The organism is Streptomyces shinuiensis, assembly GCF_043660855.1.
Classification (GTDB): Bacteria; Actinomycetota; Actinomycetes; order Streptomycetales; family Streptomycetaceae; genus Streptomyces.
The window spans coordinates 1,687,819-2,140,611 of sequence record NZ_JBIHML010000001.1; the positions used below are offsets into that span (position 1 = coordinate 1,687,819).

The window sequence follows — 452,793 nt, forward strand, 5'->3', positions numbered from 1 at the left end:
TCATTGAGGGACACCAGCGGCGCACCCGCCGCGATGGCCATGTCCATGATCTTATGGATCTTGGCCGCATGAGCCTCGCCCAGCGCCCCGCCGAAGATCCGGAAATCATGCGCGTAGACGAACACCGTCCGGCCCTCGACCGTCCCCCAGCCCGTGATCACCCCATCGGTGTACGGCCTGCGGTCCTCCAGCCCGAACCCGGTCGCCCGGTGCCGCCGCAACGGCTCCACCTCCCGGAACGACCCCTCGTCCAGCAGCAACTCGATCCGCTCACGCGCGGTCAGCTTGCCCTTGGCATGCTGGGCCTGCGTGGCCCGCTCACCCGGACCACGCCGCACCTGCTCACGGATGGCACGCAACTCCGCCACACGGCCACGGGCGTCACTCGCCGCGAGCGGCGTCTGGGACAGATCGGTCATGTTCAGACCCTACGAAACCGCCGCGCTGTTCGCCGTCGTCGGATTCGTACAGTCTCAGCCCGTGATTCATGGCCACGCTGGACAGAAACGCGCCTCTGACGCCGTTACACCAGGGAGGATCCCCAGTTTCCCCGGGCGCGGACTGTGGGATTCCCACAGTCCGCGCCGGAGAGGTGTTCAGGCCTGGGTGGGCGTGTCGTGACGACCGGTCAGCCCTGGGGCTCGACGCCGGCGCGCAGCAGGCCGTACGTGTAGGCGTCGACGAGGGCCTGCCAGGAGGCGGCGATGACGTTGTCGGCCACTCCGACTGTGGACCACTCGTCTGCGCCGTCGCCGGTGGACACCAGCACCCGTGTGGTGGACTCCGTGCCGTGGGTGCCCGCCAGGATGCGGACCTTGTAGTCCACCAGCTCCATCTGGGCGAGCTCGGGGTAGATCCGCTCCAGCGACAGCCGCAGGGCCCGGTCCAGGGCGTTGACGGGGCCGTTCCCCTCGGCGGTGGAGACGATGCGCTCGCCCTTGGCCCACAGCTTCACGGTCGCCTCGTTGGCATGGGACCCGTCGGGGCGGTTCTCCACGATGGCGCGCCAGGACTCGGTGGTGAAGAAGCTGCGGGGGCGCCCCTCCGCCCCGTCCCGCAGCAGCTCCTCCCGCAGCAGCAGCTCGAAGGACGCGTCGGCGGCCTCGTAGCTGTAACCGCGCAGTTCGCGCTCCTTGACGCGCTCCACGATCCGGCCGACCAACTCGCGGTCGCCGCTCAGGTCGATCCCCAGCTCCTGGCCCTTGAGCTCGATGGAGGCGCGGCCGGCCATGTCGGAGACCAGCATCCGCAGGCGGTTGCCGACCAGCTCGGGGTCGATGTGCTGGTAGAGGTCGGGGTCCACCTTGATGGCGGAGGCGTGCAGTCCGGCCTTGTGCGCGAACGCGGAGACGCCCACGTACGGCTGATGGGTGGAGGGCGTCAGGTTGACGACCTCGGCGATGGCGTGGGAGATCCGCGTCATCTCGCGCAGCGCGCCCTCGGACAGGACCCGCATGCCGTACTTGAGCTGGAGGGCGGCGACCACCGAGAAGAGGTTGGCGTTGCCCACGCGCTCACCGTAGCCGTTGGCGGTGCACTGCACATGGGTGGCGCCGGCGTCCACGGCGGCCAGGGTGTTCGCGACGGCGCAGCCGGTGTCGTCCTGGGCGTGGATGCCCAGGCGCGCGCCGGTGTCGGCGTGCACCGTCCGCACCACGTCCTGGATCTGGGCGGGGAGCATGCCGCCGTTGGTGTCGCACAGCACGACCACGTCGGCACCGGCCTCGTACGCGGTGCGCACGACCTGCTCGGCGTACTCGGGGTTGGCCTGGTAGCCGTCGAAGAAGTGCTCGCAGTCGACGAAGACCCGCCGACCCTGCTCCCGCAGGTACTCCACCGTGTCACGGACCATCGCCAGGTTCTCCTCCAGCGTGGTGCGCAGTGCCAGCTCGACGTGGCGGTCGTGCGACTTGGCGACGATGGTGACCACCGGCGCCTGCGAGTCGACCAGTGCCCGCACCTGCGGATCGTCGGCCGCGGCGACGCCGGCCCTGCGGGTGGCGCCGAACGCGACGAGCAGGGCGTGGCGGAAGTCGATCTCCTCGCGGGCGCGCCGGAAGAACTCGGTGTCGCGGGGGTTGGCGCCGGGCCAGCCGCCCTCGATGAAGCCGACACCGAAGTCGTCCAGGTGGCGGGCGATGGTCAGCTTGTCCGCGACGGAGAGGTTGATGCCCTCCCGCTGTGCCCCGTCGCGGAGCGTGGTGTCGAAGACGTGGAACGCGTCGCCGGGGGACGCGTCCCCCGGCTGCCGGGAGGCCGCGGCGTCGGTCATGCTGGTCTGGCTCCTGTCGATGGATGTAGGTCCGGAGTGCTTGGCCCTACTTGTCCCCATCATCCCTCACGCCCTCGTTCCGGCCGGGTGGTGCCGGAAAACGAAAAGACCCCTCGCGGGTGCGAGAGGTCTGCGCGCGGGTCTGGGACACGGTGTCCGCCACCGCACCGGATGTGTGCGTAGGCGGTCACTGCGGACCGGCGCGCCTGCTGCCGATAATCATGGCGAGGTGAGGCACGGACACAGTCTGGCACGGATCCGCTCCGCGGATCGGACGGTCTCACGATGTGGTCGCCACGGTCCACGGGGACGTGCGGGGGGCGGGCGTCCGGGGCGGGAGGGCCGGGACGCCCGCGGCCCTCCCGCCGGGCCGGGCTCAGGCCAGCTTGTGCATCCAGCCGTGCGTGTCCTGCGCACGGCCGGTCTGGACCGCCAGCAGCGCCTCGCGCAGCTCCATCGTGATCTCGCCCGGCTCGCCGTCGCCAACCGTCCAGTTCCCGGCGGCGGACTTCACCGTGCCGACCGGGGTGATGACGGCCGCGGTGCCGCACGCGAAGACCTCGGTGATCGAGCCGTCGGCGTTGCCCTCGCGCCAGTCGTCGACGGAGATGCGGGCCTCCTCGGTGCGGTAGCCCAGGTCGGAGGCGATCGTCAGCAGCGAGTCGCGGGTGATGCCCGGCAGCAGGGTGCCGGTCAGCCTGGGCGTGACGATGGCGGCGTCCTTGCCCGACCCCTTCACGAAGTACAGGTTCATGCCGCCCATCTCCTCGATCCAGCGGCGCTCACCGGCGTCCAGCCAGACCACCTGGTCGCAGCCGTGCCCGGCGGCCTCGGCCTGGGCGACGAGGGAGGCCGCGTAGTTGCCTCCGGTCTTGGCCTCGCCCGTGCCGCCGGGGGCGGCGCGCACGTACTCCTGCGACAGCCAGACCGAGACGGGCTTGACGCCGCGCGGGAAGTAGGCGCCCGCGGGCGAGGCGATCACCACGAACAGGTACTCGTTCGCGGGCTTGACGCCGAGTCCGACCTCCGCGGCGAACATGAAGGGGCGCAGGTACAGCGACTGCTCGCCCTTACCGGGCACCCACGCGCTGTCCTGCTGCACCAGCAGGTCGCACGCCTCGACGAAGGCCTCCACCGGCAGCTCGGGCATCGCCAGCCGGCGCGCGGAGCGCTGGAAGCGCCGGGCGTTGGCGTCGGGGCGGAAGACCGCGACCGAGCCGTCGGGCTGGCGGTACGCCTTGAGCCCCTCGAAGATCGTCTGGGCGTAGTGCAGCGTCATGTTCGCCGGGTCCATCTGGAACGGGGCGTACGGCTGGAGCTGCGCGTCGTGCCAGCCCCGGCCCTCGGTCCACCGGATGGTGACCATGTGGTCGGTGAAGTGCCGGCCGAAACCGGGGTCGGCGAGCACCGCCTCGCGCTCCGCGGCGGACAGCAGCTGCGCGGAGGGCTTGAGGTCGAATTCGATACGGGGCGTCGTCATGGTGAGCGCGTCCTTCACTGGGTGTCGTGGTGGACCGCGCTCCCGTCGCCCTGTTCGGTACTAGGACGTCCGAGCTTCCCTGCGTACAGCGGCCCCATGTCCGATTATCGGGGGCAGCAGACCGCATGGGGTCACGGGTGGGCGGTCCTGGTGGTAGATGTTCGCACCCAACCGTCGAGTAGCCCAGCGGCCGGGCACTTGCGGCCCGGCCGGACGAAGCGTATGGCCGGGCGTCAGCCGGCTACTCGTGCCGCGAGGGCGTCGCCGATCTCGTCGGTGGTGCGCTCGGTGGAGCGCTCCGCGAGGTCGTCCGAGACCGCCTCCTCGATGCGGGCCGCCTCGGGGTCGAGGCCCAGGTGCCGCAGCATCAGTGCGACGGACAGGATCGTCGCGGTGGGGTCGGCCTTGCCGGTGCCGGCGATGTCGGGCGCGGAGCCGTGGACCGGCTCGAACATCGACGGGAAGGCGCCTGTGGGGTTGATGTTCCCGGAGGCGGCCAGTCCGATGCCGCCGGTGACGGCGGCGGCGAGGTCGGTGAGGATGTCACCGAAGAGGTTGTCGGTGACGATCACGTCGAAGCGCTCGGGCTGGGTGACGAAGAAGATCGTCGCGGCGTCCACGTGCAGGTAGTCGGTGGTGACCTCGGGGTACTCCTCGCCGACCCGGTCGAAGATGTTCTTCCACAGGTGGCCGGCGTACACCAGGACGTTGTTCTTGTGGACCAGCGTGAGCTTCCTGCGCGGCCGGGCCTTCGCCCGCTCGTAGGCGTCCCGCACCACACGCTCCACACCGTAGGCGGTGTTCACGCTGACCTCGGTGGCCACCTCGGCCGGGGTGCCGGTGCGCAGGGAACCGCCGTTGCCGGTGTACGGGCCCTCGGTGCCCTCCCGGACGACGACGAAGTCGATGTCGGGGCGGCCGGCGAGCGGGGTCGCGGTGTTCGGGAAGAGCTTCGAGGGGCGCAGGTTGACGTAGTGGTCGAAGGCGAAGCGCAGCTTGAGCAGCAGCCCGCGCTCCAGCACACCGGATGGGACCGAGGGGTCGCCGATCGCGCCGAGCAGGATGGCGTCGTGGCTCCTGATCCGCTCCATCTCCGCGTCCGGCAGGGTCTCCCCCGTGGCGTGCCAGCGCTTCGCGCCGAGGTCGTACTCCCGTGTCTGCAGCTTCGCCTCCTGCGGGAGGACGGCGGACAGGACCTTCAGGCCCTGGGCCACGACTTCCCGGCCGATGCCGTCACCGGGGATCACTGCGAGGTCGATGCTGCGAGACATGGAAGGGACCATACCGCTCGTCCCAGGGGATGACACGCACCGTCCGCGATGCGGACGAGCGCTGCAGCGCCGTACGCGCCGCGGCCGGGGCTTCCCGGTTCCGGTGCGGCGGCCCGTACGGCGGTACGGCCCGGTGCGCTCCGGCCCGCGCCCGGGCGGGCACGGGCGGGGTGGACGGCGGAGCCGGTCTCAGTGGCCGGTGGCGCCGCCGTTGTCCCGGCGGTCCAGCGCCCGCTGGAGGGCGGCGGCAGCGTTGCGGCGGTCGGCGTTGTCGTGGTGGCCGCGGACGGTGTGGCGGGGGCGGCGGCGTGCGGTCGCGTCCATGGCGAACTCCCTGAGGGGACGGAAGAACCGGAGGGTGGAAGGAAAAGGGATTCCCAAGCGCGCCGTAAGGGCGGGGGCGTCCGGTGCGGCAGGGGTCGCCTGCGACGGGCACGGCGCCTCATCCGCCATTCGCTGATGGAGCGAGACGTTCGGCTCCTACCAAAGTAAGGGCTGAAAGCTGTGATGTCCCGCCGATTAGTTGGTCTTCCTACTATCTGAGACGGGGCCTTCTCCGACCTGCGGTTTTGTCACTGTGACGCCGCACACTTCACCCGTTCGGGCGAGGGCTGGGCCATTGCCGGCACGCGTGGGCGGATGGGCTCTGGCGTCACTGGCGTCACACCCGTACCGCCGTACGCGCTGTACCGCGACGAAGAGCCCGCCCATACCGAAGGAGGAGGTGCTACGCCATGACCGCTCTCACGCACGGGGCGCCCGAGGTCACCGAGGTCGACGAGGATCCGGGGCCTCACGGAGGCCCGGAGGCCCCGCCCCGTGCCGACCTGGACGAGGCGCTGTGGCAGGCGTGGAAAACCCTGGAACTCCCCGAGGGCTTTCACGCCGAGATCGTCGAGGGGTCCATCGAAGTGTCTCCCACCGGCCGCCACTGCCACGGTCAGATCGTCAACCGCCTGCGCCGCGCCCTCGAGAGGTTCCTCGGCGACGGCGACCACGTGGCCTACCAGGACATGAACGTCATCCACGAGATGACGGCCTGCGTCCCCGACCTGTTCGTCGCCCCCGAGGACGACACCGAGCACGTCACCGAGGACGGGTTGGGGCCGAAGGCGTCCTGTGTGGAGATGGTCGTCGAGGTGGTCTCCCCCGGGCACCGCGCGATCGGGCGCGACCGGCTCCACAAGCGCCGCGCGTACGCCCGCGCGGGGGTGCCGGTGTACGTCCTGATCGACGACCACGACGGCCACGGCACCGTCACCGTGCTGACCTCCCCCTCCCCCGGCGAGGCCGTCTACGCCGCCGAGACCCGCGTCCCGTACGGGACGGAGGTGGCGATCCCCGACGGCGCGGCGAGGGGCTTCGTGATCGGGGAGGCGATCACCGGCCCGCGCCGCGGCGCCTGACCCCGCCCGACCCCGCGCACGAGCGGCGCCCCCGCCCGGATCGTCCGGGCGGGGGCGCCGCTCGTGGGCTGCTTCACGGGCCGCTGGGGTCAGCCCATGTGGGGGTAGGGGTAGTCGGTCGGCGGGATCAGGTTCTCCTTGATGGAGCGGGTGGACGTCCAGCGCATCAGGTTCTGCTTGGAGCCCGCCTTGTCGTTGGTGCCCGAGGCCCGGCCGCCGCCGAAGGGCTGCTGGCCGACGACGGCGCCGGTGGGCTTGTCGTTGATGTAGAAGTTGCCGGCGGCGTAGCGCAGCTTCTCGCAGGCGTGCGCGGCGGCGGCGCGGTCCTGGGCGATGACGCAACCGGTCAGACCGTAGGGGGCGACCGACTCCATCTGCTCCAGCACCGCCTCGTACTCCGCGTCCTCGTAGACGTGGACGGCCAGGATCGGGCCGAAGTACTCCTGCCGGAAGACCTCGCCGGCCGGGTCGGTGCAGGTGATGACGGTCGGGCGGACGAAGTAGCCGACGCTGTCGTCGCAGCTCCCGCCGGCGACGATCTCGCAGGACGGGTCGGACTCCGCGCGCTCGATGGCGGCCTTGTTCTTGGCGAAGGCGCGCTCGTCGATGAGGGCACCCATGAAGTTCGACAGGTCGGTGACGTCGCCCATGGTCAGACCCTCGACCTCGGCCGTGAACTCCTCCCTGAGGCCGCCCTCCCACAGGGAGCGCGGGACATAGGCGCGCGAGGCGGCCGAGCACTTCTGACCCTGGTACTCGAAGGCGCCGCGGGTCAGCGCGGTCCTCAGCACCGCCGGATCGGCCGAGGGGTGGGCGACGACGAAGTCCTTGCCGCCGGTCTCGCCGACCAGGCGCGGGTAGGTCCGGTAGTTCTCGATGTTGTTCCCGACCGTCTTCCACAGGTACTGGAAGGTCTTCGTCGAGCCGGTGAAGTGGATGCCGGCGAGGTCGGGGTGGGCCAGCGCCACCTCCGAGACCTCCTTGCCGTCGCCGGTCAGCAGGTTGATGACGCCGTCCGGCAGCCCCGCCTCCTCCAGCAGGCGCATCAGCAGCACGGCGGCGTGCGTCTGGGTCGGGGACGGCTTCCAGATGACCGTGTTGCCCATCAGCGCCGGTGCGGTGGGGAGGTTGCCCGCGATCGCGGTGAAGTTGAAGGGCGTGATCGCGTAGACGAAGCCCTCCAGCGGGCGGTGGTCCGTGCGGTTCCACACACCCGGGGAGTTGGCGACCGGCTGCTCGGCGAGGATCTGGCGGGCGTAGTGGACGTTGAAGCGCCAGAAGTCGATCAGTTCGCAGGGGGTGTCGATCTCCGCCTGCTGCGCCGTCTTGGACTGGCCGAGCATGGTGGAGGCGGCCATCTTCTCGCGCCAGGGGCCGGCCAGCAGTTCGGCCGCCCGCAGGAAGACCGCGGCGCGGTCGTCGAAGGAGAGCGAGCGCCACATCGGGGCGGCGGCCAGCGCCGCGTCGACGGCCTCCTGCGCGTCCTGCCGGGTGGCGTGGGCGGCGGTGCCCAGCACCGCCTTGTGGTTGTGGGGCTGTACGACGTCGAAGCGCTCGCCGCCGCCGAGGCGGCGCTTCCCGCCGATGGTCATCGTCAGGTCGATCGGGTTCTCGGCCAGCTCCTTGAGGCTGGTTTCGAGACGGGCGCGCTCCGGCGTGCCGGGTGCGTAGGTGTGCACCGGCTCGTTCACCGGCGTGGGGACCTGGGTCACAGCGTCCATGAGCCGTGCCTCCTTCGAGGGTTCGGATCTGTCGTCGTACGTCAGAGGACCGTGCGCGGCCGTGGCCCGCTCAGCCTCTGGTGGCCAGCGAGCGCAGGAAGAACGCCAGGTTGGCGGGGCGCTCGGCCAGACGCCGCATGAAGTACCCGTACCAGTCGGTGCCGTACGGGACGTACACGCGCATCCGGTGACCGGCGGCGGCCAGCCGGTCCTGCTCGGCGGTGCGGATGCCGTACAGCATCTGGAACTCGTACTCGTCCGGCTTGCGGCCGGCGCGGCGGGCCAGCTCCTGTGCGATGGCCACCATCCGCGGGTCGTGGGAGCCGATCATGGGATAGCCCTCGCCCGCCATCAGGATCCGCAGGCAGCGGACGTACGCCCGGTCCACCTCGCGCTTGTCCTGGAGGGCGACGGAGGCGGGCTCCTTGTAGGCGCCCTTGACCAGGCGGACCCGGGAGCCCTCGCCGGCCAGGGCGCGGCAGTCGTCCTCGGTGCGGTACAGGTACGACTGGAGCACAGCGCCCGTGGCGGGGAAGCGTTCGCGCAGCTTCGCCAGGATGGCCAGCGTGGAGTCGACCGTGGTGTGATCCTCCATGTCCAGGGTGACGGTGGTGCCCGCCTCCGCGGCGGCCTCCACGACCCGCAGGACGCCCTCGTAGGCGATGTCGTCGCCGTCCGGCAGAGCCTGCCCGAAGGCGGAGAGCTTCACCGACATCTCGGCCCGCTCCCCCGGGCCGGCCACCCGCAGCGCCTCGGCCAGGGCCAGGTAGGCGTCACGGGCGCGCAGGGCCTCGGTGCGGTCGGTGACGTCCTCGCCCAGATGGTCGAGGGTGACCTCCAGGCCCCGGCCGGTCAGGGAACGGACGGCCTCCATGGCCTGGTCGAGGCGCTCTCCGGCGATGAAGCGGTCCACCACGGGGCGGGTGACCGGTGCGGCCGAGACGACGCGGCGGATGCTGTCGCTGCGCGCGGCCGCGAGGAGCACGGGACCCAGCACGGGGCACCTCCACGGGTGGTTCTCTGACGGTGGTCGAGCGGCTGGTGAGCCACCGTCGAAACTAAGGATCGCTCCGCTTTCCCGCCATCGACAGCTGTCACGCTTCCGTGGCCCGGATCTCAGACATATGTATGACAATGATGGTGTCCGCGGGAGTGCCGCGGCGGTGCGCGAAAGGCGGCGCGAAGCGGTGCGCGAGGACTACCAGGTACTGATCGACGAGGTGACCGCCCTCCTCGGCACGCCCGCGACACTGGAGAACCGCGACTTCGGGCTGATCGCCTTCGGAGCCCACGAGGGGGAGGACGACGGGGAGGACGGCGCCCTTCTGATGGACCCGGTGCGCACCCGCTCGATCCTCCGGCGCCGCTCCACCGCCCGGGTGCGGGCGTGGTTCGAGAGTTTCGGCATCACCCGGGCGGTGGAGCCCGTACGGATTCCGCCGGACCCGTCGGCCGGGGTGCTGCGGGGCCGGATCTGCGTGCCGGTGCGACACGGCGGTGTGGTGCTGGGCTACATCTGGCTGCTGGACGACGGTGCGCTGGAGCTGTCCGACCCCCGGCTGGCGGACGTGCAGGCCGTCGCACGCCGCATCGGCTCGCTGCTGGCCGACGAGTCACGGGCGGGCGCGCGACGGGGCGGGCTGCTGTGCGCCCTGCTCACCGCGGCGCCGGGGCACCGGGCGGCCGTGGACCTCGCGGAGGCGGAACTGGCCGGTGAGCTGGGGCCGGTGGCGGCGGGGCCGCTGGCGGTGGTGGCCGTGGTGCCGTGGGAGGAGGCGGAGGGCGGGTCGGCGGCGGCGCCCGGTATCCCCGGCGCGGTCGCGGTGTGCGCGGTGCCCGGGACAGGAGGACTGGCCGTGCTGGTGCGGCTGCGCACGCCCGGCGGTCTCGATCCGGCCCGCACCGCCGCCGAACGGCTGCTTCGCTCGCCGCGCGCCCGGGCGGCGGCGGGGACCGGCGAGCCCTGCACGGGCCTGGGCGGGGTGCCCGGCGCCTGGCGGCAGGCGCTGGCCGCGGCACGGGCGGCACGGGCGGAGAGCAGGTTCGGGCCGGTGGCGCGGTGGGACCGGATCGGGCCGTACCGGCTGCTGGCCCTGCTCGCCCGCCCGTCCGGCTCGTCGGCGGCCGGTGCGCCGGACCCGTCGGTGCGTGCGCTGCTGGAGCCCGGCCACCGGGAGATGGCCCGCACCGCCGAGGCGTTCCTGGACTGTGCGGGCCAGGCGGGTCGTACCGCGGCGCTGCTGGGTGTCCACCGGCAGACGCTGTACTACCGGCTGTCGCGGGTGGAGCAGCTCACCGGCCTCGACCTGGACGACGGCGAGGACCGGCTGCTGCTGCACATGGCGCTGAAGACGGCGCGGCTGCTCCGGGGCTGAGAGGCCGATGGGCCGATGGGCCGCCTTCCGCGGGAGACGCCGGCCGCGGCCGGCCGATGCGGCGGATCGCCGCGGCCCCGGCGCGGATGTCCGCGCCGGGGCCGCAGCGATCTCCGGATCCAGCCCCCGGGAGTTCACCCGGAGGAGGGATCTGCGATCAGTCCTCCAGGTTGACGTTGCGGGCCGAGGTGGCACCGATCTCCTGGGCCATCTCACCCATCACCGGGGCCGGGATGGGGCCGTCCACGGTGAGGGCGACCAGTGCCTCACCGCCCTCCTCGGCGCGGGAGACCTGCATGCCGGCGATGTTGATGCCGGCCTCGCCCAGGACGCGGCCGACGGTGCCGACCACTCCGGGACGGTCGGCGTACCGCAGGAAGGCCATGTGCTCGGCCAGTGCCAGGTCGACGTCGTACTCGCCGACGGCGACGATCTTCTGGACGTGCTTGGGGCCGGAGAGGGTGCCCGAGACCGAGATCTCCTGGCCGTCGGCCAGGGTGCCGCGCACGGTCACCACGTTGCGGTGCTCCGGGGACTCCGAGCTGGTGGTCAGCCGGACCTCCACCCCGCGCTCCTGCGCGAACAGCGGCGCGTTGACGTAGCTGACCGTCTCGTCGACGACGTCCTCGAAGACGCCCTTGAGCGCGGAGAGTTCGAGCACCTTGACGTCGTGCTGGGTGATCTCGCCGTAGACCTCGACATCGAGCCGGACGGCGACCTCGCCCGCCAGCGCGGTGAAGATCCGCCCCAGCCGCTCGGCCAGCGGCAGCCCGGGCCGCACGTCCTCGGCGATCACGCCGCCCTGGACGTTGACCGCGTCCGGGACCAGCTCGCCGGCGAGCGCCAGCCGCACCGAGCGGGCGACCGCGATGCCCGCCTTCTCCTGGGCCTCGCCGGTGGAGGCACCCAGGTGCGGGGTGCACACGACGTTGTCGAAGGCGAACAGCGGGGAATCGGTGCACGGCTCGGTGGCGTACACGTCCAGGCCCGCGCCCGCGACCCGGCCCTCCTTCAGGGCCGACAGCAGCGCCGCCTCGTCCACGATGCCGCCGCGCGCGGCGTTGACGATCCGCACGTCCGGCTTGACCTTGTGGAGCGCCTCGTCACCGATCAGCCCCAGCGTCTCAGGGGTCTTGGGCAGGTGGACGGTGATGAAGTCGGCGGTCTCCAGCAGCTCGTCCAGGGAGAGCAGCTTGACGCCCATCTGCGCGGCCCGGGCGGGCTGCACATAGGGGTCGTAGGCGACGACCCTCATGCCGAAGGCGGACATCCGCTGGGCGACCAGGACGCCGATGCGGCCGAGGCCGACGACGCCGAGGGTCTTCTCCGACAGCTCCACGCCGGTGTACTTGCTGCGCTTCCACTCGCCGTTCTTCAGGGCGGTGTTGGCCTGCGGGATGTTGCGGGCGGTGGCGACGAGCAGGCCGCAGGCCAGTTCGGCCGCGGTGACGATGTTGGAGGTCGGCGCGTTGACGACCATCACGCCGGCCTTGGTAGCGGCGGACACGTCGACGTTGTCCAGGCCGACTCCCGCACGGGCGACGACCTTCAGCCGCCGGGCCGCGGCGATGGCCTCGGCGTCGACCTTGGTGGCGCTGCGCACCAGGATCGCGTCGACGTCGGCGATGGCGGTCAGGAGCTCGGCTCGGTCGGCCCCGTTGCAGTGCCGGATCTCGAAGTCCGGGCCGAGGGCGTCGACCGTGGCCGGGGAGAGTTCTTCGGCGATGAGTACTACGGGTTTGCTCACTTCGGTCTTCAGTCCTCACTGGTCCGTGCCGGCGGCCGCGTCCCGACGGCCGAGGGCGGTGGAGGTGGGCAGCCGCGTGGAGACGCACGACGCTGTGAGCCTGTGACGCGCTTGTATGTGCAGTGTATCGGCGGAGGGGCGGCCCCGGTGGCCGATCACCGGGGCCGCTCCGCCCCGTCGGCGGCCGCGGCGTCCACCTGCGGGCGGGTCGGGCGGCGCCGGGCCGTCGGGCCGGCCCGGCGGTCCGCTCAGTTCTCGTCTTCGACCCAGCTCATGAGCTTGCGCAGCTCGCGGCCGGTGGTCTCCAGCAGGTGGTCGCCGTCGGCCTTCTTGTACTCGTTGTACTTGGGCAGGCCGGCGCTGTACTCGGCCATCCAGTTCCTGGCGAAGGTGCCGTCCTGGATCTCGGCCAGGACCTTCTTCATCTCGGCCTTGGTGTTCTCGTTGATGATCCGCGGGCCGGTGACGTAGTCGCCCCACTCGGCGGTCTCGGAGACCGACCAGCGCATCTTCCCCAGGCCGCCCTCGTACATCAGGTCCACGATCAGCTTCAGCTCGTGGAGACACTCGAAGTACGCGATCTCGGGCTGGTAGCCGGCCTCGACCAGGGTCTCGAAGCCCGCCTTGACCAGGGCCGAGGCGCCGCCGCACAGCACGGCCTGCTCACCGAACAGGTCGGTCTCGGTCTCCTCGGTGAAGGTGGTCTTGATGACGCCGGCGCGGGTGCCGCCGATGCCCTTGGCGTAGGACAGGGCCAGCTGGAAGGCGCTGCCGGTGGCGTCCTGCTCGACGGCCGCGATGCAGGGGACGCCGCGGCCCTCCTCGAACTGGCGGCGGACCAGGTGGCCCGGGCCCTTGGGGGCGACCATAACGACGTCCACGCCGGCCGGGGGCTTGATGAAACCGAAGCGGATGTTGAAGCCGTGGCCGAAGAAGAGGGCGTCGCCGTCCTTGAGGTTGGGGGCGATGGACTCCTCGTAGACCTTGGCCTGGATCGGGTCCGGCACCAGGACCATGATCACGTCGGCCTCGGCGGCGGCCTCCGCCGGGGTGACCACGCGCAGCCCCTGCTCCTCGGCCTTGGCCCGGGACTTGGAGTCCTCGGGGAGACCGACTCGGACGTCGACGCCCGAGTCACGCAGGGACAGGGCGTGGGCGTGGCCCTGGCTGCCGTAACCGAGGACCGCGACCTTGCGGTCCTGGATGATGGACAGGTCGGCGTCGTCGTCGTAGAACAGCTCGGCCACTTGGGATATCTCCTTGTTGTTCTTGCCGCACCGGCGGTCTCGCCGTACGGGTCAGGGGTGCGGGGCCCGTCCCCGGGACCGCCGCCGGAGCCACCGTATGCCGGTGCGGGCGGGGACGGGCTGGGGTCTCGCTATGCGGTCCGGTCGAGCGCGCGCAGCGAGCGGTCGGTGATCGACCTCGCTCCGCGGCCGATCGCGATCGTGCCGGACTGGACCAGTTCCTTGATGCCGAACTGCTCCAGCATCTTGAGCATGGCCTCCAGCTTGTCGCTGCTGCCGGTCGCCTCGATGGTGACGGCCTCCGGGGAGACGTCGACGGTCTTGGCGCGGAAGAGCTGGACGATCTCGACGATCTGCGAGCGGGTCTCGTTGTCGGCGCGGACCTTCACCAGGACGAGTTCGCGCTGGACGGCGGACCCCGGCTCCAGTTCGACGATCTTCAGCACGCTGACGAGCTTGTTGAGCTGCTTGGTCACCTGCTCCAGCGGGAGGTCCTCGACGTTCACCACGATGGTGATGCGGGAGATGTCGGGGTGCTCGGTGACGCCGACGGCGAGCGAGTCGATGTTGAAACCGCGACGGGAGAACAGGGAGGCGATCCGGGCGAGGATGCCCGGGGTGTTCTCCACCAGGACGGAGAGCGTGTGCTTGGACATCGGGTGTGGTGTTCCGTTCCTCGGGTTCCTCTGGGGCTCAGTCGTCGCCGTCGCCGAAGTCGGGGCGGACGCCGCGGGCCGCCATGACCTCGTCGTTGGATGTGCCGGCCGCGACCATCGGCCAGACCATCGCGTCCTCGTGGACGATGAAGTCCACGACCACGGGGCGGTCGTTGATGGAGTTGGCCTTCTCGATCACCGCGTCGAGCTGCGCGGGGTCCTCGCAGCGGATGCCGACACAGCCCATGGCCTCCGCCAGCTTCACGAAGTCCGGGACGCGGGTGCCCCTGTTCTCGGGGCTGACGGCGTCCGGGCCGCTGTGCAGCACGGTGTTGGAGTAGCGCTGGTTGTAGAAGAGGGTCTGCCACTGGCGGACCATTCCCAGGGCGCCGTTGTTGATGATCGCGACCTTGATCGGGATGCCGTTGAGCGCGGCGGTCACCAGTTCCTGGTTGGTCATCTGGAAGCAGCCGTCGCCGTCGATCGCCCAGACGGTGCGGTCCGGGACGCCGGCCTTCGCGCCCAGCGCGGCCGGGACGGCGTAGCCCATGGTGCCCAGGCCGCCGGAGTTCAGCCAGGTCGCCGGCTTCTCGTACTTGACGAAGTGGGCGGCCCACATCTGGTGCTGACCCACGCCGGCGGCGAAGACCGTGCCCTCCGGGGCCAGCGCGCCGATGCGCTCGATGACCTGCTGCGGGGCCAGGGATCCGTCGTCGGGGTGGTCGTAGCCCAGCGGGTAGGTCTCGCGCCAGCGGTTCAGCTGCCGCCACCACTCGGTGTGGTCGCCGGTGTTGCCCGCCTCGTGCTCGGCGCGGACGGCCACGACCAGGTCGGCGATGACCTCGCGGGCGTCACCGACGATCGGGACGTCGGCGGTGCGGTTCTTGCCGATCTCGGCCGGGTCGATGTCGGCGTGCACGACCTTCGCGTACGGCGCGAAGGAGTCCAGTCTGCCCGTGACTCGGTCGTCGAAGCGGGCGCCGAGCGCGACGATCAGATCGGCCTTCTGCAGGGCGGTGACGGCCGCGACGGTGCCGTGCATGCCGGGCATGCCCAGGTGCTGCGGGTGGCTGTCGGGGAAGGCGCCCAGTGCCATCAGGGTGGTGGTCACGGGGGCGCCGGTCAGCTCGGCCAGCACCTTCAGCTCGGTGGTGGCCCCGGCCTTCAGCACGCCACCGCCCACGTACAGCACCGGGCGGGCGGCCTCGGTGATCAGCCGGGCGGCCTCGCGGATCTGCTTGGCGTGCGGCTTGGTCACCGGGCGGTAGCCGGGCAGGTCCGTGGCGGGGGGCCAGGAGAAGGTCGTCCGCGCCTGCAGGGCGTCCTTGGCGATGTCCACCAGCACCGGGCCGGGCCGGCCGGTGGAGGCGATGTGGAAAGCCTCGGCGATCACCCGCGGGATGTCGGCCGGGTCGGTGACCAGGTAGTTGTGCTTGGTGACCGGCATGGTGATGCCGCAGATGTCGGCTTCCTGGAAGGCGTCGGTGCCGATCGCCTTGGAGGCCACCTGGCCGGTGATCGCGACCAGCGGGACGGAGTCCATGTGCGCGTCGGCGATCGGGGTGACCAGGTTGGTGGCACCGGGGCCGGAGGTGGCCATGCAGACGCCGACCTTGCCGGTGGCCTGGGCGTAGCCGGCGGCCGCGTGGCCCGCGCCCTGCTCGTGGCGGACGAGGACGTGGCGCACCCGGGAGGAGTCCATCATCGGGTCGTAGGCGGGCAGGATGGCGCCCCCCGGAATGCCGAATACCGTGTCGGCGCCGACTTCCTCGAGAGAACGGATGAGGGACTGGGCTCCCGTGACGTGCTCGACGGTGGCGGGCTGCGGCTGCGCTCCGCCGGTACGGGCCCGCGGCTGCGGGCGAGGGGCCCCGGTGGCCTGCTCGGTCATCACTTGTCTCTTCTCGGAGAGTTGAGGGTTTGACGCTCGTTGTGGGTGGCTGTGGGTGGTTCGCGCTCGAGTGCCGCTGGCACCGGTGCAACAAAAAACCCCCCGTGCCGTCAGGCAAGCGAGGGGAGCGCGTCGATGTCGTCCACAGGGCGGGCATGCCCTGTGTCAGTCGACGCGCTGTCCAAGTACGAGAATTCGGGTGCGCATGGCACCGACCTTCCTCCCGCGGTGCCTGAGGTGTCAAGTGGGTGGGACGGACGTCTCACTATTTGAGCGCAATGGGGGATGTGCCACCGGACCGTGCGCCGCCGGTCCGCTCCTGTGCGCGGGCAGCGAACCGGCGACCACCACCGAGCGGCCGACGCCCGGGAAGTGCTGCTCCTCACCGGAGACGGGGTAGCTCCCGCGGGCCAGGGCGCGCCTGAGCCGGTGCTCGTCCAGAGGCTTGGAGAAGGCGGCGCCCTGGGCGTGGGTGCAGCCCAGGGCGCACAGCGCCGCGGCCTGTTCGGGCAGGTCCACGCCGTCGGCGACGGAGAGCATCCCGAGGTCGTCCGCGATCCGCAGCAGCCCGGAGGTGATTTTCCGCACCCTGGGGGAGTCCAGAACGCCGTCGACCAGCGCGCGGTCCAGCCTCAGCGCGTCGGCGGGAAGCCTGCGGAGCGCGGCGAGACCGGAGTGGGCGCCGCCGAAGCCGTCCAGGGTGATGCCGACCCCGATACGCCGCAGCGCGGTGACCCACAGCTCGAGTTCGTCCAGGGAGACGCGGGGGTCGGTGTCGGCCAGTTCGACGACGAGGGCGTCGGGCGGCAGCCCGTGCCGGGACAGCAGCGCCTCGACGGTGGCCGGGGTCGTGGAGCGGTCGGTGAGGCGGCGCGCGTCCAGCCGTACGGACACCGGTACGCGGTAGCCCGCGTGATGCCGTTCGGCGGCCTGCTCGACGGCCCTGCGCAGCAGCCACCGGCCCGCGTCCCCGCCGTCGTCGCCGCGGGCGTCCGCGGCGGCGGGGCCGTGCGGGGGCCGCGGGCCGTACTGCGCCGGCGGTGCGGATCGGGCCTGGGGGGCGGGCCGGGGCCCGCCCGGCGGGAACAGCACACCCCGGGCGGATCGCCTGCGGGCCTGGGCCGCGACCGAGGCGATCTTCCCGCTGGAGAGCTCGACCACGGGCTGGTGGAGCAGCGCGAACTCGCTCTCCGCCAGCACTCCGCGCAACCGGTCGGTGGTCAGCTCCGCCCGGCGGACGGCCTCGGCCTGCGGTTGCGAGGCGTACAGCTCGACCCGGTTCTTGCCCGCCTGCTTGGCGCGGTACATCGCCAGGTCGGCATGGCGCATCAGCACGGCCGGGGTCACTCCGGGCTCGGCGAAGGCCACGCCGATGGATGCGGCGACCCGCGCCTCGCCGCCCTCGACCCGGTAGGGCCGGGAGAGGGTGGTGCGCAGCCGCTCGGCGATCTCCAGGACCCGGTACTCGCGCTCGGCCCGGTCGCACTTCCCGTCCCCGACGATGAGCGCGGCGAACTCGTCGCCGCCGAGCCGGGCCGCGGTGTCCCCGGCCCGTACGGCCTCCCGCAGGCGGCGGCCCGCCTGGATCAGCAGCTCGTCCCCCGCCTGGTGGCCGATGGTGTCGTTGACGGCCTTGAAGCCGTCGAGGTCGATGTAGAGCACCGCCGTGTGGCCCGCCTCCGCGTCGCCCCGGCGCCGGCCGCCGAGCGCCTGGCGGACGCGTTCGGTGAACAGCGAGCGGTTGGGCAGGTCGGTCAGCGGGTCGTGGGAGGCGTTGTGCTGGAGCTGCGCCTGGAGCCGGACCCGTTCGGTCACGTCGCGGCTGTTGAAGATCAGGCCGCCCTGGTAGCGGTTGACCGTGGACTCGACGTTGAGCCAGCGGCCCGAGGCGTGCCGGATACGGCATTCGATGCGGGTGGAGGGCTCCTCCCTGGGCTGGGTGGCCAGGAAGCGGCGCACCTCGTGCAGGACCCGGCCCAGATCCTCGGGGTGGATGAGGGAGGCCAGCTCGGAGCCGACCAGTTTGTCCGGCTCCCGGCCGTAGACACCGGCGGCGGCCGGGGAGACGTAGCGCAGCATCCCGGCCGGCGAGGCGATCATGATCACGTCGCTGGACCCCTGCACCAGCGACCTGAAGTGGTTCTCCTTCTGGGCCAGTTCCTGGGTGAGGCGGATGTTCTCCAGGAGCATGATGCCCTGCCGGACCACCAGCGCCAGGACGACGGTGCATCCGGTCAGCAGCACCACCGGGTCGATGGCCCCGCCGTGGCGGACGTTGTAGAGGATCCCCAGGGTGCAGACGGCGGCCGCCAGGTACGGGGCGAGAGCGGCCAGCGATCCGGCCACCGCTCCGTTCCCGGGCGCGGACGGCCGGACGGCCTGACGCAGGGGCGCGTGCCGGCTGCCGTCCCCCTCCCGGCAGCCGACCCAGGGGGCGTACGCGAGCAGCAGCGAGCCGGCGAACCAGCCGGCGTCGAGGATCTGGCCGGAGGAGTAGCTCTCCCGCAGCAGGGGCGAGGTGAACAGGGCGTCGCAGAGCACGGTGAGCGCGAGGGCTCCGATGACGGTGTTGACCGCGGGCCGGTGGGCGGACGAGCGGCGGAAGTGGAGTGCGAGGACCATGCTGATCAGCACGATGTCCATCAGGGGGTAGGCCAGCGACAGGGCCACCAGGGAGAGGGACTCGCCCTGCCAGTACGAGGGGTGGTCCAGCGCCAGGCTCCAGGAGAGGGTGAGCAGCGAGCCGCCGACCAGCCAGGCGTCCAGGACCAGTCGCGTCCAGCCGGCCCGGGTGACCGGCCGTTTGGCGAGGACCAGCAGTCCGACGATGGCCGGGGGCGCGAAGAGCAGGAAGCAGAAGTCCGCCGCCGAGGGGCTGGGCACGGGCTCGCCCAGCACGACCTCGTACCAGCCCCAGATCCCGTTGCCGAGCCCGGCCATCGCCGAGGAGATCCCGAACAGCGTCCAGGCGGGCCGGAACGGCGTGTCCGGGTGGGTGCGGGCGTAGTGCACACACGACCCCGCGGCCGTGAAGGCCGCGGCGCTCAGCCCGAAGTCGCCCATGAACAGCGCCACCGCCGGCGATCCCCAGCCCAGCAACGCGCCCACCGCGTACGCCCCGCACACGGCGGCCAGCACCAGCCGCGGGAACGCCCGCCGTTCCCCGGCGCCCGTCCCGCCGTGCGGGCGGGCCGTGCGGGGCAGCCGCGGGAAGCGCGGCCGTTCCGTCCCCCGGGCGCTCACCGCGCCTCCTCCGGGTGCGGCAGGCCCTTCCCCGGGTCCCGCGGCCGGGGCCGTGTCCAACACCGTTCGTTCGTCCGGTGGTTCGTCCGGTGGTTCGTCCGGTTGCCGTGCATGTCGCCCGTCCCCCCTCGCTGGTCTGGTACGCCCCCGGGTCGGACGATACACCAGACTGGTCACTCAGGGACATAGGCCTTCTACGGAGCGTGACTGATGAGGGGATTGCCGATACAATCCGCATCCACTCGTATCCGGAGCGTGCGGATGGCTGTGTGGGCGGCCATCCGCGCCTACACCACCTGTCCCACGCCCCGGCCCCCTCCCCGTCCCTTCCGTCGCCGCACGGCCGCACGGCCGCCCGGGCGGGTCCGTCACCCGGCCGATGCGACGACGTTCTCCGGCTTCTCCCCGGCCGCGAAGCGCCGCAACTGCGCGCGGAGCAGCCGCTCGGCGCGCGGCGGGAACGCGGACGTCGGGCCTCCCACGTGCGGTGTGATCAGGGTGCCGGGCGCCTTCCACAGCGGGTGGCCGGCGGGCAGCGGCTCGGGGTCGGTGACGTCGAGCGCCGCCCTCAGCCGCCCGGTCCCCAGTTCCGCCAGCAGTGCGCCGGTGTCCACGACCGCGCCGCGCGCGACGTTCACCAGCAGCGCTCCGTCCTTCATACGGGCCAGGAAGTCCGCGTCCACCAGGTGGCGGGTGGCGTCGGTGAGCGGGGTGACCAGGAAGACCACGTCGGCCCCGGGCAGCAGCCGGGGCAGGTCGGCGAGGGTGTGCACCGGGCCGCGCGGCACGGTGCGGGCGGTGCGGGCCACCCGGTGGACCGCCGCCGGTTCGAAGGGCACCAGCCGCTCCTCGATGGCGGCGCCGATGGAGCCGTAGCCGACGATCAGCGCCGTCCGGTCGGCGAGGGCGGGCCGGAAACCCGGCGTCCACCGGCCGGCGTCCTGGGCGCGGACGAAGGAGGGGATGCCGCGCAGCGAGGCGAGGGCGAGGGTGAGCGCCAGTTCGGCGGTGCTCGCGTCGTGGACGCCGCGGGCGTTGCACAGCAGCGTGCCCCGGGGCAGTTGCGGTACGGCCGGCTCCACGTGGTCGATGCCGGCGGTGAGCGTCTGCACCACACGTACGTTCGGCATGTGCGCCAGCGGTCGTACGGCGACGGCCTGACCCTTCAGATAGGGAACGACGTAGAAGACGCAGTCCGCGGGGTCCGCCGGGAACTCCTCCTCCCCGTCCCAGTGGACGTAGCGGAACGACTCGGGCAGTCCGCCCATCTCGGCGGGCGGAATGGGCAGCCAGACATCTGCGGAAGCCATGGCCAGAGGCTATCCGGAGGCTGTGCGGAAGCGCCGGAGGGCACCCGTTAGGTTGGGAGCGCCCTACGGGGGCGACCCCGCGGGGGCGAGGAGGGAGCACGTCCAGGTGGAGCGCAGGACAATCGGTGCGGGGGCACTGGAGGTGGGTGCCATCGGGCTCGGCTGCATGCCGATGAGCTGGGCCTACACCGCGTCCGAGCGGGACGGCGAGTCCTCGATGCGCACGGTGCACGCGGCCCTCGACCGCGGGGTGACGCTGCTGGACACCGCCGACATGTACGGGCCGTTCACCAACGAGCTGCTGCTGGGCCGGGTACTGCGGCGGCGCCGCGCGGACGTGTTCGTCTCCACCAAGTGCGGCCTCCTCGTCGGTGAGCAGCACATCGTCGCCAATGGGCGTCCCGGCTATGTGAAGCGCGCCTGCGACGCCTCGCTGCGACGGCTGCAGACCGATGTGATCGACCTCTACCAGCTCCACCGCGCCGATCCGGAGGTGCCGGTCGAGGAGACCTGGGGCGCGATGGCCGAACTGGTCGCGGCCGGCAAGGTGCGCTCGCTGGGACTGTGCGCGGTGGGCGCGCGGGAGCGGCGCCGTGGGTCCGACGCGCCCGCGCATGCCGGAACGCTCCGGCAACTGGAGCGGATCCAGCAGGTCTTCCCGGTCAGTTGTGTGGAGGCCGAGCTGTCGGTGTGGTCGCCGGAGGCCCTGACCTCGCTGCTGCCGTGGTGCGAGGCGCGCGGGATCGGCCTTCTGGCCGCGATGCCGCTGGGCAGCGGCTTCCTGACCGGCACCCTCACTCCGGGCGGCGGCTTCGAGCGCGACGACGTACGCGCCCGGCACCCGCGGTTCACGGCCGAGATGATGGCCGCCAACCAGCCGATCGTCGCCGGGCTGCGGCGCGTCGCCGCCCGGCACGGCGACGCCACTCCGGCGCAGGTGGCCCTGGCCTGGCTGCTGGCCCAGGGGCGGCACGTGGTGCCGGTGCCGGGCGCCAAGAAGGAGCGCTGGGCGGCGGAGAACGCGGCGGCGGCGCGCCTGGAGCTGACCGCGCGGGACCTGGCGGAGATCGCCGGGCTGCCTGCCGCCCAGGGGTCGTGGGACTGAGCCGGGAACACCCGGCGCCGTCTCGGCGTACGGTCGGGTGTACGGGCCGGCGGCGCGCACCGCGTGCACGACCGGCCCCCGTACCACCGGCCGAGAGCTGCCCGTAGTCGAAAGGCGCACCGATGCTGCGAAGCCGTCCCCCGTCCGTACGTCCGCACCCGCCGCTGCGGAAGGCCGCCGCCGCCCTCGCCGGGCTCGCCCTGCTGGCGGCGGGCTGTTCGGACGGCGGGTCAGGCGAGGGGGCCCCGGACCGCACCGGCACCGCCTCCTCCCCCGGCGGGTCCCGCTCCCCCGGCTCCTCGGCCGCGCCCGCCGAGGGCTCGGCGGAGGTCACCGGCACCGTGGCGGACAACCTGGACTCCCCCTGGGGGCTCGCTCCACTGCCCGACGGCGGTCTGCTGGTCTCCTCCCGGGACGAGGGCACGATCTCGCTGGTCGACCCGGACAGCGGGAAGGCCACCGAACTGGGCTCGGTGCCCGGCGTCGAGCCGGGCGGCGAGGGCGGCCTGCTGGGCATCGCCGTGTCGCCCGACTTCGCCGAGGACCGCTACATCTACGCGTACTTCACCAGCGCCTCCGACAACCGGGTCGTGCGCGTGCTCTACGACGCCGGCAAGGAGGAGGGCAACCGGCTCGGCGCGCCCAGCACGGTCCTGCGCGGCATCCCCAAGGGGGTGGTCCACAACGGCGGCCGGATCGCCTTCGGTCCGGACCGGATGCTCTACGTGGGCACCGGTGACTCCGGCGACCAGAGCCTCGCCCAGGACCGGGAGTCGCTCGGCGGCAAGATCCTGCGCATGACGCCGGAGGGCGAACCTCCCGCCCACGGCAACCCCGAGGCGGACTCGGTCGTCCACTCCTGGGGCCACCGCAACGTCCAGGGGCTGGCCTGGGACGCGGAAAAGCGCCTGTGGGCGTCGGAGTTCGGCCAGAACACCTGGGACGAGCTGAATCTGATCCGGCCCGGCGGGAACTACGGCTGGCCCGAGGTGGAGGGCGAGGCCGGCGAGGAGGGTTTCATCGACCCCGTGGCGCAGTGGAAGCCCGCCGACGCCTCTCCCAGCGGTATCGCCGTCGCGAAGGGCTCGGTGTGGATGGCGTCGCTGCGGGGGGAGCGGCTGTGGCGCGTTCCCTTGGATGGCGCGAAAAAGGTGGCGGAGCCACAGGCCTTCCTGGAAGGTGAGTACGGGCGGTTGCGGACGGTCGTCTCCGACGGCGGCGACGGGCTGTGGCTGGTGACCAGTGAGACCGACTCGCGCGGTACGCCCGCCGAGGACGACGACCGCATCCTGAAGCTGGAGGTCAGTTGATGTTCAACCTGATCGAGGAGCTGTTCAGCCCCGGGCGCCGCCACACCGACGACGAGCGCAGGCGGCTGGAGAACACCCGGGTGGAGGAGGGCGGCCACGATCCGGGGCGCGGCCCGATCGACCTCTCCTCCGGGCACGTTCTGATCAGGGCCCGCGGCTCCGCCCCGAAGTCGGCCTGACCCCGCACACCGGTCACCGGGCCCGCACACGGCCGACACGGCCCGGCCCCCGCGCTCCCGACAGGAGTACGGGGGCCGGGCGGGTGTCAGCCCTGCACGCCCAGCTTCTCCAGGATGAGCTCGCGCACCCGGGCGGCGTCCGCCTGCCCGCGGGTGGCCTTCATGACGGCGCCGACGAGCGCGCCCGCCGCCGCCACCTTGCCGCCGCGGATCTTCTCGGCGATCGCCTCGTTTGCGGCGATCGCCTCGTCCACGGCCGCACTGAGCGCTCCGGTGTCCGAGACGATCTTCAGGCCGCGCTTCTCCACGACCTCGTCCGGTCCGTCCTCGCCGGCGAGGACGCCCTCGATGACCTGACGGGCCAGCTTGTCGTTGAGCGAGCCGTCGGCGACCAGCTCGCACACCCGGGCGACCTGGGCCGGGGTGATCGGCAGGGCGGACAGCTCGGTGCCCTGCTCGTTCGACCGGCGGGCCAGCTCGCCCATCCACCACTTGCGGGCCTGGTCGGCCGGGGCCCCGGCGTCGATGGTGGCGGTGATCAGGTCGATGGCCCCGGCGTTGAGGACGGACTGCATCTCGTGCCCGGAGACGCCCCACTCCTCGCGCAGCCGGTTACGGCGCAGGCGCGGCAGCTCGGGCAGGCCGGCCCGCAGTTCCTCCACCCACTCGCGCGCGGGCGCGACGGGCACCAGGTCCGGCTCGGGGAAGTAGCGGTAGTCCTCCGCCTCCTCCTTGACCCGGCCGGAGGTGGTGGAGCCGTCGTCCTCGTGGAAGTGGCGGGTCTCCTGGACGATCGTCCCGCCCGAACCCAGCACAGCGGCGTGGCGCTGGATCTCGAAGCGGGTGGCCCGCTCCACGCTGCGCAGCGAGTTGACGTTCTTGGTCTCCGAGCGGGTGCCGAACGTCTCGGTGCCGTGCGGCCGCAGCGACAGGTTGACGTCGCAGCGCATCTGGCCCATCTCCATCCGGGCATCGGACACCCCGAGGGCCCGGATGAGCTCGCGCAGCTCGGCGACGTACGCCTTGGCCACCTCCGGCGCGCGCTCCCCGGCACCGGTGATCGGCTTGGTGACGATCTCGATCAGGGGGATGCCGGCGCGGTTGTAGTCCAGCAGTGAGTGCACGGCGCCGTGGATGCGGCCGGTGGCGCCGCCGATGTGGGTGGACTTACCGGTGTCCTCCTCCATGTGGGCGCGCTCGATGCCGACGCGGAAGACCTCTCCGTCCTCCAGCTGGACGTCCAGATAGCCGTCGAAGGCGATCGGCTCGTCGTACTGGGAGATCTGGAAGTTCTTCGGCATGTCCGGATAGAAGTAGTTCTTCCGGGCGAAGCGGCACCACTGGGCGATCTCGCAGTTCAGCGCGAGACCGATGCGCACGGCGGACTCCACCGCGGTGGCGTTGACCACCGGCAGCGAGCCGGGCAGTCCGAGGCAGACGGGGCAGGTCTGCGTGTTGGGCTCGGCGCCCAGCGCGGTGGAGCAACCGCAGAACATCTTGGTCCTGGTGCCCAGTTCGACATGGACCTCAAGGCCCATGACGGGGTCGTAGGAGGCCAGCGCGTCCTCGTACGACACCAGTTCGGTGACAGTCACGGAAAGCCAAACCTTTCAGGCGCTGCGGTCAGTCGTCGGCGAGGACGTCGTCGATGTCCAGGCGCCGCACCTCGCGGACGAGGATGGCGACGCTGGTCAGGATCGCGGCGCCGGAGACGACGGCGTCCAGGAGCTGGAGCCTGTCGTCCTCCCGCCGGGCGAGCTGCATCTGCTTGACGACGCCGACGGCGCCGAAGAGCGAGGTGCCGATGGACAGGTACAGGCCGGGCCGGGATTTCTTGAAGCCCTTGGCCTTCTTCAGCGCGCTCACAGCCTGCCCCTTCCCGCTTCTCCGCCCGCGCGGCGAACAGGCGCGGCCTCGTATGTCCTGTGCGGCCCGGTGGCCGCGCGTGCGACGCTCACAGCATCCTCCCCGTGAGCTTCTCCGCCCGCGCGGCGAACAGGCGCGGCCTCGTATGTCCTGTGCGGCCCGGTGGCCGCGCGTGCGACGCTCACAGCGAGGGTGCCTCCTCCAGCAGCGGGTGTCCCCAGCGTGCGTGGTACGCGGCCTCGACCGCCGCTCCGACACGGTAGAGCCGGTCGTCGGCCATGGCGGGGGCGATGATCTGCAGGCCCACCGGGAGCCCGTCCTCGGGCGCCAGGCCGCACGGCAGCGACATGGCCGCGTTGCCCGCCAGGTTGGACGGGATGGTGCACAGGTCCGCCAGGTACATGGCCATCGGGTCGTCCGCCCGCTCCCCGATGGGGAACGCGGTGGTCGGCGTGGTCGGCGAGACCAGCACGTCCACCTTCCCGAAGGCCGCGTCGAAGTCGCGCTTGATCAGGGTGCGCACCTTCTGGGCGGAGCCGTAGTAGGCGTCGTAGTAGCCGGAGGACAGCGCGTAGGTGCCCAGCATGATGCGGCGCTTGACCTCGGGGCCGAAGCCCGCCTCGCGGGTGAGGGAGGTGACCTCCTCCGCCGAACGGGTGCCGTCGTCGCCGGCGCGCAGGCCGTAGCGCATGGCGTCGAAGCGGGCCAGGTTGGAGGAGCACTCCGACGGCGCGATCAGGTAGTAGGCCGCCAGCGCCTTGTCGAAGGACGGGCAGGAGATCTCGACGATCTCGGCGCCCAGCTCGCGCAGCAGCTCCACCGACTCGTTGAAGCGCTGCATGACGCCGGCCTGGTAGCCCTCGCCCGCGAACTCCCTGACCACGCCGACGCGCAGGCCCTTGACGTTCCCGTTGCGGGCGGCCTCGACGACCGGCGGGACGGGGGCGTCGATGGAGGTGGAGTCCAGCGGATCGTGCCCGGCGATCGCCTCGTGCAGCAGGGCCGCGTCCAGGACGGTGCGGGCGCAGGGCCCGCCCTGGTCGAGGGAGGAGGAGAAGGCGACCATGCCGTAGCGGGAGACGGCGCCGTAGGTCGGTTTCACGCCGACGGTGCCGGTGACGGCGGCCGGCTGGCGGATGGAGCCGCCGGTGTCGGTGCCGACGGCCAGCGGGGCCTGGTGGGAGGCGAGCGCCGCGGAGGAGCCACCGCCGGAACCGCCCGGGATGCGGGTGAGGTCCCAGGGGTTGCCTGTCGGGCCGTAGGCGCTGTTCTCCGTGGAGGAGCCCATGGCGAACTCGTCCATGTTGGTCTTGCCCAGGATCACCACGTCGGCGTCCTTCAGGCGCCTGGTGAGCGTGGCGTCGTACGGCGGGACCCAGCCCTCGAGGATCTTCGAGCCGACCGTGGTGGGCACGCCCTCGGTGGTGAAGATGTCCTTGAGCGCGAGCGGGACGCCGGCCAGCGGGCCGAGCCTCTCGCCGCGGGAGCGCTTGGCGTCCACGGCGCGGGCACGGGCCAGCGCGCCCTCGCGGTCCACGTGGAGGAAGGCGTGCACCTTCTCGTCCACGGCCTCGATACGGGCGAGGTGGGCCTCGGTCACCTCGACGGCGCTCGCCTGGCCGGAGGCGATGCGCGAGGCGGTCTCGGCCGCGGTGAGCCTGGTCAGATCGCTCGAATGCGTCACGGCGTTCACTCCTCCCCCAGGATCTGCGGCACCTTGAAACGCTGCTGCTCCTGGGCCGGGGCGCCGGAGAGCGCCTGCTCGGGGGTCAGCGACGGACGGACCTCGTCCGGGCGCATGACGTTGGTCAGCGGCAGCGGGTGGGAGGTCGGCGGTACGTCCTCGTCGGCGACGTCGGAGACGCGGGCGACCGCGCCGATGATGTCGTCGAGCTGTCCGGCGAAGTGGTCGAGCTCTTCGTCCTTCAGCTCCAGACGTGCCAGCCGGGCGAGGTGGGCGACCTCCTCGCGCGTGATGCCAGGCATGCAGCGATTCCTCGGGGTGAGTGGTGGATCCTTCGGGGCTTGGCGGACTCTTCCCGCCGTCCGCCCCGATCCTGTGACTCCTCCGTCTCCTGAGCGGGACGGCTTTCCCCCCGGCCTTCCGGCCGGGGCGCGGCCAAGTCCTGACCGCTGCCCGGAGGGCAGAACAGCATGCTAACAGTTTGGCCGCGGCGCACGGCGGTGCCGGGACGGGGCGCGGAAGCGGCTTCCGCCCCCGTCCGGGCGCCCGGACGGAGTGCCGCACGCCTACCGCGCGGGCTGCCCCCGGTGCCCCGGGGCGGCTTTCCCGGCCGGTCCCGGCAGCGCGGGAAGTGCCGCCTCGACCGGCGGCGGCGCCCCGTCGCGTGCCCGCAGCCAGGCGGTGGCCTCGGCCGGGGGCATCGCAGCCGACACCAGCCAGCCCTGTACGGCGTCGCAGCCCAGATCGCGCAGGCACTCCCAGGTCTCGTCGTCCTCCACGCCCTCGGCGACGACGACCAGGCCGAGGGAGTGCGCGAGGTCCACCGTGCAGCGCACGATCTCGGCGTCCTCGGCGTCCACCGCCAGGCGTGCCACGAAGGAGCGGTCGATCTTCAGCTCGCTCACCGGCAGCCTGCGCAGGTGCACCAGCGAGGAGTAGCCGGTGCCGAAGTCGTCCAGGGACATCCGCACCCCGTGGCCGGTGAGCGCGGCGAGGGTGTCGGCGGCCTGCTGCGGGTCCTCCAGCAGTACGTGCTCGGTGATCTCCAGCTGGAGTGCCCCGGCCGGGACGCCGTGCCGGGCCAGCCGGGCGGCCACCGATCCGGCGAAGCCGGGGCTGTGGACGTCGCGGGGCGAGACGTTGACGGCGACCGGCACCGCCAGGCCCCTGGAGCGCCAGCGGGCGACCTGGGCGAGCGCGGTCTCCAGCACGTAGTCGGTCAGGCGCGGCATCAGGCCGGAGGACTCGGCGATGGCGATGAACTCGTCCGGGGGCACCCTGCCCCGCTCGGGGTGCACCCAGCGCACCAGTGCCTCCAGGCCGCAGACGGAGCCGTCGAAGGCGACCTTGGGCTGGTAGTGCAGTTCGACCTCGCCCGCGTCCAGGGCGCGGCGCAGGTCGCCCAGCAGGCCCAGCCGGTCGGGTGTGTTGCCGTCGCGGGTGGCCTCGTAGACCTCCACACCGCTGCGGTCGCGCTTGGCCTGGTACATCGCGACGTCGGCGCGGCGCAGCAGGCCCTCCGCCTCACCGGCGTGGTCGGGGAAGACCGCGACCCCGGCGCTGGCCTCCAGTTCCAGGGTCAGTCCGTCCAGGTCCAGCGGCGAGCCGAGGGCGCCGACGAGCGTGCGGGCGATGCGCTGGGCGCTGGTGGGCGAGTCGGCGAGCGGGAGCAGTACGGCGAACTCGTCGCCGCCGAGCCGGGCCACCTCGGCGCCGCGGGGCAGCGCCGTCCGCAGCCGGTCCGCGATCTGCAGCAGCAGCCGGTCGCCCGCCAGATGGCCGAGGGTGTCGTTGACCGACCGGAAGCGGTCGAGGTCGATGAGGACGAGGGCGGAGCGGGCGCCCAGCCGGTCGGCCTCGTCCAGGGCGGACCAGGTGCGCTCCAGCAGCCACTGGCGGTTGGCGAGTCCGGTGAGGGGGTCGCGCAACTGCTCCTCGGCGCGGGCGCGGGCGATCCACAGGGCGGAGTCCAGTGAGACCAGCGGCACCGAGAACAGCGGCAGCAGCAGCGGCATGTGGACGGCGACCACGACGATCAGCGGGGAGATGGCCAGCAGCGCGAGGGCGACCAGTCCCTGCCGCGCCAGGGCGGTGCGGGCGACGGTGGGCAGCCCTCCCCGGCGCGGGGCCAGGATGTACCACAGCAGCGTCCGGGTGACGAGCAGATAGGCGGCGGCGGCCAGGAGGACCTCGGGGAGCGCGTACAGGCTCCAGGCGGCAGGGCGCCAGGGGTCCTCCACCGAGGGGTGCACGCCGAAGGCCGCCAGGCACAGCGCCGCGGCGCCGATGCCGAGGATGTCCACCGCGCCGTGCCGCAGTGCCTGGCGCCAGCGGTGCCGCCGGGCCGCGCCGACCAGGACCACCACCGCGAGGCTGACCAGGGTGGCCGGGATCCAGCCGTACAGCAGCAGGATGGCCAGGGTGAGGGCGGCGCCGGAGCCGGTGCCGCCCCACCAGCGGTCGCGGCCGAGGGCGACCAGGTGGCCGACGATGAGGCCGGTGAGGACGGCGAAGGACCAGCCCGCCGTGCCGCTGGGGAAGAGGGCGTGCCCTTCGGAGATCACCCGGTGGATCCCGGCGGCCAGCGCGACGGCGGCGACCGCGACGACCGCGCGGGAGAGCCAGGGCACCTCCGGGGGGGCGACGTGCTGCGGCTTCGGCGCGCCGTCGGGGCCGCCGCCCGGCGGGGCGGTGGTCGGTCGGAGCCACTGCTGTCCCCGGCCCCGGGGTTTGTGCTGCATGCGCGTCCCTCTCACAGCCGTCGGTGCCCACGCCACGGCAGGCGCACCCCGTCAACAGTAGGGCGCGGACGGCCGGCTGGGCAGTGATCGATCGGGGTTGCCCGAATGCCGACCGGTCGATCGCGTCCGTCTGATAAGCGCCGCGCAGCCTCTCCTCATCACTCACCAACGGCATTGGCCGAAAAGGGATTTGGCGGCGGTGGCACCACCGCAGCCGACACTCCGTCACCCGGCGGGCTGCTCCGCGGCGGGCTCGGCGGGGACGACGGCGGCCTCCCGCGCGGCGTCCGGTCCCTGCTCCAGCAGGACGGCGAAACCGTCGTCGTCCAGGATCGGGACCTTCAACTGCACGGCCTTGTCATATTTCGATCCAGGACTGTCGCCCGCCACAACAAAACCGGTCTTCTTTGAAACAGAACCGGTCACTTTCGCTCCCAGGCTCTGCAGCACCTCTTTTACGCCATCTCGCGTGTACGACCGCAGGGTCCCGGTGACCACCACGGTGACCCCCTCCAGCGGACGCGGCCCCTCCTCGCCGCCGCCCTCCTCCTCCATCCGGACGCCTGCCGCCCGCCACTTCTCGACGATCTCGCGGTGCCACTCCTCGGCGAACCAGGCCTTGAGCGAGGCCGCGATCGTCGGGCCGACCCCCTCGGTGGCCGCCAGCTCCTCCTCGGACGCCTCGGCGATCCTCTCCAGCGAGCGGAACTCCCTGGCCAGCGCCTCCGCCGCCACCGGGCCGACATGGCGGATCGACAGCCCCGCGATGATCCTGGCCAGCGGGCGCTCCTTGGCCGCCCGGATGTTCTCCAGCATCGCCAGCGCGTTCTTCTTCGGCTCACCCTTGAGGTTGGCGAAGAAGGTGACGACCTTCTCCTCCCCCGTCTTCGGATCCCGCTTGGGCAGACCGCTGTCCTGGTCCAGGACCAGGGACTTGATGGGCAGCAACTGCTCGACGGTGAGGTCGAACAGATCCCCCTCGTCCCGCAGCGGCGGTGTGACCGGCTCCAGCGGCTGCGTCAGCGCGGTGGCCGCCACGTACCCGAAGTGCTCGATGTCCAGGCACTTGCGCCCCGCCAGGTAGTAGAGCCGCTCACGCAGTTGCCCCGGGCAGGAGCGGGCGTTGGGGCAGCGCAGGTCGACGTCCCCCTCCTTGGCCGGCTTCAGTCCGGTGCCGCACTCGGGGCAGTCGGCGGGCATCACGAACTCCCGCTCGCCGCCGTCCCGCAGGTCGACCACGGGGCCCAGGATCTCGGGGATGACGTCGCCCGCCTTGCGCAGCACGACGGTGTCCCCGATCAGCACACCCTTGGCCCTGACCACGTCCTGGTTGTGGAGGGTGGCGAACTCCACCTCCGAGCGGGCCACCGTCACCGGCTCCACCACGGCGAACGGCGTGGCCCGACCCGTGCGGCCGATGCTCACCTTGATGTCCAGCAGCCTGGTGTTGACCTCCTCCGGCGGGTACTTCCAGGCGATCGCCCAGCGCGGCGCCCGCGAGGTGGAGCCCAGCCGCCCCTGGAGGGGGATCTCGTCCAGCTTGACGACGACCCCGTCGATCTCGTGCTCCACCGAGTGCCGGTTCGCGCCGTAGTACGCGATGAACTCCCGCACCTCCCCGACGGATCCGACCGCCCTGTTGTGCGCGGCGGTCGGCAGACCCCACTCGCGCAGCAGCTCGTAGGCGTGCGACAGCCGGTCGATGTCGAAGCCCTCGCGGGCGCCGATGCCGTGCACCACCATGTGCAGCGGGCGCTCCGCGGTGACCTTGGGGTCCTTCTGCCGCAGCGAACCGGCCGCCGCGTTGCGGGGGTTGGCGAACGCCGGCTTGCCCGCCTGAACCAGCCGCGCGTTCAGCTCCTCGAATCGCTCCATGGGGATGAACACCTCGCCGCGGATCTCCACCAGGTCCGGGACGCGGTCCCCCTTCAGCCGCTCGGGGATCTGCGCGATGGTGCGGACGTTGGGCGTGATGTCCTCCCCGGTGCGCCCGTCGCCGCGGGTCGCGGCGCGCGTCAGCCTGCCGTGCTCGTACGTCAGGTTGACCGCGAGCCCGTCCACCTTCAGCTCGCACAGGAAGTGGTACGGCACGCCGCCCAGTTCGCGCGCGATCCGGTCGGCCCAGGAGTCCAGCTCCTCGTCGTCGAAGGCGTTGTCCAGCGACAGCATCCGCTCGCGGTGCTGTACGGCGGTGAACTCCGTCTCGTAGGAGCCGGCCACCTTCTGGGTCGGCGAGTCCGGCGTGGCCAGCTCCGGGTACCTCGCCTCCAGCTCCTGGAGCTCGCGCAGCAGGGCGTCGAACTCGGCGTCGCTGATGACCGGCGTCGTCACGTAGTACCGGAAGCGGTGCTCGTCGACCTCCTGGGCCAGCCGCGCGTGCCTCTCGCGCGCCTCGCTGTCCGGGCTCACCGTCTCCATGTGTCCAAGCCTCCCGTTACTCGGGGTCGTTTACGAGCGAGCGTGCGGCCCGGACACAGTGCGCGAGCGCGGCCCGCGCGTAGGCCGGCGAGGCGCCGGCCAGACCGCAGGCGGGCGTGACGACCACCGATCGCGCCAGCAGCTTCGGAGACAGCCCGATCCTGCGCCACAGCGTCCTGACCCCCATGACGCTACCGGCAGGGTCTGACAGTGCACCCGTGTCCGGCTCCGCCGCCGGGACCGCCCCGGCGAACAGCGCCGTACCCGCCTCGACCGCCTCCCCGACCGCCTCGTCGTCACGTTCGGTGAGCAGCGAGAGGTCGAAGGAGATCCCGTCCGCGCCCGCCCTGCGCAGCAGCCCGAAGGGCACCCCCGGGGCGCAGGAGTGCACCACCACGGAGATCCCCTCCGCCGGCTCCCGCGCCGGTTCGCCCGCCGCCTCCCGTGCCGCCCCGACCACCTGCCGCAGCGCGCCCTCGGCCACACCGCGGTCCACGGCCGGATGGGTGCGGTAGCCGCTGGCGGTGGGCACCCCGCCCAGCAGCACGGCCGTCAGCGACGGCTCGTCGAGCTGGAGGACGATCCGGGCCCCCGGCACCCTGCGCCGCACCTCGGCGAGATGGGCGCGCAGCCCCTCGGCCAGGGACTCGGCCAGATAGCGGCAGGCGCCCGCGTCGCCGAGCATCGCCTCGCCGCCGCGGCGCTCCAGCGACGCCGCCAGCGTCCACGGCCCGACGGCGGAGACCTTCAGCGCCCCGGTGTGGCCCTGGGTGAACTCCTCCAGCGCGTCCAGGTCCTCCCCCAGCCAGGACCGGGCCCGCCGGGTGTCGCGCCCGGGCGCGTCGCCGACCCGCCAGCCGCTGGGCTCCAGGCGGGCGTACAGCTCCACCAGCAGCCCGGCCGTCCGCCCGATCATGTCGGCGCCGGGCCCGCGCGCGGGCAGCTCCGGCAGGTACGGGAAGTGTTCGAGGCTGCCGGTGACGGTCTTGGCGGCCTCCCGGGCGTCGGTGCCGGGCATCGACCCGATGCCGGTCGCCGCGCCCGTGCCCCACACGTGCTCCCTCACGCCGACGGCCTCACCCTCAGGTCGGTGATCTCCGAGCCCGCGGGCAGATCGAGGGCGGTCAGGACGGCGGTCGCCACCGCGGACGGGGGGATCCAGCGCCCCGGGTCGTACTCCCTGCCCTCCTGCCGGTGCACCTTGGCCTGCATGGGCGTGGCGGTGCGGCCCGGATAGACGGAGGTCACCCGCACCCCGGCGCCGCCCTCCTCCGCGCGCAGCGAGTCGGCGAGCGCCTTGAGCCCATGCTTGCTGGCCGCGTACGCGCCCCAGTCGGCGTTGGCGTTCAGGCCCGCGCCGGAGTTGACGAAGACCACATGGCCGTGCGCCGGGCGGATCTGGGGCAGCAGCAGCCGGGTCAGCTCGGCGGGGCCGACGAGGTTGACCGCCAAGGTCGCGTTCCAGACCTTCGGCGTCAGCTCACCGACCCTCCCCAGGTCCACCACCCCGGCGACGTGCAGCAGCGAGTCCACCCGCTCCGGCAACTCCTGGTGGGACAGCGCCCACGACAGCCTCTCGGGCTCGGCCAGGTCGCCGACGAGGGTGCGGGCGCCGGGGAAGCGCCCGGTCAGTTCCCTGGCACGGCCCGCGTTCCGCGCCAGCAGCCACAGTTCCTCGCCCCGCTCCCGCAGGCGCTCGGCGATCTCGGCTCCGATGCCGGAGCCCGCCCCGGTGATCACATGCGTTCCCATGCGCACATCGTCCCATCCGCCGGGCCGTCCGGCGGGCACCGCACCCGTCAGTAGAGCCCCAGCGTGCGGGCGGTGTCCTCACCGCGCCGCATGTGCTCCTGGGCCGCCTCGCCCAGCGCGCCGAGCACTCCGGTGACCACGGTCTCGGTGACGGCCAGCGCGGGCACGAGGCTGTCGTACGGGGTGGTGGCCGGGGCCTGGCAGGGCAGCGCCACGTCGGCGACGGCCGAGATCGGCGACAGCCAGCCGTCGGTCACCAGCACGACCTTCCCTCCCCGGCCGGACACCAGCCTCGCCAGGTCCAGCAGGGCGGGTTCGTAGCGGCGGAAGTCGAAGACGGCGAGCACGTCGCGGCGCCCGCCCCGGGCGAGGGCGGCGGTGCGTTCGACCGCGCCCTCGGGCAACAGCTCCACGTCGTCGCGGATCTGGAGCAGGTGCAGGCCCAGGTAGCGGGCGTGCAGCGCGCTGAACCGGCCGCCGACCAGCAGCACGCGGCGCCGGGGGTCGGCGAGCAGGTCGACGGCGCCCTGGAGGTCCTCGGGGGGCAGCGCGGCGCAGGTGGCGCGCAGGGCGGCGGTGAGGGACGCGGCGGAGGACTCCAGGAGGTCCGCCGCGGGGGAGCCGCCGCGCTCGGCGAAGCCGGTGGCGGTGTAGAGGGCGACCGGGGACGCCTCGCGCTGTTCCAGCTCGTCGCGGAGCGCACGCTGGAAGTCGGGGAAGCCCCGGTAGCCGAGGCGGTGGGCGAAGCGGATGACGGTGGGCGCGCTGACGCCGGCCCGCTCGGCGACGCGGGCGACGGTCTCGAACCCGGCCGACGGGTAGGCGGCCAGCAGGACGCGGGCGACCTTGCGTTCGGCCGGTGTGCACTCGCCGAGCCGCCGCCGGATGGACTCGGCCACGCCGCCGGATGCCGTCCGCTCTCCGTCCTCCGCCACGGACGCCTCGTCTTCGGCGGCCACGGTGCCTCCTCGTTCGTCGGGCCCGGGGCGGCGCCGCGCCCCGGGCCCGAGCCTATCCGGCGCCGCTCAGGGCGCGTAAACCTCGATCTCCATGCCCGTCAGGGTGGAGGCGGTGCGGCCGTCGGCGGTCCAGGCCGCGTATCCGGAGGCGGGCTTGCGGAATCCGACCGCGAACTCCGGGCGGATCTCGTAGGTGTAGTCGGTGGTGCGCTCGGAGCGTGCGCTGCCGGCGAGGTCGAGGGCGGTACCGGCGAAGCGGTACGGGCCGAAGACGTCGTAACCCGGCCGCTGGGCGGTCCGGTTGCGCGGTGCCAGTTCGGTGCGGTCGGCGGCGGGCAGGGCGCGGCGGGCGTACGGGTCGTAGCCGTCGCCCGCGGTGAGGCGGTCGTAGCGGACGCCCTCGACGGACCACTCGCCGTTGTACGTTCCCGCCGTGGCGCCGGTGAGGTCCAGTACCGTCACCGCGTGCTCGCCCAGGACGCGCAGGCGCTCGTCTCCGGTGCCGACGCCGGTGACCTCCAGGGCGGTGTTCTCGTCGACGCCGAAGACCAGGCCGTGTCCGGTGTCGGCGGCCAGGCGCAGGGACCGGCCCTCCCGGCCGCGGGCGGAGAAGTGGGTGTCGACCAGGCCGTGCTCGAAGAACCCGAAGCCGCCGGCCTCCAGGTAGCCGAGCCGGGTGGCGTCCTCGAAGTAGCCGGGCGAGGAGCCGTCGCGCAGCGCCTCGTAGCTCGACCCGCCGGTGATCATGTCGGCGCCCGCCTGGATCTGGGCGCCGGCGCTGGTACCGGCGACCACCGCGCCCTCGGCGAGCCGCTGCCGGACGGCGGCGAGCACGGCCGAGTCCCGGGTGCCGCCGTCGCGCAGGAGGGTGGTGACGTAGCGGTACTGGTCGCCGCCGCCGATGAAGAAGCCGGTCATGGTGGAGACGTGCCCGGCCAGTTCGGGGTCGTCGGCCGCGGCCACCCGGTCGAGGTCGACGGGGATCCACTCGGCGGACCCGGCGCCGTGGCTCTCCAGGAGGTCCGCGTAGTAGGCGCCGTTGGCCTCGCTGTTGCGCGCCTGCGGCGTGCCCGCGTCCGGGTCCTGGGAGGGCGGTACGGAGCCGGCGGTGAGGACGCCGATGCGGGCGGCCGGGCCGCCGGCGCGGTCGACGATCTCGCCGTACACCTCGGTGTTCCGCTCGTCCAGTGCGCCGCCGACCATCAGGAGCGTGCCGCCGGGCGCCTGTGCGGGGGAGGGCTGTACGGGCCCGGGCGCGGGCCGGGCCGCGGGCGCCGCCGCGGCGGCGGTGGCGGGCAGCAGCAGGGCGAGCGCGGCCAGCCCCGCCGCGGCGGCGGCCAGTACTCCGCGCGGCCGGCGCGGGGGCGCTGCGGCGGGAGATCCGCCGGGGGATCCGTCGGCACGGGGTCTCGTTCGGTGCACGGGTGCCTCCTCGAAGGCTCGCGGGGTGGTGCGGAGGCCGGCGCGGTCGCCGGCCTCCGTGGTGCGGTGGTGCGGCCGGGGCGCCGCGGGGTCGCGGGGAGCGCGGCGCCCCGGGGTCTGCGGGCGGCGGGAGCCGTCAGCCGGCGCCCCGGGTACCCAGCCGGGAGATCAGGGCCGCCAGCAGGGCGCCGCGGGGGACGACGCTGGTCAGGTCGAGCCACTCGCCGGGACTGTGGTCGCCGCCGCCGACCGGCCCGAGGCCGTCCAGGACCGGCAGTCCCGCGCCGGCGGCGAAGTTGGCGTCGGCGACTCCCCCGGTCTCGGCGGCGTCCGCCCCGACCCCGAGTTCCGCGGCGATGGCCAGGGCCTCGTCCGCCAGGGCGGCGACCTGAGGGGTGCGTTCCAGGGGCGGGCACTCCTCGCCCTCCGCCACCTCCACGGAGGTGCCCTCCACCCAGGTGCGGGAGGCCAGGCGCGCGATCTCGCGGCGGGCGTTCCACAGGCCGTCACGGGTGGCGGACCGCACCTCCACGTCGAGCACGGCCCGGTCGCAGACGACGTTGGTCCGCGAGCCCGCCCGCACCCGGCCGACGTTGACGGTCGTGCCGCCGGGGCCGCCGCCCAGCCGCTGGAGGGCGATGACGAGGTGGGCCGCCGCCAGGGCCGCGTTGGCGCCGCGTTCCGGTTCGACGCCGCTGTGCGCGGCCCGGCCGCGCACGGTCAGGCGCAGGTCGACCACGCCCTTGCGGGCGGTGACGAGGTCCCCGTTCTCGCGCGCGCACTCCAGGCAGAGGCCGAAGTCGGCCTCCTTGGCAAGTGTCTCGGTCAGCGGGCGGCTGCCGGGCGAGCCGATCTCCTCGTCCGGGGTGCACAGGAAGACCACCTCCCCGTAGTCGTCGGCGCCCAGGTCGTGCAGGGCTCCGATCGCGGCGATCCCCAGCAGCAGGCCGCCCTTGTCGTCGCAGACGCCGGGGCCGTACGCGGTGCCGTCCTCGATCCGCAGGGGCCGGGCGGCGGCCGTGCCCGTCTCGTACACGGTGTCCAGATGGGCCATCAGCAGCAGCCGGCCGCCGCCCGGCGTCCGGCCGGCGCGGCGGGCGATCAGGGCGTCGCCCAGCCGCCGGCCGTCCGGCGCGGAGCCCACCGGCACGGACCGGACCGCGAAGCCGAGCCCGCGAAGCCGCTCCGCGGCCATCGCGCCGACGGCGCGGACGCCCTCGCTGTCGTAGGACCCGCTGTCGACACCCGTCATCAGCTCCAGGCCGGCCAGGAAGGCGGGGTAGCGTCCCTCCACCGCCGCGCGCAGGTGCGCGGCGGTCGGCCGTCGGTGCACCGGGGCGCTCACAGGACCTTGGCCAGGAAGGACCGGGTACGCTCGCGCCGGGGCGAGGTCAGCACCTCACCCGGTGGGCCCGACTCGACGGCCACGCCGTCGTCCATGAAGACGGCGGTGTCGGCGACCTCCCGGGCGAAGCCCGTCTCATGGGTGACGACGATCATCGTCATGCCGTCCTCGGCCAGCCCGCGCATGACGTCCAGCACCTCGCCGACCAGCTCCGGGTCGAGCGCCGAGGTGGGCTCGTCGAAGAGCATCAGCTTGGGCTCCATCGCCAGCGCGCGGGCGATGGCCACACGCTGCTGCTGACCGCCGGAGAGCTGGGCGGGGTAGTTGCCGGTCCGGTCGCCGAGCCCGACCCGGTCCAGCAGCTTCAGCGCCCGCTCCCGGGCCGCCGCCTTCGGCTCGCGCCGCACCCGCACCGGCGCCTCCATGACGTTCTCCACCGCGGTCATGTGCGGGAAGAGGTTGAAGCGCTGGAAGACCATGCCGATGTCGCGGCGCTGGGCGGCGATCTCCCGTTCCTTCAGCTCGTACAGCACCGGGCCGCGGCGCCGGTAGCCGACCCGCTCCCCGTCCACGGTGAGGCTGCCGCCGTCCACCCGTTCCAGGTGGTTGACGCAGCGCAGGAAGGTGGACTTGCCGGAGCCGGACGGCCCCAGCAGGCAGCACACCTGCCCGGCGCCGACCTCCAGGTCGATGCCCTTGAGCACCTCGGTGCGGCCGAAGCGCTTGCGGACGCCCTCGGCGAGGACCATGGGTGCGCCGCTCACTCGCTCGCTCCCTTCACGGACCGGACGGGCCGGCGTACGGACAGCAGCCGCCGCAGCGGGGAGTCGCCGGCGCCGGCGCCCCGCCCGTAACGGCGCTCCAGCCAGGACTGCGGGATGCTCAGCAGCGAGACCAGCACCAGGTACCAGATCGCGGCGACCACCAGCAGCGGGATGACCTTGTAGTTCTGGGCGTAGACGTCCTGGATGTTGGACATCAGGTCGTGTCCGGCGATCACCGAGACCAGGGCGGTGGTCTTGAGCATGGTGACGGTGTCGTTGCCCATGGGCGGCACGATGACCCGCATCGCCTGGGGCAGCACGATCCGGCGCAGCGTCATGCCCGGCCGCATGCCCAGGGAGTGGGCGGCCTCGGTCTGCCCCTTGTCGATGGACTGGATGCCGCCGCGTATGACCTCCGAGGCGTAGGCGACCTCGTTGAGGCCGAGCGCCAGGAGCGCGGCGATCGTCGGGGTGACCAGCTCCGAGGTGGGGGCGGAGAAGAAGGTGATGTCGGTGAACGGGATGCCGATCATCACCTGCTCGTAGAACGCGCCCATGTACCCCCAGAAGATGATCTGCACCAGGATCGGGGTACCGCGGAAGACCCAGACGAACAGGGAGGCCAGCGAGGACAGCACGAGGTTGTCCGACAGCCGCATGACGGCGACGACGGTGCCGCCGACCAGCCCCATGACCATGGAGGCCGCCGTCAGCCACACGGTGGTCCACAGGCCGCTGAACACCAGGTCGTGCAGCAGGTAGTCGCCGACGGTGGGCCAGTCGAGGTTGGGGTTCTTCGCCAGTGACCACACGGTGCCGCCGCCCGCGGTGAGCGCGGCGGCGGCCGCCGCCCAGCGGCCCCAGTGCCGTACGGGCACGGTCCGCAGTTCCTGGACGCCCCGCTCGGCAGGCGGGCCGTGGCCGGCGGCGGTGATCGCGGTGGAGGAGGCCATGTCAGTCCACCGCCGCGTTCTTGGTGGCCTTCTCCACGCCGATGGAGCGGACGCCGTACTTGTCGAGGATCTTCCCGTAGGTGCCGTCGTCGATGAGCTGCTGGAGGGCGGCCTGGATGGCGTCGGTCAGCTCCGGCAGCTTCTTGCTGACGGCGATGCCGTTGGGCGAGGCGTTGTAGCCGCCCTTCGCCTCGGGGTCGTCCACCAGGTCGAAGGTGGAGCCGTCGCCGGCGGTCTTGGCGATGTACCCGGCGGCCGGCTTGGTGATGACGGCGGCGTCGGCCTTGCCGCTGCTGAGCGCGAGCTGGGTGTCGGAGTCCTTGGGGTAGGTCTGGAGGTCGATCTTCCCCTTGTCCGCCTTCGCGCACTCGGGCCCCAGCTCCTTGACGAAGTCGGCCTGGTTGGTGGCGGCCTGGGCGGCGACCCGCAGCCCGCACAGGTCCAGCGCGGTCCGGATCCCCTCCGGGTTGCCCTCGCGCACGAGGATGCCGGTGCCGGAGACGGAGTAGTCGACGAAGTCGAGCACCTTCTGGCGCTGCTTGTTGTCGGTCATGGCGGAGATGGCCACGTCGTACTTGCCCGCCTGGATCGCCGGGACGATGCCGTCGAACTTCTGGGGCGTGAAGGCGAACTCGACGCCGAGCCTGGCGCCGAGCGCCTGGCCGAGGTCGTAGTCGAGGCCGGTGATCCGCGTGCCGCCCTCCTTCTCGAACATCTCGAAGGGCGGGTAGGGGACGTCGGAGGCGACACGGACCTTCCCCGCCTCCCTGATCCGCTCGGGGAGCCTGTCGTGCAGCTCCGGGTCGGTCTCGACGGTGACGCCCGCGACCTTCGCCGACCGGGTGCCGTCCGCGGTCGCCGGTTCGGCGTCACCGCCGCAGGCGGTGAGCGAGGCTCCGCACAGCACGGCGGCGCCCAGCGCCAGGAATCTACGCATGGATGGTCCCCTCGGTGTCCTCTAATGCGGTAACAGACGTTACACACGCTCTCTTTACTTGAACAGAAGTAATGCACATAACGAATCTGTGAAGCCGCACTCCCGAACCGCCGTCCGGCGTGGTCGAATGAGGTGCCATGGCTGTCCCGTCCCCCACGCCCCCTTCCCCCGCACCGGTGTCCGCCGTCCCTCCGCAGGGCGGCCTGAGACAGGGCGGCGGCGGTCGTCCCGGCCACATGGTCGTGTGCGGCGACAACTCCCTGTCCCAGCGGCTGGTGCGCGAGCTCGCCTCCGTCTACGGCCAGAAGGTGACCGTCGTCCTGCCCTCGCTGCGCGGCGGCGACCAGGGCCCGCAGATCGCCGCGCTGGTCGGCGACCGGTGCCTGGGCGTACGGGCGGTGGAGGCCCAGGTGCCCGACGACGAGGCACTGCGGGAGGCGGGCATCGAGCACGCCGCCGCGCTGGCACTGACCTCCGGCGACGACCAGCTCAACATCCACACCGCCCTGCGCGCCCGCCGCATCAACCCCGAACTGCGCCTGGTCATCCGGATGTTCAACCGGACGCTGGGCCGCTACCTGGAGGACCTGCTCGACCGGACCATCGCCGCCCGCGTCCCCGGCCTGGACCAGAGGGCCGTGGACGCCTCCACCACCGTCCTGTCCGACGCGGACACAGCCGCCCCTTCCATGGTGGCGGCGGCCGTGGTCGGCACCAGCAAGGTCATCCACGCCGGCGGGCTGCTGCTGCGGTCCAAGGAGCGCACCGTCGGCACCGCCGGCCGCCGCGACCCGCTGTGCACCCTGGCCTTACTGCCCGACGCCCCGGACTCCGACGAGGGCGACGTCTACACCGACCCCGAGGACCACGACGGCCCCGTGCTGCTGCCCGACCCGCGCGAGCTGGAGGGCCTGCCGGACGGGCGCGGCACCGTCGTCCTGGAGGCGATCACCCGCCGCCCCGACCAGGCCGGCACTCCGGCCCCCCGCGTACCGCGACTGCCGGTGGGCAGCTTCTTCTCCCGGAGGCTGCGGGCCGCCCTGCTCGGGCTCACCGCGGTGGTCGTGCTGCTCGCCGCCGCGAACTGGTACGTCACCCGCGAGACGCCGCTGCACGCCGCCTACATCACCCTGCTCAACGTGATGTCCATCAACGAGCCCGAACTGGAGGGCAGCACCGGGGAGCAGGTCCTGCAACTGCTGGGCGGGCTGGCGGGCACCGCGCTGCTGCCGCTGATGTTCGCCGTCGTGCTGGAGAGCTACGGCACCTTCCGCCGGGCCGCCGCCCTGCCGCCCCCGCCGCGCGGCATCGAGAAGCACGTCGTCCTGCTGGGCCTGGGCAAAGTCGGCACCCGGGTGCTGGACCAGCTCCTGGAACTGGGCATCCCCGTGGTGTGCATCGAGCGCGACACCGAGGCCCGCGGCATCGCCACCGCCCGCGCGCGCCGGGTGCCGGCCCTGGTCGCCGACGTCACCGAGGACGGGGTGCTGGAGGAGGCGGGGATAGCGCGCAGCCGCGCCCTGCTGGCGCTGACCAGCGACAGCGGCACCAACCTGGAGGCCACGCTCTACGCCCGCCAGGTCAATCCCGACCTGCGGGTGGTGATGCGCCTGTTCGACGACGAGTTCGCCGCCACCGTCTACCGCACGCTGCGCGACACCTACCCCGGCGCGCAGACCCGCAGCCGCAGCGTCTCGGCGCTGGCGGCACCGGCCTTCGCCGGTGCCATGATGGGCCGCCAGGTGCTGGGCGCCATACCCGTGGGTCGCCGGGTGCTGGTCTTCGCCGCGGTCTCGGTGGCGGGCAACCGGCTGCTGGAGGGCCGCACCGCCGGCGAGGCGTTCCGCCCCGGCTCCTGGCGGATCCTGGCCCTGGACACCGCCCCGCCCGACCGCCGCCGAGCCGATCTGGGCTCCCTCACCTCCGGCACCCGCACCTACACCCTCACCGGTGACCTCGCCTGGCGGCTGCACGACGGCTACGTGCTCACGGCGGGCGACCGCGTGGTGGTGGCCGCCACCCGTGAGGGCCTGGGTGTCCTGCTCTCGGGCGAGGAACCGCGCGGGGCGGGCACGGACGGCGCGGGCGACACGGGCACGGACGATGCGGGGGCGGGGAGCCCGGCCCCCGCGCCGTGAACCGCGCCGCCGCCCGCCCCGGCGCGCGCTACACCGGGCTGCGCTCCGGTTCCGTACCGCCCGCCGCCCGGTCAGGGACCGGCTGGGTGACGCGGATCTTGGACTGGCCGTGCGGAAGCCTTTCCCAGTCGTCCATGAGACGCGCCGTCAGACCGTGGCTGGCCGCGAGATCGGTCAGCGTCTCGGTGCGGTAGTAGAAGTCCTCGCGCAGCACGTGGTGCTCGCGGCCCTCGGTGCGGTCGAAGGTGAAGTCGAAGAAGCCGCCCGGCGCCAGGATCCGCCCCACGTTCTCCAGGCACTGGTCGATGACGTCCAGCGGCGAGTGGGAGAACACGCTGTGGGCGTGGACGACCGTGAAGTGCCCCTCGGGCAGGAAGTCGAAGGTCAGGTCGTCGGCGATCGCCAGGTGGGGCAGTTTGCCCTGGAGCCCGTGGCGCACGACGGTCCGCTTGGCCTCGATCAGGATGTGGGGCGATATGTCGATCCCGTAGTAGTGGCCCGGTTTCAGGTGGTCGATGAACAGCCGGCCGGCCCGCAGGTTGCCGCAGCCGATCTCCAGCATCCGGTGCTCCGGCTTCAGCCCGTGCTCCAGCAGGTAGTCGAACTGCATCCGCCCGATGGCCAGCCACCGCTCGTACGACGGCCTGCCGCCCACCGCCGCCTCGGGGCTGCGGGCGGCGTCGGAGGCCATGACGGCCCGGTAGTACCCGATGTGGTCGTCGCGGTACCTCGCCCGCAGCCAGGCGTCGCGGGCGGCCCGGCGCAGATGGGCGGGGACGCGTCCGGGATGGCCGATCGCGTAGCGCGCCTTGTGGGCGAGGGTGGCACGGTTCCGGGAGAGCCTGGAGTCGGATGGGGTCTTGGTTCCCATGGAGACCTCCGCGTCGCTCGGGGTCGAGCCGGTGGCGTCAGTATGGGCGCGGCACCCTCACCGCACCCTCCGGCTGATCCGTTCGGGTGCCCGCCGGGCGCCGCGGGCAAGCCCCGCCCGGCAGGCTGGGGAAGGGCATGGCGGTCGGGTCTGCGTGGTACCCGGCTGCTCCCAGGCCCCTCCTCCGACAAGGAAGCACACATGATCGTCGTCACCGGAGCCGCCGGACAGCTCGGCCGTCTCACCGTCGAGGCCCTCCTGGAACGCGGCGTACCCGCGTCCCAGGTCGTCGCCGCCGTGCGCTCGCCGGAGAAGGCCGCCGGCCTCGCCCGGCGGGGCGTACGGGTGCGGGAGGCCGACTACGACCGGCCCGGCACCCTGGCCGCCGCGTTCGAGGGCGCGCGGCGGGTGCTGCTGGTGTCCGGCAGCGAGGTCGGCCGCCGCGTTCCGCAGCACCGGGCCGTCATCGACGCCGCCGGGGACGCCGGGGCGGAGCTGCTGGCCTACACCAGCGTCCTGCACGCCGGCACCACCACCGTCCCCGTGGCCCCCGAGCACCGGGAGACCGAGGAGTACCTGCGCGACTTCGGCCTGCCCCACTGCCTGCTGCGCAACGGCTGGTACACCGAGAACTACGAGCAGGCCGCCCGCCAGGGCCTGGAGACCGGGATGATCGCCGGTGCCGCCGGGGACGGCCGGATCGCGTCCGCCTCCCGCGCCGACTACGCGGCGGCGGCCGCCGCCGTCCTGGCCGACGAGGGGACCGACGGCCACGGGGCCCACACGAACGCCGTGTACGAGCTGTCCGGCGACACCGCCTGGACCATGGCCGACTTCGCCGCCGTCCTCACCGACCTGACCGGCACCGAGGTCGTCTACCGCGACCTGTCGGCGGACGGATACGCCAAGGCGCTCACCGGTGCCGGGCTGCCCGGGGAGACGGCCCGGTTCCTCGCCGGGACCGACGCCGCCATCGCCGCGGGCCACCTCGGCGACACCCCCGGCGAGCTCTCCCGCCTCATCGGCCGCCCCACCACCCCGCTGCGCGACACCCTCGCCGCACTCCTCGGAATCTGATCCGCCGCCCGCCTCCCCGTCAGGCGGCGGGCACGAGGGCGGACAGGGGCGGGGGTCCGCCCCAGAGCAGTTCGAACCAGACAACCTTGCCGACCGGCCCGCCCGGTCCGGCGGACCCGCCCTCGGCCGGGCAGTCGCCCCAGCGGTCGGCGAGCACGTCGAGGATGAGCAGCCCTCGCCCGCCCTCCCGGTCCGGTGGCGGCGGGGACGAGGACGGCGCGGGCACCCCCGGCCCGGCGTCCCACACGCTGACCCGCAGGACGGGGTGGAGCCACCGCAGCGTCACGGCGGCGGCGTGCTCGCCGTACCTGACGGAGTTGGTGGCCAGCTCCGAGGTCAGCAGCTCGGCGCGGCCCGCCAGCTCGGTCAGCCCGTGCGCGGCCAGCACGGCCCGCAGGGTCCTTCTGGCGATCCCCGGACCGCGCGGGTCGCGGGGGAAGCGCAGCTCGTACTCCCAGGGGTCGGCGAACGGGATCGGCTTCGGGAACGGTGGCGTGCTCACGCGGTCCTCCGGTGGAGTGTGAGGGCTGGTCGCGCCGTCGGGCACCGGTGCGCGGGGCGGTGGCCTGCCGTGCGCCCTCCCGGGCAGGGCACACGGTGCGCTTCCGCTGCGCGCTCGGCGATGCGGCGCGTTGGCGGACTTCACCGTAGAGCTGAACTCATAACGGGTGCTACCAAACTAATCAGAACGAGTTAACCCTTGTTGATCGCGTGGACCGGCGCGCCGGACATCGCCAGACTGTCCGCGGACAAGGAGAAGGCACATGGCACCAAGGCAGACCCCGACCATCCGCCAGCGCCGTTTCGGTGCCGAGCTGCGGCGGCTGCGCGAAGAGGTTGGCATGTCCGCGGAGACCGCGGCCGGCCTGCTGGGGACGAACCGGACGATGATCTCCAACATCGAGGCGGGCCGCTTCGGCATCAGCGAGGAGCGCCTGCGCCGCCTGGCCGGCATCTACGAGTGCGCCGACCAGGCGCTCGTCGACGCCCTGGCCGAGATGACCGGAGGCCGGAGGACCCACTGGTGGGAGGAGTACCGCGGCAAGGTTCCGCCGGACTTCCTCGACGTGTCCGAGATCGAGCACTACGCGGTGCGGCTGCGCACCGTACAGACCGCCCATCTTCCGGGCCTGTTCCACACCGAAGACCACGCGAGGGCGATCTTCGAACTCCTCGTACCACCGCTGCCCCGCCTTGAGGTGGAGCTGCGCGTGGCCCACCGTCTGGCCAGACAGGCCGTGGTCACCGACGACAGGGGGCTCCCGTATGTGGGCCTGATCCACGAGGCCGCCCTGAGGATGCAGTTCGGCGGCAGGGAGACCGCCCGCGCCCAGCTCGACCGGCTGCTGGAGGAAGGGGAACGCGACAACGTCACCTTCCTCGTGATCCCGTTCCGGGCAGGCGGGTTCCCCATGGCCGGAGACTCCGTGCTCTACGCCGACGCACCGAACCCGCGCCTTGATACCGTGCACATGGACTCGCCCACCGGCGCGGTGTTCATCGACTCTCCGACGCAACTGGCCGATTTCCGCAGCCGGTTGGATCTGATCGAGGAAGCGGCGCTGTCGCCCGGGGCGTCGAGGGACTTCATCAGCGCGATCGTCAGAGACCTGTGAGAGGTGCCGTCCGTGTCCGAACTCGTCTGGACCAAGTCGTCCTTCTCCGAAGCGGGCGGCAACAACTGCGTGGAAGTGGCCGCCGACGACAATGACGGCATAGCCGTCCGCGAGAGCACCGACCCCGGCCGCGTCCTCACCACCGACCGCGCCGCCTTCCGCGCCCTCCTGCGGGGCGCGAAGGCCGGGACGTTCGACCGTCTCGCGCGGTAGAGCCGCCCGGGTTAGGCTCCCGGCGGGACACGCCACCTGCGAAGGGGGGCCGCTCCGTGAGCGGGACAGGGACCGTGATCGCGGTCAGCAGCAGCGGTGAGCACTCGTTCACCAAGGCCAACCGGGAGAGCGTCACACTGCTCGCCGGGCTCGGGGTGGAGGGGGACGCGCACGCCGGGGAGACGGTCAGGCACCGCTCCCGCGTCGCCAAGGACCCCACCCAGCCGAACCTGCGTCAGGTCCACCTCATCCACGAAGAGCTGTTCGCCGAGGTCGGCGAGGCGGGCTTCACCGTGGGACCCGGCGAACTGGGCGAGAACATCACCACCCGCGGCCTCGACCTGCTCGGCCTGCCCACCGGCACGCTGCTGCGCATCGGCGCCGAGGCGGTCGTCGAGGTCACCGGCCTGCGCAACCCGTGCTTCCAGATCGACGACTTCCAGCGTGGCCTGCTCAAGCAGGTCGTCGGCCGCGACGAGAACGGCGACGTGGTGCGCAGGGCCGGGGTGATGGGCGTCGTGCGGACGGGCGGCGTGGTGCGTCCCGGCGACGCGATCGGGGTCGAACTGCCGGACGGCGCGCACCGCCCGCTGGAGAAGGTCTGAGCTTGGCCGACCGGGCCGCTCAGCCGGGCCGGCGGCGGGTCAGGACACGGGTGGTACCGCCGTCGTCCTCGGCGATGCCGCGCACGTGGGCGAAACCGATCCGCTCCGGCAGGGCGAGCGAGGCGGCGTTGGCCGCGTCAACGGTGGCGTGCACCTCCGGCAGGCCCAGGGCCGTGAATCCGTGGGCGACGAGCGCCCCGGCCACCTCGGTGCCCAGACCCCGCCCCGGGCGGCCGGGGCGGGGGCGTAGACGATCTCGTGGCCGCCGGCCCCATCGGTCCGCTTGATCTCCGCGTGGCCGACGTGTCGGTCCCCGGCGCGCTCGCGGACGGCCCGGACGTCGAACAGGCCCTGGGCGTGGACCTTGGTGAACACCCGCCCGAACAGGGCGCGGTCCCCGGCCTCGGAGGAGGGCCCGTCCCTCATCCAGCGGGAGACCCGGGTGTCCTGGAACAGCGCGACGAAGTCCTCCTCGTCACCGGGTGCACAGGCCTCCAGGAGCAGGCGCTCGGTGCGCAGGGGCGGCGGGAGGGCGGGTGCCGTGCGCGGACCCTGGCCGGGAGCGGCGCGTCCGGCCGGCTCGGTCACCGGACGGCCGCCGCGCCGCGCCGCTCGGTGGCGGCGATGGTGGCCGAGCCGACCACGCGGGTGCCGTCGTAGAGGACGATCGCCTGGCCCGGGGCGACACCGCGCACCGGCTCGGTGAAGGCGACGCGCAGCTCGTCGCCGTCCGGACCGCCGACCAGCTCGGCGGTGACCGGCGTCTCGCCGCCGTGGGCGCGCAGCTGGGCGGTGTACGTGCCCGGCCCGGCGGGCGGGGTGCCGCACCAGCGGGGGCGGATGGCCCTGAGGGCGACCACGTCCAGTGCGGAGGCCGGGCCGACGGTGACGGTGTTGTCCACGGGGGAGATGTCCAGTACGTAGCGCGGCTTGCCGTCGGGGGCGGGGTGGCCGATGCGCAGGCCCTTGCGCTGGCCGACGGTGAAGCCGTACGCGCCGGTGTGGGTGCCGAGCCTGTTGCCGTCCTCGTCGAGGATGTCGCCCTCGGCGGTGCCCAGGTGCTTCGCCAGGAAGCCCTGGGTGTCGCCGTCGGCGATGAAGCAGATGTCGTGGCTGTCGGGCTTCTTCGCCACCGCCAGGCCCCGGCGCTCTGCCTCGGCGCGGATCTCCTCCTTGGTGGTGGCGGTGTCGCCGAGGGGGAACATGGCGTGGGCGAGCTGCCGCTCGTCCAGCACGCCCAGCACATAGCTCTGGTCCTTGGCCATGTCGGTGGCGCGGTGCAGCTCGCGGGCGCCGTCCTCGCGCAGGACGACGGTGGCGTAGTGGCCGGTGCACACCGCGTCGAAGCCCAGCGCCAGGGCCTTGTCCAGCAGCGCGGCGAACTTGATCTTCTCGTTGCAGCGCAGGCACGGGTTGGGGGTGCGGCCGGCCTCGTACTCGGCGACGAAGTCCTCCACCACGTCCTGGCGGAAGCGCTCGGCCAGGTCCCACACGTAGAAGGGGATGCCGATGACGTCGGCGGCGCGGCGGGCGTCGCGGGAGTCCTCGATGGTGCAGCAGCCGCGGGCACCGGTGCGGAAGGACTGCGGATTCGCCGAGAGGGCGAGGTGGACGCCGGTGACGTCGTGGCCGGCCTCCACAGCGCGGGCGGCGGCGACGGCGGAGTCCACCCCGCCGGACATGGCGGCGAGGACGCGGAGGCGGGGGGCAGGGCTGGGCGCACCGGTCGTGTCAGTCATAGCGCCCTCCAGGGTACGGGTCCGGGTGCGCGCCGGCGGAACCGTACGGGTGTTCCCGGGCGTTGTGCGGTCTGTGAGCGAGAAGGAAGCCCCGGGCCATGCCCGGAAGGGGCGGCCGGTGGGCCGCCGCGCCCTGCTGGCCGGCGGCGCGGCGGTGGGCCTGGGCGCCCTCGGGTACGCGGCCCGCGACGACCTGGCCCGGACGTGGTGGCGGGTGCCGGGCGTGGACCGGCCGCGCACCGAGGGCGAGGTGGACCACCCGGGGGCGGACTGGCTGCCGGCGTCCGAGGCGAACTGGCGGCGGGCCGACCGCCCCTACGACTACACCGTCGACCGGGTGGTGGTGCACATCATCCAGGGCCCCTACGCGGTGGCCCTGAAGGTCTTCCAGGACCCGTCCCACCGCGCCGCGACCCACTACGTGGTGCGCACCTCCGACGGGAAGGTGACGCAGATGGTGCGGGAGCTGGACGTGGCGTACCACGCGGGCAACCGCGAGTACAACGAGCGCAGCATCGGCATCGAGCACGAGGGCTTCGTGGACCGTCCGGAGACGATCACCGACGCCACCTACCGGGCGTCGGCGGCGCTGACGGCCGGGATATGCGACCGGTACGGCCTGCTCCGGGACCGCGAGCACATCATCGGCCATGTCGAGGTGCCCGGCGCCGACCACACCGACCCCGGGCCGCACTGGGACTGGGACCGGTACATGCGGATGGTGCGGGACGTGCCGGTCGGCGAGGCCTGATCCGCGAGGCCCGAGCCGACCGCGGGCGGGCCGGTGGCCGGGCGGGGGGGGTCACGACAGCCCGGCTCCGCGGGCGCGCTCCACGGCCGGGCCGATGGCGGCGGCCACCGCGTCCACGTCCGCCCTGGTGGAGGTGTGGCCCAGCGAGAAGCGCAGGGTACCCCGGGCCAGCTCCGGATCGGTGCCCGTGGCCAGCAGGACGTGGCTGGGCTGGGCGACGCCGGCGGTGCAGGCCGATCCGGTGGAGCACTCGATGCCCTGGGCGTCCAGCAGGAGCAGCAGCGAGTCGCCCTCGCAGCCGGGGAAGGAGAAGTGCGCGTTGGCGGGCAGCCGCCCGGCCGGGTCGGGGTCGCCGCCCAGGACGGCGTCCGGCACGGCCTCGCGCACGGCCACCACCAGTGCGTCCCGCAGTGCGCCGATCTCCCGGGCGAACTCCCGGCACCGCTCGGCCGCCAGCCGCGCGGCGACCGCGAAGGCCGCGACGGCGGGTACGTCGAGGGTGCCGGAGCGTACGTCGCGTTCCTGGCCGCCGCCGTGCAGCAGCGGTGTGGGGGCCCACTCCCTGCCCAGCAGCAGCGCGCCGATGCCGTACGGACCGCCGATCTTGTGGCCGCTCACCGTCATCGCGGCCAGACCGGAGGCTGCGAAGTCCACCGGCACCTGGCCGACGGCCTGGACGGCGTCCGCGTGCATCGGGATGCCGAACTCGGCCGCGACCGAGGCCAGTCCGGCCGTGGGCTGGAGGGTGCCGATCTCGTTGTTGGCCCACATCACGGTGACCAGGGCGACGTCCTCGGGGTTTTTCTCCACCGCCTCGCGCAGCGCCTCGGGGTGGACCCGCCCCAGGGGGTCGACCGGCAGCCACTCCACCCGGGCGCCCTCGTGGTCGGCGAGCCAGTGGACGGCGTCGAGGACCGCGTGGTGCTCCACGGGACTGGCCAGGACGCGGGTGCGGACGGGGTCGGCCGCGCGCCGGGCCCAGTACAGGCCCTTGACGGCGAGGTTGTCGGCCTCGGTGCCGCCGGAGGTGAGGACCACCTCGCTCGGCCGGGCACCGAGGGCGGCGGCGAGGGCCTCCCGCCCCTCCTCCACCGTGCGGCGGGCCCGCCGCCCCGCCGCGTGGAGGGAGGAGGCGTTGCCGACGAGGCCGAGCTGGGCGGTCATCGCCCGCACCGCCTCCGGCAGCATGGGGGTGGTGGCGGCGTGGTCAAGGTAGGCCATGGTTAACCGATTCTACGAGCCGCCCGGACCGGGACGGGAGCGAGGACCGGCCACCCGGCCGGTCCCCGCTCTCCCGGGCCTCCGCCCCGGAAGCCGCGGGACGGGCGGGGCGCCCTCGGACGCCCTCAGTCGACCTTGTGCTCGGCCTGGAACATCCAGTGGTGCTTCTCGAGGTCGGCGATGATCGAGATGAGGATGTCCTGGGTCACCGGGTCGGGCTTCTCCGTGGCGTCCATGCGCTCGCGCATCCGGTTCACCACGGAGGCCAGCGCGTCGACCATGACCTCGACGGCCTTGTCGTCCCGGTGCCAGCCGCTCTCCACCCCGGTGATGCCGCTGCCGGAGGCGAGGGCGGAGGCGCGGCCGTCGGGCGCCAGGCCCAGGGCCGCGGCGCGTTCGGCGACCGTGTCGGAGTAGGTGCGCGCGGTGTCCACGACCTCGTCGAGCTGGAGGTGGATGGAGCGGAACCGCGGCCCGATCACGGTCCAGTGGACCTGCTTGGCCACCAGCGACAGATCGACCAGGTCCACCAGTGCGCCCTGCAGCGCCTCTCCGACGACCTTGAGGTCCTGGTCGGGCAGTGTGCTCTTCACGGTGTACATCCGTTGACCACCTTCACTTCTCTCGCATGGGATTTTTGCCGCATATGGCATCTTTCGTCCCTTTTCAGGCTACCCGTGGAGAGCTCCGCCACTCCCGTGCCGCCGGCCCCGCCCGTCCGGTCGCGCACCGCGTTCGCGCCGGTCACGGCGGGTGCCGGGGCACTCGGGCGACATCGTCACGTGTGCCCCGCGCCGCCCGCCGCATGCGGAAGCGGCTCCGGCCCCCCTCGGAGGAGGGGGGCCGGAGCCGCGGAGCGCGCGATGGAGGCGGCCCGGTCCGTGCTCAGGCAGGCAGGGCGCGGGCGAGCTGCCGGGACTGGGCGACCAGCCGGTCCTCGCCGTCCCAGACCTCGGCGTCCTCCTCCAGGAAGCCGCCGGCCAGGTTGCGGGTGGTGACGGCCACCCGTACCGGCCCGGGGGCCGGACGGCGGCGGACGTGGACGGTCAGCTCCACCGTCGGGACCCAGCCGGACAGGCCCAGATCGAAGGCGGTGGGCGGCAGGGCGTCCACCGCCAGCAGCAGGGAGAGCGGGTCGTGGTCCCGGCCGTCGGCCAGCCCGAACCAGCCGCGCATCTCACCGCGCCCGCTGGGTGCGCCGACCGCCCAGCCGACGGTGGCGGGGTCCAGGCGCAGGTCGATCTGGTGGGTGATGGGCGGAACGGCGGACGGATCCATGCCGTCCCTGGCCCCGAGGCAGCTCTCGTACGGCGGGATCTGCGGCGGCTTGGCGCTGGTGCGGACGTCGTCGGGCAGCGCGGCCAGGTCCCCGTAGCTCGCCAGCACGCGGATGCGCTCGACCTCCCGCCCCTCCTCGTCCCTCTGGAGCAGGGAGGCGGCGCCGGTGGACAGGGTGCGGCCGGCGCGCACGGCGGTGGTGCGCACGGTCGCCGGGCCGGGCTGGGAGGCGGTGAGGTAGTGCGCGGTGATGGTGAAGGGGTCGGGGTGCGGCAGTGCGTCGCCGAGGGCCCGGCCGAGCAGGGCCAGGAGATAGCCGCCGTTGACGGCGCGCTCGATGGTCCACTGGGCGGAGAGGCCGGCGACGTAGACGCCCTCCCCCTGTGCTGTGACGGCCGTGTCGCGGTCGAACGCGCTGGTACCGATGGTTGCCTCGGTCATGGCAGTACACGGTACAGGCTTTTATTACCGCCTAGTAGGCAAGTCTCGGCAGGTTCTGCCCACGCCTGCTCACACCTCCGCTCAAGCCCCCGCTCACGACTCCTCCCCGTTCTCCTCGGTCCGCCGGCTGCGGCGGTGCCAGGCCCTCGGCGCGCGCCAGTTGTAGCGCAGGGCCAGCAGCCGCAGGACGAAGGCGAGGGCGGCCGACGCGCCGCTGGTCACCCCGTTCAGATCCCCGGCCCTGATCAGCAGCGCCACCGCCACCGCCCCGACGACGGCCGGCACCGCGTAGACCTCGCGGTCCCAGCGCAGCAGCGAGGGCACCTCGTTGGCCAGGACGTCGCGCAGCACGCCGCCGCCCGCCGCCGTGGCCAGCCCCATGACCACCGAGGCGGTCAGGCCGAGCCCGTAGGCGTGCGCCTTGACCGTGCCGGTGACGCAGAACAGGCCGAGCCCGGCCGCGTCGAAGACCATCACCGCCCGGTTGATCCGCTCCACCTGCGGATGGAGGAAGAAGACCAGCGCCGTGGCGGCCATCGGGGTCAGCAGATAGCCGAGGTCGGTGAAGGCGGCCGGGGGCACCGCCCCGATCACCAGGTCCCGGAAGAGCCCGCCGCCCAGCCCGGTGACCGAGGCGAGCAGCGCCATGCCGACGACATCGAAGTTCTTGCGGACGGCGAGCAGCGCGCCGGAGACGGCGAAGACGAAGATCCCGGCCAGGTCGAGCCAGTGCTGGACGGAGGGGGTGAACAGATCCACCCCCCGGTTGTAACAGGCGCCGTCTGCGCCGCACCGCCCGCCTCCGCGCCCGTCGGGCGGGAAGGCGGGCGGTGCGGGGGCGGGCGGCCCCGGAGGGGCCGGGAGGGTGCGGCGCGCGGCTCACTCTGCGGCGGTCACGGCCCTGTCCGTCTTCACGGCCTCGGCCGGCTCGGTGTGCCCGCCGTGTCCGGCCGGGACGACCTGGGCCGCGTTGTGCGTGGGGCCGATCCGGCCGTCGGCGATCTGCTCGGCCCAGTGGCACGCCACCTTGTGCCCGCCGCCCAGATCCCGCAGCTCGGGGCGGTCGGTCGCGCAGAGCGTGTCCTGCTTCCACGGGCAGCGGGTGTGGAAGCGGCAGCCCGCCGGCGGGTTCGCCGGGGAGGGCAGGTCGCCGGTGAGCAGGATGCGCTCGCGGCTGTCCTCGACCTCCGGGTCGGGCACCGGCACGGCCGACATCAGCGCCCGGGTGTACGGGTGCCGGGGCTCGGCGTACAGCGTGTCGCTGGGCGCCTCCTCCACCAGCGAGCCCAGGTACATCACCCCGACGACGTCGGAGATGTGCCGCACCACGGCCAGGTCGTGGGCGATGACCACATAGGTCAGCCCCATCTCCTGCTGGAGCTCCTCCAGCAGGTTGATCACCTGCGCCTGGATGGAGACGTCCAGCGCGGAGACCGGCTCGTCGCAGATGATCACGTCCGGTTCCAGGACCAGTGCCCGGGCGATGCCGATGCGCTGGCGCTGCCCGCCGGAGAACTCGTGCGGGTAGCGGGAGAGCGAGCCCGCCGGCAGCCCGACCCTCGCCAGGATCCTGCGGATCCTCTCGCGGCGCTCGGCCTGATCCGCGCCGATGCCGTGGGCCTCCATGCCCTCGGAGAGGATCGACTCGATGTTCTGCCGGGGGTTGAGGCTGCCCAGCGGGTCCTGGAAGACCATCTGGAGCCGGCGGCGGAAGCGGCGCATCTCCTCGTCCGGCAGCTTCGCCAGGTCGGTGCCGTCGAAGACGACCTCGCCGTCGGTGATGTCCACCAGCCGCAGGACCGCCCGGCCCAGCGTGGTCTTGCCGCAGCCCGACTCGCCCACCAGGCCGTACGTCTGGCCGGGCTCGACGGAGAGCGAGACGCCGTCGACGGCGTAGACGTGGCCGACCGTGCGGTCGAAGAGGATGCCCTTCTTCACCGGGAAGTGGACCTTCACACCGTTCAGTTGGAGCAGGCTCATGCTCCGGCCTCCTTCTCGGCCGTGCCGGCCGTCCCGACCGCCGCGTCCTTCTCGACCGCCGCGGCCCTCTCCACCGGCTCCGCCTTCTCAGGCGGCTCGGCCGGCGCGGACTCGCGCAGACCGGCGGCGCCCCCGGAGAGCACCGGGTTGACGCACCGCACCTGGTGTCCGGGCTCGCGGGACTCGCCCAGCACCGGGGTGCCCTCAAGGCACTCCAGCGTGTAGTGGTCGCACCGGGGGGCGAAGGCGCAGCCGTCCTCCCAGGCGATCGTGTCGTTGATGGAGCCGCGCACCGGCCTCAGCGGCTCACCGCGCGGCGCGTCGAGCCGGGGGATGGACCCCAGCAACCCGTTGGCGTACGGGTGGGTCGGCGCGTCGAACAGCTCGCGCCGTGCGGCGGACTCCACCACCTTGCCCGCGTAGAGCACGTTGACCTGGTCGCACAGGCCGGCGACCACGCCCAGGTCGTGAGTGATCATCAGCAGGGCGGTGCCCTCCTCGTCGACCAGTTCCTTGAGCAGTTCCAGGATCTGGGCCTGGATCGTCACGTCCAGCGCGGTGGTCGGCTCGTCGGCGATCAGCAGCCGCGGCGCGCAGGCCACCGCCATGGCGATCAGGGCGCGCTGGCGCATGCCGCCGGAGAGCTGGTGCGGGTACTCCTTCAGCCGCCGGGCGGGGTCGGGGATGCCGACCCGCTCCAGCAGGGAGGCGGCCTCCCTGCGGGCGGCCTCGCCCTTCATCCCCCGGTGCCGGGCCAGGATCTCGGTGACCTGGACCCCGATGGGCACCACCGGGTTCAGCGAGGACAGCGGATCCTGGAAGATCATGGCGAGCTGGGAGCCGCGCAGGTCGCGCATCCTCTTCGGGCTCAGGGTCAGCAGGTCGGTGCCGTCGAAGTCGGCCCGGCCGCCGGCCTTCACGCCCCTGGGGGGCAGCAGTCCCATCAGGGCCAGCGAGGTGACGGACTTGCCGCAGCCCGACTCGCCGACCAGGCCGACGACCTGGCCCTGGTCGACGTCGAAGGACACTCCCGACACGGCCTTCACATCGCGCCGGCCGCGCTGGGTGAAGGTGACGGTCAGTTCGTCCACGGAAAGCAGGGCCATGTGATCAACTCCGCAGTTTCGGGTCGAGGGCTTCCCGCATCGCCTCGCCCAGCAGGGTGAAGCCGAGCGCGGTGACGATGATGCCCAGCGCGGGGTAGACCGCGAGCATCGGTGCGCTGTCGAAGTAGCCCTGCGCCTGGGCCAGCATGACGCCCCACTCCGGTTCGGCGGCATCGGGGTTGCCCAGGCCGAGGTAGGACAGCGCCGCCGCCTCGATGATGGCGGTGGCCAGGCTCAGGGTGGCCTGGACGATCACCGGGCTCAGCGAGTTGGGCAGCACATGGCCGAGCGCGATGCGCCGCTTGCGCACCCCCAGGGCCTGGGCGGCCAGCACGTAGTCCGAGCCGCCCTGCGCCAGCATGGCGCCGCGCAGCAGCCGGGCGAAGATGGGGATCTGCACCACGCCCACCGCGATCATCACGGTGGTCAGGGACTGGCCCAGGACCGCCGCGATGGACACGGCCAGCAGCAGCGAGGGCAGCGCCAGCATGATGTCGATGACGCGCATCACGGCGGTGTCGATCCGGCGGCCGACCTTGCCGCCCAGCACCAGAGCGGCGCCCGAGGCGCCGCCGACCAGCGCGCCGACGGTGAAGCCCAGCAGCGTGGCGACGATACCGACCAGCAGTGTCTGGCGGGCTCCCACCAGCAACCGGGAGAACTCGTCGCGGGCCAGATGGTCCAGACCGAGCCAGTTCTCGGCGCGGGGGCCGACGAAGATGTTCTGGTTGGTGAGGACCTCGCCGCGCCACAGCTGTGCGGTGGGGCTGTACGGGGCGACCCACGGGCCCACGAGCGCGACCACCACGAACACACCGATGACGCACGCGCCGATCACGGCCATCTTGCTGGCCTTCAGCCGGCGCCAGGCCTCGACCCACAGACTGGCGCCCGTGGAGGTCTCGGTGGAGGCGGTGAGCTCGGCGAGCCGGTCGATCTTGTCGGTCTTGGTGCTCATCAGTGCACCCGCACTCTCGGGTCGATAAGGCTGTAGGCGAGGTCAACCAACAGGTTGATGACGACGTACGCAGCCGCGATGAACATGATGAAGCCCACCAGGACCGGGTAGTCGCGCTCGTCGATGGCGGTCTTGATGAACGAGCCGATGCCGCCGAAGGCGAAGACCGACTCGGTGAGCACCGCGCCCGACAGCAGACCGCCGGTGAGCAGGCCGACGGCGGTGACGATCGGCAGCAGCGCGTTGCGCAGCACGTGGCGGCCGCGCACCACCTGCCGGCTCAGGCCCTTGGACTCGGCGGTGCGCACGTAGTCCTCGCCGAGCACCTCCAGGACGCTGGCCCGGGTCATACGGGTGATGATGGCCAGCGGGATCGAGGAGAGCGCCAGGGCCGGGAGCACCAGGTGCATCACCGCGTCCCAGGCCGCGTCGAGCTCGCCGGTGAGGATGCCGTCCAGGACGTAGAAGCCGGTGACCCCGGTGGCGTCGATGCCGGTGGTCTGGCGCCCGAAGCTGGGGAACCAGCCGAGCTGGACGGCGAAGACCGCCTTGAGCAGGAAGGCCAGGAAGAACACCGGGATGCAGATGCCCACCAGGGAACCGGAGACCGCGGTGACGTCCAGCCAGCTACCGCGCCGGCGGGCGGCGAAGTAGCCCAGCGGCACACCGACGGCGATGGCGATGATCATGGCCGAGATCCCGAGCTCCACCGTGGCGGGGAACGCCCGGGTGAACTCGTCCCACACCGGCTGGCCGGTCTGGGTGGAGACTCCCAGATTCAGCTCGGACAGCCGTTTGAGGAAGCGGCCGTACTGGACCCACACGGGCTGGTCGAGGCCGAGGGCCGCCTCGATGCGGGCCCTGTCCGCGGCTGTGGCGCGCTCGCCGAGCATGGCCGCGGCGGGTCCGCCGGGCAGCCGGTTCAGCCAGATGAACAGCAGAACCGACAGGCCCAGCAGGGTGGGTATCAGTTGGAGCAGTCTTCGTACGACGAGACGCAACACCCCGCGATGCCCCTTTCTTGGTCCTCATGGGCAGGTCCGCCCGGCCACTTCGGATGCCGTGGCCGGGCGGACCTGCGCGCGGTCATGCGTTTACTTGAAGGAGACCTCGGCGAAGTTCTCCTGCGTCAGCGGGGAGACCTTCGGGGGGTTGACGTCCTTGGCGAACGCGATGGACGGCGGGGAGGAGGAGACCGGGACGCCCGGGATGTAGTCCATGATCACCTCGTTGGCCTTCTTGTACAGCTCGACCCGCTTGGCGGTGTCCGGCTCGGCGCCGGACCCCTTCACCGCGTCGAAGACCTTGTCGTCGCGGAAGCCCCACTGCTTGTCGTAGCCGGCGAACCAGGTGCCGATGAAGTTGTAGGCGTCGTTGAAGTCACCGGTCCAGCCCAGCAGGTGCAGGTCGCAGGTGCCGGCCTCGGTGGCGTCGATGTAGTCCGGGGCCCACTTCATGGGCTTGGGCTCGACCTTGACGCCGGCCTTCTCCAGGTCCGCCTTCATCAGTTCGAACATGTCGGCCGGGGCGGGCATGTACGGGCGGGTGACCTCGGTCGGGTAGCAGAAGGTGACCTTGAGGTTCTCCTCGCCGGCCTTCTTGAGCAGGTCCTTGGCCTTCTTCGTGTCGAACTCGTAGGTGGCGACCTTGTCCGAGTGGCCGTCGACGGTGTCCGGCATGAACTGGGTGGCCACCACGCCGCCCTCGGGCAGCTGCGTCTTGACGATGTTCTCGCGGTCGATGGCGTGGGTGATCGCCTGGCGGACGTCCTTCTTCTCCAGGGCCTTGTTCGCCTCCTGCGACATGCCCATGTAGAAGATGTTGAACACGCCGCGGACCGGGACCTGGAAGCCTTCCTTCTCCAGGGTCTTCACGTCCGAGGGCGCGACCAGGTCGTAGCCGTGGATGTTGCCGGCCTGCAGCGCCTGGCGGCGCGCGGACTCCTCGGCGATGGTGCGGAAGACCAGCTTCCCGACACCGGCCTTCTCACCCCAGTAGTCGTCGAACCGCTCGAGGGTGACTTCCTTGTTGCCCTTGTCCCACTCGGTGATGCGGAAGGGGCCGGTGCCCGCGACGGCGCCGGCCTCCTGGCTGTACTTGGGGTAGGAGATGGCGTCGCCCTCGCCGCTCAGCTCCTGCTTCTCGTAGGCGTCGATGGCCTTCGGGGAGTGGATGGCCAGCGCCTGGAGGGAGAAGCCGCCCGGCAGGTTGGCCGTGGCCTCGTGCACGTTGATGACGGCGGTCAGCTCGTCCTTCGCCTCGCAGCCCTTGTAGTTGGCCTTGGGCGTGTCCTTGCTCTCGTTCTCGGCGAAGCCGCCGAAGATCTTCTGCCAGTAGTAGGAGACCGCGCTCTCCTGGTACGTGCCGGTCCAGTTGAACCAGTGGTCGTAGTTCTTGCACACCGCCTCGGCGGTCAGCTTCTCGCCGTCGTGGAACTTCACGCCCTCGCGGAGGTTGAAGGTCCACTCGGTGCCGGTCTCGTCGGCCTCCCACGACTCGGCGAGGCCGCCGACCAGCTCGGTGCCGCCCGGCTCGTGCTCGATCAGCGCCTCGAAGGCCTGGCGGGTGACCCGGAACGTCTCACCGTCGCTCGCCAGCGCGGGGTCCAGGGAACCCGGGTCTCCGGCGGCGCCGAAGACGAAGGTGTCCCCGCCCTCACCCTCGCTCTTCTCGCCTCGTTCACTGGCACATCCAGTGGCGATCACACCAACCGCGAGGGCCGCCGCAATCGTCTGGACGACCCTGGAACCGGTTATTCGCATGTTCCACCTCAGGGGTCGGTGACGGTTTGACTGCTGGTCGCCCGAACAGTACTGCGCCCAACCATCGGTGTGAACTGTCCGCATGTCGGTGATATAGACCTGAGACCCTGGCGCCCGAAATGACATCAGCGCAGGTCAAAGCGTTGATACCGGACGAAACCACCGGTCGTCGGCGGGCCGCGTCAGTAGGGGCGGGGGTAGCCGTAGCCGTGCCCGGGGGCCGCCGCGGGGGCGGCGGCATGGGCGTCACGGTCGAAGAAGGGACGGGAGTTGGCCCGCAGCCACATGGCGACCGGATCGTACTCGTCCGACATCGACACCGTGGACACCGCCAGCCCGTCCGGCACCGCGGCCACCGACTGCTGCATCATCGACCGCACCGAATCCACCGCCTGCGGCGCGGAGTCGTACAGGTCGAGCCCGATCACCAGCTGCGGCGCGCCCAGGGCGGGCTGCACCCAGGCCCGGCGCAGGGTGCGCACGGCGGGCGTGCGGTGGGCGTTGTGCGCCAGCTGGGCGTAGAAGTGCGGTACGTCCACGGTCGGTTCGCCGATGCGCAGCGGCCCGGCCGGCAGCCTATCCAGCCCGACCGCGATCCGGCGCAGGTCCAGCCAGGGGACGCCGACTCCGCCGCCGGGCGCGTGCGGGTTGAGCCACAGCCCCCAGCGGTCGGGGAAGAGGGCGGCGGCGATGTCGCGTCCGCCGACCACCTCGTGGTCCCTGGTCCAGCCGGAGGCCGTCAGCTCGTGCTCGGAGGTCACACAGGGCGCGTAGCCGTGCCCGGCGACCTCCATGTTCCCGTACTGGGCGTCGGGGGACCCGGCCCGGCCGTGCCAGAGCAGCATCCGCACCCGGCCGGAGGCGAGGGCGTGCAACAGCGCTTCATAGGTGTCGTACCGCCCGGGCGCCACCTGCCGCAGCAGCTGCTCAACGCTTCCACCCGCGCTCACGTGGGCCGCCCCTTCTCGCGTCGTCCTCGCTCACCGGGCCGCGCGCGCGTCCCGTCCCGACATCCAACCAGCTTACGGTCAGCACCCGACAGGGTCCGGACCGCTCGGCCGTTTCCGGGCAGGGGTGCCCGGGCCGGACACCCGGGCGCGGCCGCGCGGGACACCGGACGGCCCGGATGTCAGTACGGCTGGTCCTGGCGGTTGTAGAAGGGCCGCACGCACTGGCGCATCCAGTCCACGACCGGATCCTGGGCCGCGTCCAGCAGCACCATCTGCACCGGCCACCGCACCGGTTCCCGGCCCAGCGCGCGGCCGAGCGCGTCGTGCGCCGCCGCACGGGCCTGCGTGTCCAGCAGGTCCAGCTCCACTCCGACGAACAGCGCGGGCGGATCGCCCTCGACGCTGGCCAGGCCGCGGCGCGCGGTGCGGACCTGCGGCAGCACCGCGAACTCACCGGCCGCGGCGGCCAGGAAGTCCACCGGCTCCTCCTGCCAGTCGGGCTCGAAGAGCCGGACCCGGGCGCCGCCGGCCATCCCCGGGATCCCCTCGGCCCCGCCCTCGCGGCACAGTTCGGCCACGGCGTCCGGGGGCAGGGGGACGCCGACGGTGCCCTCGGGATTGACCGCGATACCCATCTGCGGCGGCAGGCCGCGGGCGAACTCCCGCGCGGGCGCGACGGCGAAGGGCAGATGCGAGCCGACGCACCGCAGGAACTGCTGCTCGGAGCTGAAGACGGGGACGTAGGGCGCCCCGTCGAGCTGGATCGTGGGCAGGTCGAGGCTGGGGCTGTCGGGCCCGCCGCCCTCGGGCAGCGGGACCCACAGACTGCTGCGTCCGAGCACCTCCAGCAGCCGGGCGCCCGCTCGGGGGGCGCCGAGGGAGGCGGCGAGGGTCTCCTCCAGCTCGTTGCCGGGCCAGCCGCCGCCGTGCCCCGGTCCGTACTGCTGCGGGATGGTCATGGGAAAACCTTATCGGCACCGGGCGGGTGCGTCCGTCCGCCGGCCGCGCCCGCGTTCACGGGGCACCGGAGCACGGACATCAGTCGAACACCACCCCGCGCAGCGCCCCCGCCGCCGTCCGGTCCAGCAGCACCGACGCGACGCAGCCCGGGGGCAGCCGGCCGGCCTCCGCGTCCGCCACCAGGCGGCGCACCGCCCGCCGGTGCCGGGCGAAGGCGTACGCCGACACCCCGCGCCCCCGCTCCGCCTGCCCGGCCAGCGCCACCCGAGGCGGTACGTCCAGCAGCAGCAGGTGCACGGCACGCCCGCGCCGCCGCGCGTCCCGGGCCAGCCAGCGGCGCACCCAGCCCTGGGCTCCGCAGTCGTGCACCACCACTCCGGCACCCGAGGCCAGGGCCCGCCGCAGCGCGAGGTAGTGCGCGATCCGCACCAGGGGGCGGTAGACGGCGTACGGCAGCCGGGCGGGCATCCGCCGCTCCCAGCGCTCCCGCATGTCCTGGGAGTCGATCCGCACCACCGCGTCGTCCTCGGCGACCACGCGGCGGATCAGGGTGGACTTGCCGCTGCCCGGCAGCCCGGAGACGACCACCCGGTCGCCCGCGGGGAAGCGCAGGACCCGCACCGCCGCGGTGCCGCGCAGATCGCGTCCGCCGGCTCTCCCGGCTCTCTCCGGCGCCGCCGCGGGCACCGTCTTCCCCGGCGCCGCCCTGCGCCGGGGCGGCGCTCCGCCCTGTGCCGTACAAGCACTCTCCAGGCTGCTCACCGGATACGCCCTCCCCGCTTTCGCGCCACGTGCTCGCGGCGTCACCCCGAGCGTGTCAAGAAGGGCGACGGTGGACAAGACGGCCGTTCACCAGGTGTGTCACGGCGCCGTACCCGTCTCGTCCCGGGCCCCGCGACGCGGCTTCGCGCCCGCCCGGGGGCGGTGTGCGCCGGGCGTGCGATGATGAGCGGGCCAACTGCATACCGGCCGATCGAGTCCGCACGGGAGAGTTCCCGGAAACGCTGGTCACGACGGTTTCCGGGGCGCCGAAGGAGCAAGTCCTCCCTTGAATCTCTCAGGCCCCGTTACCGTGTGGACGAGGCAGATCTGAAAAGCGGGCGGTCCCCGAGCGGAGTCGTCCCACCCAAGGTGCAAGCCGTGGCCCGCCCGTGCGGACTCGTGGCGAACCTCTCAGGTTCCGATGACAGATGGGGAGGACGTGTCCTTCCCACCGTCCTCGCACGACATCGCCACCTCGCCCGGGAGCTTGCCGACCATGAGTGATTCCCCCCGCCGTACCGCCCTCGACTCCGTGCACCGCGCCCTGGGCGCGACCATGACGGACTTCGCGGGCTGGGACATGCCGCTGCGCTACGGCAGCGAGCGCGACGAGCACAACGCCGTGCGCGCCCGCGCCGGCCTGTTCGACCTGAGCCACATGGGTGAGATCGCCGTCACCGGCCCGCGGGCCGGTGAGCTGCTGGACCGCGCCCTGGTCGGTCATCTGTCCGCCGTCGCCGTGGGCCGGGCGCGTTACACCATGATCTGCGACGAGTCCGGCGGCATCCTCGACGACCTGATCGTCTACCGGCTGGGCGAGGAGGAGTACCTGGTCGTCGCCAACGCCTCCAACGCCCAGGTGGTACTGGACGCCCTCACCGAGCGGCTCGGCGGCTCCGGCCTCACCGGCGCCGCCGTGCGCGACGACCGCGACGCCTACGCCCTCCTGGCCGTCCAGGGACCGCGGGCGGCCGCCGTCCTGGCGAAGGTCACCGACGCCGGTCTCGACGGTCTGAGGTACTACGCCGGGCTGCCCGGCACGGTGGCGGGCGTGGAGGCGCTGATCGCCCGCACCGGTTACACCGGCGAGGACGGCTTCGAGCTGTTCGTCGCCCCCGGTGACGCCGAGGTGCTGTGGCGGGCGCTGACCGAGGCCGGCGCGGACGCGGGCCTGGTGCCGTGCGGGCTGTCCTGCCGCGACACGCTGCGGCTGGAGGCGGGCATGCCGCTGTACGGGCACGAGCTGACCCGTTCCACCACCCCCTTCGAAGCCGGGCTCGGCCGCGTGGTGAAGTTCGACAAGCCCGGCGACTTCACCGGCCGCGCCGCCCTGGAGGCCGCCGCCGGGCGGGCCGCCGAGAACCCGCCGCGCAGGCTGGTCGGCCTGGTCGCCGCCGGCCGCCGGGTGCCGCGCGCCGGGTACGCGGTGGTCGGCGCGGACGGCTCGGTGATCGGCGAGGTCACCTCCGGCGCCCCCTCCCCCACGCTGGGCAGGCCGATCGCCATGGCGTACGTGGACGCCGCCCACGCCGCCCCGGGCACCGAGGGTGTGGCGGTGGACATCCGCGGTACGCATGAGCCCTACGAGGTCGTCGCGCTGCCGTTCTACCGGCGCGAGCGCTGACGGCCCGGGCCGCCGCCGACCGACCGCCCGACCACTTGCCGCACCACCTGCCCGGGGCACCGTCCCACCTGGCAAGACCCGTTTCTCACACCACACCCCTGATCAGGAGAATCACGCCATGAGCAACCCCCAGCAGCTGCGCTACAGCAAGGAGCACGAGTGGCTGTCGGCCGCCGAGGACGGCGTCTCGACGATCGGCATCACCGAGCACGCGGCGAACGCGCTCGGCGACGTCGTCTTCGTGCAGCTCCCGGAGGTCGGCGACACGGTGACCGCGGGCGAACCCTGCGGCGAGCTGGAGTCGACCAAGTCGGTCAGCGACCTGTACGCGCCGGTCACCGGTGAGGTCACCGAGGTCAACCAGGACGTGGTGGACGACCCGGCGCTGGTGAACTCCGCCCCCTACCAGGGCGGTTGGCTGTTCAAGATCCGGGTGACGGACGAGCCGGGAGACCTGCTGTCCGCAGACGAGTACACCGCCTTCACCGGCGAGTGAGCGGCGGCCCGCCCGCCTCTTCCGCACCCGGACCCGCCGTCCGCCAGCACACCACGATCGGAAAGACCCGGATGTCGCTTCTGAACAGTTCCCTGCACGAGGTCGATCCCGACGTCGCCGCAGCCGTCGACGCCGAGCTGCGCCGCCAGCAGACCACCCTGGAGATGATCGCCTCGGAGAACTTCGCCCCGGTCGCCGCACTCCAGGCCCAGGGCTCGGTCCTCACCAACAAGTACGCCGAGGGCTACCCCGGCCGCCGCTACTACGGCGGCTGCGAGCACGTCGACGTGATCGAGGACATCGCCCGCGAGCGGGTGAAGGCCCTCTTCGGCGCCGAGGCCGCCAACGTCCAGCCGCACTCGGGCGCCTCGGCCAACGCCGCGGCGATGTTCGCCCTGTTGCAGCCGGGCGACACCATCCTGGGGCTGGACCTGGCGCACGGCGGCCACCTGACCCACGGCATGAAGATCAACTTCTCCGGCAAGCTGTACGACGTGGTCGCCTACCACGTCGACGCCACCACCGGCCTGGTCGACATGGAGGAGGTCGAGCGGCTGGCGGGGGAGCGCCGCCCGAAGCTGATCATCGCCGGCTGGTCGGCATACCCCAGGCAGCTCGACTTCGCCGCCTTCCGCCGCATCGCCGACGAGGTGGGCGCGCTGCTGATGGTGGACATGGCGCACTTCGCCGGCCTGGTGGCCGCGGGCCTCCACCCCAACCCGGTGCCGTACGCGGACGTGGTCACCACCACGACCCACAAGACCCTGGGCGGTCCGCGCGGCGGGGTGATCCTGTCGAAGCAGGAGCACGCCAAGAAGATCAACTCGGCGGTCTTCCCCGGCCAGCAGGGCGGTCCGCTGGAGCACGTCATCGCGGCGAAGGCCGTCTCCTTCAAGATCGCGGCGACGGAGGAGTTCAAGGACCGTCAGCGCCGTACCCTTGAGGGCGCGAAGCTGCTGGCCGAGCGGCTGACGCGGCCGGACGCGGCCGAGGCGGGCGTGTCCGTGCTGTCGGGCGGCACCGACGTCCATCTGGTCCTGGTCGACCTGCGCGACAGTGAGCTGGACGGCCGGCAGGCCGAGGACCGCCTGCACGCCATCGGCATCACCGTCAACCGCAACGCCATCCCGAACGACCCCCGTCCGCCGATGGTCACCTCGGGCCTGCGCATCGGCACCCCGGCGCTGGCCACGCGCGGCTTCACCGCGGACGACTTCCGCGAGGTCGCGGACGTCATCGCCGAGGCGCTGAAGCCCTCGTTCGACGAGGCGAAGGCCAAGGGGCTGGCCGGCCGCGTGTCCGCGCTGGCCGACAGGCACCCGCTGTACCCGGGCCTTTAGGCCCCGGCACGGCACCCGGGTGCGCCGCCGGCCGGGCGGCGCACCCGGCCCCACCGGCCCCACCCCGGTCCCGCCCGGTCCTACCGACACCGTGTCCCCGCCCCGCACATCCGCGGGACTCCACGCCCGCCGCACCCGGCGGGCCGCGAACCACGAGCAGACAAGGGAGTCCGCCACCGTGGCCATCTCCGTCTTCGACCTCTTCTCCATCGGCATCGGCCCCTCCAGCTCCCACACCGTCGGCCCGATGCGGGCGGCCGGGATGTTCGCACGCCGGCTGCGGAAGGAAGGCGCGCTGGCCCGCACCGTCTCGCTGCGGGCCGAGCTGTTCGGCTCCCTGGGCGCCACCGGACACGGCCACGGCACGCCCAAGGCGGTGCTGCTGGGCCTGGCGGGCCACTCGCCGCGCACCGTCGACGTCGAGGCCGCGGAGGCGGAGGTCGACCGGGTGCGGCGCTCGGGACGGCTGGGCCTGCTCACCGCCGGCGGGGAGGACCGTGAGGCCCACGGCGGCCACGAGATCGCCTTCGACGTCGACCGCGACCTGGTGCTGCACCGCCGCCGCTCGCTGCCGTACCACGCCAACGGCATGGCCCTGGCCGCGTACGGCGCCGACGGCACGCCGCTGCTGGAGAAGACCTACTACTCGGTGGGCGGCGGCTTCGTGGTGGACGAGGAGGCGGCCGGCTCCGGCCGCATCAAACTCGACGACACGGTGCTGAAGTACCCCTTCCGCACCGGTGACGAGCTGCTGCGCGCCACCCGCGAGACGGGCCTGTCCGTCTCGGCGCTGATGCTGGAGAACGAGCGGGCCTGGCGGAGCGAGGAGGAGATCCGCGCGGGTCTGCTGGAGATCTGGCGGGTGATGCGCGAGTGCGTGGCCCGCGGCCTGTCGCGGGAGGGCATCCTGCCCGGCGGCCTGAAGGTCCGCCGGCGCGCGGCCGCCTCGGCACGGCGGCTGCGCGCCGAGGGTGACGCCGCGGCGCGCGCCATGGAGTGGCTGACGCTCTACGCGATGGCGGTCAACGAGGAGAACGCCGCCGGCGGGCGCGTCGTCACCGCCCCCACCAACGGCGCGGCGGGCATCATCCCGGCCGTGCTGCACTACGCGATGGAGTTCGTGCCCGGAGCGGACGACGACACGGTCGTGCGTTTCCTGCTGACCGCGGGAGCCATCGGCCTGCTGTTCAAGGAGAACGCCTCCATCTCCGGCGCCGAGGTCGGCTGCCAGGGCGAGGTGGGCTCGGCCTGCTCCATGGCCGCCGGCGGCCTCGCCGAGGTCCTGGGCGGCTCGCCCGAGCAGGTCGAGAACGCCGCCGAGATCGGTATCGAGCACAACCTGGGCCTGACCTGCGACCCCGTGGGCGGCCTGGTCCAGATCCCCTGCATCGAGCGCAACGGCATGGCCGCGGTCAAGGCGGTCACCGCGGCCCGGATGTCCCTGCGCGGCGACGGCCGCCACCACGTCTCCCTGGACAAGGCCATCAAGACGATGAAGGAGACGGGCGCGGACATGAAGGTCAAGTACAAGGAGACCGCGCGCGGCGGACTGGCCGTCAACGTCATCGAGTGCTGAGCGGGCGCCCCGCCCCCTCGTCCCGTCCCCGGTCCGTGTCCCTTCGGGACCGGGGACGGCCGTGTTCCCCCCGCCCCCGCCGCATGGCCGCACCCGGCTCCGCAACTTCCGGAAGAAAATCGGAAATTACGGAGTCAGTCATCCGGACACCCCCTCCATGATCGACAAATTCGACGGAAGAGGCCGGATGATTCCTGCCACGCATGCTTCTTGAACAGGAGTTATGCAAACTCAGGAAGATTCACGGCACCAGATACCTTCCGTAATAATTGCGGAAAGCATTGACAAGCCATCAGGTCGATTCAACACTGTCGGCGTCGGCGGGCCCCGACCGCCGGCGACCCGGGCCACCCCTGTCGTGGCCCGGCCCTCCGGTCGCCGGCCGTGCGGCGACCGACCGATCGACCCCCACCGTCGTCCTGCGGCACCGGCGCGCGGCGGCCGGCCCCACCCGGGGCCGCCGGAGGTTCCGCAGGTCCGCACGCGCTGCCCGGCACAGCCGCCAACCCCTACGAGGAGGCACGCACATGCACGACGCACCCGCACAGCGGAGGAGACGCAGCCCCGGCCGCGTCGGCCTGCTGCCGAGGAGCAGCCGGTTCGCCCGTCTGAAGCTGCTCATCGCCAGTGCCTGCGCCGCACTGCTCGCTGTCCTGGCCCTTCCGCCCGGCGCCGCCCACGCCCAGACCGTCACCTCGAACCAGACGGGCTACCACAACGGGTACTTCTACTCGTTCTGGACCGACGCCCCGGGGACGGTCTCCGCCACCATGGGGTCCGGCGGCAACTACAGCACCTCGTGGCGCAACACCGGCAACTTCGTCATCGGCAAGGGCTGGAGCACCGGCGGCCGCCGGACCGTGACCTACTCCGGCAGCTTCAACCCGTCCGGCAACGCCTATCTGACGCTCTACGGGTGGTCCAGGAACCCGCTGGTGGAGTACTACATCGTCGACAACTGGGGCACCTACCGGCCCACCGGGACCTTCAAGGGCACGGTCACCACCGACGGCGGCACGTACGACATCTACCAGACCACGCGGTACAACGCCCCCTCCATCGAGGGCACCAGGACCTTCAACCAGTACTGGAGCGTCCGCCAGCAGAAGAGGACCGGCGGCACCATCACCACCGGCAACCACTTCGACGCCTGGGCCCGGGCCGGAATGCGGTTGGGCAGCCACGACTACATGATCATGGCGACCGAGGGCTACCAGAGCAGCGGCAGCTCCGACATCACGGTGGGCGGCACCTCCGGCGGTGGCGGCGGAGGCGGCGACTGCACCGCGACACTGTCCGCGGGCGACAAGTGGGACGACCGGTACAATCTCAACGTCTCGGTGTCCGGCTCCAGCAACTGGACCGTGACGATGAACGTCCCCTCCCCCGCCACGATCCTCTCGACCTGGAACGTCACCGCCACCTGGCCCAGCAGCCAGGTGATGACCGCCAGGCCCAACGGCAGCGGCAACAACTTCGGGGTCACCATCAGGCACAACGGCAACTGGACCTGGCCGACGGTGTCCTGCGGCACCGGTTAGCCCCCGGAAGCACCCCGAGCACCGCACCCTCGGCGCGGCGGCCCCCGGCCGCCGCGCCACGGCGCTCGTGAGGAGGCCGCCCGGGATTCCGGGCCGGTTGTCCACAGGGGTCCTGCCGCCGCCCGTGCCCCGGTTACCCTCGGCGTCCGCAGCATCGAGCACGAGGGGGGCGTCATGGCCGTCGACTACGTGAAGAGGCCGGGATCCGGGTCCGGACCGGCGATCAGCCTGGAGAAGGTGGAGGCCGCGGCCCCCGGGCTGGTGAGCCTGTACAAGCAGGCCGCGGTCAGCCTGGAGAAGCACCGGCTGTCGGGGCGGCGGGCCGCGGTCTACCTGGTGCTGGACCGCTCCGGATCGATGCGGCCGTACTACCGCGACGGCACCGTCCAGCACCTGGCCGAGCAGGTCCTCGGGCTGGCCGCGCATCTGGACGACGACGGGCGGGTGCCGGTGGTCTTCTTCAGCACCGGCGTGGACGGGACCGCCGAGATGGCGCTGGAGGACTACGCCGGACGCGTCGGGGCCCTCCACTCCTCCCTGGGGCACATGGGCCGCACCAACTACCACCTCGCGATGGAGGCGGTGATCGAGCACTACCGGTCGAGCGGTTCCACCGATCCGGCGCTGGTGGTCTTCCAGACCGACGGCGGTCCCACGTCGAAGGCCGCCGCCGAGCGCGTGCTGTGCGAGGCCTCGCGCCTGCCGCTGTTCTGGCAGTTCGTCGGTTTCGGGGAGGACGAGTTCCGCTTCCTGCGGAAGCTGGACGACCTGCCCGTGCCGGGGAGGCGGGTGGTGGACAACGCCGGGTTCTTCGCCGCCGGCCCCGACCCGCGCGCCATACCCGACGCGGAGCTGTACGACCGGCTGACCGACGAGTTCCCCGACTGGCTGCGGGCCGCCCGGGACGGCGGCATCGTGCGCTGACCCGGGCGGTCGGCGGCGGGACGCGCGGCGGTCAGCGGCCCGTCCACAGGTAGGTGACGGTCACCCAGCCGTTGTCGCGCAGCCCGACGTCGCGGAAGGTGCCGTCGGCCAGGTCGATGCCGGCGGGGTTGAGCACCCGGCGGCCCTTCCCGTCGCGTCCGCCGTTGTAGCCCGTGTAGTACGCGGCCTCCGCCTCGGGCACCCCCCGCGGCAGGTCGCGGAAGGTCTGGCGCACCGGGGACGGGTTCCAGTAGTCGTCGCGGATGTTCCAGGGCCCGACGTCCCACACGGGGGCGGTCACGCAGCGGGCCGGGCCGCAGACCCGCACCGAGTACTCCCGGCCACCCTTGCGCGACAGGCCACGCCGGGAGGGCAGTGCCACGAATCGGTCGTTCTTCCGGATGACGTGCCCGTTGGCGGTGGTACGGCCCACCAGGCCGATCCGGGTGGCGAAGACACGGGCGCCGTACGCGGGCCCGGCCGCCTCCTGCTCCTGCCGGGCGTCCGGGTCGGTGTCGGCGCTCACCTCCAGGCCGCGTAGCCGGATCGCGCCCTCGGGGTCCCACATCGCCAGCCGGACCTGGACGGTGGTGACGGCACGCGGGAGGACGGCGGTGCCGCCGCCCGCGTCGCCCGCCTCGCGCCACTCGGTCCACGGGCCGCTCCCGGTGCGGCCGCGGACATCGAAGGCGATCCCCGCGTCGCCGGGCACCTGTGCGTCGGGCCTGACCCGGACGCGGTTGGCCTGCCGGCCGAGCCGGTGCGGAGCCAGGACCTGGACTCCGTAGTCGCCGGTCGTGCGCAGCTCTCCGCCGGTGTGGCGGACGCCGCTGTCATCGGCGTCCACCCGGGACAGGTCGGCCGCCCAGGTCTGGACGGGGCCGGGCGCCTCGCGCACGGCGGGAGCGGGGGCCGGGGCGGCCGGCGGCGCGAGGCCGAGACCGAGGCAGAGCAGGGTCACGGCCGGCAGGGCGGTACGGGTGGCGCGGAGCGGTCGGGGAATCCGAAGCGCGGAGCGGTGGCGGGCTGTGCATCTGGTGCGCATCGTGGTCCTTCGGGGTAGTGCCGTGCGCCCGGCCCGGTCGGGGGGCGGAAGCGCGGCGGGCTCGGTGGGTGCGGCGGGCTCGGTGGTGCCGCCGCACCGGTCGGCGCCGCACCGTGTGCGTCGACCGACAAAAGCCACTTATGACACAGAAAGGCGGGGCGGTCACCCTGGGTTGCTCCCTGTGGTGGCCGCCCCGCCGTGCCGCGAGGACCGCGCCGTGCCTTACGCCGACCGGGTGGCGGCCTTCTGACGGGCCTGCCAGAACTCCTCGAAGGACAGCAGTCCGTCGCCGTCGCTGTCATGCTGGTTGATCAGGGTCTGGGCCATGTCCACGGTGAGGGTGTGGTCCCCCAGCTCGCCCAGCACCTTGCGGAACTCCGCCGCGGTGACCAGTCCGTCCCCGTCCAGGTCGAATCGGTCGAACGTCTCGCGCGCGCTCTCCATGTCGGCCATCGCCTGTCGTCCCCTCCCTCGTGCGGTCGTGACGCGCACACCCTAACGGGCCATCACGTGCGCCACACGGGCCACCCGTGCATCTCAGGGCAGCACACGCCACACCAGCACCGAACGCGCCGGGAGCGCGACCGTCTCACCCGCCGGGTGGACCGTGCCCGGCCCCTCCTCCTGCTCCTCCCGCACGGTGTCCACCAGCAGCTCGTAGCCCTGCCCCCACGGCGGTCCCGGCAGCCTGAAGCGCCCGTCCTCGTTCCCGGCGTGGAGGACGGCCAGGAAGCTGTCGTCGACGACCGGGCCACCCCGCTCGTCGCGCTGCGGGATGTCCCGGCCGGACAGGTACATGCCCAGCGTGGCGCCGGGCGCGTACCAGTCGGGCTCGGCCATCTCCCGGCCGCCACCGGTGAACCAGGCAAGGTCCCGCAGCCCCTCCGGGCCGTGCGCGCGCCCGGAGAAGAAGGCCTTGCGCCGCAGCACCGGATGGGAGCGGCGCAGCGCGATCAGCCGCGAGGCCAGGGCGTACAGCTCGCGCCAGGCGGGCTCGGCCAGCAGCGACCAGTCCACCCAGCCCGTCTCGTTGTCCTGGCAGTAGGCGTTGTTGTTGCCGCCCTGGGTGCGGCCCATCTCGTCGCCCGCCACCAGCATCGGCACGCCGGTGGACAGCAGCAGGGTGGACAGCAGGTTGCGCAGCTGGCGCCGCCGCAGGGCGAGCACCGCCTCGTCGCCGGTCCCGCCCTCCGCGCCGCAGTTCCAGGAGCGGTTGTCGTCGGTGCCGTCGCGGTTGTCCTCACCGTTGGCCTCGTTGTGCTTGCGCTCGTAGCTCACCAGGTCGCGCAGGGTGAAGCCGTCGTGGGCGGTGACGAAGTTGACCGAGGCGTACGGCCGCCGCCCGCCCCAGGCGTACAGGTCGCTGGAGCCCGACAGCCGGTAGCCCAGGTCCCGCACGTCCGGCAGGGCGCCGCGCCAGAAGTCGCGGACGGTGTCGCGGTAGCGGTCGTTCCACTCCGTCCACAGCGGTGGGAAGGCGCCCACCTGGTAGCCGCCCGCGCCCACGTCCCACGGCTCGGCGATCAGCTTCACCCTGCGCAGCACCGGGTCCTGGGCGATGACCGCGAGGAAGGGGGAGAGCATGTCCACGTCGTGCATGGAGCGGGCCAGCGCGGCGGCCAGGTCGAAGCGGAAGCCGTCCACGCCCATCTCCTGCACCCAGTAGCGCAGCGAGTCCGTGATCAGCCGCAGTACCTGGGGCTGGACGACGTGCAGGGTGTTGCCGCAGCCGGTGTAGTCGGCGTAGTGGCGCGGGTCGTCGGCCAGCCGGTAGTAGCCGCGGTTGTCGATGCCGCGCAGGGAGAGGGTCGGCCCCAGTTCGCTGCCCTCGGCGGTGTGGTTGTAGACCACGTCGAGGATGACCTCGATCCCGGCGGCGTGCAGCGCCCGGACCATCTCCCGGAACTCCCCCACCTGCCGGCCGCGCGTTCCGCCGGCGGCGTACGCGGCGTGCGGCGCGAAGTAGCCGATGGAGTTGTATCCCCAGTGGTTGCGCAGGCCGCGGCGGAGCAGGTGGTCCTCGTGCGCGAACTGGTGCACCGGCAGCAGCTCCACCGCCGTCACGCCCAGCTTCACCAGGTGCTCGATCGCGGCCGGGTGCGCGAGCCCGGCGTAGGTGCCGCGCAGTTCGGGCGGGACGCCGGGGTGGCGCATGGTGAAGCCGCGCACGTGCAGCTCGTAGATGACCGAGTCGGGCCAGGGGGTCTTGGGGCGGCGGTCGTCGAGCCACTCGTCCCCGCCTCCCGGCCCCACGCCCAGGGCCGAGTCGACGACGACACCCCTGGGCACGTGTGGCGCCGAGTCGTGCTCGTCGCGCACGGTGTCGGCCAGATGCGGCTGCGGCCAGTCGCGGACATGACCGTAGACCTCCGGCGGCAGGGCGTAGTCGCCGTCCACCGCGCGGGCGTACGGGTCCAGCAGCAGCTTGGCCGGGTTCCAGCGGGCGCCCGTCCACGGGTCCCAGCGGCCGTGCACCCGGTAGCCGTAGAGCTGCCCGGGGCCGACTCCGGGGACGAAGCCGTGCCAGATCTCCTGGGTGTGCTCCGTCAGCGGGCAGCGGGTCTCGTTGCCGTCGTCGTCGAAGAGGCAGACCTCGACGGCCTCGGCGCCGGCCGACCACAGTGCGAAGTTGGTGCCCGCCACCCCGCCCGGGCCGATGTGGTGGCGGGCTCCCAGCGGCTGGGGGCTGCCGGGCCAGACGGTGGGGGCGGCCGGGACGCCGGCCGCCGGGGACCCGGCGTCCCGGGGCTCCCGGCGCGTCTGCTGTTCGGGTGCGCTCGACACGTCCGACACGTTGTGGCCTCCGGCGGCTCGCGGCGGGGGCGGGTCCGGGGCCCGCACGGCGTCCCTGCCGCGCGGGTCCGGTACCCGGGTCTGGCAGGAGTGTTCCCGTTCGGGCCGTCCGCCTCACCCGTGTGATCGTCTTCTTTCCACCGCGCTGCTCCGGCCGTGCGGATCCCGGGGCGGGCACGGGGCCGGCCCCGTGCCCGCCCCGGGATCCGCACGGCCGGGAGGCGGGGGACCGCGCGTCGTTAACGGGGGCTAACCTGCCCCCATGACTGTGACTCTTGAGGTCGCCGAGGGCGTCGGCACCATCCGACTGAACCGTCCCCCCATGAACGCGCTGGACATCGCCGTCCAGGACCGGCTGCGCGAGCTGGCCGAGGAGGCGACGCACCGCGACGACGTACGGGCCGTGGTGATCTACGGCGGGGAGAAGGTGTTCGCGGCGGGCGCGGACATCAAGGAGATGCGCGAGATGGACCACGCGGCCATGGTCGCCAGGTCCCGGGGGCTGCAGGACTCCTTCACCGCCGTGGCACGCATCCCCAAGCCGGTGGTGGCCGCGGTGACGGGCTACGCGCTGGGCGGCGGCTGCGAGCTGGCGCTGTGCGCCGACATCCGGATCGCCGCCGACGACGCCAAGCTGGGGCAGCCCGAGATCCTGCTGGGACTGATCCCCGGTGCCGGCGGCACCCAGCGGCTGTCCCGGCTGGTCGGCCCCTCCAGGGCCAAGGACCTGATCTTCACCGGCCGCCAGGTGAAGGCGGACGAGGCCCTGTCCATCGGCCTGGTGGACAAGGTCGTGCCGGCGGCCGAGGTCTACGAGCAGGCGCACGCCTGGGCGTCGAGGCTGGCGGCCGGTCCGGCGATCGCACTGCGCGCCGCCAAGGAGTGCGTCGACGCCGGGCTGGAGGCGGACATCGACACCGGGCTGGCGATCGAGCGCACCTGGTTCGCCGGGCTGTTCGCGACCGAGGACCGCGAGACCGGCATGCGCAGCTTCGTCGAGGAGGGACCGGGCAAGGCGAGGTTCCGCTGACGCCCGGCCGGTGAGCCGGTGAGCCGGTGGAACGGCCCGCCGGAACCGGCCGGAGCGCAGGGGTGCGGAACGGCGCGCGGGTCTTTCCGCACCCCACCCCGGCGCACACAACCGGTGTGCGAACGGCACGGCGAGCCCCGAACGGCCTGCCGCCGACCGGGAATTCCCGCTGTACGGCCGCACGGCGGCCGTTTCGCGGCCATGATTGGCCCATGGCGGGAGCGAACACGGCGCACACGGCATCTGCACCGGGGGAGGAGCCGGCCCCCGCGATCCCCGACGGCGGGCTGAACGGGACCGGTCCACTCGACGGGGCCGGCCCGCTCGACGAGCCGGCCGAGCCCGCCGGGTTCGGCGACCCGGCCACCGCGGAGGTACGGCTGCCCAACCGCCCCGAGTCCGCGCACACCGCGCGCCGGCTGGTCCGGTCCGTCCTGCTGACGCGCTGGGGACTGTCCGAGACCCTGGCCGAGGACACCGTGCTGCTCGTCTCCGAACTGGTCGGCAACGCCGTACGGCACACCGGGGCCCAGTCCCTCGGGCTGCGGCTGCGGCGGCAGCGCGGCCGGATACGCGTGGAGGTGCGCGACCCCTCGCGCGGACTGCCCTGCCTGCTGCCCGTCCACGAGTTCGATGTCAGCGGACGCGGACTGTTCCTGGTGGACCACCTCTCCGACCGCTGGGGCGTGGACCTGCTGCCGCTCGGCAAGACGACCTGGTTCGAACTGCGGGCCGAGGAGCCCTGACCGGCGCCGGCCCGCGCACGCCTCAGCGCGCGGCGTACCGCCGCGCACCCGCCCGGCGCCGCCGGTCGTTGCACAGCAGACACCGCCCCCAGCCCGGCGGCAGCGGATCGTCCTTGTCCCCGTACAGCGGATCGACCGCCCCGCGCGGATGCTCCCGGCAGCCCGTGCCGCCGCGGTCCTCGCCCAGCGACCGGGCCGCGTCCAGCGCCCGGCGCAGCGCGTCGGTCAGCTGGTCCGCCTGCTCCGCCGAGGGCTCGCCGTCCAGCGTGAAGACGATGTCGGACGCGGTGTGCAGCGCGGCCCGCAGCTCTTGCAGCTCTGCCTGACTCATACCGGGCAGCGTAGGGGCCGGTACCGACAGGCCGCCCGCGGCCTGTCGGTACGGACGGTACGGAGCCCGGCCGCGCGGGGCCTTCGGCCGGGCGGGCTCGGCCGTCAGTCCTACGGCGGAAAACCGAGTGTGTCCCGTCAGTGGTGAAACGTAGTCTCACTCATGATGTCTGCCACCGCCGCCAGTCCACCGCGCCCCGACCCCCCACACCCCGAACCCGGCGGCTCCGGCCCCGGCGGGCCGGGCACCGCGGCCCCGGCCGCATCCGCCGGGCGGCGGAGCCGTTCCGCCGTACGCTCGCTGCTGCGGCTGTGGCCCTTCGTCCGCCCGGTGCGGGCCCGGCTGTTCACGGCGGCGTTCGTCGCGGTCCTCGCGTCCTGCCTGGGCCTGGTCATTCCCCTGATCCTGAAGTGGATCGTCGACGGGCCGATCGCCGGACGCGACACGGGCGGGGTGTGGCTGGGCGGCGCACTGCTGCTGGCCGTCGGTCTGCTGGAGGCCGCGCTGTTCGGGCTGCGGCGCTGGCTGGTGGCCCGTCCGCTGGCCGGGGTGGAGGCGTCGATGCGCGCCGCCCTGTTCCGGCATCTGCAGCGGCTGCCGGTCGCCTTCCACGACCGCTGGGCGAGCGGGCAGCTGCTGTCGCGCGCCACGGGCGACCTGCACCTGATCCGCATCTTCCTGGCGTTCCCGCTCACCTTCCTGCTGGTGAACGGCACCACCATCGTCGTCGGCTTCGCCGTGCTGCTGTCCCAGGAGTGGACGCTGGGGCTGGTGCTGCTGGCCCCGGTGGCGCCGCTGGTGGTGTTCTGCTTCCTCTTCGAGACGAAGTTCTCCCTCCAGGCCCGCCGGGCCCAGGACCAGATCGGCGATCTGACCACGGTCGTCGAGGAGGCCGTGCTGGGAATCCGGATCATCAAGGGCTTCGGCCGCCACCGCAGCCAGGCCCGCGCCTTCCGGGAGCTCTCGCGTCGGCTGCTGGGCACCGAACTGCACAAGGCGCGGCTGCTGGCGGGCATCTGGGCGGTCATCACGGTGCTGCCGGAACTGGCCATCGGCGCCGCCCTGGTGTGGGGCACGGTCCAGGTGGCCGACGGCGAGCTGTCGGCCGGCACCCTGGTCGCCTTCCTCACCACGGCCTTGGCGCTGCGCTGGCCGGTGGAGTCGATCGGCTTCCTGATCGCCATGAGCAACGAGTCGGCGACGGCGGCCGACCGCTACTTCGAGGTGCTGGACGAGCCGGTGCCGCCGGACGTCCTCGTCTCCGAGCGCCCTTCCTCCGCCCCGCGCGGGAAGGCCGGGGCCGTCCAGGACGGTCTGCGCCTGACGGGGGTGGTCTTCCGTCACCCCGACACCCCGCCGGACGTCCCGCCCGTCCTGGACGGCGTCGACCTGCACATCCGCTCCGGCGAGACCATGGCGCTGGTCGGCGCCACCGGCAGCGGCAAGACCACGCTCACCGCCCTGATCCCCCGGCTGCACGAGGCGACATCCGGCCGGATCACCCTCGACGGCCGGGACATCGCCGCGATGTCCCGCGAGGAGTTGCGCTCGCTGGTCGCCGTCGCCTTCGAGGAGGCCACGCTCTTCTCCGCCTCCGTGCGCGAGAACGTGTTGATGGGCGCGCCGGAGGATTCGGCGGAGGGCTCGGCGGAGGGGGATCTGGAGCGTGCTCTGCGGGTAGCCCAGGCCGAGGAGTTCACCGCGGCGCTGCCGCAGGGGCTGGACACCCAGGTCGGCGAACAGGGGCTGAGCCTGTCCGGCGGGCAGCGCCAGCGGCTGGCACTGGCACGCGCCGTCGTGGGCCGCCCCCGCTTCCTGGTACTGGACGACCCGCTCTCCGCGCTCGACGTCCGCACCGAGGCGCTGGTGGAGGCCGCTCTGCGCGAGGTGCTGGCCGGCACCACCGCCCTGGTGGTGGCCCACCGGCCCTCCACGGTGCTGCTGGCCGACCGGGTCGCGCTGCTGTCGCGGGGCCGGATCGCCGCTGTCGGCACCCATGCCGAACTGCTGCGCTCCAGCGCGGAGTACCGCCATCTGATGTCCGGCGAGCGCCACGGGCAGTACGAGGAGGAACGATGACCGCCACCGTCACCGAGCCGTCATCCGGGGACGGGGACGCGCGGGACTCACCGGATGTGAAGGCCGCGCCGGGCCCGGAGTCCGCCGGACCGGCGGAGGAACCCGGGGCGCCCGACGCCTTCGACCGCGACGTGCTGCCCGCCCCGAAGGGCGCCTCGCTCCGGCTGCTCGGCTCGCTGCTGCGCCCGCTGCGGCCGCGGGTCACGGTGGCCGCCCTCCTGCTGCTGCTCCAGCAGGCCGCCGTACAGGCCGGTCCGCTGCTGGTCGCGTACGCCATCGACCGGGCGGTGCCCGCTCTGCGCGGCGGCGACGGCGGCCCGCTGACCGCCGTCGCGGCGGGGTACGCGGTGTGCGCGCTGTCCTCGGGCGGCCTGCAGTACGCCTTCGTCCGCGCCGCCGCCCGGGTCAACCAGAGCGTGCTGCTGGAGCTGCGCGGCCGGATCTACCGGCACGCCCAGGTACTCAGCGTGGACTTCCACGACCGCTACACCTCCGGACGGCTGATCTCGCGCGCCACCACCGATGTCGAGGCGCTGCGCGAGCTGCTCGACGAGGGTCTGCAGGAGCTGCTGGGCGTGATCCTGTCGGTGGTCTACATCTGCTCGGTGCTGCTCTGGCTCGACCTGGGCCTGGGCGGCGCGGCCCTGCTCTCCTTCGTTCCGCTCCTGCTGATCGTGCGGAACTTCCGGCGCCGCTCGATGCGGGTCTACCGCAGGAAGTCCACGGCCACCGCGGCGATGATCGTGAAGTTCGTGGAGACGATGAACGGCGTCCGCCCGGTGCAGGCGTTCCGCCGCGAGCGGGCGGGCGAGGCGGAGTTCGGCCGTCTCAACGACCGTCATCTGCGGTTCAACGGGGACGCCATCCTGGAGATGGCCCGCTACGTGGTCTCCTCCCGGCTGGTGGCCAACGCCGCGCTCGCCGCCATCGTGCTGTGGGGCGCGTACCGGGTGGCGTCCGGCTCGCTGGAGCTGGGTGTGCTGGCGGCGGCGGCGATGTACCTGCGGCGGCTGTACGACCCGATCGACCGGCTGGGGATGTTCCTCAACTCCTACCAGGCCGCGGCCGCCTCGCTGGAGAAGATCGCCGGACTGCTCGCCCAGGCGCCCGGTGTCCCCGAGCCGGAGCACCCCCGGCGGCTGCCGCGGCCGGCCGGCGGGCGGCCGGGCCGCACCGTGGTCTTCGAGGGGGCGCGCTTCGCCTACCGCACGGGCGGCGAGGTGCTGCCCCGCTTCGACCTGGAGATCCCGGCCGGGCAGACGGTCGCGGTGGTCGGCTCCACCGGTGCGGGCAAGTCCACACTCGCCAAGCTGCTGGCGCGCTTCTACGACCCCACGGCGGGCCGGGTGCTGCTGGACGGCGCCGATCTGCGGGAGCTGGCCACCTCCGAGCTGCGGCGCGGGGTCGTCATGGTGACGCAGGAGGCGTTCCTGTTCTCCGGAACGGTCGCCGAGAACATCGCGATCGGCCGCCCGGAGGCGAGCCGGGAGGAGATCGAGCGGGCGGCACGGGCGATCGGCGCCCACGGCTTCATCGCCGCCCTCCCCGAGGGGTACGACACCGACGTGCGCAAGCGCGGCGGCCGGATCTCCGCCGGGCAGCGCCAGTTGGTCGCCTTCGCCCGGGCGCTGCTGGCCGACCCGGCCGTGCTCATCCTGGACGAGGCGACCTCCTCCCTGGACATCCCCGGCGAGCGCGCGGTCCAGCGGGCCATGGACACGGTGCTGCGCGGTCGCACCGCCGTGGTGATCGCCCACCGGCTGTCGACGGTGGAGATCGCCGACCGGGTGCTGGTCATGGAGGCGGGCCGCATCGTCGAGGACGGCTCGCCGGCCGATCTGGTCGCGGGCGACGGCCGCTTCGCCGGGCTCCACCGCGCCTGGCGCGACAGCCTGGCCTGACGGGACGGGCGGGACACCGGGCGGAGCACCGTCCGGCGTCCCGTCCGGCGGAGCCGTGCCCGCCGGACGGGACTCCCGCACCCGATCCCCCCATCCTGGCGGACGCCGGTGACGGCCCGGTTTCCCCGTCGTTTCCATCACGTTCGGTCAGCGGACAGCGATTTTTCGACAGCGGACAGATTCCAGCCATTTTTTTGACCTGACCCTGTCATCATCGCCGTTTCGGTGTCACTCTCTCCACGCTGTGCACGGCCGTTCCCCCCACGGGTCCCCACACCCTCAGGCGCACCATCTCCCTCTCCACACCGCTCTCCAGCGAGGAGTTCAGCGTGATAGGCAGATCCACCCCCCGCAGACGCGCCACCGGCGCCCTCGTCGCCGTCTCGGCGCTCCTGGCCGTCGGCCTCCAGTCGCAGGTCTCCACCGCCGCGCCCCAGGCCAAGCCCGACCCCGGCGCCCTCTCCGTCAAGCTCTCCCCCTCCCAGCGGGCCGAACTGCTCCGCGACGCGGAGGCCGGCAGCTCCGCCACCGCCAGGGCCCTCGGTCTCGGCGCGAAGGAGAGGCTCGTCGTCCGCGACGTGATCAAGAACGCCGACGGCACCGTCCACACCCGCTACGAGCGCACCTACGACGGGCTGCCCGTGCTCGGCGGCGACCTGGTCGTGGAGGAGTCGCCCGGCGGTGCGGTGGCCGAGGTCGCCAAGGCCACCGCGGCGAAGATCGCCGTTCCCTCCACCTCGGCCCCGGCCTCGAAGAAGCCCTCCAAGGCCGCGGCCGAGGGCAGCACCGCGCCCCGCAAGGTGGTCTGGGCCGCCGACGGGAAGCCCGTACTCGCCTGGGAGCGCGTGGTCGGCGGCACCCGGGAGGACGGCACCCCCAGTGAGCTGCACATCGTCACCGACGCGGCCACCGGCGAGAAGCTGGCCCAGTGGGAGGGCGTGCACACCGGCACCGGCGAGAGCATGTACAGCGGCCAGGTCACCCTGGGCACCAGCGGGTCCGGCGGCTCCTACACGATGACCGACGCGAACCGCGGCAACCACAAGACCTACGACCTGAACGGCGGCTCCTCCGGCACCGGCACCCTGTTCTCCGACGCCGACGACCTCTGGGGCAACGGCTCGCCGTCCAACCGTCAGACCGCGGGCGTGGACGCCCACTACGGCGCGGCCCTGACCTGGGACTACTACAAGAACGTCCACGGCCGCAACGGCGTCCGCAACGACGGGAAGGCCCCGTACAGCCGCGTGCACTACGGCAACGCCTACGTCAACGCCTTCTGGTCCGACTCCTGCTTCTGCATGACCTACGGCGACGGCGCGAACAACTCCAAGCCGCTCACCTCCATCGACGTCGCCGCCCACGAGATGACCCACGGTCTGACCTCGAACACCGCGGGCCTGCGCTACAGCGGCGAGTCCGGCGGTCTGAACGAGGCGACCTCCGACATCTTCGCCGCCGCCGTGGAGTTCAGGGCGAACAACAGCTCGGACGTCGGCGACTACCTCATCGGCGAGAAGATCGACATCCGCGGCAACGGCACCCCGCTGCGCTACATGGACAAGCCCAGCCGGGACGGCAACTCCAAGGACTACTGGTACTCCGGCATCGGCAACGTGGATGTCCACTACTCCTCGGGCCCGGCCAACCACTTCTTCTACCTGCTCAGCGAGGGCAGCGGCGCCAAGACCATCAACGGCGTCTCCTACGACTCGCCCACCTCCGACGGCCAGCCGGTGACCGGCATCGGCATCGCGTCCGCCGAGAAGATCTGGTTCAAGGCGCTCACCGAGAAGATGACGTCGACGACCAGCTACGCCGGCGCCCGCACCGCCACCCTCTCCGCCGCGGCCGACCTGTTCGGCACGGGCAGTACGCAGTACGACGCGGTGGCCCACGCCTGGGCCGCGGTCAACGTCGGCTCCCGGCCCGGTGGCGGCGGTGGCGGCGACGTCTTCGAGAACACGAGCGACTACCAGATCCCGGACCCGGGCACCGTGGAGTCACCGATCTCCGTCACCGGCCTCTCCGGCAACGCGCCCAGCACGCTGAAGGTGGACGTGGACATCGTCCACACCTACCGCGGTGATCTCGTCATCGACCTGATCGCACCGGACGGCAGTAGCTACCGGCTCAAGAACTCCGGCTGGGACTCGGGCGACAACGTCCAGGAGACCTACACCGTCGACGCCTCCTCGGAGGCGGCCAACGGCACCTGGAAGCTGCGCGTCCAGGACGTCTACAACTACGACTCCGGCTACATCGACAGCTGGAAGCTCACCTTCTGAGCCACCCACCGGTACGCACTCCGGGCCGGTGAGCACGGGAAGACGGCGGGGAGCCGCGCCGACGGCGCGGCTCCCCTTCCCCGTCCACCGGCCGTCTCAGCGCAGCAGCACCCCGGCGGCCTCCCGGGCGCCGGGATCGTCCGGCGGCAGGATCACCAGGCCCATCTCGGCCGGGTCCGCCAGCAGCGGATGGGAGGGCAGGACGCGGACGGTGTAGCCGAACGGCCCGGTGCGGTCCAGCGCAAGCGGCCCCTCGTACAGCCAGCTCCCGTCCTCCTCCGGCCCGCCGGAGGGCTTGAGCGGTACGCGCACCGCCTCGTCGCCCGCGATGGAGTCCGACTCGTCCACCCGCCCGGCGACCGCCTGCACCTCCACGTCGCCCGGCTCCAGGCCGCCCAGGGCCACCCGTACCCGCAGCGACAGCGAACCGCCCAGCTCCACGGACTCGCAGACCGACTCCACATGGTCGATCGCCACACGCGGCCAGCACGCGCGCACCCGCGCCTTCCACGCCGCCAGCCGCCCGGCGGTGCCGGCGTCCAGCGACCGGTGGGCATGGGCGGCGGGGGTGTACAGCAGCTCGGTGTACTCGCGCACCATCCGGTCGGCGAGCACCTTCGGCCCGAGCCGTTCCCGGGTCTGGCGGACCATCTCGATCCACCGCCCGGGCAGCCCGTCGCCGGCCGGTCCGCGGTCGTAGAAGCACGGCGCCACATGCTCGCGGAGCAGTTCGTAGAGCGCCGCGGCCTCCATGTCGTCGCGCCGCTCGCGGTCCTGCGCGCCCTCGTGCGCCGCGCCGGGCCCGCCGCCGTCGGCGGTCGGGATGGCCCAGCCGAAGTCCGGCTCGTACCACTCCTCCCACCAGCCGTCCCGCACCGAGAGGTTGAGGCAGCCGTTGAGCGCCGCCTTCATCCCGGAGGTCCCGCACGCCTCCAGCGGGCGCAGCGGGTTGTTCAGCCAGACATCGCAGCCGGTGTAGAGCTTCTGCGCCATGGCCATGCCGTAGTCGGGCAGGAAGACGATCCGGTGGCGCACCCGCGGGTCGTCGGCGAAGCGCACCAGTTCCTGGATCAGCCGCTTGCCGCCGTCGTCGGCCGGGTGCGCCTTGCCCGCGACCACGAGCTGGACGGGCCGGGTGGGGTGCAGCAGCAGTTCGGTGAGCCGCTCGCGGTCGCGCAGCATCAGCGTCAGCCGCTTGTAGGACGGGACGCGGCGGGCGAAGCCGACGGTGAGTACGTCCGGATCCAGGACGCCGTCGATCCAGCCGAGTTCGGCGTCCGAGGCGCCGCGCTGCCGCCAGGAGGCGCGCAGCCGCCGCCGCACCTCGTGCACCAGTCGCCCGCGCAGGGCGCGGCGGGCCTCCCACAGCCCGGCGCCGCCTGCTCCGGCGGGCAGCGCCCGCATCTCGTCGGCGGTCCAGGTGGGGGCGTGGACGCCGTTGGTGATGGAGGTGATGGGCACCTCGGCGGCGTCGAAGCCCGGCCACAGCCCGGCGAACATCTCCCGGCTGACCGCACCGTGCAGCGTGGAGACGCCGTTGGCGCGCTGGGCGAGCCGGAGCCCCATCACGGCCATGTTGAACAGCCCCGGGTCACCGCCGGGGTAGGTCTCGGTACCCAGCCGCAGCACCTGCTCCACGTCCACGCCGGGCAGCTCGCCGTCTTCGCCGAGGTGGCGGGCGACCAGCTCGCGGTCGAAGCGGTCGATGCCGGCGGGGACGGGGGTGTGGGTGGTGAACACCGTCCCGGCGCGCACGGCCTCCAGGGCGGTGTCGAAGGGCATTCCCTCCCCGCTCATCTCCCGGATGCGCTCCAGGCCGAGGAAGCCGGCGTGCCCCTCGTTGGTGTGGAACACCTCGGGCTCCGGGTGGCCGGTGACACGGCAGTACGCGCGCACCGCCCGCACCCCGCCGATGCCCAGCAGCATCTCCTGGAGCAGCCGGTGCTCGCTGCCGCCGCCGTAGAGCCGGTCGGTGACGTCGCGTTCGCGCGGGGCGTTCTCCTCCACGTCGGAGTCGAGCAGCAGCAGGGGGACGCGGCCGACGCGGGCCTGCCAGACGTGGGCGCGCAGGGTACGTGCGCCGGGCAGGCGCAGGTCCACGCGGGCCGGGGCGCCGCCCGGCTCGCGCAGCAGTTCAAGCGGCAGCTCGTTGGGGTCCAGGACGGGGTAGCGCTCCTGCTGCCAGCCGTCGCGCGACAGGCTCTGGCGGAAGTAGCCGTGGCGGTACAGCAGGCCCACCCCGATCAGCGGGACGCCGAGGTCGCTGGCGGCCTTGAGGTGGTCCCCGGCGAGGATGCCGAGCCCGCCGGAGTACTGGGGCAGGGCGGCGGTGATGCCGAACTCGGGGGAGAAGTAGGCGACGGCGGCGGGCGGTTCGCCCTCCGCGCGCTGGTACCAGCGCGGCTCGGTCAGGTACTCCCGCAGATTCCCCGCGGCGGCGGACAGCCGCTCCAGGAAGTCTCGGTCGTGGGCCAGCTCCTCCAGCCTCCGGGCGGACACGGTTCCCAGTGTCCGCACCGGGTCGCCGCCGGACGCCCGCCAGCCGTCGGGGTCGGCGCGGCGGAAGAGCTCTCCGGTCTCGGGGTGCCAGGACCAGCGCAGGTTGTGCGCCAGGTCGCTGAGCGGTCGTAGGGGCTCCGGAAGGACGGGACGTACAGAGAATCGACGAATGGCCTTCACACCTCGACGGTAGCCGGATCTCCGCCCTTTTCGCCCGGTAACCCGTCATCACGTCATCACGTCACCAACGGCTCCATAGGCGCATATGCACTCACTCGCCGTACGCCCGCGCACAGCGCCCCCGCCCGCCTTCCGCCGGCTCTCCGCCTGACACCGGGTGCCGCCACCGGCGCGAAGAGAGAAGGAGTTTCCCGGCTCACGGCGGGAACGGTCAGGATGGGCTCTTTTGCCTACGAGTAGTTCACATTGAGGCGGATGCCCGCCCCGTCCGGGCGGGCAGTCCCTCCTCCTACCGCCCTTCCCGGGTTCCCCCGGAACAACCGTCACGCCAGCCGAGTGAAAGCGGACAGGAGCGGCCATGCCCCCGGCCCGTCAACGGTCTGTGGAACAGATAGAAAGAACAAAACCATCCGTAACGCCACCAGGTGATCCAATGATCGGTCGCATTCCCGTACTGGACGTCCACCCGCTCGTCGACTGCGGGCGCCGCCCGGCGAAGGCCGTGGCCGGCGAGACCTTCCGGGTCTCGGCCACGGTCTTCCGCGAAGGCCATGACGCGGTCGGCGCGAACGTCGTCCTGCGCGACCCGAGCGGAAGCCCGGGCCCGTGGACCCCGATGCGGGAACTGGCGCCGGGCACCGACCGCTGGGGCGCCGACGTCACCCCCGGTTCGGAGGGCCGCTGGTCCTACACCGTCGAGGCGTGGGGCGATCCGGTCGGCACCTGGCGGCACAACGCGAGGATCAAGGTCCCGGCGGGGATCGACGCCGAGCTGACCCTCGCCGAGGGGGCACTGCTGCACGAGCGGGCCGCCGCGGGGGTGCCCGAGGACGACGGCCGCGCGGCCGTGCTGGAAGCGGTGGAGGGTCTGCGCGACGCCTCCCGCCCGGTCGCCGCGCGGCTGGCCGCGGCGCTGGCGCCCGAGGTGGTGTCCGCACTGGACCGCCACCCGCTGCGCGAGCCGGTCACCGTCACCCGCCCCCTGCCGCTGCTGGTGGAGCGCAAGAGGGCGCTGTTCGGTTCCTGGTACGAGTTCTTCCCCCGCTCGGAGGGCGCGGTGGTGAAGGAGGGCGAGCCGCCCGTCCCCGGCACCCTGCGCACGGCCGCCGAGCGGCTGCCCGCGATCGCGGACATGGGCTTCGACGTGGTCTACCTGCCGCCGGTCCACCCCATCGGCGAATCGTTCCGCAAGGGGCCCAACAACTCCCTGACCGCCGGTCCCCACGACGTCGGCAGCCCCTGGGCCATCGGCTCGTCCGCCGGCGGGCACGACGCGGTCCACCCGGACCTGGGCACCTTCGAGGACTTCGACCGCTTCGTGGCGCGCGCCCGCGAACTGCGCATGGAGGTGGCCCTGGACTTCGCCCTTCAGTGCTCCCCGGACCATCCGTGGGTCAAGGAGCACCCGGAGTGGTTCCACCACCGCCCCGACGGAACGATCGCCTACGCCGAGAACCCCCCGAAGAAGTACCAGGACATCTACCCCATCGCGTTCGACGCGGACATGGACGGGCTCGTCGCCGAGACCGCGCGGATCCTGCGGATGTGGATGTCCCACGGGGTGCGGATCTTCCGCGTGGACAACCCGCACACCAAACCGGTCGTCTTCTGGGAGAAGGTGATCGGCGAGATCAACGGGACCGATCCCGACGTCGTCTTCCTGGCCGAGGCGTTCACCCGCCCGGCGATGATGCACACCCTCGCCAAGACCGGCTTCCAGCAGTCCTACACCTACTTCACCTGGCGCAACGGGAAGGACGAGCTGACCGAGTACCTCACCGAACTCTCCGGGGACGCCGCCTCCTACATGAGGCCCAACTTCTTCGTCAACACTCCCGACATCCTCCACGCCTACCTCCAGGGCGGCGGCCGCCACGCCTTCGAGGTCCGTGCGGTGCTCGCCGCGACCCTCTCTCCCACCTGGGGGGTCTACTCGGGCTACGAGCTGTGCGAGTCGGCACCGGTCAGGCCGGGCAGCGAGGAGTACCTTGACTCGGAGAAGTACCAGCTCCGCCCGCGCGACTGGACGGCCGCGGAGCGTGCGGGCACCACCATCGCCCCCCTCATCACCGAACTGAACCGGCTGCGCCGCCGCCATCCGGCACTGCAGGAACTGCGCAACCTGCGCTTCCACCACAGCGACAACCCGTCGATCATCGTCTACTCGAAGCACTGCGCACACCCGTACGCCGACACGGTTCTCACGGTGGTCAACCTCGACCCCCACCACACCCACGAGGCCACGGTCTCGTTGGACCTGGCGGAACTCGGCCTCACACCCGCCCAGGCGAGTGGCGCCGACCTTTTCCCGGTGCGCGACGAGCTCACCGGCGAGACCTATCACTGGGGCAGGGACAACTATGTGCGCCTGGAGCCGGGCCGTGCCGCGGCGCCCGCGCACATCCTCTCCCTGCGACCGTCCCCACAGACCGGAGGGTCACCCAACCATGACCGTCAATGAACCCGTCATCGACACGTTCGAGGACACGCCCGCCAGGGACCGCGATCCCGATTGGTTCAAAAGGGCCGTCTTCTATGAAGTGCTGGTCCGGTCCTTCCAGGACAGCAACGGCGACGGCATCGGCGATCTGAAGGGCCTCACCGCCCGGCTCGACTACCTGCAGTGGCTGGGCGTGGACTGCCTCTGGCTGCCCCCGTTCTTCAAGTCCCCGCTGCGGGACGGCGGCTACGACGTCGCCGACTACACCTCCGTCCTCCCCGAGTTCGGCGACCTCGCAGACTTCGTGGAGTTCGTGGACGCCGCACACCAGCGCGGCATGCGGATCATCATCGACATGGTCATGAACCACACCAGCGACCAGCATCCGTGGTTCCAGGAGTCCCGGCGCGATCCCGACGGGCCCTACGGCGACTACTACGTGTGGGCCGACGACGACAAACAGTACCCGGACGCCCGCATCATCTTCGTCGACACCGAGGCGTCCAACTGGACGTTCGACCCGGTGCGCAAGCAGTACTACTGGCACCGCTTCTTCTCCCACCAGCCGGACCTCAACTACGAGAACCCGCAGGTCCAGGATGAGATGATCTCGGCGCTGAAGTTCTGGCTGGACCTGGGCATCGACGGGTTCCGGCTGGACGCGGTCCCCTACCTGTACGCGCAGGAGGGCACCAACTGCGAGAACCTCCCACAGACCCACGAGTTCCTCAGGAAGGTCCGCGCCGAGATCGACGCCCACTACCCCGACACCGTGCTGCTGGCCGAGGCCAACCAGTGGCCGGAGGACGTCGTCGACTACTTCGGCGACTACTCCAGGGGCGGCGACGAGTGCCACATGGCGTTCCACTTCCCCGTCATGCCGCGCATCTTCATGGCGGTGCGGCGCGAGTCGCGCTATCCGGTCTCCGAGGTCCTGGCCAAGACCCCGGCCATCCCCTCGGGCTGCCAGTGGGGCATCTTCCTGCGCAACCACGACGAGCTGACCCTGGAGATGGTCACCGACGAGGAGCGCGACTACATGTACGCGGAGTACGCCAAGGATCCGCGGATGCGCGCCAACATCGGCATCCGGCGGCGGCTGGCCCCGCTGCTGGACAACGACCGCAACCAGATCGAGCTGTTCACCGCCCTGCTGCTGTCCCTGCCGGGCTCGCCGATCCTGTACTACGGCGACGAGATCGGCATGGGCGACAACATCTGGCTGGGCGACCGGGACGCGGTGCGCACACCGATGCAGTGGACACCCGACCGCAACGCGAGCTTCTCCTCCTGCGATCCGGGCCGGCTGTTCCTGCCCACGATCATGGACCCGGTCCACGGCTACCAGGTCACCAACGTCGAGGCCGCCATGAGCAGCCCCTCGTCGCTGCTGCACTGGACCCGCCGGATGATCGAGATCCGCAAGCAGAACCCGGCCTTCGGGCTGGGCACGTACACCGAACTGCCCTCGTCCAACCCGGCGGTGCTCGCCTTCCTGCGCGAGTACGGGGACGACCTGGTGCTGTGCGTGAACAACTTCTCGCGGTTCCCGCAGCCCACCGAGCTGGATCTGAACGCCTTCGGCGGACGCCATCCGGTGGAGCTGATCGGCGGGGTGCGGTTCCCTCCCATCGGGGAGCTGCCGTATCTGCTGACCCTCGCCGGACACGGCTTCTACTGGTTCCGGCTGCGCGAGCAGGCGTGAGGCGAGGGTAGGGCAGGCATGGACAGCGGCGGCCCGGGAACAAGCTCGGACACGGATTGGGCCCGGGCCGCCGCGGGCAGTATCCCTCCCACCACCGATCGCACCGCTCAGAGCAGTTCGCTAGCCCGCTTGGTGGGTACTCCCCGACACGTCCCGCACCGCCGGACAGCCACAGCCGCAATCCGGGACACTCTGCCGTACCTTTCGTGTGCCCGGGGAAAGGACGCCATGTCGGACAGCTCCTCGCCGCGCGCCGCCGTCGTCGCCACGCGCGAGCCGGAGGGCGCGGCGCTGCTGCGTTCGCTCACGCCACTGCTCACCGAATGGCTTCCGCGGCAGCGCTGGTTCGCCGGGAAGGGGCGCCCTGTCAGCGGGTTCGCACTCGTCGCCGCCACCGAGCTGCTGCCGTGCACGAGCGGCGCCGCTCCGGGTCTGCTGCACCTGCTCGTCCGGGCCCGCCAGCCCGGCGGGCCGGAGCAGACCCATCCTGTTCCCGCCGACTGCTACCAGTTGCTGCTCGGCGTGCGCGACGCCCTGCCGCCGCCGCTGGCCGGGTCCCTGATCGGGCACCCCGCCGACGGGCCGCTGGCCGGCCGCACGGTGTACGAGGCGCTGCACGATCCGCGGCTGGCCGCCGTACTGCTGGAGCGGCTGCGCTCCCCCGGCCGGCTCGGCCCGCTGCTCTTCCAGCGGGAGCGCGGCACCACGATCCCACAGGGGCTGCCGCCCAGGCCGCTGAGCGTGGAGCAGTCGAACTCCTCGGTGGTCTACGGCGACAGCCACATCCTCAAGCTGTTCCGCCGCGTCAGCCCCGGCGTCAACCCCGATCTGGAACTGCCGCTCGCCCTGGCGCGGGCCGGATCGGACCGGGTGCCCGCGCCGGCCGCCTGGTTCGAGGCGCGCCCCGGCGAACGCCCCGGCGAGGTCGGTGAGGCGGGCGAGCCGATGACGCTGGGCGTGCTCCAGCCCTTCCTGCCCGGCACCAGCGACGGCTGGCAGCTCGCGCTGGGCTCGCTGGCGTCGCACGGCGACTTCTCCGGTTCCGCGCGTGCGCTGGGCCGGGCGATCGCCGAGGTGCACACCACGCTGGCGCAGGCACTGCCGGTGACGGCGCTGGGCCGCCGCCAGCTGGAGTTCATCGCCTCCGGCATGAACGAGCGGCTGGAGGCCGCGGCCGCCGCCGTACCCGCCCTGCGCCCTTACCGGGGAAAGCTGCACACCGTCTTCGACGCCGTCGCCGGACTCGGCCGCGGCGGGCGGTCCTGGTCCGCCCAGCGCATCCACGGCGATCTCCATCTGGGCCAGGCGCTGTGCGCGGGGGACGACGGCCGCTGGTCGGTCATCGACTTCGAGGGCGAGCCCGCCCGTCCCATCGCCGAACGCCGCCGCCCCCAGCCGGTGGTGCGGGACATCGCGGGGATACTGCGCTCCTTCGACTACGCGGCGTGCCAGCACGCCCGGTCCTCCCCCGGCGAGGGCGGGTGGGCCCGCGAGTGGTCCGAGAAGAATCGTGACGCCTACTGCTCCGGTTACGCCGACGCCTCCGGCTCCGACCCGCGCGACGAGGACGTCCTGCTGCGCGCGTACGAGACGGACAAGGCCGTCTACGAAGTGCTCTACGAGGCCAGGCACCGCCCCGCCTGGCTCGCCATCCCGATGTCCGCCGTCCAGCGGCTCGCGGACACCTGAACGATTCCGTGCACAGGAGGCCCCTTCCGTGACCCCCCGTCCCGACAGCCGACCGTTCTCCGAAACCTCCCCGCGGCCCGTCCGCACCGGCGGCCGGGACGAGGACGCCGCCCCGGCCGCTTCCCCCGGAGTCACCGGACCCGAGGGCCCGGCCGGAGCCGCGGCCCCCTCCGGGGGGAAGGCCGCGGTGAAGAAGACCGCGGCGAAGAAGACCGCCGCGAAGAAGACCGCGACCGAGAAGGCCGTGGCGAAGAAGGCGGTGGCGAAGAAAGCCGCCGCGAAGAAAGCCGTGACCGGGAAGAAATCGGTGACCGGGAAGGCCGCCGCCAAGAAGGCCCCGGCGGGCAGGACCGCGGCCGGGTCCGCCGGGAAGACCCCCGCGAGGAAGGCCGCGGCCGGGAAGACGGCTGCGACCGAGCCCGTGGCCCTGCGCCAGGACGAGCCGCTGAAGGACCACGCCCCCAACTGGCCCGGCGCCCGCCCGCCCGCGCCGCGCCGGAGCGACGACGCCCCGGCCGGGCAGGGCGTCGGGCGCGCCGCTCCGCTCGACCCCGGCGAGCGGCAGCGCCTGCTCCACGGCTCCCACCACGACCCGCACACGGTGCTCGGCGCGCACCGGGTGCCCGGCGGGGTGCTGTTCCGGACACTGCGGCCGTACGCCCGCCGTGTCGCCGTCCTGGCCGGGGGTGTGCGGGCCGAGCTGCACGACGACGGGGACGGGCTGTTCTCCGGCGTGCTCCCGCTGGCCGCCGAGCCCTCGACGCCCTCCTACCGGCTGCTGGTGCGCTACGGGGAGGAGCCCGGCGAGGACGAACTGGAGACCGAGGACCCGTACCGCTTCCTGCCCTCGCTCGGCGAGCTGGACCTGCACCTGATCGGCGAGGGCCGCCACGAGGAGCTGTGGCGGGCGCTGGGCGCGCGTCCCATGACCGTCGACGGGGTGGCCGGCACCCGCTTCACCGTCTGGGCACCCAACGCCCTGGGTGTGCGGGTCGCCGGGGACTTCAACTGCTGGGACGCCACGGCCGCCCCCATGCGCTCGCTGGGCGGCAGCGGCGTGTGGGAGCTGTTCCTGCCCGGGGTCGGCGCGGGCGCGCTGTACAAGTTCGACATCACCCGCCCGGACGGCTCCCACACCCTGCGCGCCGACCCGATGGCCCGCCGCACCGAGGCCCCGCCGGCGACCGCCTCGGTCGTGGAGGAGTCGGCGTACACCTGGCACGACGGGGAGTGGCTGGCGCGCCGCGCCGAACGCGCGCCCCACCGGGCACCCCTGTCGGTCTACGAGGTGCACCTGGCCTCCTGGCGCCCCGGGCTGACCTACCGCGAACTGGCCGAGCAGCTCCCGGCGTACGTCAAGGACCTGGGCTTCACCCATGTGGAGCTGATGCCCGTCGCCGAGCATCCCTTCGGCGGCTCCTGGGGCTACCAGGTCACCGGCTTCTACGCGCCCACCGCGCGCATGGGCACCCCCGACGACTTCCGCCACCTGGTCGACCGCCTCCACCAGGAGGGCATCGGGGTTCTGATGGACTGGGTGCCCGCGCACTTCCCCAAGGACGAGTGGGCGCTGGCCCGCTTCGACGGCACCGCCCTGTACGAGCACTCCGACCCGGCCCGCGCCGAGCACCCGGACTGGGGGACGCTGGAGTTCAACTTCGGCCGCACCGAGGTCCGCAACTTCCTGGTCGCCAACGCCGTCTACTGGTGCGAGGAGTTCCACATCGACGGCCTGCGCGTGGACGCCGTCGCCTCGATGCTCTATCTGGACTACTCGCGCGAGCCCGGCCAGTGGACCCCCAACGTGTACGGCGGCCGGGAGAACCTGGACGCGGTGGCCTTCCTGCAGGAGATGAACGCCACCGTCTACCGCCGCTGCCCCGGCGTGATCACCGCCGCCGAGGAGTCCACCGCCTGGGACGGGGTCACCCGCGCCACCCACCAGACCGGGCCGGGCGGCTTCGGCGGGCTGGGCTTCGGCTTCAAGTGGAACATGGGGTGGATGCACGACTCCCTGGAGTACATGGTCAGGGAGCCGGTCCACCGCAAGTACCACCACAACGAGATGACGTTCTCGATGGTGTACGCCTACTCGGAGAACTACGTCCTGCCCATCTCCCACGACGAGGTGGTGCACGGCAAGCGTTCGCTGGTGTCGAAGATGCCGGGCGACTGGTGGCAGCAGCGGGCCGACCACCGGGCGTACCTGGGCTTCATGTGGTCCCACCCGGGCAAGCAACTGCTTTTCATGGGGCAGGAGTTCGCCCAGGGCGCGGAGTGGTCGGAGGCACACGGGCCGGACTGGTGGCTGCTGGACCCGGCGTACTCGGCCGCCGACGACCACCAGGGGGTGCGGGACCTGGTCCGCGACCTCAACCGCGTCTACACCGCCACGCCCGCACTGTGGGAACTGGACACCGATCCGGCCGGCTTCTCCTGGATCGAGGGGGGCGCGGCCGACGACAACGTCTTCGCGTTCCTGCGGTACGCCGCCGACGGCTCGCCGCTGATCGCCGTCTCCAACTTCTCCCCCGTCGTCCGGCACGACTACCCGATCGGCGTCCCCGAGGGGTTCCCCGCCTGGCGGGAGGTCCTCAACACCGACGCGGCGCGGTACGGCGGGAGCGGCGTGGGCGACCCCGGAACGCTGAAGGCGGACGCGGCCCCGGCGCACGGCCGCCCGGCCGGCATCGCCCCGACGCTGCCGCCGCTGGCGACGATCTGGCTCGTCCCCGCCTGAGCCGTACGCCGCCGCGGCGGGCACGGAGGAACCGCGGCGGCCCTGCCCGGCGGGGGAGAGGGGGCAGGGCCGCCGCGGTTGGCCCGGAGCGTTCACGGGGAGGTCAGACGCCCGCGGACTCCTCGGCGGCGGGCCCGGCGGGGGCGGGGTCCCGCGTGGTCCCGTCATCGGCGGTCCGGCGGGGGACGCCGTGGGTGGCGTGGTCGAGAAGGGTCCGCTCGTCGAAGGGGACGCGGCCGGCCAGCACTTCGCCGGCCCGCTCCTTGTCGATCTCCCTGGTCCAGGTGCCGACCAGCACCGTGGCGACCGCGTTGCCGGTGAAGTTCGTCAGCGCGCGGGCCTCGCTCATGAACCGGTCGATCCCGACGATCAGGCCGACGCCGTCCACCAGCTCCGGGCGGTGGGACTGCAGGCCGCCGGCGAGGGTGGCCAGGCCGGCGCCGGTGACACCGGCCGCGCCCTTCGAGGCGACGACCATGAAGACGAGCAGGGAGATCTGCTGCCCCACCGGGAGCGGCTCGCCCATCGCCTCGGCCACGAACAGGGAGGCCATCGTCAGATAGATCGCGGTGCCGTCGAGGTTGAACGAGTAGCCCGTGGGGACGGTGATGCCCACGACCGGCCGGCTCACCCCCAGGTGCTCCATCTTCGCGATCAGGCGCGGCAGCGCCGACTCCGACGAGGAGGTGGACAGGATCAGCAGGAACTCGCGGCCCAGATACCTCAGCAGGGCGAGGAGGTTCACCCCTGCCACCAGTTTCAGCAGTGTGCCCAGCACGACGAAGACGAACAGCAGGCAGGTGGCGTAGAAGCCGATCATGATGACGGCCAGGGACGTCAGCGCGTCCACCCCGGTCTCGCCGACCACCGCGGCGATGGCGCCGAAGGCCCCGGCCGGGGCCACCCACATGATCATGGCCAGCACCCGGAAGACCAGCCGCTGGACGTGGCCGACGCCGCGCAGCACCGGCTCGCCGGCCGGGCCCATCGCCTGGAGCGCGAAGCCCACCAGCAGGGCCACCAGCAGGGTCTGGAGCACCTCGCCCTCGGTGAAGGCGGAGACCAGCGTCGTCGGGATGACACCCAGCAGGAAGTCGGCCGTACCCTCGCCGGCGCCCTCGGCCTGCGCCGCGCCGGTGCTCCTGGCCTCCTCGGTGAGCCGGAGTCCGGATCCGGGGTCCAGCACGTTGCCGACGACCAGGCCGATGGCCAGGGCGACGGTGGACATCACCAGGAAGTAGCCGAGCGCGAGCCCGCCCACCGCGCCGACCTTGGCGGCCTTCCGCACGGAGCCGATGCCCAGCACGATGGTGCAGAAGATCACCGGAGAGATCATCATCTTGATGAGGCCGACGAATCCGGTGCCCAGCGGCTTGAGCTCCCTGGCCACGCCCGGGGCTGCGAAGCCGAGCGCGATGCCCGCCAGAACGGCCGCGACCACGGCGATGTAGAGGTAGTGGGTGCGGTCCCGCGCCTTGGGCTGCGTGGTCCGCCCCGTCCGCGCGCCCTGCTCGTTCCGGGCGCTCTGCTCGTTCTGCGATGACACTTCGGGCTCCTCGGGTGTTGCGGCTCCGACTCGCATGGAGTCCCGGCGACTATGCACCCGGGCGTGAGGCCGATCACCGTTGTGTGCGTTACGTACGCGGAAAGCCCGCCCGCAAGGCGGAATCCCGGCCCCTTCCGGCCCCCGGGAGGGGCCGCGCGCGGCGGGCGGGCAGGTGGGTGGGCCGGACGTCAGCCGCACTACCGCTGGTGCGGCTGACGTCCGGCCGCGCCCGGTCCGGAGCCGGGGCGGCCCGCCTCCGGATCCGGCTGTTGAGTTCACGGCGGACCCCGGGCAGGCTGGGCGCCTGCAACGGAAAGTAGCCGAACGATGACCAGGAGCCCTCCCGACGGGCGGGCGCCGAGGAGGCCCCATGCGCCGTCTCACGGATTACGTGTTCGCTGTCCGCGCAACCGATGCGCCCCCCGCTCCCCCCGGCCTCGAAACGGTGGAGATCGCCTGGGGGCCCGGCACGGACGGCGCCGAGGACCCGGCCGAGGCCGTGCTCGACGCCCTGAGGGACAGTGAACTGTCCTGGGAGGACCAGAGGTCGCGGACCGTCTTCCTCGCCCCGCCCGGCTCCTCTGGTCTCGTGCCCTACGCCGCGGTCCACGGGTTCTTCGCCCGCTGGATCGACGTCCACGTCGACGGGGTCCTCCTCGAACTCTCGGAGGTGAACACGGAGCGGGTGGGCCCCGGCGGCCCCGGGACACCGGACGGGACCCTGAAGTGGGCCCAACTCGGCGGGCCCCGCTGCGAGGGCGTCCGCTGGGTCCCCTACGCCCCCGCGTCCGACGGGACACTCGCCCCGGCCGCCGCGCGCACCGTCCGCTCCGCCCGGCGGCTGCGCATGGTGCCGCCGGACCGGGGCGCGGACGCCTTCACCATGCTGGCCCGGGCAGGGCGGCTGCGGCGCAGGGGCGACAGATGGCGTCTCCCCTTCCTCTCCACCGGCACCGAACCCGTCCCCGCAGGCAAGGACGACCCGTTCCAGGGCATCGACCTGGAGGGCATCAGGATGAGGGCGGACGCGCACCGCACGGAGAGCAGGCGGTCCGACAGGCCGGTGCCCGACGTCGCCCGGCCGGCCCCGGTCAGCCGACTCGGCCAGCGGATCGCGGAGGCGAACACCGTGCCCGTCCGGTCGCTTCTGCCCGGTCTGGGCTCCTGTTCCGACGGCGGCGGAAGGTGGTCCTGTCCCAGGGACACCGGGGACCACCCGGAGGACCTGCCGCTGAGGCTGCACGGGGACAACCTCGTACGGTGCCCGCGCTGCGACTCGAAGGAGAAGGTCGGGCCGGTGCGGCTCACGGCCGAGGCGTTCGGTGTGACGCCGGACCAGGCGGCGGCTTACATCCTGGACGGCGCCGCAGCCGATCCCCTCGTGCCCGGCGCGGCCGTCGTCGCCCACGTCGTCGGCGTCGAACCGGCGGGCTTCGAGTGCCGGATCCGCCAGCCGGGCACCGGCCGGGAGCATCGGGCGACACTGAGTGCCGTGGACTTACTCAAGATCCGGGACTTCCGGAAACGCTCCCTGCGTGCCGGCGACAGCGTCACCGCGCTGGTCCTCCCCGGCCGAAGGCCCCATGGTCCGGACGGCGCGGCACGGCTGTCGCCGACGGCTCCGAAGCTGGTGGAGCGAATACTGGCGGGCTACGTACCGGAGCTGACGGCGGGACGGGTCCGGGTCATGAGAACCGTCCGGCGCGCCGGGGCCCGGACCAAGGTCGTCGTGGCCGGCACCACCAGGGCCGACGCCAGGGGGGCATTCATCGGCAAGGACAGGAAACGGATCCTCTGCGTGAGGGAGATACTCAACCGCGGCCTGACGGAGGAGAAGATCGACATCGTCGAGTACGCGGCCGACCCCGCGACCTCGCTGGCCTTCGCGATGGCTCCGGCGAAGGTCAGCCCCGCCGACGTCATCGTCGAGCGCGGCTGCGCCGTCGTCATGGTCCCGCTCCATCAGATGGACAACGCCATCGGCGAGGGCGGCCTGAACGTCGAGCTCGCCGGCCTCCTGGCGGGGCTGTACACCAGGGTCGTCCGGAAGGGGGACGATCCACGCCCGGTCCTCGACCGGCTCATCGCCGAAAGGCACTGAGAAAGGCGGGTGGGAGGGACCGGTGCGAGAGCCGGCGGCGGTGCGGTCGTCCCGGCGGCGCGGGCACCGGGACGACGGCACCGGACGGGTCAGAAGACGGCCTCGGTCTCGTCCATCCGGTCCTGCGGCACCGTCTTCAGCTCGGTGACCGCGTCCGCCAGCGGGGCCATGACGATCTCGGTGCCGCGCAGGGCCGTCATCATGCCGAAGTCGCCGCGGTGCGCGGCCTCCACGGCGTGCCAGCCGAAGCGGGTGGCCAGCACGCGGTCGTACGCGGTGGGGGTGCCGCCGCGCTGCACATGGCCGAGGATGACCGGGCGGGCCTCCTTGCCCAGGCGGTGCTCCAGCTCGATGGCGAGCCGGTTGCCGATGCCGGTGAAGCGCTCGTGCCCGTACTGGTCGATCTGCCCCTTCTCGTAGGGCATCGAGCCCTCGGCCGGACGAGCGCCCTCGGCGACGCAGACGACCGCGAACTTCTTGCCGCGCGCGAAGCGCTCCTCGATCATCTTGCACAGGTCGTCGATCTGGAAGGGCCGCTCGGGCACGCAGATGCCGTGGGCGCCGCCGGCCATCCCCGCCTCCAGCGCGATCCAGCCCGCGTGGCGTCCCATGACCTCGACGACCATCACCCGCTGGTGGGACTCGGCCGTCGTCTTCAGCCGGTCGATGGCCTCGGTGGCCACGGTGACGGCCGTGTCGAAGCCGAAGGTGCGGTCGGTGGCGGAGATGTCGTTGTCGATCGTCTTGGGCACGCCCACCACCGGCAGCCCGGCGTCGGCGAGCATCCGGGCGGCGGTGAGGGTGCCCTCGCCGCCGATCGGGACGAGCGCGTCGAGGCCGAGCCTCTCCAGCAGTTCCTCGGAGTTCCGGCACGCCTCCCGCAGCCGGTCGCGCTCCAGCCGGGCCGAGCCCAGGATGGTGCCGCCTCTGGCGAGGATGCCGGAGACGGAGTCGATGTCGAGTTCGCGGTAGCGGCCGTCGAGCAGGCCCTTGAAGCCGTCCTCGAAGCCGATGACTTCGTCGTGCCGGTCGACCACGGCGCGGTGCACGACCGAACGGATCACGGCGTTCAGACCGGGGCAGTCGCCGCCTGCGGTGAGGACTCCGATGCGCATGGGGATCGCTTCTCCTGCTCGCTGCTGGTTCGGGGGTGCGCCGCCGGGATTGTTTCACGCCCTGAACGCATTCCCGCCTCCCGTCTCACATACCGTTCGGGACACGACCGGCACGCGGCATCGAAGGGCCCGGCGGTAAGGTCAAGAGTAGTCAAAGGAACAAGTGTCCGGACGAGTCCCGCCGGGGCCTTTCCCGCAGCTTCCGGCGGGGTTTCCGCCGGATCCCCGAGGTCTCCCGCGGCCCCTCGCCGGCCTCGGGCACTTTTCCGCAACGGCGTGCCCGGGTACCCGACGGGGGAGCACGGCCCGGAGGATCCGGGCACGACGAGCAGGGAGAGCACACGTGACGCGCAGCGTGTACGTGACCGGCATCGGCCGCGGGGACGGCCGCCAGGTCGTGGAGCTGGGAGTCATGGAACTCCTGTCCCGGCGGACCAGCCGGGTCGGCGTCTTCCGCCCGCTCGCCCACGACGGCCCCGACCCCATCTACGACCTGCTGCGCAGCCGCTACCGGCTCTCCCAGCCCGCCGGGACCGTGGTCGGGCTCGGCTACGACGAGGCCGTGGCCGTCCTGGCCGACCGGGGCACCGACGAACTGGTGTCGCGGCTGGTCGACCGCTTCCGCACCGTCGCCCGCGACTACGAGGCCGTCCTCGTCCTGGGCACCGACTTCGCCGGCACCTCCCTGCCCGCCGAGCTGGCGCTCAACGCCCGGCTGGCCAACGAGTTCGGCGCCCCGGTGCTGCCGGTGGTGGCCGGCACCGGTCAGGACACCGAATCGCTGAACGCCGAGGTCCGCAACGCCTACCACGCGTACGCCTCGCTGGGCTGCGAGGTCCTGGCGATGATCGCCAACCGGGTCCCCGACGGCGCGGCGGTCGGCGCCGTCGGCCTGGACGGGCATCTTCCGGTGCCGGTGTACGCCCTGCCCGAGGACCCCGCGCTGGCCGCGCCGACCGTCGCCCAGGTCGCCGAGGCGCTGGGGGCGAAGGTCCTCCAGGGGGATCCGGCCGGGCTCGCCCGCGATGTGCGCGGCTTCGTCTTCGGCGGCGCGACGCTGCCGACCTTCCTGCCCGCGCTCACCGAGGGCTGTCTGGTACTCACCCCCGGCGACCGCGCGGACCTGGTCGTCGGGGCGCTGGCCGCCCACTCCGCGGGCTCCCCCGCCATCGCCGGGGTGCTGCTCACCGTCGGGGAGCACCCCGGCGGGGAGACGATGGCGCTGGCCGCCCGGCTCTCCCCGGGCACTCCGGTGCTGTCGGTGCCCGGCGGGTCGTTCTCCACCGCCGGGGAGCTGATGTCCCTGGAGGGCAGGCTGACCACGGCCAACCCGCGCAAGGCGGAGATCGCCCTCGGCCTCTTCGAGGGCCGTGTGGACACCGCCCGGCTCACCGAGCGGCTCTCGGTGGTCCGCGGCGACCGGGTCACCCCGATGATGTTCGAGCACGAGCTGATCGAGCGGGCGCGGGCCGACCGCCGGCACGTCGTCCTGCCGGAGGGCACCGAGGAGCGGGTGCTGCGGGCGGCCGAGGTGCTGCTGCGCCGGGGCGTGTGCGACCTGACGCTGCTGGGGGACGAGACCGCGATCCGCAAGCGCGCCGCCGAACTGGGCATCGACCTGGGCCTGCTGGAGCCCGACGAGCTGCCCGAGGGGGCGGGCGCCTCCGCCCGCGCCGTGGACCCGTACACCTCGCCGCTGCGCGAGCGCTTCGCCGAGCTGTACGCGAAGCTGCGCACCCACCGGGGCGTCACCTACGAACTGGCCTACGACCAGGTGGCCGACGTCTCCTACTTCGGCACCCTGATGGTCCGGGAGGGGCTGGCCGACGGCATGGTCTCGGGCGCGGCCCACTCGACGGCGGCGACGCTGCGGCCGGCCTTCGAGATCATCCGCACCAAGCCGGACGCCGAGATCGTCTCCTCGGTGTTCTTCATGTGCCTGGCCGAGAAGGTACTGGTCTACGGCGACTGCGCGGTCAATCCCGACCCGGACGCCGGGCAGCTCGCCGACATCGCCGTCCAGTCCGCCGCCACCGCCGCCCGGTTCGGTGTGGACCCGCGGATCGCGATGCTGTCGTACTCCACCGGCACCTCCGGCTCCGGCGCGGACGTGGACAAGGTGCGGCGGGCGACGGAACTGGTGCGCGAGCGCCGCCCGGACCTGCTGGTGGAGGGGCCGGTCCAGTACGACGCGGCGGTGGAGCCGTCGGTGGCGGCGACCAAGCTGCCGGAGTCGAAGGTCGCGGGGCGGGCCACCGTACTGGTCTTCCCCGACCTGAACACCGGCAACAACACCTACAAGGCGGTACAGCGCTCGGCCGGCGCGGTGGCCGTCGGTCCGGTCCTGCAGGGTCTGCGCAAGCCGGTCAACGACCTCTCGCGCGGTGCGCTGGTGCAGGACATCGTCACCACCGTGGCGATCACCGCGATCCAGGCGCAGCAGAGCCGGCGGGCCGCGGGCGCGGTGACCGGGTCCGCGAAATCCACGGAATCCACGGAATCCACCGGACCGACCGGCCCCGGGGGGAAGGCTGCGAACGAGTGAGAGGCACCCGCGTCCTCGTCCTGAACACCGGCTCCTCGTCGGTGAAGTACCAGCTCCTGGACATGGCCGACGGCTCCCGCCCGGCCGCCGGCCTGGTCGAGCGGATCGGCGAGCGCACCTCGTACCTGCGCCACGTCCCGGCAGGCGGCCCGCGGCGCGAGCGTGAGGAGCCGGTGCCCGACCACCAGGCGGCGCTGGGGGCGGTCGCCGACGAACTGGCCCGCGACGGACTGGGCCTGGACTCCCCCGAACTGGCCGCCATCGGCCACCGGGTGGTGCACGGCGGGCGCCGCTTCACCGAGCCGACCGTGATCGACGACGCGGTGCTGGCCGAGATCGAGCGCCTGGTGCCCGTCGCTCCGCTGCACAACCCGGCCAATCTGGCGGGCATCCGCACGGCCATGGCGCTGGCGCCGCATCTGCCGCAGGTGGCGGTCTTCGACACCGCCTTCCACACGACGATGCCGGAGTACGCGGCCCGGTACGCCGTCGACACCGCCGTCGCCGACGCCCACCGGGTGCGCCGCTACGGCTTCCACGGCACCTCGCACGCGTACGTCTCACGCAGGACGGCCGAGCTGCTGGGCCGGGATCCGTCCGGGGTGAACGTCATCGTGCTGCACCTGGGCAACGGCTCGTCGGCCTCGGCGGTGCGCGGCGGGCGGTGCGTGGACACCTCCATGGGGCTCACCCCGCTGGAGGGCCTGGTGATGGGCACCCGCTCGGGTGATATCGACCCGGCGGTGGTCTTCCATCTGGCGCGGGTCGCCGGGATGTCGGTCGACGAGATCGACGTCCTGCTGAACAAGCGCAGCGGTCTGCTGGGCCTGTGCGGGGACAACGACATGCGGGAGGTCCTGCGCCGGATGGCGGGCGAGGGGCCGGACGCGGAGTCGGCGAGACTGGCCTTCGACGTCTACGTCCACCGGCTGAAGAAGTACATCGGCGCCTACTGCGCGGTGCTCGGCCGGGTGGACGCGGTGGCCTTCACCGCCGGGGTCGGCGAGAACGCCGCACCGGTGCGGCAGGCCGCCGTCGACGGGCTGGAGGGCCTGGGCCTGGCCGTGGACGCGGAGCTGAACGCCGCGCGCGGCGGCGGGCCCCGGCTGATATCCCCGCCCACCGCACGGGTGGCGGTGGCCGTGGTGCCCACCGACGAGGAACTGGAGATCGCCGGCCAGACGTATGCGCTGGTGGGCGACGGCACCGTGGGACGGAAGTGAGCCGGCTCACCACCTGGAACGTTCCGCCACTGAACAAAAGATAGGATCGCCCCATGCGCCGTTCCAAAATCGTCTGCACCCTGGGCCCCGCCGTGGACTCCTACGATCAGCTCAAGACGCTGATCGAGGCCGGCATGAACGTGGCCCGCTTCAACATGAGCCATGGCAGCCACGCCGAGCACGAGGAGCGCTATCACCGTCTGCGCAAGGCGTCCCAGGAGACCGGGCGCGCGATCGGCGTGCTCGCCGACCTCCAGGGTCCCAAGATCCGCCTGGAGACCTTCGCCGACGGACCCGTCGAGCTGGTGCGCGGTGACGAGTTCACCATCACCACCGAGGACGTCCCCGGGGACCGCACCATCTGCGGCACCACCTACAAGGGCCTGCCGGGCGACGTCTCCAAGGGCGAGACGGTCCTGATCAACGACGGCAACGTCGCCCTCCAGGTGATCGACGTGGACGGCCCCCGGGTGCGCTGCATCGTCATCGAGGGCGGTGTGATCTCCGACCACAAGGGCATCAACCTGCCCGGTGTGGCGGTCAACGTCCCGGCCCTGTCCGGCAAGGACGTCGAGGACCTGAGGTTCGCGCTGGAGATGGGCTGCGACATGGTGGCGCTCTCCTTCGTGCGCGACGCCGCCGACGTCCGCGACGTCCACCGGGTGATGGACGAGGTGGGCCGCCGGGTCCCGGTGATCGCCAAGGTGGAGAAGCCGCAGGCGGTGGAGAACATGGAGGACGTGGTCCTCGCGTTCGACGGCGTGATGGTGGCCCGCGGCGACCTGGCGGTGGAGTATCCGCTGGAGAAGGTGCCGATGGTGCAGAAGCGGCTGATCGAGATGTGCCGCCGCAACGCCAAACCGGTGATCGTGGCGACCCAGATGATGGAGTCGATGATCACCAACTCCCGGCCCACCCGCGCCGAGGCCTCCGACGTGGCCAACGCGATCCTGGACGGCACGGACGCGGTGATGCTCTCGGCGGAGTCCTCGGTGGGCCAGTACCCGATCGAGACGGTCAAGACGATGTCGAAGATCGTCCAGGCCGCCGAGGAGGAGCTGCTCTCGCGCGGCCTCCAGCCGCTGGTGCCCGGCAAGAAGCCGCGCACCCAGGGCGGTTCGGTGGCCCGCGCGGCCTGCGAGATGGCGGACTTCCTCAACGGCAAGGCGCTGGTCGCCTTCACCAAGTCCGGTGACACCGCCCGGCGGCTCTCCCGCTACCGGGCCGCCCAGCCGATCCTGGCCTTCACCACCGAGCCCTCCACCGCCTGCCAGCTCACGCTGAGCTGGGGCGTGGAGTCCTTCTTGGTGCCGCACGTGGACCACACCGACGACATGGTGGACCTGGTCGACGCCGAGCTGCTCAAGCTCCAGCGGTACAACACCGGCGACACCATGATCATGACGGCCGGCTCGCCTCCCGGCATCCCCGGCACCACCAACATGGTGCTGGTGCACCACCTGGGCAGCGAACAGCGCTGACCCGCCGGCCCCCCGCCGCGGGCGTCAGTTCTCGTTGTAGAGGTTCATGCCCGGGATGTGCAGGTCTCCGCCGAACTGGCCGGCCTGCCTGACCGACACGTCCGTGAAGAACACCTCGGGGATGTTCAGCGGCGGTGGTGAGTCGGGGCTGAAGGTGATCGGGATGAGTCCGAAGAGCTTGCCCTTGAGCTCCTCGGTGTACATCGTCACCGTGCCGTTGCGGATGGTGGAGGTGCTGCCCTTGGCCGCCCTGACGTGCGCGGTGCTGCCGCCGGGGCCCTCCACAAGCTGGTGCAGGTCCCGGATGTCCACCGAGCGGGCGGTGAACTTCAGGACGTTCTTGACCGTGCCGTTGTGGGTGCGGACCTTGACGATGCCGTGGTAGTCCAGGCCGTGAAGGGCGAGCAGGCTGGTCTCCAGCAGCCACGGGGCGTTGGGCAGCACCGCCTCGGTCCGCTCCTCCTCGGCGCCGGCCAGCGCCCCGGCGTCGTAGGTCGGGCAGGGGAAGGACTCCTTGCCGGAGGCGTCCGCCCCGGGGACGGACGTGTCGTCCGCCGGTTCCCCGGCGTCCCTCCCACGCGCCCCGGCGGCGCCTGCGGTGTCCTCCACCGCTTCGCCGACGCGGTCGGTGGTGTCCTTCAGCCCCTTCTCGACACCTTCCGCGGCACTGCCGACTGCGTCCTTCACCGGGGTGTCGGAGCCGCCGTCCCCGGGCTCCCCGGGCTCCCCGGGCTGCGACGGGCTCGGCGAGGCGGAGGGCTCGGCCGCGGCCCCGGTCTCCTCGCCCCTGTCCTCCTCGCCGTCCGGGGTGAACAGGTCCTTGATGGCGTCGCCGATGCCCAGCGGGTCCAGCGGGTTGCGCTCCTCGGACTCCGAGGGGCTCGGCCCGGGCTCCGGCGTACCGGCGCCCTCGTCCTCCCCGCCTCCGGTGCCGCCGTCGGCGGTCCCGCCGCCGGCCGGGGGCTCGGCGGGCGCCGTGGCACCGGGCTCCGGTGCGGGAGTGGTGCCCGGCTTCGCGTCCCGGCCGGACTCGCCCCGGCCGTCCCCGCCGTCCTGAACGGACTCGTCCTTCTCCGCCTCCCGGCCGCTGCCCTCCTGCGCCTCCTTGTCGGGCGCGGTCACGCACGGCCCGTCCCTGAAGGGGTTCTTGGGCAGCGGCTCGGCGAGGGCGAGCTTGGGCGTCAGTCCCATGCCCATGAGCACGGCCGACGGCATGGCGGCCAGGGCTATCGCCTTGCCCGCGGGGACGTGCAGCCGGGTCAGCAGCGGCTTCCTCGGCGCGGCGTGGCGCGGCCCGGTCCTCGTACGCCGGGTCGCCGCGGCCGCGGCTCCGTCCTCCCGGTCCAACTCGTCAGGCGTCACGGCGCGCCCCGTTCTGTCCGTCGTCCGCCCCGGCGGGGGCCGGCTCGACGATGGCCAGGCCCACCTCCCGCGGAGCCTCTTCGGGCGCGGGACCACCGGGGAAGTCCCCGGTCTCCGCGGGCTCGGCCGGCCACTCCTTGCTCTGCACCCAGGAGACGGCCATCGCGCCGCCGACCATCGCCAGCAGGAAGCCCGCGAAGAGGCCTCCGAGGTTGGAGACCACCAGCGAGACCAGGGCCAGCAGAATGGCTGCGACTCCGCTGAACACCCGGGAGTGCGGCTGGAACCACAGGGTCAGGCCCAGCACGAACAGCAGCACGCCGATGATCAGTGATCCGGAGCCCGTGGTGGTCGCCAGCCGGAAGGACAACTGGCTCAGGCTGGGATCGGCGTACGGAATCCAGATGATCGGCACGCCGCCCAGCAGCGTCAGCAGTCCCGCCCAGAAGGGGCGCTGCCAGCGCCACAGGCGGAACGACTGCCGCCAGTGGCTGATGCGTTCACGCGCTCCCGGCGACTCGGCACTCATCAGAAAACAGCTCCCTAGGGCCGAACTGTCCATAAAGATCGATGGCACTGCGGGGAGGCGGGAGACCGGCTCTCGGCGGCCCCCCACCCCCTCTCCGCTCAGTGCGTCAGAAACACTCGTTCTTGCCCTTGGCGACATTCAGCGAAAGGCCGGAGAGCTTGAAGGTACCGGCGCTGGTGGCCCAGGACATCTGCTTGACGTCGATGAGCACGGCCTCGTCGGCCTCCTGGGCGAAGGAGCCCGGAAGCACGGCGTCGCCGTCCTTCAGGCCCGGACCCTTGCTCGTGTCGTTCGCCGAGACACCGATGTTGATGTTCTTGAACGTGGCGTCGGCGTCGAGCTGGTCGAGGTCGATGTAGAGGTTCTTCGCCTCGACGACCTTGCCGTCGTTGCCCGCGTTCAGCTTCACCGAGACATCGCCGAAGACCGGAACGGGGATCACGACGGACTGGCACAGCCCCCTGAGCTCGGCGCTCTTGAAGGCCGACACGGCGACGGGGACCTTCTTGCCCCCGTGCACGGTGTCGATCGTGCCGTACTGCACGAACCCCTTGCCGTCCAGCCGGTCAACCGAGACCTTCGCCTGCTGACCGGAGACGCTGAACGACGCGGCGAGCGCACCCTGTGCCAGGGCGACCCCGACCGCCGCCGTGGCGGCAACGCTGGGGACCATGACGACGGCGAACCGCTTCCATCTGGTCCCGCCACGAGCCACAGACTCCATGACTTTCCTCCTTCTCGGACGTACATCTCCGGCCCGGGCCGGACCCGGACGGGATGGGAGAAGTGCTACGTCCTCGGGAAGGAGAGCGCCGTTCCCCGGATTCACCAGATTCCGGAGCGCCGGCGATCACCCCCGAGCGACAACCACTGGCCACGCTCTCGCGCAACCTGCCGGACAGGCCCCGCCCTTCGGCAGAGACCCCCCTGTCCGCGGCCGGCGTCACCGACGCCGGCCCGCCCGGTGGGGACCCATCGTCCGGCTGTGCCCGGATGTGGTGTGCCGGGCTGCGGACGATGGACCGAGCGTGGCCGATCGTGGTGCATGAGGGGCCGGGGCACAAGGGGCTCGTTACTTGCGAGTAACGGGAGGACGGCAGACCCCGCGCCGAGCGTAATCGCACAAGCACCCAGGGTTGCGGGGAGAAACGACGGGCGAGCGGATCAACCGGACTCGGCGGGATCAAACACCCCAGACGATTTACTGCGAGTAACAGCGGCCGCGATTACCAAGTTTCGGTAAAGTCGCGGCCGCTGTTGATCGTTATGTCAATAAGTCCCGGACCACCGGAACCGGCAGGTCAGAAAAGCACCCGGGCAAGGGCACCACGTGCCGCGACCACCCTCGGATCCTCGTGTCCGACCACCTCGAAGAGTTCCAGCAGACGGACGCGGGCGGCCTCCCGGTCGTCCCCCGCCGTACGGCGGACCGTCTCCACCAGCCGCCCGAAGGCGTCCTCGACGTGCCCGCCCGCAAGGTCGAGGTCGGCCGCCCTCAGCTGCGCCCGGGCATCGGCGGGCGACCCGGCCGCATCCTTGCGCACCTGGGCCGCGTCCAGCCCCTGGACGCGCTGCAGAAGCTCGGCCTGGGCCAGGCCCAGCCTGGCCTCGGTGCTGGCCGGGTCGCCGGCGAGCACGTTCCGGTACGCCTGGATCGCACCGCCCAGATCCCCCGCGTCCAGCGCGGAGTGGGCGGCCGCCAGCGCCGGGTCCTCCGGGGTGCCGGGCTCGGCCGGGGCCTGCTCACCGCTCTCGCCGTCCTCCACGGGAACACCGGAGATGCCGGTGATGCCGAAGCGCTGCTCGGCGACCTGGACGAGCTGGTCCAGCACCTCGCGCACCTGCTGCTCGGGTGCCGCGCCCTGGAACAGCGGCAGGGCCTGGCCGGCCACCACCGCGAAGACGGCCGGGATGCCCTGCACCCCGAACTGCTGGAAGATCATCTGGTTGCGGTCGACATCGATCCTGGCGAGGAGGAAGCGCCCGGCGTACTCGTGCGCCAGCCGCTCCAGCAGCGGCCCGAGCTGCTTGCACGGACCGCACCACTCGGCCCAGAAGTCGATGACGACCGGGACTTCGGCGGAGCGCTGGAGCACCTCCTGCTCGAAGTCCGCCTCCTCGACATCGATCACCAGGGACACCGGGGCCGCTCCGCCCGCTCCGGCGCCGCCGGCCCCACCCTGCTGCCGTGCGGCCCGGGCACGGGCCTCCTCGGCCTTCTGCTTGGCCTCCCCGGCCGCCTTCACCGCGGCGAGGTCGACCGCTCCGCTCATGGACATGTTGCGTGGCTGCATGTGACCAGTCTCCCCCGTTCCGGGACCGTTCCGCGCAGCGTGTCGCACATCGGCGCCGAGTCCCCGTCCGGCGCCAGTGGTTGTCGCGTGATCGCCGCCCGCTCCGGGGCGCCGGAACCAGCGTTTCGATACGACCCGTAGCGTAACTCATGACCCCGGCTACAGTCACCCCATGGCCGATTCCGCTCGACGCACGGGCAGGCCGCGCAGCGCCGCGGCGGACCGCGCGATCCTCGACGCGACGCGCTCGGCGCTGGTCGAGCTGGGGTGGAGCGGACTGACCATGGGGGACGTGGCCGTGCGCGCGGGGGTGGCCAAAACCACCCTCTACCGCCGCTGGGCGAACAAGAGCGAGATGGTCGTGGACGCCGTCGCCGTCCTCTTCGACGAGTTGGAGCTGCCCGACCTCGGCAGTCTGCGGGCGGACGTCGAGAGCGTGGTGCTTTCCTTCGCCGCGCTCCTGGAGCGGCCGGAGGCGAAGACGGCCCTGATGGCCGTCGTCGCCGAGGCCACCCGCGACGAGGCGCTGCGCTCCCGCATCCGCACCGCCGTCGTGGAGCGCCAGAAGCACCTGGTGGTCGAGGGCCGCCGCCGCGCCCAGGCCCGCGGTGAACTCCCGCCCGACGCGCCCGGCCCGGAGGGCGCCGCCGCGGCGGACCGTGCCGCCGATCTGATCTTCGACGTGATCGCGGGCGCGGTCGTCCACCGCTCGCTGGTCAGCGCGGGAAGCGTCACCCCGGTGTGGGCCCGCGCCCTGACCGCCCTGCTGCTGCACGGCCTGTCGCCCGCCGCCGGCCCCGCCCCGGACGGCCGCGGCGGCCCCGTGGGCGTCTGACGGCCTCCGGCGGCGCCCGGCCCCCGCCCTTCCGGGACGGGGGCCGGGCGAGGTCCGGAACACCGCGGCGGACGGCGGCACGCCGCGCCGCCGTCAGAAACCGGCGGGCTCGGTGTAGACGCCCCACTCGTCGCGCAGCACTCCGCAGATCTCGCCCAGCGTCGCCTCGGCGCGCACCGCGTCCAGCATGGGTTCGATCATGTTGGAACCGTCCCGGGCGGCGGCCAGCATCCCGTCCAGGGCGGCGCGCACACGCGCGTCGTCGCGCCCGGCCTTGCGGTCGGCCAGCACGCGCACCTGCTCGCGCTCGACCTCGTGGCTGACCCGCAGGATCTCCAGATCACCGGTGACCGAGCCGGTGTTGCAGTTGACGCCGACGACCTTCTTCTCGCCCTTCTCCAGCGACTGCTGGTAGCGGAAGGCGGCCTCGGCGATCTCACCGGTGAACCAGCCGTCCTCGATGCCGCGCAGGATGCCGGAGGTGATCGGGCCGATGGGGTGGTTGCCGTCCGGCACCGCGCGGCGTCCGCGCTCCCTGATCTGCTCGAAGATCTTCTCGGCGTCGGCCTCGATCCGGTCGGTCAGCGCCTCGATGTACCAGGAGCCGCCCAGCGGGTCGGCCACGTTGGCCACCCCCGTCTCCTCCATCAGCACCTGCTGCGTGCGCAGCGCGATCTCCGCGGCCTGTTCACTGGGCAGGGCGAGGGTCTCGTCCAGGGCGTTGGTGTGCAGGGAGTTGGTGCCGCCCAGCACCGCCGCCAGCGCCTCCACGGCGGTGCGCACCACGTTGTTGTACGGCTGCTGGGCGGTGAGCGAGACGCCCGCGGTCTGGGTGTGGAAGCGCAGCCACTGCGCCTTCTCGCTCCTGGCGCCGTACACGTCCCGCATCCAGCGCGCCCAGATCCGCCGGGCGGCGCGGAACTTGGCGATCTCCTCGAAGAAGTCCAGGTGCGCGTCGAAGAAGAACGACAGGCCGGGTGCGAAGGCGTCCACGTCCAGACCGCGCGAGAGACCCAGTTCCACGTAGCCGAAGCCGTCGGCGAGGGTGTACGCCAGTTCCTGCGCGGCCGTCGAGCCGGCCTCGCGGATGTGGTAGCCGGAGACCGACAGCGGCTTGTACGCCGGGATGCCCCGGGCGCAGTGCTCCATCAGGTCGCCGATCAGGCGCAGGTGCGGCTCCGGCTCGAAGAGCCACTCCTTCTGCGCGATGTACTCCTTGAAGATGTCCGTCTGGAGTGTGCCGTTGAGGACGGAGGTGTCCACGCCCTGCCGCTCGGCGGCCACCAGGTACATGCAGAACACCGGCACGGCCGGACCGCTGATCGTCATCGAGGTGGTGACGTCGCCCAGCGGGATGTCCCGGAAGAGGATCTCCATGTCGGCCGCGGAGTCGATGGCGACACCGCAGTGGCCGACCTCGCCCAGCGAGCGCGGGTCGTCGGAGTCGCGGCCCATCAGGGTCGGCATGTCGAAGGCGACCGACAGCCCTCCGCCGCCGGCCGCGAGGATCATCTTGTAGCGCTCGTTGGTCTGCTCGGCGTTGCCGAAGCCCGCGAACTGGCGGATGGTCCAGGTCCGGCCGCGGTAGCCGGTGGGATACAGGCCGCGGGTGAAGGGGAACTCGCCGGGCCAGCCGATCCTCTCGAACCCCTCGACGGTGTCGCCGGGCGCGGGGCCGTAGACCGGCTCGACGGGGTCGCCGGAGAGCGTGGTGAAGTCGGCGTCCCGCTTGCGTGCGGCGTCGTACCGGGCCTGCCAGCGGCGGCGGCCCTCTGCGATGGCGTCAGCGTCCATACACACAAATTTACTAGGACGTCCAAGTAATTGTCGATGGAGGACCGCCCGGTGCGGTGTGGAGAACACGGACGGTCCAGCGGGCCCCGGCGCAAGACCCGGGGCTCCCGGAGCCCCTCAGGCCCCGGCGGGCACGGCCTCGTCGTCCTCGACCAGCGGCTCGACCTCGCGCGAGACCCTCCGCTCGACGAAGAACGCGGCGGTGGGGACGGTGCCCGCGAGCAGCACCCAGGCCAGCCTGCCGAACCTCCACTTCGCCTTGGAGCCCAGGTCGAAGGCGAAGACCAGGTACAGCACGTACAGCCAGCCATGGGCGATGCTGACGACGCCGGTGAAGCCCTCCGCGCCGTCCATCTCCAGCAGGTACTTGCCGATCATGCCGATGACCAGCAGGACCAGCAGGACACCGGTGACGTAGGCCATCACCCGGTAACGGGTGAGCACGCTCTTCTTCATGCACACGAGCGTAACCGGCACCCCGCGGCGCCCGGCCCGGGCCCCGGGCCGGGCGGAGCCCGGCGGTCCGGCGAGGGCCCGGCTCAGCTTTCCTTGAAGTCCCCCGCGGCCACACGCAGCGGCCTGAGCAGCGCGAAGATCTCGTCGCACTCCTCGTCGTCGTACGCGCCGAGCCCGAAATCCATCGCCATCAGGTCGCGGGTGGCCGCCTCGCACACCTCGCGCCCCCGGCCGGTGATGGAGGCGAGCGTGCCGCGGCCGTCGTTGGGATTGGGGCGCTTGGCCACCAGGCCGGACCTCACCAGGCGGTCGACGGTGTTGGTCACGGAGGTGGGGTGGACCATCAGCCGCTCGCCGATCTTCGACATCGGCAGCTCGCCCGCCTTGGAGAAGGTCAGCAGCACCAGCGCCTCGTAGCGGGCGAAGGTCAGCCCGTAGGGCTTGACGACGGCGTCGACCTCGGCGAGCAGGATCTGGTGCGCGCGCATGACCGAGGTGATCGCGGCCATCGAGGGCACGGAGCCCCATCGCTGCTTCCACAGTTCGTCGGCGCGGGCGATCGGGTCGAACGTCAGGCTGAGCGGCTTCGGCACGGCTACGACCCTACCGGCCGGTCATATCGTGGTCAGCCCCGTCTCAGCACTCGGGCCGCCCGGCGGCGCGGCCGCCGGGCGGGGAGGGGCGGCGGTCAGCCCAGGTGCCGTTCGACGGTGGCGACCTTGGAGGCCAGACCGTCGGTGACGCCGGGGCGCACGTCGGCCTTGAGTACGAGCGACACGCGCGGCGCCCGGGCCTCGACGGCGGCCACCGCCCGCCGCACGACCTCCATGCACTCGTCCCACTCGCCCTCGATCGAGGTGAACATCGCGTCGGTGCGGTTGGGCAGCCCGGACTCGCGGACCACCCGAACCGCGTCGGCGACGTACTCCCCCACGTCCTCGCCGACTCCGAGCGGAGTGACCGAGAAGGCGACGATCACGCGTCCACCGCCCCCGTGCTGGGCCGCTCGGCCTGCCCGGCACGGGCCCGGGCTGCGATCACGCTCTCCTCGGCCTCGCGGCGCAGCAGCCTGTCGGCGTAGAAACCGCCGCCGGGCAGTACCGAGCACGCGAAGTAGAGCGCGGCGCGGCCCAGCGGCCACTTGGCGCGGTTCCAGGCGTCCAGCCAGAAGATCACGTAGAGCACGAAGAGGGCGCCGTGGACGGCGCCCATCACCGGTACCGCGTTGAACTCGGTCGTGCGCTTGAGCACGGAGCACACCAGCAGCAGCAGGAAGGAGACTGCCTCCGGGGCGGAGATCAGCCGGAGGCGGCGGAGCGCTGAAGCGGTCTTGAGGTCCACGGGAGATCCTTTGTGAAGGGATGCACAAGCTCTGCCATTGTGGCAGCCTCCCGCCGGAGGCCCGCGTCCGGGTAGATTCGCACCGTGGCTCAGTTCCGACTCCAAGGCGGCAAGGTCCTCGCCGTCGACCTGGCAGGCGACACGGTCAGGGCCAAGAACGGCTCGATGGTCGCCTACGACGGCCAGATGGCCTTCAAGAAACTCACCGGCGGCGGCGAGGGCCTGCGCGGCATGGTCGCCCGCCGCCTCACCGGCGAGCAGATGGAGATGATGGAGGTGAAAGGGCAGGGCACCTGCTACTTCGCCGACCGCGCGAGCGACATCAGCCTGGTGGCGCTCCAGGGGCAGAAGCTCCATGTGGAGTCCAGCAATCTGCTGTGCTCCGAGGGCTCCCTGCGCACCGGCACCACCTTCACCGGGCTGCGCGGCGCCTCTCAGGGCAACGGCCTGTTCACCACCACCGTCGAGGGCACCGGCACGGCCGCACTGACGTCGGACGGCCCGGCGGTGGTGCTGCGCGTCACACCGCAGCTGCCGCTCCAGGTGGACCCGGGGGCGTACGTGGCCCACACCGGGGGCCTGCGGCAGGAGTTCCAGACGGGCGTGAACTTCCGGACGTTCATGGGCGAGGGGTCGGGCGAGTCCTTCCAGATCCGCTTCGAGGGCGAGGGGCTGGTATACGTCCAGCCCAGCGAGCGGAACACGATCGGCGGTGACGTCTGACCGTGAGCGACGCACGTGCGGCCACCGGCCCGCAGACCACCACCAAAACCCGCACCCCCGCGCCGCACGGGCGGAGAAGCGAACGGAAAGACACCGTGAGCGACGCACGTGCGGCCACCGGCCCGCAGACCACCACCAAAACCCGCACCCCCGCGCCGCACGGGCGGAGAAGCTCACGAAAGGGGGGCTTGATGCCGTTCCGGGAGATCGGTTCCAAGATGGTCGAGGCCCGGGTGGCGCCCGGGCAGCGGATGTTCAGCCAACGCGGCGCGATGATCGCGTACAAGGGCGAGGTCTCCTTCACGCCCAGCATCCAGGGCGGCCAGGGCGGCATCGGCTCGATGATCGGGCGGCGGCTGGCCGGCGAGGCGGCTCCGCTGATGACGGTCGAGGGCGACGGCACGGTGCTGTTCGGCCACGGCGGCCACCACGTCGAGGTGGTCGAGCTGTCCGGCGGCACCCTCTACGTGGAGGCCGACCGGCTGCTCGCCTTCGACGGGACGCTGGAGCAGGGCACGATGTTCATGGGGTCCCAGGGCGGGGTCATGGGCATGGTGCGCGGCCAGGTGACCGGGCAGGGGCTGTTCACCACGACGCTCTCCGGGCACGGCTCGGTGGCCGTGATGGCCCACGGCGGGGTGCTCCGGCTCCCGATCGCCCCAAGCCGCCCCGTCCACGTCGATCCGCAGGCGTACGTCGCCCACCACGGGGACGTACGGAACAAGCTCTCCACGGCGCTCGGCTGGAGGGACATGATCGGACGCGGCTCGGGCGAGGCGTTCCAGCTCGAGCTGTCCGGGCAGGGCGAGGTGTTCGTGCAGGCCAGCGAGGAGAAGCTGTGAACGGTCCGATCGTCCACGACGCCCACACGCTGCCGTCGAACGACAACGTCAACCCCTACGCGTTCTGCGTGGACCTGTCGGGCCGGTGGTTCCTGCAGAAGGGGAAGATGATCGCCTACTACGGGCAGATCACCTTCAACGGCATCGGCCACGGCCCCCTGGACCGCCTGGTCGCCACCAGTTTCCACTCCCCGCTGCACGCCTCGGACTGGGTGGTCGCCGAGGGCGAGGGCAGGATGCTGCTCGCCGACCGGGCCTTCGACGTCAACTCCTACGACCTCCAGGACGGCAACCTCACCATCCGCTCGGGCAACCTGCTGGCCTTCGAGCCGAGCCTGGCGCTGAAGCAGTCGATCGTCCCCGGTTTCGTGACCCTGCTGGGGACGGGGAAGTTCGTGGCGGCCTCCAACGGCGAGGTGCACTTCGTGGAGCCGCCGGTCCGGGTCGATCCGCAGGCGCTGGTCGGCTGGGCGGACTGCCCCTCGCCCTGTCACCACTACGACCACCAGTACATGCGCGGCGTGCTCGGCGGGCTGCGGGCGATGACCGGGATCGGCGGCGTCTCCGGCGAGGAGCACCAGTTCGACTTCACCGGGGCGGGCACGGTGCTGATCCAGTCGACCGAGGTGCTGATGGAGGAGCGGGACACCGGCGCCCCTGCGCCGTCGCAGCCGGGCGTCCCCGGCGCGGGCGGCGGGCACGGCGGGCACGGCGGGCAGCAACTGCCGCAGCTTCCCGGCCAGTTGGGCGACATCCAGCGCCGCTTCGGACTGTGACCGGAGCACTGCCCCCGGTGAGGATCCGCAGCGGGAGCGCCCCGGGCAGCCGGGTAGAGTCCGAAGACATGGAGAGCGACAAGGAAACCCGCTGGCTGAGCGGAGAGGAGCAGCGCGCCTGGCGCGTCCACCTCGACGTCAACAAGCTCCTCATGCACCAGTTGGAGCGGGACCTCCAGCCGTTCGGGCTGACCATGAACGACTACGAGATCCTGGTGAACCTCTCCGAGTCGGACGACCACCGGATGCGGATGAGCGACCTGGCCACCGCCACGCTGCAGTCCAAGAGCCGCCTGTCCCACCAGGTCACCCGCATGGAGAAGGCCGGACTGGTGCGCCGGGAGAACTGCGAGTCCGACAAGCGCGGGCTGTTCGCGGTGCTGACCGAGCACGGCTGGAAGACGATGCGTGAGGTGGCGCCGTACCACGTCGCCTCCGTACGGCGCCACTTCATCGATCTGCTCCCGCCCGAGGCGCTCGACGGACTGCACGGCTCGCTGGTCCCGGTCGCCGAGCACCTGCGGTCGCTGCGCGGGCGTGGCTGAAGACACCCGCCAAACCCCCACGCCCCGCGGGGAGTCCGTGGGGGATGATGTGGGGGACCCGCTCGACCACCGTGACGGACAGGACGCGGCGGGTCCGCGGCTGACCGGCCCTTTCCGGAGGAGCGCTGGACCGGACGAGCGGGAGGGTCCTCTGCCGCCGGACCCGCGCCAGAGGTGACCTCCGATGAGCCAGCCACCACCGGGCCGCCCCCCGCACGACGGCTTCGGCCCTCCGCGGTACCCGGACGGGCAGCCGCCCGGGCAACCGCCGCCCCCGCCACCGCAGGGCGGACCGCCGCAGGCGCCTCCGCCGGGTTACGGCGGCCCCGCGGCGTACCCCTGGAGCGGGCAGCCTGGCTACACGTACCCCCAGGGCGGGCAGCCGAACCCGTACGCCGCCTACCCGCCGCCTCCGCAGGCGGGCGGAGGCGGCGGTCCGAAGGGCGCGAAGGGCAGGGTGGCCCTCATCGCCGGCGGCGCCGTGGTGGCGCTCGCCCTCATCGGCGGCGGGGTCCACCTGGCGGTCGGCGGCGACGACGGGCCAGGCGTCGCCGCCGCCGTGAGTCCGTCCCCGAGCGTCTCCTCCGGACCGGCGCAGGAGACGGAGGAGCCGGTGGAGCCCACCCCCGGGGAGCCGTCGCAGGATCCGCTCGACGACTACGAGCCCACCGGCGAACCGGCCGGGGAGCCGCCCGCCGGGAACGACTTCAGAGGGCAGTGGCAGGGCGAGGGCGCCAGGACACTGACCGTCGGCAAGGCGTTCGAGAGCGGGGAGGCCGAGGGGAAGAACTCGGTCTCCTGGATCGAGTTCGGCGGCGACGGCATATGCGTGGGGATCGGCGAGAACCAGGGCCGCGGTTACCGGATGGCGCTCAAGTGCGGCGAGGGCGACGACGAAGAGTACATCGCGGGCACCGCCGGCAAGACTTCGGACGGCGAGAGCATCAGGATCAAGTGGGATGACGGAGGCGGGACCGACACCCTCGACTGGATCGGCGACGACAACATCACCTAGCCCCGCCCGGAGCCCCGGCCCGCCCGGGGCGGGGCCGCGGCGGGCAGCCGCAGGGTGAGCAGGGCGCCGCCCTCTGCCGCCCGGCCGACGGTGAGGCCGCCGCCGTACCGGACCCGCCACGTCGCGGGCGGTGGCCGGCCCCGGCCCGGCGCCTCCGTCGTCCCGGCTGCGCGCGTCGTCCGGCCGTACGAACCGCTCGGCCGTCAGGCCCTGGCCGGCGACGGGGCGAGCCGCTTCTCGTCCTCCACGATCAGTACGCGCATGGGGCCGGCCCGCCAAAACGGGCCTGAAGAGATCTTCAGGCGGTTTCAGGAAGCCTTCAGCGGCGCCCTGCGACAGGGTTCCACGTCGGACGCGAAATCCCGTCTCCGGGGAGGAAACCACCGTGAACCGCAAACCGGTCGCCGCCATCGTCGGCCTCGACGTCGGCGGGAGCACCCTCGCCTTCGCCTGCGACGACACCGGTGACCGGGACGACCGCCGCGGGAGCTGACGGCCGCCCCGGCGGGGCTCATCCCCCCGTCAGCCCCGCCACCAGCTCGTCGGCCGCCGCGTACGGGTCGAGTGTCCCGCTCACGATCCGCTCGGCCAGCGCGTCCAGGCGGCGGTCGCCGTGCAGGTCGCCGATGCGCTCGCGCAGCGCGGTCACCGCGATGGTCTCCACCTCGCGGGCCGCGCGCGCCCGGCGGCGCTCGGTGAGCACTCCGCGCTCCTCCATCCAGGCGCGGTGCTTCTCCAGCGCCTCGACGACCTCGTCGACGCCCTCGCCGCGCGCGGCGACGGTCTTGACGATCGGCGGGCGCCAGTCGCCGGGCCTCCGGGCCTCGCCGAGGCCCAGCATGTGGTTGAGCTCGCGGGCGGTGGCGTCCGCGCCGTCGCGGTCGGCCTTGTTGACCACGTACACGTCGCCGATCTCCAGGATTCCGGCCTTGGCGGCCTGGATGCCGTCGCCCATGCCGGGCGCGAGGAGGACGACGGAGGTGTCGGCCTGCGAGGCGATCTCGACCTCGGACTGGCCGACGCCGACCGTCTCGACCAGGACCACGTCGCAGCCGGCCGCGTCCAGGACGCGGATGGCCTGCGGGGCGGCCCAGGCCAGACCGCCGAGGTGGCCGCGGGTGGCCATGGAGCGGATGTAGACGCCGGGGTCGGAGGCGTGCTCGGACATCCGTACCCGGTCGCCCAGCAGCGCGCCGCCGGAGAACGGGGAGGAGGGGTCCACCGCGAGGACGCCGACCCGCCTGCCGGCCTTGCGGTACGCGGTCACCAGCGCCGAGGTGGAGGTGGACTTGCCCACCCCCGGCGAGCCGGTCAGGCCGACGACGTACGCGTTGCCCGTCAGCGGCGCCAGCGCCGCCATGACCTCCCTGAGCTGCGGGGACGCCCCCTCAACCAGCGAGATCAGCCGGGCCACGGCCCGGGGCCTGCCCTGCCGTGCCTGCTCCACCAGTCCGGGGACGTCCACCGCCATACGTGCTGCGCTCCTCGCGATACTCGGCCGTCGCCGGCCCTCGTCGGCCGCCGGGCGGCCGCTGTGGTCGGCCGCCTGATCCGGCCGTCATTCTTCCCGCGCCGCTCGCGCGCCGCCGTGCCGCCGGTCACACGGGCCCGCACCCCTCACGTACGGTGCGCGGGCCCGTGCGACCGCGCCGTCACTTCCTGGGCACCCGCACGATCAGGGCGTCGCCCTGGCCGCCGCCGCCGCACAGCGCGGCGGCGCCGACACCGCCGCCGCGGCGCTTGAGCTCCAGGGCGAGGTGGAGCACGATGCGTGCGCCGGACATACCGATCGGGTGACCCAGCGCGATCGCGCCGCCGTTGACGTTCACCTTTTCGTGGTCGATGCCGAGGTCCTTCATCGACTGCACCGCGACGGCCGCGAACGCCTCGTTGATCTCGATCAGGTCGAGGTCGCCGACCTCCAGGCCGTCCTTCCTCAGGGCGTGGCGGATGGCGTTGGACGGCTGCGACTGCAGGGAGTTGTCCGGGCCGGCCACGTTGCCGTGGGCGCCGATCTCGGCGATCCACTCCAGGCCCAGCTCCTCGGCCCTGGCCTTGCTCATCACGACCACCGCGGCGGCGCCGTCGGAGATCTGCGAGGAGGTGCCGGCGGTGATGGTGCCGTCCTTGGCGAAGGCCGGGCGCAGCTTGCCCAGGGACTCGGCGGTGGTCTCGGGCCGGATGCCCTCGTCCTTGGAGAACAGGATCGGGTCGCCCTTGCGCTGCGGGATCTCCACCGGGGTGATCTCGGCGTCGAACAGGCCGTTCTTCTGCGCGGCGGCGGCCCGCTGGTGGGAGAGGGCGGCGATCTCGTCCTGCTCGGCGCGGCCGATGCCCAGGCGGGTGTTGTGCTTCTCGGTGGACTCGCCCATGGCGACGTTCTCGAAGGAGTCGGTCAGGCCGTCGTGTGCCATGGCGTCGAGCATCTGCACCGCGCCGTACTTGAAGCCCTCGCGGGACCCCGGCAGCAGGTGGGGCGCGCCTGTCATGGACTCCTGGCCGCCGGCGACGACCACGTCGAACTCGCCGGCGCGGATGAGCTGGTCGGCCAGCGCGATGGCGTCCAGGCCCGACAGGCAGACCTTGTTGACCGTCAGCGCGGGGACGTTCATCGGGATGCCGGCCTTCACCGCGGCCTGGCGCGCGGGAATCTGACCGGCGCCGGCCTGGAGCACCTGGCCCATGATCACGTACTCGACCTGGTCCCCGCCGATGCCCGCGCGGTCCAGGGCCGCCTTGATGGCGAAGCCGCCCAGGTCGGCGCCGGAGAAGGTCTTCAGGGAGCCCAGCAGGCGGCCCATGGGCGTACGGGCGCCCGCGACGATCACGGAGGTGGTGGCGGACGCCGAACGGGTCTCGGGATTCGTCTTTTCGGTCACGGTGCGGCCCCTTCGGAGCAGGGAGTTAACGAGGGTTATCGACAATGTACTGAGCGGTACCGTCCCGGGTCACCGGTCGGTCGGTGTGACCGTGCGCACGTTGCGTAACCACACTCCGAGACGGTGCACTGTCTTCCATGCTGACGCGCATCGACCACATCGGTATCGCCTGTTTCGACCTGGACAAGACGGTGGAGTTCTACCGTGCCACCTACGGCTTCGAGGTGTTCCACACCGAGGTGAACGAGGAGCAGGGGGTGCGCGAGGCCATGCTGCGGATCAACGGCACGGACGACGGCGGCGCCTCCTACCTCCAGCTCCTGGAACCGACCCGCGACGACTCCACGGTGGCCAAGTGGCTGGCGAAGAACGGCGAGGGCGTGCACCACATCGCCTTCGGCACCGCGGATGTCGACGGCGAGGCCGAGGCGATCCGGAACAAGGGCGTCCGGGTGCTGTACGACGAGCCGCGCACCGGTTCGATGGGATCGCGGATCACCTTCCTCCACCCCAAGGACTGCCACGGCGTACTCACAGAACTGGTCACCTCCGCTTCCTCACACCACTGACGACCGCTCCCCCGGCCGGTAGAGTGGCCGTTCGGCCGGGGCTGCGGGCCGGCAGGGGCCCGTCCCATGTTCCGCCGATGATCTGACACCATTTCTCCGAAGGGTCAGTTCACCTTCACCACGACCAGGGGACGGATGGGACCGCGCAGTGCGGGGCTACGACCGCTACGAGGCTGACGACCACCTCTCCCAGCTCGAAGCCGAGATGAAGCGGCTGAAGGACGAGCGGGACAAGGCGGTCGACCACGCCGACGACCTCGGCTACCAGGTCGAAGTGCTGCGCGCCAAGCTGCACGAGGCGCGCCGCGCTCTGGCCGCGCGCCCGGCCGGCTACGACAACCTGTCGCACCAGGCCGAGCAGCTGTTGCGCAACGCCCAGGCACAGGCCGAGCAGTTGCGCGCGGACGCCGAGCGCGAGCTGCGCGAGGCCCGGGCCCAGACCCAGCGGATCCTGCAGGAGCACGCCGAGCGGCAGGCCCGTATGGAGGCCGAGCTGCACGCCGAGGCGGTCACCCGCCGCCAGCGGCTGGACGAGGAACTGGCCGAGCGCCGCGCGACCGTCGAGTCCCACGTCAACGAGAACGTCGCCTGGGCCGAGCAGCTGCGCGCCCGCAGCGAGTCGCAGGCCCGTCGGCTGATGGACGAGGCCCGCGCAGAGGCCGAGCAGACCCTGGCCGCGGCCCGCGCCGAGGTGCAGCGGCTGACCGAGCAGTCCCGGCAGCGCCTGAACTCGGAGGCGGAGGCCGCCAAGGCCGAGGCCGAGCAGGTGCTGCGCCGGGCCCGCGCGGACGCCGAGCGGCTGCTGAACGCGGCCTCCACCCAGGCGCAGGAGGCCACCGAGCACGCCGAGCGGCTGCGCACCTCCACCGCCGCCGAGTCCGAGACCGCCCGCCGCGAGGCCACCGCGCTGGCACGCCAGGCCGAGCAGCGGATGCGGGAGGCCGAGACGGCGCTGCGCGAGGCCCGTGCGGAGGCGGACCGCGTCCTGGCCGAGGCGCGCGAGGCCGCCGCCAGGCGGCTGGCCGACGCCGAGTCGGAGAACGAGCAGCGCGGGCGTACCGCCAAGGCCGAGATCGCGCGCATGGTCGCCGAGGCCACCAAGGACACGGAGGCCGCCAAGGCCGAGGCCGAGCAGGTGCGGGCCGATGCCCGCGCCGAGGCCGAGCGGCTGATCGCCGAGGCCCGCGAGAGCGCCCGCGCCAAGTCGGCCGAGGAGTCGGCCGCCCAGCTCGCCGAGGCCGCGCGTACGGCCGAGGAGGTGCTCACCAAGGCGTCCGAGGAGGCCAAGGCCACCACCCGGGCCGCCACCGAGGAGGCCGAGCGGCTGCGCGCGGAGGCCGAGGCGGAGGCCGACCGGCTGCGCGCGGAGGCGCACGACCTGGCCGAGCAGCTCAAGGGCGCGGCCAAGGACGACACCGAGGAGTACCGCGCCAGGACCGTCGAGCTCCAGGAGGACGCGCGGCGGCTGCGCGGCGAGGCCGAGCAGTTGCGCGCCGACGCGGTCGAGGAGGGCGAGCGGATCCGCCGCGAGGCACGCCGCGAGGCCGTCCAGCAGATCGAGGAGGCCGCCGGCCGCACCGAGGAGCTGCTCAGCCAGGCCAAGGCGGACGCCGAGGAGACCCGCGGCGCCGCGGTGGCCGAGGGTGAACGGGTGCGCACCGAGGCGATCGAGCGGGCCACCGCTCTGCGCCGCCAGGCCGAGGAGGCCCTGGAGCGGGCCCGCGCCGAGGCCGAGGAGCTGCGGACCGCGGCCGAGCAGCAGGCCGGGCAGGCCCGCGAGGAGGCCGAGGAAGCCGGCCGGCGGCTGCGCGAGGAGGCCGAGGAGACCGTCGCCGCCCGCCGCGCCGAGGCGGACGGGGAGCTGGAGCGGCTGCGCGAGGAGGCCGGGCAGCGGCTGACCGCCGCCGAGGAGGAGCTGCGCGAGGCCCGCGAGGAGGCCGAGCGGCTGCGCGAGGAGGCCCGTACCGAGACCGAGCGGCTGCGCACGGAGTCGGCGGAGCGGCTGCGCGGCCTGCGCGAACAGGCCGAGGAGGAGGCCGGGCGGCTGCGCACCGAGGCGGTCTCCGACGCGGCGCAGGCCCGTGCCGAGGGCGAGGCCGTGGCGGTGCGGCTGCGCACCGAGGCGGCGACCGAGGCCGAGCGGCTGCGCACCGAGGCGCAGGAGACGGCCGACCGGGTGCGGGCCGAGGCGGACGCGGCCGCCGAGCGCATGGGCGCCGAGGCCGCCGAGACGCTGACCGCCGCCCAGGAGGAGGCCTCCAGGCGCCGCCGCGAGGCCGAGGAGCTGCTCACCGGAACCCGCCGGGAGGCGGACCGGGAACGGGCTCAGGCCCGGGAGCAGAGCGAGGAGTTGCTCGCCTCGGCCCGCAAGCGGGTCGAGGAGGCGCAGGCCGAGGCCGACCGGCTGGTGGCCGAGGCCGAGCGGCGGGCCGCCGAACTGGTCTCCGCCGCCGAGCAGAAGGCCCAGCAGGTGCGCGACTCGGTCGCGGGGATGCACCAGCAGGCCGAGGAGGAGATCGCCGGTCTGCGTTCCGCGGCCGAGCACGCCGCGGCCACCCTGCGCCGGGAGGCGAAGGAGGAGACGGACGCCGCCAAGTCGCTGGCGGAGCGCACCGTTTCGGAGGCGATCGACGAGGCGGACCGGGTCCGGTCCACGGCGGACGAGGAGGCCGGGCGCACGCGCGCCGAGGCCGACCGCGTACGGGACGAGGCCCGTGAGGCGGCGGCGCGCCGGCTGGGCGACGCGGCCGAGCAGGCCGACCGGCTGGTCGCCGAGGCCCGCGAGGAGGCCGTACGCATCGCGGCGTCCGCCGAGGAGCAGGCGGACACCATGGTGGGTGCCGCCCGCAAGGAGGCCGAGCGGCTGGTGGCCGAGGCGCGGACCGAGAGCACCTCGCTGGTGGAGAAGTCCCGCAGCGACTCCGACACCGTGCTGGAGGAGGCCCGCCGCGACGCGAGCGCCATCCGGGAGCGGGCCGAGGAGTTGCGCTCGCGCACCGAGGCCGAGGTCGAGGAGCTGCACGAGCGGGCGCGCCGGGAGGCCGCCGAGGCGATGCGGTCCGCCGGCGAGCGTGTGGACAAGCTGGTGAAGGCGGCCGACGAGCAGTTGGCCGAGGCCCGGGAGAAAGCCCGTCAGACCCGCTCGGAGGCCGACTCCGAGGCGAGCAGGGTCCGTATCGCCGCGGTGCGCAAGGCCGAGGGGCTGCTCAAGGAGGCCGAGCAGAAGAAGGCCGCGATCGTCCGGGAGGCCGAGAAGGTGCTCGCCGAGGCGGAGGCCGAGGCGAAGCGCACTCTGGAGAAGGGCAAACGCGAGCTGGACGTGCTGACCCGCCGTCGCGAGGACATCAACGCCGAGATCTCGCGGGTGCAGGACGTGCTGGAGGCGCTGGAGTCCTTCGAGTCACCCGGAAGGGGCAAGTCCGACAAGGACGGCAAGGGGGGAAAGGGCTCTGACGGAGGATCGAACGGAGCGGTCAAGGCTGGTGTGGGAGCGGGAGCGGCGCATGGCGGCGGCAAACAGGGCAAGAACTGAGCCACTCGAACGGACGTACATTCTGCATATCAAACCGGCATCTTCTCGAAGACACGCCGTTTTCCCCCCTAGGATTCCCTCTATCACTCTCCCGTCCGACCCCGTCTGACCGACAGGAACCCCATGAGCGACAACACCTCTCCCTTCGGCTTCGAGCTCGTGCGGCGCGGCTACGACCGCGGTCAGGTGGACGACCGCATCGCGAAGCTCGTCGCCGACCGTGACAACGCGCTGGCCCGTATCGCCTCGCTGGAGAAGCGCATCGAGGAGCTGCACCTCGAGACGCAGAACGCACAGGCGCAGATCAACGATTCCGAGCCGTCGTACGCCGGACTGGGCGCCCGTGTCGAGAAGATCCTCCGTCTCGCCGAGGAGGAGGCCAAGGACCTGCGCGAGGAGGCCCGCCGGGCCGCCGAGCAGCACCGGGAGCTGGCCGAGTCCGCCGCGCAGCAGGTGCGCAACGACGCCGAGTCGTACGCCGCCGACCGCAAGACCAAGGCGGAGGACGAGGGAGCCCGGATCGTCGAGAAGGCCAAGGGCGAGGCCGCCACGCTGCGCGCGGACGCGCAGAAGGACGCCCAGGCCAAGCGCGAGGAGGCCGACGCCCTCTTCGAGGACACCCGGGCCAAGGCCGCGCAGGCCGCCGCCGACTTCGAGACCAATCTGGCCAAGCGCCGCGAGCAGTCCGAGCGCGACCTGGCCTCCCGTCAGGCCAAGGCCGAGAAGCGGCTGGCGGAGATCGAGCACCGTGCCGAGCAGCTCCGTCTGGAGGCCGAGAAGCTGCGCACCGACGCCGAGCGCCGCGCCCGCCAGACGGTGGAGACCGCCCAGCGCCAGGCCGAGGACATCGTGGCCGACGCCAACGCCAAGGCCGACCGCATCCGCAGCGAGTCCGAGCGCGAGCTGGCGGCGCTCACCAACCGCCGGGACAGCATCAACGCCCAGCTCACCAACGTCCGCGAGATGCTGGCCACGCTCACCGGCGCGGCCGTCGCCGCGACCGGGCAGCCGAACACCGACAGCGGCGAGGAGTCGCTGGGCGTTCCCGCCCAGCAGTCCCGCTGAGACCGAGGCACGCCGGCGGCGCCGGCAGCCTGCGGGACACCGCGCCCCGTACCGCCCTTCGGCGGTGCGGGGCGCCCCGCGTCCTCGCCCGCGACGCCTGACGGGCGCCTTCAGGGTTCAGTACCTGGGTGCCTGACGGGACCGCTGGAGCCGCGCGCTCCGGCGGTCCCTGGCGTTCCAGCACGCCCGGTGCCAGTGCCGCCGGTCGTCCCCCCGCCCGTCGCGCTGCCAGGCCACGACGTGCGGCACCCCGGGCGGGATCTCCTGGTCGCAGCCGGGGCAGCGGTAGTGCTTGGCTGCGGACTGCCCGTTGATCGGCCGCACCACCCACTCCTCGCCGCGCCACTCGTCGGTGTGCTCCATGCCGTGGCGGCCGTCCGCCTCCCCGTCGCGGCGGGCGGACCTGCCACCGCCGCGCGGGCGGTTTCGACGCGGGGACAACAGGCACCTCACGTGGTCTCGGGGGCCTTCGGGGCCCGTCGGCGGACTGCTCCGTCCAGCCTACGCAGGTCGCGGGCGGCCTTGTGTCGCGCACCCGCGGCCCCTCTCTTCCCGTCCTTCCGCGCGGTCCGAAAAAAATCCCGGCAGGCCGTGCCCTTGGCACGTGTCAGGCGTTGTTGCCTGAAGGGGACTGTTCGGCGGTCCGTTCACAGGACCGTCGCAGACCGGCGCGGGCCGTCGCGCGGCGGTGCCGGGACGGTCCCGGTACCGGGCAGGAGGCTGTGGCGATGCACATCGGGACTTTCGTACCGGCGGGGCAGTTCCCGGGGCAGGGGCAGGGAGAGGCACTCCACCGCGCCCTGCGCTCCGCGGAGGCCGCCGAGCGGGCCGGTCTGGACTCCGTGTGGGTGGCCGAGCACCACTTCGTCCCCTACGGGGTCTGCCCCTCGGCGATCACCCTGGCCGCGCTGCTGCTGGGGCGCACCCGGCGCATCGAGGTGGGCACGGCCGTGAGCGTGCTTCCCACCGTGCATCCGGTCGCCCTGGGCGAGCAGACCGCGCTGCTGCACCTCCTGTCCGGCGGCCGGTTCACCCTCGGCGTCGGCCGCGGCGGCCCCTGGGTGGACCTGGAGGTCTTCGGCGGCGGCGTCGAGGCGTACGAGCGGGGCTTCCCCGAGTCGCTGGACCTGCTGCTGCGCTGGCTGCGCGAGCCGCGCGTCGGCGCGGACGGCGAGCGCTACCGCTTCCGCGAGGTCCCCGTCGTACCGCGCCCGGACCAGGGCCTCGGCGGTCCGGAGGCGCCGCCCGTGCTGGTCGCCTGCACCTCCCCCGCCTCCGTGCGGCTGGCCGCCGCGCGCGGGCTGCCGATGCTGCTGGGGATGCACTGCGGGGACGAGGAGAAGGCGGACATGGTCGCCCTGTGGCGGCGCGAGGCGCTGGCTGCGGGGGCGGCCCCGGAGGCCGTGGCGGCGGCCGGACACGTGTCGGCCGGGGTCGCGCAGGTGGCCGACACCCGGGACGAGGCCGTGGAGACGCTCACCAAGGCGATGCCCGGCTGGTTGTGGCAGGGGCTGGAGGCCCACACGACCGTGGACGGCCGTGCGCGTTCGATGCGCGACCCGCTCGCCTACACCGAGCTGCTGTGCTCGCTGCATCCGGTCGGCCCGCCGCGGCTGTGCGCGGACCGGCTCGCGGCCACCGCCGAACGGACCGGGATCGGCCGGTTCGCGCTGCTGGCCGAGGGCTCCGGCGACCTGGCCGCCACCGAACTGAACGTCTGGCGGCTGGGCACCGAGGTGCTGCCGCTCCTCCCCCGAGCAGCGGCAGCTCCTGCGCCGTCAGGCACACCGCCGGGCACAGCGCCGGACGAGGGCGCGGGGACGGACGCGGCATCCTGACCGGCCGCCCGCCGTCCGCCCGCGGTCAGCAGTCGCGCAGTTCCGGCGACTGGTTGAGGAGCTGGCCGCGGACGGAGGTGAAGCGGGCGAGCCGCTCGTCCGCGGAGGGGTCCAGCGGGAAGACAGCGACCCGGTGGCAGTTCTGGAAGGCCAGTCTCACCCCGAAGTGGCGCTCCAGCGCACCGCGTATCGCGTCGCTGGCGAGTGCGCGCAGCAGCTGGCCCCGCGCCCGCTCGTCCGGCGGCGGCGTCTGGTTGTCGGCGAACTCCCCGCCGTCCACCTTGAGTTCGGCCACCAGAGAACTGATCATGTCCCATGCGTAGGGCAGGGACGTACGGACGCAGTCGACGAAGGCCGCCTCATCGACCTCGCCTCGCTCAGCCTGCTCCAGGAGGGCCGGTGAGACGTCGAGCGACATGGGTTCTCCTCTCGCGATCCCGGGCATACCGGGACCTCAGGGACGGGATTTCGGGGCTGCGCGTAACCGGACGATCTCGTACGGCGACCCCGGGCTGCAACGTTATGCCCGCGCGTACTGACGCACCAGGCTTGTGGGCACACAACCAGCCACGCCCGAACGGCGATCGAACGGGGAGAAGCAGGGGCGAATCGCGTGGACCGCCCGCGGTCCAGTAGCGTGACCGACCATGCGTCTCGTCATCGCCCGCTGCTCCGTGGACTACGCCGGAAGGCTCACCGCCCACCTCCCCTCGGCTCCCCGCCTCATTCTGGTGAAAGCCGACGGATCGGTCTCGGTCCATGCGGACGACAGGGCTTACAAGCCCCTCAACTGGATGTCTCCGCCATGCACCCTCAAGGAGGGCGAGAAGGACGGCGTCGGCGTCTGGACGGTGGTCAACAAATCGGATGAGAAACTCATCATCACCATGGAGGAGGTCCTGCACGACTCCTCGCACGAACTCGGCGTCGACCCCGGCCTGATCAAGGACGGCGTGGAGGCCCACCTTCAGGAACTCCTCGCTGACCGAATGGAGACCCTCGGCGAGGGCTGGTCGCTGATACGGCGTGAGTACCCCACCGCCATCGGGCCGGTGGACATCCTGTGCCGGGACGCGGAGGGGACCACCGTCGCGATCGAGATCAAGCGGCGCGGCGAGATCGACGGCGTCGAGCAGCTCACCCGCTATCTGGAGCTGCTCAACCGCGATCCCCGTCTCTCCCCGGTGCGGGGGGTGTTCGCGGCGCAGGAGATCAAGCCGCAGGCGCGCGTGCTGGCCACGGACCGCGGCATAGACTGCGTCGTCCTCGACTACGACGCGCTGCGCGGCATCGAGGACGACAAGCTGCGGCTGTTCTGATCCCCTCCCCAACCGGTACGCACGCCGGGGGGAGCCGCGCTCGACGCGCGGCTCCCCCCGGCGTGTCCGGCTTCCGGGCCCCGGGTCAGATGACCGGGCTCTCCGTGGAGTCCCGGAAGGCCTGACCGCTGCTCGGCGCGGCGCTGTTCGACGCGGTCCCACTGGCTGTGACGCTCCCGCCGCCCGTGGAGTCACCGGGAGGGTCCGGTTCTCCGGTGGGCCCGCTCGTCTCCCCTTCCGTTTCCGTCGGGGAGCCGGTCGGCTCGCTCGTCTCGCTTTCCGTTTCGGTCGGTTCGGTGGTCGGCTTCTTCGTCTGCGTCGGCGTGCTCGGCCTGGTCGTCGTCCTGGTGGGCTCCCCCGCGCCGCCGGAGGTCGTGCCGTCCTCCTCCGCCTCCTCGGACGGCTCGCCCGTACCGGACGCCTCCGGGTCGGCCGAGCCCGTCCCGCTGCTGGACGGTGCGCCGGGGACGGCCGGCGCGCTGCTCGCCCCCGGCTTCTCCCCCCGCTCGTCGCTGGAGCTCGGCGCGGGCTCGTCGACGGTGATGCCGTCGTCCTCCCGGGAGGTGACCGCCGGGTTGACGCTGCCGGCGGGCTCCTCGCTCCCCGAGGTCATGCCGATCGTGACGACCGTGCCCACCAGCGCGGCCAGCAGCGCGCCCGCGCCCGCCGCGAAGACGTTGCGCCGGGCTCCCCGTACGGCGAGCCCGTGCGGGCCGCGGCGGCCGTCGTACTGGCCGCCCTCGCCGTGCGCGGTCCGTACGAACGGCGTCGGCCGGGTCAGCGCCTCGCTGCCGGAAGTACCGCTGCCGGGCGTCTCGTCGAAGGCGCCGCCCACCGTCACCGGCGGAACCGCCAGGGCGGGCGGGAGCTCGTCGAGCGTCGGCGTGCCGCCGGTGGTCTGCGGTCCGGACGGGGCCGGCGCCACAGTCGGCGGTACGGAGGCCCCGGACGGCTTCACCGGAGTCGGGCGTCTGGGGAGCGCGGGCGGCACGGCGACGGCCGGCAGCGCCCCGCCGAGGGCCTTGCCGCCGTCCCCGGGCCCTCCGGCGGCCTTGTCCGGGCCGCCCTCGGCCTCGATCGCGAAGCGGTCCTCGACCAGGGCCAGCGCACGCCGTCCGGCGACCGTGCCCCGGCGGTCCGCGAGCACTCCGCGCAGCCCGATGGACGCCTCCAGTTCGGCGCGGGCCCGGTCCAGGTGGCCGGTGCACAGGGCGAGCACGCCGAGGTCGTGGTGGAAGTAGGCCTCCTCGGCGACCTCGCCCGCCGTACGCGCCGCCTCCTGGCCGCCACGCAGGATCCGCTCCCAGGGGCCCCAGTGCAGCGAGGCGGCGAGGATGGGAGCGGCGGTACGGGCCAGCAGCACGGCCGCGCTCGCGTGGCCGCCGCGCTGGGCGCCCTGGACGGCGGCGAGCACCGCCTCCGCCTCCTGCGACACCCGTTCCGGGGTGACCGAGGGGTGACCGGTCCACCAGGCGTAGTGCTGGGCGGCGGTACGGGCGCGGTCGTCGGCTCCGTCGGCGTATCCGGCGTCGGCCAGTTGCCCGGCCACGTCCGGGGCGAGCCGGTAGTACGTCCCGGCGGTGGTGACCAGGCCGCAGGCGAGCAGTTCGCCCAGGGAGGCGTCGGCGTCGGCGTCGTCCACCAGCGCGGGCAGATGGGCCGGGTGCGGCAGCACGCCGCCGAGCGCCAGGGCGAAGCGCAGCACCTCGCGGGTGCTCTCGGACAGCCGGGCGGCCAGGAGGGCGGCGGGGGCCGCGCCCTCGGCGAGCGTCGGCAGCGTCGCGCCGGCACGGCCGCTCCCCTCGGCGCTCCCGGCGTCCTCGTCGTCCTCGGCGTCCTCGGTGCCCGCCTCGCCGTCACCGCTGCCGCCGTCACCGCCGTCATCGCCGACCGCGGTCCGCGCGGCTTCCGCCGCCTCCGCGTCGCGCTGCCGCAGCAGCGCGCCGGCCTGGATGAAGCGCAGCGGCAGACCCTCGGACTCGAACCACAGGTCCCCGGTCCAGCCGGCCTCCTCCTCGGTCAGCGGGCGGCGCACGATGTGCTCCATCAGCTCCCGGCAGGCGGCGCGGCTGATGCCCGAGAGGGCGACCTCCTCAAGAGGCGCGTCGGCGGAGGGTGCGGGGGCGCCGGGCACGACCGTGATCAGGAATGCGCACTCGGGGGTGGCGCCGAGGAGGGAGTCGAGCGCCTGGCCGCCGAACTCGACGTCGTCCAGCAGGACGACCGCGCCCACGCCGCGCACCGCCTCCTCCAGCTCGGCGCGGTCGGGGCGGTGCCTGGGCGTGTCGTGGACGGCGGCGAACAGTTCGTACAGCACGTCCGCGGCCGTGCGCTGGCGGCCGCTGAGCCGGACGACGCCGTCCGGGGCGAGGTCGGCGCACTCGGCGGCGACGGCGGCCAGCAGGGAGCTGCGTCCGGAGCCGGGCGCCCCGGTGAGCCGGACCGAGCGTCCGCGCCTGAGCAGTTGCAGGAGGTGCTCGCGCTCCGCCGTACGCTCCAGCAGCGGCAGGTCGGGCAGGGAGATCCCGGTCGGGAGCGGAGCCACAGCGGCACGCTCCCGTTCGGCACGGGACTCCGGGGTGCGCCTGCGGGGCGCGCCGGGGTGCTCGCCGGGCGGGCAGGGCTCGATCTCGCTGCCGTCGACGGGATTGACGGTCAGCAGGTACTCGCCCGCTATGAGCGGGATCGCGCGGGTGGTGCTCCCGCTGTCCTGTTCCTCGGGTCCCCGGTCGTTCGGGTCCATGGTGGGTGCCCCCAGATGCGGTGCGTACTCGAAGCTCAGCTCTCCAGGGCCGACCGTACGCTGGCCTTCGCTCGTGGTCCGGTGGCCGTCCGCAGCGCAGTGTAGGCGGCGGGTTCCAGAACCCTATTGCCTGGCCCGGGAGTGGGGGCAAGCCCGGGCAGGGGCCCTGACCCAATAGTTATGGCTTGGTCAGGGTCCCGCCCTCGGCGAGCCCGCCTCCCTCGATGGCCAGGATGCGGTGCAGACGGGTGGCCACCAGCAGACGCTGCATCTGGGGCGGTACGTCCCGCAGGACGAGGCGGCGCCCGCACCGGCCAGCCCGCCGGTGCGCGCCCATGATCACGCCGAGACCGGTCGCGTCCCACGAGTCCAGCTCGGCGAGGTCCAGCACGAGATCGCCCTCTCCGGAGTCGACCGCGGTGTGCAGGACCGAACGGGCGTCCGCCGCGCTGCGGACGTCGAGGCGACCTCCGACGACCAGTTCAGCGTGGTCGCCCCTGATGTGCATATCCGCTCCCCCGGAAAAGAAGTGGTCCGTCTGTGACTGTTGTCTGCCTATGTCTCACCACAACTGACTGCCTGTTCGGCGGCGGAGTTGCCGTCCGTCCCCGAATCGGCACCGAATTCACCCGTAGGGGCGACCCGGCTGTGTGCCGTACGGGCCCGTTCAGTAGCGGTAGAAGCCCTGACCGCTCTTGCGGCCGATGTCCCCGGCGTCCACCATGCGCCGCATCCCCTCCGGCGGGGCGAACTTCTCGTCCTGCGACTCGGTGTAGATGTTCTCCGTGGCGTGCAGCAGGATGTCGACGCCGGTGAGGTCCGCGGTGGCCAGCGGGCCCATGGCGTGCCCGAAGCCCAGCTTGCAGGCGATGTCGATGTCCTCGGCGGTCGCCACGCCCGACTCGTGGAGCTTGGCGGCCTCGACGACCAGGGCGGAGATCAGCCGGGTGGTGACGAAGCCCGCGACATCCCGGTTGACGACGATACAGGTCTTGCCGACGCCCTCGGCGAACTCCCTTGCCGACGCGAGGGTTTCGTCGCTCGTCTTGTACCCGCGCACCAGCTCGCACAGCTGCATCATCGGCACCGGCGAGAAGAAGTGGGTGCCCACCACCCGCTCGGGGCGCTCCGTCACCGCCGCGATCTTGGTGATCGGGATGGCGGAGGTGTTGGAGGCGAGCACGGCCCCGTCCTTCACCAGGCCGTCGAGCGTACGGAAGATCTCCTGCTTGACGTCGATCCGCTCGAAGACGGCCTCGACCACGATGTCGGCGTCGGACGCGGCGTCGAGATCGGTGGTGGCGGTGATGCGGCCGAGCGCCGCATCCGCGTCCTCGGCGGTCAGCTTCCCCTTCGAGACGAACTTGTCGTACGAGGCCCGGATCCCGTCCGTGCCGCGCCTGAGCGCCTCGTCGGTGACGTCGCGCAGCACCACGTCCCAGCCTGCCTGGGCGGAGACCTGGGCGATGCCCGATCCCATGAGTCCGGCTCCGATGACGGCGAGCTTCTTGGCCACGTGTATGTCCCCTCTGCGGCTTTGCGGTGCGACTCTCAGGCGGACCCTAGCGCCCGTGAGCGCGCGGTGGGCGGGGAAGAGATGCGCGTCACGTCTCACATGGCGGACATCACACTCGCGCGGGTCATCCGGCGGCCCGCCGCGCGTAGTTGGGCGGTACGGCGGACAGGGCGCGCGGCGGGCCGCCGTGGCGGTGGGCACACCTGCGCTCCGCTGAGCCCGGGCGTGGCTAGGCTCGGTCCATGGTCAACCTGACACGCATCTACACGCGCACCGGCGACGACGGCACCACCGCCCTCGGCGACATGAGCCGTACCGCCAAGACCGACTCCCGCATCTCCGCCTACGCCGATGCCAACGAGGCCAACGCCGCGATCGGAGTGGCCATCGCGCTCGGCGCTCTGCCCGAGGAGATCACCAAGGTCCTGGTCCGGGTGCAGAACGACCTGTTCGACGTGGGCGCGGATCTGGCCACGCCGGTGGCGGAGAACCCCGAGTACCCGCCACTGCGGGTGCGGCAGAGCTACATCGACAAGCTGGAGGCGGACTGCGACCGCTTCCTGGCCGATCTGGAGAAGCTGCGCAGCTTCATCCTCCCGGGCGGCACCCCGGGCGCGGCCCTGCTGCACCAGGCGTGCACGGTCGTCCGCCGTGCCGAGCGCTCGACGTGGGCGGCGCTGGAGGAGCACGGCGAGATCATGAACCGTCTGACGGCCACCTACCTCAACCGGCTGTCGGATCTGCTGTTCATCCTGGCCAGGTCCGCCAACAAGGAGATGGGCGACATCCTCTGGGTCCCCGGCGAGAACCGCTGACGCGCCGGTGCACGAGCCGGAGGCGGCCCCGCCCCGTCCTCGCGGACGGGGCGGGGCGTCAGTGCCCGGCCGTCCCCCGTGCGGCGGGCCGGGTGCCGGCGGGGTCCCGCGGCTCGCTCCGGGGCGCCTTCGGCTTCTTGGGCCAGATCGTGTAACCGGCCGCGACGACCACGCTGATACCGATGACGAGGAGCATCCTGGCCTGCCACTGCACCAGCGACTCGCTCCGCCCGGCGTCCCCCACGTACCGGACCGCGCCCTGGAGCAGCGCCAGCGCGACCACCGCGCCGAGCACCGAGCGGGCGCACATCTTCCACTCGTGGACGGCGCGCGCCGTCCCGTACCTCGGTGGCTTCGCCGGCGGCGGACCGCCCGCGAAACGGTGGGCGAAGTGCCCGTCGGCCCACCTGACCATGTAGTGGCCGTAGGCCACGGTGAAGCCGATGCAGACGGCCGCCACGCCGTGCGTCCAGTCCCCCTCGGCGCCGTTGCGCAGATCGACCGCGGCGGCGCACAGCAGCACCACCTCCAGCAGCGGTTCGCACAGCAGCACGGCGGCGCCCAGGCGGGGTTTCCGGGCGGGGTAGCGCAGCACCAGCCCGGCGGCCAGCAGCACCCAGAAGGCCACCTCGCAGACGATGATCAGTGTGACGACCACGGCGGACCACTCCTCTTCCCTCGCTGCCTCCAGCCTGGCCGCCGTCCGGCCCCGGCACGTCGTCTGCCGTGACGATCCCGGACTGCATCCTTCGATGTATCCCGCCCGCTCCCGCACCGGCCCGGGCGCGGAGGCGGGCGGCCGGTACGGCGGTGTTGGATGGCCGGGTGAGCGCCGCCCGTTCCCCGTTGTCCCTCCCGCACCGCGGGGACCTGCTGATCGCCGCCGCCGGTCTGGCGGGCGGGCTGGTGATGTGGGCCCTGGGGCTGTTCAACAATCCGCGCCCACCCCTCGGGGACGGCTGGGTGCTGCTGCCGCTGGCGGTGATGGCACTGGCGGAGGCGCTGCGCCGTACCGCGCCGTCCGCCGCGCTGGCGCTCGGGACGGTCGCGCTGGCCGGTGACCTGGTCACCCGGTCGCTGCTGGCGACGATCGTGATGTTCTCCGACGTGGTCTACGCGGCCGTGCTCTACGGCGGGCCGAGGCTGTCGCGGGTGGTTCCGCCCGCGAGCGCCGCGCTGACCGCCGCCGTGACCGTGGGCACCCTGACCGCCACCCGCGACCCCCAGGCGCTGCTGGTGGGCGTCGTCTGCGGGCTGGTCACGGTCGGTCCGGCGTGGACGGGCGTCATCGTCCGCGACCACCGCAACGCCGCGGCCGCCGAGCGGCTGCGCGCCCAGCAGACCGCGCTGCTGGCGGAGATGGACCGCGCCCAGGCCGTCACCGCCGAGCGCTCCCGGATGGCCCGCGAACTGCACGACGTGGTGGCGGGCCACCTCTCCGCCATCGCCATCCACGCCACCGCGGCGCAGTCGCTCGACGACCACGCCGCCACCGGGGACGCGCTGGCGGTGATCCGCGAGAACAGCGTGCACGGGCTGGCCGAAATGCGCCGTCTGATCGATCTGCTGCGGACCTCGGGCGGTGACGAGGAGGTGTCCGCCGCGCCGACCCTGGACGGCCTGGACGCGCTGCTGGCCCATGCCCGCAGGCACGGAGCGGCCGGAGGGCTCGACTTCACCCTGCGCGACGAACGCTCCGGCGGCCCCCTGCCGGCCCCCGTGGAGCTGGCGGCCTACCGCATCGCGCAGGAAGCTCTGACGAACGCGCTCAAGCACGCCTCCCCCGGAGAGGTGGCCGTCGTACTGGACTCGCCCGGCAAGGAAGGCGGCGGCAGCGGCGACGGCGCACTGACCGTCACCGTCACCAGCGCCTGCGACCGGTACCCGGGCCCGCGTGCCCCCGGCTCGGGCGCCGGGCTGGTCGGGATGCGCGAGCGCGTCGGACTGCTGGGCGGCGCCCTCGGCGCGGGCCCGGTCGAGGCGGCCGGCGGCACACGGTGGGAGGTGCGGGCGGTACTGCCCCTGGGGGAGGCCGCCCGCAACGCCTCGGACGGCGGGACCGGCTGGGACGGGACGAGGCGAAGGAGCGGGGCATGACCATCCGGGTGCTCGTGGCCGAGGACCAGTCGGCGGTGCGCGCCGGGCTCGTCCTGATCCTGCGCGGTGCGCCGGACATCGAGGTCGTCGGGGAGGCGCCGGACGGCGAGGAGGCGGTGCGGCTGGCCCGTGAACTCCGGCCGGACCTGGTGCTGATGGATGTGCGGATGCCGCGTCTGGACGGGGTCTCGGCAACCGGGCGGGTGGTCGGCGAGGGGCTGGCCGATGTGCTGGTGCTGACCACCTTCGACCTCGACGCGTATGTCTTCGGTGCGCTGCGCGCGGGTGCGGCGGGCTTCCTGCTCAAGGACAGCGAGGCGGCGCAGCTGGTGGACGCGGTAAGGACGGTGGCGCGCGGTGAGGGCGTGATCGCCCCGGTCGTGACGCGGCGGCTGATCCGGGAGTTCGCCCGCTCCTCCGCGGCGCCCGGGGGCGGGCGCCGGGCCGATCCCGCCGTGCTCGACGCCCTCACCCGGCGCGAGCGCGAGGTGCTGGCGTGCCTGGGCGAGGGACTGTCCAACGCGGAGGTCGCCGCGCGGCTGGCGATGGCGGAGGCGACGGTGAAGACGCACGTCAGCCGGCTGCTGGCGAAGCTGGAGCTGCGCAGCAGGGTGCAGGCCGCGGTGCTGGCGCGGGAGCTGGGGGTCGCCGGGGAGTGAACTCCCCAAAGGTGCATACCTATTGACCGGTGGTCCAGACCAATCTACGCTCCAGGTCAACTGCACGCCCATGCCATGCACATGGCACTCTCCACGAGCGGCGCAGGAGACCCCCAACGGCCCGGTCCGGCACCGGGCCCTGTGCGAGGAGCGCTCTTGAGAACGAACACCACCGCACACCGCGTCAGACGGAAAGCCCTGGCGGCCGCGGCCGCGATGCTGATGCCCCTCGGCGCCCTGGTCGCCCTGGCCTCCCCGGCCCAGGCCGCCGAACAGGCGACCGCCACCTTCTCCAAGCCCTCCGACTGGGGCAGCGGCTTCGAGGGCAAGTGGACGATCAAGAACACCGGTGACACCACCATCAGCGGCTGGACGCTGAAGTGGGACTTCCCCACCGGCACCAGGGTCGGCTCCGCCTGGGACGCCACCGTCACCAGCTCCGGCAACACCTACACCGCCAAGAACATGAGCTGGAACGGCACCCTGTCCCCCGGGGCCAGCGTCAGCTTCGGCTTCAACGGCACCGGCACCGGCTCCCCCGCCGACTGCACCCTCAACGGCCGCCCGTGCGACGGCTCGGACGGGGGGAACCCCGACGACGCCCCGCCCGGCGCGCCCGGCACCCCCACCGCGAGCGGCATCACCGACACCTCCGCCAAACTGAGCTGGGGCGCCGCGAGCGACGACAAGGGCGTCAAGAACTACGACGTCCTGCGCGACGGCGCCAAGGTCGCCACCGTCACCGGCACCTCGTACACCGACTCCGGCCTGACGGCGGGCACCACCTACACCTACTCGGTGGTGGCACGCGACACCGCCGACCAGACCGGACCGGCCAGCGGTTCCGTCACCGTGAGGACCACCGGCGGCGACGGGGGCGGCGACCCGGGCGAGTACGTCAATCTGGGGTACTTCACCGAGTGGGGCGTCTACGGCCGCAACTACCACGTGAAGGACATCGTCACCTCCGGATCCGCCGAGAAGCTGACCCACATCAACTACTCCTTCGGCAACGTCCAGAGCGGCAAGTGCACCATCGGTGACGCCTACGCCGCGACCGACAAGGCCTACACCGCCGAGCAGAGCGTCGACGGCGAGGCCGACACCTGGGACCAGCCGCTGCGCGGCAACTTCAACCAGTTGCTGAAGCTGAAGAACATGTACCCGCACATCAAGGTCCTGTGGTCCTTCGGCGGCTGGACCTGGTCCGGCGGTTTCCCCGACGCCATGAAGAATCCGGCCGCGTTCGCCAAGTCCTGCAACGAGCTGGTCAACGACCCGCGCTGGCAGGGCCTGTTCGACGGCATCGACCTGGACTGGGAGTACCCCAACGCCTGCGGTCTGACCTGTGACACCAGTGGCCCGGCCGTGATGAGGACCATGGCCCAGGCCTTCCGCGCCGAGTTCGGCAACCAGCTCGTGACCGCCGCGATCACCGCCGACGCCTCCAGCGGCGGCAAGATCGACTCCGCGGACTACGGCGGCGCCGCGCAGTACCTCGACTGGTACAACGTGATGACGTACGACTACTTCGGCGCCTGGAGCAAGACCGGCCCGACCGCCCCGCACTCGCCCCTGACCTCCTACCCCGGTATCCCGCAGGAGGGCTTCAACTCCGACGCGGCGATACAGAAGCTCAAGGCCAAGGGCGTCCCTGCGAAGAAGCTGCTGCTGGGCATCGGCTTCTACGGCCGCGGCTGGACCGGCGTGACCCAGAAGGAGCCCGGCGGCACCGCCACCGGCGCCGCACCGGGCAAGTACGAGGCGGGCATCGAGGACTACAAGGTCCTCAAGGACCGCTGCCCGGCCAACGGGACCATCGCCGGCACCGCGTACGCGCACTGCGGCAACGAGTGGTGGAGCTACGACACCCCGGCCACCATCGCCGGGAAGATGGACTACGCCAAGCAGCAGAAGCTCGGCGGAGCCTTCTTCTGGGAGATCAGCGGAGACACCGCGAACGGCGAGCTGGTCACCGCCATCCACAACGGGCTGGGCAACTGACGCCCGGACGGTGACCCGACCCGCCCACCACCGGAAGTGACAGAACCGGGGAGACGGCCCGTACGGCGTCTCCCCGGTTCGCCGTCGTATGCTCCCCCGGGCTCCGTCCGGAGGCCCCGGGCCACGGGGAACCGCTCAGGCGACGTTGACCCTCTGTCCTGGGGGGGCCGCCTCCAGCCAGGCGAGGAAGCCGGTCAGGGCGTCCTCGCTCATCGCCAGCTCCACCCTGGTGCCGCGGTGCGAGCAGGCCAGGACCACCGAGTCCGACAGGAGCGCCAGCTCCTCGTCCCCCTCGGGCCTGCGGCGCTCCAGCACCTCGATCGCCTCCCGCTCCAGCAGCCGGCGCGGTCGCGGCGCGTAGGAGAAGACCCGGAACCACTCGACCCGGTCCCCGCTGTAGCGGGAGACGCCGTACACCCAGCCCTTGCCTCCGGCCTCGGACCCCTCGCCGGGATCCGGCGCGTCCCACCGCAGACTGCAGTCGAAGGTGCCGCCCGGCCGCTGGATCAGCCGCCGCCGCAGCCCGAAGGCGAACAGCCCCAGCAGCACCAGAGCCAGCACCGCCCCGGACAGCACGAGAGCGAGGACCATCTTCACCGACCTCCTCGCCTCGTCCGTCCGTACAGCAGCCAGCAATCACCTCAGCCGCGGACCGCACCGGAGCGATGCTCCGAAGCGGTCCGCGGCTGAGGCACGTACATGCGCGCGGGTCTCAGCGCGCGCTCGCCAAGGCGGCCCGAAGCCGGATCTCGGCACGGCGCTCGGCGGCGGCGTCCGTCTCCGACTTCGCCCGCTCCAGCGCACGCTCGGCGCGCTGGACATCGATCTCCTCGGACAGCTCCGCGATCTCCGCGAGCAGCGACAGCTTGTTGTCCGCGAAGGAGATGAAGCCGCCGTGCACCGCGGCGACGACGGTGCCGCCCCCGCTCTCGCCGGTCGTACGGATCGTCACCGGGCCCGGCTGCAGCACGCCGAGCAGCGGCTGGTGGCCGGGCATGACGCCGATATCACCCGACGAGGTGCGCGCGACGACCAGGCTGGCCTCGCCCGACCAGACCTTGCGGTCCGCGGCGACCAACTCGACGTGCAGCTCAGCCACAGTGGCTCCTCGAAACTGGGGTTTTCACAGAATAACGGTGCGCGGGGACAGGGGACGGGCTTCACCCGCCCCCTGTCGTGGGGCGCGGACGTCAGGAGACGCCAAGCTCCTTGGCGCTGGCCTTGAGGTCCTCCAGGCCACCGCACATGAAGAACGCCTGCTCCGGGAAGTGGTCGTACTCGCCGTCGGCGATCGCGTTGAACGCCGCGATCGACTCGTCCAGCGGAACGTCCGATCCGACCAGACCGGTGAACTGCTTCGCCGCGTGGGTGTTCTGCGACAGGAAGCGCTCGATACGGCGGGCGCGGTGGACGACCAGCTTGTCCTCCTCACCGAGCTCGTCGATACCGAGGATGGCGATGATGTCCTGGAGGTCCTTGTACTTCTGCAGGATCCCCTTGACGCGGGTGGCGCACTGGTAGTGCTCCTGCGAGATGTAGCGCGGGTCCAGGATCCGGGAGGTGGAGTCCAGCGGGTCCACCGCCGGGTAGATGCCCTTCTCCGAGATCGGACGCGACAGAACGGTGGTCGCGTCCAGGTGGGCGAAGGTCGTCGCCGGGGCCGGGTCGGTCAGGTCGTCCGCGGGCACGTAGATCGCCTGCATCGAGGTGATCGAGTGACCGCGGGTGGAGGTGATGCGCTCCTGGAGGAGACCCATCTCGTCCGCCAGGTTCGGCTGGTAGCCCACCGCGGAGGGCATACGGCCCAGCAGGGTGGAGACCTCGGAACCGGCCTGGGTGAAGCGGAAGATGTTGTCGATGAAGAACAGCACGTCCTGCTTCTGGACGTCGCGGAAGTACTCCGCCATCGTCAGACCGGCCAGGGCCACGCGCAGACGGGTGCCCGGGGGCTCGTCCATCTGGCCGAAGACCAGCGCGGTCTGCGGGAGAACGCCGGACTCGGCCATCTCCTCGATGAGGTCGTTGCCCTCACGGGTGCGCTCACCGACGCCGGCGAACACGGAAACGCCCTCGTGCAGCTTGGCCACACGCATGATCATTTCCTGGATGAGGACGGTCTTGCCGACGCCCGCGCCGCCGAACAGACCGATCTTGCCGCCCTTGACGTAGGGGGTCAGCAGGTCGACGACCTTCAGGCCGGTCTCGAACATCTCGGTCTTGGACTCGAGCTGGTCGAAGGCCGGGGCCTTGCGGTGGATCTCCCAGCGCTCGGTGACCTCGGACTCGGCCTCCGGCTCGTTCAGGATGCGGCCCAGGGTGTTGAACACCCGGCCCTTGGTGACGTCGCCGACGGGCACGGTGATGCCGTGGCCGGTGTCGGTCACCGGGGCCTGGCGGACCAGGCCGTCGGTCGGCTCCATGGAGATCGCGCGGACCAGGCCCTCGCCCAGGTGCTGGGCGACCTCGAGGGTGAGGGTCTTCTTCGCACCCTCCTCGGCCGGGTCGGCGACCTCGACGGTCAGCGCGTTGTAGATCTCCGGCATCGCGTCGACGGGGAACTCCACGTCGACGACCGGGCCGATGACCCGCGCGACGCGGCCGGTGGCCACGCCCGCCGCAGCGGTCGGCTCAACAGTGGTGGTCATAGTTGTCAGTCACTCCCCGCAGAAGCGTCGGCCAGCGCGCTGGCACCACCGACGATCTCGCTGATTTCCTGGGTGATGTCGGCCTGGCGGGCCTGGTTGGCAAGCCGCGTCAGCGACTTGATGAGGTCCTCGGCGTTGTCCGTCGCCGACTTCATCGCGCGCCGGCGGGCGGCGTGCTCGGAGGCGGCGGACTGGAGCAGAGCGTTGTAGATGCGGCTCTCGACGTACCGCGGCAGCAGTGCGTCCAGAACCTCCTCCGCCGACGGCTCGAAGTCGTACAGCGGGCGGATCCGCTCCTGCTTCTCCACCTGCCGCGTGACCTCGTCGAGGCTGAGCGGCAGCATCCGCTTCTCGACCGGGTTCTGCGTCATCATCGACACGAACTCCGTGAAGACGATGTGCAGCTCGTCCACGCCGCCGGAGGCCGTGTCCCTGCGGACCGCCTCGATCAGCGGTCCGGAGACGGCCTTGGCGTCGGCGTACGACGGCCGGTCGGTGAAGCCCGTCCACGACTGGGCGATCTTCCGGTCGCGGAAGCCGTAGTAGGCCACGCCCTTGCGGCCGACGATGTAGGAGTCGACCTCCTTACCCTCGGCCCGCAGCCGCTCGGTCAGCCGGTCGGCCGCCTTGATCGCGTTGGCCGAGTAGCCGCCCGCCAGACCGCGGTCGCTCGTGACGAGCAGGACCGCGGCCCGGACCGGCTTCTCGGTCTCGGTGGTCAGCGGGTGCTGGGTGTCGGAACCGGTGGCGACGGCCGCGACGGCCCGGGTCAGCTCCTCGGCGTACGGAGTCGACGCGGCCACCTGGCGCTGTGCCTTGACGATGCGCGACGCGGAGATCATCTCCATCGCCTTGGTGATCTTCTTGGTCGCGCTGACGGAGCGAATCCGCCGCTTGTAGATCCTGACCTGCGCGCCCATGCTCAGCCCTCGCCCAGCAGCTTGCCGTCCGAGGTCTCGAACTGCTTCTTGAAGGAGGCGATGGCGTCCGACAGCACCTGAAGGGTGTCGTCGGACATCTTGCCGCCCTCGCGGATGCCGGTCATCAGGTCCTTGCGCTCGCGGTGCAGGTGCTCCAGCAGGTCGCTCTCGAAGCGCCGGATGTCCTCGACGGGGACGTCGTCCATACGGCCGGTGGTGCCCGCCCAGATGGAGACGACCTGGTCCTCGGTCGGGTACGGCGCGTACTGCGACTGCTTGAGCAGCTCGACCATGCGCTTACCGCGCTCCAGCGCCGCCTTGGAGGCGTCGTCCAGGTCGGAGCCGAAGGCGGCGAACGCCTCCAGCTCGCGGAACTGGGCGAGGTCCACGCGGAGCCGGCCGGAGACCTGCTTCATGGCCTTGTGCTGGGCCGAGCCACCGACTCGGGAGACGGAGATACCGACGTTCAGCGCCGGGCGCTGGCCCGCGTTGAACAGGTCGGACTCCAGGAAGCACTGGCCGTCGGTGATGGAGATGACGTTGGTCGGGATGAACGCCGACACGTCGTTCGCCTTGGTCTCGATGATCGGCAGACCGGTCATCGAGCCGGCGCCCATCTCGTCCGAGAGCTTGGCGCAGCGCTCCAGCAGCCGGGAGTGCAGGTAGAAGACGTCGCCCGGGTAGGCCTCGCGGCCCGGCGGACGGCGCAGCAGCAGGGACACGGCGCGGTAGGCGTCGGCCTGCTTGGACAGGTCGTCGAAGATGATCAGGACGTGCTTGCCCTGGTACATCCAGTGCTGGCCGATGGCCGAGCCGGTGTAGGGCGCCAGGTACTTGAAGCCCGCCGGGTCGGACGCCGGGGCGGCGACGATGGTGGTGTACTCCAGCGCGCCGTTCTCCTCCAGCGCCGCGCGCACGGAGGCGATGGTGGAGCCCTTCTGGCCGACGGCGACGTAGATGCAGCGGACCTGCTTGCCCGGGTCGCCGGAGCGCCAGTTGTCGCGCTGGTTGATGATCGTGTCGATCGCCAGGGCGGTCTTGCCGGTCTGGCGGTCGCCGATGATCAGCTGACGCTGGCCGCGGCCGATCGGGGTCATCGCGTCGACGGCCTTGTAGCCCGTCTCCATCGGCTCGTGCACCGACTTGCGCTGCATGACCGTGGGGGCCTGCAGTTCGAGGGCGCGGCGGCCCTCGGTCTCGATCTCGCCGAGGCCGTCGACCGGGTTGCCCAGCGGGTCGACGACACGGCCGAGGTAACCGTCGCCGACCGCGACGGAGAGGACCTCGCCGGTGCGGCGCACCGTCTGACCCTCCTCGATGCCGCTGAACTCGCCGAGGACGACCGCGCCGATCTCGCGCTCCTCGAGGTTGAGGGCGAGGCCGAGGGTGCCGTCCTCGAACTTCAGCAGCTCGTTCGCCATGGCCGAGGGGAGACCCTCGACCTTCGCAATGCCGTCACCGGCAAGGCTGACCGTCCCGACCTCTTCGCGCGAGGCCGCGTCCGGCTTGTACGACTGGACGAAGTTCTCCAGCGCGTCCCGGATCTCATCCGGCCGGATCGTGAGCTCCGCCATCTGGGTTCCCTGCTCTCCTTGTTGGGCCCGTATGTGTCTGCTACGGCCCAACCCGGGCCGCCAGTACTGCTTCTTGAGTTGGTGTGGCCTACGGCCCGCGGTGTCCGCCGGCCGTGGGCTCAGCTCGCCATCCGCCGGGTCGCCCCTTCGAGGCGCTCCGAGACGGTGCCGTCGATGATCTCGTCGCCGACCCGCACCCGGATCCCGCCGAGGACCTCCGGGTCCACGTCCAGGTTGAGGTGCATCTCGCGCCCGAAGAGCCTCGCCAGGGCGGCGCCCAGGCGCTGCTTCTGGCGGTCGCCGAGCGGTACGGCCGAGGTGACCACCGCGACCGAGCGGTTGCGGCGCTCGGCGGCCAGCCTGGAGAGGGCTTCGAGCCCTCCCTCAAGACTACGGCCACGCGGCTGGCGCACGAGGCGGACGACCAGTCGCTCGGTGGCGGGCTTGGCCCGGCCGCCCAGCAGCCGCCGCAGCAGCTCGGTCTTGGCCGCCTTCAGGGCGTCGTCGGTGATCTTGCCGCCGAGAGCCGCACGCAGCTCCGGGGAGGAGGCCACCGTCCGGGAGAACCGGAACAGTTCGTCCTCCACGTCGTCCAGCGTGCCGTCGCGCTCGGCCGCGATGAGTTCGGCGGCGTCGGCGAGCTGCTCGACCGCGTCCACCAGGTCGCGCGAACGCGACCAGCGGGAGCGGGCCATGCCGGAGACCAGATCGACGGCCTCGCCGCCCACCTGGCCGCCCAGCAGGCGTCCGACCAGCTCGGCCTTGGCCTCGCCGGGCTGCGCCGGGTCGGTCAGGACCCGGCGCAGCGACACCTCGCGGTCGAGCAGCGCGGTGACCGCCGCCAGTTCCTCGGCGAGCCGGGCCGCGTCGACGGACGTGGAGTCCGTCAGCGCGTCCAGTCGCTCGCGGGCGGCGGCCAGTGCCTCGCGACTCGCTCTGTTCATCGGGCGGCTCCAGAGGACTCGGCGGAGGCCGCCTTCTCCTCGAGTTCGTCGAGGAAGCGGTCGATCGTGCGGCTCTGCCGGGCGACGTCCTCCAGGGACTCGCCGACCAGCTTGCCGGCCAGGTCGGTGGCGAGCTTGCCCACGTCCTGGCGCAGCGACTGCGCGGCCTGCCGACGGTCGGCCTCGATCTGGGCGTGGCCCGCGGCGATGATCTCCTCACGCTGCCGCTGGCCCTCCTCGCGCATCTCGGCGATGAGCGCGGCGCCCTGCTCCTGCGCCTCCTGGCGCAGGCGCGCGGCCTCGTGACGAGCCTCGGCGAGCTGGACTCGGTACTCCTCGAGCGTCTGCTGCGCCTCGGCCTGAGCAGCCTCGGCCTTCTCGATGCCCCCCTCGATCGCCTCACGGCGCTCGTCCAGGGCCTTGTTGATGGCCGGGAGGAGCTTCTTGGCGAACACGAAGAAGACGATGCCGAAGGCGATCAGGCCGATGACGACCTCGGGCCAGACCGGAAGCAGCGGGGACTGCGGCTCCGAAGCTGCCAGGTTCATCATGATGGACCTTTCGTCGGTTCCGTTTGCGGCTTCGTCAGAGGATGAACGGGACGACGAAGCCGATCAGCGCCAGGGCCTCGACGACGGCGAAGCCGAGCAGCATGTTCTGGCGGATGAGGCCGGCGGCCTCGGGCTGGCGGGCGATGGCCTGCACACCGTTACCGAAGATGATGCCGATGCCGATGCCGGGGCCGATCGCGGCGAGGCCGTAGCCGATGGTGCCGACGTTGCCTTCGACAGCAGCGAGGGTCTCCAGAGCAGACATTCCTTGGGTTCCTTCTCTTGGTGGGCCGGTGGGTGGTTGGTCCACCGGACGTCTGGGGTTGGGCGGGTGGTGGCTGGGCGGGACCGCGGTGCCGGTCCGGTCAGTGCGCCTCTTCCAGGGCCTGGGAGAGGTAGGTGGCGGTCAGCACGGTGAAGACGTAGGCCTGCAGCGCCTGGATGAACAGCTCGAAGACGGTCAGCACCACCGTCATCGCGAACGAGGCGGTCGCGTAGAGGGTGCCGAGGAAGGTGCCGAGCATGTACCAGGTGGCGATCGTGAAGATCAGGATCAGGATGTGGCCGGCGAACATGTTCGCGAAGAGCCGGACCGCCAGCGTGAAGGGCCTCACGAAGATGTTGGAGATGAACTCGATCGGCGTGAGCAGCACGTAGATCGGCTTCGGCAGACCGCCGGGGACGCAGAGGTTGCGGATGCCGCCGACGAAGCCGTTCGTCTTGAACGTCACCGTCATGTAGGTGATCCAGACGACGACCGCGAGGCCGGCCGGGTAGGCGATGACCGAGCTGACCGGGAACTGGGCGATGGGGATGATCGCCCAGAGGTTCAGCATCCACACGAAGAAGAACAGCGACACCAGGAGCGGGATGAAAGGGTCGCCCTTCTTCCCCATCACCTCCCGGGCGATGCCCCGGCGCACGAACTCGTACAGCGCCTCGGCGACCATCTGCAGCTTGCCGGGGACCACCTTGGGCTTGGAGAAGGCCGCCCAGAAGAAGGTGAGGATCGCGGCCGTGCCGATGAGCGCGAGGAGCATCGGCTTGTTGAACTCGACCCCGCCGACCTCGAAGATCGGGTCGAAGATGAACGACCACACACTGGGGGCTTCGAAGCCACAGTCCTTGAACAGGTGGCAGTCAACCTCGAAGGCGAGCAACTGGTCACTACTCACCGCGAGCTCCTTCGGTCGGACGCATGGGTACGGCTACCTCGGGGTGTCGGCATGGCGCTGGGCCACGGGGCGGCACTGGACTGGGGGTGGGCGGGAAGGGACCGGCCGGCGCGGCGGCAGGACGGCCCCGTGAAGAGGCGAGGAGCGTCCGGCGCTGTCCCGCACAGCGCCTTCGCCAAGGCTCGCGGCCCTCTCGGCGTCGGACGATAGCAGCCCGGCGGGTGCGGCTTACCACCACCCCTGCCCCGAGCCTTCGCTCTGTTCGCGGTCACGCGCGGGATTCCGCGGCGGGGGAGTCCGGGGAGGCCCTGCCGGTCCCGGCGGGCTCCACGTACGGGGTCTTGAGCCGGGTCTGCGTCCACGCCTGGGCGGCGAGCCACACCAGGAGACAGGCCAGCACCGTGAAACCGAACACACGGCCGTCCATGAAGGCGGCGTCCCGCAGGAGCCTCATCACCACGAACATGGCGATCACCTGGGTCGTGTAGACCAGGAATCCCGCCCCGAGCAGGAGTTCGGGCCACTGCCGTCCGATCCGGCCGAGCACATGGAGGCCCGCGCCGAAGAACGCGAGGACCAACACGGTGCCCAGGCCTGCTCCCAGGGCGCCCTCGCCCCCCGAGACGACCGCGCCGACGATCACGCCGACCAGGCCGGCACCGGCTGAGGGAATCGCGGCGCCGCGAAGGATCCGGGCGTCGTTCGACTGCATAAACGCTGCTCCAGCAGGGTGGTCTACGGGGGGCGGTGCGTGACCTTCGAAAGCGGTGCTCGCCCGGCGGCGCGGACTCGCGGACCGGGGGCTCTGGAGGCCACCGGCCTTCTCACCGGACTCGTGAACGGTATCACAAACTATTTGATGAGGTCTTTACCTAGTTCGTGTGCGGACTGTCACACGAGCGGGTCAGGCGGCGGTGTCCCGCGGTGACGAACACCGGCGGGACTGCTATGAGCGGTTGTCGGCCGTGGGACGGCCGTCGCGCACCAGACGATCGTACTCACCGAGCGCCGTCGCCCCCGCGGGCCGCCGCTCGGCCTCCGGGCCGGCCGACGCGCTCCCGTCCGCGCCGTCCTCCTCTTCACCGGGCCGCTCGGCAGGCCCGCGCCGGGCGCGGTAGCGCGGCGGAACGAGCCGCTGCGCCCAGTGCGGCACCCTCGGGGTGAACCGCGGCAGCAGCAGGATCGCCAGCCCCACCGCGCTCAGCAGCACGATCGCGAGCACGATGACCAGGCTGGAGGAGCGCACCGAGAAGGCCACCGCGCCGAAGGCGATCAGCGCCGACCAGAAGTACATGATCAGCACGGCGCGGCTGTGGGAGTGGCCGATCTCCAGCAGCCGGTGGTGCAGATGGCCGCGGTCGGCGGCGAACGGCGACTGGCCCCGCCAGGTGCGCCGCACCACCGCCAGCACCAGGTCGGCGATGGGCACCGCGATGATCGTCAGCGGCAGCAGCACCGGCATGTAGACCGGCACCATCGTCTGGACCGTGGTCTTGACCGAGCCGGTGGTGTCGGTGATGACGTCCGGGTCGACCTGGCCGGTGATGGAGACTGCCCCGGCGGCCAGCACCAGGCCGATGAGCATCGACCCGGAGTCGCCCATGAAGATCCGCGCGGGATGCATGTTGTGCGGCAGGAAGCCCAGGCACATACCCATCAGGACGGCGGCGAAGAGCGTCGCGGGGGCCGCGGCCTCGATGCCGTAGCCGTACCAGATCCGGTAGGCGTACATGAAGAACGCCGCGGCGGCGATGCCGACCATGCCCGAGGCCAGGCCGTCCAGACCGTCGACGAAGTTGACCGCGTTGATGGTGACGACGACCACCGCGACGGTGAGCAGCGTGCCCTGCAGCGGGGTCAGCGCGACGTTGCCGACGCCCGGCACCGGCAGCCACAGGATCGTCAGGCCCTGCCAGACCATCACGCCCGCGGCGATCATCTGGCCGCCGAGCTTGATCAGCGCGTCCACGCCCCACTTGTCGTCCAGGACGCCCAGCAGCCAGATGAGGCCGGCTCCGGCCAGCAGCGCGCGGGGCTCGTCGGAGAGCCGGAAGACGTCGCCGACGTTGGTGAGCTGGGAGGCCGCCAGCAGACCCGCGCACAGCCCGCCGAACATGGCGATGCCGCCGAGCCGGGGCGTCGGTTCGCGGTGCACGTCGCGGGCCCGGATCTCGGGCATGGCGCCCGCCGCGATCGCGAACTTCCGCACCGGGCCGGTGAGGAGGTAGGTGACCGCGGCCGTGACGCACAGCGTCAGCAGGTATTCACGCACGGATTCCCCAGAATTCTCGCGGGCTCACCGGGCTCACGCCCGGGACACCACACCTTAGACAACGGCCCGGTGCGGACGGTTGCGCGCCCGGCACCGCCCGGTACGGTCTCACGTCCGCGCCGGGACCCCCGTCAGCGCCGTGACCACCGGGTCCAGCGCCGCGCTGATCTCCTCGCCGACGCTGCGGAAGTACGTGATGGGGGCACCGTAGGGATCGTAGACCTCGTCGGCCTCCGCGCTGGGCGCCAGCAGCCAGCCGCGCAGCGCCGCGGCGGCCCGCACCAGGGCCCGGGCGCGCCCGACCACCCCGCCGTCGGCGTCCGGGCCGGGCAGGGTGGCGGGGTCGATGGCCCGCACCAGGCGGGTGAACTCCTTGAGCGTGAAGGTGCGCAGCCCCGCCGAGTGCCCCATGGAGATCACCTGCGCCCGGTGGTCACGGGTGGCGGTCAGCACCAGATCGGCCCTGATGACGTGCTCGTCCAGCAGTTCGCGGCCGAGGAAGCCGGACGGGTCCGCGCCGTACTCCAGCAGGACCTCCGCCGCGTGCTCCTCCATCGGCGCGCCCTCGTGCCCCCATGTCCCCGCGCTCTCCACCACCAGCCCGCCGGCCCGCTCGTCGCCGAGTCTGGCCACCAGGGCATGCCTGGTCAGCCGCTCGGTGATGGGCGAACGGCAGACGTTTCCGGTGGAGACGTGGAGGATGCGGAAGACCGGTATGCCATGCTCCTCGGACGCCCCGGCGGGCGGGGTCAACTGGCGGCCTCGAGGCCGGGTACGACCTTGCGCAGCTCCTCCGCGCTGATCGCGCCCGCACGCAGCAGCCTGGGCACCGGGCCGGTGACGTCGACGATCGAGGAGGGCACGGAGTCGGGGGTGGGGCCGCCGTCGAGGTAGACGGCGACGGAGTCGCCCAGCATCTCCTGGGCGGCGTCGCAGGTCTGCGGGGCGGGGTGGCCGGTGAGGTTGGCCGACGACACCGCCATCGGGCCGGTGTCGGTCAGCAGCTCGATCGCCACCGGGTGCAGCGGCATGCGGACGGCGACCGTGCCGCCTGTCTCGCCCAGGTCCCAGGTCAGCGACGGCTGGTGGCGGGCGACGAGGGTGAGCGCGCCGGGCCAGAAGGCGTCCACCAGCTCCCACGCCTGCTCGGAGAAGTCGGTGACCAGGCCGTGCAGGGTGTTCGGGGAGCCGATCAGGACGGGCGAGGGCATGCCGCGCCCGCGTCCCTTGGCCTCCAGCAGGTCGCCGACGGCCTCCGGGGTGAAGGCGTCGGCGCCGATGCCGTAGACCGTGTCAGTGGGCAGCACGACGAGTTCGCCTCGGCGGACCGCCGAGGCGGCCTCGCGCAGGCCGGTCGCGCGGTCGGTCGCGTCGGAGCAGTCGTAACGCCGTGCCATTTACGGCACCTCCCTGCGGGCAGTGGCAAAACGGGGCCGGTTGTTGAGGTCGGGGTGGTCCGCGGCGTCCGCCCAGCCGCGGTCCTCGGTGAAGATCCAGGGGACCTGGCCGCCCTGGGTGTCGGCGTGCTCGACGACCACCAGGCCGCCGGGGCGCAGCAGCCGGTGCGCGGTGCGTTCGATGCCGCGGATGACGTCCAGTCCGTCCTCGCCGGAGAACAACGCCATCTGCGGGTCGTGGTCACGTGCCTCGGGGGCGACGTACTCCCATTCGGTGAGCGGGATGTAGGGAGGGTTGGAGATGACGAGGTCGACCTGGCCGTCCAGTTCGGGCAGGGCGGTCATCGCGTCGCCCCGGTGCAGGGTGACGCGGGAGCCCTCGGTGTTCCGGCGGGCCCACTCCAGTGCGCCCTCGTCCAGCTCCACGGCGTGCACGCGCGAGCGCGGCACCTCCTGGGCGAGCGCGAGCGCGATGGCTCCGGAGCCGGTGCACAGGTCGACGATCAGGGGCTCGGCGACGTCCATGGCACGCACCGCGTCTATCGCCCAGCCGACCACGGACTCGGTCTCCGGGCGCGGCACGAACACCCCCGGGCCCACCTGGAGCTCCAGGTAGCGGAAGAAGGCCCGGCCGGTGATGTGCTGGAGCGGTTCGCGGGCCTCGCGGCGGGCGACGGCCTCCCAGTAGCGGGCGTCGAAGTCGGCGTCGGCGACGCGGTGCAGCTCCCCGCGCCTGACGCCGTGCACGTACGCCGCCAGCTCCTCCGCGTCGAAGCGCGGGGAGGGCACTCCGGCGTCGGCGAGCCGCTGGGTGGCCTGGGCCACCTCGGCGAGCAGTACGTTCACGTTCCTCGTCCTCCACCCGTCCCTGCGCGCCCCGCCCCGGGGCGCGCGGTTACTGAGCCGCGGCCAGCTTGGCCGCGGAGTCGGCGTCCACGCACGCCTGGATCACCGCGTCCAGGTCGCCGTCCAGCACCTGGTCCAGGTTGTACGCCTTGAAGCCCACCCGGTGGTCCGAGATCCGGTTCTCCGGGAAGTTGTAGGTGCGCACCCGCTCCGACCGGTCCACCGTACGCACCTGGCTGCGGCGCGCGTCGGAGGCCTCCCTCTCCGCCTCCTCCTGGGCCGCCGCCAGCAGGCGGGCGCGCAGGATGCGCAGCGCCTGCTCCTTGTTCTGCAGCTGGCTCTTCTCGTTCTGGCAGGAGACGACGATGCCGGTGGGCACGTGGGTGATGCGGACGGCGGAGTCGGTGGTGTTCACGGACTGGCCGCCGGGGCCGGAGGAGCGGTAGACGTCGATCCGCAGGTCGTTCGGGTTGATCTCGACGTCGACGTCCTCGGCCTCGGGAAGGACGAGGACGCCGGCGGCGGAGGTGTGGATGCGGCCCTGGGACTCGGTGGCGGGCACCCGCTGGACGCGGTGGACGCCGCCCTCGTACTTCAGCCGGGCCCACACGCCCTGGCCGGGCTCGGCGGTGTTCTTGGTCTTCACCGCGACCTGGACGTCCTTGTAGCCGCCGAGGTCGGACTCGTTGGCCTCGATGACCTCGGTCTTCCAGCCCTGCCGCTCGGCGTAGCGCAGGTACATGCGCAGCAGGTCGCCGGCGAACAGCGCGGACTCCTCGCCGCCCTCGCCCGCCTTGATCTCCAGGATGACGTCCTTGTCGTCACCGGGGTCGCGCGGGACGAGCAGCAGCCGCAGCCGTTCGGTGAGCTCCTCGCGCCGGGCCTCCAGCTCCTTGACCTCGGCGGCGAACTCCGGGTCGTCGGCGGCCAGCTCGCGGGCGGTGGCGATGTCGTCGCCGGTGCGCCTCCAGTCGTGGTACACGCCCACGATCGGGGTCAGCTCGGCATAGCGCTTGCCCAGTCTGCGGGCGTTGGCCTGGTCCGCGTGGACGGCGGGATCGGCGAGCCGCTTCTCGAGGTCGGCGTGCTCGCCGATCAGTTCCTCGACCGCCTCGAACATCGTTGAGTCCTTCGTGTGGGGAGAGGGCTGCCGGGACGGCAAAACGCCGGTCCGGCCCTCCCTGGGGGGACGGCCGAGGACCGGCGTTCGGGGTCGCTACTTCTTGTTCCTCGACCCGGCGTTCTTGCCGAAGCGGGCCTCGAAGCGGGCCACGCGGCCACCGGTGTCGAGGATCTTCTGCTTGCCCGTGTAGAACGGGTGGCACGCGGAGCACACGTCGGCGCGGATGGTGCCCTCGGTGACGGTGCTACGGGTGGTGAAGGAGTTTCCGCAGGTGCAGCTGACCTGGGTCTCCACGTACTCCGGGTGGATGTCGCGCTTCAAGGTCTCTCCTAGGTATCGGGAGGGTTCCGGGTCGCACCGGCTCCTCGCGCCCGATGGGCGGGCGACGGGGATGGCTGCCTGCGCGTGAACCGGGACCGACGCACCAGTCTGCCATTACTGGCCGCACCTCCCAAAACCAGGTGGCGGCGGATGCTATTCCCCGGGATTCCCGGCGTCCCCGGCCTTCCCGGCGTCCTCTGCCTCCACGGCGTCCTCGGCCTCCGTGGCCTCCCGGGCCGCGGACCCCTTGGTGGCGGAGTCGGGGATCGGCCGGTCCGCCTTGAGCGCGTCCCAGACCCGCTCCGTCTGCACCCCGATCGGTACCACCCGGTTGGGATCGGCGGAGGAGTAGCGCACCGGCAGGGTGACCGTCTGGATGTCCCCGGAGCCGATGTCCCTCACGGCCCCGGCCAGGCCGGCCAGGCCGGAGACCGACGCCAGGGCCGCGTCGGTGGTGAGGTGGGAGGTGACGGTTTCGAGGAGGTCGTAGGTCTTCTTGGGGTCGGAGAACACCCCGACGTCCCCCACCCGGTCGGCGAGGGCCTCGACGAAGGCGTGCTGGAGCTTTATGCGGCCCAGGTCGCTGCCGTTGCCCACGCCCTTGCGGGTGCGGACCAGGCCCAGGGCCTGTTCCCCGTCCAGGGTGTGGCGTCCCGGCTCCAGGTCCAGCCGGCTGTCGTCGTCCTCGATCGGCTCGGTGGCGGTGATCTCCACCCCGCCCAGTTCGTCGACCACCTTCTCGAAGCCGGTGAAGTCGAGTTCCACGTAGTGGTCCATGCGGATGCCCGTCATCGACTCGACCGTCTTGACGGTGCAGACGGGGCCGCCGATCTCGTACGCCTGGTTGAACATCGCGCGCCGGGCGGCGGGCGCCGTGCCGCCGTCGCTCTTCTCGCACTCGGGCCGCTCGACGAGGGTGTCGCGGGGAATGGAGACGATGGACGCCCGGTCGTGCGCCTTGTTGACGTGGACGATCATCGCGGTGTCGGAGCGGGCGGTGCCGTCGTCGCGGCCGTAGCGGGAGTTGCCCCCGGCGCGGGTGTCGGAGCCGAGGAGGAGGATGTCCAGCGTGCCGTCGGGGATGTCGGCGGGCCGGTCGGGGCCCAGGACGGAGTCGATGTCGATACCGGCGATGTTGCCGTCGATCCTGGAGTAGACGAGCCCGAGTCCGGCCCCGGCCAGCACCAGGGCGCCGACCGTGGCCCACACGGCCGCGTACAGCCCCCTGCGCCGCCGTGGGCGCGGGCTTCGGCGTTCCTGTCCGCCGCTCTCCCCGCCGCCGGTGGTGGTGTCCTCGTCCGCCATGTCGTTCCTCGTCTGCCGTACGTCTCCCCTGTCGTGCGGGGCTGCCGCGAGGCCGTCCGGCGCCTGTCGGAGCCGCCGGACCGGGGCGGGCCGGGCGGACAGCGGTCGGCGGGGGCCTTCCTCTCCACTTGCGACGGCGTACCCCCATCGGGCCTGATCACTCCGTGCCTCCCGCCGGACCGGGGGCCGGGAACCGGGCCGGACGGTCGGCTGTGACACACGGCGAGGGCCGTCCCACCGCGTGCGGTGGGGCGGCCCTCGCCGTGCTGTGCCGGGTACCGGTCAGTCGCCGTTGCCGGGCGCCGGTGTCGTCTTCTGGATCTGCATCAGGAACTCGGCGTTCGACTTCGTCTGCTTCATCTTGTCCAGCAGCAGTTCGATGGCCTGCTGCTGGTCCAGCGCGTGCAGGACGCGCCGCAGCTTCCAGACGATGCCCAGTTCCTCGGCGCCCATCAGGATCTCCTCCTTGCGGGTGCCGGACGCGTCGACGTCCACCGCCGGGAAGATCCGCTTGTCGGCGAGCCTCCGGTCGAGCTTGAGCTCCATGTTGCCGGTGCCCTTGAACTCCTCGAAGATGACCTCGTCCATCCGCGAGCCGGTCTCGACCAGCGCGGCGGCCAGGATCGTCAGGGAGCCGCCGTCCTCGATGTTCCGCGCGGCGCCGAAGAACTTCTTCGGCGGGTAGAGCGCGGTGGAGTCGACACCGCCGGACAGGATGCGGCCCGACGCGGGGGCGGCCAGGTTGTACGCGCGGCCCAGGCGGGTGATGTTGTCCAGCAGCACCACCACGTCGTGCCCGAGCTCCACCAGCCGCTTGGCCCGCTCGATGGCCAGCTCGGCGATCGTGGTGTGGTCCTCGGCGGGGCGGTCGAAGGTCGAGGAGATGACCTCGCCCTTGACCGACCGCTGCATGTCGGTGACCTCCTCCGGCCGCTCGTCCACGAGCACGACCATCAGGTGGCACTCGGGGTTGTTGCGGGTGATGGAGTTGGCGATCGACTGCAGGACCGTGGTCTTGCCCGCCTTCGGCGGGGCCACGATCAGACCGCGCTGTCCCTTGCCGATGGGCGACACCAGGTCGATGATCCGCGAGGTGAGGTGGTTCGGCTCGGTCTCCAGCCGCAGCCGCTCCTGCGGGTACAGCGGGGTGAGCTTGCCGAACTCGGGCCGGCCCTTGCCGTTCTCGGGCGACATGCCGTTCACCGAGTCCAGGCGGACGAGCGCGTTGAACTTCTCGCGCCGCTCGCCCTCGCGCGGCTGGCGGACCGCGCCGGTGACGTGGTCGCCCTTGCGCAGGCCGTTCTTGCGGACCTGGGCCAGGGAGACGTACACGTCGTTCGGGCCGGGCAGGTAGCCGGAGGTGCGCACGAACGCGTAGTTGTCGAGGATGTCCAGGATCCCGGCGACCGGGATCAGGACGTCGTCCTCGGAGACCTGCGGCTCGGCGGCGAAGTCGTCGCGGCCCCGGCGGCCCCGGCGGTCGCGGTAGCGGCCCCGGCGTCCGCGGCGGCCGCCCTCGAAGTCGTCGTCGCGGTCGCCGCGGTTGTCGCGGTTGTCGCGGTCGCGGCCCTGCCGGTTGCCGCCGTCCTGGCCCTGCTGCTGGCCGCCGTCCTTGCCGCGGCGGTCGCGCTGGCGGCCCTTGCCCTGGCGGTCGCCGCCCTTGTCCTGCTGCTTGTCCTGCCTGCCGCCGTCGCCCCGGCCCTCGGCGGGCCTGTCCTCGGCGGTCTCGGCGGCGGCCGGGGCATCGGCGCCCCTGCCCTCGCCGCCCTTGCCGCCGCGGCGACGGCGCTCACCGGCGGGCTCGTCGCTGACGGGCTGGCCGGGGATGTCGATCTGCTGCTGAGCGGCCTCGCCGGCGGTGCCCTCTTCGCTCTCGCCCGTGCGGGCCTTGGAGGTCGCGCGACGGCGCGGCTTGCTCTCGGCGGGGGCGGCGGGAGCCTCGGCGGCGGGGGCCGGGCCCGAACCGTTCTCGGCCTGCTTGGCCCGGATCGTCTCGATCAGCTGGCTCTTGCGCATCCGCGCCGTGCCCTTGATACCGAGACCGGAGGCGACTTGCTGCAGTTCGGCGAGAACCATGCCCTCGAGGCCCGTGCCGGAGCGGCGACGCCTGGGGGCGGTACCGGATGCGGGCGCGGCAGGGGCGTCCGTGGCGGGCGCGGCGGCTTCGGCGGCGTCCACGCCCATCAGATCGGTGGTATCGCTCACGAAGGGTCCTTCCCTGGAGCGGGCGTCGGCCTGTCTGGCTCGGCGACCGGTTGTGCTGTCCGGCTGCGGTCTTCGTCTCGACCGGGCCGGGGCGGTGGTTCCGCCCGGATGTACGGCGGAGGAATCAGTACATAGTCAATACATGGTGTGGCGTGCGGGGATGACGTGCGTCAATCACGCCGTTCCGGAGCGAGCTCGGCACTGCTCGGCAGGCTGCTCAGGCAGTTCTGGAGGCTCCCGGAAGAAGGAGTGGCCCCGTATGGGACTGTACCCATGGGATCACGGAGAGCACCGCACCGCCCTCGGGTCGTCCCAGGAGGCTGCGAGTGCAGACTTGAGGTTAACACTACCGGACCCAACAAACATTCCCCCTCTCCAAGGCCCGTATTCGTGTCACCGGCCCGTGCCGGCCAGCGGCAGCACACCGGCTCCCGCCGTGTCGAGGGACAGCCGGTTGGCCGCCCATCCGTCGCCCGCCAGACGCGCGACCTTGTCGGCCGTGGCGTCCTGCGCCAGCGCCAGAACCGTGGGCCCGGCGCCCGAGATGACGGCGGGCACTCCGTCGGCGCGCAGCCGGTGCACCAGTTCCACGCTCTCCTCCATCGCGGGGGCGCGGTACTCCTGGTGGAGCCGGTCCTCGGTGGCGGGCAGCAGGAGTTCGGGGCGGCGGGTCAGCGCCTCGACGAGCAGGGCCGCACGGCCCGCGTTCGCCGCGGCGTCCACATGGGGGACGGTACGGGGCAGCAGTCCGCGGGCGGTCTCGGTGAGCACCGGCCGGCCGGGGACGAAGACCACCGGGACGACGGCGGGGTCCGGGTCCATCCTGATCGCCCGCGCGGCGCCGCCGTCCGTCCAGGCGAGGGTGAAACCGCCGAGCAGGCAGGCGGCCACGTTGTCGGGGTGCCCCTCTATCTCCGTGGCCAGCTCCAGCAGGGCGGTGTCGTCGAGTTTCTCGGCGCCGCCGGTGGTCACCGCGCGGGCGGCGATGATGCCCGCGCAGATGGCCGCGGAGGAGGAGCCCAGGCCGCGGCCGTGCGGGATGCGGTTGGCGCAGACGACCTCCAGACCGCGAGGCTGGCCGCCCAGCAGGTCGAAGGCCGTGCGCAGGGAGCGTACGAGCAGGTGGCCCTCGTCGCGGGGCAGGGTGTCGGCGCCCTCGCCGGCGATGTCGATGTGCAGTCCGGAGTCGGCGACGCGGACCACGACGTCGTCGTACAGGCCGAGGGCCAGACCGAGGGCGTCGAAGCCGGGGCCGAGGTTTGCGCTGGTGGCGGGGGTGCGCACCCGGACGGCGGCGGCGCGGAACGCGGGACCGGCCATCGCTCGTTGACTCTCCTTGGTGTGACTGTCCTGTGGGACTGCGGGGACTGTGCTGCTCGGATGCTCGGTCGGATGTGCGGGCGGACGCCGGTCCGGCGCGGGTCGCGGACGTGCGGCGCCTTCGGGAACCGCGGCTGGGACCGGTCCACTGACCTCTGGCACATGCCGTATGACAGGTCGGGACGTACTCCCACCCTATCGAAGGACGGTTCGGTGGCGGTACAGGGCGTATGGGAGGCGCACGATGCGTGTCGTACGCCATCAGTGCGCCCCCGTGCCGGGTGCGGCGGCCCCTGGCGGGCGCACACCCGGCACGGGGGGGGCGCAACAGGCCTCGCGCCCTCACACCAGGCCGAGACGCTCGGCCGCGGCGTCCGCGTCGACGGGGACGACGGTCGGCTGCGGAGCGCCCTGCACGGCCCAGTCCGGGTCCTTCAGGCCGTTGCCCGTGACGGTGCAGACGATCCGCTGACCGGGGTCGACCTTCCCCTGCTCGGCCGCCTTGAGCAGGCCGGCGACCGAGGCGGCCGAGGCCGGCTCGACGAAGACGCCCTCCTGCGCGGCCAGCAGCCGGTAGGCGGCCAGGATCTGACGGTCGGTCACCTCGTCGATGAGCCCGCCGGACTCCTCGCGGGCCGCCTCCGCGTACTTCCAGGAGGCCGGATTGCCGATGCGGATGGCGGTGGCGATGGTGCGCGGGTCCTTGACCGGCTCGCCCCGCACGATGGGCGCCGAGCCGGAGGCCTGGAAGCCCCACATCCGCGGTGTGCGGGATGCGTGGACCCCGCCGTCGGGACCGGGCGCGGCGTACTCCCGGTAGCCCCTCCAGTAGGCGGTGATGTTGCCCGCGTTGCCGACCGGCAGGACGTGGATGTCGGGGGCGTCGCCGAGCATGTCGACGACCTCGAACGCGGCGGTCTTCTGGCCCTCGATCCGCACCGGGTTGACCGAGTTGACCAGCGACACCGGGTAGTTGTCGGACAGGCCGCGCGCCAGGGTGAGGCAGTCGTCGAAGTTGCCGTCGACCTGGAGGATGCGGGCGCCGTGCACCAGCGCCTGGCCCATCTTGCCCATCGCGATCTTGCCCTGCGGCACCAGTACCGCGCAGACCATCCCCGCGCGCACCGCGTAGGCGGCGGCCGAGGCGGAGGTGTTGCCGGTGGAGGCGCAGATGACGGCCTTCGCGCCCTCCTCCCTGGCGCGGCTGATGGCCATCGTCATCCCGCGGTCCTTGAAGGATCCGGTGGGATTGGCGCCCTCGACCTTGAGGTGGACCTCGCAGCCGGTGCGCTCGGAGAGCACCTGTGCGGGCACGAGCGGGGTGCCGCCCTCGCGCAGGGTGACGACGGGGGTGTCGTCGGTGACCGGAAGCCGGTCGCGGTACTCCTCGATGATGCCCCGCCACTGGTGGGTGCCGGACATTCGAGGAGTGCTGGTGCCAGGACTGGCGGTGGTGACGGTCATCTCTCTCATTCCCCTTCGACCCGCATGGTGCTCGCGACGCCGCGTACGGTGTCCAGTCTGCGCAGCGCCTCGACGGTCGCCGACAGGGCCGCGTCCGACGCGCGGTGGGTGACGACGACCAGCGACGCACCGTCGCCGGGACCGTCCGTGCCCTGCTGGCGCACGGTGTCGATGGAGACCCCGTGCTCGGCGAAGACGGTGGCGCACTGGGCGAGGACGCCCGGCTTGTCGGCGACGTCCAGGCTGATGTGGTAGCGGGTGACCGCCTCGCCCATCGGGCTCACCGGGAGCTGGGCGTAGGCGGACTCCCCCGGCCCCCGGGAGCCGGCGAGCTTGTTGCGGCAGACGGCGACCAGATCGCCCAGCACCGCCGAGGCGGTGGGCGCGCCCCCCGCGCCGGGTCCGTAGAACATCAGCCGACCGGCGGCCTCCGCCTCGACGAAGACCGCGTTGTACGCCTCGCGGACGGAGGCGAGCGGGTGGGTCAGCGGGATCATCGCCGGGTGGACGCGGGCGGTGACCGAGCGCCCGTCGGCGGCACGCTCGCAGATGGCCAGCAGCTTGACCGTGCAGCCCATGCGCCGCGCGGAGGCGATGTCGGCGGCGGTGACCTCGGTCAGCCCCTCGCGGTGCACGTCGTCCAGGCGGACGCGGGTGTGGAAGGCGATGCCGGCCAGGATCGCGGCCTTGGCGGCGGCGTCGAAGCCCTCGACGTCGGCGGTCGGGTCGGCCTCGGCGTACCCCAGGGCGGTGGCCTCGTCCAGCGCCTCGGAGTACCCGGCGCCGGTGGAGTCCATCCGGTCGAGGATGAAGTTGGTGGTGCCGTTGACGATGCCCAGGACGCGGTTGACCTTGTCGCCGGCCAGGGACTCGCGCAGCGGGCGCACCAGCGGGATCGCGGCCGCGGCGGCGGCCTCGTAGTAGAGGTCCACCCCGTGTTTCTCGGCCGCCTCGTGGAGGGCCGGACCGTCCTCGGCCAGCAGCGCCTTGTTGGCCGTGACGACACCGGCGCCGTGCTCGAAGGCGGTGGTGATCAGGGTGCGGGCCGGCTCGATACCGCCGATGACCTCGATGACCACGTCGATGTCGTCCCGGGCGGCCAGGGCGGCGGCGTCGGTGGTGACCAGCTCGGGCGCTATGCCCTCGCGGACCCTCCCGGGACGGCGGACGGCGACCCCGGCCAGTTCGACCGGGGCCCCGATCCGGGCGGCGAGATCCTCCGCGTGCGTCGTCATGATGCGTGCCACCTCTGAGCCGACGACCCCACAGCCCAGCAGCGCCACCTTCAGCGGACGCGTACGCATCATCAGACCTCGCTTCTCCACAGTCCTGTGGACTCAAGTCTCACGTACGGGTGGCCGGATTCCCCGCTCCATCCAGCATGCGAGACGTCATCCTCCGTTTTTGAGATGGCCCGGTGAGGGGCCGACCGCCCGGACGGCATTCGGGCGGTATCCGGACGCCGTCCGGGCCGGGCTCAGCCGACGTCCAGGCCGAGCAGGTCCTCCTCCGTCTCGCGCCGCACGATCACCCGGGCCTTCCCGCCCGAGACCGCCACCACCGGCGGCCGCAGGGCGTGGTTGTAGTTGCTCGCCATGGACCGGCAGTACGCGCCGGTGGCCGGGACGGCGAGCAGGTCGCCGGGGGCCAGGTCGGCGGGGAGGAAGGCGTCGCGCACCACGATGTCGCCGCTCTCGCAGTGCTTGCCGACCACGCGCGAGAGCATCGGCGCGGCCTCGGAGGTGCGGGAGGCCAGCGCCACGGAGTACTCGGCGTCGTACAGCGCGGTGCGGATGTTGTCGGACATGCCGCCGTCCACACTGACGTAGGTGCGCAGGCCCGGCAGCTCCTTGACGGTGCCGACCTCGTAGAGGGTGAAGGTCGTCGGACCGGCGATGGCCCGGCCCGGCTCGACCGACAGCCGCGGCGCGGCCAGCCCGGCGGCCCGGCACTCGTGGGCGACGATCTCGTGCAGCGCCCCGGCGATCTCGTGGGGCTCGCGCGGGTCGTCCTCGGGGGTGTAGGCGATGCCCAGACCGCCGCCGAGGTCGATCTCGGGCAGCTCCGCGCCGTGCTCGTCGCGGACCTCGCTCAGCAGCTGCACCACGCGGCGCGCGGCGACCTCGAAGCCGGCCATGTCGAAGATCTGCGAACCGATGTGGGAGTGGATGCCCACCAGTTCCAGGCTGTCCAGCTTCAGCACCCGCCGTACCGCCTCGGCGGCCTGTCCGTCGGCGAGCGCGAGCCCGAACTTCTGGTCCTCGTGGGCGGTGGCGATGAACTCGTGGGTGTGCGCCTCCACGCCCACCGTCACCCGGATCTGCACCCGCTGGCGCCTGCCGAGCCGCTCGGCGATGTGCGCGACGCGGGCGATCTCCTGGAAGGAGTCCAGCACGATCCGGCCGACCCCGGCCTCCACGGCCCGCTCGATCTCGGCAGCGGACTTGTTGTTGCCGTGCAGCGCGATGCGCTCGGCGGGCATCCCGCCGGCCAGCGCGGTGGCCAGCTCACCGCTGGAGCAGACGTCGAGGTTGAGGCCCTCCTCGGTCAGCCAGCGCACCACCGCGCGGCACAGGAAGGCCTTCCCGGCGTAGAACACGTCGGCCTCGTCGCCGAAGGCGTCGCGCCAGGCCCGGCAGCGGGCCCGGAAGTCGTCCTCGTCCAGGACGTAGGCGGGGGTGCCGAACTCCTCGGCCAGCGCGACGACGTCCAGTCCGCCGACGGTGGTCGCCCCCCGCTCGTCGCGGGCGACGGTACGGGCCCACACGCGCGGATCGAGGGCGTTGAGGTCGGCGGGCGGCGGGGTGTAGTGCCCCTCGGGCAGGACGTCGGCGTGGCGGGGTCCGGCGGGATGTGCGGAACGGCTCATGGTCGCTTCGTGCTCTCCATCACAGATGTACGGGTGCGGTGACGCCCAGCCGGGACAGGCCGCCGGCCAGCACCGTCCCGGCGGCCTGGGCGAGGGCCAGCCGGGCGCGGTGGGCGGCCAGGGGTTTGTGCTCCCCGGCGGGCAGCACGGACGCGTGTATGCCGAGGAGGCCGTCGGCGACCGCCTCCAGAGGGCGGGCGAGCCGGCCGGGGCCGCCCGTTGCGGCGATCCGCTCGTACTCGGCCAGTGCTCCCAGCAGCTCCGCCTCGCGCGGCGCGTCGTAGGCGTACCCCCCCGCCCCCGCCTCGGGCGCGAAGCCGAGGGCCCGGGCGCCGCGCAGCAGCGCCCGGGCGCGGGCGTGGGCGTACTGGACGAGGAAGAGGGGGTTGGACTCGCGCTGCTCCAGCAGTCCGGGACCGGGCTCCCCGCCGGTGGCGGCGGCCCAGTTGCGGACGTCGCGCGCGGGGTCGGTGCGCTCCGCCGCCGCGTGCTCCCCGTCCCGCGCCGCCAGGGCCTCCACCAGCTCTGCGCGGGCCCCGCCCGCCACGGTGATGTTGAGGAACCCCGGCCCGGCGACCGCCACCTCGGCGATGCCGGCCTCGCGCGCCAGCCTCTCCCGCAGGACCTCGGCCACGCTCCGGGCCGGCCGTCCGGTGGCGGCGGCCAGCCGCAGCGCGGCATTGGTGGCGTAGTCCCCGCAGCCCGGCCGCGGCGGACGCCCCACGGTGATCCGCTCCGACAGCCCGTCCAGCGCCTCCAGCGCGCCCGGGGACAGCTCGCCCAGCGCGCCGTCGCCGGCCGCACGGCGCACGGTGCGCAGCACGGTGCGCGAGAGCTGGGCGGGAGTCACGCGTCAAGGGTATGGGAGGGAGGGCGGGGAGACGCGAACGCGTTTCGAAGGATGACACGCACTTCACACCGGTCGGCTTCGGCCGGTGTGAGGCGCGGGCTCACCCCGGCTGCCCCACGGTCGGCTCCGTCCCGCACGCGCCGCCACTGCCGCGCCCGCCGGCGGCAAGCCGCCGCACCGTGCGCACCAGCTCCATCGGCTCGAACGGCTTGGCCAGGAAGGCGTCCACCGCCGCCGCCCGCACCTGCTCGCTCCCCAGCTCCGACCGAGTACAGGCGCTGACGATCGCCAGGGGGATGTCGCGCGTCCGCTCGTCGGCGCGCAGCCGCTCGGCGGTTCGCAGGCCGTCGAGCCGGGGCATGGCCACATCGAGCGTGATCACGTCGGGCCGCACCTGCTCCACGATCTCCAGACACTCGGCACCGTCGGCCGCGGTCACGACCTCGAAGCCTTCGAGCTCGAGGTTGACCCTGATCAGCTGCCGGATGACCTTGCTGTCGTCCACCACAAGGATCCGGCCGGACATGCCAGGCACACCCCAGAGAGTAGGCCCACACCTCCGCCTGCGTCCGGCTTTCCCCCTTTTCCGCCCGCCCGGCACCGGCAAACCCTGTCCGATCCACCCCCGGGAAGCTGGTAGTGTTCTACCCGTCGCAGCGATCGACCGACCGCCGCCGACAGGCCCCCGTAGCTCAGGGGATAGAGCAACGGCCTCCGGAGCCGTGTGCGCAGGTTCGAATCCTGCCGGGGGTACCTCGCAGAAGGTACCGACAGACCCCGCCACCAGCCACGATGCTGGGTGCGGGGTCTTCGTACGTGTGCGCGGACCTGTGATCCCGGGACATCACCCGCCCCTCAGGCCCACGGAACGAAGCCGTCCGACTGATCCAGGTGGAACGGAGATCCGGAGCGCTCCGGTACCCAGTCGCGTGCGAGGGCGGTACGGATGGCGCGTGCGACGTCGCCGGGAAGTACGGGGTCGGCGGGCATACCAACCCAGTTGCCGGGATGCGGCCGATCGGTGGTGACGACGAGCACGGTGCCCGGCCGGTCAGCGTGTTCGACCGCATAGGTGGGGGGAGACCAGCACATGCCCCGGTCGTACGTGGGCCTCCCGCGCAGACGCCAGCGGTAGACCATGCCGTCGACCACGATGCGCCGTGATCCTTTTCGCCTCAGTGTCATGTTCCCCTCACTGTCGCACCCCCCGGGGAGGCTCGCGCCCTGCCGCAGGCCGAGGACAGCCCACGCAACCGTGCGGACGCGCCGGTACACCCGGAAAGTCGTGGGCAAAACCGGTGGCAGTCCAGCAGTCAGCTCATAACAGGCTGTCTCGTCACAGGCGGTGAGACTGTGGGGGCAGCCAGGACGCCTCGGGATCGGGATCGGGTCTCTCCCAGGCCGTGGTGACCACGCCGGCCGGTCCCACCCGGGTCATGGTCGTCTGCCGGAAGCAGGGCGACACCGTCAACGCCGAGGGCCCCACCAACAACTGGTGGAGCAAGCTCCGCGGCCAGGGCGGCTTCGTCCCCAACAGCTACATCGACCACCCCTACGCCGAACTGCCCGGCGTACCGAACTGCTGACGCACCGCGCGGCGGAACGTGGCCCGGGGCGGTCCGGCCGCGCGGCCGGACCGCCCCGGCTCCCCTGGCCTCGGCCGATCGGGTTGGGTGACTCCGCCCACGCGTGACCGCGCGGGCTTCCTGCGGTCGTGGCTGGGCCGCGTCGCAGAGGGCCGGCCCGGCCCTGTCGAGGATGTTCGCCGCACCGACGTGGTCCGCGTTCGCCGCGAACCCGCACGCCGTGCACCGGAACGCCCGCCTGGATGACGCGGTTGTTCTTGTCCACGTGCCCGGCAGCCGCCGAGGCGGGGCGGGCACGTGATCGAGGTGTTGCGGGGGTCCACCGCGATCACACGGCGACCGGCGCTTTCAGCCTTGTTCGCCAGGATCGCGAGGAACTGTCCCCAGCCCGTGTCGAGGATGCCGCGGTTCGGCCCGGCCTTGTCGGCGGCGCCGTTCGGCAGGAAGCTGCCGGGCGCGTCTGGGCTGGCCTTGGGTGCGGGGCTCTTGGTCATGCCCGCGGTGTTCGGTCGCTCGTGCGCGATCACGTCGTTCTCGGCGATGAGCGCGGGCGGTCTTGTGGTGGAAGTCGAGTCGCCGCCTGCGGACCTTGGCGTGCAGCCTGGCGACCCTCCGGGCGGCGGCACGGTGGCACTTGGTGCGCTGCCGGGCGCGCCTGGGGAACGTCGCCAGGTGCCGCTGGGCGGCGGTCGGCTCCTCGGTCCGTGCATACCACTGAGGTCACAGCGGCCCGGAGAAACAACTCCTCCACCGGCCGAAGCCGGTGGCCCCCTTGCTGAGAGGATTAACGGACCGGAGCGCCGCGTGCCGCCGGCGGGCGGCTTTACACGGAAGAGGGGCAGTCAGCACATGGGATTCACGCCGGGCCGCCGCATCACCCACTGCCCTTACTGCGGGACGCGTTACGCGGACGGCGCCGGGTGGCCCAGGGACTGCGCGGGCTGCGGCGAGACGAGCTGGGCCAATCCCCTGCCCGTCGCGGTCGCGCTCCAGCCCGTCGCCACCGCCGGGGGCGGCCGGGGCCTGGTGGTGGTGCGGCGGGACATCGAGCCCTTCCGCGGCGAGCTGGCGCTGCCCGGCGGTTACATGGAGCTGGGTGAGAGCTGGCGGCAGGCAGCCGTGCGTGAGCTGTGGGAGGAGACCGGGCTCACTGCCGCGGCGCAGGACGTGACCCTCACCGACGTCCACAACGGAGGCACCAGCCTCCTCGTCTTCGGCCTGCTGCCCGAGCGGGACGCCGCGTCCCTTCCCCCGTCGGCGCCCACGGCCGAGGCCACGGAGTGGCTGGTGCTGGAAGAGCCGGCCGAGCTGGCCTTCCCGGCGCACACCGAGGTGATGCGCGCGTATCTCGCTCCTTAGCCCTCCTGGGCGCCGCCCTGTTCGGCCTCGTCATGGCCTCCGCGCCCACCCCGGCGACGGCTCACGGAGCCACGATGATGCCGGGGTCGCGCACCTACCTGTGCTACATCCCGGACGGCAGGCTGTGCAGCGGCGGCGACCGGGGACCGTTCGGCTTCTCCTCGTACAACGCCGCCCGCGACGACTGGCCGACGTCCGGGTCAAGCACAGCAACTGGGCGCACCACCCGGGCCGCTTCGACGTCTACGTCACCAAGCAGGACTGGTCCCCGGACAAGGCCCTGGCCTGGGGCGACCTGGAGAAGATCAACACCGTGACCGACCCGCCGCAGTCGGGCAGCGTCGGCTCCGAGACCGGTCACTACTACTGGGACGTCCAACTGCCGCAGCGTTCCGGCCAGCACATCGTCTACATCCACCGGATCCGCTCCGACAGCCAGGAGAACTTCCACTCCTGCTCCGACGTCGTCTTCGACGGCGGCAACGGCAACGTGACGTGGTGACCGGGAGGCGCCCCGCCCCGGGGCGCGCTGACTCAACCGGGACCCGCGGATTCGGCCGGTCCGGCGACCCGCGCCCCCGGACGGGCACCGACCTCCCCGCCGCGGCGCGGCGGGGGCATCCGGGCGATGGGACGGACCGCTGACCTGCGCGGAAGCGCCGGCGCCTTCACCCGTGCAGGGCAACGGGGCGGGAAGCGCCTCCGGGCGGCCGCAGGGGCTCTGAGCTGGGACTTAGCCGATTTGACTACCGACTGTCATGGATTGCGTGCGTATATGTACCGATTTAACGTGAATTGCGCGTGGTAGTGATCGGCTCATCACGGGCCGTGACGCAGTCCATGTGTCCTTTCCCCGGGCCCGGTCCCGCACCGGACCCTCCCCTCCCAGGAGGTTTCTCCACAATGGTCAAGTCGAAGCTCAGCAAGCTCGCCCTGGTCGCCGCCGGTGGCGCCGTCGCACTCGCCACCGCCGCCGGGCCGGCCTTCGCCGAGCCGCCCGCCCCCTCCGCCGACCTCGGCCGGCAGAGCGTCGAGGCCCCGCGCGCCGGTGCCGAGATGCGCAACCCGGAGATGGCGCCCGAGTCGATGGACGACAGGCGCCACCACACCTACAAGGGCCAGGTCATCGCCCGCACCGGCCTGAACGTCCGCAGCAAGCCCAACACCTACAGCCGGGTTCTGGCGACCCTGCCCTACGGCAAGATCGTCCACATCGAGTGCAAGGTCAACAGCCAGAACATCGACGGCAACCCGCGCTGGTACAAGCTGGACCGCAAGCACCACCACCACAACGGCTGGGTCTCCGCCCGCTACGTCCGGAACATCGGCCCGGCCCCGAAGTTCTGCCGCTACTGACGGTCGCGGCCGAACCCCCGGCGCCCGTCCCCGTCGCCCACCCGGCGGCGAGGGCGGGCGCCGCCGTGCGCGTTCGACCTGCGTACGACCTTCGATCCGTACGGCCGGGCGGACCGATTCGCGGCGGGCCGGGCGCGCGGGCGCGTCCGGCCGGTCGTGCGCGGGGGATTGACGGGCTTGCTGACGAGCGGTCTCATAAGAGGCGAGTCAGATGTGACCGCCAGTAACCCCACAGTGAGGTGGCCGTGCGATGACGACCGCGACCGATGCCGGACGGCTCCGGGACGCCCTCGGGCTGCTCAAGGACCGCGAACAGGTGGCCGAGCGCCTGCTCGAGTCGTCGGCCAAGCACTCCTTCGACCCCGACCGGGAGCTGGACTGGGACGCGCCCTTCGAGGAGGGCAAGTGGTTCTGGCCCCCGGAGCTGGTCTCCCTCTACGGCACCCCGCTGTGGAGGCGGATGCCCGAGGAGCGGCGGATGGACCTCGCCCGCCGCGAGGCCGCCTCGCTCGCCTCGCTCGGCGTCTGGTTCGAGATCATCCTCATCCAGCTGCTGGTGCGGCACATCTACGACAAGCCCATGGACAGCTCACACGTGCGCTACGCCCTCACCGAGATCGAGGACGAGTGCCGGCACTCCAAGATGTTCACCCGCTTCATCTCCAGGGCGGGCGTGCGGCCGTATCCGGTCCCGCGGTTCCACCACAACCTGGCCCGGGTCCTCAAGACCGTCTCCACCACGCCCGGTTCGTTCACCGCGACCCTGCTGGGCGAGGAGGTCCTGGACTGGATGCAGCGGCTGACGTTCCCCGACGAGCGCGTCCAGCCGCTGGTGCGCGGCATCACCCGCATCCACGTCGTCGAGGAGGCCCGGCACGTGCGCTACGCGCGCGAGGAGCTGCGCCGCCAGATGGTGAGCTGCCCGCGCTGGGAGGCGGAGTTGACCCGGATCAGCTCCGGCCAGGCGGCCCGGGTGATGTCCATATCCTTCGTCAACCCGCAGGTCTACACCGACGTCGGGCTCGACCGCCGCGAGGCGGTCGCCCAGGTGAGGGCCAGCGGCCACCGCCGCGAGGTGATGCAGACGGGCGCGAGGCGGCTGACGGATTTCCTGGACGAGATCGGGGTGCTGCGCGGGGCCGGCCGCAGGCTGTGGCGGAGCTCCGGGCTGCTGGCGTAAGGGCGGGCCGGGCCGGTACAGGATCGTGCGGACGGGACGGCGGCGGCTACGCTGCCCGCATGACCGCCCCGGCATACCGCAGGCTCACCGTGGAGGAGCGGCGCGGCCAGCTCATCGGCGCCGCGCTGGTCCTCTTCGCGCACCGCGCCCCCGAGGACGTCTCGCTCGACGACGTCGCCACGGCGGCCGGCGTCTCGCGCCCCCTGGTCTACCGCTACTTCCCCGGCGGCAAGCAGCAGTTGTACGAGGCCGCCCTCGGCAGCGCGGCCGACGAGCTGCGGCGGTGCTTCGCCGAGCCGCAGAGCGGTCCGCTCAGCCGCAGGCTGTCGCGGGCGCTGGACCGCTACCTCGACTTCGTCGACGGGCACGACGCGGGGTTCGCCGCCCTGCTGAGGGGCGGCAGCGTCGCCGAGACGTCCCGGACGGACGCGATCGTGGACGGGGTGCGGCGGGCCGCGGCCGAACAGATCCTGCTGCACCTGAAGGTGGACCCGGGTCCGGAGCCGGGCCCGCGGCTGCGGATGGCGGTCCGCACCTGGATCGCCGCGGTGGAGGCCGCCTCGCTGATCTGGCTCGACGAGGGCAAGCAGCCGCCGCTGCCCGAGCTGCGCGACTGGCTGATGGACCACTTCCTCGCCCTGCTCGCCGCCACCGCCGCCGGTGATCCGCGAACGGCGGAGATCACCCGCGCCGCACTGGCGCTGGAGCAGCCGGACGGGCCGGCGGGCCGGCTGGTCCGGCAGGTGGCCCCGGTGGTCGGCGACTCCTTCCACCTGCTGTGACACTGGAGCGGTGAGAAGCGAGGAGACGGTGTTCACCGGCGGGCCGATGGACGGGCGGGCGCTGCCCGTCCTGCTCGGCCCCACGGGGCGTCCGCCGAAGTACTACGAGATCCCCGTACCCGACCCGGCGGGCGGCCGGCCCGTCGTCCACGTCTACCGGCTGGAGGCGGTCTCCGGAGGCGGGAGGTGGTCGGTGCTGCCGCGCGGCTGGCGGTACGTCCACCAGCCGGAGGGCAGGCCGCGGCGCGGGCCGGGGTGGCCGTGGAGCCGGCCGGGCGGACGGCGGCGGTTCGGCGGCCGGTGAGCCGGGAGGGGGCCGGGAGAGGCGTGCGGCAGCCGGCCGGACCGCTCCACCCGGCCGGTGCCCCGGTTGCCGCATTTCATGGATTCTCGTGGATTTTTACGGCGTTTGCCGCAGCCGGGGCACCACTGCGGAGGCCGGCACCGGCCCCGCGTGCCACGATCGCCGCAGGGCCTTCGCGGGGAAGCCCGCGAAGGCGGTGGCGGTGCGGAGCGCGGAGGTGAGCCGGTGGCGAGGGCGCGGGTTCGTCTGGTGCGGGCGGTGGCGGCGGTGGTGACCGGCGCCGCGGTCGCCGCAGGGCCGGGGCCGCCGGCCGCCGCGGCCCCCTCCCCTCCCCCGTTTCCCCCCGCGGCCCCGGACGGGGCCGGCGGGGCGGGCCCGGCGGACGGGGCGTTCGGGGATCCCGCGGCGGCCGGTGACGTGCCCGTCAGCGAACTCCTCACCAGGATGCGGGACCTGTACCGGCGGGCCGAGGCCGCCGGTGAGGCGCACGGAGCCGTCGAACAGGAAGTGGCCGAGCGGCACGGGAAGGTCGACCGGCTCCAGCGCGAACTGGCCGGCACCCGCGTACGGCTGGCCGAGGCCCGCGACGAGGCCGGACGGCTGGCCCGGCAGCACTACCGGGGCTCCTCCGGGGTGCTTCCGCCCTCCCTCCGGCTGCTGTTCGGACGGGACGAGCGGGAGGTGCGGACGGTGCTGGAGCACGGACGGGCGGTGGAGCGGGTGCTGGGCGACCGGGCCGCCGCCGCTGCCCGGCTGTCGGCCGAGGAGCGGCGGCTGGACCGGCTCGCGACCCGGGCACGCGGCGCCCTGGACCGGCAGCTCGTGCTCGCCGCCGACAGCGGGCGCCGACGGGACGCGGCCGGGCGGAGGCTGGCGGAGGTGGAGCGGGCGCTCGCCTCGCTCGGCGACGGCGAACTGGCCGTGCTGCGCCGCGCGGAGGCGGTGCAGCACGGCCCGTGAGACGTACACCGGCGATGTGCGCACGGCCGGCGGGGCGCGTCCGCCGGGGCGCGCGTCCGGTGGGAGGTGCGGCTCAGACCGAGGCCAGACTCGCCAGGTACGCCTGCGCCTTCTCCGGGTCGAAGAACCAGTTCTCCAGGTCGGCCGGGTCGTTGAAGGCGTTGGCGAAGCGGTTCGCCAGCTCCTGGTGCTCCATGCCCGCGCCGATCAGCTGCAGCACGTGCTCCGGCGGCGGCGCCAGCAGACCGTTCGACCACTCGGTGACGTGCCGGGCCGTGTTTTCCCAGAAGCGCTCGAACGTGGCCTGCATCCACTCCTCGTCGAACGGCCTGTCCCCGCGCTCCAGAATGGCGTTCAGGTAGGAGGCGGCGCACTTGGAGGCGGTGTTGGAGCCCTGGCCGGTGATCGGGTCGTTGGCCACCACCACGTCCGCCACGCCCAGCACCGCACCGCCCGAGGGGAGGCGGCCGACCGGCTTGCGGACGGTCGGCGCGTAGCGGCCGGCGAGCGTGCCGCCCGCGTCGGTCAGCTCGACCTTGCGGGCCCGCTCGTACTCCCACGGGGTGAAGCGCTTCATCAGCTCCAGCGTGAGGTCCAGGTGCTCGGCGGGGTCCTTGACGCCCTGGAAGACGTCCAGCGGGCCGCCGGGGAGCCCCTCCCAGAACATGATGTCGCAGGGGCCGGAGAGGGTGTAGCCGGGGATCATGAACAGTTCGCCGACGCCCGGAACCAGGTTGAATCGCACCGCCAGCATCTCGGGGTGCTCCGGGCGCCGCTCCAGGCCGTGCACGTAGGACACCGCCAGCGCGCGCTGCGGCTTGTCGTAAGGCGAGCGCGAGGCGTCGCGCTCGAACATCGTCACCAGCTCGCCCTTGCCCGCCGCGACGAGCACCAGGTCGTAGGTGCGGGCGAAGAAGTCCAGGTCGGAGACGGCCGCGCCGTGGATGACGAGCTGACCGCCGCGCTGGGCGAAGGTCTCCAGCCAGCCGGCCATCTTCACCCGCTGGTCGATCGACTGCGCGTAGCTGTCCAGACGGCCCACCCAGTCGACGGGGCGGGTGGGGGTCCCACCGGCGGAGCCGGGGGGGTCGCCGGGGCCGACGACGGTGACGCCCAGGCCCTCGGTGCGCGGGCTCTGGCCCTCCCAGAAGTTGATCTCCAGATCGCGCTCGTGCTGGAGTGCCTGGTCGAACATGCACTGGGTGGACATGACCCGGCCGCCGCGGATCTCGTCCGCCGTGCGGTTCGACATCACGGTGACCTCGTAGCCGTGCGACTGGAGGCCGAGCGCGAGCTGGAGACCGGACTGGCCGGCTCCGACGATGAGTATCTTCCGCATGGCGGTTCTCCCCTGGAGTGCCTTGGTGACGAGGTGCCTGGGTGTGGGGGTTCGTGGGCGCCGGTTCGCTGGACGCCGGGGCGGGGCCGGGGTTTCCGGTCAGGCCGGGGTGAGGTCCAGCGCGTGGCCGACGAGCGCCGTCAGCGAGTCGACGACCGTGTCCCGCTTGCGCGCGTCCATGATGACGACGGGCACGCGGTCGGGGACGGACAGCGCCTCGCGCACGTCCCCGGCCTCGTAGTACTCCGTCCCCTCGAAGTGGTTGACGGCGACGACGTAGGGCAGGGCGCAGCTCTCGAAGTAGTCGAGCGCCGGGAAGCAGTCCTCCAGCCGCCGGGTGTCGGCCATCACCACCGCGCCGATCGCGCCGCGCGCGAGGTCGTCCCACATGAACCAGAAGCGCCGCTGGCCGGGGGTGCCGAACAGGTACAGCACCAGGCCGGCGTCGAGGGTGACGCGGCCGAAGTCCATGGCGACCGTGGTCGTGGTCTTCTCGGGGGTGGCGGTGATGTCGTCGGTTTCCTCGCTCGCCCGGGTCATCACCGCCTCGGTGGTCAGCGGCTCGATCTCGGAGACCGAGCCGACGAAGGTCGTCTTGCCCACGCCGAAGCCCCCCGCCACCACGATCTTGACGGAGATCGGGGCGCGTCCGCGCTCCTCCTGCCAGGGCTGGAGCTTCTCGGCGCTCTGTGCCGGGTCGTTCACGGCGTCCACCACGGGTCTTTCTCGGGGGTCTGCTTCGGGTCTGCTTCGGGTCTGCGTCGGTGTCTGTGTTCGGGTTCTGTGCCGGGGTGCCGGCCGGTCGTCCGCGGCGCCCCGCCCGGCACCGGGCGGGGCGGCCCGTCAGAGCCTGCGGAGTCCGCCCAGCACCCTTTCCAGCAGTGCGCGGTCGGGGCGGTCGTCGTCGTAGCCGGTGCCGTAGACCCGGATGCGCCCCTGATCGGCGAGGTCGCTGAGCAGTACGCGCACCACGCCCAGCGGCATCTGCAGACGGGCGGCGATCTCGGCGACCGAGCGCATCCTGCGGCACAGCTCGACGATGGCCCGCATCTCGGGCATCACACGGTCGCGCAAGCCCCCCGAGGTCAGCTCCAGGCGTGCCTCGGGGGCCTCGATGGCGGCGACGAGGGTCTCCACCAGCAGCACGTGCCCGAAGCGGGTGCGGCCGCCGGTCAGGGAGTAGGGGCGCACGCGCGCGGGTTTGCGTGCGGGCAGCGGGCTGTGGGAGGTCACTGGTCCAGCTCCATCGACGTGCGCAGTTCGGTGCGGAGTTCGGGGGTGAGGACGTGTCCGGCCCGGCCGACGAAGAGGGCCATGTGGTACGCGACGACGCTCATGTCGCAGTCGGGTGCGGCGTGGACGCCGAGCAGCGAGCCGTCGCTGATCGCCATCACGAACAGGCTGCCCTCGTCCATCGCGACCATGGTCTGCTTGACGGGCCCGGCGTCCATCAGCTTGGACGCGCCCTGGGTGAGGGAGCCGAGGCCGGAGATGATGGTGGCCAGGTCGGCGCCGGCGTCCCTGGGGCCGCGCTCCGGCCGTCCCGCGGGTTCCCGGCGCGGGGCGGCGCCGTCCGAGCTCTCCCCGGCGCCGTGCTCCTCGCGGTCCGGTCCGCCGCCGGGACCGGCGGCACCGGCGGTTCCGACCGGTTCGGAGGAGAGCAGGAGCAGGCCGTCGGAGGACACCACGGCGACGGACCGTACGCCGGGGACCTCGTCGACCAGGTTGGACAGCAGCCAGCGCAGGTTGCGTGCCTGCCTGCTGGGCGTGTGTGCGGTGGTGGGCGCGTTCACTTGCGTGCCTCCTCGACAGTGCCACACGTGTCCGTCGCCTCCGCGCGGTCGTCCGCCGGGCCGTCGCTCCGGCCGGCGGTGCTCTGGTCGGCGGCGACCTGCTCGGCGGCGATCTGCGCCTCCGCGTCGCGCTGGCCGTCCCGGGCGCCCTGCTGGAAGCCGCCGAGCCGTCTGCGCAGCTCCTCGGCCCTCAGCCCGCCCGTACGGGGGCGGGGGACGTCGGCTCCGGTCTCCACCGTCCGCGGTGTGCGCTTGGGGAGCCCCTTGGCCGTGACGGTCCGCGGAGCGGGGGAGGTCTCCTCCTGCGGAGCGGGTTCGGGCGCCGGAGCCGGGGCCTCGTCCCGGGTCCGGCTGTGCTCGCGGGGGTCCTCGGGCTCGACGTAGTACGGGCCCGCGGCCCGGACCAGGGCGTCGCGCGCGGTCTCGTCGGCCTCCGCGGCCTCCGCGGCATCGGTGGCGCGGGCGGCCGGGGGAGGCGCGGTGTCCCCGGTGATCCGGGGGATCCGCGCGGTCCCGGCGGCGTCGGCGCCCCCGCCGTCCGCTCCCGTGTCCGGCGCGTCCGTCTGCGGAGCGTCCGTGCCCGCCGCGCCGGCGGCCGCCGTCACCGCCGGGCGTACGCGGTCCGGACGGGGCGGCAGCGTGTTGCCGTTGGCCTCGGCGACCGTGCCCGGCAGGGGCTGCGCCGTGCCCGCGGCGGCGGTCCTGGCCCCCGCGAGGGCCCCGGGCACCGGGCGGTCGGGCAGCAGCGCGCGCGGCAGGACGGCGACCGCGGCGATGCCGCCCTGCTTCTGCTCGCGCAGCTGCACCCGTACGCCGTGCCGCGCGGCGAGCCGGGCCACCACGTACAGGCCCATGCCCAGCGCGTCGTCGTCCTCGGGGGTGGCGCAGGCGCCGTCGGCCAGCTTGGCGTTCAGCTCGGCCAGCCTCTCGGGGGAGGAGCCGATGCCCTCGTCCTGGACGGAGAGCATGATCTCGCCGTTCTCCAGCATCCAGCCCGACAGCCGCACCTCGGCGTCCGGTGGCGAGAAGGCGGTGGCGTTGTCCACCAGTTCGGCGATCAGGTGGCTGATGTCGTCGGCGGCGGAGCCGGAGACCTGGGCGTGCGGCGGCAGCGTGGCGATCTCCACCCGCTCGTAGCGCTCGAGCTCACTGACCGCGGCGCGCAGCACGTCCAGCAGCGGCACCGGTTCCAGATGGCCGGTGGTGTGCTCGGAGCCCGCCAGGAGGAGCAGGTTCTCGCTGTGGCGGCGCATCCGGGTGGCGAGATGGTCGAGCTTGAACAGGGAGGCGAGCCGCTCCGGTTCCTTCTCCTCGTGCTCCATGGACTCGATCAGGGCGAGCTGCCGCTCCACCAGTCCCAGGGTCCGCAGCCCGAGGTGGACGAACGTTCCGTGGGAGGAGCCCTGGCGGCGTTCCGGGTGCCCGTCCCCGGCGGACTCGGCGGCGGCCTTCGCGGACTCGTGGTCGCGCAGCAGCCTTTCGTGCTCGGCGGTCAGGGCGGTCAATCGCTCGCGCGCGGAAGCGAGTTCGGCTGCGAGCGGGTCGGTGCCGGCCTCACGCGCGGGACCGGCGGACGGCGCCCCGGCCGCCGCGGAGCCGGCCGCGGCCTCGGCCCGGACGGCGCGCTCGTGCAGCTCGGCGGCGGTCTCCCGCAGGCGGTTGACGACGCGTACGACATCGGCGAACTCGTCGTTGCGGCCGGTGTACACCACCGGCTCCTCGCCCACCGGATCGGCGGCCACCCGCTCGCCGCCGCGCCGCAGTACGGCCAGCGGCCGGGCCATCGAACGGGCGGTCTGCACGCTGATGCCGACGGCGAGCAGCAGGCAGACCCCCAGCAGGGCGGCACGCAGCTCCAGCGCCGTGACGTCGTCGTCGCGCAGCCCCTCCAGCCTCTTCACCTCGGCGGCCGCCAGCGAGGACTCCATGCCGCGCATGCGGTCCACCCGGGCGGTCAGCGCGGACTCCACGCGGCCGGGGTTCAGGGAGCGGTCCCGGTAGTCCAGCCGCGGCTGGTCGGTGAGGCGGGCCAGATAGCGCTCGGCCAGCGTCACGTCGGTGCCGGTGACGGTCCTGGCGTACGCGTCGCGGTCGGAGGCGAGCGCGGTCTGGTCGAAATCGGCGAGGGCGGCCTGCTCTCGCAGGTGGGCCTGCTGGGCGGCGGCGGTCAGACGCGGCTGCTCGCCCTCGCCGGCGAGTGCGGCCAGCAGCAGCCCGCGGGCGGCGGAGGCCTGCTCGACGGCGCGCCCGAGGTCGGGGAGCGCGTCGGCCGTCGCGTTCTCGGCGCGTGCGGGCAGTGCACGGGTGGTGGCGGCGGTGATGCCGCCGAGGGACTGGATGAGCTGGGTGTACGCCTCGTACGTCTCGGCGGCGCCGCCCTCACCGGCGACGGCCCGCCGGCGGGTGTCGGGGAAGGCGTCGAGCAGCCTCCGTATGTCGGCGGGGGCGTCGGTGCTCAGCTCCCGGATGCCGCGGTCCACCCGGGCGCGCTCCCGCTCGGAGAGCCCTTCGCCGTCCCCGGTGGTGCGGCCCGCGGCGATGTGGCGGACGACGGCGTCGCGCTCGTCGGCCAGGGCGTGGGAGAGCGAGACCGCGCGGCGGCCCAGATCGGCGCGGTCGACCAGCCGCTGGGAGTCGGTCAGGTCGCGCGAGGCGGTGGCCACCGAGGGCGCGCCCGCGGCGAGTACGGCGGCGGCGCACAGGACCACGGAGGCGAGGAGTCTGTTGCGCACCCGTGCCCTGCGCCCTGTGGGGGGCGGTGCGGAGGCCGTGCCGTCCCGGCGGTCCTGCCGGCTGCTCCGGTGTCGCTTCTTCCCCACCCGCGCTCGCAATCTCGTTCCGCCGTCCCGGACCAGTCCGGGACGCGACAGTCCAATGTGTGCGGCAAAGGACCGCATCCCGTCCGTTCACGGCTGCCCGCGGCGACCGACGTTTCCACCGTCGCGGCGGATGCGGAGGCGGTCCCCCTGCCGGGCCACCCGAAGGAGTGAACATCACGGGGGAGTTGCCGAACAACTCCGATGCCGCGACCGGTTCGGCCACACACCGGTCAGGGGTTGGAAATCCGCCCGGCCTTTTGGCAATATTCGCGCCCACCGTTTCACGGACACCCTGATTCCGGTAGAACTCCGGCGAAGAACTCGCAGGTCGTGACAGTGGTCCAGACCTGCCACCCGCCCCCCCCGCCCCTCTGCCGCCGACGCCTCTCCCACACCCCTCTCCCGGCCCCCTCCGGCACACTGGCGCGCATGCGGATCGAGATGGCGAGCGAGCCCGGCAGCCCCCAGGTCCCCAACGAGGACTACGCGTCAGTAGCCCTACCTGCGACGGGAAGGGGCGGGGCGCTGGTGGTGCTGGACGGCGTGACCCCGCCCCCGGAGGACACCGGATGCACTCACGGCGTGCCGTGGTACGTGGCCCGCCTGGGCGGGGCGCTGCTCGAACTGTCCGGTTCACGGCGGGATATGACGCTCGGAGAGTGCCTCGCGTCCGCCATCGGCCGGACCGCCTCCTCCCACGGCCCGGGGTGTGACCTTTCTCACTCCCGCACTCCGCAGGCGACGGTGGTGCTGGCCCGCTGGGACGACTCGGCCGTCGAGCATCTGGTGCTCTCCGACTCGGCGCTGCTGCTGGAGGGCGCGGACGGGTCGGTGACGCCCGTCCGCGACGACCGGCTGGACGGGCTGCGGCCCGCCGCACGGGCGCTGCCCCCGGCCGGGCGGGCCGCGTACCTGGAGTCCCTGCGCAACACCGAGGGCGGCTTCTTCACCGCGGCGGCCGATCCTGCGGTGGCCGGGCGCGCGGTGGTGGGCTCGGCGCCCCGCGAACGGGTGCGCGCGCTGGCCGCGTTGAGCGACGGCGTCACGCGCTGGGCGGAGACCTTCCGTCTGGGCGACTGGACCGCGCTGATGGCGGTGCTCCACGAGGATGGGCCCCGGTCGCTGATCGGGCGGGTGCGCGCCGCCGAGTCCGCCGACCGCGACGGCACGGCCTTCCCGCGCGGCAAGGCGCACGACGACGCGACGGCCGTGCTGGTGGAGTTCTAGACGGCTTCCGGTCCGTCCCCGGCCACCGGCCGGGGGCGCCCGCCCGGGGCCGCATGCTCAGACCGCGACCGGTACCGGCGGCGGACCGGGCGGCCTCCACCGCGGCCCGCGCCTCGGCGTCCGGCAGGTCCGGCGGCACCACCATCCCGGGCGGTCCCACCTCGTCGTCGAGCGGCAGCACGGACAGGGTGAGCGTTGTGGACGACGCAATACTGATACCACCGTCAGTGGCAAAGTTGAGCCGGGTTGACTCAAATTCCGCTCAGCGACCGGGAGGCGCGCCGTGTTCCCCGTCGCGTGTTCGCTGCGAGCGATCACCGCGCTCACCGGCCCGCCCGTCGCGTCCCGCCCGCCACCGGCAGGATGGCCCGCATGACGGCCGACACGCATTCCCCGTACCCCCCGTACGAGACGACGACCGGCCACGGGACCGGCGCCCCCCGAGTCCTGGACCGCCGTGACGGCCCCCACGGCGAGGTGGTGCTGCGGCGGCACGGTGAGCTGCTCCAGATCATCGCCAACGGCTGCTTCCTGATGGACACCTCCGACGGCCGCTCCGAGCGCATGCTGGTGCGGGCCGCGCTGGAGGAGCTGGACACCGGCGGCGGCCGGCCCTCCCCGGCCGTGCTGATCGGCGGGCTGGGCGTCGGCTTCTCGCTGGTCCAGGCGGCGGCCGAGCCGCGCTGGGGGCGGATCACGGTGGTCGAGCGGGAGGAGGCGGTGATCGACTGGCACCGCGACGGCCCGCTCGGCGAGATCTCCTCCGGCGCGCTGGCCGACCCCCGGGTGCGGATCGTCCGCGCCGACCTCCTGGCACACCTGACCGGTGGCGGGCCCGGGGGCGGAACCGAGGGCGCGGAGGCCTACGACGCGCTGTGCCTGGACGTCGACAACGGTCCCGACTGGACGGTCACCGAGGACAACGGCTCGCTCTACACCCCCGCCGGGCTCGACGCCTGCGCCCGGCGGCTCGCCCCGGGCGGAGTGCTGGCCGTGTGGTCCGCGCAGCCGTCCCGGGCGTTCGGCGAAGCGCTCCGGAATGCCGGGTTCACACGGGTGCGCGCCGAAGAGGTACCCGTCGCCCGAGGCGCCCCGGACGTGGTCCACCTCGCCACCCGACCGGCGTAGCGCACCGCACACGCGCCCTTTACTCTCTAGCGGTAAACCGAGCGGTAGGGCGAGACGTATGGACCACAGGAACACCACGCAGTCCCATGGCGGCACCGCCGCCTCGGCGGCCACCCCGGGCGCCCAGCGCCGGATCCTGGTCGTGGAGGACGACCCGACCATCACCGAGGCGGTGGCCGCCCGGCTGCGTGCCGAGGGCTTCCAGGTCCGCACCGCCGGGGACGGCCCGGCGGCGGTGGAGGCGGCCGAGGTGTGGCAGCCCGACCTGCTGGTGCTGGACGTGATGCTGCCGGGCTTCGACGGCCTGGAGGTCTGCCGCCGGGTGCAGGCGCAGCGGCCGGTTCCGGTTCTGATGCTCACCGCCCGGGACGACGAGACGGACATGCTGGTCGGCCTGGGGGTCGGCGCGGACGACTACATGACCAAGCCCTTCTCCATGCGGGAGCTGGTCGCGCGCGCCCACGTCCTGCTGCGCCGCGTGGAGCGGGCCACGATCGCCGCGGCCTCCCCGCGCTCGGGCACGCTGCGGCTGGGCGAGCTGGAGATCGACAACGCCCAGCGCCGGGTTCGGGTGTCCGGCCGGGACGTCCACCTCACCCCGACCGAGTTCGACCTGCTGGTCTGCCTGGCCAACTCCCCCCGCGCGGTGCTCTCCCGCGAACAGCTCCTGGCCGAGGTGTGGGACTGGGCGGACGCCTCGGGCACGCGCACGGTCGACAGTCACGTCAAGGCGCTGCGCCGGAAGATCGGCGCGGAGCGGATACGCACCGTCCACGGCGTCGGCTACGCGCTGGAGGCGCCCGCCCCGGCCCCCGACTGGACATGAGCGCGGCGGGCGCGGGCCGCCGCCGGTGCTCTCTGTGGGGCCGGTTCTGGGAGGGCGTGCGCCCCGTGGACCCGTTCCGCTCGGTGAAGGCCGCGCTGGGCGCGCTGGTGATCGTCACGGTGGCCATCACCACCTTGCTGACCATCGTCGCGGTCCACTCGGCCATCGAGCTGCGGGTGATCGCCCTGCTGGCGGTGATCGCCTCGCTGCTGGTCACCCAGTTCGTGGCGCACGGGCTGGCCGCGCCGCTGGACGAGATGACGGACGCCGCCCGCTGGATGGCCCGCGGCGACTACAGCCGGCGGGTCCGTGTCGACCGCCGCGACGAGCTGGGCGAGCTGGCCGGGACCTTCAACCGCATGGCCGCCGACCTGGAGGCCGTCGACCGGCACCGCAAGGAGCTGGTGGCCAACGTCTCGCACGAGCTGCGCACCCCGATCGCGGCGCTGCGCGCGGTGCTGGAGAACATGGTGGACGGGGTCTCCGAGGCCGATCCGGCGACGATGGACATCGCGCTGCGGCAGACCGAGCGCCTGGGCCGCCTGGTGGAGCACCTGCTGGACCTGTCCAGGCTCGACAACGGCGTGGTGCCGCTGCGTTCGCGCCGCTTCGAGGTGTGGCCCTACCTGGCGGGCGTGCTGAAGGAGGCCAACATGACCAAGGGTCAGGGGCACTCCCGCACCGACGTCCACCTCCATCTGGAGGTGGCTCCCCCGGACACGGTCGCGTACGCCGACACCGAGCGGCTGCACCAGGTGGTCGCCAACCTGATCGACAACGCCGTCAAGCACAGCCCGCCCCACGGCCGGGTGACGGTGCGGGCACGCCCCGGCCGTACGCCGCTGAGCCTGGAACTGGAGGTGCTGGACGAGGGCCCGGGCATCCCGGAGGCGGACCGTGCCAGGGTGTTCGAGCGCTTCGGCCGCTCCGCCTCGGCCGAGGGCGGCGACGGCGGCACGGGGCTGGGGCTGGCCATCGCGCGCTGGGCGGTGGATCTGCACGGCGGGCGGATCGGAGTGGCCGAATCCCCGCGAGGCTGCCGGATCCTCGTCACTCTTCCCGGCGATACGTCCGGACTGGAGTTGACGTAGGCTCGAAGCATCCGCGAGGTGAGGGAGCGAGGCGGGCGCCACTCCCTGGACCGCTCCTTCCCTGAAGCGGTCGAACTATGTTCGTTTCCCGCCGGAGAAAGCGCCGAAACGCACCTGCAGATGTGACTTAGGCGACGCAAACACCATGCCGACTGCACCGAACGGCGCAGGGAGCGTAGCCTTTATTTCTGCTGTCCACCCACACAGGTAAGCGGAAGAGGGCGGTTGCCGCCGTGTCGCCACAGGCCCCCAAGACTTCGAGTTCTCCCAGGACCGAGCAGGACGGGCAGGGCAAGAGTCCTGCCGCCGGTTTCGGTGCCAACGAGTGGCTCGTCGACGAGATCTACCAGCAGTACCTCCAGGACCCGAACTCCGTAGACCGGGCCTGGTGGGACTTCTTCGCCGACTACAAGCCGGGACAGGCCGCCGGAGGAGCCGCGGCCCCCAGCGCGTCGAAGCCCGCGGGTGAGCCCCAGGCGTCACAGGCCTCCCAGCCGCGGCAGACGGAGCCCGCCTCGAAGGCCCCCGCGGCCGAGCCCGCTCCCCCCAGGAGCGAACCCGCCCCCAAGCCCGCCGCCAAGGCCGCTCCCCCGAGCGAACCCGCCGGGAGCGGGGACGGCCAGGCGGCCGGCCCGGAGTACGTGCCGCTGCGCGGCCCGTCCGCCGCGGTCGCCCGGAACATGAACGCCTCGCTGGAGCTGCCCACCGCCACGTCGGTGCGCGCGATCCCGGTGAAGCTGCTCATCGACAACCGCATCGTCATCAACAACCACCTCAAGCGCGCCCGCGGCGGCAAGGTGTCCTTCACGCACCTCATCGGCTACGCCATGGTGCAGGCGCTCAAGGCGATGCCGTCGATGAACCACTCGTACACCGAGAAGGACGGCAAGCCGACGCTGGTCAGGCCCGACCACGTCAACCTCGGCCTGGCCATCGACCTGGTCAAGCCCAACGGCGACCGCCAGCTCGTGGTGGCCGCCATCAAGAAGGCCGAGACGCTGACCTTCTTCGAGTTCTGGCAGGCCTACGAGGACATCGTGCGCCGCGCCCGGAACAACAAGCTGACGATGGAGGACTTCTCCGGCGTCACCGCGTCGCTGACCAACCCCGGCGGCATCGGCACCGTCCACTCTGTGCCGCGCCTGATGCCCGGCCAGGGCCTGATCATCGGCGTCGGCGCGATGGAGTACCCGGCGGAGTTCCAGGGCACCTCGCAGGACACCCTGAACAAGCTGGGCGTCTCCAAGGTCATGACGCTGACCAGCACCTACGACCACCGCGTGATCCAGGGCGCCGCCTCCGGCGAGTTCCTGCGGATCATGCACCAGCTGCTGCTCGGCGAGAACGGCTTCTACGACGAGATCTTCGAGGCGCTGCGCATCCCCTACGAGCCGGTGCGCTGGCTCCGCGACATCGACGTCTCCCACGACGACGACGTCACCAAGGCCGCCCGCGTCTTCGACCTGATCCACTCCTACCGGGTCCGCGGCCACGTCATGGCCGACACCGACCCGCTGGAGTACAAGCAGCGCAAGCACCCCGACCTGGACATCACCGAGCACGGGCTCACCCTGTGGGACCTGGAGCGGGAGTTCGCGGTCGGCGGTTTCGCCGGCAAGTCCCTGATGAAGCTGCGCGACATCCTGGGCGTGCTGCGCGACTCGTACTGCCGCACCACCGGCATCGAGTACATGCACATCCAGGACCCCAAGCAGCGCAAGTGGATCCAGGACCGCGTCGAGCGCCCGCACTCCTCGCTGGAGCGCGACGAGCAGCTGCGCATCCTGCGCAGGCTGAACGCCGCCGAGGCGTTCGAGGTCTTCCTGCAGACCAAGTACGTGGGGCAGAAGCGCTTCTCGCTGGAGGGCGGCGAGTCCGTCATCCCGCTGCTGGACGCCGTGCTCGACGCCGCCGCCGAGGCGCGGCTGGACGAGGTCGTCGTCGGCATGGCCCACCGCGGCCGCCTCAACGTGCTGGCCAACATCGTGGGCAAGTCCTACGCCCAGATCTTCCGCGAGTTCGAGGGCAACCTCGACCCGAAGTCCATGCACGGCTCCGGCGACGTGAAGTACCACCTGGGCGCCGAGGGCACCTTCACCGGCCTGGACGGCGAGGAGATCAAGGTCTCCCTCACCGCCAACCCCTCCCACCTGGAGGCCGTGGACCCGGTCGTGGAGGGCGTGGCCCGCGCCAAGCAGGACATCATCGGCAAGGGCGGCACGGACTTCACCGTCCTGCCCGTCCAGCTCCACGGCGACGCGGCCTTCGCGGGCCAGGGCGTGGTGGCCGAGACGCTGAACATGTCGCAGCTGCGCGGCTACCGCACCGGCGGCACCGTGCACGTGGTCATCAACAACCAGGTCGGCTTCACCGCCCCGCCGGAGTCGGCGCGCTCCTCGATGTACGCCACGGACGTGGCGCGGATGATCGAGGCGCCGGTCTTCCACGTCAACGGCGACGACCCGGAGGCCTGCGTCCGCGTGGCGCGGCTGGCCTTCGAGTTCCGCCAGGCGTTCAACAAGGACGTGGTGATCGACCTCCTGTGCTACCGCCGCCGCGGTCACAACGAGGCCGACAACCCGCACTTCACCCAGCCGCTGATGTACAACCTGATCGACAAGAAGCGCTCGGTGCGCAAGCTCTACACCGAGTCGCTGATCGGCCGGGGCGACATCACGCTGGAGGAGGCCGAGCAGGCGCTCCAGGACTTCCAGGGGCAGCTCGAGAAGGTCTTCACCGAGGTCCGCGACGCCACCAGCCAGCCGGCTCCGGCGGAGGTGCCGGCCCCGAAGGCGGAGTTCCCGGTCTCGGTGGACACCGGCGTCAGCGCGGAGGTCCTCAAGCGGATCGCCGAGTCCCAGGTCAACATCCCCGAGCGGATCACCGTCCACCCCAGGCTGCTGCCGCAGCTCCAGCGCCGCGCGGCGATGGTGGAGGAGGACAGGATCGACTGGGCGATGGGCGAGACGCTCGCAGTCGGCTCGCTGCTGATGGAGGGCACCCCCGTCCGGCTGGCCGGCCAGGACTCCCGCCGCGGCACCTTCGGTCAGCGCCACGCGGTGCTGGTGGACCGGGAGACCGGCGAGGACTACACCCCGCTGCTGTACCTGTCCGAGGACCAGGCCCGTTTCAACGTCTACGACTCGCTGCTGAGCGAGTACGCGGCGATGGGCTTCGAGTACGGCTACTCCCTGGCCCGCCCCGAGGCGCTGGTGATGTGGGAGGCGCAGTTCGGCGACTTCGTCAACGGCGCGCAGACGGTCGTGGACGAGTTCATCTCCTCGGCCGAGCAGAAGTGGGGCCAGACCTCCGGCGTCACGCTGCTGCTGCCGCACGGCTACGAGGGCCAGGGCCCGGACCACTCCTCGGCCCGGATCGAGCGCTTCCTCCAGCTGTGCGCCCAGAACAGCATGACGGTCGCGATGCCGACCCTGCCGTCGAACTACTTCCACCTGCTGCGCTGGCAGGTGCACAACCCGCACCACAAGCCGCTGGTCGTCTTCACCCCGAAGTCGATGCTCCGGCTCAAGGCCGCGACCTCGAAGGCGGCGGAGTTCACCTCCGGCGGCTTCCGCCCGGTGGTCGGCGACGCCTCGGCGGACCCGGCCCAGGTGCGCAAGGTCGTCTTCTGCTCCGGCAAGGTCTACTACGACCTCGCCGCCGAGCGGAGCAAGCGGGGCGCTACCGACACCGCGATCGTCCGGCTGGAGCGGCTGTACCCGCTGCCCAGCAAGGAGATCCAGGCCGAGATGGCCCGCTACTCCGGAGCCTCGACGATCGTGTGGGCGCAGGAGGAGCCGGCGAACCAGGGCGCGTGGCCGTTCATCGCACTCAACCTGGTGGACCACCTCGACCTGTTCATCGGCTCGGGGAGGGCCCCGAACGCGGACCGGCTGCGCCGGGTCTCGCGTCCGTCGTCCTCCTCTCCGGCGGTGGGCTCCGCCAAGCGCCACCAGGCCGAGCAGCAGCACCTGGTCAACGAGGTCTTCGACCTCTGAGGTCCCGGTCGGCGGAAGGGCCGGGGGCGGCCCGCCACCGTCCGCAGACCCCGCGGGGCCCGCACCGTCGCGTCGACGGTGCGGGCCCCGCGCCCGTGGTACCGACGCACACCATCCGGCCCGGACAGGAGATATCCATGTACTTCACCGACCGCGGTATCGAGGAGCTGGCGCAGCGGCGCGGCGAGGAGGAGGTCACCTTCGAGTGGCTCTCCGAGCAACTGCGGACCTTCGTCGATCTCAACCCGGACTTCGAGGTGCCCGTCGAACGGCTGGCGACCTGGCTGGCGCGTCTGGACGACGAGGACGAGTGACGACGGGCGGCGCCCGCGCCCGCGGTGCCGCCGTCCGGTCTCCTTGACTTCCCGTCGTCGCGATATATCGTGTCTCCACAAGGACGCGATATGTCGTCCCCCGCCGATTCAGGGGAGGCCGCCGTGCCAGGCCGGTCCGAGTGGTCCGTGGACGCGCCGTGCGGGCTCGTCTTCGAGGAGGAGGTCCACACCCTGCGGGTGCGCGTGGTGGGCGGCGCGGTGAACGTCGTCGGCACCGACGCCCCGCCCGCCAGGCTGGAGGTCGGGGCCGTCTCCGGCCCCCCACTGAGCGTCCGGCTGGAGGACGGCACGCTCACGGTCGCCTACGACGACCTGCCCTGGAAGGGGTTCCTCACCCTCCTGGACCGCGAGGCATGGCGGCACAGCGCCGACGTCTCGCTCGCCGTACCCGCCGGCGTCCGGGTCGAGGTCGGCGTGATCGGGGCCGACGCGATGGTCACCGGCATCGAGGGGGGCACCGAGGTGCGCGGGATCACCGGCGGCATCACGCTGGTGGGCCTGCGCGGCGACGCGCGGGCCGACACGGTCTCCGGAGGTGTGCAGGCGCAGGGCGTGACGGGGGGCCTGCGCTTCAACTCCGTCTCCGGCGATCTGACGGTCATCGACGGCGGCGGCTCGCCGGTGCGGGCCGACTCCATCAGCGGCGACATGGTGGTCGATCTGGCCCCGGTGCGGGAGCGGCGCCGCACCGACGTCCGGCTGAGCTCCGTGTCGGGCGGGATAGCCCTGAGGCTTCCGGAGCCGGCCGACGCCGCCGTGGAGGCGGGCACCGCCGGGGGCGCGGTCTCCTGCGCCTTCGGGGAACTGCGGGTCTCCGGGCAGTGGGGCGCCAGGCGTGTCACCGGCGCCCTCGGCACGGGCGACGGACTGCTGCGGGCCACCACCGTCTCCGGTTCGATCGCCCTGCTGCGCCGCCCGGAGCCGGACGCCGGCGAGGAGGCCGGCGACCCCTTCGCGGCCGGCGGCACACCCGCGCCGGCCGAGCCCTCCCCCTGTAAGGACGTGTGACATGCCCCCCGTCTTCGCCCACGGCCGACTGCGCCTGTACCTGCTGAAGCTGCTCGACGAGGCGCCGCGTCACGGCTACGAGGTGATCCGGCTGCTGGAGGAGCGCTTCCAGGGGCTGTACGCGCCCTCGGCCGGCACCGTCTACCCACGGCTGGCCAAGCTGGAGGCCGAGGGCCTGGTCAGCCACACCACCGAGGGCGGCCGCAAGGTCTACTCGCTCACCGGCGCCGGCCGCGCCGAGCTCGCCGACAGGCAGGGCGAGCTGACCGAGCTGGAACTGGAGATCCACCAGTCGCTGGCGGCTCTGGCCGCCGACATCCGCGAGGACGTCAGCGGCGCGGCCGGCGATCTGCGCCGCGAGATGCGCGAGGCGGCCGAGCGGACCCGCGGAGCCGGGCGGGCTCCGGACGGCGAGGACGGCGGTACGGGTACGTCCGCACCCGGCTGGGAGAAGGCGTGGGAGGGCGTCTGGGAGGGCTCCTGGGGTGACGAGGACGCGCTGCGGACCGCACGCGAGGAGATGCGCCGGGCCGGTGAGCAGTGGAAGGAGCAGGCCCGCCGCGCCCGCCAGGAGGCCCAGCAGGCCAGGCTCCAGGCGCGCAAGGCCCGGCAGGCGCGGGACGCCGCCCGCCAGGAGGCCGAGCGGATCGCCCGCCAGGTCCAGGAGCAGGTCCAGTCGCACGCCCGCCAGGGCGACTGGCAGGGGGCGGTGCGCGCGGGGATGTCGGAGCTGGGCAGGCATCTGGGCGGTCTGGGAGGCCTGAGCGGTCTGGGCAACCTGGGAGACCTGGGCGGCACCGGCGGCCGGAGCGCGTCCCGGCCGGAGCCCGCGGAGCCGGGCGACCGGGCGGGCGCGGCGCGGGCGCCGGTCCCGGAGTGGGCCGAGGAGCCCGCCACGCCGTCCGGTGACCCACGGCGTGATCTGGAGCGGCTGCTGGACCGGTTCCGCGACGACGTGCGGGACGCGGCACGCGACCACGGCGTGGACGAGGAGCGGCTGCGCGAGGCCCGCCGCCATCTGTCGACGGCGGCGGCCCACATCGTCTCCCTGCTGCGCTCGCCCGGCCCGAACGGCCCCGACGGTACGGACGGCCCGGGGGCGTAGGGAGCACGGCGGCCCGCCCCGGGAGCGTGGCGGGCCGTCAGACCGTCAGGACGTCAGGACGTCAGGACGATCTTGCCGAAAAGGTCGCCCGCCGCCATCTTCTCGAAGCCCTCGCGGGCCCGGTCCAGCGGCAGCGTGGAGTCGATCACCGGACGGACGCCCTTGGCCGCGCAGAAGTTCAGCAGCCCGGCCAGCTCCTCCTTGGAGCCCATCGTGGAGCCGACGACCTTCAGCTCCAGGAAGAAGATCCGGTTCAGCTCGGTGGCCGATGGGTTCGGACCGCTGGTGGCACCCGAGATGACCAGCCTGCCACCGGGCTTGAGGGACTTCACCGAGTGGGACCAGGTGGCGGCCCCGACCGTCTCGATCACCGCGTCCATCCGGTGCGGCAGCCGCGCGCCGCTCTCGAACGCAGCCTCGGCGCCCAGCTCCTCGGCCCGCCTGCGCTTGGCCTCGTCCCGGCTGGTGGCGAAGACCCTCAGACCCGCCGCGGCGCCCAGCACGATGGCCGCCGTGGCGACGCCGCCGCCCGCACCCTGCACCAGGACGGAGTCCCCGGGGCGCACCTGGGCGTTGGTGAAGAGCATCCGGTACGCGGTCAGCCATGCCGTCGGCAGGCAGGCGGCCTCCTCGAAGGAGAGCTCCTTCGGCTTGGGCAGGACGTTCCACTGCGGTACGGCGACCCGCTCGGCGAAGGTGCCCTGGTACTTCTCGGTCAGGATCGAGGGCCGCTCGCGCGGCCCGACCCCGTGTCCGGTCGCGCCGATGACGGAGTAGAGCACGACCTCGTTGCCGTCGGCGTCCACCCCGGCCGCGTCACAGCCGAGGATCATCGGCAGCGACTCCTCGCCCAGGCCGACGCCGCGCAGGGACCACAGGTCGTGGTGGTTGAGGGACGCCGCCTTGACGTCGATGGTCGTCCAGCCGAGCGGAACGTCCGGCTCCGGACGCTCGCCCAACTCCAGTCCGGTCAGCGGCTTGTCTCGGTCGATGCGCGCGGCATAGGCAGCAAACATGATCAGAACCCTAGGCCGAGCCGGGCCGCCGCGGAACCGGGCGGCCGTGTGACACTCACCGCCGGCCCGCGCGGACGGCCGGGCAGCGGATCGGCGACGGCCCTACGGCGGACCGGCGCCGGAGAACGCCGGAAAGGCGTGAGGGCGGTGCGGGCCCCGGTCCGGGGCCCGCACCGCCCTCACGCCGGCGGGCCGTGTCTCAGAGGACCTTCGACAAGAACGCCTTCGTCCGCTCGTGCTGCGGATCGGTCAGCACATCGCGCGGGTGGCCCGACTCGACGGCCACGCCGTCGTCCATGAAGACCAGCGAGTCGCCGACCTCCCGGGCGAAACCCATCTCATGGGTGACGACGACCATCGTCATGCCGTCCTCGGCCAGCCCGCGCATGACGTCCAGCACCTCGCCGACCAGCTCCGGGTCGAGCGCCGAGGTGGGCTCGTCGAAGAGCATCAGCTTGGGCTCCATCGCCAGCGCGCGGGCGATGGCCACACGCTGCTGCTGACCGCCGGAGAGCTGGGCGGGGTAGTTGCCGGTCCGGTCGCCGAGCCCGACCCGGTCCAGCAGCTTCAGCGCCCGCTCCCGGGCCGCCGCCTTCGACTCGCCCTTGACCTGGACGGGCGCCTCCATGACGTTCTCCACCGCGGTCATGTGCGGGAAGAGGTTGAAGCGCTGGAAGACCATGCCGATGTCGCGGCGCTGGGCGGCGATCTCCCGTTCCTTCAGCTCGTAGAGCTTGTCGCCCTTCTGCCGGTAGCCGACCAGGTGGCCGTCGACCGACAACCGCCCGGCGCTGACCTTCTCCAGGTGGTTGATGCAGCGCAGGAAGGTGGACTTGCCGGAGCCGGACGGGCCGACCAGGCAGAACACCTCGCCCGCGGCGACCTCCAGGTCGATGCCCTTGAGGATGTGGGCGTGGCCGAAGGACTTGTGGACGCCCTCCGCCTTCACCATCGGGACAGTGGGGGTGGTCATACCGTCTTCCCTCCCACCTGGCTCGGTGTGCGGAACGAGGTGAGGCCCCCGCGCACCCGCTGCCACGGCGTGGGCGGCAGGTTGCGGGACGAGCCGCGCTGGAAGTAGCGCTCCAGGTAGTACTGGCCGACGCTGAAGATCGTGGTGAGGATCAGGTACCAGATGGTCGCCACCAGCAGCAGCTCCATCACCTCCAGGTTGCGCGAGGAGATCCTGGTGGCGGAGAACAGCAGCTCGCTGTACTGGATGGCGTAGGCCAGCGACGAGGTCTTGAGCATGTTGATGAACTCGTTGCCGGTCGGCGGGATGATGACCTTCATGGCCTGCGGCAGCACGATGCGGCGCATGGTCCGCGAGCCGGTCATGCCGAGTGCGTGGGCCGCCTCGGTCTGGCCCTCGTCCACCGACTGGATGCCCGCGCGGCTGATCTCGGCCATGTAGGCGGCCTCGTTCAGGCCCAGGCCCAGCAGCGCGGCGAGGAACGGCGTCATCACGTCGTTCATCTCGGCGCGGTAGAAACCCAGGTCCAGGATCGGGAAGATCAGCGCCAGGTTGTACCAGATCAGCAGCTGCACCAGGACGGGGGTGCCGCGGAAGACCCAGATGTAGCCCCAGGCGACGGACGACATCACCGGGTTCTTCGACAGCCGCATCACCGCGAGGACGGTGCCGAGCACCACGCCCATGAGCATGGCGAGCAGCGTGATCCACAGGGTATTGACCGCACCGGTGAGGATCGTCTCGTGGTTGAGGTAGCGCCCCACCGTCGGCCAGGTGATGTCTGCGTTGACGAAGGCCGCCACCACCAGGCCGAACAGGACGAGCACGATCGCGGCGCTTATCCAGCGGCCGTAGTGGCGTACCGGGATGGCCTTGACGGCCTCGGGCGGGACCGGGGAGGTCTTGGCCACCGGCACCGCACCGCCCGACCCGGCTCCACCGCCCTCGGTGTTGGAGGCCGGCACCGGCGCGGGTGGTGCCTTGTCTTCAGGTTCGGACACGGAGAGTTACCTTTGCTGTGGAACTGCGGAGGCTCGCTGCGGCTCACTTGCCGCCGTTGACGGTGGCCTCCTCGACCCCGGCCTCGGCGACCTCCCACTTCTCCAGGACCTTCTGGTACTCGCCGTTGTCGATGATGGCGTCGAGGGCCGCCTTGATGGCGTCGCGCAGCTGGGTGTTCTCCTTGCTGACGGCGATGCCGTAGGGGGCTGCGTCGATCTGGTCGCCGACGACCTCGAAGTCCTCGCCGCCGCCGGAGGTCTTGGCGTTGTACGCGGCGACCGGGTAGTCGTTGATGTCGGCGACCGCACGGCCCTGCTTGACCTGGAGGAGCGCCTCGGTGTCCTTGTCGAAGGCGAGGATCTTGATCGGCTTGTCGCACTTCTCGTTCTGCGCCTCGGCGAGTTCCTCGTTCGCCGTGCCGCGCTGGAGCGCGACGGTCTCGCCGCAGAGGTCGTCCAGGGACTCGATGCCCTCCGGGTTGCCCTTCTTGACCAGGATCGTGGAACCGGCCCGGAAGTAGTCGACGAAGTCGACGCCCTCGCCGACCTTCTCGCCCTTGTCGTCCAGGCCCTCCTGGCGCTGCTTGGTGTCGGTCATCGCCGACATGATCACGTCGTGGCGGCCGGAGTTCAGACCGGTGATCAGTCCGTCGAAGGTTCCGTTGCTGAACTCGAACTCGACGCCGAGCTGCTTGCTCAGGGCCTCGCCCAGGTCGGGGTCGATACCGGCGATCTCGTCGTTCTCGTCGTAGAACTCGACGGGCGCGTACGCGATGTCCGAGCCGACCTTGACGACACCGGCGGACTGGATGTCCTTGGGAAGCTTGTCGAACAGCGGGGCCTCGGAACTCTTGGCCCCGCCGCCGCCCTCGCCGCCCTCGTCGGTCTGGTCCCCGCACGCGGTCAGCAGCAGGGAGCCGGTGATCGCGACGGCCGCGGCGGCGGCCAGACGCCGGCGCGCGGACGGCCTGCGGGCGCCTTCCACCGAAGGCAGGGGGCGGTTGGTGCGTGCGGTCATGGAGGGTCCTCCTGCGGAGTGATGGAGTATCCGGTGGTCGGCCGGGCACGCCCGGGGCGTGCGGCGACACTGCGTGATGGGGGCATCTTGCCATCCGGACACCTGAGGCCAGGATGCCAACCATGTCAAAATCGGATAACGGGCGACCGGGAACGATCGGCGCCCGACAAGCCGTATGCCATCACCCGCTCGACCGCCGCCGCTCAAACGAGCGGTGGCGCGCACAGAGGGGGAGAGCTTCGTCACTCCCCTCCTGTGGCGTTAAGCGGTCTTCCACCTTCCCTACAGGCTCTTTGCCCAGGATGGCCCATGTCCGGTGCACTTCGCGGGCAGCCGGTGAGACGGAAGACATTCGTGCGTGGTGCCGCTCATCCGGTAGAAAGAGCAGTTACACCCCTCACCCGGGGACCAGGGCGTGAGTGCGACGCGCCCGGCGTCCGTTACCCCCTCGACGGCGGCCCCATCCGCCGGACAGGCCGCGGACGTGGTGCCCGCCCGCGCCTCGACCAGGCAGCGGCCACCCTCGATCAGGAATTTCAGCAAAGGGGTCAAACAGTGGCAGCGGAGATCGTCAATTCCCAGGGCGAGCTGGACGGCGGCGTCGAGTCGGCCATCGATCCGGCGTTCGCCCTGCACCGCGGCGGCAAGATGGCGGTCCGGGCGACCGTGCCGGTGCGGGACGCGGACGACCTTTCCCTGGCCTACACGCCGGGTGTGGCCAAGGTGTGCAGCGCCATCGCCGAGCAGCCGGAACTGGTCCACGACTACACCTGGAAGTCGCAGGTCGTCGCGGTCGTCACGGACGGCACCGCGGTGCTGGGCCTGGGCGACATCGGCCCGCAGGCGTCGCTGCCGGTGATGGAGGGCAAGGCGATCCTCTTCAAGCAGTTCGGCGGCGTGGACGCGGTCCCGATCGCGCTGGACTGCACCGACGTGGATGAGATCGTGGAGACCGTCGTCCGGCTCGCGCCCTCCTTCGGGGGCGTCAACCTGGAGGACATCTCCGCTCCGCGCTGCTTCGAGATCGAGCGCAGGCTCCAGGAGAGCCTGGACATCCCGGTCTTCCACGACGACCAGCACGGCACGGCGGTCGTCACGCTCGCCGCGCTGCGCAACGCCGCCCGGCTGCGCGGTGTCGCGCTCGGCGAGCTGCGCGCCGTCATCTCCGGAGCCGGCGCGGCCGGGGTGGCCATCGCCCGGATCCTGGTGGAGGCCGGCATCGGCGACGTGGCGGTCTGCGACCGCAAGGGCATCGTCTCGGCCGACCGCACCGACCTCACCGATGTCAAGCGGGAGCTGGCGGGCTTCACCAACAAGGCCGGACTGAGCGGGTCGCTGGAGTCGGCGATGGACGGCTCGGACGTCTTCATCGGCGTCAGCGGCGGCACGGTCCCCGAGGAGGCCGTCGCGAGGATGGCGAAGGACGCCTTCGTCTTCGCCATGGCCAACCCCACCCCGGAGATCCACCCGGACATCGCCCGCAAGTACGCCTCGGTTGTCGCCACCGGCCGCAGCGACTACCCGAACCAGATCAACAACGTCCTCGCCTTCCCCGGCATCTTCGCCGGCGCCCTCCAGGTGCGGGCCTCGAAGATCACCGAGGGCATGAAGCTGGCCGCCGCCGAGGCGCTGGCCGCGGTGGTCGCCGACGAGCTGAGCGCCGACTGCGTGATCCCCTCCCCGTTCGACGAGCGGGTCGCCCCGGCGGTGACCTCCGCCGTCGCCGCCGCCGCCCGCGCGGAGGGCGTGGCGCGGCGCTGAGCACCGGCTGAGCGCCGTGTGACACGGCCGCGCGGGGGCGGTACGGGCCGGGACGTCCCGGCCCGTACCGCCCCCGCGGCCTTCCCGCCTCCGGACCACATCCGGGTCCGGAGGCCGGTCACCCGCCGGCCCCGGTCACTTCAGGCCGAGCACCATTGCGTCGGCCGGCGACGCCCACACCGTCCGGGCCTCGGCGAAACCCGCCGCGCGCAGCGCCTCCACACGCCAGGCCGCGGACGGCGTCCCGCCGTCGGCGTGGTCCCCCGCCACCGGGTCCCCGAAGATCCGGAGGCGCTCGGCGGCCGGCTCCGCCAGCACCGGATCGGCGGCCGCCGCCCACCAGTCCGCCCAGTCCCGGGTGCCCGCGGCCTTCTCCCGCTCACACCGCGCCCGGTGGAAGGCGTTCACGGCCTCGTTGATCCGGGGTGTGGCGGGGTCGGGCATGCGGTCGGCGTTGACGAGGATCCCGCCGTCCCGCAGGACGCCCGCGAGCCGCCCGTACAGCACACGCAGTTCGTCGGTGCGCAGTCAGTGCAGCGCGGTGGAGGTGAGCACGGCGTCGTACGCCCGGTGCGGCATGGCGTCCGTCCACCGCGCATCGCGCAGGTCGGCGGTGACGAACGCGGCGCGGGGTTCGGCGGCGAAGTGACCGCGGGCGATGGTCAGCAGGGCAGGGTCCGGATCGACCACGGTGCCGACGGCCCCGGGGAACCGGCGCAGCAGCCGGCCGGTGATGCCTCCCGTGCCGCAGGCCGGGTCCAGCACCTTCGGCCCGGTTCCCACCGGCGCCTCGACGGCGTCGGGCATCGGCGTGAAGCGTTCCTCCCGGTCGGGCAGGTACCACTCCCGCTGCCGGTCCCGGCTCTCCTGCCAGCGCCTCCACCGCTCGCCCCCGGCCGTGCCCGCCGGCGCGCCCGCCCCCGTCCCGGTCTCCGTGTCCGCCTCCGTCACGACAACCTCCCGCGCCCTGGATACGTAATAGCCTGTACCGACAGGCAACCCTTACCCACCCCTCGCCGCGACCATAGAGTGCCCCCCGTAAGGACCACAGGTGGAACTGAACTATTACTCGGACTTCGCCGTACGGCTGGTCAACACCGAGCAGCCGCGGCGCGGCGAGGACACGCTCACCTCCGTGGAGGCCGTACGCGCCCTCTTCGGCCCGGGCCAGAGCGCCGCGCGGCGCGCCACGGAGGCCGACGTGACCCGATTGCGGGGAGTGCGCACACGGCTGCGCGCGGTCTTCACGGCCGCCTCGGAAGGGGACGAGACCAGGGCCGTGGACCTGCTCAACGCCCTGCTGATGGAGTTTCCGGCCAGTCCGCAGATTTCCGGCCATGACCACCTGGACGACGCCGGCCGCCCCCGCTGGCACATGCACCTGGCCGACCACCCCGCCAACGCCACCGCCGGATACGCGGCCGTCGCCTGCATGGGCCTGGCCTTCCACCTCACCGACCTGGGCGTGGACCGGCTGGGCATCTGCCAGGCCGAACCCTGCCGCAACGCCTATCTGGACACCTCGACCAACCGCTCCCGGCGCTACTGCTCCGACCGCTGCGCCACCCGCGCCAACGTCGCCGCCTACCGGGCCCGCAAACGCCTGGAGAACAGCGGCCGCAGCGCCGAGAGGACCCAGCCCAGCAACGCGCCCGGGGTGCGCTGAACCTGCCGCAGGGGCCGCAGTCGCACCCACGCCCGCGCCACCACGAGCTCGTCGGGCACCACCCCGAACTCGCGGCTGTCGTTGCGCACCGAGGGGTTGTCGCCCCGCACCCACCAGCCGCCGTCCCGCCGCCCCACGGCCCGCTTGACGATCAGCAGGTCGTGCTGGAAGGGGTGCCGCACCACGACCACGTGCCCGGGCCGCACCACTCCCCCGTAGTGCACCACCAGCAGGTCGCCGGGGCGCAGCGTCGGCTCCATCGACGGGTTGTAGACCTCGGCCAGCCCGATCCGCAGCAGCCCGCGGCCCTCCTGCTCGTCCGCCCGCTCCGGCATCCGCCGCACCTCCGGTCCCGTCCTCGCCCCTGCGCCCTCCCTGTGTACCCCCCTGGTCCCCGTATCCCTCGGACTTTTGTCCCGGGCGAGTGGGGGCACACGCGAAAAGACGCTCCTCACGGAGTAATCTCGCACGTGAGAAGACGATCACGAGGAAGGACAGCTCTATGCTCTCCCGCCTGTTCGCCCCGAAGGTGAAGGTCAGCGCCCACTGCGACCTTCCCTGCGGCGTCTACGACCCGGCCCAGGCACGCATCGAGGCCGAGTCGGTCAAGGCCATCCAGGAGAAGTACCAGGCGAACGACGACCCGCACTACCGGGCTCGTGCGACGTACATCAAGGAGAACCGGGCCGAGCTCGCCAAGCACCACATCTCGGTGCTGTGGAGCGACTACTTCAAGGCCCCGCACTTCGAGAAGTACCCGCAGCTCCACCAGCTGGTGAACGACGCCCTCAAGGCCGCCTCGGCCGCCAAGGGCTCCACCGACCCGGCCACGGGCCAGAAGCTGCTGGACCTCATCGCCGAGATCGACAAGATCTTCTGGGAGACCAAGAAGGCCTGACCCGGGCTCCGGGGCCCGGCCCCGGCCCTCCAGGACCTACCGGTCCTTCCTTCCGCACCCGGCCCGCCGGGTTCCGCCCGGAACCCGCCGCGAGCCGGGTGCGGCCCTTTCCGGCCGGTCACGGGCCGCGCGGCAGGCGCCTCCGGCAGCGGGGGCAAGGCAGGCGTCGGTCGCTCGGGAAACCGACCGGGTGAACAGCAGGGTGGGTTCGGCGAGGATGTCGCGGCCCGGTTCGCTCCTGTAGATCAGGTCGATGCTGCCGAAGCGGGCCTGATCGTAGTCCGGGCCGAGTTCGGCGACCGCCTTGCGGACGGCGTCCTCGGAGGTGCTCTCGATCTCCAGGAAGGTGGGCGGGTCCGGCCAGGTGTCGAGGTCGTAGGTGACGCCGTCGAGCTGACAGGACTTCCGCGCCGTTCTCCACGTTCGAGGTGACGCTCACCGCGTGACCCGTATCCCTCGCCAGGGCGACGAGCTGTGGGCGCGGTTGTCCGAGCTGACCGGGGTGCCCTCGTTGTGGCGGAACGTGCACGTCATGCCGCATGAGTCGATGACTTTCACGCGCAGGGTGCGGTCCGTCGACACCCGGACGGGAGCAGCACCGCTGAGGCCTTGTCAGCTCTGCGAGGCGAATGCGTCGGGTGCGGTGTGCGCAGCGCGGGTCCGCCCGCCGGCGCCGGCAAGAGGCGCGGCGAGGGCTGGCGCTTGGCTACGCGGTGACCTGAGGGGGCGAACTACCGGAGCGGCAAGTCGCCGTCAGCCCGGCCCGACCGGTCGACTCCTCGGGGCTTAGGCCGGCGTCACCAGGGGTGACCTCGAACCAGACGACCTCCCCCGTCCGAGCCGGACTCGTTCCCCATGCGGTTACCGGGGCGGAGACGCCAGGAAGTCCGCAAGGCATTCGCCCCCACCGCAACGAAGCGAAGGTCATGGAAGCCCCTGAACGGATCGCAGCCCTGGCCTCCTGATATGGGCGCAGACGGATTGCCCGTGGGAAAGGCTTCCGGACGCTCGACACCCGGCCGCAGAGCGGTTCGTTGGACGAGTACGCCGACCGACCACTCGACCGCCGAGATCAACCGTCTGATGGCCTCGCCCGCACCAAGGAGCCACACCCGCACATGACCGAGACCACCACCCGCGTCCACCATCTCACCCTCTACCGCCGCTACTTCGACCTCGTCGCCGCGGGCCGCAAGAACATCGAGGTCCGGGTGCGCTACCCGCACCTGGCCGACATGGCCGCCGGCGACACCATCCGCTTCCGGACCAAGGACACCGACGAGGTCTGCGACGTACGGGTGAAGCGGGTGACCGCGTACGACGACTTCGAAGCCCTCCTCGACGGCGAAGGCCCTGCCAACATCAGCCCCACCGCCACCCGCGAGGAACAGCTCGTCAACATCCGCACCATCTACCCGCCCGAGAAGGAAGCCCCCGGCGCCCTCGCCATCCAGATTGAGCGCGCCCTGTAGGGCTCCAAGCGTGTGTGCACCCAAAACTCGGCGCGGCCGAGTGCGGCCCCGCCCGCCGTCGCGTTCGGCGGGCGGGGGCGGCGCGGGCTCAGGTGGTCGTGTGGTGGGCCAGGGCCAGGTGCGGGTCCGTCTGGCCCGGGGCGGGTGCCGGGTCGGCGTGCACCAGGGCCGCGGTCAGTTTCGGAACCGCGTGCAGCAGTGCGTGCTCGGCCTCCACAGCGATCCGGTGTGCCCGGCACACGCTGAGTTCTCCGTCGACGACGACGGCGACCTCGGCACGCAGCCGGTGGCCGATCCAGCGCATCCGCAACTCACCCACCCCGCGCACGCCTTCGACGCCCAGCAGGGTCCTCTCCGCGGTGTCGACCAGGCCGGGGTCGACGGCGTCCATGACCCGGTGGAACACCTCACGGCAGGCGTCGCGCAGCACCAGCAGGATCGCCACGGTGATCGCCAGGCCCACGATCGGGTCGGCCAGTCTCCAGCCCAGTGCGGCGCCGCCGGCGCCGAGCAGCACCGCCAGCGAGGTGAAGCCGTCGGTGCGGGCGTGCAGGCCGTCGGCGACCAGGGCGGCCGAGCCGATCTGCCGGCCGACCCGGATCCGGTAGCGGGCCACCCACTCGTTGCCGATGAAGCCGGTGACCGCGGCGGCGGCCACGGCCGGGATGTGCTCCATGTCCCGGGGGTCGGTCAGCCGGTCGGTCGCGGTCCACGCGGCCAGTGCGGCGGAGGCTGCGATGGTGGCCACGATGACGGCTCCGGCCAGATCCTCGGCCCGGCCGTAGCCGTAGGTGAAGCGGCGGGTCGCCGCCCGGCGCCCGAGCAGGAAGGCGATCCCCAGAGGCACCGCGGTCAGCGCGTCGGCGAAGTTGTGCACGGTGTCACCGAGCAGGGCCACCGACCCGGACATCGCCACCACGGCCAGTTGGACCAGGGCGGTAACACCCAGCACGGCCAGGGAGACCCACAGCGCGCGCAGGCCGCGGGCCGAGGACTCCAGCGCGCGGTCGACCCTGTCGGCCGACTCGTGCGAGTGCGGGGTGAACAGGTGAGCCGCCCGGTGGCGTATCCGGGACCACCGGCCGCCCGGCCCGTGGTCGTGACGATGCCCGCCCTGCCCGTGCCCGTGCTCGTGCCGGTGGGCGGATCCGTGATCGTGTGCGTGCTCAGTCCCCTCCATGCGGCCCACCGTGGCACAGGAAACCCATTGCGGCTACTGCCGATATACAGACTGTGACCAGGTGCGACACGCTCGCGGATTCGCTCCGGAAGCCCTTGCCGACGAGGGGTGATGTCACAGGCTTCCGACAGGGTTGCAGCCATGACCGACACCTCCTCGGCGATCGCCGGCTACCGGGGCGCGGCCGCGCCCTCCTTCGACGACGAACCCGACCACGGCCTGCGTGCCGAGCGCACCTGCCGGGCCTGGGCCCACCGGCTCCGGGAGCGGGCGCCGCCCGCCCCGGCCGAGGTCCTGGACGTGGGCTGCGGCACCGGATCGCTGTTCCTGCCGCCGGACACGCGGCGACGTTCACGGCCGGCGACGCCGCGGCACCACCCACCGGCGACCGGACCTTCGACGTGATCCTGGCCCGTCACCTGCTGTGGACCCTGCCCGGTCCGCACACCGCGCTGCGCGAGTGGACCGGCCGCCGGCGCCCCGGCGGCCGGCTGGTCCTCGTCGAAGGACGCTGGCGGGAATCCGGCAGAGCGGCACCCCCTACGTCGCCGGAGCGGAGACGCTGCCCCGGCACGGCGGCATCGGCGCCGACGACCTGGCCGCCACCCTGCGCCCTCTCGTCACCGGCCTGTGCGTCGAGCCGCTCGGCGACGACCCCGACCTGTGGGGCCGTACCGCGGACGACGAGCGGTACGCGCCGATCGCCCACCCGTAACGGCCCGGCCGCCGGCCGGGGCGGCGGCCGGGGCGGCGGGTACGGTCTCAGGGGCGGTAGATCATCTCCAGCAGGCCCGCCGTGATCAGGAACCACGCGCCGACGCCGAAGAGCCAGACCATCTCCAGGACGAAGCCCACGGTGACCAGGGCCACGGCGGCGACTGCCAGGGCGGCGATGGTCCTGCGGACACCGCTGTCGAAGAGGGGCCCCCTCACCTGGTCCCCCCCGGGCACCGGTGCGGCCGGCCGGCGGCGCGCACCCGGTGGGCGGGGACGCTCACCGGCCTCCCGACGTCCGCCGTGGACAGCTCCGGTGACAGCCGGAGAACAGGTGTCATGGGCAACACTTTAGGCAAGTCCCGCCCCTGGCACGAGCCCAGGCGACGGAGTGGCTATCGTCTTCTGGTGCATACGTGCGAGAGCCGTTCCTGTAACGGAACGGGGGCTCTGTGGTAGCCCGCCTGGGTTGGCGTCGGCTGCGGTTCCGGCATCCGGCTCAGGTCGTCGTGGCCGGCTTCGCCGCGGCCGTCGCGGTCGGGACGGTGCTGCTGATGCTCCCTGTCGCCAGGGAGGGGCCCGGCGGCGCCGATCTGCTCCAGGCACTGTTCACCGCCACTTCGGCGGTCTGCGTGACCGGGCTGGTGGTGGTGGACACCCCGGTCTACTGGACCGGCTTCGGCGAAGGAGTGATCCTCGCGCTGATCCAGGTCGGCGGCTTCGGGATCATGACCTTCGCGTCCCTGCTGGTGGTGCTGGTCTCCCGCCGCCTCGGGCTGCGCGCCCGCCTCACGGCCGCGGCGGAGACCAAGACCCTGGGACTGGGTGAGGTGCGCTCCGTCGTCGCCGGGGTGGTCAAGGTCAGCCTGCTCCTGGAGGCGATTACCGCCGCGGCGCTGACCCTGCGGTTCGGGCTGGGCTACGACGAGCCCTGGCCGCGGGCGGTGTGGCTGGGCGTCTTCCACGCGGTCTCCGCGTTCAACAACGCCGGTTTCGCCCTCTACACCGACAGTCTGATGGGATTCGTCACCGATCCGTGGATCTGTCTGCCCATCGCCTTCGCCGTCATCGCCGGCGGACTGGGCTTCCCCGTGCTGTTCGAGCTGCGCCGCCGCCTGCGCCGACCGCGCGCCTGGTCCCTGCACACCAAGATCGTACTGTGGGGCACCGGTATCTTCCTGACGGGCGGCACCGTGTTCATCACCGCCCTGGAATGGTCCAACCCCGCCACCCTCGGACCGCTGGACGTGCCCGGCAAGCTGCTGGCCGGCTTCTTCCAGGGCGGCGCGATGCCCCGCACCGCCGGCTTCAACAGCCTCGACATCGGCCAGATGAACCCCGCCAGTTGGCTGGGCATGGACGTGCTGATGTTCATCGGCGGCGCCAGCGCCGGAACGGCCGGCGGCATCAAGGTGACCACCTTCGCCGTGCTGTTCTTCGTCATATACGCCGAGGTCCGCGGCGAGGGCGCCGTCAACATCTTCCACCGCCGCCTGCACGGCGACGTCCAGCGCCAGGCCCTGACCGTCGTCCTGCTCTCGGTGGCCGCCGTGGCCGCCTCGACGATCGTGTTCATGGTCTTCACCGACATCAACCTCGACCGGTCCCTGTTCGAGGTCACCTCCGCCTTCGCCACCGTGGGGCTGTCCACCGGCATCACGGCCGACCTGCCCGCGCCGGAGCAGATCCTGCTGGTCCTGCTGATGTTCATCGGCCGCCTCGGCCCGATCACGGTGGCCTCCGCGCTCGCCCTGCGCCCACGCGCCCGCATGTACGACCTGCCCGAGGAGCGACCCGTCATTGGCTAAGCACCCCGCACCGAGCAAGAAGGCCGCACCGGACCAGGGCCGTGGCGCCAGGCCCCGCCACCGCGAGGCACGCCGCCGCGAGGCCCGCCGCGACTCCGTGGTCGTCATCGGCCTGGGCCGCTTCGGCAGCGCCCTGGCCCTGGAACTGGCCGACGAGGACACCGAGGTCCTGGGCATCGACCACCGGGCCGAAGTGGTGCAGAGCCTGTCCGGCTCCCTCACCCACGTGGTACGCGCCGACTCCACCAAGGAGGAGGTCCTGCACCAGCTCGGCGTCCACGAGTTCGACCGGGCCGTGGTCGGCATCGGCACCGACCTGGAGGCCAGCATCCTGACCGCCTCGCTGCTGGTCTCCTTCGGTATCCCCAGCGTATGGGCCAAGGCCACCAGCGAGCCCCACGGCCGCATCCTCACCCAGCTCGGTATCCACCACGTCGTCTACCCCGAACACGACATGGGCCAGCGCGTCGCCCATCTGGTGCGCGGCCGGATGCTGGACTACATCGAGTTCGAGGACGACTTCGCCATGGCCAAGACCAGCCCACCGGAGGACATCGTCGGCCTGACGCTGGGCAACAGCGGGGTGCGCACCCGGCACGGCGTCACCGTCGTCGCCATCAAACGGCCCGGCGAGGGCTTCACCTACGCCACAGCCGACACGGTGGTGGAGGAAGGCGACACCATCATCGTCGCCGGCCGCACCCGCCAGACCGAGCGCTTCAGCGAACTGCGGTGACTCCTGCCCGCCCGCGAGGTACCGGCCCCCGGCGCCGGCCCGACACCGGCCAGGGGCTCACGGGATCCCGCGTCCGCCCCCGAACGCCGTCGGGCCGGCGGGCGAGCTGGGCGCGCCCGAACAGCAGGGCGTAGCCGGGCGGCAGCCGGTCGATGATCCGGTCGAGCAGGTCCTTGTCGGCGAGCTCGGCGACCACGCTCAGCACCGAGCTGACGTCCCAGCGCGCCGTTGCCGGGGTCGCGCCCTCGATGCGGGCCGCGACGCTGTCGACGAACTGCGCACCGCTGAGCGGCTTGACCACCTTGGGCTGGTCGGTCAGCACGCGCGTGCCCTCCTGCGGAAGGCGGACGGCCAGTTCCGTGCGCTCAGCACCGGTGAGATGGCCGCCGAGCGCCGAGAGCACGATCCGGGAGACGCGCTCCGCCTCCCTGGCCGTCGGGTACTGCCCCCGCTCGCGTACCTGCGCCACGAACTCGCTCCACCGCATGATCCATCTCCCCTTCCGTACTGACTGGTACCGGTGAGGTGGTCGGCACGGGCCGTCGCCCGCTGCCCCGCCAGGAGCGCGGGGCAGTCGGCGGTGCGGCACTGAGTGCAATGCCCTCCGCCCATCTGTATAGCCCAGGTCAAGAAAACTTGACAACAGTCGACTCAGAGGTACGCAGCCACCTCGTATCAGCCCTGGCCCGGGGGAGGCGCGACAGCGAGCTTCCATCGACCGGGGCGTACACCTATGTGCCCGGGAAAAGCGCTTTCATACGGCACGGGTCGCGGCGTTCACGAAGGCACACGGGCCACCTGCGGTGACGGCACACGGGAGCGCGCCCGCCCAGCGCCCCTCCCTCCCGGCCCCCCGAGGCGCTGACCTCGACCTCCCTTCACCTCGCGGGCCTACGGCCCTCGACCTGGAGTGGGTTGGGGGAGGAAAAGTCCGATGGGCCGTATGACCGATCTCACACCCCTCCGCGAAGAGGCGGGGAGGCCCCGCGTCCGCGCACCCCCGCCGGGCGCCTCCCTTCCGCGAGGCGCGCCGTCCTTCCGCACGCCCCTCCGGGGGCCCGCCCCCGCACCCTCGGCGGGCATATGCCGTCGCAACCGCAATCCGCCGTCGGCGCGCGGCCGCGGGGTGCCGGACGCGGTCCCGGCGGTGCCCGTACGGGCTTCCACCGTGTACGGCCGACCGGTGACACGGAGTGCCACACCGGCGTGACAATGGCGGGGTGAGCAGCGCGCCGCGTCCCCCGTCCGGCCCCCAGGGGTCCCCTGGGCCCCCTGGGCCCCAAGCGCCCCTGGCCGCCCCGGAGTCCCTCACCCCACGACTTCCCTCTCCTTTGACCGAAGCCGCCGACGAGCACTTCTCGCGCCACGGCGTCCGGCTGCTGCTCAAGCGGGACGACCTGGTCCACCCGGATCTCGTCGGCAACAAGTGGCGCAAGCTCGTGCCCAATCTGCGCGCCGCCGCGCGGGCCGGCGAGCGCACGCTGCTGACCTTCGGCGGGGCCTACTCCAACCATCTGCGCGCCACCGCCGCCGCCGGGCGCCTGCTGGGCCTGTCGACGATCGGGGTCGTGCGGGGCGAGGAGCTCGCCGGCCGGCCCCTCAACGACTCCCTGGCCCGCTGCGCCGCCGACGGCATGCGGCTGCACTTCGTGACACGGGCGGACTACCGCCGCAGGAGCGATCCGGAGTGGACGGCCGCGCTGCGCGACCGCTTCGGCCCGTTCCGCCTCATACCGGAGGGCGGCAGCAACGCCGAGGCCGTACGGGGCGCCGCGGAGCTGGGCCGGGAGCTGCGCGGCGCGGCGGACGTCGTGGCCGTCGCCTGCGGTACGGGCGGCACCCTCGCCGGCCTCGCCGCAGGTCTCGCCGGCGGGCAGCGTGCGATCGGCTTCGCGGCCCTGCGGGGCGGCTTCCTCACCGGGGAGGTGGAGCGGCTCCAGCACGCCGCCTTCGGCGGACTCCGCGGCGTGTGGACGGTGGAGGACCGCTTCCACTGCGGCGGCTTCGCCCGCACCACCGGCGCGCTGGAGTCCTTCGCCCGGGGCTTCGAGGCCAGGCACGGGCTGCCGGGCCTGGAGCGCGTGTACGTCGCCAAGATGCTGTACGGCCTGGCGGCCCTGGCCGGCGAGGGCGCCTTCCCCCGGGGGACGACGGTGGCCGCCGTGGTCACCGGTTAGCCTTCCCCGCACGATCCGGCCGGCCGTCCCCGCCGACGTCCCGGCGGTCCACGACATGATCCGCGGGCCGGCGGAGCACGAGCGGTCACCGGAGCACGACGGGGCCACCGAGGAGCAGTTGCGCGACGCCCTCTCCGGCGAGCACCCGGCCGTCTTCGCCCTGATCGCCGAGGACGACGGAAGAGGCGATGACAGCGGTGATGACAGCGGCGAGCCGGTCGGCTTCGCCCTGTGGTTCCTCGGCTTCTCGACCTGGACCGGCCCCACGGGGTGTACCCGGAGGGCCTGTAGTACGTCCGCCCGGCCTCGCGCGGCGCGGGCCACGGCAGGGCCCTGCCGTGGCCCGCGCCGCGCGAGGTCTGCGCCGAGCGGGGTTACGAACGCTTCCAGTGGTGGGTACTGAACTGGAACGAGCCCGCCATCGGCTTCTGCAAGTCACCCGGCGCCGAACCCATGGACGAGTGGACGGTCCACCGGCTCTCCGGCGAGCCCCTGAGGGCACTGGCGGCCGAGCGGGCGCCGGGATCCCCCGGAGGGCCGGGAACAAACGGCGGCCCCGCGGCGCTGTGAACCCGGGACGGCCGAAGAGGAATTGGGCACCGCAGACCCCTAGCCACGGAAAGTGCCCATGTGTTTACTATGGGTGACGATCGCAGGAAGGGTGCCTCCTCGGCCCGGGCGACAGCATGACCCGGATCGCGATAGCGTCGCAGTCGAACGATCTGCCGCGCCCGTCCGTTGACCCGTTGACCCGTTGCCCCGTTGGGACGGGGTCGCCGGACGGGCGTACACGGCAGCCACCAGCTCGTGCCACCTTGGAGGTGAGGGTGTCCCAGATCGCAGGCGAGCCCGGGACGCAGGACTTCGTCGAGGTCCGGCTGCCCGCTGCGGGCGCCTACCTTTCGGTTCTGCGTACCGCCACCGCCGGTCTCGCGGCCCGTTTGGACTTCACCCTCGACGAGATCGAGGATCTGCGCATCGCCGTCGACGAGGCGTGCGCCATCCTGCTCCAGCAAGCGGTCCCCGGCAGCGTACTGAGCTGCGTCTTCAACCTCGTCGGGGATTCTTTGTGGGTGACGGTCTCGGCACCCACCACGGACGGCCGCGCCCCCGAGCGCGACACCTTCGCCTGGACGGTGCTCTCCGCACTGGCGGGCGAGGTCGACTCGGCCGTGGCCGAGGACCGCACGGTCAGCATCAGCCTGCACAAGAAGCGCGGCGCCGGCCCAGGGGCGCCGTGACCGGCACACACGGGCCGGTACGGGACAAGGGGGTCGGTGTGAACGACCTGGAGAGCGAAACGCGGACGGGCCGCCACGAGAAGGCGGCGGGCCCGGTCATTCCCGAGCAGCACGCCCGGCCCCATCCGGTCGAGCCTGATCAGCGGGCAGAGCGGGCGGTTGCCATGAAGGACCAGCACGACATGCGCGAGGACGAAGGGGCCGGCGAGAAGGCCGCCTATGTGCACCGCCAGCCGGATCCCCAGGACCGCAGCGGCGCACGGGACCTGTTCGTCAGACTGCGCGGCCTCCCGGCGGGCTCCCCGGAGCGCGCCGAGCTGCGCGACGCCCTGGTGCGGATGCACCTGCCGCTGGTGGAGCATCTGGCGCGGCGCTTCCGCAACCGCGGAGAGCCGCTGGACGACCTGACGCAGGTCGCCACGATCGGCCTGATCAAGTCGGTGGACCGCTTCGACCCGGAGCGCGGCGTGGAGTTCTCCACCTACGCCACTCCCACGGTCGTCGGCGAGATCAAGCGGCACTTCCGCGACAAGGGGTGGGCGGTGCGGGTGCCCCGCCGGCTCCAGGAGCTGCGGCTGTCGCTGACCACGGCCACCGCCGAGCTGTCCCAGCAGCACGGCCGCGCCCCGACCGTCCACGAGCTGGCCGAGCGGCTGTCGATCTCCGAGGAGGAGGTTCTGGAGGGCCTGGAGTCGGCGAACGCCTACAGCACGCTCTCCCTGGACGTCCCGGACACCGACGACGAGTCCCCGGCCGTCGCGGACACCCTGGGCGCGGAGGACGACGCCCTGGAGGGCGTGGAGTACCGGGAATCGCTCAAGCCGCTGCTGGAGGAGCTGCCGCCGCGCGAGAAGAAGATCCTGCTGCTGCGCTTCTTCGGCAACATGACCCAGTCGCAGATCGCCCAGGAGGTCGGCATCTCGCAGATGCACGTCTCGCGTCTGCTGGCCCGCACCCTGGCCCAGCTGCGCGACCGGTTGCTGATCGAGGAGTAGCGGAGCAGCGGGGAGCGGGGGCCTTCGGGCAGGGCGCCTGCCGCTCCGGTCAGGCGTCCCGGGGCTCGCGCGGGGCGATGCCCAGTGCCCCGGCCGCCGCCGGGCTCATCAGACGGCCGAGCACGGCCAGCGCGGTGAGTGCGATGACGGCTCCGGCCGCGAGCCACACACCGCCGTTCTGAGCCATCTGCCAGCCCACCGGAAGCGCCATCATCTGGACGATCACCGCCGGTCCCCGGCTCCACCGGCGCCGCAGCCACAGCCCCCGTGCGGCGGCCAGCGGCAGCACGGCCAGTGCCAGCACGGTCGCGGCTCCGGTGAGGGCCTGCACCGTGTCGTCGGCCCGGCCGCCGGTCAGCAGCATCACCAGCATGGTCGCTCCCAGGCCTGCGACCACCACTCCCTGCACCGCCACGACGGCGGCCGCGGCGGTGACCCACCCGGGCCGGGGGGAGTCGGCGGAGCGGGGGGAGTCGGCGGAGGATGCGTCCGTGGTCACACCGCCAGGGTAGCGGGACGGGACCTCCGGACCGCCGTCCGTCCCAGGGCCGTCCGTCCCAGGGCCGTCCGTCTCGGCCGCGAACGGCTGGGTACGCTGCACATCATGCGCGCGCTCCTCGTGGTCAACCCGGCAGCCACCACCACCAGTGCCCGCACCCGCGACGTACTCATCCACGCCCTGGCGAGCGACCTCAAGCTGGAGGTCGCCACCACCGAGTACCGGGGGCACGCGCGCGACCTGGGGCGGCAGGCGGTCCAGCGCGGAGAGATCGAGCTGGTCATCGTGCTCGGCGGCGACGGCACGGTCAACGAGGTCGTCAACGGACTGCTGCACGCCGGCCCCGCTCCCGACGCCCTCCCCCGCCTCGCGGTCGTGCCGGGCGGTTCGACCAACGTCTTCGCCCGCGCCCTGGGGCTGCCCAACGACGCGGTGGAGGCCACGGGCGCGCTGCTGGACGCGCTGAACTCCGGCGGTGAGCGCACGGTGGGCCTGGGCCTGGCGGCCGGTACGCCGGGGACGGACGACGCGGAGGTGCCGCCCCGGTGGTTCACCTTCTGCGCGGGCCTCGGCTTCGACGCGGGTGTGGTGGGCCGGGTCGAGCAGAAGCGTGAGGGCGGAAGGCGCTCGACGCACGCCCTCTACGTGCGCCAGGTGGTACGGCAGTTCCTGGGAGACCCCTACCGCCGCCACGGGACGATCACTCTGCGGCGGCCCGGCGAGGAGCCGGTCGAGGAGCTGGCGCTGTCCATAGTCTGCAACACCGCGCCCTGGACCTATCTGGGCGACCGCCCGGTGTACGCGGCCCCCCGCGCCTCCTTCGACACCGCCCTCGACGTGCTCGGACTGACCCGGCTCACCCCCTCCGCGGTGACCCGCTACGGCACCCAGCTGCTGACTTCCTCGCCCGAGCGCGGCCCGCACGGCAAGCACGCGGTCTCGCTCCACGACCTGACCGACTTCACCTTGGAATCGCAGGTGCCACTGCCGTTTCAGATGGACGGTGACCACCTGGGACTGCGTACGAGCGTGACGTTCACAGGCGTACGCCGTGCACTGCGTGTGATTGTGTAAGTGGATGTGGTGAAAGTCCTTTCACTCGAACGTTTAGACCAGGTTCCACCCCCTGGAAGTACGGCTGTGACCTAGTTGACACCAAGGAATCAAAAAAAACTTTCCGGAAGGGGTTGTATCCGCCGCCGAGGTTTGCGAGTCTCTTCATGGCGATCGGGACGGTCGACGCCGACCCCCTTGAGAGCCCCGAATCCACCTCCTCACCCCTCGGGACACTCCCGGCGAAGCCGGGCGATGCCCCTTCCCTTGTGGAGGGATTCGTGAAAGCGTTCACATTCACAAGCAATTACCGCAACGCGTAGGAGATGGAGCAGCCATGGACTGGCGTCACAACGCCGTTTGCCGCGAGGAAGACCCCGAGCTCTTCTTCCCGATCGGCAACACCGGTCCTGCGCTGCTGCAGATCGAGGAAGCCAAGGCCGTCTGCCGCCGCTGCCCCGTGATGGAGCAGTGCCTGCAGTGGGCCCTGGAGTCCGGCCAGGACTCCGGTGTCTGGGGTGGCCTCAGTGAGGACGAGCGCCGCGCGATGAAGCGCCGCGCCGCCCGCAACCGGGCGCGCAAGGCCACTGCCTGACGCCCACCCCGCCACCTGCTGCCCCCCGAGCCGCAGCGCGCAGTGCCCACAGTGCGCACCGCAACGACGACGTCGAGCCCTGGACCGTACTCACGGTCCAGGGCTCGGTGCTGCGCCGGGGGTCAGCGCCTCTCCGGCTCCACGGGGATGTCCAGGACCACCCGGGTACCGCCGCCGGGCGCCGGACGCATGTCGAAGCCTCCCTCCAGTTCCCCCTCCACCAGGGTCCGTACGATCTGCAGCCCCAGGTTCCCCGCGGTGCGCACGTCGAAGTCCTCCGGCAGACCGCGCCCGTCGTCCTGCACGGTGACCAGCAGCCGGCCCTCCCCGCGGCCGGCGCCCGTGCCGCGGACGGCCGCGACCTCGACCATGCCCCGCTCCCCCGGCCTGAAGCCGTGTTCCAGGGCGTTCTGCAGCACCTCCGTGAGCACCATGGACAGCGGGGTGGCCACCTCGGCCGCCAGCACGCCGAAGCGGCCCGTACGCCGCCCGGTGACCATGCCCGGGGAGATCTCGGCGACCATCGCCAGCACCCGGTCGGCTATCTCGTCGAACTCCACGCGCTCGTCCAGGGTCTGGGAGAGCGTCTCGTGGACGATCGCGATCGAGCCGACCCGGCGGACGGCCTCCTCCAGCGCCTCCCGCGCGGTGCCGCCGGTACCCGCGCCGATCCGCCGGGCCTGGAGCCGCAGCAGGGCGGCGACGGTCTGGAGGTTGTTCTTCACCCGGTGGTGGATCTCCCGGATGGTGGCGTCCTTGGTGATCAGCTCCCGCTCCCTGCGGCGCAGTTCGGTGACGTCGCGCAGCAGTATGAGCGAACCGATCCGCACCCCCTTCGGTTTGAGCGGGATGGCCCGCAGCTGGACGACGCAGCCGTTGCCCTCGATCTCGGTCTCGCGCGGTGCCCAGCCGCTGGCGAGCTTGACCAGCGATTCGTCCACCGGGCCCCGGGAGGGCGCCAGTTCGGCGGTGGCCTGGCCCAGGTGCAGACCGACCAGATCGGCGGCCAGGCCCAGCCGGTGGTAGGCGGAGAGCGCGTTGGGGCTGGCGTACTGGACGGCGCCGTCGGCGCCGAGCCGGATCAGTCCGTCGCCGACCCGCGGGGAGGCGTCCATGTCGACCTGCTGGTCGGGAAAGGGGAACGATCCTGCGGCGATCATCTGCGCCAGGTCCGAGGCGCTCTGCAGATAGGTCAGCTCCAGCCGGCTGGGCGTGCGCACCGTCAGCAGGTTGGTGTTGCGGGCGATGACGCCCAGGACGCGGCCCTCGCGGCGCACGGGGATGGACTCCACCCGCACCGGCACCTCCTCGCGCCACTCGGGGTCGCCCTCGCGGACGATCCGGCCCTCGTCCAGGGCGGCGTCCAGCAGCGGCCGGCGTCCCCTGGGCACGAGATGACCGACCATGTCGTCCTGGTAGGAGGTGGGCCCGGTGTTGGGGCGCATCTGCGCCACGGAGACGTAGCGCGTGCCGTCCCGGGTCGGGACCCACAGCACCAGGTCGGCGAAGGAGAGGTCGGACAGCAGCTGCCACTCGGAGACCAGCAGGTGCAGCCACTCCAGGTCGGAGTCGCTGAGGGCGGTGTGCTGGCGTACGAGGTCGTTCATTGAGGGCACGGTGTGAGCCTAACCGGCGACCGATCCTGTCGTACGTCTGTGCATACGCGCCGTCGTGCGCAAGAATTGACGGCAGCCGTCTCAGCGAACCGCTGGTGCGTTCAAGGTGTGGACACGGTCCTGTGGCCAGTCCACGATGACGGCGGACTTCCGCCCTCCCTGCACAGGAGGGCGGAGCGAGACCGGGCGCTCTCTGCCCTGACTGCGCCGGGTCTCCGATCGCTCCGGGCTGCGGTGCCGGACGGGTTGAGGGTCCCGTCCCGGCGCCGCGGCCCGCGGGTGTTCCAGGACCCCTCAGTGCTCCTCAAGGCTTCTCAGTGCCTCCCGCCTCGTCCCGTCCGGCCCTGCGGCGCGCGTACGGAAGACGAACACGCCGGTGGCCGGGCCCGCGGAACCAAGGGGAGGTGCGGGCCCGGCCGTCGTGGGGGCAGGGTCACGGCCGGGGCCGTGGCGGACATTCCGGATGCCTCCGGCTGTCCGCGTCTGCGTACGGTCCGCGGAACTCAGCCGCCGGTCTCCCGGCCGGCGATGATCTCCGCGGCGGCCCGGCCGCAGACGCGGGCGGCGCCGTGGGTCGCGATGTGGAGTGCTCCGGAAGGCGGCGCCTGGGGCAGGCCCATCTCCACCACGACCGTGTCCGGCCGGGCGGTGAGCAGGGCGTCCAGGGCGTTCGCCATCCAGGGGTGCCGGTGGACGTCGCGTACCACTGCGACGATCCTGCGGCCGGCAGCCTCCTCCAGCACCTGTGCGGCCGGTCCGCCGTGCCCCGACCGTTCGGCCCGCTCGCGGCTCCATGAGCCGGTCGCGGTGCCCGGGAGCAGCCGCGCCAGTTCGGCGGCGAGGCCCCAGGGCGTCTCGTCGCCGACGGCGATGTTGGCCACGGGGGTGAGGGCGGCGACGTACGGCGGCCCGGTCAAGGGCGTGTGGTCCTGCCGGACGGTGACCTTCAGCGCGCGGCGGGCGGCCTCCAGCCCGACCCGGGGGTCGCAGGACGCCGCTCCCCCGGCGCGGGCGGACGCCTCGGCGGTCCAGCGGGCCAGGGCGCGGACCCGGTCGGCGGCGTCGGCGAGCCGTTCCTCGGACAGTTCGCCCCCGGCCACGGCCCTCACCAGGGCGTCGCGCAGGCGCAGCACGGTCTCCTCGTCGGCCAGCCCGCCACCGACGCAGAGGGCGTCCGCACCCGCGGCGACGGCCAGTACGCTGCCGCGCTCGATGCCGTAGGTCCCCGCGATGGCCCGCATCTCCATGCCGTCGGTGACGATCAGGCCCTCGAAGCCGAGCCCGCCCTCGCTTCGGGGCGCGCGCAGCAGGCCGGTCAGGGCGGCCGGGCTGAGCGTCGCCGGAAGCGCCGGGTCCAGGGCGGGCAACAGGATGTGCGCACTCATCACGCACTTGCTGCCCGCGGCGACCGCCGCCCGGAACGGGACCAGTTCGCGCTCCGCGAGTGTGGCCGGATCCGCGTCGATGCGCGGCAGGGCGTGGTGGGAGTCGACCGAGGTGTCGCCGTGCCCGGGGAAGTGCTTGGTGCAGGCGGCGACTCCGGCGGACTGCAGCCCCTCGACCCAGGCGGCGGTGTGCCGGGCCACCAGTTCCGGCGTGGAGCCGAAGGAGCGGACGCCGATGACCGGGTTGTCGGGGTTGGAGTTGACGTCGGCCGAGGGCGCCCAGTTGAGGTTGACCCCGCACTCGGCGAGTCTGCGTCCCAGTTCACGGGCGACGGCGCGGGTCAGTCCGGTGTCGTCGACCGTGCCCAGGGCGTGGTTGCCGGGGAAGGACGACCCCGTGCGCGCCTCCAGCCGGGTGACGTCGCCGCCCTCCTCGTCGATGGCCACCAGTACGTCGGGGCGGACACCGCGCAGCTGGGCGGTGAGCGCGGCCAGCTGCGCGGGGGATGTGATGTTGCGGCCGAACAGGCCCACCGCGGCGAGCCCCTCGTCCAGCCGGCGCAGCAGCCAGTCGGGCGCGGTGGTGCCGGTGAAGCCCGGCTGGAGCACGGCCATGGCGTTGCGGACCAGGGTGCCGGTGGTGCCGGTGAGAGTCGTCATGGGAGCGACGTCATCCCTTCACTGCGCCGGAGGTGAGGCCCGTGGCCATCTTCTTCTGGAGGAGCATGAAGAAGACCACCACGGGGATGGCGATGAGGACGGAGCCGGCCATCAGGGCGCCGTAGTCCGTGCCGCGGTCGGTGGTGAAGTTCATCAGCCACACGTTGAGTGTGTACTTGTCGTTGTCCTGCAGCAGGATGTACGCGAACAGGTACTCGTTCCACGCGGTGACCAGGGCGAAGATGGAGGCCGCCGCGAGGCCGGGGGCGACCAGCGGGAAGATGACCCGCCAGAAGGCGCCCATCCGGGTGCAGCCGTCCACCATCGCGGCCTCCTCCAGCTCCTTGGGCACGTTGATCACGAAGCCGCGGATCATCCAGGTGGCGAAGGGCAGCACCGAGACCGCGTAGACGACGATCACGCCCCAGTACTCGTTGAGCGCGCCCAGGTTGTTGAGCTGGATGTAGATGGGGATGAGCATCGCCGTCGGCGGCAGCAGCTGGACGAGGATGAGGACCGTCATGAACGGCTTGCGGCCGTAGAAGTCGAAGCGGCCGATGGCGAACGCGGCGATGGTGCCGATGAAGATGGCGCCGGCCACCGAGGTGCCGCAGATGATCAGACTGCTCTGGATGGCGGTCCAGAAGTTCGGGGACTCGGTGGCGCGGACGAAGTTGTCGAGGGTGAAGGAGGACGGCCACAGCGTCTGGTCGTAGCTGCGGATCTCGCGGTTGGGCCGGAAGGCGCTGAGGACCAGCCAGTAGACCGGGAAGGCCATCACCGCGAAGGCGGCCAGGCCCAGCACGTTGTACAGCAGCCGGCTGCGCTTGCGGTCCGGGCGCAGCTCGTACGCCGGGTCGTCGCCGGTGGCCGCCTCGGGAGCCGCCACGGGCGTGGTGGCGGGCGGGGTGGAGGTGCTCACTCGACCTCTCCTGTCTTCATCAGCTGACGCAGGTAGTACACGGCCACGCCGGAGAGCAGCAGTACGGTGATGAGCGCGATCGCCGTGCCCTGGCTGAACGAGGCGCTCTCGAAAGCCTTGCTGAACGAGTACAGGCCCAGCAGCTCGTACTCGGGCTCCGGCTTGTTGGCGCGCATCAGGAAGATCTGGCCGAAGACGTTGAAGTCCCAGATCACCGAGAGGGTGGCCACCATCTGGAAGACCGGCTTGATCACCGGGAAGACCACATGGCGGAAGACGCCGAGGGCGTTGGCGCCGTCGAGCTGGGCCGCCTCCTCCAGCTCCCCGGGCACCTGGGTGAGCGCGGCGTAGAGGGTGATCACCACGAAGGGGATCGCGCCCCACACGACCACCGCGCCGATGATGGTGAAGCCCTGCCAGGGCTCCAGGAACCAGTTGTGGCCCTGGAAGTCCACTCCGGGGAGCCTGCTCAGCAGGTTGTTGATCACGCCGTAGTCGGAGTCCGACAGCCAGCGGAAGATCGAGGTGGCCACCAGCAGCGGCATCGACCAGGCGGCCACCAGGGCCCCGGTCAGCAGCAGCCGTACCCAGGTGGACAGGCGCTGCATCAGCAGGGCCAGTCCCAGCCCCAGCCCCATGGTCGCCGTCACACAGACCACCATGAACAGCACGGTGCGGAAGGTGACCGCCCAGAAGTGGGAGTCGCCCAGGATGTTGGTGAACTGCTCGAAGCCCACCCACGGCGGGGTGGTGCCGCCCCACAGGTGCGCGCGGCGCATGTCCTGGAAGGACATGATCACCGTCTTCACCAGCGGATAGGCGAATACGGCGCCGACCGCGACGATCGCCGGGGCGATCAGCAGGTACGGCAGTCTCGCGCTCCCGCGCCGGCCGCCTCGCGGACGGCCCGGGGACGGGCGGGACGGCCGGGGCGGCTTCGGCCCGGGACGGTGCGGTACGGCCGCCGGCGGGTCGGCGGCTTTGGTGTCGGCGGCGGTCACGGCGCTGGCCTTCCGTTCGTTCTCTTCACCGAAGGGGCGGGGGCCAAGGGCGCGAGGGCGCCCCTGGCCCCCCGCGGAATGCGCCGGAAGGCTCAGGGGTCGGGGAGCCTTCCGGCACGTCCTCAGGCCTCGTTGTTGATCAGCTCGTCGATCTTCTTGTCGGCCTCTTCGGTGGCGTCGGCCACCGAGGTGCCCTTGATGATCTCCAGCAGCATGTTCTCCAGCACGTTCTGGCTCTCGATCGCGGTCCAGCCGGGGGCGATCGGGGTGAACCAGGCGTCCGGGACCGCGTTGGCGATCGGGGCGGTCTCGGGCTTCTCCTTCAGCGGTTCGAGCTGCTCGGTGTTGTTCGGCAGGATGTTCTTGGAGGCCAGGACCTCCATCGACTTCTCGCTGGTGAACATCGAGACCCAGTTCTTGGCGAGGTCCTGGACGTCGGACTTCTGGATCACCGCGAGATCGGAGCCGCCGATGAAGGACGGCAGCGCCCTGCCGTCCGGGCCGGGCATGCCGGCGGTGGCGATCTTGCCCTCCAGCTCCGGGTTGCCGTTCTCGCCCTCGACGACGCTGCCGGCCTCCCACCCGTTGCCGTAGATCAGCGCGGCCTTCTCGTTGGCCATCACGTTGGCGTGGTCCTGCTCGTCCTTGGTCCGGTCGCCGTTGTTGTACTCCTTGACCAGGTCGATGAAGTGCTGGATGCCCTCGCGCGCCTCGGGGGTGCTCAGGGTGGCCTTCCACTCGCCCTTGCCCTCGTCGTACTCGGCTATCTGCCCACCGTACGCGGCGACGTAGGACATGGCGGCGTACCAGTAGCGGCCGGGCAGGTAGAGGGGGGAGAAGGCCTTGTCGTCGCCGTACTCCTCCGCGACCGCCTCCAGCGCCTCCTTCAGCTCGTCCTCGGTCTGCGGCAGCTCCTTTGTGCCCGCGCCCTTGTCGAACATCTCCTGGTTGAAGATCGCGACGCGCGCCCCGGCGTAGTAGGGGACGCAGTAGAGCTTGCCCTCGAAGGAGCAGGTGTCCTTCAGGCCCTGGATCCAGGTGTCGGAGTTGTCGTAGTTCTCCGGATCGATCTCGGCGAGGGCCCCGTTGAGGATGTAGGTCATGGTCTCGGTGTTGCCGAGCTCGACCACGTCGGGGAACTTGTCACCGCCCAGCGCCGCGTCGAGCTTCTTGGCCTTGTCGCCCCACTGCTGGTACTGGACCTTGACCTTGACCTTCGGGTACTTCTTCTTGAACTGGGCGTTGACGTCCTCGACCAGCTCGGGCCAGGTGCTCTGGGCGTCGTTCATCAGCCAGACGGTGAGCGTCTCGTCACGCTCCTCGGGGGCCTTGGAGGAGTTGTCCCCACCGTCCCCGCCGCAGGCGACGAGGCCGGTCATCATCGCCGCGGCACCGATCGCCGCTACGAGCTTGTGCTTCACGTGCTTCTCCTTCGGGATGCCAGAAGTCCCCCCGCCCGCCGTCCGAGATCTCCGCTCCCGCCGGATGGCCGCGTCTGCCGTACCGTGCGTGGCGGGCGCCGGGGTGCGTCGACATGCGACGAGTACGGCCCGTGGGGCTGGGCTGGCCTGTAGTGGTTTAGACCAGTGCCCGCAGCTTGGCCTAGACCTATATCGCTGTCAACGGTGTATAAAGCTCGCGGTCGCATCCGTTACCGGACCGACATCTGAGCCGGGACGCCCCCGGGGACGGCGACCGTGCCACGATGTGATCCGCTACGTACGGAGGAAGCCGGTGACGGCACTGGAGAAGTCACGACACGAGCCGGGAGGGCGCGCGATGGAGAGCGACGGGGCCACGAACACCGCTGCCGGCGCGGGCGCCCGCTCCGCCGGCGGCGCCGCCGGACGCACCGCGCGCGTGCCCAAGTACTACCGGCTCAAGCGCCATCTGCTGGAGATGACCGAGACGATGCCCCCGGGCACCCCGGTCCCGCCGGAGCGCACACTCGCCGGCGAGTTCGACACCTCCCGCACCACCGTGCGCCAGGCGCTCCAGGAACTGGTCGTCGAGGGCCGACTGGAGCGCATCCAGGGCAAGGGCACCTTCGTGGCCAAGCCCAAGGTCGCCCAGGCGCTCCAACTCACCTCCTACACCGAGGACATGCGCGCCCAGGGCCTGGAGCCCGCCTCCCAGTTGCTGGACATCGGCTACGTCACCGCCGACGACCGGCTCGCCGGGCTGCTGGACATCCCCTCCGGGGGCCGCGTCCTGCGCATCGAGCGGCTGCGGCTGGCCAGCGGTGAACCGATGGCCATCGAGACCACACACCTGTCGCAGAAGCGCTTCCCGGCCCTGCGCCGCAGTCTGGTGAAGTACTCCTCCCTCTACACGGCCCTGGCCGAGGTGTACGACGTCCACCTCGCCGAGGCGGAGGAGACCATCGAGACTTCCCTGGCCACCCCGCGCGAGGCGGGCCTGCTGGGCACGGACGTCGGCCTGCCGATGCTGATGCTCTCCCGGCACTCGCGCGACACCGAGGGCGAGCCGGTGGAGTGGGTGCGCTCGGTCTACCGCGGCGACCGCTACAAGTTCGTCGCCCGCCTCCAGCGCCCCGGCCGGGGGCGGTGACCGGGGCGGACCGCACGCCGCGGCCACGGTGATCCGGAGGGACGGAGCCGCGGCCACGCCCGTACCACCGAAGAGCCCCGGCCCCCTCCCGCTCGTCACGCCGGCGCGTGTGGCGATCGGCGTCTGCCTGCTCGCGCCCTTCGTCGCGGTGCTGTGGGTCGGTTCGTACACCAGGACCGAGCCGGCCCTCGCCGGAATCCCCTTCCTCTACTGGTACCAGATGCTCTGGGCGCCTCTCCCCGCCGCGCTGATGACCGTCGCGTACGCACTGGTGCGGCGCGGGAGGGCTGCACCGACTCGCCGCCCCGCGTCCGCGCCCCGTGCCCCACCGGCGGAAAGCCGTTGCGCCACAGCGGCCGGGACACCGCATGATGACCGCCATGGACATCACCATCAGGGCCGCGCGCCCGCACGAGTTCGAGGCGGCCGGGGAGCTGACGGCCGGGGCGTACCTCCGGGACGGACTGCTGGACTTCGGTGCCCAGGACCCGTACCTCGCCGTGCTGCGCGACGCCCGGCACCGGGCCGGGCACGCCGAACTGCTGGTGGCCGCGGGCCCCGTGGGCGGCGGGGCCGAGGAGGTTCTGGGCACCGTCACCTTCGCGGCGCACGGCGGCGAGTACGCGCAGATCGCGCGCCCCGGCGAGGGGGAGTTCCGGGTGCTGGCGGTACGCCCCGGCGCGCGCGGCCGGGGCGTGGGCGAGACCCTGGTGCGCGAGTGCGTGGACCGGGCCCGCGCACTGGACCTGGAGCGGCTGGTGCTCTCCAGTCATCCCCTGATGCACACCGCCCACCGCCTCTACAGGCGGCTGGGGTTCGTCCGCACCCCCGACCGCGACTGGTACCCCACCGAGGGCCTCTCCCTGCTGACTTTCGCCCTGGCCCTGAGGTGAGCACAGGGCGCCGGGCCGTGGTGCGGCACTCCACCCAAGAAGCCTTCCAACACAACATCTAGGGGTACTTGGCCGGGGCGGCACTAGATGTATGCTCATCTCGCTGTCGCCGCAGGGGAATCCGGTGTGAGTCCGGAGCTGTCCCGCAACGGTGTGCGGCGGGCTGCCCCCGTGTCGTTCGCACGGTCCGGGCCGTCCGCCGCGAGTCCGAGGACCTGCCGACGGTGTTCAGTCACACGTCCGGGTCCCGTGGGTTGGGCCGGCGGACGCGATCGGTGCGCCCTCTTCCGGCCGGGTGTGCCCGTACGCGCCTGCTCTCCTCCCCCGGGACCGTCGGCCCACGAGGGAGAGCACCGAGTGACCATCTCATCAGCGGAGCCCGCCACGGCCTCCGCACCGGCCCGTGCACCGGAGGACGACCGCCCGGGCGCGGCGCTGCTGCGCACCCTGGCCGGGCTCACCGCAGATCTGCCCGCCACCGACCCCGGGCGGGTCGCCGCCGCCGCGCTGCGCGGACGCCACCCCGGCGCGGACGAGGCCCGGTTGCGCTCCCTGGCCACCGAGGCCGCGGCCGGCCTCATCGCCGAGGAGCCCGAGTACTCGCGGCTCGCGGCGCGGCTGCTCGCTCCGGCGATCCGCCGGGAGGCGGCCGGCCAGGGCGCGGTGTCCTTCTCGGCGTCGGTGGCGGTCGGCCACCGGCAGGGGCTGATCGCCGACCGCACGGCCGGCTTCGTCGCCGAGCACGCCGGACGCCTCGACACACTGGCCGAGGACGCCCTCGAAGACGGCGCCGACGACCGTTTCGGCTACTTCGGACTGCGCACGGTCCACTCCCGCTATCTGCTGCGCCACCCGGTGACCCGCGCCGTGATCGAGACCCCGCAGTACTTCCTGCTGCGGGTGGCCTGCGGGCTGACCGCCGACTCCTCCGAGCGGGCGCTGGAGGAGGTGACCGAGCTGTACCGGCTCACCAGCACGCTGTCCTACCTCCCCTCCTCCCCCACCCTGTTCAACTCCGGCACCCGGCACCCCCAGATGTCGTCCTGCTACCTGCTGGACTCCCCCCGGGACGAGCTGGACTCGCTCTACGAGCGCTACCAACAGGTCGCGCGCCTGTCCAAGCACGCCGGCGGTATCGGGCTTTCCTTCTCGCGGATCCGCTCGCGTGGTTCGCTGATCCGCGGCACCAACGGCCACTCCGGGGGCATCGTGCCGTTCCTCAAGACCCTGGACGCCTCGGTCGCGGCCGTCAACCAGGGCGGCCGGCGCAAGGGCGCGGCCTGCGTCTACCTGGAGACCTGGCACGCCGACGTCGAGGAGTTCCTCGAACTGCGCGACAACACCGGCGAGGACGCCCGCCGCACCCACAACCTCAACATCGCCCACTGGATCCCCGACGAGTTCATGCGCCGGGTCGAGGCGGACGCCGACTGGTCGCTGTTCTCCCCCTCCGACGTCCCCGAACTGGTGGACCTGTGGGGCGAGGAGTTCGACGCCGCCTACCACCGGGCGGAGGCGGCCGGGCTGGCGGTGCGGACGGTTGCGGCGCGCACCCTCTACGCCCGGATGATGCGCACCCTCGCCCAGACCGGCAACGGCTGGATGACGTTCAAGGACGCCGCCAACCGCACGGCCAACCAGACCGCCGGGCCGGGCAGCGTCGTCCACTCCTCCAACCTCTGCACCGAGATCCTGGAGGTCACCGACGACGGCGAGACGGCCGTGTGCAACCTGGGCTCGGTCAACCTCGCCGCCCATCTGCGCGACCCCGCCGACGGGGACCCGCGCCCCGGCGAGGAACTGGACTGGGAGCGGCTGGACGCCACCGTCCGCACCGCCGTGCTCTTCCTCGACCGGGTGGTGGACGTCAACTACTACCCGACCGGGCAGGCCGCCGCCTCCAACTCCCGCTGGCGTCCGGTGGGTCTGGGGCTGATGGGTCTGCAGGACGTGTTCTTCCGGCTGCGCCTGCCCTTCGGCTCCCCCGAGGCCCGGCGGCTGTCCACCCGGATCTCCGAGCGCATCATGCTCGCCGCCTACGAGGCGTCCGCCGGCCTCGCCGAGCGCCACGGCCCGCACCCGGCCTGGTCCGCGACCCGCGCCGCCCGCGGCGTGCTCCACGTCGACCACTACCCGGACGCACAGATCACCTGGCCCGGGCGCTGGGCCGCGCTGCGGGAGCGGATCGCCGCCGCGGGCCTGCGCAACTCGCTGCTGCTGGCCGTCGCACCGACCGCGACGATCGCCTCGATCGCGGGCGTCCACGAGTGCGTGGAGCCGCAGGTCTCCAACCTCTTCAAGCGCGAGACGCTCAGCGGCGAGTTCCTCCAGGTGAACTCCTGCCTGGTGGCGGACCTCAAGCGGCTGGGCCTGTGGGACGAGCGCACACGCGAGGCGCTGCGCGAGTCGGGCGGCTCCGTCCAGGACTTCGCCCGGGTCCCCGCGGAGGTCCGGGAGCTGTACCGCACGGCCTGGGAGATCCCGCAGCGCGCCCTGATCGACATGGCCGCGGACCGCACCCCGTTCCTGGACCAGAGCCAGTCGCTCAACCTGTTCATGGCGTCGCCGACCATCGGCCGGCTCAGCTCGATGTACGCCTACGCCTGGAAGCGCGGCCTGAAGACCACGTACTACCTGCGCTCGCGTCCCGCGACCCGTATCGCACGAGCCGCGGGCGGCGCGTCCGCGGCCGTTCCCGCCCCCACCACCCCCGTACCCGTGGAGCGGGGGACGCCGGCCGCCGACGCCGTCGCCTGCTCCCTGGAGAATCCCGAGTCCTGCGAGGCATGCCAGTGACCGCCGCCACCCCCCAGACCCCCGCCGCCGGACCCTCCGCCGGCCGCACCCGGAACCTGCTGGACCCGGGCTTCGAGCTCACCCTGCGGCCGATGCGCTACCCGGCCTTCTACGAGCGCTACCGCGACGCGATCAGGAACACCTGGACGGTGGAGGAGGTGGACCTCCACTCCGACGTGGCCGATCTCGCGAAACTCCCCCCGGGAGAGCAGCACCTGATCGGGCGGCTGGTCGCCTTCTTCGCCACCGGCGACTCGATCGTGGCCAACAACCTGGTGCTGACGCTGTACAAACACATCAACTCGCCCGAGGCGCGGCTGTATCTGTCGCGGCAGCTGTTCGAGGAGGCAGTGCACGTCCAGTTCTACCTGACCCTGCTGGACACCTACCTGCCCGACCCGGACGAGCGCGCCGCCGCCTTCGACGCGGTGGAGAACATCGACTCCATCCGGGAGAAGGCCGAGTTCTGCTTCCGCTGGATGGACTCGGTGGAGTCGATCGACCGGTTGGAGAGCAGGTCCGACCGCCGCCGCTTCCTGCTGAACCTGATCTGCTTCGCGGCGTGCATCGAGGGCCTGTTCTTCTACGGCGCCTTCGCCTACGTGTACTGGTTCCGCTCCCGCGGCCTGCTGCACGGGCTGGCCACCGGCACCAACTGGGTCTTCCGCGACGAGTCGATGCACATGTCGTTCGCCTTCGACGTGGTGGACACCGTCCGGGAGGAGGAGCCGGAACTGTTCGACGACGAGTTGCGGCGGCAGGTCGAGGAGATGCTGGAGGAGGCTGTCGAGGCCGAGCTGCAGTTCGCCCGGGACCTGTGCGGCGAGGGCCTGCCGGGGATGAACACCGAGTCGATGCGCGAGTACCTGCGGTGCGTGGCGGACCAGCGGCTGGTCCGGCTGGGCTTCCCCGCCCGCTACGGCGCGTCGAACCCGTTCTCCTTCATGGAGTTGCAGAACGTCCAGGAACTGACCAACTTCTTCGAGCGCCGCGCCTCCGCCTATCAGGTCGCGGTCGAGGGGTCGGTCTCCTTCGACGACGACTTCTGATCCTCTTCCTCCTTCCCCGAAGGCGTCTGCCCCCGAAGCCCCGCGCGGGGCTTCGGGGGCAGACGCCTTCGGGGGGTGCCGTTCCGAGGGGGTGGCGCGGTCAGATGCCGCAGCTGGAGGCCGACCAGAAGCGGCTGGAGCGGTGGTCGACGTGGGTGTGGTCGTTGTGGCCGGGGTAGCCCGGGCCGAGGATGCCCCGGAAGCCGTGGTAGCGGGCCTGCTGCGCCATCCTGCACAGGGTGTGCGAACCGGCGCCGAGGTCGACTCCGTCGCCGTAGAGGTGGCGGCTGTTGGAGGAGCCGCCCACCGCGCTGTTGCAGGAGTAGGAGCGGAAGCCGCTGGTCACCCGGATCGGCGCGTCACCCAGCGCGTGGCGCATGGCCTCCAGCTTCCACATGGAGATCAGGGCGTTGCGCTTGGCCGTCGCCGCACTCACCGCGCCGCCGCTCCAGGTGGAGTTGCACTGGTTCAGCTCGGAGTAGGAGAAGTGGGCCGGGGTGCAGTCGGCGTCCTGGAGGGCGTAGATCTTGCTGAAGGTCTGCGGGCCCGCGACGCCGTCGGCCGACAGACCGTACGCGGCCTGGAACCGCTTGACGGCGGCGGCGGTGGCCGGGCCGTAGGAACCGTCGATGGCGAGCACATTGCCGTAACCGGGGTAGCCGGACATGCGCACCTGGAGTTCGGCGACGTCCGAGCCGGACGTGCCCTGGGAGAGGGTGCGGTTCCAGGTGTAGCACGTGTCGGCCTGGGCGGTGCCCGCGGTGGTGACCGCGCCGACCAGTGATGCTGCCGCGATCATGACAACACTGAGGATGAGACGGACGGTGCCTCTGAGCATGGTGCCTCCGTGTTGGAACAGTGGGGCCTCCGAGAGTGGCGGAGAAGGTCTACCCGCGTCAACACACTGCCGAAAATGCCAATGGGCGGGCCACTGGAGGCCCGCCCACCGTCACACGCCGTTCACGACCGGCCCGCGGCCCGGAACCCGCACCGCACGGCCGTCGTACGACCGCCGCGGCACTGCCCGGCGGCGCCGCTCAGCCGTTGGGCACCGTCTCGTAGCGCGGGGTGTTCTCGGCCATCTGCCGCAGGGCGTCCTTGCGTTCGCGCTTGGAGAGGCGGTCGATGTAGAGGCGGCCGTAGAGGTGGTCCGTCTCGTGCTGGAGGCAGCGCGCGAAGTAGCCGGTGCCGCGTACCGTGATCGGCCTGCCCTCGGTGTCCTGCCCGCGCACGACGGCGTAGTCGGGGCGTGCGAGCGAGGCGTACGCGCCCGGCACCGACAGGCAGCCCTCATTGGAGTCGTCCAGCACGCGCCGTTCGGCGGGCAGTTCCTCCAGCACCGGGTTGCAGACGACGCCGACATGCCGCACGCCCTCGTCGTCCGGGCAGTCGTAGACGAAGACCTTCAGGTCGACACCGATCTGGTTGGCGGCCAGGCCGACGCCCTCCGCCGCGCGCTGACTGGCGAACATGTCGTCGACCAGCTTGGCCAGTTCGCCGTCGAACTCGGTGACGTCCCCGCACTCGCGGTGCAGCACCGGATTGCCGACGACGGTGATCGGACGGGCGGTGCCGCGCTCGCGATGGGTCCGCTCGCGCTCCTCGCAGTCCTCCGTGTCGACGACGAACCCCTCGTCGTCCACGCGCTGCCCGGTCTCGTGCTCCGCCATCTTCGCCGTACGCCTTCCTCGGTGCTCCACCACAACTCGTACAGAGTACGGGCAGACTCCCGGCTCCGTGCGCGGCCGGCCGGTATCAGCAGACCTCTTCCAGGTCCCGCCACTCACGGGTGTCCGGGCTGTCGGCGACCCAGCCGTCCAGCAGCCCCCGCACCAGGGAGGCCGGGGCCGCCAGCCCGCACTCGCGCTCGGGCACCCACAGCTCTCCCGACGTCATGTGCCCCAGCGGCCCCGGATGCCCGGGCACGCTGTGGTCGTGCGGATCGTGCCGGGGGGCGCCCTCGCCCTCGTCGCTGGGCATCCGGCTCTCCGAGCAGGAGCGGCACAGCAGCCGCACCGACGAGGACCAGTCCTCGGCCGCGAAACCCGCGTCCGCCGCCAGCCGCTCCAGTGCGTCCCGGTCCGCCTCGGTCGCCGCCTCCAGCAGCACCACCCAGGTGGGCACCGGCGAGGGTGCCCAGAGTTCTATCTCGTCGAAGACCGGATAGGCGTGGCCCGCGGCCGTGGTCCGTTCGCCGTGCGGCACCCCGTCGTGCAGCACCACCTCGCCCCAGCGGCGCCCGGAGGACGGCAGCGGGATGTTCTGCACCTCGATGCGGGCCGGGTCCAGCCGCCGTCCCCACACCACTTCGGCCTCGCCCTCCGGCGACAGGCGCACCGCGGCGCTGCCCAGTTCCATGCCGGCCGGCGGGCCGGTACGTGCGTCGTCGCCGGGGGCCGCCGTCTCCGGCACCCGCAGGCCGTACGCCTGCCAGGCGCGCCGGGCCAGGGCCCAGTCCTGCAGCGCGGTGGCCGCGATGCCCACGTTCCACCAGTCGGGCGCCCCGGCCGGCCGGTCCAGGAGCGCGACGGCGCGCAGCCCCGCCGCGCGCGCCTGCTCCCAGTCGTGCCGGAACTTGTGCAGCAGCGCGAGGTTGAACCAGGACTCCGACAGCCACGGCTCCAGATCGGCGGCACGGGTCAGCAGCGTGCCGGCGTCCTCGTAGCGTCCGTCACCGATGAGCGTGAACGCGCGGTCGGTGACCACCCGCCAGTCGGCGGAGGGCCGGTGCCTTGCCTTGCCGAAGATCCTCACGATGTTCCCGCCTGACTCCCGCCTGCTGCTCCCGACCGTCCTCGCGGCCGTCTTCCCGCGGTCCCCGCCGCGGTGTCCGTGCCGCGATCTTCTCCCAGCCGCGGTTCCCGGTTCGCATCCAACCATGCCCACCCGGGTGCGCGCTCATTACCCGTCGGTCGTAGGGGTACCGAGCGGTTCGGGGCGCGGGGGCACGCCCTGCACGACGGCACAAAGGGGCCTCCGGCCGCCCGGTTCACAGCCGGGCGGAAGCCGAGCGGGTTAGCACGCTCGGGTGATGCGGCGGAGGCGCGGGGTGACATGGCGCACAGGACGCGCGAAGGCGTCCGCGCCGGAACTCCGGCCGGGGCACCGGCCGTACGGGACGGAGTACGGTACGGGGCGCGGGCACGGGCTCCGCCCCGGTGGCCGTCAGAGTTGTTCCCCGCCGGCCTCGCCCGGGCCCCCGAGGGGAGCGGTGCGGGACTGGTCCGGCCGGCCCGTCCCGGGCTCGACCACGGGCTGCTCCGGCACGGCCTGCCCGGCGCGGATCAGCTCGATGCGTCCCATCACCTTGGAGCGCAGGCCACCGGGCACCTCGTCGTGGCCGCAACACCGCTTGACCAGCTTCTTCACGGCCTGTTCCAGGCCGTACTTCTCCAGGCACGGCGAGCACTCCTCGAAGTGCTCCCTGAACTTCGTCAGATCGCCGTCGGGCATCTCGCGGTCCAGGTACTCGTACAGGTGGTCCAGGACCTCAGCGCAGTCCGTCTCGTGCGGCTCTCCGCAACTCATGAGCCCGAGCCTTTCCGGTCGTGCGACTCCTCGGGCGCGGCGGCGCCGTTCGCGCCCGCCGGGACCAGCCCGCGCTCACGGGCGTAGTCCTCCAGCATGCCGCGCAACTGCCGGCGACCGCGGTGCAGGCGGGACATCACCGTGCCGATGGGTGTCCCCATGATGTCCGCGATCTCCTTGTACGCAAACCCCTCGACGTCCGCGAGGTAGACCGCGATGCGGAACTCCTCGGGGATGGCCTGGAGCGCCTCCTTCACGTCCGAGTCGGGCAGCCGGTCCAGCGCCTGCGACTCGGCCGAGCGCAGCCCGGTCGACATGTGCGACTCGGCGCGCGCGAGCTGCCAGTCCTCGATCTCCTCGGCCGCGCTGCGCTGCGGTTCGCGCTGCTTCTTGCGGTACGAGTTGATGAAGGTGTTGGTGAGGATGCGGTACAGCCACGCCTTGAGGTTGGTGCCCTCGCGGAACTGGTGGAAGGACGCGTACGCCTTGGCGTACGTCTCCTGCACCAGGTCCTCCGCGTCCGCGGGGTTGCGCGTCATGCGCAGCGCGGCGGAGTACATCTGGTCCAGGAAGGCGAGAGCGTCCCGTTCGAAGCGCGCGTTCCGTTCGGCGTCCGTCTCCACGGGTTCCCTGGGCGCAGCGTCGTCGGTCGCGGCGACCGGACCCACCTCCTCCGATACGGCTTCGAGTCCGTTGCCGGACCCATTCGAACCGGAGAATAGACGACGGTCCGTTCCCTCCGCCGCCTGGAGGGGGACGTCGTCCCCGACGGGTCCGGCGAGCCTCAGTGTCGCCCAGTCCACCCGGGCGGCTGTGGCACGGGTACCCGCAGGGCGGGACGGGCATGCGATCGAACCCATGTCGGGTGGACTCCCTCTCCTCGCGCGAACGTGCGGTCCGTACGTGTCCCGCAGCAGGACAACACGCCCGTGCGGGGGATCATTCCCGTGCCAGCCACTCGCGCACCGCGCCGGTGATCACGCCGAGCGCCTCCTCCTGGCCGGGCGCCGCCCTCTTCCGCACGGCGAAGCCGTGGTCGCCCCCGGGCACCTCGACGACCTCCACGCCCTCGGGGAACTCACCGGGCCGCCCGAAGGGATCGCGTCCGCCCTGGACGACCAGGGTCGGCACCCCCGCCCCCAGCAGCTCACCGGCGCGGGACCGCTCCGGCTTCCCCGGGGGATGCAGGGGGAAGGCGAGCGCGAGCACGGCGCGCGCACCGAGTTCGGCGGCGGTCCGGCATGCCACGCGCGCCCCGGCGCTGCGCCCCCCGGAGACGACCGGCAGCCCTTCCCTCTCCAGGGCGGGCCACACCGCACGCCACCCCTCGTCCAGCTTTCCGGGCGCGGGCGCCAGCTTCCTCCCCGCCACCCGCCAGGGCTGCTCGACCAGGGCGACCGAGACGCCGTGCGCGGGCAGCGCGTACGCCAGGGCCCGCAGGTCCCGCGCCTCGACGCCGCCCCCGGCGCCGTGCCCGAGTGCGAGGACCAGGCGCGGCCGAGCGGCACGCCGCCAGGTGATCCGGGCCGGGCCGGCCGGCGTGGCGACCTCCTCGGCGGGGCCGTCCGTGCCGGGGCCGCCGGTGGTACCGGTGGTGCCGGTGGTACCGGTGGTGCCGGTGGTACCGGTGGTACCGGTGGTGTCGTCGCTCACCGGCTCAGAACAGCGTCCCGGCCTCGGGCACGTCAAGCTCCTCCAGCAGTTCGGGCCCGTTGTTGCGCACGTTGCTGACCTCGCCGCGCACCGGATAGGCCCGCATGGCCCCGGCGGGCGGCGGGACCAGCAGTCCGCGCACGTCCTCCGCGTCGGTGCGGGCCGGGTCCAGCCAGGCGTCCCAGCGGTCGGGGGTGAGCGCCAGCGGCATCCTGGGGTGGATGTCGGCGAGGGAGCGCGGCCCGTCCCCGACGGCGTCCGCGAACGGTTCGCCCTGCGCCTCGGTGGTGATCACCGTGCAGGTGGCCCACCAGGCCCGGGGGTGGTCGTCGGGCAGCGTCCCGTCCCGCCAGAACTCGTAGAGCCCGGCCATCGCCATCACCGAGCCGTCGGCCGGCGTCACGAAGTACGGCTGCTTGCGGGGCCGCTTCCGCCTGCCCTTCTCCTCCTCCTGACGCTCGGCCGTCCCGGTGACCCACTCGTAGTACCCGTCGGCGGGCAGCAGGCAGCGCCGGGCGACGAAGGGACGGCGGTAGGAGGGCTTCTCGTGCACCGTCTCGGCCCGCGCGTTGATCATCTTCACGCCCACGTCCGGGGACTTCGCCCAGGAGGGCACCAGCCCCCAGCGCAGCGTCCTGAGCTGGCGTACGGGACGCGGATCGCCGCTGTCCTTCAGCGGCCGTTCCAGCACCGCGTACACCTGCTTGGTCGGGGCCACGTTCCAGTCGGGCGCCAGCTCCTCGGCCGGGTCCCGCTTCTCCACTCCGAAGAGCCCGGCCAGTTCACCGGCCGATCGGCTCGCCGCATACCGTCCGCACATGTCCGCCACCCTGCCACGTCCGTGCGGCCGGCGGCACCGTGAACGGCCGTACGGGCTCCGGGCAGGGGCCGTGGCACACTGCGGGGCACCGCCTCGCGGCCGGGGGAGCGCGGCGCGCGGGACGGGTCGGAACGGCCGCGACAGGCCAGGACGGACGCAGCGGGCGCGACGGGCCGCAGGGGAAACCGCAGGGGAAGGGGCCGGCCGGACATGGACACGGACAGCATCGCCGAGGTCTGGGACCGCGTCGTCGGGACGCAGCCCGACCCGTCGTTCGCGGTCGTGGCGGCCACCGGGCTGGTGGCCCTGGCCGTCGTCGCCGCACGGGGGCCGTGGCGGGTGGCGCGGAACGCTGTGACCATCGCCCATGAGGGCGGACACGGGATCGTGGCGCTGCTGACCGGGCGGCGGCTGGAGGGCATACGCCTGCACTCGGACACCTCCGGACTGACCGTCTCCCGGGGACGGCCGAACGGGACCGGGATGGTGCTGACGGCCGCCGCCGGTTACACCGCGCCGTCGCTGCTCGGCCTGGCGGGGGCGTGGCTGCTGGCCGCCGGGCACGTCACCGCGCTGCTGTGGGGGGCCACGGCGCTGCTGCTGGCGATGCTGGTGATGGTGCGCAACGCCTACGGGGTGCTCACCGTCGTCCTCACCGGCGGGGTGTTCTTCCTGGTGTCGTGGTTCGCCGGGACCGAGGTGCAGGCGGCTTTCGCGTACGGGGTGGTGTGGTTCCTGCTGCTGGGCGGCGTGCGGCCCGTCTTCGAACTCCAGGGCAAGCGGCGCCGGGGCGAGGCCCCGGACTCCGACGCCGACCAGCTCGCGCGGCTGACGAACGCGCCCGCACCGCTGTGGCTCCTGCTCTTCCACGCCGTCGCGCTGTGCTCGCTGACCGGCGGCGGACGGTGGCTGCTGGGGCTGTGACCCCCCGCTCCGGGCCCCGCCGCGGCCTCCCGCCCGTCCCTGCCCACCCGGACGCCGCCCGGCCCCGCCCGGCCGCCTCCGTCCGCGCCTTCTCCGTGTCCGGTCAGGATCACCGGCCCTCCGGAGCCACTAAAGTTGACCCCATGACCGACCACACCACTGTCTGGCCTGCGCCGCTCGCGTCCGGCGCCGTCGACGCGACCGTCACCGTGCCCGGATCGAAGTCGGTCACCAACCGCGGTCTGGTGCTCGCAGCCCTCGCCTCCGAGCCCGGCTGGCTGCGCCGCCCGCTGCGTTCGCGCGACACCCTGCTGATGGCCGAGGGACTGCGCACCATGGGGGTGGGCATCGAGGAGACGGTGTCCTCCAGCTCCGTGCCCGTCGCGGGCGGTGCCGCCGGCCCCGGGTCCGGCGGCGAGGCCTGGCGCGTCATCCCCGCGGGGCTGCACGGTCCCGCCACCGTGGACGTCGGCAACGCCGGCACCGTGATGCGCTTCCTGCCACCGGTGGCCGCCCTGGCCGACGGCCCGGTCCACTTCGACGGCGACAAGCGATCCCACGAACGCCCCCTCCACGGCGTGATCGACGCGCTGCGCGCGCTGGGCGCCCGTATCGACGACGGCGGGCGCGGCGCGCTGCCGATGACCGTGCACGGCGGCGGATCCCTGACCGGCGGCACGGTGGAGATCGACGCCTCCTCGTCCTCCCAGTTCGTCAGCGCCCTGCTGCTTTCCGGCGCCCGCTTCAACCAGGGCGTGGAGGTCCGCCACACCGGCGGCCCGCTGCCGTCCATGCCGCACATCCGGATGACGGTCGAGATGCTGCGTGCCGCGGGCGCCCAGGTGGACACCCCCGAGTCCGGGGGCGAGCCGAACGTCTGGCGGGTCACGGCCGGCGCCCTGCTCGGCCGCGATCTGGTCGTCGAGCCCGACCTGTCCAACGCCCAGCCCTTCCTCGCCGCCGCGCTGGTCACCGGCGGCCGGGTGACCGTCCCGGACTGGCCCGCGCACACCACCCAGCCCGGTGACGCGCTGCGCGAGATCTTCACCGAGATGGGCGGCCGCTGCGAGCTGGACGAGCGCGGTCTGACCCTCACCGGCACCGGCCGGATCCACGGCATCGACGTGGACCTGAGCGAGGTGGGCGAGCTGACCCCCGGCATCGCGGCGGTCGCGGCGCTGGCCGACTCCGAGTCGCGGCTGCGCGGCGTGGCGCACCTGCGGCTGCACGAGACCGACCGGCTGGCCGCCCTCACCAAGGAGATCAACGGGCTCGGCGGCGATGTAAACGAGACCGGGGACGGGCTGGTCATCCGCCCGCGCCCGCTGCGCGGCGGGATCTTCCACACCTACGAGGACCACCGGCTGGCCACGGCGGGCGCGGTGCTCGGCCTGGTCGTCGAGGGCGTGGAGGTGGAGAACGTCGCGACGACCGCCAAGACCCTGCCCGACTTCCCCGAGCTGTGGAACGCCATGCTCGAAGGGGACGGGGGCAGAGGGTAAGAGGCGGAACGGCCATGCGCCGCTACGGCAAGCACACCGACGAGGACGACATCCGGATCCGCCCGGGCCGCCGGAGCAGTCGCCCGCGCACCAGCATCCGGCCCAGGCACGAGGACGCCGCCTCCGGCTTCGTCCTGACCGTCGACCGGGGCCGGATCACCTGTCTGGTGGACGGCCGCACGATCACCGCCATGAAGGCCCGCGAGCTGGGCCGCAAGGGCGTCGTGGTCGGCGACCGGGTGGCGGTCGTCGGCGATCTTTCGGGGGCCAGGGACACCCTGGCGCGGATCGTGCGGGTCGAGGAGCGTTCCTCGGTGCTGCGGCGCACCGCCGACGACAACGACCCCTTCGAGCGGGTCGTCGTCGCCAACGCCGACCAGCTCGCCATCGTCACCGCCCTGGCCGACCCCGAGCCCCGCCCCCGGCTGATCGACCGCTGCCTGGTGGCAGCCTACGACGCGGGTCTGGAGCCGCTGCTGGTGCTCACCAAGTCGGACCTGGCGCCGCCCGGCACGCTGCTGGAGACGTACGCCCCGCTGGGGGTCCGGCATGTGGTGACCGACCGCGACGAGCTGGCCGACGGCGCAGCCGCCGACCGGGTGCGCGAGTTCCTGTGGGGCCGGACCACCGCCTTCGTGGGCCACTCCGGGGTCGGCAAGACCACTCTGGTCAACGCACTCGTCCCGCCCGACCGCAGGCGGGCGACGGGCCACGTCAACGCGGTCACCGGGCGCGGGCGCCACACCACGACCTCGGCGCTGGCGCTGCCGCTGCCCGGCGAGGTCTCCTTTCCGCCGGTACCGGAGGGCGGCTGGGTGATCGACACCCCGGGTGTGCGGTCCTTCGGCCTGAACCACATCGACCCGTCCCGGGTGATCCACGCCTTCCCGGACCTGGTGCCGGGCACGGACGGCTGTCCGCGCGCCTGCGGCCACGACGAGCCGGACTGCGCGCTGGACTCCTGGGTGGCCGACGGCCACGCGGACCCGGCCCGGCTGTTCTCCCTGCGCCGCCTGCTGGCCACGCGGGAGCGCCGGGAGGGCGACTGACCCCGGGTAAGCCGCCCGCCCCGGCGCGCCCTCGGGTATCAGCGGAACAATGCCCGCAGCACCTGGGTGACATGGGCGCCCGCGGCCTCCTCGGTCACCTCGGGCGGGCCGTCGCAGGGCGCGACGACGTAGGACAGCGCCAGCCGCAGACCCACCTCGCAGGCGTGGCGCAGCGCGGCGGGGCCGATCGCGCCCGGGTCGGCGGCCGCCCCCGCGGACACCAGCGCGGCGGCGGTACGGTCGCGCAGTCCCGCCGCCGCCCGGTCCGCCTCCGGCCCGGGCGGGGGCAGCCGGGACTCCCAGCAGCCGGTGAGCGCGGCGCGCACCAGGGGGTCGCGGTGAGCGGCGCCTACCACCGAGACGGCGGCCGCGGCACAGCCTGCGACGGGATCGGCGGCCGGGCCGGCGGTGGCCCGTGCCACCCGCCGCGCGGCACGGGCGGTGTGGTCGAGGAATGCCTCCAGTTCGCGGGCCACCAGGGCCGTGCCGAGCCCGTCCTTGGAGCCGAACTCGCTGTAGAGGGTCTGGCGGGAGAAGCCGGCCGCCGCGGCGACCTCGACCATGCGGACCCGGGGCCACGGTCTGTCGTGGAGGGCGACGCGGGCGGCGCGCAGCAGGGCCTGGCGCGCCGTGGGCGGGCCGGCGGAGTCGGCGGCGCGACCGGCGAGACCGGCGAGACCCCTGACGGGGTCTCCGGCCGGGTCTCCGGCGGAGGGCGTCACCGAGGTCATCGACGCCTCCCCGGGCACAGCCGATCGCGCACAGCATCGACCCTGTCGCAGAGGGTGTCAAGACGCCTCGCAACGCCTCACCGCCCCGGGCGTACGGCCACACACCCGGTTGGTCACTCCCGTGTGGCTGGCCGGCCGCGCCGCTGGATACTGTTCGTCCATGCCCGACTACCACGATGACCTGCGTCTCGCCCACGTGCTGGCCGACACCGCCGACGCCACGACGATGGAGCGGTTCAAGGCCCTCGACCTCAAGGTCGAGACCAAACCCGACATGACGCCGGTGAGCGAGGCCGACAAGGCGGCCGAGGAGCTGATCCGCACCTCCCTGCAGCGGGCGCGGCCGCGCGACGCGGTGCTGGGCGAGGAGTTCGGCAGCGAGGGACGCGGGCCGCGCCGCTGGGTCGTCGACCCCATCGACGGCACCAAGAACTACGTGCGCGGCGTCCCGGTGTGGGCCACGCTGATCGCGCTGACGGAGCGGACCGAGGAGGGCGACCGACCGGTGGTCGGCGTGGTGTCGGCTCCCGCCCTGAACCGGCGCTGGTGGGCGGCACTGGGGGCCGGCGCGTACAGCGGCCGCAGTCTGACGTCCGCGACCCGGCTGTCGGTCTCGCGGGTGGCCCGGGTACAGGACGCCTCGTTCGCGTTCTCCTCGCTCGGCGGCTGGGAGGAGCGCGGCAAGCTCGGCGGCTTCCTCGACCTGACCCGGGACTGCTGGCGCACCCGCGGCTACGGCGACTTCTGGCCGTACATGATGGTCGCCGAGGGGTCGGTGGACATGTGCGCGGAGCCGGAGCTGTCGCTGTGGGACATGGCGGCGAACGCGATCGTCGTGCAGGAGGCGGGCGGCACCTTCACCGGTCTGGACGGGCGCGAGGGCCCGCACAGCGGGAACGCGGCGGCTTCCAACGGTCTGCTCCACGAGGACCTGCTCGCCTACATCGGCGACTGAGCGCGCCACCGGCTTACGGTCAACCCTCCCCCGCAAGGCCCTTGTTGTGGCTGCGATGGCATGTGAACATGAGAATCCGCCCGCTTGTGACTTTGTGAATCCCTTCTCCAGCGCGGGGACTCACCAAGGAGGTGGCACCAACCGCCATGACCACCCTCGTCCGTGACGCCATGAGCACAGTGGTTCTCACCATCGGCCCCGCCCACACCCTCCGCCAGGCCGCCCGGCTGATGTCCGCCCGGCGGGTCGGCGCGGCCGTCGTCCTCGACCCCGACGCCGGCGGCGTCGGCATCCTCACCGAACGCGACATCCTCAACTCCGTGGGGGCCGGGCAGGACCCCGACCGGGAGCCCGCGCACCTGCACACCACCACCGACGTGGTCTTCGCCGCCCCCGGCTGGACCCTGGAGGACGCCGCACGGGCCATGGCCCTCGGCGGGTTCCGCCATCTGATCGTGCTCGACGACCGGGAGCCGGTGGGGGTGGTGTCGGTGCGCGACATCGTCCGCTGCTGGTCCTCGGTGCGCCGGGACACACCCGTCGCGCCCGCCGGGGTGGCGGCCGCCTGAGGGCGGCCGCCCCCCCCGGGGCACTCCCCGGAACACACCGGAGGGACCGGAGCCCACTGGCGTCCGGTCCCTCCGGGTTCGTACGGCGAGGAGCCGATGGATCAGCCGCGCAGGGCCTTGACCGCGGCCTCCAGCCTCCTGCCGTAGTCCTCGTCGGCCTGGCGGAAGTTCTCGATGGCCCGCTTGACGATGTCGTCGCGCGAGACCTTCGAGATGAAGCCGGCCAGATTGTCGATCAGGCGCCCCTTCTCCTCCTCCGTCATCAGGCGGTAGAGGTTGCCGGCCTGGACGAAGTCGTTGTCCTCGGCGTGCGAGGGGGCGGGGATGTCACCGGTGGTCCCGGCGACCGGGGCCGGCTGCCACAGGGCGCGGCCGGTCTCGTTCGGGCCGCCGAAGCTGTTGGGCTCGTAGTTCTTCGCCCCGCCGTGGCGGCCGTCGTACATGAAGCCGTCGCGGCCGTGGCTGCGGGCCTCGGTGGCGTGCGGGCGGTTCACCGGCAGGTGGTCGGCGTTGATGCCCACCCGGTAGCGGTGCGCGTCGCCGTAGGCGAACAGCCGGCCCTGGAGCATCTTGTCCGGGGAGGGGCCGATGCCCGGCACGAAGTGGTGCGGGGAGAAGACCGACTGCTCGACCTCGGCGAAGATGTTCTGCGGGTTGCGGTTGAGCTCCAGCTTGCCGATCTCGATGACCGGGTAGTCCGCGTGCGGCCAGACCTTGGTCAGGTCGAACGGGTTGAAGCGGTAGTTCGCCGCCTCGGCCGCCGGCATGATCTGGACACCGACGGTCCAGCTCGGGTGGTCGCCGCGCTCGATGGACTCGCGCAGGTCCCGCTGGTGGCTGTCGGGGTCCTTGCCCGCCAAAAGGTCGGCCTCGTCCTGGGTGAGGCACTTGACGCCCTGGTCGGTCTTGAAGTGGTACTTGACCCAGAAGACCTCGCCCGCCTCGTTGTTCCACTGGAAGGTGTGCGAACCGAAGCCGTCCGTGTGGCGGTACGAGGCCGGAATGCCGCGGTCGCCGAAGAGCCAGGTCACCTGGTGCGTGGACTCCGGGCTCAGGCTCCAGAAGTCCCAGACGTTGTCGGCCTCCTGGGAGCCGGTGTACGGGTCGCGCTTCTGGGTGTGGATGAAGTCGGGGAACTTGATGGCGTCCTTGATGAAGAACACCGGGGTGTTGTTGCCGACGAGGTCGTAGTTGCCCTCCTCGGTGTAGAACTTCACCGCGAAGCCGCGCGGGTCGCGCACCGCGTCGGCCGCGCCCAGGTTGCCGGCGACGGTCGAGAAGCGCAGGAAGACCTCGGTCTCCTTGCCGATCTCGGAGAGGAACTTCGCCCGGGTGTACTTCGTCACGTCGGCGGTGACGGTGAAGGTGCCGTAGGCGCCCGCGCCGCGGGCGTGGACGACCCGCTCGGGGATGCGCTCGCGGTTGAAGTGGGCGAGCTTCTCCAGCAGGAGCTGGTCCTGGACCAGGACCGGGCCGCCCGAACCGGCGGTCTCGCTGTTCTGGTTGTCCGCGACGGGAGCACCGGCCTCCGTGGTCAGCGGACCGGTGTTCTCGATCTGGGCAGTCACATGCGCCTCCTGAATCCGTCCTGTCCCCTTGGCTTGAGCCGAACGTGATCCTACATTGGACATTGTCTAAGTCAAGAAGACGGTGAAGACCGTACACGATCCGGCCATGGACGTGCGCTGCTAAGGTGGAAGCATGAGTGACCTGCTACAACGTCTCCGGGATCGCGGCTGGCGGCTGACCGCCCAGCGGCGAGTGGTCGCCGAGGTCCTCGATGGTGAGCATGTCCACTACACCGCCGACGAGGTACACGCGCGCGCGACCGCGAAGCTGCCGGAGATCTCCCGCGCCACCGTCTACAACACCCTCGGCGAACTGGTCTCGATCGGCGAGGTGGTCGAGGTCAGCACGGACGGCCGCGCCAAGCGGTACGACCCGAACGCGCACCACTCCCACCAGCACCTGGTGTGCTCGCGGTGCGGTGTGATCCGCGACGTCCGCCCTTCCGGCGACCCGCTCGCCCTGCTCCCGGAGCGGGAGCGCTACGGATTCACCCTCGACGAGGCGACGGTCACCTACCGGGGGCTGTGCCCCTCCTGCACCTCCGCCTGACACGTCCGGAACTCTCCGGAGACCGCGCCCCTCGCACGGACGCACGGCACCCGCACAGCGCTCACGGCGGGCACGCGAAAACGACCGGTGTCCGGATCCCTGATCGGGACCCGGACACCGGTCATCAGTAGCGGGGACAGGATTTGAACCTGCGACCTCTGGGTTATGAGCCCAGCGAGCTACCGAGCTGCTCCACCCCGCGCCGTTGTGTTCACAACCTTAACCCACCGCGGCGATCAGCGCAAACCGCGGGGGCGCCCCCGCTCCCGCCCCCGCCTCAGGCCGTCAGCTCCTCGTGGAGGGCCTCGCTCAGCCGCGCGGCGCGCTCGGCGACCTCCGGCGGACCCAGCTCGACCGCGCGGGCGCACCAGTGGCGCCCGGCGGCCAGCTCGCCGCGCCGGGCGTTCAGCAGCGCCAGGCGCAGGGCGGCCCGGCCGTGGCCCGCCTCGGCCGCGCGCGTCCACCACAGGGCGGCCTCCGGCTCACTGCCCTCGCGGGCCAGCAGCAGGCCGAGGTTGAAGGCGCCGTTGCTGCTGCCCGCCTCCGCCGCGACCCGGTACCAGTGCGCGGCCCGGACCACGTCGCCGCGCGCCGCCGCGCACATGCCCAGCCGGACCTGCGCCCGCCGGTGCCCCTGCTCGGCGGCCCGCTCGTACCACTCCTCGTACTCGGCCGGCGGACCGTGCGCGTCCAGGGCGTCCGCCGTCGGGGCCTGGCGCTCCAGCAGCGCCGCCAGCCGGAAGGCACCCTCCACGCTGCCGCCGCCGGCCGCGCGGCGCAGGTGCCGCTCGGCGGTGTGGTCGTCGCCCTCGCGCAGCAGCGCGATGCCCACCTGGAGCGCCGCCTCGGTGTGACCGGCCGCGGCCGCCTGCTCGTACCACCGCCGTGCGCCCTCCTCCTCGCCGCGGCCCGCGTGCAGGATGCCGAGGTTGAACGCGGCGTCCACGCTGCCGGCTTCGGCGGCCTTGGAGAACCACGGCTCCGCCCCCGCCGCGTCGCCGCGCTGGAGCAGCAGCACGGCCAGCGCGTTGGCGGCCTCGCGGTGCCCGGCGTAGGCGGCACGGCGGTACCACTGCTCGGCCTGGGCGGTACGGACCCCGGCGGCGCACAGCAGCGCCAGGTTGAAGGCCCCGTTGATGTCACCCGCCTCCAGCGCGACGCGGTACCAGCGCTCCGCGGTCTGCCGCTCGCCCCGCTCGGCGTGCAGCGCGCCCAGGGCGTTGGCCGCGCTGCCGTCGCCGTCCTGGGCCGCGCGGCGCCACCACTCGGCGGCGCTGTCGGTGTCGCCCGCGTCGCGCAGCAGGAAGCCCAGGGCACGCGCGGCACGCGCCTCCCCGTCCTTGGCCGCCGTCAGATACCAGCGGGCCGCCTCCCGCAGTTCGCCGCGCTCCTCCAGGAGCGTGCCCAGCCGCAGGGCGGCACGCCGGTGGCCGCGTGCCGCGGCCTGGCGGTACCACTGCTCGGCCCCGGTGCCACCCTCCTGACGGCGCGCCAGGATCCGCGCGATGCGGTAGGCCGCCTCGCGGTGACCGCGCTCGGCCGCGGCCCGGAACCACTGCTCGGCCCCGGCCTCGCCCCGGTGCTCCATCAGATCGGCGAGGGCGTACGCGCCGAGGGTGTGGCCGGACTCGGCGGACTGCCGCAGCCAGTGCTCGGCGGCCGTCTCGTCGCCGCGCTCGCGGTGGTGGCGGCCCAGGGAGTGGGCGGCGGCCGCCGACCCCGCGAGGGCGGCCACCCGCCACCAGCCGGCGGCCTCCTCCGTCTGGCCGAGCTGGTGGAGCAGGACTCCCAGGTTGTTCGCGGCGGCGCGGTCGCCGGCGGCGGTGGCGGCGCGCAGGTACGGCTCGGCCCCTTCCAGGTCGCCCCGGCGCAGCAGCCGGGCGCCGAGCGCGCTGATGGCGTCCGTGTCGCGGTGATCGCGGAGGTCCGTGCGGCTCGCACCGCCCCCCGTGCCCTCATCTCTCGCCTTTTCCCCCATGAGGCCCATCGTCGCACCACCCGCAACCCGCGTACATCCGGTATACCGCCGCCAAGGAAGTCACTTCAGCGTTTTGTCGACTTCCCGATACAGCTACCATCCAAACGCAAAGCGCTACCGCGCGCCTCTCTTCTCACATGCCCAGCACAAGAAGAAGGACCCGGAGTCAGTGACTCCGGGTCCTTCTTCGTCAGTAGCGGGGACAGGATTTGAACCTGCGACCTCTGGGTTATGAGCCCAGCGAGCTACCGAGCTGCTCCACCCCGCGCCGTTGTGTTCACAACTTTAGCACGGCGCGGAGGGAGCTCACTCACCACCGGTTCACTCTTCCTTGCGTCCCTCGTCGTTGTCGGAGTTCTTGCCGTCGGATCCGCCGTCGCCGCCCGCCGACCGCTGCGCCTCGGCGGCCCGCTCGAGCGCGTCCTCCAGATCCTGCTGGGCCTGGCCGTAGGCGTCCCAGTCCTGGTTGCCCAGCGCCTCCTGGCCCGCCTCGAACGCCTCCTGGGCTTCCTGGAGGGCCTCCTGCACCGTCGGGTCCTCCGATCCCTCCGAAGGCGGCGGCGTGGTCTCCTCCTCGCCCGGAGGCGGCTCTTCCTCCGCCGGCGGCTCCTCGGTGCCCTCGACCCCGAAGACGGCGTTCAGCGCCTCGCCGAGGGTGTCCTCGAAGGCGGTCTCCTCGCCGTAGGTCACCAGCACCTTGCGCAGCAGCGGGTAGTTGGTGCCCGCGCCGCGGACGTAGACCGGCTCGACGTAGAGCAGGCCGCCCTCCAGCGGCACCGTGAGCAGGTTGCCGTACTCGACCTCCGAGTCACCGCGCCTGAGGATGTTGATCTCGTTGGCGATGTCGGTGTCGGAGTTGAACCGGCTCTGCACCTGCTGCGGACCGGACACCGTGGTGTTGGAGGGCAGCTTCAGGATCCTGATGGTCCCGTAGTCGTCGCTGCGGGCGTCGGCGTTGACCGCCATGAAGGCGCCGAGCGTCTCACGGCCGCTGGGGTTGAAGGTCGTGGTCAGGGAGAAGGTCTGCTCCTCCTGGTCCGGCATCTTCATGCTCAGGTAGTACGGCGGGACCGCGTTGCCCTTCTGCGTCGGGTCGTCCGGCACCTGCCAGCGTTCACTGCCGCTGTAGAACTGGCTCGCACTGGTGACGTGGTAGCGCGTCAGCAGCTCGCGCTGGACCTTGAACAGGTCCTGCGGGTAACGGAAGTGGTCCATCAGCTCATCGCTGACCTCGTCCTTCGGCTCGACCGTGCCGGGGAAGGCCTTCATCCAGGTCTTCAGCACCGGGTCCCGGTCGTCCCACTCGTAGAGCTTCACCTCGCCCGAGTAGGCGTCCACGGTGGCCTTGACCGAGTTGCGGATGTAGTTGACCCGGTTCTGCTGAGCGATGACCGCCCGCTGACCGTCGGTCAGCGCGTCGGCCGTGGTCTCGCCCAGGGTGGTCCGGGAGGAGTAGGGGTACTGGTTGGTCGTGGTGTAGGCGTCCACGATCCACTGGATGCGGTCTCCCACCACCGCCGGGTACGGGTCACCGTCGATGGTCAGCCAGGGGGCCACCGCCTCGACGCGCTCCTTGGGCGTGCGGTTGTACAGGACCCGCGAACCCCCGCCGATCGCGCCCGAGTAGAGGATCTGCGGCTCGTTGAAGGCCACCGCGTACGCCGCGCGGTTGGCGATGTTGCCCAGGCTGACCCCGCTGTCGCCCTTGTAGCTGTAGGTCTTCTCCTCGCTGCCGGCGATGTAGTCCAGTTCCTTCTGCGGGCCGCCGACGATGGAGTACTGCGTGGTCTTCTCGCCGTAGTAGACCCGCGGCTCGTAGCCGTCCTCGGCGAGCTCGCCCTCCGGCGGGAGGTTCTTCTCGATGAAGGCGGGGGCGCCGGTCGAGGCCACCTCGGTGCCCTTGCCGGCCACCATGCCGAAGCCGTGGGTGTACTTGAAGTGGTCGTTGATCCAGTTGCGCTCGGTGATGCCGTTGATGTTGATCTCGCGCAGACCGACGACGGTGTCCTGCTCCGCGCCGTCCTCGGTGGAGTACCTGTCCACGTCCAGGGTGGCCGGGAACTGGTAGTAGCTGCGGACCTGCTGGAGCTGCTGGAAGCTGGGCGAGACGACGTTCGGGTCGAGCAGCCTGATGCTGGCGGTGGTGTTCGCCGCTTCGCGCAGCTCCTCGTTGCTCGCCTCGCTCTCCCCCGAGTAGTTCGAGACCTTCGAGTCGCCGATGTCGTAGGCGTCACGGGTGGCGTCGATGTTCTTCTTGATGTACGGCGCCTCCTTGGCCTGCTCGTTCGGCTGGACCTGGAACTTCTGCACGATCGCCGGGTAGAGGCCGCCGATCAGGATCGCCGAGAGGACCATCAGGCCGAAGCCGATCACCGGCAGCTGCCAGGTGCGCCGCCACAGGGTGGCGAAGAAGAGCACCGCGCAGATGGCGGCGATGAAGAACAGGATCGTCTTCGCCGGGAGGTAGGCGTTGGCGTCGACGTACCGCAGGCCCGTCCAGTTGTCCGTCGCCTTGAAGTCACCGGACTTCACCGCCAGGCCGTAGCGGTCGAGCCAGTACGCCACCGCCTTGAGCGCCACGAAGACACCGAGCAGCACCGAGAGGTGACCGGTGGCCTGGGACGTCGCGCGGGCGCCCGGGGTGGTCAGGCGCAGCCCTCCGTAGAGGTAGTGCACCAGCGCGGCGGCCAGCAGGGAGAGCACCGCGGCCGCGAAGCCGAAGCTCAGCAGGAAGCGGTACCAGGGCAGGTCGAACGCGTAGAACGCCACGTCCTTGCCGAACTGCGGGTCGGCCGTGCCGAACGGGACGGCGTTCACCCACATCAGCCAGGTGCGCCACTGGCCGGCCGCCGACGCGCCGGCGATCAGCCCCACCAGCGCGGTGACCCCGAGGAGCACCCATTTCTTGTACGGGGCGATGCCAATCCGGTAGCGGTCCAGGTTCTGCTGCTCCAGCGACATCGCGCTCAGCGGGGGCCTGAGCCGGTGGGCCAGCCAGATGTTGAAGCCGACGGCCGCGGCCATCAGCAGACCGAAGACGGCGAACATGCCGATCTTGGTCCACAGGGTGGTGGTGAAGACGGTGGTGTATCGGACCGAGCGATACCACAACCAGTCGGTCCAGAACCCCGCGAACATGACGAAGAGCATGGCCAGCACGGCCAGCGCGCCCACCGTCATGAGCAGGGTCTTGGCGCGCCTGGAGGGCCTGCCGACACTGATCCTTGGTCCTGAGGGCCCGCCCGGGCCCCGGTCCGGCATCTGGAAAGCCAAGGTGCGCACCTCGAAGATCGCAGTGGATGGGACTGGCCCCGAATGCTAGGGCCCCACCCATGCAACTTACTGAACCTTTACCCGGTTCCCGCTCCCGGGGGGTTCAGCGGCACGATATGAGGATGAACAACCTTCCAATCGACGGCACACCTCTGGCCGCCAGCCCGCTGACCCGCGCCGTACTCGAGATCGACGATTACGTCTCGGGCCTGGGCTGGGACCAGCCCGCCCGGCTGTTCGCCCTGGTCGACACCGACCGGCTGCGCACCGAGGAACCCGCCCTGGCCGAGCAGCTCGGACTGGGCGGGGGCGGCGAGGCCCCCGCCCCGGCCCCCCTCACCCCCATCGAGCAGGACGAACTGCCCGCCGGGATCCCTCTGGACGAGTTCCTCGGCACCATCGCCTGGCCCGGCGCGGTCTCCGGGTGCGCGATGACGGTGGAGCGGCTGATGCTGCCGCCTTCGGCGGAGGCGTCCGTACCCGAGAACCTCCAGGAGGAGGGCGCCGAGGAGCGACTGGCCCGCTGGGTGGCCGAGCACCCCGAACGCCAGGAGGTCCGGATGACCGTGGCGGTGCTGCGCGACGGCGCCCGGGAGTCCGCACTGCGGCTGCGCGAGAAGGACTCGCCGACCGAGGTGCTCACCGGCCCCGATCTGGTGCCCGGGCTCACCGAGGCGCTGGCCGCGACCTTCGGCGACTGACGGCCGGCCCGCGGCGGAGACCGCCGGACGGGCGAGGGGGAGCGGGTCAGCCTGCCGCGCACCGCGGCAGGCCGGCCGTCTCCCCCGCCCGGATGTCCTCCAGGGCGCCCAGGGCGTCGTCGATCGTGCCGACCTTCACCAGGGTCAGTCCCTCGGGGACGTCGCGGGCGGCGTTGGCGCAGTTGTCCTCGGGGGTGAGGAAGTACTCGGCGCCCTTGTCCCGGGCGGCGATGGTCTTCATCCCTATGCCGCCGATCGGGCCGACCCGCCCCTCGCCGTCGATGGTGCCCGTACCGGCCACGAACTCGCCGCCGGTGAGGTCGCCGGGGGCGAGCTTGTCCATGATGCCGAGGGCGAACATCAGCCCGGCGCTGGGACCTCCGACATCGGCCAGTTCGATGTCTATCTCGAACGGGAAGGTGTGGTCGAGTCCCGCCCGGATCCCGACGACGGCCCGCCCGTCGTCGTCGGCCTCACCGGTGGTGACGGTGACCTCCCGGGAGCCGGTGGGCTCCTCGCCCGCCTTCTCGGCCGCCCGGGCGTCCTTGGCCGGGACGACGGTGAAGACCACGTCCTCGCCGGGCTCGTGGCCGGTCACCAGCTCGGCGACGTCGCCCGGTTCCTCCACGGCCTCGCCGTCCACGGCCGTGATCACGTCCCCGGCGTGCAGCCTGTCCTCGGCCGGCCCGCCCCTGACCACGGAGGCGACGACCACCCGCTCGCCGACCGGGATGTCCAGCTCCCGCAGGGCGGCGACCTTGGCGCTCTCCAGCGACTGGGTGAACTCCTCGGCGTTCTCCTCGCGCACCTGCTCGGCCGACTTGTCGTCGGGGTAGAGGGTGTCGTGCGGGACGACGGCGCTGTCCTCCGCCAGCCAGCCGTAGACGGCCTCCACGAGGTTCATCCGGTAGTCGGCGCCGGTGACGCGGACGGTGGTCATGTTCAGGTGCCCGGACGGTTCGTAGGTCTTCCTGCCTTCGACGCTCAGCACCGGTTCGCCGTCGTGCTCGCCGAGCGTGTTGACGGTGGGGCCCGGTGACATCTCGGCGTACGGCACCCTGATGAGGACCGCGGCGCAGAGCACGGCTATGAGCAGCAGGGTCGAGGTGAGCATCGTCGCGGTCCGGCGTGGCATGGCACGACAGTACGGGAACCGCGCGTCAGTCGGCGGCGTGGGCCCGTCCGTCCGGGGCCGTGCGGGACATGGCGGCGGAGCCCTCGCGGCCGCCCTGGTCCTCCCGCTCCGTCCCGTTTCCGTGCGGGCGTTCCATGGCGGCGCGGAAGGCCTCGTATCCGGCGACCCCGTCGGCGTCCCCGAAACCGCTGGGTTTGCGCGAGGCCCACACGGACCACACGGCCGCCCCGACCGCGGCGACGAACGGAATCAGCAACCAGGCGAGTGCCGCCACAGTGACCTCCCGATCCTCGAGTGCGCCGGAGATACGGCCTATGAGCAGACTAGATCCCGGATGATTCAACCGTTCCGGCAGGGGTGCCCTTCCGCAACTCCACGCCCCGGGAAACCGCCCGCTCCTGGGCACCGGCTCTGCGGGGACTGTTCCCGGCCACCGCTCCGGCACACCCCGCGCGGCCATGGCACAGCTGCCCGGGAGCGCACCGGCGGGTTCCGGCCGGCTCCTAGGCCCCCACCCACTCCTCGGTGCCGTCCGCGAAGGTCTGGTGCTTCCAGATCGGCACCCGGTGCTTCAGGTCGTCGATCAGGCGGCGGCACGCCTCGAACGCCTCGGCGCGGTGTGCGCAGGAGACGGCGACGACCACGGCCAGGTCACCGACCGACAGGTCGCCCACCCGGTGGACCGCGGCGAGCGCCCGTACGGGGAGACCGGACGCGACCTCCTCCGCGACCCGGCGGAGCTCGGCCTCGGCCGTGGGGTGGCAGGAGTAGCCGAGCCCGGTCACCCCCGCACCCCCGTCGTGGTCGCGCACAGTGCCCGCGAACAGCGCGGTACCGCCCGCCGAGGCGTCGCCGACGGCCGCGAGGACCTCGTCCACGGAGAGCGGGGTGTCGCGGATCGCCAGGAGGCGGACCGGGTCGGGCGCCGCCCGCTCCCCGGGGTGGTCGTACGTCTGTGCCATGGGGCCATGGTGCCGTACGGGCGCGGGCGCGCGGCGGCGGCCCGCCGACACACCGGTGCCGCCCTCCGGCGTCAGACCCGGCGGCGGGCCTTGCGGGCGCGCCTGACCAGGGCCGCGGTGCCCACCAGGGCGACGGTCGCGCCCGCGGCGCCGAGCGTGGTGGCGTCCTTGCGGCCCAGACGGCGGCCCGCGACCGCGTGGCGCCCGGCCGCCTCCTCCAGCAGCGCGGCCAGCACCTCCTCGTTGGTCCACTTCGGCCGCCAGCCCGCCTCGTGCAGCCGGGAGCCGCTGACCACCCAGGGATGCATGGTGTACGCCAGGTCACCGGCCGGGGAGGGCGTCAGCCCCAGGCGGTGGAGCCGGGAGGCGGCGCCGAGCGCGACGGCGGAGGGCAGCTCCATGCGGCGGATACCGGACAGCTCCTCGACCTCCTCCTGCTCCAGCCAGCCGTCGCAGCCGACCGCCAGCTCGCCCTCCGCCTTCTCCAGCGCCGCGTACTCCAGGGCGCCGGCCAGGTCCTCGACGTGGCAGAACTGCCAGCAGGGCCGGGAGCCGGCCACGACCAGCAGGCGCGGGGACTCGAAGTAGCGGGTCAGGGCGGTGTCGGTGCCGCCGACCAGGACGGTGGGGCGCACGACCGTGACGTTCAGTCCCGGGTGCGCGCGGGGGGCGCGGCGGGCGAGGCGTTCGATCTCCAGCAGGTCGCCCACCCCGGTGGCCTCGGCGGTCGCCCGCAGCTCGGCGTCCTCGGCCAGCGGCACGTCGTTGTCGGGCAGGGCCCCGTAGACCATCGCCGAGGTGCACAGCACCACCCGGCGCACGCCCGCGGCGGCGGCTGCGGTCAGCACGGTCTGGGTGCCGCGCACGTTGTAGGCGGTACGCGCGGCGGGGTCGGTCTCCAGGTCCAGGTCGAGGGCGAGGTGGACCACGGTGTCCACCGGCTCGCCGTCACCGCGCAGCCGGTCGGCGATGGCCGGGTCCCGCACGTCCAGGACGTGCCACTGCGCGCCGTCCACCGCGCCGCGGCGCTCGTCGAGCGCGATGACCCGCCCCGCCTCCGGGGAGGCGACGAGCCGCTCGGTGAGCAGCGCGCCGACCCCCGATGCGGCGCCGGTGACCGCGACGACGGGCCCTGCGGCTCCGTTACGCGGACCGCGAACGTTTGGCTCCTGGGAACTCACCCGGTGTCTCCCGCGGTTGTCTCTGGGTACGACGTGCGCAGGCTCCATCCTGCACGAGAGGTGTCTAGGCTGGATGTGGAGCCCGCCACATCGCACACCATCCCACCGACGTCCCACCGTCCCATCCACCAGAGCCGAGGAACCCCGTGAGTGACATCCCATTCGGATTCGGCATGCCGCCCGAGGAGCCCGAGGAGGGCGACGACGGACGGAAGAAGGGCGACAAGGGCGGTCAGGGCGGCCCGCAGAACCCGTTCGGGCTCGGCGGCACTGGCGGCGCCGACAACCCGCTCGCGGCGATGTTCGGATCGCTGGGCGGCGGGCCCGGCGGGTTCGACCCGAACGACCTGGGTGCCGCGTTCCAGCGGCTCGGCCAGATGCTCAGCTACGAGGGCGGGCCGGTCAACTGGGACATGGCCAAGGACATCGCCCGGCAGACCGTCGCCGCGGGCACCCCGGACGGCACCAAGGACGCCAGCGTCGGCCCGCGGGAACGGAAGGCGGTGGAGGAGGCCGTACGCCTGGCCGACCTGTGGCTGGACGGCGTGACCTCGCTGCCCTCCGGCTCCGGTTCGGCCCTCGCCTGGAGCCGCGCCGAGTGGGTGGAGTCCACCCTCCCGGTGTGGAAGGACCTGGTGGACCCGGTAGCCGAGCGGGTCGGGGCGGCCATGGGCGACGTGCTCCCCGAGGAGATGCAGGCCATGGCCGGCCCGCTGCTGGGGATGATGCGCTCCATGGGCGGCGCGATGTTCGGCACCCAGATCGGTCACGCGCTGGGCGTACTGGCCGGCGAGGTGGTCGGCTCCACCGACATCGGGCTGCCGCTGGGGCCGAAGGGCCGGGCGGCGCTGCTGCCGGCCAACATCGCGGCCTTCGGCGAGGGCCTGGGCGTGCCCCTGGAGGAGGTGCGGCTCTACCTGGCACTGCGCGAGGCGGCACACCAGAGGCTGTTCGCCCACGTCCCGTGGCTGCGCTCGCACCTGTTCGGCGCGGTCGAGGGGTACGCGCGCGGGATCAGGGTGGACACGGCCAAGCTGGAGGACGTCGTCGGGCAGCTCGACCCCTCACGCCCGGAGGAGCTGCAGGAGGCGCTGCAGCAGGGCATGTTCCAGCCCGAGGACACCCCCGAGCAGAAGGCGGCCCTGGCCCGGCTGGAGACGGCGCTGGCGCTGGTCGAGGGCTGGGTGGACGCGGTGGTCCACGCCGCGGCCGAGCCCCATCTGCCGTCCGCCTCCGCCCTGCGCGAGACGCTGCGCCGCCGCCGCGCCGGCGGCGGTCCGGCCGAGCAGACGTTCGCCACGCTGATCGGACTGGAACTGCGGCCCCGGCGGCTGCGCGACGCCTCCCGGCTGTGGGCCTCGCTCACCGACGCCCGCGGGGTGGACGGCCGCGACGGGCTGTGGGCGCATCCGGACATGCTGCCGACCGCCGAGGACCTCGACGACCCGGACGGCTTCGTCCACCGCGAGCAGCTGGACTTCTCCGAGCTGGAGGGGCTGCTGGGCAAGGAGTCCGGCGCGGAGGGCGGCACAGAGGGCGGGCGCGGCCCGGACCCGGACGGCGGGGACGAGCACGGGGACGGCGGGGACGAGCGCGGCGGCGCCCGGTGAGCCTGCACGAGGACGCGGCGCGGACGCTCAGGGAGTGGTCCGCGCCGGACGGCGTACAGGAGGCGCTGCGCCTGGCGTACCGCGAACATCTGGCCGCCCGCCCGGACGGCGTGTGGCGGTCCTGCGCGGACGGGCACATCACGGCGAGCGCGCTGGTGGTGGACCCGCGCCGCGGACGCGTCCTGCTGACACACCACCGCAAGCTGCGGATGTGGCTCCAGACGGGCGGGCACTGCGAGCCCGGCGACACCGCACTCGCCGGGGCCGCCCTGCGGGAGGCGGCCGAGGAGTCGGGTATCGGGGGGCTCGCCCTGCTGCCGGGCGGGCCCGTCCGCCTCGACCGGCACCACACGCCGTGCGCCTGGCACCTGGACGTGCAGTACGCCGCCCTGGCGCCCGAGGGCGCGGCCGAGAAGGCCGGCGAGGAGTCGCTGGAACTGCGCTGGTTCGACTGGGAGGAGGTCGCGGACGTGGCCGACGACTCCGTCGTACGGCTGGCGGACCGCGCCCGCGCACTGCTGTGACACCGGGGCGCGCGGGCAGCGCCCGCGCGCCCCGGGTCTTCCTGCCGTTCAGTTGGTCCAGATGTTGCCCTGGTTCTGGCCGCGTGCGCCGTGCTGGCCCATGCCGTACTGCGCGCCCGGGCCGGCTGCCGCGTTCTGCGGTGGCAGCAGCTCGCTGGGCTGGACGAGGGCGAAGCCCTGGCCCGTGAAGTTCAGCTCCCAGCCCTCCCCCGTGCCGCCCCGCCGGCGGAACACGCTCTGGGAGCTGGTCTGGGCCTGCATCTGCACCCGCAGCGAGCTGGACCAGGCGACCACCGCGTCGGAGTCGGCGCTGACGTACCGCTCCGGGGCGACCTGGAGCGCGAGGGGCTGGCCGGAGGTCATCAGCGCGACCTTGCCGTGCCCTGTGATGTTGAGGTTGTACGCGCCGGAGCCGGAGATCCCGGACTGGCTGTCAACGGCGATCACCTCCCAGTGCAGGGAGGAGTCCAGCGCCAGCACGTAGGAGCTGTCGACCGTCAGGCCCTCGGACTCCACGTCCATGATGTGGATGTACTGGGCGAGATTGGCCAGGTAGACCGTGCCCTGCCCGGAGCAGCGCATCAGATCCAGGCCCTCGCCGGTCCGCGACCGCCCGCGGCGCCGGCCACCGCTCTCGTACTCCCCGTCGAACTCCATCAGGCCCTGGTAGGCGACCATCGCGCCCTTGCGGGCGAGCACGTCGTCCTGGCCGCCGAGCAGGACCCGCAGCAGTTGCGGGTTCTGCAGGGCGTAGCGGTCCTGGCTCTGCACCTCGGTGTGGCCGAAGAGCGGACTCTGCATGGTTCTTCCTTCCCCCTCAGCCCCGCACGCGCAGGCGGTCGGCGCTGTCCTCGCTGGGCTGTACGACGACGAATCCCCGGCCGGAGAAGGCGATCTGGTACGCCTCGCCACTGCCCCGGCCGATCAGCGCGCCCGCCTTCATGCTCCGCTTGCCCTTCATCCTCAGCCCCGAGGACCAGGCCACCAGTGCGTCGGGGTCGACGTACGTCTCGTCCTCGCCGCGTCCGCAGTCCACGACGACGGGGGTGCCGCGGGAGGTGAGGGCGACCCAGCCGGTACCGGACATCCCGACGTTGAACATGCCCTGTCCGGAGAACTTCGCCAGACCCTTGACGCGCTCGACACCCCACTGGAGGTGGGCGTCGAAGGCGAGGAGGTTGGTGCCGTTGACGGAGACGGCCTCGTTGTCGAGGTTCAGGCAGACGACGTCGGCGCCGTAGTCGGCCAGGTAGAGCAGTCCGTCGCCGCTGCACTTCATCAGCGGGGCGCCTTCTCCGGTGAGCCACTGCGAGGCGGCCTGCCGGACGGCCGGCGGATTGGCCTCGTACTGGACGAAGCCCTCGTAGGCGACCATCGAGCCGGAACGGGCGAAGACGTCCTGGCCGCCGGCCATGGCGATCTTCACCATGTGCGAGCCGTGGTTCTCCATGCGGGCGGCGGGCGGGGCCGGGGCGTGGCCAGGGACCCCCGGGATCGCTGTGTGGTCCATGACGGGCTCCCTCAGACCTCGTAGGGCTGGACGACGATGAAGTTGCCGGGCGCGCCGCGGAACTGGAGGTTCACGGTCTCCCCGCTGTGGCCCGGGTAGGCGTTGCGGCGCAGCCGCACCTGGCTGGAGATGATCACCTGGGCCGCGGCGGACCAGGCGACGACGGCCTGGCTGTCGGCGAAGGTGGTCGGGGTGACGGGCAGGACGACCGGGGTGCCCTGCGTCTTGACCACGACGGTTCCGGTGCCCTGGAACTGCATGGTGAACAGCGCACCGCCGGGGATGCCGTGGCCGTCGATCCGGCGCACCTCGTACTGGAGGGTCTCGTCGAAGGCGAGCACGTTGTCGGCGGAGACGCAGACGGCGTCGCCCTGGAGCTCGATGGGGTGGACGTGCGCGGCGTTCTCGGCGAAGAACACCTGGCCGCGGCCGGTGCAGCGCATGAGCTGCATCTCCTGGCCGGTGGCGTTGCCGATGATCCGGCCCGCGAACCCGGCGCCCTTGTGGGAGAAGTCGACCTTGCCCTGGTAGAGCACCATGCTGCCCTGGCGCGCGAGGACGCCCCGGCCGTCGTGGGAGAGGTCGGCGCGGATCAGCGCCGGGTTCTGCAGGGTCCAGCGCTGCCCGGTGGGCGCCTCGCGGTACTTCTCCAGCGCGGCGCCGATGCCGGCCGCAGGTCCCTGGGGCACCGGCGGGGCACCGGGGTGGCCGGGGGCCTGCCCGAAGGGCTGCTGCGGAGCCTGCGGCTGCCCGAAGGGGTTGGGCACGGCCTGGCCCGGGGCGTCGGGGGCCGGGGGTATCGGGGCGGACGGGGGCGGAACGGGCGGGGCCGCCTGTCCGGGGAACCCGGGCTGGACGGGCCCGCCCCCGTAGGGGGGCGCGGCGGGCTGCGCCGGCTGCCCGAAGGGCTGCCGGGCGGGCGCGGGTGCCGGTGCGGGAGCCTGCCGCGGAGCCGCGGGGGCCGCCGGGGGCGCGAAGCCGGGCGCCGGTCCGGCGGGCGGCGCGAAACCGGGCGCCGCCTGCGGGGCCGGTGCGGGAGCGGGTGCGGGCTCCTCCTCCATCACCTCGCCGCCGAAGTGCTTCAGCAACGCCTCCAGCCCTCCGTCGAACCCCTGCCCGACAGCCGCGAAGCGCCAGACGTCCTTGAGGTAGAAGTCGCCGAGCATCACGGCCCGCTCGGTGGTGAACTCCGAGCCGTCGAACGAATAGCGCACGACCTCCTCACCGCCCGCGACGACCCGCAGATAGCCGGGATCGGTCCGGGACATCTGCCCGTCGCCGTCGATCGTGGCGGTGAAGGAGAGCTTCTGGATGTTCGCGGGAATGCGGTCCAGCGTCACCCTGAAGGATTCGGTGTCGCCCGCCTGGGCTCCCAGCAGCCGGATCGCCCCCTCCGGTGACTCGGGCTGGTTGAAGAAGACGAAGTATCGGTCGTCCGCCAGCCGCTCGTCGGCGTCGAGACCGAAGCAGCTGATGTCGAAGGACAGCCCCGGCGCGGAGATCCGTACGCCCACGTACAGGTCCGTCCCGGCCGTCAGGTCGCTGATCTTGGCCTTGTGGCCTCGTTGGAATTCCCTGGCCATGCGTGACGACCGTCCCCCGTCCTAAGCGGTGAATTGCGTTGCGCCAGGCTAACCGGTGCTCCCCGCGGCTCACTCGCCCCCGTCGCGGGGAAGATTGGGCAGCCGGCCCGCGGCGATCACGCCCTCGAGGAATCCCCGGGCCCTCTCCGTACGCGGATAGGTCTCCAGCAGCCGCCAGAACTGTGGGCCGTGACCCGGTACCAGCAGATGGGCCAGCTCGTGCAGGAGGACGTAGTCCAGGACGTACTCCGGCATTCCCTGCAGACGGTGGGAGAGGCGGATGCTGCCCTCGGCGGGGGTGCACGAGCCCCAGCGGGTGTTCTGGTTGGTGACCCAGCGCACGGTGGCCGGGCGGGCGCGCCCGAGCAGGTACTGCTCGGACAGCCGCACCGCGCGGGCGGCCAGCTCCCCGTCGTCGAGTGTCCTCCTGCTCTCCTGGGCGGCCAGCTTGTCGAGCATGACGCCCACCCAGCGCCGCTCCTCCTCCTCCGACATCCGGGCCGGGATGAGGACGACGGTGCGGCCGCCCTCCCGGTAGGCGGAGACCGTACGGCGGCGGCGTGTGCTGCGGCGGACCTCGACCGCGTCCGGCCGCGGCGCCGTGCCGCCCGCGGCCGCGCCGTCCGGGCCGGGGCCCGGCTTCTCGACGCTGTTCAGCGGGTCTGCGGGCATGCCACGACGTTACCCGCCGGCATCGGTGGAAGTCCCGCCTCCGGGGCACTCGCGGGGACGCACGCCTGCGCGCGAGCCGGTAACGCGCCTCCTGAGCGCCCCCGCACACCCGGTATGACGAACGCCGCTCCCTGTGGACGGCTCTCCGCTGAGGCCGCGGCGGAGGACGCAGGCTGGGTCCGTCCGGTCTTCTCCCCGGCGCCGGGTGCGCCGGGAGTGACTCAGAAGTGGTTGAGCAATGGCTCAGCAATGGTTCAGGGGGCTGCCGTGCATCCGATGATCAAACCCGCGCTCCGGCGTGCCTGGCGGGACCGGAACACCGTGCGGTACGGAGTGGCGCCCGCGCACGCGGTGCTGCTGGGTCCGGTGGACACCGCGACCGGCGGTTTCCTGGAGCTTCTCGACGGTACCCGCAGCCTTCCGCAGCTCAGACAGGCCGCCGAGTCGATGGGGCTCGGGGCGGACGCGGCCGACCGGCTGGTGGCACGGCTGACGGCCGCGGGACTGCTGGACGACGCCACGGCTCACCGGCGGGCGGCGGCCCGGGTGGACGACCGGCTCCGCCCGGACCTGGGATCGCTCTCGGTGCTCCGGCCCGAGCCGGGCGGTGGGGTGCGCCGGCTGGCCGCCCGGGCGGCGGCCCGGGTACAGGTGCGTGGCGCGGGACGGGTCGGAGCGACGGTGGCGGCACTGCTGTCGGCGGCCGGGGTGGGGCAGGTGGACGTGGTGGACGGAGGCTGCGTGGCACCGTGGGACACCGCCCCCGGGGGCATCGCCCCCGACCGGACCGGCGAGCGGCGGGCCTCGGCCGCGGGCCGGGCGGTACGGCGGGCGGCCGCCGGGGCCCGGCCGCCCCGCCCCGGCCGGGGGGACGGCACGCCGGCACTCGCTCTGGTGGTGATCGCCCCGCGCGACGGCCTGGCCGCCTACGCCCCGGATCCCGGCGCGGCCGAGGAGCTGATCCGGAGCGGGCAGCCGCATCTGTACGCCGGTGTCGTCGAGGCCACCGGCTTCGTGGGGCCGCTGGTACTGCCGGGCACGGCGGCCTGTGCGGAGTGCCTGATGCTCGGGTGCACCGAGCGGGAACCCACCTGGCCGCTGGTGGTGGCACAGTGGAGGTCGGCACGGCGGTCGGCGGTGCCCGCCTGCGACGTGGCGCTGGCGACGGTGGTCGCGGGGGCCACCGCCTCCTGCGCGCTGAGTTTCCTGGACGGGGACGAGAGCTGTGTCACGGACTCGCGGCAGCACTGGGTACTGCCGCGGCTGCGCGCCGAGTGCGAGCCGGTGCCGCCTCGTCCGGAGTGTCCGTGCGGCGCGGCTTCCGGGCACGACGGCCGCCCGCTCTCGGCGGACGGGGCCCGGCGGTCCACAATGGCCACATGACCGCTGTCCTCGGCGCTGCCACCTGGTCGTGCTGTCGGGAAGTTGGAGGGGCACATGTCGGATCTTCCGCGTAAGGCCGTCACCCGTACCGCCAAGCTGGCCGCGCTGCCGCTGGGGATGGCGGGGCGTGCGACCTGGGGGCTGGGCAAGCGGATCGGCGGGTACTCCGCGGACCTGGTCGGGCAGGAGTTGCAGCAGCGCACCGCCGAGCAGCTGTTCAAGGTCCTCGGAGAGCTGAAGGGGGGTGCCATGAAGTTCGGCCAGGCGCTGTCGGTCTTCGAGTCGGCGCTCCCGGAGGAGGTGGCCGGCCCCTACCGCGCGGCGCTGACCAAACTCCAGGAGGCGGCGCCGCCGATGCCGGTGGCCACGGTGCACGCCGTGCTGGCCGAGCGCATGGGCGAGGACTGGCGGGAGCTGTTCGAGGAGTTCGAGGACAAGCCCTCGGCGGCGGCCTCGATCGGGCAGGTGCACCGCGGGATCTGGCACGACGGCCGCCCGGTGGCCGTGAAGGTGCAGTACCCCGGTGCCGGTGAGGCGCTGCTGTCGGACCTGAACCAGCTGGGGCGGTTCGTCCGGCTGCTGGGCCCGCTCATTCCGGGGGTGGACATCAAGCCGCTGGTCTCGGAGATGCGCGACCGGCTCAGCGAGGAACTGGACTACGAACTGGAGGCGCGGGCGCAGCGGGCGTATGCGGAGGAATTCGCCGGCGACCCGGACGTGCGGGTGCCGGACGTGGTGTACCAGTGCGACCAGGTGCTGGTCACCGAGTGGCTGGAGGGTGTGCCGCTGGCCGATGTGATCGGGGACGGCAGCCGTGAGGAGAGGGACCGGGCCGGGCAGTTGCTGGCGCGTTTCCTCTTCTCCGGCACGGCCCGCACCGGGCTGCTGCACGCCGACCCGCATCCGGGTAACTTCCGGCTGCTGACCGGCGACGCCCCTGACGGGCCGCCCGAGCGGTGGCGGCTGGGGGTGATGGACTTCGGCACGGTCGACCGACTGCCGGAGGGGCTGCCGCCGACGATCGGCGTCGCGCTGCGGATGGCGCTCGACGGCGATGCGGAGGCGGTCCACGAGTTGCTGTGCGACGAGGGGTTCATCAAGCCGTCCGTCGAGCTGGACCCGGACGCGGTGCTGGAGTACCTCCTGCCGATCATCGAACCGGCGCAGGCGGAGGAGTTCGTCTTCTCCCGGGACTGGATGCGGGAGCAGGCCGCGAGGATCGCCGATCCGCGTTCACCCGCCTACCAGCTGGGCAAGCAGCTCAACCTGCCGCCTTCCTACCTGCTGATCCACCGGGTGACGCTCAGCACGATCGGTGTGCTGTGCCAGCTCGGCGCACAGGTGCGCATGCACGAGGAGATGGAGGCGTGGGTGCCCGGTTTCCTGCCGGAGGAGGACGAGGAGGAGTACTTCGACGGTGCCGGGGAGGAGGCAGAGGTGACGGAGACCTCCGCCTGAACGCCCCGGGCGGCCGGGACTCGCCGCGCCCGCGCGGAAGGACGCGGGGGCCGGGGCGTCACCGCCCCGGCCCCCGTCCTCTGTCGTTGTCCTCTGCTCCCGGCCGTCCGTCCGGCCTCGTCCTCGGTCCGTCAGGGTCGGCGGACGGGAGCGGTCACCGGCTCCGGCGGTGGCCGGAGCCGGTGAGCCGTCACTGCATGATGGCCAGGGCCAGCGCGCGTCGGGCCCGCAGGGAGGCCCGTTCGGCACGGCGCTGCATACGGCGGGCGGTGATCACCCGGTGGCCGAGTTGTTCAGACTCGGCCACCCGCATGCGTTCACGCATATGGGCGCGGGCCATGGCTTCTGGGATGAGTTGCATGTCGCGGGTCCTGTTCCGGGGCGAGGCGGTGGCCTCGGGCTGTGTGCTTGCGTGGTTGTCGGTGTTGAGGGTCATAGCGGAATCCGGCTTCGGGAAGGGACGCAGCTCGGGACCGTGCGTCGCGGGGTGATCGATCGTGCCGACGGTGTTCATGCCGTGACCGGGTTCTTGCGGGGGCGGCCACGCGGCCGCTTGCGGGGAACGACCACCCCCTGGACGAACAGCTCGCCGCCCCAGACACCCCAGGGCTCGCGGCGGTCCTTCGCACCGGCGAGGCAGGCCTCGCGCAGCGGGCAGGTCTGGCAGAGGGACTTGGCGTACTCCACGTCGGCCGGCGACTCGGCGAAGAAGACCTCCGGGTCGTAGCTGCGGCAGGGCACGGCCACACCGAGACGCTCGATGGCGTCGTCGAGCTCGGTGAGCGTGGTGAGCGGGGTCAAGGGGTCCTCCGTGGAATCGGACGTTCGGATCGGGTCGGGCTGTACGGACGGGGCGTGCGTCTGGATGTGCACGGCGGTGGATTCCTCGTCTGTGTGTCGTCTCTTCGACCCGGCTGGTGGCCGGGTCACTTGGGGAAAACAGAAGGGCCGCGGATCCCGGTGTGGGTTCCGCGGCCCTGGAAGGTGCCGACCTGATCGTGCCGATCAGGCTGGATCTCTCCAGGGTTCGAGCCCACGGAAGGCCCACATCGTGTGGTGCTTGGCCTGCTTCTGTCCGTTGCCGGCACCGTTGGCCGCGCCGGTGAGGGCATAGGCGTCAGCCTGTGCCGCCGCCACTACCGCGGGTGCCTGGGTCGGTCGCTCGCTGACCCGCTCGCGAATCGACAGAACCGCGAGGGAGGCCGGACGCGCGGCCGCGAAACCGAAGGCACGGGTGCCGGACAGGCGGGAGCCGAGCAGGCAGGAGGCGAGGACCTCGCGACCGGTCGGTTCCGTCGTGATCCTGGTGATCGTGGTCATCGAAGCTCGCCTCCTCTCGGCGCTTGGGGGATCGATCGGGTGTGTCGATCCGGACGTTCAGGGTTCAGTACAGCATGGATCCGATGGAGCCAGTAGGCCCCGCTCGTCCATGTCCGGAAGGCTATGAGGGTTTGGACGGCCCGCGCAAACTATTTTCCCGGCGGATTCGTAACAGCCTCTGTGACAGATTCCGGAATCTCTTCGTCCGCTTGTTCGCCCGCAGCTTCCCCGTGGTCCGCACCGATCTCCTCGCCCGCGCACAGGGCCAGCACATCGGCGCCGAACCTCTGGAGTTTGCGCCCGCCCACGCCTGGGATCCGCGCCAGCTCCGCCTCGTTGTCGGGCAGGGCCTCGGCGATCGCCATGAGGGTCTTGTCGGTGAAGACGCAGTAGGCCGGCTGGCCGAGCTGCCGTGCCTGGGCCGAGCGCCACTCGCGCAGCCGCTCGTACAGCTCCTCGTCGAGGTCGGAGGGGCAGCCCTCGCAGCGCATCAGCTTGATCTCGCCCGCGTCGGTGAGGGTGCGCCCGCACACCCGGCACCGCACCGGACCGCGCCGCCTGCGCGACCGTCCGCCGCCGCGCTCCACCCCGCCTGCGCCGCCGGCTCGGCCGCCGTCCGGCGAGGAGCCGGGCCGCAGCCCCGCCAGGAACCGGCTCGGGCGGCGTCCGCCCCGGCCTCCCGGCGAGCGTGACAGCGCCCAGGACAAGGAGAGGTGGCGCCGGGCCCGGGTTACGCCCACATAGAGCAGCCGGCGCTCCTCCTCGACCTGCTCGTCGGTCTTCGCGTAACTGATCGGCAGCGTCCCGTCCGTCAGGCCGACCAGGAAGACCGCGTCCCACTCCAGGCCCTTGGCCGAGTGCAGCGAGGCGAGGGTGACGCCCTCGACGGTGGGGGCGTGCTGGGCGTTCGCCCGCTCGTCCAGTTCGGCCACGAGGTCGGCCAGTGCCGCCTGCGGCCGGGCCCGCACGAAGTCCTCGGCCAGCCGCACCAGGGCGGCCAGGGACTCCCAGCGGTCGCGTACCGCTCCCGATCCGGCCGGGGGCTGCGGCGTCCAGCCGGTACCGCCGAGCACCGCACGGACCTGGGAGGGGAGGTCCACGGCATCGGCCAGCAGCGGGTCGTTGCCCCCGGCGCGTGCCGCACCGCGCAGGGCGACGCCGGCCTCGCGCACCTCGGGCCGTTCGAAGAACCTCTCGGCGCCGCGCAGTTGGTAGGGCACCCCCGCGTCCGCCAGGGCCTGTTCGTAGACCTCGGACTGGGCGTTGACGCGGTAGAGCACCGCGACCTCGCTGGCGGGGACTCCGGCGTCCATCAGCTCCCGGATGCGGCGGGCGACGCCCTCGGCCTCGGCGGGCTCGTCCGGGTACTCGGTGTAGACGGGCTCGGGCCCGGCCTCGCGCTGGGAGAGCAGCTCCAGCCGGTGCTCGGCGGCCCGGCCCCGGGCCTGGGCCAGCAGCCCGTTGGCCAGATGCACCACCTGCGGCGTGGAGCGGTAGTCGCGCACCAGCTTCACCACCGTGGCGCCGGGGTGCCGGGCGCGGAAGTCGAGCAGGTGGTCGGGGGTGGCCCCGGTGAAGGAGTAGATCGTCTGGCTGGCGTCGCCGACGACGCAGATGCTCTCCCGGTCCCCCAGCCACAGCTCCAGCAGCCGCTGCTGCAGGGGGCTGACGTCCTGGTACTCGTCCACCACGAAGTGCTGGTACTGCCGCCGCACGGTGTCGGCGATGTCCGGCCGCTCCTGCAGGATGCCGACCATGAGCAGCAGCACGTCCTCGAAGTCGATGACCGAGCGCTCGCGCTTGAGCTGCTCGTAGAGCCCGTAGATCCGGCTGACCTCGGCCGGGTCGCGCGGGGCCTCGCGCGAGGACTTCGCCATCGCGGCCGGATAGTCCTCCGGGACGCTCTGGGTGACCTTGGCCCACTCGATCTCGCCCGTCACATCGCGCAGTTCGTTGCGGTCGAGCCGAATGCGGCAGCGTGCCGCGGCCTCGGCGACGAGCTGGACCTTGCGCTCCAGCAGACGCGGCAGATCGCCGCCGATCGCCTTCGGCCAGAAGAACTGCAACTGGCGCAGGGCGGCGGAGTGGAAGGTGCGGGCCTGCACACCGCCCGCGCCGAGCTGGCGCAGCCGCCCGCGCATCTCGCCCGCCGCGCGGTTGGTGAAGGTGACGGCCAGCACGCTCGCGGGCGGGAGCACCCCCGCCAGCACCCCGTACGCGATCCGGTGCGTGATCGCGCGCGTCTTGCCCGTACCGGCCCCCGCCAGCACGCACACCGGGCCGTGCAGTGCCGTCGCCACCTCGCGCTGCTCGGGATCGAGTCCTTCGAGCACCGCATCGGGCGAGTCGGGTACGTGCGGGAAGAGGGGGGAGGGCGTTGCTGCTGTCACCCCGCCATGCTGCCAGGTCGGCCGAGGGGCCGGTAACCGTCGTCCACAGGCGGCCGGAACTCGTAGCAGGAACGCCTCGCGCCGGCCCCGGTCCGGGCGTCGGGAATGAGACCGGCCGGTTGAACGTTCCACCGATGCCAGTACGCCGACACGCCGAGACGAGGAGCACGAGAACCCATGGCGGGAACGGTCACGATGTACAGCACCACCTGGTGCGGCTACTGCCGTCGGCTCAAGGGCCAGATGGACCGCGAGGGAATCGCGTACACCGAGGTCAACATCGAGCACGACCCGGAGGCCGCGGCCTTCGTCGAGAAGGTCAACAACGGCAACCAGCTGGTCCCGACCGTGCTCTTCCCCGACGGCTCGGCACTGCCCAACCCCTCGATCGCGACGGTGAGGGCCGTTCTGGGCGCCTGACGCGCCACCGCCGGCCGTCCGCCGCGGGCCCGGTGAGCCGGCCCGCGGCGGACGGCCGGTGTCTCAGTCCTGACCGGACACCGGCATCTCCCGAGGGCCTCCCCGGTCCGGTCCTCTGCCAGGGCTTCGATCAGGGCCTCGACGGCGCGGCCCGTCACAGCGGGCCCGGCAGCGGCTGCCCGTACCACAGCTCGATCAGCCGGGCCGCGATCGAGATGCCCGACGGCGGCAGCACCTCGCCGGAGGCGAACGCGGCGCGCAGTTCCTCGCGGGAGAACCAGCGGGCCTCCTCGATCTCCTCGCCGTCCACCCGGATCTCGGTGGAGGTGGCGTGCGCCACGAAACCCAGCATCAGACTGGACGGGAAGGGCCACGGCTGGCTGGCGACGTACTCGACCCTGCCGATCGTGACGCCCGCCTCCTCGCCCGCCTCTCGGACGACCGCCTGCTCTATGGACTCGCCCGGCTCCACGAAGCCCGCGAGCGTGGAGAAGCGGCCCTTGGGCCAGTGCACCTGACGGCCCAGCAGCGCGCGGCCCCCCGGGTCCGTCACCAGCATGATCACGGCCGGGTCGGTGCGCGGGTAGTGCTCACCGCCGCAGGCCGGGCAGCGGCGGATGTGGCCGGCGGCGGCGATGACCGTGCGCTCGCCGCAGCGCGAGCAGAAACGGTGCATGCGCTGCCAGTTCTCCAGGGCCACGGCGTGCACCATCAGCTGGGCGTCGCGCTCGGAGAGCAGCGTGCCCGCCTCCCGCAGCCCGGCCGGCCGGGCCGCGTCGTCCATCCGGCCGGGCAGCGCGTCCTTCTGCAGCGCGAAGTAGCGCACGCCGTCCTCGTCGATGCCGAGGAAGTAGCGGTGCGCCTCGGTCAGCGGGGCGTCGAAGGAGGGCATGGTCACCAGCTCGGCGCGGCCGTCCCCGGTGTCCTCGATCAGCACCTGCCCGCCGGACACCACGAAGCAGCGGGTCGTCGGGTGGCTCCAGGCCGCCCCGAGCCAGGCCTCGTCCAGCCGGTGGTGGGAGGCCCGGTCTATGCCGCCGGTGGCGGTGAGCGTGATCGGAGGACGGTCGGTGGTGTGGTCGGGCCAGGTGATCACGGCTGCTACCAACTTCCCCTGCTGCGTGAGCGGTGGTTCGGGTGCGTACGACGGCCGCCGGACCATCCCGTGCAGTCCGGGTGCGGTGGAAGACCCGTCCCTCTCCGTCCGCTGCGGCGCCCGCGCACAGCCGTCCGGCCCGCTCCCCCGTGCCGGGGACGGGGGACGGGGGAGCCGACCGTCCGCGAGAACGGCGGGCCGGCCTGCGGTGCGCGCGCGGACGGCGGTGTCCACGAGCGGCCGGGGTGGTGCTCATGCCCCGAGCCTATCCGGCCGTTCCGCCCGCCCCGGCATCGGCCGCCGCGTCCCGCCGGCCGCCGGGCACCCCCCGGCCACCCGGAATGTCCGGAACGTCCGGGGCGGTCATGCCCTCCGCGCCGCCCATGTCCTCCGCGCCGCCCGTGCCGTGCAGCAGCAGCCGTTCCAGACCTGCGCGGCCCGGCAGCCGGGCGGGGCGGACCAGCTCCCCGCTGCGGACATGGAGGAAGGCGGCGCTCACCGCCTCGGGCGGCAGCCCGTGCCGCTCGGCCCAGGCGAGGCGGTAGACGGCGAGCTGGAGCGGGTCGGCCCTGCCGGAGTGCCCGGTCTTCCAGTCGATGATCTCGAAGCGGCCTTCCCCGTCGCGGTACACCGCGTCGATCCGGCCCCGGATCACCCGGCCGGCGAGCACCAGCCGGAAGGGCGCCTCGACGCGGTACGGGGTGCGGTGCGCGTACGGGGTGCGGCCGAACGCCTCCTTGAGTGCGGCGAGGTCCCTCTCGTCGGCGATCCCGTCGTCGCCGCCGCGGTACGTCTGGCCCTCCTCCCCGGCGCCCGGCAGTTCCTCGGGATCGTGCAGGGGCAGCTCCAGCTCCTCGAAGCGGGACTCCACCCAGGCGTGGAAACGGGCGCCCCGGCGGGCGGCGGCGGGCCGCGGCGGCTGCGGCATGGGCCGGGCCAGGTCCCGCGCGAAGCCCTCGGGGTCGGCGGCCAGGCGTACGAGCTGGGTCGCGGAGAGCGCCGGGGGCAGCGGCACCTCCCACACGCCCGACCGGGCCCGGCGCAGTTCGGCGGTGAGCGCCTCCATGTCGCGGTCCCAGGAGGCGACCGTCCGCGTGTCCTCCGCCGTCGGCTCCGGCTCGGGCTCCTGCTCCTGCTCCGGGGAGGGGCCCTCCCCCGGGGCCGGCTCGGGCTCGGGGCCCGTACGGGGGCGGGGCAGCGTCCGCCCGTCCGCCCGGGCATCCGTCCGCTCGCCCGTCCGCCCGTCCAGGTGGGCCATGACGCGCGCGGCGGCGGCACGGCGGCGTGCCCAGGCCTCCTCGTCCAGCGGCAGGGGCCAGGCGCGCTCCTCGGCCGGCTCCTCCAGCGCCGGGTTCTCCTCGCCCTCGGCCGGCTCCCCGGCCCAGTGCTCGACCTCGCCGTGCCGCGGGTCGGCCTCGCAGTGCGCGCGCAGCGCCTCCAGGAAGGAGGAGGGGCCGCGCGGCTTCTTCTGGCTGGGTCCCCACCAGTGGCCCGAGCCCAGCAGCAGGGAGCGGGGGCGGGTGAAGGCGACGTAGCCCAGCCGCAACTCCTCGGTGTGCTGGTGGTCCCTGACCGCCTCGTCGTAGGCTTTGCGGTCCTTCGCCGTCCAGCCGGACAGCTCCGGCAGGGTCGACGCGTCGCCGCGCAGCGCGGGCGGCAGCACCTTCGGCTGGGACAGCCAGGACTCGCGGGCCTGCCCGCTGGGGAAGTTGCCGGCCACCAGCCCGGGGACGGCGACCACGTCCCACTCCAGGCCCTTGGACTTGTGCGCGGTGAGGACCTTGACGGTGTTCTCGCCGCCGGGCAGCGAGCCGTCCAGCCCCTTCTCGTACTCGGCCGCGGCGCGCAGGAAGCCCAGGAAGGCCAGCAGGGTGGACTGTCCGTCCAGCGAGGCGAATCCGGCGGCGACGTCCAGGAAGGTGCCGAGGGTCTCCCGGCGGCGGGCGGCCAGCGCGTGCGGGGAGGCGGAGAGTTCGACCTCCAGGCCGGTGACGGACAGCACCCGGTGCAGCACGTCCATCAGCGGATCGGCGAGCGAGGCCCGCAGATCGCGTATCTCCTTGGCCAGCCGGGCGAAGCGCACCCGGGCCTCGGCCGAGAACGGCAGCGGGTCGTCGTGGCCGCCGGTGCCCAGGAAGGTGTCGAGGGCGTCGGCGAGCGAGACCACCTCGGCCGGGTCGGTGCCCTCCACGGCCGCCGCCAGCCGCGCCTGAACGCCGGCCTCCCCGTCGCCCGTACGCGGGCCGCCGGGCACCAGCAGCCGGGCGCGGCGGCCCAGCAGCGCGAGGTCGCGCGGGCCGATGCGCCAGCGCGGTCCGGTGAGCAGGCGCACCAGGGAGGCGTTGGCGGTCGGGTCCTGGAGGACCTCGCACATGGCGACCAGATCGGCGATCTCCGGCAGATGCAGCAGTCCCGACAGGCCGACGACCTCGACCGGCACCCCGCGCTCCACCAGCGCGCCCTGGATCCGCGCGAAGTCTCCGGCGGTGCGGCACAGCACGGCGATCCGGCCGGGCTCGGTGCCGGTGTTCACCAGATGGGCGACGGAGCCGGCCAGCCACGCGATCTCCTCGGCGTGGGTGCGCAGCAGCGCGCAGCGCACCAGGCCGTCGTGCTCGGCGCCGGGCGCGGGGCGCAGCGCCTCCACGCCCGCGTGGCGGGCGCGCAGCGGTGCGGCCAGGGTGTTGGCCAGGTCCAGCAGCCGTCCGCCGCTGCGGCGGTTCTCGCTCAGGGACCGGCGGGGGGAGGGTGTGCCGTCGGCGAGGGGGAAGTGCTCGGGGAAGTCGTCGAGGTTGGCCACGGACGCGCCGCGCCAGCCGTAGATGGCCTGGCACGGGTCGCCGACGGCGGTGACGGCGTGGCCGGCGCTCCCCCCTGTCCTCGACGGGGACGCCCCTGCTCCGAACAGACCCGCCAGCATCACACGTTGGGCCACGGAGGTGTCCTGGTACTCGTCCAGCAGCACCACGGCGTACTCCTCGCGCAGGATCCGCCCGACCTCGGGCACATCGCGCGCCAGCCTCGCCGACAGGGCCATCTGGTCGCCGAAGTCGAGCAGTTCGCGCTCCCGCTTGCGCCTGCGGTACTCCTCGACGAGCCCCAGCAGTTCCAGACGGCCCCGCGCGGTCTCGGGCACCTTCCGCAGGGCGGCGTTGGTGAGCCTCACCGCACCGCTCTCCAGCAGGTCGAGCAATTCGCGGTCGTACGCGCGCAGCCGGTCCGGCTCCACCAGGTGCTCGGACAGCTCGCCGTCGAGGGCGAGGAGGTCGCGCACCAGCTCGCTGACGGACTTGGTCAGCGCCGTGAAGGGGCCGGGCGCGGTGCGCAGCACCGAGGCGGCGAGCTGGTAGCGGGTGGCGTCGGCCAGCAGCCGGGCGGACGGCTCGATCCCCAGCCGCAGTCCGTGGTCGCCCAGCAGCTGCCCGGCGAAGGCGTGGTACGTGGAGATCCGCGGCTCGCCGGGCGGCTGCCCGGGGTCGGAGGGGTCGGGGTCGAGCACGCCCGCCCTGCGCAGTGCCCCGCGCACCCGGTCGGCCAGCTCGCCCGCCGCCTTGTTGGTGAAGGTCAGGCCCAGCACGCGCTCGGGCGCGACCTGCCCGGTGCCCACCAGCCAGACCACCCGGGCGGCCATCACCGTCGTCTTGCCCGACCCGGCTCCGGCCACGATGGCCTGCGGTGCGGGCGGAGCGGTGATGCACTCCATCTGCTCGGCGGTGAAGGGGATGCCGAGGAGCCGCCGGAGGTCGTCGGGGTCGGTGAGCTGTGCGGGCACCCACCAGACGCTAGCGCGCCGCGCCGACAGCCGCGGCACGGCGGTGGCGGGCGGGGGCCGCCAGCCGTGCGGCGCCGCTGTTCCGGCGGAGTGTCAACTTCCCTCAGACAGACTCGCGTCGACCGGATCCCTCGCGCATCTCGCTCAGGTCGAGGACCTCGTCCGGATCCGGCGCCTCGACCACGGCCTCCTCCCCGTGGCCGGTGAAGTCCATCACACCCGGCTCGTCGCCCCCCTCGTTCTCCGTCCGCAGCGGATAGGGCCGGTAGTCGTCGTTGGCGACACAGGCGGTGATGGTCCCCTCGCCGTCCTCCCCGGCCACCCAGCCGGTGATGCGCAGCGACTCGGCCCGCCCCATCGTCCCGGCGGACCGCTCCATGATCTCCCAGGCGGAGCTCCGCCCCAGCCTCGTCCCGCCGAATCCCCCGGAGAAGGGGGCGTCCCCCTCCGCCCCCGGCTTTCCCGGGGGCGCCGGATCCGCCCTGCCGATCCCCGCCGGAAGGCCGCCGGAAGGCCGCCCCCCGGTCCGGAGTCCGGTCCGGAGTCCGGTCCGCCCGGTCCTCCGGAGCAGCTCGTCACTCCCGCGGCCATGGCGCAGGCCAGTGCCGCCGCCAGAGCCCCCCGCTTGTCCCCCACTGCTCCGCCGCCCCCGTTTCCGCGATGCCGTCCCGCAACGTGGGACCACACCGCGCCGACAACCGGTTCCCGGGCCGGGGCTCCGGCCAGAGCGGTGCTCGCCTGCGCACTCACTCCACGATGTGGCGCCCCTCGGGCCGGGCGCTGCACGCCCCCCTGAACGAGCAGGTGTCGCAGTGCCGTCCGGGAGAAGGGGTGAACCGCTCGTCCAGGACGCGCCCGGCGGCATCGGCCAGCAGCCCGCCGACCCACTCCCCGTCCCCTTCGTGGGAGGACAGGGGAGGCTGCCGCTGCACGGCCGGGAGTTCGTCACCGCCCTCCCTCTTGGGCGCACCGATCCTGAGCTGGACCAGTTCCGCGCCGCCCGGCTCCGGCCGCCCGGGGAAGCCCTCCACCCCGTCGAGAGCGCCCTCGCGCACCGCGAACTGGTAGACGGCCAGCTGGGGATGGCGCTCGACCTCGGCCGCGGTCGGCTTGTTCTTGCCGGTCTTGAAGTCGACGACGTACGCCCGGCCGTCGGGCCCGCGCTCGACCCGGTCCATGGAGCCGCGGACGCGGACCCGGTGGCCGCCCGCCTCCAGCGTCACGTCGAAGTCGTGCTCGGTGGCGGCCGTCTCGCGTCCGAGATCACGCTCCATCACGTGCCAGCGCAGGAAACGCTCCAGGGCCGCGCGGGCGTTCTCCCTCTCCTGCCGCGACTTCCAGGGCGCGTCGAAGGCGAGCGAGTCCCACACCGAGTCCAGCCGCTCCAGCAGGACGGACAGGTCGGCGGGGGTGCCGCCGGAGGCGACCTCGTCGGCCAGGACGTGCACCACGTTGCCGAAGCCCTGGGCCGCGGTCGCGGGCGGCTCCGCCCTCACCTCGCGGCCCAGGAACCACTGGAGCGAGCAGGCGGTGGCCAGTTGGTGCAGCGCGCTGCCGGAGAGGGCGACCGGCCGGTCCCTGTCCCGCAGCGGCACCTCGCAGCGGGTCGGCTCGTACAGCCCCCACCAGCGGTGCGGATGGGCGGCGGGGACCAGGGGGACGCCGTCGTCGTCGCGCAGCGCGGCCAGAGCGGCAAGCCGTTCGGCGGCGGCCTCGCGCAGCGCGGGGGTGGCACGGGGGTCGACGGTGGTGGCACGCAACTCGGCGACCAGGGCGGACACCGACAGCGGGCGGCGCGGACGGGCGGCGACGTCCTTCGGTTCGACGCCGAGTTCGGTCAGGAAGCGGGAGGGCTGGTCGCCGTCCTCGGCCGCCGCCTTCACCGCTGTGACGACCAGGCGGTCGGCCGCGCGGGTGGCCGCCACGTAGAACAGCCTGCGCTCCTCGGCCAGCATCGCGCCGGGGGTGAGCGGTTCGGCCAGCCCGTCGCGGCCTATCCGGTCGGGCTCCAGCAGGGAGCCGCGCCGCCGCAGGTCGGGCCAGAGCCCCTCCTGCACCCCGGCGACGACCACCAGCCGCCACTGCAGGCCCTTGGCCCGGTGCGCGGTCATCAGCCGCACCGCGTCGGGACGCAGCGCACGGGGGGCGATGGTGTCGCCGGCGATGTCCTGGGCGTCCAGCTCCTCCAGGAAGTTGAGCGCGCCGCGCCCGCCGACGCGTTCCTCGGCACGGGCGGCGGCGGCGAACAGCGCGCAGACCGCGTCCAGGTCCCGGTCGGCGTTGCGGCCGGCGGCGCCGCCGCGCCCGGCCGCGCGCCGCAGCCGGGCGGGCCACCGGCCGTCCCGGTCGCCGCCCAGGCCGTCGTTCCACAGCAGCCAAAGCGTCTCCTCGGCCGTGGCACCGCCGGCCAGCGCCTCGCGCGCCTTGCGCAGTAGCAGCCCCAGCTCGCGCGCGCCGCGCGCGTACGACGGGTCGTGCGTGACCAGCCGTTCGGGCTCGGACAGCGCCTCGGCCAGCAGCTCGTCCGAGGGGCGGGGTACGGCGCGGCCGGCGGCACGCTCCTCCTCGCGCAGGGCCCGGCCCAGGCGGCGCAGATCGGCGCCGTCCATGCCCCCCAGCGGGGAGGTCAGCAGGGTCAGCGCGGTCTCCACCCCGATCCAGGGCCCGTCCGCACCGATGTCCGCACCGGTGTCCTCCCCCCCGGGCAGCCCGGCCCCACCGGCCCGGTCCGCCCCGCCGGTGTCCGCCACGGCGGCCCGCGCCGCCACCCGCAGCGCGGTCAGCAGGGGCACCACCGCCGGCTCCCGGCTCAGCGGCACGTCGTCGCCGTCGGTCTCCACCGGAACGCCGGCGGCCGTCAGCGCCCGCCGCACCGCGGGGATGGTGCGGTGGCCGGCACGCACCAGCACCGCCATCTCCCGCCACGGCACGCCCTCCTCCAGGCGGGCGCGACGCAGCAGGTCGGCGATGTTGTCCAGCTCGGCCCCGGGGGTCGGATAGGTGTACACCTCCACCCGGCCGCCCTCCCGGGCCGCCGACAGCCCCCGGTGGGCGCGTACGGCCTCGGCCGGGAGCCGGGTGAGCGGCATGCGGTGGGTGATCCGCCGGGTGGCCTCCAGCACCGCCGAGGCCGGGCGGCGGCCGGTGCGCAGCACCGCCACCGGGGCCGGGGATCCGTCGCGCCGCCGGAAGACGCCGGGGAAGTCGAGGATGCCGTTGACATCCGAGCCGCGGAAGGCGTAGATCGCCTGGTCGGGGTCGCCGAAGGCGACCAGGGTGCGGCCCTGCCCGGCAAGCGCGCGCAGCAGCCGCACCTGCGCCGGGTCGGTGTCCTGGTACTCGTCGACGTACACCGCGTCGTAGCGCGCGGCGAGCTTCGCCCCCACCTCGTCCCGTTCGGCGAGCAGCACCGCGCGGTGGACCAGTTCGGCGTAGTCGAGCACGCCCTGGAGATCCAGCACGTCGAGGTACTCGGCCAGGAAGGCCGCGGCGGCCCGCCAGTCGGGGCGGCCGGCACGGCGGGCGAAGGCGTCCAGCGCCTCCGGTCCCAGCCCCAGCTCGCGGCTGCGGGCGAGGACGGCCCGCAGTTCGTCGGCGAAGCCGCGCGTGGTCAGGCAGGCGCGCAGTTCCCCGGGCCAGCGGGCCCGCTCCCGGCCGGTGCCCTCCAGCCCCGCCTGGCCGGCCAGCAGTTCGCGGATGCGCAGGTCCTGCTCGGGGCCGGACAGCAGCCGCAGCGGTTCGGCGAACAGATCGGCGTCCTGGTGGGCGCGGACCAGGGCGTAGCAGTACGAGTGGAACGTCGTGATCTGCGGAGTCCGCGGCGCGGGCCCGTGCAGGCGGGCCGCCGTCCGGTCCCGCAGTTCGACCGCCGCCTTACGGCCGAAGGTCAGTACGAGGATCCGCTCCGGATCGCCTCCGCGCCGCACGCGCTCGGCGACGGACTCCACCAGGGTGGTGGTCTTGCCGGTGCCGGGCCCGGCCAGGACGAGCAGCGGTCCACCGCGGTGGTCAACCACCGAGCGCTGGGCTGCGTCCAGGGCAGGGAGGCTCGCCGGACCGGGCGGGGTACGCACCAACCGGTACGTATCGGACTTGAGGGAGGAACTCACGTGGATCGCCGGTCCTGGTCGCTGTGCTGGATGGTGCAGACGGTACGCCAGGGGGCAGCCGTGGCGCACGGCGTCGCGCCCGCCCCCGCCCCCGCCCCCGCCCCCCGTTCGGACGGCTCACCGCGGGTACGGCGGCATGTACGGCGGAGCCATGACGGAAGCTGGTGCGTGTGAGGAGTCCCACACCTGGGGAGTCAGGGGCGCCGGGCGGGCCGCTCGCGGACATCGGCCCCGTCCCCGCTCCCGCCCGCGTCCCCGTCCCACCGGGCCCGGCGCATGTCGACGCGCACCGCCGGGGCGGCGCGGCCGGCCGTACCGCCCCGGCCCCCGCGCAGCGGGGTGTCCTCCCGGCGGTAGTGGGCCAGCGCCCGGCCCTCGTGACAGGGCGGCGGTGTCCCGTCGGCCCGCACCACGCGCCACCACGGCACCACACCGCCGTAGAGGGACATCACCCGGCCCACCTGCCGCGGGCCCCCCTCCTCCAGCCACTCGGCCACGTCGCCGTACGTCATCACCCGGCCGGGCGGGATGCGCTCCACCACGGCCAGCACCCTCTCCGCGTAGTCCGGCAGCTCGCCGGCGGATCCGGTCATGGCGGCCATGGTGCCCCATGCCGCCGCCGGCCCGCACGGGCGGCGGCGCGCGGGCCGGCACGACACGCGCAAACTCGGCTTTCCGCGGAGAAAAGCGACCTCCCTCACCGGTCCGCCACCTCCTCGTGCCACCATCGTCCCGGCGGTGACAGGTGATACGAGAGCGAAAAGGGACCGGAGAGCGGTCCGAAGGACAGGGCGGGCCCCCTCCGCGGGAGGAGCCCCGTTCCGCTCACTCCTCGCCGCACACCGGCGGCCCTGACCGGGGGCCCGCGGAGCCGGACACCGGCAGGACCGGCGGGGAGGCGGGCCAGGAGCACGTCGAGGGCGACGAGCCGATCCTCCCCGCCCGGGTGCACCGCCCCTCCGACCTGGTGCGGCTGCTGCTCGGGGTCCTCGGCATCGCCGTCGTCCTGATCGTCGCAGCCTTCGCACACGGCACCACCGCGGGCCTGGAGCAGGACATCGGCAAAGGGGCGGGCCAGGCCCCTCCCCTGCTGATCAGCTTCGCCGGCTTCGCCTCCAGCGTCGCCGTGCTCATCGTGCCGGTGGCCTTCGCCCTGGAGCGGCTGATCAAACGCGACGGGCTGCGGATCGCCGACGGCGTCCTCGCCGCCGTCCTGGCGCACGGCGTGTCGCTCGCCACCGACCTGTGGGTCGCCGAGCAGGCTCCCGGCTCCATCCGGAACGCGCTGACCAGCCCGGCCCCGGAAGGCGGGCTCACCGACCCGGTGCACGGCTACCTGGCCCCCGTCATCGCCTACATGACGGCCGTCGGCATGGCCCGCCGGCCCCGATGGCGGGTACTGCTGTGGGCGGTGCTGCTGCTGGACGCCTTCGCGGTGCTGGTCGGCGGGTACACCACGCCGTTCTCGATCCTGGTCACCGTGCTGATCGGCTGGACCGTCGCCTACGGCACGCTCTACGCCGTCGGCTCCCCCAACGTCCGCCCCACCGGCCAGAACCTGCTGGCCGGGCTGCGGCGGGTGGGCTTCAGGCCGGTCCGGGCACTGCGTCTGGACCCCGCCGACCCCGCGGATCCCGAGCGGGCCGAGCAGAGCGACCGGGCCCGGCGCTATCTGGTCACCCTGGAGGAGGGCCCGCCGCTCGACGTCACCGTCGTGGACCGCGAGCAGCAGGCGCACGGCTACTTCTACCGCGCCTGGCGCCGCTTCGCGCTGCGCGGCATCACCCAGCGCCGCAGCCTCCAGTCGCTGCGCCAGGCGCTGGAGCAGGAGGCCCTGCTGGCGTACGCGGCCATCGCCGCCGGGGCCAACGCCCCGAAGCTGATCGCCACCTCCGAGCTGGGTCCCGACGCCGTCATGCTCGTCTACGAGCACGTCGAGGGGCGCAGCCTGGGCTCCCTGCCCGACCAGGAGGTCACCGACGAGCTGATGCGCGCGGTGTGGCGGCAGGTGCGGGCGCTCCAGTCGCGGCGGATCGCCCACCGCCGGCTGGAGGACGACGCCCTGCTGCTGGGCCCCTCCGGCGAGGTGTTCCTCACCGACCTCAGCGCCGGTGAGATCGCGGCCGGCGACCTGGTGCTGCGGATGGACGTGGCGCAGCTGCTGACCACCTTCGGTCTGCGCGTCGGCGCCGAGCGCTCGGTCACCGCGGCGGTGGAGGTGCTCGGTCCGGACGCGGTGGCCGACAGCCTCCCGCTGCTCCAGCCGATCGCGCTCAGCCGCGGTACCCGCGCCACCCTGCGCAGACTGGCCAAGGAGCGGGCCCAGCGCGAGCGGGAGGCGGCCATCGAGGCGTCGCGCCACAGCCGTGAGACGCGCCACGCCCAGGGGCACGCGCCCGCCGGCGACCGGAAGTCGCTCAGGGCGGAGAAGCACGCCGAGAAGCAGGCCGTCATGGAGGCCCTGGAGGAGGCGCGCGAGGAGGACCTGCTGGCTCAGATCCGCGGGCAGGTGCTGCTGGTCCGGCCGCAGGCCCCGATACAGCCCGCGCGGCTGGAGCGCGTCAGGCCGCGTACGCTGGTCAGCTTCATCGCCGGGGCCTTCGCCGCGTACTTCCTGCTCTCCCAGCTCACCCATGTGGACTTCCGGCAGGTCATCGGGGGCGCGAACTGGGGCTGGGTGGCCGCCTCGCTGCTGTTCTCCGCCCTGACGTACTTCGCGGCGGCGATGAGCCTGCTCGGTTTCGTGCCCGAGAAGGTCCCCTTCCTGCGCACGGTGATCGCCCAGGTGGCGGGCTCCTTCGTCAAGCTGGTGGCGCCCGCGGCGGTCGGCGGCGTCGCGCTCAACACCCGCTTCCTGCAGCGCGCCGGGGTCCGGCCCGGCCACGCGGTCGCCAGCGTCGGCGCCTCCCAGCTGTTCGGCCTGGGCAGCCATGTCGTCCTGCTGCTGACCTTCGGCTATCTGACGGGCACGGAGCACACCCCGACCCTCTCCCCGTCCCGCACGGTCATCGCCGGGCTGCTGACGGTGGCGGTGCTCTCCCTGATCGTGACGGCGATCCCGGCGCTGCGGAAGTTCGTGGTGGAGCGGGTGCGGGCGCTGTTCGCCGGTGTCGTCCCGCGGATGCTGGACGTCGTCCAGCGCCCGCAGAAGCTGCTCAGCGGCATCGGCGGCATGCTGCTGCTGACGGTGTCGTTCGTGCTGTGCCTGGACGCCTCGGTGCGGGCCTTCGGCGGCGAGCTGAGCTACGCGAGCATCGCGGTCGTCTTCCTGGCGGGCAACGCGCTGGGTTCCGCGGCGCCCACCCCGGGCGGTCTGGGCGCGGTGGAGGCGGCGCTGATCGCGGGTCTGATCGCGTTCGGGCTGCCGAAGGAGATCGCCACCCCGGCGGTCCTGCTCTTCCGCCTGATGACCTTCTGGCTGCCGGTCCTGCCCGGCTGGCTCTCCTTCACCCACCTCACTCGCCGCAAGGCGCTCTGACCGCCTGAGTCCGCGCGGGCACACCGCCCTCGCGGATGCGAGGCCCAGCACCCGATCCACCTTGCTTGTGCGAACCGGCATGCCATAGCGTCACGCACATGCGTTCCTACTCCATGGGCCGGGCGGCCCGGCTGCTCGGTGTCAGCCCCGACACGGTGCGCCGCTGGGCGGACGCCGGACGGCTGCCCACCCGCCGGGACGAGGGCGGCAGGCGGCTGGTGGCGGGCGAGGACCTGGCCGCGTTCGCCGTCGCCCTCGCGTCGGAGGGATCCGGCGGCTCCGCGGGTCCCGGCGGCTCCGACGGGGACGACGACGGGCCGCACACCAGCGTCCGCAACTCCTTCCCCGGAATCGTCACCGCCGTCCGCCTCGGCGACGTCGCGGCCCAGGTGGAGATCCAGGCCGGCCCCCACCGGCTGGTCTCCCTGCTGACCCGGGAGGCCGTGGAGGAGCTGGGGCTGGCGGTCGGCGTGGAGGCCGTGGCCCGGGTGAAGTCCACCAACGTGCACATCGACCGGATGTGAGGCGGACCGGCATGCACCACGTGACCGGTGCGCGTACGCCCCGCGCACCCCGGCGGCCACCGCGCCGCCCGCGCCTCGCCGCCCTGTTGCCGGCCGTCCTCGTCACACTGGCCGCCCTGGCGGCGGCCTGCGGGGGCGGAGCCCTCGGCCGCACCGGCGACGGCGGCGCGAAGGCCACCGTGACGGTCCTGGCGGCCTCCTCCCTCACCGACGTCCTCACCGGGGCGGGCGCCGTGTACGAGGAGGAGCACCCGGGCGTACGGCTGCGCCTGTCCTTCGCCGGCTCCCAGGAGCTGGCCGCGCAGATCCGCCAGGGCGCGCCCGCCGATCTGGTCGTCACCGCCGACACCGCGACGATGGAGTCCCTGCGGGACTTCACCGGCCCGTCCACCGTGATCGCCCGCAACCGGCTCGTCATCGCCACCGCCCCCGGCAACCCCCTGGGCGTCACCTCCCCGGGCGACCTCGCCCGCGAGGGGGTGAAGACCGTGCTCGCCGCCCCCGAGGTCCCCGCCGGGCGGTACGGGCAGCGGCTGCTGGAGCGGCACGGCGTCACCGTCCGCCCGGTCTCCCGGGAACCGGGCGTGCGGGCCGTGCTGAGCAAGGTGGAGCTGGGCGAGGCCGACGCCGGGCTGGTGTACGCCACCGACGCCGCCGCCTCCGAGGGCCGCGTCGAGGCGGTGCCCGTGCCCGGCGGCGGAGCCGGCGTGCGCTACCCCGCCGCGCCGCTGAAGGACGCCGCCCATCCCGGGCAGGCCTCGGAGGTCATCGCCTGGCTGGGCTCCGAACCGTCCCGCCGCCTGCTGCGGGAGGCCGGTTTCCTGCTGCCGTGAACCACCGCACCGAACCCCGCGCCCGGCCGCCACGCGTACACCCCCGCATGCCCGCCGCACGCCCCGGCATGCCCGCTGCGCGCCCTGGCATGCCCGCTGCGCGCCCCGGCATGCCCGCTGCGCTCGTCGTACCTGCCGCGCTGGCGGCGGCCTTCCTGGCCGTGCCCCTGGCCGGAGTGGTGGCCCACACGCCCTGGCGGGACCTGGCCGGGCAGCTCTCCTCGCCCGACGTGCTCCGGGCACTGGGGCTGTCCCTGCTGGTCTCCGTCCTCGCCCTGCTGCTCTCCCTCGTCCTGGGCGTGCCGCTGGCGTGGCTGCTGGCCCGCACGGACTTCCCCGGCAAGGCCCTGGTGCGCTCCCTGGTGCTGCTGCCGATGGTGCTGCCGCCGACCGTGGCGGGCGTCGCCCTGCTGCGCGGCTTCGGCCGCGGCGGCCTGCTGGGCGGACCGCTGGAGGCGGTGGGGGTGACGCTGCCGTTCTCCACCGCGGGCGCGGTGGTCGCCGCGGCCTTCGTGGCGATGCCGTTCCTGGTCATCGGCCTGGAGGGGGCGCTGGCCGGGATCGACCCGCGCTACGAGGAGGCCGCCGCCACCATGGGCGCGACCCTTCCGCAGACACTGCGGTACGTCACCCTGCCGATGGTGGCGCCCTCCCTGGCCGCGGGCGCCGCGCTGTGCTGGGCACGAGCGCTGGGCGAGTTCGGCGCGACGATCACCTTCGCGGGCAATCTGCCGGGGGTCACCCAGACCCTGCCGCTCCAGGTCTACCTGCTCCTCCAGCAGGACCCGGCGGCCGCGACCTCGGTCTCGCTGCTGCTGCTCGCCGTGGCGGCGGCCGTCCTGATCGCACTGCGCGGACGCTGGCTGGGCCACTCGCGCTGACGCACGCGGCGGCCCCGGGGACGCGCCGTCCCCGGGGCCGCTCCAGCGCTCGCTCCGCGTTCGTTCGCGGGCGCCGGTCAGTAGACCGGCTTCTCCGGCTCGATCTGGGTGACCCAGCCGACGACGCCGCCGCCGACGTGGACGGCGTCGGAGAAGCCCGCGTTCTTCAGGACCGCGAGGACTTCCGCACTGCGGACACCCGTCTTGCAGTGCAGGACGATCCGCTTGTCCTGCGACAGCTCGCCCAGCGCGTTGCCCATCAGGAACTCGTTCTTCGGGATCAGGCGCGCGCCCGGGATGGAGACGATCTCGTACTCGTTGGGCTCTCGGACATCGATGATGTCGATGTTCTCGCCCTCGTCGATCCACTCCTTGAGCTGCTGCGGGGTGATGGTCGAGCCCATCGCGGCCTGCTGGGCCTCGTCGGAGACCGCGCCGCAGAACGCCTCGTAGTCGATCAGCTCGGTGACCGTCGGGTTCTTGCCGCACACCGCGCACTCGGGGTCCTTGCGGACCTTGACCTGGCGGTAGTTCATCTCCAGGGCGTCGTAGATCATCAGGCGGCCGAGCAGCGGCTCGCCGATGCCCGCCAGGAGCTTGATCGCCTCGGTGGTCTGGACCGAGCCGACGGACGCGCACAGCACGCCCAGCACGCCGCCCTCGGCGCAGCTCGGGACCATGCCCGGCGGCGGGGGCTCGGGGTACAGGCAGCGGTAGCACGGCCCGTGCTCGCTCCAGAAGACCGACGCCTGGCCGTCGAAGCGGTAGATCGAGCCCCACACGTACGGCTTCTTCAGCAGCACGCAGGCGTCGTTGACCAGGTAGCGGGTGGCGAAGTTGTCGGTACCGTCCACGATCAGGTCGTACTCGGCGAAGATCCCCATCACATTGGAGGAGTCCAGCCGCTCCTGGTGAAGGTTGACCTTCACGTACGGGTTGATCCCGAGCACCGTGTCCCGCGCGGACTCGGCCTTGGGACGGCCGATGTCCGCCTGGCTGTGGATGACCTGGCGCTGGAGGTTGGACTCGTCGACCTCGTCGAACTCGATGATGCCGAGCGTGCCCACGCCCGCGGCGGCCAGGTACATCAGAGTGGGCGAGCCGAGGCCGCCCGCACCCACACAGAGCACCTTGGCGTTCTTCAGACGCTTCTGCCCGTCCATCCCGACATCCGGGATGATCAGGTGGCGGGAGTATCTGCGGACCTCGTCGACGGTGAGCTCGGAGGCCGGTTCGACCAGGGGTGGCAGCGACACGGAGACCTCAACAGGGTTGGTCGGTGGACGGTTGTTCCTCCCGTAACACTGCCACGCCCGATCTCATTCCGAGACACCCGGTCCGAGGCGCGAGACGATCTCGTCCCAGTAGCCGGGCATGGCCTCCCAGGGGTCCACGGCCTCGCCCCGGCGCCCGCGGCGGGTGCGGTCGGTGAACCAGACGGTGCCCGCCCCCTGCCAGCGCGCGATGCGCACGGCCTCCTCCAGATGGGTGCGCGGCACCCCGTGCACCAGGTGGCAGAAGCGTTCCGGCGAGTGGTCCGCCGTCCACTCGGCCACCTGCGACCAGCGGTAGTCCGCCCATGGCCCGGAGAACGTCACGAGCTGGTCGCCCGCCTCCGCGTAGCCGGGGAAGGGGTGGGTGCCGTGCCCGAGGACGATGTGGGCGTCCCCGCCCAGGGCGCGCAGCGCGGCCGTCACCCGGCACACCTCCGGCAGGGCGGCGCGGTCGCCCGGGCAGCGACCGAGGTGGAAGCCGTCCACCCCGTACCAGTCGAGGAAGTGGTGCGCGTCGTGGACCAGCGGGCCGAAGTCGCGGGTACCGTGCCGCAGGTCCAGATGGCCCAGCACGCGCACCCCGGCCTCGCGCAGCCCGTCGGCGGCCGCCGCGCAGTACGGGTCGGGGCGCTCCCCCGGCCCGCGCGCCACGTTGAGCACCGCCCAGTGCACCGGCGCGCCCGGCCGGGTCAGCTCGGTCCACTCCACGGGTGCCACCATCGGGTGCGCGTAGCCGGGCACCCCGACGCCGAGGCGGCCGGGCACTCCGGCGGCAGGTCTGAGCCGGCCGGAACTGGTCAGATACGGCATGCCGCCTCCATCCAGATGTCCGCGAGCGACTCCTCCAGGCCGATCCGGGGCCGCCACCCGAGCCGGTCGCGCGCGCTGCGCACGTCCGCCTGCTGCCAGGGGCCGCAGCCGTCGGGGTACGGGGGCACCTGCGGGCCGCCGCCCACCGGGTGCTGGTCGTCCATCTCGTGCACCGCGCCGGTGTGGCCTGCCACCCGGCCCAGCAGGGAGACCACCTCACGCAGCCGCACCGCGCGGCCGGAGCCGATGTTGACAACGCCCTGGGCGGCCGACAGGGCGGCGGCGTGCACCGCCCTGGCCACGTCCCGCACGTCCACGAAGTCGCGCTGGACGGCCAGCCCGGCCAGCCTGAGTTCGCCCTCGCCCTGCTGCATCACCCGGCGCATCGCCTCCGCCAGCCGCCCCAGCGGCGAACCGGTGGGCGTACCGGGGCCGACCGGGGAGAAGACGCGCAGCACGATGGCGTCCAGCCCGGAGCCGAGCACCAGCTCGCTGGCGGCGAGCTTGCTGACGCCGTACGGACTGCCGGGCCGCGGCACCGCGTCCTCTCCGGTGGAGGAGCCGGCCGGAGAGGGTCCGTACTCGGCGGCGCAGCCCAGGTGGACCAGCCGGGCCCCGCAGCCGCTGCGGCGCAGCGACTCGCAGACGGTGGCGGCGGCCACGGTGTTGTGCCGGATCAGGTCCCGTGCGCCGCCGCGGGTGGCACCGGCGCAGTTGACGACGACGCCCGGGTGGACGGCGTCCAGGAAGCGGGTGAGCGCTCCGGGGCTGCCGGTGGACAGGTCGAAGCGGACGTCGGCGTCGTCGCCCCGGCCCAGCGCGGTGAGCTGGACGGCGGGGTCGGCGAGCAGGCGGTCGGCCACATGGCGGCCGAGGTATCCGTTCGCGCCGATCAACAGCACTCTCATCGGACGTCCTCCCGCACTGCTGCGGTGACGCCGGTGGCGCGCGAAACGGTCATCGGGTGTGCTCCTTGGTCGATGGTGCGCGGCGCGCGGGGGTGTGTGCGCCGGCGGAGACGGTCGAGGCGCCGGGAAGGGCCGGACTCCGGGTCACGGCTCCTCCCGGTGGTGGGCGGACGCGCCGGTGAGGCGGGAGGCCGCGAACACCGACAGGGCCAGGGCCGCGCAGGCGCAGGCCGCGGCGGGTACGGCCGCCGGTCCCCAGGCGGTGGCCAGCGCCTCCACGGGGCGGCCCGGGAGCGCCAGGCGGAGGTGTGCGGAGGCCGCCGCCGCGGCGAGCGCCGCGGCCTCCAGCGCGCAGGCCGCGACGACGCCTCCCGCGGCGGCGGCCGGGAAGCCGTGGGAGGACAGCAGCAGGGCGATGAACAGCAGGGTGCCCAGCGCGGCCGCCTCGGCGATCCGCGCGCCCTCCGGTCCGGCCGCGCCGCCGGTCACAGCACTGATCACACCGCCGGGCGGGGCGCCGGCGAGGACGCCGTCCACGACCGCGTGCGCGACGGTCAGGACCGCGAGCTGGGTGACCGCGAACAGTGCGACGGCGGCGGCGAGCAGCGGACGCGTCCGGGCCGCGAACTCCTCCAGGCTGCGGCTGGTGCCGAGCCGCAGGCTCGCCCGCGCGGCGAACCAGCGCGCCCACCACACGGCGGGCGCGACGGCCAGCGCCAGGCCCAGCGCCACGCACCACTCGTCCGGGAAGGCGCCCGCCGCGGGCGCCCGGCCGCCCAGCGCCCTGGCCAGGGGACGACCGCCGGCCAGCGCGTGTCCGGCCAGCAGGCAGGCGCCCAGCGCGGCGACCCGGTTCAGGTCCGTGCCGCGCAGGCACAGCCGCACGGACAGCAGGACGAGCAGGACCCCGGCCGCACCGGCGGCGGTACGGGCGGGCGCCGGGAGGCCCGCGGTGAGGGCGTGCGCGGCCGGTGCCGCCGCGCACAGCCCGCCGGGCAGCAGGGGAAGCAGCGCGGCTCCCGACGAGCGCGCCCGTCCGGTTCCCCGGCCGCGCCGGGGGGTGCGGGTGGCGGGCGCGCCGTCCCGGGAGCCTGCGGCATCGGCTCCGCCCGGCTCGTGGGCCGCGTCCGCCCCGTGGACTTCACCGGCTTCGCCGGCCCCGTCCGCGCGGGGGGTGCGGGCGTACAGCTCCTCGGAGAGCGAGAACACGTCCCGGTGCCGGTAGCGCGCCGCGGTGCGGTCGGTGATCCCGTGTGCCTCCAGGGCCGCGGCGATCTCCAGCGGGTCCACGGCCCGTGCGCACAGCTCCCGGTGGCGGTGCAGCAGCGAGCGCACGGGGTCGGCGGGCAGGTGCGGATACGGCGGGGCGCTCACCGGCGCCCCCCGCCCTGCCCGGCGGGTACGCCCGCCGCGGCCGTACGGGCCCAGCCCGGGGCGCGGGCGGGGCGTCCGCCGGGGCGGGCGGCCGCCGCCGGGGCGGTGGGCGCGGGTACGGCGGGCGCGGTCCAGCGGCCGGGGAGGCTGGCCTCGGGCGGGCGGGCGAACGGCAGCGCGGCGACGGCCGGTCCGGCGGGCCGCGGGCGCTGCGAGAGCAGCTCCAGGTAGACGCCGCGGAACGCCGATACGTTCTGTTCCGCGGTGAACAGCTCCTGCGCCCGGGCCCGCGCCGCGGCACCCAGCCGGGCGCGGCGGGCCGGGTCGCGCAGCAGGGCCGTGCAGGCGTCGGCCAGGGCACGGGGGTTGCGCGGCGGCACCACGAGCCCCGTGCCGCCGATGGCCTCGCACACCGCGCCGACGTCCGTGGAGACCGTGGCCCGGCCGGCGAGCATCGCCTCGGCCAGGGAGACCGGGAAGCCCTCCACCACGCTGGAGAGCACGGCCACGTCGGCGGCGGCGTAGGCGTCGGCGAGCCGGGGAAGCGCGGGATCGCCGATCCGCGCGAAGCAGACCGGGTTCTCCCCGACGCTGAGCGGACCGGCGGCCTCGTCGGGGAAGAGCTGCGCGGCCAGCGCCCGGCAGTGCGCCAGGTACCGAGCCGACTCCGGGTCCCTCTCCGGGGCCGGGCCGCCGGGCCGTTCGGCGATCAGCAGCCGGGTGCCGGGCACGGCCCTGCGGACCTCGGCGAAGGCGTGCAGCAGGCCGACCAGGTCCCTGGCGGGACCGGTCCGCCCGACCCACACCAGCACCGGGTCCGGCCGCCTCCGCCCCGCGTCCTCCTCGATCCCCGTCAGCTCGGACGCGTCCATGCCCGGGTAGACCGTGCGCAGCCTCCCTCGGTCCGCCCCGCACCTCTCCTGCCAGCGCCGGGAGTGGGCATTGCCGGAGGTGACGATCACGGCACGGCGGTACGCCTCGCGCGCCAGGTTCCCGTGGAGGGAGGCGAGCAGGGCGCGCACCGGCGCGCTCACGGCGTCCGGCGCGACGGCGTGCGCGGCGCTGGCGAGGTAGTGCTCGCGCAGCCGCACGCCGTACTCGGTCACCAGCAGCGGGGTGCCGAAGAGGCGCCGGGCCAGCAGACCGGGGAGCGCGGCGGGTCCTGCGCCCACCGCGTGGCAGACGTCCGCGGCCGCGAGCCCGGAGGTCTCCCCGGCCCCGTACCAGTCCAGCGACAGGGGCCTCAGCGCCCTCTCCGACCGCTCGGCGACCGTGAGCAGGTCGGCCGGCGTCGCGGAGCGCGCGGCCCGGAGCGCGCCGGGGGCGCGGCACGCGCCCTCCAGCAGCCGGACCGCCTGCTCGGAGCGGAGGGCCGCGACGAGCCCGCCGTGCTCCCGGGCCAGGTCGGCCAGCCCGTGGAGGCCGTGGGCGAAACGGTCCGCCTCGGCTTCGGACCCTCCGCCCCCGCCCGCCGTGTCCTGCGCTCCCGCGCCCTCCGTACCGGCGCAGACCGCGCGGGCCAGATCCGCGAAGTGCTCGCCGAAACGGCGTCCGAAGCGCCGCCCGTACCCGCTCCGGCGCCCGCCGTCGCCGGGGGCGGGGCCCCACAGCGGGGCGGTGCGCACCCTTCGGACGTTGTCCGGCAGAGCGGGCCAGGCACCCTCCCGGTGCCGCTCGTCGCGGCCGAGCGCGTGGACCTCGAAGTCGTGACCGTCCAGGCCTCGCACCAGCCGGTCGCACCACACGTACGAGTCACCGCGCGGATAGGGATAGCCACCCTCCGTGAGTAGTGCGATGCGCACCTGTCCACCCCCGTTCCTCCTCCGGGCCACCGGCAGTCGCCGTGGCGTCGCTGGAAGACGTTATGCGCGAGGCGGGGCGGCGCGGCGGACGGTTGTCCGTCACACCACCGGAAGGGGTGAACTACCGTGACTTTCGACGCGATTGAACGTTCGGCCGTCTACCGCGGACCGAAGGGTCCCGTCAGGCGTCGGGAAACGGCCAGGCGTTGGGCCGGCAGGTCGCCCCGCCCACCGTCAGGTACTTCGTCTGCTGCATCATCACCGGCGCCAGGGCGCCCTCCCGCGGGCAGTTCACATGGCCCTTGCCGAGCCTGTGGCCCACCTCGTGGTTGATGAGCATCTCCCGGTACTCCCGGATCCGGTCCGGGCCGAAGGTCTCCGCGCCGCGCGCCCACCGGTAGGCGTTGATCATGATGCGCTCGGTCGAGGCCGAGTCGCACGAGACGTTGTCGACCGTGGTGTCCAGGCCCGATCTGGCGCACCACTCGGCGGTGGTGGAAGGGGAGGCCAGCGTGATCACGAACACCGGATCGTCGCCCTCTGACTTCCCGGACTTCCCGGAGACCCGCTCGAAGGTGCGGGCGCCCCCGTGGCTCCAGCTCCGCTCGTCGTTGAGGGTGCGGTGGACGGCCTCGGCGAACAGCTCGCCGTCCAGCGGCAGCCCGTCCTCGACGTCGACCCGGTAGCGGACGACCTCCCCCTTGCCGGGCGCCTCGTCGGCCCCGGGGACGGCGGCGAGCCGGCCCGAGCCCTCGAAGTCCGGGGCCAGGCCGAACAGGCGCCCCATCCGCTCGCCGTAGGAGGCCTGTGCCCCGGGCGGAGCCTTCCCCTCGTCCGCTCCGCCCGAGGGGGTGGGGCGCGCCTCGAACCGGGAGGCGTCCGGGGCCCCCGCGCGCGGGGCCTCACCACCGGCCCGCAACTGCCGGTCCATGCCGCTGCGGCCGTCGGCGACCTGCCCGGCCACCACGACGGCCAGCACGGTGGTCACGGCCGCGGCCGCGACCCCGGTGAAGGTCCGGCCGTGTCCGCCGTGCGCGCCGTGTCCGTCCCGGCCGCCACCACCGCCGTCCTCGGCGTCCGGCTCACCCGTACGGAGGCCGCCGACCGGCCTTTCGGCCTCCGCGGTGGTGTCCGGCTCGAACCCGTCCGCGCGCAGTGCGCCCGGCGAGCCGTAGACGCCGTCGTCGAACGCCTCGACGTACTCCCGCCGCGGCATCCGCCCCGTCCCGTACACCGTCTCCCGCGGTGGTCCGGCGGGCCCGTGCCCGGCGCCCGGTTCGCGCTGCTCGGGGTGGCCGCCGCGGACCGGGGGCACGCCGTGCGGGCCGGCGGCACGCTCTCCGGACGGGGGGTGCGGCGGGGCCGGTGCCGGACGGGGACGCGGGGCCCCCTCCGGGGCCGCCTGCCGGACCGCGGGCCGCTGCCCGGTGGCCGTGGCCGTCGGCTTGCCGCTGCCCGGCCGGCCCCGGCGACTGTGACGTCCCACGACTCGTCAACCCCTGCCCGTATCGGTTTCTCCCAGCAGATCCCGGAAGGCGCTCCCCACCGCCTCCGGGTATTCCATCATCGCGACGTGTCCGGCGTCGGGAAGCGCCAGCAGCCGCGATTCGCGGAACGCGGCGGCGGCCCTGCGCGCCATGCGGAACGAGACAAGCAGATCCCGCCCGCCGTACACCAGCAGCGTCGGCGCCAGTACACGCTCGGCCTGGCGCCACAGCGCGTGCTGGCCGCCGAGTGTGTAGGCGTTCACCAGACCTCGCGCCGACCGCGAGAGCGAGTCCCAGAAGTACGGCAGCGCCAGGCGGCGCTCGTACTCCGCCACGGCCGCCTCGAACTCCTCCCGCGACACCGCCGCCGGATCGCCGTAGCACAGCGCCAGGAGTTCCCGGGTGCGCCGCTCGGCCGTCCAGTGCCGGGTCATCCGCCCGAAGAGCCTGGTGGCCCCGGGCACCGCCAGCAGGGCGGTGGGGATCGCGGTGCGCTGCGGACGCAGCTCGGGCAGGGCGGGCGAGACGAGGGTGAGGGTGCGCACCAGGTCGGGCCGGACCGCCGCGACCCGGGTGGCGACCGCGCCGCCCAGGGAGTTGCCGAACAGGTGCACCGGCCCGCGCCCGGAGGCTTCGAGGTAGCCGATGACGGCGCGCGCGTGCCCGGAGACCGAGTAGTCGCCGTCATCGGGCGGCGGCGAGTGGCCGAAGCCCGGCAGATCGACCGCCTCGCCGTCGACCTCGTCGGCCAGCTCACGCATCAGCGGGGACCAGTTGAGGGAGGACCCGCCCAGACCGTGGACGTACAGCCCGGCAGGCAGTCCCCCGCGTCGGCCCGGCCGCCCGCGCACCGACAGCGTCAGGCCGGGCAGCGGCACGGACCTGTGCGTCTCGCCCTCTCCGGCCCGCGACCGGCCCGAGGGAGGGACCTCGAACGGGGCCGCCGCCGGCGGCTGCTCGGTCGATGACATGAGGGCAATGTTACGAGACGATCACCGCCGCTCTCACGTGTTCGGGGTCACACCTTCCCGGCCTCCGGGATTCTCCTCTCCTGAGCTCGTGTGGAACCCCTTCAGCCTGGAAAGAGGATCGTCATGTCTGTTGACCCCACCGATCCCGACACCTTCGACCGGTTCGAGGACGAGGACCAGAGGCCCGCGGCCGAGCGGTTCGGAGTCGAGGCTCCCGAGGCGGACGCGGCCGAACAGCACGCGGAGGTCCTGCCCCGCGAGAACGTGCGACCGCTGGCCGCCGACTCGCCGGAGGTGAACCCCGCGGACGCCGCCGAGCAGGCACGCGTCGTCGAACTGGACGAGGACGATTACCGCTAAACCGATACATCGCGCGTTCGAGACGCGGATTTCTGTGCCCGCCCGACGCACAGGTGGTTTACCCAAAAGTACGATGGCGGACGCAGCGCACCCCGCGCGCGGAAGACTGACGACCTCTCCCCGGAATCCCCGGATCCCCGGGGCCCGGTCCGGGCCCCGCCCGGGAGGCGTTCCAGGGAGACCCAGGAGGCGAGCGTGACAGCCATCGAGCAGACCGAGGCACGTCCGCGTGGCACACGGCTGCCACGCCGGGCCCGACGCAACCAGTTGCTCGGTGCGGCACAGGAGGTGTTCGTCGCCCAGGGTTACCACGCCGCGGCCATGGACGACATCGCCGAGCGCGCGGGCGTCAGCAAGCCGGTGCTGTACCAGCACTTCCCCGGCAAGCTCGACCTGTACCTGGCCCTGCTGGACCAGCACTGCGAGGCACTGGTCCAGTCGGTGCGCGCGGCGCTGGCCTCGACCTCGGACAACAAGCACCGGGTCGCGGCGACGATGGACGCCTACTTCACGTACGTGGAGGACGAGGGCGGGGCCTTCCGGCTCGTCTTCGAGTCCGACCTGACCAACGAGCCCGCGGTGCGCGACCGTGTGGACAAGGTGAGTCTGGACTGCGCCGAGGCGGTCAGCGAGGTGATCTCCGAGGACACCGACCTGCCTCCGGACCAGGCGATGCTGCTGGCCGTCGGGCTGTGCGGCATGGCGCAGATCACCGCCCGGTACTGGCTGAGCGCCGGGCAGAAGGTCCCGCGCGACACCGCCACCAGGCTCATCTCCTCGCTGTCCTGGCGGGGCATCGCGGGCTTCCCGATGCACGGCTGACCCGCGGCCGCCTCCGCCGGCCGCCGCGCGGTGTTCGCTGTCGGCGTGCGGTCGCGAGCGGCCCACCGCCCCCGCGAGGGCTAATGTTGCTGGCATGACGGCGCGGCCTGCCCGCGCACCCCGCCCCGGCTCAGCCAGGGAGAATCACCAACCGTTCGGAAGGGACATAGCCGTGGAGGTCAAGATCGGCGTGCAGCACGCGCCCCGCGAGATCGTTCTGGAGAGCGGGCAGACGGCCGAGGAGATCGAGCGCACCGTCGCCGAGGCGCTGACCGGCAAGTCGCAGCTGCTCAGCCTGGTGGACGAGCACGGTCGCCGGGTGGTCGTCCCGGCCGACCGGCTGGCCTACGTGGACATCGGCGAGCCCAGCGGCCGCAAGGTGGGCTTCGGGGCTCTGTAGCGATCCGCACGGCCCTGCGGGACGCCGCGGGGCCCCCGGAATCCGGCGAGGAGACCGGCCGCGAGGCCGGTGGGAGCGGTGTGCGGGGGGCCGGGCGGGATTCCCGCCCGGCCCTTTCCGTTTCGTCCTCGGCGCGTCCTGGGTAGGACCGAGTAGCCCGATGCGCACCCCACCGGCCCGCGGGAGGACCCAATGCTCTGGGAAGTGCTCGGCTCGGCGCTCGTCGGTCTCGTCGTCGCCCTCGTCGCCGGCCGCCGTTTCGCGGACCGCTTCCGCGACCGGTCCCTGGTCATGGTCACCGGGCCCGCGGCCGCCTTCGGCGGCGGTGTGATCACGCGCGTGGTACTGGGCCCCGGGTACACGCTTCCCACCCTCGTGGTCGCCGCCCTGGTCGCGGCGGCCCTGCTGTCCCTGCTGGTCCGCCCCCGCCACCGCGGCGGCCCGGCGGCCGGCCGGCCTCACGCGGGCGCTGTCTGACGAGCGCGCCGCGCCGCCCGGGCGGCGCGGCGCGCTCGTCAGGCAGCCAGTCCCAGCGCGGCCATGCGCTTGGTGTGGGCCTCGGTGATGCGCGAGAACATCCGGCCGACCTCGGCCAGGTCGAAGCCCGCGGTGATCCCGCCGACCAGCATCATCGACAACGCGTCGCGCTCGGCGACCACCCGCTGGGCCTGCGACAGCGCCTCACCCATCAGACGGCGGGCCCACAGGGCGAGCCGGCCGCCGACCCGGGGGTCGGCCTCGATGGCCCCGCGCACCTTCTCCACCGCGAAGCCGGAGTGCCCGGTGTCGTCCAGCACACCCAGCACCAGGGCTCGGGTGTCGGAGTCGAGGTGGGCGGCGACCTCCCGGTAGAAGTCGGAGGCGATCGAGTCGCCGACGTACGCCTTGATCAGGCCTTCCAGCCAGTCCGACGGCGCGGTCTGGCGGTGGAACTCGTCCAGCGCGGCGGCGAACGGCCCCATCGCCGCCGCGGGGTCCTCGCCGATCTCCGCGAGCCGACCGCGCAACCGCTCGAAGTGCTGGAACTCCGCCGACGCCATGGAGGCCAGCTCCGCCTTGTCCACGAGGGTCGGGGCCAGCTTGGCGTCCTCCGCGAGCCTTTCGAACGCGGCCAGCTCCCCGTAGGCCAGCGCGCCCAGCAGGTCCACGACCGCTGCCCGGTACTGGGGGTCGGCAGAGGCTCCGGCCCAGTCCTGGACGGCGGTCCCCTCGGTGTCCTCGGTTCCTCCGGCCCCCTCGGCGCTCCCGGTTTCCTCGGGGCCGGCGGGGGATGTGTCAGACGTCTCCATGCCGGGCACAATAGCCCGCCGCCAGGCCGTCCGACCTGCCCGGGAGCCATCCGGCGCGGTCCGGCCCCGCCTCCGCGGCGGCCCGGGTCACGTGATCGGCCGGGCGCGGATGCGGGATCAGGGGGTACAGTGATATTGGGCCCGCTTCCTGACAGCGGGTTCTGCGCATACTGTGTTATCCGGGTCTCGGGGACGTCCTCCGGACCCGCAACGGATGCCCGGTCGGTGGCCCGATCGGCTCCGACACGACCGCCCTCCGCGCGGGCCGTATGCGGAGTGACGGCTGTGGAGACACGCAGCCGGGCGTTCCGCACGGACCGCGGTGAGGGGCCCGCTCGCGCGGTACGAGCGTTTGAGCGAGAGCCCGTGGTCCCGCGCCGCGAGGCCGCCCGACAGGCAGCCGGCGTCCGGTGCGGTACGACCCACCCCGCTCCCCCGGGGTGTGCCCTCGCTCCCCCGTCCCGCGTCTCACGGAAGAGGCAAGCATCCTGACCACCACATTCCGAGAGCTCGGGATCCTTCCCGAGACCGCCGAGGCCCTGGAAGCCGTCGGCATCACGTCCCCGTTCCCCATCCAGGAGATGACCCTCCCGGTCGCACTGTCCGGGTCGGACGTCATCGGCCAGGCCAAGACCGGCACCGGCAAGACCCTCGGCTTCGGTCTGCCGCTCCTGGAGTCCGTCGTCGTCCCCGCCGACGTCGACGCCGGCCGGGCCGCACAGGACCGGCTGACCGACGCCCCGCAGGCGCTCGTGGTCGTCCCCACCCGCGAGCTGTGCCAGCAGGTCACCAACGATCTCCTGACCGCGGGCAAGGTCCGCAACGTCCGGGTGCTGGCGATCTACGGCGGCCGCGCCTACGAGCCCCAGGTCGAGGCGCTGAAGAAGGGCGTCGACGTGATCGTCGGCACCCCGGGCCGTCTGCTCGACCTGGCCGGCCAGCGCAAGCTGAGCCTGGCGCACATCCGCACGCTGGTGCTGGACGAGGCCGACGAGATGCTCGACCTCGGCTTCCTGCCGGACGTGGAGAAGATCATCCAGCAGCTGCCCGTCAAGCGGCAGACGATGCTGTTCTCCGCGACCATGCCGGGGCAGGTCATCTCCCTGGCCCGGCGCTACATGTCGCAACCCACCCACATCCGCGCCACCGCGCCGGACGACGAGGGCGCGACGGTGGCCAACACCGCGCAGCACGTCTTCCGGGCGCACTCGCTGGACAAGGTGGAGACGGTCTCCCGGATCCTGCAGGCCAACGGCCGCGGACTGGCGATGATCTTCTGCCGTACCAAGCGGACGGCGGCCGATGTGGCCGACCAGCTCTCGCGCCGCGGTTTCGCCGCGGGCGCGGTGCACGGCGACCTCGGCCAGGGGGCGCGCGAGCAGGCGCTGCGCGCCTTCCGCAACGGCAAGATCGACGTGCTCGTCTGCACCGACGTCGCCGCCCGCGGCATCGACGTCGAGGGTGTCACGCATGTGATCAACTACCAGACGCCGGAGGACGAGAAGACCTATCTGCACCGCATCGGCCGCACCGGCCGCGCGGGTAACACGGGTACGGCCGTCACCCTCGTCGACTGGGACGACATCCCGCGCTGGCAGCTGATCAACAAGGCGCTGGACCTGGATTTCAACGACCCGCCGGAGACGTACTCCACCTCCTCGCACCTGTACGAGGCGCTGGGCATCCCCGAGGACATCAAGGGGATACTGCCGCGCGCCGAGCGCACCCGTGCCGGGCTCGCGGCCGAGGAGGTCGAGGACCTGGGCGAGACCGGGGGACGTGGCAGGGGCCGCGGCCGCGGGGCCGCGACCACCGCCACCGCCACCGCCACCGCCACCGAGGAGCGCGCGCCGCGCACCCGTACCCGGCGCCGCCGCACCCGCGGCGGCCAGACCCTGGAGCATCCCGGTACCGACACCGCCACGGGGCCGGCGGGCCCGGCCGGTGAGGCGGACGCCTCCGGCGAGGCCCGCAGGCCGCGCCGCCGCACCCGTGCCGGCGCCGCCTCCCAGGCGGGCCGGGCCGAGCGCTCCGCGCGCGCCGAGGCTCCGGCCGTGCAGGGCGGCGAGGGCGCGCCCGCGGACGGGCCGGGGGACGCCTCCGGCGAGCCGCGCAGGCCGCGCCGCCGCCGTCGCACCCGCGGCGGAGCCGGCACCCGCCCGGCGGCCACGGAGGCCACCCCGGAGAGCTGACGGCACACGGCCGGCGACACCGCCGCCGCACGCCCGCGCCCATGAGCAAGCCGCCGACCCTGACCCTGCCGCCCGGCGCCCGGGCGTACCGCCTCCAGACCGCGCGCGGCGGGTTCGCCGTGCACGACGCGGGTGAGCCGCGCGCCGGTACGGCCCTGCTGGTGCCCGGGTTCACCGGCAGCAAGGAGGACTTCATCGCCCTGCTCGCCCCGCTGGCCCGCGCGGGCTTCCGCGTGGTGGCCGTGGACGGCCGCGGGCAGTACGAGACCGAGGGACCGCGCGAGCTCGGCGCGTACGACCAGGACGAGCTGGCCCTGGACGTGCTGGCCCAGGCGGAGACGCTCGGCGGGGGCGTCCATCTGCTGGGGCACTCCCTGGGCGGGCTGATCGCCCGCGCCGCCGTACTGCGGGACGCGGCTCCCTTCCGCTCGCTGACGATCATGAGCTCCGGGCCGGCCGCCATCACACATCTCCAGCAGGAGCGCACCAGGCTGCTGATCGAGGCCCTGGCGGTGCTGGACATGGAGTCGGTGTGGCGGGCGATGCGCGACCTGGACCCGCCGGAGGCCGCGGACGAGGCCACCGACACGGCTGTGGGTGAGTTCCTGCACCGCCGCTGGCTGGCCACCGTCCCCGAGCAGCTCGTCGCCACCGGCCGACAGTTGCTGACCGAGCCGGACCGGGTCGGCAGGCTGGCGGCCGTGCCGCTGCCCAAGCACGTGCTGTCGGGCGAGGTGGACTACGCCTGGCCGGTGCCCCTGATGGACGAGATGGCGCGGCGGCTGGACGCACGGCGCACGGTGGTGGCGGGCGCCGAGCACTCGCCGGGGGCCGAGCGTCCCGGGGAGACGGCCGAGGCGCTGGCCGCCTTCTGGCACGACTGCGGAAGCGGCATGGGAACCGGGACCGGAGACGGGGACGGGACCGGAGCCGGAGCCGAAGCCGGTCCCGCCTAGCCGCCGCCCTGGATGAAACGCGTGACGCCGTTGGCGATCTGCTGGACCGCGATCGCCGACAGCAGCATGCCCGACAGCCGGGTCACCAGGACCACGCCGCCGTCCTTGATGACGCGGATGATCAGCAGCGAGTACCGCATCACCAGCCACAGCACGATGTGCAGCACGGCGATGGCCGTCCACACCGCGGCGTGGTCGGCCGACCCGTCCGCCCGCTGCACGGCCAGGATGACGGAGACGATCGCGCCGGGCCCTGCCAGCAGGGGCATGCCCAGCGGCACCAGCGCGGCGTTGACGTCCTTGGTCTGCGTGGGCTCCTCCGCCCTGCCGGTGAGCAGGTCCAGGGCGACCAGCAGCAGCAGGAGCCCGCCCGCGACCATCAGTGCGGGGATCGACACGTGCAGGTAGTCCAGGATCTGCTGCCCCAGCAGGCCGAAGACGGCGATCACCCCGAAGGCGACGGCGGTGGCCTGCAGCGCCATTCTCCGCTGGACCTTGACCGGACGTCCGGAGGAGAGGGCGAGGAAGATCGGGATGATGCCGGGCGGATCCATGATCACGAAAAGCGTGACAAAGACGGATCCGAAGAGGGCGACGTCGAACACGGTGCTGCCTTGCGTACTGTGCGCGGTGTGCGCGGTGTGGATCTGAGGGCGGTTCAGGCGGAGACGGGCGACGCGCCTGATCCGCGGGCGGCGATCTCGGCGTAGACGTCGGGGTCGGTGGTGTACTCCCCGAGCCGGCAGGTCTTGCGGCTGCCGTGGTAGTCGCTGGAGCCGGTGGCCAGCAGGCCGAGGTCGCGGGCCATGCCGTGCAGCCGCTCGCAGGTCGCGGCGTCGTGGTCCATGTGGTCGGCCTCGATGCCGTCGAGCCCGGCGGCGGCCAGTTCCGCGATGGCGGTCTCCGGCACGCACTGCCCGCGCTTGACGGCCAGGGGGTGCGCGAAGACCGCGACCCCGCCGGCGCCCTTGATCAGCCGGATCGCCTCGAAGGGGTCCAGCTCGTGCTTGCCGACGTGGGCGCGGCCGTCGTCGGCGATCCACTCGGCGGTGAAGGCGTCGGAGACGGTCTCGACGATGCCCAGCTCAACCATCGCACTCGCGATGTGGGGGCGGCCCACCGAGCCGTCCCCGGCGATCTCGGCGACCCGCTCCCAGGTGATCGGCACGCCCAGCTCGCGGAGCCTGGCGACCATGCCCTTCGCCCGCGGCACCCGGTCGTCGCGGACGAGTTCACGCTCGCGCGCCAGCTCGGGCTCGTCCGGGTCGAACAGATAGGCCAGCATGTGCAGGCTCACACCGTCCAGACGGCAGGAGAACTCCGCGCCGGGAACGAGAGTGAGACCCGCGGGGAGGGCGGCGATCGCCTCACCGTACCCGGCGACCGTGTCGTGGTCGGTCAGCGCCACCACGTCCAGTCCGGCGGCGGCGGCGTTCCGCACCAGCTCGGCGGGGGTGTCGGTGCCGTCCGAAGCGGTGGAGTGGGTGTGCAGGTCGATGCGCACGGTATGTGACTCCCACGGCGGACGGCTGAGGCGGACACCCCAGAGTAGAACAGACGCGCGCCCGGTCCGTCCCGGGCCTGACCGGCGGCCGGGGTCCGGCCGCCGGTCAGGCCCCGGGGCGCGTGAGCAACTGGGGGGAGAGCGCCCCGCACGGCACCAGCTCCACCTCGGCGCCCGCCTCCCGCAGATCCGTGAGCACCAGCTCGTCGTACATCAGCATGCCGGACTGCTCGGGCCAGACGATCGCCCACAGCCACAGGCCGCGCGCCTCCCCCGCGAACACCGCGCGGTCCTCGGGCGCCTCGTCCACCAGCCACAGCGGGGTGGGCCGTCCGGCCGCCAGGACCTTCGCGTGCGGGGGCCGGTCCACGTCGATCAGCGGGCCGGGGTCGGGGCCGGGCACTCCGGCGTAGCGCGCCCCGAGCCCGACGCCCAGCTCCTCGGCGACCAGCAGCAGCTCGCCGGGGCCGCCGAGCGGGCCGGGGCCGGAGCAGGCCACGACGGTGGCGCGGCCGCCGCTGCGGTCGTCGCCCGCGTAGGCGATCCCGGTGAACAGCCAGCCGATCGGCAGCGGCCAGGGCATCCACACCGGGACCTGCGCCCTGTGGAGGACCACGCCGAGCGCCTCGACGCTCGGCGGGAGGACCGGCTGCAGCGGATGGACCGCGCCGTGCACGTCGCACTGCCAGGAGTCGGCGAAGAGACCGGGCGCCCTGACACGGCCGCCGCACTTCGGGCAACTGGGTTCGCCCCTCATGGGCCCCACGGTCCTCCCCGGAAAGCCGCGCGTCAAGGACGATCACTCGTACGGATCGTCCGCGTCCCTCCGGCCGGGTTCAGTCCGTCAGGGGTACGGACGCCCGCCGTGGATCGCGCAGATCCGTACCACGGGCCAGCCAGCGCTCCTGGAGCTCCGCCGCGCCGTGCACCCGCTTCCAGGCCGCCTCGTTGGGCGTCATCGGCAGCAGGGGCAGGAAGCGCACCGGGTCCATCGGCGGATCGAGTTCCAGGTCCTCCACCAGGCCTCCGGGCTCGGCGACCAGCACGGAGGTGAAGGGAGCGCCCGGCCACAGCGGCTCGCCCACGTCCAGCGAGGCGCCGGGGGCCACGACCACGCCCTCGACCTGGGGGGAGGCCGCGAGCACGGCGAGCGGGCGCAGCACCTTGCCGGTGTCGGCCGCCCCGGCGCGCACCGTCAGCACCAGCTCGGCACGGGGCCCTCGTTCGGGGTCGGCGAGTACGTCGGAGGGGTCGGCCATGGGGGCGGCGGACATCCCCAGGGTGGCGTAGCGCACCAGGCCGTTCCCGCCGCCGGGGCCCTCCTCGGCGTCCGGGAAGCGCAGCACCTCGATCCGGTCGGCGCCCAGGAAGGTCACCGCCGCCCGTGCGTCGGGCTCTCCCAGGGAGCTGCGCAGCCGGGCCTCGACCAGTTCCAGAACGTGTGCCATACGGCGAGCATAGATCGTGTATTGATCAGGCAAAGAGGGTAGGCGTCGGCCCCGGAACGGGACGGACGGGCGTCCGCGAGTGCTACCGTTGACTGCTGGTCAAGGCGTGTACACAGATTTCCCCCAGCGGGGACCGGCCGGAGGAGGTGGGGCTGCGATGGATCCGAGTCGACCGTGCAGTACCAGCCGCTCTTCCGTGCGGCAGCCACGTCCCCTTGCCTGAGGGCCTTCCTCCCCCACCGCCGAGCGGTGAAACCTTGGAAGTCCCCTCCTTTTTCTCCTGCGGACAGGCTTCGCGGAAGAGCGCGTGAGTCCCCTGCTCGACCGACGTTCTCAGCGAATGCCGCCTGTGCGTACGGTCCCGCGTGGTGCCCGCTTTGCAGACCTCCGGCCCGTGGACTTCCCGCCGACGGCCCCGTAGGCCCCCATTCCGGGCAGCGCTGCGCCCGTTCACCGGCGGCTCGGCACGCGAAGGAGCCCAGCATGTCGATGATCCGTGACCTGCGCGCCGCGGTCCGCCCCGCCCTGCGCAGGGGCGGCCGTCCCCCCTACGCCCACGACGGCTCCGGCGTCGACACCACCGCGACCAGCGCGGTGGTGGACTGCGCCGTCTACCGGGACGGCCGCCGCGAGTCGCGGCACATGACCCCGGCAGAGGCCCTGCGCTCGCTGCGCTCCCGGGAACAGCAGGGGGCGCAGGGCCGGCAGGAGCAGCACGACGGTCCGGGGGGCGGGGCGTTCGTGTGGATCGGCCTGCACGAGCCCACCGAGCGGGAGTTCTCCGGCATCGCCCGCGAGTTCGGCCTGCACCCGCTCGCCGTGGAGGACGCGGTGCACGCGCACCAGCGGCCGAAGCTGGAGCGGTACGACGACTCCCTGTTCACCGTCTTCAAGACGATCCACTACGTCGATCACGCGACGCACGCCGCGCGCGCCGAACCCACCGACTCCAGCGAGGTGGTGGAGACCGGCGAGGTGATGTGCTTCACCGGCCGGGACTACATCATCACCGTCCGGCACGGCGGCCAGGGCTCGCTGCGCACCCTGCGCCACCGGCTGGAGGACGACCCCGGGCTGCTGGCCAGAGGCCCCTCGGCCGTGCTGCACGCCATCGCCGACCAGGTGGTGGACGGTTATCTGGCGGTCGCCGACGCGGTGCAGGACGACATCGACGAGGTGGAGATCCAGGTCTTCTCCGAGAGCGCGGGCAAGGGCCGCCGGGGCCGCGACGCGGGGCGGATCTACCAGCTCAAGCGAGAGGTGCTGGAGTTCAAGCGGGCGGTCTCGCCGCTGCTGCGGCCGATGCAGCTGCTGAGCGAGCGGCCGATGCGGCTGGTCGATCCGGACATCCAGAAGTACTTCCGCGATGTGGCGGACCATCTGACCCGGGTCAACGAACAGGTGCTCTCCTTCGACGACCTGCTCAACTCCATCCTCCAGGCGAACCTGGCCCAGGCGACGGTCGCGCAGAACGAGGACATGCGGAAGATCACCTCGTGGGCGGCGATCTTCGCCGTACCGACGATGATCGCCGGGATCTACGGCATGAACTTCGAGTACATGCCGGAACTCCAGTGGCGTTACGGCTACCCGGCCGTCATGACCGTGATCGTCGGGTTCTGCTACGCGATCCACCGGGGCTTCAAGCGCAACGGCTGGTTGTAGGGCCCGCCGGGCACGGAAGGGCCGCCGGGCCGGGGCAGGGGCGAGGACGGCGAACGGACGGGGCGTCAGGCCCGCGCACCGCGCGCGGGCCCGGCGTTGCCCCGGACCACCAGGGCCAGGCCGAGCAGGATCACCGCCAGTGCCCCGTAGACGGCCGCCGGCGGGTTCTGTCCCAGCCAGAGCGCCGCGATCAGCGCCGCGCCCGGTGTCTCCAGCAGGATCGCGGTGGAGGTGACCGACGGCCCGAGTCCGCGCACCACCCGGTTGAGCAGCGAGTGGCCCAGCAGCTGTGCGGTGACGGTGAGGACGGCGAGCTTGAGCCAGGTCTCGCCGCTGTAGCCGCCGAGGTCGGCGCCGAAGACCAGGCAGGCGGCCAGCAGCAGCACGGACGTGGTGCTGTAGCAGACGTAGGTGTACGCGGTCGTGGAGACCGTGCGGCGCACCTCCGCGCCCAGCAGGACGTACCCGGCAGCCGCCATGCCGCCGCCCAGCGCCAGGGCGTCGCCCGCCAGCGCCCGCGGCGAGAGCGACAGGTCGACCCCCGTGAGGATCACCACTCCGGCGAAGGCGACCGCCGTGCCCGCCCAGACCAGGGCCGTCGAGCTCCGGCCGCGCAGCCGCAGCAGCAGGGTGGTCCAGATCGGGGTGGTGGTGACCAGCGCGGTCGAGGAGGCGACCGAGGTCATGTGGAGGCTGGGCAGCCAGAGCGCGAAGTGCAGCGCGAGCAGCGCCCCGGCGGCGGCGGCCAGCAGCACGTTGCGGCGTCCCATGGCACGCAGTCCGGCCCGGTGGCGGACGAGGGCCAGCGGGGTGAGGACGCCGACCGCCATGGCGTTGCGCCAGAAGGCGATGGCCAGGGCCGGGGCGGCGGTGGCCGCGATCAGGGGCGCGGACAGGGAGATGCCGGACACGGCGACCGCCAGCAGGAACAGGTCCAGGCCGGTGCCCGGGTGTCCCGCCACGGCTCCGGCTGCCTGTCGGGGCGCGGCGGTACGGGTCCTGACGGCGCGCACGGGGCTCCTCTCCGGGGCTGCTGGGGTCCGAACCGGGGCCTTGGGGAACCGGGTTCGGGAGCGAGAACGGGTCGGGGCGCTCGGTGGGCCGCGCCGCCGGCCACCAGCGTAAGGCGCGTGACCACGCCGCGGTACTGACCGTCCGGCTGTCGGACTCTCTTCCGGGCCTACGGCGCGGTGCGGGCGGAAGGCGCGGCGGTAGGGTCGGTCCCATGGCCGATCCGTCCGTTCCCGCCGGCTCCCAACCGCCCCGGGCGCCCCTTCCCGTGTCCGACCGGGCGCTGATCGAGGAGTCGGCGAAGAAGTCCGCACTGGTGTGGGTGCGCGGCCCCCGGGGGCCGCGGCGCGCGCTGTGGCACGTCTGGCACGACGGCGCCGTGCACCTGGTGGGCGACGGCCCCGCGGAGCAGCCGCTGAAACCCCTGGGACTCGCCGACGGCGCCGCCGCCACGGTCTCGGTACGCAGCAAGGACAAGGGCGGGCTGCTGGCCGTCTGGCCGGCCCGGGTGGTGGAGCTGCCGCCGGGCGGCGAGGAGTGGCGGGAGGCGGTGGCCGGGCTGGCGGGCAAGCGGCTCAACGCGCCGGACGCCACGACGATCGCCGAGCGCTGGGCCCGGGAGTGCCGTGTGCTGCGCCTCGAACCGGCCGGGGCGCTTCTGGAAGGGCCCGGCTCGATGCCGGAGGACCTGCGGGCCGACGTCCCGCCACCGACGCCGGCGACCACGCGCAGCCCGGCCCCGGCCGGGCTGCCGAAGCTGCTGCGCCGCGGCCGGGCGGGGAGGAAGGGCCGGTAGGACGACGGAGGAGCGCCGCAGAACGGGGCCGGGGGATCGCCGGGGGAAGGAGCCGGGCGGGACACCCGGGACGTCACTCGGCCGCCGAGATCTTCTTGCCGTAGTCGACGATCTGGTCCTTCTCCGGGGCGCGCAGGGTGAACTCCTTGTCCCACTCCAGCATCTTGACCACGCCCGCGTCTCCGCCGCGCTCCAGCCGCAGCGGGTAGGGCGTGCCGATCAGCGAGACGCTGAGTATCCCGCCGTCGCCCTCGGCGGCCCGCACCTCGACCGTCCGTACGCCGTCGACCTCGCCGTGGTCCCCGGTTCTGCGCTCGCCGTTCAGGGTGAGCAGCCCGTCGAGCAGCACGTCCTTGTCCGTGAATCCGCTGAGCTGCTTGTAGGCGGGGTCGCCGGGAGGCACCTTGACGTACTTGCCCTCCAGCTTGCGGGCCGCCGCGAGGTCGGCCTCGTCCGGCTTCTCGTCGCCCTTGCCCTGGTTCGCCCAGAAGTCGGCGTTCGCCTTGAGGTAGAGGTCCTCGCCGGCCCGCAGCAGCTCGAAGCGGGGGCCGCCCCTGGCCGAGACCTCGCCCAGGCCGCCGTCGTCCTTCAGCCGCATGTCCAGCCGGTAGGTGCGGCCCTTGCTGACCACGCTGCCCGACAGCCGTACGGACTGCGCCGCCCGGGCGGCCTTGCCCGCCCTCTCCTCGATCTCGGCGGCCGGGAGCCTGCCGACCCCGTTCGTCCCCTCGTTCGGGTCCTCCGAACCGCACCCCGTGAGCAGGGTCAGCAGGACCGCGCAGACCGCTCCCACCGACACGGCCGTACTCCGGGCGCGAACACCGTGGACCCACGCAGTCACGTCAGCTCTTCCTCCTGATGCCGGGGCAGGACGACGGCACCCTACCGGGGGCCTTGGAGCGGGTCGCGGGCGACCGTACGGCCGGCGCCGCCGCACGGGGCCGGAACGGAGCGCGTCAGCGTCGGCCCGACCCGGTCCTGAAGGGCCGGGCTCGGAGGTGGCGCCCGCCTGGCCGCCGGGCGGGCTCCTCCGTCCGGGCACCCCGGTCACGGGGCGGCAGGGACGCGTGACGCACGCCCCGCGGTCCACACGCCCTCGCCGCGGGTGGCGATGCCGGAGGATCACACCGAGGACCAGAGGCGACCTGACCAGGGCCGGCGGTGCAGCCCCATGCGCCCGTGCAGGTCGCACCTATCCTGAGAAACGGTCCCTCCCGGGCCTGAGGGCCCGGGGTTCCGCGCCGGATCACGCCGAAACCGTATTCGGGTCACGTCCCACATGCGGACACTCGGCCACACGCGGGTACACGGGCACACGCGGGTACACGGGCACACGCGGCAGGCACGGCGCGCACGGCGGGCGGGGAATCCGCCGCGCGCGGCGGACACGAGCGGGAAGCGGAGGATGGACCATGGTGCTGGGCACCCAGCGGGTCTTCGTCTCGCACCTCTCCGGCGTGGCCGTCTTCGACCCCGTCGGGGACCAGGTCGGCCGGGTGCGGGACGTGGTGGCGATGCTGCGCGTCGGCGGGCGTCCGCCGCGCGTGCCCGGACTGGTCGTCGAGGTCGTCAGCCGGCGGCGCGTCTTCCTTCCCATGACCCGGGTGACCGGCGTGGCGTCGGGACAGGTGATCACCACCGGCGTGGTCAACATGCGGCGCTTCGAGCAGCGGCCCACCGAGACGCTGGTCCTGGGCGAGCTGCTGGACCGCCAGGTGACGCTGGTGGAGACGGGCGAGAAGGTCACCGTGCTCGACATCGGCCTCACCCAGGTCCCCGGGCGCCGTGACTGGCTGATCGACAAGGTCTTCGTGCGCCGCGGCGGCGGCGGGCTGCGCCGGCGGCGGTCGGGCGAGACGCTGACCGTGGACTGGTCGGCGGTGACCGGCCTGTCGATGGAGGAGGAGGGACAGGGCGCGGCCAACCTGCTGGCCACCTTCGAGCAGTTGCGCCCGGCCGACCTCGCCAACGTCCTGCACCACCTGTCGCCCAAGCGCCGGGCGGAGGTCGCCGCCGCACTGGACGACGACCGGCTGGCGGACGTGCTGGAGGAGCTGCCCGACGACGACCAGGTGGAGATCCTCGGCAAGCTCAAGGAGGAGCGCGCCGCGGACGTGCTGGAGGCGATGGACCCCGACGACGCCGCCGACCTGCTGTCCGAGCTGCCGGAAGGCGACATGAACCGGCTGCTGGAGCTGATGGAGCCGCAGGACGCGGCCCCGGTACGGCGGTTGCTGACGTACGAGGAGCGCACCGCGGGCGGCATGATGACCACCGAGCCGATCGTGCTGCGGCCCGACGCCACGGTCGCGGACGCGCTGGCCCGGGTGCGCGTGCAGGACCTCTCGGCGCCGCTGGCCGCCCAGGTGTACGTGTGCCGGCCGCCGGAGGAGACCCCGACGGGCAAGTACCTGGGGCTGGTGCACTTCCAGCGGCTGCTGCGCGAGCCGCCCGGCACCCTGGTCGGCTCGGTCGTGGACACCGATCTGCGGCCGCTGCCACCGGACACCCCGCTGCCCACGCTGACCAGCTATCTGGCCGCGTACAACATCGTGTCGGTGCCGGTGGTGGACGAGAGCGGATCGCTGCTGGGCGCCGTCACCGTCGACGACGTACTGGACCACCTGCTGCCCGACGACTGGCGGGAGGCCGCCGCCCGGGAGACGTTCGCAGTGCACGAGCCGATGGAGAGCCGCCGGGACGGCCGGGGGACCGCCGATGGGTGACAGGGAACGGGACGAGCGCATGGCGCGCAGGGAACGAGAGCGGAGCCTTCCGCCGACCACCGGGCGCGCGGCCCGCACCAGGGTGGACCAGCCGATGGTGCCGCGCCGCAGCCCGCTGCCGGAGTACGACCCGGAGGCGTTCGGGCGGCTGTCGGAGCGGATCGCCCGCTTCCTGGGGACCGGACGGTTCATCGTCTGGATGACGTTCACCATCGTGGTGTGGGTCATCTGGAACATCGTGGCCCCGGCGGACCTGCGATTCGACGAGTACCCGTTCATCTTCCTGACCCTGGCACTGTCCCTCCAGGCGTCCTACGCCGCCCCGCTGATCCTGCTGGCCCAGAACCGGCAGGACGACCGGGACCGGGTGAACCTGGAGCAGGACCGCAAGCGCAGCGAGCGGTCCATGGCCGACACCGAGTACCTCACCCGGGAGATCGCCGCGCTGCGGATGGGCATGGGCGAGGTGGCCACCCGGGACTGGATCCGCTCCGAGCTCCAGGACCTGCTCAAGGAGCTGGAGCAGCGCGGCGCCCTGGAGCCGCCGCCCGACGGCGAGCGGTGATCCGGCCCTGTCTCCGGCCCGCCCCCGGCCCGTCCCGGTGCTCCCCGGGCGGTGACCCGCGTCTCGTCCGCCGCCTTCGGCGCCGGCGCCGGTGCGCCGTACCATCGGGGCATGGCTACTGACACGTCCGCGGCTTCCAGCCCCGCCCCCACCGAGGATGCGGTCCGCGCCGCGCTCGCGACCGTCGACGACCCCGAGATCCACCGTCCGATCACCGATCTGGGCATGGTGAAGTCGGTGGAGATCGGCGACGGCGGCTCGGTCGCGGTCGCGGTCTACCTGACGGTGTCCGGCTGCCCGATGCGCGAGACGATCACCGAGAACGTGACCCGGGCGGTCCGCGGTGTGGCGGGCGTCACGGACGTGACGGTCTCCCTGGACGTCATGAGCGACGAGCAGCGCCGCGAACTGGCGGCCACGCTCCGCGGCGGGCAGGCCGAGCGGGAGATCCCGTTCGCCAGGCCCGGCTCCCTGACCCGGGTCTACGCGATCGCCTCCGGCAAGGGCGGCGTCGGCAAGTCCTCGGTGACGGTCAACCTGGCGGCGGCGATGGCGGCCGACGGGCTGAAGGTGGGCGTCGTGGACGCCGACATCTACGGCCACTCGGTGCCGCGCATGCTGGGGGCCGACGGGCGCCCCACCCAGGTCGAGAACATGATCATGCCGCCGTCCGCCAACGGTGTGAAGGTCATCTCGATCGGCATGTTCACCCCGGGCAACGCCCCGGTGGTGTGGCGCGGGCCGATGCTGCACCGCGCGCTCCAGCAGTTCCTGGCCGACGTCTACTGGGGCGACCTGGACGTACTGCTGCTGGACCTGCCGCCGGGCACGGGCGACATCGCCATCTCCGTGGCGCAGCTCGTCCCCAACGCCGAGATCCTGGTGGTGACCACCCCGCAGCAGGCGGCCGCCGAGGTGGCCGAGCGTGCCGGGTCCATCGCGGTGCAGACCCACCAGAAGATCGTGGGCGTGGTCGAGAACATGTCCGGGCTGCCCTGCCCGCACTGCGGCGAGATGGTGGACGTCTTCGGCACCGGCGGCGGCCAGCGCGTCGCCGACGGGCTGAGCCGGACTACCGGCACCACCGTGCCCGTACTCGGCTCCATCCCGATCGACGTGCGGCTGCGCGAGGGCGGCGACGAGGGCAGGCCGGTGGTGCTGACCGATCCGGAGTCCCCCGCAGGCTCCGCGATCCGCTCGGTCGCGGGCAAGCTGGGCGGGCGCCAGCGCGGGCTGGCGGGCATGTCGCTGGGGATCACCCCGCGCAACAAGTTCTGAGGCCCTCCCGCGCACTTCCCCGTACGCCCGCGCGGCCGGGCGGGCGTACGGGCGGCCGGGCGTTCAGTGCTCGTACTCGTCGAGGTCCTTGATCACCGAGAAGCCGAGTCCGTACGCGCTCATCCCCCGCCCGTAGGCGCCGATGTGCACTCCCTCGTGCGCGGGGCCGGCCAGCACCCACCCGTACTCCGACTCCCGGTAGCGGAAGTCCGTGGGGACGCCGTCGACCGGCAGCGAGAGGGTGGACCAGGCGGAGCCGTCCAGGTCGTCCGCCAGTTCCCAGGCGATCGCCGTCTGCTGGTCGAGCCAGCTCTGTCTGAGCCCGCGCTCCATCTGGCTTGGCCATGTACATGACAGCAATCCCGATCCGGCCAGCCAGGCGGCGGACGAGACCGAGGTGGCCTCCAGGACCCCCGTGCCGTCCGGGCTGCTGCGCACCGGGCGGTCGGCGACCGTCACGACGACGGCGAAGCGCTGGCCCTCCGGACCGGGCTCGGTCCGGAAGGAGGGCTCCTCCCCGTGGCCGGTCGAGCCGTGCTCGACCGTGCCGTCCGCGGCTGCTCCCACCCGCATCAGCCAGCGCGGGCCGGTGAAGGCCTCGTCGAGGCCGTACCAGGGGAAGTCGGCCAGCAGATAGCCGTCGATCACCCGGTCCGCCCCGGACGCGGGTGCGTCTCTCGGCCCTACCCGGCCCGTCGTCTCCATCTGTGCGACGCCTCCTCGTGTGCCCCGTGTCGTGGGAGGCCCGCCCCCCTCGGGCGGCCCGACCCCGGACACAGGGAGGATAGCCACCCTCGTGCGCCGAGCCGGGCAGGACCGGCTGCGGAGTACGGGAGGTGGCCCTCCCGGTTCACCGGCGGGATGGCCTCAGGTGGCGTCGGCGTCGTACGGCGGAGGGTCGGTCCTGGGTGCCGGGCCGTCCTTGCGCAGGTCGACCCCGGAACCGCCCGGGGAGGGCGCGGCCGAGCCGCCCGAGGTGATCTCCCGACCGTTGACCGCGTCCGTGACCTCGGCGAGCTCCTGGCGCAGGTCGAAGCCGTTGCGGATCTCCTTCAGTCCCAGGTCCTCGTTCTCCAGCAGGTGCTTTCGCGCGAAGTTCCTGGGGTTGAGGTCCTCGAAGTCGAAGTCCTTGAACTCCGGTCCCAGTTCCCTGCGGATGTCGTCCCGGGCACTGTCGGAGAACTCCCGGACCTTGCGGATGAACCGCGCGGTGTCCTGGATCACCTTCGGCAGCTTCTCCGGACCGAAGACGAGGATCGCGAGGATGACGAGAGCGATCAGCTCAAGGGGTCCTATGTCGAAGAACACCGTTCAGCTCCCTCATGTGCGTCCACGACCCGTGCGGCCACAGTCACGGTACCCGGCGCGGGGGCGGGGTGGGAGTCGGCGGGGCGAACAACGGCCGACGTGGCGGTCCGCGTGACGGGGCTCACGGGCCGGCCGCCGAACCGAGGACCACCGCCACCGAGCGCCGGCCGCCACCGCGCTCGACCGTGAGTTCCAGCCGGTCGCCGGGGCGCCGGGCGCGGATCCGGACGATCAGCTCCTCACCGCTGCGCACCCGGACGCCGTCCACCTCGGTGATCACATCACCCTCCTCGATGCCGGCCGTGTCGGCGGGTCCTCCCGGCACGACCGCCGTACCCTCCCGCCCGGCGGGCAGGCCGACCCTGGCACCCTCCCCGGGATGTCCCATGTCGACGGTGACACCGATCACGGGGTGGGTGGCGCGACCGGTGTTGATCAGTTCCTCGGCCACCCGCCTGGCCTGGTTGACGGGGATGGCGAAGCCCAGGCCGATGCTGCCGCCGGTGTCCGCCCGGGGCAGGTCGCCGCCCGCGGAGCGGATCGCGCTGTTGACGCCGATCACCCGGCCCCCGGCGTCCATCAGCGGGCCGCCGGAGTTGCCGGGGTTGATCGGGGCGTCGGTCTGCAGCGCCTCCACGTAGCTGATGTCGCTGCCCCCGCCGCCGTCCCACTCACCCCCCGCGGTGACGGGACGGTCCGTGGCGCTGACGATCCCGGCGGTGACCGTGCCGGCCAGGCCGTACGGCGCGCCGATCGCCACGACCGGGTCGCCCACCCGCACGGAGTCGGAGTTGCCCAGCGGCAGCGGGCTGAGGCCGCTGACCCCCTCCACCCTCAGTACGGCGAGGTCGTAGCCGCTGTCGGTGCCGACGATCTCGGCGGCGGCGGTCTCTCCGCCGTGGAAGACCACCCTGATACCGCCGCCGTCCCCGCCCCCGGCGGGCTCCACCACATGGTGGTTGGTGAGGAGGTGGCCGCGGCCGTCCAGGACGAAACCGGTGCCGGTGCCCAGCTCTCCGGGTTCCCCGGCGCCGCGCACCTGGACGGTCACCACGCCCGGCAGGGCCCGCCCGGCGATGCCGGCCACGCTGTCCGGGGCGCGGCCGGCGTCCCGGGCCGGGGCCTGGGAGAGCCGGACGGTGCCGATGTCACCCTGGCGCTGCGCGTACGCCCCGATGCCGCCGCCCACCGTCCCGGCGACCAGCGCCAGCAGGACGGCCCCGGTGGCGGTGGCCGTCCGGCCCCGGCGCGGCGGGGAGACTTCCGGGTGCGGCGGGTGCGGCGGGTGCGCGGTGTGCGGGGCGGCCGGGCGCGGTGCCGCGGCGGACGGCGGTGCCCATGGGTCGTAGCGCGCGAAGACCTCCGGTGACGCGGCGGGCCCGGCGGCCTGCGCCCGGGGCGGCAGCAGGGTGCCCCGGGCCGGTGTCGCCGTGGGCCGCTGGACGGGCGGAGCCGGGGCCCGGGGGCCGGGGCCGCCGTAGGGCGGGGTGCCGTACGGATCCTCTCCGTGCAGCGGCGCCGACGCGTCCCGGGACGTACGGGCGCCTCCCGCCACCGGGCGCGGGGCCGAGACCCCGCGTGGACGGCTCCACCACGTCGGCCGCTGTCCGGCGGCCTTCCCCTCGTTCATGTTCTCCCCAGCATCGGCCCGCGTCGCGCTTCGCGCGGACTCGCACCACATCCCCACGATTCAACCAGTTCCGCCTCCGCCTGCGAAGCCGGACCGGCCGGGCCCGTGGGGTTTCCCGCAGGGCCCGCCGGGGCGCGTCGGCACCCCGGCGGTACTCCGGGCGACGGGGCTCGCAGGGGCACGTACGGTCCATGCGGACGGGCGGCCCGCGCGGGACCGGGGCCGGTCAGCGGCCCGGCGGGAGCGTGGGCACCGGGGTGGGGCCCACCGGAGCGGTGGCCGTGGCCGAGGGAGCCACGGCCATGGGGGTCGCCGCGATGAGCGGCTGTCTGACGGACTCGTACTGCTTCGGCGGCCCCTCGCCGGTCGGTTCCCGGTACTGCGTGGGGTGTATCAGCGGCGGGTGCAGGGTGGGCAGCACATCGATCACCGGCACCACCGCCAGCCCGTGGGGCCGGGGAGCGTAGGCGGCCTCCAGCGGTGACACCGACAGCACGGGCGGCTGTGTCGGTGCCACAGCGGGTCCGCTCGGCGTACCGGCCGGCCCTTTCACCGTTCGCTGCCCCTGTCTGCCGCCGCTCCGCTCGCCGCCGCGCTCCGTCCCCACGGCCGCCGTGCGCGGCGAACGGGCGCTCGTACCGCCGTCCCCGCCCGCGGCGACCGTGGAGCCGCCGGTGGCCGCGGAGGTGAGCGCGCCGCCGATGGCGAAGGCCGCCAGCGAGACCGCGCCGGCCGCCGCGAAGGCGAGGCGGCGGCCGCGCGAGGACGGCCGGTCCGTCTCATGGGCCCGGTGGATGCGGAATCCGCGGTCGGAGGCGAGCGCGCCGCCGGCCGACAGGTAGTCGAAGTCCCAGGGGGACGAGGACGAGGAGGCGTCCGGCGGCCCGCCCCGGCCCCGTCCGGGGTCGCCGTCCAGGCCCCCGGGCAGTCCCTGGAGCCTGGCGAGCAGCCCCTCCGAGGGCGGCGGGGGCACGGCGTCCGCGAAGACGCTCTTCAGCCTGCGCTGTGCGTCGGCCTCCGCCTTGCAGGTGTGGCAGGTCGCCAGGTGCGCCAGGACGCGCTCGCGTGTCTCGTGGCCCAGCTCACCGTCCACCAGGGCCGCCAGCCGGTCGCCCAGGTGCTGCTCGGTCGGGGTCGGCCCCAGGTCGGGTACGCCGTCGTATGTGCCGCTCACGCGGTGCCGCCCTCCCCTCCCACGGCACCGGGGAACGCCCCGGCCAGGGCACGCTGTTCGGCGCGCGCCCGGGGGGACCGGTGCTTGAGGGCCTTGCGCAGGTGGGAGCGGCCGCGGTGGATGCGGCTGCGGACCGTGCCGAGCTTCACACCGAGCGTCGCGGCGATCTCCTCGTACGACAGCCCCTCGATGTCGCAGAGCACCACCGCCGCCCGGAACTCCGGGGCGAGGGTGTCCAGCGCCTGCTGGACGTCGGCGTCGAAGTGGGTGTCGTTGAAGTGCTGCTGGGGCGAGGGCTCACGGCTGGGCAGCCGCTCGGCCGCGTCGTCGCCGAGGGCGTCGAAGCGGATGCGCTGCTTGCGCCGCACCATGTCCAGGAAGAGGTTCGTGGTGATGCGGTGCAGCCAGCCCTCGAAGGTACCGGGGGTGTAGGTCGACAGCGAGCGGAAGACCCGGACGAAGACCTCCTGGGTCAGGTCCTCGGCGTCGTGCTGGTTCCCGGTGAGGCGGTAGGCGAGGCGGTAGACCCGTGCGCTGTGGGTGCTGACGATCTCCTCCCAGGTGGGAGGCGTCCACGCCGGAGCGTCCGCGTCGGTTGCGAAGGTCGCGGTGGTCACGGAGTCGGCGGCGTGGCGGTGGTCAGCGGTGTCGTTCACGGATTTCGGCTCGCCGGACGACCTGAGGAAGCGCCTGAGCACTCCCCGGTCACCGGCCGCAGCCGCACCTCCCCTGTCGGCTCTGGTGGTGTCCAGTGGAGTCCCTACCATAGCCACCTCGCCCGTTAGCTCCGGATAAGCTTCTTTGACCCTCTTAAGGCCATGTGCCGTGTACGTTCCCCGCCACTCGCCGCACGGCCTCTGCACAACCAACGCGCGGTCCCATCTGCGGGTTCCCGGCGCCAACGGATACAGTCACGGTTGCGGGCACCACGGGGACAGGAGAGGGCGATTACCGGCAACCGGCAGACGAGCTGGGCGTTCGCCGACGCGTACGGCGCGGAGAACGTCCAGCACGCCGAGCGCTCCGAGCACTCGGCGGCGCTGCGCTGGGCCCGCGACCGGGCCCGGGAGGCGGGCCTGCGCGCGGTGTCGGACGGCACGGGCGCCGCGCTGCGGCTGCTGGCCGCGGCCGTGGACGCCAAGGCGGTGGCCGAGATCGGCACCGGCACCGGGGCGTCGGGCATCCACCTGCTGCACGGCATGCGGCCCGACGGCGTGCTGACGACCGTGGACACCGAGCCGGAGTGCCAGCAGATCGCCCGCCAGGCGTTCCGCGCCGCGGGCTTCGCGGCCAACCGCGCCCGCTTCATCCCCGGCCGTGCCCTGGACGTCCTGCCCCGGCTCGCCGACGGCGGTTACGACCTGGTCTTCTGCGACGGCGACCGGATGGAGTGCCTGGAGTACCTGGGCGAATCGTTGCGCCTGCTGCGCCCGGGCGGACTGGTCTGCTTCGAGGGCGTCTTCGCCGACGGCCGCACCGTCGACTCCTCGTCCCAGCCCGCGGAGGTCCTCAGACTGCGCGAGCTGCTGCGCACCGTCCGGGACAGCACCTCGCTGCTGCCCTCGCTGCTGCCGGTGGGCGACGGCCTGCTGTGCGCGGTCAAGCGCCACCACTGACCGTGACCACCGAGGCCGCCGGGCCGCCGACTTCCCCGGGGGGCGACGGCACACGGCCGCCCCCGGGGGCCGTGCTCTCCCGGGGGCGGCGGTGGTGGTGCTGAGGCGGTGGTGGCGCTGTAGGTCTTAGATCGCTCCTCAGCCGCAGGCCTTCTTCAGAGCTTCGCCGAGTGCATCCGCCTCGTCAGGGGTCAGCTCGACGACGAGTCGTCCACCGCCTTCGAGCGGAACGCGCATGATGATGCCCCGCCCCTCCTTGGTCACCTCGAGCGGGCCATCGCCCGTCCGCGGCTTCATGGCCGCCATGCTCGTTCCCCTTCCTGAAACCAGCTGATCTCAGCCGGGCAACCAGATGTCGCCGGCGTCGAACACATTGCTTCCCTGCCATTATCCCGCATCGCACGACCTCATGACCAACATCGGTCCGTTTCCCTTGCACAACACCCTCGCGCAAAACCACCCAATTCGGGGATCAGGCTGCAATACTGCGCCCTTTCTCCCCCCGGAGGACGCCGTGGTCGTTTGACGCAGGTCACATGCGGCTCGCATGCGGACCTGTACCGGCCTCCGCCGTTCCTTGCCATGCTGGCCCCCATGTCAGACAACGTCGTCTACGAAGTGTCCGGAGGGCTGGCGACCGTCACCCTCAACCGCCCCGACGCCATGAACGCGCTCGACACCGCGCTCAAGGAGGCGCTGCGGGACGCCCTGCGGGAGGCGGCCGGCGACCCTGCCGTACGCGCGGTGCTGCTGACCGGCAGCGGGCGGGCCTTCTGCGTCGGGCAGGACCTCAAGGAGCACGTCGAGGCGCTGCGGCACAGCGGCGGCGGCGCGCTGGACACCGTGCGGGAGCACTACAACCCGATCACCCTGGCGATCGCCTCCATGCCCAAGCCGGTGGTGGCGGGCGTCAACGGCGTCGCGGCCGGGGCCGGGGCGGGGTTCGCCTTCGCCGCCGACTACCGGGTGGTCGCCGACACCGCCGCCTTCAACACCTCCTTCGCCGGGGTGGCGCTCACCGCCGACTCCGGGGTGTCCTGGACCCTGCCGCGCCTGGTCGGCCCGAGCCGCGCCGCGGAACTGCTGCTCTTCCCGCGCAGCGTGAAGGCGCCGGAGGCCCTGGAGTTGGGCATCGCCAACCGGGTCGTCCCGGCCGGCCGGCTGGCGGCCGAGGCCGGGGACGCGGCGCGGCGGCTCGCCGAGGGGCCGACGGTCGCGTACGCCGCGCTCAAGGAGTCCCTCGCCCACGGCTCCTCGCACTCACTGGCCGAGACGCTGGAGAAGGAGGCCGAACTCCAGGCCCGGGCCGGCGCCTCGGAGGACCACAGGGCCGCGGTGGAGGCGTTCGTCGCCAAGGAGAAGCCCGTGTACCGCGGCCGCTGACGCCCCGTGGGAGCTCGCCCCGCGTCCGGTGCCGCCGGACACGGGGCGCCGTGCTCAGCCGGCGGCGCGCGGGACACGGGCGCAGCAGTCCGCCAGGTGGTCGTCGACCAGGCCGCACGCCTGCATCAGGGCGTAGGCCGTGGTGGGACCGGTGAAGCGGAAGCCGCGCTTCTTCAGCGTTTTGGACAGCGCCGTGGACTCCGGTGTGATCGCGGGCACCTCGGCGAGCGTGCGCGGCGCGGGGCGGCCGACCCGGTCGGGGGCGTGGGACCACACCAGGGCGTCCAGCTCGCCCGGCTCCCACCGGGCCGCGACCTTCGCGTTGGCGATGGTCGCGTCGATCTTGGCGCGGTTGCGGATGATGCCCGGATCGGCGAGCAGCCGTTCCCGGTCGGCATCGGTGAACCGCGCCACCCGGTCGATCCGGAAGCCCGCGAACGCCGCCCGGAAGCCCTCCCGCCGGCGCAGGATGGTCAGCCAGGACAGCCCGGACTGGAACGCCTCCAGGGACAGCCGCTCGAACAGCGCGTCGTCGCCGTGCACCGGGCGGCCCCACTCGGTGTCGTGGTAGGCGGTGTAGTCCTCGGTGGACAGGCCCCACGGGCAGCGCAGCCGCCCGTCCGGGCCGGGGAGCGCCGCGCCCTCGGCGGTCACCGCGGCTCCCCCGAGCCGCCGGAGTCGCCGGAGTCGCCGGAGTCGCCGGAGTCGCCGCCGGGAGCCGTGCCGGGGCGGCCCCCGGGGCCGCCTCCGGGCTCGCCGAACATGCCGGGCCCGCCCAGCGCGGCCGCCTGCGTGCCCGCCAGCGACGCCTCCAGCTCGGCGATCCGGGCGTCGCGCTCGGCCAGTTCGGCGCCGAGCCGGTCCAGCACGTCGTCCACCTCCTCCATCCGGTAGCCCCGTACGGCCTGCGGCAGCCGCAGCGCGTCCAGGTCGGAGCGGTTCAGGGGGCGGTCGGGCGGCAGCCAGGCCTCGGTCCGGTCCGGCAGGGCGTCGGCGAGTCCGCCCGTCGCGGTGCGGCCCGGTCCGTCACCGCCTCCCGCCACGGCCAGCGCGACCGCGGCGACCACCACGACCAACGCGATCAGCAGAAACCAGAACACGCCATCTCCCCGGGTCCGACACGCCAAACGGCAGGTACGAGTCTGCTGTGATCGTGCCACGGCGGGACGGCTAGTGTCGGCTGCGGGGCACTGTGCGGTGCCGGGGGACCGCGGGAGGAGAGGACAGCGGATGCTGCGGCTGGGACGGCGTGAGTTCGGCGAGCACGAGACGGTGGTCATGGCCATCGTGAACCGGACGCCGGACTCCTTCTACGACAGGGGCGCCACCTTCCGCGACGGACCGGCCCTGGACCGGGTCGAGCAGGCGGTCTCGGAGGGCGCCGCCATCATCGACATAGGGGGTGTGAAGGCCGGTCCCGGCGAGGAGGTCTCCGCCGAGGAGGAGGTGCGGCGCACGGCGGGTTTCGTCTCCGAGGTACGGCGGCGCTGGCCGGACGTGGTGATCAGCGTGGACACCTGGCGGCACGAGGTGGGCGAGGCGGTCTGCGAGGCGGGCGCGGACCTGCTCAACGACGCCTGGGGCGGCGTGGATCCGAAGCTGGCCGAGGTGGCGGCGCGGTACGGCGCCGGGCTGGTGTGCACCCACACCGGCGGCGCCGCGCCGCGCACCCGCCCGCACCGGGTGGCCTACGACGACGTCATGGCCGACGTGCTGCGCCGCACGGTCGCGCTCGCCGGACGCGCGGTCGCGGCCGGAGTGCGGCGGGACGCGGTGCTGATCGACCCCGGCCACGACTTCGGCAAGAACACCCGCCACTCGCTGGAGGTCACCCGGCGGCTGGAGGAGATGGTGGCCACCGGATGGCCGGTGCTGGTGTCGCTGTCCAACAAGGACTTCGTCGGGGAGACCCTGGACCGGCCCGTCAAGGAGCGGCTGACCGGGACCCTGGCCACGACCGCGGTCTCCGCCTGGCTGGGCGCGCGGGTCTACCGCGTCCACGAGGTGGCCGAGACCCGGCAGGTGCTCGACATGGTGGCCTCCATCGCGGGTCTGCGCCCGCCGGCCGTGACCCGCCGCGGCCTGGCCTGAGCGGCGTTTCCGGCCGGGCGGGCCGGCACGGCCGGTGGGCTCGGGCCAGGCGGGCGGGACCGGGCGGACCGGTCAGTCCGGGTCCTCCGCCCGGAACCCGTCCCCAGGGACGCCCTTGCCGGAGGTCTCCTTGGTGACCAGCGCGATCGCCTCGTCCACGTCGTCGGTGAGGTGGAAGAGCTCCATGTCGTGCGCGCCGATCTTCCCGCTGGGCACGACGGTGGCGCGCAGCCAGTCCACCAGCCCCCGCCAGTAGTCCGTGCCGAACAGCACGATCGGGAAGCGGGTGACCTTCCGCGTCTGGACCAGGGTCATCGCCTCGAACAGCTCGTCCATCGTGCCCATGCCGCCCGGCAGGACGACGAAGCCGCTGGCGTACTTCACGAACATGGTCTTGCGCACGAAGAAGTAGCGGAAGTTGACGCCGATGTCGACGTACTGGTTCATCCCCTGCTCGAAGGGCAGTTCGATACCCAGGCCGACCGAGGTGCCGCCCGCCTCCCTGGCGCCCTTGTTGGCCGCCTCCATCGCCCCCGGACCGCCGCCGGTGATCACCGCGAAGCCGGCCTCCACCAGCGCCCGCCCGATTCGCACCCCGGCCTCGTACTCGGGTGAGCCCTCGGGCGTGCGCGCCGAGCCGAAGACGCTGATGGCGGGGCCGATCTCGGTCAGGGTGCCGAAGCCCTCGACGAACTCCGACTGGATGCGCATGACCCGCCACGGGTCCTGGTGCAGCCAGTCCGAGGGACCGGCGGTGTCCAGCAGACGCTGGTCGGTGGTGCTGTGCTGCACCTGGCCGTGACGGCGCACCACCGGTCCGAGGCGCTGCTCCCGCAGTGCGTCCCCCTGCTCGAACTCCTCCGCACTGGCCATGCCGTACTCCCTTGTCGACGCCGACGTACAGGCCGTCAGGGTACGCAGGTCCGGATCACGCGGAGCGCAACTTCCCCGGACGCACCGGCGGCCACCGGATGTCGCGGGGCCCGCACCGGCGGTGCGGGCCCCGCGGATCGGCCGATACCCGGCGGGTCAGGCGGTAAGCCAGGTGCGCAGCCGCTCCTCGCAGTGCCCGATCAGCGCGGTCTCGACCCTCTCGTCGCGCCTGTGCGCCAGATTCGGGTCCCCGGGGCCGTAGTTGACGGCGGGTACACCCAGCGCGCTGAACCGGGAGACGTCGGTCCAGCCGTACTTCGGCCGCACCTCGCCGCCGACCGCCTCGACGAAGGCCGCCGCGGCGGGGTGCGTCAGGCCGGGCCGCGCCGGGCCGGAGCTGTCCTCCAGCTCGAACTCCGCCACACCGCAGTCGGCGAAAACCTCTCGCACGTGGGCGAACGCCTCCTCCTCGGTGAGGTCGGGCGCGTAGCGGTAGTTGACGGTCACGGTGCACTCGTCGGGGATGACGTTGCCCGCGACCCCGCCGGTGATGCCCACGGCGCCGAGGCCCTCGCGGAACTCCAGACCGTCGACCACCGGCCGCCTGGGCTCGTACGCGGCCAGCCGGGCCAGGATCGGCGCGGCGGCGTGGATGGCGTTGGCGCCCTTCCAGCTCCGCGCCGAGTGGGCGCGCTGTCCGGCGGTGCGCAGCCCGACCCGCAGGGTGCCCTGGCAGCCGCCCTCGACCTGCCCCTCGGAGGGCTCCAGCAGTACCGCGAAGTCCCCGGCAAGCCAGTCGGGACGGGCACTCGCCAGGTGGCCGAGGCCGTTGAGGTGGGCCGCGACCTCCTCGTTGTCGTAGAAGACGAAGGTCAGGTCGCGGTTCGGCTCGGGCACGGTGGCGGCGATTCTGAGCTGGACGGCGACCCCGGCCTTCATGTCGGAGGTACCGCAGCCCCACAGCACGCCGTCCTCCAGCCGCGAAGGCACGTTGCCGGCGATCGGCACGGTGTCGATGTGCCCGGCGAGGACGACCCGTTCGGCCCGGCCGAGTCCGGTACGGGCGACGACGTTGTTGCCGTACCGGTCCACGCGCAGGTGCGGCAGGGGGCGCAGCGCGGTCTCGATCGCGTCCGCGAGCGGTTTCTCGGCGCCGCTGACCGAGGGGATGTCGACCAGCCGCGCGGTCAGCGACGCCGCGTCCAGAGTCAGGTCCAGGCCCTCCTCGGGGACGGCTCCTGGGGTTTCGGGGACACTCTCCATGCGGCCGACCCTACCTGGCGTCCGTCCGTGGGATCCGCGTCACGTCCGGGTCCCGGAGACGGCGGGCCCGGTACCTTTGTCGCGTGTCCGAGCGAGCTTCAACTCCACGCCGCGGCAGGCTGCTGCGCCTGGCCGCCGCGTGCGTCGTACTGCTCGGACTCGCCGGGTACCTCCTCGTGCGCCACGATCCCGGCGGGTCCGGACCGGCACGCTGCACCGTGACCGCGGCCGGCGGCGAGCCGTACGTCATCGAACCGCGGCAGGCCGCCAGCGCCTCGACCATCCAGGCCGTCGCCTCCGCCCGCGGGCTGCCCGAGCGGGCCGTCACCATCGCCCTGGCCACGGCCATGCAGGAGTCGGCGCTGCGCAACATCGACTACGGCGACCGCGACTCCGTCGGCCTCTTCCAGCAGCGGCCCTCCCAGGGCTGGGGGACGGCGGAGCAGATCATGGACCCGGTGTACTCGGCCGGGAAGTTCTACGAGCATCTGGTGGAGATCCCGGGCTACTCCCGGCTGCCCCTGACCGTCGCCGCACAGCGGGTGCAGCGCAGCGGCTTCCCCGACGCCTACGCCAAGCACGAGTCCAGGGCGGCGCTTCTGGCCGCCGCGCTGACCGGCCGCCGGGCCGCCGCCCTGAACTGCGTACCCGCGAAGGCCGCCCCGGAGGAGACCGCCGTCGGCGACCCGGTGCGGGTGCGTGAGCGGCTGGTCCGCGAGTTCGGCGCGGACATCCTGCCGGACGCCCCCGGCGTCGACGGCGGCGGCGCCGGGCGCAGCGCGCCCGGCCCGGTGGTCTCCGTCCCCGTCCACACCCCGGCGCGCGCCGGTGAGGCGGACGCCGACCGCCGCGGCTGGGAGCTGGCGCACTGGGCCGTGGCCCACTCCCAGGAGCTGGGGATCGAGCGCGTCTCCTACGGCAAGCAGGTCTGGGAGGCCGGCCGGGCCGCCGAGGGCTGGCGCACCGCCGGGGACGACGCGGGCACCGAGGTCGTCATCGCCACCGCGCGCTGACCTCCGCCCCGGCGCCTTGCGGTGACGCGGTGCCGGGGCGGAGAGGCGCCGGAGCGCCCCTCCGCGTCACCGCACGGCGTCTCTCCCCGTCACCCGAACGGGGGTCTTAGGCCACGGCGGCCGAGCCCTCGGAAGCCGTCGGCGCGGCCGCCGGCCCGGCCCGGCGAAGTCGCGGAAAACCCGTGGCCACAGCGGTATCCGGCGCTCTCCGAAAGCCCCTCGGGGCGGCCCCGCCCCCCGCCTCCCCCGCCACCGGGGTGATCGTCGCATTGCCAATCCTTTACCCGGGCGGCCGCAACCTCCGAGCCCCCCGGCCCGATAGGCACAGCGTCCGGGGGGCGCCGCCCCGGCCGGATGCGCAACGACGCCCTCCGGGCCCGACGGCCCGCGGGAAACCTCAGCAAGCCTCTTCTCCGTCGAAGGAGCAACATGTCCCTCCCCCTCTCGCGCCGGATCGCACGGACCGCGCTGCTGGTCGCAGCGGGTGCCGCCTCCGCAGTCGGTGCGGCCGGTTCCGCGAACGCCGCCGAACTCCTGCCGTCCGCCAAGAACCTGGGCGGAGTGAGCAACCTGGACGGCGCGAACCTGGGCGACACCATCGACGACACCTCGCGCAAGGCGAGCACCCAGGTGGCCGACACCGGCAGCAAGACCGTGAAGAAGACCGTGCCGACCGCGGGCCGGACCGTCGGAGCCGCGGGCAAGACCGCCGTCCCGGCCGTGCAGAGGACCGCCGACGACACGGTGGGCACCGCCGGCTCCCTCCTCGGCGAGGCCGCCAAGCCCGCCACCGGCGGCAAGGGCAAGGCCGCCAAGGCGGGCAAGGCCGTCAAGTCCGCCAAGGGCAAGGTGCCCGCCGTCGGCAAGCAGGTGAAGGCCGACTCCGTGACCGACGGCCTGCCGGCGGTCGGCAAGCTGCCGCCGGTCGGAAAGAACCTGCCGCTGCTCTGACGCCGGCCCGGCGGCGGGGCGCACGCACCGCGGACCGGCGGGGCCCGGGGATCGCGCGATCCCCGGGCCCCGCCCGCTTCCCCGCGCGCCTCACGCGGTCAGGCGCCGCACCGCCTCCCCGACACGCTCGTCGGTTGCGGTGAAGGCGACCCGCACGAACCGCTCGCCCGCGGGACCGTAGAAGTCGCCGGGCGCCACCAGCACACCGCGCCGGGCCAGTTCCCCGACCGTGTCCCAGCAGGGCTCGTCGCGCGTCGCCCACAGGTACAGCGACGCCTCGCTGTGCTCGATCCGAAAACCGCTCGCCTCGAGCGCCGTGCGCAGCGCCGCGCGCCGTGCCGCGTAGCGCCCGCGCTGCTCGGCCACATGTGCGTCGTCCCCGAGCGCCGCCACCGTGGCGGCCTGCACCGGGGCGGGCACCATCATCCCGCCGTGCTTGCGCACCCGCAGCAGCTCCTCCAGGATCGCCTCGTCCCCGACCAGGAACGCCGCCCGGTAGCCGGCCAGGTTGGAGCGCTTGGACAGCGAGTGGACGGCGACGATGCCCTCGTGGCTGCCGCCGCAGACGTCCGGATGGAGGACGGAGACCGGTTCGGCCTCCCAGCCCAGCTCCAGGTAGCACTCGTCGCTGAAGACCAGCACCCCGTGCTCGCGCGCCCAGGCGACGGTGGCCTTCAGCTCCTCCTTGGGCAGCACCCGGCCGGTGGGGTTGGAGGGGGAGTTCAGCCACAGCAGCCGCAGGTCCCGGGGGTCCAGCTCGCGCGGCGATCCGTCGTAGGCGACCGGCTCGGCGCCCGCCAGCCTCGCCCCCACCTCGTACGTCGGGTACGCCAGCCGCGGGTACGCCACCCTGTCCCTGCCGGCGTCCCCGCCGGCGCTGCCTCCGCCGCCTCCGATGCCGAGCTGGACCGGCAGCCAGGCCACCAGCTCCTTGGAGCCGACGACCGGCAGGACGTGGGTGTGTGCCAGTCCCCGCGCGCCCAGCCGCCGCTCGCTCCAGCCGACGATCGCGTCCCGCAGCTCCGCCGTGCCCCAGACCGTCGGGTAGCCGGGGCTGTCGGCGGCTCCGGCAAGCGCCCGGCGGACCACCTCGGGCACCGGGTCGACGGGGGTGCCCACGGACAGGTCCACGATGCCGTCGGGGTGTTCGGCCGCGGTCTTCTTGTACGGCTCCAGCCGGTCCCACGGGAAGACCGGCAGGCGGGAGGACAGGGGTGGCACTTGGCTTCGCTCTCTTTCCTGGAAAAGCCCCGGTCCCGCACGGCGGCGGGGCCGTACGGGACCGGGGTCAGTGCTGCGGGTGGCGCGGGGTCACTCGTCGTGGCTCTGCGGCGGGAGCGCGGCGACGAAGGGGTGGTCGCGCTCGATCAGACCGAGCTTGCTGGCGCCGCCGGGCGAGCCCAGCTCGTCGAAGAACTCGACGTTGGCCTTGTAGTAGTCCTTCCACTCCTCCGGGACGTCGTCCTCGTAGAAGATCGCCTCGACCGGGCAGACCGGCTCACAGGCCCCGCAGTCGACGCATTCGTCCGGGTGGATGTACAAGGACCGCTGGCCCTCGTAGATGCAGTCGACGGGGCACTCCTCGATGCATGCCTTGTCCTTCAGGTCCACACAAGGCTGCGCGATGACGTAGGTCACGCTGTCGTTCCTCCTCGGTAGGGCGCGGGCAGCCGGTCCGGTTGTGGCTGAGCCGCATGGCGCGCGGGAGCGCGGCGTCGTCGATGCCCGCCTCTAGTATCTCCGTTCCCGGGCAGGAGACGAACAGGAGGGGTGACAACGATCGTGGAGTTCACCGTGGGCGGACGACTTGAGCTTCGCATCAGCGCCGACGACGTGGGGAAACGTGTCTCGGTGCGCAGTCTGACCGGATCCGCGGACGCCGGTGCCGCCTTCACCGACACGGTCGGCGTTCTCACATCCTGGAAGGACGGTGTGCTCTCCATCACACGGCGTGGCGGGCAGAGCGTGGTGATCGAGGAGTCGGCCCTGGTGGCGGGGAAGACCGTGCCCGCCGAACCCGCTCGCCGCCGCGGCCCGGCGGCGGGGGTGCGGGAGCTGGCGGAGGCGGCGGCGCGGGGCTGGCCCGCGGTGGAGACCGCCCGCCTGGGCGGATGGCTGCTGCGCGCCTCCGGCGGCTTCACCGGCCGCGCCAACTCCGTCCTTCCCATGGGCGACCCCGGCACGGACCTGGACGCGGCCCTGGCCGGGACCGTGCGCTGGTACGGCGAGCGCGGGCTGCCCGCGCTGGTCCAGGTCGCCACGGGCGCGGCCGGGGGCGACGAGCTGCTGGCCGCCGAGCTGGAGCGGCGCGGATGGACGGCCGAGCGGTTCGCGCTCCTGTGCACCGGGGCGCTCGCGCCGCTGGCCGACCGCGAGCCGGACGGCCGGGTGCGGCTGTCGCGGCGGCCGGATGCGGCCTGGCTGTCGGCGTACGGCCGCGGCGCCCCGGAGACGGCCGGTGACGCGCTCAAGGTGCTGGCCGGCGGCCCGTCGGTGTGGTTCGCCACCGTGCCGGGCAGCGACCCGCGAGGCGCACCGGCGGCCATCGGACGGTGCGTGGTGGACGGCCGGTGGGCGGGGTTCGCCGCCGTCGAGACCGCCCCGGAGCGGCGGCGCGAGGGGCTGGCCACGGCGGTGATGGCCGAGCTGGCCCGCACGGCGCTGGCGGAGGGGGCCTCGGCGGCGTACCTCCAGGTCGAGCCGGACAACACCGCCGCACGGACGATGTACGCCAGGATGGGCTTCGCCGACCACCACTCGTACCACTACCGCCGGGCGCCGCGCGGCTGAGCCGGGCAGGGAGGGCCTGATGGACAGTCCGGACACCGCGGGAGCCGACTCGGTGCAGGAGCGCTTCGCACGGGCCGCGCGGGCCGAGCGGCCCGATCTGGCGCTGCTGTGCCTGCTGATCGGCGCCGAGGCCGACCCCGCCGTACGTGCGGAGGGCGGCAAGGGCGTGGACGGCCTCGTCGACGCCGCCCAGATCGAACTGGACAGGCTGACGGGCCTGCTGCCGTACGCGCCCTCGCGCACCCCCGCGCAGTGGGCGCACGCCCTGGCCGAACTGCTCGGCGGGCGCCACGGCTTCCACGGCACGCCCGCCGACTACCGCCGGCTGGAGTCCTCGCTGCTGGGCGAGGTGCTGAGACGGCGGCGCGGGCTGCCGATCCTGCTGTCGGTGGTGTGGATGGAGGTCGCGCGCCGGGCGGGCGCGCCGGTGTACGGGGTCGCCCTGCCCGGGCACTTCGTGGTCGGCTTCGGCGATCCCCGCGGCGAACACGCCCTCGCCGACCCCTTCGCCGGCGGTCCGCCGCTGACCGGGCAGGACGTCGAACTGCTGGTGGCGAGCACGGCGGGAACGACGCTGTCGGAGGCGATGCTCCAGCCGGCCGGCCCCGTGGAGATCGTGCTGCGGGTACTGAACAACATCCGCGCGTGGGCGTCGGCCCGTCCCGAGCACACCGATGTCCACCTGTGGGCGGTGGAGCTGTCCCTGCTGCTGCCGCACCACCCGGCCCGGCTGCGCTACGAGCGGGCGCGGCTGCTGGTGGAGCGGGGCGACTTCACCGGCGGCGCGCGGGAGATGGAGGAGTACGCCGACATGGTCGCCACGATGGAGCCCAACGCCGCGGTCGTCGTGCGCCGCGAGGCGCGGGCGGCCCGCTCCCGGCTCAACTAGTGCCGCCCCGGCCAGGACTCATCCTGGCCGGGGCGGCTCCGGCGCCTGCCGGCGGCGGGCCCGCCGCCTTCTACCGCGGGTCGAGCTCGATGACACCGACCCGCTTGGCCGGGTCCGTCTGGCGGAGCGCCTCGCGCAGCGCGCCCGCGACGTCCTGGGGGGTGACCGGCGTCTTGGTCCCGTTGCCGCGGGCGATCAGGATGCCGTCGAAGGTGCTGCCGTACAGCTCCTTGAGCACCTTGAGGTCGTAGGTGTCCACGAGCTTGCCGTTCACCGGCTTCATGGACAGGAACTTCGGCAGCGACCCGGTGGGGCTGAACGGGATCGACCTGTCGCCCGCCTTCACCGTGACCAGTCCGGACATCGCCGGCTCTCCGAACTCCCGGATCGCCCGGTCGATCTCCTTCCGGTCGACCGAGGGCTGCTCGAGGGCGACCGGCAGCTCGACCGCCTCACTCCTCCCGGTGGCCACCTGCGTCCGGTAGGCGTCCTCCAGCATGCCGGCGCCCTTGTCGGCGTCGACCTGCTCGTACGGCTTGCCGGGGACACCGACGGCCTGGCCGCCGGCGAACCTCACCATCCCGTCCCGCGGCGCGCCGCCGCCGGACGATTCGGTGAGGTCCTTCAGCGCCGCCGTGAGCTTCTCCTCGTCGACCTTGAAGACCGGCTCGGCCTGCCGGTCGCCGCCGAGGAGCGATCCGATGACGGAGACGGGGTTGTAGTCCTGCCCCGAGGCGCCTCGCACGGTGTTCTCGGTGTCCAGCGACAGGCCCGCGACGCTCGGCTTGAGCGTCTTCTGCTCGCCCTCCACCTCGAGGATCAGCGGCATGCGGGCCCGCTCGCCGAGAACGGCGTCGAGCTTGTTCATCGCCTCGTCCTTGCCCGTGCCGCCGATGTCCACACCGAGCACGGTGGTGCCGTTGGGGACGTCGGCGTGATCCAGCAGCAGGCCGGCGCCGTACGCGACGCCGAGCACGCCGAAGGTGGCGACGCCGAGCAGGACCAGCTTGGAGCGCCCCCGCTTGGCGGGGGCCGGTGCGGGCGGCCGGGCGCCGTGATCGTCCGCCGGGGGGGCGGGCCGGCCGTCGTCGTCGGCCGCGGGAACCCGCGGGATACCGCTGACCAGGGTGTCGCCGAAGGCCCTGTCGTCGGTGGGACCGGGGGCCGGCGCCGCGGAAGGACCTGGGGCCACCGCCGGATCCGCCGGGAAGCCGGGCCCGTCGGCGGGGCCGCCGAGGTCGTCGAGCGCCGGCCCGCCGGTGCGCGGCGGCCCGGGCGCGGTGGCGGGACCGGAGGCCGCGGACACGGTGGGCTGCGGCCCGGTGTCGCCCGGGCCGGGCGGCGGCACGGCGCCGTCCTGCTGCCGGAACCCCGGCGGCAGCAACGGCATCCCCCCGGTGGCCGGTCCGGTGGTCGGCCCGCTGGGGCCCTCGCCCCGGGCCGGCGGCGGCGCGGCGGGGAAGCCGTGCGGCGGTGTGCCCTCCGGTCCGGACGGCGGCGTGCCGCCCGGGCGGACACCGATCGGGCCGTTGGCGTCCGCCCGGTCGGCCGAAAAGCCGTGGGGCGGGGTGTCGGTGCGCGGCCGCGGCGGCCCCGCGGGGGCCGCGGCCCCCGGGGCGGGCGCGCCGCCGGACGGGGGCTTGCGCGGGGCGAACCACGAACTGGTCTGCTTTCCGCCGCCGTTGGCCGAGGAGCCCTCCGGCCCGGCCGAACCCGGCTTCACGGGCGCCCCGTTCGGCCCCGGCGTGCCCGCCGTGAACGGCGCCGCGCCGCCCGGGATGCCCGACGGGCCGCCCGGCCCCGCCGTGTTCCCGTCGGCGCCGGACGTCTCACCGCCGGCCTCTGTCCCGCTCTCGCCACCGGCCTCGCCGACGGGCTTGCGCACGACGACCGGCGGGATGGGGCGGGAACCCGGGATGTTGATCCGGATGCGGGTGGTCAGCGTGGTCTCGGTCTTCGGCTCGCCCGGCTGCGCGGTGGGCTCGCCCGCCGGTGCGGCGTACGGCTCGCTCCCCGGCGTGTGGGCGGCACCGCCCCGCGCCTGGGGCCCGGAGGACGAACTGTCAGTTTCACGGCTCAATGCAGGATCTCCCGGTTGGATTCGCCGCCCGTCATGGTTCCGATCGGCTCGCACGAGCGGCTCGCCGGCGCCACCACCTTACTGGGGGGCCGCCGCCCGGGACCCCGGGAGTGCCGAATCACCGCCCCGGCGGACCGGGTGCGCGGATGCCGCGCCGGCATATCGCCGCGCGGATTCTCGGCCACCCGGGGGCCGGTTGTCGACCGGAGGCCGGTCGCCTCCGGCCGTTTCACCGTCCCTTCACGAGATCCGCGGGACCCGTGGTTCCCGCGGGCGGAACATGTCCGGAGGGCGCGACCGTGGCACAGATCACGGCGGCGAGCATCCCGCCCAGCAGGAAGAAGTAGGTGCCTCCCCCGGCGCCGAACACGAAGTCGCCCTCGGGCCGCGATGTGGTCAGCAGCAGCACCACCAGCATCCAGCCGGCCGCCGGAGCCGCCGCTCCCACCCTCGTGCCCGTCAGCCGCGCGCCGCCGTGGAACAGCGCCACGGACCCGCCGAGCGCCAGCAGCACCCCGAGCGGGAACCAGCCGGCCTGGACGAGAGCACCCGCGACGGCCACCGCCCCGCCCAGCACGGCCAGTACGGCGTACGCGGCGATCCGCGCCCCGCGCGCCCTCACCGCGGCCCCTCCGCGCTTCCGGCCGTCCCCACCAGTCCCTCGAAGAGGTCGCGCAGCGGCCCGCCGGGGGTACCCGTGCCCCCGGCCAGCCGGAAGTGCTCGGTGTGCAGCAGCGGCTGGCTGAGCCGGTTGGACAGGGCGAAGGACTCCGGCGGCCCGGACGGGGAGTCGGCCACCACGATCTGGGTGGCGTGGGCGCGCATCGCCGCGGCCTTGGCGGCGGCCCCGGCCTCACCGCCATCGACGACGGCGGCCACCTCCGCGTCCTCCACCACACCGGGGACGTCCCCGGCCGAGGCGAGTTCCGGGAAGGGACCGCCGCCCGCGGCACGCAGACGGGCGAAGCCCTCCTCGACCACCGAGCGCGCCGCGCAGCTCCAGTAGACGCGCCCGACCCGGTGCGGCGCCCGGTCCCGCTCCATGCGGTACGCGGGGTCGGCCGCCAGCTCCACCGCGCGCGTCGCGACCCGGTGGGCCTGGATGTGGTCGGGGTGGCCGTATCCGCCGTCCGGGTCGTAGGTGACCAGCACCTGGGGACGCACCTGGCGGATCTCCGCGACGAGGTGGGAGGCCGCCTCGTCGACGTCCGCCCGCCAGAAGCAGTCGGGGCGCTCGTTGGCCGGGGTGCCGAACATCCCCGAGTCCCGGTAGCGGCCGGGGCCGCCCAGGAAGCGGTGGTCGGCCACGCCCAGCTCCCGCATGGCGTGCCGCAGCTCGCCGATCCGGTGCGGCCCCAGCCCGTCCTCGCGGTCGGCCGCGAGATGCGCCAGGGCGGGCGGGATGATCTCGCCCTCCTCCCCCAGCGTGCAGGTCACCAGAGTGACCAGCGCACCCTCGGCGGCGTATCGGGCCATGGTGACGCCGTTGGTGATCGACTCGTCGTCGGGGTGCGCGTGGACCAGCATCAGACGGCGCACGGGAAGCTCGGTCATGAGGGCGAGCCTACGCCGCCGGTGTCAGAACTTGATGCTGCCGATCATGCCCGCGACGTTCGAGGTCAGTTCGCTGATGGTGGGAGCGATCGACGAGCTGGCCATGTAGAAGCCCAGGAGCATGCAGACCAGTGCGTGTCCGGTCTTCAGCCCTGATTTCTTGATCAGCAGGAAGACGATGATCGCCAGCAGCACCACCGCCGAAATCGAGAGTGCCACGGCGGTTCACCTCCAAGAGCGCGCGGTCGACACGGAATCAGAATGCTTGTCCGACAGGGTAGTTCTGAAGCTGCATACCCCATCGCGAACCATGCGCAACGGATCATAACTTTCCGTGAGTCGGCACGGATCGGTGCACGGGTGCAGAAGAGGGGCGCACACCCGTGTGACCTTGGACACGTCCCCTTCTCCGGACTGACCGGAAGGCCCCCGGATGCCTTCGGAAGGCGCGTGGAGGGTGTGCCGGGACCGGTGGCGGGCGCACCGCGGGAGCGCGGCCCCGCGACGCCGTACGCTCGCCCCATGGTCATGTCGTTTCCACGCCAGTACGCCAGAACGCAGCGCTTCACCCTGGGGGCGCCGCGCGCCTTCACCGTGGCCCCGGACGGCTCCCGGATCGTCTTCCTCCGCTCCCGCGGCGGCACCGACCGGGCGAACCTGCTGTGGGTGCGGGATCTCGGCGGCCCCGGCGGACCCGGCCCGGACGGGGACGGGGAGCGCGTGGTGGCCGATCCGGCGGAACTGCTCGGCGGTGCGGACGAGAGGCTGTCGTCCGAGGAGCGCGCCCGGCGCGAGCGGAGCCGCGAGGGGTCGGCCGGGGTGGTCGGCTACGCGACCGACTCCGCGGTGGAGACGGCGGCCTTCGCCCTGTCCGGGCGGCTGTTCACCGCCGATCTGCGCACGGCCGCCGTGCGCGAGCTGCCCACCCCGGCCCCGGTGGTGGACCCCCGCCCTTCCCCGGACGGCCGGCGCGTCGCCTATGTGGCGGACGGCGCCCTGCGCGTGGCGGACCGCGACGGCGGGAGCGACCGGGCGGTGGCCGAGCCGGAGGAGACCCGCGGCGGCGGCCGTACGGCCTGGGGCCTGGCGGAGTTCGCCGCGGCCGAGGAGATGGACCGCTCCCGGGGTTTTTGGTGGTCCCCGGACGGCACCCGGATGCTGGCCGCCCGGGTGGACGACTCACCCGTGCGCCGCTGGTGGATCGCCGATCCGGCCAACCCCGAGAGCGAGCCGGCCGAGGTGGCCTACCCGGCCGCCGGCACGGACAACGCCGAGGTGACGCTCCACCTCCTCGACATCGGGGACGGGGGAGAAGCCGGGGAGGGGGGCCGCACCGAGGTGGCCTGGGACCGCGTCCGCTACCCCTACCTCGCGCGCGTCCACTGGTCGGCCGCCGGGCCGCCCCTGCTGCTCGTCCAGTCACGCGACCAGCGCAGCCATCTCTATCTGACCGTCGACACCGCCACCGGCCGCACCGCGCCGCTGCACGCGGACGAGGACCCGGCATGGCTGGAACTCTTCGCCGGCGTGCCCGTGTGGACGCCCGACGGGCGCCTGGTGCGGATCGCCGACGAGGGCGGGGCACGCGTCCTGGTGGTCGGGGACCGGCCGCTGACCTCGGCCGCCCTGCACGTACGGGCGGTGCTGGACGTCGGCGACGAGGACGTGCTCTTCTCCGCCTCGGCCGGGCCGGACGCGCCCGGGGACTCCCCCGTTGGCGAGATCGCCGTCTACCGGGCCTGGTTCCGCGGCAGCGGCGACCAGGGCGGCTGGGAGCGGGTCTCCCCCGAGGGCGCCGCGCACATCGCCTCCGCCGTCCGCGGCGGAGACACCGTGGTGCTGTCCACCGCGGCTCTGGACCGCCCCGGCGCCCGCGCCGAGGCGCTGCGCCTGCCCGAGACCGGCAAGGGCGCCCCGGCGTCGCTGGCCGTCATCGCCTCCCACGCCGAGACGCCCGTGCTGACCGCCCGCCCCCGGCTGCTGCGCGCGGGCGCGCGGCGGATCCCGGCCGCCGTGCTGCTGCCCACCGGGTACCGCGACGGCGAGGGGGTGCTGCCGGTCCTGATGGACCCCTACGGCGGCCCGCACGGCCAGCGCGTGGTGGCCGCGCACAACGCGCATCTGACCTCGCAGTGGTTCGCCGACCAGGGGTTCGCCGTGGTGGTCGCGGACGGCCGCGGCACCCCCGGCAACTCCCCCGCCTGGGAGAAGGCGGTCGCGGGCGATCTGGCGGGCACCACCTTGGACGACCAGGTCGAGGCCCTGCACGCACTGGCCGAGAGCCACCCCCTGGACCTGAGCCGGGTCGGCATCCGCGGCTGGTCCTACGGCGGCTACCTGGCCGCGCTGGCCGTGCTGCGCCGCCCGGACGTCTTCCACGCGGCGGTGGCCGGCGCGCCCGTCACCGACTGGCGGCTGTACGACACCCACTACACCGAGCGCTACCTCGGCCTGCCCCGGGAGCGGCCGGAGGTGTACGCGGCCAACTCCCTGGTAACCGACGAGGGGCTGTCGGCGCCGGACGGGCCGCACCGGCCTCTGATGATCGTCCACGGCCTGGCCGACGACAACGTGGTGGCCGCCCACACCCTGCGGCTGTCCTCGGCGCTGCTGGCCGCGGGCCGTATGCACGAGGTGCTGCCGCTGTCCGGGGTGACGCATATGACCCCGCAGGAGCGGGTGGCCGAGAACCTGCTGCTGCTCCAGGTCGCCTTCCTCAAGCGGTCGCTGGGCGTGGCGTAGCCGCACCTGGAGCCGGGCCACCGCCGGGCACCCCGGCTCCCCGCCCGCGCCTGGCGACGGCGCCCTCGCCGCGCCGGGCCGCCGTACAGCGCGGACGCCGCCGTGCCCCTGCGAGGGGCACGGCGGCGTCCGGGCGTGTCGGTGCGGTGCTCAGGACTCCTCGCCCTGACCGGAGGTCTCGGCGTCCCGGTGCTCCATGGCGGCCAGGCCCGGGTCGAGGACGATCTCCTTGCCGCCCCCGGTGGTCCCCGCCTCAGGGAAGTGGCACGCCGTCAGGTGGCCCGGGGTGTTGCCCTCGATCTGCACCAGCGGCGGCGCCTCCGTCGCGCACTTGTCCTGCGCCTTCCAGCAGCGGGTGCGGAAGCGGCAGCCGGACGGCGGCGAGATGGGCGACGGCACGTCGCCGGCGAGGCGGATGCGCTCGCGTCCCTCGGTCTCGTCCTCGTCGCGCAGCACCGCCTCGGGGACGGCGGACAGCAGCGCGTGGGTGTAGGGGTGCCGCGGCCGGTTGTAGATCGACTCGCGGTCCCCGATCTCCACGATCTTGCCGAGGTACATCACCGCGACGCGCTGCGAGAAGTGCCGCACGACCGCCAGGTCGTGCGCGATGAAGACGAAGGCGATGCCCATGTCCCGCTGCACCTGCTGGAGCAGATTGACGACCTGCGCCTGGATGGAGACGTCCAGGGCGGAGACCGGCTCGTCGGCCACGATCAGCTTCGGCTCCAGCGCGAGTGCGCGGGCCACCCCGATGCGCTGGCGCTGGCCGCCGGAGAACTCGTGCGGGAAGCGGTTGTAGTGCTCGGGGTTGAGGCCGACGATCTCCAGCAGCTCGCGGACCCGCTTCTCGCGGCCTCCGGGCGGGTTGATGCCGTTGATCTCCATCGGCCCGCCGATGATCTTGCCGACCGTCTGGCGCGGGTTGAGCGAGGAGTACGGGTCCTGGAAGATCATCTGGATCTCGGACCGGATCGGCGCCAGCTGCCTGCGCTTGGCGTGGGTGATGTCCTGACCCCGGTAGTTGATCGTGCCGCCCGTCGGCTCCAGCAGCCGGGTCAGCAGCCGTCCGGTGGTGGACTTGCCGCAGCCGGACTCGCCGACGAGGCCGAAGCTCTCGCCCGCCAGCACGCTCATGTCGACCCCGTCCACGGCCTGGACCGCGCCGACGGTCCGCTTGATCGGGAAGCCGCCCTTGATCGGGAAGTGCTTGGTCAGCCCCTTGACCTCCAGCAGGGGCTCGCCTGTGCCCACGGCCGGGGCCGCCGGCCTGGTCAGGGTGAGTTCGTCGCTCATGTCTCGTTGCTCCCTAGCCCAGCCGGGGCTTGATCTGCTCGATGAAGTACGTCCGCTTCTGCTCCGGCGTCAGGTGGCAGGCGGCTCCGCGGCCCTCGGGCAGCAGAGGCCTGTCGCCGGTGCAGGACACACCGCCGGGGACCTTGTCCCTGTACTCGCAGCGCGGGTGGAAGGGGCAGCCCGACGGCGGGTTGAGCAGGCTGGGCGGAGTGCCCTCGATCGGCCGGAGCTTCTGGCTCACGTCCCCGCCGAGCCGGGGCATCGAGCTGAGCAGACCCCAGGTGTAGGGGTGCTGGGGGGCCCGCAGCACCTCGCCGGTGGTGCCCCGCTCCACGGCCCGGCCGCCGTACATCACCATGATGTCGTCGGCCACGTCGGCGATCACGCCGAGGTCGTGGGTGATGAAGATGATCGCCGACCCGAACTCCTGCTGGAGGTCCTTGAGCAGGTCGAGGATCTGGGCCTGGACGGTGACGTCCAGGGCGGTGGTCGGCTCGTCCGCGATCAGCAGGTCGGGGTCGCACATCAGCGCCATGGCGATCATCGCGCGCTGCCGCATACCGCCCGAGAACTGGTGGGGGTAGTCGTCGACGCGGGTCCTGGGGTGGGGGATGCCCACCTTCTCCAGCATCTCGATGGCGCGCTCGCGCGTCTCGCGCTTGGAGGCTCCCGTGTGCTTGCGGAAGGGCTCCCCGATCTGGCGGCCGATGGTGTAGTACGGCGACAGCGCGGTCAGCGGATCCTGGAAGATCATCGCCATCTTGTTGCCGCGCAGCCCCTCCATCGTCTTCTCGGAGGCGCCGGTCAGCTCCTGGCCGTCCAGCACGATCTCGCCGGTGATCTCCGTGGACCGCGGGTTGTGCAGGCCCAGGATGGTGAGGTTGGTCACCGACTTCCCGGAGCCGGACTCACCCACGATGCCGAGCGTCTTGCCGCGCTCCACGTCGAAGGAGAGGTTGTTCACGGCCTTGACGATGCCGTCCTCGGTGGAGAACCGGACGTGGAGGTCGCGAACCGAGAGGAAGGAACCCGCCCCGGTCGGGGACGGCGCGCCCTCGGTCTTGGTGAGTGTGGTCACGGTCGTTCTCCTAGGACAGGCGCACACGCGGGTCGATGAACCCGTACACGGCGTCCACGACGAGGTTGCAGAGCAGGATGAAGGCGGCGCTGACCAGCATGACGCCCATGGTCAGGGGCAGGTCCTTGTAGAGGACCGATTCGACGGCCAGGCGTCCGATGCCGGCGAGGCTGAAGGTCAGCTCCGTCACGATCGCACCGCCGAGCAGTGCGCCCAGGTCGATGCCCAGGATCGTGACGATCGGGGTCAGCGAGCCGCGCCAGGCGTAGCGGAGGAAGACGTACCGCTCGGACATGCCCTTGGCCTTCGCCGTGCGGACATGGTCCTCCTGCATCTGCTCGATCAGGGTGGAGCGCGACATACGGGTGTAGTTCGCGGTGAAGATCAGCGACATCACGAACCACGGGATCAGCAGACCGACGAACCAGGCCGCCGGGTTATCCGTTATCGGCACGTACTTGGGGGACGACAGCCAGCCGGTGCTGTAGACCAGCAGGCCCAGCACGATCGGACCCAGGAAGTAGATCTGCATCGAGCTGAGGACCAGCGAGGCGGAGCTGAATGCCTTGTCGATCATCGTGCCCTTGTTGCGGGCGGCGATCATGCCGGCACCGAGGCCGAGGGTGAGGAAGAGGACGAGGCCGCCGACCGTGAGGGAGAGGGTCAGGGGCAGCCGGTCGATGATCGTGTCCCACACGAACCGGTCGTCGTTGAACGACACACCGAAGCAGGGGGCGTCGCAGTGGCCGACGGCGAAGTCCCGCCCCGCCACGATGCCCTTCATGAACTCCCAGTACTGCGCCGTGATCGGCTTGTCCAGTCCGAGGTTCTCGTGAATGATCGCCAGGTTCTGCGGGGTGCAGTTCTTGCCGCACGCCAGCAGGGCCGGGTCCTGCGGGATGGCGAAGAACATGGCGAAGGTGAAGGCACTGATCAGGATCAGGATGACGAAGGCGCCGACCGACCGGCGAAGGAGGAATTTAAACATGGTGGTGGTTCGCAGCTCTCAGCACGGCGACAACGACGACGGGGGTGGGACGTGCGAAGCGAAAGCCCGTGGGCGGGTCCCCGGGGGGTTCTCCCCCGGGGACCCACCTCATGAGCCGGTTACTTCTTCAGGTACAGCTGGGTGAGGTCGATGTAGCTCTTGACCGTGCTGTACCGGGCACCACCGATGTTGGAGCCGTAGATCTGCAGCTGCTTGGTGTAGTACAGCGGAGCGGCCGGGTTGACCTCTTCCACGATGTACTTGTGCAGCTCGACCCACTCCTTGGTGGCCTCTTCCGGGTCCTGGATCTTGGAGATCCGGTCGATCTCGCCGTTGACGTGCTTGTCGTTGATGTGCGAGTAGTTCGACGCGCCGTCGGCGATCTGGTCACCGTCGTACACCGGCGGGATGACGGTGGAGATGGACGGCCAGTCCTGGCCCCAGCCGGTCATGTAGATGTCCAGCTTGTTGTCGACCTTGCCGACCTGCTCGTACCAGGTGGACGGGTCGATGTCCTTCTTCTGGACGTCGAAGCCGACCTTCTCCAGGGCGGTCTCGATGATGACCGCCTGCTTCTGGCGGTGCGGGACGTTGGCGTAGGCGTAGGTGAGCTTCATGCCCTCCTTGCCGGCTTCCTTCAGAAGCTGCTTCGCCTTCTCGATGTCGCCGTTGGGCTTGTCGAGCTTGCCGTACGGGTCGTAGCCGTCCTCGTAGCCCGGCAGGGTCGGGGCCAGCAGGCCACCGGCCGGCTCACCGGCGTAGGACCCGCCGTCGGGGCGCAGGATCTGGCCGTTGGGCAGCGCGTGGGTGATCGCGTCGCGGACCTTCTTGTCCTTGAGGCGGTCCAGGTTCATGTTGAGCTGCCACACGTAGGGCTGGTAGCCCTTGATGGTGCGCTTGTCGGCCTCTTCGATGACCTGCTTGATCTTGGTGGAGTCCACCGAGCCGCTCATCTGGATGGCGCTGGCGGACTCACCGCGGTCGGCCAGGATGCGCTCGGTCTGGTCCGCGCGGTCGTGGTTGAACGTGATGTTCCAGCCGTCCACGTACTGGTGGCGGGAGGGGTCCGTCTTCGGGTCCCACTCGGTGTTCTTGACCAGCTTCATGGACTTGCCGGGGTTGAAGCTGTCGATCTTGTACGGGCCGAGCGCCACGGGCTTCTGGTCGTACTTCGCCTTGGTGTCGTCCTCCTCGGGGACGACGGAGTAGCCCGGCATCGCGAGCGCCTGCGGCAGGTCGGGCTGCGCGGTCTCGAAGTGGAAGACGATCGTCTTCTCGTCCGGGGTCTCCAGGACGGAGTCGGGCAGGTGGTCGCCCTCGTACGGACCGTCGGGCAGGGCGTCGCGGTAGCCGGGGCCGCCGGACAGCCACTGCTGGATGTAGGTCGGGCCGTCGGTGATGTGCTTGGAGTAAAGACGCTCGATGGTGTGGCGGATGTCCTTGGAGGTGATCGGGTCACCTTCCTGGTCCTTGATGCCGTCCTTGAGCGTGTACGTCCAGGTCTTGCCGCCGTCGGACTGCTTGCCGGAGTCGGTGGCGAGGTCGCCCACGACGGTCAGGCTGCCGTCCTCGGCCTGGGTGTAGGTGGTCAGACCGCGGTGGATGAGACCGGAGAGCTGACCGGCGTCACTGACGTAGATCTGGCCCGGGTCCAGGTGGGAGAAGTCGTCCTCCTGGTAGACCCGGATGGTGCCCCCCTCCTGGGCGCCCTCGACCGGCTTGGCCGGGCCCTTGGAGGCGGCGGCGTCGCCGTACTCGACCGCCGCGGACTGGGCCTTGGCGGCCTCCTTGTCCTTGGCGGAGCCCTCCTCGCTCTTTTTGCCGTTGTCGCTGTCGCCGCCGCAGCCGGTCAGGACCAGGGAGCCGGCGGCGAGGGCGACGAGTGCGCCTCGCAGTGTGCGCGATCGGATGGGATTCATGATGCTTGTGCACCTGCCTGTCAGTTGGGATCCGTCTGCTGCCCTGTCGCCTCCGGTCGCCCGGGGGCGGGGGTGGCAGCCCCCCTCAGGTGGACGTGATCAGCGTCCGGACTTGGGGTCGAAGGCGTCCCGCACGGAGTCGCCGAGAAGGTTGAAGGCCACCACGAAGATCACCATGGCGATACCGGGGAAGAACATGTACGTCGGGTCGTCCTGGTAGATCGTGGCGGCGGTCCTGAACATGCGCCCCCAGTCCGGCGTCGGCTCCACGTAACCCACGCCCACGAAGGACAGGAAGGCCACGGAGAGGATCGTCGAGGGGAGCATGTAGGTGGCCTGCACCAGGATCGGGGTGACCAGGTTCGGCAGCAGCTCCTTGCGGATGATCCGCCAGGGCGACGCCCCCGAGACCTTGGCGGCCTCCACGAACTCGCGTTCGCGCAGGGTGAGGGCCTGGCTGCGCACCAGGCGCGCCATGCCCATCCAGCCGAGGAGCCACAGGACGACGATGATTGCGGACGCCCGGACGTAGACCGGGGTCTCGTCGACGGGCGACACGAAGACGGCCACCACCACGGGCATCGCCGCGATCAGGGTGAGCTGACTGGGGAGAGCCATCATGAAGTCGGTGACCCGGCCGATCCAGTAGTCGACCTTCCCACCGAAGTAGCCGCCGACCAGACCGATCAGCACACCGGTGACCACCATCAGGAGGGTCACCGGGAGAGCGGTGTACAGCGAGGTCCGCATGCCGTACAGCAGCTGCATGAAGACATCGCGGCCGAGCTCCGGCTCGATGCCGAACCAGAACTCGGAGGACATGCCTCCGTTGGGGCCGACCGGGAAGCCGAACTCGTCCAGCAGTTCGTACTGCTCCTGACCGTACAGCGTGTACGGGTCCTTGCCGTAGAGCCAGGAGATCACCGGTGCGAGGGCGGCGATCAGGAAGAAGAAGATCACCACAAATGCACTGATCACACCGACACGGTCGCGCTTGAAGCGCAGCCACATCAGCTGGCCGGGTGAACGGCCGGCGAGCTGGCCGCCACTGCCGGCGGTCTGCTCTTTGCTCAGGCTCTCGGCGTCCGGGCCAGGGTTGTCGGCCTGGGCTGTCGCAGCCTGGGTTGGACTCGTCATCGCGTTGCGCCCCCGCGCTGTGGGTGTTGGCGGAACCCGCTCTTTCTTCGGCACTGGGAAATGCCATGGGCTGAGCGGACTTTTGCAATCGGTTCCCAGCTCAGTCAAGAGGTCTTGGCCCTCGGTTGACCACTCTCCGCACATCTTGAGCGAAGGTTTTGCAGATTGAGGTCCCAGCGTGCTTGACAAGCCCCAGAAGGGTCGGACATATAGTCACTTTGGACCCATAAAGAGTTAATGAATCCGCAACCTAGCCGTCGCTGCGCCGATATACGAACGCGTCGTTCTGAACTGCGTACGGACCCCTCGTGACACGCCCGCAACCCTGGAGACGTCCCCCGAAAGAGTGGACGCGCGTAGATCCACCCCGCGCCGACGGTCGCCAAAACCGTTGCAACGGCAAACATCGGCATGTTCGCGTGGCCTATTCCGCACCGCCGTGCCGACCGGGGCGGAGCCCGGTGGAACCGCCCGTTCCACCCGTCCGCCACGCACCCCCCGCAGGCGCCCGCCGGGCCGGCTCCCGGGCGCGGGCGCCTGCGGGGACACCGCCGGCCGCGCGGCGGCGCGCAACGGGCACGGCGGACCGCCGCCGCCGGAGCGGGGGGAACGGCTCCTCGCACGAGCGCCTCCTCGGGGCCTGGACATCCTCTCTCCGGAGCCATATCACCTCATAAGAGACTTTTCCCGCCGCTACGCCGAACGGGCCTGCGGAGCGCTCCGGCCGCCGCCCGGATGCCGCACGGCCGCCGGGGCCGTACGGTCCCGGAAGGCGCGAAGGGGTGCTGCGGACCGATGCGGTCCGCAGCACCCCTTCGGACGGATCGCCGTGCGCGTCAGGCGTGCTTGGCCCGGGAGGCGGCGCGGGCGCGCTCCTTCTGGTCGAGGACGACCTTGCGGATGCGCACGGCTTCCGGGGTCACCTCCACGCACTCGTCGTCGCGGCAGAACTCCAGGGACTGCTCCAGCGACAGCTTGCGCGGCGGGACGATCGACTCGGCCACGTCGGCGGTCGAGGACCGCATGTTGGTGAGCTTCTTCTCCTTGGTGATGTTGACGTCCATGTCGTCGGAGCGGGAGTTCTCACCGACGATCATGCCCTCGTACACCTCGGTGCCCGGCTCGACGAAGAGCACGCCGCGCTCCTGGAGGTTGGTCATCGCGAAGGCGGTGACGGCTCCGGAGCGGTCCGCGACGAGCGAGCCGTTGTTGCGGGTCTTCAGCTCCCCGAACCAGGACTCGTGGCCCTCGTGGATGGAGTGCGCGATCCCGGTGCCGCGGGTCTGGGTCAAAAACTCCGTGCGGAAGCCGATCAGGCCGCGGGAGGGCACCACGAACTCCAGTCGCACCCAGCCCGAGCCGTGGTTGGACATGTTGTCCATCCGGCCCTTGCGGGTGCCCATGAGCTGCGTGACGGCGCCCATGTGCTCCTCGGGCACGTCGATGGTCAGGCGCTCGACCGGCTCGTGGACCTTGCCGTCGACGTCCTTGGTCACCACCTGCGGTTTGCCGACGGTCAGCTCGTAGCCCTCCCGGCGCATGGTCTCCACCAGGATGGCCAGCGCCAGCTCGCCGCGGCCCTGCACCTCCCAGGCGTCGGGGCGCTCGGTGTCCAGCACGCGCAGCGAGACGTTGCCGATCAGCTCGCGGTCGAGACGGTCCCTGACCTGGCGGGCGGTGACCTTGCGGTCCTTGACGGCCGCCTTGGCGTCCGCGCCCTTGCCGGTGCCGCCCCGGCCGACCAGCGGCGAGGTGTTGGTGCCGATGGTCATGGAGATCGCCGGCTCGTCGACGGTGATCAGCGGCAGCGCGACCGGGTTCTCCGGGTCGGCCAGCGTCTCGCCGATGGTGATGTCCGGGATGCCGGCGACGGCGCAGATGTCGCCCGGGCCCGCCACCTCGGCCGGCTTACGGGTGAGCGCCTCCGTCATCAGCAGCTCGGTGATGCGCACGCTCTGCACCGAGCCGTCGCGCTTCATCCAGGCCACCGTCTGGCCCTTGCGCAGCTCGCCCTGGGCCACGCGCAGCAGCGCGATGCGGCCGAGGAAGTTGTCGGCGTCCAGGTTGGTGACATGGGCCTGGAGCGGGGCGCCCTCCTCGTAGGAGGGCGCCGGGACGTGCTCCAGCAGTGTGGAGAAGAACGGCTCCAGGCTGTCGCTGTCGGCCGGGACGGTGCCGTCGGCCGGCTTGGTCAGCGAGGCCACGCCGTCACGGGCGCAGGCGTAGACGATGGGGAACTCGATCTGCTCCTCGTCGGCGTCCAGGTCGAGGAAGAGGTCGTAGGCCTCGTCGACGACCTCGTCGATGCGGGAGTCGGGCCGGTCGGTCTTGTTGATGCACAGGATGACCGGCAGCCGGGCCTGGAGCGCCTTGCGCAGCACGAAGCGGGTCTGCGGCAGCGGGCCCTCGGAGGCGTCCACCAGCAGTACCACCGCGTCCACCATGGACAGGCCGCGCTCGACCTCGCCGCCGAAGTCGGCGTGGCCGGGGGTGTCGATGATGTTGATGGTGACGGAGGCGCCGCCGTCCTTGGGGTGGTACTTGACCGCGGTGTTCTTGGCGAGAATGGTGATGCCCTTCTCGCGTTCCAGGTCGTTGGAGTCCATCACGCGGTCGTCCACCTGGTCGAGCTGGTGGGCGGCGAAGGCGCCGGCCTGCTTGAGCATGGCGTCGACCAGGGTCGTCTTGCCGTGGTCGACGTGGGCGACGATGGCGACGTTACGGATGTCGTGGCGCGTGGGCATACTGGGGGCGCTTCTCCCGGAATCGTGGATGGCGGCGCGACCGGTGCGTCGCGCGCCCGCCGGGCTGATCATCGCCACGGCCTGTCATCCCTCCATGTTACGGGCCCGGTGCCGGTGGCCGGGGCCCGGCGGCTCCCCGCGGCCCCCGGCCCGCACCGCGTACGACCGTGGGCCGCGCCCGTGTCCGCCCGGCGACACCTGGGTGACTGCCCGCCGACCGGGAGCTTCGCCCCGCGCCGGACCGCGGGCGCGACTCCCCCGCGAGGGCTGTGTGACGTGCGGCACTCCCGGACGCGGCGCCGGACACGGCGTCCGCGGCCGGTCCCTCAGAACATGTTCAGCAGGGCCTCGACCGAGTCCGGCGGTTTGGGCTCGCCCTCCTGGGGGAGGGCGAGCTCGAACCAGACTGTCTTCCCCCGCGGGGTGCGGCGGCTGCCCCAGCCCGAGGAGAGCAGATCGACCAGTTGCAGGCCGCGGCCGCCCTCGTCGGTGTCGCGGGCGCGGCGGCGGCGGGGCTGGACGAGCCCCGAGTCCCACACCTCGCAGACCAGGGTGCGGTCCATCAGCAGGCGCAGCCGTATCTCTCCCCCTGGCGCTGCCGGGGGGACCCCCACCCCTGACTGCGCCGGAAGGGTTCCCGCCCCCGGCTGCGCGGAGGAGACCCCCATGCCGTGGCGCAGGGCGTTGGTGACCAGCTCGCTGACGAGCAGCTCGGTGGTGTCGGCGAGGTCGTCCAGACCCCATGCGGCGAGCCTGCGGCGGGTCAGTTCACGGGCGCGGGCGACCGAACGGGCCTCGGCCGGCAGCCGCCAGTCGCCCACCGACTCGGCGGGCAGCCCCTGGATCCGGGCCAGCAGCAGGGCGATGTCGTCCTCGCCGTGATGGGTCTCCAGTGCGCCCAGCACCTCGTCGCAGACGTCCTCCAGCGGGCGGTCGGGGCCCGACAGGGTGGTGCGCAGCGCCTGGAGCCCCTCGTCCAGGGACTGGTGGCGGGACTCGACCAGGCCGTCGGTGTAGAGGGCGAGCAGGGCGCCGTCCGGCAGCTCGACCTCGGTCTCCTCGAAGGGCTCGCCGCCCACGCCCAGCGGCACCCCCTTGGGGACCTCCAGCAGCAGCGCGGACTGCTCGCCGCCGTCGTCGCGCGGTTCGACCAGTACGGGCGGCAGATGCCCGGCGTTGGCGAAGGTGCAGCGGCGGGTGACGGGGTCGTAGACGGCGTAGACGCAGGTGGCCAGGTACACCTCGGAGAGGTCCGCGGCCCGGCCGGGGTGGTCGCCGCGGCCGTCGCGGGAGGCACCCAGCCCCTGGGCGATCTCGTCCAACGCGCCCAGCACCTCGGCGGGTTCCAGGTCCAGCAGGGCCAGGGTGCGCACCGCCGTGCGCAGTTCGCCCATGGCCACGGCCGCGCGCAGACCGCGGCCCATCACGTCGCCGACCACCAGGGCGGTGCGGTGCCCGGGCAGTTCGATGACGTCGAACCAGTCGCCGCCCACCTCGCTGGCCGTACTGCCCGGCAGATAGCGGCAGGCGATGTCGAGCCCGGCGGCCTCGGGGTCGTCCGGGGGCAGCAGGCTGCGCTGGAGTATGAGCGCGCGCTCGTGCTCCCTGCGGTACAGCCGCGCGTTGTCGACGCACACGGCCGCGCGGGCGGCCAGCTCCGCGCCGAGGGCGGCGTCCCGCTCACCGAAGGGCTCGCTGCCCTTGGTGCGGGAGAACTGCACCAACCCGAGCACCCGGCCGCGCGCGACCATCGGCACGGCGAGGGTGGACTGCACCAGGGTGCCCGTGACGCGCTGGACGCGGGCGGTGCGCAGCGCGTCGGCGTACGGGGAGCCGGCGGGGTAGCGGTGGATACCGCCGGGTTCGACGTGGTCCGGGTCGGGGGCGCCGCTCACGCGGTGGCCGAGGGTGATCGGGCCGTCGGAGACGGCGCTGGCGAAGGCCACGCGCCGCAGCGGGCGGGTGCCCTCCAGGCCCTCCGCCGCCCGGGGATCCTCCCCGGAGAACACCTCGGGGTACAGGTCCACGGAGGCCAGGTCGCAGAACTGGGGCACGGCCACGTCGAGGAGTTCGCGGGCGGTGGTGTCCAGATCGAGGGAGTTGCCTATCCGGGCCCCCGCGGCGTTCAGCAGCGCCAGGGCCCGGCGCACGTCGTCGGGCTTTCCCGACTCGGCCGGAATGTCGCTCAACGCCGCCCCTTCCTGTTCCGGTCCGGATTCCCTTCGGGCGCCCTCCGCCCGGAGGGAGGCCGGCCCCCCGCCGCACGGTTTCCGCCACTTCCGGCGGGCTCCGGGCCTGTCCCGTCCCCTCTCTCCTAACCGGGCGGAGTCCGCTCGAACCACGCGCCGTGGCGGCGTGGCCGTCCCCGACAGGGCCCGGCGGCGGCACCGCGGCTGGGAGCGGAGGCGCGCGAGGAGGCGTGGCGCAATTTTTCCGGTGCGTTGGACACAGCGTCAAGGCGCAGGTGAGGCCGCTGTTCCGGTGCCAGGGAATGGGATCGAACCCATCACCGTCACGGCAGGCTCAGTTCGAACCACACGGTCTTGCCGATCGGGCCGTGGCGGGTCCCCCAGCGGCGCGCCCCGCGGGCGACGAGCTGGATTCCGCGCCCGCCCTCGTCGTCCACGGCGGCGTTGCGTTCACGGGGCGGGACGGGAAGCGGGTCGGAGACCTCCACCAGCAGGGAGGTGCCGCGCACCATCCTTACGCCGATGGGCCCGTGGGCGTGGCGCATGGAGTTGGTGACCAGTTCGCTGACGAGCAGCACGGTGTCGTCGGCCAGCGCCTCCAGACCCCAGCCGCGCAGGACGCCGCGGACGGCCTCACGGGCCCGGCGCACGGCGTACGTCTCGGCGGGGAAGGTCCAGGAGGCGGCGCTGTTCTCGGGGAGGCCGCCGAGCCGGGCCAGCAGCAGCGCCACATCATCCACCGAACCCGCAGGGCCGGCGGGACCGGAGGGGGCGGCGCCCCGGCCGGCCGGCCCGGTGCCCGGGTCCAGATCACCGAGCACCCGGTCGCAGACGTCCTCCAGGAACGGCTGGGCGGGCAGGCCGCCGAGCAGGGACACCAGGCGTTCCAGCCCCTCGGTGATGTCCTCGCCGCGGTGCTCGATCAGCCCGTCGGTGTAGAGCACGAGGACCGAGCCGTCCTCCACCCCCAGGCTCACGGACTCGAACTCCACCCCGCCGACGCCCAGCGGGGCGCCCGACGGCGCTTCGACCAGGGTGACTTCCCAGCCGTCGCCCCGGCCGGTCAGCAGCAGCGGCGGCACGTGCCCGGCGGTGGCCAGGGTGCACTGGCGGGTGGAGGGGTCGTAGACGGCGTAGACGCAGGTGGCCATCAGGGGCTCGTCGGGGCCCTGGGCGAGGTCGTCGGCCAGGTCGTTGACGCGGCGCAGCAGTTCGTCGGGCGGCAGGTCGAGGGCGGCCAGGGTGCGCACCGCCGTGCGCAGCTGCCCCATGGTGGCCGCGGCGCGCAGCCCGTGGCCCATCACGTCGCCGACGACGAGGGCGACCCGGCCGCCCGCCAGGGGGATCACGTCGAACCAGTCGCCGCCCGCCTCGGCCTCGGCCTCGGTGTGGCTGCCCCCGGGGACGTAGCGGTAGGCGATCTGCACGCCGGGCGGCGAGGGCACCTGCTGGGGCATCAGGCTGCGCTGGAGCATCAGGGCGCTCTCGCGCTCGCGGGCGTAGAGGCGGGCGTTGTCCAGGCTGATGCCGGCGCGCCCGGCCAGTTCCATCGCGAGCGCGAGGTCGTCGCGGTCGAAGGCGGCGCGGCCCTCGGCCCGGTTGAGCAGCAGCAGCCCCAGGACGGTGCCCCGGGCGCGCAGCGGGACGACCATCAGGGAGTGGATGTCCAGGTCGAGGGCGGCCTGGACCCTGGGATCGCCCGGGTAGGAGGCGCAGACCAGTTCCTCGCGGGACATCACCAGGTGGGGGGCGGCCGAGGTGAGCACGCTCTCGAAGATCGACCCCCGCTCCAGGGCGATGTCCTGGCCGACCCTCAGCATCCGCTCCACGACCGGGCCGCGGTCCTTGGCCGCGGCGCCGAGCTGGAGCAGCGGGGCACCGGACGGCCGGGCGGCGCGGGGCAGTTCGCCGCTGTGGGCGACGGCGCCGTAGAGCATCACGCTCGTGTAGTCGGCGAAGCGCGGCACGAGGGCGCCGGCGAGCGTCCTGGCGATCCTGGGGACGTCGAGCAGGTCGCCGAGGGCCACGCCGACGTCGTCCAGGAGCTTCAGCCGCTGCCGGGCGCGCTCGATCTTCTCCATCGCGTCACGCCGCTCGGTGACGTCCATGACCGTGGAACTGACGCCGAGGACTCGTCCGTCGGGGCTGGTGAGCCTGCCGTACGACACCGAGCGCCAGCCGTGCCCGTCGGGGGCGGCCAGGACGGTGTCCACCACGGGGCGGCCGGTCTCCAGCACGAGGGACTGGATCTGGGCGAGGGTGTCGGCCATGGCCTGCGGCATCACCTCGTGGACGGTCCTGCCGAGGGTCTCGCGGACCGGCTTCCCGTTGAGCCGGGCGAGTGCCTCGTTGGCTCGGACGTAGCGGCGCTCGGTGTCGAAGACGGCGATGCCGAGCGGGGAGGTGGCGAAGAGGGCGTCGAGCGCGGCGAGGTCCTGTTCGACGGCGCGCAGCCGGGAGGTCTCGACGATGTTGGCCAGAACGAACGGTTTGCAGTCGGGGGGCGTGAGCAGGGAGGCGCGGCCCTCGACCTCCACTGTGTACCCGTCGCGGTGGCGGACGCGCATGCTGCCGCGCCAGTACCCGTTCTCCCGGATCGCCCGGTAGATCTCGCCGCGCGAGACGGGAGCGCCCGAGGACGCCTCGACGGGGGCCTCGGTGAGGTAGCCGCCGTAGTAGTGGCCGACCATGGATTCGGCGGGCCATCCGAGGATCTCCTCGACCGTGGGGCTCCACAGCATGATGTAGCCGTCGGTGTCGAACATGACGACACCGACGCGCAGGGTGTCGAGCAGCGAGGTGGTCACGCCCTCGACCGCGCCGTGGAATGCCTTGGGTGGGTCGTTCACGCCGTCCTCGTCCACGCTCGGGCCCTGGCCCGGGCGCACACCCGGGCTTTTGGGACTGTTTGTCCGTATACCCGATTGTGCATTGGGTCAGGCGTGATCACCGCTTCCGCGGCGCAGGCGCTCGACCAGGTAGCGCCGCTCCTCCGCCCCTCCATCCGCCCCTTCCGCTCCGGCGCCGCCCGCCCGGCGCCCGCTCAGCCGCTCGGCCATGCCCTGGGCCTCGGCCCGGGTGGCGTAGCGGCCGACGCGGTAGCGGTTGCCGTTCGGATCCTGCCGTATGACCATCCAGGGGAGCACGGCCTTGCCCTCGCTCATCGCGCGCCCCTCCCGCCCAGCACTCCGCGCCGTGCGGCTTCCCCCAACGATCCACCGGTCTGCATATGCCCGACCCTACGCCCGGACCTCACTCAGCGCATTCGCGTTGGCACAATGCGGCATGATTTCGGCCATGTGTGCGAGTGTCGGCGGCACCCGGAGGGGCGCGCGGGAGTGGTTCAGCGCACCGGGAGGTGGTACACCGCACGGTGGCGGTCCGCGGGAACGATCACGTCCGCGGTCTCCACCGGACGTCCGCCGGCGCGGTACGTCCGCTCGATCACCAGCACGGTGTGTCCCGGCACCCCGCCCAGCACGAGCATCTCCTCCGCCAGTCCGGGACGGGCCCCGACCTCCTCCACCACGTTGTCCACGACGATGCCGATGGCCGCCATCCGCTCCACCACCCCCCGTCCTCCGAGCGGCCCCTCCTCCGGCAGCATCACGGGGGTGCGCCCGGTGACGGCCAGCGGCTCCCACGAGGTGGAGAGCATCGAGGGCTCCCCGTCGACACGGAACAGGTAGCGGGTGCGCATCACCCGCTCCCCCTCCTTGATGCGCAGCCGCTCGGCGACCCCCTGCCCCGCCTCCTCCTGCTCGCTGTACGACTCCCAGGTACCCGACACCCGTTCGTCGGCCTGCTCCTGGCGGAACGGACCGACCTCGCCGGCCGGCCGGTAGCCGGTACGGATCACCCTGCGCGGCACGGGCCGCTCGCGCACGTACGTCCCCGATCCGGAGCGGCCCTCGACCAGCCCCTCGGCCATCAGCACCTTGCGTGCCTCCAGCGCGACGGTGTCCGAGACGCCGTACTCCGCGCGGATGCGGGCCTGCGACGGCAGCCGGGTGCGCGGCGGAAGCGTGCCGTCGGCGATCTTCCGGCGGAGATCCCCGGCCACACGCAGATATGCGGGCTGCTCACCGAAAGGCACATGTCCTCCCAACGGCTTGACGGTGTGCAACAGCTTGGCAACGGAAGGTTGTACGCCGCAATAATCGGCCAGGGTTTCACCCGATGTGATGAAGTGCTGCTCAGGGCAGGTTTCAAGCATGAACCCGGCCCCCACGGCTGAGCCGTGGGGGCCGGGGCGATACGAAGCGGTCAGAGCCGCCGTGGACCAGTCCGGAGAGCGGACCGGAGAGCGGAGACCGCAGGGCTCAGAACTGCAGCGCCCAGGAGTTGATGTAGCCGGTGTCCCACCAGGCGTTGTCGCTGACCCGCAGCTTCCAGGTCCCGCTCGCGGTCTCCGAGGAGGCGTTGACGGTGTAGGTGCCGATCACGTTGTCGGCGCTGCCGCCCGTCCCGTAGTCCTTGAGGCGGTAGGCGGTGCCGTCGGGGGCGACCAGGTCGACCCGGAGGTCGCCGCTGTAGGTGTGGCGGATGTCCACCTCGACCTTCAGGTCGGAGGGGGCGTTGCCGCTGACGCCCGAGACGGTGATCGGGGACTCCACGGTGGAGTTGTCGCGGATCTGGTAGTCGGCGGTGTTCTCGAAGCGGTCGCCCGGGTCACCGGGGTCGCCCGGGTCGCCCTCGCCCACGTGCAGCAGCTTGTTCGGGGAGCCGCTGCCGGGGTTGGAGATCGCGCCGGTGACGGCGGCGGAGTCCAGGGCAGACGCGACCTGGGACGGGGTGGCGCCGGGGTTGTCGCCCAGGTGCAGCGCGGCGGCGCCGGCGACGTGCGGCGCGGCCATCGACGTGCCGGAGATGGTGCTGGTGGCGCTGTCCGAGGTGTGCCAGGCGGAGGTGATGGACGAGCCCGGCGCGAAGATGTCCAGGATGCTGCCGTAGTTGGAGAACGACGAGCGCGCGTCGGAGCTGGTGGTGGATCCGACGGTGATGGCCTCGGCGACCCGGGCGGGCGAGGAGCCCGACGCGTCGGTGTTCGAGTTGCCCGCGGCCACGGCGTAGGTGACGCCGGAGGCGATGGAGTTGCGCACGGCGGTGTCGAGGGTGGAGTTGGCGCCGCCGCCCAGGCTCATGTTGGCCACCGCGGGCTTGACGGCGTTCTGGGTCACCCAGTCGACGCCCGCGACCACTCCGGAGATGGTGCCGGAGCCGTTGTTGTCCAGCACGCGCACGGCCACGATCTTCGCCTTCTTGGCGACGCCGTGGGAGGTGCCGGCGACGGTGCCGGCGACGTGGGTGCCGTGGCCGTTGCCGTCCTGCGCGACGTTGTCGCCGTCCACGGCGTCGTAGCCGTTCACGGCCCGGCCGCCGAAGTCGCTGTGGCTGATCCGCACACCGGTGTCGATGATGTAGGCGTTCACACCCTGGCCGGCGGAGTCCGGGTAGGTGTAGCTGTTGTCGAGCGGCAGGGACTGCTGGTCGATGCGGTCCAGGCCCCAGGACGGGGGGTTGGTCTGGGTGCCGGCGATGGAGACCTTCTGGTCCTGCGCCACCGCGTCCACGGCCGGGTCGGCGGCGAGCTTCTTCGCCTCGGCCTCGGTCAGCTCCACCGCGTAGCCGTTGAGCGCCTCGTGGTAGGTGCGCTTGATGCTGGCGCCGTACTTCTTCACCAGCGACTTGCCCTTCGAGGATCCGGCGTCGGCCGCGTCCTCGTCGAGGGTCACGATGTAGCTGTTCTCGATCGCTCCGGGGGCGCCGGCGTTCTGGATCACGCCTTCGGCGGGCGGAGCGGCCACGGCGGTCGCCGCGGGCACGAAGCCGATGGCCAGGGCCGCGGCGGTCACCGCGGCCGCGTGGGCACGTCTGCGTCGGGTGGGACGCGTCGCTGCCATGTGGGGGTCCTCCTCCTGTGGGGTGCACTACCGAGGGAATGTGCATGGGCATGACAAATCAAGCACCGAGAGGTGCGCGGTGCCAGAACGATTCGCCGCTCGAAAGATTCGCCGATCCATAGGAAAGACACAAGGGTGCGTGCACAAAGACACGTACGTGTCACATGCCGTCAACACACTTCCGGCCTGGAAAGGCCGGGTCCCTCACGACCCGTATGTCCGCCAGATCACCGATGTGGGATGGAGCACCCGCCAGACGTTGAAGCGGGATGCCCGCGGGCTGATCCTGACCTGCGGCGGAGCCTCTTCTAGGCTCTGACCAGCCATTTCTCCGCTGATATGCATTGACTCCCGATGGCCGTTCGCGAGTGTCCCGCGGACTGGTTGCGGACCGGGGACCCCCTCACTCGGACGCCGTGGGCCTCCCGCTCGCCATGCCCAGGCGCGCCTGTTCCTCCTCGACTACCCGGCGGGCCGGCTCGGTGTCCGACACGTCGACCGCGTCGGAGTGGATTCGGCCACGGCGCTACGGCGGGCGTAGCCATCGAACAGGCGGATCTTCTCCCCCAGCATCTTCACCATGCGTTCGTCCACTCCCCCAGTGGCGAGTAGGCGGCGCACGCGAACCGGCCTGACCTGGCCCGTGCGGTGGGCCCGGGCAACTGCCTGGTGCTCGATGGTCGGCTTGATCCGCGGTTCGCAGATGACGACGACGGAGGCAGCCTGCGTATTGAGGCCGACACCGGCCGCCTGGATCTGCGCCAGGAGCACCACCGGCCCCGGGACACCGGCGAAGCCGTCTACGATCTGCTGCCTCCGCCCTGCCACGACGCCTCCGGTGAGCGGACCGAACACCGCAGTGCCGGCAGCGGGGCCCGCGGCGAGTGCTGCCTTCACCACTCCCGGCACGTCCTTGGAACAGCCGGTCGGGGCCGTGATCCAGCAGTGGCGGGCGGAGCACGGCGCCTTCACGCCGCAAGAGCTCGCGGCTGCCCGCGCCGACATGGCCGACGCCGATGCCGAGCACCTCAGCGGCACGGGAACGTCGGCCGCGTGAACATCCCTTACCTGTACGACGCCGGTGCGCTGATCGCCATCGACAACGACGACCGGCGCATGTGGGCCCGGCACAGCCTGGCTCTCGAAGACGGCAGGGACATCCACGTACCCTCCGTGGTTGTCAGCCAGGCATGGCGGGACTCCCGCCGCCAGGTCAGGCTCGGCAAGTTCCTCGCCGGGTGCCGGGTGCCGGGTGCCGGGTCCTACCCGTGGGCCTCGAAACCGCCAAGGCCGCAGGCGTTCTCTGCGGCAAGGCCGGCACCGCAGACGTCGTCGACGCCCAGGACGTCAAGCCCGCTCCCGTCATCCGCACCGTCTGACATCCGGAGGTCTGCGAACCCCTGCGGACAGCAAGATGACCTGACCAGCGTCCTCGAAGGTCAGGCCACCTCTATGGACGCGATCAGACGTTGAAGCGGAACTCCGCCACGTCGCCGTCGCGCATCACGTAGTCCTTGCCCTCCATGCGGGCCCTGCCGCGGGCGCGGGCCTCGGCCACCGAGCCCGCCTCGACCAGGTCCTCGAAGGAGATGACCTCGGCCTTGATGAAGCCCTTCTGGAAGTCGGTGTGGATCACGCCGGCCGCCTCGGGGGCCGTGGCGCCCTTCCTGATCGTCCAGGCGCGGGCCTCCTTCGGGCCCGCCGTCAGGTACGTCTGGAGGCCGAGGGTGTCGAAGCCGACGCGGGCGAGGGTGGCCAGGCCCGGCTCCTCCTGGCCGACCGACTGGAGCAGTTCCAGGGCCTCGTCCTCGTCCAGTTCCGCGAGGTCGGACTCCAGTTTGGCGTTGAGGAAGATCGCCTCGGCCGGGGCGACCAGCTTGCGCTGCTCCTCCTTGAACGCCTCGTCGGTCAGCTCGTCCTCGTCCACGTTGAAGACGTAGAGGAAGGGCTTGGCGGTGAGCAGGTGCAGGTCGTGCAGGAGCTCGGCCCGCTCGGAGCCCTGGACGATGCCGGCCGAGAACAGCGTGCGGCCCTCGTCCAGGATGGCCCTGGCCTCCTCGACGGCCCTGACCTTGGGCTGGACGTCCTTCTTGATCCGGGACTCCTTCTGGAGCCGGGGCAGGACCTTCTCGATGGTCTGGATGTCGGCGAGGATCAGCTCGGTGTCGATCGTCTCGATGTCGTCCCCCGGCGAGACCCTGCCGTCGACGTGGACCACGTTCTCGTCGTCGAAGGCGCGGATGACCTGGCAGATGGCGTCCGACTCGCGGATGTTCGCCAGGAACTTGTTGCCCAGCCCCTCCCCCTCGCTCGCACCGCGCACGATGCCGGCGATGTCGACGAAGTCGACGGTCGCGGGCAGGACGCGCTGGGAACCGAAGATCTCCGCGAGCCGGGCGAGCCGGGGGTCGGGGACGCCGACGACGCCGACGTTCGGCTCGATGGTGGCGAACGGGTAGTTGGCCGCCAGGACGTCGTTCTTGGTCAGGGCGTTGAACAGGGTCGACTTGCCGACATTGGGCAGGCCGACGATTCCGATCGTGAGCGACACGTGGCGACTTCCCGTAGCGAGAGGATCTTGGTGGACCGGCCCGGATGGGGGCCGATCCACCAGTCTACGGGCACTCCAAAGGGCGGCCCTGGCGTGTCCGTCCCGGGCTCGGGGCCGGTGTCCGGCCTACGTTGGTGTGGTGGAGCAACACAGTGCGCGCATCCCCCGTCTCCGTCCGCGACGCCGGACGGCGCAGTCCTCATCCCCCGAAGCCGGAGAGAGAGCGCGCCGGAGCGCGCCGGAGCGGCCCGCTCCGGGCCCGCTCCGCGTGGACGCCCGGGCCGCCGCCCGGCGTGAGTGGCCGCCGGGCGCGCGACTGACCGGACTGGGCTGCGGGCTGCTGGCCACGGGCGCGATGCTGCTGGCCGGCGGGCTGGACGCACTGCTGCTGGACAGCCGACCGGCGGTCTACGGGATCTCCTTCGTGCTGGTCAGCGCCGTGTGCGCGTTGTGGGTGCGGCCGGCCGACCTGGCCGCCGCGCCGATCGCCGTGCCGATCGCGTTCACCGCCGGACTGCTGTTCGTCAGCGAAGGCCCGGGCGGGCCGGCGGAGCGGCTGATGGAGTTGGTCACCGCGCTGGCCGTGCACACCGGATGGCTCTACGGGGGCACGCTGACCGCCGTGGCCGTCGCGGTGGCCCGCGGGCGGGCCGGCCGCGGGCCCGGCACCAGGCGTGCCGGGCCCCACGGGACGAGAAGGTCCGGGGCCGGGAACGGAAAGGCCGCAGCGCGGGAGCGGCCCGCGACCCCCGCCACGCCCACGCGTAAGGAGGGCGGGGAGCGGCCCGCGCAGCAGCCCGCCGGTTAGCCGGCGGCCTTGCGCCCGGCCTCGGTCCGCAGATCCCGGCGCAGCTCCTTGGGGAGGGAGAAGGTCAGCTTCTCCTCCATCGGCTGGACGACCTCCACATCGCCGTAGCCGCGCTCGGCCAGCCACTCAAGGACGCCCTCGACCAGCACGTCCGGCACCGAGGCACCCGAGGTGACGCCGACGGTGGCGACCCCCTCCAGCCATGCCTCGTCGATCTCGGAGGCGTTGTCGACCAGATGCCCGTCCTTCGCGCCCGCGCCGAGGGCGACCTCGACCAGGCGGACGGAGTTGGAGGAGTTCTTCGAGCCGACGACGATGACCAGGTCGGATTCGGCGGCGACCTGCTTGACCGCGGTCTGCCGGTTCTGGGTGGCGTAGCAGATGTCGTCGCTCGGCGGACTGACCAGCGCCGGGAACCGCTCCTTGAGCGCGTCGACCGTCTCCATCGTCTCGTCGACCGACAGCGTGGTCTGGGAGAGCCAGACGACCCTCTCGGGGTCGCGGACCTCGACGTTCTCCACGTCCCCGGGGCCGTCGACCAGCGTGATGTGGTCGGGCGCCTCGCCGCTGGTGCCGATGACCTCCTCATGGCCCTCGTGGCCGATCAGAAGGATGTCGTAGTCGTCCTTCGCGAAGCGGACGGCCTCCTTGTGGACCTTGGTCACCAGGGGGCAGGTGGCGTCGACGGTCGCCAGCTTCCGCCGCTCGGCCTCCTCGTGGACGACCGGGGCGACCCCGTGGGCGGAGAAGATCACGATGGAGCCCTCGGGCACCTCCTCCGTCTCGTCGACGAAGATCGCGCCCTTCTTGCGCAGGGTCTCCACGACGTACTTGTTGTGGACGATCTCCTTGCGCACGTAGATCGGCGCGCCGTACTGCTCCAGCGCCTTCTCGACGGCGATCACGGCGCGGTCGACGCCCGCGCAGTAGCCGCGGGGCGCGGCGAGGAGGACCCGGCGTGCGGTCGTAGCAGTCATGGGGCCATCGTACGGGCCCGGGCCGCGGGCGCCCGGCGGGGCGGGACGGACGGCCGGGCCCCGGCTGTCGGCGGGTGCGGCTAGCCTCCTCGCATGGCTCTCAACACGTCGCCCGAGGCGCCGGTCCCCGTCGGCGAGGTGTCGCGGCTGATCGGCGGATGGATCGACCGGCTCGGCGCCGTATGGGTCGAGGGGCAGATCACCCAGCTCTCCCGGCGCCCCGGCGCGGGGATGGTGTTCCTGACCCTGCGCGACCCCTCCTACGACGTCTCGGTGACCGTGACCTGCTACCGCGCCGTCTTCGACAAGGTGGCGGACGTGGTGGGCGAGGGCGCCCGGATCGTGGCGCTGGGCAAGCCGGAGTGGTACGCGCCGCGCGGCCAGCTCTCCCTGCGGGTGAGCGAGATCCGGCCGGTGGGGATGGGCGAGCTGCTGGCGCGGCTGGAGCAGCTGAAGAAGTCGCTGGCGGCCGAGGGCCTGTTCGCGGCCGGGCGGAAGAAGCCGCTGCCGTTCCTGCCCGGTCTGGTCGGCCTGGTCACCGGCCGTGCCTCCGCGGCCGAGCGGGACGTGCTGGAGACGGCACGGCAGCGCTGGCCCGCGGTCCGCTTCGCCGTGCGCAACGTGGCCGTGCAGGGCGTGCACGCGGTGCCGCAGGTGATCGACGCGGTGCGGGAGCTGGACGCCGACCCGGCCGTGGACGTGATCATCGTGGCCCGGGGCGGCGGCAGCGTGGAGGATCTGCTGCCCTTCTCCGACGAGCGGCTGGTGCGGGCGGTGGCCGGCTGCCTCACCCCGGTGGTCTCGGCCATCGGGCACGAGCCGGACACCCCCCTGCTGGATCTGGTCGCCGACCTGCGCTCCCGTACGCCCACCCATGCCGCCAAGGACGTCGTGCCGGACGTGCGCGAGGAGCTGGACCGGGTGCGGCAGTTGCGCGAGCGGGCTCTGCGGTCGGTCGAGGGGATGCTGGAGCGGCAGGAGCGGGGGCTGGCGGACACCATGAGCCGCCCGGTGATGGCCCGGCCGCACGCGATGGTGGCAGAGCGCGAGGAGCAGGTCGCGGCGGCGCTCGACCGCGCCCGGCGGACGTTCGGGCATCTGCTGGCACGGGCCGAGGCGGAGCTGGAGCACACCGCCGCCCGGGTCGTCGCCCTCTCCCCCGCCGCGACGCTCGCACGCGGCTACGCGGTGCTGCAGCGGGCCGACGGGAGCGCGGTGCGGGAGGCGCGGGAGGTGGCCGACGGCGAGCGGCTGCGCGCCCGGGTGGCCGAGGGGGAGCTGACGGTGGTCGCGCGGCGCGGCGAGGAGGAGTGAGGGATCCCGCGCTGTCAGGCCCCGGGCCTAGGCTGAGGCGCATGACAGACACGAGCACCCCGTCGGCCGGGGAGATGGGCTACGAGCAGGCCCGCGACGAACTGGTCGCCGTGGTCCGCCGTCTGGAGGCGGGCGGCTCCACGCTGGAGGAGTCGCTGGCTCTGTGGGAACGGGGCGAGGAGCTGGCCGCGGTCTGCCGCCGCTGGCTGGAGGGCGCCCGTGCGCGGCTGGACGCGGTGCTGGCCGAGGACGGGGAGGATGCCGCCGAGGACGAGGAGCCGGTGGAGGGCATCGACGCCGCGGGCGGGCGGGAGTGACGGGGACGGTGTCGGCCCTGCCGCGCCCGGCGCGCGAGGACGCCGCCACCGCCGGCTGAGAAGCGCGGCGGGCCGCCGGACCGGGGTCCGGCGGCCCGCCGCGCTTGCGCTCAGTCCTTCCCGGGCGCCCCGGTCTCCGGGGGCTTCCCGGACTCGCCGGCCGCCTCTCCGGACCCGCCGGTCCCCCCCGGGACCCCGGCCCGCTCCGCCTCCAGCGCGGCGGCCAGCCGCGCGAGGCTCTCGAAGGAGGCCGTGCCCGTCACCACCGTGGTCACCCCGGACTCCCGCCGGACCAGCGCGTCGTACTTCGCGCCCTCGTAGCGCTCCCACTCCTCGCCGCCGGCCCTCTGGGTACGGTCGGCCGGCTCCGCCCCGTGGGTGACGCTCCCGATGAACTTCTCCGGCTCGCCGTCGCTCTGCTCGACGGCCGCGTACTGGTCGTCGGGGTCCATGAAGCCCAGATGCCACACGGCTCCGAGGTCGCTCTGCCGCTTGTAGCCCACCGAGGTCGCGCGCCAGGTGTCCGGCAGCCCCGCGGGCGCCGCCACCGGGTACGGTGCCGCGCGCCGCGCCGTGGCCAGCTCCACGTCGTAGCCGACCGGGCGCACCGGGTCCAGTGAGTCGTCGTGCGGGACGAGCAGGTACACGAACCCCGCGCCCAGAAGGATCACCAGCAACGACAGCACCATGTCCCGGGCCGTCTGCCTACCGCGCTTGTTCTCCGTGCTTGCCACGCCTCCATCGTCCCCCATGCCCGTTTCCGCCCGGACCACCACCCCCTTTCCGCTCATCCGTGGGGCACTCTGCTCACTTTGCCACTGCTCCGGATAGGGTCGAAGGCACCCTCAACACTTCGGCCGTCGCGTTCGGACGCCGTACAGACGTGCAGAAAGGTGCGTCACGATGACCGATCACCACCACCTTCCCTCCCCGCTCGAAGTAAGCCCCGAGGCACCCGACCGCAACCTCGCCCTCGAACTCGTCCGCGTGACCGAGGCGGGTGCCATGGCATCGGGCCGCTGGGTCGGCCGCGGCGACAAGAACGGCGCGGACGGAGCGGCCGTCCGCGCGATGCGCACCCTGGTCTCCACCGTCTCGATGAACGGCGTCGTCGTCATCGGCGAGGGGGAGAAGGACGAGGCCCCGATGCTCTACAACGGCGAGCGCGTGGGCGACGGGACCGGCCCGGAGTGCGACGTGGCCGTGGACCCGGTGGACGGCACGACACTGACCGCCAAGGGCATGGGCAACGCGGTGTCGGTGCTGGCCGTGGCCGAGCGCGGCTCGATGTTCGACCCGTCGGCCGTGTTCTACATGGACAAGCTCGCCACCGGCCCGGAGGCGGCCGAGTTCGTCGACATCACCGCCCCGCCCGCGGTCAACATCCGCCGGGTCGCCAAGGCCAAGGGCGGCGCACCGGAGGACGTCACCGTCGTCATCCTCGACCGGCCGCGCCACGACGGCATCGTCAAGGAGGTCCGCGAGTCCGGCGCCCGGATCAAGTTCATCTCCGACGGCGACGTGGCGGGCGCGATCATGACCGTCCGCGAGGGCACGGGCGTCGATCTGCTGCTGGGCATCGGCGGCACGCCGGAGGGCATCATCGCAGCCTGCGCGATCAAGTGCCTGGGCGGTGTGATCCAGGGCCGGCTGTGGCCCAAGGACGACGAGGAGCGGCACAAGACGCTCGACGCGGGCCACGACCTGGACCGGGTCCTGACCACCGACGACCTGGTCAGCGGCGACAACGTGTTCTTCGTCGCCACCGGCATCACCGACGGCGACCTGCTGCGGGGGGTGCGCTACCGCGCGGAGACGGCCACCACCCAGTCCCTGGTGATGCGGTCGAGGTCCGGCACCATCCGCCAGATCGACTCCACCCACAAGCTGTCGAAGCTGCGCGCCTACAGCGCCATCGACTTCGACCGGGCCCGCTGACGTACGGGCGCGAAAGGTCCCGGGGCCGGCGGGAAGGCGGAGCCGGCACCGGGACCGGGACCGGGACCGGGGGCGGCGCCGGGTGGAGGAGCGGCGGCGAGCGGTCAGGCGATACGGGACACCTGGGCCGGCTGCCCCAGGTCGGCGTCGCGGCGACGGCGGCGGGCGAGCATCACTCTGCGCTCGGCCGCGGTCAACCCGCCCCACACTCCGTACGGTTCGGGCTGGAGCAGCGCGTGCTCACGGCACTCGACGAGCACCGGGCAGCGTGCGCAGACCCGCTTGGCCGCCTGCTCGCGCGAAAGGCGGGCCGCCGTGGGCTCCTTGGAGGGCGCGAAGAACAGGCCGGCCTCGTCCCTGCGGCAGACCGCCTCGGAGTGCCACGGTCCGGTTTGCTCGCGCGAGGAGGTGCGCTGGACGGGGACGACGGCGGCCTGCGGAGACTGATGCGGCGTTTGCAGCACGGTCCACTCCTGACGACGGCTACGGCTGTTCGATCTTCCGATTGAGTCACCCTGATCCGCCTTGCTGCGCACGGCAGTTCGCGCTGCGGCCGTACGAGAGACGATGCATCGGCTCTACCCACTGTGCGCACGCTTATGCATACGGTGGCGTACGGCCGAACGGCCCGCCGCGCACCCGTCCGGCGGTGCCCGGCGGGGCGCGCGGCCGCCGTGTGCGCAGCGTGACGTGCGGCGGGCCGGGCCGGCGCGCGGATCCGGCGCACCGTCAGTCCACGATGCGCACCGGAAGCGGACGCATTGCCTCCCGCAAATCCTTGGCGAGCACCGCGAACTCGTCCCGCCGGGCCGCTCCCGCCCGCATCGCCAGACCGATCCGCCGCGAGGGCGCGGGGTCGTCGAAGCACGCGGTCGCCAGCAGTTCGTTGCGCTCCGTCTCCACGTGCAGCGAGGTGCGCGGCAGCAGCGTCACGCCCAGCCCGCCCGCGACGAGCTGGACCAGGGTGGACAGCCCCGCCGCGCTCGTGGTGGCCGGCGCCCCGTCGGTCCGCCCGGCCTCCCGGCACACGTCCAGGGCCTGCTGGCGCAGACAGTGCCCTTCGTCCAGAAGCAGCAGCTCCAGACCGCGCAGCGTCTGGCGGGGCAGGCGGTCCCGGCCGGCCAGTTCGTGTCCGCCCGGGGTCACCAGCACGAAGTCCTCGTCGAACAGCGGCACCGTCTCCACCCCGCCGGCGCCCGCGGTCTGCGGCGCACCGGGCGGCACCGCGAGCAGCAGCAGGTCGAGCCGTCCGGCCACCAGGCCGTCGAGCAGCGAGTCGGTCTGCTCCTCGTGCACCTGCAGATCCAGTGCCGGATAGCGATCGTGAACCAGCCTCAGGACCGTCGGCAGCAGGTAGGGGGCACAGGTCGGGATCACTCCCAGTCGCAGTGCGCCCGTGAAGGGGGCGCGCGCCGCCTCCGCCTCCTCCAACAGCTCCTCCACCGCGTCCAGCACTGCCCGGGCTCTGGACGCCAGACGCTCACCCGCCGGGGAGAGCAGTACTCTTCGCGTCGTACGCTCCAGCAGCTTCACGCCCAGCGACTCCTCCAGCGCCGCGACGGCACCCGAGAGGGCCGGCTGGCTCATCCCGATCTCCGCGGCGGCCTCCCGGAAGTGGAGGTTGTCCGCCACGGCCGCGAACGCCCGCAGCTGGGACAGCGTGGGCTGGCGGGTGCGCCGGCCGTGCGTCGTCGTCCCCTGGCGGGAGCGCCTGCGGGACTCCTGGCGCGGCCTGTCCGCCGGCAGGGTCACTGATAACCACCTCCGATCAATGCCAGTGAGTCTAGCTATTTCTATGATCAATATCGGCTATGGCAGTGTGGACCGCGTCCAACCCTCAGGAAAGCCCCGTCACGGGGCGTTTCCACGCAACAAGGAGCGAGCGTGCTCACTGTCGGTGACAAGTTCCCCGAGTTCGATCTGACCGCCTGTGTGGACCTCGACGCCGACAAGGCGTTCGAGCAGATCAACCACAAGACGTACGAGGGCAAGTGGAAGGTCGTCTTCTTCTGGCCCAAGGACTTCACCTTCGTCTGCCCGACCGAGATCGCCGCCTTCGGCAAGCTGAACGACGAGTTCGCCGACCGCGACACCCAGATCCTCGGTGTCTCGGGCGACTCGGAGTTCGTGCACCACGCCTGGCGCAAGGACCACGCCGACCTGCGTGACCTGCCCTTCCCGATGCTGGCCGACCCCAAGCACGAGCTGATGCGGGCCTGCGGCGTCGAGGGCGAGGACGGCTACGCCCAGCGCGCCGTCTTCATCGTCGACCAGAACAACGAGATCCAGTTCACCATGGTGACCGCCGGCTCCGTCGGCCGTAACCCCAAGGAGGTCCTGCGGGTCCTGGACGCCCTGCAGACCGACGAGCTGTGCCCCTGCAACTGGTCCAAGGGCGAGGAGACCCTCGACCCGGTCAAGCTGCTCGCGGGCGAGTGAGGGACTGAGAGGACGACATGGCTCTCGACGACCTGAAGTCGGCCCTGCCCGGCTACGCCAAGGACCTCAAGCTCAACCTCGGCTCCGTGATAGGGAACTCCGACCTGCCCCGGCAGCAGCTGTGGGGCACGGTTCTGGCCTGCGCGATCGCCTCGCGCTCGCCGAAGGTGCTCACCGGGCTGGAGCCCGAGGCCAGGGCCAACCTCTCTCCCGAGGCGTACACCGCCGCCAAGGCCGCCGCGGCCGTCATGGCGATGAACAACGTCTTCTACCGCACCCGGCACCTGCTGTCGGACCCGGAGTACGGCACCCTGCGCGCGGGCCTGCGGATGAACGTCATCGGCAACCCGGGCGTGGACAAGGCCGACTTCGAGCTGTGGTCGCTGGCCGTCTCCGCGATCAACGGCTGCGGGCAGTGCCTGGACTCCCACGAGCAGGTGCTCCGCAAGGCCGGTGTGGACCGCGAGACGGTCCAGGAGGCCTTCAAGATCGCCTCCGTCCTCCAGGCCGTCGGCACGGTGCTGGAAGCCGAGGCCACGCTGGCCGGAGCGCGGGTGGACGCCCCGGAGGCCGCGGCCGCCGCGGTCTGACGGCCCGCCGGGAACCCTCCGCACACACGGCCCCGACGACCGGGACGACCGGCGCGCGACCGGACGGGCCCGCACCACTCGTGGTGCGGGCCCGTCCGGTCGTCCCGCGGCCGCACTACGGCATGGGCAGCTCGAACCAGACCACCTTGCCGGTGCTCAGCCTCGTCGCGCCCCAGCGCCGGGCCAGCCGGTTGACCAGGTACAGGCCCCGGCCGCCCTCGTCCGTCGCCCTGGCCTGCCGCAGCCTGGGCAGTTGCGGCACGTCGTCCCCGACCTCGCAGCGCAGGGTGTCGGTGCGCAGCAGCCGCAACGTGATGGGCCGCTCGGCGTAGCGGACGGCGTTGGTCACCACCTCGCTGACCAGCAGCTCCACGGAGTCCGACAGATCCTGCAGCTCCCAGCGCTCCAGCGCGCGCCGCGCCAGGCGGCGGGCCTGCCGCGCGGTCTGGGCGCGCGGGTCGAGGTACCAGTAGGCCACGTCGCTGGGCGGGATGCCGTCGAAGCGGGCCGCCAGCAGCGCGATGTCGTCGTCCCGGTCCCCCGGACCGAGGATGTCCAGCACCTCGTCGCACAAAGGCTCCAGCGGCGGCGGGGTGTCGGGGCGGGTCAGCCCGGCGGTGTCGGTCAGCTTCTCGCGAAGCTGCTCGATGCCGGTCCACACGTCCCGGTGGCGGGACTCCACCAGGCCGTCGGTGTAGAGCAGCAGCGTGGCCCCGGCCGGGGCGTCCAGCTCCACCGCCTCGAAGTCCACGCCCCCCACCCCGATGGGCGCTCCGGCCGGGATGCGCAGCACCTCGGCGTGGCCGTCGCGGTGCAGCATCACCGGCGGCGGGTGCCCCGCGTTGGCCACCACGATCCGGTGGGCCACGGGGTCGTAGACGGCGTACAGGCAGGTCGCCATCCGGTCGCTGCCCAGGCGCTGGGCCTGCTCGTCCAGGTGGTGCAGCACCTCCTGCGGCGGCAGATCGAGCCCGGCCAGGGTCTGGGCGGTGGTGCGCAGCTGACCCATGATCGCCGCGGAGGTCATGGAGTGGCCCATGACGTCGCCGACGACCAGGGCCACCCGGCCGCCGGGCAGCGGTATCGCGTCGTACCAGTCGCCGCCCACCCGCGCGGTCTCGGCCGCCGGGAGGTAGCGGCTGGCCAGCGTCACCCCGGTGGGATGGGGCAGCTCGTCGGGGAGCATGGTGCGCTGGAGCTCGTCGGCGATGTACGCCTCGCGCCCGTAGAGCACTGTTTTGTCCACGCCCAGCGCGGTGTGCGTGGCCAGTTGCGCGGCCACCAGCAGGTCGTCGCCCTCGAAGGCGGCCCGGTCCAGGCGGCGCAGGAACACCGCCGCGCCGATGACCCGGCGGCGTCCCCGCAGCGGGGCGAGGATCGCCCGGCGCCCGGCCGGGATCTCCCGGGCGGGACCGAGCAGCTCCGGCAGCGCCTCGCGGACGGTGGGCGCGTCGCCGAAGACCGGGCGCACCCCTCGCAGCACCTCGGCCAGCGGACCGCCGCCGCGCACCTCGATCAGCTCCGGCGTCCCGCTCGCCGCGCCCTCCGGCACGGCGGTGAGCGGGGGCAGCGGGAACTCCCCGGTGTCGGAGGGGTCGGCGTCGGCGGACACCGGGGCGGCGTAGTCGGGCAGCCGGTCGGTGCGGCGCAGCCGCAGGAGGAAGGGCCCGGTGGGACGCTCGTCCCCCACCGGCAGCGGATCGCGCAGGTAGACCAGGATCGCGTCCGAGAAAGCCGGGACGCTGGCCCGGCACAGCCCGAGCACGGTCTCGTCCAGATCGACGCCGCGGGCGATCCGCCGGGTGGCGGCTCCCACGAAGCGCAGCCGGTCGCCCCCGCGCCGCTCTTGTTCGGCCCGCTCGTCCGGCTCCTCCGTGCCGGGATGCCCTGCCGCCACCGGCCCGGCGTCCCGGTCGGCGGGCTCCGGCACGGCGGGACGGCTGCGGCCGGCGGGCTCGTCGCCGCCCGCGGGCCGGGCGTGGCCGGTACGCGGGCGGCGCCCGGCGGCCGGTGCGGGCACCTCCGGCGGGGCGGTGGCGTCCCTGGGTGGGGCGGCCGCCAGATCCGACGCGCCCGGCTCGTCCCGGGGATCGGGAAGAGCGGCGTGCGCGGCGTCGGCGCGCCCGGCCGTTCGTTCCGGCACGGGCGCGGCCGTACGAGCACCGCCGCCCGTCGGCCGGGCAGCGGACTGTCGGGGGATCGGGTACTCCGTCACGCGTTGGGTTTCCATCCGTCCGGGGCCGCGCCGTGCATCGGGCGGGCCCAGCGCTTGGGGACTCAAGGACGTCGGCAGTTGAGGAAGACCTGTATCTCGGGGGAGACGTCCGTACTGGCCGGCGCGTACGCGAACGACTCCTCCCCCTCGGTCTCGAAGCCCGCGTCGGACACCACCTGCCGCAGCTCCTCCCGCAGGTAACCGGATACCCGGATCGTGTGGCCCAGGAACGGGATGGCGAAGTCGTCCACGTCCGCCTCGACCATGCCGAGTGCCAGCAGCCCGCCGGGGCGCAGCCGCCCGTGCAGCATCCGCAGGGCGACGGGGATCTCCTTGCGCGGCAGCATCAGCAGCGAGAAGAAGGCGGCGACGCCGTCGAAGGGCCCCAGACCGGCGGTCTCCAGGTCGGCGAGGTCCATCAGGCGGAAGTCGGCGCCGGGGACGTTGGCCCGGGCCAGCTCGACCATGCCGGGTGAGATGTCGATGCCGGTGACCCGGTGCCCGGCGTCGGCGAGCTGCCGGGCGGTGGGGACCCCGGTGCCGCAGCCGATGTCGAGCACCCGCGATCCGGCGGGCAGCTCCTTCGCCAGCCAGGCGCCGGCGGTCAGCTGCCCCTCCTTGTGGGGGAAGACGTCGTCGTAGCGGTCGCCGATCGCGTCGAACGCCTCGGCCTGTCCGGCGCGGTCGATCGCCGCTCTGTCGTAGCCCGTGTACACCTGGTGGCCTTCCGTGTCGCTCACGCTGGGGCTCCTCTCGCGGCGGTGCGCCAAATCCCTTGTGGAGAATGGGAGTTCGCTGTGGTGGATGTTCTGCCGAGTCCGGGGGTGATCCTACTTTCGACGCCCGGGGACGCGGCAAGGAACTGCGGAACGCCCACCGCCATCATGCGAGACACGCGGCCACCCCACCAGCCCTTTCATCCGATCCGTACGGGTTCGCGGTCCCAGTCGCGCGGCAGCGGGGGGATCCGCCAGGCGGGATCGGGCCGCCAGTCCTCCCATCCGTCGCGGAAGGGGCTGCCCCAGACGCGCACCTCCTCCACCGCGCGCCGGCCGGCGGCCCGTACGCGCTCGGCCTGGGCGGCGTCCATCAGGCCGGCGCGCTGCGCCTGCTCGAACTCGTCCTCGTCACGCCACTGCCAGGTGCGGTCGGGGTGGACGGTGATGTCCAGGAAGTGGTCCTCCGAGTCCACACCGCCCGCCCAGCGGCACAGGGGCTCCTCCAGGTTGACGTACCAGTTCCTGAACCGCCAGCCGCGGTCCCAGAACAGCCACACCGACCAGGGCTCGCCGGCCCGCGCGAGCTTGAGGACCCCGGTGCCGAACCACCGCGACCGCACCGTCCGGCGCGGCTTGGTGTAGCGGGTGGCGAGCGGCTCGCGGTGCACGGGCGTGCCGTCGGCGAGCTCCGGCTTGACGCAGGCGGTCCCCGGCGCCATCCACACGGCGAGCAGTCCGGGGGTGTCGCGGACGACCGTCACGGGGCGGCAGATGTGCAGGGCGTCGCCGCCGTTGGCCCGGTACCGCCACAGGATGTGCTCGCCGGCCCGCCAGCGGGTGCCGCCCGCCGCGCGTGTGTGATCCGCCGTGTCCGCCGTCATGCACGGATCTTAGGCCCGCGCCGGGGGCCGGGCCCAGGATCCGCGCCCCGGCCCGGCCCCGTGCCGCAGGTCAGGGACGGGTCATGCGCAGCACGTCCAGGGCCCTGTCGAGCTGGTCCGGGGTGAGCAGGCCGCGCTCGACGTAGCCGGCCTCCAGGACGACCTCGCGGATCGTCCTGCGCTCGGCCAGGGCGCGCTTGGCGACCTTCGCGGCCTCCTCGTAGCCGATGTAGCGGTTGAGCGGTGTCACCACGGACGGGGAGGACTCGGCGTACTCGCGGGCCCGCTCGGCGTCGGCCTCGATGCCGTCGACCGTGCGGTCGGCCAGCAGCCGGGAGGAGTTCGCCAGCAGCCGGACCGACTCCAGCAGGTTCCGGGCGATGACGGGGAGCATGACGTTCAGCTCGAAGTTGCCCGACGCGCCGGCCACCGCGACCGTGGCGTCGTTCCCCATGACCTGCGCGGCGACCATCAGGACCGCCTCGGGGACCACCGGGTTGACCTTGCCGGGCATGATCGAGGAGCCGGGCTGGAGGTCGGGCAGGCGGATCTCGGCCAGCCCGGTGCGCGGACCCGAGGACATCCAGCGCAGATCGTTGCAGATCTTGGTCAGGCTCACGGCGATGGTGCGCAGCTGCCCGGATGTCTCCACCAGGGCGTCCCGGGCGCCCTGGGCCTCGAAGTGGTCGCGGGCCTCGGTCAGCGGCAGCCCGGTGGCACGGGTGATCTCGGCGATGACGGCCGCCGGGAAGCCCGGCGGGGTGTTGATGCCGGTGCCCACCGCGGTGCCGCCCAGCGGCAGCTCGGCCAGGCGCGGCAGCGAGGCGCGCAGCCGCTCCGCCCCGTAGCGCACCTGCGCCGCGTAACCGCCGAACTCCTGGCCGAGCGTGACGGGCGTGGCGTCCATCAGATGGGTGCGGCCGGACTTGACGACCCCGGCGAACTCCTCCGCCTTGCGCTCCAGCGCACGCTCCAGGTGCTCCAGCGCGGGGATCAGGTCCCCGGTGACGGCGGCGGTGGCCGCGATGTGGATGGAGGAGGGGAAGACGTCGTTGGAGGACTGGCTGGCGTTGACGTGGTCGTTGGGGTGCACCGGCGTGCCCAGCCGCTCGCTCGCGAGCGTGGCCAGCACCTCGTTCATGTTCATGTTGGAGGAGGTGCCGGAGCCGGTCTGGAAGACGTCCACGGGGAAGTGGTCGTCCCAGCGCCCCTCGGCGACCTCCTCCGCGGCCTCCTCGAGGGCCCGGGCCAGGTCCTCGTCCAGGACGCCGAGTTCGGCGTTGACCCGGGCCGCGGCGGCCTTGATCCGGGCCAGCGCCTGGATGTGCGCGCGTTCCAGGCGCCGACCCGACAGGGGGAAGTTCTCCACGGCGCGCTGCGTCTGCGCCCGCCACCTGGCGTGGGCGGGCACCCGCACCTCGCCCATGGAGTCGTGCTCGATCCGGTATTGCCGCTTGTCGTCGCTCGTCCCGGTCATGGGGACGAATCTAACCGGGACGGGCCGCTCAGTCCGCGGAGCGCACCGGGATGGAGGTGACGAAGGGCTGGGCCGGGCCGGGGTCGGTGAAGAAGTCGTTGCCCTTGTCGTCGACGACGACGAAGGCGGGGAAGTCCTCGACCTCGATCCGCCAGACCGCCTCCATGCCCAGCTCCTCGTACTCCAGGACCTCCACCTTCCTGATGCAGTCCTGGGCCAGGCGCGCGGCCGGGCCGCCGATGGAGCCGAGGTAGAAGCCGCCGTACCTCGCGCAGGCGTCGGTGACCTGCTTGCTGCGGTTGCCCTTGGCCAGCATCACGAAGGAGCCGCCCGCGGCCTGGAACCGCTCGACGTAGGCGTCCATGCGGCCGGCGGTGGTCGGGCCGAAGGAGCCCGACGCGTAACCCCGCGGGGTCTTGGCCGGCCCCGCGTAGTACACGGCGTGGTCGCGCAGGTAGGCGGGCATCTCCTCGCCCGCGTCCAGCCGCTCCTTGATCTTGGCGTGGGCGATGTCGCGGGCGACGACCAGCGGGCCGCTCAGGGACAGCCGGGTCTTGACCGGGTACTCGGACAGCTCGGCGCGGATCTCGTCCATCGGCCGGTTGAGGTCGATCCTCACCACGTCCGAGTCGAGGTCGGCGTCGGTGGTGTCGGGCAGGAAGCGCGCCGGGTCCCTCTCCAGCTCCTCCAGGAAGACGCCCTCGGCGGTGATCTTCGCCAGGGCCTGGCGGTCGGCGGAGCAGGAGACGGCGATGGCCACCGGGCAGGAGGCGCCGTGGCGGGGCAGGCGGACCACGCGCACGTCGTGGCAGAAGTACTTGCCGCCGAACTGGGCGCCGATGCCCAGTTTCTGGGTGAGCTCGAAGACCTTCTCCTCCAGCTGGAGGTCGCGGAAGCCGTGGCCGGCCGGGGAGCCGGCGGTGGGCAGGGAGTCCAGGTAGTGCGCGGAGGCGTACTTGGCGGTCTTGAGCGCGTACTCGGCCGAGGTGCCGCCGACGACGATCGCCAGGTGGTACGGCGGGCAGGCGGCCGTGCCCAGGGAGCGGATCCTCTCCTCCAGGAAGCGCATCATGGCGCCCTCGTTCAGGACGGCCTTGGTCTCCTGGTAGAGGAAGGACTTGTTGGCGCTGCCGCCGCCCTTGGCCATGAACAGGAACTTGTAGGCGTCGCCGTCGGTGGCGTACAGCTCGATCTGGGCCGGGAGGTTGGTGCCGGTGTTCCTCTCCTCCCACATGGTCAGCGGGGCCATCTGGGAGTAGCGCAGGTTGAGCTGGTCGTAGGCGTCGAAGACGCCCCCGGACAGGGCCTTCTCGTCGTCGCCCTCGGTCAGCACGTTCTGGCCGCGCTTGCCCGTCACGATCGCGGTGCCGGTGTCCTGGCACATCGGCAGGACGCCCGCGGCGGCGATGTTGGCGTTCTTCAGCAGGTCCAGCGCCACGAAGCGGTCGTTGGGGGACGCCTCGGGATCGTCCAGGATGCGGCGGAGCTGGGCCAGGTGGGCCGGGCGCAGATAGTGGGAGATGTCGTGCATCGCCTCGGCCGCCAGCTTGCGCAGGGCCTCCGGCCCGACCTTCAGGAAGGTGCGTCCGCCCGCCTCGAAGGTGCTGACGCCCTCGGCGGTGACCAGGCGGTAGGGGGTGGTGTCCTCGCCCAGGGGGAGGAGCTCGGTGTAGGCGAACTCCCCGGAGGCCGGGCGGGAGGCGGCCGCGTGGGACGGGCGGGGGTCGGCAGGCATGGACGGTCTCTTCCTCTCGACGATGGCGCCTCACAGGGTATGGCCCCCGAACGGGTGGCGGTGGTGTGAGGTGCGGCTCAGCCTGCGGGCCGGACCCCCTGCCGGATCCTGCCGAACCCCTGCGAACCCCCGGCCGGACCCCGGCCGGCGCGGCACTGGTCGCGATGTATCGCGTTCGCTAGGGTGGCGGTGTGGACGAGAAGACCTCCCTGCGCAAGCAGCCCGCGGAACAGTCCGCTGCGGAGCCCGCGGCACGGCCCCCCGCCGCGCCCCCGGCCTCCGGGGCGGACGTACGCGCCTCCGACGCCGACCGCGACCGGGTGGCGGAGATCCTGCGCGAGGCGCTCGCGGAGGGGCGGCTGGACGCCGACGAGCACGCCGAGCGGATCGACGCGGCGTACCGGGCCAGGACGGTGGGCGAGCTGCGGCCGCTGGTCCGCGACCTTCCGGCCGGACGGGAGGCGGCTCCCCACCCGGGCCGCCCGGCGGCCGGCGGGGACGGCGACAACGTGATCGCGGTCTTCGGCGGGGCCTCGCGCAAGGGGCGCCGGCGGGTGGGGGCGAGGACCAACGCCTTCGCGCTGTTCGGCAGCGTCGAGATCGATCTGACCGAGGCGCTCTTCGACCGGCGGGAACTCGTCGTCAACGCCACGGCGGTCTTCGGCGGCATCGAGATCAAGGTCCCGGAGAACGTGACCCTGCGCGGCTCGGGCAGCGGGATCATGGGCGGCTACGACGTGGAGGCCAGGGAATCGGAGGATCCGGACGCCCCGGTGGTCGTGGTGCGCGGCGCGGCGGTCTTCGGCGGTGTCGAGGCGAAGGCGGAGCGCGGCAAGCGCCTGCGGGACCTGCGCCGCTGACGCCCCCTCCGGTTCGTCGGACGGGCGGTGCGCGCGGCGGTGCCCGGCGCCGGGCTCACGCCCGGCGCCGAGCGCGGGCGGTCACTCCGTGCGCAGCCCGTCCGGGCGCATCATCCGCCACAGCGGCGGCAGGCTGAGGAAGGTCACCAGCAGCACCACCCCGGCCCCGATGCCCGTCATGGCGCCCAGGCTCGTCCAGTGGACGGCGACCGGAGCGGAGACCAGTCTCAGCAGCACCGCGCCCAGCCCGATCCCGCCGGCGACCGACAGCGCCAGCCCGAGCGCCACGGGCAGCGCGGTCTGCCACAGCACCGACCAGCCCAGGGTGGAGCGCCGGGTGCCGAAGGCGACCAGCACCGACAGCAGCTTCCCGCGCTCGCGCAACTGCTCCAGGGTGGAGACGGTCATGCTGGCGCCGATCAGCAGCATCACTCCGACCGCCCCCGCGTACAGCGCCCGCTGGATGGCGGTGAACCGGTTCGACTGGTCGGTGCCGCTCAGCGTCATGACCTGGGTCTGGGGCGAGCCGGCCCCCATGACGTTGCGCACGTACTCGCGCGCGTCCGGCACCGCGGGGTCGGCCTTGACGGAGAACTCGGCCCGGACGCCCCTCGCCCGGGTGACGTCGAGCGCCGCGGGAGTGGCCAGGACACCGTCGGTGTACCGGCCCATGGCATCCTCCCGGGGCCCGGCCACAGGGGCGTCGCTGGGGACGGACCAGGGGCGGGGCTCACCCACCCGTTCGTATTCCTCCTTCTCCCGCGAGTAGACGGGGACGTTGAGGTCGAAGTTCGCGCCGGGGCGCGCGCCGGACTCCTCCGCCCCGTCCATGGCCGTCGGCACGACGAAGACGTCCCCGTCCTCGCAGGAGGCGATGCGTGCCAGTTGCTCCAGGGTGGCGCAGTCGGCGACGGTGATCGTCGTCCAGGCGGTTTGGCCGTTGGGGTCCGCCCCGTTCGCGAAGGCCCTCAGGACGATCGTTCCCAGCACCCGTTCCACCCCGCGGGTGTCCCGCAACCGCTCGGTCAGCTCGGCGGCCTGGCGGCCGTCGTGCAGCTCCCGCAGCACGACCTGGAGGTCGGCGCGGGAGGTGTCGTGGCCGGTGGAGCGCGTGTAGTCGTCCTCGACCCCGCCGAACAGCATCTGGACGGCGATGGCTCCGGCGACCGCGACGGTGATGCCGCTGACCGCCTGGGCGCCGGGGCCGCTGTCGAGCTGGAGCCGGCGGACGGCGAGCTGGACGGACAGGGGGCCACCGCGCGCCCGGTTGACGACCCACTCGACCAGCCAGGGCAGCACCGCCGTGACGCCTGCCAGCAGCAGCACGATGCCCGCGGCGATGCGGTAGGTGTCGATCGTCCCCCGCGCCGCGTCGATCCCGCCGACCATCGGCAGGAGCAGCGCCAGCCCGATCCCTGGCGGCACCAGCCGCCACCACAGCCGGCGCCTGCGGACGCCCGCGTCGCGCACGACGCCGAGCGGTTCGATGGCGACCCCGCGCAGGGCGAGCAGGGCGACGGCGACGGCGGAGACGGGGACGACCACCACGATCAGTGCGGCCAGCGTGGTGCTGGGGCGTACGTCGGCGGGGAAAACACTGATGTCGAAGATCTCCGCCCGTCCGATGATTCCGCGCACCGGCAGGAACAGCGCGGCGCCGACGGCGAGTCCGAGGAGCGCGCCGACCAGCGACTCGCCGGCCGCGATGCGCCGGACCATCCGGCTGTCGGCGCCGACCAGGCGCAGTGCGGCCAGTCGGCGGTCGCGGCGTTCGCCGCCGAAGCGCACCGAGGTGGCGATGAACACCCAGACCGGGAACAACAACACCGCGCAGACGACGACCACCAGCAGCAGCAGTACGGCGTCAAGCGGCTCCGGTTCGACCACCTCGTCGAACCGGTCGATCCGCGTCACGCTGTCCGTGAACTCGGAGAGAGTGTCGCTGCCCGCCAGGAAGGTGAGCTCCCCCGGGCCGAGCAGGCCCTCGTCACCGATGGTGCCGGTGATCCACTGGGGAAGCCGCTCCCTGAGGAGTTCACCCTCCGGGGAGGCGAGCAGTTCACCCAGCGCCGGTGAGACGGCCATCTCACCGGGGCCGGGCAGCCGCCCCACGCCCGGCGGGACCGGCGGACTGCTCCCCTCCGGCTCGATGTACCGGCCGCGGATGTGCTCACCCCGGAACTCGGTGTCGCCCCAGGTGTAGAGGGCGCTGCGATCGGAGCGCTCGACCTGCCCGAAGCCGAAGGTCTCCCGGGCGTCACCGCGTGCGTCGCGGGCCCCCAGCATGTTCGGCACGGAGGCTGCGACCAGCAGCACGGTGACGCCGAGGCCGACTCCGACGGCCGTGAGCACGGTGCGCACCCAACTCTCGCGGCCCCCGGCGAGCGCGAAGCGGGCGCCCATCGCCAGATCGGCAGCCCAGCGGGCCGCCCCCGACGGGCCGGTGGGCGGTGCGGGCCCGGGGTCGGGCCCCGGAACGGGGGGTGCCTGCGGCGCCCTGGAGTCCAGCGCGCTCACAGGGCGCCCGCCACGTCGCGCACCCTGCCGTCGCGGACGACGATCTCGCGGTCGGAGTACGCGGCGACCCGGGCCTCGTGGGTGACCAGCACGACCGCCGCGCCGGTCTCCCGCGCGGCGTCGGTCAGCAGCTGCATCACCCGCTCGCCGTTGAGGGAGTCCAGCGCACCGGTCGGCTCGTCGGCGAAGACCACGCGCGGCCCGGCGGCCAGGGCCCGTGCGACGGCGACGCGCTGCCCCTGCCCGCCGGAGACCTGGCCGGGGCGGTGGTGGCGCACATCGTCCACCTCCAGCCGCTCCAGCCACCCGGCGGCCCGCCTCTCGGCCTCCCTGCGCCCCATGCCGGTCAGCCGCAGCGGCAGGGCGACGTTCTCGGTGCAGGTCAGTTCGGGCACGAGCCGGCCGAACTGGAAGATGAAGCCGAACTCCGAGCGGCGCAGGGCGCTGCGCTCGGTGTCGGACATGGCCGACAGCTCGCGTCCCCGGTAGTGGACGGCGCCGGAGTCGGGCCGGACGATCCCGGCCAGGCAGTGCAGCAGGGTGGACTTGCCGGAGCCGGAGGGGCCCATCACGGCGACGACCTCGCCGGGGCGGACGGAGAAGTCCGCCCCGGCCAGGGCGGGGGTGGGGCCGTAGGACTTGCGCAGTCCGGCGGCGCTCAGCAGCGGGTCGGCGGTGGTCATCCGCGTACCTCCCGGGCGAGTTGGTCCAGGCGCGCGGCGGTCAGTTCCAGCCAGCGCAGATCGGCTTCGAGGTGGAACAGGGCGTGGTCGCAGATGAGCTGGTCGGCCAGGTCTCCGCTTCTCTTGCGCCGTGTCAGCTCCCTCATCAGGCGCAGGTGTTCGGAGCGCTGGACGTCCAGCAGCTCCCCCGCGTCGCGCCCGGTCAGCAGGGCGAGGACGACCTTGGTGTAGAGGGCGGACCGGAGGTAGGGCTCGGGCTTCTCGGGCCGGCCGAGCCATCCGGCGACATCGGTGATCCCGGCGTCGGTGATGGCGTAGCGCTTGCGTTCGGGGCCCTCCCCGGGCTCGACGCCCTCGACCTCCACCAGGCCGTTCTTCAGCAGTCGGGACATGGTCGAGTAGACCTGCCCGTAGTGGAGCGGGCGGTCGTGGCCGAAGCGCTCGTCGAAGGCGCGCTTGAGGTCGTAGCCGTGGCGGGGCCCGGCTTCGAGGAGCCCCAGCAGGGTGTGGCCGATGGACATGCCGATGACTATACGCCATGCGTATACACCGCATGTATACGCATGGCGTATAAGCGCGACGCACACGTCCCCGCCCGTGCCGGGTCCGGGCGCGGCACGGGCGGGGACGGGCGCCGCGGGCTACTCCTGCGAGCGCGGCGGGCGGCCCCGGCGCGGATGGGGGCGGGCATCGCGGGGCATGCGCCCCGCTTCGGCCAGGGCCCTGCGCAGCAGGTAGTCGACCTGGGCGTTGGTGCTGCGCAGCTCGTCCGCCGCCCACTTCGCGAGCGCGTCGTGGACGGCGGGGTCCAGCCGCAGCAGCATCTGCCGGCGTTCGCGCCGGGGCCGCCGGGACCGCTCCTGCTCGGGGCCGCCGTCCTCCGGCGGCCCCTCCGGCCGGGTGCTCACTGGTAGAGCGACCCCGCGTTGAGGACCGGCTGCGGGGAGCGGTCGCCGCAGAGCACCACCAGCAGATTGCTCACCATGGCGGCCTTGCGCTCCTCGTCCAGTTCGACGAAGTCCTGGGAGGCGATCCGCTCCACGGCGTCCTCGACCATGCCGCAGGCCCCCTCCACGATGGTCCGGCGCGCCGCGACCACCGCGCCCGCCTGCTGTCGCTGGAGCATCGCGGCGGCGATCTCGGGGGCGTACGCCAGGTGCGTGAAGCGCGACTCGACGATCCGCACGCCCGCCGCCCGCACCCGGGCGGTCAGCTCGACGGCGAGCTTCTCGGTGATCTCCTCGGCGTTGCCGCGCAGTGACAGGCCGTCCTCGTCGTAGGCGTCGTAGGGGTACTCGATGGCGATGTGCCGTACGGCCGCCTCGGTCTGGGTGGAGACGAACTCCACGAAGTCGTCCACCTCGAAGGTGGCCTGGGCCGTGTCCTCCACCTGCCAGACCACGACGGCCGCCAGCTCGACCGGGTTGCCGTAGGCGTCGTTGACCTTGAGGATCGCCGTCTCGTGGTTGCGCACCCGGGTGGAGACCTTCTTGCGGGTGGTCAGCGGGTTCACCCAGCGCAGGCCGTCCTTGCGGATGGTGCCGGTGTAGCGCCCGAAGAGCTGCACGACCCGGGCCTCACCCGGCGCGACCATGTTGAGGCCGGCCATCGCGAAGACCGAGCCGATCACCAGCAGCACCCCGGCGACGATCAGTGCCGCCCCGGCGCCGCCCGTACCACCCTCGACGAGCCTGGCTCCCCCCACCACGGCGCCGGCTCCGGCCAGCAGCCCCAGCAGTCCCAGCAGCAGGGCGAGTCCGCCGGGAACGGAGTGCGCGGGCCTCTCGCGCACCTGCGGGGCGGGCATCTCGGGAAGATCTCTGGCGGTCTGCGCGGCCTGCGCGGTCTCAACGGACATGGCGGTCCCCCGTTTCCATGAAGCGGTTCTCCAGCAAAGTGATATCACTTTATCGCGGCGCCGCACCCTCGCGGAAGGGGGGTGCGGAAACACCCGGGCCCCGCCGTACGGCGGGGCCCGGGACGGAAACCGTGCGCTCGGGGCGGTCTACCGCTCCCCGCCCCGCGGCGGGCCGGCGGACTCCCCGCCCTCCTCCGGCTCCGGGGGCGGCGTGCTCCCGGACGACTTGGGCGACCTGGGCGCCTCGACGGCGGGCGGCGGCGCGGCCGACGACGGATCGGCGGCGCCGGCGGGCACGGCATGGCCCGCCGCGTACGACTTCAGGGAGACGACGACGGACTTGAGCACCGCCACCAGCGGCACCGCCGTCACCGCGCCGGGGATGCCCGCGATCAGGCTGCCCCCGGTCACCGCCAGCACCACGCCCAGGGGGTGCACCCGCGCCATCTTGCCGAGGATGAACGGCTGGAGCACATGCCCCTCCAGTTGCTGCACGGCCAGCACGACCGCCAGGACGAGCAGCGCGGACACCGCGCCGTTGGCCACGAACGCGACGATGACGGCCAGCGTTCCGGAGGCGAAGGCGCCGACGATCGGGATGAAGGAGAAGAGGAAGACGAACACGGCCAGCGGAACGGCCATCGGGACGTCCAGGAAGTAGATCCCGACGCCGATGAAGAACCCGTCGATGAAGGCCACGATCACCGTGCCGCGCACATAGCCGGTGAGCGTCATCCACGCCCTGGGCCCGGCGCTCGCCATGCCGTCACGTGCCACCCGGGGCACGAAGTTGAGTGTCCACCGCCACACCTGTCGGCCGTCGTAGAGCAGGAAGATCGTCACGAACAGCGCCAGCACCGCACCGGAGAGGAACTCCACCACGACGGTCACGCCCTGCAGCCCGGCACTGGTGATCGCCTGGCTGTTGCTGCCGAGCCAGTCGTTCAGACTGTCGGCGATGTTGTTGATCTGCGCCTCGGTGACGTGGAACGGGCTGTTGAGCAGCCAGGTCTTCAGCTCCTCGATGCCGTCCTGGACCTGCCGGGTGAGGTCGTCGAGGCTCTCCATCACCTGCCAGACCACGAACCAGCCGACCAGGCCCAGCATCGCCAGGCCCGTGACGAAGGTGATCGCGGTGGCCAGACCGCGCCCCACGCCCAGCCGCCGCAGCCGGGCGACCGTCGGCTGGAGCAGCGCGGTGAACAGCAGGCCGACGGCGAAGGACAGGACGAGCAGGCTGATGGCGCTGATCACCTTCATCAGGACATAGATGACCCCGGCCAGGACCAGCAGCCTCCATCCGGCCTCGGCCGCCACCCTCACCCCCCACGGCACCATGGTCGCGGGCGGGGGCGGTTCCGGCTGGAGAGGGGCGGGGCCCGGATCGCTTGGCGGCGGCCCGGGCGGTATCGGCCGGTCGACGCCGTCCTCCTCGGCGCGTGCCAGCCGCTCGGAAAGCCGGGTGACGGCACGCGACGCCCCCGCCTTAAGACTCCGAAGTCTCGACATGCCGCTTCCTTCGCCCCCGTTGTTCTGTTCGACCGGACCCAGTATGGCCCGTTCCGCCCCGATCCGGCGTGTCCGCCGTATCGGCCCGTCCCATCTGGGGACGACGTATCGGGGTAAAGGGTTGCTCCTTCACGGACATGCCAAACCCCCCGCCGGTGGGCGGGGGGTTTGAAGCGGGAGCCGGGGCGGCCGCGGGGGGCGGCTCGGCGCAAGGGCTCAGTACCAGTGGTTGGCCTGCCAGAACTCCCAGGCGCCGCAGGGGCTGCCGTAGCGGTCGTTCATGTAGTTCAGGCCCCACTTGATCTGGGTGGCCGGGTTGGTCTGCCAGTCGGCTCCGGCCGAGGCCATCTTGGAACCGGGCAGCGCCTGGACGAGGCCGTACGCGCCCGAGGAGGGGTTCTGGGCCTTGTAGTTCCAGCCGCTCTCGCGCTCGACGATGCTGGAGAAGCACTGGAACTGGCCGCCGCCCACGATCTGCTGGGCCATCGCCTTGACCTCGGCGACGGTGTAGGAGCTCTGCACCGCGAAGTCGGTGCGCTCCGCGGAGCGACTGGCGGCCTGCTGCCTGGCCTCCTCCCGCTTCTTCGCCTCCTCGGCCGCCTTGGCGGCCTTCTCCGCCGCTTCCCTCTTGGCCTGCGCGTCCTTGGCCGCCTGCTTGCGGGCGGCCTCCTCGGCGGCCTTCCTCGCCGCGGCGTCGGCGGCGGCCACGGCGTTGTCCGCCTGCTGTGTGAGGGAAGCGGTCTGGGCCTGCTGGCCTGCGGGTATGTCAGCGAGGAGCGTCGCATCAGCGGCAGTGGCCTCGACCGGTTCGGCCGTTCCCTGCTCACTGCCCGAGGCCACACCGACGACGGCGCCGACGGTGGTGACCGCGGTGGCGGACGCCACTGCGAACCCCCGGACCGAGATCCGAGTCACACGGTTTCCTTCCGCACTGCCCGCTCAGGTGACCTCGCGGGCGCAATCGTGCCCCTGGCACGGGCCTCCCACGTACTGGCCACGGGAGGCGCTGGCCCGGTCGGGCCCTTCCCGCAAGGAGGAGGGCCGCGTGGTGCTTCGGGCGGCATACGGCGCGCTGCTTTTGACTTGTGGGTCCGCGCCGGGTGGTGCGGACGGTGTCTGTGTGCCGTATGCGGGGCCTGACAGGACCCACACACTGCCGGAGACGGAACCGTGGATGCAATTCTGTGACACGTGGGAAAGCTCACATCCCGTTTCGCGAACCGGTTGGACGGAAAAGGGCGCGCGAAAAGCCCCGCACGGCTAGGCTGCTTCGCTTCGCCGTGCGGGGCCGTTCGCAGACCTGGTCAGATCCGGCCGTCCTCCAGCATCTCGGTCACCAGTGCCGCGATCGGTGACCGCTCGGACCGGGTGAGGGTGATGTGCGCGAAGAGCGGGTGGCCCTTGAGCCGTTCGACCACCGCGGCCACTCCGTCGTACCGCCCCACACGCAGGTTGTCGCGCTGGGCGACGTCGTGGGTGAGGACGACCCGTGAGTCCTGCCCGATCCTCGAAAGGACCGTCAGCAGCACGTTCCGCTCCAGCGACTGGGCCTCGTCGACGATCACGAAGGCGTCGTGCAGGGAACGGCCGCGGATGTGCGTGAGCGGCAGCACCTCCAGCATGCCGCGCGCCGTGATCTCCTCGACCACCTCGCGTGTCGTCACCGCCGAGAGGGTGTCGAAGACCGCCTGCGCCCAGGGGTTCATCTTCTCGTCGGCGGTGCCCGGCAGATAACCCAGGTCCTGGCCGCCGACCGCGTACAGCGGCCGGAACACCATCACCTTGCTGTGCTGCCGCCTCTCCAGCACGGCCTCCAGCCCGGCGCACAGCGCCAGCGCGGACTTGCCCGTGCCGGCCCGGCCGCCCATCGAGACGATGCCGATCTCCGGATCGAGCAGCAGGTCCAGCGCGACGCGCTGCTCGGCGCTGCGCCCGTGGACGCCGAACGCCTCGCGGTCCCCGCGCACCAGCCTGATCCGCCCCTCGGGCGTGACCCTGCCCAGGGCCCTGCCCCGCTCGGACTGCAGGACCAGACCGGTGTGCACCGGCAGTTCGGCTGCCTCGGGCACGCACACGCTGTCGGCTGCGAACATTTCGTCCACGTCCTCGGCCGCCAGGGTCAGCTCCGTCATACCCGTCCAGCCGGACTCGGTGACGGCCAGCTCGGCCCGGTACTCCTCGGCCAGCAGGCCGACGGAGGACGCCTTGATGCGCAGCGGCAGGTCCTTGGAGACGACCGTGACGTCGTATCCCTCGGCCTGGAGGTTCCTGGCCACCGCCAGGATGCGCGAGTCGTTGTCGAGCGGCCTGCCGTGGTCGCCGCGCATGGTGGAGGGCAGCACGGCCGGATCCGAGTGGTTGAGCTCCACCCTGAGCGTGCCGCCCAGCTCGCCGATCGGGATCGGGGCGTCCAGCCGCCCGTGCAGTACGCGGTACTCGTCCAGCCGTCTGAGGGCCTGGCGGGCGAAGTAGCCCAGCTCCGGATGGTGGCGCTTGGCCTCCAACTCCGTGACCACGACCACCGGGAGCACGACCTCGTGCTCGTCGAAGCGGGTCACGGCCGCCGGGTCGGCGAGCAGGACGCTGGTGTCGATGACGTAGGTGCGCCGGTCTTCCCGGCGCTTGGTGCTGGTCACCACGGATGGACCTACCCCCTCGGAAGAGGTCGGGTGCGACGGCGTCGCGGGGGATGAGGCCGGGCTCCGGTCCCGTACACGGGCCGGGCGCCGGCCCTCCGCGTCCTCGCGTGCGTCCGCCCGCACGGTCGTCCGTGGTGTGCAAGGGGCCTCCCGGGGCCGTCTCCCTGCGCCGGGAGCCGGCCTGGAGGGGATATTCCCTGCCGGGGCCGCCGCCATGCCCCGGCATATGCCTACGGTGCGATGAACGGCCGGTGTCCCCCGGAAGGGGGGACACCGGCCGCGGCCGGGCTCGCGTCCGTCAGGATCCGTAGCGGCGGTGGCGGGCCGCGTAGTCGCGCAGGGCTCGCAGGAAGTCCACCTTCCGGAAGGCGGGCCAGAACACGTCGCAGAAGTAGTACTCGGAGTGGGCGCTCTGCCAGAGCATGAAGCCCGACAGCCGCTGCTCGCCGCTGGTGCGGATCACCAGGTCCGGGTCGGGCTGCCCGCGCGTGTACAGGTGCTCGGCGACGTCCTCCGGGACGAGGTCCTCCGCGAGCTCCTTCAGGGTCGCGCCCCGCGCGGCCCGGTCCGCGAGCAGCGAGCGCACCGCGTCCACGATCTCCTGCCGGCCGCCGTAGCCGACGGCGACGTTGACGAGCATCCCCCGGTTGCCCCGGGTGCTCTCCTCCGCCTCCTTCAGCACGCACTGGGTGTGGTCGGGCAGCAGGTCCGGCGTACCGACGTGGTGCACCCGCCAGCGGCCGTCCGAGGCCAGGTCGCGCACCGCGTCCTCGATGATGCCCAGCAGCGGTTTGAGCTCCTCGGCCGGCCGGCTGAGGTTGTCCGTGGACAGCAGCCACAGGGTGACCACCTCGACGTCCGTCTCGGCGCACCATCCCAGCATCTCGCGGATCTTCTCGGCCCCCGCCTGGTGGCCCTGCTCGGTCGTGCCGCCGGAGGCGCGCGCCCAGCGGCGGTTGCCGTCGAGGATGACGCCGATGTGCTTGGGCACCTGCTCGTGGTCGAGACGCCCTTCCACCCGGTGGGCGTAGAGCCTGTAGACCAGGCGGCGCAGCCACCGGGGATACCGGGTGCGTCCCCGGGAAGATTGCAGCATCGGTTTGTTCAGCCCCTCCATGCAGGTCCCGAGCGCCAGGTCCTGTCCGGTCGCGTCCTCGCGGATCGGCCCGCGGCTTCCTGCTGCCCCTCTCCCCCGCCAAGGCGCTTCCGCCCGGGCGATCCGGGAGGGGTGTGGGGGAGGCCGCGGTTCGCGCCCGGCCGGGGCGGGCCGCGAAGAACCGGACGGACAGGTCCTCAGCACCTTACTGCTCCGCCGTGCGGCCGCACGAGCCGGGAATGTCACAGAACGGCGATAAGACAGTGATAGGCAGGGCCCATGAACGACGCCCCCCCGTACCGCCCGGACGGCTCCCGTTACGACACCATGCGCTACCGCCGCACCGGCCGCGGCGGACTGCTGCTCCCGGAGATCTCCCTGGGCCTGTGGCACAACTTCGGCGACGACCGGCCGCTTCGGACCCAGCGGGCGATCCTGCGCCGCGCCTTCGACCTGGGGGTCACACACTTCGACCTGGCCAACAACTACGGCCCGCCGCCCGGAGCGGCCGAGGCCAACTTCGGCCGCCACCTCGCCCGGGACTTCCGCCCCTACCGCGACGAGCTGGTGATCTCCACCAAGGCGGGCTACCTGATGCACCCCGGGCCGTACGGCGAGTGGGGCTCGCGCAAGTACCTGCTGTCCAGCCTGGACCAGAGCCTGAGGCGGACGGGCCTGGAGTACGTCGACGTCTTCTACTCGCACCGCTACGACCCCGACACGCCCCTGGAGGAGACGATGGGCGCGCTTGCGTCCGCCGTCCACCAGGGCAAGGCGCTCTACGTGGGCGTCTCCTCCTACAGCGCGCGGCGCACCCGCGAGGCGGCGCGGATCCTGCGTGAGATGGGGGTGCGGCCGCTGATCCACCAGCCGTCCTACTCCATGATCAACCGCTGGACGGAGGACGACCGCCTGCTGGACACGCTGGAGGCGGAGGGCATGGGCTGCATCTGCTTCGCCCCGCTGGCCCAGGGGCTGCTCACCGACAAGTACCTGAGCGGCGTCCCGGAGGGCTCCCGCGCGGCCCGGGGCACCTCCCTGGACCCGGACCTGCTGACGCAGGAGGTCGTCGGGCGGCTGCGCGCCCTGGCCGCCGTCGCCGAGCGGCGCGGCCAGTCCCTGGCCCAGCTCGCGCTGAGCTGGGTGCTGCGGGACCCGCGGATGACATCGGCGCTGATCGGCGCGAGCAGCGTGGCGCAACTGGAGGCGAACGTGGCGGCGGTGCGGAGCCCGGAGCTGACCGAGGAGGAGCTCGCGGAGATCGACACGTACGCCGTCTCTGCGCCCGGCGCGAACATCTGGGCCCTCAGCAGCGAGAGCTGAGAGCCGGTACGGCGGGGGCGGGGGCCGGGACGGGCCCGAACGCGAAGCGGGCCGGTCCGTGGGGGGGATACGGACCGGCCCGAGGGGGGGTTTCCACCATAGCCCCTGCCGCGCCGTGGCGCGCGCAACCGCGGCCCGGTTCACACGGTCAGTCCCCCCGCCAGCAGACCCACGAGGGCCCCCGCCACCATGAACGGCCCGAACGGCATGGCCGCCTTGCGGCTGGCCCGCCGGGCGAGGACCAGCGACATCCCGTAGACCGCGCCGAACAGAAAGCCCGCGAACGCTCCGCCCAGAAGCACACCCCAGCCGTACCACCCAAGAGCTACCCCCACCGGGACCGCCAGCTTGACGTCCCCGAAGCCCATGCCGCGCGGATTGACCAGGAACAGCACCAGATACACCCCGCCCAGCACCGCCCCGCCCAGCAGGGCGCGCACCCAGCTTCCGCCCGCCCCGGGCAGCAGGGCCGCGACCCCGAGCAGGACGGCGCCGCACGCGGCGAGCGGCAGGGTCACCACGTCCGGCAGCCGGTGGACCCTGTGGTCCACGACCGCCAGCAGCACCGCACACGGCACCAGCAGCAGCCACACGCCCAGCTCCGGCCGCCCCCCGACGGCCGCAGCCACCAGCGCGCACACCACCGCCGTGACGGCGGCCGCCGGCGTGGCGCCCGGCCCGTACAGCCCGTCCCGCCCGCTCCCGCACTCCCCGCACCGGGCCGGCCCGAGCCATCCCGGCAGCCTGTGCCCGGCGGGGCAGTGCGCGCGCCACGGCGTTCCCGCCTCGACGGCGAGCCGGTAGGCGGCACGCGGCACGAGCAGCCCGGCGGCGGTGCCGTAGACGGCGGCGAGAACGGTCAGTGTCAGGCGCACGCGGCGAGCGTACGGCGGACGGCAGCGCCCGGGCATGGGCCCCAGGGCCCATGCCCGGGCCCATCTCCTGTGCCGCGCACGTTCCTTCTGGTAGAACGGCGCTGCGCGAACGGTGTGGACGGGCGGCGCGGCAGGGGGCCGGACATGGGGCGCTGGCAGGACGGCAGAGGCACGCTGCGCGTCGCGGGGGAAGGCACGGCGGACCCGGCCGGCGTCCCGGTGGAGATCGCCGCCTCCTACCGGGCCCGCACCCGCGGCCTGCTGGGGCGCGACGGCATCGGCGGGGCTCTGTTGCTGACCCCCGCCAACAGCGTGCACACCTTCCGGATGCGGTTCGCGATCGACATCGCCTACCTCGACCGCCGGCTGAACGTGCTGGCCGTACGGACGATGCGGCCCGGCCGCCTCGGTCTCCCGCGCCCGCGTGCCCGCCACGTGCTGGAGGCCGAGGCGGGCGCCATGGCACGCTGGGGACTGCGGCCGGGCGTACGGGTGACGCTGGAGGCGTGACGCCGGGCGCCCGCGCCCCGGTCAGCCCCGGGAGTCCATCGCCAGATCGGCGGCCGTCCCGGCGGCGCAGCCCGCCAGCGTGGCCGCGCCGGACAGCGCGATCCCCTGGGCCGACATGTCCGTCCGCGAACCGATCATCAGCAGGCTCGCCCCGTACGCCACCAGGGGTACGGTCAGCGCGGCCGTCAGGTGCGCGGCGGGCGAGCCCCGGAAGGGCTCGCGGTGCAGCCGTGCGGCGGCGAGGGTGGCCAGCGCGACACACAGGGCGCCGGGTATGTGGAAAAGCACCACGCGCCAGCCGAACGACTCGACGCACTCCGGGGTGACGGCGTACTCGCCGAGTGTCCGGTCGACGAGCGACTGCGCCACCAGCAGGACCACGATGCCCGCCGCCCACGACCGGAGCACCGCCGGCAGCGCGGCCCCCCCGGGTCCCGGCGTTCCCGCGCGCGGGCGCGCGAACGCCGTACGGGCGGCCGGTCCCGCTCCTGCGTCCACCACCGATTCCCATGCCCGACCGCCTTGCCGTCGTGTCCGCCCACTCGTCGCACGACGCCAGGGCTTACCGGGTGGCGGATTGGGCCCGGGATTGGGCCCGCGGGCCCAATCCGCCACCCGGCGTACGGTCCCGGGCATGCGGCCGGCCGGCCCGGGGCCGGGCCCGGAAGCCGGGCCGGCCGATGACCCCTTCGAGGCCGTCGTAGAGGTCACCGCCGTGCTTCTTGATCTTCTTGACGAGCTCGACGGCCTTCTTCCACTTCCACGGCGCCCCGTACTTCGCCGCCGGCTTGCCCACCGCGCCACCGGTCAAGGAGGCCAGAACGTTGATCAGCGTCTCCGTGCACGCCGCGCCGTCCCCCTCGGTGATGCAGTCCAGCGCATCGGTGATCCCCAACTCCTCGGCGAGGATCTTCGCCGGCCCCTTGTCCTCGGAGGTGGTGATGAGCCGCCGGTAGACCATCCCGGCCGGCTCCGGCCGGGACACACCTGCGATCACCGAGGCGATCGGCTGGCACTCGGCCCGGTCGGCCTTCTCCAGGCCGGCACCGGATACCTCCTCCGAGGGCGTCTTGACGGTGTGACCGGAAACGTCCGCCGTCCTCGGCACCGACTTCTCCAGCTCCTCCCGGGACGGGGGCCTCGCCGGCTCCGCCGGGGTGGTCCGCGTCGGAGCGGGAGAGGCGGACGAGGAGTTCCCGTCCTTCCCGGATCCCCCGTGCCCTCCCCGTCCGCGGACCCCGAACCGGAGCCACCGCAGGCGGAGGCGAAGCCGAGCGCCAGTGCGGCGGCCGCGGGCAGGAGGCGGGAGACGCGTGTACTCATGGCGGCGGTGCTCCCGTGCGCACGGGCTTGTGGCGACGGCGGCGGGACGTGTCGGGGCGGTACGCCCGGACCGGTCTGCCGGTACGGCGACCGGTCCGGATCTGCGGAAAGTGCGACACCGGCCGCGGGCGGACCGGCCGCGGAATCAGTCGCCGCGCGGGAAGGAGATCTCCACCCGGCGGTTCCTCTTCCTTCCCTCCTCCGTGGAGTTGTCGGCGATCGGGTTGTCCTCGCTGTAACCGCGGATGCTGAACGTGACGGCGGAGCCGAGATCCTCCAGCAGTTGCTTGTGCACAGCCTCGGCGCGCTTTTTGGACAGGACCTTGCCGTGCTCGTACGAGCCGAGGTTGTCCGTGTACCCGAAGACGTTCACCTCCGTGGCACCCTGCTCCTCGATCTCCCCGGCGATGCCCTTGATCCTGTCGTTCGCCTCGGGGCTGAGCTTGGCGCTGTCCCTGCCGAAGAGCACCTCGGCCTGGAGCGTGAACTTGGTGTTGGACGGTGAGTCCTCCCGCTGCTCCTCACCGGCCTCGTCTCCGACGACCTGCTTGATCTCCAGGACCTTGGGCTCGGCGAGAGTGGCACCGTCAGGCAGCTTGAGATCGGGGTCGTTTATGTCGACCTCTCCCTCGAAGACCGAGGGCGCAGGCGCGATGTCGTCGGCGACGGCCGGGGAGGCACCGGCGACCGCCATCCCGGAGGCGAGGAGGGCGGAGAGCGCGAGCACGGTGCCGTTTCTGCGGACTTCCGTCCAGAACGGGGATCGGGAAGCGTTCATCTCGTCACCCACCCGTGATCTCGACCGTGGCCGTCTGGAAGGTCGGGATCTGCAGGTCCACATGTGCGGTGTTCTCCGGTGGTGCGGGGAACTGCATGAAGACGTTCAGCTCGGAATTGGCCTTGACACTGGGGATTCCCATAGTGGCCAGAGGCCGGTTCTCGGTGTCCCGCAACGTGTAGTAGCGCTTCTTCTCTTCCTTGTCCACAAGCGAGGCACCCCCTAGGGAACCACCGCCGGCGCCCTTTTTGAGATCGAGTTCCGGACCGGTCCAGAGCGAAGTCTCATAGAACTCCTTGTCCCCGGTGTTCTTGAGTACGCCGTTGACCGTGACGAATCCTCCGGCGTCACGCACCACGGAGTTGATGTCGAGGATGATGTCCTCTGGACCCTTGAGTGTGACGATCACCTTGCTGTCGTCCGCCACCTCGCCCGTTCCGCCCGTCCCCTTGCCCTGGGAATCGTTCGTCTGCTCGATGGAGGGCTTGTCGGCGGCCTTGTCCCCACCATCATCACCGCCGCAGGCGGACAGCGTGAAGGTTAGTGCCGCCGCCACTGTGGTGGCCAATGCGGCCCGACGTGCTTGGCGGATCTGCCACATACTCATCGCTACTGGTCCTCTGCTCGTGGATCGCGTTGTCGGTCAGTCGGAAAGCCGAACGGTGAAGAGGTCCGCCGCGTCGGGGAAGAAGTCCAGGTTCTCGGGGTCGATGAACCGGTCCCTGCCGTCGCACGTCAGTTCGCCGGGGAAGACGGGCTTGTCGTTGCCGCTTCCTCCGCTGTCCGGGTCCTCCCCGTCCTCCGGTTCGGTCTCGTCGGGCTTGAAGGTGCAGCGCGGCTCGATGACCGCAATGGCCTCCGCCGTCATGTGGATGTCCTCCGTGCCTGGGACGACGGTCTCCCCAAGGGACTTCTGGGTCTTCACCTTCACGGTGAAACCCATGCGTCCGTCGGTCAGCCGACGGCAGCCGCCGGGGATCACGTCGGACTTGTTCCGCGCCGCGAAGCTCCGGGCCTCCTGGCAGGCGCCGTACGTTCCGAAACCCTTGCCGTTGAGGAGGTCGTTCCAGTTCCGGGGATTCAGGACCGAGGCGAGCAGACCCCGGCGGAGCTGGTCCCGGGCGTCCTGAGCGGCTGCCAGGGCGGCGGCGTCGGCCGCCGACTGGGCGCCGTTGCGGGAGGCGGATGCCTGACCGACCACGAAATACGCGAGCGCGAGGAAGAGCAGGCTCGCCACCACCGTGATGTAGATGGGGACGGCCTGCCCTGCCTCGCGGCGCGCTCGCGGGATCACGGAGCCAATCACTCGCCGCCGGCTGTGCCGACGACCCTCTTGATCGTGTTGCCGATGGTGTCGCCGATGTCCGTCATGCTCGCCACCACGGCGATGATCGCGATGATCGCGACCAGCATGCCGATGTACTCGACCGCGGTCTGGCCCTTGTCGCCCCGGCGGGAGATGGCCTCGACGGTTGTGTTGGCCCAGCCGTTCACGCGAACCCTGGTGTCGGTCGCCAGCTTCAGAGCGGTGTTCTTCATGGTGTTCCCCTCCAGGTCCGGTCGACCGCTCGACGGCCGACGGATAGGTCTTTGCGGTGCCGTCCGCGCTTCCGGTCTCCTCCCGGCCGGCCTCGCCCGCGACACGGGAAACGTACGCCGGAACACCACCGGCCCGCATGGGTCCGTGGACCCAAGTACGGGCCCAATGGCGGAGTCGGGGCTCCTTCGCCGCCGTCCGGGCTCCGGGGCCCGCCATGTGGTCAGCCACGGCTTCCCGACCCCCCTCGCGCCGTGCCCAGCCAGACCGCGATGGCCTGGCTGCGGCTGATGGCGTGCAGTTTGGCGAAGATCCGGTTGATGTGGTTCTTGACCGTCTTCTCGCTGATGAAGCAGGCGGCGGCGATCTGCGGGTTGGTCATGCCGGACGCGATCAGCTCCATCACCTCCGCCTCCCTGCCGCTCAGACCGAACCGCTCCGCCCTGGAAGCTCCCGGGACGGGAACAGACTGTGCCACATTGGATTGCTTGTGCGAAGCGCCTTGGGAGGAGTGTGGCACATTCGATGCTGATTCTCCTCCGAATGAGCGCAGTTGCCTCGGCGCGGGATGGGGGGTTTGCTCCGAATCACCGTGTGCGGTTGCACGCTCCCGCCCCGGAAGCGCGGGCTGGTGGCCGGGGTCGGCGAAAGCAGTGCCGAGCCCCTCGGGCAGCGGCTGCCCGGGGGCGGCCGCCGCGCCGCCACGGAGGCCGGCCAGGAGCGCGTTGGAGGCCGTGAACGTGAAGTGGGCCCGGCCCTCCCCGGTGTCGCGGACGGCCGCGACCAGCTGGTCGGCGGTGAACTCTCCGTGGACCAGGTAACCCCCGGCCCCCAGCCGCAGCGCCTCGTGGACGACCTCGCTCTCGCGGCTGTACGTGAGCATCAGCACGGGTGCCATGCGCACCAGGTGCGGCAGGGCCGAGATGCCGTCGACACCCGGCATGCGGACGTCCAGCAGCACCACGTCGGGCCGGTGCCGCCGGGTGGCCTCGTAGGCCTCTCGGCCGTCGGCCGCCTCGGCGACCACCTGGATGTCGTGGCGTCCTTGGAGCAGTACGGTCAGCCCCGCGCGCACGACCGGGTTGTCGTCGGCGACGACGATCCGCAGCGGTGCGGCGGCGGGCGTCGGAGGCAGGGGCGGACCGTCGTCGGGTGCCGTCGGCGGAGCCACGGGGGCGCGGTCCGGAGTGCGCCCCGGCTGGGGGTCGGTGCCGTACGGGGACGCGGGGCGGCGCCGTCCCGGTGCGGGGGGAACGTCGTCCGGCATGGTGCGGCCTCCTTTCGGATGCGGGGCGGGAAGCGGTCGGTCAGGAGCGGATGTACCGGTGCCGCTGTGCGACGGCGGTCAGGCCATCCGGGAGCAGAGCGGCCGTCGGAAGGTCGAGGCGCACCTCGGTTCCGGTGGTGGCCCTCCCCCTGCCGATGCGGATGCGCGCACCGATCCCCGCGGCACGCTCCACCATGCCGACGAGGCCGAAGTGCCCTGCACGCTTGAGCTGTTCGAGGTCCGTGCCCGCGGGCAGGCCGTGTCCGTCGTCGTAGACGCTGATGCGCAGCGAGTCGTCGACGATTCCGGCCGAGACGTCGACGCGGGTGGGGTCCGCGTGCCGGTGCGCGTTCTCCATGGCCTCGGAGGCGATGGTCAGCACCTGCCCGGCCACCGCCTGGGGGACCGCCGGCACGGGGGTGCCGTTGAGCGGGCGGAAGGCGGCTTCCAGGCCCGTCCGGCGTGCGAAGTCCGCCGTGCGGGCGGACAGTTCACGGGCGATGTCCACCCCGCCGTCCAGGCCCGACTCGCGGCGCAGATCGGACAGCAGTTCCCGGGATTCCACCGCAGCGCGGCGCGCGGAGCGGGCGACGAGTTCGGCCTGCCGTCTGAGGGTGCCGGGGTCCATGCGGTCGGCGGAGCCCGCCAGTCCGTCCGCGGCCAGGGCGAGACCGTGGAGGGTCTTGGCGACCGAGTCGTGCATCTCGCGGGCCAGCCGGGCGCGTTCGCGCTCGACCGCCTCGGTGACGGCCAGCCTGGACCGCATCTCCAGCAGTGCCTCGGTGGCGCTGCCGAAGCGCAGCATCAGCCCTCGCAGCGTGACTCCCACCGCACCCGCGAGGACGCAGACCCCGGGCAGGAACGCGGCGGCGGCGAGCGACGCGCCGAACATGCCGTTGCCCGCGTACGCGACGGCCACGACCAGCAGGGTGAGGGCGGTGAAGAAGCCCGCGCCCCGCCATCCGTACACCAGTCCGGCGAGCAGCGGGGTGCAGATCGTGACGTAGCTCAGCGGGCTCGCCGGTGTGGCCGTGAACAGCAGGAGGGCCCCGAAGCCGGCGTCGACGCCGAGGAGCGCGGGGTGCCGCAGCAGCAGGGGGCCGAAGCGCTCCCAGTCCCGGAAGAGCATGTAGGAGCCCATGAAGGTGAACACGATCGCCGCGCCGACCAGCCAGGTGGGCCATCCCTGCCTCGTGCCGCCCAGGGCGAAGGGGGTGGTCAGCACGATCATGCCCAGCCGGAAGCCGAAGACCTGGCGGCACAGCGCCTGGAGCGCGCTGAGCTGGATCCTGAGCGTGGGCGCGGCCGCCGGCTCCTCCAGCGGCGCGGTACCGCGGCCGCCCGCGATGACGGATCCCGGCGGCTGCGCCGGGGTGAACGGCATCGACACGCTTCCCCCTCCCACTCGGCGGCCCGGCGGCGCGTGCGGTCTACAGGCCGGTGCCCGTGCCGAGGAACATCCCCGTGCCCAGCAGGAGGATGGTGGCGGGCACCATGAGCATGGTGACGATGGACGTGGCCTTGGGTACGGCCTTGGCGGCTTCCCGGCGGGCGTTCTGGGCGTCGGTGCGCCGCATGTCGTTGGCGATCTGGATGAGCGTCTCGACGATCGGGGCGCCCAGTTCCTCGCCCTGCTGGAGCGCCGTGACGAACTGGGCGACCTGTTCGGAGTCGTTGCGTCTGCGCAGTTCGCCGAACGCCTGCCGGCGGCTGACCCCCATGTCCATCTGGCGCAGGGTGATGCGGAGTTCGTCGGCCCAGGGGCCCTGGTACTTGTCGGCCGTGCGCTCCAGCGCCTGGCGGAAGCCGAGGCCGGCGGAGACCACGACGGCGAGGACGTCGAGGAAGTCCGGGAGGGTCCGGTCGATCGCCCTGCGGCGCTCCCGGATGGCCGACCAGATGCCGACCTCGACCCAGAAGGCGCCGAAGGCGATCATGCCGACGGCGAGGACGGTGTGCCCGTCGGCCAGCATGACCAGGGCGCCCAGCCCGCCGAGGAGGCCGTAGACGGCCCGGCGGGCCGCGTAGCGGTCGATGGTCAGGCCGCCGGGGTTGCCCGCCATATCGATCCTCTTGCGGACCTTGTTGACCCGGTTGGGGCCCATCACGCGCAGCACCATGGGCGCGTAGCGCATGCCCATCCGGTCGATGCCGGACCCCACGGCGCCGGTCCGCGTGGAGCCGACCTCCAGTGCGATGGCGAGGTCCGCGGGGAGCTTGGCCTCGGAGCGGTAGAGCCGTATGCCGGCGATGGCTCCGTAGACGCAGAGGCCGATGACGGCGGCGAGGAGCAGTCCCATGTGTCCGTGTCCTCTCAGACTTCGATCTTGCCCAGGCGGCGGACGAGGAAGAACCCGATGCCGTACAGGGCCATCGCGACGATCAGTGCTCCCTGGCCCAGCGGGGACGCCGTGATCTTGTCGAGGGCGCCGTCCCAGATGCCGTCCATCAGCAGCATGGATCCCAGGCCCATCGCGGGGACGATGTAGGCGGTGCCGGTGACCTGCGACAGCTGGGTCCTGACCTCGCGCCGGGTCTCCTTGCGGTCCTCCAGGGTCTGGGTGAGGTTGTGCAGGGAGCTGACGAGCGTGCCGCCCGCCCTGTTGGACAGCACGAGCGTGGTGACCAGGACGGCCAGCTCACGGGAGGGCAGGCGTTCGGCGAGTTCGCCGAGCGCGTCGTCGAGGGTGTGGCCGACGGCGAGCCGGTCGGCCACCCGGCTCAGTTCCTCGCCGGCCGGGTCCTCCAGCTCCTCGGCGGCCATGGTGATGGCGGTGCGGAGTGCGAGTCCCGCCTGTGTGGCGTTGGCGAGGACGCGGGTGAGCTCGGGGAGCTGGTTGATGAACCGCTCGGTGCGCTTCTGCCGCTGCCAGTTGAGGAAGGTGAAGGAGCCCCAGAGGGCGACGACGGCCGCGATGGGGCCGAAGAAGGGTGCGAGCAGGGCGGAGGCGGTCAGCCACAGGCCGATGACGGAGCCGACCATGTAGACGAAGAACTCACCCGGGGTCAGGTCGAGACCGGTGGCCGCGAGCCTGAGTTCGATCCTCCTTCCGAACCGGGTGCCGCGCAGCCGCCGGTCGACGCCCTGGAAGTTGCGCCGGCGGCCGGACGCCTGTGTCTGCCCGGTGTGGGAGAGCCGGTCGATCAGCTCGGCGTGCTGTGCCCTCCCCGAGGCGTATGCGTGCACACCCATGACCGCGAGCACGCAGCACAGCAGCGTGACGCCGATCGTCAGCAGTGCGAGATTTTCCATGTCCGGTGGAGGCTTCCTCGGTGTGGGCGGCGGGATCGGGCGGCGGGGCGGGCCGGATCGGCCGTGACGGCGTCAGACGGTGGTCCCGCGCGTGGCGAGCTGTTCGTCGCTGTCGGCGACTCCGAAGGCGGGCGGGACGGGTTCGTTCTTCATGCGGAGGCGTTCGGCGATCCGGCGCGGCAGCGGGAAGTAGGCGAACTCCCCGTGGACCTTGCCGTCGCCGCCCATGGGCCGGGCGTCGAAGCGGCACACGGTGACGATCCTGTAGTCCTCCCGGCCGTGCGAGTCGACGACGGCGATCTCGCTGATCCTGCGGGAGCCGTCGGCGTTGCGGGTCAGCTGGACGATGACGTCCACAGCGCTGTTGATCTGATCCCTGACCGCGGCGAACGGGATCTCCGCCTCGGACATGGACGCCAGGGTCTGCAGACGCATCAGGGCGTCCTCGGCGCTGTTGGCGTGGACCGTTGCGAGGGAGCCGTCGTGACCGGTGGACATCGCCTGGAGCATGTCGAGCGTCTCCCCGCCGCGGACCTCGCCGACGACGATCCGGTCGGGGCGCATGCGCAGGGAGTTGCGGACCAGGTCGCGGATGGTGATCCGGCCCTTGCCCTCGACGTTCGCGGGCCGGCTCTCCAGCGTGATCACATGGGTCTGCTGGAGCTGTAGCTCCGCCGAGTCCTCGATGGTGATGATGCGCTCTCCCTCCGGGATCAGTCCGGAGAGCGCGTTGAGCAGCGTGGTCTTCCCGGTGCCGGTGGCTCCGGAGACGATCACGTTGAACTTGGCCCGGACCAGCCCGGCGAGCAGCATCATCATGTGCTCGTCGAGGGAGCCGAGGCCGATCATCTCCTGCAGGGTGTAGGCCCTCGGGAAGCGCCGGATGGTCAGGGTCGCACCCGAGAGCGCGAGCGGTGGGATGATCACGTTGACGCGCTCGCCGGAGGGCAGCCGGGCGTCGACCATCGGGTTGGCCTCGTCGACGCGGCGGTTGACGGTGGAGACGATGCGCTCGATGGTCTGCATCAGCTGCTCGTGGGAGGCGAACCGCATCGGAAGGAGTTCCAGGCGGCCGCCCCGCTCCACGAAGATCTGGTCGGGGCCGTTCACCATGATCTCGCTGATGGAGGCGTCCTCCAGGAGCGGTTCCAGGATGCCCAGGCCGAGCGCCTCGTCCACGACTCGGCGGATGAGCATGGCGCGCTCGTGGGTGGACAGGACAGGACCCTCGCGGCTGATGATGTGCCCCAGCACGCGCTCCAGCCGGACACGGCGCTCCGTCGCCGCGAGGGAGGACATCTCCGCGAGGTCGATCTCCTCGAGCAGCTTGGCCCGGTAGACCGCGACGAGGTGACTCTCCTCATGCTGGTTCGAGGTCGCCTCGGGGGCGTTGACGCGTGCCCTCAGGCTCATGGCTTCAGCTCTCCTTCCGGTCCCCGCCGGCCGCCGCTGCCGGCTGCCGTCAGTCGCGGGGCATGGTGGTCGTCCGCTCCGTGTCGCCGAAGGAGACCCCCGGGATGATCGAGGGGATCCTGACCGTGGCCGTCACCTTCACCTCGTCGTGGGCGCCGGCCCACTGCCGGAACCGGGCGCCGTCCGCGAGCCAGTCGCTCATCGCCTCCCGGCCGGCCTGCGCGGGAGGCATCCCGGGACGGTCGTGCGAGGCCATGCGGGCCGCGGCGCGGGACGCCGTGCCCGCCTGCTGGATCGTGTACGCGGCGAGGCCGAACTGGATCAGTGCCAGCCCGACCAGGATCAGGACGGGGAGCATGCCGATGTACTCGACCGCGACCTGCCCCCTGTCGGAGCGTCGTCTGCGCAGCACCATGTCTCAGTTCTCCTTCGCCGCCGCCGCTTCTCCGGTGACCGAGAAGGGGAAGTCGACGATCCCGGGGAAGAGGACGGGCACCTTGAGAGCGACCTCCGCCTTGACCAGACCGGAGTCGACCCAGCAGTCGGTCCTCGCCGACTTCCTCCAGTCGCCCTCCAGACCTCCCTTGCCCGCCCGCTCGCACGCCTCGCTCCGGCTCCCCTTCCGGAGGTCGGCCACGGCCGCTCCGTGCGCGGCCCTGTCGGCCGCGTCGCCGGCGAGCGTGTAGGTGTAGCCCAGCAGCGCGCACTGCCACAGCAGCACGAGGGTGGCGATGATGACCGGCAGCATGCCGATGAACTCGACGGCCACCTGCCCCTCGTCACCTCCGGTGCGTGAGCGCGCCGCGGTCCGGTCCCGCCCCGTCACCGTGTCGACTTCTCCCATCAGCCGGTCCCCCCGCTCGGTTCGGTGGTGCCGTTGCCACGGCGTCCGCCGCGGCGGCGGCGCAGGCCGATCGATCCCCGGTCCCCGTGTCCGCCGCCCTTGCCCTGCTGTGCCCTGGACGCGTCGACCAGCCCGAGTTCTCCCGCCAGGGCCCACATCGCCTGCCTGACGGGACCGCGGGGGTCCAGGTCCTGCACACGGCCGGAGTCGACCGCCGCCTGGAGTTCCTTGAAGCCGGCCGGGATCGCGCTGCGGGCGGCCGGGGTGCCCACGATCCGCTCGACGAGCGGGGGCTGGATCTCGGTGTTGCGGGTGTGCCGGTTGACGACGGCCAGCGTCTCCCCCGCCTTGCGGATCTGCAACCGGTCCCACAGCCTGATCATGCGCTTGGCCGCCCGGACGGCGACGACGTCCGGAGTGGCGACCAGCAGCGCCGTGTCGGCCATCTCCACGGCCGCGGCGTTCGCCCCGTTCATCTGCGTGCCGCAGTCGACGACCACGACCTCGTACCGGGAGCGCAGCGCGCCGATGATCTGGCGGGCGGCGCGCTCGTCGACCTCCTCCCCGCGTTCGCCCTCGCCCGGGGCGAGGAGCAGGGCGAGGCCGGTGGGGTGGGAGAACAGGGCGTCCTGGAGGACGCGGGGCGAGATGTCGGCGATGCTGGCCAGGTCCGCGATCGAGCGGCGGAACTGGACGTCGAGGTACGACGCCACGTCGCCGGCCTGGAGGTCCATGTCGACCAGCGCCACGCTCTTTCCGGAGGCACGGGCTGCGAGTGCCAGCTGGACGGAGAGCAGGGTGGCGCCCACGCCGCCCTTGGCGCCGCTGACCGTGACCGCGGTGCCGCCGGGACCGCTGAAGACGTCGCCGCCGGAGCCCAGGTGGCGCCGCACTCCCACGGCCCACTGGGCGGCGGCGGAGATCCGGGCGGAGAGTTCGTCGTACGACAGCGGCAGGCCGACCAGCCCGCGCGCGCCGGAGTCCATGGCGGCCGAGTACAGCCCGGGGCCGGCGTCCGCGCTGATCAGGACCACCCCGACCGCCGGGAAGCGCAGCGCGACCTCCCGGATCAGCTCCAGCGCGGGGACCGGCCCGATGTGCTCGTGGACGAGCACGACCTCGGGGAGGTCGCCCACCGACTCGCCGGCGAGGGCCGCGAGGGTGTCCAGGAGCAGGGTGGAGTCGCCGACCGGCTGGGCCGGCTCGGTGCCGGGAAGCTGGCTCAGCAGTGTGGAGACGGACCGGGCCGCGTCGGCGTCGCCGACGGCCGGGAGGATTCTCGTGGCCATCCGTTGTCTCACCTGTCTCCGACGAGGGTGTAGGTGCGTTCTTCCTCGGCGATGGTCGTGTCACTCCCGGGCGCGACGAGGGCGAGCCGGACGTTGACGGCGAAGGACTCGGCGAAGGCCACACGCTGGGTGTCGAGGGTGTTGAGCGCGAAGGTGATCGGCACCGCCTCGGACTCGCGGTCGATGTCCTCGTTCTCCCTGGTGATGGGGGTGAGCTCGCCGACGTCGATGACGCGGGCGTTGCTGACGATCACCCGGGAGATCTCGTTCTCCTTCTTGTCCTGGAAGGTCGCGTAGATGTTGACCGTGGAGCCGGGCCGGATCTTGCCCGCGACACCGGTGGCCGCGTCGATCATGATGGCGATCTCCTGCTCGCCCTCACGGAGTTCCGGCTGGTCGGTGATCATGTCACTCTGGAGGAGCGACCCCTTCTTCAGAGGATTGGTCGCGATCTTGCCGCTGAACTCGTCGGTCGCGGTGACGGCGGTCTTCGGCAGCCAGCGCCTGGGTATCCTCACCTTCTCCACGACGCTCTCGTCCAGGGCCCGGTAGGCCGGCACGTTCTTCGACAGGCGGTACGCCGTGACTTCCGGGCCGACCTTCGACTCCACGTCGCTGATCACCGACAGGACGCCCGCGAAGGCCGCGAAGGCGCACAGGACGGACAGCAGCAGCAGAATGACACCGCGGCGCTGGCGTGAGTTCATGGTTGCGGACTACCTCGTTCGGGGACGTTGGCGTTGGGCGGTTCATGCGGGCCGCACGTGGCCGGGCCACCAGGCTTCCGGTGCGGCCGGCGGCGGCGCGCCTCAGTGCGGCCGGCCGGATGCGGAAGCCCCCTGACTGACGACGTCGACGGGTCCGCTCCGGTTCTCGGGCGGTGTCACGGGCGAGGAGCAGAAGACGCAGCGGTCTCCGATCAGTTCGAGACCGCACCAGCGGCACTCTTCGCGCCGTACCGAGCTGACGAGTTGGTACAGGACGGAGACGTCCGGGATGGACGCGGCGAACTCGACCAGTTTCCCGGTGCCCCACCAGCGCGGTGAGTCCGCCGGGAGCCGAGTCTCCTGGACGTCCACCACCCGCCACTGCGGGGCGAGCGTGCCGGTCACCCAGTCCGGGGAGAGCTGGCCGGCGGCGTAGGTGAGCCGGGTGGGGAACTCCGGGCCGGGCAGCGTGCCGCCGTCGCCGATCCTGATCATCCGGGGGGCGGGAGCGGCGAGCACCCCGAACTGGATGCCGGGCACCCAGGACTTGGCGTGCGCCTTGAGGCCGACCGGGACGTGGTCGAGCCCGGTGACGGAGTTCAGCAGGGCGCCGGCGTGGGTGTAGTGCGCCAGCAGGCGCGCGGCGGCGCCGAGGACTCCGGGGCTGAAGCCGCAGGTGGACAGCTGGCGCAGCTGGTGCACCAGGACACCGGTCGCCAGCGGCGGCAGGTCCGTTCCCAGCAGGGCGATACGGTCGCTCTCCAGCATCGAGCGGACGGTGTGCAGCCGCCGCACGAAGGGGACGGGGACGGACGACTGGTACAGCACGACGACGTAGCCGTGCTGCTCGACGAGGACCTGCATCTCCGCGAGGGCGGCGTCCAGCGGCTGCCGGCCGGGAGGCGTCAGGACGTGCGCCGTCGGCGTGTGCGGATCCGGCGGTGGCAGCACCAGATCGGCGCTGGTGACAGCTATCGCGGTGGGCATCCGAGGTTCCCCGTTCAAAACTGCTCCGGCCTGCCGAGTTCTATACGGCTCGTCAACTCAGCAGCTTATCCGCGCCTTAAGCGGCAGAGAACACTCACCGAAGACCGGTGGATGCACTTGCGCCACTCCCCCTGCCCAAAGGCAGACACAAGGTGACACATCGGCGCCCCGTCGACCACTTCCCGAACACGATGGCGAGGAATTGGCCGAACTCCGTTTTCGCCGGACCACCGTGCGGACCACATTAGCTGAGCCATGAATTTGCACTGTCGGTAACATCGGTGGCCCCGGTGCCGGCCCGGCTTGATAAAAGGCCAGGTCCCTGACCCGGCGCCGGACTGCGCCCCCTGCCCCGCGCACTTTCCGTCATCACGGAGGCTTTGGGCCCGTTTTTGGGCCCACGGGCCCACGCCCCACTCCTCCCGCCTGCCTAGCCTCACCGGCGTTCGGTCGGAAAACCGCAACGCACAGGACAGACACAGGGCAGGGGGACCGTCGCATGGCGCCGAGAGGTGACGGCGGGTCGGGCATACGGTTCGGCGACCGGGGCGCCACCGCGACGGAGTACCTCGGGATGCTCGTGGTGGTCGTCGCCGTCCTCGCCGCCGTGTCGGTCACCGGGGCCGGGCAGGCCGTCGGCGACCGCATCGGATGCGCCGTCGCCGGCATCGGCGGCGGAGGCTGCGGCGCCGACGCCCCCTTCGGGCGGCTGATGTTCGACGAGGGCGTGTCCGGCAGGATGTCCTACGACGGCGAGACCGATGCCGCCGCCTACGGCTTCGAGGTGAACCTGGGGATGGGCCTGGGCTTCTCGGTCTCCACCGAGCAGAAGGAGGAGACCCTGAGCGACGCGCGGTTCCTCGGTGCGCCGAGGGACGGAAGGCGCGAGTACGTCCCCTACAGCTACTGTGCGAGCTGAACGCCCCTCCGGCGGCGCCGCGTCCGCGGCCCCTGCCGGGAGAGCCGGACCAGGAGAGCCCGACCAGGAGAGCGAGTACCCGATGAGCACCGCCGCCCGGACCGCCGCACGCGCCCTCTCGGCGTTCGCCGCCGCCGCGCTGCTGCCCCTCCTCGCCGGCTGCGGCGGGCAGGGGGCGGGGGCGCGGCGACGCCCGCGGGCTGGGGGACGCTGGAGACCGAGCGGCTGACCGTCGCCTACCCCGGGGGTACCGGGAGCAGGACGACGAGGAGCGAGGTGAGCACAACGACGCCGCGGCGGTCCTCACCGAGGACGGCCGGACCACGGGCATGGTCTCCGTCCAGCTGGACTTCATGAAGGCGGGGGACGCCGACATGGCCGCCACCGGCGCGGAGGCCCGCGTCCAGCTCGGCGCGGCACCCACGGGGCGCGAGGAGGTCGAGGTGGAGGGGACGGACGAGGCCCGGCGCATCGACTACGAGTTCACCTCCGGCGGTGAGCGCGGCACGCCCGGGAAGGGCACCCGGATGAGGGGCATGATGGTGGCCGGGCTGGACTCGCGCGACAAGGCCTTCCTGGTCACCGTCGACACCGTCGAGGGCGGGCTGTCCCGGGCGGACCTGGACAGGATCGTCGACAGCGTCACGGTCCGGTAGGGCGGGCCGCGGGGCGGCCGCCGTCCTGCTCGCCCCGGCGTTCGTCATGTCCTTACCGAACCCCGTCTCCTCTCCGCCCGGCCGCGGGCGCCACCCAAGGGCCGTGCCACATCGCAGCGTTGTCACGGAAAGCCCCGTCCCCCTTGACATCCTCATTGGTCTGAACCATTCTTCCGGCTCAGCACGGTGGCCACCGTCTCCCCACGCGCGCTCACCCCCTACGCACGGAGGCAGCAGTGGAACGCAGGACGCGAAGAGACACCACAGTCGGCGGGAGAGACGCGACGCCCGGCGCGCGCCGTACCGCACGCGCCCGCACCAGAATCGTCGCGGCGCTCGGCGCCGGGGCGGTCGCGGCCGGCGCGATGACGTTCGGCGGGCTCTCGGGCAGCGCCGGGGCCGCCGAGCCGAACCTGGTACGGAACGCCGGCTTCGAGTCCGGCCTGAGCGGCTGGACCTGCTCCGCCGGCAGCGGCACGACCGTCTCCTCCCCGGTCCACGGCGGCACGGCGGCGCTGAAGGCCGCGCCCTCGGGCAGCGACAACGCCAAGTGCACCCAGACCGTGGCCGTGCAGCCGGACTCCGAGTACGAGCTGAGCGCCTGGGTGCAGGGCTCGTACGTCTACCTCGGCGCGAGCGGCACCGGCACCACCGACGTCTCCACCTGGACCCCCGGCGGCTCCGGCTGGCAGCAACTGAGGACTTCCTTCACCACAGGCCCGGACACCACCTCGGTCACCGTCCACACCCACGGCTGGTACGGCCAGAGCGCCTACCACGTGGACGACGTCTCCCTCACCGGCCCCGGCGGCGAGCCCGACCCCGACCCCGAGCCCCCGGCCGTGCCCGGGGGACTCGCCGTCGGCGCGACCACCTCCTCCTCGGTCACCCTGAGCTGGAACGCGGTGGACGGCGCCACCGGCTACACCGTCTACCGGGACGGGGCGAAGGCCCTTTCTGTGCAGGGCACCTCGGCGACCGTCACCGGACTCGCGGCCGCCACCTCCTACGAGTTCCGCGTCAGCGCCGTCAACGGCGCGGGCGAGTCGGCGAAGTCCGCCCCCGTCACGGCCACCACGGCCCGGGCGGGCGACGGCGGCGGCCCGGGCTCCGGCGTCCCCGAGCACGCCCTGACCGGTTACTGGCAGAACTTCGACAACGGCGCGCGGGTGCAGAAGCTGCGCGAGGTGCAGGACCAGTACGACATCATCGCCGTCTCCTTCGCCGACTCCACGGCCAGCACCGGTGAGATCACCTTCAATCTCGACCCGGCCCTCGGCTACTCCTCCGTCCAGGAGTTCAAGGACGACATCGCGGCCAAGCAGGCTGACGGCAAGAAGGTGATCGTCTCGGTGGGCGGCGAGAAGGGCAACGTCATCGTCAACGACTCCGCCTCCGCCGCGCGCTTCGCCGACAGCGCCCACCGGCTGATGGAGGAGTACGGCTTCGACGGCGTGGACATCGACCTGGAGCACGGCATCAACTCCACCTGGCTGACGCAGGCTCTGCGCTCGCTGTCGGCGAAGGCCGGGCCCTCCATGGTGCTCACGATGGCGCCGCAGACCATCGACATGCAGTCCACGTCCACGGAGTACTTCAAGCTGGCGCTGAACGTGAAGGACATCCTCACGGTCGTCAACATGCAGTACTACAACAGCGGTTCGATGCTGGGCTGCGACAACAAGGTGTATTCGCAGGGCTCGGTGGACTTCCTCACCGCGCTCGCCTGCATCCAGCTCGAAGGCGGCCTCGACCCCTCCCAGGTGGGCCTGGGCACCCCCGCCTCCACACGCGGCGCGGGCTCCGGCTACGTGGACCCCTCCGTGGTGAACGACGCCCTGGACTGCCTGGCCCGGGGGACGAACTGCGGCTCGTTCAAGCCAGCGCGGACCTATCCGGGCATCCGCGGCGCGATGACCTGGTCCACCAACTGGGACGCGCTCAACGACAACCGGTGGTCGGACACCGTCGGCCCGCACGTCCACGCACTGCCGTAGCACCGGCGGCGGCGAAACTGAGAAACGGAGAAACAGAGAAACGGAGCCCGGCCCGCGGCGGACGCGGACCGGGCCCCGTGCCGTTCGCGCACGGGCACCCGGCAGGGCGGTCACCAGGGCAGTTCGCGCACCTGCTGGACGCACAGCACGACGAAGGTCAGCCCGGCCGCCGCCAGCATCACGTTGCTCAGCGGGCCGTTGCGCCACCGGCGCGGAGTACGGCCGGAGTTGAGCAGCCACAGCAGGGTTCCGGCGAGGAAGGGCATGAAGAAGGCACCCAGCACGCCGTAGGCGATGACCAGCCCGAAGGGCTTGTCCAGCCACAGCAGGCCCATCGGCGGGAACGTCAGCCACAGCAGGTAGCCGCGGAACGGCCGGGAGCGCTCGCGCTGCCCGCGCGCGACCTCGACGACGGGGGGCTCACCGCCGGTGCCCTGCGCCCGTGCCGCGCGCGTACGCTCCACGAAGTCGGCGAACAGCAGGCTGACGCCGTGCCAGACGCCCACGAGGGAGGAGAAGGAGGCGGCGAGGAAGCCGATCAGGAAGAGCTTGGCGGTGACGGCCCCGAAGCGTTCCTCCAGGATCCGGCCCAGGTCCAGCAGCCCCTGGTCGCCGGAGCCGACGGCGGTGCCGGCGGCGTGCAGCAGCTCGGCGCCGACGATCAGCATCGCCACCACGAAGACGCCGGTGGTCAGGTACGCGACCCGGTTGTCCAGACGCATCATCCGCATCCAGCCGCTGTCGGTCCACCCCTTGGCGTTGACCCAGTAGCCGTACGCGGCCATGGTGATCGTCCCGCCGACACCGCCGACCAGGCCGAGGGTGTAGAGCAGCGAGCCGTCCGGCAGCACGGGCAGCAGCCCGGCGGCGGCGTCGCCGAGGTGCGGCGTGACGCGGACCGCCACGTAGACGACGACCGTGAACATCACTCCGACGAAGACCATCATGATCTTCTCGACGATCGCGTAGCGGTTGAACCAGACGAACGCCAGGCCCGCCAGGCCGCACAGGATCGCCCACGCCTTCAGCCCGAGGAAGCCCGGGAAGAGGGCGACCAGCGGCAGTGCGCTGGAGGACATGGCGGCGGCGCCGTAGACGAAGCCCCAGACCATGACGTAGACCGCGAAGTAGACGGTGGTCCACGCGCCCAGGCTGCGCCAGCCGTCGAAGATCGTCCGGCCGGTGGACAGATGCCAGCGGCCGGTCGCCTCCGCCAGCGCGATCTTCACCAGGCAGCCGACGACGGCCGCCCACAGCAGGGTGTAGCCGAACCTGCTGCCGGCCACGAGGGTGGCCACCAGGTCTCCGGCGCCCACGCCGGTGGCCGCCACCACGACGCCGGGGCCGACCAGCCGCCAGCTCGCCTTCCGTTCGGGCGGGGCCGCCGCGGTCCCCGCCCCGCCCGCGGACCGTTCCGCGCCGTCCGCCGCGCCCTTCTCGCCCGTACTGGCCATGTACGCCCTCCGCTCTCGTCCCCGTGACCGGCGTGGCGCATACAACAGCGCACCGCCGGACGGCACAAGAGGGCGCATCGGCGCACGCGGACGCGCGGACGGCGCGGACGGGAGTCAGTCCAGGACGGCCATGGCGTCGATCTCGACCAGCAGACCGGCGGGCAGGCCGACGTAGACGGTCGTCCGCGCCGCCGGGGGGCCGGTGAGGCCCGCCGCGCCGGCGAGGTACTCGTCGTAGATCTCGTTGAACTCGGCGAAGTGGCCGGTGTCGGTGAGGTAGACGCGGACCATCACCACGTCCTCCCAGCTCGCGCCGCCCTCCCTCAGGACCGCCTCCACGTTGGCGAGGGTCTGGAGGGTCTGCTCGCGCAGGGCCGGCCCCGCCGGTGCGGGCGGCCGCCCGGGTACGGCGGGCAGGAAGCCGACCTGTCCGGCCACCTGGAGGATGTTCCCCTTGCGCACGCCGTGCGAGAAACGGGCGGGCGGTGCGGTGTGGGCCGGCGGGGTGAACGCGGTCCTGGCGGGGGTGTCGCTCACGGTCGTCCTTCCGGATGGATGGGGGTTCGCGGGGTCTCACCGGCTCAGGAGGCGGGCGGCCTGCCCGAGTACTCGGCGCTGGCGGCGTCGGCCGTACGCCGCACCAGTGGCAGCAGGCGCATGAGCTCGTCGGCGCCCGCTACGGCGGCGGGCGCGGAGACCGACAGCGCGGCGGCGACCCGGCCGTCCGCGCCGCGCACGGGGGCGGCGACGCAGTTGACCGTCTCCTCGTGGCCGCCGAGGTCGGTGGCCCAGCCCTGCTCGCGCACCCGGGCCAGTTCCCTGAGGAAGGCGGCCGGTCCGGGCGTGGAGCGGGGGGTGTGGCGGGGGTAGTCCAGGCCCTCGGCGAGCGCGCGCCGCTCGGCCTCGGGCAGGTCGGCGAGGATGACCTTGGCGACCGCGGCGACGGTTACCGCCACCGGTCTGCCGATGCGCGAGTACATCCGCACCGGGTAGCGGCTCTCGACCTTGTCGATGTAGAGGACCTCGTCCTCCTGCCGCACCGCCAGGTGGACGGTGTGGCCGCATGCCTCGTTCAGCTCGGCCAGGTACGGGTGGGCGACGGCGCGCACGTCGATGTTCTCAACGGCCTCCTGGGCCAGCGCGATCAGCCGCGCCCCCAGGCGGTAGCGCTGGTCGGCCTGTCGGTGGACCATGCCGTGCTCGTGCAGGGTGCGCAGCAGCCGCAGGGCGGTGGACTTGTGGACGTCCAGGTGCCGGGCGACCTGTTCGAGGCCTGCCGGTCCGCGCGCGAGCAGGGGAAGGATGCTCAGCGCCCGGTCGACGGTCTGGCTCATCTGTCTCACGCCTTCCGTGTGGTCCAGCCGGGGGTGAGCCGCAGTCTGCCCCAGGCGTCGTCGTCGAGCGCGGCCAGCCGGTCGGCCAGGACCCGGCCGGGCGGCTCGGCGAGGTCGCCCGGGCGGGTGAGCGCGGCGGCGGCGGCCAGATGGCCGTGCCGCAGCCGCGCCCGCGGGGGCAGTCCGCGCAGGGTGGCCGAGAGGAACCCGGCGGCGAAGGCGTCCCCGGCACCGACGGGGTCGGCCGTCTCCACGGACAGGGCGGGCACCCGGCACAGGCCCGCCGCGGTGTGGGCCGTCGCGCCCCAGCCACCGTCCTTGACGACGAGCACGGACGGCTCCGGCAGCAGCTCGCGCAGGGCGGCGGGATCCGCCGCGCCCCAGGCCGCCCGCGCCTCGTCCGCGCCGGTGAAGACCAGGTCGCAGCGGCGGGCGAGGTCGAGCAGGACGGCCGGATCCCGCCCCTTCCACAACCCTGCCCGGTAGTTGACGTCGAAGGACAGCAGCGGCCGCCCGGGCCGGGGCGCGGTCAGCTCGTACAGCAGTGCCCGGCAGCCGTCGGACAGGGCCGCCGTGATGCCGCTGAGGTGGAGGACCCGGCCGGATTCGGCGGCGGCGCGGTCGACGGTGGCCGGGGACATCGCCGAGGCGGCCGATCCGGCGCGGTGGTAGAGCACCTCGGCCAGGGCCGGATCTGCGGGCCGCTCGCCTGTGGTGGAGCGCTCGCCGCCGGTGCGGAAGTAGACGCCGGTGGGGCGCTCGGGGTCGCGGCGCACCGCGGAGACGTCCACGCCGTGGGCGGCGACCTCGGCCAGTACGTGGTCTCCGAAGCCGTCCGTGCCCACACGCCCGATCCAGCGGACCCGGTGCCCGGCGCGGGCGAGCAGGCAGGCCGTGTTGGACTCGGCGCCGCCGACGCCGCGGACGAAGACCGGGGAGTCGGCGAGCCGGCCGGAGCCGGCGGGCCGGAAGGCCGCCATGGTCTCCCCCAGGCAGACCACGTCGAAGGGGGCCCCGGCACGAGGCCCGGCGGCCGCGGGAGGTGCCGAGGGCGCGGTGGACGCAGGAGACACGGGAGGCACAGGAGGCACAGGAGGCACTGCCACGGTCGCCCCTCCCCTTCTCCGCTTCCGGGCGGCCCGCGGGCCGCTCCCCGTCCCGGCCGTCCGTTGACCGGGCGTTCGCGGGGATGCTAGACAGCAACAAGCACTATGCGCAATAAGTGTTGCACATATCGCAACAGCCTTTCCGAGCCCGTCACGGAGTCCGGAGTTCACCATGGCCGACGAGTACCCCGAGCCCCCCGAGCACCTCCGGCGTCCCGAACCCCCCCGGCGCACCGGGGGGCCCGGGCCCGCGGACCCCGTCGCCCGTCTCGCCGGCGAGGTCGTCGACCACCGCTTCAAGGGGTTGCCCCCGGACGCGGCCGGACTGACCGTGGGCGAACTGGCGGCCGAGCGGCGCCCGCTGTTCACCGGCGGCTTCACCACCCCGGTGCTGACGCTGACCGCCGGGGCGCTGGAGCACAATCTGCGGCAGCTCGGTGCCTTCGCCGCCCGCCACGGCCTCGCCCTCGCCCCGCACGGCAAGACCTCGATGTCCCCGCAGCTCTTCCGGCGCCAGCTCGGCCACGGCGCCTGGGGCATCACGGCCGCGGTGCCCTCCCAGGCGCGCGTCTGCCGGGCCTTCGGGGTGCGGCGGATCTTCCTGGCCAACGAGGTGGTGGACGCCGCCGCGCTGCGCTGGATCGCCGCGGAACTGGCAGCGGACCCGGAGGCGGTGATCGTCTGCTACGTGGACTCGGTGCGCGGCGTGGAGCTGATGGACGCCGCCCTGGCTCCGGCCCGCGGCGCCTTTCCCGCTCCGCGCCCCCTCGACGTCGTCGTCGAACTCGGCGTCCCGGGCGGCCGTACCGGTGTGCGCACGGCCGACGAGGCGGCCCGGGTGGCGCGGGCGGTGACGGACGCGGCGTCGCTGCGGCTGGTCGGTGTCGCCGGTTACGAGGGCGAGGTGCCGGACGCCGACGCCGCGCGTGTACGGGCCTGGCTGGAGGACCTGGTCGCGCTGGCCGCCGGCCTGGACGCGGCGGGCCGCTTCGCCGCCCTGGGGCCGGCCGAGGAGATCGTGGTGAGCGCGGGCGGCAGCGCCTGGTTCGACGTGGTGGCCGAGGTGTTCGGGCGCGTACCGGAGCTGTCTCGCCCGGTGCTGAGGCTGCTGCGCTCGGGCGCGTACGTCTCGCACGACGACGGTCACTACCACCGCGCGACGCCGTTCAACCGCGCCCCCGGGCAGGGCTCGCTGCTGTCGGCGTTCCGGCTGTGGGCGCAGGTGGTCTCCCGGCCCGAGCCACATCTGGCGCTCCTCAACGCGGGCAAGCGCGACGCCTCCTACGACCTGGGCCTGCCCCAGCCGGTGGCCGTCCGCACCGCCGGCGGCGCCGAACGGGCCGCGGACGGGACGGAGGTGGTGAAGCTGGCCGACCAGCACGCGTTCGTCCGCCTCGCACCGGGTGCGGAGCTGGAGGTGGGCGACTGGGTGGCGCTGGGCCTGTCGCATCCGTGCACGGTCTTCGACCGGTGGCAGCTCATCCCGGTCGCCGAGGCCGACGGCACCGTCACCGACTTCGTCCGCACGTTCTTCTGACCCCCTTCCCCCGCCCCGCCTTCGACCTTCGAGAACCGGAGTCCGCCGTGGAACTCGTCCTGCGCGGCGCACGCGTCGCCGACGGCACCCCGGCCCCAGCCCGCCGGGCCGACGTCGGCGTCGACGGCGGCCGGATCGCCGTGGTCCACCGCGAGGGCGACCCCGGACCGCGCCCCGGCGCACAGCGCGTGCTGGAGGCGGACGGCCTCGTCCTCGCGCCCGGCTTCATCGACATGCACGCCCACAGCGATCTGGCACTGCTGCGCGATCCCGCCCACGTCGCCAAGGTCGCCCAGGGCGTGACGCTGGAGGTGCTCGGGCAGGACGGTCTGTCGTACGCGCCGGTGGACGACCGCACGCTGACGCGGGTACGGCAGGCGATCACCGGATGGAACGGGGACGGCTCGGACGTCGGGTTCGACTGGCGGACCGTCGGGGAGTACCTGGACCGGCTCGATCGCGGCACCGCCGTCAACGCCGCCTACCTCGTCCCCCACGGCACCGTGCGGGCGATGGTGGTCGGCTGGGAGGCCCGGCCCGCCACGGACGGGGAGCTGGAGAAGATGCGGCGCCTGGTGGCCGAGGGCCTGGAACAGGGCGCGGTGGGGATGTCGTCCGGCCTGACGTACACCCCGGGGATGTACGCACCGGACGCCGAGCTGACCGAGCTGTGCCGGGTGGTGGCGTCCTACGGCGGCTACCACTGCCCCCACCACCGCTCCTACGGCGCCGGCGCGCTGGAGGCGTACGCGCAGATGATCGAGGTCGCCCGCGCCTCGGGATGCGCCCTGCACCTGGCGCACGCCACCGTGAACTTCTCCGTCAACGCCGGTCGCGCCCCCGAACTGCTGGCCCTGCTGGACGCGGCCCTGGACGAGGGCGTGGACCTGACGCTGGACAGCTATCCCTACCTGCCCGGCTGCACCACCCTGGCCGCGCTGCTGCCGAGCTGGGCGGCCGAGGGCGGTCCCGGGGCGGCCCTCGCCCGGCTGCGGGACCCGGCGGTCTGCGCCCGGATCCGGTACGCCATGGAGACCGAGGGCTCGGACGGCTGCCACGGGGTGCCGGTCGACTGGGACACCGTGGAGGTCTCCGGGGTGACCGACCCCGCCCTGGCCGGATACGTGGGCCGCACGATCGCGCGGTCGGCGGCCGGGCGCGGCGAGGAGCCGTTCGCGGTGGCGCGGCGGCTGCTGCTTCAGGACCGGCTGGGCACCACCGTCCTCCAGCACGTCGGGCACGAGGAGAACGTCCGGGCGATCATGCGGCACCGCGCCCACACCGGCGGCAGCGACGGCATCCTCGTCGGCGGCCGGCCCCATCCGCGGGCGTGGGGCACCTTCCCTCACTACCTGGGCCGCTATGTGCGCGAGTCGGGTGTGCTGTCGCTGGAGGAGTGCGTGGCGCACCTGACCGGGCGGCCGGCCGCCCGGCTGCGACTGCCGGACCGGGGGCTGGTGCGTGAGGGGTACCACGCCGACCTGGTGCTGTTCGACCCGGAGACGGTGGCGGCGGGGGCGACGTTCGAGGCGCCGCGCACCCCGCCGTCGGGCATCCCGCATGTGCTGGTCGGCGGCCGGTTCGCCGTCGAGGACGGCCGCCGCACCGATGTGCTCGCCGGCCGCTCGGTGCGGCGCGGCGCCCGACCGTCCGCCGGGGGCGGATGTCGGGCGCCGGGCGTCAGCCGTCAGGAGGCGTTGTAGGCGACCAGGGAGATCCCCACGTAGTGGACGGCGAAGGCGGCCAGGGTGAGGGAGTGGAAGACCTCGTGGAAGCCGAACCAGCGCGGTGAGGGGTTCGGCCGCTTGATGCCGTAGACGAGGCCGCCCACGCTGTAGAGGAGGCCGCCGACGATCACGCACACCAGGACGGCGACGCCACCCGCGCGCAGGAAGTCGGGCAGGAAGAACACCGCGGCCCAGCCCATCGCGATGTAGCAGGGGGTGTAGAGCCAGCGCGGCGCGCCGACCCAGAAGACGCGGAAGGCGATGCCGGCGACGGCGGCGGCCCAGACGCCCCACAGCAGCAACTGGCCGCGGCCTCCGGGTACGAGCAGGATCGTCAGGGGCGTGTAGGTGCCCGCGATGATCAGGAAGATGTTCGCGTGGTCGAGGCGGCGGAGCACCGCGTTGGCGCGCGGGCCCCAGTCCCCGCGGTGGTACAGGGCGCTGACGCCGAACAGCAGACAGGCGGTCAGTGTGTAGACCGCGCAGGCCAGACGGCCGCGCGGGGTCTGCGCCAGGGCGGTCAGGAAGATCCCCGAGATCAGCACGGCCGGGAACATCCCGGCGTGCAGCCAGCCCCGCAGGCGGGGCTTGACGGGGTGGACGGACCTCTCGGCCCCGTGGTTCTCGTGGTCCCCACGGCCGTCGCGGTCGTCGGCGGGCAGAGTCCTGGGGGATTCGGGCACTGCGGCGGTCATACGTCTCATCGTACCTACGTGATCGTAGGTTTCACCGCCGCGTGTCCATGCTCACCATACGGCCGTCTGGACAGAATCGCCCCGAGGGCGGAATATCAAATGAGCGTGGTCGACACCGGATGAGCAACGCCGCAGCATCCGGGTCGCAGCCCCCACGGGGCCGTGTCTGAAGTACGGACGAACAAACCGGATACACGTGCGGTATCCGGCATGAAACCCTCGACATCTGGAGCGATTGTGGCGCGCAGTACTGCGGCTCCCGGCAACACCATCCCCACCCGTCACCAGGAGCTGACCGCCTGGGTCGACGAGATCGCGGCCCTCACCCGGCCCGACCGCGTCGTCTGGTGCGACGGCTCGGAGGCGGAGTACGACAGGCTCTGCGGGGAGCTGGTCGAGAAGGGCACCTTCACCGGGCTCGACCCGGTCAAGCGACCCAACTCGTACTACGCCGCCTCCGACCCGTCCGACGTGGCGCGCGTCGAGGACCGCACCTTCATCTGCTCCGAGAAGGAGGAGGACGCGGGCCCCACCAACCACTGGATGGATCCCGCGAAGATGCGCGAGGTCTTCACCGGGTCCGGTGGCGAGGGCGGCGTCTTCCGCGGCTCGATGCGCGGCCGGACGATGTACGTCGTCCCCTTCTGCATGGGTCCGCTGGGCTCTCCGCTCTCCGCACTGGGCGTGGAGATCACCGACTCCGCGTACGTGGCCGTCTCCATGCGGACGATGACCCGCATGGGCAGCGCCGTCCTGGAGGAGCTGGGCGAGGACGGGACGTTCGTCAAGGCGGTCCACACCGTCGGCGCACCGCTTCGGCCGGGCCAGGAGGACGTCCCCTGGCCGTGCAACTCCACCAAGTACATCTCCCACTTCCCCGAGACCCGTGAGATCTGGTCCTACGGCTCGGGCTACGGCGGCAACGCGCTGCTGGGCAAGAAGTGCTACGCGCTGCGCATCGCCTCGGTGATGGCGCGCGACGAGGGCTGGCTCGCCGAGCACATGCTGATCCTGAAGCTGACGCCGCCGCGCGGTGAGTCGAAGTACGTCGCCGCCGCGTTCCCCAGCGCCTGCGGCAAGACCAACCTGGCGATGCTGGAGCCGACGATCCCGGGCTGGACGGTCGAGACGATCGGCGACGACATCGCCTGGATGCGCTTCGGCGAGGACGGCCGCCTCTACGCGATCAACCCCGAGGCCGGCTTCTTCGGCGTGGCGCCGGGCACCGGCGAGCACACCAACGCCAACGCGATGAAGACCCTGTGGGGCAACGCGATCTTCACCAACGTCGCGCTCACCGACGACGGCGACGTGTGGTGGGAGGGCATGACCTCCGAGCCCCCGGCCCACCTGACCGACTGGCGGGGCGACGACTGGACGCCCGGTTCCGGCACCCCCGCCGCGCACCCCAACGCGCGCTTCACCGTGCCCGCCTCGCAGTGCCCGATCATCGCGCCGGAGTGGGAGGACCCCAGGGGCGTGCCGATCTCGGCGATCCTCTTCGGCGGACGCCGCGCAAGCGCGGTGCCGCTGGTGACGGAGTCCTTCGACTGGCAGCACGGCGTCTTCCTCGGTGCCAACGTGGCCTCGGAGAAGACGGCCGCGGCCGAGGGCAGGGTCGGCGAGCTGCGCCGCGACCCGTTCGCCATGCTGCCGTTCTGCGGTTACAACATGGGCGACTACATGGGCCACTGGCTGGATGTCGGCGCCAAGGCCGACCCGGCGAAGCTGCCGAGGATCTACTACGTGAACTGGTTCCGCAAGGACGAGGGCGGCCGGTTCGTGTGGCCGGGCTTCGGCGAGAACAGCCGGGTGCTCAAGTGGATCGTCGGCCGCCTGAACGGCGAGGCGGAGGGCGCCGAGACGCCCATCGGCATCGTCCCGGCCAAGAGCGCCCTGGACACCGACGGTCTGGCGCTGCCCGAGGCGGACCTGGAGTTCCTGCTGAAGGTGGACGAGAAGGCCTGGCGCGAGGAGGCCGCCCTCATCCCCGAGCACCTGAACACCTTCGGCGACCACACCCCGAAGGCGATGTGGGACGAGTACCACGCCCTGGTCGAGCGCCTGGGCTGAGCGGCCGGCCGGACGGCCGGGCCGCACCGCGGGAGCCCGCGGGCCCGTCCCGGCACAGGACGCCGGGACGGGCCCGCGGGCTTCCCGTCCTCCGGCCGGCGCCGGTCCTGCGGGTCCGGTGCCGGTCAGCCGACCTCGGCCAGACCCAGTGCCCGGGCGTGGACCTCCATCCGCTCGGCGGCCAGGGGGGCGGCCGCCGCGTCCGAGCGGGAGGTGGCCACGGCCAGGGCCTGCCCGGCGAGCGTGTGGGCCCGCTGGTGGAGGGCCGCGACGCGGGAGGCGTCGGCGCCGGCGGCGGACGGCTCGGCCCGCAGCGGGGCACGCCCTGCGCACAACCGGGTGACCTGTGCGTCGAGCCGCTGTGCGGCGTCGTCCAGCTCCGCGTCCGGGGTGTGCGCGCGGATCTCGTCGGTCACGGTCAGCAGCGCGGTGAGATGGCCGGCCAGCCTGTTGTCCAGCTCCTCCTCGCGGGAGCGGCGCGGGAGGAGTCCCTCGGTCCTGGCCGGATCGGCCATGGCGTGGACCGACGGCGTGCGAATCGGTTCGTACATGGGATGGCCTCCTGGCTGATTCAGGAGGCCACCTTAACTTGGACTCTGTCTAAACTTGTCGCGGATGCAGAAAGTTTCCCGGCGTCTTCGCCAACTCCCGCCAGGCCTTTCCCATCCGTCCGGACTCCGGTCACCCCGCGCCGCTCACCGGACGCGGACGACCCCTCGGTGCTGGCCCTCAGTGCTGGCCGTAGCCGTCGAGGAACTTCCCGATCCGCTGCACCGCGTCCGCCAGATCCTGCGCCGGAGGCAGCGTGACGATCCGGAAGTGGTCCGGCTCGGGCCAGTTGAATCCCGTGCCGTGGACGACCATGATCTTCTCCGCCCGCAGCAGGTCGAGGACCATCTGCCGGTCGTCCTTGATCCTGTAGACCTGGGGGTCCAGCCGCGGGAAGAGGTACAGCGCCCCCCTGGGCTTCACACACGTCACGCCCGGGATGGACGTCAGCAGCTCGTACGCGGTGTCGCGCTGCTCCAGCAGCCGCCCGCCCGGCAGCACCAGATCGTTGATCGACTGCCGTCCGCCCAGCGCGGTGGCCACCGCGTACTGGGACGGCATGTTGGCGCACAGCCGCATGTTCGCCAGGATCGTCAGGCCCTCGATGTAGCTGGCGGCGTGCGTCTTCGGCCCGCAGACGGCCATCCAGCCGCAGCGGTACCCGGCCACCCGGTAGGACTTGGACAGACCGTTGAAGGTGACGGTCAGCAGGTCGGGGGCGACGGCGGCGGTGGGGGTGTGGGTGGCGTCGTCGTAGAGGATCTTGTCGTAGATCTCGTCGGAGTAGACGATCAGGCCGTGGCGGCGGGCGATGTCCGTCAGGCCGCGCAGCACCTCTTCGCCGTAGACGGCGCCGGTGGGGTTGTTGGGGTTGATGACGACGATCGCCTTGGTGCGGTCGGTCACCTTGCGCTCGATGTCGGCGAGGTCCGGCATCCAGTCGGACTGCTCGTCGCAGCGGTAGTGCACGGCGGTGCCGCCCGACAGTGAGACCGAGGCCGTCCACAGCGGGTAGTCCGGCGTCGGCACGAGCACCTCGTCGCCGTCGTCCAGCAGCGCCTGCATGGACATCTGGATCAGCTCGGAGGCGCCGTTGCCGATGTAGACGTCCTCGACGTCCAGCTCGATGCCCTTGGTCTGGTAGTACTGCATCACCGCGCGCCGGGCCGCCAGGAGCCCCTTGGCGTCGCCGTAGCCGTGCGCCGACCCGACGTTGCGCAGCATGTCCTCGAGGATCTCCGGCGGACACTCGAAGCCGAAGGGCGCGGGGTTGCCGGTGTTGAGCTTGAGGATGCGGTGCCCCGCCGCCTCCAGCCGCATGGCCTCCTCGAGAACCGGGCCCCGGATCTCGTAGCAGACATTGGCGAGTTTCGTCGACTGGATCACCTGCATGACGGCCACTGTACGGACACACCGGGCCGGGCGCTCCGTGTTTTTCCCCACGTGGGTGACGTGCGGGCGGCGCGCGGGTGGTGGAGAGCAGCGCCGCCCGCACCGCCTCACGCCCCGGCGGACGACCCCACCGTCCGCGCCAGCCGCTCCGGGTCGGCCGTGGGGGCGTCGCACGCGAAGTGCCGGCAGACGTACGCGGCCGGGCGGCCGTCCAGCAGCGGCCGGTCGCGCAGCAACGCGGGCGTCTCCCCGTCCGCGCCGCCGTCCGCGCCGTCCCCGCCGCCCGCCGACGGTTCACCGACGGCCACCACCGCGCCGGGCGCGGTGGCCAGCAGGGCGGTGCGGTGCAGTACGGCGGTGGCCGGATCGCCGGCCGGGCCGACCACCGCGATCTCGCGCGGCCCGTCCAGCGCCGCCTCGGCCGCGGCCAGTCCCCAGCCGATGAAGCGCGGTACGCGCGGGGCCAGCGCCGTCACCACACCCAGCGCCCGCTCGGCGGCCTCGCGGTGGCGGGAGGACCCGGTGTGGGCGGCGTACGACAGCAGGGCCGCGGCGGCGGCCGTCCAGCCGGAGGGCGCGGCGTTGTCGGTGGGGTCCTGGGGGCGGCGGATGAGCCGCTCGGCGTCGTCGGCGGTGTCGTACAGGGCGCCGTCGGCGGCGGTGAAGCGCCTGAGCACGGTGTCCAGCAGGGTGCCGGCCAGCTCCAGCCAGCAGGCCTCACCGGTCACCGAGTACAGGGCGAGGAAGCCCTCGGCCACGTCGCCGTAGTCCTCCAGCACCCCCGCGCCGGAGCCCGCGGCGCCGTCGCGGGAGGTGCGCGCCGGGCGTCCGCCCTCGTCGAGGTGGACGGCGACCAGCAGATCGGCGGCGGCGGTGGCCGCCTCCACCAGATCGGGCCGGTCGAAGTAGGCGCCGGTCTCGGCGAGCGCGGCGATCGCCAGCCCGTTCCAGGCGGCGACGGCCTTGTCGTCCCGGCCGGGGCGCGGACGCCTGGACCGGGCGTCCAGCAGCCGCCGCCGCACCGAATCGATCCGCCCGGCGTCCGCGGGGCCGTCGGCGTCCGGGAGCCGGAGGACGGAGGCCCCCTCCTCGAAGGTGCCCTCCTCGGTCACCCCGAAGTGGGCGGCGGCCAGGCGGGCGTCCTCCTCGCCGAGGACCTCGCCCAGCTCGGCGGGCGTCCAGACGTAGTACGCGCCCTCCCGGTGCCTCCCGGTGCCGTCATCGCTGTCGGCGTCCAGCGCGGAGGCGAAGGCGCCCTGGGGGGTGCGCAGTTCGCGGACCATGAAGTCGGCCGTCTCCAGTGCGACCCGCCGCGCCCGCTCGCTGCCGGTGGCGCGCCACAGATGCGCGTACACCCGGCACAGGAGGGCGTTGTCGTAGAGCATTTTCTCGAAATGGGGCACCACCCAGGCGGCGTCGACCGAGTAGCGGGCGAATCCGCCGCCGAGCTGGTCGTAGAGGCCGCCGCGCGCCATCGCCTCGCAGGTCGCCTCCACCATCTGCAGCGCGCCCTCGGAGCCGGTGCGGGCATGGTGGCGCAGCAGGAACTCCAGCACCATCGACGGCGGGAACTTCGGCGCGCCGCCGAAGCCGCCGTGCCGCGCGTCGAACTCGCGGGTCAGTGCGAGCAGTGCCGCGCCCAGTTCCTCCGGCCGGGGCGGGCGCGGAGTGTCCCCGCCGTCGCCGTAGCCGATGCTCCGCCCCGCCAGATCGTCCACGATCCGCCCGGCCACCTCGGCGACCTCCTCGCGACGGTCGGTCCAGGCGGCACGCACCCCTTCCAGCACCTGGCGGAAGGAGGGCATCCCGTGCCGGGGCTCGGGCGGGAAGTAGGTGCCGAAGTAGAACGGTTCGCCGTCCGGCGTCAGGAAGACGGTCATGGGCCAGCCGCCCTGCCCGGTGGCGGCCTGGACCGCCTCCATGTAGACGGCGTCGACGTCCGGGCGCTCCTCGCGGTCCACCTTGACGGACACGAGGTGCTCATTCATATACGCAGCGGTGCCGTCGTCCTCGAAGGACTCGTGCGCCATGACGTGGCACCAGTGACAGGCGCTATAGCCAACGCTCAAGAGCACGGGGACATCACGCCGCCGCGCCTCCTCGAACGCCTCCGGCGACCAGGGCCACCAGTCGACGGGGTTGTCCGCGTGCTGGAGGAGGTAGGGGGACGTCTCGGCAGCGAGTCGGTTGGCCATGTCCCCATCCTGCCCTCTGTGCGCCCCGTGGGGGCGAACGCCGCGTCGCGAAGGCCCGCCCCCGGACGCCCTGTCGGGGGCGGGCACCGCGGAAGGACCGCGGAAGAGGTCAGGAACCCTCCGACTGGAAGTCGGAGAGGGCCTGGTTGAAGCGGGTGAGCAGTTCGCAGAAGACCGTCCGCTCCTTCTCGTCCCAGTCCCGTGTCAGCAGTTCCATGAGCTCGCGGCGCGAGGCGCGCACCTGCTCCAGCCGCGCGACGCCGCGCGGGGAGAGCTGGAGGACCACGGCGCGGCCGTCGTCGGGGTGGGAGGTGCGTTTGACCAGGCCGGACTCCACCAGCGGGGCCACCTGGCGGGTCACGGTCGAAGAGTCGATCCCCATGCCCGCGGCGAGCGCCTTGACGCCCGTGGGCCCGTCCCTGTCCAGCCGGTTGAGCAGCAGATAGGCGGCGCGGTCCATGGAGTTGCGGGCCTGTCCGACGCCGCCGAGCCGGGTCTGCTCCGCGCGGCGCGCGAAGAGGGCCACCTGGTGCTGCAGGGTGTCGAGAAGGGGTGCTGGGCCGGTCCGGTCCTGGGCGGGGTCCGGGCGGCCTGCTGTGGGGGGCATGCTGGCCTGCACGCTCTCTTGGCTCGTTTCGTCGTGGGGGTGGGCGGTCGTCATGTCCGGGTGCGTGGGCATGGCCGGTTGCTCGCTTCTTCGTGAATACGGGGTACGACGGGCTGAGGGTGTGCCACAGAGTACGCGCCCCGGGCCCGCCCCGTACCGGCAGCGTACGAATGAACGGCTCCCTCGGCGGGAAGCGGTGCGCGGCCCCCGCCCGGGGTCCCGCAGGGCCGGCCGGGTCCCCGCGAGCCGCCCGCGGGCCGGGCTGCCAGACTGGCGGCATGGTCGCCAGCACTGTCCAGCACACCGGCCGCGACGACGCGCCGGCACTCACCCTCGACGATGTACGCGCCGCCCAGAAGACGCTCTCCGGGGTCGCCCGGACGACCGCGCTGGAGGGCAGCCGCCACCTCGGCGAACTGGTCGGCTCGCCCGTACACCTCAAGTGCGAGAACCTCCAGCGCACCGGATCGTTCAAGGTCCGCGGCGCGTACGTGCGGATAGCCGCGATGTCCGCCGAGGAGCGCGCTCACGGGGTCGTCGCGGCCTCCGCGGGCAACCACGCCCAGGGCGTCGCCCTGGCAGCGTCCCTGCTGGGGGTCCGCTCGACGGTCTTCATGCCGGTGGGCGCGGCGCTGCCGAAGGTGGCGGCGACCCGCGACTACGGCGCCCGGGTGCGTCTGCACGGACAGGTGGTGGACGAGACGCTGCGGGCGGCGCAGGAGTACGCGGCCGAGACCGGCGCGGTCTTCATCCACCCCTTCGACCACCCCGACATCGTCGCCGGCCAGGGCACGGTCGGGCTGGAGATCCTGGAGCAGTGCCCGGAGGTCCGCACGGTCGTCGTCGGCATCGGCGGCGGCGGGCTGGCGGCGGGGCTGGCGCTGGCGGTGAAGTCGCTGCGGCCGGACGTGCGCGTGGTCGGGGTGCAGGCCGAGGGGGCCGCGGCGTACCCGCCCTCGCTGGCCGCCGGGCACCCGGTGACCTTGGAGTCGGTCTCGACGATGGCCGACGGGATCATGGTCGGGCGGCCCGGGGACGTACCGTTCGAGATCATCGGCAGGATGGTCGACGAGGTCCGTACGGTGAGCGAGGACGCGATCTCCAGCGCGCTGCTGCTCTGCCTGGAGCGGGCCAAACTCGTCGTCGAGCCGGCCGGCGCCAGCCCGGTGGCGGCGCTGCTGTCCGCTCCGGACGCCTTCGAGGGGCCGGTGGTGGCCGTGCTCTCCGGCGGTAACGTCGACCCCCTGGTGCTGCAGCGCACGCTGCGGCACGGTATGGCGGCGGCGGGCCGCTACCTGTCGCTGCGGCTGCGGCTGACCGACCGCCCGGGGGCGCTGGCGGCGCTCCTGGCGGAGCTGTCGGTGGTGGACGCCAACGTCCTGGACGTCAGCCATGTGCGGACCGATCCCCGGCTCGGGCTGACGGAGGTGGAGGTTGATCTGCAACTGGAGACCAAGGGTCCGCAGCACTGCGCCGATGTGAAGGCGTCGCTGGTCAGGGCCGGTTACACGGTGACGGGCTGAGGCGTACGGCACACCCGCACCGCGCACCGGCGCGACACGTCGCCGGGACACACCGTAAATCGTTTGACGCGATATATCGCGTTGCTGCATAGTGCTGACCCGCACCGCGCCCGCGGTGTGTCCGCGCGCATCCGCCCGCGCCGTCGCATTCGGTGCGGAGCGGCTGTCCTTCCGCGGTTCCCGTGTTCTCCGCATCCTCTGATTTATCCGTTTTATCCGTGTTGCCACCCTTTTCCGACCATCCACACCCATGGGAGACCTCCATGCCAGGTGCCATCCACGCCGAGGGGCTGGTCAAGACCTTCGGCGACGTCAGGGCTCTGGACGGTGTCGACCTCGACGTCCCCGAAGGCACCGTACTGGGCCTGCTCGGACCCAACGGCGCCGGGAAGACCACCACCGTACGAGTGCTGACCACACTGCTGCGGCCCGACAGCGGCCGCGCGGTCGTGGCGGGCATCGACGTGCTCAAGCACCCCCAGGAGGTGCGCCGCTCCATCGGCCTGTCCGGGCAGTTCGCCGCCGTCGACGAGTACCTGACCGGCCGCGAGAACCTCCAGATGGTCGCTCGCCTCTACCAGATGCCCGCACGCGAGGCCAAGCGGCGGGCCGCCGAGCTGCTGGAGCGGTTCAACCTCGCCGACGCCGCCGACCGGATTGCCAAGACGTACTCCGGCGGCATGCGCCGCCGCCTCGACCTCGCCGCCGCGCTGGTCGTCAGCCCGCCCGTGATGTTCATGGACGAGCCGACCACCGGTCTGGACCCGCGCAACCGCCAGGCGCTGTGGGAGGTCATCGAGGAACTGGTCGCCGGCGGTACCACGCTGCTGCTGACCACCCAGTACCTGGAGGAGGCCGACCGGCTCGCCCACGACATCGCCGTGGTCGACCACGGCCGCGTCATCGCCCGCGGCACCTCCGACGAGCTCAAGGCCCGCATCGGCGGCGAGCGCATCGAGGTCGTCGTGCACGAGCGCGACGACATCCGCACCTCCGAGGAGGTCATGCGGGGCCTGGGCAGGGGCGCGGTCGCGCTGGAGGAGCACACCCGCAGGCTGACGGTCCCGGTCGTCGGGGGCGCCAAGCTCCTGGCCGAGGCCATCCGGGAGCTCGACGCCCGCGGCGTGGAGATCGACGACATCGGCCTGCGCCGCCCGACCCTCGACGACGTGTTCATCTCGCTGACCGGCCACGCGGCAGAGGGTGCCGAGGGGGCCGGTGCCGGCACGGACGGCAAGGACACCGGGTCCGCCGCGAAGGCCGCGGACCGGAAGGAGAACGCCAAGTGAGCACCACCACCGGTTCCGCGCCCGCCACCCGCGCGCCCCGCGCGGGCGGCGGCATCGGGCAGTCCCTGACGGACTCGCTGACCATCGCCAAGCGCAACCTGCTGCGGATGATGCGCATCCCGGAGATGGTCGTCTTCGGCCTCATCCAGCCGGTCATGTTCGTGGTGCTGTTCAGCTACGTCTTCGGCGGCTCGATCAGCATCCCCGGCGCCGGCGTGGACGCCGGCGCCTACCGCGAGTTCCTCATGGCGGGCATCTTCGCCCAGACCGTCACCTTCGCCACGGCCGGCGCGGGCGCGGGCATCGCCGAGGACATGCACAAGGGCCTCATCGACCGCTTCCGCTCCCTGCCGATGGCGCGCGGCGCGGTCCTGACCGGCCGCACCCTGGCCGACCTCGTCCAGACCGCACTGACCCTGGTGGTTCTGGCCGTCGTGGCGACGATCGTCGGCTGGCGGGCCCACGAGGGCGTCCTCAAGGCACTGGCGGGCTTCGGCCTGCTGCTCCTGCTGGGCTACGCCTTCACCTGGATCGGCGCGCTGATCGGCCTGTCGGTGCGCACTCCGGAGGCGGCCACCTCCGGCGGGCTGATCTGGCTGTTCCCGCTGACCTTCGTCTCGATCGCCTTCGTGCCCTCGGAGAACATGCCGTCGTTCCTCCAGCACGTCGCCGAGTGGAACCCGTTCAGCGCAACCGTGCTGGCGGCCCGCGAGCTGTTCGGCAACCTCCCGCCCGGCTACCAGGCGCCCGACGCCTGGCCCATGCAGAACCCGGTACTGGCCTCGCTGCTGTGGTCGGCGCTGATCATCACGTTCTTCCGCACCCTGGCGGTGCGCAAGTACCGCTCGGCGGCCTGACCGGCACGCCGCGGGTGCGGCGAAGCGGCCCCCGGCCGCCACGGAGCCTTCCGTGGCGGCCGGGGGCCGCGCGCCGTCTCCGGCCCTGTCCGGCGGCCGGCCGCGCCGTGACGTACTGCGCCGTGGGCCTCCGCCCCCGGGAGGGTCAGCCCTGGTACGGCTTGGCGTTCAGGACGCGCACCGAGGCCATCCTGCCGTTGGGCAGCTCGTACTCGGCGTCGTCGCCGACCTTCTTGCCGTTCACACCCCGGCCCAGCGGGGACTGCGGGGAGTAGGTCTCGATGTCCGAGCTGGCGTACTCGCGGGAGGCGAGGAGGAAGGTGATCGTGTCGTCCTCGTCACCGTCGAAGGCGACGGTGACCACCATGCCGGGCTCGACCACACCGTCGTCCGCCGGAGCCTCGCCGACCTTGGCGTTCTCCAGCAGCTGGGTGAGCTGGCGTACCCGCAGCTCCTGCTTGCCCTGCTCCTCCTTGGCCGCGTGGTAGCCGCCGTTCTCACGGAGGTCGCCTTCCTCGCGGGCCGCCTCGATCTTCTTGGCGATCTCGACGCGGGCAGGACCCGACAGGTACTCCAGCTCGGCCTTGAGCTGGTCGTACGCCTCCTGGGTGAGCCAGGTGACGTTGTCGCTGGTCTGGGTCACAGGTGCTCCTCGTAGGTACTCTCGGGATATAAAGCAACGCCCTACCCGAAGGGTGCGCCTTCATGGGTGGGCGAAACCACGAGCCTAACAATTCCGCCGGAAAAGGGAAGAAGGTCGGACCTCCGGGGCCCGGGGAAGAGCGTCAGTTTCCGCCGGCCGCCGTACAGCCGACCAGCTGGGCGCTGGTGGCCCGCCCGGTGGTGCGTACGGCGACGACCTCGTCGATGCGGCCCCGCGGCCCGTCGAAGGTGAAGTCCGCCCGGCCCACGTCCCCGCCGTCCTCCGCGAGGGTGTTGACGGTGCACACGCCGGTGACGCCCTCGTCCTTGCGGACCTCCAGGTGGACGGCCACCTCGCGGTCCGAGACGATCTCGAACTTGATCAGCTCTCCGCTGACCTTCGTCCCGGTGACGTAGGACACCCCGAACCAGGCGATCAGCGCCAGGAACGCCGCGCCCAGCACCGCACCGACCGCCTTCAGACGGCGGTCGGCGCGCTCGTCCCCCGAGCGCCCGTACCGCCCCTGGGGCAGCTCTGCGCGTGCGGGGTCGGCCGAACTCATCGCCATGTCCTGTCGGTCCTATCGGGAATACAAGCGGATGCCGCTTCGGTCACTATAGAAGCCGTCTCCCATGACCAGGTAACGAGGATCGAGCCTTGACTGAACAGCTCAGACTGATGGCCGTGCACGCGCACCCCGACGACGAGTCGAGCAAGGGCGCGGCGACCATGGCGAAGTACGTGTCCGAGGGGGTGGACGTGCTGGTCGTGACCTGCACGGGCGGGGAGCGCGGCTCCATCCTCAATCCCAAACTCCAGGGCGACGCCTACATCGAGGAGAACATCCACGAGGTGCGGGCCAGGGAAATGGCCGAGGCCCGCGAGATCCTGGGCGTGAAGCAGGAGTGGCTGGGCTTCGTCGACTCCGGGCTGCCCGAGGGCGACCCGCTGCCCCCGCTGCCGGAGGGCTGCTTCGCGCTCCAGGACGTGGAGGAGGCCGCCGAGCGGCTGGTGCGCAGCATCCGCGCCTTCCGGCCGCACGTGGTCACCACCTACGACGAGAACGGCGGCTACCCGCACCCGGACCACATCATGACCCACCGGATCACGATGGCGGCCTTCGACGCCGCGGGCGACTCCGCCCGGTACCCGGAGGCGGGCGAGCCCTGGCAGCCCCTGAAGCTCTACTACAACCAGGGTTTCAACCGCCCCCGCACCCTCGCCCTGCACGAGGCGATGCTGGAGCGCGGCCTGGAGTCCCCCTACGGCGAGTGGCTCAAGCGGTGGGACGAGTTCCAGCGTGCCGAACGCACGCTGACCACCTACGTGCCCTGCGCGGACTTCTTCGAGATCCGGGACAAGGCGCTGATCGCCCACGCCACCCAGATCGACCCCGACGGCGGCTGGTTCAGGATCCCCATGGAGCTCCAGAGGCAGGTCTGGCCGACGGAGGAGTACGAGCTGGCGAAGTCCCTGGTGGACACGTCCCTCCCCGAGGACGACCTCTTCGCGGGCATCCGCGACAATTGATGCCATGAGCCCGACCACTCTCGCCCTCACCCAGGCCCCCGGCCTCGTCGACCTCGCCAAGGAGTTCGACGAGAACAAGGTGACGCCCGGCGTCCTCGGCTTCCTCGTCTTCGCGGTGCTGGGGCTGGCCGTCTGGATGCTGATGAAGTCGCTGAACCGCCACATAGGGAAGGTCGACTTCGAGGAGCCGCCCGCTCCGGACACCGGGCGGTCCTGACCCCGTCCGGCGCCGCCGTACGGCCGCCGCACACCGCGTACGCGCAGTGCGCCGCCGCACGCTCCCCGGGCGTGCGGCGGCGCGTCGGCGTGCCCTCGGGAGCGGCCGCCGAGCCCGGCCCGTCAGACCTGTGCGCCGCTGTCGCCCCGCTCGCGCCCGCCCCGCGTCCCGGAGCGGCCCGGGACCGCCGAGGACCTGCCCCGCGCCGGCCTGGGCGGCGGCGCGCTGCTGTGCGCCTCCAGTTCGATGGCGAGGGGCGTCGCGGTGAACACCGAGGACCAGGTGCCCACGACGATGCCGATCAGCAGCGCGACGGCGAAGTCGGTCAGGGTGTCGCCGCCGAGCAGGGCGAGCGCGGCCAGGATGAACAGCGCGCCCACGCCGGTGTTCACGGTGCGGGGCACGGTCTGGAGGACGGCCGTGTTGGCGACCTCGGCGAAGGGCTCCTTGCGCCGGGCCGCCCACAGCTCGCGGATCCGGTCGAAGACCACCACCGAGTCGTTGACCGAGTAGCCGATCACGGTGAGCAGCGCGGCCAGGAACACCCCGTCGACCGGCTTGCCGAGCCAGGCGAAGATCCCGACGAGGATGAGCACGTCGTGGACCATCGCCAGCACCGCGCCCGCCGAGAAGGTCCAGCGGAAGCGGATCGCCAGATAGAGCATCTGGGCGGCCAGCGCGACGCCGAGGGCGATCAGGGCGCCCCTGCGCAGCTCGTCCCCGAGGCTGGGGCCGATCAGCTCGTCGCGGATCTTCTCCGTCTCCCCGCCCAGTTCCCCGATCGTCTCGGCCACCTCGGCCGCCTCGGCGTTGGACAACTCGTCGGTGCGCACCGTGAGGTCGCCGTCCCCCGAACTCTGGACGACGGCACGGGGGAAGCCCGCCTCGGCCAGCGCCGAGCGCGCCCGCTCCGGGTCGACGGGGGTGGCGGTGGAGTACTCGATCAGCCGCCCGCCGGTGAACTCCACCCCGAAGTCCAGCCCGCGCGCCGCGATGCCCGAGCCCGCCAGGACGACGGCGGCCAGTGAGACGGCCAGCCAGCGCCGCCGCCGGCGCATCAGATCCGGCTCGCGGCGGTTGACCCACTCCCGCACCCGGCCCACGCCCGCGATGCCGGTGAGCCGCGGCCGTCTGCGCACCGCGTCGCGGGAGACGGCGAACTCGGTGAGCACCCGGGTGATCAGCAGGGCGCTGACCATGGAGGCGAGCACACCGATGGACAGTGTCACGCCGAAGCCGCGCACCGGTCCGGAGGCGAAGAAGAACAGCAGGCCGGCGGCCAGCAGCGTGGTGACGTTGGAGTCGGCGATGGCACTGAGGGCGTTGCGGAATCCCTCCGTCAGCGCCCTGAGCAGGTTCTTGCCGCGGCGGGCGGCGTACTCCTCCCGGGCGCGTTCGAAGACCAGCACGTTGGCGTCCACGGCCATGCCGATCGCCAGCACGAAGCCGGCCAGTCCCGGCAGGGTGAGGGTGGCGCCGAGCGCGACCAGCGCGGCGTAGGAGATGAGCCCGTAGCAGGCCAGGGCCACGGCGGCGAGGGCACCCAGCAGACGGTAGACGGCGATGATGAACAGCGCGGTCAGCGCGGTGCCGATGACCGCGGCCCGGGCACTGGCCTCGATGGCCTCCTCGCCCAGCGTCGGGCCGACGGTGCGCTGCTCGATGATCTCCACCGGCACCGGCAGGGCACCGCCGTCGATGAGCAGGGCCAGCTCCTTGGCCTCCTCCTGGGAGAAGTTGCCGGTGATCTGGGTGGAGCCGCCGGTGATGCCCCGCTCGCAGGCGACCGAGGGATCGACCTGCGGCGCGGAGATGATCTCGTCGTCCAGGACGATCGCCACCCGCCGCCCGGGGTCGCCGGGCGGCGCACAGGCGGCCTGGCCGGTCAGCTCGGCCCAGGCCTCCTCACCGCCGCCGCGCAGGTCGACGGTGACGTACCAGCCGCCGCCGGTCTGCTGGTCGATGGCGGCCTGGGCGTCCTCCACCCCCTCGCCGGTCAGTTCGGCCGGCCCCAGCCGCAGCCGCTGGCCGGAGGTGTCGGGCAGGACGCGCTCGCCCTCCCCGGCCTCTTCGGGCTCCTCCCCCTCCGCCGCGGCGCCGAGGACGGGGTGGAAGGTGAGCTGTGCGGTGCGGCCGAGGACGTCGGCGGCCTCGCGCGGGTCCTGCAGGCCGGGCAGTTCGACGATGATCCGGTTGTCGCCGGACCGGGTGATGTTCGGTTCGGCGACGCCGAGCGCGTCGACGCGGCGGCGCAGCACCTCCAGGGTGCGGTCGGTGGCCTCGCGGTCGGCCTCGGTGGTGGGCGAGTCACGGGTCTCCAGCACGATCTGGGTGCCGCCGCGCAGATCGAGGCCGAGCCGCGGGGAGGAGGTCACCGCGGCGTAGACGGACAGGGCGATCACGGCGAGGGCGAGGAGTGCCCGCACCAGGGTGGCGCGTTTCAAGGTATGCCTCCAGCAGGGCGCCGCGGCCGGGTGCCGGCCGCGGCGGTGGGACGACGGGGAACGTCAGCTGCCCGGCGGAGGCGGCGGCGCCCGGCCCTGATGGCGTGCGGTGTACGGGGGACGTCCGGCGGTGTGCGGCAGGGGTGCGGGCGGACGTATGCCCGCGGTGGGCCGGACGGGGCGGGCCCGGACCGGCAGGGCCGCCCCCGCGTGGTGCGGGGCGTGCCGCTCGGCCGCGGCGTCCCGGTGCAGCAGGGGGGTGCGGCCGCATTCGGCCGCGCAGGGCCCGTCGGCGGTCTGCGCACCCGCGGCGCCCGGTACGGCGGAGGCGGCGGGTGCCGGGCCCGGCGCGGAGGCGAGCGCGGAGGCGGTGGGGGCCAGGGCGCCCAGCAGGAGGGCCGCGACCGCCAGCAGGGCCCGGACGGGCGCGGCACGGAGCACGGCGGAACGCTGGGCCATGCCGCCTCCTCCTCCGCTGTCCTCCTGCGGCGCTCCCCGGCGCCGCCGGCCACCGGCGGGCGCGCAACCGGGCTCAGGGCTCGATCAGCCCCGCGCGGATCGCGTAGCGGGTCAGTTCCGGGCGGTCGCGCGGCCGAGCTTGTGCAGCATGTTCGCACGGTGCCTCTCCACCGTCCTGACGCTGATGGCCGGTGTCTCGGCGATCCTCTTCGGGGAGCGGCCCCCGGCGACCGGCTTGAGCACCTCCTCCTCCCGTGCGGTGAGCACCCGTTCGGGGACGTCCCCGCCCTGCCGGACGCGGTCGAGGTGGCCGCGGATCGGCGCGGTGACCGCACCCGGGCAGAGGAACGGCTCGCCGCGCATCGCCGCCCGGCGGGCCTCCGCCAGGTCCCGGTCGGCCACCGGCTTCAGCACGTGTCCCGGGGCCCCGGCCTTGAGCGCCTCGAAGAGGTACTGCTCGTTGTCGTACATCGACAGGATCGGGATGCGCAGGCCGGGATGGCGGGCGGACAGCTCCCGGGCCGCCCGCGGACCGGTCATACGGGGCATGGCGACGTCGAGGACGGCCAGGCCGACGGGGCGCTCGCGGGCCGCGGCGGACCGGCGCGTGGTCGTCGGCGAGCAGGATGCGGGTGACGGCGGGCCCGGGCGCTTTCACGCGGCCGCCTCCCCTCCGGTGGTGGTCGTACCGCGCGGTGGTGCCCGTCGCGGAGGCCCGCCGTCCACGGGCACCGACGGGCGGACCCGGGCGCCCCCTCCGGCGCCGGGCCGATGTCCAGGCCGGCGCCGACGAGCAGCGCGCGCTCCCGCCGTGGCATTCGCCCCCGTACGGAGTCCGGCGGGGACCGCGATCCCCGCCGGACTCCGTACGGCCCGCTTCGGGCCCGGGCTCAGCCCAGCGCCTGCGCCAGGTCCGCCACCAGGTCGTCGGCGGCCTCGATGCCGACCGACAGCCGCACCAGGTCCGAGGGCACCTCCAGCGCCGAGCCCGCCGCCGAGGCGTGTGTCATCCGGCCCGGGTGCTCGATCAGGGACTCCACCCCGCCCAGCGACTCCCCGAGCGTGAACAGCTCCGTCCTGTTGCACACCTCGACCGCCGCCTCCTCGCCCCCGGCGACCCGGAAGGAGACCATGCCGCCGAAGTCGCGCATCTGCTTGGCCGCCACCTCGTGCCCGGGGTGCGCCTCCAGCCCCGGGTAGTACACCTGGACGACCTTCGGGTGGGAGACGAGCAGTTCGGCGACCCGCGCGGCGTTGGCGCAGTGCCGGTCCATCCGCACCGCCAGCGTCTTGACGCCGCGCATCACCAGCCAGGAGTCGAACGGCCCGGCGATGGCGCCCATCGCGTTCTGATGGAAGGCCAGTTCGTCGCCCAGCGCGGTGTCGGCGGTGATCAGCGCGCCGCCGACCACGTCGGAGTGGCCGCCCATGTACTTGGTCGTGGAGTGCACCACGACGTCCGCGCCGAGCGCCAGCGGCTGCTGAAGGTAGGGGCTGGCGAAGGTGTTGTCCACCACCAGGCGGGCGCCCGCCGTACGGGCCACGTCGGCCAGCGCCGCGATGTCGGCGACGCCCAGCAGCGGGTTGGACGGGGTCTCCACCCACACCGCCTTCGTGCGCGGGCGCAGCGCGGCGCGCACGGCCGCCGGGTCGGAGGAGTCCGCCACGTCCCACTCCACGCCCCACCGCTCGGCGACCTTCGCGAAGAGCCGGAAGGTGCCGCCGTAGGCGTCGTTCGGGATGACGACGTGGTCGCCGGGGGTGAGCAGGGTCCTCAGCAGGCAGTCCTCGGCGGCCAGTCCGGAAGCGAAGGCCAGCCCGCGCCGCCCGCCCTCCAGCGCCGCGAGGTTCTCCTCCAGCGCACTGCGGGTCGGGTTGGCGCTGCGGCTGTACTCGTAACCGCCGCGCAGGCCCCCCACACCGTCCTGCTTGAACGTGGAGACCTGGTGGATCGGCGGCACCACCGCCCCGGTGGCGGCGTCGGGCTCCTGCCCGGCGTGGATGGCGAGGGTCTCGAAGTGCTGCGCCGGGGTACGCGTCTCGTCCTGCTTCGCGTTCCGCGCCTCGTCCCGTGCTGCGTGCTGGTCACTCATGGCCACGAGCCTAGCCCCGCGGGCCGTACCGTGGAGACATGGAAGCCCTGCTGTTCCTCATCGCCACCGCCGCCGTCGTCGGGCTGCTGATCGTGCCCGCCGTCCGCCGCCGCCGGGAGCTGACCGGTTCCGGGGGCTCCCCCGGCGTCCGGGCCGCCGGCGATCCGGACCGCTACGGCCTCGTACCGCCCGAGCGGCTCGACGTGCGGCTGCCGGGCCCCGACCCGGAGCTGGTCGAGGCGCTGGAGGAGACCCGGCGGACCCAGGACTGGCAGCCCGTCGCCCGGCTGCTCGCACTGACCGGCGACGACCGGGAGCTGCGCTGGCAGCGCGTGCAGTCGCTGGCGGGCGCCGCGGCCGTGGAACTGGCGCGCTCGCGCACCACCCCCGAGGCCCCGGCGGAGCCCGCCCCCTCGGCGGACCGGCCCCCCTCCCTCAGCAAGGAGCAGCCGCCGGCCCCCGCGCCCGCCCCGGACGCGCGCTGGCTGCGCGACTGGCGCACCGCCTCCCCGCGCGACGCCGGCTGCGCGCAGGTGTACGCGCAGTTCCTGGTCTGGCAGGCGCTGGGCGACACCGGCTCGGCCGACCGGCGGATCATCCTGGAGGAGGCCCGCGAGATCGCCCGCGAGGCGATCCGGCTCGCCCCGGCCGACCCCACCGCGTACATCACCGACCTGTTCGCAGCCCGCGCCCTGGGAGTGCGCCGCCCCGAGTTCGAGGAGCGGTGGGAGGAGGTGCGCAGGCGCGCGCCGCACCACATGGGCGCGCACCTGGTGGCGCTGCCGTACTGGTCCGCCAAGGGCAACGGTTCCAAGGAGGACGCCTACGCCTTCGCGCAGCGCGCCGCGGGCGAGGCCCCCGAGGGCAGCCTGCTGCCGGCCCTGCCGCTCTTCGCGGTCTACGACCACCTGCCGGACGCCAACATGGTGCGTGGCCTCTACCGGAGCGCGGTGGTGGAACAGGCCATCGAAGGAGCGCGGTACGCCCTGCACCACGCCTCCGCCGACCACCCCGTCGCCCCGCACGTGCGCCATCTGCTGCTGTGCTTCCTGGTGCGCGCCGAGCGGTATGCGGAGGCTGTGGAACAGGTGCGGGCCGTCGATGGTTATGTCGGTGCGCTGCCCTGGGTCGACGGCGGCGACCCGGTGGCGGAGTACACGGCGTACCGCGCCCTGGCGGTCGCCGGCTACGAGAGCCTGGGCGGCGACGCGGCGCACACCCCGCCGGCGCACTGAGACGTACGGCGGCGTACGGCACACGGTGTACGCCACACGGCGTACACCGCCCGAGGCGGCACCGGGCCCACCGGGCCCGCCGAGGCCACGAGGAGAGTTGAGCATGCTGTTCGGCCACTTCAAGAAGTCCCTCCCGACGGCGGAGGAGGCCCTCAAGGGCCGCCCGGAGCGTCCCTACACCGTCCCCGAGACCCACACCGTCCTGGGCAACCCCCTGCTGGGCCCCTACCCGGAAGGGCTGGAGACCGCAGACTTCGGCCTGGGCTGCTTCTGGGGCGCGGAGCGGAAGTTCTGGCAGACCGACGGGGTGTGGACCACCCTGGCGGGCTACCAGGGCGGCCACACCGAGAACCCGACGTACGAGGAGGTCTGCTCGGGCCTGACCGGGCACACCGAGGCCGTCCGCGTCGTCTTCGACCCGTCGAAGATCACCTACGAGGAGCTGCTGCGGATCTTCTGGGAGTCCCACGACCCCACCCAGGGCTTCCGCCAGGGCAACGACGTGGGCACCCAGTACCGCTCGGCGGTCTACACCCACTCCCCGGAGCAGGAGGCCGCGGCGAAGGCGTCCCGCGACTCCTACCAGGCCGTCCTGACTTCCTCGGGCTACGGCGAGATCACCACGGAGATCCTCCCCGCCGGGCCCTTCCACCCCGCCGAGGCATACCACCAGCAGTACCTGGACAAGAACCCCGGCGGCTACTGCGGCATCGGCGGCACGGGCGTGAGCTGCCCGGTCGGCGTGGCCCGGGCCGAGGGCTGACGGCCGCTCCGTGATACGGATCCGGCCAATATGAATCAGTGCCGAGCACTGCCCCCTCCCGGACAATAGATTTCGGGCATGGCTCGCTCGGCACGCAGCAGATTCGGCGGACTGGAACGTTGGTGGGGCGTCCTCACGGGCGCCCTGCTCATTGCGGCATGGATTGACCGGGCTGTCGGACCGGCGATCGTGGTCATCCTCTCCGCTGCCACGGTCGTGTGGTGCTTCTTCCAGGCACCCGTCATATGCGGCGCTCCGGTGCGCGGGCCCAAGGACGGCTGCCGGAACAACGCATACGGCCTGCTGCTGGGCTGCCGCATACGTCAGCATCGGTGGCAGAAGTTGAAGATGCTCATCTTCCGCCGAAGGTTCAGAGAGTTCTGCACCGGTCTGTTCTCGGACGGCAAGGCGGCTGTCGTCACGCTCGCGGGCGTGGGGAGTTTCCTCTCCGGGCTCATGGCCTTTATCCCGGGGTTGGCGCTGAAGTAGGCGGTCCGTTGGTCGTCCAGGCCCTGCTTTGACCCGGCAACGCCCCCACGTCCTGTTCCGGCGGGGCATGGGGGCGTTGCCGCGTCTTCGGGAATCAGCCGAGGTAGGGCCGGTCGCGGTGCTCCAGGAAGTGCCGGAGCCTGAGTCGCTGGGTACAGCTTGCGGGCGCGGGAGAAGTGCGTGAGCCTACTGCGCCTGTACACGGTCGTGGGCCCGTCTGCTCATCGTCGTGAGAACCGTCCTGCCCTTCGACCATCTGTGAACGGCGGTGTGAGTGCGGGGCGCTCACACCGGCGGCAGGCATCGGGTCCAGGCACCAGTAGCACCTGGGGAACCCGGTCGCCGCCGCACTCCCGGTCCGGCTTTCCTCGGTCGCGGAGGTCGCACGCGCCCGTCGTTCACGAGGTCTGCCGGCTGCGCCCCCGGTACCACAGCGTCAGAGGCGTACCGATCGCGATGGCCGCGAGCACCGCGACCAGGATCCACATGCGCGGCGGCATGGAGTCCTTGGACAGGGCAAAGGCGATGCCCAAGGCGACCCCGGCCGATATGCCGAGTGACGGGCGCCAGTCGTCGTCCCGGATGACCGCGTTCCCGAAGAACGTCAGGAGCCACGGCACCGTCATCATCGCGGCGAAGTACCAGCCGCCGCCGTCTGGGACAGAGCACCCCCGGACCGATTCCCCACAGCCGAGGTGGGCCGACCCCGCGAGCGCCCAGCCGAGCGTTCCCGCGACGACCAGCCCCACCACAAACCCCAGCCCCTTGTTCTCCATACCCGGATGGTAGGTACGGCCCGGACGTGTGAGTACCGCCGCGAACGCCACCGGCGCGCAGTGGGAGGGGACTTGGTCCGGGGGAGGGCTTTGGGGCGGGAACTCCACCCGGCTGCTCGCGACTACTGGTGCCAGCGGAACGGTTCCGGCAGCGGGCACGCCTCCAGCGGCTCGCCCGGCCGGTCGGCCCATTTCCACCACAGGTGCCGACCGGCGCATCTCCACAGCGACCGGCAGGCTCGCCGGCCGTCGTCCCGCCGCCCGGAGAGCACGGAGCCGCCGGACCTCATGGGCCGGCCGCACTCGGGGCAGGCCGGAGCCCCGATGGTCATGCGGCGCACCATAGCGAAGCGCTCCTGCGGCTTCCGCCTCTCCACGGCAGTCCGGAGGTGCACGCCATGATGCGGTCATGCACTTCGTTCCCGAAGATCCCGGCCCGCTTCCCGAGGACATCGTTCCGGCGCTGCGCGGGCCCGCCGGAGAACGCGGTGTGTCCGCCCTGGTCGCGACGGTGGTCGGGGAGCGGTTGCGGAACCAGGCGACAGCCACCTGCCTGGCGGAGTACGAGAGTGAGCACGGCTCGTTCACCGAGGCCGAGCTGCGCGCCGCGGCCGACATGTGGGACCGGGCCGAGCAGAAGGAGAAGCGGTGGCGCGCGGGCGGGTAAAGGCCCTCCGGAGCGCAGGAGCTGGCCAGGACGTAAGGCGCGGACGCAGGAGCGGACGTGGCGTTTCCGGTGCTCAGGGGTATCGGCGCTCAGAGGGTGTCGGGGGCGGTGTCGCCGGGGAGGTCCGCCAGTTCGGCCAGGTCCCGTCCGTCGGAGTCCAGCCAGTACCTGGGGCCGGAGGCGTAGCCGGGGCGGGTCCCCGTCAGCTGCTCGACCATCTCCTTCACCAGCGACGTCGGTGCGTAGCACTGCCCGTCGTACTCCCACCGCAAGGGACGGCTGCGGTCACCGGTCCAGGTCGCGCGGCCGCGCCTGGGGTCTTCGGCGACCCACCTCTCGATCTCGTTGTTGTCCCAGGCCATGGACTCCGGAAAGGCGCGGAACCGGAGTGTCTGGCCGGGTTCGACCGAGCCGTTGTCGATGATGCGCAGCACCGCCTTGCGGTTGCGGGTGCTGTTCGCGGCGCGCTGGGCCGTCTCGGCCTTCTCGGCGCGGGCGGGGACCACGGTGAACTCCTCCAGCCCCGGTACAGGGTAGAGCACCGAGGTCGTCATCACATGTGTCCCCTCGTTCGCCCAGAGCCGGAACTGGACCAGCTTGACGTCGATCCCCATCTCGTTCAGCCATACGGCCGACGAGGTCACCTGCTTCGGGAAGGAGCGGGCGACCAGCACGATCCGGGGCTGCTTGAGCAGTGCGACGTCCAGTTCGTCGCCGCAGTGCGCCCGGACGGCCTGCAATGCTTTCGAGGTGTCGTGCTCCTCACCGGAACGCCGCAGGAAATCCGCGTGGATGCGGGCCAGGTCCTCTTCGGTGAAGCGGGACACCATGGCCGCGTAGGTGATGGCCTGCAGGTGCACGTCGTCCGGAGCATCGTCGCGTTTGAGCTCTATGACGACGAGGTGCCCCTCGGAGTCGAGGGCCAGCAGGTCCAGCCGGTCGCGGACTCTGTCCCCGCTCGGTGTGGCCCACCTGTCGTACTCCTCGGTCAGGATGAGCAGGCCCGGCTCGATGAGGGAGGGGTCGGCGATGATCCACTTCTGCAGATCGGCCCGTTCCCGCAGTCCCAGGTCGGCCAGCCGGGCCTCCTCCGCTTTCACGGGCTGTGCAGCGCCGATGATCGACACCCTTTCAATCGCCATGTAAGTTCCCCAGGTTGCCGTTCGTCTCGCACCGCCTGAAGTCTAGGAAGGGATCGCGGTCCGCCACAGCCCCGCCCGTGGGCGGCCTTCGGCGCGCTCCTCGCGGGAAGCACCCGACGTGCTACGGACCGGCCCGGGGGCGCGCGGGCCGGTCGTATCGTCCTATGCTGCGCCCAGTCATGGCGGTGCGGCCGTCCGGAAGCGGGTTCACGCCGTCCGAGCGCCGGGGTCCGCCGGTTCCCCGCAGGTTCTGAGCGATACCAAGGAGACTTCCAGTGCTCTCACGGGACGAGGCCATCGACTCCGCCCGCCGGTTCCTCGACGAGGCTTTCCCCGAGGGGGAGTTCACGATCGTCGTGCAGCCCGAACTGACGCAGGAGCACTCGGTGGCGTGGGCGGTGCGGTTCGACTCGCAGGAGCACATCGACACCGGGAACATGGCGCTGGCGCCCTTCGTCCGCGTGGTGGTCGTGCCCAAGGACGGCAGCGGGCCGCATTTCCCCCCGACCCACCAGCCCCTCGGCGAGTACCTGGGGGAATTGGCCAAGGACGCCTACACCACCGGCGCCTGACAGCCTGTCACCCCCGTGGACGCCGCCCCCGCCCAAGCCGGGCGGGGGCGGCGCGGGGAGCCGGGGTACGGGTCATGGCACGTCCTCGTGGGTCGCCGTCACGCAGACGCGGGGCCAGCGCGGCTCCCCCTCCGCCGCGTCGGCGTCCAAGCACGCCGTCAGCCCGAACTTCCCGGAGGCGGGGACCATTCGCGTGTAGGCGTCGTGCCCGACCACCACGCTGTCCACCGCCACCTTGTCGTCGGCGGTGGTGATCCGCACCCTGTCGCCGATCCCGGCCTGGCGGATCCGCCCCCACGCCGCCTCGCAGACGGCGCTGTATCTGATCTGCAGGCTCACCGGTTCCGTCCGTTCCGCCAGGGTGACCACCCTGGCGTCGCAGTTCGGGTCCTTCGGGTCCAGGTGCAGGCAGGTCTCGCCGGAGCAGCTCTCGCTCGGAACGGGGAACGGTTTGCCGTCGGCGGGCGGCGGCGCCTTCGGCGCGCCGTCGCCCCACACCTTCTCCACCACCACCGGGGTGAGGGCGCCCAGCAGGGTGATCAGGAGCGCTCCCATCAGCGTCTGCGGGCTGTGCCGGGATGTCCAGGCCGCCAGCCGACGCCACCACGGCCGCCGGGCGGGCGGGTCCCCGGGAGCGCCGGACGCGGGAGTGCCGGGGTCGGGTGGAGCGGGGTCGGGTGGAGCGGGGTCCGGGGGACCGTGGTCCGGGGAGCGCGCCTCGTCGCGGTCGGTCACACCGTCTCTCCTCTCGGGTGCGTGCGATGGGAGGGCACAAGGTGGTTTTTCCCGCACCGGACGTCACCGAGGGAAAACAGCGGGTCACTTTCGGCCAAATATCCTCCGCTCGGAGCGGACGCGCGTGTGGGCCGCCCGCGCGCGGCGGGCGGCCCACAACGGGTCGGGCAGCGGTGGCGGGGTCAGGCCGAGACGGTCTGGAACTCCCGCAGGAACGCCTCGCCGAACGCCTTGAGGTCGTCCGGCTTGCGGCTGCTGATCAGGGTGTTCGGTCCTTCGGTGCAGACGGAGACCTGCTCGTCGACCCAGTTGGCGCCGGCGTTGCGCAGGTCGGTCCGCAGGCTCGGCCAGGAGGTGATCTTCCTGCCGCGCACCACGTCCGCCTCGATCAGCGTCCACGGGCCGTGGCAGATCACCGCCACCGGCTTGCCGGTCTGGAAGAACTCCCGGACGAAGGAGACGGCGTCGTCGTCCGTCCGCAGGAAGTCGGGGTTGGCGACGCCGCCGGGCAGCACCAGCCCGTCGTAGTCCTCGACCGCGGCCTGGCCGACCTGCTTGTCCACCTCGAAGGTGTCGGCCTTGTCGAGGTGGTTGAACGCCTGGATCCGCCCGCCGTTGGTGGACAGCAGGCTCGGGGTGCCCCCGGCGTCGATCACGGCCTGCCACGGTTCGGTCAGCTCTACCTGCTCCACGCCCTCGGGGGCGACGAGAAAGGCGACCTTCACTTCTGCCACGTCCTTTCGGCAGCTCGGGTCCTCGGTACGTGCTCCGTACTCCCCCGTACTCGGATACGGGTTTCCGCCGGGAGCGGTCCTATGCCGCTTTCCGTGTCTTTCCGGGCGGAACGGTCCCGCATCACGGCACCGTCCGCACCTCCCGCCCCGCTCGCCCCGTCCGCCTCCCCGATGGCGCGGACGGCCCGCCGGAGCGGTTGCTCCGGCGGGCCGCCGCCCGCGCCGCGGGCCGCTTCGCCGGCGTTGGCTCGGGGACACGGTGCCGCCCGTGTGACCGCGGGGGTCATCTGGTGCGGTAGGCGTTGACGATCGTCTGGGACAGGGTGTCTCCCTTCCCGTCCTTCACGGTCGCCCTGAAGGAGACCGTGCCCTTCCTGCCGGGGTTCCTGAAGACGATCTTCCCCTTCCTGACGGCGGTCCTCTTCCAGCTCCTGCCGCCGTCGAAGGAGACGTGGACGGTCAGCGACTTCAGGTTCTTGCCGGCGGCCGATCCCTGGACGGTGACCGGTACCGGCATGGTGGCCATCGCCCTGGCCGTGCCGTCCAGGGCCAGCTTCGGCGCGAAGCGCACCGCCGTCGCCGGGAGACGGGTCTCCCGGGAGGTGCGGGCCGAGGTGAAGGTGTGGGAGGTGCTCACCCTCGTGCTCAGCCGGGAGGCCTTGCCGCGGCTGAGGGTGGTGACCAGCTTGTACTCCGCCCTGCCCCTGGGAAGGGCGAAGCCGGTGTGGTCGAGGATCTCCTTCTCCTCGGCGTACTTCTTCCCGTTGCGGTACAGGGTCGTCCGCGCCGAGTCGTACAGGCTCTCGCCGAGGTTGCCGGCGCCGTCCGCCAGCGGGTTCAGCGTGCCGTGGAGGTCGTCGCCGTCGCGGAAGATGCCGCTGTACTCGTCCAGGTGGGGTCCGAAGACGCCGTTGTTGAAGGTGCGGTCGTAGCTCCTGCCCGCGGCGAACTTCCGCTCGTCGGTGTAGTAGCCGGCCTCGAACCCGCCCCCTGGGCCGAGTTGGGTGAAGTACTGCGACCACCGGGCGCCCCCGGCCTTGACGTAGACCGTGGTGGTGCTCGGGATCCTGCGCTCGGTCCCGACGAACGAGCCCACACCGGAGGGCACGGTGGCCAGGACGCCGGTGCGGCCGGGGGCCGGGGCGCCCTGCCGGACGTTCAGCCTGGCCATCTCCGATTTCCTTGTGTGCGTCCTCAGGCCGGTGTAGAAGCCGCCCTCGCGGACGTGGAAGGTGTTGTAGTCGGTGCCGCCGCGGGTCCACACGGCGGCGGCGGTCGAGGTGACCTCGACGTCGCCCGTGCCGCCGGTCTGCGCGGTGCGCAGGGTCCGCCCGCCGCCCTCCGTACCGCCGTAGAGGCCGACGTGGCCGTCGTCGCCGAGGGTGCCGGCGTACTCGACGGACAGGTCGATCTGCCTGGCCCCGCGGTCCGGCACCGTCATCCTCACCTCCTTCGCCTTGCGGGCGTCGAAGGTGAGGGCGGTGTCCTCGGTGAGCCGGACCGCCGGGGCCACGAGCCAGTCGCTGCCCTCGTACTCCTCCTCGGTGCTGCCGGGCAGGGCGATGTCGGTGGACAGGGCGTAGGTGCCCTTGGGCACCCGCAGGGTGGTGGCGCCGTCCTCGCCCGTCAGGCTCTTGAACACGTCGACCCGGTAGCCGACGAGCATGCCGCTCCACAGAGGGGCCGGCCCGCCGTCGCGGCCGAGGGCGCGCACGGTCAGGTCGTAGGACTCCACCTCGCGGTCGACGGCGCCGGCGGTACGGATGCTCCGGCCGCCGCCGGTCGCGGTGACCGCCACGCTGTAGCCGCCGTTGACGCTGCCGCCGAGCCGGGTGTCGGCGGTGACCGCGACCTCGGCCGTACCGCCCGCGGGGACGGTGATCTCGTCGGCGGCCAGGGCGAACATGCCCTTGGGCGCGGCCTTGCCCCGGGGGTCGGTGCCGGCTGCGGTCAGGGAGAGGGTGACGTCCTCGGTGCCCAGGTTGCGGTAGGTGATGTCCTTGGTGACCGGCTTGTCGTCGCCGTGCGGCCACTGGGCGGTGCCGAAGCCGATCGACACCGGTTCGGCGACGATCGTCTGCTCGAGCGCCTTGTTCACATCGGCACGGCCGGAGCCCTGCTGGAAGGCGGAGTAGCCCTTGCCGGGCTTGGTGGAGGCCGTCAGCGCGCCCTTGATCCGCTCGCCGGTCCAGTCGGGGTGCCGCTGGGCCAGCAGTGCCGCCGCGCCCGCGACGTGCGGGGTGGCCATGGAGGTGCCGGAGATGGAGACGTAGCCGTCGGCGACCGGGTCGCCCTCCCGCTCGACCAGGCTGCCCTCGGCCGCCGCGGCGCCGATGTCGACGCCGGGGGCGGTCAGGTCGGGTTTGACCGCGCCGTCCCCGGTGCGCGGGCCGATGGAGGAGAAGCCGGCGAGGACGTCCTGCCGGTCCACGGCGCCGACCGTCAGCGCGGCGTCCGCGCTGCCCGGGCTGGAGACGCTGGATGCGTAGGGGCCCTCGTTGCCGGCGGCGATGACGAAGAGGGCGCCGCTGTCCCGCGACAGCCGGTTGACGGCGTCCTCCATCGGGTCGATCTCGGGGGTGTCGCCGCCGCCGAGGCTGAGGTTGACCACCTCGGCACCCTGTGCGACGGCCCACTCCATCCCGGCGATGATCTCGGAGTCGCTGCCGTAGCCGTCGTCGTCGAGGACCTTGGCGTTGAGCAGCTTCGCGCCGGGGGCCACGCCCTTGTACCGGCCCTCGGACCCCGCTCCGGAGCCGGCCGCGATGGAGGCGACGTGGGTGCCGTGCCCGTAGCGGTCCCGGGTGTCCTCGGAGGCGGTGAAGTTCTTCTCCCCGGCTATCCGCCCGGCGAAGTCGGGGTGGGCGGCGTCGATGCCGGTGTCGAGGACGGCGATGGTGACGCCCCTGCCGTCGTAGCCGGCCTTCCATGCCGCCGGAGCGCCGATCCGCGCGGTGCTCGTGTCGAGCGCCGCCCTGCGGACGCCGTCGAGGGAGACGGTGGCGACCCCGGGCGCCGCCGCGAGCTGCCCGGCCGCGGCCGGGCGGGTCAGGGCCCTCCACGCCTTCGCGGCCCGGTCCCCGGCGACGGCCAGCGCCTCGCCGTTGACCGACCGGAAGGCGGCGCGCACGGTCGGGTCGGCCTCGGCGTGGAGTTCGGCCCTGGCCGCGGGCTCGGCGCCGCGGTAGGTGACTATGACCGGTACGTCGTTGCCGGTCCTGTCGCGGTACTGATCGCGGCTCAGCTCGGTGACGTCGAACAGCCGCCGGTCGAGCCTGCGTTCGGCGATGAGCCGGGTGACGTCCTGCGGGATCACATAGGTGCGGCCCCTGGTGCGGACGACCCGGACGGGTACGTCCTCGCGTCCTTCGGCGCGGATCATCCCGGTGACCCTGCCGTGCCGGTCCAGCACGACCCGGTCGCCGGTGACGAGGGTGACGGAGCGCCGGCCGCGCTCGGTCCGGTCGGTTCCCCGCGGTGGACCCGCCCGGGACGGCCCCGTTCCCGGCCCTGTCCCCGGCGCGGTCTCCGGCGCGGCGTTCGGGCCGGTCCCCGGGGCGGCGGACGATGCGGTGGTCAGCCCCGTCGTCAGTGCGACGGCCACGGCGGTGGCTATCGCGGCGGCGACCGCTCTCTTCCGTTGCGTCAATTCTCCCCCTGGTGAAGTGATCACCATGCGTGGGGGACCCCTGCGGCCCCCGGCGCGATCAGTCTGCGGGAGGGCCTGACGCCCGCACCATACGGCCTCGTATGGGACAGGTGTTCTGGGTGTGACGCCCGTCGGGGCCCCTTCCGCGCGGGGTCCCCTGCGCCGGGCTCGCCGGCTCTCGCGGGAGGGAGGACGCTCCCGGCGCCCTCCCGGTTCACTTCCGCACCGCTCCTCCCGCCGCCCCACCGCCCCTCCCGCCGCCCCCGCCGGCCGGGCGGTCCACGCGCTCGGTGGTGACCCGTCCGTCCCGGATGGTGGCCACGCGGGTCGCGCGGCGGGCGATGGCGCTGTCGTGGGTGACGAGGACGAATGTCAGACCGTGCGTCCTCCACCGGCCTTCGAGCACCTCCATCACCTCGTCGCGCATCGACTCGTCGAGGTTTCCGGTGGGTTCGTCGGCGAGCAGTACGTCCGGCTGCTTGACCAGGGCGCGGGCGATGGCGACGCGCTGCTGCTGACCGCCGGACATCTCGCCCGGCAGATGGCCGAGCCGCTCGCCGAGCCCGACGGATTCCAGCGCCTCCGCGGCGCGCCGGCGCCGTGCCGCCGCCCCGGTCCCCAGGGGGACGAGCGCGGTCTCGACGTTCTCCCGGGCGGTGAGGGTGGGGATGAGGTTGAAGCCCTGGAACACGAACCCGATCCGCTCCGCACGCAGCCGCGTCAGCTTCGACTCGCCGAGCCGGGCGAGGTCCGTTCCGTCGAGTTCGACGCTGCCGGAGGTGGGCCGGTCCAGCCCGCCGAGCATCTGCAGAAACGTGGACTTGCCGCCTCCGGTCGGGCCCTGGACGACGAGTCTCTCGCCGTCCTCCACGGTCAGGTCGACGCCGTCCAGGGCGTGGACGGCCTTCCCGCCTCGCGCGTAGCGCTTGGTGACGCCGGTCAGTCGGTACATGGCTGATCTCCTGGGGTGGTGAGGGAAGGGGACGGTGCCGCGTCCCGGGGGGACCGGACGCGGCACCGGGCCGGGACGGCCCGTGCGGGCGCGCACGGGCCGTGAGGGGGCGAGGCCTTCAGGCGACGCGGCGCAGCGCGTCGGCGGGGCGCAGCCGGGCGGCGCGCCAGGCGCCGAAGGCTCCCGCGACAAGGCCGCCCGTGACGGCCAGTGCGACCGCCGACGCGATGACGCGCAGGTCGACGGGGGCGGTGAGCGCGATGTCCAGGGCCCGCTCCCCCTCCTGCCCCAGGAGGCGCGCGGCGCCTCGGGCCGGGCCGGGGCCGGCGGTCGCCGCACCGGGGGCCGCTCCCAGCGACGCCGTCAGCGTCGGGCTGACGGCGGTCACCGCGTACGCGCCCGCGCAGCCGAGGGCGATGCCCAGCCCACCGCCGAACAGCCCGTTGGCCAGGGCCTCCCCCATCACCTGGCGGGTGACCCGGCCGCTGCGCCAGCCCAGCGCCTTGAGGGTGCCGAACTCGCGTACCCGGCGGCCGACCGCCGAGGAGGTGAGCAGCCCGGCGACGAGGAAGGCGGCGGCCAGCACGGCGTAGGACAGCCATCTGCCGACGCCCTCGGCGAGGTCCGCGGCCGTGCCGAGGGAGCCGGAGACCGTCTTGGCCAGGTCTGCCGAGGTGGTGACGGTGGTGCCCGGGACCTCCTTCAGCACGGCCGACTCCACGTCCCCGATCCGCTGGGAGTCGGTGGCCCGGACGTAGACGGTGGTGATCGCGTCCCCGGCGTCGGCGAGTTCCTGCGCGCGTTCCAGGGGGATGTAGACCTGGGCGGCGGGCTGTCCGCTGTCGGCGGTGGCGATGCCGACGACCTTGAAGCCGGTGCCGGTGATGTCGAGGGTGTCGCCGACGGCGATGTCCTCGCTCTTGGCGTGCGCGCTGTCCACGACGGCGACGTCGGCGCCGGTCTCGTCCTCCTCGAAGCCGCGCCCGCCGGTGATGGCGGAGGAGGTCAGCGGGCCCAGGTCGGGGGTGCGGACATCGGTGCCGTAGAGGGTGTAGGTGTCGACCCGGAAGTCGGCGCCGCCCCCCTCGACCCGGTCGCCCTGTTCCCCGGGGCCGCCCCGGCCGCGCAGCTCGCCGGGGGTGAACTCGCCGCCCACCGTGACGGAGTTCAGACTCAGCCCGCCCACCGCGGCGGCCACGCCGTCCTGCTCCGCGATCGTGTCGACCGTACCCGCGCCGAGGGTCTGGAAGCCCTGGACGACCAGTCGCTCGTTGCTCTGCTCCTCCCCGTCCTCCCCGGCGTCGAACCTGAAGCGGGGGCGCCTGGCCTGCCCGTCCTCCTCCGGCGGCTGCTGCGCCTTGGTGACGGTCATGTCCGTGCCCAGGCCGTAGAGGGACTCCAGGACCTCGTCCTGGGCCCGCTTCATCCCGGTGGAGACGGAGCTGACGACGATGACCAGCGCGATGCCGAGCGCCAGCCCGGAGGCGACGAGAAGCGCCGCCTTCCCGCGGCGGCACAACTCCCGCCGGAGGTAGGTGAGGAACATGCGCGAGAACGTAGAAGCGCCCGCTGACGTTTCACTGAGGTTCTGATGAGAGGGCCGTGAGAAGCCGCCGGCCGCGCGGAGCCGGCGGAGTGGCCCGGGAGCACCGAAGGCGGCGGGCGCGGCGTGTGGGCCGCGTCCGCCGCCTTCGCGGGGACGGGTTCCGGCGGGGCCGGAGGAACCGGGGCCGGGCGGGGCGCCGGCGCTGTGGCGGACGCCGGGCCGTCAGAGGGCGGAGCCGGCCTTCCAGTCCTCCCAGGACATGTTCCAGCCGTTGAGGCCGTTGTCCGGGGTGATCTGCTTGTCGGGCGAGTTCTTGACTATGACGACGTCGCCCAGGAGCGAGTTGTCGAAGAACCAGGCACCGTCCTGACCGGGGTCGTCCGCGCCCTGGACGTCGTTCAGCCCGACGCAGCCGTGGCTGGTGTTGACGTTGCCGAAGACCGAGTCGGCACCCCAGTAGTTGCCGTGGATGAAGGTGCCGGAGGTCGACAGGCGCATGGCGTGCGGCACGTCGGGGATGTCGTACTCGCCCTTGCCGTCGTCGTCGGTGAAGCCGACGGTCGCGCCGTTCATCCGGGTCTCCTTGTACTTCTCGGAGATCACCATCTGGCCGTTGTAGGTCGGGGTCTCGGGCGCGCCCGCGGAGATCTTGAAGGTCTTGACGGTCTTGCCGTCCCGGACGACCTTCATGGTCTTGGTCTTCACGTCGACCGTGCTGACCTGGGAGCGGCCGACGGTGAAGCTGAAACTCTTGTCCTGGACGCCGGTGACGCCGTCGGCGCCCTCGACGCCGTCGAGGTTGAGGTCGACGGTGACCTTGGAACCGGCCTTCCAGTAGTCCTCGGGGCGGAAGTCCAGGCGGGTGTCGCTGAACCAGTGGCCCACGACCTCCTGGCCGCTGGTGGTGTTGACCTCGATCGCGGCCTGGACGTCCTTCTTGTTGGTGATGCCCTTGTCGAAGTTGAGGGAGACGGGCATGCCGACGCCGACGGTCGAGCCGTCCTCGGGCGTGAAGTAGCCGATGAAGCTGCTGTCGGGCGAGACCGTGGTGAAGGTCGAGTTCTCCAGCACCTTGCGGCCCTCGGAGTCCTCGGCCTCGGCGGAGATCGTGTACCGGGTGGCGCGCTCCAGCTGGCCGTTGGGCTTCCAGCCGCTGCCGTCGGCCGCGAGGGTGCCCTCGACCTCCTGGCCGGTCGCGGCGGCCTTCATGGTCACCGAGGTGAGTTTGCCGCTCTTCACCACGACCTTGGCCGCGTGGATGCTGGCGTTGTCCGCTCCGTTTTTGGGCGTGACGACTATTCGGGCGTCGGAGGACTTCTCCGCCGCCGCCCTGTCCACCTGGGCCTGCCCCTTCTCCGGCTTCTTCGCGGGGTCGGCGTCGGACTCGCCGCCGCTGCCGCTCTCGCCCCCGCACGCCGACAGTGTGAGCACTCCACTGAGCAGCGCGGCCGCCGCAACGACGCTCCTGCGGCGCTTGCCGTCCCTCATCACACGCTTCTCCATCCGCTTACGAACCTCCGGCTCCCCGTTCCGCGTCCCACGCCGTCCGGTGCAGGCGAGGCGGGACGTCCACCCCACGGCCGCACGTACGAGAACGCGAGGGAACTGTGACCCGTTCCACCCAGGGTAAGACTGTGGGGTAAGACACCCTTCGGTCACCAGAGGTTGCACTGGCGGGCGGGAATTCCCCCGCGGTTCCGGATCGTTACCGACAGGCCCGTCCCCTGTGACACCCGATCACATCACAGCGCTTTCCTCCTGTCACGGTGCCTATATGGCAATGTGACCGATTTCGCATGAGGTGGCCGGGCGGTGGAGCCCGCGGGAACCGGCCGCCCTTCACGCGGCCCCCCTCCCGTCGTTAGCATCGGTCGCAGCACCACCGATCCGCTGTACCGAGGGGGCCCTTCCGTGCGAGCACACCGTCGACCGCTGGTGACCGCCGCCGTCGCGGGCGGTCTCCTGTGCGGTCTGTGGTTCGTACCGTCCGCGAACGCCACCGGCGACGGCGAGCCGGCCGGAACCGCCGCCTCCCGGGCACAGGCCGGGGCACAGGTCCAGACCGGATCCGGGGGCGAGCTCCTGCTGGCCGACACCGGCAGCTTCGACAGCACGCCCTATCTCGTCGGCGGCCTCGGTTTCCTCGGCGCGGGCGCCGCCCTGCTGGTCAACGCGCGCCTCCGGTCCGGCCGCGAGGGTCTCACGCCAGCGGCCCGGTGACGGCCTCGGCCGCCGCCACCAGCCCTCCCCCGCGGACGAACGCCTCAGCCGCCGCCAACTCCGGCGCCAGATAACGATCTTCTCCCGGGCCCCGCATCCCGGCCTCGCGCGCCGCGGCCACCACCGCCGAGGCGGCGGGCGAAGGGGTCAGCCCGCCCGCCGCGCGCAGCTCGACCGCGCGGGCGGCCGCGCACAGCTCCACGGCCACCACGCGGGTCAGCCCGTCGACGGCGGTGCGCAGCTTGCGGGCGGCCGACCAGCCCATCGAGACGTGGTCCTCCTGCATCGCCGAGGACGGGATCGAGTCCACCGAGGCCGGGACCGCCAGCCGCTTCATCTCGCTCACCAGGGCGGCCTGGGTGTACTGGGCGATCATCAGCCCCGAGTCCACCCCCGCGTCGCCCGCCAGGAAGGGCGGCAGCCCGTGGCTGCGGTTGCGGTCCAGCAGCCGGTCGGTGCGGCGCTCGGCGATGGAGGCCAGATCGGCCGCGGCGATGGCGAGGAAGTCCAGCACATAGGCGACCGGGGCGCCGTGGAAGTTGCCGTTGGACTCCACCCGCCCCGCCTCGGGGAGCACCACCGGGTTGTCCACGGCCGCCGCCAGTTCCCGTTCGGCGACGGTGCGGGCGTGCGCCAGGGTGTCGCGCCCGGCGCCGGCGACCTGGGGGGCGCAGCGCACCGAGTAGGCGTCCTGCACGCGCGGGGCGTCGTCCTGGTGGTGGCCGGTGAGCCCGGAGCCGGCCAGGACCTTGAGCATGTTGGCGGCCGAGGCGGCCTGACCGGGGTGCGGACGGACGGCGTGCAGTTCGGGCGCGAGCACCCGGTCGGTGCCCAGCAGCGCCTCCAGGGTGAGGGCGGCGGTGATGTCGGCGCAGGTCAGCAGCCGGGCGAGGTCGTCGCAGGCCATCACCAGCATGCCGAGCATGCCGTCGGTGCCGTTGAGGAGGGCCAGTCCCTCCTTCTCCCGCAGCTCGACGGGGGCCAGCCCGTGCCCGGCCAGCAGCTCGGCCACCGGCCGCACCCGCCCGTCGGGCCCCTCGGCCTCCCCCTCGCCCATCAGGGCCAGCGCGCAGTGCGACAGCGGCGCCAGGTCGCCGGAGCAGCCGAGCGAGCCGTACTCGTGGACGACGGGTGTGATGCGCGCGTTGAGCAGGTCCGCCATGGCGCGGGCCACCTCGGGCCGCACCCCGGTGCGGCCCGAGGCCAGCGTCTTCAGTCTCAGGAACATCAGCGCCCGCACCACCTCGCGCTCCACCCGCGGGCCCATGCCGGCCGCGTGCGAGCGGACGATGTTGCGCTGGAGCTGTACGCGCAGCTCGGCGGGGACGTGGCGGACGGCCAGGGCGCCGAAGCCGGTGGAGACGCCGTAGACGGGGTCGGGGGCCGCGGCCAGGTCCTCGACGACCCGGCGGGCGGCGGCGAGGGCGGCCAGCGCCTCGTCGGACAGTTCGACGCGGACCAGGCCGCGGGCGACGGCTACGACGTCCTCGGCGGTGGTGCCGGAGGGGCCGATCACCACACGGTTCTGCATATCCATATTCAGGAACACTAAAGAGTGAATCGAGTTCTGTCACGACCTCGCCGGGACCACGCCGGACCGTGTACGCACCCGGGCCCGCGCTTCGCCGCTCACACGTCCAGGCCGCGCAGCCGGCGGCGGTCGCCCGGGGCCCCGATCCGCCCCTGCTCCGCCTGGTCGGCCAGGCGGACCACGGCGTCCCCGGTGTACTCGGGGGCCTCCGCGTCCCCGGCCGCCCCGGTCTCCCCGCAGCCCTCGCGCCCGGCCACCACCGGCTTGTCGGTGCGGGCGGCCTTGGCCCGGTACTGGGCGGCGTCGGCGAGGCGGAACAGCCGGCGGGCCGAGCGGACCGGGCCTATCGGGTCGCCCGTCGAGGCGACCCCGCAGGCCACCCCCTGCCCCGTCTCCAGCTCCGCGGCCCGGCGGCACACCTCGTCCGCCACCTGGACCACCTCGTCCGCCGGCGGCCCCACCGCCAGCAGGCAGAACTCGTCCCCGCCCAGCCGGGCGGCCAGGGTGTCCGGGAGCATCGCGCCGCACAGGGACAGCACCGAGGCGAAACGTTCCAGCAGCCGGTCGCCCGCCTCGTGGCCCAGCACGTCATTGACCCCCTTCAGCCCGTTGACGTCGCAGACCAGCAGGCTGACCACCGTCCCGTCCGCGCGGTGCCGCTCCAGCGCCTCGTCCAGCCGCACATCCACCGCCCGGCGGTTCGCCAGGCCGGTGAGGGGATCGGTGAAGGCCAGCCGGCGCACCTCCTCCAGCCGCTCGGTCTGGGCGATCCCGGCCGCGATCACCGACGCCAGCGCCTCGGCGAAGTCCGCGTCGGCACGGCCGAAGACCGGCTGCCCGGGCTCGCGCGCCACGTACAGCTCGCCCCACGCCCGCCCGTCCACGACGACCGGGGCGACCACGCAGCAGCCGCGCCCCCGCCGGCGCAGTGCCGGCGGCCGGCCCTCCTGGGGCGTCCCGGGCGCGTACCGGGAGGCCTGCCCCCCGCCGGAGGCCGTCTCCACCCAGGCGCGTGTCCCGGCCCCCGGGCCGCTGCCGTGACGCAGGCCGGTGATCTCGGGGAAGTCGTGGACCGGGTACGTCTCGTCCTCGGGGAACTCCTCCTCGTCCCCGCGCCGCTCGCCGGTGTTGACCAGCACCCGCAGCAGGCCGCGCTCGCGCTCCCAGACGGACAGGGCCGCGAAGGAGCCGCCCAGCGCGGCCCGCGCGCCCTCGGCGGCGGTGCGGGCGAGGTCGCGCAGGGTGTGGGCGGCGGCCATCTCCTGCGCCAGCCCCACCACGGTCCTCAGCCGCGCGTCGTCACCCATGCCGTACCCGATCCACACGACCCAGGTTATGGGCCTTCACTCCGGGTCGCCGACCGGCTCGCACCGGCCCGTCCGGCTCACCGGGCTCGTGCCCGCTCGCTCCCGGGTCACTCACCCGGCCAGCTCGGGGCCCGCTTCTCGTTGAAGGCGGCCACGCCCTCGGCCCGGTCGCCGGAGAACGCCACCGAGCGCCAGGCCGCGTCCTCGACCTCCAGACCGGCGCGCAGATCCATCCCCCATCCGGTGCGCAGCGCCCGCTTGGCCGCCCGCAGGCCCACCGGCGAGTTGGCGGCGATGCGCCGGGCCAGCTCCAGCGCCTCGGCGCGGTCCTCGCCGCGGGCCGCCAGATGGTCGACCAGGCCCAGCTCGCGGGCCTCCTCCGCCTCCACCCTGCGCGCGGTGAAGACCAGCTCGGCGGCGCGGGCGGCGCCCACCCGGCGCGGCAGGAGCTGGGTGCCGCCACCGCCGGGGATCACCCCGACCGACACCTCCGGCAGACCGACCACAGCGGTGGGGTCGGCGACGATCAGGTCGCAGGACAGGGCCAGCTCGAAGCCGCCGCCGAGCGCGAACCCGTGCACGGCGGCGATCGTCGGCACCGGCAGCTCCAGCACCCCGGTGTAGGCGGCGCGGGCGTACGGCCGCTGCCGGGACAGGTCGGCGTCGCTGAAGGAGTTGCGCTCCTTCAGGTCCGCGCCCACGCAGAACGCCCGCTCGTGGGTGGAGGAGAGCACCACGGCGCGCACCCGCCGGTCCGCGGCGAGCGCGGCGCAGGCGTCCCCGATGTTCCGCGCCATCTCGGTGGAGACGGCGTTCATCGCCTTCGGCCGGTCCAGCACCAGCTCGGCGACGTGCCCGTCCGGCTCCCGCCGCACCGCGACCCACTCGCCGAACCGCTCCTCGCCCGCGCCCTCGCTCACGCCCGCGCCCTCGCTCACGTCGTCCACACAGCCCTTCCGGTTAACGACCGCTCACTGGTGTACGAGCGCATCATGCCATCCGCCCCGCCCGGCGGGTCAGGGGCGAGCGGCGGTGCGCGGACGAAAGCACCGGAAGCGGTCGCGGTACGGAACCGCCGGGCGGCGGTCAGGAACCGGAGGAGCGGCGGGTCAGCAGCCAGGGCTCGATGACGCCGAGACCGCGCACCGGGCGCTGGTAGAGGGGGCGGAGCGCGAAGCGGTACGACGCGTCGGCGTCCGTCTCCTTCTCCGACTCCGGCGCCTCCCCGGCGGCTACCAGCTCGGCGCGCAGCGCGCCGTCCACCAGCACCGCGTCCTTGGGCGCTATCGAGGTCAGCCGGCTGGCCAGGTTGACCGTGTTGCCGAAGACGTCGCCCATCCGGGTGGTGACCGTGCCCAGTGCCATGCCCACCCGCAGCTCCGGCATCGTCGCGTCGTTGGCCAGGGTCTCGATCAGCCGCAGCCCGATCTCGGCCGCGGTGCCCGCGTCGTCGGCGACGTAGAGCACCTCGTCGCCGAGCGTCTTGATCAGCCGGCCGCCGTGCGCGGCGACCAGGTCGGCGGCGGTGGTCTCGAACGCCTCGACCAGCTCGCCCAGCTCCTCCTCCTCCAGCCGGCGCGTCAGCCGGGTGAAGCCGACCAGGTCGGCGAAGGCGACCGCCAGGCGGCGGTCGACCATCTCCTCGTCGTCGGCCGCCTGCACCACCCGGCCGGTGGCGGCGGCGAGCTGCCGCCGCCAGACGTACACCAGGAACTCCTGGAGCTCCGGCAGCAGCAGCTCGACCAGCGGGTAGGCCACCTCGGTGCGGGTCATGCCCGGCTCGGGCGGCTCGGTCAGGCCCTCCAGGAAGGAGTCGATCTGCCACTCGGCCAGCCGCGCGGTGGTCTGCCCGGTGGACCGCGCCACCTGCACCGCCATCGCCTCGCTCAGCAGCCCCGCCTCCACCAGACCGGCCAGCCGCCGCAGCGCGATCACGTCCGTCTCGGTGAGCGCCCTGGCCTGGCCGATGTCGGCGAACCCCATCGCGCGCCAGAAGCGGGCGGCCAGCCCCATCGGGACGTCGGCGGCACGGGCCGCCTGGAAGGGCGTGTACTGCCGGCCGGCGCCGAGGATCAGCTGCTCGATGCGGAGCGCGAGGGGGTCCGCCTCCGGATGGGCCGGGCCGTGGGCCGCCTCACCGGCCGCCTCGCCGTCCGTCGCCGGCTCTTCGGCTGGGGTGCCCGAGTCGTCCACTGCCCTTCCGATCCACTCACTGACGCCGCGCCCACCGCGCTGGGTCGACTCAACGATACGGCAGGTGTGCCCTGGCTCACTCTCCCGGCGGCCGCTCCCGCGGCTGCCCCGGCGGCCGCCCCTACGCCTCCTGCGAACCGGGCCTGAGGTGCACGATGTCGCCAGCGCCCACCGGCTGCTGCACGCCCTCGGCGCCGGCCAGGACCAGCCGCCCCCCGCCGTCCACCGCGACCGCCTCGCCCAGCAGCTCGCGCTCACCGGGCAGCACCGCGCGCACCCGCCGGCCCAGCGTGGCGCAGCCGGCGGTGTACGCCTCGCGCACGCCGCTCGCCTCCGGGTCGCCGCCGGCCTCCCGCCAGCGGCCGTACCACTCCTGAAGCGAGCGCAGCACCGCGCGCAGCAGGGTGTCGCGGTCGGTGACGCGCGCGCCCGCCAGGGCCAGGGAGCCGGCCGCGGGCACCGGCAGCTCCTCCTCGCGCAGTGTGACGTTGAGGCCGATGCCCAGCACCACGGCGGCGGGGCCGCCGGGGCGCTCGACCCGCTCGGAGAGGATGCCGCCGATCTTGCGCTCCTCGTCCCCGAAGCGCACCAGGACGTCGTTGGGCCACTTCAGCACCACGTCCGCCCCGGCGGTGCGCGACAGGGCGGAGGCGGTGGCGACCCCGGCGAGCAGCGGCAGCCAGCTCCACCGGTCGGCGGGCACCTCGGGGGCCAGCAGCACGGAGAGGAACAGCCCCGAGCGGGCGGGCGCCGTCCAGGTGCGCTCCAGCCGCCCGCGCCCGGCGGTCTGCCGCTCGGCGACCAGCACCTCTCCCTCCCCCGCCTCGCCGCGGGCGGCCCGCGCGGCGAGGTCGGTGTTGGTGGAGCCGGTGGAGTCCACCACCTCCAGCGAGGTCCACAGCGATGCGGGCCGCACCAGCGCGCGGCGCAGCGAGACGGCGTTCAGCGGGGGGCGCTCCAGGTCCGACCAGGGACTGTCCGACGGGTCGTTCGGTGTCATGCAAGACAGGTTAGGTGTGGCAAACGCCGCACCGCCGGATCACGCCCGCGCCGATACGCTACGAGTCGGTAGCCAGACGCCACGACGACCAGACGCCACGACGAGGAGCCGCAGCCCGTGTCCGAGCAGCAGAGCCCAGCCCCCGAGGACCAGGATCGTCACACGACCGCGGGCAGGATCGCGGATCTGCGGCGGCGCATCGAGGAGGCCACGCACGCGGGTTCGGCGCGCGCGGTGGAGAAGCAGCACGCCAAGGGCAAGCTGACCGCCCGCGAACGGATCGAACTGCTGCTGGACGAGGGTTCGTTCACGGAGCTGGACGAGTTCGCCCGCCACCGCTCGACCAACTTCGGCCTGGACGCCAACCGCCCCTACGGCGACGGCGTCGTCACCGGCTACGGCACGGTCGACGGCCGCCCGGTGGCCGTCTTCTCCCAGGACTTCACCGTCTTCGGCGGTGCGCTGGGCGAGGTCTACGGCCAGAAGATCGTCAAGGTGATGGACTTCGCGCTGAAGACCGGCTGCCCGGTCATCGGCATCAACGACTCCGGCGGCGCCCGCATCCAGGAGGGTGTGGCCTCCCTGGGCGCCTACGGCGAGATCTTCCGCCGCAACACCCACGCCTCCGGTGTGATCCCGCAGATCTCGCTGGTGGTGGGCCCGTGCGCGGGCGGCGCGGTCTACTCCCCGGCGATCACCGACTTCACGGTGATGGTCGACCAGACCTCCCACATGTTCATCACCGGCCCCGACGTCATCAAGACCGTCACCGGCGAGGACGTCGGCTTCGAGGAGCTGGGCGGCGCCCGCACCCACAACTCCACCTCCGGTGTGGCGCACTACATGGCCTCCGGCGAGGAGGACGCGGTCGAGTACGTCAAGGCGCTGCTGTCGTACCTGCCCTCCAACAACCTCTCCGAGCCGCCCGCCTTCCCCGAGGAGGCGGACCTGGAGACCTCGGAGACCGACCGCGAGCTGGACGCGCTGATCCCGGACTCGGCCAACCAGCCGTACGACATGCACGGCGTGATCGAGCACGTGCTGGACGACGGCGAGTTCCTGGAGACCCAGCCGCTGTTCGCGCCGAACATCCTCACCGGCTTCGGCCGGGTGGAGGGCCACCCGGTCGGGATCGTCGCCAACCAGCCGATGCAGTTCGCCGGCTGCCTGGACATCGACGCCTCCGAGAAGGCCGCGCGCTTCGTGCGCACCTGCGACGCCTTCAACGTCCCCGTGCTGACCTTCGTGGACGTGCCCGGCTTCCTGCCCGGCACCGACCAGGAGTACGGCGGCATCATCCGGCGCGGCGCCAAGCTGATCTACGCCTACGCCGAGGCGACGGTGCCGCTGATCACCGTCATCACCCGCAAGGCGTTCGGCGGCGCGTACGACGTGATGGGCTCCAAGCACCTGGGCGCCGACCTCAACTTCGCCTGGCCCACCGCCCAGATCGCGGTGATGGGCGCGCAGGGCGCGGTCAACATCCTGCACCGCAGGGCGCTGGCGGCTGCGAAGGACGACGAGGAGCGCGAGGAGCTGCGGGCCAGGCTCACCGCCGAGTACGAGGACACCCTGCTCAACCCGTACGTGGCCGCCGAGCGCGGGTACGTGGACGCGGTGGTGGTGCCCTCCGAGACGCGCCGCCACATCGTGCGGGGCCTGCGCTCGCTTCGCAACAAGCGCGAGTCGCTGCCGCCGAAGAAGCACGGCAACATCCCGCTCTGACCACCCGCGACAGCGAGGAGACCGTGACGTGATCAAGGTCGTACGCGGCAATCCGACCCCCGAGGAACTGGCCGCCGCCCTGGCGGTGGTACGCACCCGGGCCGCGGCTCTCGCGGCCGCGGGCGGGACCGGCGGGTCCGCCGCCGAGCGCGGCTCGGAGTGGTCGGATCCGGCCCGCACCGTCCCCGGCCACCGTCTGCCGCACCCGGGCCCGCGGGCCTGGCGGACGGCGTACTGGCCCGCCTGACCGGGCCGTCCGGGACACACCGCACCCGGCCGGGCCGGGTGTCTGAGTACGCGTACTCAGGCACCCGGCCCGGCCTTGGCGCAGGATCGTGGCATGCTCTGGTCCGACCCGGCCGACGAACCCCCCGAGGAGCTGCGCACCGCCCAGGCGATGCTCCGCCGTACCGGCTGGCTGCTCGCCGTCGCCATGGTGGCGGTCTTCCTGCTGCTGTGAGTGGGTGGCCCCGGCCCGGGGCGGCCGGGAGGCTTCCTAGGATGGGCCGTATGGCCCACAACAACGCGTCCCGCCGCCGTCTCGTCCTCGCCTCCCAGTCCCCCGCCCGGCTCGGGCTGCTCCGGCAGGCGGGGATGGCTCCCGAGGTGATCGTCAGCGGTGTGGACGAGGACGCCCTGGACGCCCCCACCCCGGGCGAGCTGGCCCTGCTGCTGGCCGAGGCGAAGGCGGACGCCGTGGCCGGGCGCCCCGAGGCCGCCGGCGCGCTCGTCGTCGGCTGCGACTCGGTGCTGGAGCTGGACGGGCGGCCGCTGGGCAAGCCCGCGGACGCCGAGGAGGCCACGACCCGCTGGAAGGACATGCGCGGGCGGGCGGGCGTCCTGGTGACCGGGCACTGCGTGGTGGACACGGCCACCGGCCGCCGCGCCTCGGCGACCGCCGCCACCACCGTCCGCTTCGGCGAGCCGAGCGACGAGGAGATCGCCGCCTACGTCGCCAGCGGCGAACCGCTGCACGTCGCGGGCGCCTTCACCCTCGACGGCCGCTCGGCGCCCTTCGTCGACGGCATCGAGGGCGACCACGGCAACGTCATCGGGCTGTCGCTGCCGCTGCTGCGCCGCCTCCTGGCCGAACTGGGCGTCCCCGTCACGGAGCTGTGGGCCTGAGGGGCGGCCCGGCCGGTCCCGCCGGAGCTCCCCCGATCCCTTCCGGGCCCTCCGGCGCGCCCGGCTCACCCACCTCCTGCGACTCCTCCGTACGGCTGCGGGGGCCGTACGCCACCAGGGTCAGCACCAGCAGTCCCAGCACGAGCATCATGGCCGCGAACGCCGCCCAGCCCACCAGCCCGACGCCGAGCGCGCCGAGCACCCCGTGCACCACGGCCGCGGCGACCAGCAGGGCGCGGGCGAGGCGGGCGGGCGGCCGGTCGGCCAGCCCCGTACGCAGCAGCAGCGCGGCGCACAGCAGCAGGTAGGCGCCGACGAGTACGCCGCCGGTCCATGCCGAGACGGCCATCAGGCGCGGGTCGAGCCCGGCCAGGGACATCTCCTGACGGTCGACCATGAGGCCCAGGACCCAGTGCAGCCACCCGGCACCGGCGGCTTCGGCCGCGAGCACGGCGGCCGCCGTCAGGGCCACCGGCCTTCTGTGCGCCATCCCGTCCCCCACCCGGTCCCCCACACGTCGCCCCGTGGGCGCGCTGTGTCCGCCCTTTTCGACAGCGCGCATGCTACTAACGGGTAACGGGCCGGGAAAGACCTCGCGCCCCGGCAAAGAATCCCCCCTCCGTTCGTAGGAACCCCACAAAGAGTCCGGAACGCTCGTCTGACCGCTGGACAGTAACCTTGACCACACCGAAGATCTCCAGCCGGACGCGAGATCGCGGCGTACCGTGTACCAACAAGGGATTTGGGCTCCCCGGGACCCCTGGGGTCACATTCCGTGTGGGCAAGCTCACCTCCCTGGGCGACTCGGCCTGCGGTGTCGCCGATAACTAAACTCACATCGCTCATATGTTGCGGCCCAGCGCCAAGGAGGAAGCCATCGTGCGCAAGGTGCTCATCGCCAATCGCGGTGAAATCGCTGTCCGGGTCGCCCGGGCCTGCCGGGACGCCGGGATCGCGAGCGTGGCCGTCTACGCCGACCCGGACCGGGACGCGCTCCATGTGCGGGTGGCGGACGAGGCCTTCGCGCTCGGTGGTGACACCCCCGCCACCAGCTACCTGGACATCTCCAAGGTACTCAAGGCCGCGGCCGACTCCGGCGCGGACGCGATCCACCCCGGCTACGGCTTCCTGTCGGAGAACGCCGACTTCGCCCAGGCCGTCATCGACGCCGGGCTGAACTGGATCGGCCCGCCCCCGCAGGCCATCCGCGACCTGGGCGACAAGGTCGCCGCCCGCCACATCGCCCAGCGCGCCGGCGCCCCGCTGGTGGCCGGCACCCCCGACCCGGTGAGCGGCGCGGACGAGGTCGTCGCCTTCGCCGAGGAGCACGGCCTGCCGATCGCCATCAAGGCCGCCTTCGGCGGCGGCGGACGCGGCCTGAAGGTCGCCCGCACGCTGGAGGAGGTCCCCGAGCTGTACGACTCGGCCGTCCGCGAGGCGGTGGCCGCCTTCGGCCGCGGCGAGTGCTTCGTGGAGCGCTACCTGGACCGGCCCCGGCACGTGGAGACCCAGTGCCTGGCCGACAAGCACGGCAACGTGGTGGTCGTCTCCACCCGTGACTGCTCGCTGCAGCGCCGCCACCAGAAGCTGGTCGAGGAGGCCCCCGCGCCGTTCCTGACGGCCGAGCAGAACGCCGAGCTGTACCGCGCCTCCAAGGCCATCCTGAAGGAGGCCGGTTACGTCGGCGCCGGCACCTGCGAGTTCCTCGTCGGCCAGGACGGCACGATCTCCTTCCTGGAGGTCAACACCCGCCTGCAGGTCGAGCACCCGGTCACCGAGGAGGTCACCGGCATCGACCTGGTCCGCGAGATGTTCCGCATCGCCGACGGCGAACCGCTCGGCTACGACGACCCGCCGGTGCGCGGCCACTCCTTCGAGTTCCGCATCAACGGCGAGGACCCCGGCCGCAACTTCCTGCCCGCCCCGGGAACCGTGACGAAGTTCGACCCGCCCACCGGCCCGGGCGTGCGCCTGGACGCCGGTGTGGAGTCCGGCAGCGTGATCGGCCCGGCCTGGGACTCGCTGCTGGCCAAGCTGATCGTCACCGGTGCCACCCGGCAGCAGGCCCTCCAGCGCGCCGCCCGGGCGCTGGCCGAGTTCACCGTCGAGGGCATGGCCACCGCCATCCCCTTCCACCGCACGGTGGTCGCCGACCCGGCCTTCGCCCCCGAGGTGAACGGCCGCCCCGAGGACCCGTTCACCGTCCACACCCGGTGGATCGAGACCGAGTTCGTCAACGACATCAAGCCCTTCGCCGCGCCCGGCGCGGACGAGGAGGACGACGAGCCCGGCCGCGAGACGGTGGTCGTCGAGGTCGGCGGCAAGCGCCTGGAGGTCTCCCTGCCCGCCTCGCTGGGCATGACCCTGGCCCGCACCGCCGCGGCCGGCGGCGCCCGCCCCAAGCGGCGCGCGGCCAAGAAGTCGGGCCCGGCCGCCTCCGGCGACGCGCTGGCCTCCCCGATGCAGGGCACCATCGTCAAGGTCGCCGTCGAGGAGGGCCAGACCGTCGCCGAGGGCGAGCTGGTCGTGGTGCTGGAGGCGATGAAGATGGAACAGCCCATCAACGCCCACCGCGCCGGCACCGTCAAGGACCTGAACGCCGCCGTCGGCGCCGGTGTCAGCGCCGGCGCCGTCATCTGCGAGATCAAGGACTGAACCCGCACCGCCCCGGCGCACGGAAGGGGGCGGGACGGCCGCGGCCGTCCCGCCCCCTTCCGCCGTACACGCCTTACGCGCCGCCGGCGGGCGGCCTCAGTGGCGGCGGGGCGCCAGATCCGCGACCCGGCCCATCGCCTGGCCCTCGCCCGGGGCGATCGGCGGGGCCGCGCGCAACTGGGCGCCACCGCCGCCCGGCGGATGGTGCCGGCCGCGCTGGCCCGGCAGCGGCACCTCGCGCCGCGGCCGTCCGCCCGGACCGCCTGCCTGGCCCTCGCCCTCCGCTCCGGCCGGCCCGCCCTGACCGCTGTGCCCCGCCGGTCCGGGGGGCGGCACCGCGGTGCCGGGCACCGCGCCCACCGCGCCGGAGGGCGTACCGGCCTTACCGGCCACCGTGATCCGGACGCCCTGGTCCGCCAGCGCCTGGAGTTCGGCCGCGGCCCGGTCCTCGTGCGGCGCAGGCTCGTCGGTCACCAGGCGGGTGATGGCCTCCGGGGAGACGGTCTGGAACATGGTGTCGACGCCCAGCTTGGTGTGGTCCGCCAGGACGACCACCTCCGCGGCGGCCTGCACCAGCGCCCGGTCCACGCTCGCCGACAGCATGTTGGAGGTCGACAGGCCGCGCTCGGCCGTCAGCCCGCTGCCGGACAGGAAGGCGCGCGAGACCCGCAGCCCCTGCAGGGACTGCTCGGCGCCGCTGCCGACCAGCGCGTAGTCGGCGCCGCGCAGCGTGCCGCCGGTCATCACGACCTCGACGCGGTTGGCGTGCGCCAGCGCCTGCGCCACCAGCAGGGAGTTGGTGACCACGGTCAGGCCGGGAACGCGCGCCAGGCGGCGGGCCAGTTCCTGCGTGGTCGTCCCGGCGCCGACGACGACGGCCTCGCCCTCCTCCACGAGGCCCGCGGCGGCGTCGGCGATCGCGCTCTTCTCGGCGGTCGCCAGATGCGCCTTGTGCGGGAAGCCGGACTCCCGCGAGAAGCCGCCGGGCAGCACCGCGCCGCCGTGCCGGCGGTCCAGCAGCCCTTCCGCCTCCAGCGCCCGGACATCACGACGCACGGTCACTTCGGAGGTCTGGACGACACGTGCGAGTTCGCGGAGCGACACGGCTCCGTTGGCCCGCACCATTTCGAGGATCAGTTGACGACGTTCTGCAGCGAACACAGAACAGACGGTAACCCGGGCGACCGTCTGCTTTCAGCTGTTTCCACTGAATAACGGAAATTGTTCGTAGGCAGAACCCTGCCGTGGTATACGCGGACGGCCCGGCGGAACCCGGGCCGCCGGTCAGCCGCCCTCGGCCGCCTTCCGCGTCTGGAGCTGCCGCGCCACCTCGGCGATCGAACCCGACAGGGAGGGGTAGACCGTGAAGGTGTTCGCGATCTGCTCGACCGTCAGGTTGTTGTCGACCGCGATCGAGATCGGGTGGATCAGCTCGCTGGCGCGCGGCGCGACCACCACGCCGCCGACCACGATCCCCGTGCCCGGGCGGCAGAACAGCTTCACGAAACCGTCCCGCACGCCCTGCATCTTCGCCCGCGCGTTGCGCAGCAGCGGCAGCTTGACGGCGCGGGCGTCGATCCGGCCGGCGTCCACGTCGGCCTGGGTGTGGCCGACGGTGGCGATCTCCGGGTCGGTGAAGACGTTCGCCGAGACCGTCTTGAGGTCCAGCGGGGCCACCGTCTCGCCCAGGAAGTGGTACATCGCGATCCGGCCCTGCATGGCCGCGACCGAGGCGAGCGCGAACACGCCCGTGCAGTCGCCGGCCGCGTAGACGCCGGGCGCGGAGGTGCGCGAGACCCGGTCGGCGCGGATGTGGCCGGAGTCCTTCAGCGCCACCCCGGCCTCCTCCAGGCCGATGCCCGAGGTGTTGGGGACGGCGCCGACGGCCATCAGGCAGTGGCTGCCGGTGATGACCCGGCCGTCGGAGAGGGTGACCTCCACCCGGTCCCCGACGCGTTTGGCGGAGGCGGCCCGGGAGCGCGACATCACGTTCATGCCGCGGCGGCGGAAGACGTCCTCCAGCACGACCGCCGCGTCCGGGTCCTCGCCCGGCAGCACGCGGTCGCGCGAGGAGACCAGCGTCACCCGGGAGCCGAGCGCCTGGTAGGCGCCCGCGAACTCGGCGCCGGTGACGCCGGAGCCGACCACGATCAGCTCCTCGGGCTGCTCCTCCAGGTCGTAGACCTGCGTCCAGTTCAGGATGCGCTCGCCGTCGGGGCGGGCGTCGGGCAGCTCGCGCGGCTTGCCGCCGGTGGCGATGAGCACGGCGTCGGCCGTCAGCCGCTCCTCCTCGCCCCCGGCCGTCTCCACCACGACCTGCCGCGTGCCGTCGGGCGCCTGGTTCGGCTCCAGCCGGCCGCGGCCGCGCAGCACGCGGGCGCCGGCACGGGTGACGGCGGCGGTGATGTCGTGCGACTGTGCCAGCGCCAGGCGCTTCACACGCCGGTTGACCTTGCCCAGGTCCACGCCGACGACCCGGGCGGGGTTGTCGGGGTCGGGGGTGCCGTCCTCGACGATGATGCCGAGCTCCTCGTAGGAGGAGCCGAAGTTCGTCATCACCTCGGCGGTCGCGATGAGCGTCTTGGAGGGGACGCAGTCGGTCAGCACCGAGGCGCCGCCCAGACCGTCGCGGTCGACGACGGTCACCTCCGCTCCGAGCTGCGCGGCCACCAGCGCCGCCTCGTAGCCGCCGGGTCCACCACCGATGATCACGATCCGAGTCACGTACCCCAGTCTCGCACGCGCCCCCGAAGCGGCCGCCACCACCCGCCGCGGGCGTGACGGCGGGTGGCGGCGGTACGCGCGGAGGCGGTCCGCCCGGGCGGCGGCGGCCGCTGCCTATACCCTCGTCGCATGTCGCTCTACGCCGCATACGCCGGAAACCTCGACGCCCGGCTGATGTCCCGCCGCGCCCCGCACTCGCCGCTGCGCGGCACCGGGTGGCTCAGCGGCTGGCGGCTGACCTTCGGCGGCGAGCACATGGGGTGGGAGGGCTCGCTGGCGACCATCGTCGAGGCCCCGAAGGCGACCGTCTTCGTCGCGCTGTACGACATCGCTCCCATGGACGAGGACTCCATGGACCGCTGGGAGGGCGTCGGCATGGACGTCTACCGCCGTATGCGGGTGCGGGCGCACACCCTGGACGGCGACGAGCCGGCCTGGTGCTACGTCCTCAACGGCTACGAGGGCGGGCTGCCCTCGGCCCGCTACCTGGGGGAGATCGCCGACGCGGCGGAGTCGGCCGGGGCGCCCCACGACTATGTGACGGAGCTGCGCAAGCGCCCCTGCTGAAGCCGGGCGGCCGGACCCCCGGTAGTCGATTTCCGGCCACTTCGGCCCGCTTCCGGACATCCCGACCCTCCCGAGTCCGCTTTCGACCGCTTCCGGGACCACTCCCCGGACACCCGTCTACGCGCGTAGGCGATTACCGGCTACCCTCATCGGCGTGAACGCTTCTGCCACCACCGACTACTCCGGCGACCCGTACGCCGCCGCCGGCACCGCGGCGGCACGCCTGCGCGAGCTGACCGGCGCGCAGGCCCACGACGTCGCCCTGGTCATGGGCTCGGGCTGGGTGCCGGCCGCCGACGCGCTCGGGGAGCCGGAACACGAGTTCCCGGTCACCGACCTGCCCGGCTTCCCGCCGCCGGCGGTCGAGGGCCACGCCGGAAAGGTCCGCTCGCACCGCCTCGGCGACAAGCGGGCGCTGGTCTTCCTGGGCCGCACCCACTACTACGAGGGCCGTGGCGTCGCGTCCGTCGTCCACGGGATCCGCTCGGCCGTGGCCGCGGGCTGCAAGACCGTCGTGCTGACCAACGGCTGCGGCGGACTGCGCCCCGGAATGCGCCCCGGCCAGCCGGTCCTCATCCGGGACCACATCAACCTCACCGGCGTCTCGCCGATCGTCGGCGCCAACTTCGTCGACCTCACGGACCTGTACTCGCCGCGGCTGCGCGCGCTGTGCCAGGAGGTGGACGCCACCCTGGAGGAGGGCGTCTACGTCCAGCTCCCCGGTCCGCACTACGAGACGCCCGCCGAGATCGGCATGGTCCGGACGATCGGCGGCGATCTGGTGGGCATGTCCACCGTCCTGGAGGCGATCGCCGCCCGCGAGGCGGGCGCCGAGGTGCTGGGCGTCTCCCTGGTCACCAACCTCGCCGCGGGCATGACCGGCGAGCCGCTCAACCACGAGGAGGTCCTCCGGGCGGGCCGCGACTCGGCCGCCCGGATGGGCTCGCTGCTGGACAGCGTCCTGCGGCGCATCTGACGCGGCGCCGCCCGGCGGCACGGCCCCCGGATTCCCGGACTCCTGTCCCCGGTACCTCGGACGGCCCACCCCCGGGCGGGCCTCGCGGTCGTTCCGGGTACCGGTGGACACCTGGCGCCGTGCCGGTCGGGGTCTGCCCGGTGGCGAGGCTCCCCGGCCTCCGGCCGGGGTACCCCGGGTGTGTGCGATCGCGAGGCGGCCGGAAGCCGCGTGTGGCCGGTCCCACCCGGGCTTTCGGCCGACGCAGCTCGGGGGCACCACCCGGCCGGGGGCTGTGGGAGGCGGCGAGCGGGGTGAACCCTGGCGGACGCGGCACCGGCGCTCCCGCGCCCACCGGCGCGGGAGCGCAGCGAAACAGGAGCGGCGCACAGCGCCGCCCACAGGCGACACGCGAGAGGCGGAGAGACCGTGGCAACCGTGCACGAGGACCTGACCGCGCAGGCGCGGTCCTGGCTGGCCGAGGACCCCGACCCGCAGACCCGTGCGGAACTGACCGCCCTCATCGAGGCGGGTGACCTGGAGGAACTGGAAGACCGCTTCTCGGGCACCCTCCGGTTCGGTACCGCCGGGCTGCGCGGGGAGCTGGGTGCCGGTCCGATGCGGATGAACCGCGCGGTCGTCATCCGCGCGGCCGCCGGGCTCGCGGCGTACCTGCGGGCGCGCGGACACGGCGGCGGCCTGGTCGTCGTCGGCTACGACGCCCGCCACCGCAGCGAGGACTTCGCGCGCGACACCGCCGCCGTGATGACCGGCGCCGGCCTGCGGGCGGCCCTGCTGCCCCGACCCCTGCCCACGCCCGTACTGGCCTTCGCCGTCCGGCACCTGGGCGCCGTCGCGGGCGTCACCGTCACCGCCAGCCACAACCCGCCGCGCGACAACGGCTACAAGGTCTACCTCGGCGGGGGCTCCCAGATCGTGCCGCCCGCCGACGGGGAGATCGCCGACGAGATCGCCTCCATCGGCTCCCTCGCGGACGTCCCGCGCGCCGGGGCCGGCTGGGAGGTGCTCGGCGAGGACGTCGTGGACGCCTATCTGGAGCGCGCGGCCGGTGTCCTCACCCCCGGCGGGCCCCGGGACGTGAAGGTGGTCCACACCTCGCTGCACGGCGTGGGCGGCGCCACGGTCGCCGCCGCCTTCGAGCGCGCGGGCTTCCCCTCGCCGGTGCCGGTGGCCGAGCAGGCCGAGCCCGACCCGGACTTCCCCACCGTGGCCTTCCCCAACCCGGAGGAGCCCGGGGCGATGGACCTGGCCTTCGCCGCGGCCAGCGGGCACCGGCCGGATCTGGTGATCGCCAACGACCCCGACGCCGACCGCTGCGCGGTGGCCGTCCCCGACCCGGACACGGACGCGGGCTGGCGGATGCTGCGCGGCGACGAGGTGGGGGTGCTGCTGGCCACCCATCTGGTGCACAAGCGGGCGCGGGGGGCCTTCGCCACCACGATCGTCTCCTCCTCCCTGCTGTCGCGCATCGCCAGGGCGGCGGGCATGCCGTACACCGAGACACTGACCGGCTTCAAGTGGCTGGCCCGCGTGGACGGGCTGCGCTACGCCTACGAGGAGGCGCTGGGCTACTGCGTGGATCCCGAGGGCGTGCGCGACAAGGACGGCGTCACGGCGGCGCTGCTCGTCGCGGAACTGGCCGCCGAGCTGAAGGAGAGCGGGCGCTCCCTGACCGAACTGCTGGACGACATCGCGGTGGAGTACGGGCTGCACGCCACCGACCAGCTCTCGGTGCGGGTGGAGGACCTGTCCGTGATCGCCGACGCGATGAGCCGGCTGCGCCAGGCGCCGCCGGCTCTGCTGGCCGGTCTGACGGTGACCTCGGCCGAGGACCTGAGCCGGGGAAGCGGGGACCTGCCGCCGACCGACGGCCTGCGCTACCGGCTGGCGGGCGATCCCCGGCGGCGGGTGGCCGGCGCCCGGATCGTCGTCCGCCCCAGCGGCACGGAGCCGAAGCTGAAGTGCTACCTGGAGGCGGTCGTCTCCGTGGCGGACGCCTCGGACCTGGCCGCGGCCCGCGTTACGGCGGCGGAGGTGCTGGGCACCCTCAGGGCGGACCTCGCCGCCGCCGCGGGCATCTGACGCACGGGGGCCCGTTCCGCGGGCCGCGCCCGGTCCGGAGCCGGGGACGTCAGCCCAGGAACAGCAGGAGCAGCAGCGCCGCCCCGCCGGCCACCGCCGGGACGAGGACCTCGTAGGCCCAGCGGACGCTCGGGGCGCCCTGCGCCCCCTCGTCGGAGGCGTGGCGCTCGGCCAGGGTGCGGATCTCGTCGATCGCCTGGTCGGCCTGGGGCCGGTAGCCGCCGGTGCCGGACATCCCCGGGGCGAACACCGCTCCGGGGCCCGACAGGTTCGACGAGGCGGCGCCGCCCCCCTGGCCCTGCCGCAGCGCCTTCTTGCGCTGGCGCAGCGAGACCGGGATCGCCCACATCTGGTACTTGCCGTCGCCCGCGTGGACCTCGGCGGAGTACGCCGCCCGTACACCCTCGACCGACGCCCACGGCAGCGTGATCGTGCGGAAGGGGTTGCGCACCCGCAGCCGCTCGCGCCCCGCGTACACGGCGGGCCGCAGGGAGAAGGCGAAGATCAGCGGCACGAACGCCGCCAGCGCGGCCAGCGAGATCCACCGGGTGCGGCCCTCGCCGTTGACGATCCCGTCGGCGGCCAGCAGCACGACGAGTGCCAGCAGCAGGGCGCCTCCCACCATGCCCATGGCCGAGCGGTAGGTGTGGTCCGCGTACCCCGTCTGCTCACTCATGCCTCCGATTCTGCCTGACCCCGCCGCACGGTCGTCCGGCCGGTGGGCACCTCACGGACCCGGTCGTGCGTCCGTCGCGTGCCCGCCGGGGGCCGGCCGGGATACGGGGAGGGGGATGACAGTTTGCTACGCGCGTAGATATGCTCCCCTGGTGACCATGCCTGCCTCGTCTCCCACCGCACCCGCCGCACCGCCTCCCGCCGCGCCTCCCGCACTGGCGGACGCGACCGCCTCCGACGCCGCGCTGCGCCGCTTCCTGCACGGCCTGCCCGGGGTCGACGCCGTCGGTCTGGAAGCCCGCGCGGCCCAGCTCGGCACCCGTTCGATCAAGACCACGGCGAAGGCTTACGCCATCGACCTCGCCATCTCGATGATCGACCTGACGACCCTGGAGGGCGCCGACACCCCGGGCAAGGTCCGGGCGCTGTGCGCCAAGGGCGTCAACCCCGACCCCACCGACCGCACCGTGCCGAAGGTCGCCGCGATCTGCGTCTACCCGGACATGGTGGCCACCGCCCGGCGGGCCCTGGACGCCGGCGGCGGGCAGGACGTCAAGGTCGCCTCCGTGGCCACCGCGTTCCCCTCCGGCCGCGCCGAGCTGGGCGTGAAGCTGGCGGACACCCGGGACGCGGTGGCGGCGGGCGCAGACGAGATCGACATGGTGATCGACCGGGGCGCCTTCCTCTCCGGCCGCTACATGAAGGTCTTCGAGGAGATCCGGGCCGTGAAGCGGGCGTGCGCCCGCGCCGGCGGCGAGGACGCGCATCTGAAGGTGATCTTCGAGAACGGCGAGCTGTCCACCTACGACAACATCCGCCGCGCCTCCTGGCTGGCGATGCTCGCCGGCGCCGACGTCATCAAGACCTCCACCGGCAAGGTCGCGGTCAACGCCACCCCGGCGAACACCCTGGTGATGCTGGAGGCCGTACGCGACTTCCGCGCCGCCACCGGCACGCGGATCGGGGTCAAGCCCGCGGGCGGCATCCGCACCACCAAGGACGCGGTTCGGTACCTGGTGATGGTGAACGAGGTCCTCGGCGACGACTGGCTGCACCCCGACTGGTTCCGCTTCGGCGCCTCCAGTCTCCTCAACGACCTGCTGATGCAGCGCCAGAAGCTGACCACCGGGCGCTACTCCGGCCCCGACTACGTGACGGTGGACTGATCACGATGAGCCCCATGTTCGAGTACGCACCCGCGCCCGAGTCCCGCGCCGTGGTGGACATCGCCCCCTCCTACGGGCTGTTCGTCGACGGCGAGTTCCGCGAGGCCGCGGGCGGCAAGTCCTTCAAGACCCTCTCGCCGTCCACCGAGGAGGTCCTCTCGGAGGTCGCCCACGCCGGCGCCGAGGACGTGGACGCCGCCGTGGCCGCCGCCCGCCGCGCCTTCGCCCCCTGGTCGGCGCTGCCCGGCTCCGAGCGCGCCAAGTACCTGTTCCGGATCGCCCGGATCATCCAGGAGCGCTCGCGTGAGCTGGCCGTCCTGGAGACCCTGGACAACGGCAAGCCGATCCGCGAGACCCGCGACGCCGACCTGCCGCTGGTCGCCGCGCACTTCTTCTACCACGCGGGCTGGGCCGACAAGCTGGCCCACGCCGGGTACGGGCCGGACCCGAGGCCGCTGGGCGTGGCCGCCCAGGTCATCCCGTGGAACTTCCCGCTGCTGATGCTGGCGTGGAAGGTCGCCCCGGCGCTGGCCTGCGGCAACACCGTGGTCCTCAAGCCCGCCGAGACCACCCCGCTGTCGGCGCTGTTCTTCGCGGACGTCTGCCGCCAGGCGGGGCTGCCCGGGGGTGTCGTCAACATCCTCACCGGCGACGGCTCCACGGGGGCCGCGCTGGTGGCGCACGAGGGCGTCGACAAGGTCGCCTTCACCGGTTCCACGGCCGTGGGCAAGCAGATCGCCCGCACGGTCGCCGGGACGCGCAAGAAGCTCACCCTGGAGCTGGGCGGCAAGGGCGCCAACATCGTCTTCGACGACGCGCCGATCGACCAGGCGGTCGAGGGCATCGTGAACGGCATCTACTTCAACCAGGGCCAGGTGTGCTGCGCGGGCTCGCGCCTGCTGGTCCAGGAGTCGGTGCAGGACGAGCTGCTGGACGCGCTGCGGCGCCGGCTGTCCACCCTGCGGGTGGGCGACCCGCTGGACAAGAACACCGACGTCGGCGCGATCAACTCCGCCGAGCAGCTCGCCCGCATCACCGAACTCGCCGACAGCGGCGAGGCCGAGGGCGCCGAGCGGTGGTCCCCGGCGTGCGAACTGCCCGAGCGGGGATTCTGGTTCGCGCCGACGGTCTTCACGAACGTCACCCAGGCCCACCGGATCGCCCGCGAGGAGATCTTCGGCCCGGTGCTGTCGGTGCTGTCCTTCCGCACCCCGGACGAGGCGGTGGCCAAGGCGAACAACTCGCAGTACGGCCTGTCCGCGGGCGTGTGGACGGAGAAGGGTTCGCGCATCCTGTCGATGGCGAACAGGCTCCGGGCCGGTGTGGTGTGGGCCAACACGTTCAACAAGTTCGACCCGACCTCGCCGTTCGGCGGCTACAGGGAGTCGGGCTTCGGCCGCGAGGGCGGCCGTCACGGTCTGGAGGCGTACCTCGATGTCTGAGCAGTCCGGCAACCCCGGCGGCGCCGCGCGCACGCGCCTGGGCGTTCTGAAGACCTACAAGCTGTTCGCCGGGGGGAAGTTCCCCCGGTCCGAGAGCGGACGGGTGTACGAGGTGACCGACACACGCGGCAACTGGCTGGCCAACGCCCCGCTCGCCTCCCGCAAGGACGCCCGGGACGCGGTGGTCGCGGCCCGCAAGGCGTTCGGCCCCTGGTCGGGGGCGACCGCCTACAACCGCGGCCAGGTCCTCTACCGGATCGCCGAGATGCTGGAGGGCCGCCGCGAGCAGTTCGCCGCGGAGGTGGCGGCCGCCGAAGGCCTGTCGAAGACGAAGGCCGCGGCCCGGGTGGACGCGGCGGTCGACCGCTGGGTGTGGTACGCGGGCTGGTCCGACAAGATCGCCCAGGTCGCGGGCGGGGCGAACCCGGTCGCCGGCCCGTACTTCAACCTCTCCACCCCGGAGCCGACCGGTGTGGTCGCCGTGCTGGCCCCGCAGGAGTCCTCCCTCCTGGGCCTGGTCTCGGTGCTCGCCCCGGTGATCGTCAGCGGCAACACGGCCGTCGTCGTGGCGAGCGAGCGGGCGCCGCTGCCCGCCCTGTCGCTGGCCGAGGTGCTGGCCACCTCCGACCTGCCCGGCGGGGTGGTCAACGTCCTGTCCGGGCGGACCGCGGAGATCGCCGCGCCGCTCGCCGCCCACCAGGACGTCAACGCGATCGACCTGGCGGGCGCGGACGCGGATCTGGCCGGGGAGCTGGAGGTGGCCGCCGCGGACAACCTCAAGCGGGTGCTGCGCCCGGAGGCCGGCGGGTCCGCGGCCTCCAGCTGGTCCGCCGACCCGGGTGTGAAGCGGATGCTGGCCTTCGTCGAGACCAAGACCGTCTGGCATCCCGTCGGCGTCTGACGGGCCGTCCGGGCCGCGCCTCCCCTCCGGGTCTTTCAGGGGAGCCGCGGCCCCGGAGCACCTCCTCGGCCGGGCGCCCGCTCAGCCGGGCAGCAGCCCCGCCGCCGGGCCCGTCACCGGAAGGGTGCGGACCGTGCCCCCTTCGCTGACCGGCCCCGTGACGGCTCCGGTGGTCACCGGCTTGAAGTCGGCGATCTGGGTGCCGACCGTGTTGTCCAGCGGATCGACGCCCGTGCCCGCCAGCGGATCGATCCGCGCGTCCTTGACCGGGCGCACCGCACCGGCCGTCGCGTGCCCGGTGGCCCCCACGCCCTCGGCCAGACCGTGCACGCCGGAGCCGAGCGAGTCCGGCGAGAGCGCCGACGTCAGACCCGAGAGCTGCACGGGCGCCGCGGCCGCCGCCCCCGCCCCTCCGGCCACCGCGGCCCCGGCCGCGGAGACGGTCAGCCCGGCCCGCAGCAGGGCTCGCTGGACGCCGCTGCTCCCCGCTTGCCTCTCCCGTGCGTGACGGCGGCGCTGAGCGGTCATCGGTACACCTACCAAGAGAACTCGAAGACTGTGTCCGTACGGTGACGCAGCGTATACGAGCCGGGCGTCACACGCACACGCGTACCGGCCTCCCTGTGGATGGCCGACAATGGTCTTCCGTGAGCTCCCACGACACCGCCCGCGTGATCCTGCTGACCGGCCCCTCGGGCTCCGGCAAGTCCTCGCTGGCCGCCCGCACCGGGCTGCCCGTACTGCGCCTGGACGACTTCTACAAGGAGGCCGGGGACCCGTCCCTCCCCCGGCTCACCGGGGGCGGCCGGGTGGACTGGGACCACCCCGGCTCCTGGGACGCCGACGCGGCGGTGGCTGCGATCGCCGCCCTGTGCGGGAACGGCCGGGCCGCCGTCCCGGTGTACGACATCTCCACAAGCGCCCGGACCGGCGAGGACGCACTGGACCTGCGCGGCGCGCGCCTGTTCGTCGCCGAGGGGATATTCGCCGCCGAGATCGCCGGGCGCTGTCTCGAACTCGGCCTGCTGGCCGACGCGTTGTGCCTGCGCGGGCGCCCCTCCACCACCTTCCGGCGGCGGCTGGTGCGCGATGTGCGCGAGGGCCGCAAGTCGCTGCCCGTCCTGGTGCGCCGCGGCTGGGCCCTGATGCGCGCCGAGGGCGCGATCGTCGCGCGCCATGTCGCCCTGGGCGCCCGCGCCTGCGACCGGGACGAGGCACTGGCGCGGATCGAGGCGCTCGGCGCGCCCGGGAGGCGTACGCGCCCTCATGCGCGCCCGGGTGCCGTGCGCGCATGAGGGCGGGCCGGGTCGGACACCCCGGCCGACCCGGCCCGCTCCCGGAGCACCCCCGTGCTCTCCCCCGTTCCCCCGTCTCCCCCCGGTCCCGGTGCGTCAGGCGACCAGCTCGCCGAAGCTCTCCTCCGAATCGCGCCCGAAGCTCAGCGTCTCGTCGCCGCGCAGCCGGCGCAGGGAGCGCCAGATACTGCTCTTGACCGTGCCGACGCTGATGTTCAGGATGTCCGCGATCTCCGGGTCGGTGCGGCCCTCGTAGTAGCGCAGGACCAGCATCGTGCGCTGGAGTTCGGGCAGCCGCGCCAGCGCCTGCCACAGCACCGCGCGCAGTTCGGTGCCGCGCATCGCGTCGCTCTCGCCGGCCGGCTCGGGCAGTTCCTCGGTCGGGTACTCGTTGAGCTTGCGGCGGCGCCAGGCACTGATGTGCAGGTTCGTCATGGTGCGGCGCAGGTATCCGCCGACCGCGGCCTTGTCGGTGATCCGGTCCCAGGCGCGGTAGGTGGAGAACAGCGCGCTCTGCAGCAGGTCCTCGGCCTCGTACCGGTCGCCGGTGAGGTGGTACGCGGTGGCGTACAGGGAGGCGCGGCGCTCGCGGACGTAGGCGGTGAACTCCGCCTCCGTCACACCCTCCCGGCGCCGCTCCCCCGGTTCCCCCCCGTGCGCTTCCTCCCCCCGGTCCCCCCCGGCCGGCTCGGGGGCGGCGGCGATGTGCGCCGGCCGCCGGCGACCGGCGCCGCGGTCGCGTCCCGAAGCTCCCGCGGCGCCGGACTTCCCCCCGCCCTGTGCCGGAACCACGGGAGTGTGCAGACGCGTGTGGATAACCGCGCTGGTGACGTTGCGGTGCAGTGTGTTCATCTCGCGCCCCCCCTTGTGGAACCGGCTCGTGTCCTCGGTCCGTGCCGAGTACGCCGAATACACTGCCGGGGCAGTTTCATCGCCGGGTCCGCCGTCTGTCACAGGGGTGTCACAGAGGCGGGGTGGGCCGTGACCCGCCCGCGTCCGCGCCCCGTTCACCGGCCGGTCGAAGTACGGGCACGGTATGAGCCAGAATGGCGCGCGTGCCTTTCCTGTTGCTGATCGAGGACGACGAGGCCGTCCGTACGGCCCTGGAGATGGGGCTGACCCGGCAGGGCCACCGCGTGGTGACCGCTGCCTCGGGCGAGGACGGCCTCAAGCTGCTGCGCGAACAGAGGCCCGACCTGATCGTGCTGGACGTCATGCTGCCCGGCATCGACGGTTTCGAGGTGTGCCGCCGCATCCGGCGCACGGACCAGCTGCCGATCATCCTGCTGACCGCGCGCAGCGACGACATCGACGTCGTGGTCGGCCTGGAGTCCGGCGCGGACGACTACGTGGTCAAGCCGGTGCAGGGACGGGTGCTGGACGCCCGGATCCGCGCGGTGATGCGGCGCGGCGAGCGGGAGGCGAACGACTCGGCGACCTTCGGCGCGCTGGTCATCGACCGCTCGGCGATGACGGTGACGAAGAACGGCAGGGACCTTCAGCTCACCCCGACCGAGCTGCGGCTGCTGCTGGAGCTGAGCCGCCGCCCCGGGCAGGCGCTGTCACGGCAGCAGTTGCTGCGGCTGGTGTGGGAGCACGACTACCTGGGCGACTCCCGGCTGGTCGACGCGTGCGTCCAGCGGCTGCGCGCCAAGGTCGAGGACGTCCCCTCCTCGCCGACGCTGATCCGCACGGTGCGCGGCGTCGGCTACCGGCTGGACCCCCCGGCGTGAGAGGGGCGTACGAGGCCGGCGGGGACCCGGCGCCGATACCCTCGTCCCGGCACGGCCGGACCCGGTGGGAGGCGCCGTGAGCGGCTCCCTGGGCAGGGTCGCCGGGTCGCTGCGGCTGACGAGCCTGCGGCTGCGGCTGGTGGTGGTCTTCGCGCTGGTCGCGCTGACCGCCGCGGTGGCCGTCTCCGGCATCGCGTACTGGATCAACCGCGACGCCGTCCTGACCCGGGCGCAGAACGCCGCGCTCAACGACTTCCGCGAGTCGCTGGGCGACAACGCCGGCGCCCTTCCCCGCCGGCCGGCCTGCGACGCGCTGCGGGAAACGGCCGGCGCCATGGCCAGCACCACCCAGCGGTACGAGGTGGTGCTGATCGGGGAACAGGCCGGCGGCTCGCGGTGCGAGGCGGCGTCCGACCCGGCGTTCACCCTGGAGGACGTGCCCCGCGCGCTGCGCTCGGCGGTCGCCGGCAAACGTCCGGTCGACGCCGTCAACAAGGCCCCCTACCACCTGTACTGGCAGCGGATCACGGTGAACGGCGAACCGTATCTGGTGGGCGGTGCGACCGTGATCGGCGGCGGGCCGACGGGCTACATGTTCAAGTCGCTCGCCCCCGAGCGGGACGACCTCAGCTCCCTGGCCTGGTCCCTGGGGATCGCCACCGCGCTGGCCCTGGTCGGCTCCGCCCTGCTGGCGCAGGCCGCCGCCACCACGGTGCTGCGGCCCGTGCAGCGGCTGGGCGAGGCGGCACGGAGGCTGGGCGAGGGGCGGCTGGAGACCCGGCTGAGGGTGTCGGGGAAGGACGAACTGGCCGAGCTGTCGAGGACGTTCAACCGCACCGCCGAGGCGCTGGAGCAGCGGGTGGCCGACCTGAGCGCCCGAGAGGAGTCCAGCCGCCGCTTCGTGGCGGACATGTCGCACGAGCTGCGCACGCCGCTGACCGCGATCACCGCCGTCACCGAGGTCCTGGAGGACGAGGTCGACTCCCTCGACCCGATGATCGCGCCCGCGGTCACCCTGGTCGTCAGCGAGACCCGGCGGCTGAACGACCTGGTGGAGAACCTGATGGAGGTCACCCGCTTCGACGCGGGGACGGCCCGCCTGGTGCTCGACGACGTCGACGTCGCGGACCAGGTGACGGCCTGCATCGACGCCCGGGCCTGGCTGGACGCGGTCGAGCTGGACGCCGACCGCGGCATCACGGCACGGCTCGACCCGCGCCGCCTGGACGTGATCCTGGCCAATCTGATCGGCAACGCGCTCAAGCACGGCGGCTCCCCGGTGCGGGTGTCGGTGCGCACCCGCGAGACCGCGGGGCCGGACGGGGACGAGCTGGTCATCCGGGTCGCCGACCGCGGCCCCGGCATCCCCGAGGACGTGCTGCCGCACGTCTTCGACCGCTTCTACAAGGCCAGCGCCTCCCGGCCCCGCTCCGAGGGCAGCGGACTCGGACTGTCGATCGCCATGGAGAACGCCCACATCCACGGCGGCTCCATCACCGCCGGGAACGCGCCCGAGGGAGGCGCGGTCTTCACCCTGCGGCTGCCGCGCGACGCCAGCCGCCTCGCACCGGAGCAGGACCGGGACCGGGACACGGACACCGCCTCGGACACGGAATCCGGCACGGACACCGACACCGGCCCGGGCGCGGACGGCGGCGGGGCGCACCGGGAGGACGGACGATGAGCACCACACGCCGTACGGCCCCCGGGCTCCGCGCGAGCGCCGCGGCCCTGGCCGCGCTCGCGCTCGGCGGGTGCGGCATACGCTCCACGCCCGTGCCGGTGGACGCCGGCCCGGCGCCGTCGCGGGCCTCGTGCACGGCCCCCGCCGCCGAGGAGGAGCGGCGCCCCGGCGACGGGAGCGTCCGGGCGGACGTCTTCCTGGTCTGCGGCGGCACCGTCTCGGCGGTGGAGCGCACCGTGGCACCGGGCGGCTCGGAGTCCGGCCCGGACACCCGGCTGGAGACGGCCCGCGGGCTGCTGGAGGAGTTGCGGGAGAACCCGTCCCGGGCCGAACGGGAGGCGGGTTTCGGCAGCTCGGTCCCCGGGGGACTGGAGGTCACCGGGCCCGGGGAGGGCGACCCCGGGGGGACGCTGCGGCTGAGCCGGGAGCCCGGCGGACTGCCGTCCTTCGCGCTGGCCCAGATCGTCTGCACGTTCACGGGCACGGCCGCCGCCGGCCAGGACGGCTCGGTGGTGCTCGGCGGTCCGGCACGGGACGGTGGCGGGGAGCCCCCGCTGCGCTACTCCTGCACCGACGAGCTGCGCGGCGGCCCGGAGGCGGCGAAGACCGCGGGCGCCCCGCTCCCGTAGGCGCCGGGCGCCCGCGCCCGGTGCCCGCGCCACGCACCGGCTCGTCCGGAGGAGCGGAACCGCCGCGCGCGCCGTGTGCGTCTGTGTCGCCGTGCAGCGTCATCACCCCGGCGGCTCCGCCGCCCACCGCATCCGTGCAGCGGGGCTCGTACTCCTCGGCTGCCACCTGCTGTTCGTCGGCTGGCTGACGCTGCGGCCCCTGTCCGTCCCCTGGGTCTCCCCCGCGAACCTGCGGCCCTTCGCCTCGATCCACGCCGATCTGGCGGACGGCCCCCGGGCGGCGCTGGAGGGCATCGGCGGCGGGCTGGCGCTGCTGGCCCCGCTGGGGGTGCTGCTGCCGATGGCGGCGGGCCGGGCGGCGTCGCGGCTGGGCTCGTGGGCGCGTACGGTCTTCGCCGCCGCGATGATCTCGCTCGGTATCGAGCTGGTGCAGCCCGCGGTACCGGGGCAGGTGGCGGACGTGGACACGCTGCTGCTCAACACCACGGGCGTGGCCCTGGTCCATCTGCTGTGCTACCCGGCACTGCGCGCCCGGCTGCGCGCGGCGGCGCGGCGGGAGCCCTCCGGCGCCCGGCGGCCGGGGCCCCCCGGGAAGGGGGATCAGGGTGTGCCCCCGAGGACTCCCAGGGTCGGAATCGCACCCTAGAGGGAGGCTTTCAACCGTAACGCTCGCCTACGGTGGATCTGTCCCCGCCGAACGACGGCGTTCCGCCAAGAGCGAAGGAGTCCCGCCATGGCCGCAATCGTCCGCCCCAGCGACGACCGGATGATCGGTGGTGTGTGCGCCGGGCTGGCCCGCCGCTTCGGTA

Annotated in this window: 403 protein-coding genes, 3 tRNA genes, 10 pseudogenes and 2 riboswitches (2 of these 418 cut by a window edge); of the genes and pseudogenes, 160 read left to right on the forward strand and 256 right to left on the reverse strand. The window is 72.9% G+C overall.

Annotated elements, in window-relative coordinates; all coding sequences use genetic code 11:
• From ACGRHY_RS07340 to ACGRHY_RS07360, 5 genes are all read right to left on the reverse strand, one after another.
• Positions 1-419 carry the beginning of an acyl-CoA carboxylase subunit beta gene (locus ACGRHY_RS07340; protein WP_394634580.1) on the reverse strand. The gene continues 1,165 nt to the left of window position 1, outside the view, so the window shows 419 of its 1,584 coding nt (coding positions 1-419); its start codon is at positions 417-419; its stop codon lies off the left edge, out of view.
• A 209-nt stretch (positions 420-628) separates the two neighbouring features.
• Positions 629-2,272 carry a citramalate synthase gene (gene cimA / locus ACGRHY_RS07345; RefSeq protein WP_394634581.1) on the reverse strand — a complete coding sequence of 548 codons (1,644 nt, stop codon included), beginning with the start codon at positions 2,270-2,272 and terminating at the stop codon, positions 629-631.
• A gap of 376 nt (positions 2,273-2,648) precedes the next feature.
• Positions 2,649-3,752: a branched-chain amino acid aminotransferase gene (locus tag ACGRHY_RS07350; protein WP_394634582.1), complete on the reverse strand. Its 1,104-nt coding sequence runs from the start codon at positions 3,750-3,752 to the stop codon at positions 2,649-2,651.
• Between the two features lie 233 nt (positions 3,753-3,985).
• The gene (locus tag ACGRHY_RS07355) at positions 3,986-5,023 is read right to left on the reverse strand and encodes a 3-isopropylmalate dehydrogenase (RefSeq protein ID WP_394634583.1); all 1,038 of its coding nucleotides are present in this window, start codon (positions 5,021-5,023) and stop codon (positions 3,986-3,988) included.
• A 189-nt stretch (positions 5,024-5,212) separates the two neighbouring features.
• Positions 5,213-5,347, reverse strand: coding sequence for a hypothetical protein (locus tag ACGRHY_RS07360; protein ID WP_394634584.1), 135 nt, complete (start codon positions 5,345-5,347; stop codon positions 5,213-5,215).
• Between the two features lie 410 nt (positions 5,348-5,757).
• Here ACGRHY_RS07360 and ACGRHY_RS07365 point away from each other — a divergent pair, with 410 nt between their 5' ends.
• The gene (locus tag ACGRHY_RS07365; protein WP_394634585.1) at positions 5,758-6,429 is read left to right on the forward strand and encodes a Uma2 family endonuclease; all 672 of its coding nucleotides are present in this window, start codon (positions 5,758-5,760) and stop codon (positions 6,427-6,429) included.
• 89 nt (positions 6,430-6,518) lie between these two features.
• Here ACGRHY_RS07365 and pruA read toward each other — a convergent pair whose 3' ends face one another.
• Together pruA and ACGRHY_RS07375 are read right to left on the reverse strand one after the other, a co-directional pair.
• Positions 6,519-8,150, reverse strand: a complete 1,632-nt coding sequence (pruA, locus tag ACGRHY_RS07370; protein WP_394634586.1) for an L-glutamate gamma-semialdehyde dehydrogenase — start codon at positions 8,148-8,150, stop codon at positions 6,519-6,521.
• 70 nt (positions 8,151-8,220) lie between these two features.
• On the reverse strand, positions 8,221-9,147 hold the full coding sequence (locus ACGRHY_RS07375) for a proline dehydrogenase family protein (RefSeq protein WP_394634587.1): 927 nt from the start codon (positions 9,145-9,147) through the stop codon (positions 8,221-8,223).
• Between the two features lie 190 nt (positions 9,148-9,337).
• Here ACGRHY_RS07375 and ACGRHY_RS07380 point away from each other — a divergent pair, with 190 nt between their 5' ends.
• A complete protein-coding gene (locus ACGRHY_RS07380) occupies positions 9,338-10,525 on the forward strand; it encodes a PucR family transcriptional regulator (protein WP_394637955.1) in 1,188 nt (395 codons plus the stop codon).
• 157 nt (positions 10,526-10,682) lie between these two features.
• On the opposite strand, the gene serA is transcribed toward ACGRHY_RS07380, so the two are convergent.
• The 6 genes from serA to ACGRHY_RS07410 form a co-directional block, all read right to left on the reverse strand.
• On the reverse strand, positions 10,683-12,272 hold the full coding sequence (gene serA, locus ACGRHY_RS07385) for a phosphoglycerate dehydrogenase (RefSeq protein ID WP_394634588.1): 1,590 nt from the start codon (positions 12,270-12,272) through the stop codon (positions 10,683-10,685).
• A gap of 248 nt (positions 12,273-12,520) precedes the next feature.
• Positions 12,521-13,519 carry a ketol-acid reductoisomerase gene (gene ilvC, locus ACGRHY_RS07390; protein ID WP_394634589.1) on the reverse strand — a complete coding sequence of 333 codons (999 nt, stop codon included), beginning with the start codon at positions 13,517-13,519 and terminating at the stop codon, positions 12,521-12,523.
• 131 nt (positions 13,520-13,650) lie between these two features.
• A complete protein-coding gene (gene ilvN / locus ACGRHY_RS07395; RefSeq protein WP_101254885.1) occupies positions 13,651-14,175 on the reverse strand; it encodes an acetolactate synthase small subunit in 525 nt (174 codons plus the stop codon).
• A gap of 37 nt (positions 14,176-14,212) precedes the next feature.
• Positions 14,213-16,066 carry an acetolactate synthase large subunit gene (locus ACGRHY_RS07400; RefSeq protein WP_394634590.1) on the reverse strand — a complete coding sequence of 618 codons (1,854 nt, stop codon included), beginning with the start codon at positions 16,064-16,066 and terminating at the stop codon, positions 14,213-14,215.
• 240 nt (positions 16,067-16,306) lie between these two features.
• Positions 16,307-19,309, reverse strand: a complete 3,003-nt coding sequence (locus tag ACGRHY_RS07405; RefSeq protein WP_394634591.1) for a putative bifunctional diguanylate cyclase/phosphodiesterase — start codon at positions 19,307-19,309, stop codon at positions 16,307-16,309.
• A gap of 368 nt (positions 19,310-19,677) precedes the next feature.
• Positions 19,678-20,619 (reverse strand): 2-hydroxyacid dehydrogenase, encoded by a 942-nt coding sequence (locus tag ACGRHY_RS07410; protein WP_394634592.1) that lies wholly within the window; start codon positions 20,617-20,619, stop codon positions 19,678-19,680.
• A 106-nt stretch (positions 20,620-20,725) separates the two neighbouring features.
• Here ACGRHY_RS07410 and ACGRHY_RS07415 point away from each other — a divergent pair, with 106 nt between their 5' ends.
• From ACGRHY_RS07415 to ACGRHY_RS07425, 3 genes are all read left to right on the forward strand, one after another.
• Positions 20,726-21,724, forward strand: coding sequence for an aldo/keto reductase (locus ACGRHY_RS07415; RefSeq protein ID WP_394634593.1), 999 nt, complete (start codon positions 20,726-20,728; stop codon positions 21,722-21,724).
• A 122-nt stretch (positions 21,725-21,846) separates the two neighbouring features.
• Positions 21,847-23,034 carry a PQQ-dependent sugar dehydrogenase gene (locus ACGRHY_RS07420; RefSeq protein ID WP_394634594.1) on the forward strand — a complete coding sequence of 396 codons (1,188 nt, stop codon included), beginning with the start codon at positions 21,847-21,849 and terminating at the stop codon, positions 23,032-23,034.
• Positions 23,034-23,213 (forward strand): DUF6191 domain-containing protein, encoded by a 180-nt coding sequence (locus tag ACGRHY_RS07425; RefSeq protein ID WP_394634595.1) that lies wholly within the window; start codon positions 23,034-23,036, stop codon positions 23,211-23,213. Before ACGRHY_RS07420 ends, ACGRHY_RS07425 begins: the two co-directional genes overlap by 1 nt.
• Positions 23,214-23,299: 86 nt before the next feature.
• On the opposite strand, the gene gatB is transcribed toward ACGRHY_RS07425, so the two are convergent.
• From gatB to ACGRHY_RS07495, 14 genes are all read right to left on the reverse strand, one after another.
• Complete coding sequence (gene gatB / locus ACGRHY_RS07430; protein ID WP_394634596.1) at positions 23,300-24,808, reverse strand: Asp-tRNA(Asn)/Glu-tRNA(Gln) amidotransferase subunit GatB; 1,509 nt, start codon at positions 24,806-24,808, stop codon at positions 23,300-23,302.
• Between the two features lie 28 nt (positions 24,809-24,836).
• A complete protein-coding gene (locus ACGRHY_RS07435) occupies positions 24,837-25,079 on the reverse strand; it encodes a hypothetical protein (protein ID WP_394634597.1) in 243 nt (80 codons plus the stop codon).
• A 181-nt stretch (positions 25,080-25,260) separates the two neighbouring features.
• The gene (gene gatA / locus ACGRHY_RS07440) at positions 25,261-26,763 is read right to left on the reverse strand and encodes an Asp-tRNA(Asn)/Glu-tRNA(Gln) amidotransferase subunit GatA (protein ID WP_394634598.1); all 1,503 of its coding nucleotides are present in this window, start codon (positions 26,761-26,763) and stop codon (positions 25,261-25,263) included.
• A 5-nt stretch (positions 26,764-26,768) separates the two neighbouring features.
• Positions 26,769-27,065, reverse strand: a complete 297-nt coding sequence (gene gatC / locus ACGRHY_RS07445) for an Asp-tRNA(Asn)/Glu-tRNA(Gln) amidotransferase subunit GatC (protein ID WP_031505700.1) — start codon at positions 27,063-27,065, stop codon at positions 26,769-26,771.
• A 264-nt stretch (positions 27,066-27,329) separates the two neighbouring features.
• Complete coding sequence (locus ACGRHY_RS07450; protein ID WP_394634599.1) at positions 27,330-29,504, reverse strand: putative bifunctional diguanylate cyclase/phosphodiesterase; 2,175 nt, start codon at positions 29,502-29,504, stop codon at positions 27,330-27,332.
• Positions 29,505-29,729: 225 nt separating this feature from the next.
• Positions 29,730-31,922: an NAD-dependent DNA ligase LigA gene (gene ligA / locus ACGRHY_RS07455; protein ID WP_394634600.1), complete on the reverse strand. Its 2,193-nt coding sequence runs from the start codon at positions 31,920-31,922 to the stop codon at positions 29,730-29,732.
• Positions 31,923-31,938: 16 nt separating this feature from the next.
• On the reverse strand, positions 31,939-32,988 hold the full coding sequence (locus ACGRHY_RS07460; RefSeq protein ID WP_394634601.1) for a methionine synthase: 1,050 nt from the start codon (positions 32,986-32,988) through the stop codon (positions 31,939-31,941).
• Positions 32,985-33,674 carry an SDR family oxidoreductase gene (locus tag ACGRHY_RS07465; RefSeq protein WP_394634602.1) on the reverse strand — a complete coding sequence of 230 codons (690 nt, stop codon included), beginning with the start codon at positions 33,672-33,674 and terminating at the stop codon, positions 32,985-32,987. The genes ACGRHY_RS07460 and ACGRHY_RS07465 overlap by 4 nt, the downstream gene beginning before the upstream one ends.
• Positions 33,675-33,721: 47 nt before the next feature.
• On the reverse strand, positions 33,722-34,633 hold the full coding sequence (locus ACGRHY_RS07470; protein ID WP_394634603.1) for a MurR/RpiR family transcriptional regulator: 912 nt from the start codon (positions 34,631-34,633) through the stop codon (positions 33,722-33,724).
• 66 nt (positions 34,634-34,699) lie between these two features.
• Entirely contained in the window at positions 34,700-36,055 is a 1,356-nt protein-coding gene (locus ACGRHY_RS07475; protein WP_394634604.1) for a cyanophycinase, read from the reverse strand.
• Between the two features lie 136 nt (positions 36,056-36,191).
• A complete protein-coding gene (locus ACGRHY_RS07480) occupies positions 36,192-37,400 on the reverse strand; it encodes a M20 family metallopeptidase (RefSeq protein WP_394634605.1) in 1,209 nt (402 codons plus the stop codon).
• Positions 37,397-38,149, reverse strand: coding sequence for an amino acid ABC transporter ATP-binding protein (locus ACGRHY_RS07485; protein WP_394637956.1), 753 nt, complete (start codon positions 38,147-38,149; stop codon positions 37,397-37,399). The genes ACGRHY_RS07480 and ACGRHY_RS07485 overlap by 4 nt, the downstream gene beginning before the upstream one ends.
• Before the next feature lie 11 nt (positions 38,150-38,160).
• A complete protein-coding gene (locus tag ACGRHY_RS07490) occupies positions 38,161-39,117 on the reverse strand; it encodes an amino acid ABC transporter permease (RefSeq protein ID WP_394634606.1) in 957 nt (318 codons plus the stop codon).
• A 1-nt stretch (position 39,118) separates the two neighbouring features.
• Positions 39,119-40,054, reverse strand: coding sequence for an ABC transporter substrate-binding protein (locus tag ACGRHY_RS07495; protein WP_394634607.1), 936 nt, complete (start codon positions 40,052-40,054; stop codon positions 39,119-39,121).
• 236 nt (positions 40,055-40,290) lie between these two features.
• On the opposite strand from ACGRHY_RS07495, the gene ACGRHY_RS07500 reads away from it, so the two are divergent.
• Positions 40,291-42,192 carry an NAD-binding protein gene (locus ACGRHY_RS07500; protein ID WP_491630972.1) on the forward strand — a complete coding sequence of 634 codons (1,902 nt, stop codon included), beginning with the start codon at positions 40,291-40,293 and terminating at the stop codon, positions 42,190-42,192.
• Between the two features lie 28 nt (positions 42,193-42,220).
• Here ACGRHY_RS07500 and ACGRHY_RS07505 read toward each other — a convergent pair whose 3' ends face one another.
• A complete protein-coding gene (locus tag ACGRHY_RS07505; protein WP_394634609.1) occupies positions 42,221-43,063 on the reverse strand; it encodes a class I SAM-dependent methyltransferase in 843 nt (280 codons plus the stop codon).
• 201 nt (positions 43,064-43,264) lie between these two features.
• Here ACGRHY_RS07505 and ACGRHY_RS07510 point away from each other — a divergent pair, with 201 nt between their 5' ends.
• On the forward strand, positions 43,265-44,140 hold the full coding sequence (locus ACGRHY_RS07510; protein ID WP_394634610.1) for an SDR family oxidoreductase: 876 nt from the start codon (positions 43,265-43,267) through the stop codon (positions 44,138-44,140).
• A gap of 19 nt (positions 44,141-44,159) precedes the next feature.
• Here ACGRHY_RS07510 and ACGRHY_RS07515 read toward each other — a convergent pair whose 3' ends face one another.
• Entirely contained in the window at positions 44,160-44,642 is a 483-nt protein-coding gene (locus ACGRHY_RS07515) for an ATP-binding protein (protein WP_394634611.1), read from the reverse strand.
• 262 nt (positions 44,643-44,904) lie between these two features.
• Between ACGRHY_RS07515 and ACGRHY_RS07520 the strand changes: the two genes are divergently transcribed.
• The 3 genes from ACGRHY_RS07520 to ACGRHY_RS07530 are packed head-to-tail and all read left to right on the forward strand — an operon-like array spanning position 44,905 to position 46,574.
• Positions 44,905-45,756 (forward strand): helix-turn-helix domain-containing protein, encoded by an 852-nt coding sequence (locus tag ACGRHY_RS07520; RefSeq protein ID WP_394634612.1) that lies wholly within the window; start codon positions 44,905-44,907, stop codon positions 45,754-45,756.
• A 12-nt stretch (positions 45,757-45,768) separates the two neighbouring features.
• The gene (locus tag ACGRHY_RS07525) at positions 45,769-45,969 is read left to right on the forward strand and encodes a DUF397 domain-containing protein (protein ID WP_394634613.1); all 201 of its coding nucleotides are present in this window, start codon (positions 45,769-45,771) and stop codon (positions 45,967-45,969) included.
• Positions 45,970-46,025: 56 nt separating this feature from the next.
• Positions 46,026-46,574, forward strand: coding sequence for an MOSC domain-containing protein (locus ACGRHY_RS07530; RefSeq protein WP_394634614.1), 549 nt, complete (start codon positions 46,026-46,028; stop codon positions 46,572-46,574).
• 19 nt (positions 46,575-46,593) lie between these two features.
• Here ACGRHY_RS07530 and ACGRHY_RS07535 read toward each other — a convergent pair.
• A pseudogene (locus tag ACGRHY_RS07535) lies at positions 46,594-47,078 on the reverse strand (GNAT family N-acetyltransferase).
• An 80-nt stretch (positions 47,079-47,158) separates the two neighbouring features.
• Complete coding sequence (mnmA, locus tag ACGRHY_RS07540) at positions 47,159-48,313, reverse strand: tRNA 2-thiouridine(34) synthase MnmA (RefSeq protein WP_394634615.1); 1,155 nt, start codon at positions 48,311-48,313, stop codon at positions 47,159-47,161.
• Between the two features lie 64 nt (positions 48,314-48,377).
• Between mnmA and ACGRHY_RS07545 the strand changes: the two genes are divergently transcribed.
• Positions 48,378-49,064, forward strand: a complete 687-nt coding sequence (locus tag ACGRHY_RS07545; RefSeq protein ID WP_394634616.1) for an N-acetylmuramoyl-L-alanine amidase — start codon at positions 48,378-48,380, stop codon at positions 49,062-49,064.
• 51 nt (positions 49,065-49,115) lie between these two features.
• Here the strand turns inward: ACGRHY_RS07545 and ACGRHY_RS07550 are convergent, their stop codons facing one another.
• The 12 genes from ACGRHY_RS07550 to ACGRHY_RS07605 form a co-directional block, all read right to left on the reverse strand.
• The gene (locus ACGRHY_RS07550; RefSeq protein WP_394634617.1) at positions 49,116-50,285 is read right to left on the reverse strand and encodes a cysteine desulfurase family protein; all 1,170 of its coding nucleotides are present in this window, start codon (positions 50,283-50,285) and stop codon (positions 49,116-49,118) included.
• A gap of 125 nt (positions 50,286-50,410) precedes the next feature.
• Positions 50,411-50,887 carry a Dps family protein gene (locus ACGRHY_RS07555; RefSeq protein ID WP_394634618.1) on the reverse strand — a complete coding sequence of 159 codons (477 nt, stop codon included), beginning with the start codon at positions 50,885-50,887 and terminating at the stop codon, positions 50,411-50,413.
• A gap of 283 nt (positions 50,888-51,170) precedes the next feature.
• Complete coding sequence (locus tag ACGRHY_RS07560) at positions 51,171-52,004, reverse strand: thioesterase family protein (protein WP_394634619.1); 834 nt, start codon at positions 52,002-52,004, stop codon at positions 51,171-51,173.
• Positions 52,005-52,097: 93 nt separating this feature from the next.
• Positions 52,098-52,763 (reverse strand): trimeric intracellular cation channel family protein, encoded by a 666-nt coding sequence (locus ACGRHY_RS07565; protein ID WP_491630955.1) that lies wholly within the window; start codon positions 52,761-52,763, stop codon positions 52,098-52,100.
• A gap of 120 nt (positions 52,764-52,883) precedes the next feature.
• Positions 52,884-53,984 carry an ABC transporter ATP-binding protein gene (locus ACGRHY_RS07570; RefSeq protein ID WP_394634620.1) on the reverse strand — a complete coding sequence of 367 codons (1,101 nt, stop codon included), beginning with the start codon at positions 53,982-53,984 and terminating at the stop codon, positions 52,884-52,886.
• Positions 53,981-55,090 (reverse strand): ABC transporter ATP-binding protein, encoded by a 1,110-nt coding sequence (locus ACGRHY_RS07575; protein WP_394634621.1) that lies wholly within the window; start codon positions 55,088-55,090, stop codon positions 53,981-53,983. Before ACGRHY_RS07575 ends, ACGRHY_RS07570 begins: the two co-directional genes overlap by 4 nt.
• 4 nt (positions 55,091-55,094) lie before the next feature.
• Positions 55,095-56,048, reverse strand: a complete 954-nt coding sequence (locus ACGRHY_RS07580) for an ABC transporter permease (protein WP_394634622.1) — start codon at positions 56,046-56,048, stop codon at positions 55,095-55,097.
• On the reverse strand, positions 56,048-57,052 hold the full coding sequence (locus ACGRHY_RS07585; protein ID WP_394634623.1) for an ABC transporter permease: 1,005 nt from the start codon (positions 57,050-57,052) through the stop codon (positions 56,048-56,050). Before ACGRHY_RS07585 ends, ACGRHY_RS07580 begins: the two co-directional genes overlap by 1 nt.
• Positions 57,053-57,142: 90 nt before the next feature.
• Entirely contained in the window at positions 57,143-58,810 is a 1,668-nt protein-coding gene (locus ACGRHY_RS07590; RefSeq protein WP_394634624.1) for an ABC transporter substrate-binding protein, read from the reverse strand.
• Positions 58,811-58,992: 182 nt separating this feature from the next.
• Positions 58,993-59,760: an enhanced serine sensitivity protein SseB C-terminal domain-containing protein gene (locus ACGRHY_RS07595; protein ID WP_394634625.1), complete on the reverse strand. Its 768-nt coding sequence runs from the start codon at positions 59,758-59,760 to the stop codon at positions 58,993-58,995.
• A 179-nt stretch (positions 59,761-59,939) separates the two neighbouring features.
• Positions 59,940-60,719 carry an enhanced serine sensitivity protein SseB gene (locus tag ACGRHY_RS07600; RefSeq protein ID WP_394634626.1) on the reverse strand — a complete coding sequence of 260 codons (780 nt, stop codon included), beginning with the start codon at positions 60,717-60,719 and terminating at the stop codon, positions 59,940-59,942.
• Positions 60,720-60,798: 79 nt separating this feature from the next.
• Positions 60,799-61,482 (reverse strand): AAA family ATPase, encoded by a 684-nt coding sequence (locus ACGRHY_RS07605; protein ID WP_394634627.1) that lies wholly within the window; start codon positions 61,480-61,482, stop codon positions 60,799-60,801.
• 212 nt (positions 61,483-61,694) lie between these two features.
• Positions 61,695-61,803: riboswitch (glycine riboswitch) on the forward strand.
• 175 nt (positions 61,804-61,978) lie between these two features.
• Between ACGRHY_RS07605 and gcvT the strand changes: the two genes are divergently transcribed.
• The 6 genes from gcvT (at position 61,979) to ACGRHY_RS07635 (ending at position 68,983) form a co-directional block, all read left to right on the forward strand.
• Positions 61,979-63,106, forward strand: a complete 1,128-nt coding sequence (gene gcvT / locus ACGRHY_RS07610) for a glycine cleavage system aminomethyltransferase GcvT (RefSeq protein WP_394634628.1) — start codon at positions 61,979-61,981, stop codon at positions 63,104-63,106.
• A 118-nt stretch (positions 63,107-63,224) separates the two neighbouring features.
• Positions 63,225-63,602, forward strand: coding sequence for a glycine cleavage system protein GcvH (gcvH, locus tag ACGRHY_RS07615; RefSeq protein WP_394634629.1), 378 nt, complete (start codon positions 63,225-63,227; stop codon positions 63,600-63,602).
• A gap of 71 nt (positions 63,603-63,673) precedes the next feature.
• Entirely contained in the window at positions 63,674-64,942 is a 1,269-nt protein-coding gene (gene glyA, locus ACGRHY_RS07620) for a serine hydroxymethyltransferase (protein WP_394634630.1), read from the forward strand.
• A gap of 178 nt (positions 64,943-65,120) precedes the next feature.
• A complete protein-coding gene (locus ACGRHY_RS07625; RefSeq protein ID WP_394634631.1) occupies positions 65,121-66,518 on the forward strand; it encodes an L-serine ammonia-lyase in 1,398 nt (465 codons plus the stop codon).
• A gap of 527 nt (positions 66,519-67,045) precedes the next feature.
• Positions 67,046-68,059, forward strand: coding sequence for a glycoside hydrolase family 11 protein (locus ACGRHY_RS07630; RefSeq protein ID WP_394634632.1), 1,014 nt, complete (start codon positions 67,046-67,048; stop codon positions 68,057-68,059).
• Between the two features lie 174 nt (positions 68,060-68,233).
• Positions 68,234-68,983, forward strand: coding sequence for a vWA domain-containing protein (locus tag ACGRHY_RS07635; protein WP_394634633.1), 750 nt, complete (start codon positions 68,234-68,236; stop codon positions 68,981-68,983).
• Positions 68,984-69,014: 31 nt separating this feature from the next.
• On the opposite strand, the gene ACGRHY_RS07640 is transcribed toward ACGRHY_RS07635, so the two are convergent.
• The 3 genes from ACGRHY_RS07640 to glgX all read right to left on the reverse strand — a co-directional run bounded on the left by ACGRHY_RS07640 (position 69,015) and on the right by glgX (position 72,812).
• On the reverse strand, positions 69,015-69,944 hold the full coding sequence (locus tag ACGRHY_RS07640) for a DUF8814 domain-containing protein (RefSeq protein WP_394634634.1): 930 nt from the start codon (positions 69,942-69,944) through the stop codon (positions 69,015-69,017).
• Between the two features lie 306 nt (positions 69,945-70,250).
• Positions 70,251-70,481 carry an EF-hand domain-containing protein gene (locus ACGRHY_RS07645; protein ID WP_394634635.1) on the reverse strand — a complete coding sequence of 77 codons (231 nt, stop codon included), beginning with the start codon at positions 70,479-70,481 and terminating at the stop codon, positions 70,251-70,253.
• 84 nt (positions 70,482-70,565) lie between these two features.
• The gene (gene glgX, locus ACGRHY_RS07650) at positions 70,566-72,812 is read right to left on the reverse strand and encodes a glycogen debranching protein GlgX (RefSeq protein ID WP_394634636.1); all 2,247 of its coding nucleotides are present in this window, start codon (positions 72,810-72,812) and stop codon (positions 70,566-70,568) included.
• 271 nt (positions 72,813-73,083) lie between these two features.
• On the opposite strand from glgX, the gene ACGRHY_RS07655 reads away from it, so the two are divergent.
• The gene (locus ACGRHY_RS07655) at positions 73,084-73,851 is read left to right on the forward strand and encodes an enoyl-CoA hydratase/isomerase family protein (RefSeq protein ID WP_394634637.1); all 768 of its coding nucleotides are present in this window, start codon (positions 73,084-73,086) and stop codon (positions 73,849-73,851) included.
• A 212-nt stretch (positions 73,852-74,063) separates the two neighbouring features.
• On the forward strand, positions 74,064-74,597 hold the full coding sequence (locus ACGRHY_RS07660; protein ID WP_394634638.1) for an ATP-binding protein: 534 nt from the start codon (positions 74,064-74,066) through the stop codon (positions 74,595-74,597).
• A gap of 22 nt (positions 74,598-74,619) precedes the next feature.
• Here the strand turns inward: ACGRHY_RS07660 and ACGRHY_RS07665 are convergent, their stop codons facing one another.
• Positions 74,620-74,928, reverse strand: a complete 309-nt coding sequence (locus ACGRHY_RS07665; RefSeq protein WP_394634639.1) for a hypothetical protein — start codon at positions 74,926-74,928, stop codon at positions 74,620-74,622.
• Positions 74,929-75,093: 165 nt separating this feature from the next.
• Here ACGRHY_RS07665 and ACGRHY_RS07670 point away from each other — a divergent pair, with 165 nt between their 5' ends.
• The 3 genes from ACGRHY_RS07670 (at position 75,094) to ACGRHY_RS07680 (ending at position 81,196) form a co-directional block, all read left to right on the forward strand.
• Positions 75,094-77,007: an ABC transporter ATP-binding protein gene (locus ACGRHY_RS07670; protein ID WP_394637958.1), complete on the forward strand. Its 1,914-nt coding sequence runs from the start codon at positions 75,094-75,096 to the stop codon at positions 77,005-77,007.
• Positions 77,004-78,908: an ABC transporter ATP-binding protein gene (locus ACGRHY_RS07675; protein ID WP_394634640.1), complete on the forward strand. Its 1,905-nt coding sequence runs from the start codon at positions 77,004-77,006 to the stop codon at positions 78,906-78,908. Before ACGRHY_RS07670 ends, ACGRHY_RS07675 begins: the two co-directional genes overlap by 4 nt.
• Positions 78,909-79,198: 290 nt before the next feature.
• Positions 79,199-81,196, forward strand: a complete 1,998-nt coding sequence (locus ACGRHY_RS07680; protein ID WP_394637959.1) for a M4 family metallopeptidase — start codon at positions 79,199-79,201, stop codon at positions 81,194-81,196.
• Between the two features lie 96 nt (positions 81,197-81,292).
• Here ACGRHY_RS07680 and glgP read toward each other — a convergent pair whose 3' ends face one another.
• On the reverse strand, positions 81,293-83,875 hold the full coding sequence (gene glgP / locus ACGRHY_RS07685; protein WP_394634641.1) for an alpha-glucan family phosphorylase: 2,583 nt from the start codon (positions 83,873-83,875) through the stop codon (positions 81,293-81,295).
• 433 nt (positions 83,876-84,308) lie between these two features.
• Here glgP and ACGRHY_RS07690 point away from each other — a divergent pair, with 433 nt between their 5' ends.
• The 4 genes from ACGRHY_RS07690 to glgB all read left to right on the forward strand — a co-directional run bounded on the left by ACGRHY_RS07690 (position 84,309) and on the right by glgB (position 92,449).
• Positions 84,309-86,336, forward strand: a complete 2,028-nt coding sequence (locus ACGRHY_RS07690) for an alpha-1,4-glucan--maltose-1-phosphate maltosyltransferase (RefSeq protein ID WP_394634642.1) — start codon at positions 84,309-84,311, stop codon at positions 86,334-86,336.
• The gene (treS, locus tag ACGRHY_RS07695) at positions 86,323-88,020 is read left to right on the forward strand and encodes a maltose alpha-D-glucosyltransferase (protein WP_394634643.1); all 1,698 of its coding nucleotides are present in this window, start codon (positions 86,323-86,325) and stop codon (positions 88,018-88,020) included. Before ACGRHY_RS07690 ends, treS begins: the two co-directional genes overlap by 14 nt.
• Positions 88,021-88,248: 228 nt before the next feature.
• Positions 88,249-89,709 carry a maltokinase N-terminal cap-like domain-containing protein gene (locus ACGRHY_RS07700; protein ID WP_394634644.1) on the forward strand — a complete coding sequence of 487 codons (1,461 nt, stop codon included), beginning with the start codon at positions 88,249-88,251 and terminating at the stop codon, positions 89,707-89,709.
• 28 nt (positions 89,710-89,737) lie between these two features.
• A complete protein-coding gene (gene glgB, locus ACGRHY_RS07705) occupies positions 89,738-92,449 on the forward strand; it encodes a 1,4-alpha-glucan branching enzyme (RefSeq protein ID WP_394634645.1) in 2,712 nt (903 codons plus the stop codon).
• A 103-nt stretch (positions 92,450-92,552) separates the two neighbouring features.
• Here the strand turns inward: glgB and ACGRHY_RS07710 are convergent, their stop codons facing one another.
• Entirely contained in the window at positions 92,553-93,896 is a 1,344-nt protein-coding gene (locus tag ACGRHY_RS07710) for a cation:dicarboxylate symporter family transporter (protein ID WP_394637960.1), read from the reverse strand.
• Positions 93,897-94,365: 469 nt separating this feature from the next.
• Here ACGRHY_RS07710 and ACGRHY_RS07715 point away from each other — a divergent pair, with 469 nt between their 5' ends.
• The gene (locus tag ACGRHY_RS07715; protein ID WP_394634646.1) at positions 94,366-96,096 is read left to right on the forward strand and encodes a hypothetical protein; all 1,731 of its coding nucleotides are present in this window, start codon (positions 94,366-94,368) and stop codon (positions 96,094-96,096) included.
• Between the two features lie 89 nt (positions 96,097-96,185).
• Here the strand turns inward: ACGRHY_RS07715 and ACGRHY_RS07720 are convergent, their stop codons facing one another.
• Positions 96,186-97,211 (reverse strand): ATP-dependent 6-phosphofructokinase, encoded by a 1,026-nt coding sequence (locus tag ACGRHY_RS07720; protein WP_394634647.1) that lies wholly within the window; start codon positions 97,209-97,211, stop codon positions 96,186-96,188.
• A 343-nt stretch (positions 97,212-97,554) separates the two neighbouring features.
• Here ACGRHY_RS07720 and pta point away from each other — a divergent pair, with 343 nt between their 5' ends.
• Genes pta through pyk form a run of 3 tightly spaced genes read left to right on the forward strand, consistent with a single transcriptional unit; the run spans position 97,555 to position 102,460 of the window.
• Positions 97,555-99,756 carry a phosphate acetyltransferase gene (gene pta, locus ACGRHY_RS07725; RefSeq protein ID WP_394634648.1) on the forward strand — a complete coding sequence of 734 codons (2,202 nt, stop codon included), beginning with the start codon at positions 97,555-97,557 and terminating at the stop codon, positions 99,754-99,756.
• The gene (locus ACGRHY_RS07730) at positions 99,753-100,979 is read left to right on the forward strand and encodes an acetate kinase (RefSeq protein WP_394634649.1); all 1,227 of its coding nucleotides are present in this window, start codon (positions 99,753-99,755) and stop codon (positions 100,977-100,979) included. The genes pta and ACGRHY_RS07730 overlap by 4 nt, the downstream gene beginning before the upstream one ends.
• Positions 100,980-101,032: 53 nt before the next feature.
• Positions 101,033-102,460, forward strand: a complete 1,428-nt coding sequence (gene pyk, locus ACGRHY_RS07735; protein ID WP_394634650.1) for a pyruvate kinase — start codon at positions 101,033-101,035, stop codon at positions 102,458-102,460.
• A 24-nt stretch (positions 102,461-102,484) separates the two neighbouring features.
• On the opposite strand, the gene ACGRHY_RS07740 is transcribed toward pyk, so the two are convergent.
• The 4 genes from ACGRHY_RS07740 to ACGRHY_RS07755 all read right to left on the reverse strand — a co-directional run bounded on the left by ACGRHY_RS07740 (position 102,485) and on the right by ACGRHY_RS07755 (position 106,645).
• Positions 102,485-103,822 (reverse strand): hydrogenase expression protein HypF, encoded by a 1,338-nt coding sequence (locus ACGRHY_RS07740; RefSeq protein ID WP_394634651.1) that lies wholly within the window; start codon positions 103,820-103,822, stop codon positions 102,485-102,487.
• On the reverse strand, positions 103,812-104,351 hold the full coding sequence (locus ACGRHY_RS07745) for a DUF6114 domain-containing protein (RefSeq protein ID WP_394634652.1): 540 nt from the start codon (positions 104,349-104,351) through the stop codon (positions 103,812-103,814). The genes ACGRHY_RS07740 and ACGRHY_RS07745 overlap by 11 nt, the downstream gene beginning before the upstream one ends.
• A gap of 106 nt (positions 104,352-104,457) precedes the next feature.
• Complete coding sequence (locus tag ACGRHY_RS07750) at positions 104,458-105,075, reverse strand: DUF6230 family protein (RefSeq protein WP_394634653.1); 618 nt, start codon at positions 105,073-105,075, stop codon at positions 104,458-104,460.
• Between the two features lie 577 nt (positions 105,076-105,652).
• Positions 105,653-106,645, reverse strand: a complete 993-nt coding sequence (locus tag ACGRHY_RS07755) for a tetratricopeptide repeat protein (RefSeq protein ID WP_394634654.1) — start codon at positions 106,643-106,645, stop codon at positions 105,653-105,655.
• Positions 106,646-106,817: 172 nt separating this feature from the next.
• Here ACGRHY_RS07755 and ACGRHY_RS07760 point away from each other — a divergent pair, with 172 nt between their 5' ends.
• Entirely contained in the window at positions 106,818-107,480 is a 663-nt protein-coding gene (locus ACGRHY_RS07760; protein ID WP_394634655.1) for a TetR/AcrR family transcriptional regulator, read from the forward strand.
• Between the two features lie 93 nt (positions 107,481-107,573).
• On the opposite strand, the gene icmA is transcribed toward ACGRHY_RS07760, so the two are convergent.
• The 5 genes from icmA to ACGRHY_RS07785 form a co-directional block, all read right to left on the reverse strand.
• Positions 107,574-109,274: a coenzyme B12-dependent isobutyryl-CoA mutase large subunit gene (gene icmA, locus ACGRHY_RS07765; protein WP_394634656.1), complete on the reverse strand. Its 1,701-nt coding sequence runs from the start codon at positions 109,272-109,274 to the stop codon at positions 107,574-107,576.
• 117 nt (positions 109,275-109,391) lie between these two features.
• Complete coding sequence (locus ACGRHY_RS07770) at positions 109,392-109,730, reverse strand: DUF3817 domain-containing protein (protein ID WP_394634657.1); 339 nt, start codon at positions 109,728-109,730, stop codon at positions 109,392-109,394.
• Between the two features lie 83 nt (positions 109,731-109,813).
• On the reverse strand, positions 109,814-110,323 hold the full coding sequence (locus ACGRHY_RS07775; RefSeq protein ID WP_394634658.1) for a MarR family winged helix-turn-helix transcriptional regulator: 510 nt from the start codon (positions 110,321-110,323) through the stop codon (positions 109,814-109,816).
• A gap of 95 nt (positions 110,324-110,418) precedes the next feature.
• Complete coding sequence (locus ACGRHY_RS07780; protein ID WP_394634659.1) at positions 110,419-110,709, reverse strand: MTH1187 family thiamine-binding protein; 291 nt, start codon at positions 110,707-110,709, stop codon at positions 110,419-110,421.
• A complete protein-coding gene (locus ACGRHY_RS07785; RefSeq protein ID WP_394634660.1) occupies positions 110,706-111,071 on the reverse strand; it encodes a DUF3817 domain-containing protein in 366 nt (121 codons plus the stop codon). The genes ACGRHY_RS07780 and ACGRHY_RS07785 overlap by 4 nt, the downstream gene beginning before the upstream one ends.
• Before the next feature lie 84 nt (positions 111,072-111,155).
• Here ACGRHY_RS07785 and ACGRHY_RS07790 point away from each other — a divergent pair, with 84 nt between their 5' ends.
• From ACGRHY_RS07790 to ACGRHY_RS07810, 5 genes are all read left to right on the forward strand, one after another.
• On the forward strand, positions 111,156-111,794 hold the full coding sequence (locus tag ACGRHY_RS07790; protein WP_394634661.1) for an AIM24 family protein: 639 nt from the start codon (positions 111,156-111,158) through the stop codon (positions 111,792-111,794).
• A 191-nt stretch (positions 111,795-111,985) separates the two neighbouring features.
• Positions 111,986-112,636: an AIM24 family protein gene (locus ACGRHY_RS07795; RefSeq protein WP_394634662.1), complete on the forward strand. Its 651-nt coding sequence runs from the start codon at positions 111,986-111,988 to the stop codon at positions 112,634-112,636.
• The gene (locus tag ACGRHY_RS07800; protein ID WP_394634663.1) at positions 112,633-113,412 is read left to right on the forward strand and encodes an AIM24 family protein; all 780 of its coding nucleotides are present in this window, start codon (positions 112,633-112,635) and stop codon (positions 113,410-113,412) included. The genes ACGRHY_RS07795 and ACGRHY_RS07800 overlap by 4 nt, the downstream gene beginning before the upstream one ends.
• A gap of 68 nt (positions 113,413-113,480) precedes the next feature.
• Complete coding sequence (locus ACGRHY_RS07805; RefSeq protein ID WP_394634664.1) at positions 113,481-113,957, forward strand: MarR family winged helix-turn-helix transcriptional regulator; 477 nt, start codon at positions 113,481-113,483, stop codon at positions 113,955-113,957.
• A 184-nt stretch (positions 113,958-114,141) separates the two neighbouring features.
• Complete coding sequence (locus ACGRHY_RS07810) at positions 114,142-114,972, forward strand: hypothetical protein (protein ID WP_394634665.1); 831 nt, start codon at positions 114,142-114,144, stop codon at positions 114,970-114,972.
• Here the strand turns inward: ACGRHY_RS07810 and ACGRHY_RS07815 are convergent.
• The 3 genes and pseudogenes from ACGRHY_RS07815 to ACGRHY_RS07825 form a co-directional block, all read right to left on the reverse strand.
• Positions 114,969-115,173: pseudogene (locus ACGRHY_RS07815) on the reverse strand (two-component sensor histidine kinase); the annotation flags it as partial. The gene ACGRHY_RS07810 and the pseudogene ACGRHY_RS07815 sit on opposite strands and share 4 nt — an antisense overlap.
• 310 nt (positions 115,174-115,483) lie before the next feature.
• Positions 115,484-116,443, reverse strand: coding sequence for a methylmalonyl Co-A mutase-associated GTPase MeaB (meaB, locus tag ACGRHY_RS07820; RefSeq protein WP_394634666.1), 960 nt, complete (start codon positions 116,441-116,443; stop codon positions 115,484-115,486).
• A 181-nt stretch (positions 116,444-116,624) separates the two neighbouring features.
• Positions 116,625-117,851, reverse strand: coding sequence for an acetyl-CoA C-acetyltransferase (locus ACGRHY_RS07825; protein ID WP_394634667.1), 1,227 nt, complete (start codon positions 117,849-117,851; stop codon positions 116,625-116,627).
• A 137-nt stretch (positions 117,852-117,988) separates the two neighbouring features.
• Here ACGRHY_RS07825 and mce point away from each other — a divergent pair, with 137 nt between their 5' ends.
• The 3 genes from mce to ACGRHY_RS07840 all read left to right on the forward strand — a co-directional run bounded on the left by mce (position 117,989) and on the right by ACGRHY_RS07840 (position 123,017).
• Positions 117,989-118,420 (forward strand): methylmalonyl-CoA epimerase, encoded by a 432-nt coding sequence (mce, locus tag ACGRHY_RS07830; protein WP_093847638.1) that lies wholly within the window; start codon positions 117,989-117,991, stop codon positions 118,418-118,420.
• Positions 118,421-118,568: 148 nt separating this feature from the next.
• Positions 118,569-121,952 carry a polarized growth protein Scy gene (gene scy, locus ACGRHY_RS07835; RefSeq protein ID WP_394634668.1) on the forward strand — a complete coding sequence of 1,128 codons (3,384 nt, stop codon included), beginning with the start codon at positions 118,569-118,571 and terminating at the stop codon, positions 121,950-121,952.
• Between the two features lie 123 nt (positions 121,953-122,075).
• Positions 122,076-123,017: a coiled-coil domain-containing protein gene (locus ACGRHY_RS07840; RefSeq protein ID WP_394634669.1), complete on the forward strand. Its 942-nt coding sequence runs from the start codon at positions 122,076-122,078 to the stop codon at positions 123,015-123,017.
• A gap of 117 nt (positions 123,018-123,134) precedes the next feature.
• On the opposite strand, the gene ACGRHY_RS07845 is transcribed toward ACGRHY_RS07840, so the two are convergent.
• Entirely contained in the window at positions 123,135-123,458 is a 324-nt protein-coding gene (locus ACGRHY_RS07845) for an Rv1322 family protein (RefSeq protein ID WP_394634670.1), read from the reverse strand.
• A 287-nt stretch (positions 123,459-123,745) separates the two neighbouring features.
• On the opposite strand from ACGRHY_RS07845, the gene ACGRHY_RS07850 reads away from it, so the two are divergent.
• On the forward strand, positions 123,746-124,855 hold the full coding sequence (locus ACGRHY_RS07850) for an LLM class flavin-dependent oxidoreductase (protein WP_394634671.1): 1,110 nt from the start codon (positions 123,746-123,748) through the stop codon (positions 124,853-124,855).
• 25 nt (positions 124,856-124,880) lie between these two features.
• Here the strand turns inward: ACGRHY_RS07850 and ACGRHY_RS07855 are convergent, their stop codons facing one another.
• Complete coding sequence (locus ACGRHY_RS07855; RefSeq protein ID WP_394634672.1) at positions 124,881-125,273, reverse strand: SCO5389 family protein; 393 nt, start codon at positions 125,271-125,273, stop codon at positions 124,881-124,883.
• A 229-nt stretch (positions 125,274-125,502) separates the two neighbouring features.
• Here ACGRHY_RS07855 and nucS point away from each other — a divergent pair, with 229 nt between their 5' ends.
• Positions 125,503-126,174, forward strand: a complete 672-nt coding sequence (gene nucS, locus ACGRHY_RS07860) for an endonuclease NucS (protein WP_394634673.1) — start codon at positions 125,503-125,505, stop codon at positions 126,172-126,174.
• 85 nt (positions 126,175-126,259) lie between these two features.
• Here nucS and ACGRHY_RS07865 read toward each other — a convergent pair whose 3' ends face one another.
• The 3 genes from ACGRHY_RS07865 to ACGRHY_RS07875 form a co-directional block, all read right to left on the reverse strand.
• Positions 126,260-128,917, reverse strand: a complete 2,658-nt coding sequence (locus ACGRHY_RS07865; protein ID WP_394634674.1) for an ATP-binding protein — start codon at positions 128,915-128,917, stop codon at positions 126,260-126,262.
• Positions 128,918-129,095: 178 nt separating this feature from the next.
• Positions 129,096-129,425 carry an STAS domain-containing protein gene (locus ACGRHY_RS07870; RefSeq protein ID WP_093661921.1) on the reverse strand — a complete coding sequence of 110 codons (330 nt, stop codon included), beginning with the start codon at positions 129,423-129,425 and terminating at the stop codon, positions 129,096-129,098.
• A gap of 159 nt (positions 129,426-129,584) precedes the next feature.
• Positions 129,585-130,433: a 3-hydroxyacyl-CoA dehydrogenase family protein gene (locus ACGRHY_RS07875; RefSeq protein ID WP_394634675.1), complete on the reverse strand. Its 849-nt coding sequence runs from the start codon at positions 130,431-130,433 to the stop codon at positions 129,585-129,587.
• Between the two features lie 242 nt (positions 130,434-130,675).
• On the opposite strand from ACGRHY_RS07875, the gene ACGRHY_RS07880 reads away from it, so the two are divergent.
• Positions 130,676-131,248 (forward strand): cob(I)yrinic acid a,c-diamide adenosyltransferase, encoded by a 573-nt coding sequence (locus ACGRHY_RS07880; protein WP_394634676.1) that lies wholly within the window; start codon positions 130,676-130,678, stop codon positions 131,246-131,248.
• Between the two features lie 58 nt (positions 131,249-131,306).
• Here the strand turns inward: ACGRHY_RS07880 and ACGRHY_RS07885 are convergent, their stop codons facing one another.
• The gene (locus ACGRHY_RS07885; protein WP_394634677.1) at positions 131,307-131,906 is read right to left on the reverse strand and encodes a hypothetical protein; all 600 of its coding nucleotides are present in this window, start codon (positions 131,904-131,906) and stop codon (positions 131,307-131,309) included.
• Between the two features lie 167 nt (positions 131,907-132,073).
• Here ACGRHY_RS07885 and ACGRHY_RS07890 point away from each other — a divergent pair, with 167 nt between their 5' ends.
• From ACGRHY_RS07890 to ACGRHY_RS07900, 3 genes are all read left to right on the forward strand, one after another.
• Complete coding sequence (locus ACGRHY_RS07890) at positions 132,074-133,345, forward strand: sensor histidine kinase (RefSeq protein WP_394634678.1); 1,272 nt, start codon at positions 132,074-132,076, stop codon at positions 133,343-133,345.
• Positions 133,342-134,004: a response regulator gene (locus ACGRHY_RS07895; protein WP_394634679.1), complete on the forward strand. Its 663-nt coding sequence runs from the start codon at positions 133,342-133,344 to the stop codon at positions 134,002-134,004. Before ACGRHY_RS07890 ends, ACGRHY_RS07895 begins: the two co-directional genes overlap by 4 nt.
• Before the next feature lie 216 nt (positions 134,005-134,220).
• Positions 134,221-136,008, forward strand: coding sequence for a glycosyl hydrolase family 18 protein (locus ACGRHY_RS07900; protein WP_491630973.1), 1,788 nt, complete (start codon positions 134,221-134,223; stop codon positions 136,006-136,008).
• Positions 136,009-136,143: 135 nt separating this feature from the next.
• Here the strand turns inward: ACGRHY_RS07900 and ACGRHY_RS07905 are convergent, their stop codons facing one another.
• The 24 genes from ACGRHY_RS07905 to ACGRHY_RS08020 form a co-directional block, all read right to left on the reverse strand.
• Positions 136,144-136,599 carry a DUF2550 domain-containing protein gene (locus tag ACGRHY_RS07905; protein WP_394634680.1) on the reverse strand — a complete coding sequence of 152 codons (456 nt, stop codon included), beginning with the start codon at positions 136,597-136,599 and terminating at the stop codon, positions 136,144-136,146.
• Positions 136,600-136,720: 121 nt separating this feature from the next.
• Entirely contained in the window at positions 136,721-137,107 is a 387-nt protein-coding gene (locus ACGRHY_RS07910) for a F0F1 ATP synthase subunit epsilon (RefSeq protein WP_394634681.1), read from the reverse strand.
• Between the two features lie 91 nt (positions 137,108-137,198).
• Positions 137,199-138,653: a F0F1 ATP synthase subunit beta gene (atpD, locus tag ACGRHY_RS07915; RefSeq protein ID WP_394634682.1), complete on the reverse strand. Its 1,455-nt coding sequence runs from the start codon at positions 138,651-138,653 to the stop codon at positions 137,199-137,201.
• 5 nt (positions 138,654-138,658) lie between these two features.
• Positions 138,659-139,573, reverse strand: coding sequence for a F0F1 ATP synthase subunit gamma (locus tag ACGRHY_RS07920; protein WP_394634683.1), 915 nt, complete (start codon positions 139,571-139,573; stop codon positions 138,659-138,661).
• 2 nt (positions 139,574-139,575) lie between these two features.
• Entirely contained in the window at positions 139,576-141,147 is a 1,572-nt protein-coding gene (gene atpA, locus ACGRHY_RS07925; RefSeq protein WP_394634684.1) for a F0F1 ATP synthase subunit alpha, read from the reverse strand.
• Between the two features lie 119 nt (positions 141,148-141,266).
• Complete coding sequence (locus ACGRHY_RS07930; protein ID WP_394634685.1) at positions 141,267-142,091, reverse strand: F0F1 ATP synthase subunit delta; 825 nt, start codon at positions 142,089-142,091, stop codon at positions 141,267-141,269.
• Complete coding sequence (locus tag ACGRHY_RS07935) at positions 142,088-142,642, reverse strand: F0F1 ATP synthase subunit B (RefSeq protein WP_237879738.1); 555 nt, start codon at positions 142,640-142,642, stop codon at positions 142,088-142,090. Before ACGRHY_RS07935 ends, ACGRHY_RS07930 begins: the two co-directional genes overlap by 4 nt.
• Before the next feature lie 34 nt (positions 142,643-142,676).
• On the reverse strand, positions 142,677-142,907 hold the full coding sequence (gene atpE, locus ACGRHY_RS07940; protein WP_155071927.1) for an ATP synthase F0 subunit C: 231 nt from the start codon (positions 142,905-142,907) through the stop codon (positions 142,677-142,679).
• Between the two features lie 100 nt (positions 142,908-143,007).
• Positions 143,008-143,817, reverse strand: a complete 810-nt coding sequence (gene atpB / locus ACGRHY_RS07945) for a F0F1 ATP synthase subunit A (RefSeq protein WP_394634686.1) — start codon at positions 143,815-143,817, stop codon at positions 143,008-143,010.
• A gap of 268 nt (positions 143,818-144,085) precedes the next feature.
• Entirely contained in the window at positions 144,086-144,529 is a 444-nt protein-coding gene (locus ACGRHY_RS07950; RefSeq protein WP_394634687.1) for a Cg1360 family ATP-synthase-associated protein, read from the reverse strand.
• 234 nt (positions 144,530-144,763) lie between these two features.
• Complete coding sequence (locus ACGRHY_RS07955) at positions 144,764-146,089, reverse strand: MraY family glycosyltransferase (protein ID WP_394634688.1); 1,326 nt, start codon at positions 146,087-146,089, stop codon at positions 144,764-144,766.
• Between the two features lie 108 nt (positions 146,090-146,197).
• Positions 146,198-146,842 carry an arsenate reductase/protein-tyrosine-phosphatase family protein gene (locus ACGRHY_RS07960; protein WP_394634689.1) on the reverse strand — a complete coding sequence of 215 codons (645 nt, stop codon included), beginning with the start codon at positions 146,840-146,842 and terminating at the stop codon, positions 146,198-146,200.
• The gene (locus tag ACGRHY_RS07965) at positions 146,839-147,486 is read right to left on the reverse strand and encodes an L-threonylcarbamoyladenylate synthase (protein ID WP_394634690.1); all 648 of its coding nucleotides are present in this window, start codon (positions 147,484-147,486) and stop codon (positions 146,839-146,841) included. The genes ACGRHY_RS07960 and ACGRHY_RS07965 overlap by 4 nt, the downstream gene beginning before the upstream one ends.
• Entirely contained in the window at positions 147,487-148,332 is an 846-nt protein-coding gene (gene prmC, locus ACGRHY_RS07970) for a peptide chain release factor N(5)-glutamine methyltransferase (RefSeq protein WP_394634691.1), read from the reverse strand.
• A gap of 49 nt (positions 148,333-148,381) precedes the next feature.
• Positions 148,382-149,452 (reverse strand): peptide chain release factor 1, encoded by a 1,071-nt coding sequence (prfA, locus tag ACGRHY_RS07975; RefSeq protein ID WP_394634692.1) that lies wholly within the window; start codon positions 149,450-149,452, stop codon positions 148,382-148,384.
• Between the two features lie 96 nt (positions 149,453-149,548).
• Positions 149,549-149,776: a 50S ribosomal protein L31 gene (rpmE, locus tag ACGRHY_RS07980; RefSeq protein ID WP_394634693.1), complete on the reverse strand. Its 228-nt coding sequence runs from the start codon at positions 149,774-149,776 to the stop codon at positions 149,549-149,551.
• Positions 149,777-149,929: 153 nt separating this feature from the next.
• A complete protein-coding gene (locus ACGRHY_RS07985; protein ID WP_394634694.1) occupies positions 149,930-151,081 on the reverse strand; it encodes an LCP family protein in 1,152 nt (383 codons plus the stop codon).
• 282 nt (positions 151,082-151,363) lie between these two features.
• The gene (rho, locus tag ACGRHY_RS07990) at positions 151,364-153,286 is read right to left on the reverse strand and encodes a transcription termination factor Rho (RefSeq protein WP_394634695.1); all 1,923 of its coding nucleotides are present in this window, start codon (positions 153,284-153,286) and stop codon (positions 151,364-151,366) included.
• A 393-nt stretch (positions 153,287-153,679) separates the two neighbouring features.
• A complete protein-coding gene (thrB, locus tag ACGRHY_RS07995) occupies positions 153,680-154,606 on the reverse strand; it encodes a homoserine kinase (protein WP_394634696.1) in 927 nt (308 codons plus the stop codon).
• Between the two features lie 342 nt (positions 154,607-154,948).
• A complete protein-coding gene (gene thrC, locus ACGRHY_RS08000) occupies positions 154,949-156,028 on the reverse strand; it encodes a threonine synthase (protein ID WP_394637962.1) in 1,080 nt (359 codons plus the stop codon).
• Positions 156,029-156,075: 47 nt separating this feature from the next.
• Complete coding sequence (locus ACGRHY_RS08005; protein ID WP_394637963.1) at positions 156,076-157,374, reverse strand: homoserine dehydrogenase; 1,299 nt, start codon at positions 157,372-157,374, stop codon at positions 156,076-156,078.
• Positions 157,375-157,547: 173 nt separating this feature from the next.
• On the reverse strand, positions 157,548-158,939 hold the full coding sequence (lysA, locus tag ACGRHY_RS08010; RefSeq protein WP_394634697.1) for a diaminopimelate decarboxylase: 1,392 nt from the start codon (positions 158,937-158,939) through the stop codon (positions 157,548-157,550).
• A 19-nt stretch (positions 158,940-158,958) separates the two neighbouring features.
• Positions 158,959-159,789 (reverse strand): DALR anticodon-binding domain-containing protein, encoded by an 831-nt coding sequence (locus ACGRHY_RS08015; protein WP_394634698.1) that lies wholly within the window; start codon positions 159,787-159,789, stop codon positions 158,959-158,961.
• Between the two features lie 100 nt (positions 159,790-159,889).
• Entirely contained in the window at positions 159,890-160,315 is a 426-nt protein-coding gene (locus ACGRHY_RS08020) for a response regulator (protein ID WP_394637964.1), read from the reverse strand.
• Between the two features lie 155 nt (positions 160,316-160,470).
• Here ACGRHY_RS08020 and ACGRHY_RS08025 point away from each other — a divergent pair.
• Positions 160,471-160,542: transfer RNA gene (locus tag ACGRHY_RS08025), tRNA-Arg, on the forward strand.
• 102 nt (positions 160,543-160,644) lie between these two features.
• Here the strand turns inward: ACGRHY_RS08025 and ACGRHY_RS08030 are convergent.
• Positions 160,645-160,974: a hypothetical protein gene (locus tag ACGRHY_RS08030; RefSeq protein WP_394634699.1), complete on the reverse strand. Its 330-nt coding sequence runs from the start codon at positions 160,972-160,974 to the stop codon at positions 160,645-160,647.
• A gap of 218 nt (positions 160,975-161,192) precedes the next feature.
• On the opposite strand from ACGRHY_RS08030, the gene ACGRHY_RS08035 reads away from it, so the two are divergent.
• Positions 161,193-161,375 (forward strand): SH3 domain-containing protein, encoded by a 183-nt coding sequence (locus tag ACGRHY_RS08035; RefSeq protein ID WP_394634700.1) that lies wholly within the window; start codon positions 161,193-161,195, stop codon positions 161,373-161,375.
• Here the strand turns inward: ACGRHY_RS08035 and ACGRHY_RS30250 are convergent.
• Complete coding sequence (locus ACGRHY_RS30250; protein ID WP_491630956.1) at positions 161,342-162,085, reverse strand: zinc ribbon domain-containing protein; 744 nt, start codon at positions 162,083-162,085, stop codon at positions 161,342-161,344. The two genes, ACGRHY_RS08035 and ACGRHY_RS30250, sit on opposite strands and share 34 nt — an antisense overlap.
• Before the next feature lie 139 nt (positions 162,086-162,224).
• On the opposite strand from ACGRHY_RS30250, the gene ACGRHY_RS08050 reads away from it, so the two are divergent.
• From ACGRHY_RS08050 to ACGRHY_RS08080, 7 genes and pseudogenes are all read left to right on the forward strand, one after another.
• Positions 162,225-162,734, forward strand: coding sequence for an NUDIX domain-containing protein (locus ACGRHY_RS08050; RefSeq protein WP_394634701.1), 510 nt, complete (start codon positions 162,225-162,227; stop codon positions 162,732-162,734).
• 32 nt (positions 162,735-162,766) lie between these two features.
• Positions 162,767-163,230, forward strand: a pseudogene (locus ACGRHY_RS08055) (lytic polysaccharide monooxygenase); the annotation flags it as partial.
• 407 nt (positions 163,231-163,637) lie between these two features.
• The gene (locus ACGRHY_RS08060) at positions 163,638-164,090 is read left to right on the forward strand and encodes an SH3 domain-containing protein (protein WP_394634702.1); all 453 of its coding nucleotides are present in this window, start codon (positions 163,638-163,640) and stop codon (positions 164,088-164,090) included.
• Positions 164,091-164,340: 250 nt separating this feature from the next.
• Positions 164,341-165,270, forward strand: coding sequence for an AurF N-oxygenase family protein (locus ACGRHY_RS08065; RefSeq protein ID WP_394634703.1), 930 nt, complete (start codon positions 164,341-164,343; stop codon positions 165,268-165,270).
• A 59-nt stretch (positions 165,271-165,329) separates the two neighbouring features.
• Positions 165,330-166,052, forward strand: coding sequence for a TetR/AcrR family transcriptional regulator (locus tag ACGRHY_RS08070; protein WP_394634704.1), 723 nt, complete (start codon positions 165,330-165,332; stop codon positions 166,050-166,052).
• Between the two features lie 10 nt (positions 166,053-166,062).
• The gene (locus tag ACGRHY_RS08075) at positions 166,063-166,356 is read left to right on the forward strand and encodes a DUF8847 domain-containing protein (protein WP_394634705.1); all 294 of its coding nucleotides are present in this window, start codon (positions 166,063-166,065) and stop codon (positions 166,354-166,356) included.
• A 225-nt stretch (positions 166,357-166,581) separates the two neighbouring features.
• Positions 166,582-167,316, forward strand: a complete 735-nt coding sequence (locus tag ACGRHY_RS08080) for a hypothetical protein (RefSeq protein WP_394634706.1) — start codon at positions 166,582-166,584, stop codon at positions 167,314-167,316.
• Positions 167,317-167,389: 73 nt separating this feature from the next.
• On the opposite strand, the gene ACGRHY_RS08085 is transcribed toward ACGRHY_RS08080, so the two are convergent.
• From ACGRHY_RS08085 to ACGRHY_RS08105, 5 genes are all read right to left on the reverse strand, one after another.
• Positions 167,390-168,655 (reverse strand): styrene monooxygenase/indole monooxygenase family protein, encoded by a 1,266-nt coding sequence (locus ACGRHY_RS08085; RefSeq protein WP_394634707.1) that lies wholly within the window; start codon positions 168,653-168,655, stop codon positions 167,390-167,392.
• Between the two features lie 99 nt (positions 168,656-168,754).
• Positions 168,755-169,372, reverse strand: a complete 618-nt coding sequence (locus ACGRHY_RS08090; RefSeq protein WP_394634708.1) for a GTP-binding protein — start codon at positions 169,370-169,372, stop codon at positions 168,755-168,757.
• Between the two features lie 126 nt (positions 169,373-169,498).
• On the reverse strand, positions 169,499-169,888 hold the full coding sequence (locus tag ACGRHY_RS08095) for a DUF742 domain-containing protein (RefSeq protein WP_394634709.1): 390 nt from the start codon (positions 169,886-169,888) through the stop codon (positions 169,499-169,501).
• A complete protein-coding gene (locus tag ACGRHY_RS08100) occupies positions 169,885-170,448 on the reverse strand; it encodes a roadblock/LC7 domain-containing protein (RefSeq protein ID WP_394634710.1) in 564 nt (187 codons plus the stop codon). The genes ACGRHY_RS08095 and ACGRHY_RS08100 overlap by 4 nt, the downstream gene beginning before the upstream one ends.
• Complete coding sequence (locus ACGRHY_RS08105; RefSeq protein WP_394634711.1) at positions 170,445-173,180, reverse strand: sensor histidine kinase; 2,736 nt, start codon at positions 173,178-173,180, stop codon at positions 170,445-170,447. The genes ACGRHY_RS08100 and ACGRHY_RS08105 overlap by 4 nt, the downstream gene beginning before the upstream one ends.
• A 516-nt stretch (positions 173,181-173,696) precedes the next feature.
• Between ACGRHY_RS08105 and ACGRHY_RS08110 the strand changes: the two genes are divergently transcribed.
• The 8 genes from ACGRHY_RS08110 to ACGRHY_RS08145 all read left to right on the forward strand — a co-directional run bounded on the left by ACGRHY_RS08110 (position 173,697) and on the right by ACGRHY_RS08145 (position 183,985).
• Positions 173,697-174,494 carry a hypothetical protein gene (locus tag ACGRHY_RS08110; RefSeq protein ID WP_394634712.1) on the forward strand — a complete coding sequence of 266 codons (798 nt, stop codon included), beginning with the start codon at positions 173,697-173,699 and terminating at the stop codon, positions 174,492-174,494.
• Between the two features lie 372 nt (positions 174,495-174,866).
• Positions 174,867-175,622, forward strand: coding sequence for a spermidine synthase family protein (locus ACGRHY_RS08115; RefSeq protein ID WP_394634713.1), 756 nt, complete (start codon positions 174,867-174,869; stop codon positions 175,620-175,622).
• A gap of 58 nt (positions 175,623-175,680) precedes the next feature.
• Positions 175,681-176,448 carry a response regulator transcription factor gene (locus ACGRHY_RS08120; RefSeq protein WP_394634714.1) on the forward strand — a complete coding sequence of 256 codons (768 nt, stop codon included), beginning with the start codon at positions 175,681-175,683 and terminating at the stop codon, positions 176,446-176,448.
• Complete coding sequence (locus tag ACGRHY_RS08125) at positions 176,445-177,539, forward strand: HAMP domain-containing sensor histidine kinase (protein ID WP_394634715.1); 1,095 nt, start codon at positions 176,445-176,447, stop codon at positions 177,537-177,539. Before ACGRHY_RS08120 ends, ACGRHY_RS08125 begins: the two co-directional genes overlap by 4 nt.
• 233 nt (positions 177,540-177,772) lie before the next feature.
• Positions 177,773-181,537: a multifunctional oxoglutarate decarboxylase/oxoglutarate dehydrogenase thiamine pyrophosphate-binding subunit/dihydrolipoyllysine-residue succinyltransferase subunit gene (locus tag ACGRHY_RS08130; RefSeq protein ID WP_394634716.1), complete on the forward strand. Its 3,765-nt coding sequence runs from the start codon at positions 177,773-177,775 to the stop codon at positions 181,535-181,537.
• 137 nt (positions 181,538-181,674) lie between these two features.
• On the forward strand, positions 181,675-181,851 hold the full coding sequence (locus ACGRHY_RS08135; protein WP_093847737.1) for a DUF6104 family protein: 177 nt from the start codon (positions 181,675-181,677) through the stop codon (positions 181,849-181,851).
• A 123-nt stretch (positions 181,852-181,974) separates the two neighbouring features.
• Positions 181,975-182,880 carry a DUF4097 family beta strand repeat-containing protein gene (locus ACGRHY_RS08140; protein WP_394634717.1) on the forward strand — a complete coding sequence of 302 codons (906 nt, stop codon included), beginning with the start codon at positions 181,975-181,977 and terminating at the stop codon, positions 182,878-182,880.
• Between the two features lies 1 nt (position 182,881).
• Complete coding sequence (locus tag ACGRHY_RS08145) at positions 182,882-183,985, forward strand: helix-turn-helix transcriptional regulator (protein WP_394634718.1); 1,104 nt, start codon at positions 182,882-182,884, stop codon at positions 183,983-183,985.
• A 53-nt stretch (positions 183,986-184,038) separates the two neighbouring features.
• Here ACGRHY_RS08145 and ACGRHY_RS08150 read toward each other — a convergent pair whose 3' ends face one another.
• The 4 genes from ACGRHY_RS08150 to ACGRHY_RS08165 all read right to left on the reverse strand — a co-directional run bounded on the left by ACGRHY_RS08150 (position 184,039) and on the right by ACGRHY_RS08165 (position 187,993).
• Complete coding sequence (locus tag ACGRHY_RS08150) at positions 184,039-185,001, reverse strand: zinc-binding dehydrogenase (RefSeq protein WP_394634719.1); 963 nt, start codon at positions 184,999-185,001, stop codon at positions 184,039-184,041.
• Positions 185,002-185,200: 199 nt separating this feature from the next.
• A complete protein-coding gene (locus ACGRHY_RS08155) occupies positions 185,201-185,974 on the reverse strand; it encodes an amino acid ABC transporter ATP-binding protein (RefSeq protein ID WP_394634720.1) in 774 nt (257 codons plus the stop codon).
• Positions 185,971-186,975, reverse strand: a complete 1,005-nt coding sequence (locus tag ACGRHY_RS08160; RefSeq protein WP_394634721.1) for an amino acid ABC transporter permease — start codon at positions 186,973-186,975, stop codon at positions 185,971-185,973. Before ACGRHY_RS08160 ends, ACGRHY_RS08155 begins: the two co-directional genes overlap by 4 nt.
• A gap of 43 nt (positions 186,976-187,018) precedes the next feature.
• On the reverse strand, positions 187,019-187,993 hold the full coding sequence (locus ACGRHY_RS08165) for an ABC transporter substrate-binding protein (RefSeq protein WP_394634722.1): 975 nt from the start codon (positions 187,991-187,993) through the stop codon (positions 187,019-187,021).
• Between the two features lie 555 nt (positions 187,994-188,548).
• Here ACGRHY_RS08165 and ACGRHY_RS08170 point away from each other — a divergent pair.
• Positions 188,549-189,754: an NAD(P)-dependent malic enzyme gene (locus ACGRHY_RS08170; protein ID WP_394634723.1), complete on the forward strand. Its 1,206-nt coding sequence runs from the start codon at positions 188,549-188,551 to the stop codon at positions 189,752-189,754.
• 135 nt (positions 189,755-189,889) lie between these two features.
• Here ACGRHY_RS08170 and ACGRHY_RS08175 read toward each other — a convergent pair.
• Positions 189,890-190,705, reverse strand: a pseudogene (locus ACGRHY_RS08175) (class I SAM-dependent methyltransferase).
• A 100-nt stretch (positions 190,706-190,805) separates the two neighbouring features.
• Here ACGRHY_RS08175 and ACGRHY_RS08180 point away from each other — a divergent pair.
• Entirely contained in the window at positions 190,806-191,420 is a 615-nt protein-coding gene (locus ACGRHY_RS08180; RefSeq protein WP_394634724.1) for a CGNR zinc finger domain-containing protein, read from the forward strand.
• On the opposite strand, the gene sodX is transcribed toward ACGRHY_RS08180, so the two are convergent.
• A complete protein-coding gene (sodX, locus tag ACGRHY_RS08185; RefSeq protein ID WP_394634725.1) occupies positions 191,339-191,755 on the reverse strand; it encodes a nickel-type superoxide dismutase maturation protease in 417 nt (138 codons plus the stop codon). The genes ACGRHY_RS08180 and sodX overlap by 82 nt on opposite strands.
• A 167-nt stretch (positions 191,756-191,922) precedes the next feature.
• Here sodX and sodN point away from each other — a divergent pair, with 167 nt between their 5' ends.
• Positions 191,923-192,318: a superoxide dismutase, Ni gene (gene sodN / locus ACGRHY_RS08190; protein ID WP_093661405.1), complete on the forward strand. Its 396-nt coding sequence runs from the start codon at positions 191,923-191,925 to the stop codon at positions 192,316-192,318.
• A gap of 1,118 nt (positions 192,319-193,436) precedes the next feature.
• Positions 193,437-193,790, forward strand: coding sequence for an ASCH domain-containing protein (locus tag ACGRHY_RS08195; RefSeq protein WP_394634726.1), 354 nt, complete (start codon positions 193,437-193,439; stop codon positions 193,788-193,790).
• 88 nt (positions 193,791-193,878) lie between these two features.
• On the opposite strand, the gene ACGRHY_RS08200 is transcribed toward ACGRHY_RS08195, so the two are convergent.
• Entirely contained in the window at positions 193,879-194,970 is a 1,092-nt protein-coding gene (locus ACGRHY_RS08200; protein ID WP_394634727.1) for a cation diffusion facilitator family transporter, read from the reverse strand.
• A gap of 141 nt (positions 194,971-195,111) precedes the next feature.
• Between ACGRHY_RS08200 and ACGRHY_RS08205 the strand changes: the two are divergent.
• Positions 195,112-195,685: pseudogene (locus tag ACGRHY_RS08205) on the forward strand (class I SAM-dependent methyltransferase).
• A 47-nt stretch (positions 195,686-195,732) separates the two neighbouring features.
• Here the strand turns inward: ACGRHY_RS08205 and ACGRHY_RS08210 are convergent.
• The gene (locus ACGRHY_RS08210; RefSeq protein ID WP_394634728.1) at positions 195,733-195,903 is read right to left on the reverse strand and encodes a hypothetical protein; all 171 of its coding nucleotides are present in this window, start codon (positions 195,901-195,903) and stop codon (positions 195,733-195,735) included.
• 233 nt (positions 195,904-196,136) lie between these two features.
• On the opposite strand from ACGRHY_RS08210, the gene ACGRHY_RS08215 reads away from it, so the two are divergent.
• Complete coding sequence (locus ACGRHY_RS08215) at positions 196,137-197,492, forward strand: TrkH family potassium uptake protein (protein ID WP_394634729.1); 1,356 nt, start codon at positions 196,137-196,139, stop codon at positions 197,490-197,492.
• A complete protein-coding gene (locus tag ACGRHY_RS08220; RefSeq protein WP_394634730.1) occupies positions 197,485-198,228 on the forward strand; it encodes a potassium channel family protein in 744 nt (247 codons plus the stop codon). The genes ACGRHY_RS08215 and ACGRHY_RS08220 overlap by 8 nt, the downstream gene beginning before the upstream one ends.
• On the opposite strand, the gene ACGRHY_RS08225 is transcribed toward ACGRHY_RS08220, so the two are convergent.
• Positions 198,212-198,715 carry a DUF2267 domain-containing protein gene (locus tag ACGRHY_RS08225; protein ID WP_394634731.1) on the reverse strand — a complete coding sequence of 168 codons (504 nt, stop codon included), beginning with the start codon at positions 198,713-198,715 and terminating at the stop codon, positions 198,212-198,214. The genes ACGRHY_RS08220 and ACGRHY_RS08225 overlap by 17 nt on opposite strands.
• A gap of 844 nt (positions 198,716-199,559) precedes the next feature.
• On the opposite strand from ACGRHY_RS08225, the gene ACGRHY_RS08230 reads away from it, so the two are divergent.
• The 4 genes and pseudogenes from ACGRHY_RS08230 (at position 199,560) to ACGRHY_RS08245 (ending at position 202,641) form a co-directional block, all read left to right on the forward strand.
• Positions 199,560-200,405 carry a 1-aminocyclopropane-1-carboxylate deaminase/D-cysteine desulfhydrase gene (locus tag ACGRHY_RS08230; RefSeq protein ID WP_394634732.1) on the forward strand — a complete coding sequence of 282 codons (846 nt, stop codon included), beginning with the start codon at positions 199,560-199,562 and terminating at the stop codon, positions 200,403-200,405.
• A gap of 55 nt (positions 200,406-200,460) precedes the next feature.
• A pseudogene (locus ACGRHY_RS08235) lies at positions 200,461-200,975 on the forward strand (GNAT family N-acetyltransferase).
• 257 nt (positions 200,976-201,232) lie between these two features.
• On the forward strand, positions 201,233-201,646 hold the full coding sequence (locus tag ACGRHY_RS08240; protein WP_093847771.1) for an ATP-binding protein: 414 nt from the start codon (positions 201,233-201,235) through the stop codon (positions 201,644-201,646).
• Positions 201,535-202,641, forward strand: a complete 1,107-nt coding sequence (locus ACGRHY_RS08245; protein WP_394637965.1) for an RNA polymerase sigma factor SigF — start codon at positions 201,535-201,537, stop codon at positions 202,639-202,641. The genes ACGRHY_RS08240 and ACGRHY_RS08245 overlap by 112 nt, the downstream gene beginning before the upstream one ends.
• A 49-nt stretch (positions 202,642-202,690) precedes the next feature.
• On the opposite strand, the gene ACGRHY_RS08250 is transcribed toward ACGRHY_RS08245, so the two are convergent.
• Positions 202,691-203,140: a hypothetical protein gene (locus ACGRHY_RS08250; RefSeq protein ID WP_394634733.1), complete on the reverse strand. Its 450-nt coding sequence runs from the start codon at positions 203,138-203,140 to the stop codon at positions 202,691-202,693.
• A gap of 105 nt (positions 203,141-203,245) precedes the next feature.
• On the opposite strand from ACGRHY_RS08250, the gene ACGRHY_RS08255 reads away from it, so the two are divergent.
• Together ACGRHY_RS08255 and ACGRHY_RS08260 are read left to right on the forward strand one after the other, a co-directional pair.
• Entirely contained in the window at positions 203,246-204,214 is a 969-nt protein-coding gene (locus tag ACGRHY_RS08255) for a diacylglycerol/lipid kinase family protein (RefSeq protein WP_394634734.1), read from the forward strand.
• 316 nt (positions 204,215-204,530) lie between these two features.
• Complete coding sequence (locus ACGRHY_RS08260; protein ID WP_028427873.1) at positions 204,531-204,788, forward strand: WhiB family transcriptional regulator; 258 nt, start codon at positions 204,531-204,533, stop codon at positions 204,786-204,788.
• A gap of 122 nt (positions 204,789-204,910) precedes the next feature.
• Here the strand turns inward: ACGRHY_RS08260 and ACGRHY_RS08265 are convergent, their stop codons facing one another.
• The 5 genes from ACGRHY_RS08265 to ACGRHY_RS08285 form a co-directional block, all read right to left on the reverse strand.
• The gene (locus tag ACGRHY_RS08265) at positions 204,911-206,395 is read right to left on the reverse strand and encodes a histidine kinase N-terminal domain-containing protein (protein ID WP_394634735.1); all 1,485 of its coding nucleotides are present in this window, start codon (positions 206,393-206,395) and stop codon (positions 204,911-204,913) included.
• A gap of 512 nt (positions 206,396-206,907) precedes the next feature.
• A complete protein-coding gene (locus tag ACGRHY_RS08270; RefSeq protein ID WP_394634736.1) occupies positions 206,908-208,449 on the reverse strand; it encodes a glycoside hydrolase family 3 protein in 1,542 nt (513 codons plus the stop codon).
• A 10-nt stretch (positions 208,450-208,459) separates the two neighbouring features.
• Complete coding sequence (locus ACGRHY_RS08275) at positions 208,460-209,338, reverse strand: carbohydrate ABC transporter permease (RefSeq protein WP_394637966.1); 879 nt, start codon at positions 209,336-209,338, stop codon at positions 208,460-208,462.
• 29 nt (positions 209,339-209,367) lie between these two features.
• Entirely contained in the window at positions 209,368-210,372 is a 1,005-nt protein-coding gene (locus ACGRHY_RS08280; RefSeq protein ID WP_394634737.1) for a carbohydrate ABC transporter permease, read from the reverse strand.
• A 122-nt stretch (positions 210,373-210,494) separates the two neighbouring features.
• Complete coding sequence (locus ACGRHY_RS08285; protein ID WP_394634738.1) at positions 210,495-211,793, reverse strand: extracellular solute-binding protein; 1,299 nt, start codon at positions 211,791-211,793, stop codon at positions 210,495-210,497.
• 358 nt (positions 211,794-212,151) lie between these two features.
• Between ACGRHY_RS08285 and ACGRHY_RS08290 the strand changes: the two genes are divergently transcribed.
• From ACGRHY_RS08290 to ACGRHY_RS08310, 5 genes and pseudogenes are all read left to right on the forward strand, one after another.
• On the forward strand, positions 212,152-212,943 hold the full coding sequence (locus tag ACGRHY_RS08290) for a GntR family transcriptional regulator (RefSeq protein ID WP_394637967.1): 792 nt from the start codon (positions 212,152-212,154) through the stop codon (positions 212,941-212,943).
• Positions 212,944-213,052: 109 nt separating this feature from the next.
• Positions 213,053-213,214, forward strand: a pseudogene (locus tag ACGRHY_RS08295) (DUF3311 domain-containing protein); the annotation flags it as partial.
• A gap of 109 nt (positions 213,215-213,323) precedes the next feature.
• A complete protein-coding gene (locus tag ACGRHY_RS08300; protein WP_394634739.1) occupies positions 213,324-213,836 on the forward strand; it encodes a GNAT family N-acetyltransferase in 513 nt (170 codons plus the stop codon).
• Between the two features lie 56 nt (positions 213,837-213,892).
• A riboswitch (cobalamin riboswitch) is annotated at positions 213,893-214,073 on the forward strand.
• Between the two features lie 120 nt (positions 214,074-214,193).
• Complete coding sequence (locus ACGRHY_RS08305; RefSeq protein ID WP_394634740.1) at positions 214,194-216,632, forward strand: ribonucleoside-diphosphate reductase subunit alpha; 2,439 nt, start codon at positions 214,194-214,196, stop codon at positions 216,630-216,632.
• On the forward strand, positions 216,623-217,681 hold the full coding sequence (locus ACGRHY_RS08310; RefSeq protein ID WP_394634741.1) for a ribonucleotide-diphosphate reductase subunit beta: 1,059 nt from the start codon (positions 216,623-216,625) through the stop codon (positions 217,679-217,681). Before ACGRHY_RS08305 ends, ACGRHY_RS08310 begins: the two co-directional genes overlap by 10 nt.
• A 100-nt stretch (positions 217,682-217,781) precedes the next feature.
• Here the strand turns inward: ACGRHY_RS08310 and ACGRHY_RS08315 are convergent, their stop codons facing one another.
• From ACGRHY_RS08315 to ACGRHY_RS08345, 7 genes are all read right to left on the reverse strand, one after another.
• Entirely contained in the window at positions 217,782-218,519 is a 738-nt protein-coding gene (locus tag ACGRHY_RS08315) for a D-Ala-D-Ala carboxypeptidase family metallohydrolase (RefSeq protein ID WP_394634742.1), read from the reverse strand.
• A 199-nt stretch (positions 218,520-218,718) separates the two neighbouring features.
• Positions 218,719-219,351, reverse strand: coding sequence for a peptide deformylase (gene def / locus ACGRHY_RS08320; RefSeq protein ID WP_394634743.1), 633 nt, complete (start codon positions 219,349-219,351; stop codon positions 218,719-218,721).
• An 85-nt stretch (positions 219,352-219,436) separates the two neighbouring features.
• Positions 219,437-220,435 carry a tetratricopeptide repeat protein gene (locus ACGRHY_RS08325; RefSeq protein WP_394634744.1) on the reverse strand — a complete coding sequence of 333 codons (999 nt, stop codon included), beginning with the start codon at positions 220,433-220,435 and terminating at the stop codon, positions 219,437-219,439.
• Positions 220,436-220,846: 411 nt separating this feature from the next.
• Positions 220,847-221,209, reverse strand: a complete 363-nt coding sequence (gene rsrA, locus ACGRHY_RS08330; RefSeq protein ID WP_394634745.1) for a mycothiol system anti-sigma-R factor — start codon at positions 221,207-221,209, stop codon at positions 220,847-220,849.
• The gene (locus ACGRHY_RS08335; RefSeq protein WP_165869470.1) at positions 221,206-221,877 is read right to left on the reverse strand and encodes a sigma-70 family RNA polymerase sigma factor; all 672 of its coding nucleotides are present in this window, start codon (positions 221,875-221,877) and stop codon (positions 221,206-221,208) included. Before ACGRHY_RS08335 ends, rsrA begins: the two co-directional genes overlap by 4 nt.
• Positions 221,878-222,148: 271 nt before the next feature.
• Positions 222,149-222,730: an alpha/beta hydrolase family protein gene (locus ACGRHY_RS08340; protein ID WP_394637968.1), complete on the reverse strand. Its 582-nt coding sequence runs from the start codon at positions 222,728-222,730 to the stop codon at positions 222,149-222,151.
• 136 nt (positions 222,731-222,866) lie between these two features.
• Positions 222,867-223,682: an SOS response-associated peptidase gene (locus ACGRHY_RS08345; RefSeq protein WP_394634746.1), complete on the reverse strand. Its 816-nt coding sequence runs from the start codon at positions 223,680-223,682 to the stop codon at positions 222,867-222,869.
• A 210-nt stretch (positions 223,683-223,892) separates the two neighbouring features.
• Here ACGRHY_RS08345 and ACGRHY_RS08350 point away from each other — a divergent pair, with 210 nt between their 5' ends.
• The 3 genes from ACGRHY_RS08350 to rsgA all read left to right on the forward strand — a co-directional run bounded on the left by ACGRHY_RS08350 (position 223,893) and on the right by rsgA (position 227,157).
• On the forward strand, positions 223,893-224,606 hold the full coding sequence (locus ACGRHY_RS08350; RefSeq protein WP_394634747.1) for a M50 family metallopeptidase: 714 nt from the start codon (positions 223,893-223,895) through the stop codon (positions 224,604-224,606).
• Positions 224,607-224,749: 143 nt separating this feature from the next.
• Positions 224,750-226,108 carry a 3-phosphoshikimate 1-carboxyvinyltransferase gene (gene aroA, locus ACGRHY_RS08355; RefSeq protein ID WP_394634748.1) on the forward strand — a complete coding sequence of 453 codons (1,359 nt, stop codon included), beginning with the start codon at positions 224,750-224,752 and terminating at the stop codon, positions 226,106-226,108.
• Positions 226,109-226,122: 14 nt separating this feature from the next.
• Complete coding sequence (gene rsgA, locus ACGRHY_RS08360) at positions 226,123-227,157, forward strand: ribosome small subunit-dependent GTPase A (RefSeq protein ID WP_394634749.1); 1,035 nt, start codon at positions 226,123-226,125, stop codon at positions 227,155-227,157.
• A 38-nt stretch (positions 227,158-227,195) separates the two neighbouring features.
• Here the strand turns inward: rsgA and ACGRHY_RS08365 are convergent, their stop codons facing one another.
• Positions 227,196-227,888 carry a TetR/AcrR family transcriptional regulator gene (locus ACGRHY_RS08365; RefSeq protein WP_394634750.1) on the reverse strand — a complete coding sequence of 231 codons (693 nt, stop codon included), beginning with the start codon at positions 227,886-227,888 and terminating at the stop codon, positions 227,196-227,198.
• Positions 227,889-228,048: 160 nt separating this feature from the next.
• Here ACGRHY_RS08365 and hisN point away from each other — a divergent pair, with 160 nt between their 5' ends.
• A complete protein-coding gene (gene hisN / locus ACGRHY_RS08370; protein WP_394634751.1) occupies positions 228,049-228,843 on the forward strand; it encodes a histidinol-phosphatase in 795 nt (264 codons plus the stop codon).
• Positions 228,844-228,989: 146 nt separating this feature from the next.
• Positions 228,990-229,412, forward strand: coding sequence for a CBS domain-containing protein (locus ACGRHY_RS08375; RefSeq protein WP_394634752.1), 423 nt, complete (start codon positions 228,990-228,992; stop codon positions 229,410-229,412).
• Positions 229,413-229,513: 101 nt separating this feature from the next.
• Here the strand turns inward: ACGRHY_RS08375 and ACGRHY_RS08380 are convergent, their stop codons facing one another.
• Positions 229,514-230,980 (reverse strand): catalase, encoded by a 1,467-nt coding sequence (locus tag ACGRHY_RS08380; protein ID WP_394634753.1) that lies wholly within the window; start codon positions 230,978-230,980, stop codon positions 229,514-229,516.
• Between the two features lie 133 nt (positions 230,981-231,113).
• On the opposite strand from ACGRHY_RS08380, the gene ACGRHY_RS08385 reads away from it, so the two are divergent.
• Entirely contained in the window at positions 231,114-231,530 is a 417-nt protein-coding gene (locus tag ACGRHY_RS08385; protein WP_394634754.1) for a Fur family transcriptional regulator, read from the forward strand.
• Positions 231,531-231,658: 128 nt separating this feature from the next.
• Here ACGRHY_RS08385 and ACGRHY_RS08390 read toward each other — a convergent pair.
• The 4 genes from ACGRHY_RS08390 to ACGRHY_RS08405 form a co-directional block, all read right to left on the reverse strand.
• Positions 231,659-231,732 (reverse strand) — tRNA-Met (locus ACGRHY_RS08390).
• Positions 231,733-231,807: 75 nt separating this feature from the next.
• Positions 231,808-233,517, reverse strand: coding sequence for an SEL1-like repeat protein (locus ACGRHY_RS08395; protein WP_394634755.1), 1,710 nt, complete (start codon positions 233,515-233,517; stop codon positions 231,808-231,810).
• 185 nt (positions 233,518-233,702) lie between these two features.
• A tRNA-Met gene (locus ACGRHY_RS08400) sits at positions 233,703-233,776 on the reverse strand.
• Between the two features lie 53 nt (positions 233,777-233,829).
• The gene (locus ACGRHY_RS08405; RefSeq protein WP_394634756.1) at positions 233,830-236,790 is read right to left on the reverse strand and encodes a UPF0182 family membrane protein; all 2,961 of its coding nucleotides are present in this window, start codon (positions 236,788-236,790) and stop codon (positions 233,830-233,832) included.
• Between the two features lie 113 nt (positions 236,791-236,903).
• Between ACGRHY_RS08405 and ACGRHY_RS08410 the strand changes: the two genes are divergently transcribed.
• Complete coding sequence (locus tag ACGRHY_RS08410; protein WP_394634757.1) at positions 236,904-237,482, forward strand: PPA1309 family protein; 579 nt, start codon at positions 236,904-236,906, stop codon at positions 237,480-237,482.
• Positions 237,483-237,528: 46 nt separating this feature from the next.
• On the opposite strand, the gene ACGRHY_RS08415 is transcribed toward ACGRHY_RS08410, so the two are convergent.
• From ACGRHY_RS08415 to ACGRHY_RS08430, 4 genes are all read right to left on the reverse strand, one after another.
• Positions 237,529-238,617, reverse strand: a complete 1,089-nt coding sequence (locus ACGRHY_RS08415; protein WP_394634758.1) for a YlbL family protein — start codon at positions 238,615-238,617, stop codon at positions 237,529-237,531.
• Between the two features lie 25 nt (positions 238,618-238,642).
• A complete protein-coding gene (locus ACGRHY_RS08420; protein ID WP_394634759.1) occupies positions 238,643-238,891 on the reverse strand; it encodes a hypothetical protein in 249 nt (82 codons plus the stop codon).
• A 229-nt stretch (positions 238,892-239,120) separates the two neighbouring features.
• Complete coding sequence (locus ACGRHY_RS08425) at positions 239,121-239,579, reverse strand: molybdenum cofactor biosynthesis protein MoaE (protein ID WP_394634760.1); 459 nt, start codon at positions 239,577-239,579, stop codon at positions 239,121-239,123.
• Positions 239,580-239,650: 71 nt separating this feature from the next.
• Complete coding sequence (locus ACGRHY_RS08430) at positions 239,651-240,760, reverse strand: SDR family oxidoreductase (RefSeq protein ID WP_394634761.1); 1,110 nt, start codon at positions 240,758-240,760, stop codon at positions 239,651-239,653.
• A 146-nt stretch (positions 240,761-240,906) separates the two neighbouring features.
• On the opposite strand from ACGRHY_RS08430, the gene ACGRHY_RS08435 reads away from it, so the two are divergent.
• Together ACGRHY_RS08435 and ACGRHY_RS08440 are read left to right on the forward strand one after the other, a co-directional pair.
• Positions 240,907-242,370: a zinc-dependent metalloprotease gene (locus ACGRHY_RS08435; RefSeq protein ID WP_394634762.1), complete on the forward strand. Its 1,464-nt coding sequence runs from the start codon at positions 240,907-240,909 to the stop codon at positions 242,368-242,370.
• Positions 242,367-242,894, forward strand: coding sequence for an NUDIX hydrolase (locus ACGRHY_RS08440; RefSeq protein WP_394634763.1), 528 nt, complete (start codon positions 242,367-242,369; stop codon positions 242,892-242,894). The genes ACGRHY_RS08435 and ACGRHY_RS08440 overlap by 4 nt, the downstream gene beginning before the upstream one ends.
• Before the next feature lie 48 nt (positions 242,895-242,942).
• On the opposite strand, the gene ACGRHY_RS08445 is transcribed toward ACGRHY_RS08440, so the two are convergent.
• The 4 genes from ACGRHY_RS08445 to ACGRHY_RS08460 form a co-directional block, all read right to left on the reverse strand.
• Complete coding sequence (locus tag ACGRHY_RS08445) at positions 242,943-243,695, reverse strand: AIM24 family protein (RefSeq protein WP_394634764.1); 753 nt, start codon at positions 243,693-243,695, stop codon at positions 242,943-242,945.
• A 16-nt stretch (positions 243,696-243,711) separates the two neighbouring features.
• Entirely contained in the window at positions 243,712-244,404 is a 693-nt protein-coding gene (locus ACGRHY_RS08450) for an AIM24 family protein (protein WP_394634765.1), read from the reverse strand.
• An 11-nt stretch (positions 244,405-244,415) separates the two neighbouring features.
• Positions 244,416-245,987, reverse strand: a complete 1,572-nt coding sequence (locus tag ACGRHY_RS08455; protein WP_394634766.1) for a TerD family protein — start codon at positions 245,985-245,987, stop codon at positions 244,416-244,418.
• Positions 245,988-246,056: 69 nt separating this feature from the next.
• A complete protein-coding gene (locus ACGRHY_RS08460; RefSeq protein WP_394634767.1) occupies positions 246,057-246,659 on the reverse strand; it encodes a M48 metallopeptidase family protein in 603 nt (200 codons plus the stop codon).
• Between the two features lie 267 nt (positions 246,660-246,926).
• On the opposite strand from ACGRHY_RS08460, the gene ACGRHY_RS08465 reads away from it, so the two are divergent.
• Together ACGRHY_RS08465 and ACGRHY_RS08470 are read left to right on the forward strand one after the other, a co-directional pair.
• On the forward strand, positions 246,927-248,042 hold the full coding sequence (locus ACGRHY_RS08465) for a ThiF family adenylyltransferase (protein ID WP_394634768.1): 1,116 nt from the start codon (positions 246,927-246,929) through the stop codon (positions 248,040-248,042).
• A 54-nt stretch (positions 248,043-248,096) separates the two neighbouring features.
• Positions 248,097-249,500: an ABC1 kinase family protein gene (locus ACGRHY_RS08470; RefSeq protein WP_394634769.1), complete on the forward strand. Its 1,404-nt coding sequence runs from the start codon at positions 248,097-248,099 to the stop codon at positions 249,498-249,500.
• A 190-nt stretch (positions 249,501-249,690) separates the two neighbouring features.
• Here the strand turns inward: ACGRHY_RS08470 and ACGRHY_RS08475 are convergent, their stop codons facing one another.
• The 4 genes from ACGRHY_RS08475 to ACGRHY_RS08490 all read right to left on the reverse strand — a co-directional run bounded on the left by ACGRHY_RS08475 (position 249,691) and on the right by ACGRHY_RS08490 (position 253,210).
• Entirely contained in the window at positions 249,691-250,014 is a 324-nt protein-coding gene (locus ACGRHY_RS08475) for a putative WhiB-interacting protein (RefSeq protein ID WP_394634770.1), read from the reverse strand.
• Positions 250,011-250,373 carry a WhiB family transcriptional regulator gene (locus tag ACGRHY_RS08480; RefSeq protein ID WP_394634771.1) on the reverse strand — a complete coding sequence of 121 codons (363 nt, stop codon included), beginning with the start codon at positions 250,371-250,373 and terminating at the stop codon, positions 250,011-250,013. Before ACGRHY_RS08480 ends, ACGRHY_RS08475 begins: the two co-directional genes overlap by 4 nt.
• A 132-nt stretch (positions 250,374-250,505) precedes the next feature.
• Positions 250,506-250,820 (reverse strand): hypothetical protein, encoded by a 315-nt coding sequence (locus ACGRHY_RS08485; RefSeq protein ID WP_394634772.1) that lies wholly within the window; start codon positions 250,818-250,820, stop codon positions 250,506-250,508.
• Between the two features lie 149 nt (positions 250,821-250,969).
• Entirely contained in the window at positions 250,970-253,210 is a 2,241-nt protein-coding gene (locus ACGRHY_RS08490) for an ATP-dependent DNA helicase UvrD2 (protein ID WP_394634773.1), read from the reverse strand.
• Positions 253,211-253,387: 177 nt separating this feature from the next.
• On the opposite strand from ACGRHY_RS08490, the gene ACGRHY_RS08495 reads away from it, so the two are divergent.
• Positions 253,388-253,630, forward strand: coding sequence for a mycoredoxin (locus tag ACGRHY_RS08495; protein ID WP_394634774.1), 243 nt, complete (start codon positions 253,388-253,390; stop codon positions 253,628-253,630).
• A gap of 154 nt (positions 253,631-253,784) precedes the next feature.
• On the opposite strand, the gene nudC is transcribed toward ACGRHY_RS08495, so the two are convergent.
• From nudC to ACGRHY_RS08520, 5 genes are all read right to left on the reverse strand, one after another.
• Positions 253,785-254,726: an NAD(+) diphosphatase gene (gene nudC / locus ACGRHY_RS08500; RefSeq protein WP_394637969.1), complete on the reverse strand. Its 942-nt coding sequence runs from the start codon at positions 254,724-254,726 to the stop codon at positions 253,785-253,787.
• Between the two features lie 265 nt (positions 254,727-254,991).
• Entirely contained in the window at positions 254,992-258,498 is a 3,507-nt protein-coding gene (locus ACGRHY_RS08505) for an ATP-dependent DNA helicase (RefSeq protein WP_394634775.1), read from the reverse strand.
• A gap of 103 nt (positions 258,499-258,601) precedes the next feature.
• Positions 258,602-258,877 (reverse strand): hypothetical protein, encoded by a 276-nt coding sequence (locus ACGRHY_RS08510; RefSeq protein ID WP_394634776.1) that lies wholly within the window; start codon positions 258,875-258,877, stop codon positions 258,602-258,604.
• Between the two features lie 367 nt (positions 258,878-259,244).
• Positions 259,245-262,571 carry an ATP-dependent helicase gene (locus ACGRHY_RS08515; RefSeq protein WP_394634777.1) on the reverse strand — a complete coding sequence of 1,109 codons (3,327 nt, stop codon included), beginning with the start codon at positions 262,569-262,571 and terminating at the stop codon, positions 259,245-259,247.
• A 230-nt stretch (positions 262,572-262,801) separates the two neighbouring features.
• Entirely contained in the window at positions 262,802-263,200 is a 399-nt protein-coding gene (locus tag ACGRHY_RS08520) for an MGMT family protein (protein ID WP_394634778.1), read from the reverse strand.
• Between the two features lie 152 nt (positions 263,201-263,352).
• On the opposite strand from ACGRHY_RS08520, the gene ACGRHY_RS08525 reads away from it, so the two are divergent.
• The 4 genes from ACGRHY_RS08525 to ACGRHY_RS08540 all read left to right on the forward strand — a co-directional run bounded on the left by ACGRHY_RS08525 (position 263,353) and on the right by ACGRHY_RS08540 (position 268,323).
• Complete coding sequence (locus tag ACGRHY_RS08525; protein WP_394634779.1) at positions 263,353-266,085, forward strand: lysylphosphatidylglycerol synthase transmembrane domain-containing protein; 2,733 nt, start codon at positions 263,353-263,355, stop codon at positions 266,083-266,085.
• 98 nt (positions 266,086-266,183) lie between these two features.
• Positions 266,184-266,609, forward strand: a complete 426-nt coding sequence (locus ACGRHY_RS08530; RefSeq protein WP_394634780.1) for a TOBE domain-containing protein — start codon at positions 266,184-266,186, stop codon at positions 266,607-266,609.
• A gap of 11 nt (positions 266,610-266,620) precedes the next feature.
• On the forward strand, positions 266,621-267,442 hold the full coding sequence (gene modA / locus ACGRHY_RS08535) for a molybdate ABC transporter substrate-binding protein (protein WP_394634781.1): 822 nt from the start codon (positions 266,621-266,623) through the stop codon (positions 267,440-267,442).
• Positions 267,443-267,552: 110 nt separating this feature from the next.
• Positions 267,553-268,323 carry an ABC transporter permease gene (locus tag ACGRHY_RS08540; RefSeq protein ID WP_394634782.1) on the forward strand — a complete coding sequence of 257 codons (771 nt, stop codon included), beginning with the start codon at positions 267,553-267,555 and terminating at the stop codon, positions 268,321-268,323.
• Positions 268,324-268,400: 77 nt separating this feature from the next.
• Here ACGRHY_RS08540 and moeZ read toward each other — a convergent pair whose 3' ends face one another.
• The 7 genes from moeZ to ACGRHY_RS08575 form a co-directional block, all read right to left on the reverse strand.
• Complete coding sequence (gene moeZ, locus ACGRHY_RS08545; protein WP_394634783.1) at positions 268,401-269,579, reverse strand: adenylyltransferase/sulfurtransferase MoeZ; 1,179 nt, start codon at positions 269,577-269,579, stop codon at positions 268,401-268,403.
• 63 nt (positions 269,580-269,642) lie between these two features.
• Positions 269,643-270,407 carry a spherulation-specific family 4 protein gene (locus ACGRHY_RS08550; RefSeq protein ID WP_394634784.1) on the reverse strand — a complete coding sequence of 255 codons (765 nt, stop codon included), beginning with the start codon at positions 270,405-270,407 and terminating at the stop codon, positions 269,643-269,645.
• Complete coding sequence (locus ACGRHY_RS08555) at positions 270,395-271,315, reverse strand: NAD-dependent epimerase/dehydratase family protein (protein ID WP_394634785.1); 921 nt, start codon at positions 271,313-271,315, stop codon at positions 270,395-270,397. The genes ACGRHY_RS08550 and ACGRHY_RS08555 overlap by 13 nt, the downstream gene beginning before the upstream one ends.
• Before the next feature lie 144 nt (positions 271,316-271,459).
• Positions 271,460-272,689, reverse strand: coding sequence for a hypothetical protein (locus tag ACGRHY_RS08560; RefSeq protein WP_394634786.1), 1,230 nt, complete (start codon positions 272,687-272,689; stop codon positions 271,460-271,462).
• Positions 272,686-274,491, reverse strand: a complete 1,806-nt coding sequence (locus tag ACGRHY_RS08565; protein WP_394634787.1) for a DUF3492 domain-containing protein — start codon at positions 274,489-274,491, stop codon at positions 272,686-272,688. Before ACGRHY_RS08565 ends, ACGRHY_RS08560 begins: the two co-directional genes overlap by 4 nt.
• A gap of 181 nt (positions 274,492-274,672) precedes the next feature.
• On the reverse strand, positions 274,673-275,806 hold the full coding sequence (locus ACGRHY_RS08570) for a DUF3152 domain-containing protein (RefSeq protein ID WP_394634788.1): 1,134 nt from the start codon (positions 275,804-275,806) through the stop codon (positions 274,673-274,675).
• 177 nt (positions 275,807-275,983) lie between these two features.
• Positions 275,984-276,949 (reverse strand): alpha/beta fold hydrolase, encoded by a 966-nt coding sequence (locus tag ACGRHY_RS08575; protein WP_394634789.1) that lies wholly within the window; start codon positions 276,947-276,949, stop codon positions 275,984-275,986.
• Positions 276,950-277,072: 123 nt separating this feature from the next.
• Here ACGRHY_RS08575 and ACGRHY_RS08580 point away from each other — a divergent pair, with 123 nt between their 5' ends.
• From ACGRHY_RS08580 to ACGRHY_RS08595, 4 genes are all read left to right on the forward strand, one after another.
• On the forward strand, positions 277,073-277,309 hold the full coding sequence (locus ACGRHY_RS08580) for an Rv3202a family protein (protein ID WP_394634790.1): 237 nt from the start codon (positions 277,073-277,075) through the stop codon (positions 277,307-277,309).
• 195 nt (positions 277,310-277,504) lie between these two features.
• Complete coding sequence (locus tag ACGRHY_RS08585; protein WP_394634791.1) at positions 277,505-278,131, forward strand: TetR/AcrR family transcriptional regulator; 627 nt, start codon at positions 277,505-277,507, stop codon at positions 278,129-278,131.
• A 172-nt stretch (positions 278,132-278,303) separates the two neighbouring features.
• A complete protein-coding gene (locus tag ACGRHY_RS08590) occupies positions 278,304-278,531 on the forward strand; it encodes a DUF3107 domain-containing protein (protein ID WP_093661275.1) in 228 nt (75 codons plus the stop codon).
• Positions 278,532-278,723: 192 nt separating this feature from the next.
• Positions 278,724-279,008: a hypothetical protein gene (locus ACGRHY_RS08595; protein WP_394634792.1), complete on the forward strand. Its 285-nt coding sequence runs from the start codon at positions 278,724-278,726 to the stop codon at positions 279,006-279,008.
• Between the two features lie 38 nt (positions 279,009-279,046).
• Here ACGRHY_RS08595 and ACGRHY_RS08600 read toward each other — a convergent pair whose 3' ends face one another.
• On the reverse strand, positions 279,047-279,820 hold the full coding sequence (locus ACGRHY_RS08600; protein ID WP_394634793.1) for a ferritin-like fold-containing protein: 774 nt from the start codon (positions 279,818-279,820) through the stop codon (positions 279,047-279,049).
• Positions 279,821-280,401: 581 nt separating this feature from the next.
• Between ACGRHY_RS08600 and ACGRHY_RS08605 the strand changes: the two genes are divergently transcribed.
• Positions 280,402-282,012: a DEAD/DEAH box helicase gene (locus ACGRHY_RS08605; RefSeq protein ID WP_394634794.1), complete on the forward strand. Its 1,611-nt coding sequence runs from the start codon at positions 280,402-280,404 to the stop codon at positions 282,010-282,012.
• Between the two features lie 41 nt (positions 282,013-282,053).
• Positions 282,054-282,968, forward strand: coding sequence for an alpha/beta fold hydrolase (locus ACGRHY_RS08610; protein ID WP_394634795.1), 915 nt, complete (start codon positions 282,054-282,056; stop codon positions 282,966-282,968).
• Here ACGRHY_RS08610 and ACGRHY_RS08615 read toward each other — a convergent pair.
• From ACGRHY_RS08615 to ACGRHY_RS08630, 4 genes are all read right to left on the reverse strand, one after another.
• The gene (locus tag ACGRHY_RS08615) at positions 282,965-283,573 is read right to left on the reverse strand and encodes a MarC family protein (protein WP_394634796.1); all 609 of its coding nucleotides are present in this window, start codon (positions 283,571-283,573) and stop codon (positions 282,965-282,967) included. The genes ACGRHY_RS08610 and ACGRHY_RS08615 overlap by 4 nt on opposite strands.
• 53 nt (positions 283,574-283,626) lie before the next feature.
• Positions 283,627-284,472 (reverse strand): PHP domain-containing protein, encoded by an 846-nt coding sequence (locus ACGRHY_RS08620; protein ID WP_394634797.1) that lies wholly within the window; start codon positions 284,470-284,472, stop codon positions 283,627-283,629.
• Positions 284,473-284,578: 106 nt separating this feature from the next.
• The gene (locus ACGRHY_RS08625; RefSeq protein ID WP_394634798.1) at positions 284,579-285,229 is read right to left on the reverse strand and encodes a DUF6758 family protein; all 651 of its coding nucleotides are present in this window, start codon (positions 285,227-285,229) and stop codon (positions 284,579-284,581) included.
• A 79-nt stretch (positions 285,230-285,308) separates the two neighbouring features.
• On the reverse strand, positions 285,309-285,920 hold the full coding sequence (locus tag ACGRHY_RS08630; protein ID WP_394634799.1) for a suppressor of fused domain protein: 612 nt from the start codon (positions 285,918-285,920) through the stop codon (positions 285,309-285,311).
• A 483-nt stretch (positions 285,921-286,403) separates the two neighbouring features.
• On the opposite strand from ACGRHY_RS08630, the gene ACGRHY_RS08635 reads away from it, so the two are divergent.
• Positions 286,404-287,585, forward strand: a complete 1,182-nt coding sequence (locus ACGRHY_RS08635) for a magnesium and cobalt transport protein CorA (protein WP_394634800.1) — start codon at positions 286,404-286,406, stop codon at positions 287,583-287,585.
• 65 nt (positions 287,586-287,650) lie between these two features.
• On the opposite strand, the gene ACGRHY_RS08640 is transcribed toward ACGRHY_RS08635, so the two are convergent.
• A complete protein-coding gene (locus ACGRHY_RS08640) occupies positions 287,651-288,598 on the reverse strand; it encodes a DMT family transporter (RefSeq protein WP_394634801.1) in 948 nt (315 codons plus the stop codon).
• Positions 288,599-288,810: 212 nt separating this feature from the next.
• Between ACGRHY_RS08640 and ACGRHY_RS08645 the strand changes: the two genes are divergently transcribed.
• Positions 288,811-289,392: a hypothetical protein gene (locus ACGRHY_RS08645; RefSeq protein ID WP_394634802.1), complete on the forward strand. Its 582-nt coding sequence runs from the start codon at positions 288,811-288,813 to the stop codon at positions 289,390-289,392.
• Between the two features lie 73 nt (positions 289,393-289,465).
• Here the strand turns inward: ACGRHY_RS08645 and ACGRHY_RS08650 are convergent, their stop codons facing one another.
• Entirely contained in the window at positions 289,466-290,233 is a 768-nt protein-coding gene (locus tag ACGRHY_RS08650) for a hypothetical protein (RefSeq protein WP_394634803.1), read from the reverse strand.
• A gap of 571 nt (positions 290,234-290,804) precedes the next feature.
• On the opposite strand from ACGRHY_RS08650, the gene ACGRHY_RS08655 reads away from it, so the two are divergent.
• The 3 genes from ACGRHY_RS08655 (at position 290,805) to ACGRHY_RS08665 (ending at position 293,961) form a co-directional block, all read left to right on the forward strand.
• On the forward strand, positions 290,805-292,118 hold the full coding sequence (locus tag ACGRHY_RS08655) for a magnesium transporter MgtE N-terminal domain-containing protein (protein WP_394634804.1): 1,314 nt from the start codon (positions 290,805-290,807) through the stop codon (positions 292,116-292,118).
• A gap of 19 nt (positions 292,119-292,137) precedes the next feature.
• On the forward strand, positions 292,138-292,683 hold the full coding sequence (locus tag ACGRHY_RS08660) for a DUF1003 domain-containing protein (RefSeq protein ID WP_394637970.1): 546 nt from the start codon (positions 292,138-292,140) through the stop codon (positions 292,681-292,683).
• Between the two features lie 111 nt (positions 292,684-292,794).
• Positions 292,795-293,961: an Mrp/NBP35 family ATP-binding protein gene (locus tag ACGRHY_RS08665; RefSeq protein ID WP_394634805.1), complete on the forward strand. Its 1,167-nt coding sequence runs from the start codon at positions 292,795-292,797 to the stop codon at positions 293,959-293,961.
• Positions 293,962-294,024: 63 nt separating this feature from the next.
• Here the strand turns inward: ACGRHY_RS08665 and ACGRHY_RS08670 are convergent, their stop codons facing one another.
• The 5 genes from ACGRHY_RS08670 to sigE all read right to left on the reverse strand — a co-directional run bounded on the left by ACGRHY_RS08670 (position 294,025) and on the right by sigE (position 298,840).
• Positions 294,025-294,666 (reverse strand): hypothetical protein, encoded by a 642-nt coding sequence (locus ACGRHY_RS08670; RefSeq protein WP_394634806.1) that lies wholly within the window; start codon positions 294,664-294,666, stop codon positions 294,025-294,027.
• Positions 294,667-294,828: 162 nt separating this feature from the next.
• Entirely contained in the window at positions 294,829-295,269 is a 441-nt protein-coding gene (locus ACGRHY_RS08675; protein WP_394634807.1) for a sec-independent translocase, read from the reverse strand.
• Positions 295,270-295,390: 121 nt separating this feature from the next.
• A complete protein-coding gene (locus tag ACGRHY_RS08680) occupies positions 295,391-296,899 on the reverse strand; it encodes a S1C family serine protease (protein WP_394634808.1) in 1,509 nt (502 codons plus the stop codon).
• Between the two features lie 226 nt (positions 296,900-297,125).
• On the reverse strand, positions 297,126-298,073 hold the full coding sequence (locus tag ACGRHY_RS08685; RefSeq protein WP_394634809.1) for a zf-HC2 domain-containing protein: 948 nt from the start codon (positions 298,071-298,073) through the stop codon (positions 297,126-297,128).
• Positions 298,070-298,840 (reverse strand): RNA polymerase sigma factor SigE, encoded by a 771-nt coding sequence (gene sigE / locus ACGRHY_RS08690; protein WP_394634810.1) that lies wholly within the window; start codon positions 298,838-298,840, stop codon positions 298,070-298,072. The genes ACGRHY_RS08685 and sigE overlap by 4 nt, the downstream gene beginning before the upstream one ends.
• A gap of 150 nt (positions 298,841-298,990) precedes the next feature.
• Here sigE and ACGRHY_RS08695 point away from each other — a divergent pair, with 150 nt between their 5' ends.
• Positions 298,991-299,689: an O-methyltransferase gene (locus tag ACGRHY_RS08695; RefSeq protein ID WP_394634811.1), complete on the forward strand. Its 699-nt coding sequence runs from the start codon at positions 298,991-298,993 to the stop codon at positions 299,687-299,689.
• 138 nt (positions 299,690-299,827) lie between these two features.
• Here the strand turns inward: ACGRHY_RS08695 and ACGRHY_RS08700 are convergent, their stop codons facing one another.
• Positions 299,828-299,995, reverse strand: coding sequence for a DUF3117 domain-containing protein (locus tag ACGRHY_RS08700; RefSeq protein WP_014137929.1), 168 nt, complete (start codon positions 299,993-299,995; stop codon positions 299,828-299,830).
• 288 nt (positions 299,996-300,283) lie between these two features.
• Between ACGRHY_RS08700 and chcB the strand changes: the two genes are divergently transcribed.
• Positions 300,284-301,072 carry a 2-cyclohexenylcarbonyl CoA isomerase gene (gene chcB / locus ACGRHY_RS08705; protein WP_394634812.1) on the forward strand — a complete coding sequence of 263 codons (789 nt, stop codon included), beginning with the start codon at positions 300,284-300,286 and terminating at the stop codon, positions 301,070-301,072.
• A gap of 54 nt (positions 301,073-301,126) precedes the next feature.
• Here chcB and ACGRHY_RS08710 read toward each other — a convergent pair whose 3' ends face one another.
• Together ACGRHY_RS08710 and ACGRHY_RS08715 are read right to left on the reverse strand one after the other, a co-directional pair.
• Positions 301,127-301,726: a DNA-3-methyladenine glycosylase I gene (locus ACGRHY_RS08710; RefSeq protein ID WP_394634813.1), complete on the reverse strand. Its 600-nt coding sequence runs from the start codon at positions 301,724-301,726 to the stop codon at positions 301,127-301,129.
• Positions 301,723-302,172, reverse strand: coding sequence for a DivIVA domain-containing protein (locus ACGRHY_RS08715; RefSeq protein ID WP_394634814.1), 450 nt, complete (start codon positions 302,170-302,172; stop codon positions 301,723-301,725). The genes ACGRHY_RS08710 and ACGRHY_RS08715 overlap by 4 nt, the downstream gene beginning before the upstream one ends.
• A gap of 130 nt (positions 302,173-302,302) precedes the next feature.
• On the opposite strand from ACGRHY_RS08715, the gene folP reads away from it, so the two are divergent.
• Positions 302,303-303,163 (forward strand): dihydropteroate synthase, encoded by an 861-nt coding sequence (gene folP, locus ACGRHY_RS08720; RefSeq protein WP_394634815.1) that lies wholly within the window; start codon positions 302,303-302,305, stop codon positions 303,161-303,163.
• Between the two features lie 72 nt (positions 303,164-303,235).
• Here folP and ACGRHY_RS08725 read toward each other — a convergent pair whose 3' ends face one another.
• Both ACGRHY_RS08725 and dapE read right to left on the reverse strand, forming a co-directional pair.
• The gene (locus ACGRHY_RS08725) at positions 303,236-304,036 is read right to left on the reverse strand and encodes an LOG family protein (RefSeq protein ID WP_394634816.1); all 801 of its coding nucleotides are present in this window, start codon (positions 304,034-304,036) and stop codon (positions 303,236-303,238) included.
• Between the two features lie 156 nt (positions 304,037-304,192).
• A complete protein-coding gene (dapE, locus tag ACGRHY_RS08730) occupies positions 304,193-305,299 on the reverse strand; it encodes a succinyl-diaminopimelate desuccinylase (RefSeq protein ID WP_394634817.1) in 1,107 nt (368 codons plus the stop codon).
• 83 nt (positions 305,300-305,382) lie between these two features.
• Here dapE and ACGRHY_RS08735 point away from each other — a divergent pair, with 83 nt between their 5' ends.
• Positions 305,383-306,312, forward strand: a complete 930-nt coding sequence (locus ACGRHY_RS08735; RefSeq protein WP_394634818.1) for a VldE C-terminal domain-containing protein — start codon at positions 305,383-305,385, stop codon at positions 306,310-306,312.
• A gap of 429 nt (positions 306,313-306,741) precedes the next feature.
• A complete protein-coding gene (locus ACGRHY_RS08740) occupies positions 306,742-307,263 on the forward strand; it encodes an ATP-binding protein (protein WP_394634819.1) in 522 nt (173 codons plus the stop codon).
• Positions 307,264-307,353: 90 nt separating this feature from the next.
• Here the strand turns inward: ACGRHY_RS08740 and dapC are convergent, their stop codons facing one another.
• Together dapC and fdxA are read right to left on the reverse strand one after the other, a co-directional pair.
• Positions 307,354-308,484: a succinyldiaminopimelate transaminase gene (dapC, locus tag ACGRHY_RS08745; RefSeq protein ID WP_394634820.1), complete on the reverse strand. Its 1,131-nt coding sequence runs from the start codon at positions 308,482-308,484 to the stop codon at positions 307,354-307,356.
• Positions 308,485-308,574: 90 nt separating this feature from the next.
• Positions 308,575-308,901, reverse strand: a complete 327-nt coding sequence (gene fdxA, locus ACGRHY_RS08750; RefSeq protein ID WP_093661226.1) for a ferredoxin — start codon at positions 308,899-308,901, stop codon at positions 308,575-308,577.
• A 144-nt stretch (positions 308,902-309,045) separates the two neighbouring features.
• Between fdxA and ACGRHY_RS08755 the strand changes: the two genes are divergently transcribed.
• Together ACGRHY_RS08755 and ACGRHY_RS08760 are read left to right on the forward strand one after the other, a co-directional pair.
• Positions 309,046-310,053, forward strand: coding sequence for a GNAT family N-acetyltransferase (locus tag ACGRHY_RS08755; protein WP_394637971.1), 1,008 nt, complete (start codon positions 309,046-309,048; stop codon positions 310,051-310,053).
• A 19-nt stretch (positions 310,054-310,072) separates the two neighbouring features.
• The gene (locus ACGRHY_RS08760; protein WP_394634821.1) at positions 310,073-310,942 is read left to right on the forward strand and encodes a transglutaminase family protein; all 870 of its coding nucleotides are present in this window, start codon (positions 310,073-310,075) and stop codon (positions 310,940-310,942) included.
• A gap of 70 nt (positions 310,943-311,012) precedes the next feature.
• Here ACGRHY_RS08760 and ACGRHY_RS08765 read toward each other — a convergent pair whose 3' ends face one another.
• The 4 genes from ACGRHY_RS08765 to ACGRHY_RS08780 all read right to left on the reverse strand — a co-directional run bounded on the left by ACGRHY_RS08765 (position 311,013) and on the right by ACGRHY_RS08780 (position 314,795).
• Positions 311,013-313,022: a hypothetical protein gene (locus ACGRHY_RS08765; RefSeq protein ID WP_394634822.1), complete on the reverse strand. Its 2,010-nt coding sequence runs from the start codon at positions 313,020-313,022 to the stop codon at positions 311,013-311,015.
• Positions 313,023-313,251: 229 nt separating this feature from the next.
• Complete coding sequence (locus tag ACGRHY_RS08770) at positions 313,252-313,644, reverse strand: DUF6113 family protein (RefSeq protein ID WP_394634823.1); 393 nt, start codon at positions 313,642-313,644, stop codon at positions 313,252-313,254.
• Complete coding sequence (gene mshB / locus ACGRHY_RS08775; protein ID WP_394634824.1) at positions 313,641-314,576, reverse strand: N-acetyl-1-D-myo-inositol-2-amino-2-deoxy-alpha-D-glucopyranoside deacetylase; 936 nt, start codon at positions 314,574-314,576, stop codon at positions 313,641-313,643. The genes ACGRHY_RS08770 and mshB overlap by 4 nt, the downstream gene beginning before the upstream one ends.
• A gap of 24 nt (positions 314,577-314,600) precedes the next feature.
• Entirely contained in the window at positions 314,601-314,795 is a 195-nt protein-coding gene (locus ACGRHY_RS08780) for a hypothetical protein (RefSeq protein ID WP_093661216.1), read from the reverse strand.
• 309 nt (positions 314,796-315,104) lie between these two features.
• Between ACGRHY_RS08780 and ACGRHY_RS08785 the strand changes: the two genes are divergently transcribed.
• Positions 315,105-317,318, forward strand: a complete 2,214-nt coding sequence (locus tag ACGRHY_RS08785) for a S9 family peptidase (RefSeq protein ID WP_394634825.1) — start codon at positions 315,105-315,107, stop codon at positions 317,316-317,318.
• Between the two features lie 150 nt (positions 317,319-317,468).
• On the opposite strand, the gene ACGRHY_RS08790 is transcribed toward ACGRHY_RS08785, so the two are convergent.
• From ACGRHY_RS08790 to ACGRHY_RS08845, 12 genes and pseudogenes are all read right to left on the reverse strand, one after another.
• The gene (locus tag ACGRHY_RS08790; RefSeq protein ID WP_394634826.1) at positions 317,469-318,611 is read right to left on the reverse strand and encodes an ABC transporter ATP-binding protein; all 1,143 of its coding nucleotides are present in this window, start codon (positions 318,609-318,611) and stop codon (positions 317,469-317,471) included.
• Positions 318,612-318,624: 13 nt separating this feature from the next.
• The gene (locus tag ACGRHY_RS08795) at positions 318,625-319,689 is read right to left on the reverse strand and encodes an ABC transporter ATP-binding protein (protein WP_394634827.1); all 1,065 of its coding nucleotides are present in this window, start codon (positions 319,687-319,689) and stop codon (positions 318,625-318,627) included.
• Positions 319,690-319,699: 10 nt separating this feature from the next.
• The gene (locus ACGRHY_RS08800; RefSeq protein ID WP_394634828.1) at positions 319,700-320,677 is read right to left on the reverse strand and encodes an ABC transporter permease; all 978 of its coding nucleotides are present in this window, start codon (positions 320,675-320,677) and stop codon (positions 319,700-319,702) included.
• A 119-nt stretch (positions 320,678-320,796) separates the two neighbouring features.
• A complete protein-coding gene (locus ACGRHY_RS08805; RefSeq protein ID WP_394634829.1) occupies positions 320,797-322,596 on the reverse strand; it encodes an ABC transporter substrate-binding protein in 1,800 nt (599 codons plus the stop codon).
• Between the two features lie 99 nt (positions 322,597-322,695).
• Positions 322,696-323,733 (reverse strand): ABC transporter permease, encoded by a 1,038-nt coding sequence (locus tag ACGRHY_RS08810; protein WP_394634830.1) that lies wholly within the window; start codon positions 323,731-323,733, stop codon positions 322,696-322,698.
• A gap of 836 nt (positions 323,734-324,569) precedes the next feature.
• A complete protein-coding gene (gene typA / locus ACGRHY_RS08815) occupies positions 324,570-326,477 on the reverse strand; it encodes a translational GTPase TypA (RefSeq protein WP_394634831.1) in 1,908 nt (635 codons plus the stop codon).
• Between the two features lie 326 nt (positions 326,478-326,803).
• Complete coding sequence (locus ACGRHY_RS08820; protein WP_394634832.1) at positions 326,804-328,666, reverse strand: ATP-binding SpoIIE family protein phosphatase; 1,863 nt, start codon at positions 328,664-328,666, stop codon at positions 326,804-326,806.
• 323 nt (positions 328,667-328,989) lie between these two features.
• Entirely contained in the window at positions 328,990-331,515 is a 2,526-nt protein-coding gene (locus ACGRHY_RS08825; protein WP_394634833.1) for a SpoIIE family protein phosphatase, read from the reverse strand.
• An 87-nt stretch (positions 331,516-331,602) separates the two neighbouring features.
• Positions 331,603-331,830 carry an SPOR domain-containing protein gene (locus tag ACGRHY_RS08830; RefSeq protein WP_394634834.1) on the reverse strand — a complete coding sequence of 76 codons (228 nt, stop codon included), beginning with the start codon at positions 331,828-331,830 and terminating at the stop codon, positions 331,603-331,605.
• Between the two features lie 179 nt (positions 331,831-332,009).
• Positions 332,010-332,762, reverse strand: coding sequence for a GntR family transcriptional regulator (locus tag ACGRHY_RS08835; RefSeq protein WP_394634835.1), 753 nt, complete (start codon positions 332,760-332,762; stop codon positions 332,010-332,012).
• A 226-nt stretch (positions 332,763-332,988) separates the two neighbouring features.
• Complete coding sequence (locus ACGRHY_RS08840; protein ID WP_394634836.1) at positions 332,989-334,569, reverse strand: S8 family peptidase; 1,581 nt, start codon at positions 334,567-334,569, stop codon at positions 332,989-332,991.
• Between the two features lie 403 nt (positions 334,570-334,972).
• Positions 334,973-335,484 (reverse strand): annotated as a pseudogene (locus ACGRHY_RS08845) (helicase-related protein); the annotation flags it as partial.
• Positions 335,485-335,503: 19 nt separating this feature from the next.
• Here ACGRHY_RS08845 and ACGRHY_RS08850 point away from each other — a divergent pair.
• On the forward strand, positions 335,504-335,626 hold the full coding sequence (locus ACGRHY_RS08850; RefSeq protein ID WP_394638211.1) for a hypothetical protein: 123 nt from the start codon (positions 335,504-335,506) through the stop codon (positions 335,624-335,626).
• A 405-nt stretch (positions 335,627-336,031) separates the two neighbouring features.
• Here the strand turns inward: ACGRHY_RS08850 and ychF are convergent, their stop codons facing one another.
• Entirely contained in the window at positions 336,032-337,120 is a 1,089-nt protein-coding gene (gene ychF / locus ACGRHY_RS08855; protein ID WP_394634837.1) for a redox-regulated ATPase YchF, read from the reverse strand.
• Positions 337,121-337,388: 268 nt separating this feature from the next.
• On the opposite strand from ychF, the gene ACGRHY_RS08860 reads away from it, so the two are divergent.
• On the forward strand, positions 337,389-337,928 hold the full coding sequence (locus tag ACGRHY_RS08860; RefSeq protein ID WP_394634838.1) for a DUF6542 domain-containing protein: 540 nt from the start codon (positions 337,389-337,391) through the stop codon (positions 337,926-337,928).
• Here ACGRHY_RS08860 and ACGRHY_RS08865 read toward each other — a convergent pair.
• Positions 337,925-338,905 carry a 4-hydroxy-3-methylbut-2-enyl diphosphate reductase gene (locus tag ACGRHY_RS08865; RefSeq protein WP_394634839.1) on the reverse strand — a complete coding sequence of 327 codons (981 nt, stop codon included), beginning with the start codon at positions 338,903-338,905 and terminating at the stop codon, positions 337,925-337,927. The two genes, ACGRHY_RS08860 and ACGRHY_RS08865, sit on opposite strands and share 4 nt — an antisense overlap.
• 93 nt (positions 338,906-338,998) lie before the next feature.
• On the opposite strand from ACGRHY_RS08865, the gene xseA reads away from it, so the two are divergent.
• Positions 338,999-340,219, forward strand: a complete 1,221-nt coding sequence (xseA, locus tag ACGRHY_RS08870; RefSeq protein WP_394634840.1) for an exodeoxyribonuclease VII large subunit — start codon at positions 338,999-339,001, stop codon at positions 340,217-340,219.
• A gap of 41 nt (positions 340,220-340,260) precedes the next feature.
• The gene (locus ACGRHY_RS08875; protein WP_394634841.1) at positions 340,261-340,536 is read left to right on the forward strand and encodes an exodeoxyribonuclease VII small subunit; all 276 of its coding nucleotides are present in this window, start codon (positions 340,261-340,263) and stop codon (positions 340,534-340,536) included.
• Between the two features lie 110 nt (positions 340,537-340,646).
• Here ACGRHY_RS08875 and ACGRHY_RS08880 read toward each other — a convergent pair whose 3' ends face one another.
• Complete coding sequence (locus tag ACGRHY_RS08880; RefSeq protein WP_394634842.1) at positions 340,647-341,270, reverse strand: DUF4245 domain-containing protein; 624 nt, start codon at positions 341,268-341,270, stop codon at positions 340,647-340,649.
• A gap of 169 nt (positions 341,271-341,439) precedes the next feature.
• Between ACGRHY_RS08880 and glpX the strand changes: the two genes are divergently transcribed.
• Complete coding sequence (gene glpX, locus ACGRHY_RS08885; RefSeq protein ID WP_394634843.1) at positions 341,440-342,474, forward strand: class II fructose-bisphosphatase; 1,035 nt, start codon at positions 341,440-341,442, stop codon at positions 342,472-342,474.
• A gap of 104 nt (positions 342,475-342,578) precedes the next feature.
• Here glpX and ACGRHY_RS08890 read toward each other — a convergent pair whose 3' ends face one another.
• Together ACGRHY_RS08890 and ACGRHY_RS08895 are read right to left on the reverse strand one after the other, a co-directional pair.
• The gene (locus tag ACGRHY_RS08890; protein WP_394634844.1) at positions 342,579-342,938 is read right to left on the reverse strand and encodes a WhiB family transcriptional regulator; all 360 of its coding nucleotides are present in this window, start codon (positions 342,936-342,938) and stop codon (positions 342,579-342,581) included.
• Positions 342,939-343,203: 265 nt separating this feature from the next.
• The gene (locus ACGRHY_RS08895; protein WP_394637972.1) at positions 343,204-344,133 is read right to left on the reverse strand and encodes a hydrogen peroxide-inducible genes activator; all 930 of its coding nucleotides are present in this window, start codon (positions 344,131-344,133) and stop codon (positions 343,204-343,206) included.
• Positions 344,134-344,358: 225 nt separating this feature from the next.
• On the opposite strand from ACGRHY_RS08895, the gene ACGRHY_RS08900 reads away from it, so the two are divergent.
• Both ACGRHY_RS08900 and ACGRHY_RS08905 read left to right on the forward strand, forming a co-directional pair.
• Positions 344,359-344,913, forward strand: a complete 555-nt coding sequence (locus tag ACGRHY_RS08900) for a peroxiredoxin (RefSeq protein ID WP_394634845.1) — start codon at positions 344,359-344,361, stop codon at positions 344,911-344,913.
• A 17-nt stretch (positions 344,914-344,930) separates the two neighbouring features.
• Positions 344,931-345,503, forward strand: a complete 573-nt coding sequence (locus ACGRHY_RS08905) for an alkyl hydroperoxide reductase (RefSeq protein WP_394634846.1) — start codon at positions 344,931-344,933, stop codon at positions 345,501-345,503.
• A 115-nt stretch (positions 345,504-345,618) separates the two neighbouring features.
• Here ACGRHY_RS08905 and ACGRHY_RS08910 read toward each other — a convergent pair whose 3' ends face one another.
• The 5 genes from ACGRHY_RS08910 to ACGRHY_RS08930 all read right to left on the reverse strand — a co-directional run bounded on the left by ACGRHY_RS08910 (position 345,619) and on the right by ACGRHY_RS08930 (position 352,530).
• Positions 345,619-347,733: a SpoIIE family protein phosphatase gene (locus ACGRHY_RS08910; protein WP_394634847.1), complete on the reverse strand. Its 2,115-nt coding sequence runs from the start codon at positions 347,731-347,733 to the stop codon at positions 345,619-345,621.
• A gap of 47 nt (positions 347,734-347,780) precedes the next feature.
• On the reverse strand, positions 347,781-348,458 hold the full coding sequence (locus ACGRHY_RS08915; protein ID WP_394634848.1) for a class I SAM-dependent methyltransferase: 678 nt from the start codon (positions 348,456-348,458) through the stop codon (positions 347,781-347,783).
• Between the two features lie 176 nt (positions 348,459-348,634).
• Positions 348,635-349,318, reverse strand: a complete 684-nt coding sequence (gene fomD / locus ACGRHY_RS08920; RefSeq protein ID WP_394634849.1) for a cytidylyl-2-hydroxypropylphosphonate hydrolase — start codon at positions 349,316-349,318, stop codon at positions 348,635-348,637.
• A 70-nt stretch (positions 349,319-349,388) separates the two neighbouring features.
• Positions 349,389-350,795, reverse strand: coding sequence for a class II fumarate hydratase (locus ACGRHY_RS08925; protein WP_394634850.1), 1,407 nt, complete (start codon positions 350,793-350,795; stop codon positions 349,389-349,391).
• Between the two features lie 28 nt (positions 350,796-350,823).
• On the reverse strand, positions 350,824-352,530 hold the full coding sequence (locus ACGRHY_RS08930) for a fumarate hydratase (RefSeq protein ID WP_394634851.1): 1,707 nt from the start codon (positions 352,528-352,530) through the stop codon (positions 350,824-350,826).
• A 191-nt stretch (positions 352,531-352,721) separates the two neighbouring features.
• Between ACGRHY_RS08930 and ACGRHY_RS08935 the strand changes: the two genes are divergently transcribed.
• Positions 352,722-353,390, forward strand: a complete 669-nt coding sequence (locus ACGRHY_RS08935) for a DUF1707 SHOCT-like domain-containing protein (RefSeq protein WP_394634852.1) — start codon at positions 352,722-352,724, stop codon at positions 353,388-353,390.
• Positions 353,391-353,471: 81 nt separating this feature from the next.
• On the opposite strand, the gene ACGRHY_RS08940 is transcribed toward ACGRHY_RS08935, so the two are convergent.
• The 9 genes from ACGRHY_RS08940 to ACGRHY_RS08980 form a co-directional block, all read right to left on the reverse strand.
• Positions 353,472-355,907, reverse strand: coding sequence for an FtsX-like permease family protein (locus ACGRHY_RS08940; protein ID WP_394634853.1), 2,436 nt, complete (start codon positions 355,905-355,907; stop codon positions 353,472-353,474).
• Entirely contained in the window at positions 355,904-356,590 is a 687-nt protein-coding gene (locus tag ACGRHY_RS08945) for an ABC transporter ATP-binding protein (protein WP_394634854.1), read from the reverse strand. The genes ACGRHY_RS08940 and ACGRHY_RS08945 overlap by 4 nt, the downstream gene beginning before the upstream one ends.
• Positions 356,587-357,111, reverse strand: a complete 525-nt coding sequence (locus ACGRHY_RS08950; protein WP_394634855.1) for a PadR family transcriptional regulator — start codon at positions 357,109-357,111, stop codon at positions 356,587-356,589. Before ACGRHY_RS08950 ends, ACGRHY_RS08945 begins: the two co-directional genes overlap by 4 nt.
• Before the next feature lie 120 nt (positions 357,112-357,231).
• The gene (locus ACGRHY_RS08955; protein WP_394634856.1) at positions 357,232-357,498 is read right to left on the reverse strand and encodes a type II toxin-antitoxin system antitoxin; all 267 of its coding nucleotides are present in this window, start codon (positions 357,496-357,498) and stop codon (positions 357,232-357,234) included.
• On the reverse strand, positions 357,495-358,448 hold the full coding sequence (locus ACGRHY_RS08960; protein WP_394634857.1) for an SPFH domain-containing protein: 954 nt from the start codon (positions 358,446-358,448) through the stop codon (positions 357,495-357,497). Before ACGRHY_RS08960 ends, ACGRHY_RS08955 begins: the two co-directional genes overlap by 4 nt.
• Before the next feature lie 147 nt (positions 358,449-358,595).
• Positions 358,596-359,957, reverse strand: coding sequence for an AI-2E family transporter (locus ACGRHY_RS08965; RefSeq protein WP_394634858.1), 1,362 nt, complete (start codon positions 359,955-359,957; stop codon positions 358,596-358,598).
• Positions 359,958-360,173: 216 nt separating this feature from the next.
• The gene (locus ACGRHY_RS08970; protein ID WP_394634859.1) at positions 360,174-360,872 is read right to left on the reverse strand and encodes an aggregation-promoting factor C-terminal-like domain-containing protein; all 699 of its coding nucleotides are present in this window, start codon (positions 360,870-360,872) and stop codon (positions 360,174-360,176) included.
• Between the two features lie 389 nt (positions 360,873-361,261).
• The gene (gene phoH2 / locus ACGRHY_RS08975) at positions 361,262-362,596 is read right to left on the reverse strand and encodes an RNA 5'-3' helicase PhoH2 (RefSeq protein WP_394634860.1); all 1,335 of its coding nucleotides are present in this window, start codon (positions 362,594-362,596) and stop codon (positions 361,262-361,264) included.
• 298 nt (positions 362,597-362,894) lie between these two features.
• Complete coding sequence (locus ACGRHY_RS08980; protein ID WP_394634861.1) at positions 362,895-363,692, reverse strand: isoprenyl transferase; 798 nt, start codon at positions 363,690-363,692, stop codon at positions 362,895-362,897.
• Positions 363,693-363,971: 279 nt separating this feature from the next.
• Here ACGRHY_RS08980 and mgrA point away from each other — a divergent pair, with 279 nt between their 5' ends.
• On the forward strand, positions 363,972-365,015 hold the full coding sequence (gene mgrA / locus ACGRHY_RS08985) for an L-glyceraldehyde 3-phosphate reductase (protein ID WP_394634862.1): 1,044 nt from the start codon (positions 363,972-363,974) through the stop codon (positions 365,013-365,015).
• Between the two features lie 140 nt (positions 365,016-365,155).
• Here the strand turns inward: mgrA and ACGRHY_RS08990 are convergent, their stop codons facing one another.
• The gene (locus ACGRHY_RS08990) at positions 365,156-365,926 is read right to left on the reverse strand and encodes a prepilin peptidase (protein WP_394634863.1); all 771 of its coding nucleotides are present in this window, start codon (positions 365,924-365,926) and stop codon (positions 365,156-365,158) included.
• Between the two features lie 108 nt (positions 365,927-366,034).
• Between ACGRHY_RS08990 and ACGRHY_RS08995 the strand changes: the two genes are divergently transcribed.
• The gene (locus ACGRHY_RS08995; RefSeq protein WP_394634864.1) at positions 366,035-366,400 is read left to right on the forward strand and encodes a DUF192 domain-containing protein; all 366 of its coding nucleotides are present in this window, start codon (positions 366,035-366,037) and stop codon (positions 366,398-366,400) included.
• A gap of 21 nt (positions 366,401-366,421) precedes the next feature.
• Here the strand turns inward: ACGRHY_RS08995 and ACGRHY_RS09000 are convergent, their stop codons facing one another.
• The 16 genes from ACGRHY_RS09000 to ACGRHY_RS09075 form a co-directional block, all read right to left on the reverse strand.
• Positions 366,422-366,808: a hypothetical protein gene (locus ACGRHY_RS09000; protein ID WP_394634865.1), complete on the reverse strand. Its 387-nt coding sequence runs from the start codon at positions 366,806-366,808 to the stop codon at positions 366,422-366,424.
• Between the two features lie 154 nt (positions 366,809-366,962).
• Positions 366,963-367,508, reverse strand: coding sequence for a hypothetical protein (locus tag ACGRHY_RS09005; protein WP_394634866.1), 546 nt, complete (start codon positions 367,506-367,508; stop codon positions 366,963-366,965).
• Positions 367,509-367,868: 360 nt separating this feature from the next.
• Positions 367,869-368,501: an OmpA family protein gene (locus tag ACGRHY_RS09010; RefSeq protein ID WP_394634867.1), complete on the reverse strand. Its 633-nt coding sequence runs from the start codon at positions 368,499-368,501 to the stop codon at positions 367,869-367,871.
• Between the two features lie 4 nt (positions 368,502-368,505).
• Entirely contained in the window at positions 368,506-369,108 is a 603-nt protein-coding gene (locus ACGRHY_RS09015) for a hypothetical protein (protein ID WP_394634868.1), read from the reverse strand.
• 36 nt (positions 369,109-369,144) lie between these two features.
• Positions 369,145-369,795: a pilus assembly protein TadG-related protein gene (locus ACGRHY_RS09020; protein WP_394634869.1), complete on the reverse strand. Its 651-nt coding sequence runs from the start codon at positions 369,793-369,795 to the stop codon at positions 369,145-369,147.
• A gap of 8 nt (positions 369,796-369,803) precedes the next feature.
• Entirely contained in the window at positions 369,804-370,040 is a 237-nt protein-coding gene (locus tag ACGRHY_RS09025; RefSeq protein ID WP_394634870.1) for a hypothetical protein, read from the reverse strand.
• Between the two features lie 221 nt (positions 370,041-370,261).
• Positions 370,262-371,305, reverse strand: coding sequence for a response regulator (locus ACGRHY_RS09030; RefSeq protein WP_394634871.1), 1,044 nt, complete (start codon positions 371,303-371,305; stop codon positions 370,262-370,264).
• Positions 371,306-371,345: 40 nt separating this feature from the next.
• The gene (locus ACGRHY_RS09035; protein ID WP_394634872.1) at positions 371,346-372,689 is read right to left on the reverse strand and encodes a sensor histidine kinase; all 1,344 of its coding nucleotides are present in this window, start codon (positions 372,687-372,689) and stop codon (positions 371,346-371,348) included.
• A gap of 46 nt (positions 372,690-372,735) precedes the next feature.
• Positions 372,736-373,605, reverse strand: a complete 870-nt coding sequence (locus ACGRHY_RS09040; RefSeq protein WP_394634873.1) for a DUF5936 domain-containing protein — start codon at positions 373,603-373,605, stop codon at positions 372,736-372,738.
• Positions 373,606-373,619: 14 nt separating this feature from the next.
• Positions 373,620-374,558, reverse strand: coding sequence for a type II secretion system F family protein (locus ACGRHY_RS09045; protein ID WP_394634874.1), 939 nt, complete (start codon positions 374,556-374,558; stop codon positions 373,620-373,622).
• A gap of 72 nt (positions 374,559-374,630) precedes the next feature.
• Complete coding sequence (locus tag ACGRHY_RS09050) at positions 374,631-375,971, reverse strand: TadA family conjugal transfer-associated ATPase (RefSeq protein ID WP_394634875.1); 1,341 nt, start codon at positions 375,969-375,971, stop codon at positions 374,631-374,633.
• 49 nt (positions 375,972-376,020) lie between these two features.
• Positions 376,021-376,386, reverse strand: coding sequence for a TadE/TadG family type IV pilus assembly protein (locus ACGRHY_RS09055; protein ID WP_394634876.1), 366 nt, complete (start codon positions 376,384-376,386; stop codon positions 376,021-376,023).
• A 3-nt stretch (positions 376,387-376,389) separates the two neighbouring features.
• Complete coding sequence (locus tag ACGRHY_RS09060) at positions 376,390-376,815, reverse strand: TadE/TadG family type IV pilus assembly protein (protein WP_394634877.1); 426 nt, start codon at positions 376,813-376,815, stop codon at positions 376,390-376,392.
• Positions 376,815-378,104, reverse strand: coding sequence for a CpaE/TadZ family protein (locus ACGRHY_RS09065; RefSeq protein ID WP_394634878.1), 1,290 nt, complete (start codon positions 378,102-378,104; stop codon positions 376,815-376,817). The genes ACGRHY_RS09060 and ACGRHY_RS09065 overlap by 1 nt, the downstream gene beginning before the upstream one ends.
• A gap of 8 nt (positions 378,105-378,112) precedes the next feature.
• Positions 378,113-378,811: a Flp pilus assembly protein CpaB gene (cpaB, locus tag ACGRHY_RS09070; protein ID WP_394634879.1), complete on the reverse strand. Its 699-nt coding sequence runs from the start codon at positions 378,809-378,811 to the stop codon at positions 378,113-378,115.
• A gap of 102 nt (positions 378,812-378,913) precedes the next feature.
• Positions 378,914-379,798, reverse strand: a complete 885-nt coding sequence (locus tag ACGRHY_RS09075) for a hypothetical protein (RefSeq protein WP_394634880.1) — start codon at positions 379,796-379,798, stop codon at positions 378,914-378,916.
• Between the two features lie 691 nt (positions 379,799-380,489).
• Between ACGRHY_RS09075 and ACGRHY_RS09080 the strand changes: the two are divergent.
• From ACGRHY_RS09080 to ACGRHY_RS09095, 4 genes and pseudogenes are all read left to right on the forward strand, one after another.
• A pseudogene (locus ACGRHY_RS09080) lies at positions 380,490-380,717 on the forward strand (hypothetical protein); the annotation flags it as partial.
• 82 nt (positions 380,718-380,799) lie between these two features.
• Positions 380,800-380,946 carry a hypothetical protein gene (locus ACGRHY_RS09085; protein WP_394634881.1) on the forward strand — a complete coding sequence of 49 codons (147 nt, stop codon included), beginning with the start codon at positions 380,800-380,802 and terminating at the stop codon, positions 380,944-380,946.
• Between the two features lie 100 nt (positions 380,947-381,046).
• On the forward strand, positions 381,047-381,373 hold the full coding sequence (locus ACGRHY_RS09090) for a hypothetical protein (protein ID WP_394634882.1): 327 nt from the start codon (positions 381,047-381,049) through the stop codon (positions 381,371-381,373).
• A 323-nt stretch (positions 381,374-381,696) separates the two neighbouring features.
• Positions 381,697-383,370, forward strand: coding sequence for a chitinase (locus tag ACGRHY_RS09095; RefSeq protein WP_394637973.1), 1,674 nt, complete (start codon positions 381,697-381,699; stop codon positions 383,368-383,370).
• A gap of 110 nt (positions 383,371-383,480) precedes the next feature.
• Here ACGRHY_RS09095 and ACGRHY_RS09100 read toward each other — a convergent pair whose 3' ends face one another.
• The 4 genes from ACGRHY_RS09100 to ACGRHY_RS09115 form a co-directional block, all read right to left on the reverse strand.
• Entirely contained in the window at positions 383,481-384,824 is a 1,344-nt protein-coding gene (locus tag ACGRHY_RS09100; protein WP_394634883.1) for an Nramp family divalent metal transporter, read from the reverse strand.
• A gap of 114 nt (positions 384,825-384,938) precedes the next feature.
• Positions 384,939-385,361 carry a RidA family protein gene (locus tag ACGRHY_RS09105; RefSeq protein WP_394634884.1) on the reverse strand — a complete coding sequence of 141 codons (423 nt, stop codon included), beginning with the start codon at positions 385,359-385,361 and terminating at the stop codon, positions 384,939-384,941.
• A 44-nt stretch (positions 385,362-385,405) separates the two neighbouring features.
• Positions 385,406-386,158 carry an IclR family transcriptional regulator gene (locus ACGRHY_RS09110; protein ID WP_394634885.1) on the reverse strand — a complete coding sequence of 251 codons (753 nt, stop codon included), beginning with the start codon at positions 386,156-386,158 and terminating at the stop codon, positions 385,406-385,408.
• Between the two features lie 5 nt (positions 386,159-386,163).
• The gene (locus tag ACGRHY_RS09115; RefSeq protein ID WP_394634886.1) at positions 386,164-387,231 is read right to left on the reverse strand and encodes a sugar kinase; all 1,068 of its coding nucleotides are present in this window, start codon (positions 387,229-387,231) and stop codon (positions 386,164-386,166) included.
• Positions 387,232-387,436: 205 nt separating this feature from the next.
• Here ACGRHY_RS09115 and ACGRHY_RS09120 point away from each other — a divergent pair, with 205 nt between their 5' ends.
• Together ACGRHY_RS09120 and ACGRHY_RS09125 are read left to right on the forward strand one after the other, a co-directional pair.
• Complete coding sequence (locus tag ACGRHY_RS09120) at positions 387,437-388,801, forward strand: amino acid deaminase (protein ID WP_394634887.1); 1,365 nt, start codon at positions 387,437-387,439, stop codon at positions 388,799-388,801.
• Positions 388,802-388,848: 47 nt separating this feature from the next.
• Complete coding sequence (locus ACGRHY_RS09125; protein WP_394634888.1) at positions 388,849-390,504, forward strand: N-acyl-D-amino-acid deacylase family protein; 1,656 nt, start codon at positions 388,849-388,851, stop codon at positions 390,502-390,504.
• Here the strand turns inward: ACGRHY_RS09125 and trhA are convergent.
• Positions 390,489-391,223: a PAQR family membrane homeostasis protein TrhA gene (trhA, locus tag ACGRHY_RS09130; RefSeq protein ID WP_394634889.1), complete on the reverse strand. Its 735-nt coding sequence runs from the start codon at positions 391,221-391,223 to the stop codon at positions 390,489-390,491. The genes ACGRHY_RS09125 and trhA overlap by 16 nt on opposite strands.
• A 237-nt stretch (positions 391,224-391,460) precedes the next feature.
• Between trhA and ACGRHY_RS09135 the strand changes: the two genes are divergently transcribed.
• Entirely contained in the window at positions 391,461-393,296 is a 1,836-nt protein-coding gene (locus ACGRHY_RS09135; RefSeq protein WP_394634890.1) for a phosphoenolpyruvate carboxykinase (GTP), read from the forward strand.
• A 125-nt stretch (positions 393,297-393,421) separates the two neighbouring features.
• On the opposite strand, the gene ACGRHY_RS09140 is transcribed toward ACGRHY_RS09135, so the two are convergent.
• The 4 genes from ACGRHY_RS09140 to ACGRHY_RS09155 all read right to left on the reverse strand — a co-directional run bounded on the left by ACGRHY_RS09140 (position 393,422) and on the right by ACGRHY_RS09155 (position 398,039).
• Positions 393,422-393,847: an SCO4983 family protein gene (locus tag ACGRHY_RS09140; RefSeq protein ID WP_394634891.1), complete on the reverse strand. Its 426-nt coding sequence runs from the start codon at positions 393,845-393,847 to the stop codon at positions 393,422-393,424.
• Between the two features lie 178 nt (positions 393,848-394,025).
• Positions 394,026-395,237, reverse strand: coding sequence for a pyridoxal phosphate-dependent aminotransferase (locus ACGRHY_RS09145; RefSeq protein WP_394634892.1), 1,212 nt, complete (start codon positions 395,235-395,237; stop codon positions 394,026-394,028).
• A gap of 107 nt (positions 395,238-395,344) precedes the next feature.
• On the reverse strand, positions 395,345-397,432 hold the full coding sequence (locus tag ACGRHY_RS09150) for a thioredoxin domain-containing protein (protein WP_394634893.1): 2,088 nt from the start codon (positions 397,430-397,432) through the stop codon (positions 395,345-395,347).
• Between the two features lie 109 nt (positions 397,433-397,541).
• Complete coding sequence (locus tag ACGRHY_RS09155; protein ID WP_394637974.1) at positions 397,542-398,039, reverse strand: MarR family winged helix-turn-helix transcriptional regulator; 498 nt, start codon at positions 398,037-398,039, stop codon at positions 397,542-397,544.
• A gap of 278 nt (positions 398,040-398,317) precedes the next feature.
• Between ACGRHY_RS09155 and ilvA the strand changes: the two genes are divergently transcribed.
• From ilvA to ACGRHY_RS09170, 3 genes are all read left to right on the forward strand, one after another.
• Complete coding sequence (ilvA, locus tag ACGRHY_RS09160) at positions 398,318-399,562, forward strand: threonine ammonia-lyase (protein WP_394634894.1); 1,245 nt, start codon at positions 398,318-398,320, stop codon at positions 399,560-399,562.
• 263 nt (positions 399,563-399,825) lie between these two features.
• Positions 399,826-400,851 (forward strand): ATP-binding cassette domain-containing protein, encoded by a 1,026-nt coding sequence (locus ACGRHY_RS09165; RefSeq protein WP_394634895.1) that lies wholly within the window; start codon positions 399,826-399,828, stop codon positions 400,849-400,851.
• Positions 400,848-401,708: an ABC transporter permease gene (locus tag ACGRHY_RS09170; protein WP_394634896.1), complete on the forward strand. Its 861-nt coding sequence runs from the start codon at positions 400,848-400,850 to the stop codon at positions 401,706-401,708. The genes ACGRHY_RS09165 and ACGRHY_RS09170 overlap by 4 nt, the downstream gene beginning before the upstream one ends.
• 145 nt (positions 401,709-401,853) lie before the next feature.
• Here the strand turns inward: ACGRHY_RS09170 and greA are convergent, their stop codons facing one another.
• Positions 401,854-402,351 carry a transcription elongation factor GreA gene (gene greA / locus ACGRHY_RS09175; protein ID WP_394634897.1) on the reverse strand — a complete coding sequence of 166 codons (498 nt, stop codon included), beginning with the start codon at positions 402,349-402,351 and terminating at the stop codon, positions 401,854-401,856.
• A 142-nt stretch (positions 402,352-402,493) separates the two neighbouring features.
• A complete protein-coding gene (locus ACGRHY_RS09180; protein ID WP_394634898.1) occupies positions 402,494-402,913 on the reverse strand; it encodes a DUF4307 domain-containing protein in 420 nt (139 codons plus the stop codon).
• 95 nt (positions 402,914-403,008) lie between these two features.
• Between ACGRHY_RS09180 and mca the strand changes: the two genes are divergently transcribed.
• Together mca and ACGRHY_RS09190 are read left to right on the forward strand one after the other, a co-directional pair.
• The gene (mca, locus tag ACGRHY_RS09185) at positions 403,009-403,881 is read left to right on the forward strand and encodes a mycothiol conjugate amidase Mca (protein ID WP_394634899.1); all 873 of its coding nucleotides are present in this window, start codon (positions 403,009-403,011) and stop codon (positions 403,879-403,881) included.
• A 4-nt stretch (positions 403,882-403,885) separates the two neighbouring features.
• Complete coding sequence (locus ACGRHY_RS09190) at positions 403,886-404,098, forward strand: hypothetical protein (protein WP_394634900.1); 213 nt, start codon at positions 403,886-403,888, stop codon at positions 404,096-404,098.
• 122 nt (positions 404,099-404,220) lie between these two features.
• Here the strand turns inward: ACGRHY_RS09190 and secD are convergent, their stop codons facing one another.
• From secD to ACGRHY_RS09210, 4 genes and pseudogenes are all read right to left on the reverse strand, one after another.
• On the reverse strand, positions 404,221-406,542 hold the full coding sequence (gene secD, locus ACGRHY_RS09195; RefSeq protein ID WP_394634901.1) for a protein translocase subunit SecD: 2,322 nt from the start codon (positions 406,540-406,542) through the stop codon (positions 404,221-404,223).
• A gap of 63 nt (positions 406,543-406,605) precedes the next feature.
• Positions 406,606-407,001, reverse strand: coding sequence for a hypothetical protein (locus ACGRHY_RS09200; RefSeq protein ID WP_394634902.1), 396 nt, complete (start codon positions 406,999-407,001; stop codon positions 406,606-406,608).
• Positions 407,002-407,074: 73 nt separating this feature from the next.
• Positions 407,075-407,659, reverse strand: a pseudogene (locus ACGRHY_RS09205) (response regulator).
• Between the two features lie 232 nt (positions 407,660-407,891).
• The gene (locus ACGRHY_RS09210; protein WP_394634903.1) at positions 407,892-409,094 is read right to left on the reverse strand and encodes a cystathionine gamma-synthase; all 1,203 of its coding nucleotides are present in this window, start codon (positions 409,092-409,094) and stop codon (positions 407,892-407,894) included.
• Positions 409,095-409,132: 38 nt separating this feature from the next.
• On the opposite strand from ACGRHY_RS09210, the gene ACGRHY_RS09215 reads away from it, so the two are divergent.
• The 3 genes from ACGRHY_RS09215 to ACGRHY_RS09225 all read left to right on the forward strand — a co-directional run bounded on the left by ACGRHY_RS09215 (position 409,133) and on the right by ACGRHY_RS09225 (position 411,581).
• On the forward strand, positions 409,133-410,329 hold the full coding sequence (locus ACGRHY_RS09215; RefSeq protein WP_394634904.1) for a hypothetical protein: 1,197 nt from the start codon (positions 409,133-409,135) through the stop codon (positions 410,327-410,329).
• Between the two features lie 103 nt (positions 410,330-410,432).
• Entirely contained in the window at positions 410,433-411,092 is a 660-nt protein-coding gene (msrA, locus tag ACGRHY_RS09220) for a peptide-methionine (S)-S-oxide reductase MsrA (protein ID WP_394634905.1), read from the forward strand.
• A gap of 78 nt (positions 411,093-411,170) precedes the next feature.
• Complete coding sequence (locus ACGRHY_RS09225; RefSeq protein WP_394634906.1) at positions 411,171-411,581, forward strand: hypothetical protein; 411 nt, start codon at positions 411,171-411,173, stop codon at positions 411,579-411,581.
• Between the two features lie 398 nt (positions 411,582-411,979).
• On the opposite strand, the gene ACGRHY_RS09230 is transcribed toward ACGRHY_RS09225, so the two are convergent.
• Positions 411,980-412,357, reverse strand: coding sequence for a hypothetical protein (locus ACGRHY_RS09230; protein ID WP_394634907.1), 378 nt, complete (start codon positions 412,355-412,357; stop codon positions 411,980-411,982).
• A 409-nt stretch (positions 412,358-412,766) separates the two neighbouring features.
• Here ACGRHY_RS09230 and ACGRHY_RS09235 point away from each other — a divergent pair, with 409 nt between their 5' ends.
• Entirely contained in the window at positions 412,767-413,024 is a 258-nt protein-coding gene (locus tag ACGRHY_RS09235; RefSeq protein ID WP_394634908.1) for a hypothetical protein, read from the forward strand.
• Positions 413,025-413,113: 89 nt separating this feature from the next.
• Here ACGRHY_RS09235 and ACGRHY_RS09240 read toward each other — a convergent pair whose 3' ends face one another.
• Positions 413,114-414,166 carry a hypothetical protein gene (locus ACGRHY_RS09240; protein WP_394634909.1) on the reverse strand — a complete coding sequence of 351 codons (1,053 nt, stop codon included), beginning with the start codon at positions 414,164-414,166 and terminating at the stop codon, positions 413,114-413,116.
• 275 nt (positions 414,167-414,441) lie between these two features.
• Here ACGRHY_RS09240 and ACGRHY_RS09245 point away from each other — a divergent pair, with 275 nt between their 5' ends.
• Positions 414,442-414,738 (forward strand): YrhB domain-containing protein, encoded by a 297-nt coding sequence (locus ACGRHY_RS09245; protein ID WP_394634910.1) that lies wholly within the window; start codon positions 414,442-414,444, stop codon positions 414,736-414,738.
• A 72-nt stretch (positions 414,739-414,810) separates the two neighbouring features.
• On the opposite strand, the gene ACGRHY_RS09250 is transcribed toward ACGRHY_RS09245, so the two are convergent.
• The 6 genes from ACGRHY_RS09250 to ACGRHY_RS09275 all read right to left on the reverse strand — a co-directional run bounded on the left by ACGRHY_RS09250 (position 414,811) and on the right by ACGRHY_RS09275 (position 423,857).
• A complete protein-coding gene (locus tag ACGRHY_RS09250) occupies positions 414,811-415,473 on the reverse strand; it encodes a DUF2690 domain-containing protein (protein WP_394634911.1) in 663 nt (220 codons plus the stop codon).
• A 182-nt stretch (positions 415,474-415,655) separates the two neighbouring features.
• On the reverse strand, positions 415,656-416,198 hold the full coding sequence (locus tag ACGRHY_RS09255) for a type 1 glutamine amidotransferase domain-containing protein (RefSeq protein WP_394637975.1): 543 nt from the start codon (positions 416,196-416,198) through the stop codon (positions 415,656-415,658).
• Between the two features lie 292 nt (positions 416,199-416,490).
• Positions 416,491-419,856 carry a S8 family peptidase gene (locus tag ACGRHY_RS09260; protein WP_394634912.1) on the reverse strand — a complete coding sequence of 1,122 codons (3,366 nt, stop codon included), beginning with the start codon at positions 419,854-419,856 and terminating at the stop codon, positions 416,491-416,493.
• Positions 419,857-420,070: 214 nt separating this feature from the next.
• Complete coding sequence (locus ACGRHY_RS09265; protein ID WP_394634913.1) at positions 420,071-420,808, reverse strand: ABC transporter ATP-binding protein; 738 nt, start codon at positions 420,806-420,808, stop codon at positions 420,071-420,073.
• A gap of 118 nt (positions 420,809-420,926) precedes the next feature.
• Entirely contained in the window at positions 420,927-422,354 is a 1,428-nt protein-coding gene (locus tag ACGRHY_RS09270; RefSeq protein WP_394634914.1) for an ABC transporter permease, read from the reverse strand.
• A gap of 222 nt (positions 422,355-422,576) precedes the next feature.
• Positions 422,577-423,857 (reverse strand): L,D-transpeptidase, encoded by a 1,281-nt coding sequence (locus ACGRHY_RS09275; RefSeq protein ID WP_394634915.1) that lies wholly within the window; start codon positions 423,855-423,857, stop codon positions 422,577-422,579.
• 408 nt (positions 423,858-424,265) lie between these two features.
• On the opposite strand from ACGRHY_RS09275, the gene ACGRHY_RS09280 reads away from it, so the two are divergent.
• Positions 424,266-424,574 (forward strand): hypothetical protein, encoded by a 309-nt coding sequence (locus tag ACGRHY_RS09280; protein WP_394634916.1) that lies wholly within the window; start codon positions 424,266-424,268, stop codon positions 424,572-424,574.
• On the opposite strand, the gene hutH is transcribed toward ACGRHY_RS09280, so the two are convergent.
• From hutH to ACGRHY_RS09305, 5 genes are all read right to left on the reverse strand, one after another.
• Positions 424,555-426,111 (reverse strand): histidine ammonia-lyase, encoded by a 1,557-nt coding sequence (gene hutH, locus ACGRHY_RS09285; RefSeq protein WP_394634917.1) that lies wholly within the window; start codon positions 426,109-426,111, stop codon positions 424,555-424,557. The genes ACGRHY_RS09280 and hutH overlap by 20 nt on opposite strands.
• A gap of 92 nt (positions 426,112-426,203) precedes the next feature.
• Entirely contained in the window at positions 426,204-427,412 is a 1,209-nt protein-coding gene (locus ACGRHY_RS09290; RefSeq protein WP_394634918.1) for a GGDEF domain-containing protein, read from the reverse strand.
• A gap of 107 nt (positions 427,413-427,519) precedes the next feature.
• The gene (locus ACGRHY_RS09295; protein ID WP_394637976.1) at positions 427,520-428,332 is read right to left on the reverse strand and encodes an enoyl-CoA hydratase/isomerase family protein; all 813 of its coding nucleotides are present in this window, start codon (positions 428,330-428,332) and stop codon (positions 427,520-427,522) included.
• Positions 428,333-428,498: 166 nt separating this feature from the next.
• Entirely contained in the window at positions 428,499-429,605 is a 1,107-nt protein-coding gene (locus ACGRHY_RS09300; protein ID WP_394634919.1) for an adenylate/guanylate cyclase domain-containing protein, read from the reverse strand.
• Positions 429,606-429,726: 121 nt separating this feature from the next.
• Complete coding sequence (locus ACGRHY_RS09305) at positions 429,727-430,605, reverse strand: biotin--[acetyl-CoA-carboxylase] ligase (protein ID WP_394634920.1); 879 nt, start codon at positions 430,603-430,605, stop codon at positions 429,727-429,729.
• A 117-nt stretch (positions 430,606-430,722) separates the two neighbouring features.
• Between ACGRHY_RS09305 and ACGRHY_RS09310 the strand changes: the two genes are divergently transcribed.
• The 4 genes from ACGRHY_RS09310 (at position 430,723) to ACGRHY_RS09325 (ending at position 433,455) form a co-directional block, all read left to right on the forward strand.
• Complete coding sequence (locus tag ACGRHY_RS09310; protein WP_394634921.1) at positions 430,723-432,330, forward strand: acyl-CoA carboxylase subunit beta; 1,608 nt, start codon at positions 430,723-430,725, stop codon at positions 432,328-432,330.
• A gap of 28 nt (positions 432,331-432,358) precedes the next feature.
• On the forward strand, positions 432,359-432,577 hold the full coding sequence (locus tag ACGRHY_RS09315) for an acyl-CoA carboxylase subunit epsilon (protein WP_394634922.1): 219 nt from the start codon (positions 432,359-432,361) through the stop codon (positions 432,575-432,577).
• A gap of 93 nt (positions 432,578-432,670) precedes the next feature.
• Positions 432,671-432,790 (forward strand): morphogenic membrane protein MmpB, encoded by a 120-nt coding sequence (mmpB, locus tag ACGRHY_RS09320; RefSeq protein WP_394634923.1) that lies wholly within the window; start codon positions 432,671-432,673, stop codon positions 432,788-432,790.
• 50 nt (positions 432,791-432,840) lie between these two features.
• Positions 432,841-433,455 (forward strand): nucleoside triphosphate pyrophosphatase, encoded by a 615-nt coding sequence (locus ACGRHY_RS09325; protein WP_394634924.1) that lies wholly within the window; start codon positions 432,841-432,843, stop codon positions 433,453-433,455.
• Here ACGRHY_RS09325 and ACGRHY_RS09330 read toward each other — a convergent pair.
• The gene (locus ACGRHY_RS09330; RefSeq protein ID WP_394634925.1) at positions 433,436-433,945 is read right to left on the reverse strand and encodes a hypothetical protein; all 510 of its coding nucleotides are present in this window, start codon (positions 433,943-433,945) and stop codon (positions 433,436-433,438) included. The genes ACGRHY_RS09325 and ACGRHY_RS09330 overlap by 20 nt on opposite strands.
• Positions 433,946-434,334: 389 nt before the next feature.
• Between ACGRHY_RS09330 and ACGRHY_RS09335 the strand changes: the two genes are divergently transcribed.
• Positions 434,335-436,110 carry an acetyl/propionyl/methylcrotonyl-CoA carboxylase subunit alpha gene (locus ACGRHY_RS09335; RefSeq protein ID WP_394637977.1) on the forward strand — a complete coding sequence of 592 codons (1,776 nt, stop codon included), beginning with the start codon at positions 434,335-434,337 and terminating at the stop codon, positions 436,108-436,110.
• Positions 436,111-436,206: 96 nt separating this feature from the next.
• On the opposite strand, the gene ACGRHY_RS09340 is transcribed toward ACGRHY_RS09335, so the two are convergent.
• Both ACGRHY_RS09340 and ACGRHY_RS09345 read right to left on the reverse strand, forming a co-directional pair.
• Positions 436,207-437,271, reverse strand: coding sequence for a DeoR/GlpR family DNA-binding transcription regulator (locus tag ACGRHY_RS09340; protein ID WP_394634926.1), 1,065 nt, complete (start codon positions 437,269-437,271; stop codon positions 436,207-436,209).
• Between the two features lie 123 nt (positions 437,272-437,394).
• Positions 437,395-438,843, reverse strand: a complete 1,449-nt coding sequence (locus ACGRHY_RS09345; protein WP_394637978.1) for an NAD(P)H-quinone dehydrogenase — start codon at positions 438,841-438,843, stop codon at positions 437,395-437,397.
• A gap of 120 nt (positions 438,844-438,963) precedes the next feature.
• On the opposite strand from ACGRHY_RS09345, the gene ACGRHY_RS09350 reads away from it, so the two are divergent.
• From ACGRHY_RS09350 to ACGRHY_RS09360, 3 genes are all read left to right on the forward strand, one after another.
• Positions 438,964-439,401: a gamma-glutamylcyclotransferase family protein gene (locus ACGRHY_RS09350; RefSeq protein ID WP_394634927.1), complete on the forward strand. Its 438-nt coding sequence runs from the start codon at positions 438,964-438,966 to the stop codon at positions 439,399-439,401.
• Positions 439,402-439,555: 154 nt separating this feature from the next.
• Positions 439,556-440,377: a purine-nucleoside phosphorylase gene (locus tag ACGRHY_RS09355; RefSeq protein WP_394634928.1), complete on the forward strand. Its 822-nt coding sequence runs from the start codon at positions 439,556-439,558 to the stop codon at positions 440,375-440,377.
• Positions 440,378-440,794: 417 nt separating this feature from the next.
• Positions 440,795-442,459 carry a phospho-sugar mutase gene (locus tag ACGRHY_RS09360; RefSeq protein ID WP_394637979.1) on the forward strand — a complete coding sequence of 555 codons (1,665 nt, stop codon included), beginning with the start codon at positions 440,795-440,797 and terminating at the stop codon, positions 442,457-442,459.
• A gap of 49 nt (positions 442,460-442,508) precedes the next feature.
• On the opposite strand, the gene ACGRHY_RS09365 is transcribed toward ACGRHY_RS09360, so the two are convergent.
• Positions 442,509-443,135 (reverse strand): PH domain-containing protein, encoded by a 627-nt coding sequence (locus ACGRHY_RS09365; protein ID WP_394634929.1) that lies wholly within the window; start codon positions 443,133-443,135, stop codon positions 442,509-442,511.
• 157 nt (positions 443,136-443,292) lie between these two features.
• On the opposite strand from ACGRHY_RS09365, the gene deoC reads away from it, so the two are divergent.
• From deoC to ACGRHY_RS09380, 3 genes are read left to right on the forward strand one after another with little or no spacing between them, the layout of a single operon-like run.
• Positions 443,293-444,300, forward strand: a complete 1,008-nt coding sequence (deoC, locus tag ACGRHY_RS09370; protein WP_394637980.1) for a deoxyribose-phosphate aldolase — start codon at positions 443,293-443,295, stop codon at positions 444,298-444,300.
• A 5-nt stretch (positions 444,301-444,305) separates the two neighbouring features.
• Positions 444,306-445,742: an aldehyde dehydrogenase family protein gene (locus ACGRHY_RS09375; RefSeq protein WP_394634930.1), complete on the forward strand. Its 1,437-nt coding sequence runs from the start codon at positions 444,306-444,308 to the stop codon at positions 445,740-445,742.
• Positions 445,735-446,643, forward strand: coding sequence for an aldehyde dehydrogenase family protein (locus ACGRHY_RS09380; protein ID WP_394634931.1), 909 nt, complete (start codon positions 445,735-445,737; stop codon positions 446,641-446,643). The genes ACGRHY_RS09375 and ACGRHY_RS09380 overlap by 8 nt, the downstream gene beginning before the upstream one ends.
• A gap of 81 nt (positions 446,644-446,724) precedes the next feature.
• Here the strand turns inward: ACGRHY_RS09380 and ACGRHY_RS09385 are convergent, their stop codons facing one another.
• Complete coding sequence (locus ACGRHY_RS09385) at positions 446,725-447,171, reverse strand: hypothetical protein (RefSeq protein ID WP_394634932.1); 447 nt, start codon at positions 447,169-447,171, stop codon at positions 446,725-446,727.
• A 119-nt stretch (positions 447,172-447,290) separates the two neighbouring features.
• On the opposite strand from ACGRHY_RS09385, the gene ACGRHY_RS09390 reads away from it, so the two are divergent.
• Positions 447,291-447,938 carry a uridine kinase family protein gene (locus tag ACGRHY_RS09390; RefSeq protein ID WP_394634933.1) on the forward strand — a complete coding sequence of 216 codons (648 nt, stop codon included), beginning with the start codon at positions 447,291-447,293 and terminating at the stop codon, positions 447,936-447,938.
• A 96-nt stretch (positions 447,939-448,034) separates the two neighbouring features.
• Here the strand turns inward: ACGRHY_RS09390 and ACGRHY_RS09395 are convergent, their stop codons facing one another.
• Positions 448,035-448,790: a SigE family RNA polymerase sigma factor gene (locus tag ACGRHY_RS09395; RefSeq protein ID WP_394634934.1), complete on the reverse strand. Its 756-nt coding sequence runs from the start codon at positions 448,788-448,790 to the stop codon at positions 448,035-448,037.
• A gap of 203 nt (positions 448,791-448,993) precedes the next feature.
• On the opposite strand from ACGRHY_RS09395, the gene afsQ1 reads away from it, so the two are divergent.
• From afsQ1 to ACGRHY_RS09420, 5 genes are all read left to right on the forward strand, one after another.
• Positions 448,994-449,671 (forward strand): two-component system response regulator AfsQ1, encoded by a 678-nt coding sequence (afsQ1, locus tag ACGRHY_RS09400; protein ID WP_173915081.1) that lies wholly within the window; start codon positions 448,994-448,996, stop codon positions 449,669-449,671.
• A 76-nt stretch (positions 449,672-449,747) separates the two neighbouring features.
• On the forward strand, positions 449,748-451,355 hold the full coding sequence (locus ACGRHY_RS09405) for a sensor histidine kinase (protein WP_491630957.1): 1,608 nt from the start codon (positions 449,748-449,750) through the stop codon (positions 451,353-451,355).
• Entirely contained in the window at positions 451,352-451,984 is a 633-nt protein-coding gene (locus tag ACGRHY_RS09410) for a hypothetical protein (protein WP_394634936.1), read from the forward strand. The genes ACGRHY_RS09405 and ACGRHY_RS09410 overlap by 4 nt, the downstream gene beginning before the upstream one ends.
• Before the next feature lie 91 nt (positions 451,985-452,075).
• Positions 452,076-452,630 carry a VanZ family protein gene (locus tag ACGRHY_RS09415; protein ID WP_394634937.1) on the forward strand — a complete coding sequence of 185 codons (555 nt, stop codon included), beginning with the start codon at positions 452,076-452,078 and terminating at the stop codon, positions 452,628-452,630.
• 87 nt (positions 452,631-452,717) lie between these two features.
• A protein-coding gene (locus ACGRHY_RS09420) for a PspC domain-containing protein (RefSeq protein ID WP_394634938.1) crosses the window boundary here: on the forward strand, positions 452,718-452,793 show its beginning. The gene runs 128 nt beyond the window's last position; only the first 76 of its 204 coding nucleotides appear in the window; its start codon is at positions 452,718-452,720; its stop codon lies off the right edge, out of view.

Excerpts from the sequence above, each read along its gene's own strand:
- ACGRHY_RS09140 (WP_394634891.1), bottom strand. The coding sequence starts at position 393,847 with ATGTACGAACCGATTCGCACGCCGTCGGTCCACGCCATGGCCGATCCG.
- ACGRHY_RS08065 (WP_394634703.1), top strand. The coding sequence starts at position 164,341 with ATGACGACCGCGACCGATGCCGGACGGCTCCGGGACGCCCTCGGGCTG.
- ACGRHY_RS09100 (WP_394634883.1), bottom strand. The coding sequence starts at position 384,824 with ATGGCCAGTACGGGCGAGAAGGGCGCGGCGGACGGCGCGGAACGGTCC.
- ACGRHY_RS07590 (WP_394634624.1), bottom strand. The coding sequence starts at position 58,810 with ATGCGAATAACCGGTTCCAGGGTCGTCCAGACGATTGCGGCGGCCCTC.
- atpE (WP_155071927.1), bottom strand. The coding sequence starts at position 142,907 with ATGTCTGCTCTGGAGACCCTCGCTGCTGTCGAAGGCAACGTCGGCACC.
- ACGRHY_RS07905 (WP_394634680.1), bottom strand. The coding sequence starts at position 136,599 with ATGGTCCTCGCTCTCGTGCTGTCCGGGGCGGTGCTGGCTCTGGTGCTG.
- gcvH (WP_394634629.1), top strand. The coding sequence starts at position 63,225 with ATGAGCAACCCCCAGCAGCTGCGCTACAGCAAGGAGCACGAGTGGCTG.
- ACGRHY_RS09145 (WP_394634892.1), bottom strand. The coding sequence starts at position 395,237 with ATGCAGGTGATCCAGTCGACGAAACTCGCCAATGTCTGCTACGAGATC.
- ACGRHY_RS08960 (WP_394634857.1), bottom strand. The coding sequence starts at position 358,448 with ATGTCCGTTGAGACCGCGCAGGCCGCGCAGACCGCCAGAGATCTTCCC.
- ACGRHY_RS09265 (WP_394634913.1), bottom strand. The coding sequence starts at position 420,808 with ATGTACCGACTGACCGGCGTCACCAAGCGCTACGCGCGAGGCGGGAAG.
- msrA (WP_394634905.1), top strand. The coding sequence starts at position 410,433 with ATGCTGTTCGGCCACTTCAAGAAGTCCCTCCCGACGGCGGAGGAGGCC.
- ACGRHY_RS07660 (WP_394634638.1), top strand. The coding sequence starts at position 74,064 with ATGGCGGGAGCGAACACGGCGCACACGGCATCTGCACCGGGGGAGGAG.
- ACGRHY_RS08995 (WP_394634864.1), top strand. The coding sequence starts at position 366,035 with ATGGGGCGCTGGCAGGACGGCAGAGGCACGCTGCGCGTCGCGGGGGAA.
- ACGRHY_RS07520 (WP_394634612.1), top strand. The coding sequence starts at position 44,905 with ATGGCACCAAGGCAGACCCCGACCATCCGCCAGCGCCGTTTCGGTGCC.
- folP (WP_394634815.1), top strand. The coding sequence starts at position 302,303 with ATGCTGCGGCTGGGACGGCGTGAGTTCGGCGAGCACGAGACGGTGGTC.
- ACGRHY_RS09395 (WP_394634934.1), bottom strand. The coding sequence starts at position 448,790 with ATGAACACACTGCACCGCAACGTCACCAGCGCGGTTATCCACACGCGT.
- atpA (WP_394634684.1), bottom strand. The coding sequence starts at position 141,147 with ATGGCGGAGCTCACGATCCGGCCGGATGAGATCCGGGACGCGCTGGAG.
- ACGRHY_RS08990 (WP_394634863.1), bottom strand. The coding sequence starts at position 365,926 with ATGCCCGGGCGCTGCCGTCCGCCGTACGCTCGCCGCGTGCGCCTGACA.
- ACGRHY_RS08070 (WP_394634704.1), top strand. The coding sequence starts at position 165,330 with ATGACCGCCCCGGCATACCGCAGGCTCACCGTGGAGGAGCGGCGCGGC.
- ACGRHY_RS08005 (WP_394637963.1), bottom strand. The coding sequence starts at position 157,374 with ATGCGTACGCGTCCGCTGAAGGTGGCGCTGCTGGGCTGTGGGGTCGTC.
- ACGRHY_RS08385 (WP_394634754.1), top strand. The coding sequence starts at position 231,114 with ATGAGTGACCTGCTACAACGTCTCCGGGATCGCGGCTGGCGGCTGACC.
- ACGRHY_RS07700 (WP_394634644.1), top strand. The coding sequence starts at position 88,249 with ATGTCGGACAGCTCCTCGCCGCGCGCCGCCGTCGTCGCCACGCGCGAG.
- ACGRHY_RS08350 (WP_394634747.1), top strand. The coding sequence starts at position 223,893 with ATGGACACGGACAGCATCGCCGAGGTCTGGGACCGCGTCGTCGGGACG.
- treS (WP_394634643.1), top strand. The coding sequence starts at position 86,323 with ATGACCGTCAATGAACCCGTCATCGACACGTTCGAGGACACGCCCGCC.
- ACGRHY_RS08085 (WP_394634707.1), bottom strand. The coding sequence starts at position 168,655 with ATGCGGAAGATACTCATCGTCGGAGCCGGCCAGTCCGGTCTCCAGCTC.
- ACGRHY_RS08195 (WP_394634726.1), top strand. The coding sequence starts at position 193,437 with ATGACCGAGACCACCACCCGCGTCCACCATCTCACCCTCTACCGCCGC.
- typA (WP_394634831.1), bottom strand. The coding sequence starts at position 326,477 with ATGCCCACGCGCCACGACATCCGTAACGTCGCCATCGTCGCCCACGTC.
- ACGRHY_RS09035 (WP_394634872.1), bottom strand. The coding sequence starts at position 372,689 with ATGCCGTTCACCCCGGCGCAGCCGCCGGGATCCGTCATCGCGGGCGGC.
- ACGRHY_RS09040 (WP_394634873.1), bottom strand. The coding sequence starts at position 373,605 with ATGGGACTGCTCCTCGCCGCCGTCATCGGCCTCTGCGTCTACGGAGCC.
- ACGRHY_RS08300 (WP_394634739.1), top strand. The coding sequence starts at position 213,324 with ATGGACATCACCATCAGGGCCGCGCGCCCGCACGAGTTCGAGGCGGCC.
- ACGRHY_RS09410 (WP_394634936.1), top strand. The coding sequence starts at position 451,352 with ATGAGCACCACACGCCGTACGGCCCCCGGGCTCCGCGCGAGCGCCGCG.
- prfA (WP_394634692.1), bottom strand. The coding sequence starts at position 149,452 with ATGTTCGAGGCGGTCGAGGAACTGATCGGCGAGCACGCCGACCTCGAG.
- ACGRHY_RS09010 (WP_394634867.1), bottom strand. The coding sequence starts at position 368,501 with ATGAACGCTTCCCGATCCCCGTTCTGGACGGAAGTCCGCAGAAACGGC.
- ACGRHY_RS08375 (WP_394634752.1), top strand. The coding sequence starts at position 228,990 with ATGACCACCCTCGTCCGTGACGCCATGAGCACAGTGGTTCTCACCATC.
- ACGRHY_RS09230 (WP_394634907.1), bottom strand. The coding sequence starts at position 412,357 with ATGGAGAACAAGGGGCTGGGGTTTGTGGTGGGGCTGGTCGTCGCGGGA.
- ACGRHY_RS07920 (WP_394634683.1), bottom strand. The coding sequence starts at position 139,573 with ATGGGCGCGCAGGTCAGGATCTACAAGCGGCGGATTCGCTCCGTCAGC.
- ACGRHY_RS09215 (WP_394634904.1), top strand. The coding sequence starts at position 409,133 with ATGGAAGCCCTGCTGTTCCTCATCGCCACCGCCGCCGTCGTCGGGCTG.
- ACGRHY_RS09240 (WP_394634909.1), bottom strand. The coding sequence starts at position 414,166 with ATGGCGATTGAAAGGGTGTCGATCATCGGCGCTGCACAGCCCGTGAAA.
- ACGRHY_RS09180 (WP_394634898.1), bottom strand. The coding sequence starts at position 402,913 with ATGAGTTCGGCCGACCCCGCACGCGCAGAGCTGCCCCAGGGGCGGTAC.
- ACGRHY_RS08520 (WP_394634778.1), bottom strand. The coding sequence starts at position 263,200 with ATGACCGGATCCGCCGGCGAGCTGCCGGACTACGCGGAGAGGGTGCTG.
- mmpB (WP_394634923.1), top strand. The coding sequence starts at position 432,671 with ATGCTCTGGTCCGACCCGGCCGACGAACCCCCCGAGGAGCTGCGCACC.
- ACGRHY_RS07675 (WP_394634640.1), top strand. The coding sequence starts at position 77,004 with ATGACCGCCACCGTCACCGAGCCGTCATCCGGGGACGGGGACGCGCGG.
- ACGRHY_RS08950 (WP_394634855.1), bottom strand. The coding sequence starts at position 357,111 with ATGTCCATCGGCCACACCCTGCTGGGGCTCCTCGAAGCCGGGCCCCGC.
- rsrA (WP_394634745.1), bottom strand. The coding sequence starts at position 221,209 with ATGAGTTGCGGAGAGCCGCACGAGACGGACTGCGCTGAGGTCCTGGAC.
- hisN (WP_394634751.1), top strand. The coding sequence starts at position 228,049 with ATGCCCGACTACCACGATGACCTGCGTCTCGCCCACGTGCTGGCCGAC.
- ACGRHY_RS08605 (WP_394634794.1), top strand. The coding sequence starts at position 280,402 with ATGACCCTCCCGGTCGCACTGTCCGGGTCGGACGTCATCGGCCAGGCC.
- ACGRHY_RS08660 (WP_394637970.1), top strand. The coding sequence starts at position 292,138 with ATGGCGCGCAGGGAACGAGAGCGGAGCCTTCCGCCGACCACCGGGCGC.
- ACGRHY_RS07510 (WP_394634610.1), top strand. The coding sequence starts at position 43,265 with ATGATCGTCGTCACCGGAGCCGCCGGACAGCTCGGCCGTCTCACCGTC.
- xseA (WP_394634840.1), top strand. The coding sequence starts at position 338,999 with ATGGCTCTCAACACGTCGCCCGAGGCGCCGGTCCCCGTCGGCGAGGTG.
- modA (WP_394634781.1), top strand. The coding sequence starts at position 266,621 with ATGCACCACGTGACCGGTGCGCGTACGCCCCGCGCACCCCGGCGGCCA.
- lysA (WP_394634697.1), bottom strand. The coding sequence starts at position 158,939 with ATGAGCCGTTCCGCACATCCCGCCGGACCCCGCCACGCCGACGTCCTG.
- ACGRHY_RS08145 (WP_394634718.1), top strand. The coding sequence starts at position 182,882 with ATGCCCCCCGTCTTCGCCCACGGCCGACTGCGCCTGTACCTGCTGAAG.
- ACGRHY_RS08800 (WP_394634828.1), bottom strand. The coding sequence starts at position 320,677 with ATGTTTAAATTCCTCCTTCGCCGGTCGGTCGGCGCCTTCGTCATCCTG.
- ACGRHY_RS08785 (WP_394634825.1), top strand. The coding sequence starts at position 315,105 with ATGTCGTTTCCACGCCAGTACGCCAGAACGCAGCGCTTCACCCTGGGG.
- mshB (WP_394634824.1), bottom strand. The coding sequence starts at position 314,576 with ATGACCGAGCTTCCCGTGCGCCGTCTGATGCTGGTCCACGCGCACCCC.
- trhA (WP_394634889.1), bottom strand. The coding sequence starts at position 391,223 with ATGACCGCCGCAGTGCCCGAATCCCCCAGGACTCTGCCCGCCGACGAC.
- ACGRHY_RS09275 (WP_394634915.1), bottom strand. The coding sequence starts at position 423,857 with ATGGAGAAGCGTGTGATGAGGGACGGCAAGCGCCGCAGGAGCGTCGTT.
- ACGRHY_RS08670 (WP_394634806.1), bottom strand. The coding sequence starts at position 294,666 with ATGGAGACGACGGGCCGGGTAGGGCCGAGAGACGCACCCGCGTCCGGG.
- ACGRHY_RS08550 (WP_394634784.1), bottom strand. The coding sequence starts at position 270,407 with ATGCCGTATCTGACCAGTTCCGGCCGGCTCAGACCTGCCGCCGGAGTG.
- ilvN (WP_101254885.1), bottom strand. The coding sequence starts at position 14,175 with ATGTCCAAGCACACGCTCTCCGTCCTGGTGGAGAACACCCCGGGCATC.
- ACGRHY_RS07635 (WP_394634633.1), top strand. The coding sequence starts at position 68,234 with ATGGCCGTCGACTACGTGAAGAGGCCGGGATCCGGGTCCGGACCGGCG.
- ACGRHY_RS07550 (WP_394634617.1), bottom strand. The coding sequence starts at position 50,285 with ATGGCCTACCTTGACCACGCCGCCACCACCCCCATGCTGCCGGAGGCG.
- ACGRHY_RS08475 (WP_394634770.1), bottom strand. The coding sequence starts at position 250,014 with ATGAACACCGTCGGCACGATCGATCACCCCGCGACGCACGGTCCCGAG.
- ACGRHY_RS09090 (WP_394634882.1), top strand. The coding sequence starts at position 381,047 with ATGGTCTCCGTCCAGCTGGACTTCATGAAGGCGGGGGACGCCGACATG.
- ACGRHY_RS08875 (WP_394634841.1), top strand. The coding sequence starts at position 340,261 with ATGACAGACACGAGCACCCCGTCGGCCGGGGAGATGGGCTACGAGCAG.
- ACGRHY_RS08930 (WP_394634851.1), bottom strand. The coding sequence starts at position 352,530 with ATGCCTGCCGACCCCCGCCCGTCCCACGCGGCCGCCTCCCGCCCGGCC.
- ACGRHY_RS07720 (WP_394634647.1), bottom strand. The coding sequence starts at position 97,211 with ATGCGCATCGGAGTCCTCACCGCAGGCGGCGACTGCCCCGGTCTGAAC.
- ACGRHY_RS08760 (WP_394634821.1), top strand. The coding sequence starts at position 310,073 with ATGGACAGTCCGGACACCGCGGGAGCCGACTCGGTGCAGGAGCGCTTC.
- ACGRHY_RS07745 (WP_394634652.1), bottom strand. The coding sequence starts at position 104,351 with ATGAGTGCCGAGTCGCCGGGAGCGCGTGAACGCATCAGCCACTGGCGG.
- ACGRHY_RS09350 (WP_394634927.1), top strand. The coding sequence starts at position 438,964 with ATGTCGCTCTACGCCGCATACGCCGGAAACCTCGACGCCCGGCTGATG.
- thrC (WP_394637962.1), bottom strand. The coding sequence starts at position 156,028 with ATGTCCGGCACCCACCAGTGGCGGGGCATCATCGAGGAGTACCGCGAC.
- ACGRHY_RS07500 (WP_491630972.1), top strand. The coding sequence starts at position 40,291 with ATGGTCGTGTGCGGCGACAACTCCCTGTCCCAGCGGCTGGTGCGCGAG.
- ACGRHY_RS07755 (WP_394634654.1), bottom strand. The coding sequence starts at position 106,645 with ATGCAGCCACGCAACATGTCCATGAGCGGAGCGGTCGACCTCGCCGCG.
- ACGRHY_RS07900 (WP_491630973.1), top strand. The coding sequence starts at position 134,221 with ATGCTGATGCCCCTCGGCGCCCTGGTCGCCCTGGCCTCCCCGGCCCAG.
- deoC (WP_394637980.1), top strand. The coding sequence starts at position 443,293 with ATGCCTGCCTCGTCTCCCACCGCACCCGCCGCACCGCCTCCCGCCGCG.
- ACGRHY_RS07965 (WP_394634690.1), bottom strand. The coding sequence starts at position 147,486 with ATGGCACGGCGTTACGACTGCTCCGACGCGACCGACCGCGCGACCGGC.
- ACGRHY_RS09120 (WP_394634887.1), top strand. The coding sequence starts at position 387,437 with ATGGCCGACGAGTACCCCGAGCCCCCCGAGCACCTCCGGCGTCCCGAA.
- ACGRHY_RS07580 (WP_394634622.1), bottom strand. The coding sequence starts at position 56,048 with ATGAGCACCAAGACCGACAAGATCGACCGGCTCGCCGAGCTCACCGCC.
- ACGRHY_RS08290 (WP_394637967.1), top strand. The coding sequence starts at position 212,152 with ATGGAGAGCGACGGGGCCACGAACACCGCTGCCGGCGCGGGCGCCCGC.
- ACGRHY_RS07935 (WP_237879738.1), bottom strand. The coding sequence starts at position 142,642 with ATGATGAACCTGGCAGCTTCGGAGCCGCAGTCCCCGCTGCTTCCGGTC.
- ACGRHY_RS08630 (WP_394634799.1), bottom strand. The coding sequence starts at position 285,920 with ATGGCACACGTTCTGGAACTGGTCGAGGCCCGGCTGCGCAGCTCCCTG.
- ACGRHY_RS07630 (WP_394634632.1), top strand. The coding sequence starts at position 67,046 with ATGCACGACGCACCCGCACAGCGGAGGAGACGCAGCCCCGGCCGCGTC.
- ACGRHY_RS07560 (WP_394634619.1), bottom strand. The coding sequence starts at position 52,004 with ATGACCGAGGCAACCATCGGTACCAGCGCGTTCGACCGCGACACGGCC.
- ACGRHY_RS07645 (WP_394634635.1), bottom strand. The coding sequence starts at position 70,481 with ATGGCCGACATGGAGAGCGCGCGCGAGACGTTCGACCGATTCGACCTG.
- ACGRHY_RS08150 (WP_394634719.1), bottom strand. The coding sequence starts at position 185,001 with ATGTTTGCTGCCTATGCCGCGCGCATCGACCGAGACAAGCCGCTGACC.
- cimA (WP_394634581.1), bottom strand. The coding sequence starts at position 2,272 with ATGACCGACGCCGCGGCCTCCCGGCAGCCGGGGGACGCGTCCCCCGGC.
- hutH (WP_394634917.1), bottom strand. The coding sequence starts at position 426,111 with ATGGATATGCAGAACCGTGTGGTGATCGGCCCCTCCGGCACCACCGCC.
- chcB (WP_394634812.1), top strand. The coding sequence starts at position 300,284 with ATGTCAGACAACGTCGTCTACGAAGTGTCCGGAGGGCTGGCGACCGTC.
- ACGRHY_RS07555 (WP_394634618.1), bottom strand. The coding sequence starts at position 50,887 with ATGTACACCGTGAAGAGCACACTGCCCGACCAGGACCTCAAGGTCGTC.
- mce (WP_093847638.1), top strand. The coding sequence starts at position 117,989 with ATGCTGACGCGCATCGACCACATCGGTATCGCCTGTTTCGACCTGGAC.
- ACGRHY_RS08415 (WP_394634758.1), bottom strand. The coding sequence starts at position 238,617 with ATGCCACGCCGGACCGCGACGATGCTCACCTCGACCCTGCTGCTCATA.
- ACGRHY_RS07760 (WP_394634655.1), top strand. The coding sequence starts at position 106,818 with ATGGCCGATTCCGCTCGACGCACGGGCAGGCCGCGCAGCGCCGCGGCG.
- ACGRHY_RS08680 (WP_394634808.1), bottom strand. The coding sequence starts at position 296,899 with ATGAACGAGGGGAAGGCCGCCGGACAGCGGCCGACGTGGTGGAGCCGT.
- ACGRHY_RS08225 (WP_394634731.1), bottom strand. The coding sequence starts at position 198,715 with ATGCGGTGGAGCGAGTTCGTGGCGCAGGTACGCGAGCGGGGGCAGTAC.
- def (WP_394634743.1), bottom strand. The coding sequence starts at position 219,351 with ATGGCGGAGCACGAGACCGGGCAGCGCGTGGACGACGAGGGGTTCGTC.
- rsgA (WP_394634749.1), top strand. The coding sequence starts at position 226,123 with ATGCGCCGCTACGGCAAGCACACCGACGAGGACGACATCCGGATCCGC.
- ACGRHY_RS08530 (WP_394634780.1), top strand. The coding sequence starts at position 266,184 with ATGCGTTCCTACTCCATGGGCCGGGCGGCCCGGCTGCTCGGTGTCAGC.
- ACGRHY_RS08595 (WP_394634792.1), top strand. The coding sequence starts at position 278,724 with ATGCTCTGGGAAGTGCTCGGCTCGGCGCTCGTCGGTCTCGTCGTCGCC.
- ACGRHY_RS08625 (WP_394634798.1), bottom strand. The coding sequence starts at position 285,229 with ATGAGGGGCGAACCCAGTTGCCCGAAGTGCGGCGGCCGTGTCAGGGCG.
- ACGRHY_RS07495 (WP_394634607.1), bottom strand. The coding sequence starts at position 40,054 with ATGCGTAGATTCCTGGCGCTGGGCGCCGCCGTGCTGTGCGGAGCCTCG.
- ACGRHY_RS08425 (WP_394634760.1), bottom strand. The coding sequence starts at position 239,579 with ATGGCACAGACGTACGACCACCCCGGGGAGCGGGCGGCGCCCGACCCG.
- ACGRHY_RS09155 (WP_394637974.1), bottom strand. The coding sequence starts at position 398,039 with ATGCCCCCCACAGCAGGCCGCCCGGACCCCGCCCAGGACCGGACCGGC.
- ACGRHY_RS09030 (WP_394634871.1), bottom strand. The coding sequence starts at position 371,305 with ATGCCGGACGACGTTCCCCCCGCACCGGGACGGCGCCGCCCCGCGTCC.
- ACGRHY_RS09015 (WP_394634868.1), bottom strand. The coding sequence starts at position 369,108 with ATGAGTATGTGGCAGATCCGCCAAGCACGTCGGGCCGCATTGGCCACC.
- ACGRHY_RS09375 (WP_394634930.1), top strand. The coding sequence starts at position 444,306 with ATGAGCCCCATGTTCGAGTACGCACCCGCGCCCGAGTCCCGCGCCGTG.
- ACGRHY_RS08925 (WP_394634850.1), bottom strand. The coding sequence starts at position 350,795 with ATGACCGGGACGAGCGACGACAAGCGGCAATACCGGATCGAGCACGAC.
- ACGRHY_RS08840 (WP_394634836.1), bottom strand. The coding sequence starts at position 334,569 with ATGGCAGCGACGCGTCCCACCCGACGCAGACGTGCCCACGCGGCCGCG.
- ACGRHY_RS08655 (WP_394634804.1), top strand. The coding sequence starts at position 290,805 with ATGGTGCTGGGCACCCAGCGGGTCTTCGTCTCGCACCTCTCCGGCGTG.
- ACGRHY_RS07840 (WP_394634669.1), top strand. The coding sequence starts at position 122,076 with ATGAGCGACAACACCTCTCCCTTCGGCTTCGAGCTCGTGCGGCGCGGC.
- ACGRHY_RS09330 (WP_394634925.1), bottom strand. The coding sequence starts at position 433,945 with ATGGCGCACAGAAGGCCGGTGGCCCTGACGGCGGCCGCCGTGCTCGCG.
- ACGRHY_RS07930 (WP_394634685.1), bottom strand. The coding sequence starts at position 142,091 with ATGAACAGAGCGAGTCGCGAGGCACTGGCCGCCGCCCGCGAGCGACTG.
- ACGRHY_RS08905 (WP_394634846.1), top strand. The coding sequence starts at position 344,931 with ATGGCTCTCGACGACCTGAAGTCGGCCCTGCCCGGCTACGCCAAGGAC.
- ACGRHY_RS07400 (WP_394634590.1), bottom strand. The coding sequence starts at position 16,066 with ATGACCGAGCAGGCCACCGGGGCCCCTCGCCCGCAGCCGCGGGCCCGT.
- cpaB (WP_394634879.1), bottom strand. The coding sequence starts at position 378,811 with ATGAACTCACGCCAGCGCCGCGGTGTCATTCTGCTGCTGCTGTCCGTC.
- ACGRHY_RS08700 (WP_014137929.1), bottom strand. The coding sequence starts at position 299,995 with ATGGCGGCCATGAAGCCGCGGACGGGCGATGGCCCGCTCGAGGTGACC.
- mnmA (WP_394634615.1), bottom strand. The coding sequence starts at position 48,313 with ATGACTGACACGACCGGTGCGCCCAGCCCTGCCCCCCGCCTCCGCGTC.
- ACGRHY_RS07365 (WP_394634585.1), top strand. The coding sequence starts at position 5,758 with ATGACCGCTCTCACGCACGGGGCGCCCGAGGTCACCGAGGTCGACGAG.
- ACGRHY_RS09225 (WP_394634906.1), top strand. The coding sequence starts at position 411,171 with ATGGCTCGCTCGGCACGCAGCAGATTCGGCGGACTGGAACGTTGGTGG.
- ACGRHY_RS07420 (WP_394634594.1), top strand. The coding sequence starts at position 21,847 with ATGCTGCGAAGCCGTCCCCCGTCCGTACGTCCGCACCCGCCGCTGCGG.
- ACGRHY_RS07350 (WP_394634582.1), bottom strand. The coding sequence starts at position 3,752 with ATGACGACGCCCCGTATCGAATTCGACCTCAAGCCCTCCGCGCAGCTG.
- atpD (WP_394634682.1), bottom strand. The coding sequence starts at position 138,653 with ATGACCACCACTGTTGAGCCGACCGCTGCGGCGGGCGTGGCCACCGGC.
- gatC (WP_031505700.1), bottom strand. The coding sequence starts at position 27,065 with ATGCCTGGCATCACGCGCGAGGAGGTCGCCCACCTCGCCCGGCTGGCA.
- ACGRHY_RS07985 (WP_394634694.1), bottom strand. The coding sequence starts at position 151,081 with ATGGCGGACGAGGACACCACCACCGGCGGCGGGGAGAGCGGCGGACAG.
- ACGRHY_RS08125 (WP_394634715.1), top strand. The coding sequence starts at position 176,445 with ATGAGCGCGGCGGGCGCGGGCCGCCGCCGGTGCTCTCTGTGGGGCCGG.
- ACGRHY_RS08135 (WP_093847737.1), top strand. The coding sequence starts at position 181,675 with ATGTACTTCACCGACCGCGGTATCGAGGAGCTGGCGCAGCGGCGCGGC.
- ACGRHY_RS08020 (WP_394637964.1), bottom strand. The coding sequence starts at position 160,315 with ATGTCCGGCCGGATCCTTGTGGTGGACGACAGCAAGGTCATCCGGCAG.
- ACGRHY_RS08575 (WP_394634789.1), bottom strand. The coding sequence starts at position 276,949 with ATGTCATCGACCGAGCAGCCGCCGGCGGCGGCCCCGTTCGAGGTCCCT.
- ACGRHY_RS08365 (WP_394634750.1), bottom strand. The coding sequence starts at position 227,888 with ATGACCTCGGTGACGCCCTCCGCCGGAGACCCGGCCGGAGACCCCGTC.
- sodX (WP_394634725.1), bottom strand. The coding sequence starts at position 191,755 with ATGCCGGAGCGGGCGGACGAGCAGGAGGGCCGCGGGCTGCTGCGGATC.
- ACGRHY_RS08445 (WP_394634764.1), bottom strand. The coding sequence starts at position 243,695 with ATGCAGAGTCCGCTCTTCGGCCACACCGAGGTGCAGAGCCAGGACCGC.
- ACGRHY_RS07810 (WP_394634665.1), top strand. The coding sequence starts at position 114,142 with ATGAGCCAGCCACCACCGGGCCGCCCCCCGCACGACGGCTTCGGCCCT.
- nucS (WP_394634673.1), top strand. The coding sequence starts at position 125,503 with ATGCGTCTCGTCATCGCCCGCTGCTCCGTGGACTACGCCGGAAGGCTC.
- ACGRHY_RS09085 (WP_394634881.1), top strand. The coding sequence starts at position 380,800 with ATGAGCACCGCCGCCCGGACCGCCGCACGCGCCCTCTCGGCGTTCGCC.
- ACGRHY_RS07450 (WP_394634599.1), bottom strand. The coding sequence starts at position 29,504 with ATGCAGCACAAACCCCGGGGCCGGGGACAGCAGTGGCTCCGACCGACC.
- ACGRHY_RS08740 (WP_394634819.1), top strand. The coding sequence starts at position 306,742 with ATGTCCCTCCCCCTCTCGCGCCGGATCGCACGGACCGCGCTGCTGGTC.
- ACGRHY_RS30250 (WP_491630956.1), bottom strand. The coding sequence starts at position 162,085 with ATGCACGGACCGAGGAGCCGACCGCCGCCCAGCGGCACCTGGCGACGT.
- ACGRHY_RS08050 (WP_394634701.1), top strand. The coding sequence starts at position 162,225 with ATGGGATTCACGCCGGGCCGCCGCATCACCCACTGCCCTTACTGCGGG.
- ACGRHY_RS07770 (WP_394634657.1), bottom strand. The coding sequence starts at position 109,730 with ATGAAGAAGAGCGTGCTCACCCGTTACCGGGTGATGGCCTACGTCACC.
- ACGRHY_RS08345 (WP_394634746.1), bottom strand. The coding sequence starts at position 223,682 with ATGTGCGGACGGTATGCGGCGAGCCGATCGGCCGGTGAACTGGCCGGG.
- ACGRHY_RS09270 (WP_394634914.1), bottom strand. The coding sequence starts at position 422,354 with ATGTTCCTCACCTACCTCCGGCGGGAGTTGTGCCGCCGCGGGAAGGCG.
- ACGRHY_RS07715 (WP_394634646.1), top strand. The coding sequence starts at position 94,366 with ATGCGCCGTCTCACGGATTACGTGTTCGCTGTCCGCGCAACCGATGCG.
- ACGRHY_RS07855 (WP_394634672.1), bottom strand. The coding sequence starts at position 125,273 with ATGTCGCTCGACGTCTCACCGGCCCTCCTGGAGCAGGCTGAGCGAGGC.
- ACGRHY_RS08315 (WP_394634742.1), bottom strand. The coding sequence starts at position 218,519 with ATGCTCAGAGGCACCGTCCGTCTCATCCTCAGTGTTGTCATGATCGCG.
- ACGRHY_RS08555 (WP_394634785.1), bottom strand. The coding sequence starts at position 271,315 with ATGAGAGTGCTGTTGATCGGCGCGAACGGATACCTCGGCCGCCATGTG.
- ACGRHY_RS08665 (WP_394634805.1), top strand. The coding sequence starts at position 292,795 with ATGGCTACTGACACGTCCGCGGCTTCCAGCCCCGCCCCCACCGAGGAT.
- ACGRHY_RS08485 (WP_394634772.1), bottom strand. The coding sequence starts at position 250,820 with ATGACCACGATCACCAGGATCACGACGGAACCGACCGGTCGCGAGGTC.
- ligA (WP_394634600.1), bottom strand. The coding sequence starts at position 31,922 with ATGGAGACGGTGAGCCCGGACAGCGAGGCGCGCGAGAGGCACGCGCGG.
- ACGRHY_RS08115 (WP_394634713.1), top strand. The coding sequence starts at position 174,867 with ATGACGGCCGACACGCATTCCCCGTACCCCCCGTACGAGACGACGACC.
- ACGRHY_RS07655 (WP_394634637.1), top strand. The coding sequence starts at position 73,084 with ATGACTGTGACTCTTGAGGTCGCCGAGGGCGTCGGCACCATCCGACTG.
- ACGRHY_RS08265 (WP_394634735.1), bottom strand. The coding sequence starts at position 206,395 with ATGAACGACCTCGTACGCCAGCACACCGCCCTCAGCGACTCCGACCTG.
- ACGRHY_RS07670 (WP_394637958.1), top strand. The coding sequence starts at position 75,094 with ATGTCTGCCACCGCCGCCAGTCCACCGCGCCCCGACCCCCCACACCCC.
- ACGRHY_RS07750 (WP_394634653.1), bottom strand. The coding sequence starts at position 105,075 with ATGGAGTCTGTGGCTCGTGGCGGGACCAGATGGAAGCGGTTCGCCGTC.
- ACGRHY_RS09385 (WP_394634932.1), bottom strand. The coding sequence starts at position 447,171 with ATGACCGCTCAGCGCCGCCGTCACGCACGGGAGAGGCAAGCGGGGAGC.
- ACGRHY_RS08470 (WP_394634769.1), top strand. The coding sequence starts at position 248,097 with ATGTCGGATCTTCCGCGTAAGGCCGTCACCCGTACCGCCAAGCTGGCC.
- ACGRHY_RS09075 (WP_394634880.1), bottom strand. The coding sequence starts at position 379,798 with ATGCCCACCGCGATAGCTGTCACCAGCGCCGATCTGGTGCTGCCACCG.
- ACGRHY_RS07870 (WP_093661921.1), bottom strand. The coding sequence starts at position 129,425 with ATGCACATCAGGGGCGACCACGCTGAACTGGTCGTCGGAGGTCGCCTC.
- pruA (WP_394634586.1), bottom strand. The coding sequence starts at position 8,150 with ATGGACGCTGTGACCCAGGTCCCCACGCCGGTGAACGAGCCGGTGCAC.
- ACGRHY_RS09235 (WP_394634908.1), top strand. The coding sequence starts at position 412,767 with ATGCACTTCGTTCCCGAAGATCCCGGCCCGCTTCCCGAGGACATCGTT.
- ACGRHY_RS07665 (WP_394634639.1), bottom strand. The coding sequence starts at position 74,928 with ATGAGTCAGGCAGAGCTGCAAGAGCTGCGGGCCGCGCTGCACACCGCG.
- pyk (WP_394634650.1), top strand. The coding sequence starts at position 101,033 with ATGCGCCGTTCCAAAATCGTCTGCACCCTGGGCCCCGCCGTGGACTCC.
- ACGRHY_RS08030 (WP_394634699.1), bottom strand. The coding sequence starts at position 160,974 with ATGACACTGAGGCGAAAAGGATCACGGCGCATCGTGGTCGACGGCATG.
- ACGRHY_RS08805 (WP_394634829.1), bottom strand. The coding sequence starts at position 322,596 with ATGAATCCCATCCGATCGCGCACACTGCGAGGCGCACTCGTCGCCCTC.
- ilvA (WP_394634894.1), top strand. The coding sequence starts at position 398,318 with ATGGTCGCCAGCACTGTCCAGCACACCGGCCGCGACGACGCGCCGGCA.
- ACGRHY_RS09200 (WP_394634902.1), bottom strand. The coding sequence starts at position 407,001 with ATGGCCCAGCGTTCCGCCGTGCTCCGTGCCGCGCCCGTCCGGGCCCTG.
- aroA (WP_394634748.1), top strand. The coding sequence starts at position 224,750 with ATGACCGACCACACCACTGTCTGGCCTGCGCCGCTCGCGTCCGGCGCC.
- ACGRHY_RS07410 (WP_394634592.1), bottom strand. The coding sequence starts at position 20,619 with ATGGCTTCCGCAGATGTCTGGCTGCCCATTCCGCCCGCCGAGATGGGC.
- ACGRHY_RS07360 (WP_394634584.1), bottom strand. The coding sequence starts at position 5,347 with ATGGACGCGACCGCACGCCGCCGCCCCCGCCACACCGTCCGCGGCCAC.
- ACGRHY_RS08600 (WP_394634793.1), bottom strand. The coding sequence starts at position 279,820 with ATGGAGACGTCTGACACATCCCCCGCCGGCCCCGAGGAAACCGGGAGC.
- ACGRHY_RS08510 (WP_394634776.1), bottom strand. The coding sequence starts at position 258,877 with ATGGAGCGGTCCGCCGGGACGATGGGGCGGGCCGAGTCGCTGCGCATC.
- thrB (WP_394634696.1), bottom strand. The coding sequence starts at position 154,606 with ATGGCCGGTCCCGCGTTCCGCGCCGCCGCCGTCCGGGTGCGCACCCCC.
- icmA (WP_394634656.1), bottom strand. The coding sequence starts at position 109,274 with ATGGACGCTGACGCCATCGCAGAGGGCCGCCGCCGCTGGCAGGCCCGG.
- ACGRHY_RS07880 (WP_394634676.1), top strand. The coding sequence starts at position 130,676 with ATGGTCAACCTGACACGCATCTACACGCGCACCGGCGACGACGGCACC.
- ACGRHY_RS07570 (WP_394634620.1), bottom strand. The coding sequence starts at position 53,984 with ATGAGCCTGCTCCAACTGAACGGTGTGAAGGTCCACTTCCCGGTGAAG.
- meaB (WP_394634666.1), bottom strand. The coding sequence starts at position 116,443 with ATGGCGGTGGACGTCCCCGGACTGGTGGAGCAGGCACGGCAGGGCAGG.
- ACGRHY_RS08965 (WP_394634858.1), bottom strand. The coding sequence starts at position 359,957 with ATGTCGAGACTTCGGAGTCTTAAGGCGGGGGCGTCGCGTGCCGTCACC.
- ACGRHY_RS07425 (WP_394634595.1), top strand. The coding sequence starts at position 23,034 with ATGTTCAACCTGATCGAGGAGCTGTTCAGCCCCGGGCGCCGCCACACC.
- ACGRHY_RS08790 (WP_394634826.1), bottom strand. The coding sequence starts at position 318,611 with ATGAGCGACGAACTCACCCTGACCAGGCCGGCGGCCCCGGCCGTGGGC.
- ACGRHY_RS09150 (WP_394634893.1), bottom strand. The coding sequence starts at position 397,432 with ATGGCCAACCGACTCGCTGCCGAGACGTCCCCCTACCTCCTCCAGCAC.
- mgrA (WP_394634862.1), top strand. The coding sequence starts at position 363,972 with ATGAACGACGCCCCCCCGTACCGCCCGGACGGCTCCCGTTACGACACC.
- ACGRHY_RS08310 (WP_394634741.1), top strand. The coding sequence starts at position 216,623 with ATGCCAGTGACCGCCGCCACCCCCCAGACCCCCGCCGCCGGACCCTCC.
- ACGRHY_RS07575 (WP_394634621.1), bottom strand. The coding sequence starts at position 55,090 with ATGGCCCTGCTTTCCGTGGACGAACTGACCGTCACCTTCACCCAGCGC.
- ACGRHY_RS08495 (WP_394634774.1), top strand. The coding sequence starts at position 253,388 with ATGGCGGGAACGGTCACGATGTACAGCACCACCTGGTGCGGCTACTGC.
- ACGRHY_RS07850 (WP_394634671.1), top strand. The coding sequence starts at position 123,746 with ATGCACATCGGGACTTTCGTACCGGCGGGGCAGTTCCCGGGGCAGGGG.
- ACGRHY_RS08645 (WP_394634802.1), top strand. The coding sequence starts at position 288,811 with ATGGCCGATCCGTCCGTTCCCGCCGGCTCCCAACCGCCCCGGGCGCCC.
- ACGRHY_RS07865 (WP_394634674.1), bottom strand. The coding sequence starts at position 128,917 with ATGGACCCGAACGACCGGGGACCCGAGGAACAGGACAGCGGGAGCACC.
- glyA (WP_394634630.1), top strand. The coding sequence starts at position 63,674 with ATGTCGCTTCTGAACAGTTCCCTGCACGAGGTCGATCCCGACGTCGCC.
- ACGRHY_RS09325 (WP_394634924.1), top strand. The coding sequence starts at position 432,841 with ATGGCCCACAACAACGCGTCCCGCCGCCGTCTCGTCCTCGCCTCCCAG.
- ACGRHY_RS08455 (WP_394634766.1), bottom strand. The coding sequence starts at position 245,987 with ATGGCCAGGGAATTCCAACGAGGCCACAAGGCCAAGATCAGCGACCTG.
- ACGRHY_RS09050 (WP_394634875.1), bottom strand. The coding sequence starts at position 375,971 with ATGAGCCTGAGGGCACGCGTCAACGCCCCCGAGGCGACCTCGAACCAG.
- ACGRHY_RS07600 (WP_394634626.1), bottom strand. The coding sequence starts at position 60,719 with ATGACCATCCCGCAGCAGTACGGACCGGGGCACGGCGGCGGCTGGCCC.
- ACGRHY_RS08540 (WP_394634782.1), top strand. The coding sequence starts at position 267,553 with ATGCCCGCTGCGCTCGTCGTACCTGCCGCGCTGGCGGCGGCCTTCCTG.
- ACGRHY_RS09305 (WP_394634920.1), bottom strand. The coding sequence starts at position 430,605 with ATGACACCGAACGACCCGTCGGACAGTCCCTGGTCGGACCTGGAGCGC.
- ACGRHY_RS09290 (WP_394634918.1), bottom strand. The coding sequence starts at position 427,412 with ATGGGTGACGACGCGCGGCTGAGGACCGTGGTGGGGCTGGCGCAGGAG.
- ACGRHY_RS08165 (WP_394634722.1), bottom strand. The coding sequence starts at position 187,993 with ATGACCGCACGCACCAACCGCCCCCTGCCTTCGGTGGAAGGCGCCCGC.
- ACGRHY_RS07950 (WP_394634687.1), bottom strand. The coding sequence starts at position 144,529 with ATGCAGTCGAACGACGCCCGGATCCTTCGCGGCGCCGCGATTCCCTCA.
- ACGRHY_RS08725 (WP_394634816.1), bottom strand. The coding sequence starts at position 304,036 with ATGGCCAGTGCGGAGGAGTTCGAGCAGGGGGACGCACTGCGGGAGCAG.
- ACGRHY_RS07895 (WP_394634679.1), top strand. The coding sequence starts at position 133,342 with ATGACCATCCGGGTGCTCGTGGCCGAGGACCAGTCGGCGGTGCGCGCC.
- sodN (WP_093661405.1), top strand. The coding sequence starts at position 191,923 with ATGCTCTCCCGCCTGTTCGCCCCGAAGGTGAAGGTCAGCGCCCACTGC.
- ACGRHY_RS07795 (WP_394634662.1), top strand. The coding sequence starts at position 111,986 with ATGCCGTTCCGGGAGATCGGTTCCAAGATGGTCGAGGCCCGGGTGGCG.
- ACGRHY_RS08395 (WP_394634755.1), bottom strand. The coding sequence starts at position 233,517 with ATGGGCCTCATGGGGGAAAAGGCGAGAGATGAGGGCACGGGGGGCGGT.
- ACGRHY_RS07805 (WP_394634664.1), top strand. The coding sequence starts at position 113,481 with ATGGAGAGCGACAAGGAAACCCGCTGGCTGAGCGGAGAGGAGCAGCGC.
- ACGRHY_RS08910 (WP_394634847.1), bottom strand. The coding sequence starts at position 347,733 with ATGGAAACCCAACGCGTGACGGAGTACCCGATCCCCCGACAGTCCGCT.
- ACGRHY_RS08155 (WP_394634720.1), bottom strand. The coding sequence starts at position 185,974 with ATGACCACCCCCACTGTCCCGATGGTGAAGGCGGAGGGCGTCCACAAG.
- fomD (WP_394634849.1), bottom strand. The coding sequence starts at position 349,318 with ATGACGGCGGACACGGCGGATCACACACGCGCGGCGGGCGGCACCCGC.
- ACGRHY_RS08610 (WP_394634795.1), top strand. The coding sequence starts at position 282,054 with ATGAGCAAGCCGCCGACCCTGACCCTGCCGCCCGGCGCCCGGGCGTAC.
- ACGRHY_RS08980 (WP_394634861.1), bottom strand. The coding sequence starts at position 363,692 with ATGCTGCAATCTTCCCGGGGACGCACCCGGTATCCCCGGTGGCTGCGC.
- ACGRHY_RS07690 (WP_394634642.1), top strand. The coding sequence starts at position 84,309 with ATGATCGGTCGCATTCCCGTACTGGACGTCCACCCGCTCGTCGACTGC.
- ACGRHY_RS09190 (WP_394634900.1), top strand. The coding sequence starts at position 403,886 with ATGAGCCCGACCACTCTCGCCCTCACCCAGGCCCCCGGCCTCGTCGAC.
- ACGRHY_RS08635 (WP_394634800.1), top strand. The coding sequence starts at position 286,404 with ATGTCGATGATCCGTGACCTGCGCGCCGCGGTCCGCCCCGCCCTGCGC.
- ACGRHY_RS09060 (WP_394634877.1), bottom strand. The coding sequence starts at position 376,815 with ATGGGAGAAGTCGACACGGTGACGGGGCGGGACCGGACCGCGGCGCGC.
- ACGRHY_RS09025 (WP_394634870.1), bottom strand. The coding sequence starts at position 370,040 with ATGAAGAACACCGCTCTGAAGCTGGCGACCGACACCAGGGTTCGCGTG.
- ACGRHY_RS07465 (WP_394634602.1), bottom strand. The coding sequence starts at position 33,674 with ATGGGAACGCATGTGATCACCGGGGCGGGCTCCGGCATCGGAGCCGAG.
- ACGRHY_RS09110 (WP_394634885.1), bottom strand. The coding sequence starts at position 386,158 with ATGAGCCAGACCGTCGACCGGGCGCTGAGCATCCTTCCCCTGCTCGCG.
- ACGRHY_RS08580 (WP_394634790.1), top strand. The coding sequence starts at position 277,073 with ATGTCTGTTGACCCCACCGATCCCGACACCTTCGACCGGTTCGAGGAC.
- ACGRHY_RS09055 (WP_394634876.1), bottom strand. The coding sequence starts at position 376,386 with ATGGTGCTGCGCAGACGACGCTCCGACAGGGGGCAGGTCGCGGTCGAG.
- glpX (WP_394634843.1), top strand. The coding sequence starts at position 341,440 with ATGACCGATCACCACCACCTTCCCTCCCCGCTCGAAGTAAGCCCCGAG.
- gcvT (WP_394634628.1), top strand. The coding sequence starts at position 61,979 with ATGAGTGATTCCCCCCGCCGTACCGCCCTCGACTCCGTGCACCGCGCC.
- ACGRHY_RS09365 (WP_394634929.1), bottom strand. The coding sequence starts at position 443,135 with ATGAGTGAGCAGACGGGGTACGCGGACCACACCTACCGCTCGGCCATG.
- ACGRHY_RS07355 (WP_394634583.1), bottom strand. The coding sequence starts at position 5,023 with ATGTCTCGCAGCATCGACCTCGCAGTGATCCCCGGTGACGGCATCGGC.
- ACGRHY_RS07485 (WP_394637956.1), bottom strand. The coding sequence starts at position 38,149 with ATGGTCCTCGCCGAGGGCGTCCGCAAGCGCTTCGGCCGCACCGAGGTG.
- ACGRHY_RS08460 (WP_394634767.1), bottom strand. The coding sequence starts at position 246,659 with ATGCCCGCAGACCCGCTGAACAGCGTCGAGAAGCCGGGCCCCGGCCCG.
- ACGRHY_RS08410 (WP_394634757.1), top strand. The coding sequence starts at position 236,904 with ATGAACAACCTTCCAATCGACGGCACACCTCTGGCCGCCAGCCCGCTG.
- ACGRHY_RS09165 (WP_394634895.1), top strand. The coding sequence starts at position 399,826 with ATGCCAGGTGCCATCCACGCCGAGGGGCTGGTCAAGACCTTCGGCGAC.
- ACGRHY_RS08450 (WP_394634765.1), bottom strand. The coding sequence starts at position 244,404 with ATGGACCACACAGCGATCCCGGGGGTCCCTGGCCACGCCCCGGCCCCG.
- ACGRHY_RS08945 (WP_394634854.1), bottom strand. The coding sequence starts at position 356,590 with ATGACCACCGCCGACCCGCTGCTGAGCGCCGCCGGACTGCGCAAGTCC.
- ACGRHY_RS07505 (WP_394634609.1), bottom strand. The coding sequence starts at position 43,063 with ATGGGAACCAAGACCCCATCCGACTCCAGGCTCTCCCGGAACCGTGCC.
- ACGRHY_RS08255 (WP_394634734.1), top strand. The coding sequence starts at position 203,246 with ATGCGCGCGCTCCTCGTGGTCAACCCGGCAGCCACCACCACCAGTGCC.
- ACGRHY_RS08060 (WP_394634702.1), top strand. The coding sequence starts at position 163,638 with ATGGTCAAGTCGAAGCTCAGCAAGCTCGCCCTGGTCGCCGCCGGTGGC.
- ACGRHY_RS07490 (WP_394634606.1), bottom strand. The coding sequence starts at position 39,117 with ATGGCCTCCTCCACCGCGATCACCGCCGCCGGCCACGGCCCGCCTGCC.
- ACGRHY_RS08110 (WP_394634712.1), top strand. The coding sequence starts at position 173,697 with ATGCGGATCGAGATGGCGAGCGAGCCCGGCAGCCCCCAGGTCCCCAAC.
- ACGRHY_RS08810 (WP_394634830.1), bottom strand. The coding sequence starts at position 323,733 with ATGACGAGTCCAACCCAGGCTGCGACAGCCCAGGCCGACAACCCTGGC.
- ACGRHY_RS08270 (WP_394634736.1), bottom strand. The coding sequence starts at position 208,449 with ATGACGACTCTCACCGGCACCACCGGCACCCTGGTCCGCAACGCCATG.
- ACGRHY_RS08830 (WP_394634834.1), bottom strand. The coding sequence starts at position 331,830 with ATGAGCGAGGGCAAGGCCGTGCTCCCCTGGATGGTCATACGGCAGGAT.
- sigE (WP_394634810.1), bottom strand. The coding sequence starts at position 298,840 with ATGGTAGGGACTCCACTGGACACCACCAGAGCCGACAGGGGAGGTGCG.
- ACGRHY_RS09380 (WP_394634931.1), top strand. The coding sequence starts at position 445,735 with ATGTCTGAGCAGTCCGGCAACCCCGGCGGCGCCGCGCGCACGCGCCTG.
- dapE (WP_394634817.1), bottom strand. The coding sequence starts at position 305,299 with ATGGAGAGTGTCCCCGAAACCCCAGGAGCCGTCCCCGAGGAGGGCCTG.
- ACGRHY_RS09065 (WP_394634878.1), bottom strand. The coding sequence starts at position 378,104 with ATGGCCACGAGAATCCTCCCGGCCGTCGGCGACGCCGACGCGGCCCGG.
- ACGRHY_RS08865 (WP_394634839.1), bottom strand. The coding sequence starts at position 338,905 with ATGACTGCTACGACCGCACGCCGGGTCCTCCTCGCCGCGCCCCGCGGC.
- ACGRHY_RS08200 (WP_394634727.1), bottom strand. The coding sequence starts at position 194,970 with ATGGAGGGGACTGAGCACGCACACGATCACGGATCCGCCCACCGGCAC.
- ACGRHY_RS09045 (WP_394634874.1), bottom strand. The coding sequence starts at position 374,558 with ATGGAAAATCTCGCACTGCTGACGATCGGCGTCACGCTGCTGTGCTGC.
- ACGRHY_RS08120 (WP_394634714.1), top strand. The coding sequence starts at position 175,681 with ATGGACCACAGGAACACCACGCAGTCCCATGGCGGCACCGCCGCCTCG.
- ACGRHY_RS09210 (WP_394634903.1), bottom strand. The coding sequence starts at position 409,094 with ATGAGTGACCAGCACGCAGCACGGGACGAGGCGCGGAACGCGAAGCAG.
- ACGRHY_RS08260 (WP_028427873.1), top strand. The coding sequence starts at position 204,531 with ATGGACTGGCGTCACAACGCCGTTTGCCGCGAGGAAGACCCCGAGCTC.